General features: G+C 49.4%; 398 protein-coding genes, 6 tRNA genes, 1 other RNA gene and 3 pseudogenes (2 of these 408 running past the window's edge). 268 read left to right on the forward strand and 140 right to left on the reverse strand.

The features are described from left to right. The 5 genes from RGU75_RS14935 to RGU75_RS14955 all read left to right on the forward strand — a co-directional run. Window positions 1-261 carry the 3' end of a sarcosine oxidase subunit alpha family protein gene (locus tag RGU75_RS14935; protein ID WP_322240556.1) on the forward strand. It extends 2,757 nt beyond the left edge of the window, so the window shows 261 of its 3,018 coding nt (coding positions 2,758-3,018); the start codon falls outside the window, past its left edge; the stop codon is at window positions 259-261. Window positions 262-343: 82 nt separating this feature from the next. Then, on the forward strand, window positions 344-919 hold the full coding sequence (locus RGU75_RS14940) for a sarcosine oxidase subunit gamma (RefSeq protein ID WP_322237185.1): 576 nt from the start codon (window positions 344-346) through the stop codon (window positions 917-919). Beyond that, window positions 916-1,362 (forward strand): dihydroneopterin aldolase, encoded by a 447-nt coding sequence (locus tag RGU75_RS14945; RefSeq protein WP_322237187.1) that lies wholly within the window; start codon window positions 916-918, stop codon window positions 1,360-1,362. Before RGU75_RS14940 ends, RGU75_RS14945 begins: the two co-directional genes overlap by 4 nt. Before the next feature lie 396 nt (window positions 1,363-1,758). Beyond that, window positions 1,759-4,068 carry an NADP-dependent malic enzyme gene (locus RGU75_RS14950; protein WP_322237190.1) on the forward strand — a complete coding sequence of 770 codons (2,310 nt, stop codon included), beginning with the start codon at window positions 1,759-1,761 and terminating at the stop codon, window positions 4,066-4,068. A 537-nt stretch (window positions 4,069-4,605) separates the two neighbouring features. Beyond that, window positions 4,606-5,373, forward strand: coding sequence for an SDR family NAD(P)-dependent oxidoreductase (locus RGU75_RS14955; RefSeq protein WP_322237192.1), 768 nt, complete (start codon window positions 4,606-4,608; stop codon window positions 5,371-5,373). A gap of 204 nt (window positions 5,374-5,577) precedes the next feature. On the opposite strand, the gene RGU75_RS14960 is transcribed toward RGU75_RS14955, so the two are convergent. The 3 genes from RGU75_RS14960 to RGU75_RS14970 all read right to left on the reverse strand — a co-directional run bounded on the left by RGU75_RS14960 (window position 5,578) and on the right by RGU75_RS14970 (window position 9,001). Next, a complete protein-coding gene (locus RGU75_RS14960) occupies window positions 5,578-6,738 on the reverse strand; it encodes an NAD(P)/FAD-dependent oxidoreductase (RefSeq protein ID WP_322237194.1) in 1,161 nt (386 codons plus the stop codon). Beyond that, window positions 6,728-7,432 carry a methyltransferase domain-containing protein gene (locus RGU75_RS14965; RefSeq protein ID WP_322237196.1) on the reverse strand — a complete coding sequence of 235 codons (705 nt, stop codon included), beginning with the start codon at window positions 7,430-7,432 and terminating at the stop codon, window positions 6,728-6,730. The genes RGU75_RS14960 and RGU75_RS14965 overlap by 11 nt, the downstream gene beginning before the upstream one ends. 345 nt (window positions 7,433-7,777) lie before the next feature. Beyond that, complete coding sequence (locus RGU75_RS14970) at window positions 7,778-9,001, reverse strand: 3-oxoacyl-[acyl-carrier-protein] synthase III C-terminal domain-containing protein (RefSeq protein ID WP_322237197.1); 1,224 nt, start codon at window positions 8,999-9,001, stop codon at window positions 7,778-7,780. A 301-nt stretch (window positions 9,002-9,302) separates the two neighbouring features. Here RGU75_RS14970 and RGU75_RS14975 point away from each other — a divergent pair. Beyond that, window positions 9,303-9,548: pseudogene (locus RGU75_RS14975) on the forward strand (SDR family oxidoreductase); the annotation flags it as partial. Window positions 9,549-9,639: 91 nt separating this feature from the next. Here RGU75_RS14975 and RGU75_RS14980 read toward each other — a convergent pair. Further along, window positions 9,640-10,608, reverse strand: a complete 969-nt coding sequence (locus tag RGU75_RS14980) for a GlxA family transcriptional regulator (RefSeq protein WP_322237199.1) — start codon at window positions 10,606-10,608, stop codon at window positions 9,640-9,642. Window positions 10,609-11,045: 437 nt separating this feature from the next. On the opposite strand from RGU75_RS14980, the gene RGU75_RS14985 reads away from it, so the two are divergent. Continuing rightward, the gene (locus tag RGU75_RS14985; protein ID WP_322237201.1) at window positions 11,046-11,738 is read left to right on the forward strand and encodes an HD domain-containing protein; all 693 of its coding nucleotides are present in this window, start codon (window positions 11,046-11,048) and stop codon (window positions 11,736-11,738) included. Between the two features lie 115 nt (window positions 11,739-11,853). Here the strand turns inward: RGU75_RS14985 and RGU75_RS14990 are convergent, their stop codons facing one another. The 4 genes from RGU75_RS14990 to RGU75_RS15005 form a co-directional block, all read right to left on the reverse strand. Beyond that, window positions 11,854-13,014 carry a mechanosensitive ion channel family protein gene (locus RGU75_RS14990; RefSeq protein ID WP_322237202.1) on the reverse strand — a complete coding sequence of 387 codons (1,161 nt, stop codon included), beginning with the start codon at window positions 13,012-13,014 and terminating at the stop codon, window positions 11,854-11,856. A 409-nt stretch (window positions 13,015-13,423) separates the two neighbouring features. Continuing rightward, window positions 13,424-14,002, reverse strand: coding sequence for a superoxide dismutase [Fe] (gene sodB, locus RGU75_RS14995; protein ID WP_322237203.1), 579 nt, complete (start codon window positions 14,000-14,002; stop codon window positions 13,424-13,426). 322 nt (window positions 14,003-14,324) lie between these two features. Continuing rightward, window positions 14,325-15,686, reverse strand: coding sequence for an exodeoxyribonuclease VII large subunit (gene xseA / locus RGU75_RS15000; protein WP_322237205.1), 1,362 nt, complete (start codon window positions 15,684-15,686; stop codon window positions 14,325-14,327). Between the two features lie 557 nt (window positions 15,687-16,243). Further along, window positions 16,244-17,401 carry a putative zinc-binding peptidase gene (locus RGU75_RS15005; protein WP_322237207.1) on the reverse strand — a complete coding sequence of 386 codons (1,158 nt, stop codon included), beginning with the start codon at window positions 17,399-17,401 and terminating at the stop codon, window positions 16,244-16,246. Window positions 17,402-18,330: 929 nt separating this feature from the next. On the opposite strand from RGU75_RS15005, the gene RGU75_RS15010 reads away from it, so the two are divergent. The 16 genes from RGU75_RS15010 to RGU75_RS15085 all read left to right on the forward strand — a co-directional run bounded on the left by RGU75_RS15010 (window position 18,331) and on the right by RGU75_RS15085 (window position 34,729). Beyond that, on the forward strand, window positions 18,331-18,936 hold the full coding sequence (locus tag RGU75_RS15010) for a MotA/TolQ/ExbB proton channel family protein (protein WP_322237209.1): 606 nt from the start codon (window positions 18,331-18,333) through the stop codon (window positions 18,934-18,936). A 231-nt stretch (window positions 18,937-19,167) separates the two neighbouring features. Continuing rightward, complete coding sequence (locus tag RGU75_RS15015; RefSeq protein ID WP_322237211.1) at window positions 19,168-19,605, forward strand: biopolymer transporter ExbD; 438 nt, start codon at window positions 19,168-19,170, stop codon at window positions 19,603-19,605. A gap of 200 nt (window positions 19,606-19,805) precedes the next feature. Beyond that, the gene (lpxK, locus tag RGU75_RS15020; RefSeq protein WP_322237213.1) at window positions 19,806-20,855 is read left to right on the forward strand and encodes a tetraacyldisaccharide 4'-kinase; all 1,050 of its coding nucleotides are present in this window, start codon (window positions 19,806-19,808) and stop codon (window positions 20,853-20,855) included. Then, window positions 20,836-21,039 (forward strand): Trm112 family protein, encoded by a 204-nt coding sequence (locus RGU75_RS15025; protein ID WP_322237215.1) that lies wholly within the window; start codon window positions 20,836-20,838, stop codon window positions 21,037-21,039. The genes lpxK and RGU75_RS15025 overlap by 20 nt, the downstream gene beginning before the upstream one ends. 112 nt (window positions 21,040-21,151) lie before the next feature. Beyond that, window positions 21,152-21,904 carry a 3-deoxy-manno-octulosonate cytidylyltransferase gene (kdsB, locus tag RGU75_RS15030; RefSeq protein ID WP_322237217.1) on the forward strand — a complete coding sequence of 251 codons (753 nt, stop codon included), beginning with the start codon at window positions 21,152-21,154 and terminating at the stop codon, window positions 21,902-21,904. Window positions 21,905-22,253: 349 nt separating this feature from the next. After that, entirely contained in the window at window positions 22,254-22,910 is a 657-nt protein-coding gene (gene adk / locus RGU75_RS15035; protein WP_322237219.1) for an adenylate kinase, read from the forward strand. A 271-nt stretch (window positions 22,911-23,181) separates the two neighbouring features. Further along, window positions 23,182-25,683, forward strand: a complete 2,502-nt coding sequence (locus RGU75_RS15040; RefSeq protein ID WP_322237221.1) for a sodium-translocating pyrophosphatase — start codon at window positions 23,182-23,184, stop codon at window positions 25,681-25,683. A gap of 302 nt (window positions 25,684-25,985) precedes the next feature. Beyond that, window positions 25,986-27,170, forward strand: coding sequence for a patatin-like phospholipase family protein (locus RGU75_RS15045; protein WP_322237222.1), 1,185 nt, complete (start codon window positions 25,986-25,988; stop codon window positions 27,168-27,170). 251 nt (window positions 27,171-27,421) lie between these two features. Continuing rightward, window positions 27,422-27,853: a ribonuclease gene (locus tag RGU75_RS15050; RefSeq protein ID WP_322237224.1), complete on the forward strand. Its 432-nt coding sequence runs from the start codon at window positions 27,422-27,424 to the stop codon at window positions 27,851-27,853. Between the two features lie 58 nt (window positions 27,854-27,911). After that, on the forward strand, window positions 27,912-28,310 hold the full coding sequence (locus RGU75_RS15055; RefSeq protein WP_322237226.1) for a barstar family protein: 399 nt from the start codon (window positions 27,912-27,914) through the stop codon (window positions 28,308-28,310). Window positions 28,311-28,478: 168 nt separating this feature from the next. Next, a complete protein-coding gene (gene purN, locus RGU75_RS15060) occupies window positions 28,479-29,114 on the forward strand; it encodes a phosphoribosylglycinamide formyltransferase (RefSeq protein ID WP_322237228.1) in 636 nt (211 codons plus the stop codon). Between the two features lie 219 nt (window positions 29,115-29,333). After that, complete coding sequence (locus RGU75_RS15065) at window positions 29,334-30,587, forward strand: RsmB/NOP family class I SAM-dependent RNA methyltransferase (RefSeq protein ID WP_322237229.1); 1,254 nt, start codon at window positions 29,334-29,336, stop codon at window positions 30,585-30,587. After that, window positions 30,584-31,243 carry a phospholipase D family protein gene (locus RGU75_RS15070; protein ID WP_322237232.1) on the forward strand — a complete coding sequence of 220 codons (660 nt, stop codon included), beginning with the start codon at window positions 30,584-30,586 and terminating at the stop codon, window positions 31,241-31,243. The genes RGU75_RS15065 and RGU75_RS15070 overlap by 4 nt, the downstream gene beginning before the upstream one ends. Before the next feature lie 66 nt (window positions 31,244-31,309). Beyond that, window positions 31,310-32,650, forward strand: coding sequence for a mechanosensitive ion channel family protein (locus RGU75_RS15075; RefSeq protein ID WP_322237234.1), 1,341 nt, complete (start codon window positions 31,310-31,312; stop codon window positions 32,648-32,650). Window positions 32,651-32,776: 126 nt separating this feature from the next. Beyond that, window positions 32,777-33,970: an acyl-CoA desaturase gene (locus RGU75_RS15080; protein WP_322237236.1), complete on the forward strand. Its 1,194-nt coding sequence runs from the start codon at window positions 32,777-32,779 to the stop codon at window positions 33,968-33,970. Between the two features lie 273 nt (window positions 33,971-34,243). Further along, the gene (locus tag RGU75_RS15085) at window positions 34,244-34,729 is read left to right on the forward strand and encodes a DUF4019 domain-containing protein (RefSeq protein WP_322237238.1); all 486 of its coding nucleotides are present in this window, start codon (window positions 34,244-34,246) and stop codon (window positions 34,727-34,729) included. A gap of 123 nt (window positions 34,730-34,852) precedes the next feature. On the opposite strand, the gene rpmG is transcribed toward RGU75_RS15085, so the two are convergent. The 3 genes from rpmG to radC form a co-directional block, all read right to left on the reverse strand. Then, complete coding sequence (rpmG, locus tag RGU75_RS15090) at window positions 34,853-35,020, reverse strand: 50S ribosomal protein L33 (protein ID WP_009667251.1); 168 nt, start codon at window positions 35,018-35,020, stop codon at window positions 34,853-34,855. A gap of 22 nt (window positions 35,021-35,042) precedes the next feature. Beyond that, on the reverse strand, window positions 35,043-35,279 hold the full coding sequence (gene rpmB, locus RGU75_RS15095; protein ID WP_168056908.1) for a 50S ribosomal protein L28: 237 nt from the start codon (window positions 35,277-35,279) through the stop codon (window positions 35,043-35,045). Window positions 35,280-35,606: 327 nt separating this feature from the next. Further along, entirely contained in the window at window positions 35,607-36,281 is a 675-nt protein-coding gene (gene radC / locus RGU75_RS15100; RefSeq protein ID WP_322237241.1) for a RadC family protein, read from the reverse strand. A 294-nt stretch (window positions 36,282-36,575) separates the two neighbouring features. Here radC and RGU75_RS15105 point away from each other — a divergent pair, with 294 nt between their 5' ends. The 6 genes from RGU75_RS15105 to RGU75_RS15130 all read left to right on the forward strand — a co-directional run bounded on the left by RGU75_RS15105 (window position 36,576) and on the right by RGU75_RS15130 (window position 42,587). Next, window positions 36,576-37,031, forward strand: a complete 456-nt coding sequence (locus RGU75_RS15105; protein ID WP_322237243.1) for a peptidylprolyl isomerase — start codon at window positions 36,576-36,578, stop codon at window positions 37,029-37,031. Between the two features lie 65 nt (window positions 37,032-37,096). After that, a complete protein-coding gene (gene ispH / locus RGU75_RS15110) occupies window positions 37,097-38,047 on the forward strand; it encodes a 4-hydroxy-3-methylbut-2-enyl diphosphate reductase (protein WP_322240558.1) in 951 nt (316 codons plus the stop codon). Between the two features lie 872 nt (window positions 38,048-38,919). Further along, window positions 38,920-39,849 carry a branched-chain amino acid ABC transporter permease gene (locus RGU75_RS15115; RefSeq protein WP_322237245.1) on the forward strand — a complete coding sequence of 310 codons (930 nt, stop codon included), beginning with the start codon at window positions 38,920-38,922 and terminating at the stop codon, window positions 39,847-39,849. 18 nt (window positions 39,850-39,867) lie between these two features. Then, window positions 39,868-41,082: an ABC transporter permease subunit gene (locus tag RGU75_RS15120; RefSeq protein ID WP_322237247.1), complete on the forward strand. Its 1,215-nt coding sequence runs from the start codon at window positions 39,868-39,870 to the stop codon at window positions 41,080-41,082. A 9-nt stretch (window positions 41,083-41,091) separates the two neighbouring features. Next, window positions 41,092-41,862, forward strand: coding sequence for an ABC transporter ATP-binding protein (locus RGU75_RS15125; protein ID WP_322237249.1), 771 nt, complete (start codon window positions 41,092-41,094; stop codon window positions 41,860-41,862). Continuing rightward, complete coding sequence (locus RGU75_RS15130) at window positions 41,862-42,587, forward strand: ABC transporter ATP-binding protein (protein ID WP_322237251.1); 726 nt, start codon at window positions 41,862-41,864, stop codon at window positions 42,585-42,587. Before RGU75_RS15125 ends, RGU75_RS15130 begins: the two co-directional genes overlap by 1 nt. Window positions 42,588-42,789: 202 nt before the next feature. Here the strand turns inward: RGU75_RS15130 and RGU75_RS15135 are convergent, their stop codons facing one another. After that, window positions 42,790-43,878 carry a lytic transglycosylase domain-containing protein gene (locus RGU75_RS15135; protein WP_322237253.1) on the reverse strand — a complete coding sequence of 363 codons (1,089 nt, stop codon included), beginning with the start codon at window positions 43,876-43,878 and terminating at the stop codon, window positions 42,790-42,792. Between the two features lie 537 nt (window positions 43,879-44,415). Between RGU75_RS15135 and ubiD the strand changes: the two genes are divergently transcribed. The 5 genes from ubiD to RGU75_RS15160 all read left to right on the forward strand — a co-directional run bounded on the left by ubiD (window position 44,416) and on the right by RGU75_RS15160 (window position 51,438). Then, on the forward strand, window positions 44,416-45,900 hold the full coding sequence (ubiD, locus tag RGU75_RS15140; protein WP_322237255.1) for a 4-hydroxy-3-polyprenylbenzoate decarboxylase: 1,485 nt from the start codon (window positions 44,416-44,418) through the stop codon (window positions 45,898-45,900). A 149-nt stretch (window positions 45,901-46,049) separates the two neighbouring features. Further along, window positions 46,050-46,148: signal recognition particle sRNA small type (ffs, locus tag RGU75_RS15145), an RNA gene on the forward strand. Window positions 46,149-46,419: 271 nt separating this feature from the next. Continuing rightward, window positions 46,420-47,562, forward strand: a complete 1,143-nt coding sequence (locus RGU75_RS15150; protein WP_322237257.1) for an efflux RND transporter periplasmic adaptor subunit — start codon at window positions 46,420-46,422, stop codon at window positions 47,560-47,562. 150 nt (window positions 47,563-47,712) lie between these two features. Continuing rightward, window positions 47,713-50,814, forward strand: coding sequence for an efflux RND transporter permease subunit (locus RGU75_RS15155; RefSeq protein WP_322237259.1), 3,102 nt, complete (start codon window positions 47,713-47,715; stop codon window positions 50,812-50,814). A 42-nt stretch (window positions 50,815-50,856) separates the two neighbouring features. Beyond that, complete coding sequence (locus RGU75_RS15160) at window positions 50,857-51,438, forward strand: isochorismatase family cysteine hydrolase (RefSeq protein ID WP_322237260.1); 582 nt, start codon at window positions 50,857-50,859, stop codon at window positions 51,436-51,438. A 1-nt stretch (window position 51,439) separates the two neighbouring features. Here RGU75_RS15160 and RGU75_RS15165 read toward each other — a convergent pair whose 3' ends face one another. The 6 genes from RGU75_RS15165 to RGU75_RS15190 all read right to left on the reverse strand — a co-directional run bounded on the left by RGU75_RS15165 (window position 51,440) and on the right by RGU75_RS15190 (window position 61,301). Beyond that, window positions 51,440-52,834: a heavy metal sensor histidine kinase gene (locus RGU75_RS15165; protein ID WP_322237262.1), complete on the reverse strand. Its 1,395-nt coding sequence runs from the start codon at window positions 52,832-52,834 to the stop codon at window positions 51,440-51,442. Next, a complete protein-coding gene (locus RGU75_RS15170) occupies window positions 52,831-53,523 on the reverse strand; it encodes a heavy metal response regulator transcription factor (protein WP_322237264.1) in 693 nt (230 codons plus the stop codon). Before RGU75_RS15170 ends, RGU75_RS15165 begins: the two co-directional genes overlap by 4 nt. A gap of 156 nt (window positions 53,524-53,679) precedes the next feature. Continuing rightward, a complete protein-coding gene (locus RGU75_RS15175) occupies window positions 53,680-56,841 on the reverse strand; it encodes an efflux RND transporter permease subunit (RefSeq protein ID WP_322237266.1) in 3,162 nt (1,053 codons plus the stop codon). After that, the gene (locus tag RGU75_RS15180; RefSeq protein ID WP_322237268.1) at window positions 56,838-58,004 is read right to left on the reverse strand and encodes an efflux RND transporter periplasmic adaptor subunit; all 1,167 of its coding nucleotides are present in this window, start codon (window positions 58,002-58,004) and stop codon (window positions 56,838-56,840) included. The genes RGU75_RS15175 and RGU75_RS15180 overlap by 4 nt, the downstream gene beginning before the upstream one ends. 16 nt (window positions 58,005-58,020) lie before the next feature. Then, window positions 58,021-59,610 (reverse strand): efflux transporter outer membrane subunit, encoded by a 1,590-nt coding sequence (locus RGU75_RS15185; protein WP_322237270.1) that lies wholly within the window; start codon window positions 59,608-59,610, stop codon window positions 58,021-58,023. A 218-nt stretch (window positions 59,611-59,828) separates the two neighbouring features. Continuing rightward, window positions 59,829-61,301: an MFS transporter gene (locus RGU75_RS15190; protein ID WP_322237272.1), complete on the reverse strand. Its 1,473-nt coding sequence runs from the start codon at window positions 61,299-61,301 to the stop codon at window positions 59,829-59,831. A gap of 339 nt (window positions 61,302-61,640) precedes the next feature. Here RGU75_RS15190 and RGU75_RS15195 point away from each other — a divergent pair, with 339 nt between their 5' ends. From RGU75_RS15195 to ftsB, 3 genes and pseudogenes are all read left to right on the forward strand, one after another. Next, window positions 61,641-63,299: a CTP synthase gene (locus RGU75_RS15195; protein ID WP_322237274.1), complete on the forward strand. Its 1,659-nt coding sequence runs from the start codon at window positions 61,641-61,643 to the stop codon at window positions 63,297-63,299. Between the two features lie 346 nt (window positions 63,300-63,645). Next, window positions 63,646-64,929: a phosphopyruvate hydratase gene (gene eno / locus RGU75_RS15200; protein WP_322237276.1), complete on the forward strand. Its 1,284-nt coding sequence runs from the start codon at window positions 63,646-63,648 to the stop codon at window positions 64,927-64,929. Between the two features lie 87 nt (window positions 64,930-65,016). After that, window positions 65,017-65,289 (forward strand): annotated as a pseudogene (gene ftsB, locus RGU75_RS23975) (cell division protein FtsB); the annotation flags it as partial. Between the two features lie 400 nt (window positions 65,290-65,689). Here the strand turns inward: ftsB and hslO are convergent. Continuing rightward, window positions 65,690-66,619, reverse strand: coding sequence for an Hsp33 family molecular chaperone HslO (hslO, locus tag RGU75_RS15210; protein ID WP_322237281.1), 930 nt, complete (start codon window positions 66,617-66,619; stop codon window positions 65,690-65,692). Window positions 66,620-66,658: 39 nt separating this feature from the next. Beyond that, on the reverse strand, window positions 66,659-67,183 hold the full coding sequence (locus tag RGU75_RS15215; protein ID WP_322237284.1) for a gamma carbonic anhydrase family protein: 525 nt from the start codon (window positions 67,181-67,183) through the stop codon (window positions 66,659-66,661). Between the two features lie 198 nt (window positions 67,184-67,381). Between RGU75_RS15215 and RGU75_RS15220 the strand changes: the two genes are divergently transcribed. Then, window positions 67,382-68,251 (forward strand): ferritin-like domain-containing protein, encoded by an 870-nt coding sequence (locus RGU75_RS15220; RefSeq protein WP_322237287.1) that lies wholly within the window; start codon window positions 67,382-67,384, stop codon window positions 68,249-68,251. Between the two features lie 48 nt (window positions 68,252-68,299). Here RGU75_RS15220 and RGU75_RS15225 read toward each other — a convergent pair whose 3' ends face one another. From RGU75_RS15225 to RGU75_RS15240, 4 genes are all read right to left on the reverse strand, one after another. After that, entirely contained in the window at window positions 68,300-68,857 is a 558-nt protein-coding gene (locus RGU75_RS15225) for an RDD family protein (protein ID WP_322237289.1), read from the reverse strand. A 138-nt stretch (window positions 68,858-68,995) separates the two neighbouring features. Then, on the reverse strand, window positions 68,996-69,637 hold the full coding sequence (locus RGU75_RS15230; protein ID WP_322237292.1) for a DUF3106 domain-containing protein: 642 nt from the start codon (window positions 69,635-69,637) through the stop codon (window positions 68,996-68,998). Window positions 69,638-69,798: 161 nt separating this feature from the next. Continuing rightward, on the reverse strand, window positions 69,799-70,203 hold the full coding sequence (locus RGU75_RS15235) for a DUF3619 family protein (protein WP_322237293.1): 405 nt from the start codon (window positions 70,201-70,203) through the stop codon (window positions 69,799-69,801). Further along, window positions 70,200-70,769, reverse strand: a complete 570-nt coding sequence (locus tag RGU75_RS15240) for an RNA polymerase sigma factor (RefSeq protein ID WP_322237295.1) — start codon at window positions 70,767-70,769, stop codon at window positions 70,200-70,202. Before RGU75_RS15240 ends, RGU75_RS15235 begins: the two co-directional genes overlap by 4 nt. 652 nt (window positions 70,770-71,421) lie before the next feature. Between RGU75_RS15240 and RGU75_RS15245 the strand changes: the two genes are divergently transcribed. The 8 genes from RGU75_RS15245 to RGU75_RS15280 all read left to right on the forward strand — a co-directional run bounded on the left by RGU75_RS15245 (window position 71,422) and on the right by RGU75_RS15280 (window position 81,604). Further along, on the forward strand, window positions 71,422-73,149 hold the full coding sequence (locus RGU75_RS15245) for an acetolactate synthase 3 catalytic subunit (protein WP_322237297.1): 1,728 nt from the start codon (window positions 71,422-71,424) through the stop codon (window positions 73,147-73,149). After that, complete coding sequence (ilvN, locus tag RGU75_RS15250) at window positions 73,149-73,640, forward strand: acetolactate synthase small subunit (RefSeq protein ID WP_205319759.1); 492 nt, start codon at window positions 73,149-73,151, stop codon at window positions 73,638-73,640. Before RGU75_RS15245 ends, ilvN begins: the two co-directional genes overlap by 1 nt. 191 nt (window positions 73,641-73,831) lie before the next feature. Beyond that, the gene (gene ilvC / locus RGU75_RS15255; RefSeq protein WP_322237301.1) at window positions 73,832-74,848 is read left to right on the forward strand and encodes a ketol-acid reductoisomerase; all 1,017 of its coding nucleotides are present in this window, start codon (window positions 73,832-73,834) and stop codon (window positions 74,846-74,848) included. An 855-nt stretch (window positions 74,849-75,703) separates the two neighbouring features. Next, the gene (locus tag RGU75_RS15260) at window positions 75,704-76,594 is read left to right on the forward strand and encodes an ion transporter (protein WP_322237304.1); all 891 of its coding nucleotides are present in this window, start codon (window positions 75,704-75,706) and stop codon (window positions 76,592-76,594) included. Window positions 76,595-76,781: 187 nt separating this feature from the next. Beyond that, entirely contained in the window at window positions 76,782-77,537 is a 756-nt protein-coding gene (locus RGU75_RS15265; protein WP_322237306.1) for an SIMPL domain-containing protein, read from the forward strand. Window positions 77,538-77,779: 242 nt separating this feature from the next. Next, on the forward strand, window positions 77,780-78,418 hold the full coding sequence (locus RGU75_RS15270) for a phosphatidylserine decarboxylase (protein WP_322237309.1): 639 nt from the start codon (window positions 77,780-77,782) through the stop codon (window positions 78,416-78,418). A gap of 218 nt (window positions 78,419-78,636) precedes the next feature. Further along, on the forward strand, window positions 78,637-79,530 hold the full coding sequence (pssA, locus tag RGU75_RS15275) for a CDP-diacylglycerol--serine O-phosphatidyltransferase (RefSeq protein WP_322237311.1): 894 nt from the start codon (window positions 78,637-78,639) through the stop codon (window positions 79,528-79,530). A 523-nt stretch (window positions 79,531-80,053) separates the two neighbouring features. Next, complete coding sequence (locus tag RGU75_RS15280; RefSeq protein ID WP_322237314.1) at window positions 80,054-81,604, forward strand: 2-isopropylmalate synthase; 1,551 nt, start codon at window positions 80,054-80,056, stop codon at window positions 81,602-81,604. 200 nt (window positions 81,605-81,804) lie between these two features. Here the strand turns inward: RGU75_RS15280 and RGU75_RS15285 are convergent, their stop codons facing one another. Together RGU75_RS15285 and RGU75_RS15290 are read right to left on the reverse strand one after the other, a co-directional pair. Continuing rightward, window positions 81,805-82,485 (reverse strand): gamma-glutamylcyclotransferase, encoded by a 681-nt coding sequence (locus RGU75_RS15285; protein ID WP_322237317.1) that lies wholly within the window; start codon window positions 82,483-82,485, stop codon window positions 81,805-81,807. 331 nt (window positions 82,486-82,816) lie between these two features. After that, window positions 82,817-84,109 (reverse strand): amino acid deaminase, encoded by a 1,293-nt coding sequence (locus RGU75_RS15290; protein WP_322237319.1) that lies wholly within the window; start codon window positions 84,107-84,109, stop codon window positions 82,817-82,819. A 207-nt stretch (window positions 84,110-84,316) separates the two neighbouring features. On the opposite strand from RGU75_RS15290, the gene RGU75_RS15295 reads away from it, so the two are divergent. The 4 genes from RGU75_RS15295 (at window position 84,317) to RGU75_RS15310 (ending at window position 88,858) form a co-directional block, all read left to right on the forward strand. Further along, window positions 84,317-85,246 carry a MurR/RpiR family transcriptional regulator gene (locus RGU75_RS15295; protein ID WP_416186820.1) on the forward strand — a complete coding sequence of 310 codons (930 nt, stop codon included), beginning with the start codon at window positions 84,317-84,319 and terminating at the stop codon, window positions 85,244-85,246. Between the two features lies 1 nt (window position 85,247). Then, the gene (locus RGU75_RS15300) at window positions 85,248-86,759 is read left to right on the forward strand and encodes an N-acyl-D-amino-acid deacylase family protein (RefSeq protein WP_322237321.1); all 1,512 of its coding nucleotides are present in this window, start codon (window positions 85,248-85,250) and stop codon (window positions 86,757-86,759) included. An 89-nt stretch (window positions 86,760-86,848) separates the two neighbouring features. Continuing rightward, complete coding sequence (locus RGU75_RS15305) at window positions 86,849-87,232, forward strand: RidA family protein (protein WP_322237324.1); 384 nt, start codon at window positions 86,849-86,851, stop codon at window positions 87,230-87,232. A gap of 276 nt (window positions 87,233-87,508) precedes the next feature. Then, the gene (locus RGU75_RS15310) at window positions 87,509-88,858 is read left to right on the forward strand and encodes a GntP family permease (RefSeq protein WP_322237325.1); all 1,350 of its coding nucleotides are present in this window, start codon (window positions 87,509-87,511) and stop codon (window positions 88,856-88,858) included. 130 nt (window positions 88,859-88,988) lie between these two features. Here RGU75_RS15310 and RGU75_RS15315 read toward each other — a convergent pair whose 3' ends face one another. From RGU75_RS15315 to RGU75_RS15330, 4 genes are all read right to left on the reverse strand, one after another. Continuing rightward, on the reverse strand, window positions 88,989-89,468 hold the full coding sequence (locus RGU75_RS15315) for a hypothetical protein (RefSeq protein WP_322237327.1): 480 nt from the start codon (window positions 89,466-89,468) through the stop codon (window positions 88,989-88,991). 288 nt (window positions 89,469-89,756) lie between these two features. Further along, window positions 89,757-90,077, reverse strand: coding sequence for a hypothetical protein (locus tag RGU75_RS15320; RefSeq protein ID WP_322237328.1), 321 nt, complete (start codon window positions 90,075-90,077; stop codon window positions 89,757-89,759). Between the two features lie 464 nt (window positions 90,078-90,541). Further along, window positions 90,542-91,123 (reverse strand): DJ-1/PfpI family protein, encoded by a 582-nt coding sequence (locus RGU75_RS15325; protein ID WP_322237330.1) that lies wholly within the window; start codon window positions 91,121-91,123, stop codon window positions 90,542-90,544. 331 nt (window positions 91,124-91,454) lie between these two features. Next, entirely contained in the window at window positions 91,455-92,696 is a 1,242-nt protein-coding gene (locus RGU75_RS15330) for an MFS transporter (RefSeq protein WP_322237331.1), read from the reverse strand. A 1,300-nt stretch (window positions 92,697-93,996) separates the two neighbouring features. Between RGU75_RS15330 and RGU75_RS15335 the strand changes: the two genes are divergently transcribed. Next, window positions 93,997-96,882 (forward strand): autotransporter domain-containing protein, encoded by a 2,886-nt coding sequence (locus tag RGU75_RS15335; protein ID WP_322237332.1) that lies wholly within the window; start codon window positions 93,997-93,999, stop codon window positions 96,880-96,882. 705 nt (window positions 96,883-97,587) lie between these two features. Here the strand turns inward: RGU75_RS15335 and RGU75_RS15340 are convergent. Further along, window positions 97,588-98,727, reverse strand: coding sequence for a glycerate kinase (locus RGU75_RS15340; protein WP_322237333.1), 1,140 nt, complete (start codon window positions 98,725-98,727; stop codon window positions 97,588-97,590). Between the two features lie 437 nt (window positions 98,728-99,164). Between RGU75_RS15340 and RGU75_RS15345 the strand changes: the two genes are divergently transcribed. From RGU75_RS15345 to RGU75_RS15395, 11 genes are all read left to right on the forward strand, one after another. After that, the gene (locus RGU75_RS15345) at window positions 99,165-100,331 is read left to right on the forward strand and encodes a hypothetical protein (protein ID WP_322237334.1); all 1,167 of its coding nucleotides are present in this window, start codon (window positions 99,165-99,167) and stop codon (window positions 100,329-100,331) included. 12 nt (window positions 100,332-100,343) lie between these two features. Beyond that, entirely contained in the window at window positions 100,344-101,234 is an 891-nt protein-coding gene (gene dapA, locus RGU75_RS15350; RefSeq protein WP_322237336.1) for a 4-hydroxy-tetrahydrodipicolinate synthase, read from the forward strand. Between the two features lie 40 nt (window positions 101,235-101,274). After that, entirely contained in the window at window positions 101,275-102,342 is a 1,068-nt protein-coding gene (locus RGU75_RS15355; RefSeq protein ID WP_322237338.1) for an amino acid ABC transporter substrate-binding protein, read from the forward strand. A 19-nt stretch (window positions 102,343-102,361) separates the two neighbouring features. Beyond that, complete coding sequence (locus RGU75_RS15360; RefSeq protein WP_322237340.1) at window positions 102,362-103,537, forward strand: ABC transporter permease subunit; 1,176 nt, start codon at window positions 102,362-102,364, stop codon at window positions 103,535-103,537. Between the two features lie 13 nt (window positions 103,538-103,550). Further along, window positions 103,551-104,654: an amino acid ABC transporter permease gene (locus tag RGU75_RS15365; RefSeq protein ID WP_322237342.1), complete on the forward strand. Its 1,104-nt coding sequence runs from the start codon at window positions 103,551-103,553 to the stop codon at window positions 104,652-104,654. A 29-nt stretch (window positions 104,655-104,683) separates the two neighbouring features. Further along, window positions 104,684-105,430, forward strand: a complete 747-nt coding sequence (locus RGU75_RS15370) for an amino acid ABC transporter ATP-binding protein (protein WP_322240562.1) — start codon at window positions 104,684-104,686, stop codon at window positions 105,428-105,430. A 43-nt stretch (window positions 105,431-105,473) separates the two neighbouring features. Next, window positions 105,474-105,929, forward strand: coding sequence for a RidA family protein (locus RGU75_RS15375; protein ID WP_322237344.1), 456 nt, complete (start codon window positions 105,474-105,476; stop codon window positions 105,927-105,929). Window positions 105,930-106,099: 170 nt separating this feature from the next. Continuing rightward, a complete protein-coding gene (locus tag RGU75_RS15380; protein ID WP_322237346.1) occupies window positions 106,100-107,107 on the forward strand; it encodes an Ldh family oxidoreductase in 1,008 nt (335 codons plus the stop codon). Between the two features lie 29 nt (window positions 107,108-107,136). Continuing rightward, complete coding sequence (locus RGU75_RS15385; RefSeq protein WP_322237348.1) at window positions 107,137-108,348, forward strand: alpha-hydroxy acid oxidase; 1,212 nt, start codon at window positions 107,137-107,139, stop codon at window positions 108,346-108,348. 9 nt (window positions 108,349-108,357) lie between these two features. Then, entirely contained in the window at window positions 108,358-109,035 is a 678-nt protein-coding gene (locus tag RGU75_RS15390; protein ID WP_322237351.1) for a GntR family transcriptional regulator, read from the forward strand. Window positions 109,036-109,269: 234 nt separating this feature from the next. Further along, complete coding sequence (locus RGU75_RS15395) at window positions 109,270-109,506, forward strand: hypothetical protein (protein WP_322237354.1); 237 nt, start codon at window positions 109,270-109,272, stop codon at window positions 109,504-109,506. A gap of 48 nt (window positions 109,507-109,554) precedes the next feature. Here RGU75_RS15395 and istB (RGU75_RS15400) read toward each other — a convergent pair whose 3' ends face one another. From istB (RGU75_RS15400) to RGU75_RS15410, 3 genes are all read right to left on the reverse strand, one after another. After that, complete coding sequence (gene istB / locus RGU75_RS15400; protein ID WP_322232626.1) at window positions 109,555-110,325, reverse strand: IS21-like element helper ATPase IstB; 771 nt, start codon at window positions 110,323-110,325, stop codon at window positions 109,555-109,557. 11 nt (window positions 110,326-110,336) lie between these two features. Continuing rightward, window positions 110,337-111,860 (reverse strand): IS21 family transposase, encoded by a 1,524-nt coding sequence (gene istA / locus RGU75_RS15405; RefSeq protein WP_322240175.1) that lies wholly within the window; start codon window positions 111,858-111,860, stop codon window positions 110,337-110,339. Window positions 111,861-112,255: 395 nt separating this feature from the next. Then, complete coding sequence (locus tag RGU75_RS15410) at window positions 112,256-112,585, reverse strand: CzcE family metal-binding protein (protein ID WP_322237357.1); 330 nt, start codon at window positions 112,583-112,585, stop codon at window positions 112,256-112,258. Window positions 112,586-112,971: 386 nt separating this feature from the next. On the opposite strand from RGU75_RS15410, the gene RGU75_RS15415 reads away from it, so the two are divergent. The 6 genes from RGU75_RS15415 to RGU75_RS15440 all read left to right on the forward strand — a co-directional run bounded on the left by RGU75_RS15415 (window position 112,972) and on the right by RGU75_RS15440 (window position 117,275). Next, window positions 112,972-113,268 carry a hypothetical protein gene (locus RGU75_RS15415; RefSeq protein ID WP_322240563.1) on the forward strand — a complete coding sequence of 99 codons (297 nt, stop codon included), beginning with the start codon at window positions 112,972-112,974 and terminating at the stop codon, window positions 113,266-113,268. A gap of 824 nt (window positions 113,269-114,092) precedes the next feature. Further along, window positions 114,093-114,305, forward strand: a complete 213-nt coding sequence (locus tag RGU75_RS15420; RefSeq protein WP_322237359.1) for a TetR/AcrR family transcriptional regulator — start codon at window positions 114,093-114,095, stop codon at window positions 114,303-114,305. Further along, entirely contained in the window at window positions 114,305-114,451 is a 147-nt protein-coding gene (locus RGU75_RS15425; protein ID WP_322237361.1) for a hypothetical protein, read from the forward strand. The genes RGU75_RS15420 and RGU75_RS15425 overlap by 1 nt, the downstream gene beginning before the upstream one ends. Before the next feature lie 148 nt (window positions 114,452-114,599). Beyond that, window positions 114,600-115,436, forward strand: coding sequence for an ABC transporter ATP-binding protein (locus tag RGU75_RS15430; RefSeq protein WP_416186821.1), 837 nt, complete (start codon window positions 114,600-114,602; stop codon window positions 115,434-115,436). A 322-nt stretch (window positions 115,437-115,758) separates the two neighbouring features. Next, entirely contained in the window at window positions 115,759-116,517 is a 759-nt protein-coding gene (locus RGU75_RS15435) for an ABC transporter permease (protein ID WP_322237364.1), read from the forward strand. Continuing rightward, window positions 116,514-117,275, forward strand: coding sequence for an ABC transporter permease (locus RGU75_RS15440; protein WP_322237366.1), 762 nt, complete (start codon window positions 116,514-116,516; stop codon window positions 117,273-117,275). Before RGU75_RS15435 ends, RGU75_RS15440 begins: the two co-directional genes overlap by 4 nt. A 325-nt stretch (window positions 117,276-117,600) precedes the next feature. On the opposite strand, the gene istB (RGU75_RS15445) is transcribed toward RGU75_RS15440, so the two are convergent. Continuing rightward, window positions 117,601-118,434, reverse strand: a complete 834-nt coding sequence (istB, locus tag RGU75_RS15445) for an IS21-like element helper ATPase IstB (RefSeq protein WP_322232684.1) — start codon at window positions 118,432-118,434, stop codon at window positions 117,601-117,603. Then, the gene (gene istA / locus RGU75_RS15450; protein ID WP_322232686.1) at window positions 118,431-119,966 is read right to left on the reverse strand and encodes an IS21 family transposase; all 1,536 of its coding nucleotides are present in this window, start codon (window positions 119,964-119,966) and stop codon (window positions 118,431-118,433) included. Before istA (RGU75_RS15450) ends, istB (RGU75_RS15445) begins: the two co-directional genes overlap by 4 nt. A 156-nt stretch (window positions 119,967-120,122) precedes the next feature. Between istA (RGU75_RS15450) and RGU75_RS15455 the strand changes: the two genes are divergently transcribed. The 22 genes from RGU75_RS15455 (at window position 120,123) to RGU75_RS15560 (ending at window position 141,752) form a co-directional block, all read left to right on the forward strand. After that, window positions 120,123-120,449, forward strand: coding sequence for a DUF4282 domain-containing protein (locus tag RGU75_RS15455; protein ID WP_322237369.1), 327 nt, complete (start codon window positions 120,123-120,125; stop codon window positions 120,447-120,449). A 22-nt stretch (window positions 120,450-120,471) separates the two neighbouring features. Beyond that, entirely contained in the window at window positions 120,472-121,839 is a 1,368-nt protein-coding gene (locus RGU75_RS15460) for a sigma 54-interacting transcriptional regulator (protein ID WP_416186873.1), read from the forward strand. Window positions 121,840-122,005: 166 nt separating this feature from the next. Further along, on the forward strand, window positions 122,006-122,749 hold the full coding sequence (locus RGU75_RS15465; protein ID WP_322237374.1) for a DUF2968 domain-containing protein: 744 nt from the start codon (window positions 122,006-122,008) through the stop codon (window positions 122,747-122,749). Window positions 122,750-123,133: 384 nt separating this feature from the next. Next, the gene (locus RGU75_RS15470; RefSeq protein ID WP_322237375.1) at window positions 123,134-123,325 is read left to right on the forward strand and encodes a DUF1289 domain-containing protein; all 192 of its coding nucleotides are present in this window, start codon (window positions 123,134-123,136) and stop codon (window positions 123,323-123,325) included. Window positions 123,326-123,455: 130 nt separating this feature from the next. Beyond that, on the forward strand, window positions 123,456-124,316 hold the full coding sequence (locus RGU75_RS15475) for a beta-ketoacyl synthase chain length factor (protein ID WP_322237379.1): 861 nt from the start codon (window positions 123,456-123,458) through the stop codon (window positions 124,314-124,316). Beyond that, complete coding sequence (locus tag RGU75_RS15480; protein ID WP_322237382.1) at window positions 124,309-125,091, forward strand: lysophospholipid acyltransferase family protein; 783 nt, start codon at window positions 124,309-124,311, stop codon at window positions 125,089-125,091. Before RGU75_RS15475 ends, RGU75_RS15480 begins: the two co-directional genes overlap by 8 nt. Then, window positions 125,078-125,338 (forward strand): phosphopantetheine-binding protein, encoded by a 261-nt coding sequence (locus RGU75_RS15485; protein ID WP_322237384.1) that lies wholly within the window; start codon window positions 125,078-125,080, stop codon window positions 125,336-125,338. The genes RGU75_RS15480 and RGU75_RS15485 overlap by 14 nt, the downstream gene beginning before the upstream one ends. A 57-nt stretch (window positions 125,339-125,395) precedes the next feature. Beyond that, the gene (locus RGU75_RS15490; protein WP_322240568.1) at window positions 125,396-125,650 is read left to right on the forward strand and encodes an acyl carrier protein; all 255 of its coding nucleotides are present in this window, start codon (window positions 125,396-125,398) and stop codon (window positions 125,648-125,650) included. Between the two features lie 92 nt (window positions 125,651-125,742). After that, window positions 125,743-126,330 (forward strand): hypothetical protein, encoded by a 588-nt coding sequence (locus RGU75_RS15495; RefSeq protein ID WP_322237387.1) that lies wholly within the window; start codon window positions 125,743-125,745, stop codon window positions 126,328-126,330. Next, a complete protein-coding gene (locus tag RGU75_RS15500) occupies window positions 126,323-129,136 on the forward strand; it encodes an AMP-binding protein (protein WP_322237390.1) in 2,814 nt (937 codons plus the stop codon). The genes RGU75_RS15495 and RGU75_RS15500 overlap by 8 nt, the downstream gene beginning before the upstream one ends. After that, window positions 129,133-130,092 (forward strand): acyltransferase, encoded by a 960-nt coding sequence (locus RGU75_RS15505; RefSeq protein WP_322237393.1) that lies wholly within the window; start codon window positions 129,133-129,135, stop codon window positions 130,090-130,092. The genes RGU75_RS15500 and RGU75_RS15505 overlap by 4 nt, the downstream gene beginning before the upstream one ends. Before the next feature lie 19 nt (window positions 130,093-130,111). Further along, complete coding sequence (locus tag RGU75_RS15510; protein ID WP_322237395.1) at window positions 130,112-131,656, forward strand: aromatic amino acid ammonia-lyase; 1,545 nt, start codon at window positions 130,112-130,114, stop codon at window positions 131,654-131,656. Further along, a complete protein-coding gene (locus RGU75_RS15515; protein ID WP_322237398.1) occupies window positions 131,649-132,077 on the forward strand; it encodes an acyl-CoA thioesterase in 429 nt (142 codons plus the stop codon). The genes RGU75_RS15510 and RGU75_RS15515 overlap by 8 nt, the downstream gene beginning before the upstream one ends. Next, window positions 132,074-132,718, forward strand: a complete 645-nt coding sequence (locus RGU75_RS15520; protein ID WP_322237401.1) for an outer membrane lipoprotein carrier protein LolA — start codon at window positions 132,074-132,076, stop codon at window positions 132,716-132,718. The genes RGU75_RS15515 and RGU75_RS15520 overlap by 4 nt, the downstream gene beginning before the upstream one ends. A gap of 76 nt (window positions 132,719-132,794) precedes the next feature. Next, on the forward strand, window positions 132,795-135,170 hold the full coding sequence (locus RGU75_RS15525; RefSeq protein ID WP_322240573.1) for an MMPL family transporter: 2,376 nt from the start codon (window positions 132,795-132,797) through the stop codon (window positions 135,168-135,170). A gap of 11 nt (window positions 135,171-135,181) precedes the next feature. After that, window positions 135,182-136,414, forward strand: a complete 1,233-nt coding sequence (locus RGU75_RS15530) for an NAD(P)/FAD-dependent oxidoreductase (RefSeq protein WP_322237404.1) — start codon at window positions 135,182-135,184, stop codon at window positions 136,412-136,414. 47 nt (window positions 136,415-136,461) lie between these two features. Further along, window positions 136,462-137,004 (forward strand): DUF3261 domain-containing protein, encoded by a 543-nt coding sequence (locus RGU75_RS15535; RefSeq protein ID WP_416186874.1) that lies wholly within the window; start codon window positions 136,462-136,464, stop codon window positions 137,002-137,004. A 15-nt stretch (window positions 137,005-137,019) separates the two neighbouring features. Further along, window positions 137,020-138,225, forward strand: coding sequence for a beta-ketoacyl-ACP synthase (locus tag RGU75_RS15540; RefSeq protein ID WP_322237410.1), 1,206 nt, complete (start codon window positions 137,020-137,022; stop codon window positions 138,223-138,225). Window positions 138,226-138,296: 71 nt separating this feature from the next. Then, window positions 138,297-138,947 carry a hypothetical protein gene (locus RGU75_RS15545; protein ID WP_322237412.1) on the forward strand — a complete coding sequence of 217 codons (651 nt, stop codon included), beginning with the start codon at window positions 138,297-138,299 and terminating at the stop codon, window positions 138,945-138,947. Then, window positions 138,944-139,729 carry a 3-oxoacyl-ACP reductase FabG gene (gene fabG / locus RGU75_RS15550; protein ID WP_322237414.1) on the forward strand — a complete coding sequence of 262 codons (786 nt, stop codon included), beginning with the start codon at window positions 138,944-138,946 and terminating at the stop codon, window positions 139,727-139,729. Before RGU75_RS15545 ends, fabG begins: the two co-directional genes overlap by 4 nt. Further along, on the forward strand, window positions 139,726-140,958 hold the full coding sequence (locus tag RGU75_RS15555; RefSeq protein WP_322237417.1) for a beta-ketoacyl-ACP synthase: 1,233 nt from the start codon (window positions 139,726-139,728) through the stop codon (window positions 140,956-140,958). Before fabG ends, RGU75_RS15555 begins: the two co-directional genes overlap by 4 nt. Window positions 140,959-141,086: 128 nt before the next feature. Beyond that, window positions 141,087-141,752 (forward strand): 4'-phosphopantetheinyl transferase family protein, encoded by a 666-nt coding sequence (locus RGU75_RS15560; protein WP_322237419.1) that lies wholly within the window; start codon window positions 141,087-141,089, stop codon window positions 141,750-141,752. Here RGU75_RS15560 and RGU75_RS15565 read toward each other — a convergent pair. Beyond that, entirely contained in the window at window positions 141,700-142,230 is a 531-nt protein-coding gene (locus tag RGU75_RS15565) for a polyhydroxyalkanoate granule-associated phasin (protein WP_322237422.1), read from the reverse strand. The two genes, RGU75_RS15560 and RGU75_RS15565, sit on opposite strands and share 53 nt — an antisense overlap. Window positions 142,231-142,531: 301 nt before the next feature. Here RGU75_RS15565 and surE point away from each other — a divergent pair, with 301 nt between their 5' ends. The 5 genes from surE (at window position 142,532) to rlmD (ending at window position 148,314) form a co-directional block, all read left to right on the forward strand. Continuing rightward, window positions 142,532-143,269 carry a 5'/3'-nucleotidase SurE gene (gene surE / locus RGU75_RS15570; protein ID WP_322237424.1) on the forward strand — a complete coding sequence of 246 codons (738 nt, stop codon included), beginning with the start codon at window positions 142,532-142,534 and terminating at the stop codon, window positions 143,267-143,269. Continuing rightward, window positions 143,266-144,225 (forward strand): protein-L-isoaspartate(D-aspartate) O-methyltransferase, encoded by a 960-nt coding sequence (locus RGU75_RS15575; RefSeq protein ID WP_322237426.1) that lies wholly within the window; start codon window positions 143,266-143,268, stop codon window positions 144,223-144,225. The genes surE and RGU75_RS15575 overlap by 4 nt, the downstream gene beginning before the upstream one ends. A gap of 255 nt (window positions 144,226-144,480) precedes the next feature. Next, window positions 144,481-145,482, forward strand: a complete 1,002-nt coding sequence (locus tag RGU75_RS15580; RefSeq protein ID WP_322237427.1) for a peptidoglycan DD-metalloendopeptidase family protein — start codon at window positions 144,481-144,483, stop codon at window positions 145,480-145,482. 127 nt (window positions 145,483-145,609) lie between these two features. Then, window positions 145,610-146,680, forward strand: coding sequence for an RNA polymerase sigma factor RpoS (rpoS, locus tag RGU75_RS15585; protein WP_322237430.1), 1,071 nt, complete (start codon window positions 145,610-145,612; stop codon window positions 146,678-146,680). 269 nt (window positions 146,681-146,949) lie between these two features. Further along, window positions 146,950-148,314: a 23S rRNA (uracil(1939)-C(5))-methyltransferase RlmD gene (gene rlmD, locus RGU75_RS15590; protein WP_322240575.1), complete on the forward strand. Its 1,365-nt coding sequence runs from the start codon at window positions 146,950-146,952 to the stop codon at window positions 148,312-148,314. 116 nt (window positions 148,315-148,430) lie between these two features. On the opposite strand, the gene RGU75_RS15595 is transcribed toward rlmD, so the two are convergent. Beyond that, window positions 148,431-149,132 carry a Bax inhibitor-1/YccA family protein gene (locus RGU75_RS15595; protein WP_322237432.1) on the reverse strand — a complete coding sequence of 234 codons (702 nt, stop codon included), beginning with the start codon at window positions 149,130-149,132 and terminating at the stop codon, window positions 148,431-148,433. Between the two features lie 374 nt (window positions 149,133-149,506). Here RGU75_RS15595 and ndk point away from each other — a divergent pair, with 374 nt between their 5' ends. The 16 genes from ndk (at window position 149,507) to RGU75_RS15675 (ending at window position 166,079) form a co-directional block, all read left to right on the forward strand. Continuing rightward, window positions 149,507-149,932, forward strand: coding sequence for a nucleoside-diphosphate kinase (gene ndk, locus RGU75_RS15600; RefSeq protein ID WP_322237436.1), 426 nt, complete (start codon window positions 149,507-149,509; stop codon window positions 149,930-149,932). Between the two features lie 163 nt (window positions 149,933-150,095). Then, a complete protein-coding gene (rlmN, locus tag RGU75_RS15605) occupies window positions 150,096-151,271 on the forward strand; it encodes a 23S rRNA (adenine(2503)-C(2))-methyltransferase RlmN (RefSeq protein ID WP_322237440.1) in 1,176 nt (391 codons plus the stop codon). An 11-nt stretch (window positions 151,272-151,282) separates the two neighbouring features. Then, on the forward strand, window positions 151,283-152,092 hold the full coding sequence (gene pilW / locus RGU75_RS15610; RefSeq protein WP_322237443.1) for a type IV pilus biogenesis/stability protein PilW: 810 nt from the start codon (window positions 151,283-151,285) through the stop codon (window positions 152,090-152,092). Further along, window positions 152,058-152,996: a RodZ domain-containing protein gene (locus RGU75_RS15615; RefSeq protein WP_322237445.1), complete on the forward strand. Its 939-nt coding sequence runs from the start codon at window positions 152,058-152,060 to the stop codon at window positions 152,994-152,996. The genes pilW and RGU75_RS15615 overlap by 35 nt, the downstream gene beginning before the upstream one ends. 19 nt (window positions 152,997-153,015) lie before the next feature. Then, the gene (gene ispG, locus RGU75_RS15620) at window positions 153,016-154,284 is read left to right on the forward strand and encodes a flavodoxin-dependent (E)-4-hydroxy-3-methylbut-2-enyl-diphosphate synthase (protein WP_322237448.1); all 1,269 of its coding nucleotides are present in this window, start codon (window positions 153,016-153,018) and stop codon (window positions 154,282-154,284) included. Window positions 154,285-154,362: 78 nt separating this feature from the next. Continuing rightward, window positions 154,363-155,733 carry a histidine--tRNA ligase gene (gene hisS, locus RGU75_RS15625; protein WP_322237451.1) on the forward strand — a complete coding sequence of 457 codons (1,371 nt, stop codon included), beginning with the start codon at window positions 154,363-154,365 and terminating at the stop codon, window positions 155,731-155,733. A gap of 11 nt (window positions 155,734-155,744) precedes the next feature. After that, on the forward strand, window positions 155,745-156,395 hold the full coding sequence (locus tag RGU75_RS15630) for a tetratricopeptide repeat protein (protein ID WP_322237455.1): 651 nt from the start codon (window positions 155,745-155,747) through the stop codon (window positions 156,393-156,395). A gap of 79 nt (window positions 156,396-156,474) precedes the next feature. Continuing rightward, complete coding sequence (gene bamB, locus RGU75_RS15635) at window positions 156,475-157,629, forward strand: outer membrane protein assembly factor BamB (protein WP_322237458.1); 1,155 nt, start codon at window positions 156,475-156,477, stop codon at window positions 157,627-157,629. Between the two features lie 7 nt (window positions 157,630-157,636). Beyond that, window positions 157,637-158,980: a ribosome biogenesis GTPase Der gene (gene der, locus RGU75_RS15640; RefSeq protein WP_322237461.1), complete on the forward strand. Its 1,344-nt coding sequence runs from the start codon at window positions 157,637-157,639 to the stop codon at window positions 158,978-158,980. A 124-nt stretch (window positions 158,981-159,104) separates the two neighbouring features. After that, window positions 159,105-159,341, forward strand: a complete 237-nt coding sequence (hfq, locus tag RGU75_RS15645; protein ID WP_108439546.1) for an RNA chaperone Hfq — start codon at window positions 159,105-159,107, stop codon at window positions 159,339-159,341. A 39-nt stretch (window positions 159,342-159,380) separates the two neighbouring features. Further along, entirely contained in the window at window positions 159,381-160,511 is a 1,131-nt protein-coding gene (gene hflX, locus RGU75_RS15650; RefSeq protein ID WP_322237464.1) for a GTPase HflX, read from the forward strand. 39 nt (window positions 160,512-160,550) lie between these two features. Then, entirely contained in the window at window positions 160,551-161,858 is a 1,308-nt protein-coding gene (gene hflK, locus RGU75_RS15655; protein ID WP_322237467.1) for an FtsH protease activity modulator HflK, read from the forward strand. Continuing rightward, entirely contained in the window at window positions 161,858-162,739 is an 882-nt protein-coding gene (gene hflC, locus RGU75_RS15660) for a protease modulator HflC (RefSeq protein WP_322237470.1), read from the forward strand. The genes hflK and hflC overlap by 1 nt, the downstream gene beginning before the upstream one ends. A gap of 317 nt (window positions 162,740-163,056) precedes the next feature. Beyond that, window positions 163,057-164,205 carry an ATP phosphoribosyltransferase regulatory subunit gene (locus RGU75_RS15665; RefSeq protein WP_322237473.1) on the forward strand — a complete coding sequence of 383 codons (1,149 nt, stop codon included), beginning with the start codon at window positions 163,057-163,059 and terminating at the stop codon, window positions 164,203-164,205. Window positions 164,206-164,208: 3 nt separating this feature from the next. Continuing rightward, window positions 164,209-165,522: an adenylosuccinate synthase gene (locus RGU75_RS15670; RefSeq protein ID WP_322237475.1), complete on the forward strand. Its 1,314-nt coding sequence runs from the start codon at window positions 164,209-164,211 to the stop codon at window positions 165,520-165,522. 20 nt (window positions 165,523-165,542) lie between these two features. Then, window positions 165,543-166,079, forward strand: coding sequence for a phosphoribosyltransferase (locus RGU75_RS15675; RefSeq protein WP_322237478.1), 537 nt, complete (start codon window positions 165,543-165,545; stop codon window positions 166,077-166,079). 109 nt (window positions 166,080-166,188) lie between these two features. On the opposite strand, the gene RGU75_RS15680 is transcribed toward RGU75_RS15675, so the two are convergent. Continuing rightward, window positions 166,189-166,590: a hypothetical protein gene (locus RGU75_RS15680; protein ID WP_322237481.1), complete on the reverse strand. Its 402-nt coding sequence runs from the start codon at window positions 166,588-166,590 to the stop codon at window positions 166,189-166,191. Window positions 166,591-167,009: 419 nt separating this feature from the next. Between RGU75_RS15680 and iolG the strand changes: the two genes are divergently transcribed. Then, the gene (gene iolG / locus RGU75_RS15685; protein WP_322237484.1) at window positions 167,010-168,002 is read left to right on the forward strand and encodes an inositol 2-dehydrogenase; all 993 of its coding nucleotides are present in this window, start codon (window positions 167,010-167,012) and stop codon (window positions 168,000-168,002) included. 8 nt (window positions 168,003-168,010) lie between these two features. Beyond that, the gene (locus RGU75_RS15690) at window positions 168,011-169,036 is read left to right on the forward strand and encodes a Gfo/Idh/MocA family oxidoreductase (RefSeq protein ID WP_322237488.1); all 1,026 of its coding nucleotides are present in this window, start codon (window positions 168,011-168,013) and stop codon (window positions 169,034-169,036) included. Between the two features lie 146 nt (window positions 169,037-169,182). Here the strand turns inward: RGU75_RS15690 and RGU75_RS15695 are convergent, their stop codons facing one another. Beyond that, complete coding sequence (locus tag RGU75_RS15695) at window positions 169,183-170,049, reverse strand: MurR/RpiR family transcriptional regulator (RefSeq protein WP_322237490.1); 867 nt, start codon at window positions 170,047-170,049, stop codon at window positions 169,183-169,185. A gap of 328 nt (window positions 170,050-170,377) precedes the next feature. Between RGU75_RS15695 and RGU75_RS15700 the strand changes: the two genes are divergently transcribed. The 8 genes from RGU75_RS15700 (at window position 170,378) to RGU75_RS15735 (ending at window position 180,859) form a co-directional block, all read left to right on the forward strand. Then, a complete protein-coding gene (locus RGU75_RS15700) occupies window positions 170,378-171,382 on the forward strand; it encodes a sugar ABC transporter substrate-binding protein (protein ID WP_416186875.1) in 1,005 nt (334 codons plus the stop codon). Between the two features lie 260 nt (window positions 171,383-171,642). After that, window positions 171,643-172,740, forward strand: coding sequence for an ABC transporter permease (locus tag RGU75_RS15705; protein WP_322240577.1), 1,098 nt, complete (start codon window positions 171,643-171,645; stop codon window positions 172,738-172,740). A 2-nt stretch (window positions 172,741-172,742) separates the two neighbouring features. Continuing rightward, window positions 172,743-173,525 (forward strand): ATP-binding cassette domain-containing protein, encoded by a 783-nt coding sequence (locus tag RGU75_RS15710; protein ID WP_322237493.1) that lies wholly within the window; start codon window positions 172,743-172,745, stop codon window positions 173,523-173,525. A gap of 12 nt (window positions 173,526-173,537) precedes the next feature. Beyond that, window positions 173,538-175,532, forward strand: coding sequence for a bifunctional 5-dehydro-2-deoxygluconokinase/5-dehydro-2-deoxyphosphogluconate aldolase (locus RGU75_RS15715; protein ID WP_322237496.1), 1,995 nt, complete (start codon window positions 173,538-173,540; stop codon window positions 175,530-175,532). Then, a complete protein-coding gene (iolD, locus tag RGU75_RS15720) occupies window positions 175,529-177,418 on the forward strand; it encodes a 3D-(3,5/4)-trihydroxycyclohexane-1,2-dione acylhydrolase (decyclizing) (RefSeq protein ID WP_322237498.1) in 1,890 nt (629 codons plus the stop codon). Before RGU75_RS15715 ends, iolD begins: the two co-directional genes overlap by 4 nt. Before the next feature lie 12 nt (window positions 177,419-177,430). After that, on the forward strand, window positions 177,431-178,360 hold the full coding sequence (gene iolE, locus RGU75_RS15725) for a myo-inosose-2 dehydratase (RefSeq protein ID WP_322237501.1): 930 nt from the start codon (window positions 177,431-177,433) through the stop codon (window positions 178,358-178,360). Further along, window positions 178,357-179,151 (forward strand): 5-deoxy-glucuronate isomerase, encoded by a 795-nt coding sequence (gene iolB / locus RGU75_RS15730; protein ID WP_322237503.1) that lies wholly within the window; start codon window positions 178,357-178,359, stop codon window positions 179,149-179,151. Before iolE ends, iolB begins: the two co-directional genes overlap by 4 nt. Before the next feature lie 205 nt (window positions 179,152-179,356). Next, window positions 179,357-180,859, forward strand: a complete 1,503-nt coding sequence (locus RGU75_RS15735; RefSeq protein ID WP_322237506.1) for a CoA-acylating methylmalonate-semialdehyde dehydrogenase — start codon at window positions 179,357-179,359, stop codon at window positions 180,857-180,859. Window positions 180,860-181,092: 233 nt separating this feature from the next. Here the strand turns inward: RGU75_RS15735 and RGU75_RS15740 are convergent. Beyond that, window positions 181,093-181,177, reverse strand: a tRNA-Leu gene (locus RGU75_RS15740). 217 nt (window positions 181,178-181,394) lie between these two features. Here RGU75_RS15740 and RGU75_RS15745 point away from each other — a divergent pair. Together RGU75_RS15745 and RGU75_RS15750 are read left to right on the forward strand one after the other, a co-directional pair. Next, window positions 181,395-181,847, forward strand: coding sequence for a hypothetical protein (locus RGU75_RS15745; RefSeq protein WP_322237508.1), 453 nt, complete (start codon window positions 181,395-181,397; stop codon window positions 181,845-181,847). 38 nt (window positions 181,848-181,885) lie between these two features. Next, window positions 181,886-182,842, forward strand: coding sequence for a CapA family protein (locus RGU75_RS15750; protein ID WP_416186876.1), 957 nt, complete (start codon window positions 181,886-181,888; stop codon window positions 182,840-182,842). Window positions 182,843-183,014: 172 nt separating this feature from the next. On the opposite strand, the gene RGU75_RS15755 is transcribed toward RGU75_RS15750, so the two are convergent. Continuing rightward, a tRNA-Leu gene (locus tag RGU75_RS15755) sits at window positions 183,015-183,099 on the reverse strand. 251 nt (window positions 183,100-183,350) lie between these two features. Here RGU75_RS15755 and rnr point away from each other — a divergent pair. The 5 genes from rnr (at window position 183,351) to RGU75_RS15780 (ending at window position 189,306) form a co-directional block, all read left to right on the forward strand. Continuing rightward, a complete protein-coding gene (gene rnr, locus RGU75_RS15760) occupies window positions 183,351-185,837 on the forward strand; it encodes a ribonuclease R (RefSeq protein WP_322237514.1) in 2,487 nt (828 codons plus the stop codon). Window positions 185,838-185,840: 3 nt separating this feature from the next. Continuing rightward, on the forward strand, window positions 185,841-186,584 hold the full coding sequence (rlmB, locus tag RGU75_RS15765) for a 23S rRNA (guanosine(2251)-2'-O)-methyltransferase RlmB (protein ID WP_205321308.1): 744 nt from the start codon (window positions 185,841-185,843) through the stop codon (window positions 186,582-186,584). A 459-nt stretch (window positions 186,585-187,043) separates the two neighbouring features. Continuing rightward, a complete protein-coding gene (cysE, locus tag RGU75_RS15770; protein ID WP_322237517.1) occupies window positions 187,044-187,793 on the forward strand; it encodes a serine O-acetyltransferase in 750 nt (249 codons plus the stop codon). Between the two features lie 100 nt (window positions 187,794-187,893). Beyond that, a complete protein-coding gene (locus RGU75_RS15775) occupies window positions 187,894-188,592 on the forward strand; it encodes a YceH family protein (RefSeq protein ID WP_322237520.1) in 699 nt (232 codons plus the stop codon). A 510-nt stretch (window positions 188,593-189,102) separates the two neighbouring features. Beyond that, window positions 189,103-189,306, forward strand: a complete 204-nt coding sequence (locus RGU75_RS15780; protein WP_168052175.1) for a cold-shock protein — start codon at window positions 189,103-189,105, stop codon at window positions 189,304-189,306. Window positions 189,307-189,500: 194 nt separating this feature from the next. Here RGU75_RS15780 and RGU75_RS15785 read toward each other — a convergent pair whose 3' ends face one another. From RGU75_RS15785 to RGU75_RS15800, 4 genes are all read right to left on the reverse strand, one after another. Further along, the gene (locus RGU75_RS15785) at window positions 189,501-190,085 is read right to left on the reverse strand and encodes a YSC84-related protein (RefSeq protein WP_322237523.1); all 585 of its coding nucleotides are present in this window, start codon (window positions 190,083-190,085) and stop codon (window positions 189,501-189,503) included. Between the two features lie 266 nt (window positions 190,086-190,351). Then, window positions 190,352-191,152, reverse strand: a complete 801-nt coding sequence (locus RGU75_RS15790; protein WP_322237525.1) for a UDP-2,3-diacylglucosamine diphosphatase — start codon at window positions 191,150-191,152, stop codon at window positions 190,352-190,354. Window positions 191,153-191,359: 207 nt separating this feature from the next. Then, the gene (locus RGU75_RS15795) at window positions 191,360-191,851 is read right to left on the reverse strand and encodes a peptidylprolyl isomerase (protein ID WP_322237527.1); all 492 of its coding nucleotides are present in this window, start codon (window positions 191,849-191,851) and stop codon (window positions 191,360-191,362) included. A gap of 254 nt (window positions 191,852-192,105) precedes the next feature. After that, on the reverse strand, window positions 192,106-192,720 hold the full coding sequence (locus tag RGU75_RS15800) for a peptidylprolyl isomerase (protein ID WP_322237530.1): 615 nt from the start codon (window positions 192,718-192,720) through the stop codon (window positions 192,106-192,108). A 340-nt stretch (window positions 192,721-193,060) separates the two neighbouring features. Between RGU75_RS15800 and cysS the strand changes: the two genes are divergently transcribed. The 7 genes from cysS (at window position 193,061) to RGU75_RS15835 (ending at window position 200,440) form a co-directional block, all read left to right on the forward strand. After that, window positions 193,061-194,470 (forward strand): cysteine--tRNA ligase, encoded by a 1,410-nt coding sequence (cysS, locus tag RGU75_RS15805; protein ID WP_322237533.1) that lies wholly within the window; start codon window positions 193,061-193,063, stop codon window positions 194,468-194,470. 5 nt (window positions 194,471-194,475) lie between these two features. Beyond that, window positions 194,476-195,129 (forward strand): DNA-3-methyladenine glycosylase, encoded by a 654-nt coding sequence (locus RGU75_RS15810; RefSeq protein WP_322237535.1) that lies wholly within the window; start codon window positions 194,476-194,478, stop codon window positions 195,127-195,129. A gap of 190 nt (window positions 195,130-195,319) precedes the next feature. Next, window positions 195,320-196,294, forward strand: coding sequence for an acetyl-CoA carboxylase carboxyltransferase subunit alpha (locus RGU75_RS15815; RefSeq protein ID WP_205323106.1), 975 nt, complete (start codon window positions 195,320-195,322; stop codon window positions 196,292-196,294). Then, complete coding sequence (gene tilS / locus RGU75_RS15820; protein ID WP_322237539.1) at window positions 196,294-197,784, forward strand: tRNA lysidine(34) synthetase TilS; 1,491 nt, start codon at window positions 196,294-196,296, stop codon at window positions 197,782-197,784. The genes RGU75_RS15815 and tilS overlap by 1 nt, the downstream gene beginning before the upstream one ends. 290 nt (window positions 197,785-198,074) lie before the next feature. Then, complete coding sequence (locus RGU75_RS15825) at window positions 198,075-199,325, forward strand: aspartate kinase (RefSeq protein WP_322237541.1); 1,251 nt, start codon at window positions 198,075-198,077, stop codon at window positions 199,323-199,325. A 117-nt stretch (window positions 199,326-199,442) separates the two neighbouring features. Further along, a tRNA-Ser gene (locus tag RGU75_RS15830) sits at window positions 199,443-199,536 on the forward strand. A 421-nt stretch (window positions 199,537-199,957) separates the two neighbouring features. After that, a complete protein-coding gene (locus RGU75_RS15835; protein WP_322237544.1) occupies window positions 199,958-200,440 on the forward strand; it encodes a GNAT family N-acetyltransferase in 483 nt (160 codons plus the stop codon). A 341-nt stretch (window positions 200,441-200,781) separates the two neighbouring features. Here RGU75_RS15835 and RGU75_RS15840 read toward each other — a convergent pair whose 3' ends face one another. From RGU75_RS15840 to RGU75_RS15890, 11 genes are all read right to left on the reverse strand, one after another. After that, window positions 200,782-202,530 (reverse strand): ClcB-like voltage-gated chloride channel protein, encoded by a 1,749-nt coding sequence (locus RGU75_RS15840; RefSeq protein WP_322237547.1) that lies wholly within the window; start codon window positions 202,528-202,530, stop codon window positions 200,782-200,784. 78 nt (window positions 202,531-202,608) lie between these two features. Further along, window positions 202,609-203,460 carry an amidohydrolase family protein gene (locus tag RGU75_RS15845; protein ID WP_322237549.1) on the reverse strand — a complete coding sequence of 284 codons (852 nt, stop codon included), beginning with the start codon at window positions 203,458-203,460 and terminating at the stop codon, window positions 202,609-202,611. 67 nt (window positions 203,461-203,527) lie between these two features. Next, window positions 203,528-204,436, reverse strand: coding sequence for an ABC transporter ATP-binding protein (locus RGU75_RS15850; protein WP_322237552.1), 909 nt, complete (start codon window positions 204,434-204,436; stop codon window positions 203,528-203,530). 10 nt (window positions 204,437-204,446) lie between these two features. Beyond that, a complete protein-coding gene (locus RGU75_RS15855) occupies window positions 204,447-205,274 on the reverse strand; it encodes an ABC transporter permease (protein ID WP_322237555.1) in 828 nt (275 codons plus the stop codon). A gap of 7 nt (window positions 205,275-205,281) precedes the next feature. Then, a complete protein-coding gene (locus RGU75_RS15860; protein ID WP_322237558.1) occupies window positions 205,282-206,157 on the reverse strand; it encodes an ABC transporter ATP-binding protein in 876 nt (291 codons plus the stop codon). Next, window positions 206,158-207,498 carry an ABC transporter permease subunit gene (locus tag RGU75_RS15865; protein ID WP_322237561.1) on the reverse strand — a complete coding sequence of 447 codons (1,341 nt, stop codon included), beginning with the start codon at window positions 207,496-207,498 and terminating at the stop codon, window positions 206,158-206,160. Between the two features lie 118 nt (window positions 207,499-207,616). Continuing rightward, window positions 207,617-208,765, reverse strand: a complete 1,149-nt coding sequence (locus tag RGU75_RS15870; RefSeq protein WP_322237564.1) for an ABC transporter substrate-binding protein — start codon at window positions 208,763-208,765, stop codon at window positions 207,617-207,619. Between the two features lie 257 nt (window positions 208,766-209,022). Continuing rightward, entirely contained in the window at window positions 209,023-209,751 is a 729-nt protein-coding gene (locus RGU75_RS15875) for a cyclic nucleotide-binding domain-containing protein (RefSeq protein WP_322237566.1), read from the reverse strand. Between the two features lie 10 nt (window positions 209,752-209,761). After that, window positions 209,762-210,799, reverse strand: a complete 1,038-nt coding sequence (locus RGU75_RS15880; RefSeq protein ID WP_322237569.1) for a 2Fe-2S iron-sulfur cluster-binding protein — start codon at window positions 210,797-210,799, stop codon at window positions 209,762-209,764. A gap of 21 nt (window positions 210,800-210,820) precedes the next feature. Further along, window positions 210,821-211,282 (reverse strand): methanesulfonate monooxygenase, encoded by a 462-nt coding sequence (locus RGU75_RS15885; RefSeq protein WP_322237571.1) that lies wholly within the window; start codon window positions 211,280-211,282, stop codon window positions 210,821-210,823. Between the two features lie 51 nt (window positions 211,283-211,333). Next, window positions 211,334-212,533: an aromatic ring-hydroxylating dioxygenase subunit alpha gene (locus RGU75_RS15890; RefSeq protein WP_322237574.1), complete on the reverse strand. Its 1,200-nt coding sequence runs from the start codon at window positions 212,531-212,533 to the stop codon at window positions 211,334-211,336. Between the two features lie 516 nt (window positions 212,534-213,049). Between RGU75_RS15890 and RGU75_RS15895 the strand changes: the two genes are divergently transcribed. The 3 genes from RGU75_RS15895 to RGU75_RS15905 all read left to right on the forward strand — a co-directional run bounded on the left by RGU75_RS15895 (window position 213,050) and on the right by RGU75_RS15905 (window position 217,871). Further along, window positions 213,050-215,959, forward strand: coding sequence for a molybdopterin oxidoreductase family protein (locus tag RGU75_RS15895; RefSeq protein WP_322237577.1), 2,910 nt, complete (start codon window positions 213,050-213,052; stop codon window positions 215,957-215,959). 74 nt (window positions 215,960-216,033) lie between these two features. Beyond that, window positions 216,034-216,765 (forward strand): 4Fe-4S dicluster domain-containing protein, encoded by a 732-nt coding sequence (locus tag RGU75_RS15900; RefSeq protein WP_322237580.1) that lies wholly within the window; start codon window positions 216,034-216,036, stop codon window positions 216,763-216,765. 164 nt (window positions 216,766-216,929) lie between these two features. After that, on the forward strand, window positions 216,930-217,871 hold the full coding sequence (locus tag RGU75_RS15905; RefSeq protein WP_322237583.1) for a dimethyl sulfoxide reductase anchor subunit family protein: 942 nt from the start codon (window positions 216,930-216,932) through the stop codon (window positions 217,869-217,871). Between the two features lie 5 nt (window positions 217,872-217,876). On the opposite strand, the gene RGU75_RS15910 is transcribed toward RGU75_RS15905, so the two are convergent. From RGU75_RS15910 to RGU75_RS15925, 4 genes are all read right to left on the reverse strand, one after another. Continuing rightward, on the reverse strand, window positions 217,877-218,629 hold the full coding sequence (locus tag RGU75_RS15910; RefSeq protein WP_322237585.1) for a sulfite exporter TauE/SafE family protein: 753 nt from the start codon (window positions 218,627-218,629) through the stop codon (window positions 217,877-217,879). A gap of 15 nt (window positions 218,630-218,644) precedes the next feature. Beyond that, window positions 218,645-219,103, reverse strand: coding sequence for a cyclic nucleotide-binding domain-containing protein (locus tag RGU75_RS15915; protein ID WP_322237587.1), 459 nt, complete (start codon window positions 219,101-219,103; stop codon window positions 218,645-218,647). A 223-nt stretch (window positions 219,104-219,326) separates the two neighbouring features. After that, a complete protein-coding gene (locus RGU75_RS15920) occupies window positions 219,327-220,733 on the reverse strand; it encodes a sigma-54 dependent transcriptional regulator (RefSeq protein ID WP_322237589.1) in 1,407 nt (468 codons plus the stop codon). Then, window positions 220,730-221,794: a sensor histidine kinase gene (locus RGU75_RS15925; protein ID WP_322237591.1), complete on the reverse strand. Its 1,065-nt coding sequence runs from the start codon at window positions 221,792-221,794 to the stop codon at window positions 220,730-220,732. The genes RGU75_RS15920 and RGU75_RS15925 overlap by 4 nt, the downstream gene beginning before the upstream one ends. 694 nt (window positions 221,795-222,488) lie before the next feature. On the opposite strand from RGU75_RS15925, the gene RGU75_RS15930 reads away from it, so the two are divergent. From RGU75_RS15930 to RGU75_RS15940, 3 genes are all read left to right on the forward strand, one after another. After that, window positions 222,489-222,719 (forward strand): hypothetical protein, encoded by a 231-nt coding sequence (locus tag RGU75_RS15930; RefSeq protein ID WP_322237593.1) that lies wholly within the window; start codon window positions 222,489-222,491, stop codon window positions 222,717-222,719. 164 nt (window positions 222,720-222,883) lie between these two features. Continuing rightward, window positions 222,884-224,035 (forward strand): ABC transporter substrate-binding protein, encoded by a 1,152-nt coding sequence (locus tag RGU75_RS15935; RefSeq protein ID WP_322237595.1) that lies wholly within the window; start codon window positions 222,884-222,886, stop codon window positions 224,033-224,035. 2,317 nt (window positions 224,036-226,352) lie between these two features. Continuing rightward, on the forward strand, window positions 226,353-226,580 hold the full coding sequence (locus RGU75_RS15940) for a DUF4148 domain-containing protein (protein ID WP_322237597.1): 228 nt from the start codon (window positions 226,353-226,355) through the stop codon (window positions 226,578-226,580). Between the two features lie 286 nt (window positions 226,581-226,866). On the opposite strand, the gene RGU75_RS15945 is transcribed toward RGU75_RS15940, so the two are convergent. Beyond that, window positions 226,867-227,436 carry a nuclear transport factor 2 family protein gene (locus RGU75_RS15945; protein ID WP_322237600.1) on the reverse strand — a complete coding sequence of 190 codons (570 nt, stop codon included), beginning with the start codon at window positions 227,434-227,436 and terminating at the stop codon, window positions 226,867-226,869. A gap of 389 nt (window positions 227,437-227,825) precedes the next feature. Here RGU75_RS15945 and RGU75_RS15950 point away from each other — a divergent pair, with 389 nt between their 5' ends. From RGU75_RS15950 to RGU75_RS15965, 4 genes are all read left to right on the forward strand, one after another. Further along, window positions 227,826-229,010, forward strand: a complete 1,185-nt coding sequence (locus RGU75_RS15950; protein WP_322237602.1) for an acyl-CoA dehydrogenase family protein — start codon at window positions 227,826-227,828, stop codon at window positions 229,008-229,010. A gap of 10 nt (window positions 229,011-229,020) precedes the next feature. Next, window positions 229,021-230,169, forward strand: a complete 1,149-nt coding sequence (locus tag RGU75_RS15955) for an acyl-CoA dehydrogenase (protein WP_322237605.1) — start codon at window positions 229,021-229,023, stop codon at window positions 230,167-230,169. Window positions 230,170-230,222: 53 nt separating this feature from the next. Next, window positions 230,223-231,842, forward strand: coding sequence for an AMP-binding protein (locus tag RGU75_RS15960; protein WP_322237607.1), 1,620 nt, complete (start codon window positions 230,223-230,225; stop codon window positions 231,840-231,842). Between the two features lie 87 nt (window positions 231,843-231,929). Beyond that, window positions 231,930-232,697, forward strand: coding sequence for an enoyl-CoA hydratase/isomerase family protein (locus tag RGU75_RS15965; protein WP_322237610.1), 768 nt, complete (start codon window positions 231,930-231,932; stop codon window positions 232,695-232,697). Window positions 232,698-232,880: 183 nt separating this feature from the next. On the opposite strand, the gene RGU75_RS15970 is transcribed toward RGU75_RS15965, so the two are convergent. Both RGU75_RS15970 and RGU75_RS15975 read right to left on the reverse strand, forming a co-directional pair. After that, window positions 232,881-233,354: a DUF3237 domain-containing protein gene (locus RGU75_RS15970; RefSeq protein ID WP_322237613.1), complete on the reverse strand. Its 474-nt coding sequence runs from the start codon at window positions 233,352-233,354 to the stop codon at window positions 232,881-232,883. Between the two features lie 520 nt (window positions 233,355-233,874). Then, complete coding sequence (locus RGU75_RS15975) at window positions 233,875-234,108, reverse strand: hypothetical protein (protein WP_322237616.1); 234 nt, start codon at window positions 234,106-234,108, stop codon at window positions 233,875-233,877. Window positions 234,109-234,375: 267 nt separating this feature from the next. Here RGU75_RS15975 and RGU75_RS15980 point away from each other — a divergent pair, with 267 nt between their 5' ends. After that, on the forward strand, window positions 234,376-236,025 hold the full coding sequence (locus tag RGU75_RS15980; RefSeq protein WP_322237619.1) for a long-chain-fatty-acid--CoA ligase: 1,650 nt from the start codon (window positions 234,376-234,378) through the stop codon (window positions 236,023-236,025). A gap of 300 nt (window positions 236,026-236,325) precedes the next feature. Here RGU75_RS15980 and istB (RGU75_RS15985) read toward each other — a convergent pair whose 3' ends face one another. The 5 genes from istB (RGU75_RS15985) to RGU75_RS16005 all read right to left on the reverse strand — a co-directional run bounded on the left by istB (RGU75_RS15985) (window position 236,326) and on the right by RGU75_RS16005 (window position 241,448). After that, entirely contained in the window at window positions 236,326-237,159 is an 834-nt protein-coding gene (gene istB / locus RGU75_RS15985; RefSeq protein WP_322232684.1) for an IS21-like element helper ATPase IstB, read from the reverse strand. Next, a complete protein-coding gene (gene istA, locus RGU75_RS15990) occupies window positions 237,156-238,691 on the reverse strand; it encodes an IS21 family transposase (RefSeq protein WP_322232686.1) in 1,536 nt (511 codons plus the stop codon). The genes istB (RGU75_RS15985) and istA (RGU75_RS15990) overlap by 4 nt, the downstream gene beginning before the upstream one ends. A 469-nt stretch (window positions 238,692-239,160) precedes the next feature. Next, window positions 239,161-239,976: a cyclase family protein gene (locus RGU75_RS15995; protein ID WP_322237621.1), complete on the reverse strand. Its 816-nt coding sequence runs from the start codon at window positions 239,974-239,976 to the stop codon at window positions 239,161-239,163. A 154-nt stretch (window positions 239,977-240,130) separates the two neighbouring features. Further along, window positions 240,131-241,054, reverse strand: coding sequence for a 3-keto-5-aminohexanoate cleavage protein (locus tag RGU75_RS16000; RefSeq protein WP_322237623.1), 924 nt, complete (start codon window positions 241,052-241,054; stop codon window positions 240,131-240,133). A 241-nt stretch (window positions 241,055-241,295) separates the two neighbouring features. Continuing rightward, window positions 241,296-241,448 (reverse strand): hypothetical protein, encoded by a 153-nt coding sequence (locus RGU75_RS16005; RefSeq protein ID WP_322237626.1) that lies wholly within the window; start codon window positions 241,446-241,448, stop codon window positions 241,296-241,298. A gap of 745 nt (window positions 241,449-242,193) precedes the next feature. On the opposite strand from RGU75_RS16005, the gene RGU75_RS16010 reads away from it, so the two are divergent. Beyond that, window positions 242,194-243,345: an amidohydrolase family protein gene (locus RGU75_RS16010; protein WP_322237629.1), complete on the forward strand. Its 1,152-nt coding sequence runs from the start codon at window positions 242,194-242,196 to the stop codon at window positions 243,343-243,345. A 161-nt stretch (window positions 243,346-243,506) separates the two neighbouring features. Here RGU75_RS16010 and RGU75_RS16015 read toward each other — a convergent pair whose 3' ends face one another. The 5 genes from RGU75_RS16015 to RGU75_RS16035 form a co-directional block, all read right to left on the reverse strand. Beyond that, window positions 243,507-244,247 carry a TetR/AcrR family transcriptional regulator gene (locus RGU75_RS16015; protein ID WP_322237632.1) on the reverse strand — a complete coding sequence of 247 codons (741 nt, stop codon included), beginning with the start codon at window positions 244,245-244,247 and terminating at the stop codon, window positions 243,507-243,509. Between the two features lie 345 nt (window positions 244,248-244,592). After that, on the reverse strand, window positions 244,593-245,774 hold the full coding sequence (locus RGU75_RS16020; RefSeq protein WP_322237634.1) for a porin: 1,182 nt from the start codon (window positions 245,772-245,774) through the stop codon (window positions 244,593-244,595). A gap of 110 nt (window positions 245,775-245,884) precedes the next feature. Continuing rightward, window positions 245,885-246,589, reverse strand: coding sequence for a VOC family protein (locus tag RGU75_RS16025; protein ID WP_322237636.1), 705 nt, complete (start codon window positions 246,587-246,589; stop codon window positions 245,885-245,887). 32 nt (window positions 246,590-246,621) lie between these two features. Continuing rightward, window positions 246,622-247,959: an MFS transporter gene (locus tag RGU75_RS16030; RefSeq protein ID WP_322237639.1), complete on the reverse strand. Its 1,338-nt coding sequence runs from the start codon at window positions 247,957-247,959 to the stop codon at window positions 246,622-246,624. Window positions 247,960-248,623: 664 nt separating this feature from the next. Further along, on the reverse strand, window positions 248,624-249,541 hold the full coding sequence (locus RGU75_RS16035; protein WP_322237643.1) for a LysR family transcriptional regulator: 918 nt from the start codon (window positions 249,539-249,541) through the stop codon (window positions 248,624-248,626). Window positions 249,542-249,651: 110 nt separating this feature from the next. Between RGU75_RS16035 and RGU75_RS16040 the strand changes: the two genes are divergently transcribed. The 4 genes from RGU75_RS16040 (at window position 249,652) to RGU75_RS16055 (ending at window position 253,944) form a co-directional block, all read left to right on the forward strand. Continuing rightward, a complete protein-coding gene (locus RGU75_RS16040; RefSeq protein WP_322237646.1) occupies window positions 249,652-250,749 on the forward strand; it encodes a tartrate dehydrogenase in 1,098 nt (365 codons plus the stop codon). Window positions 250,750-250,912: 163 nt separating this feature from the next. Next, window positions 250,913-251,293 carry a hypothetical protein gene (locus tag RGU75_RS16045; RefSeq protein WP_322237647.1) on the forward strand — a complete coding sequence of 127 codons (381 nt, stop codon included), beginning with the start codon at window positions 250,913-250,915 and terminating at the stop codon, window positions 251,291-251,293. 273 nt (window positions 251,294-251,566) lie between these two features. Beyond that, window positions 251,567-252,877 carry an MFS transporter gene (locus tag RGU75_RS16050; protein ID WP_322237650.1) on the forward strand — a complete coding sequence of 437 codons (1,311 nt, stop codon included), beginning with the start codon at window positions 251,567-251,569 and terminating at the stop codon, window positions 252,875-252,877. A gap of 173 nt (window positions 252,878-253,050) precedes the next feature. Beyond that, the gene (locus RGU75_RS16055) at window positions 253,051-253,944 is read left to right on the forward strand and encodes a haloacid dehalogenase type II (RefSeq protein ID WP_322237653.1); all 894 of its coding nucleotides are present in this window, start codon (window positions 253,051-253,053) and stop codon (window positions 253,942-253,944) included. A 477-nt stretch (window positions 253,945-254,421) separates the two neighbouring features. On the opposite strand, the gene istB (RGU75_RS16060) is transcribed toward RGU75_RS16055, so the two are convergent. From istB (RGU75_RS16060) to RGU75_RS16075, 4 genes are all read right to left on the reverse strand, one after another. Continuing rightward, complete coding sequence (gene istB, locus RGU75_RS16060; protein ID WP_322232626.1) at window positions 254,422-255,192, reverse strand: IS21-like element helper ATPase IstB; 771 nt, start codon at window positions 255,190-255,192, stop codon at window positions 254,422-254,424. An 11-nt stretch (window positions 255,193-255,203) separates the two neighbouring features. After that, the gene (istA, locus tag RGU75_RS16065; RefSeq protein ID WP_322240175.1) at window positions 255,204-256,727 is read right to left on the reverse strand and encodes an IS21 family transposase; all 1,524 of its coding nucleotides are present in this window, start codon (window positions 256,725-256,727) and stop codon (window positions 255,204-255,206) included. A gap of 187 nt (window positions 256,728-256,914) precedes the next feature. Beyond that, on the reverse strand, window positions 256,915-258,156 hold the full coding sequence (locus tag RGU75_RS16070; protein ID WP_322237656.1) for an MFS transporter: 1,242 nt from the start codon (window positions 258,154-258,156) through the stop codon (window positions 256,915-256,917). 106 nt (window positions 258,157-258,262) lie between these two features. Further along, window positions 258,263-259,252 carry a quinone oxidoreductase gene (locus RGU75_RS16075; RefSeq protein WP_322237659.1) on the reverse strand — a complete coding sequence of 330 codons (990 nt, stop codon included), beginning with the start codon at window positions 259,250-259,252 and terminating at the stop codon, window positions 258,263-258,265. A 208-nt stretch (window positions 259,253-259,460) separates the two neighbouring features. Here RGU75_RS16075 and RGU75_RS16080 point away from each other — a divergent pair, with 208 nt between their 5' ends. Next, the gene (locus RGU75_RS16080; RefSeq protein ID WP_322237661.1) at window positions 259,461-260,339 is read left to right on the forward strand and encodes a LysR family transcriptional regulator; all 879 of its coding nucleotides are present in this window, start codon (window positions 259,461-259,463) and stop codon (window positions 260,337-260,339) included. 100 nt (window positions 260,340-260,439) lie between these two features. Here the strand turns inward: RGU75_RS16080 and RGU75_RS16085 are convergent, their stop codons facing one another. Continuing rightward, window positions 260,440-261,369 carry a LysR family transcriptional regulator gene (locus tag RGU75_RS16085; RefSeq protein WP_322237664.1) on the reverse strand — a complete coding sequence of 310 codons (930 nt, stop codon included), beginning with the start codon at window positions 261,367-261,369 and terminating at the stop codon, window positions 260,440-260,442. A gap of 147 nt (window positions 261,370-261,516) precedes the next feature. Here RGU75_RS16085 and RGU75_RS16090 point away from each other — a divergent pair, with 147 nt between their 5' ends. Further along, window positions 261,517-262,221 (forward strand): SDR family NAD(P)-dependent oxidoreductase, encoded by a 705-nt coding sequence (locus RGU75_RS16090; protein WP_322237667.1) that lies wholly within the window; start codon window positions 261,517-261,519, stop codon window positions 262,219-262,221. Window positions 262,222-262,379: 158 nt separating this feature from the next. Here the strand turns inward: RGU75_RS16090 and RGU75_RS16095 are convergent, their stop codons facing one another. Continuing rightward, entirely contained in the window at window positions 262,380-262,991 is a 612-nt protein-coding gene (locus tag RGU75_RS16095) for an NAD(P)H-dependent oxidoreductase (RefSeq protein ID WP_322237670.1), read from the reverse strand. Window positions 262,992-263,346: 355 nt separating this feature from the next. Between RGU75_RS16095 and RGU75_RS16100 the strand changes: the two genes are divergently transcribed. The 10 genes from RGU75_RS16100 to RGU75_RS16145 all read left to right on the forward strand — a co-directional run bounded on the left by RGU75_RS16100 (window position 263,347) and on the right by RGU75_RS16145 (window position 272,613). Further along, entirely contained in the window at window positions 263,347-263,715 is a 369-nt protein-coding gene (locus RGU75_RS16100) for a DUF4286 family protein (protein WP_322237673.1), read from the forward strand. 177 nt (window positions 263,716-263,892) lie between these two features. Further along, window positions 263,893-265,149, forward strand: a complete 1,257-nt coding sequence (locus tag RGU75_RS16105; RefSeq protein ID WP_322237675.1) for an LLM class flavin-dependent oxidoreductase — start codon at window positions 263,893-263,895, stop codon at window positions 265,147-265,149. Then, complete coding sequence (locus RGU75_RS16110) at window positions 265,146-265,928, forward strand: alpha/beta hydrolase (RefSeq protein ID WP_322237679.1); 783 nt, start codon at window positions 265,146-265,148, stop codon at window positions 265,926-265,928. The genes RGU75_RS16105 and RGU75_RS16110 overlap by 4 nt, the downstream gene beginning before the upstream one ends. 1 nt (window position 265,929) lies before the next feature. Beyond that, complete coding sequence (locus RGU75_RS16115) at window positions 265,930-266,682, forward strand: ABC transporter ATP-binding protein (protein WP_322237681.1); 753 nt, start codon at window positions 265,930-265,932, stop codon at window positions 266,680-266,682. Further along, a complete protein-coding gene (locus tag RGU75_RS16120) occupies window positions 266,675-267,382 on the forward strand; it encodes an ABC transporter ATP-binding protein (RefSeq protein ID WP_322237684.1) in 708 nt (235 codons plus the stop codon). The genes RGU75_RS16115 and RGU75_RS16120 overlap by 8 nt, the downstream gene beginning before the upstream one ends. Before the next feature lie 21 nt (window positions 267,383-267,403). Then, window positions 267,404-268,291, forward strand: a complete 888-nt coding sequence (locus RGU75_RS16125; RefSeq protein ID WP_322237687.1) for a branched-chain amino acid ABC transporter permease — start codon at window positions 267,404-267,406, stop codon at window positions 268,289-268,291. Between the two features lies 1 nt (window position 268,292). Beyond that, complete coding sequence (locus RGU75_RS16130; RefSeq protein WP_322237690.1) at window positions 268,293-269,285, forward strand: branched-chain amino acid ABC transporter permease; 993 nt, start codon at window positions 268,293-268,295, stop codon at window positions 269,283-269,285. Between the two features lie 145 nt (window positions 269,286-269,430). Further along, window positions 269,431-271,077 (forward strand): AMP-binding protein, encoded by a 1,647-nt coding sequence (locus RGU75_RS16135; protein WP_322237693.1) that lies wholly within the window; start codon window positions 269,431-269,433, stop codon window positions 271,075-271,077. Window positions 271,078-271,090: 13 nt separating this feature from the next. Continuing rightward, window positions 271,091-271,858 (forward strand): SDR family NAD(P)-dependent oxidoreductase, encoded by a 768-nt coding sequence (locus RGU75_RS16140; protein ID WP_322237696.1) that lies wholly within the window; start codon window positions 271,091-271,093, stop codon window positions 271,856-271,858. A gap of 71 nt (window positions 271,859-271,929) precedes the next feature. Further along, entirely contained in the window at window positions 271,930-272,613 is a 684-nt protein-coding gene (locus RGU75_RS16145; protein ID WP_322237698.1) for an SDR family oxidoreductase, read from the forward strand. Between the two features lie 50 nt (window positions 272,614-272,663). Here the strand turns inward: RGU75_RS16145 and RGU75_RS16150 are convergent, their stop codons facing one another. From RGU75_RS16150 to RGU75_RS16185, 8 genes are all read right to left on the reverse strand, one after another. Next, a complete protein-coding gene (locus RGU75_RS16150; RefSeq protein WP_322237701.1) occupies window positions 272,664-272,894 on the reverse strand; it encodes a hypothetical protein in 231 nt (76 codons plus the stop codon). Window positions 272,895-273,165: 271 nt separating this feature from the next. After that, the gene (locus RGU75_RS16155; protein WP_322237704.1) at window positions 273,166-273,795 is read right to left on the reverse strand and encodes a TetR/AcrR family transcriptional regulator; all 630 of its coding nucleotides are present in this window, start codon (window positions 273,793-273,795) and stop codon (window positions 273,166-273,168) included. A gap of 117 nt (window positions 273,796-273,912) precedes the next feature. Further along, entirely contained in the window at window positions 273,913-274,791 is an 879-nt protein-coding gene (locus tag RGU75_RS16160) for an acyl-CoA thioesterase (protein ID WP_322237707.1), read from the reverse strand. A 151-nt stretch (window positions 274,792-274,942) separates the two neighbouring features. After that, window positions 274,943-275,761 carry an oxepin-CoA hydrolase, alternative type gene (locus tag RGU75_RS16165; protein ID WP_322237709.1) on the reverse strand — a complete coding sequence of 273 codons (819 nt, stop codon included), beginning with the start codon at window positions 275,759-275,761 and terminating at the stop codon, window positions 274,943-274,945. Continuing rightward, the gene (locus RGU75_RS16170) at window positions 275,758-276,900 is read right to left on the reverse strand and encodes an acyl-CoA dehydrogenase (RefSeq protein ID WP_322237712.1); all 1,143 of its coding nucleotides are present in this window, start codon (window positions 276,898-276,900) and stop codon (window positions 275,758-275,760) included. Before RGU75_RS16170 ends, RGU75_RS16165 begins: the two co-directional genes overlap by 4 nt. Before the next feature lie 8 nt (window positions 276,901-276,908). Next, window positions 276,909-278,105: an acyl-CoA dehydrogenase family protein gene (locus RGU75_RS16175; RefSeq protein WP_322237714.1), complete on the reverse strand. Its 1,197-nt coding sequence runs from the start codon at window positions 278,103-278,105 to the stop codon at window positions 276,909-276,911. 13 nt (window positions 278,106-278,118) lie between these two features. Beyond that, the gene (locus RGU75_RS16180; protein WP_322240578.1) at window positions 278,119-279,300 is read right to left on the reverse strand and encodes an acetyl-CoA C-acyltransferase; all 1,182 of its coding nucleotides are present in this window, start codon (window positions 279,298-279,300) and stop codon (window positions 278,119-278,121) included. Window positions 279,301-279,330: 30 nt separating this feature from the next. After that, window positions 279,331-281,451 carry a 3-hydroxyacyl-CoA dehydrogenase NAD-binding domain-containing protein gene (locus tag RGU75_RS16185; RefSeq protein ID WP_322237716.1) on the reverse strand — a complete coding sequence of 707 codons (2,121 nt, stop codon included), beginning with the start codon at window positions 281,449-281,451 and terminating at the stop codon, window positions 279,331-279,333. Window positions 281,452-282,018: 567 nt separating this feature from the next. On the opposite strand from RGU75_RS16185, the gene RGU75_RS16190 reads away from it, so the two are divergent. Both RGU75_RS16190 and RGU75_RS16195 read left to right on the forward strand, forming a co-directional pair. Next, window positions 282,019-282,318, forward strand: a complete 300-nt coding sequence (locus tag RGU75_RS16190) for a hypothetical protein (protein ID WP_322237719.1) — start codon at window positions 282,019-282,021, stop codon at window positions 282,316-282,318. 267 nt (window positions 282,319-282,585) lie between these two features. After that, window positions 282,586-283,281 (forward strand): IS6 family transposase, encoded by a 696-nt coding sequence (locus tag RGU75_RS16195; protein ID WP_322240580.1) that lies wholly within the window; start codon window positions 282,586-282,588, stop codon window positions 283,279-283,281. On the opposite strand, the gene RGU75_RS16200 is transcribed toward RGU75_RS16195, so the two are convergent. Then, on the reverse strand, window positions 283,264-283,566 hold the full coding sequence (locus RGU75_RS16200) for a hypothetical protein (protein ID WP_322237721.1): 303 nt from the start codon (window positions 283,564-283,566) through the stop codon (window positions 283,264-283,266). The genes RGU75_RS16195 and RGU75_RS16200 overlap by 18 nt on opposite strands. Window positions 283,567-283,836: 270 nt before the next feature. Here RGU75_RS16200 and RGU75_RS16205 point away from each other — a divergent pair, with 270 nt between their 5' ends. Then, window positions 283,837-284,373: a PEP-CTERM sorting domain-containing protein gene (locus RGU75_RS16205; protein WP_322237723.1), complete on the forward strand. Its 537-nt coding sequence runs from the start codon at window positions 283,837-283,839 to the stop codon at window positions 284,371-284,373. Window positions 284,374-284,383: 10 nt separating this feature from the next. Here the strand turns inward: RGU75_RS16205 and RGU75_RS16210 are convergent, their stop codons facing one another. Beyond that, window positions 284,384-285,814: an ISKra4 family transposase gene (locus tag RGU75_RS16210; protein WP_322237725.1), complete on the reverse strand. Its 1,431-nt coding sequence runs from the start codon at window positions 285,812-285,814 to the stop codon at window positions 284,384-284,386. Window positions 285,815-286,178: 364 nt separating this feature from the next. Here RGU75_RS16210 and xsc (RGU75_RS16215) point away from each other — a divergent pair, with 364 nt between their 5' ends. Beyond that, complete coding sequence (xsc, locus tag RGU75_RS16215) at window positions 286,179-287,999, forward strand: sulfoacetaldehyde acetyltransferase (protein WP_322237728.1); 1,821 nt, start codon at window positions 286,179-286,181, stop codon at window positions 287,997-287,999. Window positions 288,000-288,282: 283 nt separating this feature from the next. After that, window positions 288,283-289,296, forward strand: a complete 1,014-nt coding sequence (gene pta, locus RGU75_RS16220; protein ID WP_322237730.1) for a phosphate acetyltransferase — start codon at window positions 288,283-288,285, stop codon at window positions 289,294-289,296. A 285-nt stretch (window positions 289,297-289,581) separates the two neighbouring features. Here the strand turns inward: pta and RGU75_RS16225 are convergent, their stop codons facing one another. The 8 genes and pseudogenes from RGU75_RS16225 to xsc (RGU75_RS16260) all read right to left on the reverse strand — a co-directional run bounded on the left by RGU75_RS16225 (window position 289,582) and on the right by xsc (RGU75_RS16260) (window position 300,963). Continuing rightward, window positions 289,582-289,899, reverse strand: a complete 318-nt coding sequence (locus RGU75_RS16225; protein WP_322240582.1) for a sensor histidine kinase — start codon at window positions 289,897-289,899, stop codon at window positions 289,582-289,584. A 117-nt stretch (window positions 289,900-290,016) separates the two neighbouring features. Then, a pseudogene (locus tag RGU75_RS16230) lies at window positions 290,017-290,484 on the reverse strand (PAS domain-containing protein); the annotation flags it as partial. Window positions 290,485-290,514: 30 nt separating this feature from the next. After that, window positions 290,515-291,351: a hypothetical protein gene (locus tag RGU75_RS16235; RefSeq protein ID WP_322237733.1), complete on the reverse strand. Its 837-nt coding sequence runs from the start codon at window positions 291,349-291,351 to the stop codon at window positions 290,515-290,517. A gap of 1,415 nt (window positions 291,352-292,766) precedes the next feature. Further along, window positions 292,767-294,089, reverse strand: coding sequence for a sensor domain-containing diguanylate cyclase (locus RGU75_RS16240; RefSeq protein ID WP_322237735.1), 1,323 nt, complete (start codon window positions 294,087-294,089; stop codon window positions 292,767-292,769). Between the two features lie 889 nt (window positions 294,090-294,978). Continuing rightward, entirely contained in the window at window positions 294,979-296,463 is a 1,485-nt protein-coding gene (locus RGU75_RS16245) for an amino acid permease (RefSeq protein WP_322237738.1), read from the reverse strand. Between the two features lie 436 nt (window positions 296,464-296,899). Then, complete coding sequence (locus RGU75_RS16250) at window positions 296,900-298,336, reverse strand: FAD-binding oxidoreductase (RefSeq protein ID WP_322237740.1); 1,437 nt, start codon at window positions 298,334-298,336, stop codon at window positions 296,900-296,902. Window positions 298,337-298,387: 51 nt separating this feature from the next. Continuing rightward, window positions 298,388-298,810: a nuclear transport factor 2 family protein gene (locus RGU75_RS16255; protein ID WP_322240584.1), complete on the reverse strand. Its 423-nt coding sequence runs from the start codon at window positions 298,808-298,810 to the stop codon at window positions 298,388-298,390. Window positions 298,811-299,142: 332 nt separating this feature from the next. Further along, the gene (gene xsc / locus RGU75_RS16260) at window positions 299,143-300,963 is read right to left on the reverse strand and encodes a sulfoacetaldehyde acetyltransferase (RefSeq protein ID WP_322237742.1); all 1,821 of its coding nucleotides are present in this window, start codon (window positions 300,961-300,963) and stop codon (window positions 299,143-299,145) included. 390 nt (window positions 300,964-301,353) lie between these two features. Here xsc (RGU75_RS16260) and RGU75_RS16265 point away from each other — a divergent pair, with 390 nt between their 5' ends. The 3 genes from RGU75_RS16265 (at window position 301,354) to RGU75_RS16275 (ending at window position 302,980) form a co-directional block, all read left to right on the forward strand. After that, window positions 301,354-302,262: a LysR family transcriptional regulator gene (locus tag RGU75_RS16265; RefSeq protein ID WP_322237746.1), complete on the forward strand. Its 909-nt coding sequence runs from the start codon at window positions 301,354-301,356 to the stop codon at window positions 302,260-302,262. Between the two features lie 122 nt (window positions 302,263-302,384). Next, the gene (locus RGU75_RS16270) at window positions 302,385-302,636 is read left to right on the forward strand and encodes an AbrB/MazE/SpoVT family DNA-binding domain-containing protein (RefSeq protein WP_322237747.1); all 252 of its coding nucleotides are present in this window, start codon (window positions 302,385-302,387) and stop codon (window positions 302,634-302,636) included. Next, window positions 302,630-302,980, forward strand: coding sequence for a type II toxin-antitoxin system ChpB family toxin (locus RGU75_RS16275; protein WP_322237749.1), 351 nt, complete (start codon window positions 302,630-302,632; stop codon window positions 302,978-302,980). The genes RGU75_RS16270 and RGU75_RS16275 overlap by 7 nt, the downstream gene beginning before the upstream one ends. A 137-nt stretch (window positions 302,981-303,117) precedes the next feature. On the opposite strand, the gene RGU75_RS16280 is transcribed toward RGU75_RS16275, so the two are convergent. Next, window positions 303,118-303,999 (reverse strand): NAD(P)-dependent oxidoreductase, encoded by an 882-nt coding sequence (locus tag RGU75_RS16280; RefSeq protein ID WP_322237752.1) that lies wholly within the window; start codon window positions 303,997-303,999, stop codon window positions 303,118-303,120. A gap of 252 nt (window positions 304,000-304,251) precedes the next feature. After that, complete coding sequence (locus RGU75_RS16285) at window positions 304,252-305,145, reverse strand: LysR family transcriptional regulator (RefSeq protein ID WP_322237754.1); 894 nt, start codon at window positions 305,143-305,145, stop codon at window positions 304,252-304,254. 126 nt (window positions 305,146-305,271) lie between these two features. Between RGU75_RS16285 and RGU75_RS16290 the strand changes: the two genes are divergently transcribed. The 6 genes from RGU75_RS16290 to RGU75_RS16315 all read left to right on the forward strand — a co-directional run bounded on the left by RGU75_RS16290 (window position 305,272) and on the right by RGU75_RS16315 (window position 312,521). Beyond that, the gene (locus tag RGU75_RS16290; RefSeq protein WP_322237756.1) at window positions 305,272-306,288 is read left to right on the forward strand and encodes a YeiH family protein; all 1,017 of its coding nucleotides are present in this window, start codon (window positions 305,272-305,274) and stop codon (window positions 306,286-306,288) included. A 137-nt stretch (window positions 306,289-306,425) separates the two neighbouring features. Then, a complete protein-coding gene (locus RGU75_RS16295) occupies window positions 306,426-307,238 on the forward strand; it encodes a thiazole synthase (protein ID WP_322237759.1) in 813 nt (270 codons plus the stop codon). Between the two features lie 325 nt (window positions 307,239-307,563). Further along, window positions 307,564-308,382 (forward strand): IclR family transcriptional regulator, encoded by an 819-nt coding sequence (locus tag RGU75_RS16300; RefSeq protein ID WP_322237761.1) that lies wholly within the window; start codon window positions 307,564-307,566, stop codon window positions 308,380-308,382. 77 nt (window positions 308,383-308,459) lie between these two features. After that, window positions 308,460-309,410, forward strand: a complete 951-nt coding sequence (locus RGU75_RS16305) for an AAA family ATPase (RefSeq protein WP_322240585.1) — start codon at window positions 308,460-308,462, stop codon at window positions 309,408-309,410. After that, window positions 309,407-311,140: a cobaltochelatase CobT-related protein gene (locus tag RGU75_RS16310; RefSeq protein ID WP_323509565.1), complete on the forward strand. Its 1,734-nt coding sequence runs from the start codon at window positions 309,407-309,409 to the stop codon at window positions 311,138-311,140. The genes RGU75_RS16305 and RGU75_RS16310 overlap by 4 nt, the downstream gene beginning before the upstream one ends. A gap of 67 nt (window positions 311,141-311,207) precedes the next feature. Beyond that, window positions 311,208-312,521 carry a D-amino acid dehydrogenase gene (locus RGU75_RS16315; protein ID WP_322237767.1) on the forward strand — a complete coding sequence of 438 codons (1,314 nt, stop codon included), beginning with the start codon at window positions 311,208-311,210 and terminating at the stop codon, window positions 312,519-312,521. A gap of 90 nt (window positions 312,522-312,611) precedes the next feature. On the opposite strand, the gene RGU75_RS16320 is transcribed toward RGU75_RS16315, so the two are convergent. The 3 genes from RGU75_RS16320 to RGU75_RS16330 form a co-directional block, all read right to left on the reverse strand. Beyond that, window positions 312,612-314,138, reverse strand: a complete 1,527-nt coding sequence (locus tag RGU75_RS16320; protein ID WP_322237768.1) for an AMP-binding protein — start codon at window positions 314,136-314,138, stop codon at window positions 312,612-312,614. Window positions 314,139-314,245: 107 nt separating this feature from the next. Further along, window positions 314,246-315,673 carry an acylating sulfoacetaldehyde dehydrogenase gene (sauS, locus tag RGU75_RS16325; protein WP_322237769.1) on the reverse strand — a complete coding sequence of 476 codons (1,428 nt, stop codon included), beginning with the start codon at window positions 315,671-315,673 and terminating at the stop codon, window positions 314,246-314,248. Between the two features lie 86 nt (window positions 315,674-315,759). After that, complete coding sequence (locus RGU75_RS16330) at window positions 315,760-317,067, reverse strand: MFS transporter (protein WP_322237771.1); 1,308 nt, start codon at window positions 317,065-317,067, stop codon at window positions 315,760-315,762. 532 nt (window positions 317,068-317,599) lie between these two features. Here RGU75_RS16330 and RGU75_RS16335 point away from each other — a divergent pair. Then, window positions 317,600-318,430 (forward strand): IclR family transcriptional regulator, encoded by an 831-nt coding sequence (locus tag RGU75_RS16335; protein WP_322237772.1) that lies wholly within the window; start codon window positions 317,600-317,602, stop codon window positions 318,428-318,430. Window positions 318,431-318,495: 65 nt separating this feature from the next. Here RGU75_RS16335 and RGU75_RS16340 read toward each other — a convergent pair whose 3' ends face one another. Continuing rightward, window positions 318,496-319,824, reverse strand: a complete 1,329-nt coding sequence (locus RGU75_RS16340; protein ID WP_322237773.1) for an MFS transporter — start codon at window positions 319,822-319,824, stop codon at window positions 318,496-318,498. A 168-nt stretch (window positions 319,825-319,992) separates the two neighbouring features. After that, entirely contained in the window at window positions 319,993-321,636 is a 1,644-nt protein-coding gene (locus RGU75_RS16345; RefSeq protein WP_322237774.1) for a choline dehydrogenase, read from the reverse strand. A 199-nt stretch (window positions 321,637-321,835) separates the two neighbouring features. On the opposite strand from RGU75_RS16345, the gene RGU75_RS16350 reads away from it, so the two are divergent. Next, the gene (locus RGU75_RS16350; protein ID WP_416186822.1) at window positions 321,836-322,660 is read left to right on the forward strand and encodes an IclR family transcriptional regulator; all 825 of its coding nucleotides are present in this window, start codon (window positions 321,836-321,838) and stop codon (window positions 322,658-322,660) included. A gap of 66 nt (window positions 322,661-322,726) precedes the next feature. Here RGU75_RS16350 and RGU75_RS16355 read toward each other — a convergent pair whose 3' ends face one another. After that, window positions 322,727-323,743: an IS30 family transposase gene (locus RGU75_RS16355; protein ID WP_322234666.1), complete on the reverse strand. Its 1,017-nt coding sequence runs from the start codon at window positions 323,741-323,743 to the stop codon at window positions 322,727-322,729. Window positions 323,744-324,161: 418 nt separating this feature from the next. On the opposite strand from RGU75_RS16355, the gene RGU75_RS16360 reads away from it, so the two are divergent. The 9 genes from RGU75_RS16360 to RGU75_RS16400 all read left to right on the forward strand — a co-directional run bounded on the left by RGU75_RS16360 (window position 324,162) and on the right by RGU75_RS16400 (window position 332,617). Beyond that, on the forward strand, window positions 324,162-324,362 hold the full coding sequence (locus tag RGU75_RS16360; protein ID WP_322237775.1) for a DUF3311 domain-containing protein: 201 nt from the start codon (window positions 324,162-324,164) through the stop codon (window positions 324,360-324,362). Window positions 324,363-324,423: 61 nt separating this feature from the next. Beyond that, window positions 324,424-325,818, forward strand: a complete 1,395-nt coding sequence (locus tag RGU75_RS16365; RefSeq protein WP_322237776.1) for a sodium:solute symporter family protein — start codon at window positions 324,424-324,426, stop codon at window positions 325,816-325,818. 99 nt (window positions 325,819-325,917) lie between these two features. Beyond that, a complete protein-coding gene (locus RGU75_RS16370; RefSeq protein WP_322237777.1) occupies window positions 325,918-327,513 on the forward strand; it encodes an amidohydrolase in 1,596 nt (531 codons plus the stop codon). After that, window positions 327,510-328,604 (forward strand): GTP-binding protein, encoded by a 1,095-nt coding sequence (locus tag RGU75_RS16375; RefSeq protein ID WP_322237778.1) that lies wholly within the window; start codon window positions 327,510-327,512, stop codon window positions 328,602-328,604. The genes RGU75_RS16370 and RGU75_RS16375 overlap by 4 nt, the downstream gene beginning before the upstream one ends. A gap of 108 nt (window positions 328,605-328,712) precedes the next feature. Continuing rightward, window positions 328,713-328,937, forward strand: coding sequence for a hypothetical protein (locus tag RGU75_RS16380; RefSeq protein WP_322237779.1), 225 nt, complete (start codon window positions 328,713-328,715; stop codon window positions 328,935-328,937). 100 nt (window positions 328,938-329,037) lie between these two features. After that, a complete protein-coding gene (locus RGU75_RS16385) occupies window positions 329,038-329,358 on the forward strand; it encodes a hypothetical protein (protein ID WP_322237782.1) in 321 nt (106 codons plus the stop codon). Window positions 329,359-329,670: 312 nt separating this feature from the next. Beyond that, window positions 329,671-329,982 (forward strand): EthD family reductase, encoded by a 312-nt coding sequence (locus RGU75_RS16390; protein ID WP_322237783.1) that lies wholly within the window; start codon window positions 329,671-329,673, stop codon window positions 329,980-329,982. A gap of 453 nt (window positions 329,983-330,435) precedes the next feature. Then, on the forward strand, window positions 330,436-331,575 hold the full coding sequence (locus RGU75_RS16395; protein WP_322237784.1) for a HAMP domain-containing sensor histidine kinase: 1,140 nt from the start codon (window positions 330,436-330,438) through the stop codon (window positions 331,573-331,575). Window positions 331,576-331,918: 343 nt separating this feature from the next. Next, entirely contained in the window at window positions 331,919-332,617 is a 699-nt protein-coding gene (locus tag RGU75_RS16400) for a dienelactone hydrolase family protein (protein ID WP_322237786.1), read from the forward strand. A gap of 123 nt (window positions 332,618-332,740) precedes the next feature. On the opposite strand, the gene RGU75_RS16405 is transcribed toward RGU75_RS16400, so the two are convergent. Then, a complete protein-coding gene (locus tag RGU75_RS16405; RefSeq protein WP_322237787.1) occupies window positions 332,741-333,916 on the reverse strand; it encodes a D-alanyl-D-alanine carboxypeptidase family protein in 1,176 nt (391 codons plus the stop codon). Window positions 333,917-334,221: 305 nt separating this feature from the next. Here RGU75_RS16405 and RGU75_RS16410 point away from each other — a divergent pair, with 305 nt between their 5' ends. Further along, a complete protein-coding gene (locus tag RGU75_RS16410) occupies window positions 334,222-334,794 on the forward strand; it encodes a DUF4337 domain-containing protein (RefSeq protein WP_322237789.1) in 573 nt (190 codons plus the stop codon). 342 nt (window positions 334,795-335,136) lie between these two features. Here RGU75_RS16410 and RGU75_RS16415 read toward each other — a convergent pair whose 3' ends face one another. Then, window positions 335,137-335,355, reverse strand: a complete 219-nt coding sequence (locus RGU75_RS16415) for a hypothetical protein (protein ID WP_322237790.1) — start codon at window positions 335,353-335,355, stop codon at window positions 335,137-335,139. A 249-nt stretch (window positions 335,356-335,604) separates the two neighbouring features. Further along, the gene (locus tag RGU75_RS16420; protein ID WP_322237791.1) at window positions 335,605-335,919 is read right to left on the reverse strand and encodes a high-potential iron-sulfur protein; all 315 of its coding nucleotides are present in this window, start codon (window positions 335,917-335,919) and stop codon (window positions 335,605-335,607) included. A 337-nt stretch (window positions 335,920-336,256) separates the two neighbouring features. Between RGU75_RS16420 and RGU75_RS16425 the strand changes: the two genes are divergently transcribed. The 4 genes from RGU75_RS16425 to RGU75_RS16440 all read left to right on the forward strand — a co-directional run bounded on the left by RGU75_RS16425 (window position 336,257) and on the right by RGU75_RS16440 (window position 338,687). Beyond that, entirely contained in the window at window positions 336,257-336,502 is a 246-nt protein-coding gene (locus RGU75_RS16425) for a hypothetical protein (RefSeq protein WP_322237792.1), read from the forward strand. Window positions 336,503-336,547: 45 nt separating this feature from the next. Then, window positions 336,548-336,994 (forward strand): hypothetical protein, encoded by a 447-nt coding sequence (locus tag RGU75_RS16430; RefSeq protein WP_322237794.1) that lies wholly within the window; start codon window positions 336,548-336,550, stop codon window positions 336,992-336,994. Between the two features lie 173 nt (window positions 336,995-337,167). After that, window positions 337,168-337,875, forward strand: a complete 708-nt coding sequence (locus RGU75_RS16435) for a peptidoglycan DD-metalloendopeptidase family protein (RefSeq protein WP_322237795.1) — start codon at window positions 337,168-337,170, stop codon at window positions 337,873-337,875. Window positions 337,876-338,204: 329 nt separating this feature from the next. Further along, a complete protein-coding gene (locus tag RGU75_RS16440; protein WP_322237796.1) occupies window positions 338,205-338,687 on the forward strand; it encodes a DUF1178 family protein in 483 nt (160 codons plus the stop codon). A gap of 86 nt (window positions 338,688-338,773) precedes the next feature. On the opposite strand, the gene RGU75_RS16445 is transcribed toward RGU75_RS16440, so the two are convergent. The 3 genes from RGU75_RS16445 to gmk form a co-directional block, all read right to left on the reverse strand. Continuing rightward, on the reverse strand, window positions 338,774-341,047 hold the full coding sequence (locus tag RGU75_RS16445) for a bifunctional (p)ppGpp synthetase/guanosine-3',5'-bis(diphosphate) 3'-pyrophosphohydrolase (RefSeq protein WP_322237798.1): 2,274 nt from the start codon (window positions 341,045-341,047) through the stop codon (window positions 338,774-338,776). Window positions 341,048-341,080: 33 nt separating this feature from the next. Beyond that, a complete protein-coding gene (gene rpoZ / locus RGU75_RS16450) occupies window positions 341,081-341,284 on the reverse strand; it encodes a DNA-directed RNA polymerase subunit omega (RefSeq protein WP_168052254.1) in 204 nt (67 codons plus the stop codon). A gap of 81 nt (window positions 341,285-341,365) precedes the next feature. Then, window positions 341,366-342,010: a guanylate kinase gene (gmk, locus tag RGU75_RS16455; RefSeq protein ID WP_322240589.1), complete on the reverse strand. Its 645-nt coding sequence runs from the start codon at window positions 342,008-342,010 to the stop codon at window positions 341,366-341,368. A 600-nt stretch (window positions 342,011-342,610) separates the two neighbouring features. On the opposite strand from gmk, the gene RGU75_RS16460 reads away from it, so the two are divergent. After that, window positions 342,611-343,168 carry a pilin gene (locus tag RGU75_RS16460; protein WP_416186877.1) on the forward strand — a complete coding sequence of 186 codons (558 nt, stop codon included), beginning with the start codon at window positions 342,611-342,613 and terminating at the stop codon, window positions 343,166-343,168. Window positions 343,169-343,520: 352 nt separating this feature from the next. Next, complete coding sequence (gene thrC, locus RGU75_RS16465) at window positions 343,521-344,981, forward strand: threonine synthase (protein ID WP_322237800.1); 1,461 nt, start codon at window positions 343,521-343,523, stop codon at window positions 344,979-344,981. A gap of 219 nt (window positions 344,982-345,200) precedes the next feature. Here the strand turns inward: thrC and RGU75_RS16470 are convergent, their stop codons facing one another. Further along, a complete protein-coding gene (locus tag RGU75_RS16470; protein ID WP_322237801.1) occupies window positions 345,201-345,782 on the reverse strand; it encodes a hypothetical protein in 582 nt (193 codons plus the stop codon). Between the two features lie 381 nt (window positions 345,783-346,163). Between RGU75_RS16470 and glp the strand changes: the two genes are divergently transcribed. From glp to RGU75_RS16505, 7 genes are all read left to right on the forward strand, one after another. After that, entirely contained in the window at window positions 346,164-347,396 is a 1,233-nt protein-coding gene (gene glp, locus RGU75_RS16475) for a gephyrin-like molybdotransferase Glp (protein WP_322237802.1), read from the forward strand. Between the two features lie 87 nt (window positions 347,397-347,483). Then, entirely contained in the window at window positions 347,484-347,744 is a 261-nt protein-coding gene (gene moaD, locus RGU75_RS16480) for a molybdopterin converting factor subunit 1 (RefSeq protein ID WP_322237803.1), read from the forward strand. A gap of 199 nt (window positions 347,745-347,943) precedes the next feature. Next, entirely contained in the window at window positions 347,944-348,591 is a 648-nt protein-coding gene (locus RGU75_RS16485; RefSeq protein ID WP_322237804.1) for a LysE family translocator, read from the forward strand. A 68-nt stretch (window positions 348,592-348,659) separates the two neighbouring features. After that, window positions 348,660-349,109 (forward strand): molybdopterin synthase catalytic subunit MoaE, encoded by a 450-nt coding sequence (gene moaE / locus RGU75_RS16490; RefSeq protein ID WP_322237805.1) that lies wholly within the window; start codon window positions 348,660-348,662, stop codon window positions 349,107-349,109. 184 nt (window positions 349,110-349,293) lie between these two features. Next, window positions 349,294-351,897, forward strand: a complete 2,604-nt coding sequence (gene clpB, locus RGU75_RS16495; RefSeq protein WP_322237806.1) for an ATP-dependent chaperone ClpB — start codon at window positions 349,294-349,296, stop codon at window positions 351,895-351,897. Window positions 351,898-352,262: 365 nt separating this feature from the next. Continuing rightward, a complete protein-coding gene (locus RGU75_RS16500) occupies window positions 352,263-352,574 on the forward strand; it encodes a Dabb family protein (RefSeq protein WP_322237807.1) in 312 nt (103 codons plus the stop codon). Window positions 352,575-352,678: 104 nt separating this feature from the next. Then, window positions 352,679-353,128, forward strand: a complete 450-nt coding sequence (locus RGU75_RS16505) for a PaaI family thioesterase (protein WP_322237808.1) — start codon at window positions 352,679-352,681, stop codon at window positions 353,126-353,128. 194 nt (window positions 353,129-353,322) lie between these two features. Here RGU75_RS16505 and RGU75_RS16510 read toward each other — a convergent pair whose 3' ends face one another. From RGU75_RS16510 to RGU75_RS16520, 3 genes are read right to left on the reverse strand one after another with little or no spacing between them, the layout of a single operon-like run. After that, entirely contained in the window at window positions 353,323-354,048 is a 726-nt protein-coding gene (locus tag RGU75_RS16510; RefSeq protein ID WP_322237809.1) for an NRDE family protein, read from the reverse strand. Further along, complete coding sequence (locus tag RGU75_RS16515; protein ID WP_322237812.1) at window positions 354,039-354,341, reverse strand: DUF4936 family protein; 303 nt, start codon at window positions 354,339-354,341, stop codon at window positions 354,039-354,041. The genes RGU75_RS16510 and RGU75_RS16515 overlap by 10 nt, the downstream gene beginning before the upstream one ends. Before the next feature lie 30 nt (window positions 354,342-354,371). Next, a complete protein-coding gene (locus RGU75_RS16520) occupies window positions 354,372-355,421 on the reverse strand; it encodes a folate-binding protein (RefSeq protein WP_322237813.1) in 1,050 nt (349 codons plus the stop codon). 123 nt (window positions 355,422-355,544) lie between these two features. On the opposite strand from RGU75_RS16520, the gene mltG reads away from it, so the two are divergent. From mltG to RGU75_RS16585, 13 genes are all read left to right on the forward strand, one after another. Next, window positions 355,545-356,531 carry an endolytic transglycosylase MltG gene (mltG, locus tag RGU75_RS16525; protein WP_322237815.1) on the forward strand — a complete coding sequence of 329 codons (987 nt, stop codon included), beginning with the start codon at window positions 355,545-355,547 and terminating at the stop codon, window positions 356,529-356,531. Window positions 356,532-356,696: 165 nt separating this feature from the next. Further along, entirely contained in the window at window positions 356,697-357,305 is a 609-nt protein-coding gene (gene tmk, locus RGU75_RS16530) for a dTMP kinase (protein ID WP_322237817.1), read from the forward strand. Between the two features lie 103 nt (window positions 357,306-357,408). After that, window positions 357,409-358,452, forward strand: a complete 1,044-nt coding sequence (locus RGU75_RS16535) for a DNA polymerase III subunit delta' (RefSeq protein ID WP_322237818.1) — start codon at window positions 357,409-357,411, stop codon at window positions 358,450-358,452. Window positions 358,453-358,672: 220 nt separating this feature from the next. Next, window positions 358,673-359,050, forward strand: a complete 378-nt coding sequence (locus RGU75_RS16540; RefSeq protein WP_322237819.1) for a PilZ domain-containing protein — start codon at window positions 358,673-358,675, stop codon at window positions 359,048-359,050. A 2-nt stretch (window positions 359,051-359,052) separates the two neighbouring features. Next, window positions 359,053-359,592, forward strand: a complete 540-nt coding sequence (locus RGU75_RS16545; RefSeq protein WP_322237821.1) for an N-acetyltransferase family protein — start codon at window positions 359,053-359,055, stop codon at window positions 359,590-359,592. 214 nt (window positions 359,593-359,806) lie between these two features. Further along, window positions 359,807-360,601: a TatD family hydrolase gene (locus tag RGU75_RS16550; protein WP_322237823.1), complete on the forward strand. Its 795-nt coding sequence runs from the start codon at window positions 359,807-359,809 to the stop codon at window positions 360,599-360,601. Beyond that, the gene (locus RGU75_RS16555; RefSeq protein ID WP_322237826.1) at window positions 360,594-361,298 is read left to right on the forward strand and encodes an ankyrin repeat domain-containing protein; all 705 of its coding nucleotides are present in this window, start codon (window positions 360,594-360,596) and stop codon (window positions 361,296-361,298) included. The genes RGU75_RS16550 and RGU75_RS16555 overlap by 8 nt, the downstream gene beginning before the upstream one ends. Before the next feature lie 514 nt (window positions 361,299-361,812). Beyond that, the gene (locus RGU75_RS16560) at window positions 361,813-362,316 is read left to right on the forward strand and encodes a hypothetical protein (RefSeq protein WP_322237828.1); all 504 of its coding nucleotides are present in this window, start codon (window positions 361,813-361,815) and stop codon (window positions 362,314-362,316) included. A 154-nt stretch (window positions 362,317-362,470) separates the two neighbouring features. Continuing rightward, window positions 362,471-363,643 carry a cytochrome c oxidase subunit II gene (locus tag RGU75_RS16565; protein WP_322237830.1) on the forward strand — a complete coding sequence of 391 codons (1,173 nt, stop codon included), beginning with the start codon at window positions 362,471-362,473 and terminating at the stop codon, window positions 363,641-363,643. 58 nt (window positions 363,644-363,701) lie between these two features. Continuing rightward, entirely contained in the window at window positions 363,702-365,474 is a 1,773-nt protein-coding gene (gene ctaD / locus RGU75_RS16570) for a cytochrome c oxidase subunit I (protein ID WP_416186823.1), read from the forward strand. Further along, the gene (locus RGU75_RS16575; protein ID WP_322237831.1) at window positions 365,471-366,124 is read left to right on the forward strand and encodes a bb3-type cytochrome oxidase subunit III; all 654 of its coding nucleotides are present in this window, start codon (window positions 365,471-365,473) and stop codon (window positions 366,122-366,124) included. Before ctaD ends, RGU75_RS16575 begins: the two co-directional genes overlap by 4 nt. Window positions 366,125-366,156: 32 nt before the next feature. Continuing rightward, on the forward strand, window positions 366,157-366,897 hold the full coding sequence (locus RGU75_RS16580) for a heme-copper oxidase subunit III family protein (protein WP_322237833.1): 741 nt from the start codon (window positions 366,157-366,159) through the stop codon (window positions 366,895-366,897). A gap of 9 nt (window positions 366,898-366,906) precedes the next feature. Next, window positions 366,907-367,230, forward strand: a complete 324-nt coding sequence (locus tag RGU75_RS16585; protein WP_322237836.1) for a cytochrome C oxidase subunit IV family protein — start codon at window positions 366,907-366,909, stop codon at window positions 367,228-367,230. A 124-nt stretch (window positions 367,231-367,354) separates the two neighbouring features. Here RGU75_RS16585 and RGU75_RS16590 read toward each other — a convergent pair whose 3' ends face one another. The 4 genes from RGU75_RS16590 to hpnC all read right to left on the reverse strand — a co-directional run bounded on the left by RGU75_RS16590 (window position 367,355) and on the right by hpnC (window position 372,181). Then, entirely contained in the window at window positions 367,355-368,491 is a 1,137-nt protein-coding gene (locus RGU75_RS16590; RefSeq protein ID WP_322237839.1) for an alpha-hydroxy acid oxidase, read from the reverse strand. Between the two features lie 308 nt (window positions 368,492-368,799). Then, on the reverse strand, window positions 368,800-370,170 hold the full coding sequence (gene hpnE, locus RGU75_RS16595) for a hydroxysqualene dehydroxylase HpnE (protein ID WP_322237842.1): 1,371 nt from the start codon (window positions 370,168-370,170) through the stop codon (window positions 368,800-368,802). Window positions 370,171-370,218: 48 nt separating this feature from the next. Beyond that, window positions 370,219-371,052, reverse strand: coding sequence for a presqualene diphosphate synthase HpnD (hpnD, locus tag RGU75_RS16600; protein ID WP_322237845.1), 834 nt, complete (start codon window positions 371,050-371,052; stop codon window positions 370,219-370,221). A 316-nt stretch (window positions 371,053-371,368) separates the two neighbouring features. Then, window positions 371,369-372,181 carry a squalene synthase HpnC gene (gene hpnC / locus RGU75_RS16605; protein WP_322237848.1) on the reverse strand — a complete coding sequence of 271 codons (813 nt, stop codon included), beginning with the start codon at window positions 372,179-372,181 and terminating at the stop codon, window positions 371,369-371,371. A gap of 421 nt (window positions 372,182-372,602) precedes the next feature. Here hpnC and RGU75_RS16610 point away from each other — a divergent pair. The 10 genes from RGU75_RS16610 to RGU75_RS16655 all read left to right on the forward strand — a co-directional run bounded on the left by RGU75_RS16610 (window position 372,603) and on the right by RGU75_RS16655 (window position 383,115). Further along, window positions 372,603-372,687: transfer RNA gene (locus RGU75_RS16610), tRNA-Leu, on the forward strand. Window positions 372,688-373,089: 402 nt separating this feature from the next. Continuing rightward, a complete protein-coding gene (locus RGU75_RS16615) occupies window positions 373,090-373,593 on the forward strand; it encodes a CreA family protein (protein ID WP_322237851.1) in 504 nt (167 codons plus the stop codon). Window positions 373,594-373,874: 281 nt separating this feature from the next. Then, window positions 373,875-375,227: a trigger factor gene (gene tig / locus RGU75_RS16620; RefSeq protein WP_322237853.1), complete on the forward strand. Its 1,353-nt coding sequence runs from the start codon at window positions 373,875-373,877 to the stop codon at window positions 375,225-375,227. 125 nt (window positions 375,228-375,352) lie between these two features. After that, on the forward strand, window positions 375,353-375,979 hold the full coding sequence (clpP, locus tag RGU75_RS16625; RefSeq protein ID WP_322237855.1) for an ATP-dependent Clp endopeptidase proteolytic subunit ClpP: 627 nt from the start codon (window positions 375,353-375,355) through the stop codon (window positions 375,977-375,979). A gap of 274 nt (window positions 375,980-376,253) precedes the next feature. Beyond that, the gene (gene clpX, locus RGU75_RS16630; RefSeq protein ID WP_322237858.1) at window positions 376,254-377,525 is read left to right on the forward strand and encodes an ATP-dependent Clp protease ATP-binding subunit ClpX; all 1,272 of its coding nucleotides are present in this window, start codon (window positions 376,254-376,256) and stop codon (window positions 377,523-377,525) included. 233 nt (window positions 377,526-377,758) lie between these two features. Continuing rightward, the gene (lon, locus tag RGU75_RS16635) at window positions 377,759-380,170 is read left to right on the forward strand and encodes an endopeptidase La (RefSeq protein WP_322237860.1); all 2,412 of its coding nucleotides are present in this window, start codon (window positions 377,759-377,761) and stop codon (window positions 380,168-380,170) included. Between the two features lie 357 nt (window positions 380,171-380,527). Beyond that, a complete protein-coding gene (locus RGU75_RS16640) occupies window positions 380,528-380,800 on the forward strand; it encodes an HU family DNA-binding protein (RefSeq protein ID WP_322237861.1) in 273 nt (90 codons plus the stop codon). Window positions 380,801-380,886: 86 nt separating this feature from the next. Next, window positions 380,887-380,962 (forward strand) — tRNA-Val (locus RGU75_RS16645). A gap of 62 nt (window positions 380,963-381,024) precedes the next feature. Beyond that, window positions 381,025-381,101: transfer RNA gene (locus RGU75_RS16650), tRNA-Asp, on the forward strand. A gap of 79 nt (window positions 381,102-381,180) precedes the next feature. After that, window positions 381,181-383,115 (forward strand): SurA N-terminal domain-containing protein, encoded by a 1,935-nt coding sequence (locus tag RGU75_RS16655; protein WP_322237863.1) that lies wholly within the window; start codon window positions 381,181-381,183, stop codon window positions 383,113-383,115. Between the two features lie 188 nt (window positions 383,116-383,303). Here the strand turns inward: RGU75_RS16655 and RGU75_RS16660 are convergent, their stop codons facing one another. Then, window positions 383,304-383,939 carry an arylesterase gene (locus RGU75_RS16660; RefSeq protein WP_416186878.1) on the reverse strand — a complete coding sequence of 212 codons (636 nt, stop codon included), beginning with the start codon at window positions 383,937-383,939 and terminating at the stop codon, window positions 383,304-383,306. Between the two features lie 280 nt (window positions 383,940-384,219). Here RGU75_RS16660 and RGU75_RS16665 point away from each other — a divergent pair, with 280 nt between their 5' ends. The 4 genes from RGU75_RS16665 (at window position 384,220) to RGU75_RS16680 (ending at window position 388,858) form a co-directional block, all read left to right on the forward strand. Beyond that, window positions 384,220-384,933, forward strand: coding sequence for an ABC transporter ATP-binding protein (locus RGU75_RS16665; protein ID WP_322240603.1), 714 nt, complete (start codon window positions 384,220-384,222; stop codon window positions 384,931-384,933). Between the two features lie 51 nt (window positions 384,934-384,984). Next, window positions 384,985-385,320 carry a hypothetical protein gene (locus RGU75_RS16670; protein WP_322237865.1) on the forward strand — a complete coding sequence of 112 codons (336 nt, stop codon included), beginning with the start codon at window positions 384,985-384,987 and terminating at the stop codon, window positions 385,318-385,320. Window positions 385,321-385,568: 248 nt separating this feature from the next. Then, window positions 385,569-387,767: a xanthine dehydrogenase family protein molybdopterin-binding subunit gene (locus tag RGU75_RS16675; protein WP_322240605.1), complete on the forward strand. Its 2,199-nt coding sequence runs from the start codon at window positions 385,569-385,571 to the stop codon at window positions 387,765-387,767. Window positions 387,768-387,943: 176 nt separating this feature from the next. Continuing rightward, window positions 387,944-388,858, forward strand: coding sequence for a LysR family transcriptional regulator (locus RGU75_RS16680; RefSeq protein ID WP_322237867.1), 915 nt, complete (start codon window positions 387,944-387,946; stop codon window positions 388,856-388,858). 169 nt (window positions 388,859-389,027) lie between these two features. Here RGU75_RS16680 and RGU75_RS16685 read toward each other — a convergent pair whose 3' ends face one another. Then, window positions 389,028-389,471 carry a thioredoxin domain-containing protein gene (locus RGU75_RS16685; RefSeq protein ID WP_322237869.1) on the reverse strand — a complete coding sequence of 148 codons (444 nt, stop codon included), beginning with the start codon at window positions 389,469-389,471 and terminating at the stop codon, window positions 389,028-389,030. Between the two features lie 153 nt (window positions 389,472-389,624). Between RGU75_RS16685 and tsaB the strand changes: the two genes are divergently transcribed. From tsaB to RGU75_RS16705, 4 genes are all read left to right on the forward strand, one after another. Then, window positions 389,625-390,341 carry a tRNA (adenosine(37)-N6)-threonylcarbamoyltransferase complex dimerization subunit type 1 TsaB gene (gene tsaB, locus RGU75_RS16690; protein WP_322237871.1) on the forward strand — a complete coding sequence of 239 codons (717 nt, stop codon included), beginning with the start codon at window positions 389,625-389,627 and terminating at the stop codon, window positions 390,339-390,341. 83 nt (window positions 390,342-390,424) lie between these two features. Then, window positions 390,425-390,853 carry a ribosomal protein S18-alanine N-acetyltransferase gene (gene rimI / locus RGU75_RS16695; protein ID WP_322240607.1) on the forward strand — a complete coding sequence of 143 codons (429 nt, stop codon included), beginning with the start codon at window positions 390,425-390,427 and terminating at the stop codon, window positions 390,851-390,853. Next, window positions 390,850-391,818, forward strand: coding sequence for a uracil-DNA glycosylase (locus tag RGU75_RS16700; protein WP_322237873.1), 969 nt, complete (start codon window positions 390,850-390,852; stop codon window positions 391,816-391,818). The genes rimI and RGU75_RS16700 overlap by 4 nt, the downstream gene beginning before the upstream one ends. Next, window positions 391,799-392,854, forward strand: coding sequence for a DUF1853 family protein (locus tag RGU75_RS16705; protein WP_322237875.1), 1,056 nt, complete (start codon window positions 391,799-391,801; stop codon window positions 392,852-392,854). Before RGU75_RS16700 ends, RGU75_RS16705 begins: the two co-directional genes overlap by 20 nt. A gap of 136 nt (window positions 392,855-392,990) precedes the next feature. On the opposite strand, the gene lplT is transcribed toward RGU75_RS16705, so the two are convergent. Further along, a complete protein-coding gene (gene lplT, locus RGU75_RS16710; RefSeq protein WP_322237876.1) occupies window positions 392,991-394,253 on the reverse strand; it encodes a lysophospholipid transporter LplT in 1,263 nt (420 codons plus the stop codon). A 263-nt stretch (window positions 394,254-394,516) separates the two neighbouring features. Here lplT and alr point away from each other — a divergent pair, with 263 nt between their 5' ends. Continuing rightward, window positions 394,517-395,605, forward strand: a complete 1,089-nt coding sequence (gene alr, locus RGU75_RS16715) for an alanine racemase (protein ID WP_322237878.1) — start codon at window positions 394,517-394,519, stop codon at window positions 395,603-395,605. Between the two features lie 382 nt (window positions 395,606-395,987). Next, entirely contained in the window at window positions 395,988-397,361 is a 1,374-nt protein-coding gene (gene radA, locus RGU75_RS16720; protein ID WP_322237880.1) for a DNA repair protein RadA, read from the forward strand. A gap of 206 nt (window positions 397,362-397,567) precedes the next feature. On the opposite strand, the gene RGU75_RS16725 is transcribed toward radA, so the two are convergent. Continuing rightward, entirely contained in the window at window positions 397,568-398,200 is a 633-nt protein-coding gene (locus RGU75_RS16725) for a glutathione S-transferase family protein (protein WP_322237882.1), read from the reverse strand. A gap of 829 nt (window positions 398,201-399,029) precedes the next feature. Here RGU75_RS16725 and RGU75_RS16730 point away from each other — a divergent pair. The 21 genes from RGU75_RS16730 to RGU75_RS16830 all read left to right on the forward strand — a co-directional run bounded on the left by RGU75_RS16730 (window position 399,030) and on the right by RGU75_RS16830 (window position 430,920). Beyond that, window positions 399,030-406,823 carry a YDG domain-containing protein gene (locus tag RGU75_RS16730; protein WP_322237884.1) on the forward strand — a complete coding sequence of 2,598 codons (7,794 nt, stop codon included), beginning with the start codon at window positions 399,030-399,032 and terminating at the stop codon, window positions 406,821-406,823. 68 nt (window positions 406,824-406,891) lie between these two features. Further along, on the forward strand, window positions 406,892-408,595 hold the full coding sequence (locus RGU75_RS16735; protein ID WP_322237886.1) for a ShlB/FhaC/HecB family hemolysin secretion/activation protein: 1,704 nt from the start codon (window positions 406,892-406,894) through the stop codon (window positions 408,593-408,595). 271 nt (window positions 408,596-408,866) lie between these two features. Then, window positions 408,867-409,691: a PEP-CTERM sorting domain-containing protein gene (locus RGU75_RS16740; RefSeq protein ID WP_322237888.1), complete on the forward strand. Its 825-nt coding sequence runs from the start codon at window positions 408,867-408,869 to the stop codon at window positions 409,689-409,691. A 381-nt stretch (window positions 409,692-410,072) separates the two neighbouring features. Continuing rightward, window positions 410,073-411,338: an XrtB/PEP-CTERM-associated polysaccharide biosynthesis outer membrane protein EpsL gene (gene epsL, locus RGU75_RS16745; RefSeq protein WP_322237890.1), complete on the forward strand. Its 1,266-nt coding sequence runs from the start codon at window positions 410,073-410,075 to the stop codon at window positions 411,336-411,338. 179 nt (window positions 411,339-411,517) lie between these two features. After that, the gene (locus tag RGU75_RS16750; protein ID WP_322240610.1) at window positions 411,518-412,432 is read left to right on the forward strand and encodes an EpsD family peptidyl-prolyl cis-trans isomerase; all 915 of its coding nucleotides are present in this window, start codon (window positions 411,518-411,520) and stop codon (window positions 412,430-412,432) included. Between the two features lie 102 nt (window positions 412,433-412,534). Further along, window positions 412,535-413,347, forward strand: coding sequence for a polysaccharide export protein EpsE (gene epsE / locus RGU75_RS16755; RefSeq protein WP_322237892.1), 813 nt, complete (start codon window positions 412,535-412,537; stop codon window positions 413,345-413,347). 581 nt (window positions 413,348-413,928) lie between these two features. Then, the gene (gene epsF / locus RGU75_RS16760) at window positions 413,929-415,335 is read left to right on the forward strand and encodes a chain length determinant protein EpsF (protein WP_322237893.1); all 1,407 of its coding nucleotides are present in this window, start codon (window positions 413,929-413,931) and stop codon (window positions 415,333-415,335) included. A 15-nt stretch (window positions 415,336-415,350) separates the two neighbouring features. Then, window positions 415,351-416,226, forward strand: a complete 876-nt coding sequence (gene epsG / locus RGU75_RS16765) for a chain length determinant protein tyrosine kinase EpsG (RefSeq protein WP_322237895.1) — start codon at window positions 415,351-415,353, stop codon at window positions 416,224-416,226. Continuing rightward, window positions 416,226-417,137, forward strand: a complete 912-nt coding sequence (gene xrtB / locus RGU75_RS16770; RefSeq protein WP_322237897.1) for an exosortase B — start codon at window positions 416,226-416,228, stop codon at window positions 417,135-417,137. Before epsG ends, xrtB begins: the two co-directional genes overlap by 1 nt. After that, window positions 417,134-417,823, forward strand: a complete 690-nt coding sequence (gene epsI, locus RGU75_RS16775; RefSeq protein WP_322237899.1) for an exosortase-associated protein EpsI, B-type — start codon at window positions 417,134-417,136, stop codon at window positions 417,821-417,823. Before xrtB ends, epsI begins: the two co-directional genes overlap by 4 nt. A 21-nt stretch (window positions 417,824-417,844) precedes the next feature. Beyond that, a complete protein-coding gene (gmd, locus tag RGU75_RS16780) occupies window positions 417,845-418,930 on the forward strand; it encodes a GDP-mannose 4,6-dehydratase (RefSeq protein ID WP_322237901.1) in 1,086 nt (361 codons plus the stop codon). Window positions 418,931-418,937: 7 nt separating this feature from the next. Beyond that, on the forward strand, window positions 418,938-419,876 hold the full coding sequence (locus RGU75_RS16785) for a GDP-L-fucose synthase (protein ID WP_322240612.1): 939 nt from the start codon (window positions 418,938-418,940) through the stop codon (window positions 419,874-419,876). Between the two features lie 128 nt (window positions 419,877-420,004). Next, the gene (locus RGU75_RS16790; RefSeq protein WP_322237902.1) at window positions 420,005-421,333 is read left to right on the forward strand and encodes a flippase; all 1,329 of its coding nucleotides are present in this window, start codon (window positions 420,005-420,007) and stop codon (window positions 421,331-421,333) included. A gap of 428 nt (window positions 421,334-421,761) precedes the next feature. Then, window positions 421,762-422,979, forward strand: coding sequence for a hypothetical protein (locus RGU75_RS16795; protein WP_322237904.1), 1,218 nt, complete (start codon window positions 421,762-421,764; stop codon window positions 422,977-422,979). Then, on the forward strand, window positions 422,976-424,079 hold the full coding sequence (locus RGU75_RS16800; protein ID WP_322237906.1) for a glycoside hydrolase family 5 protein: 1,104 nt from the start codon (window positions 422,976-422,978) through the stop codon (window positions 424,077-424,079). The genes RGU75_RS16795 and RGU75_RS16800 overlap by 4 nt, the downstream gene beginning before the upstream one ends. A gap of 108 nt (window positions 424,080-424,187) precedes the next feature. Next, complete coding sequence (locus RGU75_RS16805; protein WP_322237908.1) at window positions 424,188-425,078, forward strand: glycosyltransferase family 2 protein; 891 nt, start codon at window positions 424,188-424,190, stop codon at window positions 425,076-425,078. After that, the gene (locus tag RGU75_RS16810; protein ID WP_322237910.1) at window positions 425,075-426,286 is read left to right on the forward strand and encodes a glycosyltransferase family 4 protein; all 1,212 of its coding nucleotides are present in this window, start codon (window positions 425,075-425,077) and stop codon (window positions 426,284-426,286) included. The genes RGU75_RS16805 and RGU75_RS16810 overlap by 4 nt, the downstream gene beginning before the upstream one ends. A 158-nt stretch (window positions 426,287-426,444) precedes the next feature. Beyond that, complete coding sequence (locus RGU75_RS16815) at window positions 426,445-427,617, forward strand: glycosyltransferase family 4 protein (RefSeq protein ID WP_322237912.1); 1,173 nt, start codon at window positions 426,445-426,447, stop codon at window positions 427,615-427,617. Between the two features lie 32 nt (window positions 427,618-427,649). After that, a complete protein-coding gene (locus RGU75_RS16820) occupies window positions 427,650-428,834 on the forward strand; it encodes a DUF1972 domain-containing protein (RefSeq protein WP_322237914.1) in 1,185 nt (394 codons plus the stop codon). A 290-nt stretch (window positions 428,835-429,124) separates the two neighbouring features. After that, the gene (locus RGU75_RS16825) at window positions 429,125-430,207 is read left to right on the forward strand and encodes an acyltransferase (RefSeq protein ID WP_322237916.1); all 1,083 of its coding nucleotides are present in this window, start codon (window positions 429,125-429,127) and stop codon (window positions 430,205-430,207) included. Further along, window positions 430,204-430,920 carry an SGNH/GDSL hydrolase family protein gene (locus RGU75_RS16830; RefSeq protein ID WP_322237918.1) on the forward strand — a complete coding sequence of 239 codons (717 nt, stop codon included), beginning with the start codon at window positions 430,204-430,206 and terminating at the stop codon, window positions 430,918-430,920. The genes RGU75_RS16825 and RGU75_RS16830 overlap by 4 nt, the downstream gene beginning before the upstream one ends. 251 nt (window positions 430,921-431,171) lie before the next feature. On the opposite strand, the gene RGU75_RS16835 is transcribed toward RGU75_RS16830, so the two are convergent. Next, window positions 431,172-431,795, reverse strand: a complete 624-nt coding sequence (locus RGU75_RS16835; RefSeq protein WP_322237920.1) for a phosphatase PAP2 family protein — start codon at window positions 431,793-431,795, stop codon at window positions 431,172-431,174. A gap of 530 nt (window positions 431,796-432,325) precedes the next feature. On the opposite strand from RGU75_RS16835, the gene RGU75_RS16840 reads away from it, so the two are divergent. Next, window positions 432,326-432,667, forward strand: a complete 342-nt coding sequence (locus tag RGU75_RS16840; RefSeq protein WP_322237922.1) for a hypothetical protein — start codon at window positions 432,326-432,328, stop codon at window positions 432,665-432,667. A gap of 128 nt (window positions 432,668-432,795) precedes the next feature. On the opposite strand, the gene RGU75_RS16845 is transcribed toward RGU75_RS16840, so the two are convergent. From RGU75_RS16845 to RGU75_RS16870, 6 genes are all read right to left on the reverse strand, one after another. Next, a complete protein-coding gene (locus tag RGU75_RS16845; protein ID WP_322237924.1) occupies window positions 432,796-434,199 on the reverse strand; it encodes a phosphomannomutase/phosphoglucomutase in 1,404 nt (467 codons plus the stop codon). Between the two features lie 173 nt (window positions 434,200-434,372). After that, window positions 434,373-435,323, reverse strand: a complete 951-nt coding sequence (galU, locus tag RGU75_RS16850) for a UTP--glucose-1-phosphate uridylyltransferase GalU (protein WP_322237926.1) — start codon at window positions 435,321-435,323, stop codon at window positions 434,373-434,375. A gap of 234 nt (window positions 435,324-435,557) precedes the next feature. Then, window positions 435,558-436,976 (reverse strand): mannose-1-phosphate guanylyltransferase/mannose-6-phosphate isomerase, encoded by a 1,419-nt coding sequence (locus tag RGU75_RS16855; RefSeq protein ID WP_322237928.1) that lies wholly within the window; start codon window positions 436,974-436,976, stop codon window positions 435,558-435,560. 237 nt (window positions 436,977-437,213) lie between these two features. Beyond that, a complete protein-coding gene (locus RGU75_RS16860) occupies window positions 437,214-438,629 on the reverse strand; it encodes an undecaprenyl-phosphate glucose phosphotransferase (RefSeq protein WP_322237930.1) in 1,416 nt (471 codons plus the stop codon). Window positions 438,630-439,281: 652 nt separating this feature from the next. Beyond that, the gene (locus RGU75_RS16865; protein WP_322237932.1) at window positions 439,282-440,013 is read right to left on the reverse strand and encodes a response regulator transcription factor; all 732 of its coding nucleotides are present in this window, start codon (window positions 440,011-440,013) and stop codon (window positions 439,282-439,284) included. A gap of 389 nt (window positions 440,014-440,402) precedes the next feature. Then, entirely contained in the window at window positions 440,403-440,831 is a 429-nt protein-coding gene (locus RGU75_RS16870; RefSeq protein WP_322237934.1) for a response regulator, read from the reverse strand. Window positions 440,832-441,208: 377 nt separating this feature from the next. Here RGU75_RS16870 and RGU75_RS16875 point away from each other — a divergent pair, with 377 nt between their 5' ends. From RGU75_RS16875 to RGU75_RS16925, 11 genes are all read left to right on the forward strand, one after another. After that, the gene (locus RGU75_RS16875) at window positions 441,209-442,903 is read left to right on the forward strand and encodes an ATP-binding protein (RefSeq protein ID WP_322237936.1); all 1,695 of its coding nucleotides are present in this window, start codon (window positions 441,209-441,211) and stop codon (window positions 442,901-442,903) included. Further along, window positions 442,903-443,298, forward strand: a complete 396-nt coding sequence (locus RGU75_RS16880) for a response regulator (protein ID WP_322237938.1) — start codon at window positions 442,903-442,905, stop codon at window positions 443,296-443,298. The genes RGU75_RS16875 and RGU75_RS16880 overlap by 1 nt, the downstream gene beginning before the upstream one ends. After that, window positions 443,295-443,693, forward strand: a complete 399-nt coding sequence (locus RGU75_RS16885; RefSeq protein WP_322237939.1) for an Hpt domain-containing protein — start codon at window positions 443,295-443,297, stop codon at window positions 443,691-443,693. Before RGU75_RS16880 ends, RGU75_RS16885 begins: the two co-directional genes overlap by 4 nt. Window positions 443,694-443,703: 10 nt before the next feature. Continuing rightward, a complete protein-coding gene (locus RGU75_RS16890; protein WP_322237941.1) occupies window positions 443,704-444,579 on the forward strand; it encodes a response regulator in 876 nt (291 codons plus the stop codon). Between the two features lie 8 nt (window positions 444,580-444,587). Beyond that, window positions 444,588-445,037, forward strand: coding sequence for an Hpt domain-containing protein (locus tag RGU75_RS16895; RefSeq protein ID WP_322237943.1), 450 nt, complete (start codon window positions 444,588-444,590; stop codon window positions 445,035-445,037). Next, window positions 445,034-445,504: a response regulator gene (locus tag RGU75_RS16900; protein WP_322237945.1), complete on the forward strand. Its 471-nt coding sequence runs from the start codon at window positions 445,034-445,036 to the stop codon at window positions 445,502-445,504. The genes RGU75_RS16895 and RGU75_RS16900 overlap by 4 nt, the downstream gene beginning before the upstream one ends. Further along, window positions 445,501-446,355, forward strand: coding sequence for an EAL domain-containing protein (locus tag RGU75_RS16905; RefSeq protein ID WP_322237948.1), 855 nt, complete (start codon window positions 445,501-445,503; stop codon window positions 446,353-446,355). Before RGU75_RS16900 ends, RGU75_RS16905 begins: the two co-directional genes overlap by 4 nt. A gap of 41 nt (window positions 446,356-446,396) precedes the next feature. Next, window positions 446,397-446,708 carry a hypothetical protein gene (locus RGU75_RS16910; protein WP_322237950.1) on the forward strand — a complete coding sequence of 104 codons (312 nt, stop codon included), beginning with the start codon at window positions 446,397-446,399 and terminating at the stop codon, window positions 446,706-446,708. Between the two features lie 350 nt (window positions 446,709-447,058). After that, entirely contained in the window at window positions 447,059-447,667 is a 609-nt protein-coding gene (locus RGU75_RS16915) for a response regulator (RefSeq protein WP_322237952.1), read from the forward strand. Window positions 447,668-448,009: 342 nt separating this feature from the next. Further along, window positions 448,010-448,396, forward strand: a complete 387-nt coding sequence (locus tag RGU75_RS16920) for an Hpt domain-containing protein (protein WP_322237955.1) — start codon at window positions 448,010-448,012, stop codon at window positions 448,394-448,396. Between the two features lie 106 nt (window positions 448,397-448,502). Next, a complete protein-coding gene (locus tag RGU75_RS16925) occupies window positions 448,503-450,764 on the forward strand; it encodes a hybrid sensor histidine kinase/response regulator (protein WP_322237957.1) in 2,262 nt (753 codons plus the stop codon). Between the two features lie 177 nt (window positions 450,765-450,941). On the opposite strand, the gene RGU75_RS16930 is transcribed toward RGU75_RS16925, so the two are convergent. The 9 genes from RGU75_RS16930 to RGU75_RS16970 form a co-directional block, all read right to left on the reverse strand. After that, window positions 450,942-452,177 (reverse strand): type II secretion system F family protein, encoded by a 1,236-nt coding sequence (locus RGU75_RS16930; RefSeq protein ID WP_322237959.1) that lies wholly within the window; start codon window positions 452,175-452,177, stop codon window positions 450,942-450,944. A gap of 2 nt (window positions 452,178-452,179) precedes the next feature. Next, complete coding sequence (locus RGU75_RS16935; protein ID WP_322237961.1) at window positions 452,180-453,883, reverse strand: GspE/PulE family protein; 1,704 nt, start codon at window positions 453,881-453,883, stop codon at window positions 452,180-452,182. 311 nt (window positions 453,884-454,194) lie between these two features. Continuing rightward, window positions 454,195-454,710: a hypothetical protein gene (locus tag RGU75_RS16940; protein WP_322237963.1), complete on the reverse strand. Its 516-nt coding sequence runs from the start codon at window positions 454,708-454,710 to the stop codon at window positions 454,195-454,197. Further along, window positions 454,691-455,527 (reverse strand): type II secretion system protein, encoded by an 837-nt coding sequence (locus RGU75_RS16945; protein ID WP_322237965.1) that lies wholly within the window; start codon window positions 455,525-455,527, stop codon window positions 454,691-454,693. The genes RGU75_RS16940 and RGU75_RS16945 overlap by 20 nt, the downstream gene beginning before the upstream one ends. Before the next feature lie 4 nt (window positions 455,528-455,531). Further along, on the reverse strand, window positions 455,532-456,110 hold the full coding sequence (locus RGU75_RS16950) for a prepilin-type N-terminal cleavage/methylation domain-containing protein (RefSeq protein WP_322237967.1): 579 nt from the start codon (window positions 456,108-456,110) through the stop codon (window positions 455,532-455,534). Beyond that, complete coding sequence (locus RGU75_RS16955) at window positions 456,100-456,579, reverse strand: GspH/FimT family pseudopilin (protein WP_322237969.1); 480 nt, start codon at window positions 456,577-456,579, stop codon at window positions 456,100-456,102. The genes RGU75_RS16950 and RGU75_RS16955 overlap by 11 nt, the downstream gene beginning before the upstream one ends. 136 nt (window positions 456,580-456,715) lie before the next feature. Then, entirely contained in the window at window positions 456,716-457,084 is a 369-nt protein-coding gene (locus tag RGU75_RS16960) for a type II secretion system protein (protein WP_322237971.1), read from the reverse strand. 533 nt (window positions 457,085-457,617) lie between these two features. Then, complete coding sequence (locus RGU75_RS16965; protein WP_322237973.1) at window positions 457,618-460,506, reverse strand: DUF6701 domain-containing protein; 2,889 nt, start codon at window positions 460,504-460,506, stop codon at window positions 457,618-457,620. 22 nt (window positions 460,507-460,528) lie between these two features. Continuing rightward, a protein-coding gene (locus RGU75_RS16970; RefSeq protein WP_322237975.1) for a tetratricopeptide repeat protein crosses the window boundary here: on the reverse strand, window positions 460,529-461,373 show its 3' portion. 445 nt of this gene lie beyond the right edge of the window; the window shows 845 of its 1,290 coding nt (coding positions 446-1,290); its start codon lies beyond the right edge, outside the window — the gene reads right to left on this strand; it ends in the stop codon at window positions 460,529-460,531.

The following is a 461,373-nucleotide window of genomic DNA, read 5'->3' on the forward strand; positions in this document are numbered from 1 at the left end:
TTTGTATTACCTGAAGGTGGACAAATTCTGGTCGCACCAACGGATGGTAATGCGCCTTCGACCAAGATGATCGGGCATGTCACATCCAGTTATTTTAGCCCGATTTTACAGCGCTCAATTGCCTTTGCGCTGATCAAAGGCGGATTAAGCAAGATGGGCGAGAGCGTTACCGTTCCGACTGCATCGGGTGGTTATGTCAACGCCAAAATTAACAGTCTGGTTTTTTATGATGTAGAAGGAGTTCGTCAACATGTTGAATGATGCCAACCACCTGTCTCAGGATTTCAAACCGCAAGATCTTCGGGCCCCTGCGCCGATAATCAATCTATCAGGTGCATTGAAAATGACGTCGCCACTAGCCAGCGTGGCGGGATTAATGGGACCGCTTTCTTCCGGAACGAATCAGGCCTTTAGCGTTTATGAACGACCGTTTCTGGAGTTAATTAACGTCAAAGGAGAGGCTCACTCTGATGTGTTTCTGGCGGCAATCAAAAAGGCAACCGGCGCAACGTTACCGCTAGTACCGAATACCGTTTCGGAAAGCGATGATTACATCATCTATTGGCTCGCTCCCAACGAGTGGTTGATTCAGTCAACCCAACCGCGCGTGTCGGTAATTGATGCTGCACTGGGAAAATTTCTGGCGGGACAATTCGCCTCGGTTGTGGATATTAGCAGTGGCAATACAACCCTTGTCATGATGGGTGAAAAAGTACGTTCCGTTTTGCAGAAAGGTTGCCCACTCGATTTTCATTCAAGGGTTTTTACGGTTGGACAGTGCGCACAAAGTCATTATTTCAAAGCTGGTATCGTGCTGCGACCGCTTGCTAATGGCAATGTCGAAGTGATCATCCGTCGTAGTTTTGCCGATTATTTTGGTCGCATTCTGGTTGATGCCGCCGAGGAGTATGTTTCATGAAAAGTGAACATATTGCCAGCGGCGTGCGTTGGCAAATATTTATCGAAGGGTTACATTTGATGACGTATGTGGGTTTGCATGCGCATGAATATCAGCAGCAGCAAGCAGTCGAATTGGATATCGAAATGTCTTACCGGCCTGGTCGGCAACAAGGACAACAAAGCGATCATGCTGATTCGATTATCGACTATGACCAATACTGCACCTTGTTATCCACGTTTATGCAGGAAAAGCCGCATACATGCTTGCTGGAAACCCTGGCGTCAGAGGTTGCAAGCTTATCGTTTCGTGACTATCCAATGCTGGAAGAGATTAAGGTCGCGATCCATAAACCAAAGATCCGTGCGAATGCAGCGCGGCTTGGTGTATCGGCTTGCTGGACCAGATGGAGTTATGAAACATTACTGATTCAGCAGCCACAAGAGGTTGTCATGAATACATAATGTTGCGTCGCAACAGACTTAATGTTATCAATTAATGTAAGAAAAAAATGGTTGAATCAGCGTGTTTTGAATAGGTGGTCTAAGATTTGTTAAGATGCTGCATGTCCGTAAGGCATGCTTTTATAAGAGGCCTGCAATTTGCAGGCCTTTTTGTTTGTGGCACGCATTTTGGTGTGCATTGAGGTGGCCATTGTGGTGTAAGTTGAGGTGGTTAAAAAATTATTCTTTAACGTTTAATTTGTCCACGTTTGGGCTATCATTTCGAGCACAAGAATAATCGCGCCGATCGCCAACGGTTATGGCTAATGGCGCCGTGACGGATCACCAATTTCGACGTTGACCGTCGTATTGATATATTTTCTTTGAGACATTTTTCACCTATTTTGGAGACATATCATGACTAAAGACAAGACTTTGTCACCCGCCGAACAGGCACTGCGCGAAGATGCGCTTGAGTATCACCGCAGCCCTTCGCGCGGAAAAATTAAGGTTGTTCCGACTAAGCCGTTGTCGAATCAGCGCGATTTGTCGCTGGCTTATTCGCCCGGCGTTGCATACGCCTGTCTGGCGATTGAAGAGAATCCGGAATTGGCGGTTGACTTTACATCGCGCGCTAATTTGGTGGGCGTTATCACTAACGGCACTGCGGTGCTTGGTTTGGGTGACATCGGTCCATTGGCGAGTAAGCCGGTGATGGAAGGTAAGGCGTGTTTGTTTCAAACTTTTGCTGGTATTGATGTGTTTGACATCGAATTGGCAGAACGTGATCCTGACAAACTGGTCGAGATGATCGCTGCGTTGGAACCGACGTTAGGCGGCATCAACCTGGAAGACATCAAGGCGCCAGAATGTTTCTACATTGAAAAAAAACTACGTGAACGGATGAACATTCCGGTGTTTCATGACGACCAACATGGCACCGCAATTATCTCCGCTGCTGCGTTGTTAAACGGATTGGAACTGGTTAATAAGAATATCGGCGAGATTAAGCTGGTGGCGTCTGGCGCTGGTGCTGCCGCCATTGCTTGTCTGGACCTGATGGTTGAGCTTGGTGTACAGCGTGAGAATATGTTCGTCTGCGATTCTCGCGGCGTCATACACGATGCGCGCGAAGATAAACTCGATGAATCAAAGCAGCGTTATGTCAGAAAAACTTCAGCCCGGACTTTGGCCGACGCCATTAAAGGTGCGGATGTGTTTTTGGGTTGTTCCGCGGCTGGCGTCTTGACGCCAGAGATGGTCAAGACGATGGGTACGCAGCCGATCATTTTGGCGCTGGCAAATCCGGAGCCGGAAATTCGTCCGGAATTGGCATTAGCTGCACGTCCGGATTGTATTATCGCAACTGGCCGTTCGGATTATCCGAATCAGGTGAATAACGTTTTGTGCTTCCCGTACATCTTTCGTGGCGCGTTGGATTGCGGCGCAACGCGGATTACTGAGGCAATGAAAATCGCTTGTGTACGTGAAATTGCCGATCTGGCGAAAGCCGAGATTAGCGAAGAAGTAGCGAGCGCATACGCAGGGCAAGAACTGCGTTTTGGGCCGGAATACATTATTCCGAAACCTTTTGATTCACGGTTGATTTTGCGTATCGCGCCAGCAGTCGCACGCGCAGCCGAAGAATCCGGTGTGGCCACACGACCAATCAAGGATATGGTCGCCTATCGCCAGTCATTGACACGCTTTGTTACCCATACCGGCATGTTTATGCGTCCAGTCTTTGAAGCTGCGCGTCTTGACCCCCAGCGTATCGTCTATGCCGAGGGTGAGGACGAACGGGTCTTGCGTGCAGTGCAAATCGCGTTGGAAGAAAAATTGGTCCGTCCTATTTTGATCGGCCGTCCGGCTGTGATCGAGGCACGTATCGAGCGCGCCGGTTTGCGGCTTAAAGTCGGCCGGGATTTCGAGCTGGTCAATCCGGAAGACGATGCACGCTTTCGTCAATATTGGGAGGCATACCACGAACTCAAGGCGCGTGATGGCGTCACGCCGGAAATGGCCAAATCCATGCTGCGTCGTTCCAACACGATTATCGCGGCAATGCTGGTCAAACTAGGTGATGCAGACGGTATGTTGTGCGGCTTGGTCGGACGCTTCGATGGTCATCTGGAACATGTTGGCGACATCATTGGTTTGCGTGAAGGCGCGAAAGGCTTTGCCACGCTCAACGGATTAGTGCTGGATCGGCACACGCTCTTCATTGCTGACACCTCCGTCAACGATGATCCGACTGCCGAACAATTAGCGGACATTGCCGCCATGGCGGTTGAAGAAGTACGGCGTTTTGGCGTGCCGCCAAAAGTGGCATTTTTGTCGCATTCCATGTTCGGCTCCAGCACTCGCCCATCGGCTTTGAAGATGCGCGCAGCAAGAAACGTATTCGCCGCGCGCATGCCGGATGTGGAATCCGATGGTGAAATGCACGGCGACGCAGCATTGAGCGCAGATATCCGTGCCCAATATCTGCCAAAATCGACACTGACCGGAAACGCTAATGTGTTGATCATGCCAAATCTGGATTCGGCCAATATCCTGTTCAATGTATTGAAGATGACCGGTGGACAGGGCGTCACAGTTGGCCCGGTATTATTGGGTGCGGCGGCGGCGGTGCATGTTCTGACACCTTCCGCTACCGTACGCAGGGTGGTCAATATGACAGCGTTGGTGGTGGCGAATGCGATCTCTAAAAAGCAGGGTAACTAATGGCGTCGCTTAGTTAATGTGAGCTGGCAAATCTCATAGGTCACAAGATGCTCTCCCCGACGGTTGTTCAGGGAGGGCATTTTTGTTTATAGCGTTAAATTAAAATAGGACGGCATTTGTTAAGTTAAATGTTGTATTTTTATCCTTTATTGTTTTCCTCAGCATAGTCGGCTGTGAGCCTGTTAGAAGTGGATTTTAGGGAGAGCTTTTAACATCTGAACGGGAAAGCTGCACGGTTTTATGCAGATCAATCAAAAAATAGAGAAAGACAAGTCAGGATCGCGGTAATATCGCGAGCACAAGTGGAGCGGTGCATGAGGAAAAGTGCACGAGGAACAGTGCAGCTCAGCAGTTCAGGTGCGCACCTTAGGAGCATTTGGCCGAATCGGGATACCCAGACAGCGCGAATACCTCGGATAGTTGCAAAGGAGCAAAGTGAATGAGGTCATTTAACTCAGTCGTGCCTTCCCAGCTTAGCCGGTGATGACATCTAATTTTTAAACGTTTGACTAATGAAAATCTACAAAAGAGGGTTATATGCAAATTAAAGATAAATGTTTTCTCATCAGCGGTGGCGGTTCCGGCCTCGGCGCAGCAACTGCACGCATGATCATTCAAGAAGGCGGGCAGGTTGTTATTGCTGATCTGAATCAGGAAGCTGGTACCGCGTTAGCCAGTGAACTTGGCAGCCGTGCACATTTTGTCGTGACCGACGTTAGCAATGAAGCGAGTGCTCAGGCGGCGGTCAATGCGGCGGTGTCAGTGTTTGGTGGATTGCACGGCTTGGTCAATTGTGCGGGTGTCGCACCGGCTAAAAAAGTACTCGGTAAAGAAGGTCCACACGGTTTCGATGATTTCGCCCGTGTAATTCAGATTAATTTAATCGGCACATTCAATATGCTGCGTTTGGCAGCAGAAGCCATTAGTAAGACTGAACCGAATGCAGACGGTGAACGCGGCGTGATCATCAACACTGCTTCAGTTGCAGCGTTTGACGGTCAGATTGGTCAAGCCGCTTATGCGTCGTCCAAAGGCGGTGTCGTGGCGTTGACGTTGCCGGTGGCACGCGAATTGGCACGTTTTGGTATTCGTGTGATGACTATTGCGCCGGGCATTATGGAAACGCCGATGTTGTTGGGTATGCCAACCGAAGTGCAAGATGCGCTGGGTAAGACAGTACCGTTTCCAGCGCGTATGGGTAAGCCGGCAGAATTTGCCGGGTTGGTAAAAACAATTGTCGAAAACGCTTATCTTAACGGCGAAGTCATTCGTCTAGATGGCGGAATCCGGATGACTGCGAAGTGATACCAGTCGTCAGATAACAAAGATTGAAGCATCAAGGCAGTGCGAAGGAAATGGATAGTCGCATTTGCTTTGATGTCATTAATAAAGACTCTTTATTCGGACACTTGCCCGATATGCGTTGGGCGCCACGCCGATGCCACTTAAATACAATACGCAAAAGATCGGTTTCGGTGTCTGTTGATATTCCCCATTGCAGGCCGGATGCTAAAAAGATTGTCCGTGTGTCTGCCGGATCAAAGATGAGAACAATTTAGGAAAAGGTTTCAAAGCGTGTATCAAAAAATTGGTGCGAGACTCGTTACCAAAGCAACGTTGTAACTGCCGTCCCACCCAAAGTCGCCTGCCGAACTGCGTTTTCCATTGATCCACATATTGCTGCTCCATTTGATGCCGGGTAACATGATTCTGTAAAAAAGCATCTATGCATCTGAAGGCGATCTGGGTGCCATGTAGCGACATGCTCATCCCATTGCCACATAACGGAGAAATCATGCCAGCGGCATCACCTATGAACAATATATGATTTTCTGCCTGGTTTTTTTTCTCAAAACTGATCTGGGAAATAGTAAGAGGCCGCTCATAACAATCCTCCATTGAAGAAAATACCTTTTTTAAAAAAGGGTTCTTTTGCAAGATATTCTTTTCCATGAGCGGAATTGAGTTGCCACTCAAGTGCAAATTTTCAGCCGTGGTCATGTAGCAGAGACAATAACGGTCATCCTCTATTTTCGAAATGCCGCAATACCCATCCTTAAAATTATGCAGGGCAATTACGTCCGCATTGAGATTCGCTCGCACATGGTATTTCACGCCAATATAATTATTCAGTTTCGTAGATTTTTTCAGAGTGAAAGCTCGTTTCCACTTTACATCGAGATTGCTGCGCTTCCCAAACGTTCCGCAGATAACCTTTGCCTGGAAATTTCCTGCAGAGGTCTGAATATGGAATAAAGACTTTTCAAAGGCAATATCCATCACCTTGGTGGCCTCATATAAAACCACCCCGCTGGTCTGTGCGAAGACAGCCAACGCCGCATCTATTTTATGTCTGCTTATGCCAAAGCCCCCAAGCGGCAATTCCTGCTCGATCGAGGCCCCATTGGGTGCCGAGATCAATACCTTCCGAATGATAGGCAGGTTCCAGTCATTGAGAGGCTGCCCTAACTCTTCCAGAAACTCCCAGCTCTCCATGGAGATATATTCCCCACAGACCTTATGAAAAGGATAGGTTTCTTTTTCGAAAAGAGCCACGGAATAGCCCTCTCTGACTAATTGAATAGAAAGAGCCAGGCCGGCCAGCCCTCCGCCCGCGATGGCTACATCATATGGATTGGCATTGTTCGACTCAGAACGTTCAACGTTCATTTTCTGTCCTGCTCACTATCAACCACCGGAACGCCCATTTCCATTGTATGGTGTAAGGATCGGCGCCAGCCTCAAACAGTATTTTCTCCCAATCCCTTTGCGTAAAACCCCGCAGGACGGATACCGGGGCATCATTTTTTACCAGATAAGAGCTTGACAACCATCCGGTCAACCACCGTATGGCGTAATACGCTATACGGTGTCGGTGCAAATCGTTGATATACCAGCCGACTCTTGCTTTTCCTCTCATCCACCCTAACATGAACACCAAGTCCTCATCCGTAAAGTGGTGGCAGAACAAAGAAGAAAAAATGATATCCGGCTTTTCTTCACCGAAAAGAACATCTTGGTAATCCGAGTGTATCCACTTTGCATTTTCTCCCTGCCATTTCCCCCGGGCTACTTCTATACAATACGCATTACTATCAATACCGGTTACGCTCACCTCGATCTGCCGCTGCTTGCAGTACTTGCTGAGTACCCTCAGGTTGTCACCGCCACCGCAGCCGATCTCGCAAATAGTCACCCGTTTTCTGTTGTTTAATAATTGCTTAAGCCCGGATAGGCTGATAGCGTGACCGCCGAGCCACGTATTGATGAAATCCAGTTCCTGCATAGTCTTTTCAATATCTTTAAAGGCAATCCCGTCACCGTCGAGCAATTCTTTTTGGTAGCTCCGCTTTGAGATATCCATAGATTTTCCTGATCAGGTTAAAAGACAGCTTTTACGCGTTTCTGAATTTATTTTCTCAAAAGCGGCAGTCTACGGATTTTCCAAATTGGGCGACTCTGTTCGATCCACAGCCGTTTGGGATTTTAAATAGCCTGCCGAGAAGCCTTCCATGTCTTTGCAGTTCACAAAAAATAGGCGAGATCGAGCCGGCATGATGGTCTTTATTCCAAAAGAGGCTGCTTAAAAAAATCAAGGGAGCAGTTTTAGCAAAATGTCAGTTATGGCAGTCTTCATCATCGCCTGGAAAAATTGAAACCAGACGCCAACATTTCGTGGGAGTCTGCGCCAGAACGCTATTCCGGCAAATCAGGATTTTCTCATCACAGAACCAAATATTGTCAAACCTGGGCCAAAGGCGAGGGAAACAATGATTTTCCCGCTAGATATAGTTGCATCCTCTACTAAATTTTTCCAAATGTGGGGAAGAGTCGCCGAAGACATATTCCCGCGAGAAAAAAGAATTTCTTGGCTATGTTGAACCTGATCTTCCCTTAATCCGAGCAAAGACTGAACCGAATCAATTATTTTTGGACCTCCAGGATGAATGGCAAAAATACCATTTTGAAAAATTTCTTTTATGGGAAGCTGAGCCTCACTAAGCATTTCAGAAACAAAAGTCAAAACATGCTTGGCTATTTTTTTAGGAACCTCTCTGGAAAGCGTCATTGTCATCCCCCAACTATCAGGTGACCATGTCATCAGTTCTTCTGTGTCTTCAATGATTTCTTCCTTGATCACGATGAGTGCCAAAGTATTCTTCGATTCAGCATCAAATGGCTGCAAAGAATATTTTATATGGCCATCCGCAAAAAGGCTTTGAATCACTATTTGCTCTGGTGAGTGATCAGTAAGATTGACATGAAGACTGCACATTTCTGTATGAACAATGTCGATCGTATTAACGCCCGCTGATGGGGAATTTTTCTTTTTTTGCAATGCCGATAGCAACCCTTCGGCGAGGCGAATACTGGGAATGGAAGCATAACAACCCATATGATAGGCATGGGTGACATTTGTTTTTTTCATCCATCTATTAAGATTTACGAGACTTTGAGCCGGACTCGGTGAAAAGTAGCCGGTACAACTCACATGAATAATATGTTCAGGTGGATGAGACTCTTGAGGGAAAAATCTATGAAAAAGAGAGCGCGATCTTTCTCGGAAAAATTTCGTTCTTTGCCCCATGTCTTTTCCATAAAGGGAAGTTGTAGGAATATCTCCCTGAGGCAAATTCAAGTTGTATAAGCGCAATTCATCCCACTTAATATTTCCTACATCGAGGACATCAAAAGAGCGAGTGGAAATCCGCGATTTTTTACAACCGAAGAGCTCAAAACTCTTGCGCATTTTAGAATTAAGTTGATCCCATGATTCTTTAATTTCTCCATTTTCCTTCGGTGTCCGTAGAGTCTCCACGCGCGCATGGGCAGCCGCCAGCCAACATAAGATATCATCCTGATCATAAGTGGCATGAGGCATGACAACTGTAAAATCAGAAAGTTGAGCAATTATTATGGAAGTTGTGGTCATTCTTCACTCCTCGCTTAAGAAATTAATCTTGAATGCCTGAAACTTAAACTTAAACTTAAGAAAAATTTTGTCGATTCACTTAATTTTTTGGAGTAGCTATGAACCACGCCTAAGCTTGCTGCTCAAGCCTAGCATCGGAAACTGGAATGTTTTACAGCTTGACTTTCATGCAAACCCAATGAGAATGCAGTTGCCATTTCTGATAGACTTGTCGGCTAGGTAATTATTGCCGTGAATTTTTGATGGTGGCTGAAGGGGGTAAATGAAACGTTATCTCCTTGATAGTGGTGTCTTCTGCTGCGTGGCTTGTGAATTGGCACGTTTTGGTATTCGGGTGATGGCTATTGCGCCTCGCATTATGGAAACGCCGATGTTGTTGGGTATGCCAACCGAAGTGCAAGATGCGCTGGGTAAGACAGTACCGTTTGCAGCGCGTATGGGTAAGCCGGCAGAATTTGCCGGGTTGGTAAACACAATTGTCGAAAACGCTTATCTTAACGGCGAAGTCATTCGTCTAGATGGCGGAATCTGCATGACTGCGAAGTGATGTCAGTCGTCAGATAACAAAGATTGAAGTATCAAGGCAGTGCGTAAGAAAGTGACAGTCGCATTTGCTTTGATGTCTACGAACCATTCACTTAATCAGGACTATTCTTTCTAAAATTCGCCCGATATGCATGAGGTGCTACGCCGAGGCGCTTGTTAAATACAATGCGCATGCGATCAGCATTGCCAAAACCACAATCGTATGCGACCGCCTTCAGCGCGTCATCGGTACTTTCAAGAAAATAGCGGGCCGTATCTACGCGTGCGCGTTCGACAAACTCATGTGGTGTCACGCTTGTCAATTGCAAAAACATACGCGCAAAATGACGTGTGCTCATACCAGCCACTTCGGCGAGTTTTTCGACCGTAAAGCGTTCTCTAATATGCTCCATCACATAGATTTGTACCTTGGCGACTGGCGATGTATCGTCTGTGGGAGCAACGAGGAAAGGACTAAACTGAGATTGACCACCCCGACGCTGAGCAAACACGACCAGGCGCTTTGCTACCGCAAGTGCGATCTTTGGACCGTGATCTTCTGCTACTAATGCCAGCGCACCATCAATCCCTGCCGTCACACCAGCGGAGGTTAGCAGATTTCCATCGCGAATGTATATACGATCAAGTTGAACCCGCGCACGCGGAAATTGTTGCGCTAATTGCGGTGCATTTTGCCAGTGTGTCGTGACATGGCGATCATTGATCAGCCCTGCGTGGCCAAGTGCAAAGGCACCCGTGCATATCGATCCAAAGCGTTCGCAGCGTGAAGCGACATTAATTAACCATGCGATTAGCTGCGAATCTGGTGCGTCAATTGGTAGCTTGGGTCCACCTGCTACTAACGCGGTGTTATAGGGGCCGTTGGCTTCGGCAAACGTTACATCCGCAAGCAAACGCATGCCGTTCGAAGCGCGCACGGCATCCTTGGTTGCGCTTACTAATGTTATCGCATAGCCGTTACCGGGAGAAACGAAATTATTTGCCTCAACAAAAACATCGAGCGGTCCGGCAACATCAAGCGCTTGAACACCAGAAAAAATCGCAATGGCAATAGTTCGCATCGAAGATACCCTTGAGTGAGTCAAATAGCCGGTCGGACGTAGAGCGGCGGCGTCGCGAAATATCGCACTTTCAGATCATTTTGTAGCTGATTGTCGGTGGGGACGCCACGCCACGTCCGAAAGTTTTTTGGCTACCGAACGAAATACTACATGAAATCATAGTATCGGTGATGGCTGGATAAGGCGTGCGGTTGGCTGTGTTCAACGCATGCTCCGCATTGTACCGAAGCATTCTTCCCATTAAAGTGAACTGCATTGCACGCTAGCATTAAGAGAGTCAGGCGCGCAAGGAATGGCTGACTTCTGCCACATTTGATCGCGTGTAATTGTCACGACTATGGTGTCTTTTGTATCTGTTGTGATGATTGTCGGCCACTTTTTATTTGAACAACGCATTGTCGCTGCCTTGATCAGCGCAGTGCGATCTGGAGAATTTTATGAGCAATTTTATCGCAGGTATCCACGTTCCTGATAGCCGGATGGCGCGGGACGCAACGCAACTGGTTCGAGACACTGAAACGGATTTATTGTTTCATCATTCGACTCGGGTATTTTTATTTGGCGCATTGACTGGAGAGCGCAAAAAGCTGAAGTACGATCCAGAACTGCTTTACATCGGCGCCATGTTCCATGATATGGGGCTCATCGAGACATATAGTAGCAAACATGACCGCTTCGAAGTGGATGGCGCAAACGCCGCACGTGATTTTTTAAAGGGATACGGTATTGGCGAGGCTGATATTGAGCAGGTGTGGGACGCCATCGCATTGCATACTACGCCGGGAATTACACAATACAAGAAACCTGTTGTGGCACTGGTCACGGCGGGTGTCGAAATGGATGTGCTGGGTTTTGCCTATAGCGATTTTACCGATGCGCAGCGAAACCAGATTGTGCAAGCGCATCCGCGTGGTCTGCATTTTAAAGATAATATTATTGATGCTTTTGCTAAAGGTACCCGTCATAAACCGGAGACAACTTTCGGCAATATCAAGGCCGATGTACTGGCACTTAAAGATCCCACTTATAAACGCATCAATTTTTGTAGCCTGATTCTTAAGTCATCATGGAACGACGATAATCAGAATGGGATTTGCTGCAACAATCCCGGTCATCATAAGAGCGTTTAATCTTCCGACTTTCCATGGCACCCACTTTCTATATTTAGCCCACGCTACTATTACCGTGGTTTCTCATTTACAAGGGATCTGTCTTCCAGGCTATTGAATCGATGGCTTTTGTTGACTAGCGAATGGGTGCAATTTGATCGCTTTGTTGCTGTGGCGGCCCATCAATGATCGTATCAAGCGGATCGGTGTTGTTTCGGCCAGACGATTTCACTTCAATCGGATCAAGTGCGGTGCGTAGGCGCGGTAATGCCTGTGGATAATGAGCGGCGATGAAGGAAATCATTTCTTCACGGATGATGCAACGTAAATCGAAAGCGGTACCAGAATCTTGGGCGCTTGTGAGTAGACGAACTTGCATCGCCCGTTCGTTGACATCTGTTATGTGGAGCACACAGACCCGGCCATCCCATAACGGCGAGGACTTGCAAATGCGTTCAAATTCGACGCGTAATGCTGGTACCGGCACTACAAAATCCAGCCACAAAAAAACGGTGCCGAGAATTGTGGAGGAATTATGTGTCCAGTTTTCAAATGGGTTCTCGATGAACCATTGTAGTGGCACGATCATGCGACGTTCATCCCAGATGCGTATCACAACAAAAGTGCCGGTAATTTCTTCTACGCGTCCCCATTCGCCTTTGACGATGAGAACATCATCGATTCGTATTGGCTGGGAAAACGCTATTTGTAGTCCTGCAATAAAATTACCAAGAACCGGTCGCGCCGCCATACCGGCGACCAACCCAGCCACGCCCGCAGATGCTAACAAGCTTGCGCCAAATTGTTTGGCTCCGGGCAAGGTGAGTAGGACGAAACCAAGTCCGAGCAGGCCAACGATAAAATGTGCGCTGCGCGCCAGTACGCGGGTTTGCGTCAGGATTCGACGCGCCTTTAGATTGTCGATCACGTCGGCTGGGTTGCGATTGACTACGGTGACAGTGACCGCCTTGATGCATTGCATGGCGAGCCAGGTAAGTGCAAGAATGAGGCCGACTGAGGTCAGGTAAGACAAAGGCACTAGCCATGGCGTATCTTCCGGCGCGCCGGTTAGCACTATTCGGATCGCGAATAGCAGCATGCAAACCTGACTCGCACGAAACGCGATGATGGTTGCATTGGTCGTAAACGGTCGATTACCGGCTATACGCCGTAACAGAAAAATTCCTGCGCGATGCAATATTGCGGCAAGTAGGCATGCCACGAAAGCGGTAGTAAGAGCGATCAGACCCGAACGTAATGGTCCCTGATGTATCTCGGACAAAAAGCTGAAATCCATAGGCAAATATTTCCTCCGTACATGAAGCATACAGGAAGGCTCGCCTGACCGGTGTTATCGGGGGCTAAGCGCCTTACTCGCGTATGAGAAAAATGCTATTTTAGCTATGGATGTTTTACGGATTAAAATGAGTTTGGCGATCTGAAGTATGAATGTTGTCTAGCAAATCCGCATAGCGTTTTTAGTGAAGCAGGTGAGCAAATGTCGAGGCCAGTAATCAATTACGATAGCTGTGCCGTTCTTCTCCGGTTGCTCTGACCAGTATAGCAATCTCTTGCGCATTTTTTTTGTAACTGAAATTGGCAGTAAAAAGCCGACTGGGAAGTCGGCTTTTGTTTGACTTATAAATTCTGGTTTACCATTAATTCATTCGTCAAATCAGTTCTTCAGCTTATTCGGTCAATTGAAATTAAGCAAAATTCGCTGCAGCAAAATCCCAGTTTGCCAATGCCCAGAATGCTTCCAGGTATTTTGGACGAGCATTGCGGTAGTCGATGTAATACGCGTGTTCCCACACGTCCACTGTGAGCAGTGGTTTTGCATCGGTTGTCAGTGGTGTTGCAGCGTTTGAAGTCGAGACCAGATCCAGCGAGCCGTCAGTCTTTTTGACCAGCCATGCCCAACCGGAACCAAAGGTGCCAACTGCGCATTTGGTCAATTCAACTTTGAAGTTGTCGAACGAACCCCATTTAGCATTGATCGCATCAGCCAGAGCGCCGGTAGGTGCGCCGCCGCCATCTGGGGACAAGCTGTTCCAGTAGAACGTATGGTTCCAGATTTGCGCTGCGTTGTTGAAAACGCCGCCAGAAGATTTCTTGACGATATCTTCTAGTGAGGCGGTTTCGAATTCTGTACCTGGAACCAGATTGTTCAGATTGGTCACATAGGTTTGGTGATGCTTGCCGTAATGGAATTCCAGTGTTTCTTTGGAAATGTGAGGTGCCAATGCATCAAGTTCATACGGTAGGGGTGGGAGTGTGTATGCCATGGTGTGTCCTTTCTAAGTTTTATGGGGCTACTGAGACCCTGTTAGGTCTGTTGTGTTTTGTCCTGCTTTGTGCAAATCAGGGCAACGTTAAATCCGCCTTCAAACCGATTACATAAACCAATTCCGGTACTGCGATGCTTTCCAACCTTTCGTACGGCTCCAGTTTTTACAAGCATCATCTTGCTGACCGTGATCGCTTTATGAAGGGTTTTTGCGCTACCTAACCACAGAGATTCCACAGGTTCAAGGGCGTTATTGTAAAGCGCTTATCTATTCCATGCAGCAATCAGACGAATTCAAATACCTTTATTGCAAAGTCACGCTAGTCGAACGTTGGCTGGACACTATCAATACCGACTTTCGCACTACCTTCTGCCAACTGTATTGTGACGATCTGACGCGGTTGGAGTTCCTTTGGCGCGCGCAAAACGGTGCCTTTTGCATTGGTCACAATGGCGTAACCACGCTCAAGTGTCCGTTGTGGATTTAGCAATTCCAGTTGCGCATTAAGTGCCTTTAGTGCGACCCGGGATTGTTTGTTTTGGTTCGTGAGCGCATGTTCGAGGCGCCGTGTTTGCTCTAGTAAAAGAATTCTTGCGCGGCGCGTGTCCGGTAATTGTGCGGTTAAGCGTGTTCGCAAATGCAGAAGGCTATAGCGCGACTGTCTTAACGGAATAGTAGTGGCGTGCATCAATCGGGTTTGCAGGGTTTGTGATTTCAGGCGCTCATGGCCGATTGTGGTCGCAGGGCTAACCAGGCGACGGGTTAGCCAGTCAAGGGTCTGGCCGGTTTCGCCGAGTTGTCTGCGGACTGCGCGAGTCATATCAGCGGCATTGCTTGCTATTAACGACAGCCAGTCGTTGCGGGGGATTGCTGCCAGTTCGGCGGCAGCCGTCGGGGTCGCTGCACGGACATCGGCAGTGAAATCGGCAATCGTGACATCAGTTTCATGACCGACGCCGGAAATAACCGGCATCGTTGCCGCAGCGATGGCACGGGCGACGCTTTCATCATTGAATGACCAGAGATCTTCAATACTGCCACCGCCGCGGCAGACCAGCAATACCTGGCATTCGTTACGCGATGAGGCGGTGTTGATTGCTTTAGCAATTTTTTCCGCGGCACCTTCGCCTTGAACCGGCGTGGGATAGATGACCACGCGGACATGCGGTGCGCGGCGGGCCAGCGCTGTCAGAATGTCGCGTAGCGCTGCCGCTTGCAGACTGGTAACAACGCCGATACAGGTGACGAACTGTGGGATAGGGCGCTTGCGAACAGGATCGAAAAGACCCTCTGCATTGAGTTTTTCTTTAAGTCGTAAAAATGCTTCGTATAGGTTTCCAGCGCCAGCCCGGCGGATGGCCTCTACATTTAGTTGGTAGTCGCCACGCGGTGCATAGAGCGTGACCAGGGCGCGTACCTCGACCTTATCTCCCTCGCGCGGGGTAAATCCGGCATGTTGCGCACGGCCTTTGAACATGACCGAGCGCACTTGTGCACCGTCATCTTTTAGCGTGAAATACCAATGACCGGAGGCCGCCTTCGTAAAGTTGGATATTTCGCCGGAAACCCACGTTAAGGGGAAACTGCGTTCTAACATACGCGCCACGGCCTGATTGAGGGCGGAGACAGAGAGCACGGGTGCGCTGCCGACGCGACTGTCGGCGGGTGGGGCGAAAAGCATTGAGACCTTCGGTGAGTGGCTTAGTTATTTATTTGCAAAAACACAATGGGATGTCATTCGAATGGCATTTAAATGTGACTTATTATTTGGCTGATTACTATGATTGCGTATTTGAAGCGATGCTACCCACACATTCAAGGCGCTATTGTAGAACGTAAAGCGACGAAAGACGGTCTGGAAGACACTTACTCGTTGTGCTCTTGGTTGCATCGCGAAAGGCCCATGACCAAAATACTGTGATCGATTTTTGCTGCACCTGTACGCAGTGTCTAAATAGTATTTGCAATCAACGACTTAAGTGTGTTGGAAGGTGCTTACACACAAAGTTATCCACATAATCTGTGGAAAAGTCCCGACGTGACGCGCAGGAATGCCTTTTTGGCGAATAATGGTCTGGCTAGCGTACTTTTGGACAAAGTGCGCGGATATTATCCACACCAATAAAAATCATTCTAATCAAGTACTTAACGCGAATCGGCCAGTCTTGTACACAAAGTTACCCACAATTTCTGTGGATAACTAAAAGGTTAAGACACGCTTGTCCTAAGCTTTGCTTTCTATTTTGGCTTCGGTTTCGGGTTTGGATTTGACTCCTGTTCGAATTTCGGTTTCGGTTGCACCTTTGCTTTTGCTTTTGCATTCGCTTTCTCTTTGGCTTTAACCTGGGCCAGTACTACCCGGTGAACGAAGTGCAACTTGTCCTGCACTGGCGTTGATAATTTGAAAGGATAAGAGTCAGGCGTACCGACACTTCTGTTCAGACTATTCAACACGTAAGTCAACGCAAACCAGTTACCGATTATTTCTTCGAATGAGTCGATTTTTAGAGGTGGCGCACTGATGACCATTTCAGGCTCGGCAGCCTTCGGTGGACTCAGCGATAGTCCGCAGGTGTGAGCGGTTTCGAGTGTATCAATCATGTGTAAGTAATGCGCCCACGTCTCTGCCCAGTCCTCCCACGGATGAGAACTGGCATAGATGCTGATGAAGTTTTTCTCCCAATCAGGCGGCGTGCCATTTTCGTAGTGGAGTTTCAGGCACTCGGCATAATCCTGGCGTTCATCGCCGAATAATTCTCGATAACTGTCTATCCAATCAGTGCCGGCAATCAATCGATCAAAATAGTAATGTCCGCTTTCGTGGCGGAAATGACCTAGCAACGTGCGATAACCTTCGTGCATTTGCTCGCGGGTGCGCTCACGTTCTGACGGATCGGCCTCTATCACGTTAATGGTAATCAAACCGTTATCATGGCCGGTCATCACCGGTTCCTCGCTCAAACCATCCTCTAGAAATTGAAAGGCTAGCCCGCGCTCTTCATCTTGCTGCTTCGTTAGTGGGCGAAGACCCAGCGACCAAAGAGAATAAAGAAGGCGGCGCTTGGCAGACTCCAGCCGTTGCCAAAAAAGATGGTTTTTTTCTTTCAGCAACGAGGGAATGATGACTGTCAACTGGCAAGAGGCGCAAAACTCATTTTCGTCATCTGCATCCAGCATCCAGTTACAGACATGCTGATTGACATAATTGCTACATTGTTTATAGAGGCGTCCGGCATCGGCCGGATTGAGACTGCGCCACTTGTTATCTTCAACTAATTCAAAACTATTGACCGCACGTTGCTCGGGTTGGTATCCGAGGGTGCTTTCACAACTGAAACATAAGGTGTTTTCAAAAAAAACTTGTTGTTTACATTTATCACAATGAAAAGTTTTCATGTTTTTCCTTATTTTTTTGTCAATTTGGTGTTTATCAACCTAAAAACTAAGAATGATATCAACGACCATAAATCACCTCTTTTGAATTACATTTGTATGCATTTTGTCGTTTTGTGTATTAGGGTTAGTAGTTCATTTTATATTATTAAATAACTATCAATGTGCTCTAGTCATGCGGAATGCTGCGGCACACTATTTTATTTTTGTTGGAGTTGGTCTGACGATTTATTTTTGGGTCAGCCAGACATAAAACGACTGTTTATTCACTCCCAGGGCTGGAAATCATGGCATTGCATAAATTGGGGGAGAGGAATACGCCACCCTTGCGTCCGAACTGCGCAGGAATCAAAACTCATTGCTAATCAAGTGCTTAGCCTACTTTAGACTGCTTTGTGCACAAAGTTATCCACAAATTCTGTGGATAACTATTTTTCTATTGCTGCGCATTAGTGTAAGTCTGTATGTGCGGATACCTCAGTTTTTTATGAACATAGTATTTCCACTGATTTACTTTACATCTGGTTATTTGTAACAAAAAATCCAAACCACTTACCCATTCTGAACAATGGCAAAAAGATGAACCGAATCAACGTGTTAGATTCTTCAAGGCTGAGTTGTTCACAAAGTTGTCCACAAAATCTGTGGAGAACTTTCTCGGTTGCAAATGGGAATATTCTTGAATTAGTTTGCTGCATTGCACTTTTTTAATGCAGGGATAAATAAACCTTTTAAAACAATGATTTAGATTTCTGCACTAGGACTTATCCACAATCTTATTCACAAAAAATGTGTGGAACTTTTCCTGCTCGGGGAATGAAGGAGCTGAATAGAATAAATCAACGATCGATGGGCTTGCTCACTTCGCCTCAACAGTTTACATTCTGCTTCCATTAGACAGACCTGTCTGCGGTCCTCTCAAGGAGTTTCTTTTGTTTGCCATTATTCAAGCTGCAGGCTGGCCGATCTGGCTGTTATTGTGTGCCTCCGTCATCGCTACTGCATTGATCATCGAGCGCTTGGTTTATTTGCGTCGCTCGCGTATTTTGCCACCGCAGTTGTTGCACGAGGTTATCCTGGTTTATCACAACGGGCGCGCTAACGCTGAAGTGATCACCAACCTGGAAAACAATTCCCCACTGGGACGCGTATTGGCTGCGGGTTTACGTAATGTCGATGCACCACGCGATATGATGAAAGAGGCGATCGAAGAAGCGGGGATGGCCACAGCGCATGAGTTGGCGCGGTTTCTGACGACCCTTGGAACGATTGCTTCGCTCGCCCCGCTGATGGGCTTATTCGGCACAGTGGTGGGGATGATTGAAATTTTTGGTGCGACCAATGGTGCGGGTACTGATCCCGCGCAACTGGGTCATGGGATTTCAGTGGCGCTCTACAATACCGCGTTTGGCATAGGTATCGCGATGCCCACGCTGGTTTTTTACCGCCATTTTCGGGCCACGATCGATAGTTTCATTGTCGCTATGGAACAGCAGGCGATCAAGTTTGTCGATATCGTCCATGGCGAACGGAAGTAAGTATTTTTCGACGTATACTGCGCAGCGTCAGACGACGGCATTACAAACGACGGACGAACGGATTGCAGGGTGGAGCAGTATCTGTTCTGGTGCATCATGTGCGGTTTGACGATGCCGCTCACTACGGTTTTGAAAAGTCTATGGGACAAAACGCAGAAATCAATTTCGGTGCGAACTTAGGTGCGAATTTAGGTAAGACCGAAGCAGGAATCAATGCCAGGAGGATCATGTATGAATTTTCGCAAAGGTAGAGCGCGCGAAGAAATTGAAATTAATTTGATTCCGTTCATTGACGTATTGTTGGTTATTGTGATTTTTTTGATGGTCACAACAACTTACAGCAACTTAACCACGCTAAAGATTACGTTACCGACCGCAGATGCAGGCAAGGCGATCGCGGAGCCGTTTCGTATTACAGTGGCGGTGACTGCGCAAGGTCAGTATGCGATAAATAAGGAGCAGGTGTCGTCGAGGGATGCTGAGGCATTAGCGCAGGATTTGAAGACGGCCGCACAAAGCGACCCCAATAAGTCAAAGGAAACGCCCGTGATTGTCATCAACGCGGATGCGATGTCGCCCCATCAAACGGTGATTAATGTGTTGGAGGCAGCGCGTTTAGCTGGTTTTGAGAAAGTGACATTTGCTGCACAGGCAGCCGCCCACAAGTAGTAAAAAGCAGGGATTGCTTGCTTTGTATCATGGCTTGTACGCATGTTGATCGATGTATTTCGATCAAGGTTTTTCGATCAATAGCATTACCTGACGCAGCGTGGTCGTTTATTGATGATAGATACGGTTCCTTCTTTCTGTTCCTATTCTGTTTTTTAATGTATTTCTTTTGATTCCTTTTTTATGACAGGTTATTCCATTTGACTCGTAAGCTCTCCACGACCGAATCAGTGCTTACCGCGGCTTGGCAAAGACGGGGTTTGCTGGCGTGCTTGCTATGGCCGTTATCGTTATTATTCTTGTGTATATCGGGATTACGTCGCATTTCGTATGTGATCGGCTTGCGTGCGAGTACGCGCTTGCCGGTTCCGATCATAGTGATTGGAAATATTTACGTCGGTGGTACAGGTAAGACGCCTTTGACCATCTGGCTGGTACAAGCCTTACGGCTGGCGGGATATACGCCTGGCGTGATTTCCCGTGGTTATGGTGTCAATCCCAGTGTTGAAACACGCGTGGTGTCGACGAATTCGGTTGCAGCGGAAGTCGGTGATGAACCCTTGTTGATTGCTCAGCGCGCGCAATGTCCCGTGGTGGTGGGTCGAAATCGGGTTGCAGCGGCGCAAGCATTGTTGCAGGCGCATCCGAAGGTGGATGTGATTTTATCCGACGATGGCTTACAGCATTATCGGTTACAGCGCGACATCGAAATTGTGCTGTTTGATAGCCGCGGACATGGTAACGGTTGGTTATTGCCAGCCGGTCCCTTGCGTGAAACGGCGTCCCGAAGGCGCGACTTTACAGTGGTGAACCTGGGACGAGCGGCAGTTTTGCCGACTTCATTGCCGCGCTCGGCGATCCGTATGCAGTTGATCGGCGAGGTCGCAGAGCGCCTGAGTGATCGCTCGCAGACTTTCCGCATCGCTGATTTTTCGACCAAACTGCCGGCACCTCGGATTCTGGCCGCTGCAGGAATTGGCAATCCTCAACGGTTTTTTAACATGTTGTCCGGCATGGGTTTGGTATTTCACTCCCTGTCGCTGCCGGATCATTACGATTTTTCGACGAATCCTTTTGCTGCACTGGATGCAGAGATCATACTGATCACCGAAAAGGATGCAGTAAAATGTAGTCAAATCAAAACCATCAAAAACGACCCGCGTTTGTGGGTTGTGCCCGTGACCGCGCAGATTGACGTCGCGCTGATACAACAAATTGTGGAGAAACTCCGTGGACACCCAACTGCTTGATATTTTAGTTTGCCCTATCTGTAAAGGGCCTTTGCAGCATGATAAAAAAGCACTAGAACTGATTTGCAACGCCGACAGGCTCGCTTTTCCGATTCGCGACGGCATCCCTATTATGTGGGCGGACCAGGCGCGGGATCTGAATAGTCCAGCTGACCTGGTGGTCTCGGACGGCGCGCCGTCATAGCTGATAGCCGCCCGACTGAATTTAGCTTTTCATTTTATTTAGCTTTTCGTTTGCGTCTGCTGTTGCGTGACTGCTCAGATAGCTTATCAAATAGTCCCTATAAAGATCGCCAATGTCCTTTACTGTCATTATTCCTGCGCGATTAGCATCGACCAGATTGCCAAATAAGCCTTTAGCTGATCTCGGCGGCAAGCCAATGATTGTGCGAGTCGCCGAGCGGGCGGCGCTCTCCGGCGCTGCTCAGGTCATCGTCGCAACTGATCATGTCGACATTTTGATTGCGTGTGAGAAATACGGGGTTGTCGCACGTTTAACGCGTTCTGATCACCCTTCTGGAACGGATCGGATTGCGGAAGTGGCAGCGGGTTTAGGATTGGCGGCACATGCCGTAGTGGTTAACGTTCAGGGCGATGAGCCGTTAATTGATCCAGAATTGATTGCAGCCACCGCCGCGCAGATTGTAGATGGCGTGCCCATGGCAACGGCAGCGCATGCAATTAATAGTGTCGCGGATGCCTTTAACACGAACGTAGTGAAGGTGGTTGTCAGTAAACATGGTCGTGCGTTGTATTTTTCTCGTGCAACTATTCCCTGGCACCGGGATGGGTTTGCGCAATCGCGACAATCGTTGCCCAGCGACTACGTACCATTACGGCATATCGGGCTGTACGCCTATAGCTACGCGTTTTTACAAACTTATCCGACACTGACGGTGTCGCCATTAGAACAAATTGAAGCGCTGGAACAGCTTCGCGTGTTGTGGCATGGCTTTCCGATTGCGGTCCATATCGCGCAGGACGCACCGGCCGCTGGCGTTGATACACCAGAAGACCTGGAGCGCGTGCGACAATTTTTCAAGGACTAATTTGTTAATGCGTCGCTGACTCAGCGGTTTCTTTATTGGCTAAAGTTGGTCTATGATTTTTCTTTAAATCAGCTATAAACCAGCTTTAAGCCGGTAATGAATCAGAGCAAAACAGTAAAAGAACAGTAATGGCTCGGTAAAATAAGCATCTACAAAACCACGTAACTGCACCGTTAGAGTGCTGTTTGGTAAAATTTTGTGGTAAGTTTCATGCAAAGTTAGCGTGTTATAACAATGGTTGCAAAATGACGCCGCTGCGATTTTCAAAGTAAGTCTAGATATTTAGCATTGAAAGTGTAGAAATGAGCGTCATCAAATAAATTTCAAACTCACCTTAGGACTACATAATATGCGCCTCATCCTTCTAGGAGCGCCCGGTGCCGGTAAGGGCACGCAAGCTACCTTTATAAAAGAACGATTCAACATTCCGCAAATTTCTACCGGTGACATGCTAAGGGCAGCCGTCAAGGCGGGAACACCACTTGGTATCGAAGCAAAAAAAGTGATGGATGCGGGTGGTTTGGTCTCGGACGATATTATTATTGGCCTGGTAAAAGATCGTCTGAAGCAAGCGGATTGTGCCAACGGCTATCTGTTTGATGGCTTTCCACGCACAGTGCCACAAGCTGATGCGATGAAAGAAGCAGGCGTGGCGATTGACTACGTGCTGGAAATTGATGTGCCGGACGCGGCAATTGTTGAGCGTATGAGTGGCCGACGCGTACATCCTGCTTCTGGTCGCACTTACCATGTCAAGTTCAATCCGCCAAAGGTGGAAGGGATTGATGATGTGACTGGAGAAGAGTTGATCCTCCGTGACGACGACAAAGTAGAAACCGTGCAGAAACGTCTTTTTGTGTATCACGAGCAAACTGAAGTTCTTGTTAAATATTATGGTGACTGGGCTAAGGCAGGAAATCCCGGCGCGCCACAATATCGCAAAATCGTTGGAGTTGGACCTGTTGATCAAATTCGCGACAGTGCCTTCAAGGCATTGGAAGCCTAAAAAAGAGCGGACCATGAGTCCGCTTTTTTTATTTCTATGCGCTGTAAAGATTGTAAAGAATTTCACATGTGGTTAGGATAGTAATCAATAACCGTTAGTTTTAGACACGCCAGCCCAGGCCGACTTCTGAAAATAAAAGGGCAACAAAAAGTTTTTCAGTACACATGATTTGTAGATTGATGCGTATCCACCAAAATGGCGGAACGCCTATTTACTTAATGTGGTTGTTTACTTTGTGATGGTTGTCCGTAATAAAACAGGAGGAGTCAACATGGCATCTGGTCTATGGTTTGCGATCGCTTGCGGCATTATTGCTGTGATATATGGAATGGTGTCACGCAGCTGGATTTTAAAGCAAGACCCAGGAAACCCGCGCATGCAGGAAATCGCCGCGGCCATTCAGCAAGGGGCTGCAGCCTACCTGGCTCGCCAATACCGCACCATTGCTATCGTCGGTGTGGTGCTATTCATCATCATCGGATTTATTCCAGGCCTCGGACTGGTCACGGCTCTCGGCTTTCTGGTCGGTGCGCTGTTGTCCGGGGCGTGTGGTTTTATCGGAATGAATGTATCGGTACGTGCCAATGTGCGCACTGCACAAGCCGCCACCAAAGGTTTAAATCAAGCGCTCGATGTGGCATTTCGTGGCGGTGCTATCACTGGAATGTTGGTAGTCGGACTAGGCCTGCTTGGTGTAACGATTTTCTATTTATTGCTGATTACTTTTTTTAGTCGCCCGGATATGTCGCTGCATGATGTCTTAAAGCCGCTCATCGGTCTTGCATTTGGCGCCTCGTTAATTTCTATCTTTGCGCGGTTGGGCGGCGGTATTTTTACCAAAGGAGCAGATGTCGGGGCCGATTTGGTGGGCAAAGTTGAGGCTGGTATACCTGAGGATGATCCACGCAATCCGGCCGTGATTGCGGATAACGTTGGCGACAATGTTGGCGATTGCGCGGGGATGGCGGCAGATTTATTTGAGACTTACGTGGTGACGTTGATTGCAACCATGTTGTTAGGATCATTGCTGATTAAAGGATTTGAATTACAAGCCGTGCTATATCCGCTGATGCTGGGCAGTGTCTCGATTCTGGCTTCCATCGTTGGCTGCTCAATGGTCAAGGTCAAGCCCGGCAAAAAAATTATGTCGGCTTTGTACACGGGTTTGTGGTGGGCGGCGATTCTCAGCCTGATTGGCTTCGCGGTAGTCACTTGGCTACTATTACCGCCTCCGATGGTGTTGCCGATGATGGGTTCTGCACTAATCGGTATCATTCTGACCGGCCTGATGGTCTACATCACGGAATATTACACTGGCACTGATTTCAAACCTGTACGTCATATTGCTGAGGCCTCGACCACCGGTCATGGCACCAATATTATTGCTGGCCTCGGCGTTTCCATGAAGTCAACCGCCTATCCAGTGCTCGCGGTGTGTGTCGCGATTCTTGCGTCTTATTGGCTGGCCGGTTTGTACGGCATTGCGATTGCTGCGACCGCGATGCTGTCAATGGCTGGCATCATCGTTGCGCTTGATGCTTATGGACCGATTACCGATAATGCGGGCGGCATCGCAGAGATGTCGGGCTTGCCGGAATCGGTGCGTGCGATTACTGATCCGCTTGATGCGGTCGGCAATACGACCAAAGCGGTGACCAAAGGCTATGCGATTGGCTCGGCCGGATTGGCGGCGCTCGTGCTGTTTGCTGATTACACCCATGCACTGGATTCGGTGGGTAACAGTACCGCCTTTGAATTATCAAATCCACTTGTGATTGTTGGTTTATTTATTGGTGGACTGATTCCGTACTTATTTGGGGCCATGGCGATGGAAGCGGTCGGTCGGGCTGCTGGCGCTGTAGTGGTCGAAGTGCGTCGACAGTTCCGTGATATTAAAGGAATCATGGATGGTACTGGTAAACCTGAGTACGACAAGGCAGTGGATATGCTGACTTCGTCTGCGATTAAGGAAATGATCGTGCCGTCGCTTCTTCCTGTCGTTGTTCCGATTCTGGTGGGTTTAATATTAGGCCCGGCGGCACTTGGTGGTTTGTTGATGGGGACTATTGTTACGGGGTTGTTTGTCGCCATCTCGATGACGACCGGCGGCGGTGCCTGGGATAACGCCAAAAAATACATCGAGGACGGCAATCACGGTGGCAAAGGTTCGGAGGCGCATAAGGCGGCAGTGACCGGCGATACCGTCGGAGACCCTTATAAAGACACGGCGGGACCGGCAATTAATCCACTCATCAAAATCATCAATATTGTGGCGTTATTACTGGTACCAATTTTGCCGATGGGAGGCGCAAACCTGTTGGGTGGTGCAAGTGCGCCGACCCAAGTTATTGCAGTCGTGGTGACACCTTTGGTCGTAGCGCCAACAGTGAGCGGAAGCAGTGGCGCGGTTGATGGCGGTGCTTCCGCTCATGGTCAGGTAACCGGTACGCTTGCCGCGCCAACCGATGTCACAGTGATTCGTTTTGCCGAGGGCAAAAGCGATGCCCCGTTTGGTGCTGCAGATCAGCTGGCTACTATCATCGCTGCCGCTAAAGCCAGGCCCGACGCCAAGCTGGTCTTGCGAGGGTTTCATGATGCCACTGGTAACTCAGCAAATAACGCCGAGATCGCCAAAGAGCGCGCCATGAGCGTCAAGGCACTGTTGTTAATGGGTGGTGTCACCGAAGACCGGATCATATTGCAAAAACCCGAGATAACCACCGGTAGTGGCGACAATGCAGAGGCACGGAGAGTGGAGATTAGCATCCAATGATTTTGGCAGTGACTACGCCTCACGATATTGAGGGGGCGCAATCAAATCTTTGGCTATCTGCGCCAAGCAGATAGCACGTTATCGACTCCACAGGATTGCGCAAATTTTTTATAAAAACCGCTGATCGTAGTGAGATTGTTGTTGGAAGCTTGATTTTCGCTTTTCGCTTCTTGCTTTGGTCTCTCTCTTCTACGTTTGGGTGCATATGTTGTGTGTATGTATCAGCGCGAACATATTTGGGGAATTTCTTGTTTTTGCGGTCCTTTGCAAAAATAATGCGTTGCCCTGTTAAGCTTGGCATCATGACGAACAGAAAAAATGTGGGCCTTATTTTGACCGGAGGCGGAGCGCGTGCAGCTTACCAGGCCGGCGTTCTGGATGCGGTTTCCGCCATTTTGCGTGAGCACGGGTGGGCGCCAAAGCGGAATCCGTTCGATATCATTTGCGGGACTTCAGCAGGTGCTATTAATGCTACTGCGCTGGCGTGTCGGGCGGATAATTTTTCTGAGGGCGTTGATCATCTTCTCCAGGTCTGGAAGCATTTTAGTGTCGAACATGTCTATCGGGCGGATTCGCTTGGCGTGTTACGGTCGGGCGCGCGTTGGCTTTCGTTGCTGTCGTTTGGCTGGTTACTGCGTCAATGGCACGCACATCCACCGAGTTCCTTGCTCGACAATACGCCTTTGGTGACACTGTTACATCGTTCGTTAGATTTAAAGGGGTTGGACGCCGCGTTGACTAACGGGAGTTTGAAAGCGCTGGCGGTAACGGCGTCTTCTTATAGTACGGGTCTGCACACGACCTTTTACCAGAGTGCCCACGAAATTCAATCCTGGACGCGCAGCCAGCGACGTGCGATCAGAGACCAGATCGGTGTCGAACATTTGCTGGCATCGTCTGCGATCCCGTTTATTTTTCCGGCCGTTCCCATTTATTGCGAAGGTCAGCGTGAATATTTTGGAGATGGTTCGATGCGACAACTGGCTCCCATTTCTCCCGCAATTCATCTTGGCGCGAGCAAGGTATTGGTAGTCGGTGCGGGCCGCATGATGCAGCCACCGATGGATGTTCCTCTGTTTCCCCATTACCCTAGTTTGGCGCAAATTGCAGGGCATGCTTTATCGAGTATTTTTCTCGATGGGCTGGCCGTCGATATCGAGCGACTGGAGCGTATTAATCACACGCTGTCATTTCTCACTGAGGAGCAACGCGAGCATACGCCATTGAAGCCCATTGAAATGCTCATTATTTCGCCGTCAGAGCAAATTGATGACATCGCTATTCGTCATATCCGTAGCCTCCCGAAATCAATTCGTGCATTGCTGGGCGGGATAGGTGCAACCGAATTAAGGGGGGCGGCATTGGCTTCCTATTTATTGTTCGAATCAGGTTATACCTGCGAATTAATACAAATGGGGCAAAAGGATACGTATGCACGGCGCGAGGATGTAGTGAATTTTTTTGCCGATCAAGTGTCGAACGATTGATTCGTGCTTAGCCGAATTCGTACCGGCTAAAAAATATCTTTAGCTCTATTCTTGTTTTGTTATTGAAGAACTGTCAGAACTTTTAACCGAAACTGCGCGAGTTGATATTAAGTGTTTTCATTGAGAGGCCCGCGATCGGGCTAAATACAGGGAAAGTGGGCATCAACTTTGTACGGATGGTAGATGCGTGTTGATTGGGTTTCTGCAACAAGTTAATCTCAATAGCTGATTCTTCAGAAATTATTAAAAATATGAAAAATAAAGTAGCTTCAATTTACGCATGCATTTTCGCGATTGTGAGCGCTCGGCGACGACTCCCATTTCTTCAGCAATTTGGTCTCCTGCTAATAGGCTTGTTGTTTTCGGTCCAAGTTTTTGCCCGCAATCCGTTGCTAGTCGATACAATTGCCTTATCGCAACTCCCCGTCGAGGCCCGGCAAACGTTGGTGCTGATCAAGCAGGGTGGACCTTTTTCCTATAGGAAAGATGGCGTCGTGTTTGGAAACTATGAGGGGCTTTTGCCAAAACAAAAGCGTGGTTATTATCATGAGTTCACCGTAAAAACACCGCGAGCAAGGAACCGCGGCGCTCGCCGACTTATCTCTGGTGGAACAGTCAACGCTTCGAGTGAATATTATTATACCGATGACCATTACGCCTCCTTTAAGCGTGTTCAGGAATAGTCAAATATCGATTTCAGTATAAAACTGCAACCCATCATTGCATTTAGTTGAGGGAAAAATGAGTTTGTTTAAAACCGTGCCGCCAAACGTAGTGCAATCTATCCGTGCATTTCGCGTGGCTGAATTACAGACCGAGGCAGTTCGTCTGGGCCAACATTTTCTGTACGCATATTGTGCAGAGGCAATGACCAAACAACAGGTGCTTTCAAAAATTGCACAAGCTTTTTATTTTCCTAAACATTTCGGTAAGAACTTCGATGCACTAGCCGATTGTCTGACAGATCTTGCGCATAAAGCCGGACCGCAGCCAGGTTTTATCATCGTTATAGAGCAATTGCCAAATACACAAAAATTTGACAAAGAGGCTCGTGAAATTTTGCTGGACGTGTTCCGGGATAGTGCGGATTTTTGGGCAGAGAAAAAAGTCGCTTTTCGCGTGTTTTACTCTTTTCAATAACTTGGTTTCAAGACTTAGTATTGCATAATAAGCAACCAAAATGCGATTGCAACGCATCGTCGGTTTAGAAATCGCTTTGTCTCTTTCAGACCAAATTTAAGAAGATTTTCTACGTCATTTTGTGCGTCAACGTTCCTAAGCTGCTGCGCAGCGGGTACAATGCGCGCCATGAGAAGCATCGTTATCCTTATTTCTGGACGTGGCAGCAACATGGAAGCCATCGTCCGGGCAGCACAAACTGAGCAATGGCCGGCCAAAATTGCGGCTGTTATAAGCAATCGCGCCGATGCAGGTGGTTTGTCCTTTGCCGCTGCGCACGGTATCCCGACAGCGGTTGTCTCCAATAAAGATTACCCTGACCGCACGTCATTTGACGCTGCGTTGCTAGATGAAATAGACCGGTTTTCACCCGATTTGGTCGTGCTCGCGGGATTTATGCGAATTTTGACTGCGCCGTTTGTTCAGCATTATGCAGGTCGGATGCTGAACGTCCATCCGTCCTTATTACCAAGTTTCACCGGGTTGGCAACGCATCTTCAAGCATTGACAATGGGTGTTAAAGTGCATGGCGCAACGGTTCATTTTGTGACTGCTGATCTTGATCATGGGCCGATCGTTCTGCAAGAAGTGGTGCCGGTAATGGACGACGACACTGTTCAATCGTTAGAGGCGCGGATCTTGATACTGGAACATCAAATGTATCCCCGTGCAGTTCGGTGGTTTGTAGAAGGGCGACTCATGATCCAAAATGGACGAGTGTATAAGCGCGGTGACATCGCGCTGGATGGTGATTTGGCGGAATAGTTGCTCACCGTCATTGACCCGAATAGGTCACGCATGTAGTCTGGAAACGTAATCTTAAAGACGCTATAAGTATCAGTAATACGTTTGAAGCAAAAAAAGACAAAAAAACAGCACCATAAAAAGAGCAAAAACATAGTAAAAATAGAAGTATCCAAAACAGATAGCAACCTGAAGCGCTGCGCTTCAAACAAAATAATTAGTTTTTATGAAAGATTTAACATGAGATTGCCTCCAGCGATCATCGGTCTTACCGAAGAAGTATTGCGCGAAGTTTTACGATTTACCGGTCCTGCTGACGTTACTTTATCCCGCTATTTTCGCGATCACCCAAAGCTTGGTTCACGTGAACGTGGTGTAATAGCCGAAGCTGTGTATGGTTTATTACGTAACAAATTGGTGTACACCAGTTTTGCCGAATCTGGCAATGGCCCGACTATGCGCAGAATGACTTTGTTAGGTCTGGCTGACGCGGTTGGTGCAGATTCTCTTGGTGGTCTGTCCGAAGAAGAAGCAGAATGGCTAGCGCGGGTGGCTGAAATCGATCGCCGACTGTTGCCAGCGCACATGCGCGCTAATTTACCGGCATGGCTTTATGAAAAACTGGTCGCGCGTGATGGTGAGGAAAATACCTTGTTGCTCGCGGAAGCATTGAATACGCCTGCACCTCTAGATTTAAGGGTCAACTCAGTCAAAGCTGCACGTGATGATGTGATCGCTACGCTAGCGGAGGCACCGATTCTTTGTGAGCCGACACCGTATGCGCCGCTCGGCTTGCGTATTATTAAAAAGCCATCTGTTCAAAATTTGCCCCTATTTAAGAGTGGTGCAATTGAAGTGCAAGATGAGGGAAGTCAGTTGCTGGCCCAAATCGTTGGCGCAAAACGTGGCGAAATGGTTGTGGATTTTTGTGCTGGCGCTGGCGGTAAGACTTTGGCGCTCGGTGCGACTATGCGCAATACGGGACGTTTGTACGCGTTTGACGTTTCTGAAAAGCGTCTGGCAAAGCTAAAGCCAAGGATGGCGCGTAGTGGTTTGTCGAATATCCATCCAGTACTGATTGCGCATGAAAATGACGCAAAGGTAAAGCGTTTGGCTGGCAAAATTGATCGCGTGTTGGTTGATGCACCTTGTAGTGGCTTAGGCACTTTGCGCCGTAATCCTGATGTTAAATGGCGTCAGACGCCAGAAGCGATTATCGAAATGAATGCCAAGCAAACCGCGATTTTGTCGAGCGCTGCACGCTTAGTCAAATCAGGTGGTCGTTTGGTATACGGCACTTGTAGTCTACTTGATGAAGAAAACGAAGCAATTGCAGCGCAGTTCCTGGCTACGCACGAAGATTTTTCATTGCTACCGATGAAGGATGTCTTAGCAGAGCAAAAAATTGCGTTGGAAATGGATGATTATCTGAAGCTGATGCCACATCTGCATCACACAGACGGTTTTTTTGCGGCGGTATTTGTCCGTAAATGACGCCAGGCTCTTTTTGTTTCGTAAAGCTGCGCGAACGGCTGGTTGCCGCCACTATCATCATCACGATGGGACTGGCGGCGGCGCAGGTTCGCGCTTTTGACGCGACACCGCCACGTGAACTGGCGACCGGCACTTTGCAAGCCGCGTTTTCACCTTGGGATGATATTGAGGGTTTGATCACGCAGGAGATCGCGGGCGCTCGCAAACAGGTATTGGTCCAAGCGTATATATTGACGAATCGCCCAATTGCTACGGCATTGATTGCTGCCAGGAAACGTGGGGTAGATGTTCAGATACTGGTCGATGAGCATCAGCTTAAAAAAAATCCTGGAACTCAAGTCGAACGCTTAGTAACTGCTAATATTCCAGTATGGGGCGAGACAAACTATCGGAGTGCCCATAATAAAGTTATCGTAATTGATCCGACGGAAAAAGATGCCACGGTGATAACAGGAAGCTTTAATTTTACCTGGAGCGCTCAGCATAAAAATGCGGAAAACGTCCTTATCGTTCGCGATAATCCAGCGATAGCCGCACGTTACGCAATGAATTGGCAGCGTCACCTTAAGGACGCCAGAAGCCTGCCGGATACGGCTAAGCGTCGCGGTAAAGCCGGTACAAAAACCGTGCGCGACAACACGACAGTCCAACGGTAACACCCTCAGACGCCTATCCTATACAGACCAACACTCCCCATCATCATGTTCGATTTTCTCTCTGATATGGCTGATAGCCTCGCACACAATTTGGCGGCCCCTGGCTTGCTGATGCAGGTCGCAGTGGCCCTCGCTTGCGTCGGACTTGGATGGCTCTGCGCACGGGTATTACGTCGTATTTTTGCCGTTGACGATCTCAAGCAACCGGTAGTCCAAATTGGATTACGCAGTTTTGCACAAGTATTGACGCCGCTTCTCGCAGTATTGTTTCTTGTCCTGGCTAAATTGATTGCCGCCAAATGGCAGCAACCAGTTAGTTTTTTGCGTCTGGCGATACCATTGATGGCTTCTCTTGGCCTGATGCGTTTTGTTTTTTACGTGCTGCGTCGTGTATTTGTGCGCGACCGTGGTGTCAGCACTTTTTTGTTGCTGTTTGAGAAGGCGTTCGGGGCGCTAATATGGGGCAGCGTTTTGTTGTACATCACAGGATTGTGGCCGGATTTAGTCGATTACCTTGCCAACACTATCTTGCCGATCGGTCGCCATCAAGTTTCTCTTCTCGCTATATTTCAGGCTTTAATCTCCGTTCTGGTAACCCTAATTATCGCGTTATGGGCTGGGGCCACACTTGAACAGCGCCTGATGCGTTTGAACACCATGCATTCATCCCTGCGCACTGTGGTGGCGAGAATGGCGCGCGCAGTGTTGGTTTTGGTAGCGGTTCTGCTGAGTCTATCGCTGGTCGGTATTGATTTAACTGTGCTCTCAGTATTCGGTGGTGCGCTTGGTGTGGCCCTTGGTCTGGGTCTACAAAAAATAGCGAGCAGCTACGTTTCCGGATTTGTCATTTTGCTCGAGCGCAGTCTATCTATCGGCGACATGGTCGGTGTAGGGACTTATTACGGAAAAGTGACCCAAATTAACAGCCGCTTCACGGTTCTGGAGGCGCTGGACGGCATCGAGTCGATTGTGCCGAATGATGTCTTCATGACTAATGCGGTGCAGAACTACTCTCTGAATCATCGTATTTTGCGACTATCTACACAACTCACGATTGTGTATCAGGAAAATATTGAAGAAGTACTCACAATATTGGAAGAGGCCGTCAGTATTGTCGAACGTGTGACTCACGAAATTTTACCTCAAGCTATTTTGTTGAAGATAGGTTCGAGCGGATTAGAGCTAGAGGTCGGATTCTGGATTGTCGATCCAGAGAACGGAAGGTTGAATGTGCTGTCTGATGTGAACAGAGCAATCTGGCGGGCGCTACAGACGCACAAGATCAAAGTAGCCCAATCACGGACTGATTTGCGGATGGTTGCCAGCCACAGTCCAGGTGCAGATTCACAACAAGTTGCGCAGATAGATAGCCAGTCGGTCTTACCGAATTCAAAAAACATCCTGTAAAGGTAGTACAATAGGGAGTTAATTTCGGTTAAGTGACTGGTAACTACCCGCGAACTTACCCTCAACTTGTACGAAAAGAGCGCCAAATTCTGCTACAGCGCCATCATCACCTATGGAGGACACTTAGTGTTCAATGCAATTATTGATTTTCTGTCGAATGGTTTGACTGGTGCTACAGCATGGCAAGTTGTCATTTTTACGCTTGTTGTTACCCACATTACCATCGCTGGTGTCACTATTTATCTGCATCGTTGCCAAGCTCATCGTGCGCTTGATTTGCATGCGATTCCGAGTCATTTCTTTCGATTCTGGCTATGGCTGAGTACCGGAATGGTCACCAAAGAATGGGCGGCGATTCATCGGAAGCACCACGCTAAATGCGAGACTGAGGAAGATCCTCATAGCCCGGTGACACGCGGAATTAAAAAGGTCTTGTTAGAAGGTGCCGAGTTGTATCGCGCCGAATCAAAGGTCCCGGAAACCATGGAAAAATATGGCCATGGCACTCCAGACGACTGGATTGAACGTAATCTTTACACCAAACATAGTGCGTTGGGTATTGTGCTGATGCTGTTTATCAATCTAGCCTTATTCGGTGTTATTGGATTGACCGTGTGGGCCGTACAAATGCTGTGGATTCCAATTACTGCTGCGGGGATTATCAACGGCATTGGACACTATTGGGGCTATCGCAACTACGATTGTAATGATGCGGCAACGAATATCATCCCATTCGGTATTCTCATCGGTGGCGAAGAATTACATAACAACCATCATACATTCGGGACATCGGCCAAGTTGTCGTCGAAGTGGTATGAGTTTGATATCGGCTGGATGTATATTCGCATGCTTGAAATAGTGGGTCTTGCCAAGGTCAAGAAAATTGCTCCGGCACCAAAATTCAATAGTGCCAAATTAGTTCCGGACTTGGATACATTACAGTCTGTTATTGCTAATCGATATGATGTGATGGCGAAATATGCCAAATCACTCAAAAGCACCTGGCAAGAAGAGCGGGCGCATTTGGCTGGAAAAGCAGCTTTGGAATCAGGTTTTCTTAAATCGGCAAAAAAGCTATTGCAACGCGAGCCAACTAAATTAGAAGCGCCTCAAAAGCAGCAGTTAACGGAGTTATTCCTTCACAGCAAGGCGCTTCAAACTATGCATGAGATGCGGGTTGAGTTAGGTGCAATTTGGGAGCGGTCACATTTTACACGTGATCAATTGCTGCATCAGCTTCAGGATTGGTGTGCACGCGCTGAAGCATCTAAGATTAAAGCGTTGGAAGATTTCTCTTTACGTCTGCGGAGTTATTCCTGATCGAAAGCGAAAAGTGAGTAATTATAAAGCGGCCTGTTAAGGCCGTTTTTTTTCGCCTACTTTATGTTGGCCGCAAATCTAAATTTTTTAACGTGTCTTCTTTAGTGAAGCCGTGGTAACTTTTTATTCCGTCGTAGAGGGCGCTTTGTTCTTTTTTGAGGGAACTGAAATGTGAACAACGTGCCAAATGATGTAGATTGTATGTGCGGTACTAAAAATGGCACTGGCAAGTGTAAGTGATCAGTCAATTTCATTTCTATTTCAGAGAAAATTATGAATCAGTCCTTAGCGTCTAAACAATATTGTGCGTATGTTTTGCTGGCTGTTGGCGTGATGGTTTGCAATGGCAACGCGTATGCGCAAACATTGTCTCTGGATGGCGCTGTCGCGGCTGCATCACAGTGGGCGACTCTTGCAGATGCCAATCAGGCCGAACGTATGTGGACGGCTAGCGGGCCGGTAATGCAAAAAAGCATCAATAAAGAGGATTGGGCCAAGTATCTCACCAATCTACGCAATGACTTAGGTTCGCTTAATGGTCGGGAATGGGCGGAAGTCGTACGCGTGGGTCAACCAACAAACCTACCGAAAGGGGATTATGTAAATGTCGTATTTTCCTCTCGCTTCACTAAATCCCCTGCTGGAGAGGCTGTGTCATTAATGTACGCGGCTGGTCGTTGGGTGCCAGTCGGTTACGTGGTCCATAAGGTCCAACCTATCGCGGCTAACGGCGCAGCAGCGTCAGCGACAACAAAATAATTAATTCTGGCTGTCTAATCAGAAACGATATCAACTAGATTTTGCTTCAACGTTTGGCTGAGTAAAAATAAAAAAACCCCGCAAGATACAATCTTGCGGGGTTTTTTTGTGAGGTCTGATCAATTACTTGATCTTTGTCTCTTTATACTCAACGTGCTTACGAACTTTCGGATCGAATTTCATGATCGACATTTTTTCCGGTGTTGTACGCTTGTTTTTGGTAGTCGTGTAGAAGTGACCTGTACCAGCAGTCGACTCTAACTTGATTTTGTCGCGGCCTGATTTCGCCATGATGGTTCCTTTATTCTGCTAGTTAGACTTTTTCGCCACGAGCACGCATATCAACTAAAACGACATCAATGCCGAGTTTGTCAATAACGCGCAGACCGGCGTTGGAAAGGCGCAGGGAGACCCAGCGGTTTTCTGACTCAACAAAAATACGACGATTTTGCAGGTTAGGCAAAAAGCGACGTTTTGTCTTGTTGTTTGCATGGGAAACATTGTTGCCGACCATCGGCTTCTTCCCGGTGACTTGGCAGACACGTGCCATGTTTTACTCCTAGATGATTTCCGAAATTGGAAAAAATGAGAGTATATCTAAAAAACTGATGTTTTTCAATAACTTGGCGAAAACAAGTGTGTCTTTTTACTTTTGTTGTATTTAACAATTTGCCATGCGGTGACCATTTTGGTTGTTAAGTAGCTATGTGAAATCGTTCGGGCGGTATGCGACTATAGGGAACTGCCCAGCCAGGGCAGGCTGTTATCTGAGTTACGTCATGCTGGAAGTTAAGTACTCTTCTTAAGTTAGCACGCAATTATCAATGCGTATCAATGCGAGGTAATGAACTCTGCCGAGGCTTTATGTCAACCATTGTTATAAAAATCCGTGTTCTGCAAATGAGTATACAGACGACCCAGCGATGATGAAATGATCCAAAGTGCGTACGTCTACTAAATCTAATGCCTGTTTCAGCACCTTGGTCAATTCACGATCCGCCTGACTTGGCTCTGGGCTTCCGGATGGGTGATTATGCGCAAGCATGACGCTGGCTGCATTATGTGCCAGGGCGGCCTTCACTACTTCGCGCGGATAAACACTAGTATGCGTCAGAGTGCCCCGAAACAATTCCTTTGAGGCAATCAGACAATTTTTGACATCTAAAAAAAGTACTACAAATGATTCGTACTGTTTGTTTGATATTAACAATTGCAGATATTGTTTGACGGCGGTGGGTGAATTGAAACTACCTTCATCCCGTAGTTTTTCGCTCAGCGCCCGTCTTGCTAATTCAAGGACAGCCTGCAATTGGGCAAACTTGGCAGGGCCAAGACCATGAATGGCTGAAAAATCGCTTAGCGTGGCGGAAAACAGGCGGTTGAGCGAGCCAAAGTGGTTAGCCATGTCGCGAGCAAGGTCAACCGCACTTTTGCCGGTCACGCCGACTCTTAAAAAAACCGCTAATAGTTCTGCATCGGAAAGCGCTTCAGGTCCGAGTCGGATGAGCCGTTCGCGAGGGCGTTGGTCTAGCGGCCAGTCAGTAATAGCCAATGTATGTTTTCCAGTTGTGGGTATTATTCATAGTGCGTACGCAAAATCGCCCCATCGGCGTTGTGCTTTCCTGGCCGTCAACGTGGCCCGGTAATAGTGCACTGTCTTCGTAAGCATGCCTTGATCGGACAATTTTGGGTAAGTCCTAATTCATAAAGGTGATGTAAAAAATAATTCTTAGTATTCCTAAGGATTGTTCGGGTTGAATCGGAGATAACGTTGGTAACTCCGACCTTTTTCTTTAACCTGCCTTACAATACGGTTCCGATGTTTTGTTTCCAATTTCCTTTATTCATGCCTAATTCTTCCTTACCAGTAGTAACCGAAGCGTCTTATTTGACTTTGCACTATCGTCTGGCCTCTCAGGCGGGTGATGATATTGTCAGCACCTTCAAGGCTTCTCCTGCGACTTTGCAATTTGGTATGGGACAGTTAGCGCCGTTTCTCGAAAATTGTTTGCTTGGCCTGCCAGAAGGAACGCACAAAACGTTCGAACTACCGCCTGAGCAAGCTTTTGGTCCTCGTAATCCTGATTTGGTACAACGAGTCTCCCGCGCCACCCTGAAGCAAAACTCGCAACTGGGACACGAGTATCGAATTGGCGATTTAGTTGATTTCGCAGCACCAGGAGGTGGTCAGTTCGCAGGTGTATTGCGTGAAATTGATGAGCAAAGTGCATTATTCGATTTCAATCATCCTTTAGCCGGTCAACAGGTTCAGTTTGAAGTAAAAATTATCGGTATTTTGTAACGTAGGCACCAAGTTAAGTAAGTAACGCAGGATTGTGAAAATTACATGTTTTGGTGGGTTATATGATGGATAAAGAGATTTTGCTGGCACAACCACGCGGATTTTGTGCAGGTGTCGATCGTGCGATTGAAATAGTGGAACGTGCGCTGATACAGTTTGGCGCACCTATTTATGTACGTCACGAAATTGTGCATAACGCCTATGTAGTTGCTGATTTGCGCCAAAAAGGGGCGGTGTTTATTGAGGAATTGGCGGACGTTCCGCCCGGTAATACCGTCATTTTCTCGGCACATGGGGTCTCCAAAGCCGTTCAGGCAGAGGCGGAACAGCGTGGGTTAAAAGTATTTGATGCGACCTGTCCGTTAGTCACCAAGGTGCATATCGAAGTCGCCAAGATGCGCAGGGAAGGCCGCGAGATTATTATGATTGGGCACGACGGTCATCCAGAAGTGGAGGGCACGATGGGGCAGACAGAGCAAGGTATGCATTTAGTTGAAACCGTGGACGATGTTGAAAAACTCAACGTGACGGACCCCGAAATGTTATCTTACGTCTCACAGACCACGTTGTCTGTGGATGACACGGCAGATGTGATTGCCGCGCTCAAACGTAAATATCCCAATATTACCGAGCCAAAGAAGGGTGACATTTGCTACGCAACGACTAATCGTCAGCAAGCCGTCAAGTTCATGGCACCGCAAGTGGATGTTGTTATTGTTGTGGGAAGCCCGAATAGTTCTAATTCCAATCGTCTGCGTGAGGTAGCCGAAAAAATGGGAACCGCGGCCTATATGGTGGACAACGCGTCACAAATTGATCCAGCGTGGTTGCAAGATAAGCCACGAATAGGCTTAACAGCTGGCGCTTCGGCCCCTGAGGTATTGGTGCAAGCTGTCATTGATCGGCTCAAGGAGTACGGTGCAAAAAGTGTTCGCCCGCTGGACGGCGTTGAGGAAAATGTGACTTTTCCGATGCCTAAAGGTTTAATGCGCGTCGAAAACATCAAACCTCAATAGACGTCACTCAGCGGTCTAACGGGCATGTTTTATTTGGTGGTAGTTGAAAAGATCAATCCTTATCCAGTGTGGTTTGCTTAAATTTTCTGAGTAAATCTGTAGAGCATTAGCAAAAAACCTCGTGATTTGTACATGAGGTTTTTTTTCGTCATGACGCTCTATTACTGGTGTTCACGGAATAAAATTTAGAGGAGGGCTTACTTTTCCATGGAAAGTTTTTTCCTTTCCTCGTTATTATGGCGGCGTCTAATGGAGACTTCTACAGCCGCTTTTGGGATTTAATTAACATACGGAAATGTGGAAACTACTAAGGTTTCCAACTCACTCTATATCGATATAATCCGCTGAATTTTAAGGCCTTTGGAACGGATACAAATAGTATAAAAATAGTATAAAAATTTTGCAAAAAAACGATTTTAGTTTAAATGCAAAGGAGATGAAACATCGTAGATTTAACATCGGCTCCCCGAGCTGCCATCGCTTAATTATTCATGCTATAAACCTACTAGATAAGTCCTGCAGTGCTCGTTATAATCGCCCTGTTATGGTGCTAATCTTACACAAATGCACCAACTCGGGAATGTGCGAAAAGTGAGCGAAACAAAAAATATTTTAAAAAAATGAATTAGGAGACAACTACTATGTGCATTTTTACAATTGCCGACATTTCAACCATACAAAATTTCCTTTCTCATCACTTTAGCTAATTAATCTCATTATTTCGATGGCACGCCGGTTTTTACCCGGGTGCCGTTTTTGTATCTGGAATGATTTTTGCTATACAGATGAACAGCACCCTACGGGGCTCCTTACTGTGTTGGACGGTATAGGTGAGCTGATTTGAATCGAATCATATTAAGAATAAGGAAATCATGGATACCTTTATCCAACAAATTATCAATGGCTTAGTGCTGGGAAGCATGTACGCTTTGATCGCGCTGGGTTACACGATGGTGTACGGCGTTTTGAACCTGATTAATTTCGCCCATGGCGATATCTTAATGATCGGCGCGATGGTTGGTCTGTCGATTCTGAAGTTAATCCAGGCTTATGCGCCTGACTTACCTGGCATCGTCAAACTGATGATCGCTATTGCGGGCGCTATTCCGGTCTGTGTGATCGTCAATCTGGTTATCGAACGGATCGCATACCGGCCGTTACGCAATGCGCCGCGTCTGGCACCGTTGATCACCGCGATTGGTGTTTCTATTCTGTTGCAGACTTTTGCGATGATGATATGGGGACGCAGTCCTCTGGCAATGCCGCAAGTGATGCCATCTGATCCCGTGCATATATTGGGCGCGCTGATTTCTCCGACCCAGATCATGCTGTTGATATTGGCGACGGTTGCGATGGTCGGTCTGGTGTTGCTGGTGGAGAAAACTAAAATGGGTCGCGCCATGCGTGCTACTGCCGAAAATCCTCGGGTTGCCGGTCTCATGGGTGTTGACTCCAATCGCGTCATTGTGATGACGTTTGCGATTGGCGCTGCATTGGCGGCAGTCGCTGGCGTGATGTGGGGTGCTAATTATTCTTCGGCCCAATTTGCAATGGGCTTCGTACCGGGATTGAAGGCCTTTTCGGCTGCGGTCTTGGGCGGAATTGGCAATATTTACGGCGCGATGTTGGGTGGTATTTTGTTGGGGCTAATCGAAAGTCTGGGTGCTGGCTATATTGGTGATCTTACCGGCAATTTTCTCGGTAGTAATTACCAGGATATTTTTGCGTTCATCGTACTGATCATCGTACTGACCCTTCGTCCGTCCGGCATCATGGGCGAACGTGTGGCCGATCGAGCTTAACCGGGACTGGAGAAACTTATGGCTAATTATTTCGATACGAAACAAAATCCGGCGAAAGCCTATGGCAGTTTGGCCGTCCTGGCGGTATTTTTGGTGGCGTTTCCATTTGTAGCCTCCATGTACGGTAACTCGTGGGTCCGAATCATGGACTTTGCGCTGCTGTACATTATGCTGGCGTTGGGACTCAATATTGTGGTCGGCTTTGCCGGTCTGCTTGATTTGGGCTACATCGCGTTTTATGCGATTGGCGCTTACATGACCGGTCTTCTGGCATCGCCGCAATTTGCGTCGGTGCTGGAATCCTTCGTCAATACTTATCCTGCAGTGGGGAATTTTCTGGTGATGATTTGTGGGCCAGAAATCGTCCAGAATGGTATCCATTTATCGCTGTGGGTGATTGTTCCGCTGGGCGCTGCGCTGGCCGGTTTGTTTGGTGCGATCCTTGGCGCGCCGACCTTGAAATTGCGCGGTGATTATTTGGCGATTGTCACGCTGGGCTTTGGTGAAATCATCCGAATTTTCATGAATAATCTGAACGCACCGGTGAATATTACCAACGGTCCGCAAGGGATCAACCTGATTGACCCGATCCATATTTTTGGCGTGTCGCTTGCTGGCGCACGTGGGTCGAACGCGACGGTTTATTTTGGTGGTTTCGGCATGCCTTCCGTCAATGCGTATTACTTTTTGTTCTTATTTCTTTGTGTCGCCATCATTTTTATCACCGTGCGTTTGCAGCACTCACGTCTTGGTCGGGCATGGGTTGCTATTCGCGAAGATGAAATTGCTGCCAAGGCGATGGGCATCAACACACGTAACGTCAAGTTGCTGGCGTTTGCGATGGGTGCGTCATTTGCGGGAGTTGCTGGCGCGATGTTTGCCTCGTTCCAGGGTTTTGTGTCACCTGAATCGTTCTCCTTGACCGAGTCGATCGCGGTATTAGCGATGGTGGTATTGGGCGGTATGGGACACATTCCGGGCGTCGTGTTGGGTGCTGTCTTGTTGTCGGCATTGCCGGAGGTATTGCGGCATACGGTAGAACCGGTCCAGATGGCGATTTTCGGTAAGGTCTTAATTGACGCAGAAGTATTGCGTCAATTGTTATATGGCCTGGCAATGGTGGTGATTATGCTGACCCGTCCATCTGGCTTGTGGCCTGCGCCAAAACACGAAGACCGGCCTGATACCGATGTCGATAAACCTGCGAAGTCAGCCGACGTCGTGGCGGCCTAAGGAGATCTCATGAGCGAACAAATTATTCTGAATATCTCCGGCGTCAATAAGCGATTTGGCGGCCTGCAGGCATTGTCTGAAGTCAGCATCAAGATTTTGAAAGGCCAGATTTATGGTCTGATTGGTCCTAACGGCGCTGGCAAGACGACTTTATTTAATGTAATTACTGGCCTGTATCAGCCTGATACAGGGTCTTTTGAGCTATCTGGCAAGTCGTATTCACCTTCGGCACCACATGAGGTGGCGAAAGCGGGAATTGCTCGCACTTTCCAGAATATTCGTCTGTTTGGTGAAATGACCGCTCTCGAAAACGTCATGGTCGGTTGTCATGTCCGTAGCCATCAAGGCGTATTTGGTGCCGTATTTAAGCATCCTGCGGCACGCCGTGAAGAGGCAGGCATCCGCGCGCGTTCTATGGCGTTGCTTGATTTCGTTGGTATCGCACGTTTTGCGGATCGCACCTCGCGCCACCTGTCTTACGGCGACCAACGCCGTCTGGAGATTGCACGTGCGTTAGCGACCGAGCCGCAATTGCTGGCACTGGACGAACCCGCCGCCGGGATGAACGCCACCGAAAAGCTCGGCTTACGTGAGCTGCTGGTTAAAATCAAGAATGAAGGAAAAACCATTTTGTTGATCGAACATGACGTCAAACTGATGATGGGGCTATGCGACCGTATGACGGTGCTGGATTATGGCAAGCCGATTGCCGAAGGTTTGCCGGCGGACATCCAAAAGAATCCAGCTGTCATTGAAGCTTACTTGGGAGGTGGTCACTAATGGCTGAGAATATTCTGCGCGTTGATGGGCTAAAAGTGGCATACGGCGGTATCAAAGCAGTTAAAGGCATTACTCTCGAGGTCAACAAAGGGGAGTTAGTGACGTTGATTGGTGCCAATGGTGCAGGCAAAACCACGACGCTTAAAGCTATTACCGGCACCTTACCAAACTGTAAAGTTGAAGGCACGCTGCACTATTTGGGTCAGGCGATCAAGGGTAATCACTCGTTCGATCTCGTCAAGAAAAATCTAGCAATGGTGCCGGAAGGCCGTGGTGTTTTTACGCGGATGAGCATTCACGAAAACTTGTTGATGGGCGCTTATATTCGCGACGACAAGGCTGCTATTGCTGCGGATATCGATAAATGGTTCGGTGTGTTTCCTCGTCTAAAAGAGCGTTCGGCGCAGATGGCGGGAACGTTGTCGGGCGGCGAACAGCAAATGCTCGCCATGGCGCGCGCACTGATGAGTCATCCGACACTATTATTGCTGGATGAACCGTCGATGGGCTTGTCTCCAATCATGGTAGAGAAAATCTTTGAAGTAATCCGTAATGTGTCGGCGCAAGGCATTACTATTTTGCTGGTTGAGCAGAATGCTAAGTTGGCATTGGAGGCAGCACATCGCGGTTATGTGATGGATTCCGGCCTGGTCACGATGAGCGGTAATGCTAAAGACATGCTGAATGATCCAAAAGTTCAAGCGGCATATTTGGGCGAAGGCTAACGGACGTTTCATGCTGATCGCGGATGCTTGGCCGTTCCATCCTAGATCGATGTCTTAAGATGGCAGATCAGCTTGATGAATAGTTATACCTTCATGCAACAATAAAAAAGGAGCCCAAGGCTCCTTTTTTATTGTTTCCTTACTGTTATTGACCGCGCACCATATTTTGTATGGTGGCCCAATTTTTCAGGCCAAACCAAGTTTAAATAACAGCATTATGATCAGATGTTGATTCCGATTGATGCCGTTTGAAGTCTTTGACATCTGCGGCTGCTTCTGCCGGCATTGTACTCACCTCATCAGGAGTAGTCGCCGGCGCTTGCGTCACAACGTGCACAGGACGTTGTTTTGGTGCGAAGTTCGGAACCACGGCACCGCGCGAGGATACGTTTTTCCCTGTGGCAACATCTTGCAGGCGACGATACTCGGCAAGTACACGACTGCCGTAGCCGCCATCATTGGCAAAAGCCGCCGCACCAACGTAACGTTTTAGACCAGCCTCAACTGAGCCGCCTTGAACGACGTAATCCTTCAGGATGAGCGATCCGACCTTAATATTGGCAGCTGGATTAAGGGCCGCTTTTACACCACCAAAGTTCTCAAATTTTTCTTGATGAACTTTTGACATTACTTGCATGAGTCCTTGCGCGCCAACAGGACTTTCGGCAAACGGGTTCAATCCCGATTCGATCGCCATCACGGCTAAAATCAGAAGCGGATCAAGTTTGGTTTCCTTAGCAGTCTTGTACGCGGTGCTGACAAACATATTCGTCGCGTCACTGGCCACGCGATAACGTTTTGACAGCCAGTTGGTGACCCACTGTTGCTGATGCGCATCCGACGTTTTCATAATTGGGCTCTTTGCTTTACCCAATTGAGGCTGATTTGACGGGTTCTGCGCCACTGTCTCAGCGATTGCAGCCAGATTATTGGCGGTACGCGCTTCAGTATCAACCACATCGCTCTCATCGACTGCTGATACCGCTGGCAGCGCAGACCGTATCTGGCTAGTCGGCATAAATGCCGAAAGACCTTTAAATCCGTCGACTAACTCTGGTTTTGCGACTAAGGTTGTTACACCGATAACGGAAATCAGTCCAACCATTAGCACAGCCATACCTGCCATGCCAGTGCTACCAATGACGTCGCTTACGGTGCTCCGGGCAGTCGATAGTGCATTTACTGTCAGACTGGCAGATTGAGTGCCTAGTTGTTTTACTGCATCTAACGGTGTTTTATGAGGGCCGACTCTGACCCTTGTAGTTCCTACTTTTATTGATCGTGCTAACAAATTGAACCTCCTGTATCGTTGCGTTGCATGCAGCGGCCCAAATGGGCGCATAAGCCAAAACATCGGCTAAATCCCGCATACAACGTAATCAATATCGCTTGGCGCTTCCTTGAGCCTGAAAAGGCTCCTACTTATATATGGCGCAAAACAACGTTTTGTTTGCAGTCGACTGGTGGTTAGGAAAATCACATTCGGTTTAATGTGCCGACCAGTTGCAAACAAATTTTTTGGGAAGGCTGATGCCTTTTGCTACATTCCTTAAAATATCATCGTTTAAAAATGATATTTGGGACCCCAAATCCCGTGTGTGGTGAGAGCTGAAAATGCGGTGGAAAGGGCGTTTCGACCCCTGTTGACTTCACCTAGACTGCCGCGCATTGTAGGGGGCGGTTTATATCAAGTCAACACTATAGAACATAGATTCTATTACTTTTAAATCTAATGATTGCAGGTGTACGGGGGTAAAAGTCAATAGAATCAATGGCTTGGCTGAAATGCTTAAATTGTAGGCTTCACAAATAGAAACACTCAAAACCCATGAAATATACCGATTTACGTGATTTTATTGTCAAGTTGGAGCAGTTAGGAGAGTTGAAACGTGTTTCTGTCCCCGTTTCTCCCTTTCTTGAAATGACGGAAATATGTGATCGGACCCTTCGCGCGTCCGGTCCGGCATTGCTATTTGAAAGCCCCACTGGCCACACAATTCCGGTTTTGGGTAACTTATTTGGAACTCCTCGACGTGTCGCGTTGGGTATGGGGGTCGACGATGTCAGCGAGTTGCGTCGTATTGGGCACGTTTTGGCACGCTTGAAAGAGCCAGAGCCTCCAAAGGATTTTAAGGATTTATTGGGCCTGGGCTCTTTAGTGAAATCGCTATGGGATATGGCGCCTAAAGAGCGTCGTTCGGCACCATGTCAGGAAATAGTCTGGGAAGGTAACGATGTTGATCTCGCAAAATTGCCAATTCAGCATTGCTGGCCAGGGGATGTTGCACCATTAATTACATGGGGCCTGGTGATTACTAAAGGGCCGCATAAAAAACGTCAGAATCTTGGTATTTACCGCCAACAAGTGCTGTCGCGGAATAAGGTCATCATGCGCTGGTTGGCGCATCGCGGTGGTGCGCTTGACTTTCGTGAGCATGCAATTGCCACTGGCGGCAAACCGTATCCAATAGCGGTCGCGCTCGGCGCCGATCCCGCTACTATATTAGGAGCCGTGACGCCGGTTCCGGACAGCTTGTCTGAATATCAGTTTGCAGGATTATTGCGTGGCAGTCGCACCGAGTTGGTAAAAGCTGTTGGATCTGAATTGCGCGTTCCGGCTTCGGCAGAAATTGTGCTGGAAGGCCATATCAATCCAGACCCCAATCATCCTTCTGGCTATGAAATGGCGCTTGAGGGGCCGTTCGGAGATCACACCGGTTATTACAACGAGCAAGATTATTTTCCGGTATTTACGATTGATCGTATTACGATGCGCCCGTCACCGATTTATCATTCGACTTATACCGGCAAACCGCCTGATGAGCCCGCGGTGCTCGGCGTGGCGTTAAATGAAGTTTTTATTCCATTATTGCAAAAACAGTTTACCGAAATAATCGATTTCTATTTGCCGCCTGAAGGATGCAGCTACCGCATGGCCGTGGTCCAAATCAAGAAGGCGTACGCCGGTCATGCCAAGCGGGTTATGTTTGGGGTATGGAGTTTTTTGCGGCAGTTTATGTACACCAAATTTATTATTGTGGTCGATGAGGATGTCAATATTCGCAACTGGAACGAAGTGATCTGGGCAATCACAACACGGGTTGATCCATTGCGTGACACCACGTTGGTTGATAACACGCCGATAGATTATCTGGATTTCGCCTCTCCGGTCAGTGGCTTAGGAAGCAAGATGGGGATTGATGCCACGAATAAATGGCCCGGTGAAACGACGCGTGAATGGGGGACAACTATTTCGATGACGAAAGAGGTGAAGGCGCGCGTGGATCAAATATGGCAAGAGTTGGGCTTATAGGTCGTCGACAATATGCTTGTGGTCGGCTTAGTGCGTACTTATAAAAGGAAGCTTCTAGTTGGTCGTATTCAATTAAATTTTTGATGAAATGGCAGCGTTGCCACGAAAAAAAAGCTGCCATTTGTCGATGATGCGGTACAATTCGTGTTGGCGGGCCCCTGCGCATTGTGGCATGGTGAATCTGGTCAGGTCGGGAACGAAGCAGCCACAGCTATTTCCCGCAAGTGCCGCAGACAAGGCTCGCCTCTTAATTTATCGCAGTTTTTCTTGATATGTTCTCTATCCGCACGTGCTTGAGCGCTAGCCAAGCTTCATTTAGCTGAGAATTGCATCGCCAGTATGAAGTTGTTATTGCTGGTTTCTGCATCCTACGTCTTAAATAATAACGATGATACAGGTTCGGTCTGCGACAGAAATGTTGCTGGCTTCAATCCGGTTGTTTATTTCTTCTTGTTTATTTTGCGTTATATTTGCAGGATATTTCAATTTGGTCGTATCTATACTTTTCAGAATCCTCCTATGCGCGTCTCTTATAAGTATTCTCTTATTTTAGCGGGACTGGCATTAATCTGTTCGGCTGGTTATGTTGGTATGCGCGGAAAGCCTCCTGGCACTTCAACAGTAAGTGAACAAGCTCCGCAAATGGTTAGAACCAGTATCGCGGAACAAAAAACGGTGCCGATTACGGTTTTTGCGAACGGATATGTTACCGCTATCAATACCGTAGACGTTCGCCCTCAAATCCAAAACGTAGTGCGACAAGTCCACGTACTGGAAGGGCAGGACGTCAAGGCCAACCAGCTTCTGTTTACCCTTGATGATCGTAGCGATACGTCAGGTGTTGACAAGGCGCGGGCGCAACTGGCTATGGATAAAGCCAATCTGAATGACGCGGAAATGGTGTTAAAGCGCAATCAGGATTTGCTGGCGCAAAAATTTGTCTCGCAAGCGGTGGTGGATAGCGCGACGAACAAAGTTAATTCTCTGCGTAGTGTGGTTCAAGCGGATCAGGCCATGGTTCAGTCTAGTAGTATTGCTTTGGGTTTTAATCAAATTAAAGCCAGTATTAGCGGTCGCATCGGCGCTATCAGTGTACATCCCGGCAGTTTGGCCCAGCCGAGTGGCGTGGCGATGGTCACGATATCCCAGCTGGATCCGATAGCAGTCAGCTTTTCGCTCCCGGAAAAAGAACTCCAGTCGATACGCGCCAGCTATCCAAATGGCGATGCACCAGTTACGGTGCAAATATCAGCTAAGCAGCAGTTAGTAGGCAAACTCATTTTTATCGACAATACGGCCGATACGCAAAGCGGAACTATTCGGATGAAAGCGCAGTTCGATAACGCCAAGCGCATTATGTGGCCCGGCACCTATGTTAACGTCCGTCTTGTTTCCCGCACGTTGACCGACGCTGTCATTATTCCTGCGCAGTCTATTGTGACAGGCCCAACCAACAAATTTGTCTATTTGGTGAGTGCGGATAATACGGTCAAAATGCAAGCACTTGAGGTCGCTGAAATTGCGAATGGGCATGCCGCTGTGACCGGCCTGACTGTCGGTAGTCGGGTAGTTATTGAGGGTATGCAGAATCTGCGTCCCGGAGTATTGGTAAAAGAATCTCAGGCAAAACTACCAGCAACAGGGCCGGAAGTAGCTATATGATTTCATCACGCTCAACATTGCAAGTGCCAACTAACCTTTTTAGCGAAAAGTAAGAAGGCTAACACGGGGCAATCGCGAACTAAAGTCTGGTAAAAATCCGAACATGGCTGGTCCATGGTTGGTCCGACCTAATGAGCAGAAAAGATCAATGTGAATATATCCGAACTGTGTATCCGTCGTCCGATAATGACCGTGCTGTTATCGGTAGCGATCGTCGTACTTGGTGTTTTTTCGTATTCCAAATTACCGATCGCCGCGCTACCAAGCTATAACACGCCGGTGATTAACGTCAGCGGGTCATTGCCCGGTGCAAGTCCGGAAATCATGGCGGCATCGGTCGCTACACCCTTGGAAAAACAATTTTCGACGATACCAGGTCTGTCGACGATCAGCTCTACCAATACCCTCGGCAGCACGTCCATCACGCTGGAATTTAACGCCGACCGTGACATTGATGCGGCAGCGGTTGATGTGCAGGCGGCACTCTTGCGTGCCCAACGCAATTTGCCTGTGGAGATGACCTCTTTACCGGCCTATCGCAAAGTCAATCCAGCTGATGCGGCAGTGTTATTGCTGGGATTGACGTCTCCGTCGCTTTCTTTAGCGGACTTGAATGACTACGCAGAAAATCTGATCTCGCCTTCGCTGTCGACCATCGCCGGTGTTGCGCAGGTGGCGGTGTATGGCCAACGCCGCTATGCAGTGCGCGTGAAAGCGAAGTCGGATCAATTAGCCGCACGTAACATGACCATGGACGAATTAGCGATTGCCATCAAAGCGGCGAACGCGAATAGTCCGGTTGGGGTATTGGATGGACCACGTCAAAGTTTAACTATTCAGGCCAATAAGCAATTGGCTAACGCGGCAGCATTCTCTGATCTGGTGATCAAAAGCCAGGATGGTTCCAGCATGCGCCTCAAAGATGTGGCCGAGGTTGAAGATAGCGTCGAATCCACCAAAAGCGGAAGTTGGGTGAATGGCGAACCATCCATCGTACTAGCCGTTCAGCGTCAGCCCGACGCTAATACGGTAGCGGTGGTGGATGCGGTAAAGGCCACTTTACCGCAATTTAAGTTGCAAATGCCAGCGTCAATTAACGTACATATATTAAACGATAGATCAGTCTCAATCAGAGATGCGATTGCCGACGTTAAACACACATTGTTGCTGACGGTGGTGTTGGTTATATTAGTTATTTTTCTATTTTTGAAGCGCTTGTCGGCGACGGTAATTCCCGTACTTTCGCTGCCGATTTCATTGATTGGATGTTGTGCATTGATGTTGTGGTTTGGGTATAGTCTGGACAACATATCCTTGCTGGCAATTACGATCGCGGTTGGTCTGGTGGTGGATGACGCCATTGTGATGCTTGAAAATATCGTCCGTTATGTTGAGCAGGGAATGGACCCGATGACTGCTGCGCTTAAAGGGTCGAAAGAGGTCGGATTTACGATCATCTCTATTTCCATCTCACTGGTCGCGGTCTTCATCCCGATCTTTTTTATGCCTGGCGTGATAGGCTTGATGTTTCATGAATTCGCTGCTGTCGTCTCATTGGCGATTATGGTTTCAGCGGTCGTGTCCCTGACATTGGTGCCAATGTTGTGCAGCCGTTATTTAAAACATCAAAATCACGAGCAAGATGGTTGGTTAAGTAAGGGCTTTGAACGCGGTTTTCACGCGGTACTGAATACCTATACGCGCGGTCTCGATTGGTGTTTGATGCATCGGCATTGGGTATTGGGTGGCGCGGTCGCAACATTTGTTCTAACCGGCGTTTTATTTGCCACAAGTCCCAAAGGTTTTTTCCCCACAGAAGATATCGGACAGATCGGCGCTACGGTTGAAGGGCCGCAAGATATATCGTATCCGGCCATGGTTAACATGGTACGCAATGCTTCAGAAATTATCGGAAAAGACGTCAATGTTGAGAGTGTGACTTCGCGCGTCAGCGGCACCAATAGTGGTTCGTTGTTCATTGGTTTGAAAGCCCGCAAGGACCGCGCGACCATGGATCAAGTATTGGAGGGACTCCGTGCAAAATTGAGTGGTGTAGCCGGCATGGCGGTATATATGACACCGGTACAAAATTTGCGTCTCGGCGGTCGTTCCAGTAAGAGTCGCTATCAATACACGCTACAAAGCGTGCGCGCTGACGAGTTGACCGAATGGGCAGAACGGATACAAGTAAAAATGCGCGCTGATTCAATGTTCCGCGACGTTACCAGTGACTCTCAAATGAATGGTCTGCAAGCCAGCATTAACATTGACCGTGATCGCGCCAATGATGCTGGTGTTCAGATTGATGACATTCGTACCGCACTTTACAGCGCTTATGGCGACCGTCAGGTTTCCACGATTTTCACCAGCAGTAATAGTTATCAGGTTATTTTACAAGGCAACAATTCCGGTCATCAGGATGAGGCCGATCTCAGCAAAATTTATCTGCGAAGTAAAACCGGCATCTTGGTCCCCTTGCTCAGCGTGGCCACCGTGAAGCGCGAACCGACAGCGCTTTCGGTGAATCATCAAGGGCAATTACAGGCGGTCACCATTTCCTTCAATCTTGCACCGGACGTGCCACTTGGCAACGCCAGTCAAAAGATTGATCTGATTAAAGCAGAGTTGAGTCTTCCCGCCAGTATCATTGCAACTTACGGAGGTGACGCCGCAGTGTTTCAATCATCACAAAGTAGTCAGGTTGTTTTGCTTGTGTTGGCGGTTGCTGTGATTTATATTTTGCTCGGCGTACTGTATGAAAGTTATATTCATCCGATCACGATTTTGGCGGGTTTGCCATCGGCCGCGATTGGCGCTTTATTGGCGTTACGTATTTTTGGTTTCGAACTGACGCTGATTGCCACAATCGGTATTTTGATGCTGATTGGTATCGTTAAGAAGAACGCGATTATGATGATTGACTTTGCACTAGACGCCCAGCGTAGCCAGGGTTTGAGTCCGGTTGAGGCGATCCGTACTGCCTGTATTTTACGGTTTAGACCAATTATGATGACCACTTTGGCGGCCTTGATGGGAGCGATTCCTATTGCCTTAGGCCTGGGTGCTGGTGCGGAGTTGCGCCAACCGCTCGGCGTGGCGATCGTTGGCGGATTATTAGTTTCTCAAGTGATCACGCTGTTTATTACGCCTGTGATTTATTTATTGCTGGATCGTTACAGTGGCACTGGGCCGTTGCAGTTGATTGGTGACAAGCTTCCGCCAAAGGTGCAGCAAAGTCCTCAGCTGAGTTAGCGCTCAACCATGCCACAAACACCATAATCTGAACGGGTGACTATGTCTGACGCTTTAACAATCAATCCAGCTCGCAGTGCGTTACTGGTAATGGATTTTCAGGCACCTATTTTAGGTTTGCTAAAAGATCCGACACCCGTTCTGACGGCAACTGCTGCAACCATCGCCGCAGCACGCAAAGCTGGTTTACCTGTCATTTACATCGTGGTCGGATTTCGTCCCGGACATCCGGAAGTCAATGCACGCAATAAAATGTTCAGTGGGATCAAGAGTGCGGGATGGTTGGTCACGGACTCACCCGGCGCAGATATTAACGCAGCAGTTAAGCCCGCAGTCACGGATGTGGTGCTGCTCAAACATCGGGTTGGCGCTTTCAGCACGACTGCGCTTCAGACTATTCTAAAAGCGCGTGATATTGATACATTGCTGTTGTGCGGCGTCTCTACCAGCGGCGTCGTATTGTCGACTACCCGCGATGCGGCAGATGCTGACTATCGACTTTTTATTGTAGAGGATGGTTGCGCAGACCCAGAAGCGGAGGTTCATCAATTGCTGATGCAAAAAGTATTTCCGCGTCAGGCCGAAGTAGTGCGCTCGGAGCAAGTGTTAGCTGCACTGGCTTAATTTAGCTTTTTAATGGTTGAACTGCGGTTCGTACGCTAAATCCGATCGTCGTCATGCCGTCCGTGCAGGACGCAAATACGCTACCGCCATGCATTGTTGCCACCGCTCGGACTATCGCCAGACCCAGTCCGTAGCCATGCTGTTGGCCTTGATCGTGGCGTGCAGCATCTACGCGATAAAAGCGATCAAATAATCGGTTTAAGTGTGATTCTGGAATCGGTTCGCCCGGGTTCGAAACCGCAATTTGTATCACGTCGTTTTGCTGCGTGATCGTCACGATAATCTGTGCTTCGGCGCTCGAATGTTGAATCGCATTTTGTAGCAGATTGCTCATGGCGCGACGAAATAGCGCCGTTTCTATAGGCGCTTCTACGTTCACATCGCCAGCGATACACACCGTCATGTGAGAATCATCCAGAATGCATTCAAAGAACTCCACTGTTTTACTGACTTGAAGCGCGATCGACGCCACAATCAGACCCGTAGCGTGCGTTCCCTGGTCTGCTCGTGCTAGAAATAGCATATCGTTGATGATCGACCGAACGCGTTCCAGATCCTCCAAATTCGATTGCAATACGTCTTGGAACTCAGGTGCAGTGCGCTCTCGCGAGAGAGCAACCTGAGTAGCACCGATTAAATTTGCCAATGGTGTGCGTAGCTCGTGCGCAACATCCGCATTGAATCCTTCAAGTTGTGTGTACGCGTTTTCGATCCGGTCAAGCGCACCATTAAAGGTCGTCGCCAAATTCGATAGCTCGTCTGGTAATCGGGCGACTTGCAGCCGCTGAGAGAGCGCTTTTGGACTCAGTATCTGGGCTTCGTTGGAAAGTTGTTTCAATGGGCGCAAGCCAACTTGGGCGATCCAATAGCCGAATAACATGACAAGTACAACACCCGCCAGCGACAAACTGATCAACGCAATGACGAACGCACGCAAGGTATGAAAATATGGTTCTGAGTCTATACCGACGATCAAACGGACAGGCGGTCGTTGCTCAAAAGCGTCAATGGTTTTGGTCATCGTTAGTAAGGGATATTCGCGCTTGCGAAGCTGCATGGTGCCCAAGCCATCACGATCCCGCTGCAAATCGTCTATTTCAGCCAACCCCCTACCGTACTGAAAGTGGGAGTCGTCGCTTAAAACCCAGAACCGTCTACTGCCGTCGGTCGGCGTTAGAGTATCCAGTTTTGCCTGAACACGTGGCCAGCGTTCTGCGCTGCCGTTATGTTCAATCATGTACTGCATGTCTTGGAATATCGTATGCAATTCTTCTTGCTGATGTCGTTGAAGTTCGCTGTGGACGACGCTGTAAAGAGACGCGCCGATGAGTGAAAACGTCAACAAAGCAGCGGCGGCAAACATCGCTACAAGACGGACTGTAATAGAGCGCTTCATTCGGACTTTTCATCCTTCCTCAGTTCCAACACGTAGCCCATTCCGCGAATGGTGTGGAGTAACTTTGGACTAAATGGTATATCCATTTTGGTTCGAAGCCGTTTGATAGCGACTTCCACGACATTGGTATTGCTGTCAAAATTCATATCCCAGACCAGTTCGGCGATCGCCGTTTTGGATAAAATTTCACCTTGTCGGCGCGCGAGCACAACCAATAATGAAAATTCCTTGGCGGTCAGATCGATGCGGGTCGCACCGTCTCCGCGATAAGCTTTACGGCTCAGTAGATCAATTTGCAGATCGCCGATACGTAGTTGGACAGGTTCCTGGGTTCTCCCACGTCGGGTTAAAGCTTGCAGTCTCGCCAACAGTTCGAGAAATGAGAACGGCTTGATCAGATAATCGTCGGCGCCATCATGCAAACCTTTGATCCGGTCCTCAACGTGGTCTCGCGCTGTCAGCATGATGACCGGCGTGTGCTTGACGGTGCGCAGTGCGCGCAATACAGAAAATCCATCAATTCCGGGCAACATCACATCCAGCACGATGACATCGTAATCGTGTTGCAATGCTAAGTGCTGGCCATCGACGCCGTTGTGCGCCAGGTCGACTGTACAACCTTGTTCCGTCAATCCTTTAAAAAGATAATCGGCAGTCTTTAGTTCATCTTCGACTATGAGAATTTTCATACTTGGATCAGTCTCCGGTACTTCACTTATATTGTATCGGTAACGCTCACGGTACTTTTGGCGTATCTTAGATTCATCCAAAGTTACCGTGCTTGAAGCTCATTTAACAATAATTCGACAACACTTCTAGACCGATTAAAAAGCAACTCCCTATTGTTACTCAAGTACCGGCGAAGCGTTCTTTGCTGCTGCCTTACGTTCTTTGCGCTCTTTCTTACGACGTTCGTACCAGAAGTGAGTGCGATCCAGATACAGGTAAATGACCGGCGTGGTAAATAGCGTTAAGATTTGCGACAAAATCAAACCGCCCACCATTGCATAACCCAATGGACGACGCAATTCCGACCCTGCGCCGTGGCCTAGCATCAATGGCAATCCACTCAATAGTGCGCACATCGTCGTCATCATGATGGGACGGAAGCGTAGCAAGCAGGCCTGGAAAATAGCATCTTCCGGCGACATTCCTTTTTCGCGTTCGGCCGTGAGCGCAAAGTCCACCATCATGATGCCATTTTTTTTCACAATCCCGATCAATAATATGATCCCGATTAATGCAATCACACTGAGATCATAACCGCCTAACATCAAAATCAACAGAGCGCCGACTCCCGCCGAGGGCAGTGTAGACAGAATCGTCAGCGGATGGATGTAACTTTCATACAGCAAGCCGAGCACAATATACACGGCAACCAACGCTGCGGCGATCAAGTACGGTTGTGACGAAAGGGAATCGCCGAATGCTTTTGCCGCGCCCTGAAAGGCACCGCTTAATGTGTGCGGAACGCCCATTTCTTCTTGCGCTTTTTGAATTGCAGTAACGGCGTCGCCAAGCGCTACGCCCGGAGCCAGATTGAACGAAATCGTCACAGCCGGAAACTGACTTTGATGGCTAATCGATAGATAGCCGGTCTTGGTTGTGTCGACCTTAATAAAAGTTGATAACGGAATCTGTTGTCCGGTCAACGGCGAGGTCATGTACAACTTGTCAAATAATGCAGGATCGGTCTGCAATTTTGGCGTTACTTCGAGTATCACGTGATAACTGTTTACCTGCGTAAAATATTGCGCGACCTGACGCTGTCCAATGGCGTCATAAATAGTGGAATCAATCAACGCAGGGGAAATGCCAAAACTTGATGCACGTGCGCGATCAATGGTCAGGGTCGCCGTTGCTGCCGCATTTTGCTGATCGGAGGCGACATCGGTCAATGCCGGTAATTGACGGAAGCGCGCTAATAATTTTGGTGCCCACACATCAAGTTCTGATAAGGAGGAGTCGGTAATCGTATATTGATATTGGGTGCGGGATAAACGTCCTCCGACGTTAATATCCTGGCCGGCCTGCAAGAACAGATTGACGCCCTGAACTTTAGCAAGCTGCGGACGCAATCGTGTAATCACCTCGTCAGCAGTCGAAGTACGGCCTTCGTCTTTTGGCTTCAGGCTAATAAAGAAATTGCCAGTATTGAACGTTGTCTGCCCTCCGCTCATACCGAAACCGGTCACATCCGGATCCTCGCGAATAACGTCGGCAAGCTTCAACATTCTGCCATTCATCGATGCAAACGATGCATCCTGTGCGGACTCCGCAAAGCCGAAAATAAAGCCGGTATCTTGTTGCGGGAAAAACCCTTTAGGAATAATCACGAACAACACCACTGTAGCGACTAAAGTACAAATAAATACGCACAGAGTAATGAACTGATGGCGCATGACAACATGCAGACCGCGTTTATAGCCATCCAGCATCGCATCGAATCCGCGCTCAAATAATAGCGCCAGGCGACCGTGTTTTTCGTCATGATGATTGCGCAAAAAGCGTGAACAAAGCATTGGTGTTAACGTCAGTGAAATAATCACCGATATCACGATGGTCAAGGTCACAGTGATTGCAAATTCGCGGAACAAACGTCCAACAATGCCGCCCATCAGGAGCAGTGGAATAAACACTGCTATTAATGAAACCGAAATAGAAATAATCGTAAAACCGATTTCACCCGCGCCTTTATACGCTGCTTCCATCGGTGACATGCCTTCTTCCACGTAACGATAAATATTCTCCAACATCACAATCGCATCATCGACTACAAATCCCACCGCAATGGTGAGCGCCATTAGCGACAGATTGTCGAGACTAAAGCCGATCAGATACATAACCGCTGCTGTGCCCATTAATGCCAATGGCACGGTGACACTGGGAATTAATGTTGCTGGGATATTGCGCAGGAACATAAAGATAACCATCACCACCAACGCAATTGTCAGCATCAGCGTGAGTTCTACATCCAGCACGGATGCGCGGATTGTTTGCGTGCGATCTATCAGCGTGTTGACGCGCACCGAGGGTGGGATTGCTGCCTGCAAGCGTGGCAACGCGGCCTTGATCCGGTCGACTGTTTCGATCACGTTGGCGCCCGGTTGTTTGGTAATCGCCAGCACGATCGAGCGTCCATTGATCACTGTGCTGTCGGCTGGTGCGGCTTTACCTGCATAGGCCCAACCGGCAACTTTCATGTTTTCAGGCGCATCAATTGCAATACCGATGTCACTGACACGTATCGGCGCCCCGTTTTTGTACGCCAGCACCATGTCATTCCACGGTTTGGCTTTAAGTAATTGGTCGTTGGTATAGACGGTAAAGCTTTGCTTGTCGCCATCAATCGTACCTTTTGGCTGATTGACGGTCGTACTGGCTATAACGCCACGAATATCTTCAAGGTTCATGCCCAGCGCTGACATTTTGGTCGGGTCAACTTGAATCCGAATCGCAGGCTTTTGTGCGCCACCGATATTCACTAATCCAACGCCGGTAATCTGCGAAATTTGTTGCGCCAAAATATTATCGGCGTAATCGTTGACTTCAATTAATGGCAGAGTCGACGATTGCACAGCCATGACCAGAATCGGTGAATCGGCCGGATTAATTTTGCGGAAGGTAGGCGGGTTCGGTAAGTTAGCCGGTAGTTGACCGCTGGATGCATTAATAGCAGCCTGCACGTCAAGTGCGGCCGCATCAATATTCCGGTTTAAATCAAACTGCAGCGTAATTTGAGATGATCCAAGCGCACTGGCTGAGGTCATTTGCGATAAACCGGCAATCAATGAAAACTGACGCTCCAATGGTTGGGCAACGTTGGATGCCATGGTTTCAGGGCTAGCGCCCGGCAGATTCGCAGATACCTGAATCGTTGGAAAATCAACCTGCGGCAACGGGGCGACCGGCAACAACGGCCAGACCGCAACGCCTACCAGCATAATAGCAATCGCTAAGAGCGTCGTCCCAATAGGACGCTTTATAAAGGCTGCCGAGATGCTCAATTAGTCGCTCCTTTTGCTGGTGCGACCGGCGTATTGGTTTCAATAATCTTGACGCCAGGTTTGAGCTTATATTGGCCGTCAATGACCACCTTTTCGCCATTTGTCAGGCCGGTATCGATAACCGCTACACCTTCCTGTATTTGTGCGACATGCACCGACTGTGCTTTGACGCTAGTGTCGGGATTCACGACATAGACGTAAGTACCATCCTGACCGCGTTGAACTGCCGCGGCCGGTAACGTTAACGCCTGCGGGATGTCAGTCAGGTAGAGACGGACGTTGACATATTGTCCCGGCCATAACACATGAGTCGGATTCTCAAACGTTGCCTTAAGCTGCACTGTCCCTGAAGTGGTATCAATCTGGTTGTTAAGCAAAGTCAGGCGACCTGTGGCTAGTGCCTGATTACTCTGCCGATCATAGGCAGCGACTTTCAGCGGCAATTGATTTCCGTGAAGGGCCTTATTAATTGCTTGAAAGTTTTCTTCGGGCAATGTAAATAAAGTGGTGATTGGATCGATTTGGTTGATGACGACCAGACCATTGGTGTCCGTGGCGTGCACAACATTGCCTGCATCGACTAATCGCGCCCCGACGCGACCACTGATTGGCGCGCTGATAGTGGTGTAGCTCAGTTGCACCTTGGCATAACTGATCTGCGCATCGTCGGTTTGTATTGAAGCTTCGAGCTGCGTCACTAACGCTTTTTGCGTGTCGAGTGTTTGTTGGGTGGCAGCATCTTGCTGACGTAGCACGGTGTAACGTTGCAAATCCAGTTTGGCATTGCTGCTTAACGACTGGTCTTTCGCTTTTTGTGCTTGCGCTTGTTCCAGTTGTGCTTGCAATGCACGTGAATCGATTTGTGCTAACAATTGTCCTGCCCTCACATCCTGGCCTTCAATGAAAGCAACTTTCTGCAGTTGACCATCAATCCTGGTTCTGACGACGACCGTTGCATTGGCAGTGACGGTGCCAACACCGCTCAGATAAATTGGCATGTCTCGCTGTGTGACCAGCGCGGTTGTTGCTTCGACCGGTGGGATCTGATTAGCGACAGGAGCAACAACTTTGTGCTTTACCTTCCAGATACCGACAGCAATCAAAATCAAAAGAACAGCGCCAATGATATGTGTTGAGCGGCGGCGGAAAAATGGTGTGGACATGTGGTTACTCACGAAATTAATTGGTTTTATTAGTTTGGATAACGGGTTTGTTCTGAGTGTTTTGTGCGGTAGGGCCAATAGCAGGGCTATTTAGCGCATCCTTGTTCATGGCGTCTTTGCTTAAAGCGCGCACATCCCAACCGCCGCCGATGGCCTTGATCAAACCGACACTGGCTACCAATTGGCGTCCGCGTATTTGCACGGCGGTGCGAGCGTTAGTCAACGCTATTGTTTGTGCGGTGGCAACACTTAAGTAGGTCGTAGTACCAGCCTGGTATTGGCTCAGCGCTAACCGTTCAGACAGTTGCGAGGCAGCGACGGCCTGATCTTGCACGGTGCCCTCCTGATCCAGTACATGCAGCGTCGTCAGATTATCTTCGACGTCCTGAAAGCCGCCCAAGACCGTTTGTTTGTATTGTGCAACTGCACTGTCATAAGATGCGATGGCCTGATCACTATGCGCGCGCCGTAATCCGCCATCGAAAAGTGTTTGCGCCAGCGCACTACCAAGCGACCATACGCGGCCTGGCGTATCAAACCAGGTCGCCAGGCTGCCAGCAGTAAAAGCGCCGCTGGCATTCAGCATCAGGACAGGGAAATAGGCTGCCTTGGCAACGCCTATATTGGCATTGGCAAGCGCAGCGCGGCGTTCGGCGGCGGCAATATCCGGCCGTCGCTCCAGAAGATCAGAGGGCAGGCCGGGCGGGACGATGGGCAAATGCGCGACTAAAGGTGACAGTGAGGCGGACGGTATGGCGGGAAGCGAAAAGGCTGCCGGTGATTTACCGGTCAAAATGGCTATTGCGTGTTCCAATTGGCCACGCTGTGCGTTTAGATCGATAGCCTGCGCTTGGGCTGTTTTTAATTGTGCTTCGGCCTGCGCAACGTCAGAGCGTAAGGCGACACCTGCGTTGTACTGACTTTGAGTCAGTTTAAGCGAGCGCGTATAAGCCGCATCGGTGCGGGCATATAAATCTTTAAGTTGATCGGTTATCCGCAGTTGCAGATAATCTTGTGCCAATGTGGCCTGAATACTCAACCGTGCTGCAGCAAGATCGGCTGCACTTGCTTGCGTACCAGCTTCGCCTGATTCCACCGCGCGTCGCACGCCACCCCAGATGTCCGGCTCCCAACTGGCGTTGATAGAGGCATTGTAGCTATTGCCCTGTGAGGCCACGCCACTGCTGATGGTTCGCGCACGACCCGCTCCAATGCCGACGCCTGCGGTTGGCCAAAAACCTGAGCGAGCGACATCAGCGGTGGCACGTGCCAGACGATATTGGGCTTCCGCCTGACGGATATTTTGATTGGCACGATTGGCTTCAATGATGAGCGCATTGAGCGTGCTATCGCCATACATTTCCCACCATTGCTGGTTGGCATCGATTTGTTGCGGGGTTGCCGTTTTCCAGGCGGTATCTTCTTTAAAAGCGCTTGGAGTATCGATTTGCGGCCGTATGTAATTCGGCCCGACTGCGCAGCCACCCAATAGTGTAATCGTCAGTAATGTGACTGCGGTGACTGCGGCCGCCCTAACAGATACTTTTACGGCAGAAGGGCGGGTCAGATGGGCGTGTTGACAGGGATAAAATGTGGTCGAGGTCATGGCCTGCATTGAGCGGTTGGGCTATCGGACGGAATGCCCGTCCGTCAATGCAAGTAGCTGCCGGACTGGCATGTTTACCACCGTACTTTAAGCGCCGCCAAGGGACGACAGGCTGTCATGAATATGACAAATTTGTCAGTTTCAGATAAAAAATTCTATAGGGCAATAAATACTACTTAGTCAGCGGCTACGCGTAGTTGCAAGCACACAATACGCGGTTACATTTTGGTGTTATTTTCTCTTCCGTGTCGAATACGCAAAGCGCTAATAATTGTCGCGAGCAACGTGGCTGAAGCGGCAATCCAAAGCGACAAATGGACCGCACTGGCATCGATCAACGCAGAGTTAATCGGAGAAGTAATATTCACTGAGGAATCAGGTGATGCACTTAGCGTGCTAGCCAGATGACTGCTTGCCGCCGTTAAAGCGATGGCGACCATCGCTGCACCCAGCGATTGACCGAACGTGCGGGCGATTGCCAACACGCCGGAAGCTGTACCGCTGCGCGAACGCGGTGCATTGGTCATCATTTCGCGGTTGTTCGGGCTTTGAAAAAATCCAAATCCTAGGCCACAAATAAAGGCGCGCCACAAAATATCCATCACCGATGGATGCGGGCCAAGACAGGCCAGTAACACCAGGCCGATTGTGTATACAGCCAGACCGCAAGTGGACAGTAATGCCGCCGGGTAGCGATCAGCGAGCCGTCCGGCGATGGGCGCAGTAATCACGATTGCCACGGGCCACGGTGTAAATAGGGCTGCCGACATTAGTGGACTGAAACTATATGCGCCCTGAAATAAAAATGGTAGCGCAATAAACGCAATGCCTTGACCGACGAATGAGCACAGTGACGTGGCCACGGCCATCGAAAACCGAATCGAAGAAAAAATATCGAGTGGTAATAAAGGCGCGGGTGCACGTTTTTGTCGGAAAATAAAAAGCACTACGGCGATAAGGGCAACAATGGCAAGTACCAGTTCGTTGAACAAGCTATCGTGTCGGGACAATCCGTCCACTGCAAGTACGATGGCGGCTAACGCTAGCGCCGAGAGAACCGCACCGGCGACGTCAAATTTACCGCCGCGACCACGGTCAGATGGCAGCACGCGTCGCGCTAATGTCAGCGTAAGGATGCCGATCGGAACATTGACCGCAAATAGCCAGGGCCAACTCAATACCGATAGCATCGCGCCGCCAATAGCCGGACCCGCGGCTAAGGAGGACGCGACCACCATGGCATTGATACCAAGTGCCGATCCAAGTAGACGTGTAGGAAAAATATTACGATAAAGCGCTGGACCGATACTCATGGCCGCAGCCGCACCTATTCCCTGGATAAAGCGCAATATATTGAGCGTCGTTAACGACTCAGATAAAGCGCAACCGAGCGAACTAAGCGTAAACAGGAAAATGCCGCCCATATACAAACGGCGAAAACCAATCACGTCGCCGAGCGAAGCAAAGGCCACCATCGTCATCGCACCAGCCAGAATATAGGCGTTCGCAATCCAGACAGCCGCCGACGGGACGACGTGTAAATCACGCGCAATGATCGGAAGTGCAACGTTGACAATAGAGCCGTCCAGGACCGTCATTCCGGTACCCAAAATCATGACAATAATGGCGACGCGTCTCTGCGCGCCAGAAATTCCATCATCACCTTCTACATCGCTAAAAAGTCTGCTCATATTGCTGGACGCTGAAGAGTGTGTTGCCGAGCCGTCGACAGATGATGATGGGAAATAAGAAAAAACACGGAGAAGTCCAGGTTGGCAGGCGATTGAGAGGTGTGCGGTAGTGCAGAATTATTACATGATGCACAATTTTTTGCCGACGCCGGTCTTGTAATGTCATTTTGTCCACGACATTTTTAATTTTTTTTTGATGAACAGAAGATTGCGTATATCGGAACGGGAACAAAGCTACGATGACCACTACACGATAATTGCGTGCTTTTTTCAGTAAGAATTGCCTCCGATTGAGGTATAATTCGAATTTCCCGCATGTGCCGTTCGGCACCATCCGCAATGACCAAGTTTGTATTTGTTACTGGCGGCGTCGTGTCTTCCCTAGGTAAAGGGATTGCCGCCGCTTCCCTCGCCGCGATCCTCGAATCGCGTGGCCTAAAAGTCACCCTCATTAAGCTCGATCCGTACATCAACGTCGATCCAGGCACCATGAGTCCGCTCCAACACGGTGAAGTTTTCGTCACCGACGATGGCGCTGAGACTGATCTCGATCTCGGCCACTATGAGCGTTTTATTACAACGCGCATGAAGAAAGTAAATAACTTTACTACCGGACAGGTCTATGAGGCCGTTATCCGCAAGGAACGTCGTGGTGAATACCTCGGTAAAACCGTGCAAGTGATTCCGCATATCACCAATGAAATTCAGGACTATATTCATCGCGGAGCAGAAGGCTTTGACGTGGCGCTAGTCGAAATCGGCGGTACTGTCGGAGATATCGAGTCGCTACCGTTTCTTGAAGCAGCACGCCAATTAAGTTTGCGGGCTGGTCGCAAGGCTGCCGCATTCGTGCATTTGACATTGGTGCCTTATTTGCCATCTGCCGGTGAACTGAAAACCAAGCCAACCCAGCATAGCGTACAAAAATTGCGTGAAATCGGTATATTGCCCGACGCCCTCTTGTGTCGTGCAGACCGTCCTATTCCGGATGAAGAGCGGGCCAAGATTTCGCTCTTCTCAAACGTTGAAATGGCAGCGGTGATTTCAGTGTGGGATGTCGATACAATCTATAAAATTCCTCAAATGCTCCATGATCAGGGACTGGATGCGATCATTTGCGAAAAGCTCGGCTTGACACCAAGTCCTGCTGACCTGACGATGTGGACCAACCTTGTCAGTGCGCTGGAAAATCCAAAACACGCGCTGACAATCGGCATAGTCGGAAAATACGTAGATTTAACGGAGTCGTATAAATCTTTGACGGAGGCCTTGCGTCACGCCGGGATCCATACAGAATCGCGTGTCAACATTGAATATCTGGACTCAGAAGAAATCGAAGCCAATGGCGCGAATTCACTGATGAAATACGATGCTATTTTAGTACCAGGCGGATTTGGTAAGCGCGGTGTAGAAGGTAAGATCATGGCGGCGCGGTTCGCTCGGGAAAACAAAATACCTTACTTGGGTATTTGCCTGGGTATGCAAGTGGCCTTGCTCGAATATGCACGTAATGTAGCCGGCTTGACATTGGCAAACTCAACCGAATTTGACGAACAGACCGAGCAGCCTGTCGTTGCACTCATCAATGAGTGGCAAAATCACGACGGCAAAGTTGAAACGCGTGATGCGAATTCAGATTTGGGCGGAACGATGCGTCTGGGTGCTCAGACTTGTCAAATCAAACCAAACACGCTAGCTTCTGAAATCTACGGTTCAACCGTGACAGAGCGTCATCGTCACCGCTACGAGGCCAACAATCATTATCTGGACCGTATCGAAGCGGCCGGTTTAGTGGTTTCGGCACGTACGCCTACCGAAGATTTATGCGAAGTGATGGAATTGCCGCGAACTGGAGAACATGCGCATCCTTGGTACGTCGGCGTGCAATATCATCCAGAATTCAAGTCGACGCCGCGTGATGGGCATCCATTATTTATTTCGTTCATTTCTGCAGCGTTAGCACATCAGCAAGCCGTTGTGAGTAATGCAAAGACTTAAAGCATGACTATGATCCATTTAGCTTAAAATTTAGATATGCGTCATCATCTTGGAATGATGGCGTATCACTTTTGTTAAGCTACATTAGCCGAGCTACATTATTATTGCGTTACATGAATCGCCTTAAGGCGAGAGTCGGTGGTCAGTCTGGCAATATTGGAATAGTCAAAAAGCGACTTCTCCTCATACTTTTTTTTGGGATGCTTTTTTGGCAACAACCGAGATACTAAGCTGAGGATTAATCTAAAGCATGAGGTTAAGTACGAATTCAGGCACTAAGTGAGACATGAAGTGAGACATTTAGTCACGTATTAATTAAGACGCATCATTACGGAGATAGAAATACATGAGTGCAATTGTTGACATCATCGGCCGCGAAATCATTGATTCACGCGGCAATCCAACTGTCGAATGCGACGTCCTGCTAGAATCCGGCGTGATGGGGCGTGCATCGGTCCCATCCGGTGCTTCGACTGGTTCCCGGGAAGCAATCGAATTGCGTGACGGCGATAAAAATCGCTACGGCGGTAAAGGCGTATTGACTGCCTGTGAACATATTAATACAGAAATTTCTGAAGCGATCATGGGTTTGGACGCTAACGAACAAGCATTCCTCGACCGGACGCTGATTGATCTTGACGGCACCGAAAACAAAGGTCGTTTGGGTGCCAACGCCATGCTGGCAGTTTCAATGGCAGTCGCTAAAGCGGCGGCTGAAGAGGCCGGCTTGCCACTGTATCGTTATTTTGGCGGTAGCGGTGCGATGCAAATGCCTGTTCCGATGATGAACGTGATCAACGGCGGCGCGCACGCAGACAACAACCTCGATATTCAAGAGTTCATGATCATCCCGGTTGGCGCTCCTAGCTTCCGTGAAGCGATTCGTTACGGCGCTGAAATATTTCACGCGTTGAAAAAAATCCTGCAAGAAAAAGGATTGACAACATCAGTTGGTGATGAAGGCGGTTTTGCCCCTTCAGTTGCTAGTCATGAAGAAGCGCTGAAGTTGATCATTCAGGCGATTGAAGCGGCTGGCTACGAGCCAGGTACACAAGTCGCACTGGGCCTGGATTGCGCAGCCAGTGAGTTTTACAAAGATGGTAAATACGTGCTGGCCGGTGAAGATATGACACTAACGAGCGCGCAATTCACCGGTCTGCTGGCATCGTGGTGCGACAAATATCCGATCATCAGTATCGAAGACGGCATGGCCGAAGACGACTGGGATGGCTGGAAACTTCTTACCGAGACTTTGGGTAAGAAAATACAGTTGGTTGGTGATGATCTGTTTGTGACCAATACCAAAATTCTGCGCGAAGGCATACAAAAAAATATCGCGAACTCGATCTTGATTAAGATCAACCAGATTGGTACGCTGACAGAGACGTTTGCTGCGATTGAAATGGCGAAACGCGCTGGCTATACTGCGGTGATCTCGCATCGTTCAGGTGAGACCGAAGATTCTACTATTGCAGATATCGCAGTTGGTACAAACGCATTGCAGATCAAAACCGGCTCAATGTCGCGTTCCGATCGGATGGCGAAGTACAACCAACTGCTGCGTATTGAAGAAGATTTGGGTGATATCGCCAGTTATCCGGGTCGTGCTGCTTTTTATAACTTGAAGTAAAAGTATTGCGAATTGCCTTATGTAAATCCGGCCAGCGAGTTAATTTAATCGCTGGCCGGATTTGCATAAATTGAATATGGATTGTTAATGCGTCTTATCGCTATTTGCCTTACTGTGTTGTTGGCGTTGATCCAATACCCTTTGTGGTTAGGAAAAGGCGGCTGGCTGCGAGTCGCTGATATGGGGCAGCAAGTCACCACTGCGCATGAAAAAATCGTCGAGCTGAAAGCAAGGAATGCCAAGCTGGATTCGGAAGTACATGATTTGAAAGAAGGGACCGGTGCTGTCGAAGAGCGCGCTCGTACTGAGTTGGGCATGATCAAACAGGATGAAATTTTCGTCCAGATATTAGATCCGAACAATACTGAACTGGTATCGACGCTGAAGGAAGCGCAACTATTGTCAGACAAGGTGGGCGCTGCGATACCGGGCAAGACAGAAGATAAAGCGCCAAAGAAGACCGCGGGTTTGAAGTCTGCTAAGCCTGTTCATCCGACCGCTAAGCGAGTGTTGAAACAAGCACAAGTCAACACTGCTCAACGGGTGGCGCAGCAAGTACGGGACTAATCTGTCTACGCTTTAGCTAGCGTTAAGTGCAACAACTGAAATTCCCCAAGATCATTTCATCCAATTTATATCTTGCAAGATTGCCAGCGCCGGTAACCCTTTAAGGTATCGGGCTGGATCGTGATCTTTACAATAGGAAAGGGCACTCCCTTTGCCTGTTGCTAATGCTTATTACCTACGAATTAATACGTGCTTAATGCTTAATATTTCCGGTACCTAACAAGGTCTCTACAGGTGCACTGATAGCGAAAAGGTGCGCGCAGTCGACTTTGTCAAATGCATAATTTTGACCGCAAAAATCGCAGTCGACCGATACGTTGCCCAACTCAGCAATCGCTTCATCAACTTCTTTTTGTCCCAGCATCTGCAGCATGTTGCCTACCTTTTCTCGTGAGCAGTTGCACACAAAACTAGGGTGTTGTGGTTCAAAAACGCGGACTGTTTCTTCCCAGAATAAACGTCGCAATAATGTCTGAATATCGGTCGATAGCATTTCAGCGGGACGTAATGTCGCACCCAGCATAGACACGCGATTCCAGCTTTCCAGCGGGTCTTCTTCAGTAATGCCAATCCCGCCATGGTTGGGCAACTTTTGTAATAGCAAACCACGCGAGACGTTAGCATCAGCAGCCAGCCACAACTTTGTATCAAGTTGCTCTGAACGCAGCATGTAATTTTCGATCACCTCCGCAACGTTATCGCCGTCGAGAGGCACGATTCCCTGATAGGGTTGTTGTCCTGGCATTTTGTCTTGCGGATCAAGTGTGATGGCAAAACGACCATGACCGTTGACATTCACCAGTTGGGCCAATGTAGCACCATCCTCTACTACCGTATCGGGGACTAGTTTTGCTGTGGCGCGCATCTGCAACTTGGCATCGCATTCGACCACCAACAGGCGGATCGGGCCATCCCCGTGAATTTGCATCACGATCACGCCATTGAATTTCAAATTGGCGCTCAACAAGGCGGCCGCTGCCATCATTTCGCCCAGCAAATTAGTCACTGCTGGCGGATAGTTTCGACGCGCCAATACCTGCTGCCAAGTGTTAGAAAGTTCAACCAACTCGCCTCGAACCGAGGCGTTTTCGATCATAAATTTTTGTAGATTATCGTTACTCATATCCATTACGTTCTTTGTACCTTTTTCGGTCATTACTCTCTAGCCGATTTTTTTAAGTTGGGTTTTATATTCCTGACCGCGTTCGGCGTAAGTTTGCGCGCCTTTTACCAACTTGGCGATTTCTTCTTCCGTTAACATGCGGGCCACCTTGGCTGGCGTTCCCATAATCAATGCATTATCGGGAAAGACTTTGCCTTCGGTTACCAGAGCACCAGCGCCAACCAGACTATTTTTACCGATCTTGGCACCATTGAGTATCACAGCCTGTATCCCAACCAACGAGCCATCGCCAATGGTGCATCCGTGCAACATAACTTGATGACCGATAGTGACATTTTCGCCAATAGTAAGGGGATAGCCGTGATCAGTATGCAAAACTGAGTTTTCTTGTACATTGCTGCCGAGACCGACCGTAATCAGTTCGTTGTCTCCACGAATGGTAACGCCGAACCAGACGCTGGCTCTGGCCTCAATCTTAACCTTGCCAATAAGCGTCGCGCTCTCTGTGATGTAGGCGGATGGGTCAACGTCGGGGCAATGTTCGCCAAGTTGGTAGATACTCATAATTCTCCGTAGAATGTGGGTGTTTGTTTTGATCGGTGACAGGATCGTTTTGTAGATTATTTAATTGATTATATTTATCTACTTTATTCCTGCACCAGGTTTTGACGAAATTTATTTACATTTTACGCCGCGGTTTGTTGTAACTTAAATCGCAATTATTCCTAAAAATCCTATTTTACCGCTGCTAGCATGAAGAGTATGTCTGAACCTATTTTTGTTGTTCCAGAAGCAGAGTTACCACCAGTATTATCGCCTGAACTGTTGCCCGAGTTGCGTGCATCGGCCTTGCGCTGCTTGCTATTGCGCGATCCTGCGGCAAAGGTATTGGAGGTAGCGGCATTAAACGCTGATTTCAAAAATAACACCCTTACATTGGATGCGCATGCTTCGCTGGTGGGTGAGGCTGAAGCAGGCGCGATTCCGGGTCGCCCGTCTCGGCCCGAACTCGTATTGCCTAAAACATTGAAGCATCGGTCCATGCGCACCGAGGAAGGCCGCGCCGCACTGATCCACGCGCTGGCACACATTGAGTTCAATGCTATCAATTTGGCGTTAGATGCTGTGTGCCGTTTTCCTGCTATGCCGGACCAGTATTACACTGACTGGCTGAGTGTCGCGGTGGAGGAGGCGCAACACTTTGGCATGTTGGCGCGACATCTGCAGACCTTAGGGTTTGCCTATGGTGATTTCCCCGGGCATAACAGCATGTGGGAAATGGCTGAAAAAACAAAAGATGACATTTTGGCACGCATGGCGTTGGTGCCGCGTACCCTTGAGGCGCGTGGATTGGATGCCACACCCGCTGTGCGGGCAAAAATTGCGCAGGCCGGAGACTTAGCCGCGGCCGAGATTCTCGACATTATTTTACGGGAAGAGGTGGGTCATGTCGCGATTGGTAACCATTGGTATAACTGGCTGTGTAAAGAGCGCCAGCTTGAGCCGATTGCAGCCTTTGCCAATCTGGTAGTCCAATATCAAGCACCGGTTTTGCGTGGACCTTTTAATTTGGACGCACGCCGCGCGGCAGGATTTTCGGAAGAAGAACTGGCGGTATTGCAAAGCGGCTAACCAAGGGATTCGAGATTTGACGTAGCTGGATTGTAAGGCCCTTAGTCTTTAATGATACCAGCGTCTTTTTCCTGGCGGCTTTACGCTTTCCACCATGTCTACTAATTTGGTCCCCGCCAGTCGGTCATGCAAAAACTGACGCTGTGGGTCAAGATAAATAGTGAGTGACCATAAAACAAAATTCAAAACGGGAACGATTGCCAGCATCCAGGTGTGCGCGCCGAAAGCCCAGGCGAGCATCAATCCAGGAAGAAACCATAGCCATGCTAACAAATAGCGCGCCAAAGCGTCTTTTGCCTTCATTGCGCTACCATCTTTATTGATCAACTGGAGTCGCCAGGTTTTCATAGCCAGCGTTTGACCACCGTGACTCCAGCACCAGACAAAATACGCGGTCAACACCACGAATAGCCATATTTGCTGGCCGTGCCGCAAATACAATGCGTTGCGTTGCTGTAGCAATGTCGAAAAAAGCAAACCGGCGATGAACAGGATGCCAAACAGCAGCATTGCCTCGTACATCATGCTGCCAAAGCGCCTTTTAAGCGATGGCGTTGCGGGTTCAGTGGAAATAACGGTATCGTTGGATGGCGCGGAAGGATTCAAGGTGCGATTATTTCTTTGTACGTGTGGCGATCAATATAACCGACTTATAGCTTACTTTTAGCCGACTTACAGTGCTGACTATTCGTCAAATTTTAGCATCGACCGCTTCGGCAATGTCGTGACCTATCCAGATCTGATTTAATGGCCAACTGCATCAACGGCCGATGCCGGACTCGCAGTTTGCGCTGGCACCGCAGCAGGCACTGGTTTCGGTGCCAGCTGAATTGGTTTTGCTTCTTTAGGTTTGGTTTGGGGCGACAGCACTTGCGCAGTGATGCGCTTGCGGTTATTTGCCGCCGCCGCTTCTGCTGCTAATTTTTGTTTTTCTGCTTCCGGCAATTGTTGATATTCTGCCCAACGTTTCGCTCGTTGCTCGGTGTCCAGTCTTCTGTTCCTAGCGTAATTTTCACGCACGACCCGCCGTTGTTCAGGTGTCAGATTTACCCAATCATGCATTCGGTCCTGAACCCGTGATTGTTCGGTAGGACTCAGGCTGGCAAAACGTTTACTGATCTCAACCCACTTTTTTCGAGTGGAGAGTTTTAAGCTATTCCAGCCAGAAGCCAGCGGCGCTAATATCAGTTTCTGTGCAGCAGTAAGATCTTCCCATTCGGCTTTGCTGTCGGTCGGTTTGTTGACCTTTGATGGATTGGCAGGTTTTGGCTTGATCGCCAATTCGCCTGTCGCCTTACTGTTGTTGCCTACAGTACTTGTGCTGGCGCTCGCACCAAGGGCATCGGCAGCATGTGAAGGACGCATCAGCACCGACGCAGAGCTCATTATTAACATTAATACTGTCAATAAGGTAAGCATAAAAGTACGCGATTTAGCAAGGTGCTTTAAAGATAGAAGTTTACCTATAGATGTGGCTTTGCTATTTGACAGCGCAGTCGCTGCAAGTCGCTCTTCATTATTTTCTATTGTTGGTATTAGCGCCATTCTTATTCTTCGTGTTTGGCAAGATAAGTATCAAAACCTCGGTCTAAATAAGCGGAAGGCGGGACTTCATCAGCAAGTACAGCGGCGTCAATAGCCGCAATTTCGGTTATACGATGTTGTTGCTCATACTGATACAGGCCGAAAAATAGCACAACGCCAGTAAGTATCGGCGCAGCAACGCCTAGTCGCGTCCACCATGAAGTAGCTTGTGGGAAAAAGCTATTTGCTGTTCCTGCAACAACATTTTGGTGGGCGACAACGCGTAAAGGTTTGTCGGCTTTCTTGCGAGACAAGGCCATTTGACGTGCAGCGGCTAGCCGGTCCAATGTGGCTGTCGGCATGTCGTCGATACGCTCATTAAGCGCGTGGCGTACTTTGTACGCAAAATTGATGTCTTTACTGCTCATAAACTTATTCCTTTGGCCCTAAGCGCTTGTGCCAGGGTGTGTGTAGCACGAGAGCAGTGTGTTTTTACACTGCCTTCAGAGCAACCCATTGCGGCGGCAGTCTCGGCGACATCCATGTCCTCCCAATAACGCATCAGGAACGCTTCCCGTTGACGCCCAGGCAGCTTTTGAACCTCTTGATCAATGATTTCGAGGATTTGTTCTCGTTCAAGCTGGGACGAGCTGGACTCAGCAGCTTGCGAGCCGTCCTCTGATTCATACGTTTCAAGCACGTCATAATCTTCGTCGCTGGTCTTATCGTGACCCATGCTCGAAAAAAGACTAACCCACGTGTTGCGTACTTTTTCACGCCGAAAATAATCGAGGATCGTGTTTTGCAAGATGCGTTGAAACAACATCGGTAACTCGGCAGACGGTTTGTCACCGTATTTTTCCGCAAGCTTGATCATCGCGTCCTGGACAATGTCCAGCGCTGACTCGTCCTTGCGGACTGCGTACACCGCCTGTTTAAAAGCGCGTCGCTCTACGTTTTCGAGAAAATCTGAAAGTTCTTTATCGGTTGCCATGCATTGTGGCGCGCGTTTCACCGTGTGTCATACAGAGTGTCATTCGCTGCCAGCCAGTGAAAGTTGTTCAGAATTTTGCTGCGTTGTTGCGGGCAAACTAGTTTCTAACGCGTCCTGAGTAATCAAAGAGTATTAGTTCGCTCGTAAGCGCTGACTAATTTATTGATGCATCAGGTTGAATCGTTAAAAAAGGGATTTTTAAACTGATCGAATGCTATCAAAAATACAGTGCTCGTGGGGCAATAATACGTAGTTGTGTTCAAATTAGGAAGATTTCAAGAGGGTTTCGTTGAATTTGCCTTGACCAAAATGAAAGTACGCATTATGGTATCACTCCACTTCAGCATCCTGAAGTGGACCCATGGTCTTTTCGCGACCAGCGCAAGATGCTGATTAGTGACAAGACGCGCTTCATATTTGAAAGCTGTTTGCTCTAACCCGTGCCACAAGCGCGAGAGAATGGACGTGTTGCTTCAAGGTAATTGGCTGAACGAGTCGCGCGAAGCGACATTTTGAATCGTATCTACGGGTACGCAACGAAATGTTGTGAAGGCACAAAAAAGGAATGCCAAAATCCATGTAGCAAGCCGCCGTTATCATTAGGAGAGAGCATCCGATCAATTTCCCATGGACCTTGAAAGGACATAGAAGCATGAGTCAAGATACAAATTTGCCCATTAGCGGCGCAGAAATTTTAGTTCGTTGTCTGGCAGAAGAGGGCGTCGAGCACGTTTTCGGCTATCCAGGCGGCTCGGTGTTATACATTTATGACGCCATATTTCAACAAGATAAATTTCAACACATACTAGTTCGTCACGAGCAGGCTGCGATCCACGCTGCTGATGCCTATTCGCGCAGCTCGAACAAAGTCGGTGTAGCGATTGTCACCTCCGGTCCCGGCGTCACCAACGCGGTCACTGGCTTGGCAACTGCGTATATGGACTCGATTCCGATGATCGTGATTTCGGGTCAGGTTCCTTCCTATGCTATCGGTGAAGATGCTTTTCAGGAGTGCGATACCGTTGGTATTACACGTCCTTGCGTTAAGCATAATTTCCTTGTCAAAGATGTCAAGGATCTGGCTGAAACGGTTAAAAAGGCATTTTATATTGCCACTACCGGTCGTCCTGGACCGGTGCTGATTGATATCCCTAAAGACATCACCATGCATCGCCATGTATTTGCGTATCCGAAAGAAGTCGAGATGCGTTCGTACAAGCCTGTAGATAAAGGTCATTCAGGACAGATCCGCAAAGCACTGCAATTGTTGCTAACTGCTGAACGCCCGATGATTTATACCGGCGGTGGCGTGATTCTGGCGCATGCATCGCCAGAGTTGAACCGTTTGGTTGATCGTCTTGGCTATCCTTGCACCAATACCCTGATGGGATTGGGTGGTTACAAAGCGTCAAGCGATAAGTTTGTCGGTATGCCAGGCATGCACGGCACTTACGAAGCCAATATGGCGATGCAGAATTGCGATGTATTGATTGCTATCGGCGCGCGTTTCGACGATCGCGTGATTGGTAATCCTAAACATTTTGCTAGCAATGCACGCAAAATTATTCATATTGATATCGATCCATCGTCGATTTCCAAACGCGTCAAAGTCGATATTCCAATCGTCGGTAACGTAAAAGACGTTCTGCAAGAAATGTTGGCTCAGCTAGAAGCTGCTGAAACCAAGCCAAACGCTATTGCTTTGGCTGCTTGGTGGACGCAGATTAACCAATGGCGTTCACGTGATTGTCTGAAATTTGAGAGTTCGTCAGAATTTATCAAGCCGCAATCTGTCGTGGAAAAAGTTTGGCAGATTACAGACGGTGATGCGTTCATCACATCGGACGTTGGTCAACATCAAATGTGGGCAGCGCAATATTATCGTTTCGATAAACCACGTCGCTGGATCAATTCCGGTGGTCTTGGCACGATGGGTGTTGGCTTGCCGTACGCCATGGGTGTGCAGATGGCGAACCCTGGTTCTACTGTCGCTTGTATTACCGGCGAAGGATCTATCCAAATGTGTATCCAGGAACTGGCGACCTGCAAACAATATCACTTAACGCCAAAAATCATCCTTCTGAACAATCGTTTCCTCGGCATGGTGCGTCAATGGCAGCAAATTGATTACGGCTCCCGCTACTCTGAGTCGTATATGGATTCGTTGCCTGACTTTACCAAGCTGGTCGAATCGTATGGCCACGTCGGTATGAAAATCGAAAAACCTGGCGATGTCGACGGTGCGCTGAAAGAAGCGTTTGCCATGAAAGATCGCTTAGTGTTTATGAACTTTATTACTGATCAAACCGAAAATGTCTGGCCGATGGTGAAGTCGGGTAAGGGCTTGACTGAAATGCTACTCGGTTCGGAGGATCTGTAATGCAACATATTATTTCCGTACTGCTAGAAAACGAAGCCGGTGCACTCTCACGCGTAGTGGGTTTGTTCTCCGCTCGTGGCTACAACATTGAAACATTGACGGTCGCACCGACCGAAGATGCAACCCTGTCACGGATGACCATCGTGACAAGGGGTTCAGATGAAGTGATCGAACAGATTACTAAGCATCTGAATCGTCTGATTGAAGTCGTCAAAGTGGTCGACCTGACCGAAGGCGCGCATATCGAACGCGAACTCATGCTGATCAAAGTACGTGCGGTCGGCAAGGAGCGTGAAGAAATGAAACGCACTGCGGATATCTTCCGGGGCCGCATAATTGATGTCACGGATAAGTCTTACACTATTGAATTGACTGGTGCCAAAAGCAAGCTGGACGCCTTTATAGAGTCGATAGACCGGGCTTCAATTTTGGAAACGGTCCGTACCGGTGCCTCGGGCATTGGACGCGGAGAACGTATCTTAAAGGTGTAAAAGTTTCGTGTCAGGGATGATTTAATCATGTCTGATGCGTCATTCTTATGTGCATAAGCGGTAATGCGTGAGATGTAAAGCAAGACTGAAAAAGTCACGCTTTCGGATGTGTTTCCACTAACTGAATGTATCGAACTGATTTGGATTGTCTAAACAGTTCTCTATCAATTGAATTATTACTAGGATTAAAAATGAAAGTTTTTTACGACAAAGACGCTGACCTTTCACTGATCAAAGGCAAAAACGTTACTATCATCGGCTACGGTTCACAAGGTCATGCGCACGCGCAAAACTTGAATGACTCCGGCGTTAAAGTGACTGTTGGTCTGCGCAAGGGCGGCGCATCGTGGGATAAAGCGGTCAATGCAGGTTTGAAAGTTGCTGAAGTCAATGATGCTGTTAAAGCTGCAGACATCATCATGATTCTTTTGCCTGATGAAAACATCGCCCAGGTTTACGCGGAAAATGTTGCTCCATACGCAAAGCAAGGCGCCACACTGGCGTTTGCGCACGGTTTCAACGTACATTATGGCCAAGTAACACCACGCGCTGATTTGGACGTCATCATGATCGCGCCAAAAGCACCAGGCCATACTGTTCGCCAAACATACACACAAGGTGGCGGCGTTCCCCACCTGATTGCCATCTATCAAGACAAATCTGGTACTGCACGTGACATCGCTCTGTCGTATGCAACTGCAAACGGTGGCGGTCGCGCTGGTATCATTGAAACTAACTTCCGTGAAGAAACTGAAACAGACTTGTTCGGTGAGCAAGCAGTTTTGTGCGGTGGTGCAGTTGAACTGATCAAAGCTGGATTCGAGACATTGGTTGAAGCTGGTTATGCACCAGAAATGGCTTACTTCGAATGCCTGCACGAATTGAAACTGATCGTTGATCTGATCTATGAAGGCGGTATTGCCAACATGAATTACTCAATCTCGAACAACGCTGAATACGGCGAATATGTTTCGGGCCCACGTATCGTCAACGAAGAAACAAAAAATGCAATGCGTGCGATTCTCAAAGACATTCAAACTGGTGAATATGCAAAGAGCTTCATCCTTGAAAACAAGGCTGGCGCACCAACGTTGATCTCCCGTCGTCGTTTAAATGCAGAGCACCAAATTGAAGTTGTTGGTGAAAAACTGCGTGGCATGATGCCATGGATTAAAAAGAACGCAATGGTGGACCAAACTAAAAACTAATACAGTTTTTAGTTTCAAGAAAGGTAGGGCATCATTGCTGTAATCGCTTGCAAGCGACTACAGCGTGAAGTCGACAAGCTGTGCACACGCACAGCTTTTTTTTCGACTTCACGTGCACATGGATCAAAAAGAACGCAATGGTGGACCAAACTAAAAACTAATACAGTTTTTAGTTTCAAGAAAGGTAGGGCATCATTGCTGTAATCGCTTGCAAGCGACTACAGCGTGAAGTCGACAAGCTGTGCACACGCACAGCTTTTTTTTCGACTTCACGTGCACATGGATCAAAAAGAACGCAATGGTGGACCAAACTAAAAACTAATACAGTTTTTAGTTTCAAGAAAGGTAGGGCATCATTGCTGTAATCGCTTGCAAGCGACTACAGCGTGAAGTCGAAAAGCTGTGCACACGCACAGCTTTTTTTTCGACTTCACGTGCACATGGATCAAAAAGAACGCAATGGTGGACCAAACTAAAAACTAATACAGTTTTTAGTTTCAAGAAAGGTAGGGCATCATTGCTGTAATCGCTTGCAAGCGACTACAGCGTGAAGTCGAAAAGCTGTGCACACGCACAGCTTTTTTTGTTTACCACCCTCAGGATCAAAAAAAAGAGCAATCATCGCTCAAACCAGATACCAAGTCTCAGCATCAAGAACTAAGAAGCAGGGGAGCGGTCATACTCGGGCTTAGAATCAGCGCCTAGTTTCGAAAGTAAGTATTTGGCCTGTTAAGCAAACAAGGGGGCGCATTTGCGTCTCTTTTTGCTATAAAGTCGTGATACCTGTCGTTGAGAGACATTGTGAGTCGTAATTAGTCATTTATTTATCAATCCGAAAAATCATCCCCACATAGCATGACAACAACGGTTTTTAAAAAGCCCCATTTTGGTAAGCCCGATCAATCTTGGCGGGCGCGACTATATACAGTCATTTTTGAGGCTGACACTGTTGCCGGGCGGCGTTTTGACACAGGGCTATTAATTATCATTGTTCTGAGTGTTGCCACGGTTATCGTCGATAGCATCGGCACAATTCGGGCTCGCGATTTTTTGATATTGAACGGATTGGAATGGCTATTTACCATCCTCTTCACGATTGAATATGTCGTTCGTTTGCTTTGCGTGAAGCGGCCGTTGCGCTATGCGACAAGCTTGTTTGGGGTGATTGACCTGTTGTCGATATTACCCACATACCTGGCTATATTGTTGCCCGAGTTTCACTTCCTCATTGATGTGCGGTTGCTGCGGATGTTACGCGTGTTTCGAGTCTTAAAATTACCGCGTTATTACGATGAATCGCAGGTTTTGTTACAGGCACTGCGTAATAGTCGGCACAAGATATTTGTGTTTCTCGGTGCCGTGATCATCATGAGCGTCATTCTTGGAACGATCATGTATGTCATTGAGGGACCGGAGAATGGCTTTACCAGTATACCTGTCGGCATGTATTGGGCCATCGTGACGCTGACTACCACCGGGTATGGCGATATCCATCCTAAAACGCCATTCGGACAGTTGATTACCTCCATGGCCATGTTGCTCGGTTACGGCATCATTGCTTTGCCGACAGGCATTGTTGGGGTAGAGCTGGCCATGAGCATGATGCGAGGGACACCGACCACGCGCACTTGTGTAAATTGTTTAACTGAAGGTCATGAAGCTGACTCGTTATTCTGTAAACATTGTGGCGAAGCATTGCCACCTTATCAATATGATGCCATCGCCACTTCCCCGCCGCGGAAGTAAACATTTGGTTAAATCATCTGCTTCATCCCATAGAATAAATCTATGTGAATTTAGTTGGCAATGAGAACTAAACCGGAATGCCGTCATCAAAGTGGCAATCTATCATCTTGTTGTTACAATTTCATGAGCTGTGAATCCTATTGAGATTCACATCTCTAGTACAAACCTCTATTTTTGGGAAAATACTATGTCGCCATACCGTAATTTAGTGGTTTTATCCGTGTTGGCAGTCGCTAGTCTGAGCGTATATGCACAAACTAAAGTGCAGACGACCGGGGCTTTAGTCGTCGTACCTGCTTACGGTGAAGTCAAGCACGTCAATGACGAGGTGCGCGTGACCTTCACTATTGAAGAGCAGGATAAAGACAAAGCCGCAGCGGCCTCGCGCGTGAACCAGAAGATGAAACAGGGAGCCGAGATCCTTAAACGGCAAGACCCTCAGGCTATCCTGCAGACGCGCGGTTATTACACCTATCCGGTTTACCCTGAAGAGACGCAGCCTCGAACCAATACCAATAAACCACGGCAACCCACTGGTTGGCGTGTCGGTCAATATCTGGATGCCACCACAACCAACTTGAATACTTTGCCAAAGACCGTCGCTTCAGTGCAAAGCGTGCTCGGACTGAATGGTCTACATTTCAGTCTCAGTGACGCCACCAGCAAAAAGATGGACGATCAGCGGATCGCCGCTACCTATCTGAATTTGAATGAGCGAATCGGTTCTATTGCACGTGCTATGGGGCGCAGTGAGTCGGATGCGGTACTGGACACGATTGATTTTGAAGGCTCTGGAAACTATGCGCCAGAAGCCGCCATGCCTAAAGGCGCAATGATGATGCGCTCGGTATCAATGGATAGTGCGCCAGTGGAAGAGCCAAGCTTCGAGCCAGGTGAAACGACATTGACCATGCGCGTGGTTGGCAAAGTGCGCTTCAAGTGACAATTCGGGTCGCCACTTCCTCAGTTGGATTGTCGTCAGACCGAGATCGGGTCGCCTGTATTTTTGCCGTTTCGTCGTTCGCGTGCCAAAAGTCGCGCGCTAATGGCGGTGTCCGATTGTTTTCAAGCTATTATGGAATTAGTTACTGATTGCAATGCAAAGGGTTACATTTGCCCCTCGCTCGACTAGAATAGCCTCGCTATCAAATTTCTATCATTTCTTTAAGACAATCCGGAGCGCAGTTGAATAATTACCCACATCCTATTATCGCCCGCGAAGGTTGGCCGTTTCTCGCCATTGCTTTTGCCGTGGCGTTGCTGATCAGCTTTTTCTCGATCGGTTGGTCCATTCCTTTTTGGATTATTGCCTTATTCGTATTGCAATTTTTTCGTGACCCACCACGCGTGATCCCACAAATCCCTGGCGCGGTAATTTCTCCTGCTGACGGTCGTATTGTGGTTGTCGAAAAAGCCCATGATCCTTACGCTAATCGTGAAGCATTAAAAATCAGCGTTTTTATGAATGTTTTTAACGTCCACTCAAATCGTGCGCCCGTTGATGGCAAGATCGAAACGATGCAGTATTTTCCGGGCAAGTTCGTCAACGCGGATTTGGATAAGGCATCGATTGAAAACGAGCGTAACGCATTGGTAATCACTGCAAAAAACGGTCAGACAGTCACTTGCGTTCAGGTTGCAGGATTAATTGCACGCCGTATTCTTTGTTATGTCAAAGTTGGTGATGTTCTTGCGCGCGGACAACGGTATGGATTTATTCGTTTTGGTTCACGGGTTGACGTCTACTTACCATTGACTGCGACACCGAAAGTTGCCGTAGGCGATAAAGTCTCAGCAACAGAAACCATTTTGGCTGAATTTTAAGTTTCGCCAAAGAAATCTGTAAGACTAGTCGCGGCTAAACAATGCCTGATGCCAATGCCTGAGGCGTTTGGAGTAATCCAAGCGAGTCGCGCAAGTCAACCGCGCTTCAACCGTGCATTGTTTATCCCGACCTTTAGCAAGGCCGTATGACCGGTTGTGATAGCTTTATTGCATCATCATCACCACAAATTTGATTTATAGATTGAAACGGAATTCACATGGCTACTTTCCCACGCCGAAAGGCGAAGAGTAACGTTGCACAGTTCCCAAAGGCATTACGCGCAAAAAATTCTTTGCGACCGTCTTATCAGGATGATGACGAAGATGACAGCCCGGCGCGGCCAAGTCTGAGACGTCGTGGTGTTTATTTATTGCCCAATGCATTTACGACCGCTGCGCTGTTTTGTGGCTTCTATGCAATTGTTATGGCGATGAATTTGAAATTTGATTATGCATCGATTGCGATTTTCGCAGCGATGGTACTCGACAGTCTGGATGGTCGCGTGGCTCGCATGACTAATACCCAGAGCGAATTTGGCGCGCAGTATGACAGCTTGTCGGACATGGTTTCGTTCGGTGCTGCACCTGCACTCGTCGTGTATGAATGGTCATTGCGTGGAATGGGTAAATTGGGTTGGCTTGCAGCGTTTGTGTATTGCGCTGGTGCGGCCTTGCGTCTTGCCCGCTTCAATACCAATATCACCGTCGTCGATAAACGTTATTTTCAAGGCTTGCCAAGCCCAGCGGCGGCAGCACTTGTCGCGGGATTTGTCTGGATTATGGATGATCTTGGTTTTGTCGGTGCTGACTTAAACTGGGTGGCGTGGGGGATTACTTTATACGCTGGCCTGACCATGGTCACGAACGTGCCTTTTTATAGCTTTAAAGACATTAATCTGCGTAAGCCGGTACCGTTCATTGCTGCCTTTGTCGTCGTACTGATATTAGTGGTTATTTCAAGTGCACCGTCGAAGGTTTTGTTTGGCCTGTTCGTGCTGTATGGACTATCCGGTCTGGGCGTCTATTTTTGGCGCTTATTCAAAGGTAAGCCAGTCAGCATACTGCAAACCGAACACGAGCCCGATCATGATCATGAGCGAGAGGACAGGTAAGTAAATTTATACCAGGTGCTGCAATAGTTACGTTGCTCAACAGCCGCATGGCTTTATTAGCGCGTAAAAATAAGTCAACCCATGTCTTTATGACGGATTTTGATTCTATGTAGCAAATAGAAGTGGAGATGGCGCTGCGGTGGCGGTCAGTTGGCTGCGGCGCGTTTTACTAAAATGCGGACTTTGATTACCTATCGTTGTCCTGCGGCTTCGCATCCAGCGCCGGCGATGGGTGATTTCCTACCAAATTCCAATAGTTAATCTTTTTTAGTTTGAAAAGATGGTTCTTTTTTAGAAAACGGTAATGGTGCATGTTGTTGCGTGCGCTGGGATATAGTCATTTATTAAACCTTACAATTGATTATTATAGGATTTACGCAAAACCGTCCCATCAACGGGCTTGCTAACCCGGCCGACGAAGACAGTATGTGAATGTCGGGCCTCGTAAGTGGCTATGAAAGCCCAATGCAGTTGGGGCGGTTTTGCGTAAGTCTTATAATAAGTAAACATTCAGGAGCACAGCATGGCAGCCAACTCACCCGAAAAATTGATCATATTCGACACCACGTTACGTGATGGTGAGCAATCTCCTGGTGCATCAATGACCAAGGATGAAAAAATTCGTATTGCCAAACAGCTGGAGCGGATGAAAGTCGACGTGATTGAGGCTGGTTTTGCCGCGGCCTCGCCTGGTGATTTTGAAGCGATCAAAGCGATTGCTGGTATCGTCAAAGATTCGACCGTGTGCTCGCTGTCCCGTGCCAATGATAAAGACATCGCCCGTGCCGCTGAGGCTTTAAAGCCAGCTGAGCGCAAGCGCATACACACATTTCTGGCGACTTCACCATTGCATATGGAGAAGAAGCTGCGCATGACGCCCGATCAGGTCTTTGAACAGGCTAAGATGGCGGTGCGCTATGCACGCAATTTCACCGATGATGTGGAGTTCAGTCCCGAAGACGGTAGCCGTTCTGACATGGATTTTCTATGTCGCATATTGGAAGCCGTGATCAAAGAAGGTGCGACCACCATCAACTTTGCCGACACGGTCGGTTATGGCGTGCCCGAACTGTACGGACACATGCTGAAAACCTTGCGTGAACGGATTCCCAATTCGGACAAGGTTGTCTGGTCGGTTCATTGCCATAACGATTTGGGTATGGCGGTTGCCAACTCGCTCGCTGGCGTGATGATCGGTGGGGCGCGTCAGGTTGAGTGTACGATCAACGGCCTCGGCGAACGCGCCGGCAATACCGCATTGGAAGAAATCGTGATGGCGGTCAAGACACGCCGCGATTACTTTAATCTCGACATCGGCATCGATACCACGCAAATTCTTGCTGCGTCACGGTTGGTCTCGCAGATTACCGGTTTCATCGTACAGCCTAACAAAGCCGTGGTGGGCGCCAACGCGTTTGCACATGCTTCCGGTATCCATCAGGATGGCGTACTGAAGGCACGCGACACCTACGAAATCATGCGCGCTGAAGATGTTGGCTGGAGTGCCAACAAAATTGTGCTTGGCAAATTGTCCGGGCGCAATGCGTTTAAGCAGCGTCTTCAAGATATGGGCATTGATCTCGATTCTGAAACTGAAGTAAATGCTGCTTTTGCGCGTTTTAAAGAATTGGCTGATCAAAAGGCGGATATTTTTGATGAAGATATTATTGCATTGGTATCCAGCGAACAACAATCGCATGAAAATGAGTATTATCGGTACGTTTCCTTATCCCAACATTCAGAAACTGGCGAAAAGCCAAGCGCCAAAGTGACCTTCTCCATTGACGGTCAAGAGGTGACTTGCGAAGGGCAGGGGAACGGGCCTGTTGATGCCATTGTGAATGCTATTGAAACCAAAGTGGCGAGTGCTGCTGAACTGCTGTTGTTCTCGGTTAACGCGATTACCACCGGCACGCAATCGCAGGGTGAAGTTACCATGCGCCTTTCTAAAGCCGGGCGAATAGTGAACGGTGTTGGCGCTGATCTGGATATCGTGGTCGCTTGTGCAAAAGCCTATTTGACGGCGTTGAACAAGCTGCATTCACGTGCGGAAAAATTGAATCCGCAGTTGTGAGTTGATATAAAGCGCAGCTGTTTTTACGGCAGCTGCGTTTGGCGTGAGTAGAGTGTGCAACATCAGTGCACCAGTTGCACACTTCCCCTTTTAAAGCACTGCTGTCATCGTGGTATCTGTACGTTGTTCGCATTCTCTGCTGAACAGGCTTTACCGCCAACGAGCAGCCTTCTCAGACCTTCTCTGCCCTGTCATAAAACTTATTTATTCTCACTCTGCAATTGCGCCCACAAGCGCGCCAGATAAGGATCTTGAAGTCCATCCTTAAGCAATCCCTCAAGCGTATGTTGCAAATACTCTCTTGCTGGCCCGTATAAACCGCTCGCATCCCGTAAATGCGAGACGACGATCGTGTCAGACAGGCGTCCAGCATAGCCAGCATGATGACGGTTCATGACAAACGCCAGCGCTTTGACCTGATGCGGCTGATGGTCCGCCGTTTCTGGCAATCGAATGGATAGCCAACGTGGCAGATACGCGCCGGTCAACATTTCACGCCGCCACAACATGCGCAACTCGGTTTCGATATCGGCGGCCGGTATGCGAAAAGCGACACCATGACAGCATCCGCCTCGGTCCAGTCCCAATACCAATCCCGGTTTATCGAGCGTGCCACGATTGATATTTGAATATAAATAAAATCCTCGGTGATAGCCGTGCAAAGTAGCGCGCCGCCGCTGCGTAAATAGCACCATCGGATTCCAGATCAGCGAGCCATAACCGAACAGCCAGATATCACCATGCGTTGTCGGTAACGACGCCAGCATCCCGCGCCAGGAAGCTTCTAGCGCCTCTTCCGATAGAAACGAAGCAGCAATAGGTGTGTTGATTAGCGCGCTACGCAAGCGGTCTTGTTCCAGGTCTTGGCGGGTGATACTCATGTCCGTTAGGATAAGCTTGGCACGCTACTTTGCACAAGTGAACGTAACATTTGCAGATAAATTTTCCACGATTTTTTAGTGCCTCAATCCCCAGAAAATACCAATCGATTCAGTGCCAATGGGTTGCGTATTATTTCAAAAAACGATGATAGTTTTTAGTATCAATGCGCGCAACCCTGTAAATATTGTCTAAATAGTACGCCCCAAAGTGCGTCTTCGAGGAAGTATTCCGAGCGGCTGCAATTCTCAAAGGCGGTATCGCCGCTACATTCACATAATGTGTGGCGACGAAGGGATTATTTGTTGGCAACAATCGTTGCCGACGAGTGCATCAGAAGAACGTATGAACAACATCAATGACATCGAACTCAGCGTTAACCACCGCTATTTGTCGCCATTTATCGAAAGTCAGACACGGATGAGAAATATCGAAAGCGACCATGTCACCGACTTTGATATCGTCGCCAGCGGCGATTTCCATGTAAGCATGCTGATCCATCATTCCCGTCAGTTTCCAGTGTGAGGGTGTTGCGCCAGGTTTACTGGTTCCGGGACGATAGTGCTTTGCTGGTTGCGGCAATCCGGCATCGAAGGCTGCATCCCGTTTGCCAAGCGCGATAATCGCTTTGCCCGGTTCTGGGCGAGATTGTACGTAAGCCCATAATTGCAATGCCGGTAACAGACTCGTACGCATTTGTCGGGCAACCGGATTGCGGGTTTGAATCTGTTCTTGCGATGCACGATAAACGCCCACGTCATGCGTCAGATAGCAGCCGGGCCGAAGGATGACATCCAATGGCAAGCCGATGTCAGCTTTAGAAAATTCCTCCGCCACAACGTCGTACCAGGCAGAACCAGCGCCTGTCAGAATCACTGGGCGCAGCGCAGCGCGCTCGCCCAATTGACCGGATTTGGCAATATCGCCGAGGCAAGTAACGGCACGTTGCAAAAACTGTCGAATATCTGCTTCTTCTTCCAATACGCCCTCATAAAGCTCTACGCCAGCCAGAACGATGTGACCTTTCCAGTGGGCGATAGCTTCGAGTACGGCAGTTTGTTGCTCGGCATCACGGACGCCAGTGCGACCGCCATCAGAACCTAGTTCTAGCAGCACGTGTAACGTCTGGTTGCGTGCTTTGAAGAAACTGCCGAGCAAATCAACGCCCGCAGCCGAATCCACTAAACAACAAAATTCGAATGATGGATCAGTCAGCAAATGGGAGACGATCACCATATTCTGTTTGCCGACCAGTTGATTTGCCATGATCACGCGGCGCACGCCATGTTCATAGGCCACTCGGGTTTGGTGCGCAGTCGCTAATGTAATACCCCATGCGCCGCCAGCTAGTTGACGTGCAAACAATGCTGGTGCCATCGTGGTTTTGCCGTGTGGGGCTAACTTAACGCCGTATTCGGTGACAAATTGTTGCATCCATGCGAGATTGTGTTGCAGGCGTTCTTCGTACAGCACGGCGGACGGCAAGCTGACTTCCTCGCGCAGTAAGTTCCAGCGCAAATCCTTGACAGCAGCGGTTACAAGCGGTTGTTCAAAATCTCCCAAACCTTTGTTCAGAGGCAGCAAAATCGGATTGACAATGCTGTCGTGATAGTTTGTATCATTCATTGATATTTCCTTCATTTATATCGGAGATAGGTAAAATATTGCAACAAAAAATTGACATTTTCTATTCATTTTTCATTCGTAAATAGAAAATATTCTGCTTCTGATATAAAGTAACACAAAAGATATTCGTCGCATGGTAAAGTTGTTTAAAATTGATGCGCGGCAGATTTTAGAATAGGTCATATTTCAGATAGGAAAAGAGAGCGCATGCCACCCAATTGGTCGCCTGCTATGGCGCGTGCCATAGCAAATACGGTTACAGAAACATTCGATATCGTGTCTCGTATTTCCGAGCGCAGCGGACATCTGCGGCTGGCCGAGCAAAAGGTTGCCCAAACGATTTTGGCCGATTTGCCGTTCGCCGCGGCAGCAAGTATCGGCACGTTGGCAACACTTGCCGGGGTCAGTCAAGCCAGTGTGACACGTTTCGCGAGAGCAATCGGATGCCGCGACGTACGCGACATGAAAATGAAGTTGGGACAAGCCACCGCGATTGGCGAGCGATTTTTACGCGCTGAATTGCCAGCGCCAGAAGGGCGCGTGCCACAGATCGCAGACATTATTTACGCTGATATTGGCAAAGTACTGGAAGTCAATCGAACTCTGCTGAATCAAGATGCATTGCAGCATGCCGCGCGCTTGTTACTGGATGCTCGCATGATTTACGCGTTCGGTATGGGTGGTGGTTCCACCATGTTATCTGACGAGGCGCGTTATCGGTTGGTACGTTTGGGGAGGCCCGCAGCCACCTATCACGATGCCTTGTTGCAACGCATGGTGGCCGCTACGTTGGACAAAAATGACGTGGTATTAGTGTTTTCAACTACAGGAAATGTGCCCGAGTTGCTTGCCAGTTGTCGGGTGGCAAAAGAGTACGGCGTGCGTCTGGTTGCGATCACCGCATTAGGTTCGCAACTGGCGAAGATCGCCGACGTATTACTGCCCCTCAAATCGCTTGAAACCGATTTCATTTTTAAGCCTTCGTCGTCACGCTACGCGATGATGATGGTACTAGATGTACTGATGGCTGAACTGGCTTTATTGCAAAAAGATCATAGTCAGGAATTACTGCGACGGCTGAAGTTCACGCTCGATACACACCTTGGAAGCGGCAACCGTGAACCGTTAGGAGACTGAAATGAATGGCGAAACAAATAAGCAAGAGGCCAATAGCGCCAAAAATAGCAGTAATACAAGCTGTGATACATTAATCCGCAACGTATCGTTGATCGACGGCAGCGGCGCAGTTCCCTTTAGTGCTGATGTTGCCCTCATGGATGGGCGCATCCTGCAAATCGCAGCAGTCGGTTTGCTGGACGTTTGGCAAGCGCCGCAAGTTATTGACGGAAGCGGCAAGGTATTGAGTCCTGGCTTTATCGATGTGCACACGCATGACGATACCAATGTCATTCGCCAGCCAGAGATGTTTCCTAAACTATCGCAAGGCGTGACCACCGTCATCGTTGGTAATTGCGGCATCAGCGCCGCTCCGGTCAGCCTCAAAGGCGCACCGCCTGATCCGATGAATTTGCTGGGCGAGTCAGACGCTTTTAGTTATCCCACATTCGCCAGTTATGTCGCAGCAGTCAATCAAGCGCAACCATCCGTCAATGTCGCGGCCCTGATCGGACACACAGCATTGCGCAACAATCAAATGGATCGTCTTGATCGCGCAGCTACGGACCAGGAAATTAACGCCATGTGCACGCAATTGCGCGAAGCATTGGCACATGGCGCGTTGGGTCTGAGTACCGGCCTTGCTTACGGCAACGCGATCAGTGCGCCAACTTCCGAAGTGATGGCGCTGGCCGCACCACTGGCCGCTGCCGGTGGAATCTATGCGACCCATTTACGGAGTGAGTTTGCCGAGATTCTGGAAGCAATGAACGAAGCTTTTGAAATCGGTAAACATGCACGCGTTCCGGTCGTGATTTCGCATTTGAAATGCGCCGGTGTTGATAACTGGGGGCGCAGCGGAGAAGTGCTTGCGGCACTTGAACGGGCGCAACGTTATCAGCCGGTCGGCTGTGATTGCTATCCTTATACCGCAAGTTCATCCACGCTGGATCTGAAGCAAGTCACCGATACCATTGATATTCAAGTCACTTGGTCCGTGCCACATCCCGCCATGGGCGGCAAGTTATTAGCAGCGATAGCGGCGGAGTGGGATGTTGATTTGCTGGAAGCAGCGCGGCGTTTGCAGCCAGCCGGTGCCGTGTATTACGGCATGCATGATGATGATGTTGACCGTATTCTCAGCCACCCTGCAACGGTGGTTGGATCGGATGGATTACCAAATGATCCATTGCCGCATCCACGTTTATGGGGCGCTTTTCCACGGGTGCTTGGCTATTACAGCCGTGAAAAAAAACTTTTCCCCTTAACTGTCGCCATCAACAAGATGACTGGCTTGTCAGCGCAACGCTTTGGATTAACTGAGCGTGGATTGGTGCGAGAAGGGTACTGGGCCGACCTCGTGTTGTTCGATCCTGAAACGGTACGCGACGCAGCGACTTTTACTGACCCAATGCAAGCTGCCGAAGGCATCGAGGCGGTTTGGGTGAATGGTGTTCTATCGTATCGTGGCGGCACAGAAAAGGCCGCCACCGGTCAACGTGCCGGGCGATTTTTGGCACGGTCGGGTACGTAGGTCGTTACCGCATTTTCAACAAGCCATGCAAACAAACAATTAAGCAAGCAACACCACAGTAGTACATATCAATTTTTAAAGGAAAGAAAATGACAATCAAACGATACGGCGTAGAAGGCGGTACTGGAACAGGTGGTCAGCATCTGCCATTTGCGCGCGCGGTTGAGGCGGATGGCTGGCTGTATGTATCCGGTCAGGTCCCGATGGTCAATGGTGAGGTAATTGATGGCGGCATTGTCGCCCAATCGCATCAGGCGATTAAGAATGTCCTCGCGATTCTGACCGAAGCCGGTTATGGTCCCGAACACGTCATTCGTTGCGGCGTCTGGCTTGACGACACACGCGACTTCCCATCATTCAATCGTGTGTTTAAGGACTACTTCGGTGCCAATCCACCGGCGCGCGCCTGTGTCCAGTCGGCGGTGGTGGTCGATTGTAAAGTGGAAGTAGATTGCATCGCCTTCAAACGCTAGCATTAAGTCTAAAAAGACAAGCGTAGTGGATTTGCTGGCGGGGCTTGTCAACGGGTAGAAAAAGCATCAAAAATAACCAACTGACGTGATATAAAGAGCATCGTTTAAAAAACCAACCTGAAACTGACCTTGCCCATTGCAAATAGTCGCCATTATTTAACACGGAGCGCCGCCCAAAAACAGCGCCACCAAATGGGAAATAGTGGTATCACTTACCAAGTGCATTTGCTGAAGTGGCAGGCCGGTTATCTGAAGTGCTCACCTTAGGAGATAGTAATGGAGATGGTTCAGGGAAACATGCTGCTAGCGTACGCACTGATCGCAGTGATTACGCTGGTAGTATTAATTGCAAAATTCAAGATGAATCCGTTCATCGTATTGATCGTGGTATCCGTCATTTTAGGCGCTGCGGTAGGCATGCCAATGGGCACCATTGTTAAATCATATGAAACAGGCGTCGGTGGCGCACTCGGTCATATCGCACTGGTCGTCGGTCTTGGCACCATGTTCGGCAAGATGATGGCAGAATCAGGTGCGGCAGAACGGATTGCCAACACACTGATCGGTGCCTTTGGACAAAAGAACGTCCATTGGGCCATGATGGTGGTCGCATTGATCGTCGGCTTGCCGGTGTTTTTTGAAGTTGGTTTTGTGTTGCTCATTCCGATTGCCTTCAACGTTGCCAAGCGCACCGGTACTAATATGATTTTGGTTGGTATCCCGATGGTGGCCGGTTTGTCGGTCGTCCACGGTTTGATTCCTCCGCATCCGGCTGCACTGTATGCGGTAACGGCTTACAACGCTGACATCGGCCGCACAATTGTGTACGCGCTCATCGTTGGTATTCCTACTGCGATTATCGCTGGCCCGTTGTTCGCAAAATTGATTTCGAAATTTGTATTTCCGAATCCAGACAATCCACTCTTGGCGCAATTTGTAGAAAAAGACAGTAACCGCGATTTGCCAGGTCTGGGCATTACATTAGCGACGATTCTGTTGCCAGTTGTATTGATGCTGTTAGGTAGTTGGGCAGACGTTTTCTTTACGCCAAAGACTTTCCTCAACGACTTTTTACGCCTGATTGGCAACTCCGTCATCGCATTGTTGATAGCCGCCCTGGTCAGCTTCTACACCTTCGGTAAAGCACGCGGTTTTGATCGTGAAGCGATTCTTAAATTCACAACCGAGAGTCTGGCACCCATCGCTGGCATCACCCTCATCGTCGGTGCAGGCGCTGGTTTCGGTCAAATCCTAAAAGACAGCGGCATCTCAAATGCTATCGTCGGCATCGCCACCAGCGCGCATTTATCGCCTTTGGTTTTAGGTTGGTTTGTCGCCGCACTTATTCGTGTCGCCACCGGCTCTGCCACCGTCGCCATGATCACCGCCTGCGGCATCGTTGCACCGATCGTATCCAGCGTTGCCGGCACGCGACCAGAACTGATGGTATTAGCAACCGGCGCCGGTTCGCTGATTTTGTCGCACGTCAACGATGGCGGATTCTGGTTAGTGAAAGAATACTTCAACATGACAGTCACAGAAACTTTCAAAACCTGGACCGTCTGCGAAACTCTTATCTCGGTACTTGGCTTGTTGTTTACGTTGGCATTGTCGATGGTCGTGTAAGTATCCCGCACCCTCTCCGTACAAATGGAGAGGAAGTGCGTAAGAAAAATACCGATTTATCGGTATTTTTTTTCGTTTTAGAAAAGGCACTGACATTCCGTCGTGCTAACAAAAAAAGCTAATAAAAAGATTAGGGCAAACTGAAGCACATCATCAATGAATGCTGTTGCTGTTGCAGGCGCAGCCACAGTTGACGTTGCCTTTGACCTTGCAGGCGCAGCCACAGTTGACGTTGCCTTTGACCTTGCAGGCGCAGCCACAGTTGACGTTGCCTTTGACCTTGCAGGCGCAGCCACAGTTGACGTTGCCTTTGACCTTGCAGGCGCAGCCACAGTTGACGTTGCTTTTGACCTTGCAGGCGCAGCCACCTTTGACGTTGCTTTTGACCTTGCAGGCGCAGCCACCTTTGACGTTGCTTTTGACCTTGCAGGCGCAGCCACCTTTGACGTTGCTTTTGACCTTGCAGGCGCAGCCACCTTTGACGTTGCTTTTGACCTTGCAGGCGCAGCCACCTTTGACGTTGCAGTTGATTTTGAAGTGGCACTTGACCTACCCCGACATTGACGCTGCCAAGTTTTTCGGGTGTTAGTCGGGAATTGTTGGAAGACATGTTTGAGCGTAGCGAGTTGGTCTTTCAACCCGACTGACACCCGAAAAACTTGGGAACCCGAAGGGCTGCGTCTCTGCGGTCGCCTTTTCTTTGGTGCCTTTCTTTTGGCGAAGCAAAAGAAAGACACTAGCTGTCGGGCTACCCCCGACAAGCACCCACGGAGCGCCAACCGTTTAAGTTATCAACCATCCATCCATGGCAATAACATCCAGTAAAGAAAAAATGGCCACTTTCGGCAAAAGAAAGCGGCCACTTTTACCCAAGCGTGATCCGATAAAACTAACGAATTTAATCGACGTCTAGGGATGTTTTAAGCGCCAGTCGATCAATCCGCCTCTCAGCATTCTCAGCCAGCATCTGAGAAGACGTCAACGCCAATCGCAGCAAGCGCTCCGTAGCAAGAACAGTCAACGTAGGCGCATCACTCGTACCGCGATCCGCATTGCTCAAATGGACCAAATCAATACAAGTCTGAACACCGCGGCAGACGTCCACCGTCAGCGCATAAAATTGCGCGGCCCGATCATTCTGATACTCGTGAGGCAGCCAAGAAAAAGGCTGATGAAATGCTTCCGAATCTGATGATGATGGCGGGATCGGCTTACTCATGATTGCCCACCCGTGTCGGTGTGAGTAATAAGGCGTGTGATGGTTTCTGAGCAGGCAAAGATAGGCATGTTGTGACTTCCGTAGGTGGCAGTAAAACCGCGCCCTGTCGTCAAACAGGGTGGGCAGCAAATGGCAAGGTTGACGAACCGATACCTACAGCAACCGGCAACCCGAAGGTTCCCCACCATTGCCACCCAATGAAGGCGCAACAAAGGTAGACGCACGAAAAAAAACGGCATTGCGCCGTCTGTGCGCTGTAGGTATGTCAGGTCGTCAAACCAGTTCCCCTTTTTCTCAGGGACCAACAGAGTATAAGACATTGCACCATCTTTTGCGAAATTTTGATGCAACCACAATATAGACAATCCACGACCACACAACCAACAAACAAAATGGCCGCCTCCCATTGTAGGAAGCGGCCATTTTCTGCCTGAACCAAATATCAGCAACAAACAACGAATAAATTACAACTCAATCCGCGTCCCCAACACCTTCAAAAACTGCGCCAACCAAGCCGGATGTGCCGGCCAAGCCGGTGCAGTCACCAGATTGCCATCGGTATGCGCTGCCGTGATATCAATCTCCGCATATATTCCACCAGCCAGTTCTACTTCTGGCGCACAGGCTGGATAGGCCGAGCAGGTTTTGCCTTTCAAGATACCAGCGGCAGCCAGCAACTGCGGCCCGTGACAAACCGCTGCAATAGGTTTGTTAGCCGCGTTGAACTGCTGAACGATTTCGATCACGCGTTTGTTCAGGCGCAGATATTCCGGTGCGCGACCGCCGGGAATCAACAATGCATCGTAATCGGCGACATTGACATCAGAGAAAGACGCATTCAGGGTAAAGCGATGGCCGGGTTTTTCGCTATAGGTTTGATCGCCCTCAAAATCGTGAATGGCGGTTCGAATACTGCTACCGGCAGATTTTTCAGGACAGACCACATCGACGACATGACCGACCATCTGTAAAGCTTGAAAAGGCACCATCAGTTCGTAATCTTCGACGTAGTCGCCGGCAATAAACAGAATTTTTTTTGCGCTCATGATGATTCTTTCAGTAGAAAGTTAGTGAGGAAATGGGTGATAAGTACGGCACTGATCCTGAAAAACTGTGTGATTGAAAAGAGTATAGCGAGTTGGTGACAGCGATATGACAGCGGCGCTGGGGCGGTAAAGCGGCGTTCACATAACGTTATTCAAATGCTGAATTTACTTTATAGTAATTTTTCCTAAATTCAAATATAAGGTAAAAATTTAACTAGAGTGGAACAGTTCCGGCAGCGAAACAATAAAGTTTACCATGCCACCTGGCCAACTTTATTGTGCGCCTCCCACACTATTTTGTGCTATTTTTTATCAAGATTTAGTGGTTTTTTTAGCGCGCTGATCCTTGCTTGGTACCGTGACCAGTCACCCGCGCCGCCATCGCCCGTTGCACAACATCGCGCGACAAGCGCCAATAGAGCAATGCGACCAACGTTGATAAAAAAGCAAAACCCATCATGCCAGCGTACAAGTACAGCATCTTATAAAGTTCGATCCCCACACCATACATCAGCATGCTGACGATACCCATGGCCGCGGCGACCGTGCCTTTGGAGATATCGCTTTCTGTTAGCGTAAATCGGACCATCACCGCGACTGATAATCCTTCGCCAAAAGAGATCAGGCTGATCCCGAGTACTAGAAAGTAGGGCGTTTTGAATATCGCAGAGCCGACTAGCATCACGACGATGCCGCATGCAATGGGATACATTGCATACTTGACCGACGTGCCGAGGCGCCAGCGATCTGCTTGCGTGGCAAGCACAAGATTGCCAGCAATCAGGCTGCCGAAAACAGGTATTTGCCATAAGCCATACTCAATCACGCTTAAGTGTCCGTCTGCGACCAAAATCAGCGGCGACATAGCGATCCAGCCGATCAACGGTACGGCGAGCAAGGGAATAGAAAGGGCGCCCATCAAGAAATAACGATTGCGGAATACTTGCTGATAATCGTGCCAAATGTGTATGAGCGGTAGCTTTTCCTTGCGCGGTTGAACAGTCTCTGGCATGTGCAGGGCGAGGCCAATCAACGCGACCGATGACACCGCTGCGATGAAAACAAACACCATGCGCCACGGCCACATTTCGATCATGAAGGCCCCCGCGACCGGACCGATAAGTGGCGCGATTAGTGCGACGTTGGCCATCATGGCAGTGACTTTGACGGCTGATTTTTCTTCAAAAGCTTCCTGCACGACGGCGTAACCGACCGAGGAGATGAAGCATAAACCAATCCCCTGGACCACGCGCAAAATGATAAAACTCTCAATGCTATTGGAGAATAAGGTTGCCAGGCAAGCAAGGATAAAAAATACTGTCCCTCCCAACATCACGGGACGTCGTCCTATGCGATCAGACAACGGACCAAACAGCCACTGGAATAACGCGCCACCTAATAAGAAGGCGGTCATCGCAGACGCCATCCATGCCTCGCTTGCACCAAACTCTCTGGTGACCGTCAGCATGCCAGGCTGGATCATGTCGTTGGCGATGTAGACAGAAAATTCAAATAACACCAATGCCAGCGGGAACATCAGCGTTGAGCGATTGAGTGAGGATATTTTTTTCATTATTTTTTTAATAGCATTGGGTAACGCTGAAGAGTGGAGCATTGCACAAATGCGTGTTCATTGCTCGTATTTGGAAAGTAGTGACGGCACGGATGGAGCTTACATTGGCTGCGACCAAATGCGATCGTCAATGGCCGCGGGCGACTGTCGAAGAGAGTGCTCTATCTGTCGAAACAAATGGCGCGCTATAAATATTTTATTTTTGGATGTTGAATAGTACTTTGATTGGTCATGATCCGTAAATTATCAGGCGACTGTGAGGAAATTGAGTTTGAGAGCGCATTGTTTTTATAAGCAGTTTATTTTAGACGCGTGCCGAGGTGTTATTTTAAATTTGTTGGCGTCATTTTTTTGTTTAAAAAATGCATCGCTGGTGCGCAGATGTTAGTAGCGGCAGTTTAAAACGCCGTCAGAATCGGCCCGTCATTATTTGGTCAGCATCTTTAGTCAGCATCTTTAATCAGAGCCTTAGTTGATTCCCGCGCAACGACGCTGTTTAAGATTGGGATCGTGCCAGACGCGATAACTGATCCAAGTTGACTTCGACCATTAATTTGTAATTTGGTTCAGATAAAATCTACAATAACCAGATAAGCCCGTAGTAAAACAGGGTGGACAACATCCGAGACAACGGCTAGCAAAACCACTGCACGTTCATTAAGAATCTGTGAGCGCTCTGAATAATTTAATTCAAAATTTATGCAGAAAATCGAAAATAAATATTGAAAAAAATTCTGTCGGTTATGCAGTCCCGAACTCAACCATCAATTCATCATTTGCACGACTCGCCTTGGGGGTGATTCAGTGGATTATAAAAATTTCACGGTAAAAATTTTTATACGATTTCGCAGTGTGGTGCACGTTACTTCCAAGCTTTGTGGATTTTATAGAGCTTGCTTCTATTTATAATATTATTTTGCAGAAATACTTTCCTTGATCATAAACGTCGATTTTACTGCTACTCGACTAAAATAATAATTCCATATAAAATTTTTTCGATTCTCTTTAAACCCCTTTTATTGCTCAAAAAAATCAGAATATTCACGCTACGTGAACACCTTATTTTTATCATATTGTATTGATGGGAATTCGTGTCTATCTTTAATTTGAAATCTTGTGATGATGAATGTGGCGACTAAGAGCCTTTAATTATAATTGTCGTCGCAACGGGGAATTCGCTAAAAATTCCACCTATGTAACGCGTATCAGCTCCCGTGAAAACCTCGACACGATTTTAAGGCCATATCGACGATATGCACTTTTGTGAGCATTTCTGCTCACGCTCTAGGCGAGGTTTTCAATGCGTCACAAGCGGTTAGTTTCTTTCCCGCCAGCGGCAATACCGCTTGCGGTTTCAGTCTTGTTGTATGGTTGCGGTGGTGGCGGTGGTGGTAGTCAAAGTCCCGGTACTAGCGCACCTATTCCAACTGCATCAAGTCCCCCAATCTCGTCTAATACAGTCGTGTACAACCCCAGTGATCCGAGCAAGGTCGGGGCGGCGCGTGCACTTGCCATTACCGGCGCGGGCGTGACGGTGGGTGTAGTGGATACCGATTTCAACGTCGCTGATCCTGAGCTGATCAACCGCATCACGAAGACGGTATATACCGCTGCAAGTGGGACGAGCAGCGGCGGTTTTTTTGGTGCGAGCGGCAACGGCGATCCTCATGGTACGGAAGTGGCTGAAGCATTAGGCGGCACGAATACCGGTGTCGCGCCAGGCGTACATATTCAGGGAGTTGCGTCCGGTATCGGTGCTGATCAGTTGGCATTGAATTCAGATATCTATAATTTTCTATACAACAACGGCGTGCGGATTTTTAATCAATCCAGTGGCGTCGGCTCCATTTCGACGCCATCCGGTAGCGCTACTTATTACAGTCTTTATCAACCCTTCGTGGCGAAAGGCAGTTTGTTTGTCTGGGCCACGGGTAACGGCGGTTCATCGCAGCCGACGATGACAGCAGGCTTGCCCGCGCTTTATCCCGATCTGCAGAAGGGCTGGATCGCGGTGACAGCGTTGAATGCTGTCGGCGGTACGCAAGCCTTTTCTAGCGCAGATACGGTTCCGGGTGTGATTTCCAGTTATGCCAATAGATGTGGTGTCGCGGCCAACTGGTGTCTGGCCGCAGCGGGTGATTTTGTCTCACCAAGCGCCGGTGGACGTGTATACGGAACGTCATTTGCGACACCGGCGGTGACCGGTGCGATTGCGATGGTGCAGCAAGTCTACCCTTGGATGAACGCCGATTTACTGCGCCAGACGATCTTGTCGACTGCAACCAGTATGAACGATACGGCAACCTATGGATGGGGATTACTCAACGCTAGCAAAGCCGTTAATGGGCCTGGACTGTTTATACAGAGTTTGGCCCTTGGTCCAAACGTCAACGTTACTTTCGATACGGTTGCATCAACTTTTAGCAATGCGATATCGGGCGATGCGGGACTGGTTAAGGCTGGTACTGGCACGCTGACTTTATCGGGTGCGAGTACTTATTCCGGCAAAAACGAGATCGTGGCTGGCACGTTGAATGTCACGGGGTCGATTACCTCGCCAGTGCAAATCGACGCGGGCGGTAATTTGAGCGGGAGCGGTGGGGTTGTCGCTAACAGCGTGGTCAATAACGGTCGTCTCAGCAATACCGGTAGCGGTCTGACTATTGGCGGTAATTACACGGCTTCGACCGGCGCGGTGTTGGCTAATGATATAAATGCAACGCTGGCGGTTGGCGGCACTGCGACGTTGGGCGGGTCGCATCTGGTTGCGATGGTTCCGGCCGGAAACGCCGATGCTAATGCGTACGTGACTGCGCAGGCGAGCGGGGTGCCGCAAAAGGTGATCACTGCGGGTACAGCGGTGATAAATACTTTTAGTGATGTTGGTTTTCAAAGCGTCGGAACCGCTTTTCCGCCATTGCTGAGCGCGCATGTCACTTATGCACCGAAGGAGGTTGATCTGACTATCGGACGTGTCGCAACGACACTAGCGGCGCAGTCACTTGCCGCCAACCCGACTACGACTAATAGCGCTGCCAATGTCGAGCATGCCATGACCGCAGTTGACGCTATGGTGGCAAGCGGTCAAACGGGCGGTTCCAATGCGGGGATGATCGCTAGCGCAGCAGCATTGGAGCGAGTCCCAACTGTGGCCGCGTTAGGCTTGGCATTGGATAGTTTATCGGGACAAATTTACGCATCGGCACAAGGTTTGACCTTTCAACAATCGCAAGCAGTCAATCGCGCACTGTCGAATCGCTTGTCGCAATTGGGTAATCAGAACAAGCAAGTTAAAGCCGGTGTGTGGGGCAACGTGATCGGTGCTTCCGGCAAACTGACCGAGTCAGGTTACCCCGGTGCAAGTACGTCGATGGCGGGTGGAGAGTTTGGCGTCGACAGGCAATTGAATGAAAAGGCGATCGTTGGCGCGGCAATATCGTATTCAGAAAGTCAGGCAAGTTTTGATCGGTCTGCGGGCAATTCTAAAAGTCAGAACACGGGCATTTCGCTCTACGGTAGGGTTGCACTGAGCGATCTAAATACGCTCGCGGCAAAAGAGACAAAAAGTGATAGTGGCAATGTCTTCAATGGCGGAGCTTATGTATCAGGTCGGGTGGGGATGGCGACGATAACGAGTACGGTTAATCGCACCGCCAGCGTCGGGACTGAAATCGAGAGCCTGACGGGAGAACATAAGGACAATATGTTTTCGGCGTATGTGGAGTCAGGCTATGCGTATGCCTTATCGCCTGATGCGGTCATCACGCCATTTGTCGGTGCGTCTTATGATCGGCTAAAGCGCGGCGGTTTTGCTGAAAGCGGGGGCAGTTTTGGCTTTAATGCTAACAGTCAACATTATCAGCAAACTGCGGCAGCACTTGGGGTGCGTGGAGAGGCAAATGTGGATTGGTTTGCTGGCACATCTACGGTGCAAGCTTATGCTGCGTGGCAGCATGCATTTTCTAGCGGAAATTTAGATTTTTCGGCGGCGTTTTCTGGTGCGCCGGGCAGCAATTTTACTGTTCAGGGGATTGGCTTATCGCGTAATACAGCATGGAGCGGTGTTGGTATTTCGACAGCAATTAATCGTAGATTAAGTTGGTTTGCGAATTTTGATGGTCAGTTTGGGCGAGGAGGGTTGGTGAATAGCGTATTTTCTGTAGGGCTGCATTTAACTTTTGATTAGTATAGTGTTGGTGGCTCGAAGTGTCTTGAGTAAGGCTGGGACCGGTTTTGATCGATGTTATATTGATTTTTTATATGTTTTATATCAATAATAAAGAAGACAGCTATGGTGCGGTGCGATATAGTTCATTTGTCTCCTCCAACACCTCCTAAGGGTTTGGATTTACCCCGCTCCCGTAAGGTGAGCGGGGTTTTTTTTGTCTGGAAATTTGTATAGGGTTTGGTTTAGCCATCGCTTTAAAACTACCGCACTATAGCCTGGACGATATATCGCCTGTTAATCATTGGAATCAATTGTCTCGATTTTCATAGGTATCGCAGCGTTGGTCAGGGTGCTGAGTCAGAAAAAATCACTGAGGATAAGCTTTACTCCTTGATTGCGCTGGGCGTGATGGTTTATCAACGGGGTTGCCGAGAGTTCGGCGAAGGCACAACAGGGGTTCTGCTGATCAGAACGCTGAAGCAAGGTGGTAGGGCTTCGCTAGAGCAGGTCTGAATGAGATGAGCGCCCCTGTTGGTGCAAGTTGGTCCGACATAGTTTGCGTCGACTTGGTACAACGGACTGGCCCACCGCAATATGTGGCCTCAGGATGAAGTTCGTCGCCATCACATTGATATTGAACAGCGGGATCCTCGTTGCTTCCGCAACAATTTGTTTCGCCAGATTTGTGTCAATTCGCCGCATCGTAAAAAATCGTCGTACCTCTTAATGAAATGATTGGCCGATACGAATTGCCGCAGCAATGTTTCTTGCGCTGCTGCGCAGGTTTAGGTAGGCGTCCCGCAACGCTTCATCGAGCGAACAGGGAGTCCGAACGGCACCAAAAACCGCGTTAACGCCTGCGTGATAGAGGGCGTCGGCGTCGGCGCCGACTGACCCGCCCAGCGCAATGACCGGGATATCCTTCATGCGGGCGATTCGCGCCACCCCCGCAGGCGCCTTGCCTCGCAAGGTCTGGCTGTCTATCCGACCTTCGCCGGTGATAACCAGTGCTGCTCCATCTATCAGTTCTGCCAGTTTTATTGCTTCTGCGATGATGTCGGTACCTGGACGTAGACGAGCGCCAAGAACCGCAGCGAGTGTCGCGCCGATACCGCCGGCCGCACCGCCGCCCGGCAAATCAATCAAATCCTTTTGCAAGTTGAAATCCCGCTGCAAAATACTGGCGAAATGTGCCAGTCCCTGATCCAGTATCGCTACCATTTCCGGTGTCGCACCCTTTTGCGGTCCAAATATGGCAGAAGCGCCATTTGGCCCGCAAAGCGGGTTGTCCACGTCGCAGGCAAGCTCGAACTGACATTCGTGCAGGCGGCGGTCCAAACCGGTGAGATCAATTTTTTCTAATCTATGGAGGTCTTTTAGCGTCACGTCCTGACTGTTCGAATCCAGCATACGGGCTCCAAAAGCCTTCAAGATTCCGATAGCCGCATCGTTTGTTGCACTACCGCCCAAACCAATGACGAACCGACGCAGACCGATGTCGAGGGCCGCGATGATGAGCTCGCCCGTGCCACGACTGCTGGCAATTAGTGGATTGCGTTCTGATGGCGCGAGGCGTTCAAGTCCACTGGCCGCTGCTACCTCTATCAGTGCGACACCTTCTGGCGTAATACCGAATTTTGCATCGATGGGGCGGCCAAGCGGGTCGCTGACACAAGCGTTCTTATATTCCCCTCCCAGCCCTCTTAAAAGCGTCTGAACAGTGCCTTCGCCGCCATCTGCGATAGGTAGGAGGACATATTCCGCATTTGGAAAAATTTCGTAGAAGCCGGCCCGAATGGCATCTGCAGCTTCCGCCGCACTAAGGCTTTCTTTAAATGAGTCTGGCGCAATGACGATTTTCACGATGTGTGTCTCGATTGGATGTCTTTTAAATTACCCAGAGCGAACAACTATCTGGAGCGAGCCTAAATATGGGCGATCGTATTTCTACGAACGCGTGGACCGGTCTTTTATTGTGGCGTTGACTCTTTTTGCTGTGTCGTCACCGATCAAGATGAGTCGCCACCCCAAATAAAGAGAAAGACGTGCTCATGCTGCTTAGCGATAAAGCCCGTTTCTCGGGCTTTCGGCGCTGATTTTCAACCAATTTTTGCGATTTCTTGCGCTCAGAGCTAGGCCGTTCTGCACCTGCACAGAAAAAAACTTGCAAGTCGAATATGCGTAGTGTACATTGTATTCTGTCGACAGTATGCATTAAGAGGAAAGCCTCCGCAATTCGTGGTGCAGCCGGCGGAGAGTCCAACGGGTAAGACAGAGAACTAGAACTTTGAGAGGTAGAGATGAATGATGACTATGCGGACACGCTAGAGACTGCGGTGCGCCACTTATGCCGTAGCGCGGATGCTGTAGTGGAGGGGCTGGAAAAGTGGGGCGGAGTTCCGCGGCTTAATGCGATGACCGGCAGCTACAGCTGGGATTCCGAGTACGTCTGGGATAGCTGGGCGAACTTTCAGTGGGCGGGTTTCCTCGCAGGGCGCTTGTGGTTGCTATCCCGACTCGCGCAAGACCAGCGTTATGCCGATGCTGCAATGCATATCAGTCGGCAGATCGGCCCTGTACTTGCGAAAAACCCAACGACTTTTTCGTCGACAGGCATCGACATGTATTACGCCCTGACGCTTGGCTACCAAATGACGGGCGATAAACAGCTAAAGAAATGGGCTTTGGCTGGCGGTGATAATTTTGCCAATATTTTTGACAAAAAAGCCAATGCATTCCTGCAAATAGCAAGTGCCGATCGGATCGTGATTGATACCGGCCTGAATTTGCCTTCGATGCTTTGGGCTTCTCAATGGGAACCTGAGCGGGCAACGTTACCGTACCGGCATCTTGATACGGTCTTGTCTGTTGGCCTTGTCCGAGAGGACGGCTCAAGCTGTCACGCTGCCGCCCTGGATCCTGAAACGCGATCGGTCACACATTTGTTCAGCCTTCAAGGCTGGCGCGACGACAGTGTTTGGGCACGTGGTCAGGCCTGGGCAATGCTTGGATACGCGCACGGATACGAAGCGAGCGGCAATCAGAAATATCTGGATGCTGCAGAACGTGCTGCGGACTGGTATGTTCAAAATGCGCCTTCGGATTGGGTGCCTCGATACGATTACTTCGATCCCGAGCGCGAAAAGATGCCGTATGACTCTTGTGCCGCGGCAATCGCCACCGCTGTTTTGTTTCGGCTCGCCCGCTGGATTCCGGATAAAGCGGAGCGTTATCTCACCACAGCGCGCGAAACGCTGAAGACCTTGATCGCGAATTTTCTTACCGACGGTGGTGTTCTTTTGCACGGAACCTGGGGGCGTATGCGCCACATCGAACCAGGCCACCCGCGCCTGGGCAGATTTCCGCAAGAAGATGTCATGCCCTATGGAAATTACTGGATCGCCGAATGCCTTTTCCGAGAGCTTCAGAGCGATTGGTCTCCCCTTTCATTGAACGACAAACACTAAATAAGGAAAGATATGAAATTTACTGCAAATGGAATCTACACAGCGATCGTCACGCCCTTCACCGCAAACGACGAATTTGACGAAAAAGCCTTTCGAAAACTCATCGATTTCCAAGTGGATGAGGGCGCCGGTGGCCTACTTGTTGTTGGCGGAAGCGGCGAATACGTGAGCCTCACGCCGTCCGAACGTAAAAAGGTTGTAGAAGTTTCTGTTGATCAAGTGCGGGGACGGATCCCGATCATCGTCGGCGCGTTAGCTCCGGCTACCCGCGAGGTACTGGACACGGCCAAGCATGCCGCAGACGCTGGTGCCGATGCGGTTCTGGTCTTGCCTCCTTACTACATCAAGCCAAGCGCGGATGGCATTGTCGAACACTTTGCCGCAATTGCCGACGGCACGTCGCTGCCGATTGTGGCGTACAACAACACGGGACGCACGGGACTGACCCTGGATATCCCGATTCTTGAGCGGCTGACCAAACTTCCATCCATAGTGGCGCTGAAGGAATGTGAGCGCGATCTCGCGGTTGTTTCCGCAAAAATCAAGGCAGTGGGAGAGCGAATCGCGGTCATGTCTGGTGATGATGACCTTGGCTTTCCGACCTTTTTGTTAGGTAGCCCTGGTGGTATTTTTATGACGGCAAACCTCGTGCCGGCTTTTCATAAGAAGCTTTTCGAGGCTACCAAACGCGGCGATATCGCCAATGCGAAAAAAGCCCACTATGCTCTGTTGGCATTGGTTGAAGCTCTCTATACCGCTAATCATCCAGGCCCTCTCAAGGACGCAATGGCCTACGTTGGTCAAGTCATTGGCGCCGCTCGGTCTCCGCTGCAACACGGAAGCGCCGAAAGCCTCAAGCGCGCCAAGGCCGCCATCGAAACCTTGCAAAGCCTTGTATTCTAGGAAAACTTCGTTCTTTTACTAACCATTTCAGGACATCAAAATGAAAATCTCGATCTGTTCGCTGTCGGTTGCCGCAATACTCGCCATTTTGTCCATCTATACAGAGCCGGCTTATGCCGGCAAGACGCTGGAAGCAATCAAATCCAAAGGTAAGCTCGCCTGCGGTGTTAATCCCGGTTTGCAGGGATTTGCGGCTGTTGACAGCCAAGGCAATTGGACGGGAATCGACGTCGATGTTTGCAAGGCGGTGGCGGCAGCGGTGCTCTCCGACGCGAACAAGGTCAAGTGGGTGCCGCTCAATTCTGTGCAGCGTTTTGCGGCGCTCCAGTCGGGTGAAATCGACATTCTGTCGCGCAACACCACCTGGACGCTTACGCGCGACGTTTCCTTGGGTTTGAACTTCACGGGAGCAACGTTCTATGACGGTCAGGCATTCATGGTGAAAAAGCAGAAGACAGATCCAGTGACCAAGAAGACTACAGGGGCCAACATCACTAGCGTGAATCAACTCAAGGGTGCCACGGTATGCGTTCGATCCGGGACGACCACGGAGAAAAATCTCACTGACTTCTCGAAAGCCAAAGGCCTTAACCTGAAGGCTGTCGTCTACGAATCGCAAGAGGCGACCGATAAAGCTTACTTCAGTGGTCGCTGCCAAGCGTATACGTCAGACGCTTCAAACCTGGCCTCGGTGCGCAGTGCACAGGCGTCGGATCCGGAAGACCATGTCATCCTGCCCGAGCGTATCTCCAAGGAACCCTTTTCGCCCTCGGTGCGGCGGGGAGATGATGAGTTCTTTGCCATCGTGAAATGGGTTGTCTTTGCTTTGATTGAAGCAGAGGAGTATGGCATCACCCAAGCCAACGTCGACGAGCTCAAGGCGAGCAGCAAGGATCCAGCGGTGCAGCGGATCCTTGGCAGCGGCGAAGACATGGGGCGTCTGCTCGGGCTAGACAAGGACTGGGCTTACCGCGCAATCAAGGCCGAGGGAAACTACGGCGAAATGTTCGAGCGAAACGTCGGTGCCAAGTCGCCTTTGAAGCTGACCCGGGGAATGAACAATCTGTGGAATAAGGGTGGCTTGTTCTACGTGCCGCCAGTTCGCTAACCGAACGGTGATCACGGCCATGAAACATACTGGAAATCAGCGTTGGCGAGGCGGGTGGCGTAGCAAAAGTACCCGCAGCGCAATCTACCAGGTGATCGCGCTGGCAGCGGTGATCGCCATGGCGACATACCTGTTACACAACACGTTCACAAACATGCGTGCGCGTGGTGTTCAAAGCGGATTTGACTTCTTGTCGCAACCGGCCGGTTTTTCCATTAGTGAAACCTTACTCGTCTTCGATTCGAGCGACTCTTACCTGCGCGCTCTGATGGCAGGGCTGTTGAACACTATTCGCGTTGCAGTGCTTGGCTGTGTTCTGTCGACTATCGCCGGCACGCTGATCGGCATTGGCCGTCTCTCGCGCAACGTACTACTGCGAGGGCTTTGTGGTGCCTATGTGGAAGTTGTACGAAACGTGCCGTTGCTTCTTCAGCTGTTTACGCTCTACTTCCTGCTGACTGAGCTGATGCCGTCGATTGATGCAGCACTGCACCCCATTGATGGTCTTTTCCTGAGCAAAAATGGCCTGCAATTCCCCTTGCCGAAATGGGATGCTGGCTATTGGGGAGTATTTGTTGGAGCCTTGGCTGCTGCGGTCGGCTGCTGTGCATGGCGCATTTATGCCAGACGGAAGCGAGAGGCGAATGGCCGTCGGTTGCCGGTATTAGTTCCGCTGATCTTGATTGTGATTATCTGTGTTGGTGCCGGATGGATGTTGGGTGGGGCACCACATGTGATGGATGTTCCGAGGCTAACAGATGGGGTTATCGAAGGTGGTGCTGCGGTGACGCCAGAGTTTCTGACTATTCTGATCGGCTTGACGATCTATAACTCCGCGTTCATCGCAGAAATCGTACGCGGCGGCATTCAATCCGTGCCCTTTGGTCAGCACGAGGCTGCGGCAGCGCTGGGGTTGGGCCGGATATACGAATTGCGTTTTGTGCAGTTACCACAGGCAATGCGCGTGATTGTTCCTCCGCTGACAAGCCAGTACATGAATCTGACCAAAAACTCGTCCCTTGCTATCGCGATTGGTTATCCCGACTTGGTCTCAGTGGCAAACACGACACTGAATCAGACGGGACGTGCCTTCGAATGCATTTCGCTTGTCATGGGGTGTTATTTGACGCTTTCGCTGGTGACGGCGGTCGGCATGAATATCTATAACAAACGGTCACTCATCAAGGAGCGCTGAAGTGGAGGGTATTATGAAAAGCTCGTTTGCAGCAACTAGTGCGAAAGCCAGGACTTCCTCCCTGGGCAAGGCTTGGCTGTGGTGCAGAAAGAATCTGTTTGGCGGCTTGTTCAGCACCGTGGTTACTTGTGTCATTGCAGTTTTGGTGTTGTCGGTTCTTCCGTCTGCGTTCAACTGGGCTATTCGAAACGCCGTATTTGCGCCCGATAGCGCTGCGTGTCGGGCAGCTGCGGAACATGGCGCATGCTGGGGCGTTATAGCTGCCAAATACCGGATCGTGCTCTTTGGGCGTTATCCCTTTCCGGAGCAGTGGCGCCCGCTTATCGTAACGATTGCCCTTGTGCTTCTGCTCGTGTTGAGTTGCTGGAGAAGGATGTGGCACGCCAAATTGCTAGTGATCTGGTCGGTGACGCTTCTGTCAGCATTTTTTATGTTGCGCGGCGGGTTGTTTGGGCTCGAACCGGTTGAAACTGAGCGATGGGGCGGACTTCCACTGACTATGTTGTTGTCCATGGTGAGCCTTGGACTCTCGTTTCCTTTGGCTGTGATGATCGCGTTGGGGCGTCGATCCAGAATGCCGATAATCAAGGCACTTTGCGTCTTGTTTGTGGAGATTGTTCGAGGCGTACCGCTCATTTCGGTGTTGTTCATGGCGTCGTTCATGTTTCCTTTGTTATTGCCGCAAGGGATGAGCATCGATGTGCTTGTGCGGGTGCTGGTCGGATTGACGCTTTTTACCGGAGCCTATCTCGCCGAAGCAGTGCGGGCGGGGTTGCAGGCTATTCCGAAAGGACAAGTTGAGGCGGCTTGCGCAATTGGCCTTTCGACCTGGCAGACAAATAGCAAAATCGTCCTGCCGCAGGCACTGCGTCTTGTCGTTCCTTCGATGATGAATACGCTGATCGGGACTTTCAAGGACACCTCTCTGGTGACGATTGTCGGACTCTTCGAACTGACAGGATCTCTCCAACTCTCCCTTGCCGATGCAGAGTGGCGGCGCTTCTATATTGAAGGGCAGCTATTCGTTGCGGCAATTTACTTTGTATTCTGCTTTTCCATGTCGCGCTACAGCCGTTGGATCGAGCACCATTTGAACCGTGGTACGCGCCGCCAATGACCTCTCAACCCACTCAATTCCTCGACAGCATGAAAATTGACCAACCGATCATCGAATTTAACGGCGTCCATAAGTGGTACGGCGACTTTGAAGTGTTGCACAACATAAATCTGACTGTTCGCCGTGGTGAGCGTATCGTCGTGTGTGGACCATCGGGATCGGGCAAGTCGACGATGATTCGATGTATCAACCGGCTCGAAGAGCACCAGCAGGGAAGTCTCGTTGTCGACGGCACTGAGCTGACGGATGATGTGCGCTCCATAGAGAGGGTCCGCAGGGATGTCGGCATGGTGTTTCAGCAGTTCAATTTGTTTCCCCATCTGACTGTTCTTGAGAATCTGACCCTGGCGCCGATATGGGTTGGCAAGGTGTCCAGGCGCGAGGCGGAGGAGCGCGCAATGCAGCAACTAAAGAGAGTCCGCATCGCCGAGCAAGCCGGGAAGTATCCGCTCCAGCTTTCAGGCGGACAGCAGCAGCGCGTGGCGATCGCGCGCGCGCTCTGCCTCTCGCCGAAGATAATGCTCTTTGATGAACCAACCTCAGCGCTCGACCCAGAGATGATTCAGGAGGTCCTGGATGTCATGGTTGAGTTGGCTGAAATGAAGATCACCATGCTTTGCGTCACCCATGAAATGTCGTTCGCAAAGGCTGTCGCTGATCGTGTCATTTTCATGGATCAAGGCCAGATAGTCGAACAGGCTGCACCGCGCGAATTCTTCGAAAACCCAAAAAACGAGCGTACCAAAGACTTCCTTTCCAAAATCATCACCCATTAACGGCGTATGTACTGGCGCCTTGCACATTCAACTTGGAAAACTAATGCGTATCTATAAAAAACTTCAGCAACTTGACATCACGTTGCCGCCGGTGGCGATGCCGGTCGCAGCGTACGTCCCTTTCGTGCAAACGGGTAATCTGATCTTCCTGAGCGGGCAGATCGCTAAGAAGAATGGTCAGGCCTGGATAGGTCAACTCGGAGCTGCGATATCGATTGAGGAAGGTAAGTTGGCGGCGAGGGCGGCAATGATCGATCTCTTGGGCACGTTGCATGTCGCGACAGGCGATCTGGACCGCGTTAAGCGAATTGTCAAACTGACCTCACTCGTCAATTCGACCGGCATTTTCACCGATCATCACTTGGTGACCAACGGCGCAAGCGAGCTGCTTGTTGCGGTTTTTGGCGAGGCCGGTGCGCATGCGCGAGCGGCGCTTGGCGTTGCGCAACTACCTTTCGGCGCCTGCGTAGAAATCGACCTAATTGTTGAAATTGAATGAAGCGTGCAGGATTTGCATGCTGCGCTGTTCGAACGGTGCTGCGCAACTTGCATTTATCTGTAAATAAGATTTCTGTCGCTCCGATCAATACACCGTAGCCGATGGGCAGCTTTCAGACAGCGATCTGACAATGAGACGTCTTTTAAATATCCTCTATATTTCACACACAAATGAAGATTCAAATTGATACGGCATTGAGCTATTGCAAGTCGGTCCTGGTAGCGCTTGGAACCAGCGATTTACATGCTCATATCGTGGCCAGCCATTTGGTTGAGTCTGATACCAAGGGAGTCCGATCACACGGCTTGTTGAGGTTGTTGCGTTATGTCGATCAGATTGAAACTGGCTATATAGATAACCGCGCAACACCGGTCATTAAGATACTGAGCACGGGGCTTGTTCAAGTAGACGCGCGAAGAACGTGGGGAATCCTGGCACTTAACGATCTTGTTCCCGTCCTCGCCGAGAATGCAAGGCTTTATGGTATTGCGGGTGGTTCGGTGATCAACTGTGCGCACACCGGCCGGATCGGCGCATTTACCGAGGCCCTGGCGAAGGACTTCATGTGGGCACAGATCTTTGGAGGCGGCGCAAATCAGCGACTCCGCGAGGTTGCGCCTTTTGGCGGAGCCAAGGCAGAGTTCGATACGAATCCCTATTCGATCAGCGCTCCGCTGTCAGAGAATCAAGTCAGCACTATCGATTTCGCCACTTCCGCGACGGCCCAAGGAAAGCTCCTTGTCCACCGGACCAATCGTAAGCCAGTACCAGATGGCTGGCTGATCGACAAAGAGGGAAATCCTTCCAATGATCCAGAGTCGTTCTATGAGGGCGGGGCACTCCTGTCGTCCGGTGCGCACAAGGGATATGGAATGGCATTTCTCGCCGAGCTATTCGGTGAAGCCGCGTTGGGCACGCCGCATGAACTGAACTGGTTTGCGGTCGCTGTTGACCTGAAGCGATTCTCGGCGCAGGAGGAATATTTTTCTCGCTCTGAGAAGTTGAAGAAGAAAATAGAACAGAGCCCACCCGCAACAGGGGTGGCTAAAGTCATGTGGCCGGGTCAGCCTGAACTTGAAACGGCAGAGTCAACATGTGCAAAGGGCTCTATTGAATATTCCGATCTGGAGTTTTCCAAACTGTCTATCCTCGGTTTTCGATTTGGAGTCAGGTTGTGAATGCGCCTTTTACGGGGGAGACTTCACGCATGCGAAAACAGAAATTATTGGAGCGTCAATTCCTTTGTCTCGCCGACTTCGAAAAGGCCGCAAAACGACATCTCCCCCAGCCATTCTTCGAGTACATTGCCGGTGGAGCAGAGACTAACCAATCGTTGCGCGACAATGCGGCTGTCTTTTCCGAATACGGGTTCATTCCGCGCTATATGGTCGACGTCCGACGCCGCGATACTAGCGTATCTTTACTTGGTCGCAAGTACGATGCGCCTTTCGGCATAGCACCTATGGGAATCGCGGCACTGTGGGCTTACCGCGGCGACATTGTGCTTGCACGCGCTGCTCGTCGAGCAAACATCCCAATGATATTGAGTGGCTCCTCTCTTATTGCGCTCGAAGAGATCGCGCGCGAGAATGAAGATGCCTGGTTTCAAGCGTATCTTCCTGGCGACGACGAAGGTGTCATTCAACTCGTTGAGCGCGCCAGCGCCGCAGGTTATCGCGTGCTTGTAATCACCGCAGATTGCCCGGTGGGCGCAAACAGGGAGAATAATGTGAGGGCAGGCTTTTCCACGCCAGTACGACCAAGCCTGAAGCTGGCCTGGCAAGGCCTGATGCATCCGCGCTGGACCTTTGGGACTTTCTTGAGAACGCTGGCGAGCCACGGTATGCCCCATTTTGAAAACAATCATGTAGGTAGAGGTGTGCCAATTTTCTCATCTACACTGGAGCGAGATCTGGGCGAACGAGCACACATTAATTGGCGCCACCTTGAGGCGATACGCCGACTTTGGCGAGGTCAACTGGTGGTCAAAGGACTGTTGGATGTTCGTGACGCAAAAACTGCGGTAGGCCTGGGAGCCGATGCTATTGTTGTATCTAACCACGGCGGAAGGCAGTTGGATGGTGCTATTTCCCCATTGCGAGTACTGCCGAGAATAGTATCGGCGTGCCCAGAAACTCCTATTATTTTCGACAGCGGACTTAGACGAGGAAGTGACGTTCTTAAGGCGCTTGCGCTTGGTGCCAGGTTCGTCCTGTTGGGGCGGTCGTTCGCCTACGCCGCCTCCGTGGCGGGCGAGGAGGGCGTGATGAGGGCAGTACACATTCTTAAAGATGAAGTATCTCGAAATATGGCACTCATGGGTTTATCTTCTCTCGGCGAACTGAATGACAGTTTCCTTGAACGAATTCACGGTCATGATCTCGGTGTACGGTACAATGTCGACAATGTACACATTTAAGAATTAACTATGGCTCTTCACCTCTCATCTCGATCCTCTCTTGCTGACGGGGTTACCGAAGCCTTGCGCAATGCGATTTTGGACGGCTCATTAAAAGCAGGAGCACTGCTTCAAGAACCAGCGATAGCCAAGGAACTCAGTGTCAGCCGTTCTCCTGTACGCGAAGCCCTCATTCAGTTAGAGCGCGAAAATCTCGTTTTCAGTAGCCCAAACCGTTCAACTGTGGTGCGGCGTCCGACAGCTGAGGAAATTTATCAGATCTATACGATACGTGCGGCATTGGAAGGTATTGCAGCTAGTTGGGCAGCGCAACGTTCCACTCCAAAACTCGTCGCATCATTACGTGACGCAGCCGCGATATTGAATGATCGTCTTGTCGGTGTTGAGCCAAGCAAGAAGGATGCGGCTCGCATGGGGATTGAATTTCATGCGGCGATTGCCGAAGCTTCGCAATCCATAGAGCTACAGAGAGTCCTTCAAAGCCTGCGAAACCAAATACAGCTTGTGATGGTGGGCGGCTTGGCTAGCTTATCGAACCCTCGTGCCGAGACCGTGCACGCAGAACACCTTGAGCTCATTGCGGCGATCGCAGAGAAAAATAGCGGTCTTGCGGAAAAATTAGCCAACGAGCACGTTCTTAGTGCGCGTGACAGGTTGGTACATGCTAATGCTGAGTTGGTTGAATAAGGCGCATGTTTGCGTTACTTTTACCCTCAGTTTCTTACTGAGACGCGGTATCAGCAATTCAACGATTCTATGATCGCAGAGATGAAATCGCCAATGCCAAATAAAGCACGTGGCACGGCAGACCTTACGCGGTAGTCTAAGGACTCAAAAACCTGCCTGACATGGTGGGCCCACGCTATCTGATCCGGCCCATCAGCCTTTATGGTAGGAAACCTACCCGGCACGTAGTTCTATTTGGCCGTCAACAAAAAATGTCTGGCCAATTATGGCTGGCGTTATCGGCGCGGCATGCCCATCAGTAGCAGTATTGCAGCGTCCGCGGTCAACGAAGGGATTCGCTTGGGTTGTCCAAAGAAGCGCCAAATGCGAAGGACCGATAAAGGTGTCCGCTTACCGGTGCAGGTCTGTGCGGTGGTCTTGAACGGCGTGCGTATTCTGGTCAACGTGACCGCTCATTCTGGCCGATCGTGACCGCTGCGCCTGCGATGTTGTTACGCGGTTAAATTGTAATGTCTGCGGTCACGATGGGTCGATAGTTTTCTCCTTTTTGCTGGTTTTAGGTCGTTCTGCGCCACGCAGTGAATCGCCGGTCAGTGTCAGCCGATGATTGCGCTGCAGAATGCGGTCCAGGATGGCGTCGGCAATAGTGGCGTCGCCAATCCAGGCATGCCAATGGTCAACAGGAAGTTGACTGGTAATAATCGTCGCTCTGTTTGCCGCCCGGTCGTCAATCATCTCCAGCAAGTCGGAACGGGTCGTGCTGTCGATCGCGCCCATGCCCCAGTCATCAAGTACCAAGACATCGATCTTGGCGAGTTGGAGCAGCCATTTCCCAAAGCTGCCGCTGCCGTGCCGGATGCGTAGTTCTTCCTGTAGACGGGGTACGCGTTGATAAACAGCAGAGTATCCGCGCCGACAGGCGTACTGTGCCAGTGCGCAGGCCAGCCACGATTTGCCAGCACCGGTCGGTCCGGTAATGAGAATGCTGTGGCCAGCACTGACCCAATCTCCCAGCGCCAGACTCATCACTTCACGGCGGTCGATGCCACGCCCCGAGCGGGCATCAATGTCTTCAATCGCCGCTTGTGCGTATTTCAGGTGGGCGTTCTTAAGCAGGCGCAGGAGCTTGCGGTCATTGCGGCAATGGACTTCGCGATCAACCAAGAGTGCCAGACGTTCCTCGAAACTCATCGCCGCCATACTGGCCTGCGTCAATTGTTCCTCCAGTCCGGTCGCTAAGCCATCGAGTTTTAAGGTCCGCAATTGGGCCAGAGTGGTATGCATCATCATCGTTGACATCCTCATTGATAGTAATCAGGGCCACGCACATGGGCATGGTCAGGACTGACCCAATCGCCAACTGGGGCACACGGTGTGCGATCACGGTTATTTTTGAGAATGTCACGGACGTGGCGGTATTGGCAGGCACCGAGCTGTAAGGCCAGCATGCATCCTGCTTCAAGACGTGGCTTGCCGTAGCGCTTGGCCAATGACAGCAGACCAAGACAGGCACGGTAGCCGTGCTCGGGATGTCTGTTCTCGGCCATCAGACGCGTCACCGCCTCCGCTGTCGCCGTACCGATGGTCTGTCCCCAGTGAATCAGTCGCTGTGGCGTCCATTCCAATTGCGCACGATGCGCCACCGGCATATGCAGGGTGTCGGTGGTGAACCCGCCTTCGCCACTGTTGCGCGGATGACTGGCGACACGTTGACCGCGATGCAGGATTTCCACTGTCGTCGCTGTCATCCGGGCTTCCAGCACCTGACCGACCAGGGCTTGCGGCACACTGTAGTGATGGCGGCCGATCTCAACGTGGTAATCGTTATGCACCCTGACAGTCTTGAAATGCGCCATCTCATAACATTGCAATGGCAAAGGCCGTAGCGCCGGGACATCGAGTTGGGCAAACGCACTGGCGCGACTACCGGGTAGCTTCTGAAACGGCTTATCGTTAAGTACGCTCAGCAGCGGTGCGATGGCGACATCGACCTCGTGGACGCTGCTAAATTGCTGATGTCGCAGACGCGCCATGATCCAGCGCTCGACGATCTGCACTGCTGATTCGGCCTTCGCTTTATCCTGAGGATGACGCGGACGGGCTGGCAAGATGGAGGTGCCGTAGTGGCGCGCAAAATCGCGTACGGTGTCGTTACTGCGTGGTTCGTAGCGATTGGCGTCGGCGATCATAGCCTTCGGATTATCGGGAACAATCAACTGCGGTACCCCGCCGAAGAAGCGCAGCGCACGCGCTGTCGAAGTGAGCCAGTCGGCCATCGTCTCACGCGGCGTAGCACAGGCATAGGTGTAGCTCGATGCGCCCAGAGCAGCGACGAAGATGTGGGCACGGCTACCATCAGTGAGACCGATAGTCGGACCAGCATAATCAATGAACAGTTTCTCGCCAGCCCGGTGAATCTGGCGCATAGAGCGTTTGAGCTGTTTGGCAAACTGCCGGTAATTCACGCAGAACTGTGAGTAGGCATAGGTCTGGTGCTGGGCATAATCGGCACGATACTCTTCCCATAGCAACATCAGCGTCATCCCCTTGCGCCGCAGTTCGTGATGCAGCCTGGCGTAATCTGGCTGGACATGGTCTCGGGTCCGTTCTGGCGTGACCAAAAGCCGGTGCGCCAACTCGGTGTCGTCTACATCTTGCACCGCCGACCAGTCCAAACCGGCAACGGCGGCCAGGCCGACATACTTGGTGACGACTCCTTTTGAAATCCCCAGTGCTGCGGCAATCTGCTGGTGCGATAGTTTGGCATCCAGTTTTAAACGTAATACGTCTTTTATCTTACGCATAGTGATCCTTTGTACGGGCACGTTGTCTCCAGACAAACTGGAAGCGTACCCGTTCGGTTGCTCTATGCGTAACATCATCACGGTGCTGTACGACACCATTCCGGTATCGTGACCGATGATTCTGCTATCGTGACCGCCGATTCTGGTCGGGCTTGAAATCGGTCACGATAGACCGGAATGAGCGGTCACGATGCGCCAGAATGGTCGGTCACGATAGACCAGAATCGGTGGTCACGATCGGCCAGAATACCCACGGCGAGCTGGTTTCGAGAAAAACCGATTCCGCTTCGTTTTACAAACAAGAATAAGGACGCATATCAAACGAACCCCTGGCATGGTTTTCTCCGGCTTTACCTGCACTCTACATCAGGACATCACCCCAGAGTTAGTCCACCCTCTTAGTCCACCTTCCATGATTATGGGAGGTATAGAGGATTGGGTGCGACATAGGCGATTACTTTGTGGTCAAGCATGCTCGCCGGCGCCGCCCGGTTTAAGACGAATGAGGAAACCGCTATTGCGCCATCAAAATTCCATGCAAAAGATTTATCGCCAGCAATGAACCTGACCGTTTGGCCACCCGTGACGTTCACATACTTTGTGTCTGGAGTAATGACGATTGTTCGGAAGGCTGTTGATACTGGTACTGAATCACCCAGAAGATCAATCTTTGGCACCGATCCGGCAAATGTGGAAGCGCTCGCAGTTAACATGGCAAGGACAGCGATTAAGTGTTTGGGGTTCATTTTTACTCTCCAATAAGTGCGGTTATCGACTCCGGACTCAGCGCTCCTGCATGATGGTGGCATCTGGTTCGGCCTTGAGAAGTCTTAGTCGTTTATAAATCCGACTTCGTAAGCACAGTTTAATTCCTATGCTAATCAAGATAAAGGTCAAAAAACACAACATATTATTTCATAAAAAGAAACAATAAAGAGCTTAAAATATATACTACCTACAATTTATGCAATTTTTAAGGCCTTAAAGCTAGGGTTGATTGAGATTCAAGATGGTTCTGACTGAGAGTACGTAAAACCGTGGGATGAGGACAGACGAAATGGGAGGTTGAGTTCTTGATTTATGCAGCGATAGGGAAGACAGCTGCCCCGCCTGTGGTGAAGCATTTATCAAGATCGGCGAAGACGTCACGGAGCAACTTGATGTTGAACCAGCGCGTTTTTTTCTGAACCGCCATCTTCGCTTACAATATGCCCGCCTGCGAGACGATCACCGCAGCAGCAATTCCTGCGGTCATCATCGACGGTGGCTTCGCGGCTCCAGGCTTGCTTACTTGGGTGATGGTGCAAAAATTTGTCGACCACTTCCGCTGTACCTCATGGCGCGATCAGTCACCGCTAAGGCGTGCCGATTGCCAGTTCCACCTTCGCTGACTGGGTCGGTCGCAACGGCGTCGCATTTCAACCATTAATTGATCGCCAGGCAGAACGACTGTGGTTTGGGAGGTGTCAATGCGCCGAATGCAGCCACACTCGATGTGAAAACCACAGAAATTATGGAGCCGCAGGCAAATAAGCTGTGAATAATCTGGTTAGAACTCGTCGCCAATCAGGCCCCTAGGCAACAGCTCCAGATAAGCCGGCACAGACCAGCAGTCTTCTGCGAAGCAGAACATAAAAAAATTAAACATTAGCTGCTTTCCTTTTTTAATTTATGACGTAGTCGGGTTAAATGTTAGGTGTATTTCTCTATTTGTGAGATTGCCAAAAACATGATGAAGCCCGATATAGTCACGAATGTTACACAACTGTATAATAGTCGTGAGTTTGGAGTCGGTCAAGTTTTTTGTCTTTCGGGGTCAAAGCGGGACAAGCATTCTGAGAATTGAAAGTAGTCATTTTAGAGAAAAGAAAAAATGGACCTGACGACTAAATTTGTATCGCGTACTTACACAGTTGTCCAGTATTGAGGTTGCGGCAACGAAAAAAGTCGTTATCAACCAAGCTCTGGTGTTGAAATTTATCAACCAGGATCGAAAAACGACTATATGGCTAAGCACGGAGAAGTTGTTCGCGAAGCGAAGTTACGATGGCGTATACATCCGTGATATTGCGAATGGCAGCTGGGTTCCATCCCCGCTTGCTAGAAATCCGACTTGGGTTGGCTAAGGCGACAAAACCGTATTTCCCCTTGCTCAACTCAGAAATTCAAAAAATACTTGACATTAAATTACTCAGTCGTGTAACTTATACATCTGTGTAATTATGGCTAATCGTGGCGTATTCAAATTTCGCCATGCCGACTCCAATCCTGAAACCGATCAAGCAAGACCGAAAGAAGAACATCGTGCTGAGCGCGGAGAAGCTTTTCGCCCAGTTCGGCTACTACGCGGTGTTGAATCGCAACATTGCAGACGTCGCCGGCGTACCGTTGCGCCTGACGGGTTACTACTTCGGGAAAAAGGAACATCTTTTCGAGGCTATTTTTGAACGCTGGGCACAATACTGATGCATATCGCTGACAAGCGATTAGAGCGCCTTTCCGAAGGCAAGTGCATTGCCGGTGGAGCCGACACGTCCGAGGAGCTGTTTGCCTTTATCTGCGGCGGCCGCGAGATGTTGCAGCTCAAGGGAAGCGCGAACGTGGCTTGCTAGCCGCGCCGCCAGCCAGCACCACACAAGATATCAACAAGGTAGCCAGCTGAGACTGGCACCAACATAGGAGACAGTATATGAAATTCCAATTACAACGTCCGGCTATTGAAGCGGGGTGCCCAAACGGACGCTTCGTACAGGAGGCGCCATGAACAACGTCGCGAACCTCCACATCGACTCCATGCCAGCGGAAACGCGGCATGCCAACGTTCGCGCCAAGGCGGCAAAGCACGCGATTCGCTTTGACCAAGTGGCGCTGGTTCTCGGTGGACACCGCATCATTGACGGTATGTCGTTTGAGCTGAAGGCGGGCGAATTCGTCTGTGTGGTCGGGCCCTCTGGATGCGGGAAAACCACCTTGCTGCGGCTACTTAGCGGACTATTCCGTCCATCCGCAGGCAGCATCAGCTACGGTGACCGACTTATCGAGGGGCCGTCGCCGGAAATCGCAATCGTGTTCCAAGACTATGGCAAGGCGCTGCTGCCCTGGCGCACTGCGGCCGGCAATATCAGTCTGGCGCTGGAGTCACGCGGCATCCCGCCAGCGCAACGTCAAGGGCGCATCGCACAATTGCTGCAGAAGGTCGGGCTGGCAAGCCATTCCGACAAGTATCCAAACCAGATGTCCGGCGGTATGCAGCAGCGCTTGCAGATCGCTCGTTGTCTGGCCCAAGAGCCAGCGGTCCTGCTCATGGACGAGCCGTTCGGCGCGCTCGATGCGATGACAAGACAGTCGCTCCAAGACGAGGTCGCACGCTTGGCAGAAGAGGCAGGCACAACCGTGCTGTTCATTACACACGATATCGAGGAAGCAATCTACCTCGGTGACCGCGTGATTGCCCTTAAGGCGAATCCTGGCCGTGTTGCGGAGATTATCGAGGTCAATATACCGCGCGCGAGGGATCAGCTCTCGACGCGTGAGCACCCCGAGTTCTTGCGCCTGCGGCGGTATCTCTACGACTTCGTCCAAGAGACGCACTGTTGACATCCTCCTGCTCGTAAACCGAAGAGGATTTCCACTGCTGGCGTCTGATGGCGCAGACTGAAACCGGCCGAAGCATAGGCTGCTTCCTTATTCGATCTGCGGGATATCTTTCGACCTCGCCAACAGCGACCGCAGATTGGAAAAAAACGCCGCGGATTGCTCATTCCCCAGCGCGTAATCGCTTACTGATGCACTTAAGGAGCTTAATCGTGAACCAACAATATAGTTCAACACATTTTTTCACCTGGGCGGCTGCGAACGCTGGGTGCCCGACTTCTTTCACTCCCCGTCCTGAAGGACAGGGTTTCTTGGAGCAATTCTGATGAACTGGCGTGCTCTTTTACTTCCGGTCACGGCTCTGGCTGCGGCGGAAGCGCTTTTTCGAATAATGGATCACGGCAGCGATACGCTTGCACCGCCGACGCAGGTTGCCGCGGCCGCTTGGCACGCATTGATCGACGGAACGCTACTCGACATGACAGTGCAGACACTGAGCGGTGCCGGTGTCGGTCTAGCCATAGGCGGATCGCTGGGCGTTCTGCTTGGCATTCCGCTCGGTCTCTCACGGACTGCCATGGACATCGGCGCACCGACCATCGAGTTGCTGCGGCCAATACCCTCGGTTGCCCTCATTCCGCTGGCGCTGTTGGTATTTGGCATGGGCATCCTCCTCGAGGCGTCGATCGTCGCGTTCGCGACGTTCTGGCCGATGTTGATCCTGACCCAATCTGCGGCAGCGCAGGTCGAACCCCGACTGCTTGAAGTAGCACGGGTCATGAACCTGGGTGCAGCCGCACGCGTAGTCAAGATCGTGCTGCCGGCGATGCTGCCCCGCATGTTCGTCGCCCTGCGACAGGTTGTTGGGATATCCCTTGTCGTCGCGGTAACCGTGGAAATCACCGTGAATCCCTACGGGCTCGGTTATGGACTCATCATCGCACAACAGAACCTGCGCCCCGACCTGATGCTCGCGTTGCTTGCCTGGGTAGGCATTCTCGGCTGGACAATCAACGTGGTGCTGCACGAGCTCCAACATCGCTTGTTCGGGGCCTACAGCGGTATACCGGGAGGTGGGCGATGAAGCGCAATCCAATGTTGATCCGGTTCGCTGGAATTGGTGTCCTCGCCATGGTAATTGGACTGTGGTGGCTGGCGTCGACGATCCAACTAATATCCCCTGTCTTCCTTCCCACACCGAAGGCAACGTTGGACGTGCTGTGGGATGGCGTGCTCCATGGCGAGACCGGGCGGCAGACCTTGGCAACTGTCGAGCGGATGGTTTACGGCTGGCTACTTGCCTCGCTTGCCGGAATTCTACTCGGCGCCATTATCGGCGTGTCGCCGACGACGCGCAGGCTGCTCCAACCGACGCTGGAGTTCATCCGTCCCTTGCCTGCCTCCGCCATCATCCCGGTTGCAATCTCGCTATTCGGTCTTACCGAGAGTATGGTGCTGTCGGTCATTGGCTTCGGCGCAATATGGCCGGTGCTGCTCGCGACCGTGAATGGTTTTGCATCGGTCGAGCCGAGGCTGGGCGAGGTCGCCCGTGTGCTTCACATGAGCCGGATCGCATTCATCATCAAGATCGGCTTGCCGAATGCCTTGCCTGATATCTTTGCGGGACTCCGGCTATCGCTGACGGTGGCGCTGATCGTCGCGGTCGTCGGTGAAATGCTGACGTCCCAGCAAGGCCTCGGCCTTGCGATTCTGCTGGCGGCACGCACCTTCCAGTCGGCCGAACTATTCGCCGGGATCGCGCTGCTCGGCATGATCGGCTTCTTAAGTAACTTGCTGCTGCGCACCGGTGAAAGCCGGGTACTTGCCTGGAAAACGAACTAAGAAGCTGCTTCCTGGTGAAGTTCCGCGGTGTATCGTCCGGGTGGACGAGGGCGGTGGCTATGGTCTAGCAATGAATGTGGCACCGATGGCCGAAACGAGCAATTATTTTATCAAATCAAGGAGACAAAAATGAAAATTTCACGCGCATTTGTCAATGCCGGAGTAAAGATGTACCAAATGGCGCGTTAAAAGTGTACCAATCCGGGTTAATAAATAGAGCCGTTGAGGGCCTGAATTATTCTCTTTTCAATGCACATTTCTATACTCTGCAGAGTTGGGGTGGCGGGCGCAGCGCAGCGTAGCCCGTTCCCTCAAGACGTTGCTTTTACGGGTTGGCCCCTCCTTTTTCAGCAGTGCTGTTTGGTTTGACATTGCGCTGTTGCCGTTTCTTGCTGGTGGCCAATCGATACGATTCGCCGTTCATTTCCAGGATGTGGACGTGATGGGTAAGCCGGTCAAGCAAGGCGCCAGTCAGCCGCTCCGAACCGAGGACGCTGGTCCACTCGTCAAACGGTAAATTCGAGGTCACCAGCGTGGCACCGTGCTCATAGCGTCGGCTAAAGACCTCAAACAACAATTCCGCACCGACCGCTGTGAACGGCACATAGCCCAGTTCATCGATAATCAGTAACTTCACGTTAGTCAGTTGCTTTTGCAAGGCACGCAGTCGTTTCTCGTCACGCGCTTCCATCAGTTCATGGACCAGGGCGGCGGCCGTCGTAAAGGCAACGCTGTGTCCTTTCTGACAGGCAGCTAATCCTAGTGCCAGCGCAGTATGCGTCTTGCCAACACCCGAAGGTCCTAACGCGATGACGTTCTCGCGCTTATCAATCCACTCACAGCGTGTCAGTTCGAGCACCAGGGATTTGTTTAAGGTTGGCATCGCCATGAAGTCGAAGGTATCCAGACTCTTGGTCACCGGAAACCTGGCCAGACGGATGCGCCGCTCCATCGTGCGGCGTTCACGGTCGATACGTTCGAGTTCGCACAACCGTAATAAATAGCGTGGGTAATCTACGCCTTCACGCGCGCAGTCGGCGCCGACCTTCTCATACTCCCGGGCAAAGGTCGGCAGCTTCAGGGCTTTGAAGTGGTTGACCAACAGTACCTGCGGTGCCACCGTGGTGGTCTCGGACAGCGCCGCGCTGTTGGCGTTCATGCGAGGTCTCCGGTAACAGGTTGCGTCAGTAGCGCATTCCCGCTGAGCAAGCTGAGGTAGCTGCCGGCATCGGTCGTGCCGACCGTGGCGTTCGGCAAATACGGATACAGGGTTAAATCCAGCTTGGGTGGTCGTCGTTCGATGGCGCACAATACTAGGTGTTTGATGGCATCAAAGCTGAGCACGCCCAGATGATGGGCCTGGCCAATGGCACGCTCGACTTGCCCGATGCTGAAGGTTTCCAGCAACCGCAGGACCTGGATATATTCCTTGCGCCCACGCTTGTCCATGCGCGCTTCCAGCAGGCGTCGCAATCGCTCGAAGGCCGCTGGTAATGCCCACTCTTGCAGCGGTGCAGCCTGGTCAAGCGCACGCGGCTTCCTCTCCAGCAACGCCAGATAGTGCAGCGGGTTCACCACGAAGTCCGCTTTGGCATAACTGCGACGATGGTGCGCAATGCACTCCGGATTGCCAACCAGATAGATGTCGACCCAGTCGACGGTGCCTTTGACCAGCACCGCCTGATGACCGTATTGCGTCGGTACCGAATAGTCGTTGGTGCGGTAACGGACCAACGATTGCGATGATACCCGGCTGGTTTGCTTGTGACTGGCGTCATAGAGCGTTACCGGCAACGGCATCAATGCCGCCCGGTCATGGATGAGGCGCTGGCCGATGGTGTCAGATTGACCACGCAGCACGGCACGCTGACGTTTCAGGCAGCCGTCCAGCAATTGGCTATTCAATGCAGCGAAGTCATCTGCCACCGGCAATGGCACCATGAAGTGGCGTCGGCTGTAGCCGACCAGTCCTTCCACTTTACCCTTGTCGTTACCTTTGGCGGGACGTCCGAATTTATCATCAAACAAGTAATAACTCTGCAATTCGGCAAAGGCATGGGTCCGTCGGCGCTGGCCATCGCCTAATATCTTGGCCACTGCAATCCTGGTGTTGTCGTACAGAATTGATTGCGGCACGCCACCGAGAAACGCGAAGGCAGCAAGATGACCGTCCAGAAAGGCTTCCGTGTCTTCGGTCGGATACGCCTTGACGAAACACGCATCCGAATGCGGCATGTCCAGGCAGAAATAGTGGAAGCGGACCTTCTTGCCGCCGATGTACCCGTCGGCTTCGCCGAAATCGACCTGGGCATGGCCGGGGCGATGCGCCAGTGGCATGAACACTTCCTTCTGCCGGCTGGCCACACCGTTGACGTACTCGCGCACCAGGGTGTAGCTACCGTCGTAACCATGCTCGTCACGTAATCGTTCGCGGATACGTACCGCCGTATGGCGCTGTTTCACATGGACTTGCTTATCGGCCTCGAGAATGGCGTCGATGATGGCTGCGAACGGTGCCAGCGTCGGAGAGACCGGGGCCGGCGCTCGCCGATATCCCGGCGGTGCCGCGAACTGGCACATCTTCCTGACGGTATTGCGATGGATACCGAAGTAGCGCGCAACCGCACGCTCACTCTTGTTCTCGACCATCACGGCGCGACGTACTTTGACGTATATGTCCACGGGAAACATCCTTTCCGCCTTTCTTATGCACCATCAAGGGCATAAGACTACAGGCTGGGATTGGTACACTTTTAACGCGCCATTCACGGCCGTTTCAAGTGCGCTATCCGGTACATTATTCACGCGGCATTTATAAAGAACGTTATATTAAAAAATGGGAATGCAGTGACAACAAAAAAAGGGTATTCAAAGCTATCTCTGCTGTTTGGTTTTGAACATTTGATTGCGCCGTATTTAATCAAGTTTATTTATCGCGCAGGCATAGCGGTGATCGTCATCGGGGGTTTGTTGAGTTGCTTCAATAGCGGCGGGTCGAGTGGCGGTGTCGGGCGGGTGTCACTTGCGCTGGGCGGGACCTTGTTGTCGCTGTTGTTGTGGCGTGTGATGAGTGAGTTATGGATATTGGCATTTAATATTTATGAGCGGCTCGGTGACATCAAAGATTTGTTGAGAGTGCAAAATAATGCATCAAAAATTGGCAGTAAAGAGTAAGGATGGATGAGCGTAAATGAAAATAGAAAACAAACTATTACCAGAAAGCCTGGACATCTATGTGTGGGAAGGTACGTCGGATATTGCCGATCGAATCGCGCATTGTCTTAGTAGCTTTGATGTCCAGGTGATTCGCTCAGATGGTTTGACCATCTCGCGCGATCTGGTGTCGTTGCGCCCATCGATTGCTGTGATGTCGGTGACGGTAATTGACCGTGGAGAGTTTTCTGCTGAGGCTTGGCAAAAAGCGCATTGCATGCCGGTGATTTGGGTTGCAGATGTGGTGCGGACAGCTAACCCACGTGTTTATCCGACCGAGTATTCGCACATTTTGATGCGTGATTTTACTTGTGCTGAGTTGCGCATGCTGGTGTTCCGACTGGCAGCAGAAATGCACGCCAGCAACGAGCCGGATCGTAAGTTGCAGCCATTGATAGCGCAATCCGACTGTATGCAAGCGCTGGTCGCTGAAGCTGAGGCATTTGCCGATTGTGAGTCGAGTGTCCTGATCATGGGCGAGACCGGCGTTGGTAAGGAGCGCATTGCGCAGTTACTGCATCAGCGTCATGGCCGGTATCGGCAAGGCCCGTTTGTTGCAGTCAATTGCGGAGCGATTCCCGATGGTTTATTTGAATCGCTATTTTTTGGCCATGCAAAAGGTGCGTTTACTGGCGCTTTATTGGCGCACAAAGGGTATTTTGAGCAGGCCGATGGCGGCACGCTTTTCCTTGATGAAATTGGCGATTTACCGTTGTATCAACAGGTTAAACTATTACGCGTATTGGAGCAAAGTACGGTTACGAGACTAGGTTCCCAAACCGAAATCAAGTTGGATTTTAGGCTTGTGGCAGCGACCAACCGCAATTTGCGGGAACAGGTTCAGCAGGATATGTTTCGCGCCGATTTATATTACAGGCTGGCTGTTATCGAGTTGCGCGTGCCGAATCTGGAAGAGCGTGGAAGTGTCGATAAAATCGCCATATTTAGCGCACTGCTGGCTCAGACTTATGACGAAATTCCGCCGTCCCCGGATTGGTTACTTGAAATGGTCGCAACCTCAAGCTTCGCCGGAAATGTGCGCGAGTTGCGAAATGTCGCGGAACGGATAGGGATCATTTATCGTCAGTTAGGAAGTTGGGACAGGATACGCATCGACCGCGTATTTGCGATGCTGGGATCGTTGGCGCGGACCAATGAGGGCACTGATCTGTTGATGGTACGTAAAAAGGGCGAGTTGGCGGAACGGAATCGTATTCTGGCAGCCCTGGATGCAAATGGGTGGCGACGTCAGGATACTGCGCACGCTATCGGTATTAGCCGCAAAGTATTGTGGGAAAAGATGCGTAAATTCCAGATTGCGGATACTGAGGCAATTGGTGAAATTGAATAATGGATGCGCTACTAAAAAATGCAATGGATACCGCTAAAAAATCATTGTACAAAAGTGGACATAAATTAAAAAGTAAAGCTTAAAAGCAATAAAATTCACGCGGCAATCATCATTGCTGAAAAGAAACAATTAACAATTAACAATAAACAATGACAGGGAAACAGGGATGAACCTAAATGTGTGTGAAGTGATGGGTCGATGTGTTGGCGGTGCGGCAAGTGGGCTGAGCATTGTGGCGGTTATTGCCGCACTGTCCACCAATGTAATGGCGCAGTCGGCGTCTCGCCCTCAGGGCGCAACTACGTCGCCTAATACTATGACGTCAGCAGCTGGCTCAACGGCGGCGGCACCAACGATTGATACTGCGAACAGCACTATCGGCGAATTGCAGCATCTAATGCAGGGCCAGGGTATTAGTGAGTTGCGTACTACTTATAATGGCAATTACGGCTCCAGTCTTTTATTTAAGTCTGATAACCGCACTTATTATGTGGCTTTATTTCAACAAAAAAACTTTTGGAGAGTAGTTAAAACGACCTCCGAAGTCCAGGCAGAGCAGACCTATAAGAGTTTTGTGGGGCAAACGGAAAAACTGGCAGAGGTAGATATTCGTCGAATTAAGCTTGAGGCTGATAAGCAATATACGGAGCAATTAATTTCAGGGCAGGAAAACCGGTTGTTGGCACTTCAAAATGATTTAGCTGTTCAACGTCAGCAAGAGAAAACAGTTTCTGCGCAGCAAGATCAAGCGCGTCAACAAGCTCTGGCGTTAAATAATAAGCAACAAACGGCGCGTAACGAGTTAATGGTTCTGCGGAATCGTATTCGTGCGCTGGAAGCACAGCAAACGGTGATCGATGGAGGCAATATGGCTAATGAAAAAAGTGATGCAAAATCAGGGAAAAAGTAGGCTCTTAGTTAATCTGTAAATCAGTCACGGGCGCTTAATCGTTGGCGCACATGCCAGTTTAGTATGAGCAAGGTCAGCATTATTAACGCAGAATGCCTGCGAAAGATGCTGACCTTTTTCGTTTACGTGTCAAGTACCGAACGCCTGAATGTTGATTTAATTCAGCTTTTGACCGACATGTGACTTAACCGAGCTTTCTGTGAGATACCGCGGACGCGGACTGTTATAGAATTGTGTCCTCAGTGAAGTAGTTTTCAATATTGATTTTTCGCCATTATATTTTCTTGCAAAATATGCGGGCTCAGGTCACGGAAACAAAGCATACAACTGATACACCATGACACTATATTAATTATAAGTTTAATATCTACTAGTAAGGTTCGCATGTCAGAGTCTCGCCCGGAACGTCCCGATACGCCTTGTGTTGCAGTTTGTTCCACCACTTTTGATGACGTATGTCGTGGGTGTGGGCGCACTGTTAACGAAGTCGCACACTGGGTTTTTATGAATGATGAAGAGAAAACAGCCGTTTGGGAACGTATCACTGCCGAAGGTTATCCAAAGCGAAGAGGCTAATCGATTGAAATGACATATTCAGGCTCTATTCAGGTGCAGAAGTTAAAGACGATTACTTAAGTAATCGTCGATTTAACTCCGTTCGAATAGGTTGCTGTTTATAATATTGGGTCTGGAACGGCGTTGGAATATGATGAAAATGAGTCGCGACCGCGCAATCAATGGGGTTCAATTTTCAATCGCAGCGCATGCAGCATGGGCACCGGGTCTAGAAACCGACGCTGAGTGGCGCGAATGGGCGCAACGTTGCCCCCTGATTCAGGGTGACACCGAGCCTCCGGTTTTATCCATGCCAGCGATGCTGCGTCGACGCGCCGGATCTGTCGGCAGGATGGCGCTTGAAGTAGCATATCTCTGCCTACAAGGGCGATCCGACGTTGCTACAGTGTTTTGTTCGCGGCACGGCGAGTGCGCACGTTCGGTAGAACTGTTGCAAGATCTGGTGCGAGAGGTGCCGCTATCTCCGACTTCCTTTAGTTTGTCGGTGCACAACGCGACCGCTGGTTTGCTGTCGATTGCGCGACACGATCAGGCAAGTCATAGCGCTCTATCTGCAGGTAATAGCGGCGTCGAGCATGCGGTGATTGAGGCTTGCGGATTGCTAGCTGACGGTGCGCCGGAAGTATTGTTGGTGGTCTACGATGGTCTGTTACCGGATGAGTTCGGTGAATTCAAGGATTGCGAAGATCAGCCCTTTGCCTGGGCTTGGTTAATTCAACCGACCGTGCAGCGTGGCGCTGATACGATATTTCTTACTTGGGAATCTGCGGCTAGTCATAGTCTTAGTACGCATAGTGGGAGTAATGCGGAAAATACCGACATCACTAAGTTGGTGATGGCGAAGGTTCCTCAGCCAGCTGGTCTGGATATATTGGCATTTCAATTACGACAAGATCACGAGTTGATTCGGTTGGTTGACAACCGCCGCTGGTCTTGGCGATACAGTGTCGACCAGGAGCAACGGCGAATCGCGATGGTGACCAGTGAATAGAATTGTCAAACGCGTGAACCATTTTTGGCGCGTTGCTGCAACCGGCTTAAGTTTTCTGGTGTTTGGTGTAGTTGGATTGTTGATGGGATTGATCTTTTTTCCCTTGATGAATAGTTTCGTCAAGAAGCCGGAATCAAGCGCATCGGTAGCGCGCAAGATTATACGCGTGATGTTTCGGACTTTTATAAGGTTGTTGCGCATATTAGGCGTTTTGCGTTATGAAATTAGTGGGCTGGAGCGACTACAACGGCAAGGTTTGCTGATCTTGGCAAATCATCCAACTTTGATGGATACCGTGTTCCTGATGGCCTTTGTAAAGGATGCCGATTGCGTGCTCAAAAGCCAACTCTGGGAGAACAACTTTATCAGAGGATCAGCGCGTGCCGCCGGTTATATACGAAATGATACCGGTACGGGTTTATTGTCCGACGGTATCGCCTCTTTGCGGAGCGGGAGCAATTTGATTATTTTTCCAGAGGGAACGCGGACAGACGGTTCTATTGCCTTCAAACGTGGTGCTGCAAATATTGCTGTACGCAGTTTGTCGAACGTGACACCGGTCGTCATTCGTTGTTCGCCACCGACTCTCGGAAAAGGAGAAAAATGGTGGCAAGTACCATCAGCCATGGCACATTTCAGTATTGCGGTAAAAGAAGATATCGACGTCCAACCCTTTGTTGAGACGGCGGGAAGTGAAACGTTGGCTGCAAGGCATTTAACTGCTTATTTACAGAATTATTTTATAAAAGAAAGTCAATGTGATGGAGCAGCTTGAAAACGAGGTAAAGCAAGTCATTATCGATGTATTGCAACTTGAAGATATTACAACCGCAGACATTGATACGAATGCGCCATTGTTTGGTGAAGGACTTGGACTAGACTCGATCGATGCACTCGAACTTGGGGTTGCCATCCAGAAGCGTTACGGTATTTCATTATCAGCAGATTCGGCGGAAACGCGTAACCATTTTGCTTCGGTACGCGCATTAGCCGCGATGATTGCCAGCAACAGAAAAAAATGAAGGTGTGACATGACGGCATCGATAAAAGTGGCAACGGCAGGAACTGCAGCTGCGACAATGACGAAAGAAGACATTGGTGCTTGGGTAGTAGATGTGTTGCACGATATGTTTGAAATCGATAAAGCCAGCATCACGCCGCAGGCCAACTTATACACGGATCTGGATATTGATAGCATTGATGCTGTTGATCTGGTGGTCAAACTGAAGCAATTTACGGGAAAGCGATTGCAGCCGGATGTATTTAAATCGGTCCGCACGGTGCAGGATGTCGTTGATGCCGTGGTTGCTTTGTTGGCAGAGGATACAAAATAAAACGCTTCTTTTCCGGCCTCTCTTCTAGTTACTTGTCTCGCCTGGTGTCATGCCTTTTGCCACGCTCATTGACGCGCTTATTCTCAGGTTTCATGCAACTCTGGATGCGGACGGTGTTGACCATCCTGACTGTGGTAATTACGCTGTTGTATCCGTTTGTTATCTGGTTCGGACATGGACGGGTTTCGCCTCGCGCGCTTGCATTGCTATTAATCATCGCAGCTGCAACCCGGCTGCCAATGGTTAAATTAAGTAAGGTTAGTCGTTGGTGTTTGGTCGCGGCATTGCTATTAGCTGCTGTTGCGATTTGGAATAATGCGTTGTTACCGTTAAAACTGTATCCGGTATTGGTTAATGCAGGCATGTTATGCGTCTTTGGATATAGTCTTTTCGTACCGCCTTCAATCATAGAGCGGATGGCGCGACTAACTGACCCACAGTTACCGGATTTTGCGATTGCTTATACTCGCCGTGTCACACAGGTCTGGTGTGGCTTTTTTGTGGTGAATGGTTCGTTAGCATTGATCACGGCATTTTGGGCATCGCCAGCAGTGTGGAGCGTTTATAACGGCATAGTTGCTTACGTTGCAATGGGGCTTTTGTTTGTGGGTGAATATATGGTCAGAATAGCGCTAAAACGTCGGCATAGACTTCAGTCATCTGGGCCACAGAATGTCTAGTTTAAACGATCTGTTGTCGTTATTATCGCCATTAAGCGCGCCACCAAAAGTAGGTATTAGCTCTACGGACAGGGCGCGTCCATTCGCATGGCGCGATGGCGAGAGCCTCGATCGTGCTTACTTTTTGGCGCGGGTTGATGCATGGCGTAACGCGTTATCACGTGATTCGGGCGCTTCTTTTGCATTATATTTGACAGATTGCGCCGAATTTTCCTGCGCATTATTAGGTGCCTGGCAGGCGGACAAAATCATTTATCTTGCAGGTGATGTATTGCCAGCAACATGTGCCGCCTTGGCGACGCTTGTGGATGGTTTTGTGGGCGAGTTTCCAGACGATTATCTCCCAATACGGTTGTCAATGCATTTACCAGTAAGGTCAGGCTTGGAAGCGGTCAATCTTGCAGAGTCATCGATTTTCCCGCACCGTATTGATGACGCTTCCTATTATGGCTTCAAGACGCTATCGCCTGATTTCTCGGGATTGGTGATTTATACGTCGGGTAGTACCGGCGAACCGCAAGCGGTTATTAAGAAATTATCCCAGCTATCAACTGAAATCACGACGCTAGAAGCTTTATTTGGAGACGCTATCGGCGATGCGCATGTTATTGCTACGGTGTCGCATCAACATATTTATGGGCTTTTATTCAAAGTGTTGTGGCCGCTGACAACTGGCCGCACTATTCATGCACGGCAAATCGCATTTTTAGAAGAGCTATTGCCAGTCTTGCGCGTCACTGGTGATCGGCCTGCAATACTCATTTCCAGTCCCGCGCATCTGAAACGGATTCCGGCGTCAATGCAACCAGAGCTATTGCATTCATTGCGTGCAGTCTTTTCTTCTGGCGGACCATTGTCGCAAGATGCTGCACAAATAGCCTCGCAGTTTCTCGGGCATGTGCCGATCGAGGTCTACGGAAGTTCGGAAACAGGCGGTGTAGGATGGCGTCAACGTTCTTTCGATTTCATTGACAATCCTCTTGCACAAGTGGATGAAAGTTGGACTGTCATGCCTGAGATTACGTGGCGTATCAGTTCGGATGAATCAGTCCTCGAAATTTGCTCGCCGCATCTGCCTGATGCGAATTGGTTCAGTTTGACGGATCGGGTACAAGCAATTGATGAAATGCGGTTTTTGTTAAGAGGCCGAATTGATCGTATTGTGAAAGTAGAAGAAAAGCGTATTTCGCTAGACATGATCGAGTCACAATTGAAGATATCTTGCCTGGTGATGGACGTACGGGTTTTATTGCTTGATGAAGGGCCGCTTCAGCGCCGTCAGCAGATCGCCGCATTCGTTGTGCTGTCGGATGCCGGTCGTCTTTTCTATGCCGAGCAGGGAAAATTACTATTGAATCGACGACTACGGGATAGTATCGCTCATGCGATTGAGTCGATCGCGCTGCCGCGTAGCTGGCGCTATCTCGACACGCTCCCATTGAACGCGCAGGGCAAGACGACGCGTGCTGCGTTATTGGCCGCTGCGGTCGAGACCGTGAATGCGCCATCATCGAACGCGTTGTTGGTGAGTCCCGTGACAAAACCAAACGTACGCGTGCTGGAAATGGATCTGGCGCAATCACGCGTCGTGCTTGAACTTACTGTTCCGCGTGATCTTCTCTATTTTAATGGTCATTTTGACGGATCACCTATTTTGCCAGGTGTGGTTCAGGTTGATTGGGCGATTGCGTATGGACGAGAATATTTACCTTTAGCGCCGCGTTTTTTGAGCATGCATGCCCTTAAATTCCAGCGCGTAGTCATGCCCGAAGAGGTTCTGCAACTGAGGCTTCAGCATGATAGTCAAAAATCCTCTCTGACGTTTAGTTTCAGCTCTGATGCTGGTCAGCACGCAAGCGGACGTATTCTGTTTGGAAATACTTCTAAAGTGGACCAGCCTCAACATGGTAGAGATTCGGTGGATGACAATAATCATCAGACTTTGAGTCACCAAAAAAATCCCGATCAGAACCCCGATCAAAATATAGACATCAAAACGACTGCCAATATGGATGCGTCAGATATCGTCACGCGGCAAATTTTTACGGTGGACTTTAATCCTTGTGCCATTATTCCAGTTTATAACCACGCACATGCAATCGGTCACGTGGTGGCGGCAATTCTGTCGTGCCAACTGCCATGTATATTGGTCGACGATGGCAGTTCGGCGGAGTGCGCTGCAGTATTAGATACGCTCGCTGCTGCGCATCCGGACCACATCATTCTGCTGCGTCATGCCGTAAATCGGGGTAAGGGCGGAGCCGTCGTGAGTGGTGTTCGTCATGCGGCACAAGCTGGCTTTACGCATGGGCTACAAATAGATGCAGACGGACAGCATTGTACGGATGATATTCCACTCTTTTTAGCGCAATCTGCTGCACGGCCAGATGCATTGATTGCCGGTGTGCCGCAGTATGACGATAGTGTGCCCAAGGTGCGGTTTTACGGACGTTATCTGACCCACGTATGGGTTTGGATCAATACGTTATCGCTTGATATCAAAGATTCGATGTGTGGTTTTCGGATCTATCCACTCGCGCCATTTGTAGCCTTGTCACATAAAAGAATACTTGGTCAACACATGGATTTCGATACTGACGTCATTGTGCGTTTATATTGGGATGGCATGCAGATTGTCAATTTTCCGACCAAGGTCGGTTATCCGAGTGACGGTGTTTCTCACTTTCGTCTGGTGAGAGATAATTTATTGATTTCTCGGATGCACGCGACGTTGTTTCTTGGCATGTTATGGCGTGTGCCGACTTTGCTGGTGAGAAAGTTTTCGCGCCGACGGAGCGGTCAATGACGCGCGCGCACCGTCATTGGGCCCAGATTAACGAATCCAGTTTTGTGGTTGGCATGCGTCTGATGTTTTGGCTATATCGTATCGCTGGTCGTTTGCCGTTTCGATTGGTGTTATATCCCATTCTCGGTTTTTATCTGGCGACCAAACCGATAGCGCGCCATGCCTCAAAAGATTATTTGCGGCGGGTGCGCGCATGTGGTTCGGTTGATGATAACGCGCAACTTCAGTCAGGTTTATCCGGGGTATTTCAGCACTTTGGCGCGTTTGCAGAAAGCATTCTGGACAAAATGCTGCTATGGGGCGGATTGTTTAAAACCCAAGACGTCACCAGCACCGGGAAGGAGCTGATTCGGGATAATTTGGAGGCAAAGCGCGGTGGCTTGTTGATTTGCGCCCATCTTGGCAATTTAGAGTTATGTCGCGTGTTATCGCGGCAGCGCAGCGGTTTGCGTATTACTGTTTTGGTCCACACCAAGCATGCGAAAGCTTTTAACCGATTGCTGGCAAAGCTTGATCCGGATAGTCAGTTGAATCTGATGCAAGTGACTGAACTGACCCCCGTCATGGCAATGTTGTTGGCAGAAAAGGTGGCCCAAGGCGAGTTTGTGGCGATTGCTGGCGATCGCATTCCAGTATCGCCGCAGCCACGCGTCGCCCATGCCAACTTTCTTGGGAACTCAGCCCCATTCCCTATTGGTCCTTATGTCTTGGCTAGCGTATTGCAATGTCCGGTTTATTTGCTGTTTACGTTGACTATTGGTAGCCGTTCCCAATGTCATTTTGAATTGTTTCGGGATGCCATTCATTTGCCACGTAAACATCGCAATCAAATATTGAATGAACTGGCCGCCGCGTATGCGAAGCGACTGGAACACTATTGTTTGAAAGCGCCTTTGCAGTGGTTTAACTTTTATGATTTTTGGTATTTATCAACCTATGACAACGCACAACACTGATCTAAACACAGCATCAGAGATGCCTGACATTTTGCCGCGAAATATTTGTTTTGATCGAGAGCGTCTGACGATTGAAGATATTGTCGAGATCGCGTCCGGCTCAGCAAAAGTGACCCTATCTACGGATCCCGTATTTCGGGCCACGATCATGCGCGGAGCCGATTTTCTGGATCGTTTGTTGCGAGAGGACGGAACTATTTACGGCGTGACGACCGGTTATGGGGATTCCTGTATGGTCAATGTGCCGGCTGAATTAGTGCTGGAATTACCGCATCATTTATATACCTATCATGGCTGTGGTCTCGGGGAACATTTTACGCCCGAGCAGACGCGGGCTATTCTGGCGGTCCGCCTGGCGTCGTTGTGTAAAGGGTATTCTGGTGTCAGTGTCGGCCTACTCGAACAGATTACTCGGCTGTTGAAAGAAGATTTGTTGCCGTTGATTCCCGCAGAGGGATCCGTCGGGGCTAGCGGTGATTTGACGCCGTTATCCTATCTCGCCGCCGTGCTGTGTGGTGAGCGCGAAGTCTGGCGTAAAGGCGTCAAAGTATCTGCTGCCGAGGCATTGGCTGCGGTCGGCATGACACCATTACGTTTGCGACCCAAAGAAGGTCTGGCGATCATGAACGGTACTGCTGTGATGACGGCGCTGGCCTGCCTTGCATATGACCGCGCCGAGTATCTGGTGCGCATTGCCACCCGCATTACCGCGATGTCGAGCTTTGCGCTGGACGGCAATGCACATCACTTCGACGAGGCGTTATTTGCTGTCAAACCGCACGCAGGGCAACAACAAGCTGCCGCATGGTTACGCCAGGATTTGCCGGCTCCAGATGCGCCTCGCAACGAACAGCGTTTACAGGATCGTTATTCGATTCGCTGCGCCCCACACGTGATCGGTGTCCTGGCCGATGCGCTTACCTGGATGCGGCAATCGATTGAGAATGAACTCAATAGTGCTAACGATAATCCCATCATTGACGGTGAAAATGAACGCGTGCTGCATGGCGGCCATTTTTATGGTGGTCATATTGCCTTCGCTATGGATAGTATGAAAAATGCGGTTGCCAACGTGGCCGACTTATTAGATCGGCAGATGGCGTTACTGGTCGATAGTCGTTATAACCACGGCTTGCCATCCAATCTATCAGGCGCAGAAGGACCGCGGGCTAGTATTAATCATGGCTTAAAAGCGCTACAAATCAGTGCATCGGCCTGGACCGCTGAAGCGCTGAAACTGACCATGCCAGCCTCCGTATTTTCACGTTCTACCGAATGTCATAATCAGGACAAAGTCAGCATGGGTACGATTGCTGCGCGGGATTGTTTGCGGGTGCTGCAATTGACCGAACAAGTAACGGCGGCATTGTTAATTAGCGTCCGCCAAGGTGTTTGGCTGCGCTGCCGGGTGGACGAGACAGCAAAACCCCAAAAGAACTTGCAAGTAATGCTGGATGTGCTGGCGGATGATATTGCGGCGATCAAGGAAGACCGTATGTTAGAGCCTGATTTGCGTTTGTTGCTGGCGCGTATCAATTCGAAAGCATGGGATTTATATGTATAAAAAGGAAAGTCGCTGGACTGCCGAGATTGCCTTGAAAGTACAATTTTACGATCTTGACCCGATGGACATTGTCTGGCACGGCAATTATGTAAAGTATATGGAGCAAGCACGATGCGCGCTGCTCGATGCGATTGCGTACAACTACTCGGAAATGCAGGATTCGGGTTATGCATGGCCGGTGATTGATTTACATCTGCGGTATGTTCACCCCGCAACGTTTGGTCAAGATATCAGCGTTCGCGCAAGTATTGTCGAATGGGAAAATCGCCTGAAGATGGATTATTTAATCACCGATCTTACCACCGGCCAGCGCTTGACCAAGGGTACGACCACGCAAGTCGCGGTTGATATCGCGACGCGTGAAATGTGTTTTGCTTCGCCTGCTGTGTTGTTTCAAAAATTGGGAATTGCTACACCATGAAACGTTTATTTTCATCCGGTTTATTTTCGTCGATAGTCACGCCAGTTTTGATTAGTGGTTTTTTCATCGTTCTGGCTGCATCTGCGCAAGCGGCTGCACCTATCGCAAAAATACAGGAAATGTTGGCAAAGCCGCCGGTCTTGTGTGGTCGCTTCGACCAAGCCAAGCAACTGATGGGAATCAAAAAACCATTACTGTCGAATGGTCGTTTTTGTGTTGTGAGCGGCAAAGGTGTTCTATGGCGAACATTGCAGCCATTTCCGAATACATTGCGTCTCAAGCGCGATGAGATCGTGCAAATGCAGGGTGATCGCGTGGCTATGCGACTGGATGCCAAGCAGGAACCGGTAGTCCGAATGATCAATAGCGTGATGTTCTCTTTAGTAGCTGGCGATTTGAGTCAATTGGAATCTTTGTTTGACATGGATGGCAGCATTCAGGGCAGCACTTGGAAAGTCGCTCTAAAGGCACGTCAACCGGCGCTAGCCAAAGCGATCGGTACGCTGACACTGACCGGCGGTACTACCGTCAAAAGCGTGACGATCAACGAAGCCAGTGGTGACCGCACCGAGATTACTTTCTCCGGCGTGCAGAGCGGCGTAAATGCGATGACCAGCGAAGAAGGGGCCGCACTTGACTAACGAGGCCGGTGATAAGGCCAATACTGAAATCGATACCGGAACCAGTAATAGTGTTAGCAAGTGGCCGAAACGATTGGTGTGGATCTGGCTGCTGGTGGTTGGGCTGATATTGAGTCATAACGCCTATCTATGGTTGGTACAAAAGGTCGTACCCGATACTGATATTCTTGCGTTATTGCCCGTGGAGCAGCGTGATCCGGTTTTACAACAAGCGTTCACGCATATGGTGGATTCGGCCCAGCAACGGGTTATTGTGCTGGTTGGGGCCGACGATTGGGCGCAAGCGCGTGCAGCTGCCGATGCTTACTCTGCGGTACTGATCAAACATCCCGCATTGTTCGAGGCCACAGCACCAATGTCGGAGCAAGCGCAGACCGACTGGTTAGGGCCATCGCAGCAAAATCGACTCAGTTTGTTGACCGCCGAGCAGCAAAAGCTGCTGCAGGAGAAGCCACCGGCGTTCTGGGTTGAGTCCGCCTTGAGACAGTTATATAGTCCTTTTTCTGGTCCTAAATTGGGTGCGTGGCAGGATGATCCGTTTGGCTTGTTTACGGGCTGGGTGCAGGCGCGCGCGCAAGAGACGCCGGTCAGGCCCCGTGATGGCTATTTGTTCGTGGAGGCCAATGGCCGCCAATATGTGATGCTATTGCTGACTTTGCGTCAACCGGCGTTTTCAATGGCAAACCAGCAAGCAGTATTGCCATTGCTGAACGTCGCTGCCAAGGCAGCCAAATTAACCGTTCCCAAAGTTGAGTTGATTAGCGCCGGTGTGATATTGCACGCTGGTGCTGCCAGCGCTCAGGCTAGTGCCGAGATGTCGACCATTGGTGTAGGTTCGCTTCTTGGGATCGTACTGCTGATGTGGTTGACATTCGGTGCATTTCGGCCTGTCGGCTTGATTGTTCTGTCGATCGCTATCGGCTGCCTTGGAGCCTTTTCAATTTGCTGGCTTATTTTTGGACGCGTGCATTTGCTGACCCTTGTGTTTGGCGCTAGTCTGATCGGTGTTGCACAGGATTATGGCATCTATTTTTTATGTAGTCGTGCAGGAAGTGATAAGTCCCTACCGTCGCACCAATTGTTACGGCGTCTATTGCCGGGATTGTTATTGACGTTGACCGCTGCCGTGATTGGCTACATCGGGTTGGCGCTGACGCCTTTTCCAGGGCTAAGGCAGATGGCGGTCTTTTCGGTACTGGGTTTGGTGTTTGCGTGGCTGACCGTGATTTGCTGGTTTCCGACTTTGGTCCAGCCGTCGACTTTAAAGGGGACACGTTTTGCCGACTGGTGTGGGGCGAGTCGTCATCACTGGCCGCTATTTCAACGTAATTTTGGCACCTTGTTGGTAGCGATATTATTTGGTGTTTTCGTGGTGACTGGATTAACCCGATTGCGCGTCAACGATGACATCCGCTCTTTGCAGTCTCCGCCGAAAGTGCTGTTAGACGATCAGATCAAATTATCAAAAATACTCGACGCACCGACTCCCGTGCAATTTTATCTGGTACGCGGTGATAGCGCGGAGCAAGTGTTGCAACGTGAAGAAGCGCTGCGGTTACGGCTCGATCCATTGATCGCGCAGCACGTAATCAGCGGTTATCAGGCGATGTCCAGCTGGACGCCATCAATGCAAGCGCAAATCGCGAACCGCGTATTAGTGGAGCGCGCTCTACTAGGTAAAGACGGACCGTTGAAAGCCCTGGCGGCGCAGCTTGGCGAGGACCAAAGCTGGATTAAGCAGATGCGTGAGCGGGCGTTGGGTGCGGCAACTCAGGTTGGTACCAACACCAGCACTTTGACGCCTGATGCATTTTTAAAAACCCCGGCGAGTGAACCGTCACGACATCTTTGGCTTGGTCGGGTTGAGGGTGTGCATGGTGTGACTTTTGCCAGCATTGTGGCGTTGCGTGGTCTGAATAATTATGCGAATTTACCCCTGTTACAAAAGACAGCATCGCACTTGGATGGTGTTCAATGGGTCGATAAAGTGAGCGAAATTTCTACTGTATTGGGTGATTACCGGCAATATATGGGAAGTGTATTACTGGGCGCTTATGTTGCCATTTTCTTGCTGCTGTTCGGGCGTTATCGTTTTGCAGGATGGCGTGTGGTGTTGCCTCCAGCTATTGCCAGTATTGGGGTGCTTGCTTTACTAGGGATTATTGGTCAACCCTTGCAAATGTTTCATATGCTGGCGCTGATGCTGATCCTCGGATTGGGTGTTGATTACGGTATTTTTTTGCAGGAGAAAACTGACCATCAAGATCCCGCAGGACGGTTTGCCTGGCTGGCGGTTTGTTTGTCGGCTGTAAGCGCCTTATTGTCATTCGGGCTATTAGCGTTATCAAGTACGCCGCCGTTGCATGCGTTTGGATTCACGATGTTGGTTGGCATCGCGATTGTGTGGCTGATAGCACCTTGTTTTAGCCAAAGTAAAAACTCACGGTTGTAAAGGTAGAAAAAATGGATATTAACGTTAAGAAGTGTGATGTTGTCGTAATCGGTGCGGGTCCGGCAGGATCGGTCGCAGCTGCGTTATTGCGACAGCAAGGTCGCCAGGTCCTGGTCCTTGAGCGTGAGCAGTTTCCGCGTTTTAGTATTGGTGAAAGTTTATTGCCGCAAAGTATGGCTTATCTGGAGCAGGCCGGCATGCTGCAAGCGGTAGTTGAAGCTGGATTTCAATATAAAAATGGCGCAGCTTTTGTGCGCGGCAAAAAATACACTGCTTTCGATTTTCGTGATAAACATGCTAACGGTTGGGGCACCACTTATCAGGTGCAACGTGCCAATTTCGATCAGTTGTTGGCCAAAGAAGCAGAGCGCCAAGGCGCTGAAATATGTTTTCAGCATACAGTCACCGCTGTCGACCTCAATGGCGGCAAGCCGCGTGTTAAGGTGCAAGATCCGAGTGGCATAGAATATAAGGTTGAAGCAGAGTTTATTTTGGATGCAAGTGGATTTGGCCGTATTTTGCCGCGCTTGCTGGAACTGGAAACGCCATCTAATTTTCCTGTTCGTGGTGCGATTTTTACGCATATTGAAGATGGCATCGCTTCACCAGATTTTGATCGGAATAAAATTCGTGTCACGGTGCATCCTGAGCATTGCGACGTCTGGTATTGGCTGATTCCGTTCGCTGGCGGTCGCTGTTCGATCGGCGTGGTGGCCGAAACAGCGTTTTTGGCTAAATATCAAGGGTCGGACACTGAACGTCTTCAAGCGCTGGTGAATGAAGATCCGGCATCGCGGAAACTGCTGGAAAACGCTTGCTGGGATACGCCAGCGCGTTCTATCGTCGGTTATTCTGCCAATGTTAAATCGTTATGGGGAAAAGGTTATGCGTTGCTTGGCAATGCTGGTGAGTTCCTTGATCCGGTATTTTCTTCGGGTGTCACTATTGCCTTAAAATCTGCCAGTTTGGCTGCCGAAGTATTAGGTCGCCAGTTATCCGGCGCTAAAGTCGATTGGGAGAGTGAGTATGCGACTCCACTCAAAAAAGGCGTCAATACGTTTCGGACGTTTGTTGAGTCGTGGTACGGCGGTGGATTTCAAAACGTTATTTTTCATGAAAATCAGCAACCCGAAATTCGTCGCATGATTTCGTCAATTTTGGCTGGTTACGCGTGGGACGAGAGTAATCCCTATGTACGCGAAAGTAAGCGTCGTTTGAAGGCGCTGGAGGAAATATGCGCTTGACTGCGATAGGCAAACGTTATGCGGCCTTAATCGTGGTGGCCGTGCTGATGGCGGGTTGCGCCAGTACCGAGCCTGCGGCACCGCCAGAGCGATTGGGTTTAAAACTGTCGCCAGCGTCATTGGGTGCCAGCATCAGCTTGCAACAGCATTTGACGGTTGAACGTAATGGTCGCACTGATCAACTGGATGCTGCGCTTGAAATTGATCCTAAAGAATTAAATATGGTCGGGTTGGCGTTGGGGCAACGCGTATTGACTTTGCATTATGATGGAAAAACGTTAGAGTCCTGGCGTCATCGGATGCTGCCGTCTCAAGTTCGGGCGGATGACGTGTTGGAGGATACGCAACTGACCTTATGGCCGGTAGAAGCCATTCGGAAGGCGTTGCCTGAAGGCTGGAAAATTGAACAACAGGGTTTGCGCCGGACCTTGTTGCGTGATGGCGTCCCGGTCACTGTCATTGTTTATAGTAATGCGTCGCCATGGAGCGGCAAGGTGGAATTAACGAACATCCGTTATCACTATCGCCTGACAATTGAGTCAGTTGGCGGCGATAGTTCAAGTACGCCGATAAAAATTGCGGCACCTTAATTTGGTCATTTGAATATGTTTTATTTAAACGAACTGGGTCTTATTTGCGCGCTTGGCGATACCCATGCCGGAATCCGTCAGCGCCTGTTTGCCGGCCAAACCGGCATTGTGATGACGGATCGCTATTCATCCGTTGGTGCGTTGCCGATCGGTTGCGTGGAAAGTGTTTTGCCTACGATGGATCTTGGTAACTACCCGCTAGCCCATCGTAGCCGGAATAATCAACTGCTGTTGGCTGCGTTAAAACAGATACGACCAGCAGTGGATGCCGTCATCGAACAGTACGGACCCGACCGGATAGCGATTGTACTTGGCACCAGTACCTCTGGCATTGCCGAAACCGAAGCGGCATTTCACGCGGCGTATGGGAAAACTGCAAGCGTGGACCCTGCGGATCGAAAATTTCCGCCAAACTTTACTTATAGACAACAAGAGATGGGATCAGCCGCAGCGATGTTAGCCGATGCGTTAGGAGTAACTGGTCCGGCTTATGTGCATTCCAGCGCTTGCGCTTCCAGCGCCAAAGCGTTGGCGAGCGCCGCACGACTAATCCAGATGGGTTTGTCTGATGTAGTACTTACCGGCGGAGTTGATTCGTTATGCGCATTCACTGTAGCTGGATTCGGTGCTCTGGCGTCGGTCAGTAAAGTGCGGTGCAATCCATTTAGCGCCAATCGCGACGGTATTAATATTGGCGAGGGTGCAGCATTGTTTTTGATGAGTGCAAAACCTGCGACGGTAGCATTGCGCGGGTGGGGCGAGTCTTCTGATGGTTATCATATTTCTGCGCCAGATCCAGATGGTAACGGTGCCCGAATTGCCATTACCCAAGCGCTCAGAAGGGCCAACGTCGACGCGACGCAGATCGATTACATCAATTTGCACGGTACGGCTACCCAGCAAAACGATGCTATGGAAAGTAGGGTCGTGAATACTATTTTTGGCGACCGAGTCGCCGCAAGTTCGACTAAAGCTTATACCGGTCATACCTTAGGTGCAGCGGGTGCAGTTGAAGCCGGTTTGTGTTGGCTGGCAATGCAAGATGACAATTCTGGCGGTTATTTACCACCGCATTTGTGGGATGGTGTCACGGATAACAAGTTGGCGGAATTGAATCTACTACCTGAAGGATATCGGCTTGGGCATCCATTGCGCTGGGCGCTAAGTAACTCATTTGCATTTGGTGGCGCTAACGCAGCGCTGGTGATGGGACGCGAATAATGGGCGAGGTTTCCTGCAAAATTGACAGTGATGATATCAGTCAGGTTTCTATAGAGCCTAGCGGTGTAGTAATGAATCAAGCGGTTGATGGAGTAATCAATGAGGTAATCAATGCAGTGAAAATGCAACCTGCACAAAAGCAGCTTGCATCACTTTTAATTTCATCAACGGATGGTGTGGCATCTGGTCGTTTTGCACCACCGAATATTCAGAGTTTGTTGCCACATTCGGGTGTGATGGTTTTGCTTGATCGGTTTGTTTTCGCTGACGAAGAGCGTTTATGCGCTGAGGTGGTGATTCGAGCAGATAGTCTATTTATGGGAACCGATGGTGTTGGAAGTTGGGTTGGCGTGGAATATATGGCGCAAGCTATTGCAGCTTTTGCTGGTTATAAGGCACGCATCGATGGCAATCCGGTAAAAGTAGGATTTTTGCTTGGCACGCGACGTTATGAGGCAAGTTGTGGCTTTTTTCCATTGGGCGCAGTATTGCATATTTTGGTAAAACGACTTATGCAGGCCGATAATGGACTCGGATCATTTGAGTGCGCAATCTATGACGCCACCGATAGCGTAGACGAAATGAAGCGCGGTGAGGTTGCAGGGACGCTGTTTGATCTTGCTGGCGAAGCGGATAACAATATGCGGCCTTTAGTGCGTGCCACTATTACCGTGTTTCAACCGCATGATGTGACTGGTTTTCTTGAAGGAATGGTGGAATGACGTTGGCAATAGTAAATAATGAAAATGGTAAAGCCGACAATGGTAAAGCCGACAACTTAAGCAAGTCGGTACTGGTAACCGGGTCAAGCCGTGGAATCGGTAAGGCCATTGCATTGCGATTGGCACGAGAGGGCTATGACATCGTATTACATTGTCATCGTCAGCGCGATGCGGCGGAAGCGGTAGCCGCTTTAATACGTGCGATGGGTCGTCAGGCACGTGTGTTGCAGTGTGATATCGGTGACCGGCAGCGTACGTCTGATATTTTGTTGGCAGATATCGCAGAGCATGGTTGTTATTACGGTGTGGTGTGTAATGCCGGTGTGGCCCGAGACAATGCTTTTCCCGCGATGTCGGGTGAAGATTGGGATCTGGTGTTAAAGACCAATCTGGATGGATTCTATAATGTTCTCAATCCGCTAGTGATGCCGATGGTGCATCGTCGTGCGCCAGGTCGCATTGTGACATTGGCATCAGTATCGGGATTGATCGGCAATCGCGGACAAGTCAACTATAGCGCTGCGAAGGCCGGCATCATTGGTGCTACCAAGGCGCTGGCAATCGAGCTAGCGAAGCGCCACATTACGGTTAATTGTGTCGCACCGGGTTTAATTGAAACCGACATGATCGCAGATGTTCCGCTTGAGGAGGCACTTAAAATGATTCCAGCCCGGCGTGTAGGTAAACCGGAAGAAGTTGCAGCTACCGTGTGTTTCCTGATGGGAACTGATGCCGCTTACATCACGCGTCAGGTGATTTCTGTCAATGGAGGAATGGCATGACGCGGCGTCGCGTAGTGGTCACCGGAATGGCAGGAATCAGCCCGATAGGAAATGATTGGACAAGTATCCGTGCGCGTCTGGGCAGTTATCGTAACGCGATCGTGCGGATGGAAGAGTGGGCCGATTATGATGGATTGAACACCCAATTGGGCGCACCGGCGACAGACTTTACGCTGTCTGATCGCTACACGCGGCGAACGATGCGCAGCATGGGACGGGTCGCATTGATGGCAACCCGAGCGACTGAAGTGGCGTTGATTGATGCAGGTCTCATCGATGATCCACTACTCAAAAATGGGTGTTGTGGGATCGCTTATGGTTCGTCCGCGGGCACGCCCAAAGCGATAGGTGATTTCGGCAAGATGATGGAAGAGCGCTCGACAAGAGGGATCAACGCGACGACTTATATCAAGATGATGGCCCATACGGCGCCAGTGAATATTGGTGTGTTTTTTGGCGTGACCGGCCGCGTGATAACAACATCCAGTGCATGCACTTCAGGTAGTCAAGGCATTGGTTATGCCTATGAAGCGATTTGTAGTGGTCGGCAAAACATCATGATTGCTGGCGGTGCCGAAGAGTTGTGCGCGACCGAAGCGGCAGTCTTTGATACCTTGTTTGCGACCAGCATACGCAACGACATGCCTGAATCGACGCCGAGACCATTTGACACGAAACGCGATGGCTTGGTGATCGGTGAAGGTGCCGCAACATTCATTCTGGAGGAATTGGAGCATGCACGTGCGCGCGGCGCAACAATTCACGCCGAGATAGTCGGATTTGGAACCAACAGTGATGGTTGCCATGTAACGCATCCCAATACCGATACGATGCGCATTGCGATGGAGTTAGCACTGCAGGATGCGGCTCTATCGTCGTCTGCAATTGGTTATATCAGCGCACATGGCACGGGTACAGAGCAAGGTGACATTGCTGAGTCTCACGCCACGGCGCAGGTATTCGGCAATCAGGTTCCCATAAGTTCGTTGAAAAGTTATACCGGCCATACGCTCGGTGCATGCGGTGCTTTAGAGGCATGGACCGGTATTGAAATGATGCGGGAAGGCTGGTTTGCCCCGACAATCAATTTGACCGAATTAGATCCGCGCTGCGCTGATCTGGATTACATCACGAATGAGGGGCGGGCCATTCAGTGCGATTATTTTATGTCGAATAATTTTGCGTTTGGTGGAATTAATACGTCATTGATTTTTAAAAGATTTGGATAAGACTATTTATGCGTGCCGCCTCAGTTTGGTTGGTCGACGGGCGTCATTGGCCGGACCACATACTTGCGCCTTGGCTCGCCTGTCTGACCGAAGCTGAACAACAACGTTATCGCCGTTTTATCAGACCAATGCGGCAGCGCGAGTTTTTAATAGGGCGGATTCTTTTACGGTTTGCCGTTGCGCGACTAGCTAATTTAGCATTCACTGACATAGGCGTTGTTGACCGTAAAGATAACGCACCGTTACCGGTGCTTCCAGACAGATTGTCTAAGGAAATTATCGATCTGCCTTTTTTAAGCTTATCTCATAGCCGTGGCTGGGTTGCTTGCGCGGTGAGCGTTGATACGCCGCTTGGCCTTGATATTGAGGCGCTGGATGCCAGTCGTGATGTCACATCTTTAGGAGACATTGCATTTACCTGCGCCGAGAACCAATGGCTATCCCAGCACAAGGACGCGGAAAAAAAAGCAGCTTTTTATGCTCTTTGGAGCGAGCGGGAGGCGTTGTACAAAATGAGGTCAAGCGCCGACCGTCCGTGGAGCGAGGATGCCTTGGTGAGTGATGGCATAAAATTGACATCCGGGTCGGATTGGACTTTATACTCTCCTCTACACTCCAAGCTCGCTATCTGCTTGTGCAGCAGATATGCGGTGTCAAAGCCGCTTTTGCTTGAATTAACTGGTGACTCTCCATTCGCATGGGCGCTGCAGGCTGATGGATTGCCCGAAACTGATGTAAGCTTTAATCAAGCTTTTGCTCAACCGTTTCAAGCTTTGCCAACCGTATTGCATTAGCTGTCGCTCTTGAGTGCAATGGGTACAATCCGGTCTGAGCAACCTCTGCAATTGAGGCGTTTAACTGCGACAGTAAATTGCTGGACTGTTTCATATGCCGGTCAATGAGCTTGTTTTTTTCGATTGGAATGGGCTTGAAGAAAGTGCCGGTCGCAAAGGCAATCAGTTCTTTAGTGCCGTTCAATAACTCCTGAATTGCGAGTTTCGCCACTTGCTGATGCAAGCCCAGCATCCTTATTGTCATGGCATGGGCCGACTCAGAAAGTGCATCCATTTTTTCTTGTCCCATTAAGCTAAACTCTTCCTGATCGCGTTGATTTGGTACAGGGCCAGCCATTGCCATACGAACACTGCGATGTGTGATGACTTGCGCGGACGCTGTCATCATTTCACGCGTTTGGGTTGCCAGGTCGCCCCATACGGTATAGGGATTTTCTGTAGTACTTGCTTGGGTTAAGCGGTTTGTGTTGGATTTCATAGTAACTCCTAAATGAGATCATTGAATACCGCAAAAGCATATCGAAAAAGCTCCGTGCGCATTCAATGTGTATTGACTCTATGGTTGCCGAGAAAGCACAAAACACAGCCTGTTAGCGCTAACAATACTCTTTTTTTTGATTTCCCGTGAGATATTTGTTGCGGTGCACCATAAGAGTGCTGCTTTGTTAAAAAACATTAAATGGAACCAAAATCATATTTTTTTGGGCTTATTGACAACTTCACATAAAAACAAGCAAATCTTCCATTAACCTAAGGGCGGCTTCAGGTAAAATTCTTGTATGAAAATTCTCATCAGCAACGACGATGGTTATCTGGCCCCGGGCATCATTGCATTGGCAAATGCGCTGACACCGATAGCGGAAATTGTGGTGGTCGCGCCAGACAGCAATCGATCCGGCTCTTCTAATTCTTTGACACTAGATCGTCCGTTGTCGGTTCATCGCGCCGAAAATGGTTTTTATTTCATCAATGGAACACCGTCGGATTGCGTGCACATTGCACTGACCGGGATGCTTAATTTTCGCCCCGATTTGATTGTTTCGGGGATCAATCAAGGTCAGAATATGGGAGATGACACCTTGTATTCGGGTACCGTCGCGGCTGCTACCGAAGGATTTTTGTTCGGCATTCCCTCGATTGCGTTTTCGCAGGTAAGTAAGGGTTGGGAAGAATTAGACGCCGCAGCTAAGGTCGCGCGTGAGATTGTCGAGCGTCGATTTGCGACTATGCCGCAGCCTTATCTCTTAAACGTCAATATTCCGAATCTTCCATACCATCAATTGAAGCCCGCGCTGGCTACACGTCTGGGTAAACGGCATGTTTCTGAATCGGTCATCAAGACGCAAGATCCTCACGGGCGAGAAATTTACTGGATTGGTCCTGCAGGTGCAGCAAAAGATGCCAGCGAAGGGACCGATTTTCATGCGATCGCAAAAGGGCATGTCTCGATTACGCCATTACAGATTGATTTAACCCATGCGATGCAACTGGCCGCACTTACCAAGGATTTGTCATGACGGAAGCGCCAAAGCGTTTCCCCTTGACGTTGTCATCGGTGGTCGACACTAAATCGCGGTCTTCCGGCGTGGGTTCCAATCGTGTCGTTGCAACTCCCCAAACTGCGACTAGAAATGCCGCTTACGATAATCTTAAATCGGCTCCGCCAAAAGCGGCATTTAATTCTGCCTCTGATAAACAACCCTATTTTAATCCTTCAGCATCGGCGGGTAATGCGGGCAAGAAGACCGGTTCGACTCCCGGTAACCAGCACAATCTAGCCAGCCAAACCAATCAAACTAACCAGCATTCAACAGATAAACGGTCTACGACGTTGGTGTCGGAGGGAGTTCGTAAAGCCATGGTCGCGCGGATTGCGAAGCTGGGTGTGAGAGACGTCAGCGTGCTGGCGGCAATGGAGGCGGTACCGCGGCACATGTTCATGGAGCCCGGGCTGGCTAGTCAGGCTTATATTGATGCATCGCTACCCATCGGCCACCATCAAACTATTTCACAGCCGTATATTGTTGCCCGAATGATTGAGGTTATGCGCGACAATCAGCAAGGTGGCGTGCTCAATCGCGTATTGGAAATCGGAACCGGTTGCGGCTATCAGGCCGCGGTGTTGTCTTTGGTGGCAAAAGAGGTCTATTCGATTGAACGAATCAAGCCTTTACATGAGTTAGCGAGAAGTAATTTGCGACCGTTGCGTGTAGCAAATATCCGACTGCATTACGGAGATGGTATGCTTGGCCTGCCGCAAGTGGCGCCTTTTGATGGAATTATCTTAGCTGCCGCTGGGCTTGAAGTGCCGCAAGCATTGCTGGATCAGATGGCGATAGGCGGTCGACTGGTGGCGCCAGTGGGTTCGCGTCATCAAGTTCTTCAGTTGATTCAGCGTATCACTAAATTTGACTGGACCAGCACTACGCTCGAAGATTGCCATTTCGTGCCGTTGCGTTCCGGGATCGCATGAGCTGAGCAGTCTTCGGCAATATAACGAAAAAGCCAGAAGATGCAGAATATAGCGGCCCGGCAGCGATGGTTGGCCAACATCGGTCTATAAAGACTTGCTGGTAACAAATTTTTAAAACTTTTAAACGAAAAATGATCGGATATTGAATCCATGAAATATTATGGCGTTAAATGTTGTGTTTAATCGGTTGTCTGTTACTACAAATAACCGCATCGATCTTAACCGCGATACGTCGCAAATAAAAATGTAATGAGAATGAAGAAAACACGCCTTGTATTGCTGGGAATAATCGTCGGCTCAATTGCTGCATGTAGCACGACGCGAACACCCGCGCCCGTAGTAGATCGCAGAGTCGGTGGCCCGAACGTAAGTGCGGCTCCTAATACGCCTCAGGCACCCAGGGTTAGCGGCCCAGGATATTACACAGTGAAAAAGGGCGATACGCTGTATCGGATTGCACTTGAGTTCGGGCAAAGTTATCGCGATATTGTCAGCTGGAATAATCTCAATAACGCCAACGACATCAAGGTTGATCAAGTGCTGCGGGTTCAACCTCCTGAGGCTGGCAGCAGTCTGGCTGGTGGCGCACAAGTCGGTAACGTTTCGAGCGAATCCGGGGTCGATGTCCGCCCGCTCGGCACAGCGCCTTCCGCTTCTTCCAGTGCAAATGGCACGATGAATGGCGGTAATAAAACAAGTCCACGCGGCGACAAGCGTCCATATTCGGACAGCGCGCTGGCGGAATTGCAAAAACCGGATGCGCCATCTCCACCATCGGCATCTGATAGTCGGCCTGATGTGAGGCCAGACTCCCGCGCAGAAGTAAAACCGGATCCAACGAAAAATAACGAGAAAGCGATCTCACCACCAATCGCCTCTGCGACAGAGGATGGCCGCGTAGACTGGATGTGGCCAACAGAAGGCAAGGTGTTGGGGGGATTCGATCAAGGTAAAAAGGGTATTGATATTGCCGGAAAAACGGGGCAGCCTGTGTTAGCGGCCGCGGCAGGTAAGGTTATGTATGCTGGTAGCGGTATTCGTGGTTATGGCAATCTGGTGATCGTTAAGCACACCAATAATTTATTATCCGCGTACGCGCATAACAAGGTTATTCTTGTGAAAGAGGGACAAGTTGTCAGCAAGGGGCAAAAGATCGCAGAAATGGGAAATTCGGATAGTGATTCGACCAAGCTGCATTTTGAAATTCGCCAGCAAGGCAAGCCAGTTGATCCCTCAAAATTTTTACCTGGTCGCTAATCTATAAGCAGCACGATAGAATAGAGGCAAATAAAGGTTAGCAAGTCAGTTTGATGGTGCATTGTTGTTATTGGGTATCTGATTCAAAGAGGTTGTCAACTGTGTAATTAACCAAGTGAACGGCTAAATGAACAAGCGCCTTCCTGCTCGACAAAGTGATCAAAATAAAGTGTCATCTGGAGAAGTGCCAGATGACATTATCAGTGATCTCGACACCACCGCTGAAAAAGAAGCGCTCGAGGAGAGCGATGATGGCGAGGCGGAAGATATCGAAGCCGGTATTGATGATCTTGATGCCGGTGATAGTGTCGTGGTCGTGGTTGATGGTGTTGATGAGCTGAAAAAAGTATTAGCGGCGGAGTTGTCCACCGATACCACGCAGCATTATCTTAATCAAATTGGTACCCGACCACTCCTCACCATTCCTGAAGAAGTACATTTCGCGACACTGGCCAAGCAAGGGGATTTTCCTGCTCGCCAAAAGATGATTGAGCACAACCTACGTTTGGTTGTTTCAATCGCTAAACACTACATCAATCGCGGAGTTACCTTGCTTGATCTGATCGAGGAAGGTAATCTCGGTCTCATGCGTGCCATAGACAAGTTTGAGCCGGAACGGGGCTTCCGATTTTCGACCTATGCGACCTGGTGGATACGGCAAAGCATTGAACGGGCAATTATGAATCAGGCGCGCACTGTCCGCTTGCCGGTTCACATGGTGCGTGAATTAAATCAAATCTTGCGGGCCAAATATCACCTTGAAGCACAACATCATGATGGCAAAGATGCGAATGCAGAAGACATTGCCCATTTAGTAGGTCGTCCTGTGGATGAAGTGCAAGCAGTATTAGCGCTTTCAGAGCATGCAACATCGCTAGACGCACCGTTAGATCAAGATCCATTGGCCAGTCTTCTGGATTTGTTGCCGAGTGCCACTGAAGAACATCCTGATGCCTGTGCTGAACAAAAAGAGACATCTATTCTGGTACGGGTTTGGCTAGAAAGACTCACTGACAAGCAGCGCAATGTGATCATGCGTCGTTTCGGTCTGGATAATGATGATCCTTCAACCTTAGAAGAGCTAGCGGTTGAAATCGGCGTCACGCGTGAACGAGTCCGGCAAATTCAGCAGGAAGCATTAATAAAGCTGAAGCGCTTGTTAGGAGCAAAAGGGGTGGATAAAGACGCCTTTCTTTAGCCTTGGAAGATCCTGAAAGCTAATTGGACAGATGACTTACGTCGGATAGTCGTTATAATTCGGTCCTTTCCCAATCTCGTTTTATGCTGTTCCTTCAAAATCGCTTCCTTTTCCTGTGCAGCAACTTCAGATGGTGAGCAGCAGATTCTGGCGCGGATTTCCTTTGCCTCCGAATGTGGATGCTTCGCCCATGTGAATGATACTTCTGCCGCATAGAGAAATACGGAGCGGGTTTAATGCGACGACATAAGCAATGTACTTCTATTCTTATGCATCAAGACATCACTATTGATATCAAATCTCTCGACATGGATGCCCGGGGAATCGGCCACCTGCACAATGAAGACGGCACTCAAGGCAAAGTGATCTTTGTTGAAGGAGCCCTTCCAGGAGAAAATGTCAGCTTTCACTCATTTCGTAAAAAAAAGAAGTGGGAATTCGCCACGATGACAGCATTGCATCGGGAATCTGTCTCGCGCATAAAGCCACGTTGCCAGTTTTACGGTGTGTGTGGCGGATGCGCAATGCAACATTTAGAGCCGAACGCCCAGGTTGCCATAAAACAACGTGTACTAGAAGATAACCTTTGGCATATCAGCAAAGTGAAAGCGGATCTCATGCTGCGGCCAATTTATGGGCCAACATGGGAATATCGCTATCGCGCTCGGATTTCTGTGCGGAACGTGCCTAAAAAAGGCGGCGTTCTAGTTGGATTTCACGAGAGAAAGTCGCCCTACGTCACCAACATGACCAGTTGCGAAATTTTGCCCGCAAAGGTGTCTGCGATGTTAGTGCCGTTGCGTGGATTGATCGGCTCACTGACCATCATCGAACACTTGCCGCAGATTGAATTAGCGGTGGGCGAAAATGCGCAAGGCGAAGTCACTGTGATGGTATTGCGCATTATGGCGGCGTTGAGCGCGGAGGATGAAGTTAAGCTGAAGGCGTTCGCCGATGAGTATCAGGTCCAGTGGTGGCTCCAAACCGGGGCGCCAGAGACAGCAGCGCCGTTTTATCCTGCGCAGAGCGATCTGTATTACACGTTGCCTGAATTTAATATCCGCATGCCGTTTAAGCCGACTGACTTCACGCAAGTCAATCATCAGATCAATCGTGTATTGGTAGCAAAAGCAATACGTTTGTTGGGCTTATTGCCGGAAGAGCGGGTTGCTGATTTGTTTTGCGGTTTAGGTAACTTTACGTTGCCACTCGCAACGCTGGTACGAGAAGTGGTTGGCATCGAGGGTAGCGAGGCGTTAGTTGTGCGCTCGAGAGAGAATGCGGTCGTCAATCAATTAGGCGACAAAACCACTTTTTATTGCCGGAATCTCTTCGAGGCCACCACTGGAGATTTTATTGCACTCGGTAAATTCGACAGAATGTTAATTGATCCGCCAAGGGACGGTGCGGCGGCAGTATGTGCAGCCATAGTCGGATTGGCAGACTCAAATCGTCACCTTATGCCGAAACGCATTGTGTACGTGTCTTGTAGTCCATCAACATTGGCGCGTGATGCTGGGACGTTAATTCATGGCGGATATCGATTGTCTCAGGCGGGTGTCGTTAATATGTTTCCGCATACGGCCCATGTCGAATCGATTGCCGTATTTGATTTGGTTGAAGCGACCGCATAGCGTTAATTGCAAATTGTTAAGTCCTTTACAAATGTATAAACGTTAAAAAGCCAACCTCAAACGGTTGGCTTTTGAATAGGTATTTCGCGTCTACAGCTAAATGATTAAATGTAATATTAGTTCCGATTGCCACCAAAAATCCCTAGCAACGATAAGAGATTAACAAAAATATTATAAACATCAAGATAGATGCTTAATGTTGCGCGAACATAATTAGTCTCGCCACCGTTAATAATTTGTTGCACGTCGTATAAGATGTAGGCCGAAAAAATCGCAATAGCAATGACTGATACTGCCAAATAAAGTGCTGGGATTTGTAAAAAGATATTCGCCACACTTGCCACTATTATAACGATCAAACCAGCAAATAACCATTTCCCCAGGCCAGAGAAGTCGCGCTTGGACACTGTAGCAATTGTTGCCATGACTGCGAATACGATCCCGGTACCGCCGAACGCCATCATAATCAGTGTTCCACCATTCGAAAACCTGAGCGTATGTTCAATCAGTCTCGTCAGCATCAGACCCATGAAGAACGTAAAGGCTAACAGGACGACTACACCCCAGCCGGTATCCTTGGTTTTTTCAATAGCGTAGAAGAATCCGAAAGCAATTGCCATAAACGCAACAAATCCGATCATCGGATTGCCGGAGAATAGATTGAAATTGAGTTGTACGCCAACCCAGGCACCGCCAATTGTTGGAATCATCGACAGCGCGAGTAGCCAATAGGTATTACGTAGCACGCGATTGCGAACGCCGCTTAGACCTGCGGTGGTGCCCGTTGGTGCGTAACGATGTTGCTGATTTGAATTCATGATTATCCCTTTTTTAACAGCGTGAACATAAGCTGGAAGTAGCATAGCACGTTGTGGTAAGACTATCTTTGCCACGGCCATCAAGCCTTATAGGTCGTTCGTTAATTCAGACAGTTTTCAGCGTCAGAGGTTCTATTGGGGTGTTAGGTCGCGGTGATATGGTTCTCTTGCAGGTGTTTCGTGGTAAAATCTAAGGTTGATTGGATTATAAAACAATCCTTCTAAAACATGGCATTAATGCATGATTTTACCTAACACAATTTCAGCCAATTTCGCATAGTTCTGACTAGCACCGTCTAGTATCAATGCAATTGAAGATGTAATTGAATAACTTACACCAGTTTGACCTTTCTATATTATTGGAGTTTTTTTAAATGGCAATTGAACGCACCCTATCGATTATCAAACCAGACGCAGTCGCTAAAAACGTCATCGGTCAAATTTACAGCCGTTTTGAAACAGCTGGCCTGAAAATCATCGCTGCGCGCATGATGCATTTGTCCCGCGCCGAAGCAGAAGGTTTTTACGCTGTGCACGCTGCTCGTCCATTCTTCAAGGATCTGGTTGATTTCATGATCTCTGGTCCTGTTATTGTGCAAGCACTGGAAGGCGAAAACGCTATCCTGACGCACCGTGACCTGATGGGCGCGACAGATCCAAAGAAGGCCGATAAAGGCACGATTCGTGCTGATTTCGCAGATTCGATCGATGCAAATGCAGTTCATGGCTCCGATGCCGCTGAAACAGCTGCTGTTGAAATCGCTTATTTCTTTCCTGCTTTGAACGTGTACTCACGTTAATTCGCAAAGCACGAATTAGTAAGGTGTTAATAAGTATCAAGTCAGTACGTGCAATGAAGCACAGATAATTGATAAGTTAGTAAGTTGTAGTACGTTGATCCGCCTGACATTTGCATTCATTTTTTGCATTTGCACACGGATCAACAATTAGATGGAATCTGTCATGACAGCTCTCACCAACCTGCTGGATCTGGACCCTGCGCAACTTGTCGACTATTGCGGCGAATTGGGTGAGAAGCCGTTTCGCGCTAAGCAATTGCTACGCTGGATACACCAGTTCGGAGCAAGTGATTTCGACGCAATGACCGATCTGGCCAAGTCCTTACGCGACAAACTGGCCACGCGCGCGATGATCGCCGCACCGGCCGTAATTAGTGATCATATTTCCACAGATGGCACCCGCAAATGGTTGCTGGATGTCGGACAGGGTAATGCTGTAGAAGCAGTATTCATTCCCGAAGAAAATCGGGGCACGCTGTGCATTTCGACTCAGGCTGGATGTGCCGTAAACTGTCGTTTTTGTTCAACTGGCAAGCAAGGTTTTAGCCGTAATTTGACCGTGGGTGAAATCATCGGTCAGTTATGGATGGCTGAATTTGAGCTCCGCAAATCAAAAAATATTGACCCTGGTCCAAAAGGTGAGCGCCAGATTACCAACGTGGTAATGATGGGCATGGGCGAGCCATTACTAAACTATGAACCGACCGTTACTGCCTTGAAACTGATGTTGGACGATAACGCCTACGGCCTTTCTCGCCGCCGCGTTACGTTGTCAACCAGCGGCGTGGTACCGATGATTGACAAGTTGTCGCAGGATTGTGCTGTGGCGTTGGCCGTCTCATTACACGCTTCCAACGATGCTTTGCGGGACGGATTAGTGCCACTAAATAAAAAGTATCCACTTAGCGAACTGATGGCATCTTGCCGACGCTATCTGGAGTTTGCACCGCGCGATTTTGTAACATTTGAATATTGTATGTTAGACGGCGTTAACGACAGTGATGCTAACGCCCGCGAGTTAATCGCTCTGGTCCAGGGACGCAGTGGTAGCGAGGCAGTGTCCTGCAAATTCAATCTCATACCGTTCAATCCGTTTCCAGAGTCTGGTCTTAAACGGTCTAATAATCCGCGGATAAAAGCATTTGCACAGATCCTCATGGATGCCGGAATCGTCACAACGATACGCAAGACGCGAGGCGATGATATCGATGCCGCATGCGGGCAGCTAGCCGGAGAAGTGCAGGACCGCACCAAAGTCCAGGAGCGCATGCAAAAAATGGCCGAGTATCAGCAAAAATTTGGTAAAAATTTCGGTCGCATTGTTGAGGTCTCTGAGTGAAATCAAGGTGCATGAGTATTCTCATCATGGCTACCGTTGCGATGTTGACGTTGTTGGCGGGCTGTACATCGCCATCTGGTGGCAACTTTGCGAATAAAACCGAACCGGGCGCGCGCCGCGAACTTCCAACCAATTCTGATCTGACTGAAGCGCAGCGGCGTGCCCGTATCCGCCTGGAATTGGCGGTTGGTTACTATGGTCAGGGTCAGTTGGAAGTAGCGCTGGATGAAGTGAAACAGGCGATCGCCGCAGATCCTGAGAACGCAGATGCTTATGGCATGCGCGGATTGATCTATATGGACATGGGCGAAGTCGGCTTGGCCGACGATAATTTGCTCAGGGCGCTTAAGTTAGCACCTAACAATCCTGATATCGCCAATAACTATGGTTGGTTTCTTTGTAAAAATGGACGAGAAAAAGAGTCAATCGCTTATTTTCAAAATGCATTGAAGAGTCGTTCTTATCTTTCTCCCGCTAAGGCGCTCACTAACGCTGGTGTCTGTAGCCTAAAGTTGAGGGATGGCATCAGCGCAGAACGGTATTTTTTGCAAGCATTTCAGTTTGACGCCGGCAACCCTCTGACTAACGTTAACCTGGCTTTGATTGCCGCAGATCGCCATGACACTGAGCGGGCGCGTTTTTATATGACGTTGGTCACAAAAATAGACGTACTGAGTGCGGATGTCTTATGGAGCGCCATTAAGGTTGAACGTAAGTTGGGTGATCGCGTAGCGGAAACAAATTTGGTGACGCAGTTGCGTCGAGTCTATCCAGGATCTGCAGAATATGGATCCTATCAGCGCGGAGTTTTTGATGAGTGAGCCGGACCAAACTATTACTAATATCACCGGCGAGGAAATAATTCAGGGTAGTGATCAGGTAGCCTCTGTAGGGATGCAACTGGCGTATAAACGTCAGCAAAATGGTTGGTCTATCGATGATGTCGCCAACCAGCTGAAGCTGGCACCGCGCCAAATTCAGGCGATCGAAGCTGACGACTACGCTGCCTTGCCGACTATTGTGATGACACGTGGATATATTCGGTCCTACGCAAAGATGTTAGGACTGGATCCAGCGACGATTTTACCGAGCACCGTGCCTGTCATGCCGGTAAAAACCCAAATTTTGGGCAAGCAACCTACCAGCGCGACGATTTTTTCTGAGTCGCGGCTACTGTTGGGGGGGCGTAATCGAATTCCTTACAATTGGATTTTCGGCGCTATTGCTTTAGTTTTGATCGGTATTTTAGTGGCGGAGTTTGGTGGTTTTTCTGCATTGCGTCGACCGTTCGGAGCAACAGCTCCGGTATCGGCTGCGAATCATGTAGAGGATGGGGTGCCGTCGAGCCAAGTAAACACGCCCGCCGCACCAGCATCAAATAGTCATACGGTGATTGCTACTGAAAGTGTTTTAGCGCCTCTCGATGCCGTTATTGCAGCGGTCAAGCCACAAGAGGCAACCGCTGCAATTCCAGCTGCCCTAGCGGGAGCTAATATTTTAAAATTAACGTTCAAGCAGGATTCCTGGGTTGAAATAAGGCGTGCCGATAAAAAGATTCTTTTCTCTCGCGTAGGAAAAGGCGGTAGTACCGAAACATTTGATATTGATCAGCCTGTGTCCGTTGTGATTGGTAATTTAGCGGGCGTTGATGTGACTTTGCGTGGTGAAGCAGTCGATCTGAAAGCTGGCACTAAAAACAATATTGCCCGACTGAATCTGAAATAATTCTGAAAGCGAACCATCCATGTCGGATTTGAATTCTCCAATAGCCTCTGGTCCCGGTATTCGTCGCATCAGTCGCACAGCCATTGTCAGTTATGGTAAGCGTCAAATATTGATCGGCGGCGGTGCGCCCGTTGCAGTGCAGTCTATGACAAATACAGATACTGCGGACGCCATTGGAACAGCGATTCAGATCAAAGATCTGGCGCGCGCAGGATCTGAATTGGTTCGTATTACCGTCGACAGGCCGGAAGCGGCGGCAGCCGTGCCAGCTATTCGTGAGCAACTTGATAAAATGGGAATTGATGTCCCGTTGGTAGGGGACTTCCATTACAACGGCCACACCTTGCTCAATGATTATCCCGAGTGCGCGCAAGCGTTGTCTAAATATCGGATTAATCCGGGCAATGTTGGTAAAGGTGCCAAGCGTGACACCCAGTTTGGCCAAATGATCGAGATAGCTTGTAAATACGATAAGCCTGTCCGGATTGGTGTAAATTGGGGCAGCCTTGATCAAGCTCTATTAGCGCGCATCATGGATGAAAATGCGCAACGAGATGAACCGTGGGGTGCTCAGGCAGTCATGTACGAAGCATTAGTGACGTCTGCTATCGAAAATGCCATTCGTGCAGAAGAGCTGGGTCTGGCGGCAAATCGTATTATCTTATCGTGTAAAGTTTCTGGAGTGCAAGATTTGATTGCGGTGTATCGCGAATTGGCGCATCGCTGTGATTATCCTCTGCACTTAGGACTGACCGAGGCTGGTATGGGAAGTAAAGGGATAGTTGCCTCCACAGCCGCATTGTCTGTACTGTTGCAGGAAGGAATCGGCGACACGATCAGGATTTCACTCACCCCTGAGCCGGGTGGTGACCGTACGAAAGAAGTTGTTGTGGCGCAAGAAATATTGCAAACAATGGGCTTGCGTAAATTTGCCCCAATGGTGATTGCTTGCCCAGGATGTGGGCGGACTACTTCGACTGTATTTCAGGATTTGGCAGATAAAATTCAGACTTACCTGCGCGATCAGATGCCAGTGTGGAAAAAGGCTTATCCCGGGGTTGAAGGCATGAACGTCGCAGTCATGGGCTGCATCGTAAATGGTCCCGGTGAATCCAAACATGCGAATATCGGGATTAGTTTGCCCGGCACTGGAGAATCTCCTGCCGCACCAGTTTTTATTGATGGCGAAAAAAAGATGACGTTGCGCGGGGAGCGAATTGCTGAGGAATTCCAGGGCATAGTGCTCGATTATGTTAAAAAACGCTACGCCACTCAAGCTGTGGAGTAGCCAAGTTCCAAGTTGTGCAGCGCTGTTTAGTATCAAGCCTCATCAAATTTATGAATACTTAAGTGAGCATTAAAAAGAATGTCCGAATCTAAAAAAGTTGAAAAAATTGTTGGCGTAAAAGGGATGAATGACATCCTGCCTGCTGATGCGGCTTTGTGGGAGCTGTTTGAAAATACAGTGGAGTCGGTCCTGAAAAGCTACGGCTTTCAGCAGATTCGTACCCCTATCGTCGAACCTACCGCTTTGTTTTCTCGCGGTCTTGGCGCGGTTACCGATATCGTCGAAAAAGAAATGTACTCATTTACTGATTCGATGAATGGTGACAATCTAACCTTGCGCCCAGAGAGTACCGCGAGCGTCGTTCGCGCTGCGATTGAGCATAATTTGACTTACGATGGCCCTAAGCGGTTGTGGTATAGCGGCCCTATGTTTCGCCACGAACGTCCACAGCGTGGGCGCTATCGTCAATTCCATCAGGTCGGTGCCGAGGCAATTGGCTTCACTGGACCGGATATCGACGCAGAACTTATCATGCTTTGTCAGCGTCTTTGGGATGACCTGGGGCTCGACAACATTAAACTTGAATTAAACTCAATCGGTGACGCCGAAGAGCGAAATCGGCATCGCGTCGACTTGATCGCTTATTTTGAGAGGCACAGCGAGGTGCTGGATGCTGATGCGCAACGTCGCTTGCATTCCAATCCTTTGCGTATTCTGGATACCAAAAATCCGGCTATGCAAGATATGGTCAACGGCGCGCCGCAATTGCTCGATTATCTGGGTGAAGCTTCGCGTGCCCATTTCGATGGCGTACAAAAAATACTCAATCACAATAACATTCCGTTCACTATCAATCCTCGTTTGGTGCGCGGTATGGACTATTACAATCGTACAGTTTTTGAATGGGTGACAGATCAACTCGGCTCCCAAGGTACGGTTTGTGGTGGTGGACGCTATGATCCGCTGGTCGAAATGTTCGGCGGAAAATCGACACCGGCATGCGGTTTTGCGATGGGTGTTGAGCGGTTATTAGAGTTGATGCGGGCTAGTGGTGAGCCGGTAACACGTAATGAGTGTGACGTTTATCTGGTGCATCAAGGGGATGCCGCGCAATTACAATCGTTTGTGTTAGCTGAGCGTTTGCGTAGTGCCGGATTGGATGTTGTGCTACATTGCGCTTCGGCAAACTCAGGAGGAAGCTTTAAGGCGCAGATGAAGCGGGCTGATGCCAGCGGTGCCGCCTATGCCGTTATTATCGGTGACGATGAAATCGCGAATAATACCGCTGCAGTCAAAGTACTTCGCGCCGAAATTGGCGCTAAAGAGGATGGCAGTAATCAGGCCATCGTGCCTTTTGACGGCGTCACTGACTATTTGGTAGATCAGATAGTCGGAAACGATCATCACGGGCACGATCATGACCACCAGCACGTTCACTATCACCATTAAAGTAAATTATCATGGCATTTAATCTTGAAGAGCAAGAACAGTTAGCGACCATAAACGACTGGTGGAAAAAGTATGGAAACCTCGTTACCTGGGTGGTGATCATTGCGCTCGCCGGTTATGCCGGATGGGGTGGCTGGAAGTACTATCAAAATAGTCAGGCTTCGCAAGCATCGCAATTGTATGAGGAGATGCAAAAAGCGGTTGGTGCCAAAGATAATGCTAAAGTACAGCGCGCAGCAGCGGATATGCAACAAAAATTCAGTAGTACAGCCTACGCAGAGATGGCAGGGATGACTGCTGCGAAAGCTGCCTTTGACGCGAACGATCTGAATGGCGCCAAGGCGCAATTACAGTGGGTTATTGATCATGGTCGGCAAGAAGAGTACAAGACAATTGCTAAAATTCGTTTGGCCGGTATCCTGCTTGATCAAAATGCGTATGACGAAGGGCTAAAAGTATTGACCGGAGATGTATCGCCGGAATTTGCCAGTGCGCTGGCAGATCGTAAAGGTGATATTTTGGTTGCTCAAAATAAACTTGATGAGGCGCGCGTCGCTTACCAATTAGCCATCGACAAGGCCGTCCAAGGTAACCCAGGACGACAGCTGATTCAAATAAAGCTGGACGCGATTGGTGGGGCGCCAGCTAAGGCTGCTGCCTGATCTGTTAAATATTTATAGACAAAAAGTTTTATAAAAATCAAAAGATTCGCTCAGAAAATTTTCGCAAAAAAGGAAACAAATGCAGAAATTGCAAAAAGTCCGTACAGCCGTAAAATTTGCATGTGCTGGTGCGGTGCTTGTGTTGTCAGGATGCTCATTGTTCGCTGGCAAAGCACCCAGTAATCCACCAGCTGCGCTAGTGACGTTTAAACCTGCTGTTACGGTGCGGACCGTTTGGACAGCTTCGGTGGGTGGTGCGGGCACTTATACATTTTCGCCAGCGGTTTCAGGTACGAGCGTTTACGCGGCATCGGCGGATGGTGTCATCAGTCGCATCGACGCATCCACGGGCGTATCGGTCTGGCGCATCAACGCGGGCATGAAATTAACCGCGGGAGTGGGTACTGATGGATTCTTTGTCGCAGTAGCTGGCGAAAAAGGCGCGTTATTAGTCTATGATGCTGAAGGAAAACTACGCTGGAAAGCGCAAGCATCAAGTGAAATATTGTCGTCACCAGCGGTCGGGCAGGGTTTGGTGATTGTGCGCAGTCTGGATAATCGAATTTCGGCTTTTGACGCAGAGACAGGTGAGCGTCGCTGGACAGCGCAACGCAGCGTTCCATCGCTTACTTTGCGGTCTGCGCCTGGAATATTGATTGTCCCGCAAGCTGCTTTCGTGGCATTGCCAGGTGGTCGTTTGTCTGCATTGAATTTGACCAACGGCGGACCATGGTGGGAAATGGCAATTGGCGATCCTCGCGGTACGACAGAGCTGGAACGGGTTGCAGATGCTTCCGGTATGCCGCTTTTGGTCGGGCGTGACATCTGCGCAGTCGCTTACCAAGGTCGCGTTGGATGTTTTGATGCAGGCTCCGGCGCTGCCCACTGGGTTAAAAATTTCTCCAGTGATGTGGGCGTCGGAGGAGATGATCAGCGTCTTTACGCTGCCGACGAGCATGGCGGAGTAAGCGCATTTGCGGTCGATAGCGGGACCGCAGAGTGGAGTAATACGGAATTGGCGAATCGTCGCCTAACGAGTCCTGTTGTATTAGGTGACACGGTAGTAGTCGGCGATTTCGAAGGCTATATTCATTTCTTGTCACGTGCGAATGGGACATTGATCGGTCGTGTTCGTGCCGATAAAAGCGCGATTCTGCCCAATGCTGTTGTTGTGGGCTCGAATGTAATTTTTCAAACTAAATCAGGGACATTGATCGCATTCGCGACAGAGTAACAACTTAATGAAGCCAGTAATCGCACTTGTAGGACGCCCAAACGTCGGGAAATCGACTTTATTCAATCGCATGACGCGCTCGCGCGATGCGTTGGTTGCCGATATGCCCGGCCTGACCCGTGACCGCCACTATGGTGAGGGTCGCATGGGCGAGCGGCCGTTTTTGGTCATCGATACCGGCGGTTTCGAACCGGTCGCCAAAGATGGCATCATGCATGAAATGGCAAAGCAGACCAAACAAGCGGTGGCCGAGGCTGACGTTGTCATTTTTATCGTAGATGGCCGCCAAGGATTGACGCCACACGATAAGACCATCACCGATTTTCTACGCAAGTCGGGCCGGTCAGTCATGCTGGTCGTGAATAAATCTGAGGGAATGAAGTACACCTCCGTCACGGCAGAGTTTTATGAGTTAGGCTTGGGCGATCCGTATGTCATTTCTGCTGCCCATGGTGATGGTGTTGCGGATCTGGTGGAAGAGTCGCTTGATCTTGCTTTTGCGCAGCGTCCTCCAGAAGTTGAAGAGCCGGTCAGCAATGAGAGAAGTATCAAAATTGCGATTGTAGGTCGTCCTAACGTCGGTAAGTCAACGTTAGTTAACACCTTGCTGGGAGAAGAGCGCGTAATTGCGTTCGACATGCCGGGAACAACTCGCGACTCTATTGAAATTCCTTTTGAGCGTGATGGCACCCAATATACGTTAATCGATACCGCCGGAATTCGTCGGCGTGGTAAGGTTTTCGAAGCAATTGAGAAATTTTCGGTCGTGAAAACGCTTCAGTCGATATCCGAAGCGAATGTGGTGTTGTTACTACTTGATGCGCAACAAGACATATCTGAACAAGATGCGCATATCGCGGGTTTCATTTTGGAAACAGGTCGTGCGTTGGTGGTCGGCATTAACAAATGGGATGGCTTAACCAGCGAGCGCCGCGATGAAATTAAAATTGATCTTGATCGCAAACTGAATTTTCTCTCTTTTGCAAAATTTCATTACATATCAGCTTTGAAGTCTACCGGTATTGCACCGTTGATGAAGTCTGTCGATGCTGCGTACGCTGCCGCGATGTCGAATTTGACAACGCCGAAACTAACAAGGGCATTGCTGGAAGCCGTCGAGCATCAGCAGCCGCGACGTAAGGGCTCAATCCGTCCTAAACTGCGCTATGCGCATCAGGGTGGTATGAACCCGCCGATCGTCGTGATACACGGCAATTCACTCGAAGCGATTGATGCCAACTACAGGCGTTATCTTGAAAAATACTTTCGTGAAACTTTTTCACTAATTGGGACTCCATTACGTATCGAGTTCAAGTCGGGGAAAAACCCGTTTGCACGTCCGGTAAAATAGTTCGTTGGCAGTAATGTGAGAAATCGTTTACATTCGTCATACACCACCGAGTCATACATAGAAGCTCCGTCAAATAAGGCGGGGTCTGTTTGACTTCTAATCACAACAACATAGTGGAGTAGCCATGAGTAATAAAGGGCAATTGTTACAAGACCCGTTTCTGAACGCCTTACGTAAAGAGCACGTTCCGGTTTCGATATATTTAGTAAACGGTATTAAGCTGCAAGGTCATATTGAATCGTTTGATCAATACGTTGTGCTCTTACGCAATACCGTCACGCAAATGGTATACAAGCACGCGATTTCGACTGTTGTTCCTGCACGGGCTGTGACGCTTAATCTTGAAGCAGACGCAGAATAATCAATCGCTGTCAGTTTGGGCAGCTATTCGACTCCTCCCATGCGCGCCGCACTAGTCGGCGTGGACTTCGGCAAAGGTGACTTTGCCGCAAGTCTGGAAGAACTATCCTTGCTCGCAAAATCGGCGGGGGCGATGCCAATCATCACCATCACCGGAAGGCGAGGGGCGCCGGATGCCGCGTTATTCGTCGGTTCAGGCAAGGCGCAGGAAGTTGCCGATGCTGTGCATGATGATGAGCTAGAGATCGTTATTTTTAATCATGCACTGTCCCCTGCACAGCAACGCAATCTTGAGCGCGTATTAAAAGTGCGTGTACTTGATCGGACGAGCTTGATTTTGGACATTTTTGCCCAACGTGCTAAGAGTCACGAGGGTAAAGTGCAGGTTGAGTTAGCGCAACTTCAACATTTGGCGACGCGCCTTATTCGAGGCTGGACCCATCTGGAGCGTCAAAAAGGGGGGATTGGTCTACGTGGCCCCGGCGAAACGCAACTTGAAACTGATCGTCGTCTGATCGGGGACCGTGTTAAGGCATTGCGTGGTCGGTTAGAGAAATTACATCGACAACATGCTACGCAACGGCGCGCACGTGGGCGCAGTAACGTTCCTTCAATTTCTCTGGTTGGTTATACTAATGCGGGAAAATCGACGTTGTTCAATGCCTTGTCCAAAGCCGGCGTGTACGCGGCAGATCAATTATTCGCGACGTTGGATACGACTTCACGAAAAATTTACCTTGGGGAAGGTGCCAATGCAGTGATTTCGGATACTGTAGGTTTTATTCGTGAGTTACCGCATCAATTGGTCGCCGCGTTCAGGGCAACGCTTGAAGAAACAATCCATGCAGATTTGTTGTTACATGTTGTAGATGCTGCCAGTCCGACCAGATTGGAACAGATCGAGCAAGTTAATTTAGTCTTGAAAGAGATCGGTGCTGATCATATTCCGCAGATTTTGGTGTGGAACAAGATTGATGCCGCTGAGTTGGAGCCGGGGATAGAGCGTAACGAGTATGATAAAATCCAGCGTGTTTTTGTAAGTGCTCAAACTGGCGCCGGTCTTAATTTAATGCGTCAGGCTATTACTGAATTTGTAACAGATAGCAACGCGGCGAGGGTCGAGCAACACCAAGGTGAGAATACCCAAGATTTGCAGTTAAAACGCCTCTAACGAGCATTCCAACCTATTTCTATACCGGATCACGATCGAATGCTTGGTTCTATATTAAAAAAACTTGGTGTCAAATTTTCGCTAAACGACCCGCAGTGGGGTCGTAATTCGCAAAATGACAACCAACAAAACAACGACGGCAAAAAGCCGAACAATGGCCCTCCAGATCTCGACCAGCTATGGCGCGATTTTAACCAACGTATAAATCGCTTTTTTGGTAACAAAAAAAATGGCGGTGGCAGCGGTGGCGGTGATTCTAATGGCGGAGGCAGTGGTTTTCCTACAGGGAAAAGCGCTGGTGTTGGCGCGGGCGTTATCGCCGTCATCGTTGCTTTCCTTTGGTTGGCTAGCGGTTTTTTTACCGTTCAGGAAGGCCAAACTGGTGTCGTAATGACATTTGGAAAATATAGCCACTCCACTATGGCCGGTTTTAACTGGCGCTGGCCGTATCCGATTCAAAGTCATGAGATTGTCAACGTTTCAGGCGTTCGGACAATTGAAGTTGGTTATCGCGCCAATGCTAAAAATAAGCAACCTAAAGAAGCGCTCATGCTGACTGAAGATGAAAACATCATCGATATTCAGTTTGCAGTTCAGTATAAACTTAAAAATGCTGCCGACTGGCTCTTTAAAATTCGAAATCCGGAAGAAACGGTACGTCAGGTCGCCGAAGCTTCAATTCGTGAAATCGTTGGTAAAAGCCAAATGGACTTTGTGCTGTACGAGGGGCGCGAAAAAGTTGCGTTAGATGTTAGTCAGTTAATGCAGCAAATTCTCGATCATTATCAGAGTGGAGTACAAATCACGAATGTGACGATGCAAGGTGTACAACCACCTGAACAGGTCCAGGCCGCTTTCGATGATGCGGTTAAAGCAGGTCAGGATCGCGAACGGCAAAAGAATGAGGGCCAGGCTTACGCTAATGACGTGATTCCTAAAGCGCGTGGCGCAGCTTCTCGTTTGCTCCAGGAAGCCGAGGCGTATAGTGCCCGTGTTACTGCGAATGCCGAAGGTGATGCATCACGTTTCAAGCAAGTGCTGACTGAGTATCAGAAAGCGCCAGCCGTCACCCGTGACCGTATGTATTTGGATACTATGCAACAGATTTTTGCGAATACGACTAAAGTCATGATTGATGCCAAGAGCGGAAATAATCTATTGTATTTGCCATTAGATAAGTTGATTGCCCAATCCGTAGCATCAGGTTCGGCTGGCAACGCAATGCCGAATACAGGAGCTACAGGTGTCAGTCCAGCTACTGCGCCGGTAGCAACGGTTAAAGAGAGCGATGCGCAGGCAGTTATTGACTCGCGTTCCCGTGACACACGTGATCGGGAGAGCCGCTAATGAATCGCTTAATATCTCTCGCTGTAGGTCTGTTTATCGTAATAGGAATATTGCTTTCGACGGTATTTGTAGTTGATCAGCGTCAATACGGCATCCTGTTTGCCTTCGGTGAAGTGAAGCAGGTAATTAATGAACCTGGTTTGCATTTTAAATTGCCGGCTCCGTTTCAAAATGTCGTATTTTTGGATAAGCGGATTTTGACGATTGATCCGCCAGAAGCAGACCGGTTTATCACTGCCGAAAAGAAAAATATCCTCATTGATGCTTTCGTAAAGTGGCGTATCACCGATCCTAAGTTGTTTTTCGTCAGTTTTGGTGTGGACGAACAACGTGCTCAAGATCGCATGTCTCAAATTGTCAAAGCGGCGTTGAACGAAGAAATAACTAAACGCACAGTGCGTGAGGTAATTTCAGGCGAGCGCGGCAAGGTGATGGATGCGTTGCGTAAGAAGGTGGCGGAAGAGGCCAGGCAGATTGGAGTTGATATTGTTGACGTGCGGTTAAAGCGCGTCGATTATGTTGATCAGATTAATGCTTCTGTGTATGACCGGATGAAGTCCGAGCGTGCTCGTGTTGCCAATGAATTACGATCTACTGGTTTTGCTGAGTCTGAAAAAATTCGGGCTGATGCAGATAAACAACGGACTGTGATTTTGGCTGAAGCTTATCGTGATGCAGAAAATATGCGAGGCGAGGGCGATGCCAAAGCTTCACAGACTTATGCGCAAGCGTTTAGCAAAAGTCCAGAGTTCTACAAGTTTTACCGTAGTCTTGAAGCGTACCGGGCAAGCTTTAAGAGTCGCCATGATTTGATGGTGATTGATCCGAACTCCGAGTTCTTTAAGTATTTCAAGAGTCCGGGAGTTGGTTCGGCTAAATGAGCGAATAAGTAAAGATCTGACCCAAAAAAGATTGTCTGAGGTTAATATTTAGTGGCTTGTCGCATACCGCGACAGTCACTAAAGTCGTTAACAACACTGATCCAGGTCGTAATTTAATGGCGTCATTTATCGAGACGCCATTTCTTTTTTTGGTGGCGAGGATAATTTCTGATACATTCGGCACTGTCTGGTTTGCGGCACGCACGCGGAGTGGATTGTATGCACGGATTGTTGGGTTGTATACTCCGTCGCGTTTGATAATGATGGTTTCCTGCACTGGTAAGTTCCGGTGCTGAATTTTTTGGTTTATTTTTTATATGCCTAATTGGCTTCTTCCTGAAAACATTGCCGATGTTTTACCGTCCGAGGCGCGTAAGATTGAGGACTTAAGACGTTTAATTCTTGATAACTTTCGCGTGTATGGTTACGAACTTGTGATGCCGCCGATGTTGGAGTACGTCGAATCGTTATTGGCAGGCGCGGGGCAAGATACCGAATCGATGACCTTTAAACTGGTCGATCAATTATCTGGTCGTACACTTGGAATCCGAACTGATATGACAACGCAAGTGGCGCGAATTGATGCGCATTTGCTCAATCGTTCGTCGCTTACGCGACTTTGCTATGCGGGTAGTGTTTTACGCACCCGTCCGTCCGGTTTGCATGCGACTCGCGAGCCATTTCAGATTGGTGCAGAGATTTATGGACATGCAGGACTTGAAGCGGATGCAGAAATTCAACATCTTGCACTAGCTTCGCTTGCGCTTGCTGGTATCACCAAGGTTCGTTTGGATTTGTGCCACGTCGGTATTTTACGAGCGATTATTGCTGAAGACCCCGCTAAAAAAGACGAAATTGCGCTAGTTAAGTTATTAGAAGCAAAAGACACTCCGGGTTTATTGGAAATAAGTGCATCCTATGGTGCTGTGACGCGTGCCGCTATACTAGCTTTACCGAATTTGTATGGCGATAGCACCGTGATTCAGCGAGCACGTGACATATTGCCAAAATTACCAGAAATTACCAAAGCGCTGGATGAACTACAAGCACTTGCGCATGCAGCGGGCGAAGACTGCGTAACCGTGGATTTGGCGGATTTACGGGGTTATCATTACGAAAGCGGGGCAATATTCGGCGCTTACGTTGCTGGTCTTCCGAACGCTTTAGTTCGCGGCGGTCGTTATGATCATGTCGGTGAAACGTTTGGTCGGTCCCGTCCGGCGACAGGTTTCTCGATGGATTTACGTGAGTTAGCGCGTCTGATGCCGAGTGCAGAGCGTAAGGCGGCAATTCGCGCGCCATGGAGTACAGAAGCAGGTTTGAAGGAAAAGATTGTGACGTTGCGTCAGGCTGGTGAGATAGTAATTCAAAGTTTGCCAGGCCACGAAAACGATCAAGATGAGTTCGATTGCGACCGTGTGGTCGTGCTCGAAAATGGCCACTGGATTATCAAAAATTTGGACTAAGTGATGTTACAGAAAAGTACGCAGAAAAACGTTGTCGTCATCGGTACCCAATGGGGCGATGAAGGTAAAGGCAAGATTGTTGATTGGTTGACTGATCATGCGCAAGGTGTTGTGCGTTTTCAAGGTGGCCACAATGCTGGGCATACGCTGGTCATCGGCGGTAAAAAAACGGCATTGCAACTCATTCCGTCGGGCATCATGCGACCGGGCGTCGCATGCTATATCGGTAACGGCGTGGTCTTGTCGGTTCCTGACTTGTTGCGTGAAATCGATAAGCTGCAAGCTGCGGGTGTTGAAGTAGCATCCCGTTTGAGAGTATCCGAAGCTTGCCCTATTATTCTGCCTTACCACACCGCACTTGATGCGGCACGCGAAGTAGCGCGTGGCGCGGCGAAGATAGGTACGACCGGCAAAGGTATTGGTCCAGCATATGAAGACAAAGTAGCGCGTCGGGCAATTCGCGTTGCCGATTTGCTGAATGAAACACGCTTCGCTGAAAAGTTGAGAGAAAACCTCGATTATCACAACTTCGTGCTGACCAATTATTTGAAGGCAGATGCAGTTGACTTTCAGAAGACCTACGACGATGCATTAGCCAACGTGTCACGATTGGCGCCTATGGTCGCCGATGTGTCGAGTGAGTTATATGCGGCCTACAATAATGGCGCCAAGATACTGTTTGAAGGCGCGCAAGGTAGTTTGCTTGACGTTGATCATGGTACTTATCCATTCGTAACATCAAGTAATTGCGTCGCTGGTAACGCTGCTGCGGGTTCGGGCGTCGGTCCAAACATGTTGCATTATATCCTGGGTATTACCAAGGCTTATACAACGCGCGTTGGATCAGGACCATTCCCATCTGAACTGCCTACCGATCAAGGCATCGGTTTGCATCTATCAAGTATTGGTCATGAATTTGGTACCGTCACCGGTCGTGCGCGTCGCTGCGGTTGGTTTGATGCTGCACTGTTGAAGCGATCAGTACAGATCAACGGTATCTCCGGTATGTGTTTAACAAAGTTAGACGTGCTTGATGGACTGGAATCATTGAAGCTATGCACGGGTTATACGATCGATGGCAAAGTAGTCGATATTTTCCCGGTTGGTGCTGAAGAAGCTGCACGTTGCGTGCCAATCTACGAAGAAATGCCGGGCTGGACGGAAGTCACAGTGGGTGCGAAAACGATGGATGCGTTGCCAGCAAATGCACAAGCTTACGTGAAGCGCATCGAAGAACTGGTCGGCGTACCGATTGATATGGTCTCTACCGGTCCTGATCGTGAAGAAACTATTGTCTTGCGTCATCCTTTCAAATAACTAAAAAGAAGATAAGTAAGATGAACGTCTCCAACGATCAACACCTATGGGTTTCATGGGATGAGTACAACCGTGCCATCGAAAAACTTGCACTCACCGTGCACGAGTCTGGTTGGAAATTTGATCAGGTTCTTTGCTTGGCGCGTGGCGGGTTGCGCCCTGGCGACGTCTGCTCACGTATCTTTGACGTTCCATTAGCCATTTTGTCGACCAGTTCCTATCGTGAAGCGGCCGGAACTGTGCAAAGCGAACTGGACATTGCTGCGCACATTACGATGAGTCGCGGATCGCTGGCTGGTCGCATTTTGCTGGTCGACGATTTGGTCGATTCAGGCGTGACGCTTGATAGAGTGCAACGTCATCTTCAGGAAAATTACTCGCCGGTCACAGAGGTTAAATCAGCTGTAATTTGGTGGAAAGATTGCTCGACAATTAAACCAGATTTTTATGTGGATCACCTGCCTACGAATCCGTGGATACATCAGCCGTTCGAAGACTATGATAGTTTGCGTCCACATCAGCTCGATGCATGGTCAAAGCGAGGCATGGCACGTTAATTCTGCCCAGCGGGCCTCGCTCGTACGACCAAAAAACCTAGCGGTGCGCTAGGTTTTTTTTGTTGAGATGTCGTTCTTGAGGCACGGTATATGTTTTTTTGGTACCAATTTAATCTCGAAACACTAGGTATAGCGTGTGTCTTAGAGGGGTATATCGACGTTCGTTGGGAAAGTATAAACCAATCATTTGTTTACCCGATGTCACAATATCGAATTCTTTGGGGTGTTTATCATCAGTCTCCAAAGCCCCATTTTTGGGCTCATAGACGCTTCCTCCTGGCACGGTTCCACGATACATCCAATGGCTTCCCTCCATCAACATGATCGAATAGCCGTCATCAAGCCTCACGATCACGCGATTCAACATCGTTCTCATCTGATTTCTATCGGGCAGCGTCAATGGCGTGATCGGTTGCGGTTTAGCCGCGAGTTTATCTACTCGCGTTACGCATCCAAACACAGGTAACAAAATGGTAACGCTCAATAACAATGCAAATGGTCGAGGTGTCATTTTGGTTTTCCAAAATAGGTCGATGTGGCTGACATTCAGATCAATAGTCGAGCGATTTACGTCGAACCAGCTAATTTCATCTCAGTACCGAACAAGTAGATGTTACCGCAATTGATTTCGTTATCTCCACAAAAAAATCAGTACTACTTCCATAGGCTTGATGAGGCGGACTGATTTAACTCAGCACGATTTATATAGCAGAAAAGAACGCTTATATAGGCCTAAATACGAATGATTTGCTGTTGTGTCGCCGCGACAGTGAAGACAAGACGACTTTCCAGCTAATTCGTAAGTGATGTTTTTTGATCTTGATTATTTCGAAATATAAATTCGATTAAAAAAAATAATAGAAAAATATTTCTGTGATGGCGCATTGTTGCTTACAATAGAGTTCACAAAAATAATCACGGAGAACCAAAATGATCGATGTCGCAGTCTTTGGAGCGGGCCGAATTGGCAAAATTCACGCGGCCAATCTTGTGCAGCAACCTGGCGTAAGACTCAAGTATGTTTGTGATGTGAACTCTCAGGCTGCGCAAGAGCTCGCGGCCCAAAATGGGGCGCAAGTGGCTGATATCGACGCTGCTCTGGCTGATCGGTCCGTTGGGGCGGTACTCATTGCTTCCAGTACCGACACGCATGCCGATCTTATTTTGCGGGCAGTAGCGGCCGGAAAAGCCATTTTTTGCGAGAAACCGGTAGACCTGACATTGGCCCGCGCCAAGGCTTGCGCGTTGGCAGTTGCCGAAGCGAAAGTGACTTGCATGATCGGCTTTCAGCGGCGTTTCGATCCTACTTTTGAGGCTTTGAAGACACGCTTGGCGGCTGGTGAAATCGGCGATCCCGAAATGCTGGTGGTCACCAGCCGCGACCCAGGCGCACCACCAGTTTCTTACTTAAAAAGTTCGGGCGGCATTTTCAAGGATATGTTGATTCATGACTTTGATATTTTTAGATGGATACTGGATGATGAGGCGGTCAGTATTTCAGCCACTGGCAGTTGCTTAAGCGATCCGGCCATTGCCGAAGCCGGTGACATTGATTCTGCCGTGGTAACGATACGTACTCGCCGTGGCCGTTTGTGCCAGATCAACACCAGTAGACGCGCTGCGTACGGTTACGATCAGCGCTTCGAAGTGCTGGGCAGCAAAGGAATGTTGCAAGCAGGAAATCACAAGCCAACTGAAGTGATCTCATCAACTGCGCATCATGTCAGCCAAGATAGGCCAGAGCATTTTTTCCTGGAGCGTTACCGTGCTGCTTATGCACGCGAAATTGCCCATTTCTTTGATGTGCTGGTGAATGGCGGTAACGTGCGCACAACTATTGACGATGGCGTGAAGGCTTTAGCCTTGGCTGAAGCGGCAACGTTATCGTGGCGTGAAAGTCGTACGATAGATTTGTCCAAATGAGTCAGATCATGCGCACACATCAATCTTTAAAAGTGGGAATCGTAGGACTTGGCCGGCTTGGAAGGCGACACGCCGAGAACCTGATGCGACATGTTCCAGGTGCGGAATTAGTCGCCGCATGTAGTCCTCTTGAAAGCGAATTAAGCTGGGCAAAAGAAGCGTTGGGAATCAAGAGCCTATACAGCAATTACGAGGCTTTGTTGGCGCACGAGGGACTCGATGTGGTGTTTCTGGTGACGCCAACCTCAATGCACCCGCAACAGATCATTGAGGCGCTGCGATCTGGAAAGCATGTGTTTTGTGAGAAACCGCTATCGCTGGATCTTGACGACTGTGTACGCGTGAGAGCGGAGGCTGCGTTACATCCACATCTGAAGGTAATGATTGGCTTTGTAAGACGTTTCGATGCGAGCTATCAGGATGCTTACCAAAAAATCCAATCTGGCAGCATCGGTCAGCCGTTTATGGTGTATTCACAGACGTGCGATCAACTTGATCCAGAGGGTTTCTTTGTCAAGTTTGCACCGACTAGCGGCGGGATTTTTCTCGATTGCAGCGTTCACGATATTGATTTGGCGCGATGGATGCTGGGCAATCCAAAGCCAGTACGTGTCTTCGCCAGCGGCACGATTGCAGTGCATCAGGACTTAAGCGCGTGCGGAGATGTCGATAATGGCGTCGCAATCTGTGAGTTTGAGAATGGTCGTATTGCGACCTTATACGCCTCGCGCACGATGCCGCATGGGCATGAGACCGTTACTGAAGTGACCGGTACGGGAGGGCGCTTAACGGTCGGGCGAAATCCTCGCCAAAATCGGGTCGAGATTGCAGACGCGACGGGAATCCGTAACGAATGCACGCCAACTTTTTTCGATAGATTTCAGGATGCTTTTTTGACTGAGGCAATGTATTTTGTTGATGCTATTCAGCAAAATAGGCCATTAAGTCTGACGCTCGATGATGCGACCGAGGCCACGCGGATTGGTATTGCCTTGAGGGAATCGTTGCTATCGAAGTTGCCCGTTACTCTTTAAAAGACGCAACTGGCGACCAATAAAGGCGGCTTTAGCCGCCTTTATTGGTCGCCAGTGGGTGCAAATCATTCACACAACTCGACCATCTAATCATTTAAATAGGCGACGAAAATGGGTCGAATATCCGGTTCGCCATCTCGCAGTGATTATTCATCGTAACCCTCGATAACATTGGTTTCCTCTACATTGAGTTCCAGTCGATACGCCAGTGCAATAAATAGCGCCTGACACAAACACATCGCATTGGTCAGCGATCGAAAAGCAAAGGCGCTGCCTTCTTTTACCGTCAATGAAACCGTAGCATGTTTAGCCAATGGACTGAGCTGGCTGTCCGTAATGATCAACGTCTTTGCCTGGTGGTGATGCGCTAGGCGCACGCAGGCCTGCGTCTCCTTTCCATAAGGCGTAAAGCTAATGGCGATCATGACGTCATTTTTGCCAATACTGCGAATTTGCTCTCGGAACATGCCGCCAAGGCCGGACAACATATGCACGCGTTTGTTGGTGTGCTGAAGTGCGTACACGATATAGGCGGCGATAGGAAAGGAGCGACGCACGCCGATAACGTAAATATTCTCGGCCTTAAGCAAAAGTTTAACCGCCTCTTCGAACCGGGCTTCGTCGAAGCCGCTCAACAGTTCATCCAGGCCGCTTCGACTTGCATCGATGAATTCACGTGCCATGGCGCCGCTAGGAAGTGGCGATGCTTTGGTCTCTATCAATTTGCGAATACGTTGTTGATAGTTCGGCGACGGGCCGGTTTGGGCGGTATAAGCGTCACGGAACACGGCTTGCATTTCGCTGAATCCACTGAATCCAAATTGTTTGGCAAAGCGGACGATCGCCGATGGCTGAACATCGCAATGCTCGGCGATGTCACTAATGCGCTCTAACATCAAACTGGTACGGTGCTGCTCAACGTACTTCGCAATAATTTTTAATTGCTTTGAAAGTGCGGCATATTTATCCGCAATTTGCAGCATCAATTGATCAACTGGGGCAGTTTCCGCCATGGTGTTTCCTCGTGTTTCTTTTTTAGTTTCTGTGCAGTTACAACTCAGTTACGGCGCAGTTGCAATTTAGTTGCTATTTACTTGATAGTTATTTGTTAGCAACGTCATTATAAAGAGTATGCATCATTTGAAAATTAAATTCTAAATTAAAAATTAATTGAAAAAAAAGTTGCATTGTTATTCCGCATGATCTATTGTTTAGTGCCGGTCAGTTCTCAGTAGGTTGATCGCGCCACGTACCGCACCCTATAGTTCGGACAAAATAAAATCGGAGATAAAAATGCTACCTAGTAGATCAAGCAGATCAAAGCAGCTTCTTAAAGCCTTGATGATCGCCACATTGGCGATGTCAGCGGTATCTGGCAATATCGCCCATGCAGCGAGTGAAAAATTTGTTCTCATCAGTCATGCACCAGATTCTGACTCTTGGTGGAATACCATTAAAAATGCTATCAAGCAAGCCGGTGAGGATTTTAATGTTACCGTCGATTATCGTAATCCTCCAAATGGTGACCTAGCGGATATGGCGCGTTTGGTTGAGCAAGCGGCTGCGCGCCATTATGACGGTGTCATTGTCAGTATTGCTGATTTCAGCGTACTAAAAAAATCTATGGAAAATGTGACCGCCAAGAAAATTCCGCTGGTCACCATCAATTCAGGAACGCAGAAACAAAGCCAAGAGCTGGGGGCGATCATGCACGTTGGTCAACCCGAATATGAAGCCGGTAAGGGTGCAGGTGAAAAAGCGAAAGCGGCTGGTATTAAATCTTTCTTGTGCGTCAATCATTACGCAACCAATCCCTCTTCGTTCGAACGTTGTCGTGGTTTTGCCGAGGCGATTGGCGTAGATTATAAAAAATCCACGCTTGACGCGGGTCAAGACCCAACCGGCATAGAAAGTAAAGTGTCTGCGTATTTACGCAACAATCCCGGTACGCAAGGTGTATTGGCGCTTGGTCCTGACTCCGCCGGTCCAACCCTGCGCGCATTGCAAAAAATGGGCCTTAAAGGGAAGATGTGGTTTGCCACTTTTGATCTGTCTGACGAGATTGCAAAAGGTATTCAAGACGGGTCGGTGCAATTTGCGATAGATCAACAACCCTACCTTCAAGGCTATATTCCGGTTGCAGTATTGGCAATCGTGACACAAACCAAAACCACCGATATCCCGACGATTCAAGCCAAGTTGAAGGCAAATCCAAAGTTTCAGGCACGTCTGGCAGAGTATGGCCTGACACCGATCTACGGTCCACGTGATATCAGTTCCGGTCCAGGCTATATCACCAAAGACAATATCGCTAAAGTACTCAAGTACGCTGGACAATATCGTTAAGCATTCTTCTTTATAGCGATAGACTAGATGTAGAGACCGCCCGCATCAGAACGTATGGCGTATAAATGTAAAACGCATGCGGGCGTCTGGATGACAGTTTGAAGTCGCATCAAAAAGTGACGGCCAGTATTTGATACTTTCCGCGCCGGGCACTCACCACTATTAGTCAGAAAAGCAAAATAAGCAGGAGATATCTCATGAGTTCACATAGCGTACATGCTGAAAAAGTCACGTCTGTCATCGGCGAATCAGCTCCCAAAATGATGGTTGATCAGGATGAACGAGTGCGTTCAGAAGCCGGCTTGAAAAGGTTTTTGGGCCGTCCGGAGTTTGCTTCACTCGCAGGCGTGGTATTGGTGTTTATTATCTTTGCGTTGACTGCCGGTGATTCTGGCATGTTCAATCTTGATGGCGTGGTCAACTGGATGCAGGTTGCTGCTTATCTTGGTTTGATTGCTATCGGTGCTTGCATGCTGATGATCGCCGGAGAATTCGATTTATCGATAGGCTCGATGATCGGTTTTTCTGGAATGATGGTGGCTATTCCTACTGTCTATTTTCACTGGCCTTTCTGGCTGGCGGTTGTCTTTGCTTTTGCCGGATCAATGGCACTCGGGTGGCTCAATGGCTATCTGGTGATTAAGACGCGCTTGCCTTCCTTTATCGTTACCTTGGCGTTTCTATTTATTTTGCGGGGTTTGACGTTGGCCCTTTCCATTATGTTTGCTAACCGCACCATCGTCAGCGGAGTGGGTGAGTATGCCGCGAAAGATTGGCTTGGCGGGCTACTGTTCACTGGAACCGTCGGCAATGGTTTGTTCCGTTGGATGGCCGGTCAAGGTTGGATTGCCACGAGTGGTGGTGGCGCGCCGTTGGTCGCCGGTATCCCCAAAGTGATTATATGGTGGGTCGTACTGGCAATCGTTGCCAGCTTTGTGTTGGCAAGAACCCGTTTCGGCAATTGGATTTTTGCCGTCGGCGGTGATGCCAATGCGGCAAAAAATGTCGGCGTACCGGTCCGCCGGGTCAAAATCACGCTATTCGTGTTCACTGCTTTCTGCGCCTGCCTTTTCGCCGTACTCCAGGTTGCCGATGTTGGTTCTGCTGCAGCTGACCGCGGCCTTCAAAAAGAATTCGAGGCGATCATTGCAGCCGTCATCGGCGGAGCTTTGCTTACCGGCGGTTACGGGTCCGTCATTGGTGCGTGCTTTGGCGCATTGATCTTTGGCGTAGTTCAGATTGGTATTTCGTACACCAATCTCAACTCCGACTGGTTCCGGGTCTTCTTGGGCGTCATGTTACTGGTCGCTGTTTTGTTCAATAATTATGTCCGTCGTCGTGTGACGGAGGCGAGGTAATCATGAGCGACACTATTCTTGCTTTAGAAAACGTCAGTAAATTTTTTGGTTCGGTAATCGCGTTGCAAAACGTTACGCTTCGACTCAAAAAAGGTGAAGTTCATTGCTTGCTGGGCGATAACGGCGCCGGAAAATCGACCCTTATCAAAACACTTGCCGGTGTGCACAAACCATCGGAAGGCGCCTATCTGGTGGATGGCAAGCCGGTTTGCTTTAATTCGCCCAAGGAGGCGCTGGATGTCGGTGTCGCCACGGTGTATCAGGATCTGGCTTTGGTTCCGCTTTTATCGGTCGCGAGAAATTTTTTCATGGGACGTGAACCGACTAAAAAAGTGTTTGGTATCACAGTGATGGATATGAAGTACGCCGCCAAAACTGCAAGTGACAAATTGGCTGAAATGGGCATCATGGTGCGCGATCCTCACCATGCCATTGGCACTATGTCAGGCGGCGAAAAGCAATGCCTTGCTATCGCACGGGCAATTCACTTTGGTGCGCGGGTGTTGATCCTTGATGAGCCAACGGCAGCGCTTGGCGTCAAGCAATCGTTTAATGTCCTGAAACTTATTCATACAGCGCGTGAGCGTGGTATTTCAGTGATTTTTATTACCCATAATGTGCATCACGCTTATCCGATCGGTGATTCATTCACTTTACTCAATCGCGGCAAATCGATGGGTACTTTTACCAAAAATAATGTGTCCAAGGATGCTGTCCTGGACATGATGGCGGGCGGTGCTGAAATGCAGACGCTGATGAATCAACTTGATGGCATCAGGATTTAAGAGGAAGTATTCATGACTACATCATTAACATCAGCGGTGACCGTATTTGCGCCAGATCGGCCACGCGATATCGTTTGTCTGGGCCGTCTTGGCGTAGATTTGTATGCACAACAAATTGGCGCCCGTCTTGAGGACGTCACCAGCTTTGCCAAATATCTGGGCGGTTCGTCGTCCAATATTGCTTTTGGTTGCGCACGTTTGGGGTTGAAGTCAGCCATGCTGGCGAGGGTTGGGAATGAGCATAACGGCCAATTTTTGATCAACGCCCTCGCCGCAGAGGGTTGTGATGTCAGTCAGATTAAAATCGACCCAGAGAGATTGACGGCGTTGGTCATGTTGGGGTTGAAGGATAAAGACACATTTCCACTCATTTTTTATCGCGAGAATTGCGCTGACATGGCGATTTCTGAAGAGGATATCGATGAGGCTTTCATTGCTTCGAGTAAAGCATTATTGATTACGGGAACCCATTTTTCTACCGAAAAAGTTAATCGCACCAGTAATCGGGCTTTGGAATACGCGCATCGCCACAACGTGCGCACGGTGCTGGATATCGATTATCGTCCAGTATTGTGGGGCTTGACCGCCAAAGGCGATGGCGAAACCCGCTTCATTGCTGACCACAGCGTGACGGCGCATTTGCAAAGTATTTTGCCGAAGTTTGATTTGGTCGTTGGTACCGAAGAAGAGTTTATGATCGCCGGTGGCGGTAACGATATTATGGCTTCGCTACGCGCTGTGCGCGCTGTCAGCAAGGCCCAATTGGTCGTCAAGCGTGGACCGCTTGGTTGCGCTGTCATACACAGCGATATTCCGAATAGTCTTGATGCCGCCTTTAATTATTACGGCGTGCGCGTTGAGGTATTAAATGTACTGGGAGCGGGTGATGCCTTTTTGTCGGGCTTTCTTAAAGGTTGGTTGACGGGTGCTGACGATGAAACCTGCTGTCGCTTCGCCAATGCTTGTGGCGCATTAGTCGTCTCACGCCATGCTTGCGCGCCAGCAATGCCGACGCCCGTTGAGCTGGATTATTTTTTAGCAAATAGTGATCGCTTGCAACGTCCGGATCTGGATGCGCATCTGACACGCTTGCATCGTGTGTCGACTCCGCGTCTGGCGTGGGATGAAGTAAATGTATTTGCGTTTGATCATCGCAATCAATTTTTTGAGCTAACCCGTGAAAGCGGTGTTCCAGAATCACGGATAGCTGCGTTGAAGTGCTTGCTGGTAAAGGCCGTGGCGGAGACCGAGCAAGCTTTACAACTACAAGGCAAGATTGGCGTGTTGATTGATGATCGTTACGGTCAGGATGCATTGAATGCGTCCACCGGTCGTGGTTGGTGGGTCGGGCGAACGGTTGAATTACCGATGTCGAATCCGCTTCAATTTGATTACGGGCGCTCGATTGGTTCCCATTTGATCAGTTGGCCAAAAGAGCACGTGGTCAAGTGTCTGGTGCAATTGCATCCAGATGACGCTGTGGAAAATCGTTTGGAACAAGAGGCGCAAATACGGGCCTTGTATGACGCCGTGCAGGTTAGCGGTCACGAGTTGCTGCTAGAGATTATTCCCCCTAAAACGCTGGCAATCGCGGACAACACAGTACTGCGGGCGATCAAGCGATTATATAACCTTGGTATCTATCCTGAGTGGTGGAAACTGGAGTCAATGTCGGCGCCACAGTGGACGGCGATTGATGGTTTGATCGCTGAGCGTGACCCTTATTGTCGTGGCGTAGTTTTGTTAGGATTGAACGCATCCGTGGCGCAACTGACCGCAGGTTTTCTCGCATCAAAAGACAGCAAAACATGCCGCGGATTTATGGTTGGAAGGACTATTTTTCACGCGCCTTCACGTCGTTGGTTGCAAGGCGAAATTGACGATGCTGCTTTAATTTCTGAGGTGAGGGCAACCTTTGAACAACTCATTGGTGTGTGGCGAGATAGCCGTGGGCGCAGAGATCAGTCTGCCGATGCATCAGCAAAAAACGTGGAGCACGCAGCATGAGTAACGGGAGCGGAACAATTAGACTGACGATGGCGCAAGCATTGGTGCGCTATCTGGCGGCATTGCGAGTGGACCATGTGGACGACCGTGGCACCGTATCGGGTGAAGAAGCATTATTCGGCGGTGTTTTTGCCATTTTCGGTCATGGCAACGTGGCTGGATTAGGCGAAGCCCTATATCAGCATCGCGAAGAATTGCCAACTTACCGGGCGCATAACGAGCAGGCGATGGCGCACGCCGCCATTGCTTATGCTAAAACGCATATGCGGCGGCGCATGATGGCGGTGACCAGTTCTATCGGTCCCGGTGCGACCAATCTGCTAACTGCGGCGGCATTGGCGCACGTCAATCGATTGCCAGTATTGTTGTTGCCGGGTGATATTTTTGTCTCGCGTCGACCCGATCCGGTATTGCAACAACTTGAAAACTTTCAGGATGGTACGGTATCCGTGAACGATGCGTTTAAGTCATTGTCACGTTATTTTGATCGTATTTATTATCCCGAGCAATTATTGACCGCGTTACCCCGCGCAATTCAGGTGCTGACCGATGCGGCGCAATGCGGACCAGTAACTCTGGCGTTGCCGCAAGATGTGCAAACCATGGCATACGATTATCCATTGGCTTTTTTTAAGCCGAAACTGGTGACCTTTCGCGCCCAACCGCCATCAGAGGACGCATTGCAAGAGGCCTTAGCATTGCTGAAAAATGCGCGACAACCACTGATCGTCGCGGGCGGCGGTGTCTTGTACGGGCAGGCAACAGCAGCGTTGCGCGCATTCGCCGAAAAGCATGGTGTGCCGGTTGCAGAAACACAAGCCGGTAAGGGCGCATTGCCTTGGGATCATCCATTGCAGTTGGGCGCGCTTGGGGTAACGGGTTCACCTGCCGCGAATACATTGGCAGATCATGCCGATGTCGTGATTGCGATTGGTAGCCGGTTGCAGGATTTCACCACCGGATCGCATTCATTGTTTGCACAGGCCAAGTTGGTCAGTATTAACGTCAATCCATGCGACGCCATGAAATGGCACGCTTCCGGAATGCTGTCGGATGCAGGCTTGGGATTGACTGCTTTATCCGACAGACTTAAAGATTGGCGCGCTAGCGAGGCCTGGACTGTTGAGGCGAACGAGCAAGCCCAAGCATGGCGCGCAACGGTGACCGGCATTACCAATCGGCGTGAAATACCCTTACCGGTGCTGCCTTACGATGGCGAGGTTATCGGCGCGGTGCAACGTTCAAGTAATACTTCACCGTTGAGCGACATTGTCGTGTGTGCCGCGGGAACGTTACCTGCAGAACTCCACAAACTCTGGAGGACGGCAACACCCGGTGGCTATCATGTCGAATATGGCTATTCCTGCATGGGTTATGAGATTGCGGGTGCGCTGGGCGTCAAGTTAGCCAAGCCAGATCGCGATGTCATTGTAATGATCGGTGATGGCAGTTATCTGATGATGAATTCTGAGATCGCCACATCGGTCATGCTGGATAAAAAGTTGATCATCGTCGTCCTCGACAATCGCGGTTATGGTTGCATCAATCGCTTGCAGCAAGCCTGTGGCGGTGCGCCGTTTAACAATATGCTGGAAGATTGTTTGCAAGGCGCGCTGGGTGTGCCCCAGATTGATTTTGCGATGCATGCCAGATCGTTGGGTGCGTTGGCCGAAAATGTCAAAACCATTCCCGAGTTAGAAGCGGCAATGCAACGCGCCCGTGCCGCTGACCGTACTTATTTGGTGTGTATCGACACCGATCCGAAGCGCACGACGGAAGACGGCGGCTGTTGGTGGGAAGTCGCAGTGCCGGAAGTGTCGGCACGGACCTCGGTTCAAATGGCCCGTGAGCAATATGAGCATGCGCAACTGAACCAAAAACTCTAATTGGAAAATATCGTGGCTAAACAATTCAACGTAAAAATTGGGATCAATCCAATCTCCTGGATGAACGATGATTTGCCCTCATTAGGTGGTGAAACCCCGCTTGACGTCGCGCTATCAGAAGGGGCGCAGATCGGCTATCGCGGGTTTGAATTGGGTAATAAGTTTCCCAAGGAGGCAGCCGCACTCGCTGCTGTACTGGGCAAGTATTCGCTGGAATGTGTATCGGGTTGGTACTCCGGTCGATTGGCGACTGGCACGGTTGAGGATGAGATTATTGGAGTCGGACCACACTTGCGTCTTCTGGCAGAAAATGGTGCCAAGGTAATGGTATATGGCGAAGTCGCTAATGCAATACAGGGAAGACCGGAACCGCTTTATAAGCGCCCCCAATTTACTACTCCGCAGCAATGGCAGGAATATGCAGACAAGTTGACCGCGTTTGCGACCTACACGTTGTCACATGGTGTGCGGCTGTCCTACCACCATCACATGGGTGCATACGTCGAGACGGCAGCGGATATTGATCGATTGATGGCGCTCACCGGCGAGTCGGTTGGGTTATTGTTTGACAGCGGCCATATTACGTTCGCTGGGGGCGATGCATTGGCGGTATTAACGAAACATATAGCACGCGTGTCACACGTGCATTGCAAGGATGTGCGTCCGTCCGTGATGAAATTGGCCCGCAATGGCAATTGGAGTTTCCTGCAAGCAGTTATTAATGGGGCTTTCACTGTCCCGGGCGATGGCGCGATTGATTTTTCGGCATTGCTATTGATGCTCTATCATCACGATTATCAAGGCTGGTTGGTGGTGGAAGCGGAACAGGACCCAGCCGTTGCACCGAGTTATCAATATGCCGAAATGGGCTATCAACATCTCGCCGGATTGGTGCAGGGAATTGAGAGCGGTAGTATTTTTGGATTGGAGGAAGCCGCATGAACTTGTTAGTTAAAGGACGGCAGCAAGGTCGGGAGATCGTGCGTGTTACGCCGGAATCGGCCGGATGGCATTATGTTGGATTTGCGGCCTATCGATTAAGTAAAAACGAGCATCTTGATTTTGATACCGGTTCCCGCGAAATGTGTATCGTCATTTTACGTGGCGTAGTCAGCGTTCGCGCCGGTGATGCGCATTGGGCTGAGATTGGCGAGCGTCAAAGCGTGTTTGATGATGCTTCACCGTATTCGGTCTACGTGCCGCACGGCCAAAAGATCAACATTACTGCGCATGATGACGTTGAAGTCGCCATCTGTAGCGCACCGGGTCATGGTGATGTTGCAGCCCGATTGATTGAACCGGTGACTGCAAAACGCTCGGTACGAGGGCAGGGAAGCAATACGCGCTATGTGTGCGATATTTTGCCGCAAAGCGCACCTGCCGATCACTTATTGGTTGTCGAGGTCATTACGCCGGGTGGGCATTCATCAAGTTATCCGCCGCACAAACACGATACCGATGACATCCCGACTGAGAGCGCTTTGGAAGAGACGTATTACCACCGAATAAATCCTGCTCAGGGATTTACTTTTCAACGGGTCTATACAGATGATCGCTCTCTGGATGAATCGATGGCGGTGGAAAATCATGATGTTGTGATGGTGCCAAAGGGTTATCATCCAGTCGTAGCACCGCACGGTTACGACTGCTATTACCTCAACGTAATGGCGGGGCCGAAGCGCACCTGGCATTTTAAAAATGACCCTGCCCATGATTGGTTAATGCCGCGTTAGTAGCGTCTGTTGTAAGGATGGTGCAAGTAGGACGGAGGAACATAGCGCGATCCGTCATCCGATGCGGCGACAGTTTTTTAGCGTGCCCATTTTAGTTTCATGCGAGAAATTGTTGACGTGGTTGGCGCATCATCGCTTTCCAGACTACCGGACAACACCAGGCAATATTACGCATTTCGTATACATCACTTTCGAGGCAACTACTATGTCATCACCCACAGTTATTGGTCACTTCATCAACGGTCAGCATGTCGCGTCAAAAGCCGAACGCTCCAGCGACGTATTTAATCCTGCCACCGGCGCTATCAGCGCCAAAGTCGGTCTTGCGTCGACCGCCGAAGTCGATGCAGCGGTTGCTGCCGCAAAGGCCGCGTTCCCTGCATGGTCGGCATTGCCGCCGTTGCGTCGCGCCCGCATTATGTTTAAATTCAAAGAATTACTCGATAAAAACCATGATCGCCTCGCGGCAATGATCACCAGTGAGCACGGCAAAGTGTTTACCGACGCTAAAGGTGAAGTTACGCGCGGTATCGAGGTTGCCGAATTTTCCACTGGCATACCGCAATTGTTGAAGGGTGAATACACAGAGCAAATTAGCAATGGCATTGATGCATGGACTATGCGCCAGCCATTGGGTGTTTGTGCTGGGATTACGCCGTTCAATTTTCCTGTCATGGTGCCGATGTGGATGTTTCCTATGGCGATTGCCTGCGGCAACACGTTCGTATTGAAACCATCCGAGCGCGATCCCTCAGCTAGTTTGCTACTGGCTGAACTGTTGACAGAAGCAGGTCTGCCGGATGGCGTCTTTAACGTGGTGCAAGGCGATAAAGTAGCGGTTGACGCAATCCTGGATCATCCGGACGTGAAGGCAGTCAGTTTCGTCGGATCAACACCTATTGCTGAATACATCTATGCCACCGGCTGCGCCAAGGGCAAGCGCGTGCAGGCATTGGGCGGTGCAAAAAATCACATGGTCGTGATGCCGGATGCTGACTTGCATCAAACCGTAGACGCGCTAATTGGTGCTGGCTATGGTTCTGCGGGCGAGCGTTGCATGGCGATTTCCGTCGCAGTCGCCGTTGGTGATGTTGCCGATAAGCTGGTTGCAGCGCTGGCCCCGCGTGTGCGCGAACTGCGCATCAATCAGGGCATGGACTTAGAGGCTGAAATGGGTCCGGTCGTGACACAAATTCACAAGGATAAAATCCTTGGTTACATCAACGACGGTATCGCTGCTGGTGCAACGCTCGCTGTTGACGGGCGTAGCTTTACTTTGCCCGGTCATGAAAAAGGGTTCTTTCTTGGCGGCACGTTGTTTGATCATGTCACCGCCGAGATGAAAATTTATCAGGAAGAAATTTTCGGACCAGTGTTATGTATTGTGCGGGTACCTGATTTTGCAGCGGCTTTGGAACTCGTCAATGCGCATGAATTTGGTAACGGCACCGCCATCTTTACACGCGATGGCAATACCGCACGCGAATACACATCAAGAGTGCAGGTCGGAATGGTCGGCGTCAATGTCCCTATTCCGGTGCCGATGGCATTCCATAGCTTTGGCGGTTGGAAGCGGAGTCTGTTTGGAGATCATCACGCACACGGCCCGGAATCAGTGCGCTTCTATACTAAGCAAAAAGCGGTGACACAACGTTGGCCAGCAACGATTGCAGCTGGCGCAGAATTTGCCATGCCGACAATGAAATAGATTTGCTGGAGATATTTGTTGTTGGATGGGGCGAGAATGTGACGGAAAATCTGCCTTGCTGGCGATTTTCTGTTGCAAGTTCAGGATGCATTTTTCAGGATTTAACCTGATGTTTTGCAAAGCTAAATGAGTGACAATAATGAAATAAACCTATCTGTTAGTTTATTTCAGATACAAAAAAACCGCATAAACATTGATGCTTATGCGGTTTTTCTATTTTTACACCAATTACTTGGTGCCCACGGAGGGACTCGAACCCCCACACCCGAAGGCACATGGACCTGAACCATGCGCGTCTACCAATTCCGCCACGTGGGCATTTGTACTCACCACTTAAGGTGCGTAGCAATTGCGAAGCACGAATAATACGTGTATTTATATGGTTTGGTCAACGAAAGAGTGAGGGCGTGATTGTCTTTGAATGTAATCGTTATTCTGATGAAATGACGTGGATAAAAAATTCATTTTTGACAAAGATTAAGGACTTGCTTTAATCTCACTACTTTCTTGTTATTTAGACATACAAATGACATATATGCGGCCTAGGCTTTTGCGTCATCTCGCTAATCAGCTTTCCATAAGGCTTCAGTTTGTTTTTTACGTCGGTCTGCTGATTACTGGTTTTGTCCCTCGCACGGTAATCGCTGCGCCGCTCTTGCGTTGTCAGATAACACAAAGTGGGGAGTCGCAAATAGTGGATTTTCTGCCGGGAAGTGATCCGTATAGCGTGAAGGCAATTGATATTAATGGCCGGTTCCATTTTAAGGCCGTTGTCATTGGCGACGCGCGTAAGATTACCTATATCAAACTGTACATTTATGATCACGCTTTGCCGCAACCGATGCTGCTGCATGAAGCAAAATATCTGGCGCCAGTGCCATCATCGGACGACTCCCCTGCCGCGCTTACCGGCGTAATTGACGTTTATTCAATGCCAATGCAGCGAAATTTGCAATACGGATGCGCTTTACTGGAAATTGCACCATGAAGCGTATTGATTGGTTGGGAGCGATACTGTGGCTAATCATGGTGAGCGGGGTGACGTTGGCCTCGGCACAAATTCCCGAGGCGTCGGTATCCATTGCTTTCGTTGGCGACATCATGCTCGCTGAGACACCTGGGAAGGTTGTAAGGAGCGGACGAGACCCTTTTGCACCATTTGCAGCGACCTTGAATGCGGCGGATATTCGAGTAGGGAACCTCGAGTGCGTGGTGGCTACTAAGGGTACACCTCAACCCGATAAGCCATTCACCTTTCGAGCTAACCCGCGTACTTTACGCGTTCTCAAGCGTCATTTTGACGCCGTGGGTTTGGCAAATAATCATTCTGGCGACTACGGTCCCATTGCCTTTGCTGAAATGCTTGATCTGTTGGATGGTAATGGCATCGGTTACTTTGGTGGTGGTCGTAATCTTCACCAGGCTCACCAACCCTTGATTATCGAGCGTAATGGTTTGCGGGTTGCATTGTTAGGTTATGACGAATTTATGCCCAGAAGTTTTGAAGCAGATGTCGATAAGCCTGGAATTGCATGGAGTGAGGACGAGCAGGTCCGGTTGGATATTGGTCGAGCGCGAACAGTTTTTCAAGCTGATCTGGTTATTCCAGTTATGCATTGGGGCTGGGAAGACGAGCCTAACGCTAGCGATCGTCAGCGGCAGCTAGCCCGGACGATGATTGATGCCGGTGCGGATGCCGTAGTTGGTGGTCACCCACACGTCACTCAGAACGTTGAGCAGTATCGTGGGAAGCCGATTATTTACAGCTTGGGTAACTTTTTGTTCAATGGATTTACGGAGCAGGCCAATATTACGGGCTGGCTTTTACGTCTCGAACTGGATCGCGAGGGCGCACGTTCCTGGCGGACAGTGACCGCCCATATCGATCACGAGGGTATTCCCCATCCTGCAATGATCGGAGACGAATTGTGCTGGAATAGGGGGGAAGAAAAAGCCAGGGACTGCGCTGCTGCGCCCAACTGATGCTCATCATTGTTGCGGTGGCTTGGTATGATGGCGTAGCGGGTCATGATTGTTTGCATAATAAAAAAGAAAAAACCGCATAAACATCGATGTGTAGGCGGTTTCTCTTCTTATTCTTACTTTATCTTGTAACTTTATTTTTGTACTTGTCATGTTTATTGCACCAATTACTTGGTGCCCACGGAGGGACTCGAACCCCCACACCCGAAGGCACATGGACCTGAACCATGCGCGTCTACCAATTCCGCCACGTGGGCTTGAAAATTGAAACTATTCAAGCTATCTTCGAAGAATTAAGTCTTGACTAAATCCTGCGAAGACGAAGATTATAGATGAAAGTGAAAATAAGTCAACTTGCGGTGCTGTGTGGCATGATTTGGTGTGATAAAAAGTTGCTAACTAGGAGAATGACCCTTTCCTCCGTTACACTAGGCACTGATTGCAAGTCTTTTATGCTCCGCTTTAACCAATTTCCCGATTTTATCTATAACAACTATTCCCACGCCTCTTGAGCCAATACTCCTACACCATCCCTAGCCGAGAGGAAATTCTCGGCCTTCTGCGGACTTCTTCCGAACCGCAAAATATCGACGCGCTTGCCGCGGCACTCGGCGTTAAACCCGACGAAATGGAAGGTTTGACGCGACGGCTCAATGCGATGGACCGAGACGGTCAAATTAAGCCAGATCGCGCGGGCATTTATAAGCTCACTAATTCACCGGATTTTATCGTCGGTCGGGTCAGTAGTCATCGCGACGGTTTTGGTTTCCTGATTCCCGATGACGGCGGCGGTGATGTTTTTCTGCCCGAAAAAGAGATGCAGAAAGTGCTTAATGGTGATCGCGTTCAGGCGCGCATCATTGGCACCGACCGCCGCGGTCGCCCTGAAGGCACGATTGTCGAAGTCATCAGTCGGGCTAACACACATGTAATCGGGCGTCTGCTTAACGAAAACGGTGCGTGGGTGATTGCGCCCGAAGACAAGCGCATCAGTCAGGATATTATTTTGACCGGTTCGCCGGGCAAAGCCAAAGCCGGGCAGGTCGTCAGCGTTGAACTGACGGTACAACCGTCTCGCTTTACACAGCCCGTCGGTAAAATTTCGGAAATTTTGGGCGATATTGATGATCCTGGAATGGAAATCGAAATTGCCGTGCGCAAATTTGGCGTTCCACATGAATTTTCTGCTGCAGCACAAAAAGCGGCATCAAAGTTGCCAAGCGTGGTTGTGGATGGCGATTTGGCTGAACGCGTCGATTTGCGTGATGTTCCTTTGGTCACGATCGATGGCGAAGATGCACGCGATTTTGATGACGCGGTGTATTGCGAGCCGGTCAAGATCGGTCGCACCACCGGCTATCGCCTGATTGTTGCTATCGCCGATGTGAGTCATTACGTCAAACCGAATGACGCGTTGGATGTCGATGCTTTAGAGCGTAGTACGTCGGTGTATTTTCCGCGCCGGGTCATTCCGATGCTGCCGGAGAAACTGTCAAACGGTTTGTGCTCGCTCAATCCGGATGTTGATCGTCTGACGTTAGTGTGCGATGCCGTGATTACTGCCAAAGGCGAAATTAAGGCTTATCAGTTTTATCCTGCGGTAATTCATTCTGCGGCACGTCTAACTTACACAGAGGTTGCTGCAGTCCTTGGCAACACCAAAGGCCCTGAAGCTGCCAAGCGTCCTGAGCTGGTCCCGCATCTGTTGCATTTGTACGAAGTGTTTCATGCTTTATTACAAGCGCGTCAGGCCCGTGGTGCCATTGACTTCGAAACGACTGAAACTTATATCGTTTGCAATGCAGCTGGCAAGATTGAGAAAATTCTGCCGCGCACACGCAACGACGCACACAGACTGATCGAAGAATGCATGTTGGCAGCCAATGTCTGCGCAGCTGATTTGCTCGAGCGACATAAACATCCTGGTCTTTACCGTATTCATGCCAGCCCGACTAAAGAAAAACTGGCGGTTTTACGGACGTTTCTAAAGCAAGTTGGCCTGACATTAGCCGGTGGCGATACGCCATCTGCTTCTGACTACGCTGCCCTAATGCCGGCGATCAAGGCGCGTCCTGATGCGTTATTGCTGCAAACGATGCTGCTGCGCTCAATGCAACAAGCCGTGTATAACCCAGAAAATATCGGCCATTTTGGGTTGTCGTACGATCATTACGCGCATTTCACCAGCCCGATTCGTCGCTATCCTGATTTGCTGACACATCGCGCCATTAAGGCGATTTTGCTTGGTAAACGTTATGAGCCTAAAGGGCTTGATACCAGCGGATTGAACACGATGTTGTCGCCAGCGGGACGACGTAAGCAGGCGGAAGACAAAGCCGCTGGCAAAAAGAAAAACGAAGGCAGTCTGGCAATCTGGGAAGCACTAGGTGTGCATTGCTCGGCGAATGAAAGACGTGCGGACGAGGCTTCACGCGATGTCGAGGCGTGGCTGAAATGTTATTTCATCCGGGATAAACTGGGTGAAGAGTTCACAGGAACCATTTCTGGTGTTGCTACGTTTGGCATTTTTGTTCAGCTTGATGCCTTGTATATCGAAGGCTTGGTCCATGTCACCGAATTGGGTGCGGATTATTTCCAATACGACGAAGCGCGTCATGAATTACGTGGTGAGCGTACAGGGATGCGTTATCAGTTGACTGATCGTGTAACGGTCCAGGTTAGTCGTGTTGATCTAGATGCGCGTAAGATTGATTTGCGTCTGGTTACGGAACCCGGTATTAAAACTGTGTTGAAAAATGAAGCGCGACGTGCTGATAATGAGCACGACAAATCGCGTAGCAGAAAGGCTAAGACGAAAGTCGATACCACTCCTGCAAATCGAATACCCGCTACTAAAGCAAACAAAACCGGCAAGGCTAATGTAAGCGCTGCCAAAACCAAGGTCACTAAAGGCAAAAATGCTAAAGTCACCATGGGTGTGGAGAAAACGCGCGAACCAAAAACTTTCGCCAAATCAAGCAAGAAAAAAAGATAGAACATGAAAAGTAAAATGATTTTTGGCTTTCACGCCGTCACCTCCCGTCTACGTCACGAGGCTTCTTCAGTGGAAGAAATTTATGTCGACGCCAGTCGTGTAGATGGTCGTATGAAAGATTTGATCGGCACTGCTAAAGCCGCCAACGTGCGCGTGCTTCCGGTTGATGATCAGCGTTTGTCCAATATGGTCGGTACACGCCGCCATCAGGGTGTGGTTGCTAAAGCGGGTGAACTTTCGTTAGCCCGCAATCTGGACGAATTGCTAGATGCAATCGACGGACCGCCGTTGCTACTGATTTTGGATGGCATCACTGACCCCCATAATCTCGGTGCTTGTTTACGAGTCGCTGATGGCGTTGGTGCACACGCTGTCATTGCACCTAAAGACCGTGCCGTGGGCCTCAACGCCACCGCTGCAAAGGTTGCCAGCGGCGCTGCCGAAACGATCCCATACATCACGGTCACCAATCTTGCGCGCACATTACGTGAGCTAAAAGAACGCAACATTTTGTTAATCGGCACAACGGAAGATGGCGAAAAAAGTTTATACGAGGCTGATTTCTCAGGCCCCGCCGCATTAATCATGGGTTCTGAGGGCGAAGGCATGCGTCGCTTGACACGCGAAACCTGTGATGTTCTGGTCCATGTGCCGATGTTCGGTTCAGTAGAAAGTTTGAACGTATCGGTTGCGTCCGGGGTATGTTTATATGAGGCGCGTCGTCAGCGCCTTGCGAAAGGCGTGTAATTGACTAATTATCGGATAAAGTAATCCGATAGTTAGCAATGAGGTAGTGCAATAAGATAGCGCAATCAACATGCAAATAAGCAGCAAAATCAACTGGCTAATAAGGTCGCCGATAAGCGCGAGATAGGGGTTGCGAGGCTAGACGTTTCTTCTGAGGCGTTGACCGAGCAACCTTTACCATTCGGATTATTCTTGGGCTTCTTTGGCAATGGCAATGGGAATGGCAATGGCGAGGGCGTTTTTTATTGCGCTTTTTACTTTAACATTTCGCGCACATTATCCAACCATAATCGATAGCTTGTGAAATTTAGGCAAAATAATGTGCGAGATAATGGTTTGGCCCTGCAATTGGACCCGATTCTGACACTTCCAAAGACGGCTGCACAGTTTTAGCATAAGATTACGCCTCGTCATTGCTCCGCAATATTCCCCTCACGTAGCTCAATCAATTTAGTTTCTATGTTTAGTCGCCTTCGTGAAGACATCGCCAATATCATGGCTCGAGATCCCGCCGCACGCACTGCATTGGAGGTGGCATGCTGTTATCCAGGATTTCATGCGATTGTTATGCATCGCTGGGCAGCATTTTGCTGGGCGCATGAATTTAAATTGATTGGGCGTTTTATCGCCCATATTGCCAGGATACTTACCGGTATCGAAATTCATCCGGCAGCAACGATCGGCCGCCGCGTTTTTATTGATCACGGATTTGGCGTGGTTATTGGTGAGACCGCTGACGTTGGCGATGACTGCACTATTTATCAGGGTGTCACGTTAGGTGGCACGTCGCTTGGTAAAGGCATCAAGCGACATCCGACCCTGGCGCGTGGTGTGATCATCGGTGCTGGTGCAAAGATACTGGGTAGCTTTACTGTGGGTGAGGGCGCAAAGGTCGGCTCTAATGCGGTAGTGGTGAAAGCGGTACCCGCCGGAGCAACCGCAGTCGGTAATCCTGCGCGCATTATTCAGACGGAAGTCCATAACGCTCAGGAAGACGCCGCTGCGCGCATGTTTGCAGCATATGGCGTGACACCTAACGGTGACGATCCACTATCAAAGGCGTTGCACGGTTTGATCGATAATGCGGCTGCTCAAGAGCATCAGATCGCCCGCATCGTCGCTTTGTTAAAGTCTGCCGGGATCGCTTGCGATAGCTTGCCACCTTTGGACAAGTTTGATCCTGATCAGCTTAACAAGTTAGTCGAGTAACGATGAGCTGAGTTCGATTTCAAAAAAATGTCGGTATGGCGTTGCATTTACGTTGATCCTGCGCGGATCCAGACCAAGGTAACATACAAAAGGTTAGATAATGACACTGGAAGCAATCTCCCCATCCAATGGCGATGACGCCATCCTTGATTCATTTGAAATTCGTGTACTTGCCGTATTGGCAGAAAAAGAAGCACTAACGCCCGATAACTATCCTCTCTCACTCAATACGCTGGTGAATGGCTGTAACCAGTTATCGAGTCGTGATCCTGTAATGTCAATTTCAGAGTCAACCGTGCTGGATGTGTTGCAACGACTTATGCAGCGCAAGTTGGTCGTGGAGGTCAATCAGGCGGGCGCGCGTGTTGCCAAATACGAGCATCGTATGCGTCTTAAATGGACGCTTGAGCCGGATAAGTTGGCTGTATTGGCGACCTTGATGTTGCGAGGTATTCAGACCGCCGGTGAGGTCCGTATGCGTTGCAGTCGTCAATATGAGTTTGCCTCCGTCAACGATGTCGAGATTGCGCTGCAATTTCTTATCGATAAATATCCGCCACTGGTAGCGCGTCTGGTAAAAGGGCCGGGCACAAAAGAATCGCGCTACGCGCAACTGTTAACTGGTGAGGAAATTTTGGCGCAACAAGTGGTTGCTGAAACGTTTTCTAATAGTGCCGCGATTCATAGATCAGATCGTCAGGATCGTATTGCTGCGCTTGAGGAAGAAGTCGTTATGCTGCGTCAACAGGTGGATGCGTTGAGTAACCAGTTTGCGGAATTCAAACGACAGTTTGAATAAAAAGTGTTAACGTAAAGGCGTTGTGAGATCAAGGATGGTTTACCTTTGTTGTATTATATGCTCGCACAAGCGTAGTAATAATTTAGCATAATCCCTGGTGTTTGTTAGATTTGTCTTCCGCCGATCACTCAATATCTGACATCCCCAATCAGGTATTCCCCTACTAAAAAATCGCCAAAACCCGATAGTATTGTTTTCCCATTCTGTGGATGATGTTGTATGGGTTTCGCTTTCATAGCGCAACACATTATCAGCATCAAACTATGAAATGGTTACGCTTGGATTTAATCATCTAAGCGTTATGGTTAGAATGACTAAGTATTTCTAGCCACATTATTTCTGATAATAAACGTGTTAAATCACTTTTTAAAGATATTGAAAATAATGCGTTTTACGGTTGATATTTTTTAATACAAAGTGGGTAATGCAGGTAGGAACAAAGTGATGTATTCGGTCGACCGAGGTCCTGCCTTCCAGCCCGTGTGGTGTGACATTTTTGAAAGAAGTATTATGACAACAGGTATCGTCAAGTGGTTTAACGACTCTAAGGGCTTCGGCTTCATTACGCCCGATGACGGCAGTGAAGACTTGTTCGCGCATTTTTCCGCGATTCAGATGGGCGGTTTCAAGACATTAAAAGAAGGTCAAAAAGTCCAGTTCGATATCATGCAAGGCCCAAAAGGCAAGCAAGCGGCGAACATTCAAAACCCGTAATTTCGATGGAATCATCGTCTGCAGCGCTTACAAAAGCGTAAATACGGCCAAATTATATAAGCTCACAATCCATAAAGGATTGTGAGCTTTTTTAATGACACGTCACGTCAATACTCCCTCAGCGATTGAATGATTGAATTTACGCGCATTATTTATGGCGTTATTAGGTGCAATCAGGGCGCGTGACACATCACTTACATGTTGAGTCGCGATACCTTAGTACCTTCGAGCGTTAGATTTGCCATAAGACCACTGTTGGTTAATACAAATGCCAGAACTGAGGATGTCATGGACGTTGTATCTATTTCGCCGTTCGCGCCGATCTTAAGGACAGCGACCGATGCATCGGCACCCACTGCCCAACCGTTGCTACTACGAAATTTGTTTAGCGAGTCCTGAGTCATGAACAGAAAAATCAGCGCTTTAGACTGGGCGCCGATTTGTAACCCAATTGAAGCGGAAGCGGTACTGTAGTAACCGTCGGTTTTATTTCCGACACGTAGCGCTCCTTCCCCATATTGACCGCCGATGCCAAATCCTGCTGCAATAACAGATGGAAATACCAACACGCCATTTGCCTTGGATACCAGTTCACGCGCATGTGGAGCAGCCGTATATAAGCGTGCCATTGTTGTATCGATGCTTGTATCAATTTGCCGACGACGTTTGCCCGGATCGGCATTAGCGTCTGATGGCGAGGTAGTCGTGCAGCCAGCAAGGACCAGACTGGTCATTCCCAGCACTCCAGCGGTTTTTAGTATGAAGTCTCGCCTATACATGATGCCTCCATCGAGTTGATCAAAAAAACAGGTTTCAAACGTGCCCCACACTTTTTGTGTGTCTGCGCTTAATACGATTTTTTCAGATGCATTTGGTGGATCAATGGAATGACTGCCAGGTTACTTCTCTGAATAGAGCTATAAATGGTATTGATTAGATCAAATCATCATTTTTATTATTAAAATTACATCTATTTGTTAATTTTAGTTGAAATAAATTGATTTGCAAGATGTTGAGATAAAAAGTAAGTTATATCAATTACTATTTATACACTCTGAAGCGCGCTACCGGAATGGTCGAAACGCCGAATTGCACCGTCTGAATCAATCGATATCCAGCCGCCGCGTGGTTTTTTGAGGTCATAATCCCAATCCGATAACACATAGCGATTCAGTGTTGCGCCAGCGGCCTTATTGGTATGTACGGCCGGACGATGTGTGTGTCCATGAATTAGCGTATCGGTACCGGTTTCAGCAAACAGCGCGGCGATCGCCTGTTGATTGACATCCATGATGTCCATCGATTTGTTTTGTTGTTCTTTACGACTCTCATCACGTGCACCCGCGATGATCGTTTTGCGTTGCGTCAATGGTAATGCGAGAAATTGTTGTTGCCATTGCGGATTGCGAACTTGTGCGCGAAATGCCATGTAACCAAGATCATCGGTGCATTGCGCATCGCCATGTGCCAGTGTTACGCGCCGACCTGCAATTGTGGCGACAAATGGGTCGGACAATAATGTAAGTCCTGCCGCTTCAGCAAAGGCTTGGCCTACCAAAAAGTCTCGATTTCCTGCGATCCAGAATACCTCAACATTAGCGTCGCTAACCTGACGGAGCGCATTGGCGATTTGTTGGTTATAAGGTGTTTCCAGATCGTCGTCACCAGCCCAATATTCAAATAAATCACCCAACAGATACAGTTGCTTTGCCTGGCGTGCATGCGTATCCAAAAAATCGTAGAACGCTTGCGTAGTACGAGGATGCGCTTCCTGTAAGTGCAGATCAGAAATGAATAATGCAACCGCAGATGTTTGTACCGGCGTGTATGAAGTGGCTTCGGTCATAGAGGGCAGCTGTGTGTGTGACGATTGCTGTTGGCCTTTTACGATCTGGCTGACTTGAGGTATCTGGCACTAAATTAGGCTCAAAACCTTCGTAGTCTAAAGACCTTTCAGGTTTCTTCGCGCTATTTATCCTAATCGCTCCTAAGCCAGCTTAGCCATTTAGTTAGGCTACAGATCGTAAGCAGGTTTTTAGATTATTGCCTTAGATTATTGAACGACTTCTGCTTTTTCGATGATGACATCTTCTACAGGTACGTCTGCGAACATACCGGTACGGCTAGTTTTAACGGCCTTGATTTTATCGACGACATCCATGCCTTCAGTGACTGTTCCAAAAACGCAATAACCCCAACCATCTTGTCCCGGATAATCAAGGAAGCTATTGTTCTTAATATTGATGAAGAACTGGGCTGAAGCCGAATGTGGGTCCGAAGTACGCGCCATTGCTAAGGTGTACGGCAGATTTTTCAGGCCATTCTTGGCTTCATTTTCGACTGTAGCATTAGTCGGTTTTTGTTTCATTCCCGGCTCGAAGCCGCCGCCTTGCACCATAAAACCATCAATGACGCGATGGAAAATGGTGCCGTTGTAATGACCTGAATTGACATAGGCTAAAAAGTTTTCAACTGACTTTGGTGCTTTTTCTGCATCTAGTTCGATGGTGATGTTGCCGTGGTTCGTGGTCAGGATGACTGTCATGATTTTTTGCCTTGTGGGTTATAGATTGAAAATGGGTATTCTTATAGCGGATAACTGGTTTTGTTGCTAGGTACGAATGCTGCTGAAATGAATACTGACCTTAGTGTTGCGTCAGGCTATTTTTTTATTGCAACAATAGATGTTTCGAGTACCAGTTCTGCTAAACGCCAATTGACCTTATTTGCCTTTCAGCACGTTTAATCGCGCTAAATGGGGCCAATTGGTGGTTAAAACAGTTGTCCCATCGATCCCATTTATTTGGTAATGGACGCAGACTCAATGATGACTTGTTGCACTGGTACATCCTGCGCGCCTGTTTTGACTTTTTTGATCTTGTCGACGACTTCCATGCCTTGAATCACTTTGCCAAAAACTGCATAGCCGTAGCCGTCTTGACCTGGATAGTTCAAAAATTGATTATCCTTGACGTTAATAAAGAATTGCGCAGAAGCAGATTGCGGGTCCGAAGTGCGTGCCATGGCGACGCTGTATTCGGTATTTTTCAAGCCGTTCTTACCTTCGTTCTCAACTTTATTTGGTGCTGGCTTCTCGTTCATCTTCTTGTCAAAACCGCCGCCCTGAATCATAAATCCATCAATTACGCGGTGAAAAACAGTGCCGTTGTAGTGGCCCGTGTTCACATAGCTTAGGAAATTTTTGACTGTTTTGGGAGCTTTCTCAGCATTCAGTTCGAGGACGATGTCGCCCATGTTCGTTTTTAGCAGGACATGTGGCATGTCGGCAGCGTGGGCATTCGAAAAGGCAAAAGACAGAGATAGCGCGGCAATTGACGTTGCCAGCACGCGGGAAAAGGTGCGGCGAGAAGTTGATGGTGCGCTTAAAACCTTGCTTTGCTTGATGCGTTGCATGAAAAATCCCTTCTGGTGAATAATACGAAAGTTTAATACGTCAGCTTAAAACGACAGCATAAATTCAGAGTCTTACGACCATGACGTTACGGGTGCATTGTGTACACGCCACGTATAATTGCCAACAAGTTTACTGCAAGAGTGACGATTTTGCTTTTCCGCAATGCTAGGTTGTCTGGTTGTTTGATATACTGCGTCGAAAAGAAGCATTTTATCAAACTAAGCATTGCAAAAGAGTTTTGGCGGTCTTGTTGTACTGACGTGGCATATTTTCCGGGAGGTGATGTGCTAACGACCAGGGCCAACGTGCAATAAATCTGTGCCTGAACTACTAGATTCCATGAGTAACCTAAAAATATATAACACACTGGCGCGCCAGAAGCAGCCGTTTTCCCCAATTGTGCCTGGCAAAGTGCGCATGTACGTGTGCGGCATGACCGTGTACGACTATTGCCATCTCGGTCACGCACGCGTGATGGTGGTGTTTGACATGGTCCAGCGCTGGTTGAGGCAATCTGGGTTTGACGTTACCTATGTGCGCAACATTACCGATATTGACGACAAGATCATTCGCCGCGCAGTCGAAAACGGCGAAACCATCTCGCAATTAACAACCCGCTTTATTGCAGCAATGGATCAGGATGCAAGGGCGCTCGGTGTGCAAAAACCGGATCATGAGCCGCGCGCGACAGACTATGTGCCGCAAATGTTGTCGTTGATCGGCAAACTGGAAGGCAATGGCCTGGCCTATAAAGCTACCGACGGTGATGTTAACTATTCGGTGCGGGATTTCGCCGGTTACGGCAAACTTTCTGGTAAATCGCTCGACGACCTCCGTGCAGGTGAACGCGTGGACGTTAATACCGGCAAGCGCGATCCCCTGGATTTTGTATTGTGGAAAGCGTCAAAGGAAACCGAACCAGACGAGGTGAAGTGGGCATCGCCATGGGGCCGTGGTCGGCCCGGCTGGCATATTGAGTGCTCTGCGATGGCAGAGCACTTGCTTGGCGAACAGTTTGATATTCATGGAGGTGGGCAGGATTTGCAATTCCCGCATCATGAAAATGAAATTGCGCAGTCAGAAGGCGCTTCGGGACATCAATTTGTTAATTATTGGATGCATAACGGTTTTATTCGTGTAGACAATGAGAAGATGTCTAAATCATTGGGCAATTTTTTTACGATACGCGAAGTGTTAAAAACGTATGATGCCGAGGTGATTCGTTTCTTTATCCTACGGGCGCATTACCGTAGTCAGTTGAATTATGCCGATAGTAATCTGGACGATGCCAAGAACGCGCTAACGCGCCTGTACACGGCGCTTAAAGAAGTCACGCCGGATGATGCGCCGTTTGATCCGAACGAGACATATGCGTTGCGCACCGTTGAAGCAATGAACGATGATTTCAATACGCCGTCGGCGATCGCCATATTGTTTGATCTTGCTAACGAGGTTAATAAAACTAAATCGGCAGCTTTGGCACGACAATTGAAGGCATTGGGTGGGAATTTGGGATTTTTAACGCGGGCGGCTGACGATTATTTGAAAGGTCGCAGCGCAGGAGAGCGCAATGTTGATTGTGTAGTTGGTTTGTCTGAAGAAAGCATTCAGCTAAAAATCGAAGCGCGGTCGGCTGCAAAGAAGGCCAAAGATTTTTCTGCTGCGGATGGCATACGTGCCGAGCTGTTAGCGGCTGGCGTGCTGCTCGAAGATAAGCCGAGTGGTCTAACCGAATGGCGGAGGACTTAGTTCGCATGCAAAATATAATAACAACTGCGGATAGCAAGATTCACGTCGCCGCATACTGGGAAGACGCCAAGGTTGAGCTGATGAAGCGTGACCGTATTATGCGCAAACTGATTCCGCAATTTGGCGATTTGCACCTGACTGGTCGTAGTGAGCCATTCACGACATTGGCGCGCTCTGTGATCGGACAACAAATCTCGATCAAATCAGCGGAAGCGGTTTGGCAGAAATTTCTGTTAATCTGCCCCAAATGTTCGCCTTCCCAAGTGCTAAAAGCGGGCCACGAACAATTAGCTGCATGCGGTTTATCCAAGCGTAAAGCGGAATATATCCTTGATTTAGCTGAACATTTCAAGGCAAAACGAGTCCATGCGGATAAGTGGGTCAGTATGCCCGATGAGGATGTTATCGCTGAATTAATCCAGATTCGTGGCATTGGCCGCTGGACAGCGGAGATGTTTTTGATATTTAATCTGCTTCGGCCGAATATTTTGCCGTTGGATGATGTCGGTTTATTAAAAGGCATCAGCGTTAATTACTTCTCAGGTGAACCGGTGTCACGTAGCGATGCGCGTGAGGTGTCGGCTAACTGGGAGCCATGGCGTACCGTTGCCACATGGTATTTATGGCGCAGTCTTGAGCCAATACCGGTTGCATACTGAAAAGTAGCAAACGAAAACGTAGTGAAAGAAATGTAGCAAACGGTGGAAGTTGTTCGGTAATGGTTAAAATTACATTATTTTAGGCATTTTCTGATAAGCGTTTCAGCAACAGTTTGCGCAAATACATAGTAGTTACAGATTTGGCGCAGCCTCATGCCTTCGTGGCGATGCGCAAAAACAAAGGAATACCATGAGTAAGACCACATTTCTTGGCTTCGAACAGTCGATTGCCGAGCTGGATGGCAAAATAGAAGAGCTGCGCTTTGTACAGGATGATTCGGCAGTCGATATTTCGGAAGAGATTGATCGTTTATCGAAAAAAAGCCAGCAACTGACCAAAGATATCTACGCCAAGCTAACACCGTGGCAGGTTTCACAGATCGCACGTCATCCACAACGTCCTTATACGATGGATTATGTGAATGAAATGTTTACTGATTTCCATGAATTGCATGGGGATCGCACCTATGCTGACGATCAGTCTATCGTCGGCGGTCTGGCGCGCTTTAACGGTCAGGCTTGTATGGTGATTGGTCATCAAAAAGGTCGCGATACCAAAGAGCGTGCTTTGCGTAACTTTGGTATGCCAAAGCCGGAAGGCTATCGCAAAGCGCTGCGGTTGATGAAAGTCGCAGAAAAATTTGGTCTGCCGATCTTTACCTTTGTTGATACGCCGGGTGCGTTCCCCGGTATTGATGCTGAAGAACGCGGTCAGTCCGAAGCGATTGGACATAATCTTTACTGCATGGCTGAACTCAAAGTGCCATTGATTGCCACGATCATCGGCGAAGGCGGCTCCGGCGGCGCGCTGGCGATCGCTGTGGGCGATGCGGTATTGATGTTGCAATATTCGACTTATGCGGTGATCTCACCAGAAGGCTGCGCTTCGATTTTGTGGAAGAGCGCCGAGCGGGCAGCGGATGCGGCAGATGCCTTGGGCTTGACCGCACATCGTTTAAAAGCAATGGGTTTGATTGACAAGATCGTCAATGAACCGCTTGGTGGTGCACACCGCGATCCCAAGCAAATGGCTGGATTGTTAAAGCGCGCATTGGCAGATACATTGCGTCAGTTCCAAGGTGTTAAAACCAAGGATTTGTTGGCGGCTCGCCACGAGAAATTGATGAGCTACGGCAAATTCAAGGAAATTTCGGCGACAGAATAGTGGCAAATCCGCACACGGTCACCATCACCGAACAGTTTGAGGGCGCGCTGAAAGATATTATTCAGCGCGCTTTTTCTATTTCTTCCAACGGCCGCGAATCACCCGTCGAGACGCTGGCCGATGTTCAGTTCCCATCAGCTATAGCAATCGCTTATAGCGGCGGTCTTGACTCGTCAGTGTTACTCGCATTAGCGGCACAATATGCCGCAGAACATCAGATAAAACTACGCGCTTTTCATGTTCATCACGGTATTAGCCCGCAGGCTGATCAATGGCTGGCGCATTGCGCTGCTGAGTGCCAGCGTCTGGATGTGATCTTTGATGCACGCCATATTGCCTTGCGCAATGCCGATAAAACTGGCGTGGAAGAGGCCGCGCGTAACAGTCGTTATGCTGCTTTGGGCGATATGTGCCGTCAGCATCAAGTGCCACTATTGTTAGCCGCGCATCATATTGACGATCAGGCAGAAACCGTATTACTGCAATTGCTGCGCGGGTCTGGCGTGGCGGGGTTATCTGGCATGGATACAGTGAACGCTGCACCCGCACTGTTGGGCGATGCAACGTTGCTGATGGCGCGGCCATTGCTGGCGGTATCGCGGGCGCAACTTGAAAGTTACGCTACTAACCACAGCATACCCTTTGTCGAAGATGAATCTAATCATGATTCACGCTATGCCAGAAATGCGCTACGTCATCAATTGATGCCGGTACTTAGTCAGTATTTTGTCGGCTTTCAAGGACGCCTGACGCGCACGGCAGGTCACATGCAGTCCAGCCAAAAATTATTAATCGAACTCGCCGCGCAGGATATGGCAGCGTGTGCGGGTAATAACTGTCTCGAGTTGGACAAGGTCCGCAAATTGAGTGCGGCACGGATCGACAACTTGCTACGGTATTGGTTTGGTTTACATGATTTGCGGATGCCTTCGAGCGCTTGGCTGAGCGAGATGCGAGACCAATTGCTGTCAGCAAAAGCCGATGCCCAACTTTGTGTGACCCATCCGGAATGTCATATTCGGCGTCATCGTGATCGGGTTTTTTTGACGCCTCGTGATGATCTGGATCGTGAAGAGATTGATCCCATTCCCTTCCGCTGGACTGGCGAAGCCGCGCTCGCTTTCCCCATCTATGGCGGAAGCTTGCATTTTGAAACGTCGGAGCATGGCGTAGCTGCCGAATGGTTGCGTCAACAACCGTTGCAACTACAGTACCGTAGCGGCGGCGAGCGACTCAAACTTGCCTTCAATCGGCCCACGAAAGCGTTGAAGTATCTTTATCAGGCTGCGGATATTCCAGCCTGGGAGCGAGAGTGTTTGCCAATGGTACTGGCGGCAGGGAAGCTAATGTTTGCTGCTAATTTGGGATTTGATTGCCATTTGCTTGCACCCGAAGGAAGTGGCAATGTGAGTTTGCGTTGGGAGCCGGATAATTTAGCGTTGCGTAAAGTGTTTCCGGAATTGAGGTTGTCTGTGCAGGATGAGAGTTAGTTCAGACCGGCCGCTTCAAGCATGTTTTGCGTAGAAAGGCTATGACTTACCAGTGATAGCTAACCGTTGAGCAGCGACAATGCCCGGATAGGTCCAAACCAACAACTCACGTTTTATCGCTTTGATATCGATTTAAGGTGGCAGAACTAGTCATATATGGCTAGTGGGAGCCACTTTCCAGCCGTTTTAGCTTGTTTTTTAGCCTCTTAAGATGTAAAGTTAGCGGCTAATTTTTAGCATCAAGCACTTATCTTTAAGCCTTTTATCTACAAGCCCACCTCCTTAACCTTATGGCTTTAATCGTTCACAAATACGGCGGCACGTCGATGGGCTCACCAGAGCGTATCAAGAATGTCGCTAAGCGCGTTGCCAAATGGCATAACGCGGGCCACCAAGTCGTCGTCGTTCCTTCGGCCATGTCTGGTGAGACCAATCGTCTGCTGGGTTTGGCAAAGGAAGTCAACGCCAATCCTGATCCGCGTGAACTTGATATGCTGGCGTCCACTGGCGAGCAAACGTCGGTTGCCCTGCTAGCAATGGCATTGCAAGCAATCGGTCAACCAGCGGTATCCTATGCCGGATGGCAGGTCGTGATTAAGACTGACTCGGCGCATACAAAAGCACGCATACGCTCGATCGACGACGCTAAAGTGCGGCGTGATCTGGACGAGGGTAAAGTGGTCATTATTACCGGCTTTCAGGGCGTTGACGATAATGGCAACATTACCACGCTAGGACGTGGCGGCTCGGATACCTCAGCGGTGGCGGTCGCAGCAGCCTTGGGCGCAGTTGAATGTCTGATTTATACCGATGTGGATGGTGTCTACACCACCGATCCACGTGTCGTATCAGATGCGCGCCGCCTCAATACTGTGACTTTTGAAGAAATGCTTGAAATGGCGTCGCTTGGGTCAAAAATCTTGCAAATTCGCTCAGTCGAATTTGCGGGGAATTACAAGATGCCAACACGGGTACTGTCCTCGTTGACTGACCCCCTAATGCCGCTGGAACAAGAAATGGTTTCCGGCACACTGATTTCGTTTGAGGAAGACACAAAGATGGAACAAGCTACCATTACCGGTATCGCCTTTAGCCGCGATGAAGCAAAAATCACCGTAATCGGCGTACCTGATCGTCCAGGTATTGCTTATCAGATACTTGGTGCAGTTGCGGAAGCCAACATCGAAGTCGACATGATCATCCAGAATCAATCGATGGACGGCAAGACGGACTTCACCTTTACTGTGTCACGCGGCGATTACGATAAAACGATGGGTGTACTGGACGATAAAGTCAAAGCGCACGTTGGTTCCGGCAATATTATTGGGGACAACAAAGTATCGAAAGTATCAGTGGTGGGTGTGGGCATGCGTAGCCACGTCGGTATTGCATCCCAGATGTTTCGTACCTTATCGGAGGAGGGTATCAATATTCAAATGATCTCAACTTCAGAAATCAAGATATCAGTATTGATCAACGAAAAGTACATGGAGCTAGCCGTACGGGCCCTACATAAAGCGTTTGAGCTGGAAAAAGTCTAAATGAAATAAATTTAGCCTTTTATGGCTAAAAAGACAGACTTTTCATTGACCAACTTCGTATGAAAAGCTATTATGCGTAGCCTTGCTGCAGCGATATTATAATGTGGCAGCGAGTTTGGAGGCGTGGCCGAGTGGTCGAAGGCACTTCCCTGCTAAGGAAGCATATGGGCTTAAACCTGTATCGTGGGTTCGACTCCCACCGCCTCCTCCAAGAATGATAAGCCCCTGATTCGTCAGGGGCTTTTTCATTTCTGAAATTGATTTTAGCTAAGCTACATAACGGCAAAGTGTTTCCCGCGATCTCAGGCCTTGGGATGGCCGGATAGATTGGCTAAAGCATCGCTGCGGTCACCATCGCGCAAGACACTACCGGAACTATGCAATCCCAGAGTATTTATTGGTGATGTGTGCAAACCTTATTGTTTATGCTATTCTTGCGCGCTAAATCGTGGGTTGTATGATTTCGTTAAATGATAGCGCAGTGTTAGTTTTTCGAAAAAACCCTAAAGCCAACGCATTATCGTTGGCTTTTTTGTGCCTCGCGTAAATAGCGTGAGCCGGGATATCGCGTCGCTAACTAGAGCCTTTCGTTTTAATCAATATTATTCCCCGTTGGGGATTTCAATCAGTATATGAATACTATCTATAGCAGCCAGTCTGAAGATAACGTGAATATTGTTTTTGCTATTGTTACGAAGCAAGATTTTGAAAGTTTGGTAGCGCTGCGAATTGCAGCCATGCGAGAGAGTCTGGAGCGCGTTGGACGCTTTGACCCAATTCGGGCAAGGGATCGGTTAAAAAACGGTTTTAAAGCCGAATACGCGCGTCATATCCTGGCGGATGGTGTGCACGCAGGTTTCTTCGTCGTTAAGCCGACCGATCAGATGCTACTGCTTGAGCATTTATATATACATCCCGATTACCAAGGCCGCGGGATCGGTGCAATAGTGATGCAAAGCATCATTGCCCAAGCGAATGCGCTGGGTTTGCCGATCATGGTTAAGGCGTTGAAGGAGAGTCGTTCCAATGGTTTTTACCAACATCATGGGTTCGAAGAGATCGAGCAAGACGAATGGGACATCTCCTATCGACGTCCAATCGGTACCGAAATATAAGAAGGTGTGTGCGTCGGCATCTGTTGAAGTACAAATTACAGGGACTCTGAATTCGCGCTAGCTCGCGTCTAGCTGATCCGCCAGACTTTCTATGTTTTCATAAAGTTGCACTTACTCATTTAGCAGCTCTTGCTTTATTCTGTGCGTAGCCAAAAAAGTTATATAAATCAAAGTGTTAGTTGCTATATTGAATAGTTCTTAACAGGGTTATTCACAATTTCTGTTGATAACTTATTTTGCTCCTGGGCAGGTTCGGGTTTAACGCGGCTTACTGTTTCCTTCTGCGGTATTGCATCATAAAAATCATAGTCGCACTGGCCCCCGATCTTGCATTCCTGCCCTCAATCTTCGGACCGATGCAATTTGACGTACGCGTCTAACAATGACGACTTGTACACAACTCCTAACAGCTTTGAACGGATGCCATATTCGACCGTTGGGAGTCGTTCGCCCTGATGAGCCAGAAAATGTTCCAGTGCTTGACTCAGTGTCATTTCCGGGGTGATTACGTGTAAGCAATCCTGTTGGAGGAAGTCCAGTGCAGATTTCATTGATATGTCATCTTTATCGAGGATTGCAGATGTCACGTCTTGCAAGGCGACCACGCCGCGATAGTGGTTGCGGTCATCCACGATATAAATATACTTCACAGGATATTGCAGGAACATGCGCGAAATTTCCTGAAAGCTGGCGGTGATGGGAAGCACGGTATTCGCTGGCTTAATCAAATCTCGCATGTGCGTATTGCGTAACAGTAGACGTGCTTTTGCATCGCGGTTGCGTTTGATCGTGATTTCGTACATTGCGGTATCGTCGATGGAACGTGCAACAAAATACGCCACTACGCAAGACAACATCAACGGCAGCACCACTTGGTAACTTAAGGTCATCTCGAAGATCATGAGGATCGCCATCAACGGCGCGCCGGTTGCAGCGGCGAGAAATGCGCCCATCCCCACGATGGCGTAGGCGAAGGGCTCTGACGTGCCACCCGGTAATAACTGGTCCACGCCAAGCCCAACCAGATACCCGATGGCGGCACCAACAAAAAGAGCGGGAGTGAACACGCCACCCACCGCGCCGGAGCCAGTCGTCAGGGCGGTGGCGATGATCTTGAACACGAGTATGACTAGCACTGCGTTCCAGGCCCACGGAGCCTGCAGAGGTGAATGCAATAACGAATTAACCACGCTATAACCGTTTCCCCATACTTGAGGAACCCAAATCGATATAATGCCCACCATCAAACCACCTATACCGAGCCGCAGAGGCATCGACAAGTTGGTTCGCTGAAATGTACGTTTGCTAAGCTGTAGCAGGCGCAGGAACTGCGGCGCGGCGATGCCGCACAGAATACCGAGCGCGACGAAAAAAATGACTTCTGCACCGAAGATAACCGGAAAGATTGGCATTTCATAGGTCGGCTTGTAACCGGGTAATTCACGCATAGTAATATTGGCGACGACCGAGGCGACCAAAATCGGGCCAAAACTGCTCATGGCGATTGATCCTAACACGATTTCAGAAATGAAAAACGCACCCGCAATCGGTGCATTGTAGGCAGAAGTGAGACCAGCGGCGGCACCGCAAGCGACTAGTAGCCGAAGTTGTTGTGGACTAAAGTGCACTATGCGGCCCACGAAGGAGGCTGCCATTGCTGCCAAGTGGACCATGGATCCTTCTCGACCAATTGATCCACCGGTGGCGATGGAGCTCAATGAGGAAATACTGCGCAACAGACTTTGCCGCACCGGGATGTTGCCGTCGCCGATGGAGATAGCCTCCATATAGTCAGACGATGCGCTGACCGTGACCCGCTTCGCCAGCACCAGAAAAATACCAGCAACCACACCGCCGCCTGCGGGAAGCAGCATGCGCGCATACCACGGCAAGCTCTTAGCGATTTCAACCAAAGAGCCGGTCCGTCCCGTGAGCAGTACCTGAAGACCAAGGATGCCGTCGCGAAACGCGATCGTGGCGCACGCGCCTAGAAGACCACTGAACGCAGCCCACAACAGCATTGTATGTTCGTCCGAGAAGCGGAAGCGGCGACGGAACAGAAATCTATATTTCAGGATCGCGCTGAGCATAACTGTAGATTTTTTCGACAAAGATACTTGGCATCAATGCAGGCACCGCACGTTAATCGCTAAGTGCCTGGCGGCATATCAAGTGAGTTTCAATACACGCTTGGCATTACCTGAAAATACAGCATCCAGCACGTCGCCACGGAAGCCAAGCTTCTGATAATCCTCGACGGACTGTCCCATTGGCCGGAACGGGTAAGAACTACCAAACAGAAGCTGATCTTTCATGAAGCCGTTAGCAGCTTCGACATACAAGCTACTACCAGGCAAAAAGATATACATGTCAGGCACGATAAAGACGTTCTCGTAGCGGAAGGCGACGCCGATTATTTCGTTCACACGGGGATAAAATCCGTGATAACAGACGATGGATAAATTCGGAAAGGCGCGCGCCAGGCGTCCTATTGCGGCAGGATCATTGTGATCGAAGTTAGGTGTGGTGGGGCCCGACATCACGCACACAGGTACATTGAGCTGGGCACATACTTCGTAGATGGGAAAGAAAATCGGATCGTCAGCATGGGTTGGAACCGCACCAAAGCCTGGCTCCAGATTAATCCCCTTGAGGCCCAACTCATTGATGGCGCGCTCGACTTCTTTGGCGGCGCCCTGGCTACCCAACGCGTAAGGATCGACCGATCCGATACCGACCAATTCTTTGTATTTATTCGTGATCTTGTAAATCTCATCGTTGCTATGACGAATGCCGGGAATATCACGTCCGACGACAACCGCCGTCTGGATGCCGCTTCCGCGTACGTCATCGACGAAGCCCTTGATCGTTTTCGAGCGGGTAAAGTGCTCATCATTCTTAGCGCCTACGCGGCGGTTTAGCCATTTCACGACATCGTATTCTTTGGTGCCGGGCGTCGCGCCGTAAAAATCATGCAAGAAAGACGGACGGCTGCGCATGTCGATAATTTCGGTTGCCATTGTTTAAGTCTCCTGTGGTGGTCTAACATTTTTTATGGAAAAGCGTTCCTGCATAAATTTTAAAAAGTTATTGCGCGACCTCTGACTTATGTGCACGTTTTGCATAAGCCTCAACAAAGTCGGCCGCGGCCTTGCTGCCGCCCGTAAAAGATTTCATTGCTTCTTCATGTAAAAGCGCCAGTGCTTCCATCTTGACTTCATTGGCGCGCTCGCAATTGACCATGTCGACCAGACGGCGCGGGCGGGGGACATCGATCTCAAGCGTGGCACGCACCCGGGCGGGGATATTGGTCATGATCAGCAGGCGGTCTGCCAGGAAGATCGCTTCGTCGATATCGGTGGTGACAAAAAAACTGGTCCTGCGGGACTCGTCGAACAACCCGGCGTAGTACTCCCACATCAGCTCCTTTGACATGGCGTCAAGACCGCGAAACGGCTCGTCCAGAATCATCACTTCAGGATTGTTGATCATCGCCCGTGCCAGTTCGGCGCGGCGTTGCATTCCCCCGGAAAGCTGTGGTGGATATTTTTTACGAAACGCTGTCAGACCCACTTTGTGCAGCAAAAATTCCGCCAGATCGCGGGCTTGCTGGGTATCTTCCCCACGTGCTCGCGGTCCGAACATGATGTTGTCATAGGTTGTCATCCACGGGAATAATGCCGACTCCTGAAATACGACCAGTCGATCACGCCCTGGTTTGGTGATCGATTTGCCGTTGAGTGTCATCGTCCCCGTTGTGGGCGCTTCGAAACCAGCCAACAGTCGGATAAGGGTACTTTTTCCACAGCCGGATGGACCGATCATCACTGTCAATTTATTGCGCTCAATGGTGAAGGAGCAGTCTTGCACCACCTCTTTGGTGAATTGCCCTGCACCATATGATTTGCTGACATTGTCGACGCAGATTTCCCCCGAGCTGCGGAGTTCTTTCGGAAAGCTAATACCCGTAATAGCGGGATTGACATCGTTGATCATTTGTTTTCCTTTAACGTTTTTTCAACCACGGTGTCAGATAACCGCCAAGTGAGCGTAACAACTCGCTACACGCATATCCGGCGATACCGATACTCAACATACCAACCACAATTTGTTCGTACGAGCCACCAACGTAAGAATTCCAAATAAAAAATCCAAGTCCGCCACCGGATCCACCAGTTTGGCTGCCGCCGCCTGAAATCATTTCTGCCGCCACCACGACGTTCCAGGTAATACCCATACCGACCGATGAACCAACCACGATTGACGGCAGTGTGGCTGGGAGGACGATGCGCCGAAAGATGTCCCACTGCGACGATCCCATCGCTTGCGCCGACTGAAAGTAGCGGATGTCGATGGCGCGCGCTCCACCTACCACATTGATAACGACGGTGAAAAACGCACCTAGAAAAGTAACGAAGGCAATCGATAGCTCCTGTGTCGGCCAAAAGATGATGGCGACCGGAACCCAAGCCAAGGGAGGAATAGGACGCAGGATTTCAAACGTAGGAAAGCTAATACTATTAAAGTTTTTGCTCACTGCCATTAGCAGCCCAAGCGGAATTCCCACCACCATCGCTGCAATAAAACCCGCCAGCACCCGAAATAAGCTGAGATACCAGCTTTGCCAGTAACCCCTGTCATTGAGAAGGCCCGCCCACACTCTGAGCACGGCTGTTGGGGCCGGAATCATTCCGATCCAGGGTAACGAAACCCCCAGCCATTGTTTTGATCGTGCGCCTGCCTCCCAAAGGATCAGAAATACGACCAGCGAGATAGTGGCGCGTAGTCCAGCGCGACTAGGAATCTTTTTTTTCAAGCGCGATGCAATGGTCATGATTTACTCACCCTTCTTTCTCGCCAGCGGCAAAGGATTTCTTAGCTTCTTCGTGGACCACCTCAATGGTTTCTTCCATCAATTGGCGGAAGCGCAAACTTGTCAGCACACCGTAATCACGGGGATGCGGGATATCGACATTAAGGATTTTTTTGGGGCGGCAAGGGCGCGAGGTCATGATTACCAGGCGATGTCCCAGAAAAATTGCCTCTTCGAGATCGTGTGTGATAAAAAATATAGTCACCTTGTTCTTGTAATATATCTCTAGCAGCGCTTCATGCATGACCGATTTGGTAAGGGAATCGAGGGCGCGGTAAGGTTCGTCAAATAGCAGGACTTTAGGGTCATTCATCAGCGCCCTGACGATCTCAACGCGGCGGCGCAAACCAGATGAAACTTCACCTGGAAAATTGTGCTCGGTACCACTAAGACCTGCATCAGCCATCATGCTGCGGGCTTTTTCGTAAATTTCTTTCTTACCCATTTTCCCTTGCATCAAGGGACCGAAGGCGACGTTTTCCAGATTCGATTTCCAAGGAAAAAGTGCGCCGTTCTGAAAGACAACGATGCGGTCCGAGCCAGGCTCTGCCTGCGGTTTTCCAGGCCCGCACAGCATCTCGCCATCGAGAAAAATCTTGCCTGACGAGATACTGTGGAACCCAGCAATCGCATTTAACAGGGTAGTTTTGCCGCAGCCAGACGGACCAACGATCATACATATTTCACCGGCGGGTATATCGAGGGAGCAATGGTCGACCGCCATCACGGATGCACCGTCTGGATCGTAGATCTTCACTACGTCTTCGATTCGGATTGCGCCTCGGGAAGCGGTTTGTATCTGCGTTTGGGTCGGCGCTGGTGGCGGCATTAATATCGTACTCATTTATCTTCCTCCCAATGCAAGCTCGCGGACTCGCCACTGCATCATGTAGTCGCCTATCAATCGAACGAAAGCGCTGGTGGTGTAACCCACTGCACCTAGGGTAATCATGCCAATCACAATCGTTGGATACCGGACCATGGTGTAGGAGGTATTGATCACGTAACCGAGCCCGAATTGTCCCGATACCATCTCGCCAGCGACCAGCGAGAACCAGGCGACCCCGACCGAAATTTGTAGCCCGGTAAAAATGAATGGCATCGCGCCGGGTATGACGACTTCTTTGAATACCTGCCACTTGGAGGCCCCCAGACACATAGCGGCCCGACTATAGGACTCGTCTATCGACTCGACCCCCAGCATGGTATTGAGTCCAGTGGCAAAAAAAGACGCAAGAAAGGTCAGGAAAATAACTGGTGTTTCGGATCCACTGAACATCAGGATCGCGAGCGGAACCCAGGCCAGAATCGGAATAGGACGTAAGGTCTCAAACAAAGGGAATATATATTCTCTGAAACTTCGTGACCATCCTAAAAACAATCCGAGCGGAACGCCCAGCACAGTGGCCAACAAAAACGCAATCGCAACGCGACGCACGCTGACCCAAATGTGTTCGTAATATTCTGGCGTATAAAGTGAAAGGCCATAGATTGGATCTTTGCTAAATAACTCCTTAACGACGACTGTCAATCCGGGCATATCTCGGAAACGAGGTAATTTCCAAACCTCCACCGTGAGATACCAGAGGCCTAGAAAGATCGTGAATCCTAAAAGCATCAAGTAGGGTTTAGGACTTTTTAGCCATTGTGATGCGCGAAACATGGTTAAGGTGAGACCAGTCGGCATCTTTGGCGCCGCGGTAAAAGCGCCGGGGCCACTTAAAGGGTAATGATGAACCTGCGCTGCCACGGTCGAAGAGGCGTTGAACTCTTTGGTGATCATGGTAGCAAAGCGGCTCATCACCACGTCGCCGGTATCCGGTGTACCGGCAAACAGGTCAAGTAATTTTTTCCCGTCAATTCTTAAGACCTCCGTGCGCTCGGTACACACCGTTTCAGCCAATCGACCGGACTGATTGTCGAGTACTGCCGCCCATCCGAACACGTCGCCGGAGAGCATGGTCTTCTCCAAAGGTTGCGATGTGCCGTCACTGGCGGGCAAAGTGTGCTGCACCTTACCCGCAGAAATGACATAGATATCGTCGGGCCGGTCGCCTACTTGATAGATCACATCTCCTCGCGCAAATAACTGCCATTTTGAAAATCGCGCGATGGCGGATAATAAACCGGGCGTAACCATTTGAAACGGCATCGTGCGTCTCAATAAGGTGCTGATTTGTTCCATGTATTTTCCAGGAAGGTAGATGTGGAACCCCATAACGAGGCACTCGCCACCCCTGAGCAACTCTGACTTTATGTCAGAACACGCTCATGGGAGGGTCTTTTACATTCACTTCAACAGGTCAGGGTTTGCCTTTATAGGCCGATTCTGGCAACGCATTGACGATGCCAATAGGTGCGGTGAGTCCGCGTTCTTTCATCACCGCATCAGCGAATTGCGGCATGACCGCCTCGGGACGAAGTGTGGCGACATTGATACTCTTGGCCGAATACAGAAATGTCGCCGAACTATTAATCATGGTCATGATTGATGGCGTAATGGCGTACGGCAAGGTCAAGCGAACAGGGCTTCCACCAACGGCATCGGGATACCTGCCGTACATGGATGACCACAGCATTTTTTCCGAAAATCCAGTGGTCTGCTCCTTTGCCATCTGCGCTACTTCCTGCGCATTTTTCGGATCAGCCAAAAACATCTGAGCATCAAACTCAGCGTTTAGCCAGCCATTGACCACATCCGGCCGCTGCTTGATAAGGTCATAACGCATGGTTAAATACGCACTGTCTTTTTCATCGATAGCGTTGCCTGAAGCGATACGTTTAGCTAATCCTTCCTGCACCAGGCGTGATGCAGTAGGCTCCCAGATTACTGCGGCATTAAGCTTCCCAGCCCGAAAGCCGCTGGTGATGACCTCAATGTTCTGGTTCAGATATGCCGCCGGTTCGATATTCTCTTGTTTAAAAACGGCCTGACCAAAACGATCTGCGCAGCTACCTTTTGCCACGGCGACCTGTTTGCCACCTAACCATTTGATGGCTTCTTTTTGGGTGCCAAAATTCGGGGCGTCTACACGTGCCAGAAAAATATTACATTGATCAGTACCTTGCCCCAGAGTCGCCACGATGCGGATATCGGCAACTTCTTGTTTGGTCACAGTGATGATGGCAGGCATATCGCCGAGGTAGCCGATATGCTGCTTGCCAGCCAGCATGGCATTGACGATCACGGCGCCCTGAAGGCCGACGGAAAATTCGACTGTGGAGCCTTTTGGCAGGTATTTTTCATACATTTTTTTGCCACGCATGATTACACCGGACCAGCTTTCGGTGTAATAGGGCTGATAGCCGATCACCAGGTGGACTGGTTCACCAATCTTGCCGTATTCCAGCTCACCTGCGCTCACTGTGACGGGCGCCCCCTGAAGGCCAAAGAGCGCCATCATCACCGAACAGCGCACGGCACGGACCCAGCAATTCTTCTTGCTCTTCATGTTTGTCTCCATCTTTTTTTAGGACTCACGCAAAATCGCCCTAGCGGCGTAGTACTCTTTTAGCCGTATGGCGTACTGTGTTCGTCGACAAACTCGCCAAACCTTTGCTGGGGCGATTTTGCGTTAGTCCTAATTCTGTTTTTCACCCTTCAGGCGAAAGGTGACGTTAGCGCAGCATTTTTATATCGTTGTCGTCTAACTATTCAACTGTTTGCTACATACAAATTACAGATTTAATACGAACATTTTTTCGCTAATTACTTTGCCTTTGAGAGGGTTAGATGGCGCGTAATCATATTGGCAAGTTGTCGCATGACCAGATAGCCGGACGCGGGATCTTGCGCCAAAATATCCAGCACTTGCGACCCGTTAATCCGGATTACAACCGAATCCTCCAGACACTCCGCTTTAGCGATGCGGCGTGGATGGCGATCAAGTAGCGCAGCCCAGCCAAAGACTTCGCCCTTGTGCAATACAAAACCTGCAGCACTAGTGTGATCATCGCGCCCGATCAAAAAATCGACTTTCCCTGATTCAAGAATATAGACATCGTCGGTAGCGTCGCCAATACCGTATAGTGTGCTACGCGCAGGATGGTGCTCTTGGCGCGCAATCTGGTTAAGTCGTTCCATGGTGTCGGCAGAAACGCCGCCGAATAATGACGCCGTCTGGAGTGCACTGGTCCGGATCACAAACACTTCGCCATCCTCGATCGCAACTTCATAAGCTTCCAGAGGCGCTTCAGCCAGTCCAACTGCCGCCCCAGTCGTAATGTCCCATTGCCACAGGTGTTGATGGCAGGTCAGAACTGATCCATCATAAAATCCTTCATCCAGACAGACTTCCTGATGCGGGCAAATCCCCTGATAGGCGTAATATTGGGTATCAGCATTCGCCACCAATACCTTGATCCCATCGCTCAGGTCAAATGTCTTCATCCCATTGGACGGGATGTCGCGTGCGCTACAAACATGGACTTTGCGCATATCATGGCTCCTAGCTAAATTTATCGTAGCGGATGTTGTTGGTCGCGACACGGGCCTGGAGCAGCATGCGGATCGATGCATCGACGGCGGGAGGCGGTCCAGCCAGATAGGCGCGTACATCTGCGTACCGACCTTGCATGCTGCGACCGGCGACTTCATGCACAAAGCCTTTTTCAAAACGAAGTTGCGGATAGTCGGCAACGACTGAGGCCGGAGCTTCCTCCTCGGACATGGCAACGGTGATGTGTAAAGTCTGGGGGAACTGACTACACAGGTATGCAAACTCATCCAGATAAAATGCATCTTTGGCGCTACGCACACCAAAGAAAACATCGCCGGCATAGCGTGTAAAATAAAGACACTGTGCTGCTCGTGACAGGATCGACATCATCCCGGCAATCCCGCTGCCGCCCGCAATGCAAAGCAGATTTTGCCCGAGATCAGGGTGGAAGGTGGCTTTCCCCAGTGGTCCAAATACCTCAACTTCAATCCCTTCTCGGGACGCACTAAAAAGCCAATCACTCAGCGCACCACCAGGTTTTTTCTTAATCACAAAATCGAGTGTTGTGGCGTGACGCTGATAGTTAACCATCGACCAGGCGCGAAAGCCTTCTACTCCAGGTACTTGCACCAGATAAAACTGACCGGCGTCGAAGTCAACAGGCTCCCATAATTCAATTGAAATTGCCATGACGTCATGCGTCAACGCACTCACCGTCTGAATACGCCCCCCTAAAAAATCTGGCGTACAAGCACCGACTTCAATAGGATGTACAAAGGCCGGTACTTCGAGAACAGCATCAGTAACAGCGCTGCATTGGCACATCAAAAATTCGTCACTGGACTTGATATATTTACGACCGGGCGCTTCCGGCCAATGATCGACCAATTCGCCAGAGATCAATCGGGCCTTACACGTCCCGCACGTGCCACTTCCGCACTCGTAAGGTAAATCGATGGATTTACTCAAGCCACCGTAGAGAATATTTTCTCCCGGATCGGTCGAAAAATAGTGCGCATGATTCCTAGCATTCACCTGAATTTTCATAGGGCCGCCGAAAGCGTGTAATTAAAATGGAATATGAAATCCGAAGCCAATCATCCGGGTTTCAAGATGGATGTTGCGGTCCAGTAGCCTTGCACCAGCAGCAGACAACTGAACCAGATCCGTCATTTTTCCGACCGCAAACAACTCCGTCGCACCGCCATCAAGCGTAGTTCGAAAAACTTGTAGAGCACTGGTTACCTTCGCTGTTTCTCCACTGGGCTGTTCTTCGACTGTATAAACGGTCGCATGCCTGCTCAGCAACGAATGGTCGCTGTTATGTTTAGGCAGATTTCCGAATAACATTGCCATCCCGGCATGGTCATGTTCTAACCATGTCATGTTCTTCCGAATCTCAGGACTGAAGGCGGTAATTGCATAGTGAAATGCGGTGTCGCATAGGGCAAGATAACCATCAAAATCCTTTGCATCCATGCGCAGGCACGTCTTGTAAATCAGCTCCGTAATTTCTGTTCTGGAATCCACAGGTGTTCTCGCTCGCTAAAAGGTTGATCTGGATTGCTGACCTTACTGAAGTCACACTGAAGTGGTTTCGTCAAAGGGGGAACTTGCCAGGCGACCCATGCGCTTGCTCCACTCTGCGTAAAAATGACGCATCCCACCTTCATCGTGAATGGTCATATTTTCTTCCCGCCCATGGATGACCCATTTGCTGTCGGTGCCTTCTCGCATTGCCAATCCTTGTCCGTGTACGCCAAGAAGATCCTCGTGCAGATTGCGTCCAAACGGTCCCCAAATCTGGTTGTGGTCGCGCACGCGCTCAGCCCGTTCTTCCGGTGTGTCGCTCTTTAATCCCAAACCACGAAACTCAATAAGCAGTTTGTTCGGACCAAGTGGAATAGCGGTGTCCATTCGCAGCACTGAAGTTCTCAGGTTATATGTCATGCCGGGAAACATATCAATTAGCACCCAACCGCCAGGAGCAAGACCTGGCCAACCGACGCCGCGCTGTTTGCTGCCTTCGTATGCATCATATTTGATTGCCATTGATCCGACCGATGCGTGACCGTTAGGATATCCGGTGTATTTGCGATCGAAATAGCCGGGTTGAATCATGCCCGTTATCCGATTGAAGTAATGCATGTAGTCGTGATAAAACTCGCTGTTGGTGTCATGCCAAAGCTTGTAGTTGGTATTGACAATCGCTTTGTGATAATGAAACACCTCTAGCGGTGCATCGAGATGCCCGTCGAGAAGTTCCATGGAATCCCCGATATACTCTTTTAGCGAACAACAATCATCATCCGTATTGACCCATACAAAGCCACCGCATGCGACCCCCGTTTTTACTTCGCGTAGTCCCGCTTTCTCGCACCCAAAGCGTTCCTGATACCCTTGCTTGCCGCGAGAGATATCGACGCAATCGCCAGTAGTATTAAACGACCATGCGTGAAAAATACACGTGATACGTTTGGCGTTGCCAACCGGGTCATACAACAAGGTGTTTCCCCGGTGCGGGCAGATGTTATAAAAACTGCGTATTTGCATGTCTTCACCGCGCACTACGATCAGTGGCGCTCCGCCCGGATGGTTGAAGGTACGGTAGTCAAAGGCATTCGGTAACTCAGACTCATGACAAGCAATAATCCAGCATTTGTTAAAAATCTTTTGTTGCTCTTCGCGGAACAGCTGGTCGCTGGTATAGATGGCAGTGTCCACATAATGCGTTGGGGGAAACTGCGGGGTTTCGGTCCATTCGAATGCGTTACGTGCCATGGCAGCTATCTTTCAAAGTTGGAGTATCGATGATCGTAGGGTTGCGTTCAACATCACTGCACCAACCTCAGCATAGTTCGTGCCTGCTCGTTTTATCTTCCGGTCAAGCGTTACTTTCCTGCGAATTTTTGATACTTCTCCTCTACGACGGTCTGCTTCGATCGGGTTTTATTTTTATCAAGATGTTTCGATCTGAAACCTCCCTGCGTGTCATTTTGAAACCTGCATGCTGTTTCGTTCTGAAACCTCACAACGTGTCATTCCGAAACCCGTAAGCAATTTGAATCATTCCACCTTCGAGGAGATAGCCCGATGCGGGATCACCAATGTCGTTACGTCATGGAAATGTCATTCGCGAAGCACTTAGCCTACAAAAGTGCACCGTCTTGTATTGGCTTAAAGATTCGATTGGATTGACGTGGCATTACATTTGCATAGGGACTTCGTGGCTACGTAGCGTTTCTTTATGCGATGGCAGCAGTTGATTAGTTTTTGACACTCAAATCGGAGCCATCAATGTCGGAGTCATCCCCTGTATCAAATATCTTGTCGGAAAATATCGCCGGCCTCGAAATCAAAACCACGACATGTTATATGTGCGCTTGTCGCTGCGGTATTCGGGTCCATTTGCGTGATGGAAATATTCGATATATTGATGGCAACCCGGAGCATCCTCTGAATAAAGGGGTGATTTGTGCCAAGGGTGCATCTGGCATCATGAAGCAGCAATCTCCGGCAAGACTGACGGTTCCACTGTTACGCCGCGCCGGATCGGATCGCGGCAAAAGTGAATTTGACGAGATTAGCTGGGAACAAGCCTATACATTATTAGAGACCCGTTTGGCAGGGATACGCGCGACCGATCCGAAAAAGTTCGCGTTGTTCACTGGACGCGATCAAATGCAGGCACTCACAGGGCTATTTGCCAAGCAATTCGGCACGCCAAATTATGCTGCGCACGGCGGATTTTGCTCCGTCAATATGGCCGCAGGAATGATCTATACGATAGGCGGATCTTTTTGGGAGTTTGGTGGCCCGGATCTAGATCACGCCAAACTCTTCGTGATGATCGGTACCGCCGAGGACCATCATTCGAATCCCTTAAAAATAGCGATTTCAAAATTCAAACGTAACGGCGCCAGATTTATTTCCATCAATCCGGTGCGTACCGGCTATTCCGCTGTCGCCGATGAATGGATACCCATTAAGCCGGGAACCGATGGTGCGCTGCTGTTGGCACTGATTAATGAAATCATTGAGAAAGGTTTGTATGACCGTGAATTTCTGGCGCGTTACAGTAACGCCGGTCAACTGGTCAATCAGCAGGACGGGGATGACGATTTTGGCATGTTTGCGATGGACCCGGAGTCGGACCCGATCAATCCCGATTATCCGCACAATAAATTCTGGTGGGACCGGCTATCCGATAAAATCGTCCCCACCCACACGCCCGGCGCGGATCCCTGTTTGCGTGGCGAATTCGCATTAGCAGATGGCACCGCCGTCAAGCCCGTATTTCAGTTGTTGATTGATCGGGTCAAACAGTACACGCCGGAGTGGGCCTCCGAAATCACCGGTATTCCGGCAGAGACTATTTATCGGCTAGCCCATGAAATGGGCGTTACGGCGCGCGACCACAAGATTCAGTTGCCGATTTCATGGACGGATTCCTGGGGCAAAGAGCACAGCAGCGTCACCGGCAATCCGGTGGCATTTCACGCCATGCGGGGTCTCGCCGCACACTCTAATGGCTTTCAAACGGTACGGGCGCTAGCGATTTTGATGAGTCTTTTAGGAACAATAGATCGGCCTGGCGGATTTCGGCACAAAGCGCCGTTCCCGCGTGCCATCCCCCCGATTGCCAAGCCACCTAAAGGCCCTCAGGACGTTAAACCGAACTCGGTGCTGGAAGGGATGCCGCTGGGCTTTCCTGCAGATCCAAACGACCTTGCTGTCGATGCTGACGGAAAACCGGTGCGTATTGACAAAGCATTTTCATGGGAGCATCCGCTCTCAGTGCATGGATTGATGCATAACGTCATTACCAATGCCTGGCGCGGCGACCCTTACAAGATCGACACATTGCTCATTTTCATGGCCAACATGGCGTGGAATTCCAGCATGAATACGGGTGAAGTACGGAAGATGTTGAATGACAGATCCGAAGATGGCGAATTCAAGATTCCGTTTCTCGTCGTCTGCGACGCATTTCAGTCCGAAATGACAGCGTTTGCTGACTTGATTCTGCCTGATACAACTTATCTTGAGCGGCACGACGTTATGTCGATTCTTGATCGGCCGATTTCAGAGTTTGACGGGCCGGTTGATGCCGTCCGGATTCCTGTGGTAGCGCCGCTGGGCGAATGTAGACCTTTTCAGGAAGTCATCATAGAGCTGGGAGGCCGCCTCAAACTGCCCGCGTTTGTTCATCCGGACGGGTCTCGCAAGTTCAAAAACTATCCTGATTTTGTGGTGAATTATGAGACAGCGCCAGGATCCGGGATTGGATTCCTGGCCGGTTGGCGTGGCAAAGATGGTGAAAAATCGATTTGCGGAGAACCTAACCCAAAGCAGTGGGAAATGTATGCCAAAAATAACTGTTTTTTCCACCATGAGTTACCAGCGTCCTATCAATACATGCGCAACTGGAATAAGGGATACATGGATTGGTCAAAGAGCGTACGCATGCGCCGTGATGCGGATCCGATCCTGATTCATATTTACTCCGAAGTGTTACAAAAGTTTCGACTGGCAGCGCAAGGGAAACGTCCGGGAAAACAACCGCCGGACCATTTGCGCAAGCGCATCGAAACGCATTTCGATCCTCTACCTTTTTATTTTGAACCGCTCGAAGGGCAGGCCTCCGACGCGACCAAATTTCCCCTCAATGCGGTGACCCAACGACCGATGGCGATGTATCACTCATGGGATTCGCAGAATGCGTGGCTGCGGCAGATTCACACGCACAACTACCTATACGTTAATCCGTTGGTAGCGCAAGCAGAAGGTATCGCGGATGGCGACTGGATGTGGGTCGAATCGACTTGGGGCAAAGTGCGCTGCATGTGCCGTTTCAGCGAGGCTGTGGAACCGGGTACGGTATGGACCTGGAACGCGATTGGAAAGGCTGCCGGTTCATGGCATCTTGGTCCGAATGCGAATGAGTCACGCAAAGGTTTTTTGCTCAACCATCTGCTGTCAGAGGAGCTCCCACCGGATCAGGGCGGACATGTGTTTTCCAATTCTGACCCGGTCACCGGACAAGCGGGCTGGTATGACGTCAAGGTACGTATTTACAAGGCAGGACCGGAAGAGCCCAAGGAAACATCACCACAATTTCCGATCGTAGCGCCACTGCCAGGAACCAAAACGTTGCGTCGTGTCTGGCAGGCGTATGTGGCTGGACGGGACGTGCCGCCGAAATAGTACCAAGCGCATATCGACACGGTCGATCGACCATAGAGACGACGTCCCATTCAACCATGAGATGGAGAACAATCGTGACCCAGTTGGCCCTTGTAATTGACCTGAACGTCTGCGTTGGCTGCCAAGCCTGCGTGACAAGCTGCAAGTCCTGGAACACCTCCGGCAGTGCGGGGTACCTAGCCGACGAACGGCCCTACGATGAGAATCCCACGGGCACGTTTTTTAACCGTGTGCAGACCTTTGAAGTGGGCGAGTTTCCGAATACCGAGACCGTCCATTTTCCCAAGTCGTGCCTGCATTGCGAAGAGCCGCCATGCGTTCCGGTATGTCCAACCGGGGCAAGCTATAAACGTAAGTCCGATGGAATCGTGCTGGTTGATTATGACAAGTGTATCGGCTGCGGCTATTGCGCGTGGGCCTGTCCGTACGGCGTGCGTGAACTCGACGAAAAACGGCAGGAGATGACCAAATGCACACTGTGCGCAGATAGGATCGATAATCCGGCGCTCCCAGAAGCAGACCGCCAACCTGCATGCGTGATGGCATGTCCCACCAGCGCCCGCTTATTTGGTGACATTCATGACCCTGATTCCACAGTGTCAATCGCGATACGCGAGCGCGGTGGCTATGCACTCATGCCGGAATGGGGAACCAAGCCATCAAATCATTACTTGCCGCGACGTCGGACCGAGTCAAACCTGCGCGAGGATCAAATTATGCGGGTCGATAATCCCATCAGAATTGACGAGAGATTACCGAAGTCATCGACCACCTTGCCCTCGCTAGACGATACAGTGAGCTGGTAATGAGGTGATTGATCGGTGAATGACAGCAAGTTCCAAATTTTTTGTTTTGCTGGCACAACCACAAAGTAGTTAACAATCTTCTTTCACCTGGAAGGCATCGATTGCTGCGCGCTTGATGTCTTTCGCTCCCGGCCGAAAGGCCGGGGTTTTCAGGAGTATTTCTGATGAATCCCGCTGCTTCCGTCATCTTTCTCACGACTCTAATTGGTGCTGGACAGGGTCTGTTTCTGGCGCTTTACGTAGTCGAGCTTGCCAGCAGACTACAACTTCTTCGAATTGAAAACAGCGTTGTGCTATTTGTCTGTGGCAGTCTGATCGCGCTGTTATTGAGCGCTCTGGGTCTGATTGCGTCGTTCTTCCACCTCGGTCATCCTGAACGTGCGTGGCGCGCCGCCGCAATGTGGCGCACCTCCTGGTTGTCACGTGAAGTCATCGTGTTACCGATTTTCATGGTGTTGTTGGTCGTCTATGGCTACGCGCACTATGCGCAGTGGGAAATGTCGCTGGCGGTAGGCGCGGTTACCGCGGTTATCTGCGTTGCGCTGTATATTTGTACCGGCATGATTTACGCATGTATCCGCTTCCTGCAAGAATGGGCCAGTCCATTGACGTTGCTGAATTATTTTATTCTTGGATGCGCATCAGGATGCTCGCTGGCAACCGCACTGGCCGCGTTCGTTGAGCCTGACCTGACCAGAACCTTTGCTGTCGCTGCAATCTTACTGACAGCAAGCGGGCTAGGGGTCCGTTCCGCCTCACTGGTTCGAAATAAAAGACTGAAACTGAAGTCATCGTTACAAACCGCGTTGGGAATACACCATCCGCGCATCGTGCAGAAATCGCAGGGGTTTATGGGTGGATCATTCAATACCCGTGAATTCTTTCATGGCAAGACCCCGCGCATTTTGCGTTCAGTCAAATGGTTTTTTCTGGTGTTTGCGTTTATTCTTCCGCTGTTCTTACTTCTTTTCGGCCAAAGCACTGCTTCAGCGGCCTTATTCTGCACTATTTTCGTCATTCAATACGCTGGGTTACTGGCTGAACGGTGGTTCTTTTTTGCGCAGGCAAACCATCCACAGAATCTTTATTACCAGACTATCTCTTAAGCAGATTAGACGATATCAAGCGAACGCAGGATCAGGCCAGCGCTGACCAGGATACAAAAAATGGCCACAGCGCTGCGTAACGTGCGTGGGTTTAGTGAATGCACGATGTGTACACCCAGTTGAACGCCGATCAATTCTACGATTGTCAGTACCGCAGCAAGCTGGAAATCGATCGTGCCATACCGGAGGTTTCCCAGCGTTCCAGAGATTGCCGCCAGAATCTGGATCACTTGGCTCGCTCCAATCGCGCTTAACGGCGAAAATCCAAACAGCAGCAATATTGGTACTGATAATGCGGGACCACCGACCCCGGTCAGGCCGGATCCGAATCCGCACACTGCGCCAATCCAAAATAAGACAATCTGTTGCCGTCCAGGATTACCAGAAAATACCGGTGGACGTTGTCCGACGCGGGTCAACCCCGTGTTGAGTCCAGCTACCGCGACCACGCTCGCCAGCAGAAAGATGAGGGTATGCGGGTCTATGCGTGAATTGGCCCATGCGCCAAAAAATCCTGAGATTGCCGCACCTGCGCAGACTGGCCTAGCGATGTTCCAGTCAATACTGCCGCGCCGATGAAACAGAAACGTTCCCAGAAAACCGGTAAAAATAAAGGTCAGGAGTGCGGTCGCCATCGCCGTCTGAACCGGCAGATAGGCCAGTAATGCAATTGCCGGAACCAGCAGTAATCCACCGATCCCGACTGCGCCTATCATTACCCCAACGACGAGCGCAACCAGAATCAGCCATAAACTCATTGGATGAAGGGCTGGTTAGCCACAGGCAAACGCCACCAGCGTGCCAGTGATCAGGGCAGTGACCTGAGTAAGTACACGATAACCAATTGTGTGATCTTGTTCCATGATCGACGAAAGGCCCTTGCCATCAATGGCAAGAATCTTACAAGTGGTCATGCAGGAGGCCGTGGCCAATCGGATGTTGGAGGTTGGTGTCAGCGAGGACCAGCCAAAAACCTGACCCCGATGCAGAATGTCGCCCGCAGATGTCTCGCGACTGCCGAGGCTGATAGCAAAACGTACCATCCCGTCCATAAGAACGTATAGCGTATTGGCATTCTCGCCGATTTTATAGATAGAGTGCCCGGAAGGCCATTCTTCTACGCGACTGACCGAGGCGACTAACGCAAGTTGGGATTCGGACAGGCCTGAGAAAAACTTCGTTTGAGTCAAGATTCCCGGCAGGGAAGCCTGTTGGATAATAGCATCGGGCATATGGGTACTCCCGTAAATAATTCTCAGCATTGAACGGCGAACGGCGCGCATTCATGCCAGCTGCGTAAAACTAAACGAACCCAGCGATTGTGGGAATGAGGTGCACCCCTCAAACTAAAGCAAAAAGCATACCTATGACTGTCGTCTAAAATAAGACACAATCGATAGACCTGACATCCGCTTTTTCCAATCGGCGCGGCTGCAAAATTAGTACCCGTGTCCGTTATTTACTCTCTTTTAAAAGACCCCATTCTCGTCTTCGTATCCATAAAGCTTTCCTGCCGATGCCGAGAATAGCGGCAAGTTCGGCTTCTGTATGCGTGTCCTGATGCAATAGAATCGTTTCTTTGGTGTATTCCTCGATAGACAACGGCACTCCAGAATGATGTGGTGGTGCGTTGACTTTCTCTTCTGACGACGGAATGGAAAGCATATCGACCAGATCGACTGAGGTCAAAACATCTGAGTCAGCAAGAATGACAACCCGCTCAATGAGGTTTTCAAGCTCTCGAACATTCCCAGGCCATTCGTAGTTATTAAGAAAATGAATAAATTCCTGGCTCATTTGACACTTTCTGCCACCCAATTTTTGACAGTGATATTCTAGAAAATGTTGGGCCAGAATTTCGATGTCGTCGGCCCGGTCGCGTAATGGTGGAACTTGAATGGCGATCACGTTAAGCCGGTAAAACAAATCAGCGCGAAAATTGCCTTTTTCCGCCTCTATTTTTAGATTGCGGTTACTAGCGGCGACGAAACGGGTATCCGTTACATAGGTTTGGGTCGAGCCGACCGGGCGCACTTGCCGCTCCTGAATTACACGGAGAAGTTTGACCTGCACGTTTAACGGCATTTCTGAAATCTCGTCGAGAAACAAAGTCCCGCCGCTAGCTTGCCGGATTAATCCCTCGTTGGCCGTAACCGCACCAGTAAATGCCCCTTTCGTATGACCGAAAAGTTCCGACTCCAGTAATTCAGATGGAATCGCGCCGCAGTTGACTGGTACAAATGGGCGCTCGGCGCGTGGACCACCGTAATGCAACGCCTGCGCCACAAGTTCTTTTCCAGTGCCGCTTTCGCCTTGAATCAGGACGTTGGCCTCGGTCGGTGCGATACGCTGAATCATCGCTTGGAGCTTGCGAACATTTTCGCTTTCGCCAATGATTTGGTTCTTGGTATAAACCTTGCGCAACTGCCGCTTCAACACCACGTTTTCGCGCCGGTCCCGCCGCTCGTTCATCGCGCGATCTACAGCGAATCCGAAGTCGTCATTATGAAACGGCTTGATAATGTAATCGACGGCACCTTTCCGTAACGCTTCGATAGCGCTTTCAACGGATGAAAAGCTCGTCATCAGAATGACGGGCAAATCCAGTTCCATATTTTTTACCGCCCCGATAATTTCGAGACCGGTCATGTCCGGTAACTTCAGATCGGTTATCACCAGGTCGAATCCTCGGCTTTGCAGCATAGACATTCCATCCGCACCGGTGTACGTCACTGCACAGTCATAGCCTTTTGCTTCCAATATCCATTTCACACACTCTACGATGCCGCGGTCATCATCGACGATCAGCACACGTTCGGCATGGGGCTTGGTCTCGCATGGCACTACTTTAGAAGTTTTCATAACTCTGGCCCCAAAAGCGGCAGTTCGACCTGGAAGCAGGCCCCGCCATGGGCATTATTTGCAGCGGTAATAAGGCCGCGATGTTCAAGCAGAATCTCGCTGCTGATCGCCAGCCCTAGTCCGGTTCCCCTATTTAACGTCTTGGTGGTAAAGAACGGTTCGAAGATCCTCGGCAATATATTATCTGGAATGCCAGGGCCAGTGTCACTCACCAGTACAACGACTGAATTATTACTTTGAATTTTGGTTCTTACGCTGAGTATTCCGACCCCATTCATTGCGCCTATGGCGTTTTCGAATAGATTCACGAATACCTCCTGCAATTGGCTTAGATTGCCAAAAACCAAGGCGGTGCGATCACGCACAAATTCAACTTTAATCTGCGCCGACCAGCCATTTTCAAACATCACCGAGAATGCCTGTTCAATCGCTTCATCCACTTGAAATCCGGTTCTGGTGGCATCGCCGACCCTGCCGAAATTAAGTAGACGATCAGAAATGCCGAGAAGTCTCTGAACATTGTCGGCTATGTTTGCCAGCCCTTTTCCAAGAAGGGCAGACTTCTTCTCTTGATCCGATCCCAGTATCTGCACCATCGAACGGATTGCAGCCAAGGGATTACTCAATTCATGGCACACGCCTGCAACCATGAAGCCTATCGCTGCCAGGCGTGCTGTTTGTATGTCGGCAACCTCTAAGGTGCGTAACTTTGTTTCGTCAACAATCATTAGGTAAGAGCCGGTCGAAGCCCGCCGCATGATGAGACGTTCATGTACCAAATGATCGTTTTTTGCGGTTCTGATCAACTTTACTTCCTGCGGAATTTGCCAGCACACAGGACCCTGTAACGACGTAGCGTATGCAGGAAATAAGGTCGGAAAATAACCCAGATCATTCAGCCCCGAAGCCACGTCAAGCCCCATAATCTGTTTAGTTAATCCTGCCACTTCACCATCGCTACGAATGATAATGACTGGCCAAGGTAAACTCTCTGCGAAACTGAAAAAATTGGATTCATCAGTTGAAAATAATGCAAGAACGTCAGGTGAATAATCTTTCATCTGGTTGCAATGATGAAACGATGACGGTTGCGGGGATGAGGGGGGAAAGGGAAATGTATAACCTGGACCATTACATATGCAGATAGGCGAAGCGCCATTGTTACCATCTTGCAATGCCACCATCGCTGTCGATTTAAAGATGTCAATTTGTCCCCCTTTTATAATTCTGTTGTATTACAACGAGGCGTACTGCCTTGCTGTCCGTCACTATGCTCGCTCTTGTGGCGAACTGGGAAGGAATGATGAAAGCCGCCGGGACCTCGTATTGCCGATTGCGCGACCAAGCCGAGCATCATAGAAATGATTCACGTCGGACTTTGTTAAATTGCTCGGCAGCACCGCGCAATTCGACTCACTCATCAATCTTGCCTAAAAGGCTATTTTATGTGTAGTACCAGCCTACCATATTGATATTTTTGCATCCAGTTAAAACGTATTCTAAAAAGATCGATGCTTTGCCATATATTTGTTAGACGACCCTTCCTGAATTTGAAATGTTTGAATTGCAAAGGGATACGCGAAGTTTGAGCGCTTAATGAACGGCGGGTTAAGCAAGAGATCATCATGTGTAGCGTTAGCACAATCCCCCGCGTCAACCGCAAAGCGCATATTGGCTATCACGCGTTCGGAGATCATCTAATCGCGGCGTGCGACAGTTTCGGTGTTTCGAAATGAAACGGGGGGCGGTATCGAAATGAAACAAATCGAAGAAAAAATTCGCCCTATTCTTCCTATTCTCTCTATCTATCGCGGTAGAAAAATGGTGCGCCCAGTGTCCACAATACTTTCGGCAATCAGCGCTGCGGCCAATGTATTGGACGGCAATTTGTGTGGTCTGGCACGAAATATGCTGATGGGAGATACTTTTTATCGACTTATAAAGCAACGATTCGGACATTTACCAATCCAGATCAGGGCGGAATAGCGTTGATTAAACTATCTGTTTTGAACAGGGGAAAAAGCTGTACTTAAGGTATCGCCAGTGAAAGTCGCGTTGACGTGCGCGGAGCTAATATAAAAACGACGAAAAACCCACATTAATCTGATTAATCCTGTTGTTCCAAGATCGTATCCTAGAAAGAGACTGTCATGACTTACACAAAAAAATGGTGGGCACGAGCAGCTCAAAAAACGCTATTGGCGTCACTCTTGTTATTGCAGGGCGAACACTTCGCGCGCGCCGGTGATCAGGGGTACGGCAAGGTAGGTCAGCCAGTGCATCTGGTTGTGGGCTATCAACCGTATGACACTGTTTCTTACTCCGCCGCTGTCATCCGAGGCTTAGCGCTGTGGAAAAAATTCCTGCCAGCCGGAAGTGAGGTCGAATTTCAGGCAGGACTTCAAGGCTCAATTATCGTCAACCAAATGTTGGCTGGTAAACAGCAGATTGGCTATTTGGGCGATGTGCCAGCGGTGTTGGTGACTACCAAAACTGAACAAGCGAAGGTCAAGCTCGTCGTCAATACCGGTTTTTCCGCTGGCCAGCGATGCAACGTCATTATGGTACGTGCCGACGCACCGGATTTCAAGACATCGCAAGACGCGATCAAATGGTTAGATGGCAAGACGATTGCCACCCCAAAGGGTAGTTGCGCCGACCGTTTTTTGGGTAATGTGATCGACAGGACCCACATCAAGCCTGACGCAATAATGAATCAATCGCTTGAGGTATTGAGTACCAATCTGCGCGCCAAGAAGCTTGATGCGGTTGCACTGTGGGAGCCAACTGCCTCAAGAATTGGTAATCTGGTGGGGGAGGGCATCGCAAAATACGCTATCACCGGCTATCCGTTTGATATTCCTGATTCAGGATATATCGCCATGCGAGACGATTTCATGACGCAGCGACCTGATGTCGTGAAGGCCTGGGTCAAAATGGAAATGGAGGCGCAACGCTTCATTCTGGACCCGAAAAACCAGTTAAAGGTAGCTGAAATAGTCAAAGGGCAAACGACGGGTATTACGTTACGGATGGCGTGGTTTTCAATTTATGGCGCGATTCCTGTTACAGCCGGAGGTAGCCCTATCAGAGATGAAAAACCATTTGTGTTCGACGAGCGCGTACACAAACAGTTGAATAGCATCTATACATTCCTTCACCAAAGCAAAGTGATTAATGTGGGCGAGGCACCAGCAGGGTCGCTAGATGACTCTGTCGCGCGAGCAGTGGCGAATGAAGCCGGTACCTCACTACCATTGGGGAGTATCAAAGCCCAAGATATTGCCAATGCACCTAAGTGAACGCATCATTTTTTAGTGAGCTCATTAGTGCAATCATTGAATTTGCTTTCATGTGAAGGTAATGCCAGTGGCGTTGAGAATAACGGGTATGAACGCCAATGCTCAAGCCGGGCCGATGCTTGGAACACTGGCTTGGAGTAGTCGTTTGCAAAGGATGCCGATAAGCGCTGATTTTTGGCGTCGCTTATTGGGAAACCTGTTCATGTAAAAGCGGCTAACGACAATGCACGGTTGTGATTCTGGCGTTGGTTCTACTTCAGAAGCCGACGAATTGCAGGCTTCTACTTGTGAATGATAGTACAAATTAAAGTTTGTTATATGCAACATGAATATGAGATATCACCACAATAAAGCAGACGATTTTTGTTGCACTGCGATATAGTGCATCTGTCTCCTCCAACACCTCATAGGTTTGGATTTAACCCACTAAATTATTTTGGTGGGTTTTTTTTTGCCTAAATGTTTTTAATGCAGCACGTTTTAAACATTTTTGATGAATTTGACCTTGGCTTTACGCTCAATCCACTAATTCATAAGAATTCCGTAACAACATGATGGTCGTTATCGCCAGAACCTGATAGAATTCGGCCCTGTCTTGAGTGGGTATGTATTAACATTTTTGATTCTCTTTTAGAGGCAAGCTTGCATGAAATTGCAAACTGCCATTATCAGAAGATGAAAGGCTTGGTTTTCTGAAAATTTGACTCATCGCTGTAACGTTAGGTAGAATGCGGACTTCGTGTTTTTCTGAAACTGGTTAAGCAGCCGCATCAAATGCAGTTGTTTAAGAAGCGAGTCAAGCGCTAGGCATAAAAAGCGTTACTCACGCTCAAACGTTAAGCTGAAACGTAAAAAAGCAAAGCATCGAAAGGATCCAGAAAACGGGTCCTAACAATGCCCGAGTGGTGAAATTGGTAGACACAAGGGACTTAAACTAATTTGAGCCCTCTTGAAGAAATTCTTGAGGTGAAACTCGTCAAACTCGGCGAAGGCCCTGGACGGAAGTCCGAGCTAATACCGAGCCAAGCCCTCCGACGAAAGTTTGAGGGAAGGTGTAGAGAGCAGACGGCGAGCACCTAAAGTCGCAAGACCATGGTGAAGGCGTGCTCCAGACCACGAACAGCGCTTGCGCTGGCGGCTAAAGCCGAAGTGGTAAGAAAATCCCTCGACTTAATCGTCGTACCGGTTCAATTCCGGTCTCGGGCACCAAGACACTAGCAGTAGATCAGCATATAACGCCGCAAACCTAAGCCCAGCTTGGTTTTGCGGCGTTTTTGCTTTGTATCTGAATCTGTTGAATACTAGTAAAAATACCTAACTTACAGGGTCCAACTCCCCATATTTTCTCCATCGACTCTTACGTTTAGCGGAAGATCATAGTCGTACGAAATGAGCGTCCTACATTTCAGATCTGCTGAAACCTAATCATCCAGTGCCCGGGACCCGAAAAGTACTGTGGCAGTGATATTGGCGTGATCTCAGGCGGAATCGCGCTATTGGATGTGAACGATGACCGGGCCTTCTCCCACGATCGGCGGTTTCGCGTGGCTATTCGAAGCATTTTTCTGAATCCAGTCGCGCGCAACTTTCAAGCTCTCTTCGGCACCGGTCTTATCCTTGCAAACAGTCCTGCCGCTCCGCCATCACCATGGCGTAGAAGTGTGTAGCTCACGAGACCAGACACTTTCCTTAAGCTGGCTTCGACGTCAGCTTTGTGTTCTTCTAAACCATCGAAAAGCTGTTTTGCGCCGGGTCCCGAAAAGGTTCTTATTACCGCATGCATATTAATCTCCTTTGTGAGTGTCCGTCCTGGTGCCAATCTAGATCGGCTGATAGTCACTATCAATTTGGTTCAGTTCATATCTTCAGAGCGAGTTAACATTCGACATCACTGAAGCTGCGCCGTCTGTAGTGCAAGGCTTTCGTCGGACGTGGCACGAGGGTCTTGCCAGCGCATTTGTTTAACATAACTGATCGCGGACAGTATTCAAGCGGAGTGCTCGGGGGAAAATAGTATTAAATGATGTCAATCAGAAAATGGATTACTCGATTGTCTAGTGTGCTTGGAATCAACACGATTGCTATTTTTTATTATTTCTAATAATGGAATAGTTAATTATAAAATACGCTATTTATTGTTGATCGGAGAGGCTTTACACTTACTACTGTTGGTGGACGAATCACACAAGGGCATCGCATTTTGGTGTGCAGTGTATGGAAGCGATAATGACGCTCGTTCATTGATTTAGGACCCGAACGGTGTACTTATCTGCTTTCACCGAATTTTGTGATACCCATAACTTTATGGAGAAATAACATGAACGCCAAACCATTGATCGCTGGTTTGATTATTTTTGCTGCCGCTGCTGGGAGCGCTTTTGCTGAGGCACCATATCCAGCAAATGATCATTCTTCTTCAACTAAAACCCGTGCGCAAGTCATTGCTGAGTTGGCAACGGCACGTGCGCAAGGATTGATGGATCAAAGCTATACGACTTATCCGATTCTTGAGTTTGATAAGAAGACGACGAGCGCTGAACAGTAAGTTTGTCTCGAAATTGACATTACTTTAAAACTGTATTCATTTCGATTTAAGAATGTCGCTTGTAAATAAATGCGAAGAGGCCGCGCCTAGCGAGGCCTCTTTTTGTCATTGTGGAACAAAGAAGTCGCACGAGACGTGCGTGGTTATGAGAGTGTCGCCAGGAATCCGCTAATCTTGCTGCGTCGATAAGCGTGTTAACGACACCGATCAAAAATCAAAAAAAAACGAATCAACACCATCGACCTAAGTGCAATACTAGATAGTGACCGAAAAAATCTAGTAATAATTAAAGCGAATTGAACGGCGCATCTGCCAGCAGCGCATAGTAGGGATCGTCGGGCTTGCTTCCTCCGCGTGGCTGTCTGGTTTCACCAAAGCGTTGCGCTTCAGTCAGCTCGGGAACGACTGCCTGATTGATCCAATCATAAATAACGGTGCGTGCTGCAATCCGCCAATTGCCATCGCGCTTTTCAAATCGGTCTGCATAGCGACCGCATAAAAGCATTTCACGCTTTTGACCCTCGGCATTTCTGTCTTCTTGCAGCGCCTGAAAATAGCTTTCTACTGCCGCTACATCGTCGTGTAATTGGATAGAAATATTGCCCAGCATGTGCACCATTCGACCACCGCCCTTCAACTTCTCGAGCGCCCAATCAATAAACCCGTTTGCACTTCCCTGATAGGGGCCGTGACGATCTGTCGCATCATGCCAATAAGCCGAGCGCAAGGCCTCCTCGTCCACCCGATCAATTCCACGACAATAGCGAAAGAGACATTCCCGGATGGCTTCACGATCCAGTAATCCTTGTAATCCTTGTAATCCCTGTAATGCATGTAAATCAATTTGTGAAGTCATAAAAACACCTCCTGGGTGGAAATTGAATAGGGAGATCTGTTGGCATCTCAGCGCGGTGCGGATACGCACTTTTTAAAGTGCATCAGCAGTTCTAAGCGCTTTATGCAAGTGAGTCCAGGCCGGACCGCAAAAGTACCGTCGCACCTGCAATATACGACTGGGTACGCGGTGATCTTGCGGGGCCAGGTTAAATCACATCCGCGATAATCAAGCGCTCGATTGATTGCTAACCTGTCGACAGGTAATCTAAAAAAAGCGCGATTGTGACGAATTATCTTCTATTAAAAAATCTGTAGAGGGCAGTCGTACGCAGATGCGTTCAGCAGGATCCGCCCTGCATCGCGCATGCAGACGGATTCTTAAGCTGTTATTACCATCAGGGAGCATGCATGAATCGAGAAGAGTTGGATGAAGATCGCGCGTTCCGTGCAGAAGTGCGGGCGTTCTGTTTAAATAATGTGCCAGATACCATGCGAGCACGCGTCAGATCAGGTATGCGTCCAAGCATACCGGAATGGCGACAATGGCAACAAACTCTCTTCCGTCACGGTTGGGGCGCGCCGTCGTGGCCAAAGGAGTGGGGTGGGACTGGTTGGTCGCCGACACAACTCCATATATTTGAGCAGGAAGCCGCACGCGCCGATGCGCCTCCGCAATTTCATCAAGGTCTTGAGTTGATCGGGCCGATCATTTTTACGTTTGGGACGACAGAGCAGAAAGCACGCTATTTGCCGCGTATTTTGTCGGGTGAAGATTGGTGGTGTCAGGGGTATTCTGAACCTGGTGCGGGATCGGACCTTGCCGCGATACGGACTAAAGCGATACTGGAAGACTCCGAATACGTCGTTAACGGACAAAAACTCTGGACCAGTTATGCGCAGGCCGCGACCATGATGTTTTGTCTGGTCCGGACGGATAGCACAGCCAAAAAGCAGGCAGGCATCTCTCTTCTTCTGATTGACATGAAAACGCCTGGTATCAAAGTCAGACCTATTCTGACGCTGGATGAAGAGCATCATGTCAATGAGGTGTTTTTCGATGATGTCAGAGTGCCGGTGGCGGATTTATTAGGCGAAGAGGGAAAAGGCTGGAGTTATGGAAAAGTCCTGCTCGACCGGGAGCGTGGTGCAACCGCGACCTTGAGTGCGCGTCTTGCAAGACAGTTGGAATACGTGCGCGAGCGCGCTGGTACAGCGATGCAAGGACAGACCCCGCTAATACAAAATGCCGACTTTAAAACAAAGTTGGCGCAGTTGGAGATTGAAGTCATTGCATTGGAATATTTAGGCTTGCGCACGCTGGCCGACGTTGTTGCAGGGATTGATTCTGGTCCACGTGGATCGATGATGAAGGTTCGCTGGTCTGAACTTTTACAAAAAATCACCGAGCTATGGATTGAAACGCTCGGTTACGGTGCGGCGCGTTTTGAAGCGCTCGATCCGGTTGGCGCAGAAGATATTTACGCGTCGTCAGGGCCGATGATGGGCTATTTATACAGCCGCGTGACGACAATTTACGGCGGATCAAACGAGATCCAGCGCAATATCATCGCCCGTCGATCTCTTGGCTTGTAGGAGTAAATGCATGAACTTTACGTTATCGCACGAACAGCAATTATTGCAGGACAGCGCCGCCCGTTTTGTGCGGGAACATGGCCGTTTTGAAGACTGGCAGAAAGCCTGCGTCGACAAGCGCGCATATATCAAAGAAAATTGGCAGAAAATGGCTGAGCTCGGCTGGTTAGCGATCAGCGTGCCAGAAGACCTGGGAGGATTGGGGGGATCGGCCATTGACACCATGGTACTGATGGAACAATTTGGTAAAGGGCTGGCACGTGAGCCTTACGTCAGTACCTGCATCATCGGCAGCACGTTGTTGCAACATGCTTGTAGTGAGATCAAAGAACAGCGACTGAACGCGATCATGATGGGAGAGTGTCGCATAGCGCTAGGTTTAGGCGAACCGCTGGGCCACTTTAACCTGGAATATGTTGAGATGACCGCCAAGGCTCAGTCCGGTCGCTATCAACTGTCAGGAGAGAAAAGTCATGTTCCCGACGGCAGTACAGCGGACTGGTATATTTTACCCGCCCGTACCTCGGGTGCGGTTGATGATCCCGATGGCATTACCTTGTTTTTAGTATCGGCCAATGCACTTGGTTTAGTCCGGAAGAATTTTCGTAGTCCAGATCAACGTCATGTCAGTAGTCTGGTATTACATAATGTTGCAGTGTCAGATACCGCCGTAATCGGTACCATTGGCGGTGGTCTTGCACTACTGGAAATGGCGGTCGATCATGCCATCGCAGCGAGTCTGGCTGAGGCACTTGGCATCATGGAAGCAGCTTGCAGCGTGACGCTCGACTATCTCAAAACACGTCAGCAATTTGGGGTCACGATTGGATCATTTCAGGTATTGCAACACCGTATGGTGGATATGGTGATTGCCTGTGAAGAAGCACGTTCAATGACCTATTACGCCACCGAGAATTTATCTAGTCCCTCACACGTACGCACGCGGGCGATCTCTGCTGCTAAAACGCGGGTTGGACAGAATGCACTCTTCGTTGGACAGCAAGCAATACAACTGCACGGTGGGATTGGCACCAGCGATGAACATATCGTCAGCCATTATTTGAAACGACTGGTGATGTTTGAGCTCAGTTTCGGTAATATCGATTTTCATCGACAGCGTTACGCCTCATTAGGCACTGCTTGCAGCGACCAAAAATAAACCAGGTAAAAGGTCACAAAGGCATATTAAAACAATAGAGAGGAGATTGACGAATGGATTGGAACTTAGGAGACATTCTGGATGCTGTCGCAGCCAATATAGATGGCGAGCGCGCGGCGCTGGTGCAAGGCGATCGTATTATTACGTGGCGCGAGTTTGATCAACGCAGTAATCGGGTCGCACGTGCAATGATAGCGGGCGGGCTGAATCCAGGTGACCGTGTAGCGTTTGTGTCGCGTAATCATCCCGGCTACCTGGAGGGATTGTCTGCTTGTCTTAAAGCCCGTCTGGCCCATGTCAATATCAACTACCGCTACCGCGCTGAAGAAATTGGTTATGTGTTCAAGGACGCGGGTGTGCGTGCAGTTTTTTTTCAAAAAGAATTTCAACCGCAAATGGTGGCCTTGCGGAGTCAATTTCCTGATATCCAGCAATGGATCTGCATTGATAGTGATGATCAACCCGACAGTTTATCATTTGAAGAAATGGCAACGCAAGGGAATGGGACGCCGTTATCCATCAAGCGCTCCGGCGACGATTTTTTGTTGCTCTATACCGGTGGAACCACCGGCATGCCGAAAGGTGTCATCTGGCCAGGCGCAAAATATCGAGAGTGTCAGTTAGAGTCGCCACTACTAAAAAGCCGCCCCAACAATCTTGATGAACATATCGCTATGTTGCGGGCCATCACTTCTCCGAGCCGCTTGATTCCTGTTTGTCCAATTATGCACGGCACAGGATTGAATGCGTCGCTGGCTGAATTGTTTTGGGGTGGAACGGTTGTGTTGTTGCCGTCGCCGTCTTTTAATCCTGTTGAGTTATGGCAGGTTGCGGCGCGCGAGAAGGTGAATAAGGTCTTGATTGTTGGTGACGTATTCGCAAGACCGATGTTGCGCGCGCTTGATGAGGCATCTGAACCATATGCCTTGGACGCTCTGCAAGTGATCAGTTCAGCAGGGCTGATCTGGAGTCATGACATCAAGCGGGGATTGTTGCGTCACTTGCCACAACTTGCGCTGGCAGATAATTTTGGCGCGTCTGAAGCTTCAGGTCTCGGATTTTCCATCACCACCGTCCAACAATCGATTACCACCGGCAGTTTCCACGCTGGTGCAAGAACCGTGTTGATTACCGATGATGACCGTATTCTTGGGCCCGATCAGCCGGGTGAAGGCATGATTGCGCGTGGCGAACCATTGCCATTGGGGTATTTCGGCGATCCCGAAAAAACTGCTTCAGTATTTCGTTACATTAATGGCGCGCGATATGCGGCTCCGGGTGACTGGGCGCGCCGTGACGAGCAGGGCTTTATGCAACTGATTGGTCGCGGCAGCCTGGTGATTAATACCGGCGGTGAAAAAGTATTTGTCGAAGAAGTGGAGGAGGCTTTGAAATTATTGCCCGATATCGATGATGCACTTGTAGTCGGGTTGCCAGATGAAAAGTGGGGCAGCGTTATCGTGGCGCTTGTCAAATCGCGCAGCGGGGGCGAGTTAGATAAAACCCTGGCACATCAGCTTTCGTCGTCCCTTGCTGGCTACAAGTTACCCAAAGCCATTTTTAGCCTGGATATTTTGCCACGTAGCGACGCTGGCAAAGGCGATTATCAGACCGCACGAAAAATTGCTACGAGATGCATGGCAGAGCGCGAGACCTTACATCAGCAAGGCTGAGGCGGATCGTTATGACGTTGGCTTACGTTTGATACGTATGTCACGTATTCAGCAACGCACTGCAAAAAATTACTCATGGAGAACACAATGACTTTTATTACAACCGAGATTGTCGATCACATTGCCGTTATTACGATGGATGCGCCACCGGTCAATGCGGTGTCCCCGGCATTCATGACAGAAATGATTACGGCCTTTGACATGATTAACGATTTGGACGATATCCGTGTTGTAGTGCTCACTGGAGCGGGCAAGATTTTTTCCGCCGGCGCAGATATTAAGGCGCGTGCCACACTTGTCGTACAACCAGGTGATCGTTGGACCAGTGCGCGTCTCGCACGCGAAATGAGTTATTCAATCCTTGAGTGCAAGAAACCTGTCATTGCTGCCGTGAATGGTCCCGCGTTAGGCGCTGGGTTAGGGATTGCGGCATCATGCGATATCTTGCTATGTTCAGAGAATGCGTGTTTCGGCTTGCCCGAGGTAGATGTTGGATTAATGGGTGGTGGAAAGCACGCCATGCGTTTGTTTGGTCACTCGCTATCGCGCCGTATGATGTTCACCGGATATCGCGTACCGGCGGCGGAGCTTTACCGACTTGGTATTGTGGAGACCTGTGTGCCACTGGATCAGTTAATGCCCGCAGCGATGGACATGGCCCGGATCATCGCATCCAAGAGCCCGATTGCCAGCCGTACCGCAAAAAATTCGGCGGCGACGATCGAGAACATGACCTTGCGCGATGGCTATCGCTTTGAACAAAATATGACCGCAGAATTAGGTCGAAGCGAAGATGCTAAGGAAGCCATGCGCGCCTTCTCTGAAAAAAGAACACCTGTGTTCGTCGGAAGATAAGTACCTTATTACACAGCGCTTCACGGCTAAGTTATCAAGACAGATCAATCGTCAAAAAATAGCTAGAATAAAGTTTCTCCCGCACATGCTGAAGATTATTCTTTCATCAGTATATCGCGGGAGATAATTGTTTTTTACGACGAAATTAAGACGCCTGCTAATACCAGTTACGGTATTTCTACATCAGGTAATTTCAAATACCTCATACATTGGACCCGTGTCCGTTCGCGTACCGTTGGCGACGGCAATGACTTTATTTAGCCATGCATATTGCGGCGCTTCGGTTTCGAAGGTCAGACTAGTGCGAGCGTAGACATTTTCATATGGTTGCGTTTCTCTCTGAATGAAGCGTTGCATGTTTTCTGGAGATGCATGCGCCAACCCTCTATATCGCAGAAAAATCAGCGCATCATCACTCGTCTTCAATGTCGTCCGTACGTCGATTTCCATGACGCCATCGCTACGAAAACGCACCCAGTCGGCACCGTCCGGCAACACCTCGCCGCGTAATCTATCTCCCTCAAATCGGCCGCCATCAACTGGCGCAATGATACGACGACCAGTTGGTACGTTGCCGATAGAATAAATACGGTCATACGCCACCTCTAAATACATGGTGAACAAATGTCTGGATTGCAAAGTTTTAATCGATTGCATGGAAACCTCATAAAGATGATTGGGTATTACGGTTTTGTTACTACGGCTTGTTGACATGTAACGGTTAAAGATGGGGTGAGTGACCACTGAACTCATCCACCATCAAAGCTATTGCGGTTGCGGTTGCGGTTGCGGTTGCGGTTGCTGTTGCTGTTGCTGTTGCTGTTGCGGTTGCGGTTGCGGTTGCTGTTACAGGCGCAGCCACCTTTGACGTTGCAGTTGATTTTGAAGTGGCACTTGACCTACTCCGACATTGGCGCTGCCAAGTTTTTCGGCCGTTAGTCGGGAATTGTTGGAAGACATGTTTGAGCCGAAGGCGAGTTGGTCTTTCAACCCGACTGACGGCCGAAAAATTTGGGAACCCGAAGGGCAGCGTCTCTGCGGTCGCCTTCTTTTTGGTTACTCTTTTCTTGGCGAAGCAAGAAAAAGTAACTAGCTGTCGGGCTACCCCCGACCAGCACCCACGAAGCATTAACCGTGTTAAGTAACGAAGACCGTATTTGCCAACTGTCGGGCCACCTTAGACCAGCATCCAAGGAGCACCAACCGCCTCAGCAACCAACCAACCAACCAACCAACCAACCAACCAACCAACCAACCAACCAACCAACCAACCAACCAACCAACCAACCAACCAACCAACCAACCAACCAACCAACCAACCAACCAACCAACCAACCAACCAACCAACCAACCAACCAACCAACCAACCAACCAACCAACCAACCAACCAACCAACCAACCAACCAATCAACCAATATCAACATTCAATTGTAATAGACAAAAAATACCATTAAAAAATACCTGACACCTACACTGTGATCCCAATTACGGATGTGATATTCATCAGAAATCGACAGGTTAGATTGCCCAATTCCCATTCAAATGGAAAAATGAAATAAGACTGTACCAACACCATCGTTGCCGCCGTACAGCATAACCGTATTCGTGAATGCCACGCATTGAACCAATCATCAAAAGTATAAAAAACGACGACCAACAATTTCAACCGGAGTCCCCTATGCACGGGCTAATGCAACAGCAAGAACTCTTAATCTCCTCCCTGATTGAACACGCAGTAGCATTTCACGGCGATACAGAGATTGTCTCCAATATGCCCGAAGGAGGGCAGCACCGTACCAATTGGCGCGGCATTCATGGACGCTCAAAGCAACTTGCTAATTGTTTGAAAGCGTTGGGCGTCGGGCACGGCGCACGTGTAGGAACCCTCGCATGCAATACCCACCGCCACCTGGAATTATATTTCGGTGTATCCGGTATTGGCGCGGTTCTACATACGGTTAATCCCAGATTATTCCAGGAGCAGATCGAATATATCGTCAATCATGCTGAGGATGAATATCTGTTTTTTGATATTTCATTTGCCGCACTCGTTGAAAAAATTGCACCCCAATGCCCCACTGTGCGTGGCTTTATTGCGATGACTGATCGCCAAAACATGCCCGATATCGACGTCAAGAATCTACTGTGTTACGAAGACTTGCTGGCGGCGCAGATTGATCGCTACGATTGGCCGCAATTCGATGAAAATACCGCATCCTCACTTTGCTACACATCAGGAACCACCGGTCGCCCGAAGGGTGTTTTGTATAGTCATCGTTCGACAGTTTTACACTCGTTTATCGTCTGCGCAAAAGATGGTCTGGGCCTCTCCGCAAGTGATGCCGTTTTGTTGATAGTGCCCTTATTCCATGTCAATGCATGGGGAGTTCCCTACGCAGCAGCCATGTGTGGTGCAAAACTGGTATTGCCAGGACCAACGCTTGATGGGGCTAGCATCTACGGCTTATTACGTGATGAAAAATGTAATTTCTCACTAGGCGTGCCCACGGTCTGGCTTAGTTTCCTTGATTATGTTGAAAGCCAGCGAGCAGCGCTAGACCTTGAAGAGATTAGGCTTGCACGCGTAGTGATCGGCGGTTCGGCCGCACCACGCGCCATTATCGAAAAATTCGACACGCTATTTGGTGCTTTCCTCATACAAGCATGGGGCATGACCGAAACGAGTCCACTTGCATCGATTGGCAATTTGCTAGCGAAGCATCGCGATTTGTCACTAGAAAAGCGCTACGACTTGCAGTATAAACAGGGCCGGGCAATCTATGGCGTGGGTATCAAGATCGTCGATGAAAAGGGCGATTCTCTGCCACATGATGGCAAGGCGTTTGGTGAGCTGAAAGTCCGTGGCCCGTGGGTCATTGCTAATTACTACAAGTCGGAAGAAACCACCCAACTCGATGCAGATGGATGGCTAACAACCGGCGACGTCGCGACGATTGATGGCGATGGTTATATCCAGATTACCGATCGGTCAAAGGATGTCATTAAGTCGGGCGGGGAGTGGATTTCTTCGATTGATCTTGAAAATGCGGCGTTGAGTCACCCTGCAGTTCAGGAAGCCGCTGTGATCGGTGTTAGTCATAGCAAATGGCAGGAGCGACCGCTTCTTATTGTCATTAGAAAGCCAAATATGGCGTTAGCCTCGTCGGAAATGCTGTCATTTCTTTCCGATAAAGTGGCGAAATGGTGGTTGCCGGATGAGGTCGTATTCGTAGAGACATTACCCCATACTGCGACTGGAAAACTATTAAAGACGGCGTTGCGCGCGCAGTTCCGCGATCATCGTTTGGCGAGTGACCCGGCAGGATGATGTTTGATTGCGGCAATCTTGCCGTAGTTCCGAAAATTGGATAACAAGTGGTAGGCCGAAGCAGTTTATAAAAGTAATCATAGAGGAGACAAAATGAAAAAAACGAGTAAACATCCGCGACACTTGTCAATGCCGGAGTAAAGATGTACCAAATGGCGCGTTAAAAGTGTACCAATCCGGGTTAATAAATAGAGCCGTTGAGGGCCTGAATTATTCTCTTTTCAATGCACATTTCTATACTCTGCAGAGTTGGGGTGGCGGGCGCAGCGCAGCGTAGCCCGTTCCCTCAAGACGTTGCTTTTACGGGTTGGCCCCTCCTTTTTCAGCAGTGCTGTTTGGTTTGACATTGCGCTGTTGCCGTTTCTTGCTGGTGGCCAATCGATACGATTCGCCGTTCATTTCCAGGATGTGGACGTGATGGGTAAGCCGGTCAAGCAAGGCGCCAGTCAGCCGCTCCGAACCGAGGACGCTGGTCCACTCGTCAAACGGTAAATTCGAGGTCACCAGCGTGGCACCGTGCTCATAGCGTCGGCTAAAGACCTCAAACAACAATTCCGCACCGACCGCTGTGAACGGCACATAGCCCAGTTCATCGATAATCAGTAACTTCACGTTAGTCAGTTGCTTTTGCAAGGCACGCAGTCGTTTCTCGTCACGCGCTTCCATCAGTTCATGGACCAGGGCGGCGGCCGTCGTAAAGGCAACGCTGTGTCCTTTCTGACAGGCAGCTAATCCTAGTGCCAGCGCAGTATGCGTCTTGCCAACACCCGAAGGTCCTAACGCGATGACGTTCTCGCGCTTATCAATCCACTCACAGCGTGTCAGTTCGAGCACCAGGGATTTGTTTAAGGTTGGCATCGCCATGAAGTCGAAGGTATCCAGACTCTTGGTCACCGGAAACCTGGCCAGACGGATGCGCCGCTCCATCGTGCGGCGTTCACGGTCGATACGTTCGAGTTCGCACAACCGTAATAAATAGCGTGGGTAATCTACGCCTTCACGCGCGCAGTCGGCGCCGACCTTCTCATACTCCCGGGCAAAGGTCGGCAGCTTCAGGGCTTTGAAGTGGTTGACCAACAGTACCTGCGGTGCCACCGTGGTGGTCTCGGACAGCGCCGCGCTGTTGGCGTTCATGCGAGGTCTCCGGTAACAGGTTGCGTCAGTAGCGCATTCCCGCTGAGCAAGCTGAGGTAGCTGCCGGCATCGGTCGTGCCGACCGTGGCGTTCGGCAAATACGGATACAGGGTTAAATCCAGCTTGGGTGGTCGTCGTTCGATGGCGCACAATACTAGGTGTTTGATGGCATCAAAGCTGAGCACGCCCAGATGATGGGCCTGGCCAATGGCACGCTCGACTTGCCCGATGCTGAAGGTTTCCAGCAACCGCAGGACCTGGATATATTCCTTGCGCCCACGCTTGTCCATGCGCGCTTCCAGCAGGCGTCGCAATCGCTCGAAGGCCGCTGGTAATGCCCACTCTTGCAGCGGTGCAGCCTGGTCAAGCGCACGCGGCTTCCTCTCCAGCAACGCCAGATAGTGCAGCGGGTTCACCACGAAGTCCGCTTTGGCATAACTGCGACGATGGTGCGCAATGCACTCCGGATTGCCAACCAGATAGATGTCGACCCAGTCGACGGTGCCTTTGACCAGCACCGCCTGATGACCGTATTGCGTCGGTACCGAATAGTCGTTGGTGCGGTAACGGACCAACGATTGCGATGATACCCGGCTGGTTTGCTTGTGACTGGCGTCATAGAGCGTTACCGGCAACGGCATCAATGCCGCCCGGTCATGGATGAGGCGCTGGCCGATGGTGTCAGATTGACCACGCAGCACGGCACGCTGACGTTTCAGGCAGCCGTCCAGCAATTGGCTATTCAATGCAGCGAAGTCATCTGCCACCGGCAATGGCACCATGAAGTGGCGTCGGCTGTAGCCGACCAGTCCTTCCACTTTACCCTTGTCGTTACCTTTGGCGGGACGTCCGAATTTATCATCAAACAAGTAATAACTCTGCAATTCGGCAAAGGCATGGGTCCGTCGGCGCTGGCCATCGCCTAATATCTTGGCCACTGCAATCCTGGTGTTGTCGTACAGAATTGATTGCGGCACGCCACCGAGAAACGCGAAGGCAGCAAGATGACCGTCCAGAAAGGCTTCCGTGTCTTCGGTCGGATACGCCTTGACGAAACACGCATCCGAATGCGGCATGTCCAGGCAGAAATAGTGGAAGCGGACCTTCTTGCCGCCGATGTACCCGTCGGCTTCGCCGAAATCGACCTGGGCATGGCCGGGGCGATGCGCCAGTGGCATGAACACTTCCTTCTGCCGGCTGGCCACACCGTTGACGTACTCGCGCACCAGGGTGTAGCTACCGTCGTAACCATGCTCGTCACGTAATCGTTCGCGGATACGTACCGCCGTATGGCGCTGTTTCACATGGACTTGCTTATCGGCCTCGAGAATGGCGTCGATGATGGCTGCGAACGGTGCCAGCGTCGGAGAGACCGGGGCCGGCGCTCGCCGATATCCCGGCGGTGCCGCGAACTGGCACATCTTCCTGACGGTATTGCGATGGATACCGAAGTAGCGCGCAACCGCACGCTCACTCTTGTTCTCGACCATCACGGCGCGACGTACTTTGACGTATATGTCCACGGGAAACATCCTTTCCGCCTTTCTTATGCACCATCAAGGGCATAAGACTACAGGCTGGGATTGGTACACTTTTAACGCGCCATTCACGGCCGTTTCAAGTGCGCTATCCGGTACATTATTCACGCGGCATTTATAGGGCTCCACTGGTAAGGCTCGGGGGCAAGGAAACATTCCGCTCGCATAGCCTTCCAGCGCGTCTGTCGCTCCTCATCAGTGATAGGCGGAGTGAAATGTGCGTGTACATCAATCCAGTTAGAAACCATGATCGTAATCTTTCAATTAGTGGGCTCGGTGTTTAACCAGGCCGAGTTATGTTGTGCCCGTGTTCTCTGCGGCGATATAGGACATTTTTGCCAGACTCCAAAAATGGTGGCAATTGAAGTCCGGGACGTCCGTGGATCCGACCAAAATTTTGCCTACGCCAGAGCGCTGAGCGCATAAAGTACGAGGATAAAAAGCAGAATACTCTGTGAAAATTTTATACCGATTGCGGCATTTGATCTCCTTCCGTTAAAGGCTTTTCATCAAGAATTGCCACGGCACGGGTCCATCCTGCAGAGGCGCCTCTTATCTTTACGGGAAAGCAGGACACGGTAAAACCCTTTGAGGGAAGGCTCTCAAGGTTGTGCAATTTCTCAAGGTGGCAATAACCTATTTCGCGCCCCGCTTTATGCCCCTCCCAGATCAGACTTGCATCTTGCGTTTCCGCATACTTGGTTTGCGTATGAACGAACGGGGCGTCCCAACTCCACGCGTCCGTTCCTGTCAGACGCACTCCACGCTCGAGCAAATAAAGTGTTGCCTCGCGCCCCATGCCACATCCGGCTGAGGTGTAATCCGGGTCGCCATAGGCTAAGCCGGCGCGGGTATTCACGAGAACGATATCGAGCGGTTGCAGGGTATGAGCGATGCGGCTCAATTCTGCCTCGACGTCTCTTGCGGTGACCAGATATCCATCAGGAAAGTGCCTGAAATCAAGTTTGATTCCTGATTGCAAGCACCAGTCGAGCTGGACCTCGTCAATCGTAATCGCTCGCTCGCCGCGATTCATTGTCGAATGAAAGTGATACGGTGCATCAAGGTGGGTACCGTTATGCGTCATCAGATTTATCCATTCAATAGCCCAACCTTCCTCCTGAGGAAGATCCTCTGGTTTTAGACCAGGAAAGAATTTAGCGATATCTTTAGCCGTGCCTTTGTGGGTCAAATACTCGATATGGGGACCGTAGCCCGGTGGATCCGATATAACATCGTTTTCCAAAAATACAGAAATATCAATCAGTTTGCGCGTCATAGTGGTCCAATTACTAAAGTGTTTTTCAAATGAAGCGGGATGTTCAATAGTGCGCAATGACCATCTCGCGGACGACGACCGGAATATCTGGCGTGGCCATCGGTAGTCGCTTCATATCTTGTCGCCTGTCCTCTGGCTCTATCGTTTTTGCTGGCTAAAATGCGACGTTCTCACTTCCTTTCAACTGCAGCATTTCCCGCGCCTCGTCGGGTGTCGCGATCTCATAGGACAACTCTTCGAGAATTCGGCGAATTTTAAGTACCTGTTCGGCATTGGATACCGCGAGTTTTCCGCGACCGAGGAAAAGACTGTCCTCAAGGCCGACCCGCACGTTGCCGCCCATGATCGCGCCATAGGTGAGCAAAGACATTTGGCTGCGTCCTGCGCCTAGGACTGACCAGTGATAGTCACGGCCAAACAAGCGATTCGCCGTTTGGCGCATAAAAGCGACGTTCTCCGGATCAGCACCAATACCACCCATGATGCCGAAAACGGTTTGAATTAAAAACGGTGCTTTGATCAGGCCTGCGTCGACAAAATAGGCGAGATTGTAGAGATGCGATACGTCATAGCACTCGAACTCAAATCTCGTGGCACACCCTTCGCCTACCTCGAGCAAGATCCGGCGGATGTCCTTAAAGGTATTGCGAAAAATGCCCTCTTCCGAAGCTTCGACATAAGGCTTTTCCCAATCGTGTTTCCAATCAAATTTATTCGCAAGCGGGTGAAATGAGAAATTCATTGTGCCCATGTTCAACGAAGCCATTTCCGGCTTCAACCGCAACGCGGCTGCTATACGTTCGTCAACCGTCATCTTCGTACTGCCACCAGTCGTGATATTGATGATCGCATTTGTGGCCTGCTTTATTTCAGGTAGAAACTGCAGGAAGACTTCGGGATCTGCAGTTGGCCGACCGTCGTTTGGATCCCTGGCATGCAAGTGCAGAATAGCTGCACCGGCTTCGGCAGCCGCGATAGCCTGCTCGGCAATATCTTTCGGCTTGTAGGGCAGATACCGGGACATTGACGGTGTGTGGACCGAACCAGTTACCGCACACGTGATTATCACTTTTTTCATTGTTATGACCTATCTCGAATATTCAAAACATATAATGGTGGAAATGCCGCTTCCTTACTTCACTGATGCGTATTTGTGGCACGCTAGAGAAATTGCAAAATTAGATAGATTTCTTTATTAACACCCTTGCTTAGCGTGTATACCTCCGTAGACAAAGGCAATTAAGTTTCGGCCCCATTGCCCGCGCCGGGTCCGCAGGCAACTTTCGTTAATCTCTCGACGCGCTTGTCTGTAATGTCCATTAAGAGCGCACCCAAGCCTGATCATCGGCCATGTACAGCGATAACTCGTCCCGTTCCGGGAATAGCACTTGCGGTGTTGCGATAAAATCCTTGGCAATAATGTCGTTGTAGCGTTGCATTGGACACACTGCAATTTCTGCGTGTTTCCGCATATCCTAGCCATTAAAATAAACATTCTCCGTCCCGATGTGATCGGATTTACACTAGATGTCTCACCGGGCAGGCACGATTTTTTCGAGCATATCCGGGACACTTATTTAGTCCTTTGCCTCTATTAGAAGATTCAGAAGCGCGTCGATATTGGGCTTTCGATGCGCCAAAGTTGTCTCGAATAAACCGTCCTTTTTGGCGAAAGAATGGCCGGCCAATCTGGATTGAACCCCGCTGTCATTCGCAATATCAAGGATAGAAACGCCATCGTAACTTCGCATCGCGAACAATTTCTCCATGCTTAGCCAGATGGTCTTTTTTCGATCCTGCTTGAAAAATTTCGACACCAGAGCTTGATTGATACTGACTTTCTTCATTGCTCCAACCCAAATACTACACAACTGTGTAAGTTACGCCATACAAATTGAACCGTCAAGTTCATTTTTTTTCTTTTCTCTAAAATGAAATACTTTCAATTCTCAGAACACTTGTCCCGCTTTGCCTGCGAAATACAAAAACTTGACTCAATCAAAATCCATTTTTATTATACATATGTGTAATATACACTTGTGTAACACTCATTGCTACGTTAGGATTGCCCATGTCTTTGGCAATCACGCAAATAGAACAGGCCCTAAACGATTGTGGATTTATCAAGTCTCTCGAGTTCCCCGCGGGCGAAGGCGAGATTTTGCAATGGGCAGCTCTAAAAAACGTGCTGCCCCTGGTATAAAAGGAGAGTCTGGAATGCATCAAATGCGTACCTGCGCCTGCATGGTGGCGTCTCATTCACATGCCGGGCATCAAGCATCGTCCGGCACGCCTGCGCGCGCGCAGCCGGGACGGCATCAACATTCAGCCCCCGAAACCATCCTTGCTGCTGGTCGCGGCAAGTCCCCTACGATCGACGTGCATTGCCACGTGATGGTGCCACAGGTGGAACTCATATTGGATATCGAAGCGTCGGTCGAGAAGCAGGCGGCAGCCATGGCATTGCTGGAGGGCCAGGGAAGGCCATCTACGGAATACAACCAACGCATGTTCCGCGAACTGGAGCCGAAGATGACGTTGCCGGAAGTGCGCTTAAAAGATATGGACAGCATGGGTGTCGATGTGCAGATTCTGAGTCCTTCACCAACCCAGTACTACTATTGGGCGGCTCCATCGCTGGCAGAAAAGATCGTTCGCATGCAAAACGAGACGGTGGCGAATCTCTGCCGACTTCATCCGGAACGATTTGCCGGACTCGGTACCGTGTCCTTGCAATATCCAGAGCTTGCGGTAGCGCAGCTCGAATACGCGATGCGCGTGCTCGGCTTGAAAGGTGTCGAGATATCCACCCAGGTCAATGGCCTCGAATTGTCCGATCCGGCGTTCGAATGCTTTTGGGCCGCAGCGGAACGCCTCGGAGCGGTGGTGTTCCTCCATCCGCTGGGTTGTTCGTTAGGGCAGCGTATTGGACACTTTTACCTATCCAATATGATCGGGCAACCGGTTGAAACAGCAACCGCCCTGGCTTTGCTGATGTTCAGCGGCGTGATGGACCGATATCCTGACCTGAAGCTACTCGCGGCGCACGGCGGCGGATTTTTGCCTTTTTACGCTGGGCGCTTCGACCACGGTTACAAGGTACGGCCCGAAGCGCAGGGCATGAAATATTCGCCTTCCGACTATCTCAGACGCATTCATTATGACTCGCTCGTTTATGAACCTGCAGCATTACGTTATCTGATCGATAAGGTTGGACTGGAACGCATAGTCATCGGCACCGACTACCCCTTCGATATGGGTCATTACGACGTAAGTCCCTATGTGATGGCTGTTCCCGGCCTGGACGAAGCAGAACAAAAGGCGATTCTGGGAGGTAACGCCGCGAGATTGTTTGGTCTGCTGGCCTAAGCGGTATGAGCGGCACCTGGTCGCATGGATGCCATGCGAGTCAGGTAGCGCCCCAACTGAAGGAACATCCTTGATAGTCAATAATCGTAGACGATCCTGGCATATGTGCTGACATCAACACCATGTCGCAGTTAACAGCTAAAACATAACAGTGGATGCTTTCACGAAGTTTTCTTCTTACTGACCTGACGCGGGTTGACGGCCACGCGCGAGGCAACGCCCGATTTGGCAGATTTCTTTTTGGGTTGCGCTGGCATAGCGCGTATACCACCGCAAATAAAGGCAACCAGGTCCGGCCCCCTATCAACCCCACCCGCCTTACAGACGCCTTTCGACAGTCTCTCGACACGCTTGTCTGCAATGTGCATTAAGAGCGCCCCCAAAGCCCACTCATAGGCCCAGTAAAGCGATGATTCGTCACGATCAGGGAATAGCACTTGCAGTGCATCGATAAAGTCTCTCGCAAGAGGATCGTAATAGCGTTGGATGACACGCACAGCAATTTCTGATTGTTCCCACACTGTCCTGGCCACCAAAATCAGAAAATTTTCCCCGTCGGGGTGTGCTCGCATTTGCACTACTGGCGCGCACCACGCATGCACGATCTTTTCGAGCGCATCCGGCGCATCGATATGCGCCTTTGCTTCCTTTAAAAGATTCAGGCGTTCGTCGATATTGGGTTTCCGATGCTCGAAAATGGCTTCGAACAAATTGTCTTTTTTATCAAAATAGTAGCCGACCAATCTGGATGGAACCCCGGCGTCATCCGCAATATCACGGATAGACACGCCATCATAGCTTCGCATCGCGAATAACTTCTCCGCACTCAGCAAGATGTCTTTTTTTCGATCTTGCTTGATGAATTTCAACACTGGAGCTTGATTGATATCGTCTTTTTTCATTTCGTTGGCCCATGCGTTACACAAGTGAGCAATTTAAGCAGTCAAGACAGAACCGTCAAGTTCATTTTCTCCTTTTACCTAAAAAAGGTTCTTTCAATACTCAGAATGGATGTCGCGTATTTCCCCTGAAATGAAAAAAACTTGAGGACATTAACACCCATCACTAAAAAATAGCCTTTGAAAACTGCAGTTGGCCCGTCGCGATCTGGCCCAATTTCTTGCGTACCCGATTTAATAACACTGGGTTAGCTGCTCGCGAAGATTTCTGATAAGAAGATTTTCGAGCGCCCGCACGCTGTCTTATCATATGATCACCCATACAGCGACGGGCCTGTTCAACCAAAATTAAAACGTGTGACGGACACCAGTAGTGATTGCTGTTTGGTTACCGGCAGAACCGGTTCCATCAAAAATGCCGGGATTGTTAGTGTTTGAAGCACGTATGTTCTGCACAACGGCATACACATCTGTCCGTTTCGACAGGAAATAGTCGGCACCCAGATTGAACTCGTTCAAGGTGCCGATACTGGAGACACCTGCGAAATTAAGTCGGTTATGTATAACGCTTGCCTGCAGGCGCAAAGTAGGAGTCAGAAAGTAATTCACGCCGAGTTCGTAAAGGTTAGCCTTCCTGTTGCTCAGACCGCTAACGACATTGGTAGTTGAAGCGCTTGCCAACGGTTGCCCGGAGCTTGAGAAATAACCGTACACGCGTACTGCTGAACTAACTTCGTAGCTAGCGCCAAGACTGTATACCTTCAATGCTATCTGGCCCGGTTTGCCTACGAACGCAGGAGCGAATATTCCACCGCTTCCTTCAATGGTAGTATCGCTAGGGGTTCCGGTTGCGACGTTTGCTGCGGTTGTGCCACCGAGTTTCGATTGGTAGTAAGCAGTGTATAAGGCGAGTGGACCGTTAACATATTGACCGCCGAGGCCGAGCGACTGGCCGGAAGAGTTACTACCTGCCGTTTCGCCGAAACCATAAATGGCGCTGGCAGTGAAACCAGCCAGGTTCACTGTATCGTAACGGATCGAATTGATGGTGAGAGCACCTTCGGTACGGTTCATATAGTGGCCTACACTTCCAACCAGAGCACCGAAACTACCGCACGCATTCCACCGGCATGTGTCAAACATAAAATCAGTTTGGCGACCTAATTTAACGGTACCGAAGTCCCCGGCCAAGCCGACTAACGATTGACGACGGAACAACTGGGTACCAGTGCGGTCTTGTAAAGTCAGTGCACCGGTGTCGACGGCGAAACCGGCTTCCAGTTGAAATATAGCTCTCAATCCGCCGCCTAGATCCTCTGAGCCTTTAAAGCCGATACGCGGGCCTGTCACGCTGCCCGCACTTAATTGCAATTTGCTGCCTGTTTTTGATGCAGAGCCAGCAGGAGTCGCGGCTTTGTTTTCATAAGCGATACCAGTATCAAGAATCCCGTAGATGGTGACCGCGCTTTGCGCTTGTGCTGAACCTCCGATTGTTCCGAGTATCGCCAGTGCAATGATTGATTTTTTCATTTGATTTCCCCTAGTAACCATTTTGAGGTCGCCGTATTTTGTCCCGGATGGACGCACTACGGCGATTTGCACCTATGTATGTAGACTCTTGTAATGACTCAACGTCGGTATTAAAGCTTTACTGGCGCCCTTCGGATTTCTTTTATTCCCTCGGTAGTTTTGACGCCAAGTGCATATAGGCCAGCAGACTTTCCGTTGTAACGAATTTCAAAAGGAAACTGTGATGGTCGAACAACGTCGCCCAGCCATTCCGCGAAGGCGGACTCCGTTTCGCCAATTTCAATCCAGAGCAGCCCTTGGCCCTTTGCGCTTCCTGTCCCAGGCTCCACAGGCAAACTGGCTACGTGAGGAGGAGGAGGTGAGCCCGGTTTGAAGTAAAGGTTGGGTTTCCCCATTGGCCATGCGGTCATTGCACTGGGGGTTTGCAGTGAAAAGCCCCGGCTACCGTTCATCATTTGTCGGCCGGCCTCTTTTCCGGTCAGGTTTGCATCCACGATGGTATTGTGGTGGGCAGCAAACATTTCCATTTCCTCCATGGTGTCTGCTCGCAGGCACCATCCGATAAAGCAATCTCCATCCATGGTTTGTTGCTCAAAGAATTGGGCGGTCGAATTCTCCTTCTTTAGGATCGTATGATCGACGATGCTCTCAATCTCGATGTATATGTCATCTGAGAGTGGGACTACTTTATGACCAAGTCCATATAGTGGAAAAAATCCGCCATCATAATTGCCCAGTCCGGTCTCCCGACTGAGTCGAAAGGTCGCTTCATAAACGTTTTGTGCCGCCAAACATACATGGTCAAAGTGAATCATTTTGTAAGTCCTTTATGGGAGGGAGAGAATATTTACCTGGCTGTAACGCGTTGCCGAGCATACGTTTTTCGCTCAATTACCGCGCCAGCAAAAATGATTAGTGCGGCTGCGAGAATAAGCATCACAGCAATGAAACCCAGGCCCGCGTCATACGAGCCGGTTCGTTCCTTCAACCATCCGATAATGATTGGACTTGTGAATGAGCCGAGAATACCGACCGAATTGACTGACGCGATAGCGATCGCCGCAGCACTTGAAGACAGTCCGCGTGTTGGTAATTGCCAAAGTGGTATAAGACCGCAAAGCAGACCAGATTGAAGCAAGGTCAAGCCACCCATAAGGCCAAAAACACCGCTTGAAGTCAGGCAAATTGCTATGCCCGCTGCACCGAATAAAGCGCCGATAGCAGCGTGCCAAACGCGCTCATTCGTTTTATCCGAATGTCGCACCCAGAAATACGATACAAGCGCTGCAAATATGCTCGGCACTGAGGTCAGCAACCCTATCTGCGAAGCCGAAAGGGTCACACCGACCGTTCGACTGAACGACGAGATTATTTGAGGGGTAAAAATGAGTTGTGCATAGAACCCCATTTGAAGGAAACCATAGGCAAGGGCGTAAATCAGCAGGCTGCGATTTTTGAATAGTATTCGAAGGCTTTCACCCACTGAATGCTTCACACCTCCCGATACCTCGGCGATTGATGCCAGCCAAGCCTTTTGTTCGGGATTCAACCATGTGGCATCAGCCGGAAGTGAGGTGAGATAGCGTGCAGAAAAACAGCCAAGAAGGATAGGTAGCGCTCCTTCAAATAGAAACATGATGCGCCATCCGGCCATGCCAAACCAACCGTCAGTGTATTGAATGATTGCAGTCGAAGCTGGGGCACCAAGTATCACTGCAAGCGGCAACGTTGTGAAGAAAAACATACGTGCCCGAACTTCCTTCGGAAACCACAAAGCCAGATAGAGAATGAGACCAGGAAAAAATCCGGCCTCAGCGATGCCAAGCGCAATCCTTACCGCAATGAGCTGATTTGGTGTCTGCACAAATGCGGTAAGGGAGGAAATAATCCCCCAGGTAATCATTATTCGGGTGAGCCACACACGCGCCCCGTATTTGACGAATGCGAGATTACTTGGTATTTCAAGGAAAAAATAGCCCAACAAAAACAGGCTTGCCGCCAAGCCGAAGACAGCTTGACTTATACCCAAATCCTTATTCATGGTGAGTGCTGCCGTACCGATGTTGATTCGGTCTAGATACGCGGCGGTATACATAAGGGTGAGCAGCGGAATAACACGCCACATTACCTTACGCAGCGTCGCTCTTTGGAACTCGTTTTCGGGGTCGTAGGACGCCATAGTCATAGGTAACTTTCTTATGCGATCGGATAAGAGAGGTCCAGCAAAAGCGCCTCTGACTTAGAACATATTTTTAATTTTATTTCAGCCTAAAATGACGTCGAACTCGACAGATTTTTTAGGACAGCGGCAATAACGTTTCTAGCGGTTTTCCATCTGATTTCTTACGGATACGATGACGTGGTGATTGATTAATATATAAAAAAATATCATTTATACTAATTTAATTACACAATTGTGTATTACACGATTGAGTAATAATAGTTTGTGTTTTTTTGGTAGTCAAGTTTTTTTTCTTTAATGCGCACATGTGGTTTTTTTGGGCCATTGAACGCTAAATAAAAGCGATCGAAGTCACGTGTCCAGACCAGTGCACGGGAGTGATCGTAGCGATCTGAAAGATCACCATTCTGGTGCGGAAGCCCATGCAGGGCGGCTTAGAGGCTATTCAAACTCTTTTTCAAGGATGCTAAAAATGGTTAAATTAACGTGTAAATAAATACACAAGCGAAATAAGCCGAGAAGAGTTTGAAAAGGTCAATACGCTACGGGCACGTGCGCGCCAGGCAGCGAAGCCACGCAACATTTATTTTTACAAAGTATGTTGAGCAGGGTCTGTATATGCCGCAAAAGCGGATGAGAATATCGTTTCCTAATTAACAGATTTTTTTTATTCCGCCGCCGGTGCCAGCTCTTGCGCAATAAAATCCACGAACGTACGAATGCGGTTCGACATCTGATGACGCTGTAAATAGACTGCAAAAATATCTGCATTTGGCGTATCACAATTGGACAGCACCTGGACCAGCTTGCCGTCCTGCAGGTATTGTTTGACATCCCATTCGGCACGCAACAAAATTCCATGGTCATCGAGTGCCCATTTCACTGCGATTTCACCATCGTTGGTGGTCAGATTGCCGCGAATCTTCACGGTCTGGGTCTTCCTGGCGGTCCCACTTCCCGTCGTCAGACGCCATACGCCATACGCTTCATCTCCTTGCCTGATACCGATGCAATTGTGCTTCGTCAGATCGTGCGGAGTGATTGGCGTACCACGTCGCGCCAGGTAAGCAGGCGTCGCGCATAACACGCGGCGATTGGGTGCTAAACGTCGCGCGACGACGCGGGTATCCGGCGGTTCCCCGAATCGGATGCAGACGTCAAAAGTGTCGTCAGTGAGCGGTGGTGGCATGACCGAAAGTTGTAGTTGTACCGAGACTTGCGGATAGGCGGCGACAAATTGAGAGATCGCCGGCGCTACATGGCTTCGCCCAAATCCAAGTGTTGCGTTGACCCGCAGCAGACCTTCCGGTCGCTTCTTGGCGCTGCCCAGCAACTCCGAAAGTTCGTTGATTTGATCCAGAATTCTCCGCGCATGCTCTAGGTAAAGCTCACCCTCCGGTGTCAGCATCATGCGCCGTGTCGTCCGATTCACCAGCGGTACGCCAGCCCGGGTCTCCATTTGTGACAAATGCTTGCTTACCGCAGCAGCCGTAAGGCCTAGCTCGCGGGCGGTAGCGCTGAGGCTTCCAGAAGCTGCCAGGGTTGAAAAAAATCCCAAATCTGATGGCAAAACAGTATCATTCATGGCGTCTCATTTGTAAATAATAGTTAAGAATGCTTTAAGTTTAGCACCGGTTTTTGCCAAAAAACGTAGGTAAAGTACGGGCATATTCATCATTTTTAAAGGCAGGAGACATGAAAACTTATCGCATCGCAACTATTCCAGGTGACGGTATTGGCAAAGAAGTCGTCCCCGCGGGTCAGCAGGTTCTGGAAGCGCTGGCCAAAACAAACAACACTTTTGCATTCGAATTTCAAGATTTCGATTGGGGTGGTGACTACTATCGCAAGACCGGTGCGATGATGCCGGCCGACGGCCTGGATGCGCTGCGTGACAAGGACGCAATCCTGTTTGGTTCAGCAGGCGATCCGGATATTCCCGATCACATCACTTTATGGGGTTTGCGCCTGAAAATTTGCCAGGGTTTCGATCAATACGCCAACGTGCGCCCGACCCGAATCCTGCCAGGCATTGATGCACCGCTGAAGCGTTGCAAGCAAGACGATCTGAACTGGGTAATCGTCCGCGAAAACTCCGAAGGCGAATACTCCGGCGTCGGTGGTCGTGTCCATCAAGGCCATCCGATCGAAGCAGCTACCGACGTTTCGATAATGACGCGTGCCGGTGTGGAACGCATCATGCGCTTCGCATTTCGTCTGGCCCAAGCCCGCCCGCGCAAATTGCTGACCGTCGTCACCAAGAGTAATGCGCAACGTCACGCTATGGTGATGTGGGATGAAATCGCTGTTCAAATTGCAAAAGAGTTCCCTGATGTGAGCTGGGACAAAGAACTGGTCGACGCTGCAACGGCGCGTATGGTCAATCGTCCCGCAACGCTCGACACGATCGTCGCTACCAATCTTCACGCAGACATTCTGAGCGATCTGGCAGCGGCACTGGCGGGCAGCCTGGGTATTGCGCCAACCGGCAATATCGATCCGGAGCGCCGCTATCCATCGATGTTTGAACCGATCCATGGTTCGGCATTCGACATCATGGGACAGGGCTTGGCCAACCCGGTCGGTACTTTCTGGTCGCTTGTGATGATGCTCGAACATCTGGGTGAATACGACGCCGCAAAACGTGTCATGCAGGCCGTCGAAGCGGTGACCGCGGACACTACATTGCATACCCGCGATCTGGGTGGCAATGCCACAACGGCACAAGTGACTGCCGCTGTTTGTGCGTTCATTGAAAAGGGCGCGCTTACGCTAGAAAAAGCCGCTGCGTAGCCATCAATTCCCCTGCAAGTCAGCATCGGAAAATATAAAAATATGGGGAGCAATCTGGTTTGCACTGAGCCGAGGTTTCGCTACCCCTTAAAAAAAATAAAGCTGGAGACATCATGTGTATTGCTTTGACTACTTGCGGCTGGCTTGCGACTTGGCTCACAAGATGAGCACTTCCGACGCGCTTTCCGGCAGTCTCGACGCCGGATTAGTGAGGGGCATCAATCGCTTATGGAAAGACGCGTTTGGCGCAGCCAGTGTGATCGCGCAGCTAACTGCGCGCGTTCCAGAATTCTTGCCGTCTCCTCCGTGTGAACGTTTGATTGTTATTGGCGCCGGTGTGCCGTCTGTGGCAATGGACAAAGCCACCGAGGATAACTGGAGCGGGCCACTGAAAGGCTTCAAGCTTTACCTCGGGGCGTTTGCGAACGGTCCGCTGAAGCTTGAGCAAGCCTTCGCTTTCCGTTTGGATCGGAATGCCATCATCCCAAGCGACAGCGCCAACGTAGCGTCGCCGCAGCCAGAATGGGCCGAGAGGAAGATGTAGAATTTTTGGGCAGACAGCGGTGATTGCGGCTGGTATACGTTTGGGTGCGCCTGGCACTGCCACTATTCTGCGCAGTACACAAATCAACTCAGGTTGCGTCGCAAGACGTCAAGTTTTGCCGGGTTTTGATTGGCCGAATTAAAACGGCAAAAGAAAATTCCTCGCATTCTACTTGTTCCGAGGTCCAAAAAGAACCGGTATAAGCGGTAGTATCCTCGGCGGCACTGTTTATTTTTTTTACAATGTAATGCTATAACCTCTAAGGAGGAGACAATGAAATCTGATCTCGAATCACGCGTTTCCCGCAAGCTCATGTGGCGCATTATTCCGTTTGTCATGGCGCTTTATTTTGTCAGCTTCCTCGACCGTGTCAACGTCGGCTTTGCTGCCATGACGATGAATAAGGCCATCGGCCTCTCGCCCACGGCATTTGGCTTGGGTGGCGGCCTGTTTTTCATCGGCTACTTCTTATTTGAAGTCCCGTCCAATCTGATACTTCATCGTGTCGGCGCGCGTATCTGGATCGCACGAGTGATGGTTACATGGGGTATCGTCTCTGCGCTATCGGCCTTTGCTGTCGGACCGAACAGCTTCTATGCATTACGTTTCTTGCTGGGTGTTGCAGAAGCTGGCTTCTTCCCCGGGATCATTCTTTATCTTAGCCTGTGGTTCCCGGTGAAGCAACGCGCAGTCGCGGCAGCCTGGTTCATGGCCGCTGCACCGATTTCTGTAGCGATCGGTTCTCCCTTGTCGGGCGCCATCATGCAATTGCCAACTATTTTCGGCCTGGCAGATTGGCAGTTTCTGTATATCGTTGAAGCAATCCCAGCTGTGATTCTTGGCTTCTTCGTATTGAAATACCTGACCGATATCCCTGCCAAAGCAGAATGGCTGGCGACCGATGAACGTGAATGGTTGATAGCCAAGCTGAAGGCTGAGGCCGATGCAAAGCAAACTAATGCCGGGCACACCACAGGCGCTTTTAGCGCACTGAAAGATCCGCGTGTCCTGGCTCTCGCTCTCATCTATTTCGGCACCTCCGCTGGCCTTTATACGCTGGGCTTGTGGGCGCCGCTGATTATTCGTGAGTTTGGCTTCACTCCCTTGGAAACCGGCTTACTGACCGGTGTGCCGAGTGTTGTCGCCGTGGTCGCCATGATCCTGTGGGCTAAGCATTCCGATCGTACCGCAGAGCGCACCTGGCACGTCGTGATTCCTTGCATACTGGCATGCATAGGCCTTGTCTTTGCCGGCCTGGCGAGCACAGCATTGTGGGTGGTTTTGGCACTTGTCGCAGTGAATGTCGGTATCAGCTCGGCTAAAGCACCGTTGTGGGCCATGCCAAGCTCTTTCCTGTCGGGAGCAGGCGCAGCCGCTGGCATAGCAATGATCAATTCTGTCGGCAATCTTGGCGGTTTTGTCGGCCCGTTTGCGATCGGCTGGTTGAAGAGTGTGACCGGCGGATATGCTGCTGGCCTTTACGTGGTTGCTGCAACGTTGTTGGTGTCGGCAGTCGTGACTTTGCTGTTAAGCCGGCAGGCAAGGCGAACCGCTGCAATTGGCAATCCGCGTCACGGGCATTAAATGGAAAAGCCCGATTGAAGCTGCGGCCGGTATGATGGTGGTCAATCCGATCTGAAGCCTGAGCGGCTTCGTCGGATCGTGCGCGTTACTAGCTCAGGATCGTCGTAGCCACTTTGCATAAAGATCGACCGATCAACGAGGCTGACAAAAATTTAAATTGATAGGGAAATATCTTGGATTTCAACCACTTTCCAAATACTGGTTTGGTACTCGCAGAGCGCCGAAGATTCTTGACTGGTGCGAGTGCCGCAGCGATCTTGCAAATGACAGGGATATCGCTGTCACAGGCTGCCAATCATACGCCTGGTCCAGTGGCTACCGTGCGCACTGACTTCGTAGCTTATTCGAAGCTTGATTCTTCGAAAATCAAAGCCTTGACTTTCGATATGCAAGGTTCCTTACTCGACTTCTATTCCACGATTGCAGAGGAAGGAAAGCGATTCACAGACTCGCGCGGCATCATGGCGGACTGGACGACAATCTCAGACCAGTGGCGCAGCGACTATCGCAAGCAGCTTGATCAAGTCATTGCTGGATCAATTAGCTGGCGTTCGACGGATCTCATCTATCGTAATGCGCTTGATAATGTGCTTGCGGGCTATGATTGGGGCCGCTTGCTGTCAACCAACGACCGCGACGATTTGAGCTCGGTTTGGTCCAGACTAAGACCATGGGCCGATACCCGTCCGGGCCTCGAACGATTGCGTAAGAAATATAAGCTGTCGACCTTGTCTAACGGTTCGATGGCTTCCGTCGTCAATATAGTGAAGCGCTATGATTTGCCATTTGATTGCGTGCTTACCGCAGAATTAGTAAAGTCGTCGAAACCTGACCCGAAGGTCTATGCGCTTGCCCAGAACTCGTTGGGCTTACGGCCAGAGGAGATACTCATGGTCGCTTGTCATAAGTACGATCTTGCGGCAGCGAAGAAAGCCGGTTTTCACGTTGCATTTATCCCCCGTCCGTTGGAGTTCGGTCCCAATGGCAAGGTAGATACAACAGAAGAAAGCTATTTCGACGTGATGGCGCCTGACCTAGTACAGCTTGCAAAATTACTTGCTGCTTGATTGATTGCAAAATTGGAGAGCGGTCAAAACCGGAGGCAACCAGGCCGGGTGTTCGTTTGTGATATGGGAAAAATTTGCGCGAAGAACTTCTCCTGCAGCTGATTGGCGTTCCGTTACTTGGTCGGCAGTCTACGCCGATATCACACTGCTTTTTGAATTGCCAAACGGGTGACAGGGAATTGCCGCGCATGGGTGTGCGCGGCAATTTGCTTAACGATTTCTACGTCTTTAAACAGCCTCCGCCGATAACGGTCATTACTTCCCGAGTGCAGCTTTAGTGAGCCTGGGGAACGCGCGGTCCACTTTCTGTTTGGGCTGACATTGGGTGGTTTCGGTACAAGGCAAATGTCGCTACCAATCCCACAAGGGCTGCAACGCTCAACCATGCGTATTCTGGTCAACGTGACCGCTCATTCTGGCCGATCGTGACCGCTGCGCCTGCGATGTTGTTACGCGGTTAAATTGTAATGTCTGCGGTCACGATGGGTCGATAGTTTTCTCCTTTTTGCTGGTTTTAGGTCGTTCTGCGCCACGCAGTGAATCGCCGGTCAGTGTCAGCCGATGATTGCGCTGCAGAATGCGGTCCAGGATGGCGTCGGCAATAGTGGCGTCGCCAATCCAGGCATGCCAATGGTCAACAGGAAGTTGACTGGTAATAATCGTCGCTCTGTTTGCCGCCCGGTCGTCAATCATCTCCAGCAAGTCGGAACGGGTCGTGCTGTCGATCGCGCCCATGCCCCAGTCATCAAGTACCAAGACATCGATCTTGGCGAGTTGGAGCAGCCATTTCCCAAAGCTGCCGCTGCCGTGCCGGATGCGTAGTTCTTCCTGTAGACGGGGTACGCGTTGATAAACAGCAGAGTATCCGCGCCGACAGGCGTACTGTGCCAGTGCGCAGGCCAGCCACGATTTGCCAGCACCGGTCGGTCCGGTAATGAGAATGCTGTGGCCAGCACTGACCCAATCTCCCAGCGCCAGACTCATCACTTCACGGCGGTCGATGCCACGCCCCGAGCGGGCATCAATGTCTTCAATCGCCGCTTGTGCGTATTTCAGGTGGGCGTTCTTAAGCAGGCGCAGGAGCTTGCGGTCATTGCGGCAATGGACTTCGCGATCAACCAAGAGTGCCAGACGTTCCTCGAAACTCATCGCCGCCATACTGGCCTGCGTCAATTGTTCCTCCAGTCCGGTCGCTAAGCCATCGAGTTTTAAGGTCCGCAATTGGGCCAGAGTGGTATGCATCATCATCGTTGACATCCTCATTGATAGTAATCAGGGCCACGCACATGGGCATGGTCAGGACTGACCCAATCGCCAACTGGGGCACACGGTGTGCGATCACGGTTATTTTTGAGAATGTCACGGACGTGGCGGTATTGGCAGGCACCGAGCTGTAAGGCCAGCATGCATCCTGCTTCAAGACGTGGCTTGCCGTAGCGCTTGGCCAATGACAGCAGACCAAGACAGGCACGGTAGCCGTGCTCGGGATGTCTGTTCTCGGCCATCAGACGCGTCACCGCCTCCGCTGTCGCCGTACCGATGGTCTGTCCCCAGTGAATCAGTCGCTGTGGCGTCCATTCCAATTGCGCACGATGCGCCACCGGCATATGCAGGGTGTCGGTGGTGAACCCGCCTTCGCCACTGTTGCGCGGATGACTGGCGACACGTTGACCGCGATGCAGGATTTCCACTGTCGTCGCTGTCATCCGGGCTTCCAGCACCTGACCGACCAGGGCTTGCGGCACACTGTAGTGATGGCGGCCGATCTCAACGTGGTAATCGTTATGCACCCTGACAGTCTTGAAATGCGCCATCTCATAACATTGCAATGGCAAAGGCCGTAGCGCCGGGACATCGAGTTGGGCAAACGCACTGGCGCGACTACCGGGTAGCTTCTGAAACGGCTTATCGTTAAGTACGCTCAGCAGCGGTGCGATGGCGACATCGACCTCGTGGACGCTGCTAAATTGCTGATGTCGCAGACGCGCCATGATCCAGCGCTCGACGATCTGCACTGCTGATTCGGCCTTCGCTTTATCCTGAGGATGACGCGGACGGGCTGGCAAGATGGAGGTGCCGTAGTGGCGCGCAAAATCGCGTACGGTGTCGTTACTGCGTGGTTCGTAGCGATTGGCGTCGGCGATCATAGCCTTCGGATTATCGGGAACAATCAACTGCGGTACCCCGCCGAAGAAGCGCAGCGCACGCGCTGTCGAAGTGAGCCAGTCGGCCATCGTCTCACGCGGCGTAGCACAGGCATAGGTGTAGCTCGATGCGCCCAGAGCAGCGACGAAGATGTGGGCACGGCTACCATCAGTGAGACCGATAGTCGGACCAGCATAATCAATGAACAGTTTCTCGCCAGCCCGGTGAATCTGGCGCATAGAGCGTTTGAGCTGTTTGGCAAACTGCCGGTAATTCACGCAGAACTGTGAGTAGGCATAGGTCTGGTGCTGGGCATAATCGGCACGATACTCTTCCCATAGCAACATCAGCGTCATCCCCTTGCGCCGCAGTTCGTGATGCAGCCTGGCGTAATCTGGCTGGACATGGTCTCGGGTCCGTTCTGGCGTGACCAAAAGCCGGTGCGCCAACTCGGTGTCGTCTACATCTTGCACCGCCGACCAGTCCAAACCGGCAACGGCGGCCAGGCCGACATACTTGGTGACGACTCCTTTTGAAATCCCCAGTGCTGCGGCAATCTGCTGGTGCGATAGTTTGGCATCCAGTTTTAAACGTAATACGTCTTTTATCTTACGCATAGTGATCCTTTGTACGGGCACGTTGTCTCCAGACAAACTGGAAGCGTACCCGTTCGGTTGCTCTATGCGTAACATCATCACGGTGCTGTACGACACCATTCCGGTATCGTGACCGATGATTCTGCTATCGTGACCGCCGATTCTGGTCGGGCTTGAAATCGGTCACGATAGACCGGAATGAGCGGTCACGATGCGCCAGAATGGTCGGTCACGATAGACCAGAATCGGTGGTCACGATCGGCCAGAATACCCACAACCAGATGCCGGGGGCTGCGCGGTTATCGAGAGCGTGGATCAAGTAAGTGCAGACTACTGGCGTAAAGCCGCCAAATGTGGCCGTCGCCAAACTATAGGCGAGTGAAAACCCGGTAGTACGAACGGCGACTGGCATCACCTCCGTCAACGCCACGACCATGGCGCCATTGTATGTGCCGTACAAGAACGATAACCATAGCTCGACCTCCAGTAACCGCTCAAAACTCGGATGAGATGCCAGCCACGCCAGGGATGGATAGGCCGTCGCAATGGCCAGTACCGTCGAAAAAATGAGCAAAGGCTTGCGCCCGATACGATCAGAGAGCGCCCCCATAACTGGAAGCCAGATGAAGTTTGAAATACCGACCAGCATCGTCACAAGGAAGCTGTCGAAATTGGATAGATGCAGCTCGGTCTTGGCGAACGTCGGCGTGTAGGCGGTGATAAGATAAAAAGATACTGTGGTCATGACGACCAGGCCAGCACCCGCGACCACGACCCGCATATTACCCCATATGGAATGCAATACTTCTTTGATATCGGGGTGGTGCGTACGCGCTGCAAATTCAGGTGTTTCCGTGAGAGAGCGGCGAATGAAAAAAATCGCCGGCACGATCAGGCAGCCGAACAGGAAGGGCAAGCGCCATCCCCATTGGTGCAACGCCTCATTGTCAAGCAGCGTCGACAGCCCAATGCCCATTGCTCCTGCCACGATGACGGCGACTTGCTGACTTGCGGATTGCCAGCTTACAAAGAAACCTTTGCGATTTGCCGGGGCAATTTCGGAAAGATAGACCGACACCCCGCCAAGTTCAGCACCGGCGGAGAAGCCCTGCAACAGGCGCCCTACTAAAACCATGATCGGCGCAGCAACGCCAATTTGAGCGTAACCCGGCACGAAGGCAATGAGGACGGTCCCTACCGCCATGAGGCCCAGCGTGATGATCAATCCTTTTCGTCGCCCATGTTGGTCAATGTAAGCGCCAAGAACAATGGCGCCAATCGGTCGCATCAAAAAACCTGCGCCAAAGGTGGCAAGTGACAACATCAAGGATGCGAATGCATTACTACTCGGGAAAAATGTATGAGCGATTGACGAGGCATAGAAGCCGTAAATCATGAAGTCGAACATTTCCAGAAAATTACCGCTGACCACACGGAACACCATTCTGCCCCTGCCTTGGGTTGATTTCATATCTATCTCCAAAAGTGTATTTGTTATTAAGGCCGGTATCCGGCTCTTTTAATTCGACCCAACGGGCTGATGACGAATCACTGCGTCGTGCCAATGCGGATGGGGTTTAGATGTGCAGAATGGGCTTGCCGACTTGCTCTCGTCTTTCGATACGAGCGTGTGCCTGTTCTACGTTATCGAGTGAGTACTCACCTTCGATGTCTATCTTCAGGGAACCATTAATGAGTGCAGTGAAAACAGCATCTGCTCGGCGCTGCACCATTTGCCGATTTACCATGTGATCCGCGAGACGCGGACGGGTCAGGAAAAGTGAGCCGGCCTCACCCAGTTCGATGGGGTCCAGGTCGGTGAGGGAGCCGGATACATTGCCATAGTTAACGATCAAGCCGTGTTTTTTGCAGGCGCGGAAGCTATCGCGCAAGGTTGCCTTGCCGACCGAGTCAAACACCACGTCTACACCGTTGCCGCCGGTAGCTTCGCGAACTTGTTCAGCGACGCCGCCTTGCGAATAGTCAAAGGCGTGGTCGGCACCGCGCCTGATTGCTGTTACGCGTTTTTCAGCCGTGCCAGCGGTGACTAATACCGTTGCGCCCCGCAGTTTTGCCATTTGCACCAGCAACTGACCGATGCTGCCCGCCGCGGCATGGATCAAGCACGTGCTACCGGGTTTGAGTCGCGCCACGTCTTCAATAAGGTAATGTGCCGTGGAGCCTTGGAAGATCGACGCTGCGGCCAGTTCATAACTGATATTGTCGGGAAGTTTGACGACCAGAGCCGCTGGTACCGAGATGTATTCAGCGTAGCTGCCCCAGGCGATGCACCAGGCGACGCGATCGCCGATAGAAAAATCCTTAATATCGTCGCCAAAAGCCACCACTTGACCGCTACCCTCCATGCCTAGCGTGCAAGGCAACCGCACCTTATAGGTCTGCGAGTTAACGTATTTCCCCTGGCGCGTATGCACATCCATAAAATTGATACCGGCGCATGCCACCTTGATCAGCACATGGCCTGCTTGCACGTCGGGGATCGGTACATCATTACGTTTTTGCAATACTTCAGGCCCACCGTATTGTTCGATGGTGATGGCTCTCATTGGATGGTTTCCTCTTCAGATGATGTGGTATCGGGTTGCCAGCGAAGCAAAAAGAACGTTGTTCTCTCCTGCTAAATTGTCTGATTGGCAATGGCGGCGAGTGCTCGCTAAAATTTTTCTGTTTCACTCTTCTTGTAGGCATGATAAAACAGTCGTGTTTGTTTGAAAATTCCCGATTTGCTAACCTATTCTGTGAATATATTTACCGATGTTCGACTGGCAAGATCTTTATGTTTTTACGGTTTTAGCGCGCACGGAGTCGCTTTCCGCTGCTGCAAGGGAGCTCGGCATTGAGCATGCGACGGTGGGTCGACGCCTGGAGTCGCTGGAAAAGGCATTGGGCTTGCGGCTTGTCGACAAACTGCCGCGCAGTCGTCCTCTTACGCAGGACGGGCGGGCCATCGCAACCTTGGCGCAGAATATGACGCAGGTAGCCGGATTGATTGAACAGCGCGCCCGCCCGGCCTTGATAGGGTTGGCCGGTTCGGTGCGAGTGAGCGCGCCGCCGTCGCTTTCGCGCGCCTGCATTGTTCCGCGTATCGCGGCACTGAGAGCCAGCCATCCCCAGCTCCGCCTGATCTTGCAACCATCCACTACCTTGGCCGCCTTGGGCAGCGGAGAAGCCGATATCGCGATTCGCACGGTGCGCCCGGAGGATGGTGATTTAGTCCGTAAAAAGGTCGGCGAGGTGCATTTTGGGCTTTACGGCACGCGCGAATTCAGTCGGCGGCCGGCCGAGCAATGGACGTTCATTTCCTACGACGAGTCACTCGATCATCTGCCACAGCAAATATGGCTACATCAGGTCAGGGCAGGGCGTCCGATCGCCTTCTTCGCGAGCGACTTGATGTCGCAGCAAATGGCGGCCAGGGATCATGTCGGGGCGGTGGTGTTGCCCACCATGGTCGGCGAGGACGACCCGGAACTGGTGCCGCTGCCCACCCCGGAGACGGCCCCCGCACGCGATATCTGGATCATTGTTTATCCCGATGTCCGGCGCAGTCCGCTGGTGGAAGTGGTGATGGATTTTCTGGTGGATTGCATCGCGCGTGAACCCAGGCTAGCAATGTCTGTGCGTCCGAAATGAACGCTTCCCCGGCGTCGTGCTCTTTTCAGATAAATGTTTTAAAGACCGAGTGGGCGATCTTTTTTCCTTTATGGAAATGCCTGTAACTGGCTGGTTAAAATCATGCAAGCTGCCGACATACCGTCAGCACCAATTGGCGTAGCCAACGATGAGCAAGATCGACTTCTAACCGAGGATGCCACATCTGCGACACAGTAATTTTTTCAGTCCGTACGGGAAGCGCGAAAATGAAGGGGGCGCTCGATAGCGACAATTCTTGATGCACAGACTGACTGCGCATAAAAGATTCCGGAACGAGAGCTATTAAGTCAGAGGCTCGCGCCACCGCCAGTGCAGCAGGAAAGCTGGGTACAACGGCGACGATCATTCGCTTCAATCCCAAAGCAGCCAACGCTTCATCAACAGGTCCGTTTCCATTGGTGCGCCCGTGGCGCGAAGCAACAACGTGGCCGAAGTCCGTGTACCGTTTTGCGCTTACCTTGCGATCCGATTCAAGCGGATGGCCTCGCCTGACAACGCCAACAAAGCTATCGCGAAAGAGCGCCTGCACACGCACTTCCGGCCCCATTTCACTCAAGACGCCTATCTCAAGATCTGCCGAACCATCTCGCAAATGTGCTGCCGTCTTCTCAGGTTTGGGAGCAAAGCGCAAACGCACCAGCGGTGCCGCGGCAGTAACTGCGGTGATCAGTGGCGCGCCAAAGGCTTCTACAAAGCCGTCGTTGGCTCGGATCGTAAAGGTTCGCTGTAATGTCGCGAAATTCGACTCCGTTATTAAAGGGTGCAGTACCGAACGCGCCTCATGCACCGCATCCTGCGTGCGTTGACGAAGCGCCTCTGCGTGAGGCGTCAACACCATACGGCGTCCCGCACGAACCAATAAAGGGTCGCCGATTGTCTCGCGTAAGCGGGTCAAGGTTCGACTCATTGCCGAGGCGCTCAACTCCAGTCGACGCGCAGCGCCAGCCACGCTACCTTCGGCAAGCAATACATCGAGCGCAATGAGTAGGTTCAAGTCGGGTTCGGACATGTGTGATCGTAGCACGAACCGATCAGATAGGGCGTTTGGTGCAGTTTATAAGTGCAAACGCTGCGTCTTCCGCCTTATCTTCCGCGTCGCTATAGTGCAATAAGCGACTCAGCTTTCCATTCGAATTTCATCAACCAGGAGCCATCCATGCACCACGTATATCAGCAGAAAACCGTCCTTCTCATCGGCGCATCGCGCGGCCTCGGCTTCGCCATGGTGGAGGAATACCTCAAGCGGGGCTGGCAAGTTATCGCCACAGGACGAGAGGGTTCAACAAACAAACTGCGTCAACTCGCCCTCGCCCACCACGGGGCACTCGAAGTTGAATCAGTCGATATCACCATTCCCGCGCAGGTCGCGGCGTTACGGGTTCGTCTTGAAGTGCGACGTATTGATATGCTATTCGTTTGTGCTGGCGTCAAAAACGACGATAGCGAAACGATTGCGGATGTTTCGATTGAGGAATTTATTCGCGTGATGGTGACGAACTCCTTGTGCCCGATGAGAGTAATCGAGACGTTTCAGACGCTCGTGTCGCCAACCGGAACGATAGGAATAATGTCTTCCGGGCAAGGCAGTCTGACCAACAACACGAACGGAAATTATGAGGTCTACCGGGGCAGCAAGGCGGCACTCAATATGTTCATGCGTAGTTTTGCTGCGCGCCACCGAAACGACACAAGAACCTTGCTGCTGATGGCGCCTGGCTGGGTAAGGACGGACATGGGCGGTCCGGAAGCGCGCCTGAGCATAGAAGAAAGCATTCCGAACCTGCTGAACACGATTGAGACATACGAAGGGCGTTCAGGACTACATTACCTCGACTATCTCGGGAAAGTAGTTCCCTGGTGAATAGCCGCGAATGGCCGATCATAGGCAAGTCTGCACGCCTGAATTGAACCATCGTTTATGGCTGCGTCATTAATAGTATTGAACGCTCCATTGACCGTTCAATGCGCTACGGCTACCGTCATAGCGTATTGATTTGGTCTGTCTTGGAGTGTTGATAATTAAGCAGTGATTGCCATTGATCGCAAAGAAAAATCGATCACTTGACGACCCACCATATCGAGTTGCTGGGCAACGTTTTCAAGCAAACACTCACCGGAAGGACCGAATACGGGCATAGCTGAATTGATCGTCACACCGAGTGGCGTCGGCCATCCGCGCAATGCATGCACGACCGAGCGCAGCGCCATTAACGATGTGGTGGTCGCTTGCCATCCAGCGGCAGTGACAATACAGCCCACTGCGCGTCCCTCAAAATAAGGTTTTGGGTCGCTTCGCATATCTTCCGTGTAATCAAGCGCATTCTTCACCAGGCCGGACATACTGCCGTGGTAGCCCGGTGAAGCAATAATGATCCCGTCGGCGCGGCGCAGCAAGGCCACCAGCCGTTGCGCATTTGGCGTCCGCTCCACTAAATCTGGCGCATACATCGGCAGAATCAGATCTTCCGCCCCCAGCATGACCGTCTCGGCCCCATATCCCTCGGCCGCGGCTAACGCGATGCGTAGCGCTTTTTCTGTGGAGGAGTTGGCGCGTGTCGTTCCGCCCAGACCCACGATGAAAGGCCGGTTCGGCAAAGGCTCGCGGCTGAGGTTGCTATTTATTGCATTCATGTCTATTCCCCTGCTTAAGATAAAAATCTCGTAATGTTTTCGCGTGGCTGTTCAAGGGTGAACGGTCGACACCATCATCACCGAACAACAGGCTCAGAATCAATCGGCGGCTGTATTTCGACGCTAATATCCTGCATCTGATAATTGATAAAATCGCATCGCTCTACAATCCTCCACAATATTCCATTTCTACTCATGCTTGATGCACTGACATGAGGCGCATCATTTTCATGGATGCTTTATTTCATACGTAATAAACAAGAAGCAAACAAGAAGCGTCGAAGGCTTTCAATAAGTTGATAGTAAATTGGGCGTGTCAGCTCAGTGGGAGCTATTCATACGGAAGCACCAACACATGACCAAGTTTATTTCCATATCGCTCACAAACGCCGCTGAGGGTCGCGATGATGACTACAACGCCTGGTGCAACAATCAACATATTGGCGATGTATTAGCCGTTCCGGGGATCAAAGCGGCGCAACGCTTCCGACTTTCCGATCAAATTTCCGCGAAGTTGGGATTCCGTTATTTGTCTCTGTATGAAATGGAAGCAGACCAAATCAGCGATGTGCATGCCGCCATAGCGGCCAGAGCCGGAACAGCACTGATGCCCCGCACCGATTCCTCGTCACCAGGTCGCCTTTTTTTAGAGTTGGAGCCACTTTCTGCGCGCATTACGGCTGAGGAATCGGCAGCCACGCGTGGCAGCTTATTACTGGATTAGTGCGATTAAAAAGGGATAAGGAGCGGTAAATATCTATAAAGAGCGCCGCCTTTCCAGCCACACATACCCAATCCATCACCCGATTTATCACACTTGTAATGATCGCTCAGGCTATCAAAAGTTGATTGCTTCCAACAGTCCGGAATATTTAAAATAAGTTTTTCTCAGGAGATAAACATGCGATTCCTCTGGTTTCATTTGATGCCTTACAAAGATTTACCCGAGAACTTTAAAGAAGATCATAAGAGCATTTGGGTCGATGTCGATCCGAAGTTGGGTGATCCGATGAAGATGCATGATAACTACAACGAATACATGGACGAGCTTGAGTTCGCTGCTGAGTGCGGATTCGATGCCATCTGCGTCAATGAGCATCACGGCAACGCTTACGGCATGATGCCTTCACCCAATTTGATCGCCAGCGCGCTGGCACGTCGTACCCAGCATACCGATGCCGCTATCTGCGTGATGGGTGCATCGCTGGCGCTTTACAATCCACCAACGCGTGTGGCTGAAGAATTTGCAATGATTGACGCCATTTCGGGCGGTCGTCTGATTGCAGGGTTTCCGGTCGGAACGCCGATGGATACCACCTACGTCTATGGCACCAACCCAAGCACGTTGCGCCAACGGTATTACGAAGCACACGACCTGGTCATTCAGGCATGGACAAGGGACGAGCCGTTCAGCTTCAACGGACGCTTCAATCAACAGCGCTATGTTAATTGCTGGCCCCGTCCGATCCAGCGGCCGCATCCTCCGGTATGGGTTCCCGGTGGCGGCTCGGTAGAAACATGGCAGTGGTGCGGTGAAAAAGATTATGTCTATTCATACGTTTCTTATTATGGCCACGTTGCCGCAGAAGCCACGATGAACGGCTATTGGGCTGAAATGGCCCGACAGAAAGTCGACCGGAATCCGTTCCGCGTTGGATTCCTGCAATTTATCGGTGTCGCTGAGAACATGGAAGAAGCGGTAAAGCTTTACCGTGAACCAGCCGAATTCTTCTATACCAACTGCTTGCATGTGGACCCGCGCTGGGTATCGCCGCCAGGTTACGTTACCGAAGCCACGCAGCGCATGAAGATGACATCTCAGGTACAAGCTGCTGCAGATCGCAGTGAAATATTGGGCTCGTTGTCCGAAGATTTTGCAGGGATATTAAAAAGTGGCTACGTCATCATCGGTTCCCCTGATGAAGTGGCAGCGCAACTACGTGAAGTAGCGATCAAGTTCAACGTCGGCAATTTATTGACGCTGCTCCAGTTTGGCAACATGAGTCGGGAAACCACCATGTACAACACCAAACTGTTTGCCGAAAAAGTGATTCCGCAACTGAAGGATTTGTTTGAAGATGAATGGGATCACCATTGGTGGCCGGAACCAGCCGATAAATCGCTACGGGCTTTGCCACGCAAGCAGGAGGAAGTATGAGCGCGCTGACCGTCAGGACCGTAGACGTTAATGGTCGTTCCTGCCGCATCTGGGAGCAAGGTAGTGGCCCAAGAGTGTATTGGTTAGCTTCCAGTCCTATGCTGATGAGGCAGACCGCGTTTCATGAAGCCATGGCAGCGGGAGTCACACTGGTTACCTGCGGTTTACCCGGCTTCCCTGGCAGCGAAGGGCACGACATTCTGGACAGCCATCTTGACTGGTGCCTAGCCACGCGTGACCTGTTGCAGGCTGCTGGATTTCAGCCGGGCGACACGCTGATGGGATCGACTACGGCAGGTGCTTTGGCAGCCGATGCGGCAGCGCTGTGGCCAGAGTTGATCGGCAAACTTATACTGATAGCGCCGTTTGGGCTATGGGATGACGATGCCCCAAGTACCGATATGTTTGCGGTGACATCGAAAAATGCGCCAGCCCTGTTTTGCGAAAATCCGGAACGGTTCCTCGCTCAGGTTGCGACGCCTAAAGATGCAGAACCTGTTCTCTGGTCGATTGTCGTTAATCGTGGCAACGAGTCTGCAGCACGCTTCTTGTGGCCCTTCGGTGATACGCGTCTGAGTAAACGACTGCACCGCATTAGCGCACCGACCTTATTGCTATGGGGCGCAAAAGACAAGGTCATACCGACCAGTTATGCAACTACATTTGCCGAAGGTATCACGGGGCCAGCTTCCATCAAGCTCATCCCAAATGCAGGGCATCTGGCCGAACTGGATGAACCGGCAGCGGTGGTAGACGCCATATTCGGATTTGTTGGCTGAGATGTCCGACGTTATCCTGGAAACATCTGGATTGAGCCGCGTTTTTGGCGGCTTTTTCGCAGTCAATGGCGTGGATATTAAAGTCCGCGAAGGAACGATCCACGCCTTGATTGGCCCCAATGGCGCGGGCAAAACAACATGTTTTAATTTGCTGAGTAAGTTTCTGCAGCCGACCGATGGCAGTATTCATCTGGCGGGGCAGGATATTACCAACATGAAGCCAGCGGCTGTCGCGCGCCTTGGTATGGTGCGTAGTTTTCAGATATCGGCGACATTTTCCAGCATGTCCGTGCTGGAGAATGTACGTCTGGCATTGCAGCGTAAACGCGGGGGAAGCTACGATTTTTGGCGTGGTGAAAAAATACTGTGTGAAATGAATGCGCAGGCACGCGGCCTGTTAGAGGATGTAGGACTTGCTGACTATGAAGACACGGCGGCAGGTTTACTCCCGTATGGACACAAGCGCGCCCTTGAAATCGCCACCACGCTTGCTCTTGATCCCAAAGTCATGCTGCTTGATGAACCAACGGCTGGTATGACGCATGAAGATGTGGATCGTGTTGTTGCGCTGATTCGGCGCATCCGAAAGGGTCGCACGCTCCTGATCGTGGAACATAACCTTTCTGTGGTGGAAGGATTGTGCGACGCGGTGACGGTATTGACCAGAGGCAGCATTCTGACCGAAGGCGATTATGCCAGTGTGTCCAAACATCCCGACGTCATTGCCGCTTATCTGGGAACAGCCCATGGGTGAGAATACTTTACTAAAGATAGAAAACCTCCAGGCATGGTACGGGGAAAGCCATATTCTTCACGGCGTCAATCTTGACGTGAAGGAGGGTGAAGTCGTGACGTTATTGGGGCGCAATGGCGCGGGTAAAACCACCACAATGAAATCTATCATGGGCCTGATGGCGCACCGCACCGGCAGTATCAGGATGCGTGACGTGGAAACGATTGCTTGCTTACCAGAACAGGTCGCCCGCACCGGTATCGCACTCTGTCCTGAAGAGCGCGGTATCTTTGCCTCGCTAACGGTGACCGAAAATTTGCTCTTGCCACCAGTCATTTCGCCGGGTGGCATGAGCGTGGAAGCCTTGTACACGCTGTTTCCAAACCTAAAGGAACGCGGCAGCAGTCAAGGCACCATGCTCTCCGGCGGTGAACAGCAGATGTTGGCTATCGCGCGTATTCTGCGCACCGGAGCACGGTTACTGCTACTGGATGAACCGACCGAAGGTTTGGCGCCCGTCATTGTTCAGCAGATTGGACATATGATCCAAAAAATTAAAAATCTTGGTTTTACTGTTTTGCTGGTTGAACAAAATTTTCATTTTGCATCGACCGTCGCAGACCGTCATTACGTCATGGAGCATGGAAAAATTATCGATTTGATTCCCAATGCTGCACTGGCCTCAAATATGGATAAATTGCACCGGTATCTGGGCGTCTGACAAACTAAAGGATCTGAATTCATGTTCACACTGTTTGGAATGCCGGGCCAGTTGTTGCTCGGTCAGCTGCTGCTTGGCCTGATCAATGGCGCTTTCTACGCGTTGTTATCACTCGGTCTGGCCGTTATATTCGGCATGCTGCACATCATCAATTTTGCTCATGGCGCGCTGTATATGATGGGCGCTTTTGTTGCGTGGTTTTTGCTGGAAAAGCTCGGCCTCGGCTATTGGTGGGCGTTGGTACTGGCACCGGGTACGGTTGCCATATTCGCTTATTTTCTCGAAAAGTCGGTTATCAGACGCCTGTACGGGATTGATCCGATGTACGGCTTGATTTTGACTTACGGACTATCGTTGATCATTCAGGGCCTGTTTCGCAATGCGTTTGGTGATACCGGTTTGCCTTACAGTTTGCCGACCACCTTGCAGGGAGCGATGGATGTCGGCTTCATGCTCATCCCGCTCTATCGGATTTGGGTCGTGATCGCTGCGCTGGTTACCTGTTTTGCCACCTGGTATTTAATTGAAAAAACAGCGCTTGGATCACGCTTGCGCGCTGCCACCGAAAATGCCTCGTTAGTACGATCTTTTGGTCTCAATGTACCGCGCATGATTACCCTGACTTATATGGGCGGCGCGGCGCTTGCCGCATTTGCCGGTGTCCTGGCGGCTCCCATCTATTCGGTTAATCCAAACATGGGCGAGAACTTCATGATTACGGTATTCGCCATCGTCGTGATTGGTGGAATGGGCTCCATTCTCGGTTCGATCGTCGCTAGTATCGGCCTAGGTATTCTGGAGGGCATCATGAAAGTGTTCTATCCGGAAGCGTCCGTGATTGTTATTTTTGTCGCCATGATTATCATTTTATTGACCCGGCCAGCCGGCCTGTTCGGAAAGCAGACCTAATATGGATTCCGTCACATCGCCATCGATTGCGCCAGCAGCGCAAGCTCCTCGACAATTCCGCTTGCTCTCTTTTTCTCCTGCGCAGAGCATCGCCTTTGTGTTGATGCTAGCCGTCATTCTGTTAGCGCCGACGGTAGGATATCCAATCTTTTTGATGAAGATTTTATGCCTCGCGCTCTTTGCCTGCTCATTTAATCTACTGGGAGGTTATGGCGGTTTGATTTCATTTGGGCACGCAGCTTACTTCGGGCTTGGCGCCTACATTACGGCATGGGTCGCCAAAAATTGGGGTGTGTCGCCCGAAGTGGCAATTCTGTTAGGCGGTCTTACCGCAGGAGGAGTCGGCACGTTATTTGGCTGGGTGGCGATTCGTCGCCCCGGCATGTTCTTTCCGATGATTACGCTGGCAGTCGGACAAATGGTGTATTTCTTCTGTTTGCAGGCACCTTTTACCAATGGCGAAGATGGTATCCAGAAAGTGCCACGCGGCGCACTATTTGGACTGTTTCCTCTGGATAATAACCTGGTGTTGTACTGGGTAATCGCAGCAATCTTTCTGGCTGGCTTTTTATTGATGCATCGTGTGGTGCATTCTCCGTTTGGACAGGTGTTGAAATCGATTCGCGATAACGAACCACGTGCCATCTCGCTTGGCTATGAAACCGCGCATTACAAGCTCATTACCACCATGCTGGCAACCACCATCGCGGGTATCGCTGGCGGTAGCAAGGCGATTGTCTTCGGCATTGCAACGCTGGCTGATGTCGGGTTTGCCACCTCGGGCGAGGCGCTTCTGATGACCTTGGTCGGTGGACTTGGCACTATTTTTGGACCAGTTGTTGGCGCAACAATAGTGGCCTCGATGGAGAATTTTCTTTCACCGTTTGGCGCGTGGGTGACCGTCGCCCAAGGGGTTATTTTCGTCGTATGCGTGTTGATGTTTCGTAGTGGCCTGATTGGCGAGCTGGGTAAGAAGCTAAAAATATCACTCTGATAGGTGAGGTTACGAGCGGCGTCATCACCTTAATGCGTCCGCATCATCTTGTGACATCGATGCTGCGACACTTTTTTTAAATATTGGATCTGCGTGTAAGCGGCCCCAGAAATAACTGATATCAGATCTGTTAATTAAGGAACCTATGAATTGGAATATGGGCGATATGTTGGATGCGGTGGCCGCAGTTGTTCCCAAAGATCGGCCTGCCATTATTCAAGGCGATACAGCGATCTCGTGGCAAGAATTCGATGAGCGTAGCAATCGCATGGCACGTGCAATGATCGACGCAGGGTTAACACCCGGTGATCGGGTTGCATTCATCTCCCGTAACCATCCAGCATATTTGGAAGGCTTGGCAGCGTGCTTAAAGGCGCGTCTGGTACATGTCAATATTAATTACCGCTATCGGACGGATGAAACAGCGTATGTCTTCACCGATTGCAATGTACGTGCGGTGATTTATCAGAAAGAATTTGTCTCCTTGATCGCTGAGTTGCGGAACAGCTTTCCTGCTATTTTGCTGTGGATCTGTATCGATGGCGAAAGCAACGTCACGCCTGGCGTACATTTCGAGAAGTTGGCCGAACAGGGAGATCCTGCCCCGCTGGGGATTGAGCGCTCAAGTGATGATGCATTTCTGCTGTACACGGGCGGCACAACAGGCATGCCAAAAGGGGTTATCTGGCCTTCAGGTAATTATCGCGAATGCCAGCTTGAGTCGCCTCTGATAAAAAATCGGCCACGTAATCTGGCCGAGCATATCGAACTGGTCCGAACAAATGACAGCCCGGGCCGCGTCATACCGGCCTGTCCTTTGATGCACGGCGCTGGCATGAGTAGTTCATTGGCAGAGTTGTTGTCGGGTGGGACGGTCATTTTGCTATCGGCAAGTGGATTTGATACTGATGAATTATGGCAAGCAGTTGCCCGTCATAAGGCAACAAGAATTTTAATCGTTGGCGATGTTTTCGCTCGCCCGATGCTACGTGCGCTTGATGCGCTGGACGCAAATCACAAAAAAATTGATCTTGACAGCCTTCGGGTGATCAGCTCCGCTGGGTTGATCTGGAGTCAAGAGATCAAACAAGGGCTATTGCATCATTTACCTCTGGTTTCTATGGTGGATATCTTCGGCGCTTCGGAAGCGTCCGGATTGGGCTATTCGGTGACAACGGTGAATGCGACTGTGCCGACAGGCCGTTTTGTTCCTGCATCAACGACGGTATTAATTGACGAACACGGAGCCCTTCTTCCATCCGGAAAAGTAGGCGAGGGATATATCGCCCGCTCAGAGCCACTTCCGCTCGGCTATTTCGGCGATGCAAAAAAGACAGCGGAGGTTTTTCGTATCATCGACGGCAAGCGCTATGCGGTTCCTGGCGACTGGGCGCGACTGGATGAAGAAGGATTTATGCAAGTCATCGGGCGCGGGAATTTGGTGATTAATACCGGCGGTGAAAAAGTATTTGTGGAAGAGGTTGAAGAAGCTTTGAAGTTACACCCTAGCATCGACGACGCGTTGGTAGTCGGCATCCCGGATGAGCGATGGGGCAATATTGTTGCGGCGCTGGTATGCATTAAGCCTGGCATGACCTTTGGCAAAACAGCGGACTTTACCGAGGTACGCCAAGCAATGGCCACAAAGTTAGCGGGATACAAAATACCGAAAGTGTTGTTTGACGTAACCGAGATGCCGCGTAGTCCCGCTGGCAAGCCTAACTATAAAGTCGCACGTGAATTGGCGGCTGCACGCTTGGCGCAATCGCTGCCAAAGCTGAAGCAACTTTAGGCAACCGCAGACTATGCCAACCATCTACAGAACGGAAATACCTGTCGACGCCGTAAAACCAGCGGCGCTCGTCACCGGCGCGGCACGCGGAATCGGTTTGGCGATTGCGACCCAACTGGCGCAGGATGGCTTTAAAACTATTCTCACAGATATTGACCATGAAGAAGTACAAGCGGCATCGCAAAAGTTACAGGAAATGGGACTAGACGTGGCCGGGCATGTTCTTGATGTACGCGATCGCGCGGCGGTCAGTCGCCTATTCGATACCGTTGACGGGTTAACTGTTGTAGTCAACAACGCCGCCATTAGTGCCAAACTGAAACCCTACCACGCGCTCGAAATGCAAGCATTTTTGGCAATCTTCAGCATCAACGTTCAGGGCTGTTTTATCGTCGCGCAAGAAGGTGCCAAGCGGATGAAGGCAGGCGGAAGAATCATCAACATTGCCTCGCGTGGCTATTTGGGTGGCGCAGGTTTATCGCATTACGTCGCCAGTAAAGCAGCGGTCGTTGGTCTGACGCGTGCTATGGCGATCGAACTCCGCTGGGAAAATATAACGGTCAATGCCATTGCACCAGGCATGGTCGATACCCGCATGATGGATGACTACACCGCAGAAATACGGCGCACCCTAGAAAGCAGAGAGCCGAGTGGCGGCCCAGCCAATCCCGCAGAAATCGCCCAAGCCGTCGCATTTCTGGCTTCTGAAAAGGGGCGTTTTATCAATGGTCAGGTCTTGATGGTCGACGGCGGTAAATCGCTAGGTATGCCACCTCTTTAGTAGGATTCGGTAGGGGGTTGTTCAGTACGGTGTATTCAAACCAGGTTGTTCACCATAAACAGAGAGATAGCATGTTGCCAGCAACACCGACCAAAAATGCCATCGTAATCGGAGTCGCCGCCGCGTTCGGTCAGGAGATTATCCTCCGGCTGGCAGAAGACGGCTACAACGTCAGCGCAGTGGACAAAGATACCAGTTCACTGACTTCATCCGGTAAGTGCATTAATTTGATCAACATAGAAAGAACCGATCAGCCCAAATTAGCCGCACTTTTTGCAGCACTTAAACAGATTGATCTACTGGTGATCAACGTTCCGCTAACGCTTGCCGACACGCGTTTCGTTGATATAACGGATGATCAGTTTGCGGCCGCGATGCACTATTTTTTCTTCGACGTAGTAGCCGCCAATCAAATCGCCTATCCCTATTTGGTGAATGGCGCCCGTATCGTCCATGTATCGTCAAAAGGCTTTTTAGGCGCATGGGGCGGCGCGCACACCATCGCTGCAAGTGCCGCATTAGTCGCCTACACCAGATCCCTATCACTCGAACTGACCGAGCGCGACATCACAGTCAACACAGTCGCACCGGACTTCGTCGGCAGTAAATGGGATCAAACCAACGCACGCACCAAAGTCGCCAACGCAGTAGCATTTTTTGCAGCCCCGAACAACGGCGTCAGTGGTGAGACATTGCTGGTAGATGATGGTCGAAGTTTAAGGATGACCGAAAGTCGACGTCGAACCCCGTATTGATTGGTTCCGGTATCGTAGAAACTTAAACTGAATTACGTCTAATATAAAGGCTATTGTAGTTGCAGGCGCAGCCACAGTTGACGTTGCCTTTGACCTTGCAGGCGCAGCCACAGTTGACGTTGCAGTTGACCTTGCAGGCGCAGCCACCTTTGACGTTGCCTTTGACCTTGCAGGCGCAGCCACCTTTGACGTTGCAGTTGTTTTTGAAGCGGCACTTGACCTACCCCGTCATTGGCGCTGCCAAGTGTTTTAGCCATCAGGCGGGAATTGTGGGGAAACATGTTTGAGCGAAGCGAGTTCGTTTCTCCACCCGACTGATGGTTAAAACGCTTGGGGACCCGCAGGGCAGCGTCTCTGCGGTCGCCTTTTTTTTGGTTACTTTATTTTGGCGAAGCAAAAAAAAGTAACTAGCTGTCGGGCTACCCCCGACCAGCACCCACGGAGCGTTAACAGTGTTTAGTAACGACGACCGTATTTATTAACTGTCGGACCAACCCCAATTAGCACGAACCCCGTCGAGTACCACCAAATAACCAATTTTCAAATCAACATTCAAATATCAACACCCACCGATATCCCATTAAACGCAAAATCAAGATAACTATCCGTCACCTCACGCAACGTCATCTTCCCCTCAGGAGAATACCAACGATTAATCTGATTAAAACTAGACAAAAGATAGCGCGCCAATAAAGCCTCATCCACACGACGCAAGTCCTTATTCTCCATTGCCTCCCGAAGGCATTCGCGCAAAATACCCTCATATTTGTCACGCAACTCCAGCGCCATCAAACGCTTATCACCCGTTTGAACGCGAAAAGAGTTAGAACCAGCCATAAAGTGAGAAGGATGCGCCTCATAAAAATCCATCGAAGCATAAAAAAACGCTTTAATCCGACTCAATGCGGTCGATTCTTTTTCGATGGCCGCGCCAACATCAGCGATCAAATGTTGAAGCCCCTCAATCACCACCTTCTTATATAACGCATCCTTATCCGGAAAGTGATAATAAAGTGCCGCTTTAGTGATGCCAGCTGCCTCCGCAATATCACGTAAAGATGTGCGGTCATAGCCATGCTCTCCGAAAAGCCGCCGTGCTATATCCAGGATCTGATCTGCGCGGGTTTGTGGCAGGCCCTCTTGTATGGCGCTCGATGTAGTTCTGCCCGATTGCGTGGCCATATAGTATAAGTTCCGATCAGGAAAAGAAAAATTATCGCCAATTCATTGACAACATACAAGTAGATAAACAATAAGATCGAATTATCCTATTTGTTGTAAGCGATCAACCGATCAATATTATGATGGCTTCACCCCTTGGTGAGGTCGATTCAAACGGATTAGCCCTTCCTGCGCCACCGTGGCAACCATACCACCCTGATGATCATAAACATGCGCAATATTCAGGCCCCGACCACCAGATGCGTTCGGACTTGCCATCGAAAACAATAACCAGTCATCCAAACGGAAAGGGCGATGGAACCAGATTGTATGATCCAGACTGGCGGCTTGCAGGTCGGCGTCATAAGGTGCAATACCATGGGGTTTCAGTGCGGTCCATATTAAGCCGTAGTCAGAAATATAGGTTAGCAGAGTTTCATGCGTCAAACGCGTATGCGGCAAACGATTGGGCGTGCGTGCCCATATTTTTTGATGCGGCGCATGGGTAAACGGCGCACCAAAGCAGTCATCGTCCTCACACCGAAAATCCACCGGTGCAGGGAAGACGGTGCTGGTATCGCCGTTCGGATGATGTCTCCAATGGGGAGAATGCGGTTGCATCCGCTCCGGGATTGCGAGCGACGTGTTGCGTTGATGGTGTGACATACCGTCCTCTTCTTTCTGAAAAGAAAGCGAAATGTGGCATATCTCGCGGCTGCCCTGAAAGGCCACTACGCGCCGGCTGCTGAAGCTACCGCCATCGCGTACCCGATCAACCTGATATTCAATCGTGAGGCGAGAGTCCCCGGGGGATGTAAACATCGCATGCAGCGAAACAGGTCTGCGATGATCGACGGTGTGGGCGGCAGCGTGCAATCCCTGCGCTAAAATCTGACCACCAAACGTTCTCGGATTGCCTTTAAAGTGACTGTTGCCAAGATAACGGTCAACATCAATCCGCTTGACCTGCAATAAATCAATGACTTCATCAGTATTATATAAAGCGTCGTTCAACATGCTTATTAGCACTCCATCCATCATGCGCTGATTGGCAAAATCCTGACTTTGCGTCTTCCTTTTCTTCTGTGTTTATCAGAATACTGAGTGGACCTGCGTGATTATGTGGGTGATCATCGCGATTTTGTGTCTGCCAGGAAGTGGTGCTGGGTTAATCTTTATTCGGTTTCCCGCGCAATGTAACAAAATCGGGCGACCGTTTGGCAAAGAAAGCAGCTATCCCTTCAGTTGCCTCGTCATCGCCTTGCGACGCCACCATCAGTTGCGCCTCCAACGACAGTTGCGATGCCAGATCATTGCTATGAGCGCTCAGGCACGCAGTCTTGATTCGCGCATTGGCACGCATCGGACCATCGGCAACGCGTGCGGCCAGCGCTATGGCTTCCGTTAGTGCGACGCCTTTTTCGGTAAGCCGGTTGACAGCACCCATGGCATGCAGACGTTCGCCGGATAGTCGCTCGCCCGTCAGACATAGTTCGGTCAGTATCTGGCGTGACACAAACTCTGCCAAAAAGGCCGTAGCACCACCATCCGGTGTCAGTCCTACCTTGACGTAAGCCAGCGAGAAGACGGCGGTACGCGTCGTCACCAGCATGTCACAGGCTAGGGCGATCGACAGGCCTGCGCCAGCTGCGCCGCCTTCCACTGCGGCGATTACCGGCTTGTCGCAATGGCGAATCGCAAGGATCAACCCACTCAGTTTCTCAAGCCACTCGCGCCGTACCGTTGGGGCCAGCGCACGTCGCTGCGCTAGCTGTTTAAGGTCACCACCGGAACAGAAAAAATCTCCAGCACCTGTGAGCACAATCGCACCGACTGTCGGATCAACTGCCGCCGCAGCCAGCGCCGCTGGCAATGCAGTGTATAAGTCTGCTGTGATGGCATTGCGGGCAGTCGGATTATTATTGATCAGGATGCGGACGGCACCTTCCTGGCGAATTAACACAGCTTCATTTATACGGCTACTCATACGGCCACCTGCTGACCAAACGCAATGAAGCGTTGCAGATGATGATCCTCATCACCTAACTGGTGATCAATCATCACTAGCCGTTTGGCATAATGGGCCAGCGGTAATTCCCAGGTCATCCCAATGCCGCCGTGCATCTGGATACTCTCTTCTGCCACCAATGTGCCAATGCGACCAATACTGACTTTAGCGGCAGATAGCGCACGTTCACGGGTTACCCGGTCGGCATCAAGTGCCGCCGCGGCATTGATCACTGCCGAGCGCGCTTGTTCAATCTCCAGTAACAAGTCTGCCATGCGATGTTGCAACGCCTGAAAGCTACCGATGAAGACACCGAACTGTTTGCGTGTGCGGAGGTAGTCGAGTGTGGCCGATTTGGCAGCTTCCATCGCACCGAGCGCCTCGGCACACAACGCCAATACACCGCGTCCGATTACACGCTCCAGCGTAGCGTATGCCTGGTTTTCTGTGCCTAGCAAGGCATCGTTATCGAGCGTTACCGCGTTTAAGCAAAGCTCAGCGATGCGGCCACCGTCGATAGTGGGGCAGTCGCGTACAGTGAGTCCCGGTGTCTTTGCCGGTAACAAAAAGAGCGAGATTCCGGACGTATCATCGACTGCTCCTGCCGTACGTGCAGACACAACAAATAAATCACTCTGTGCGCCGTACAACACCACCGCTTTGGTACCGGTTAGTGTCCAGCCTTCGGCGTTTCTTTTTGCGTGTGTTTGTACCCGCGCCATCTCATAGTGCGTATCGGGTTCTTCATGCGCAAGCGCGACGATGGCGTCACCACTGATGATGTCCGATAACGCCGCTTTCTGTTTTGGCGTGCCAACAGCGGCGATGGCGTCACCAGCAAGCATCGCGCAGCCCAGCAGCGGTTCAATCACCAAGCCGCGACCAATCGCCTCAAAGACCACCGCAATGTCATATCCTGTGCCGCCGAAGCCGCCGTCATTTTCATGAAACAAGGCACCAATGACGCCTATTTCTGCCAGTTGCTTCCATACTTTTTGACTAAAGCCATGCGGCGATGTAGTGATGTGGTCGCGTGTCTCAAAAGTGTATTCCGCAGCGAGGAAGCGCTGCAGGCTGTCGGCGAGCATGCGCCGTTCTTCAGTGTGTTCGAAATGCATGTGTGCCTTCACAGTCCAAGAATCATCTTTGAGATAATATTTTTCTGGATCTCGTTAGCGCCGCCAAAAATCGAGAGCTTCCGGTTATTGAAATATTGCGCTGCGGCGCTTGATGCGCCGTCCGGTCCAACTGGCTGCTGATCAAAATCATCGTATAGCGCTTCCTTGATAAACGGTCGCGCATAAGGACCCATTGCGCGACGTGTTAACGCAGCTATTTCTTGACGAATTTCGGTGCCGCGGATTTTTAGCATTGAACTTTCTGCACCCGGTGCGCCACCGCCAGCCACCCCTGCGATCACGCGCAAGTTGGTGGTTTTCATGTTTTCCAGATCTATCTCGACGCGTGCCAGACGAGCGGCAAATAAAGGATCTTCGGCCAACGGTCGACCATGGCGCGTTTGTTGTGCTGCAATACTTTTCAGTCTGTTCAATGCCGCAACGGAAAAGCCTACGCCAGCGATATTGGTACGTTCATAGGTCAACAGATACTTGGCGCAGGTCCATCCCTTGTTTTCTTCTCCGACCAGATTAGCAATCGGTACACGGACGTCGGTGAAGAACACCTCGTTGACCTCGTGTTCGCCGTCGAGCGTCATAATGGGACGCACTTCGACGCCCGGTGTTTTCAACTCAATTAACAGAAAACTGATACCTTCCTGTTTCTTGGCTTCTCGATTGGTGCGTACCAGACAGAAGATCATATCGGCATGTTGCGCGAGCGTAGTCCAGGTTTTTTGACCGTTGACGACATAGTGCTCGCCATCACGCACCGCCGTTGTTTTCACCGCGGCAAGGTCGGAACCGGCTCCCGGTTCTGAATAGCCCTGACACCACCAGTCGGTCCCATTTAAGATGCGCGGCAGCCAGTACTGTTTTTGCGCCAGGTTGCCATATTTGATCAGTACCGGCCCTAGCATGTTAACGCCGAAGGGCAAAATACGTGGTGCATTCGCAAGCCAGCACTCATGCTCAAAGATGAACTTCTCCATCGTGCTCCAGCCCGGACCGCCATATTCTGCGGGCCAATGATTTGCTAACCAGCCTTGTGCGTTGAGGATGGCGTGCCATTCCTGCATGTCGGCTTTGGAGATATGCTTGCCCTCGGCAACCTTGTGGGATAGGCGGACTGGTAGTTTGTCTGCCAGAAATGTGCGTACTTCTTTACGGAAGGTTTCTTCTTCAGCGCTAAAGTTAAGATCCATGTCGATTGTCCTCTTAATAGATTTCGAACAGTCCGGCTGCGCCCATCCCGCCAGCGATACACATCGTGACGACCGCGTATTTTGCGCCACGTCGCTTGCCCTCAATTAACACATGCCCAGCCAGACGCGCACCGGTCATGCCAAACGGATGGCCGATAGAGATGGCACCGCCGTTGACGTTAAGCCGCTCGTCAGGAATGCCAAGTCGTTGCTGGCAATAGATCGACTGCGAAGCAAAGGCCTCATTGAGTTCCCATAGATCGATATCATCAATCTTCAGACCATAACGCGCAAGTAATTTTGGTATTGCAAAAACGGGACCAATTCCCATTTCGTCAGGTTCACAACCAGCAATTGCCAATCCACGGAAAGCCCCTAGCGGCTGGAGATTGGCGCGTTCTGCTTGTTTGGCATCCATCATCACACAGGCGGATGCACCATCCGATAATTGCGATGCATTGCCAGCGGTGACATACTTGTCGGCTCCCATCACTGGCGCGAGCTTTGCCAGTCCGGCATAGGTTGTGCCGCGCCGGTTACAGGTGTCGCTACCGACTGTTACTTCTTTCCTGGAGATAACACCCGTCTCTTTATCAGTGATAGCCATGGTAGTCGTGCAGGCAATGATCTCGTGAAGGTAGCGTCCGGCGAGTTGGGCTTCTTCGGTCTTGCGCTGACTCTCTGCCGAAAAGCGGTCTTGCGCCTCACGGCTGATACCATAGCGTGCGGCTACCATATCTGCTGTGTCAATCATTGCCATATAGAGGTCAGGTTTGTGCTGTGTGATCCAAGGATCCATTCCACTATCGCCATCCTCACGCGTACGAATTTGTGAAATACTCTCAACACCACCGGCAATCATGGCGGAAACGCCATCAACCACAATACGTCCAGCCGCCATGGCGATTGCTTGTAAACCAGAGGCGCAGAAACGGTTCACAGTCGTACCGCCAATCGTGAGTGGCAGACCAGCACGGATGATCGCTTGACGTGCTACGTTGCGGCCCGCAGTACCTTCGGGATAGCCGCAACCCAGAATCGCATCCTCAATCAACGCTGGATCAATGCCAGCGCGCTCTACCGCCGCGCGAACTGCAAAGGCGGCGAGAGCCGGGCCTGACGTGATGTTGAATTCACCGCGATGGGCTTTGGTCAGGGGTGTACGGGCGGTTGAAATAATAACGGCTTCGCGCATCATATATTTTCTTAATGAAAGTGAATGTACTTATTCGGACAGATTCAAGCTGGCAAAATTGGTGCCGCGTTCAACCAGCTCAACCAGCAATGGTGACGGCTGCCAGAACAATGGATCGTCCTTGGCGAACGCACGGATATCGGCCAGCACTTGTGGCAATCCCAGCGTGTCGGCATAGTGCATGGGACCACCGCGATAGCGCGGAAAACCATAGCCGTAAAGAAAGGTAACATCCACATCAAGCGGTCGTAACGCGATGCCCTGATGCACAACATTTGCGCCTTCGTTGATCATTGCCGCCATGTAACGTCGGATAATTTCATCGTCAGTGAAACGACGCGGTGTGATACCGGCACGTTGACGTTCAGAGTCAATAATCGCCTCAACTTCGTGGTCAGGTTTTCCTGTGCGGGTCCCGGCAGCATAGAGATAATAGCCCCGTCCGGTCTTTTGTCCGAACCAGCCGTTTTCGCACAATCGGTCTGCGATGCGCACGTAACGTGCCTCTGGATTGCGTGTCGCGGCACGGCGTTGTCGGGTCGCCCAACCAATGTCCCCGCCAGCCAGATCGGATACTTCAAATGGCCCCATCGGATAGCCGAAATCGCGTAATGCTTTGTCAATCTGGTAAGGCGATGCGCCATCTTCCATCATATGGTCAGCGGCTTGACGATAGACCGCCAGAATCCTGTTACCGATAAATCCGTCGCACACGCCTGCGCGGACCGGCACCTTGCGGAGTATTTTGGCAAGTGCAAATGCGGTCGCCACAACATCTGGAGAAACCTTTTTTGGCACCACGATCTCAAGCAACTTCATGATGTTGGCAGGGGAGAAGAAATGCAATCCGATCACATCGGAGGGACGCGAGATGCTGGCGGCGATCTCTTCAATGTCGAGATAGGACGTGTTGGTCGCCAGCACCGCACCCGCCTTACATACTCGGTCAAGTTCGGCAAATACGACTTTTTTAACAGCCATGTCCTCGAACACAGCCTCAATGACCAGATCGACGCCTGCTAATGTGGCGTAAGAAGTGCTGCCAGACCAGCGCGCCATCAATGTTGCCTTACCATCCGGTGTCAAACGACCCTTAGCGACTAATCCGTCGTAGACTTTTTGAACATGCAGGCGACCGCGTTCCAGCGCTGCGTCGTCACGTTCTATCATGATCACGGGTAGCCCAGAGTCGAGCAATGCCACCGCAATACCTGCGCCCATCGTACCGCCGCCTATGATGCCGACATGCGTGAGAGTGCGCGGCGTCGCATTCCGCATTTCTGGTAACTTGAGAACTTCACGATCAGCGAAGAACGCATGGATCAGGCCAGCACGCTGCGGACTGGCGTGGCATTCTCGGGATAGTTCGCGCTCGCGTCGCAGGCCTTCTTCAAATGGCAGATTGCGTGCAGCATCAACAGCGTCGACTATTTTAAGAGGAGAGAAAAGGCCACGAGGTTGATGTGTGATTGCAATGCGTGCAGCGTCGATTACCTGTTGACTGTCTGGTTGATCTGTCAGCGCTGCCGCATCGCGGGTACGGCGCAAAGGGGCAGAATGGGTGAGCAGATACTGCACATATTCCAGGCCCTCGGCCAGCACGTCGTTAGTGCGTCCGATGCGGTCGATCAAGCCCAGCGTAACTGCTTCATCAACGCCTAAATGGCGTCCGCTAAGCATCAGATCCAAAGCTGCTTTCGCGCCTATCAGGCGAGGGATGCGTTGTGTGCCGCCAGCACCCGGCAGCAAGCCGAGCAATACTTCGGGAAGCCCCAGTTTGGCACCCGGCATGGCAAGTCGGTAATGCGCGGATAGTGCAACTTCCAGTCCTCCGCCCAGTGCCGCACCATGGATCGCTACCACCACCAGTTTATGACTGGTTTCGATCTGATTGCAGACATCGGTTAATGCTGGCGGCAACGGTGGCGCACCAAATTCCCGGATATCTGCACCGGCGATAAAATGTCGGCCAGCGCCGATAATCAGCACTGCTTTTACCGCGTCGTCTTCGGCCGCGGCGTCAATGGCTGCAAGAAGGCTACGGCGCACGTCGACGCCCAGTGCATTGACTGGAGGATTGTCGATGGTGACCAGAAGGATGTTGCCATGTAATTGACGGGTGACGACTTCTGTCGGTTTGCCGAAGCGCATAGCGAAATATCTCCAGAGGAATGAATAACGCTTCGCACAGCAAAGCATTGCTTCGTAATAAAAAATTAAACTGAACGTTACCTTGTTTTTCCTGTGAATGAGCAAGAGGAGGGTACTTATCACATTCAAGTAAAATTTTTAACTCTGGGGCAAATAGCTGAAGCAGTCTGGGTATCTGGCTTTTTATCATGCAGACTCAACTTCCAACTTCACAATCAAGACTTCACAAACGGCGTCATCCTGTTTTATACTCTTACCTGTCCCTGATAAAGAGGGGAACTGGTTTGACAGCCTGACATACCTACAGTGCACAAACGGCGCAATGCCGTTTTTTTGCATACGTTCACCCGTGTTGCGCATTCTTTGGGCGGCAGTGGTGGGGAGGCTTCGGCCTGCCGGTTGCTGTAGGTATCGGTCTGTCAACCCTGCTATTTGCCGCTCACCCCGTTTGACAGCGGGGCGCGGTTTAACCGCCACCTACGGAAGTCACAACATGCCTCGTATTACTACGCTTTATTTTACTGCGCCTCATCTATCACGACTACAAATTAACGCGGTGAGGCAATCATGAGCAAACCAACAAAGCCCGTGCCTCCGCCCGTGACAGACGCATTTCATCAGCCGTTTTCATGGCTGCCGTCCCATCATCAAACGAATGAGCACGCCCAGTTTTATGCCATGACGGTAGATATCTGCCAAGGCATCAAGACGTGTATTGATTTGGCCCATTTGAGCAACTCGGATAGAAATACCGATACAGCGCCGACGCTAGCTATTGTTGACACGGAGCGCTTGCTACGTCTCGCACTGATGTCAGCTCACATGTTGGCCGAAATAGCTGCGACGCGGATTGATCGACTCGATTAACGCGGTAATGTTTACCGCCTTTGCGTGAAAATAAGATGAGATAGATGAGATAGATGAGATAGCCGCGTTGTTTAATCGGTCGAAGACTTAAGTTTTAATGGTTCAGTCTCGTACCAATACATAGCAATACAGCAACATATATAACGGGGACTGTTAAAAAGGGGTTTTGTCGCAATAACGTCATTAGTTTAGAATTTGTGTTTTGACAGACGACAAATATTGGCAATGAACCTATCTGTAATATCTGGTAACGGGCTGATTCCCGAAATGACAAAGGCATTGAAACGATTGCATTATCCGTTGGAAATAATGTTGATGCGCGTGCGTTGGTATATTGCGTATCCATTGAGCCTGCGCCATCTGGAACAGATGATGGCTGAGCGCAGCATCGAAGTGGATCATTCGACAGTGCATCGGTGGGCGCTCAAACTGTTGCCGATATTTGAGAAAAAATTTCGCAAACTGAAGCGCCGAGTGGGTGCCAGCTGGCGTATGGATGAAACCTATATCAAGGTCAAAGGTAACTGGAAATATCTGTATCGTGCGGTAGACAAAGACGGTCAAACTGTTGATTCTCTATTGACAGCAAAGCGCGATAAGCAAGCCGCTATGCGCTTCTTTCGCAAAGCCATGCTTGACAATGGCATTCCTGAAAAAGTGGTGATGGACAAGAGCGGTGCCAATAAAGCAGCCATTGATACGATCAACATCAGCCATGGAAATACCATCATCGTGCGCCAGGTAAAGTATCTCAACAACATCGTTGAACAAGATCACCGCGCTGTTAAACGCATCACCAAACCGATGATGGGATTCAAATCTTTTCGGGCTGCTAAAATCATACTTGCTGGTATTGAGATCATGCACATGATACGCAAAGGACAACTAATGCACAGTGGCTTCCAGAAAATAACAGCAGCGCAACAATTTTATGCACTCGTTGGATCAGGCCGTCCAGTATAAGGGCGGGCAGACCATCCACGGCTTCACTTCAGCTTTTTTCCTTAACGCGACACAACCAGTTCGCGACCAATGGCGCAAATGAGATGTCATTCGCCGACCAATTTTATGCGCTGGCAGGACAAGTCCGTCCAGTTTGAGGGGCAGTTCCATGCTTGGAAAATTTCGTTTTTTGCCAAACAACGCGACGAAGCCAAGAATAAAGACAATCAAAAACCAGTGTCGGATATCTTTACACTCCCCCTCATTTGTGATGTGAGAAAGGTCGTTTTCTTCTGGATCGTCCAAATTTTTCGTTAATAAACAGCTGCTTACCGGAGAGAATTTTTTTGGGTACGGATATTGCTTTAATGACTAATGCCACTTGATGGATGCAGTGTGGGACATTTTACAATTCCATCGTTTTACTCCCTTGTGACTTGCGCTGCGCATGCGCGGTTGGGGTGAGGAAAAAGTCCCCTGTAAGCGGGTTACCGCTATTGCAGTGGTGTAGACAACTCAGTGCGGTGCAATGCCCTTTATTTATACCCACCAATTTTTTCTTCCGGAGCCAATATAATGCATGTCACTGTCCGCCTTTTCCTCTTATCGACGATTGTTGCCGTTACTTTTGCTGGTACTGCGCGCGCCGACGTCCTTTACACTTATACCGGTAATAATTTTACCAGCGCCACTGCACCTTATACGACTTCTGACAAAGTGTCTGGCGTATTGACGTTTGCACAAGCACTCGGGCCGAATTATTCCTATCAGCAAGTTTTTCCAGAAGCATACAGCTTCACGGGTGGCGTCACGGGCGATTCCATCACTAATTATAACCATACGTCAGGAGGGTTTTACGCGACCACAGATGGGAATGGTGATATCGCCGGTTGGTACATTGGTGTTGAGGCGGGCAGCGCCTTCTTGCAATCCCAGCACACCCTCTATGATGGTGCCCAGTTCGATCATTTTTCCATTAATAACAGCCAAAAAGGAGAAGTTCAAAACAATGAGGGTCATTGGACCGTGGCCGTTCCGGAGCCGGAATCGATTGCGTTACTTGGCTTAGGTCTATTAGGGTTGATCGCAGCGCGACGCAAGTCGAAAACCTGATCTGGGACTGTTAAAAAGGTTGGGGTTCTTGCGCCGCCCCCCGCCGTAAAAGTTCAAGGAATCGGCTTATGTGCTCCGGCAGTTCACTCTTTTTCTTGTAATAAGCGGCAAGTTTCGCCGGAAGATCGTCATTGATCACCGCACACCGTACTTGTGCGAGCAAATGTGCCCCGCGGGTTGTCCACCTCATCTGTTGGCGCTTGCACATTCTGGCATTGATGATTTGGTTGACGGCAGATTCTGCCATCGCTGTCGAAATCGGCTTGTTTGCTTTTTGTCGCTTTGCATAGGTGACAAGTGAAGTCTTGTCGCCTTCGATGTATGCCCAAAGATCTCGCAATCTATAGTCCAGATGACGCATGCTTTCTTCAAAGGCAGGCGTTTCTGCGACGATGATTCGGCACAACACAAGCGCCTGTCGGATTTTATCCTTAGCTTTCTCAAAGCGGGCATGCCAAAAGCACCATCGCAGTTTTGTCATCTCTCGATGCAGAAGATTCTTTGTATGCGTTTCTGTCTCGGACCATGCCTGCATACCTTGCGAGATTTGCTCCAGATTTCGGATGCGCATAGAGAGAGGGAACCAGTCCAGGATGGGCGTTACGGGAAACGGCAGCTGACGATGTATGCTCTGGACGCTATTGCCGCCATCCGTAATCACACAAACTTTTGGAGACCTGGTTCCTGCACATGTTTGAAGCAATGCGGCAAATTTGTCTGCAATTGACGGAACTTCGCTACGCACACAGGCGAAAACCCGAGGCTTCACCCCTGAAGCAGCAAGACGTCCCGTCAGTATCTCGAACGAGGCCGGCCGTACCTTCTCTCGTCCTCGCACGAATCCGCCGTCGACTGCGATTGACCACTCCGTGTCCGGTGATAGTGCTTCGCCAGGTGCCAATTCAATAGCGTCTATCCTTGCCCCGACCCGTAATGTCCTATTCCGTACTGTCACATGATTCAGCTTTTCGGTCCCGGGCAAGAATTCTTTCATCATCACAACGACCTGCCGGTATGGCATCTGCGCGGCCAGTCTTGACTGCAGCAGGAGCAGGTTCGGTACAGCACGTTCCGGTATGATTTGCGATAACGGGCTAAACAGAACCTCCAAATAGAAGGGCGGTTCGCATGGACATGACATGAGTCTGGGGCTACGAACGCTGACGGTACCGAATACGGTATCAATCGTGAGTCGCCGGTAGTCCTTCAGTTGCGTCTGTCGTTGACAATGACTACACACGCGTCGTATTTCGCAGTACTCATCCGCTTGCGCCGGAATCACTACTTGCTGTAACCCGGAGAGCAGTTGCTTGCCGTCGGCAAGCGATAATCCAATCGACTCTGGATCGGGTAGCTGGACAGGGCGGTCAAATCGCGCCACTTCGATTATTGTGGTTTCGCCCCAATCCGTCACCAGCTCAGCCCGAACGACGATCTTCATACTGCTCTCCCCAGAGTTGCTTACTCACCCCTCATTTCCAACACCCGAACACTCTGCTCATCATGATTATAGGCAATTATCCCCATATTTTTAACAGTCCCATATAACGCCACAGCCTATTTTAAGAATAGGTCTGTGGCGTTTTTCTTTGTGTTCAGAGTAAGTGTTTCTCTGTGGTCAGTTAGCGCTCGATCAAGAGTAATTCTAATTTACAATACAATTTGTATCGATAATTAGATAAATGAGTTGACATTCGATTTGTGAGGTCTTAAAGTTCAATTAATATTAAATATTGGAACTTATAGTACCAATTTATATAATCAACTGATAATGGAACGCACATCAACTCACAAGAGAGACTTTTATGACCGATCAAATATCCCTGGCTAACCGGAAGGTGACGGTTGGCTTACAGAAGATGACCCCGTCCGAAGCGATGGTGGAAACACTGGTTGCCAATGGCGTCACTGATATGTTCGGGATCATGGGCTCGGCCTTTATGGACGCGATGGACATATTTGCGCCTGCCGGTATTCGCCTCATTCCCGTGGTGCACGAGCAAGGTGGCGGTCATATGGCCGACGGTTATGCGCGTGTGTCCGGTCGTCACGGTGTGGTGATTGGTCAAAATGGTCCCGGCATCAGCAATTGCGTCACCGCCATTGCCGCGGCATTCTGGGCACATAGTCCGGTGGTCATCATCACACCAGAAACCGGCACTATGGGCATGGGACTGGGCGGCTTTCAGGAAGCCAACCAGTTACCGATGTTTGAAGAGTTCACCAAATATCAGGGACATGTGACCAATCCGGCCCGCATGGCCGAGTTCACCGGACGCTGCTTTGACCGTGCCATGTCAGAGATGGGACCGACCCAGTTGAATATCCCGCGGGACTATTTCTACGGTGAAATTCAGGCCGAGATTCCATTGCCAAGTCGCCTGGACCGTGGTCCTGGCGGCGAGAAGAGTCTTGACGAAGCCGTTGCATTGCTGGCGAACGCCAGATTTCCGGTCATCATTTCCGGTGGCGGCGTGGTCATGGCCGATGCCATTGAAGAATGCAAGGCACTGGCTGAACGTCTGGGCGCACCGGTCGTCAATAGCTATCTCCATAACGACTCGTTCCCGGCCAGTCATCCATTGTGGACCGGACCGCTCGGCTATCAGGGTTCCAAGGCTGCCATGAAGTTGATGGCGCAGGCAGATGTGGTGATTGCACTCGGTACCCGGCTCGGGCCTTTCGGTACCTTGCCGCAGCACGGCATGGACTATTGGCCAAAAACTGCCAAGATCATCCAGATCGATGCCGACCATAAGATGCTGGGATTGGTCAAGAAGATCTCGGTCGGTATCTGCGGTGATGCCAAGGCAGCGGCAATTGCGCTGACCCAACGTCTGACTGGCAAAACGCTGGCGTGCGACGCGACGCTTGCCGCACGCGCTGCCACGATCAAGTCCGAGAAGGACGCCTGGGAAGCCGAACTCAGTGACTGGACCCATGAAAGAGATGCATTTAGTCTCGACATGATCGCAGAACAAAAGAAAGAAAAAACCCCGTTCGGCGGCACATATCTGCATCCCCGTCAGGTCTTGCGCGAACTGGAAAAAGCCATGCCCGAAGACGTCATGGTATCGACCGATATCGGCAACATCAATTCGGTGGCGAATAGCTATCTGCGTTTTGAGAAGCCGCGCAGTTTCTTTGCGGCGATGAGCTTTGGTAATTGCGGCTACGCCTTCCCAACCATCATCGGGGCCAAGGTCGCTGCACCCCATCGTCCGGCGGTGTCGTATGCCGGTGATGGCGCGTGGGGCATGAGCCTGATGGAGACCATGACCTGTGTGCGTCACAATATTCCGGTCACGGCGGTGGTATTCCACAATCGTCAATGGGGCGCAGAGAAGAAAAATCAGGTCGACTTCTATAACCGTCGCTTTGTCGCCGGTGAACTGGAGAACCAAAGCTTTGCCGCCATCGCAATCGCGATGGGTGCCGAAGGGATCGTTGTCGACAATCTGGAAGACGTCGGACCGGCACTGAAAAAAGCCATAGCCATGCAAATGAACGAAGGCAAAACCACCATCATCGAGATCATGTGTACGCGTGAACTGGGTGACCCGTTCCGACGCGATGCATTGAGCAAGCCAGTGCGGTTGCTGGAAAAATATAAAGATTACGTTTGATTGCTTTACGCATAATTTATCAGCGGATATTGTCGGTAAGTATTATTAGTAAATATTATTAGTAAATATTATTGGTAAATATTATCAGCGAATATTATTAGTAAAAATTTGAAGTAGTAATCGTCGGTCTACAACTCTTCCGGGAAATGTGATTGCAGGGCCCAAGTGCAGATTGTACTGAGTGGCCCAGCATTTTTTTCAGTCAAAGGTTAATCTCTTTTTTTGCCAGAGCAGGTGGACAGCCTGAACGATTTTCCAGCAATCCATTTCGGAGAAAATACGTATGAAAGCACTACACCGCATCATCGAGCAGGCGGGTATTTGCCCTAAAAAAATGGTGTTATGCGAAGGCGATGATCCACGCGTGCTACACGCAGCGGCGCGCGCCAGCAGCGAAGGTGTCGCAGAAATCATCATAGTAGGAGAGCGGGCCAGGATCAATGCATTGGCTGACGCTGAGGGCGTTGATCTAAGCCAGATTAATTTAATTGATCCTGCAGATTCTGCCTATAGTGAAACTTTTGCCGAAGAATTATTTTCCTTACGAAAAGGTAAGGGCATGACTTTGGAGCAAGCCAGGATCAATGTACTGGACCCGCTCTGCTACGCTAACCTTATGGTGCGGCTTGGCTATGCTGACGGTTCTGTTGCCGGGGCCGTTCGTACCACCGCTGATGTGGTGCGCAATGCTATCCAGATTATCGGCATACGAAAGCCGTTTAAGCTGGTGTCGAGTTTCTTCCTGATGATGCTTTGTGAGCCATTTCACTCATTTAAAGGAGGTATCATCTTTTCCGATTGCGCTTTGGTGGTGGACCCAAGTGCGGAGGAATTGTCGGAGATCGCGATGGCGGCAGCCGACAGCGCACGTCAACTATTGATGGAAGAACCGCGAGTAGCCATGCTGTCGTTCTCAACCAGTGGCAGCGCGCACCACATCTCGGTCGATAAAGTCACCGCAGCGACCAAACGGGTGAAGGAGCTTAGACCAGGGTTGGCAATTGATGGCGATGTACAACTTGACGCAGCGCTTGTAGCTGAAATTTCCGAGCGCAAAGTCAAGGGATCGGAAGTCAAGGGTAAGGCGAATGTTCTGATTTTTCCCAATCTGGACGCCGGTAACATTGGCTACAAGATGGCCGAACGCGTTGGCGGTGCGGTCGCAATCGGCCCGTTGCTACAAGGGTTGAAAAAACCAGCGAATGACCTTTCACGCGGTTGCAGTATGGATGATATTTTTAACGTCATTGTCGTCACCGTGGTGCAGGCACAAACGGAAACGCATCAAGCAGAATAGTCGCCAGAAACCCCGTTAGAAGTATGACTTTTTAGGCACTCCGTATAAATGATAAGGTTGTGTCGCATTGGTCGAGATCAGCAAAGCAATCAAGTAGGCGGCGATGATGTATGCGGTCGACCTGTGGTCCATACTAAAATGGTATTGTAAGACAGTAGTCTGGGATGACCGTCGGGACGACCGGCAGCTGGGTTCCAGCGTCTTGCAGCACTTCTATCAGACGCTTGAGCGCAATAACAGAGTCGGAAGTTATGAAGGTTTCTGTCAATCAAAGCTGACGTTTTTTTATTCTGGCAATGACTGATCGAGGGGCAGGCGCAATCTCACGGTCGTACCCATTCCAGATACTCCTCTAACGTTAAGTTGCGCCCCGAAATACCGGGTACGCTCGTGCATGCCAAGTATGCCCCAAGCTTCACCGCTCAATAACTGTCCCGTTTCAATGCCTTTGCCACCATCCTTGATTTCGACCAGGATAATATTTTTGTGGCGTAAGATACGAATCATTATCTTTGACGCCTCCGCGTGGCGTACCACGTTGGTTATTGCTTCCTGCACTATCCGAAACAACATGATGCTGCGCTCGGCATCAAGTGTGACCATCGCTGCACGTTTGCTAATAGCAAAATTACATTGCAGTCCGGAGCGCTCCTGAATTTGCTCTGCGTACCATTCCAGCGCTACCCAAATACCTAGGTCGTCTATTACGCTTGGTCGCAGGTCGGCGATGACCCGGCGCACTGTTTCCATCGCGGCATCAGCCATGCAAGTGACATGAACCAGCAGCGGCTCGGGAGCGTGCCCTGCGCTGACGGCGCGCTCTATCGACACGTAGACATAAGCCTTGATACCGGTCAGCATACTGCCCAGTTCATCGTGGATCTCGCGGGCGATGCGCTTGCGCTCATCTTCCTTTGCTCTTGCCTGATGATCAACCAGATTCCGTAGCTCCGTCCGTGAATCCTGCAATGCTAACTCCGCCTCCTTACGCTCGGTGATATCCGTGAGTGCTCCCACCATGCGTACCGGTCTCCCGTTAGCATCAAGCGTCGATTGTCCCCTGGATCTGACCCACCGTAATTTTCCAGATATCGTGACGACACGGAACTCGGTTTCATAAATGGAATTGGTATGCAAAGCTTTCTTCATGCCTGCACGTACGTGAGGTCGATGTTTTGGCTCGATATATCTGGAAAAATATTTTTCGCTGCGTACCGCTTAATCACTGCCTTCTTCTAGTATTTCCATCAAACGAGGCGAATAGTAGACACGCTTACCGAGAATATCCCAGTCCCACAATCCATCGCTGGTGCCACGCATGGCAAGTCGGAGGCGCTCTTCATTGATTCTGAGTACATTTTGAAATTCATCGTTTTTTCTAAGAATGGAAATTGAAATAAAACAGCCACAACTCATTAAGAACGATGCAATAATCAACGTTGCTAGCAGCAAAATATGCTGTATTTTGCGTGAGGCCTCTCCAAATTTGGATGAAAACTTCTCCTCTAGTGGATTCAGAAGGGCGTTGATATGCAGAATGCGCGCTAGACTGGATCGCAAAGAATCCTCGTCATTATTACCCGACGTAATTTTAACGTGAAGCAGAGTGGCTTCAACGCTGAGTGCATTGATGTAACGGTCGCCTTCAGCCCAAATCGCAATTATCTCGCTGATGTAGTGGACCTTCCGAAAATTGCGGAAAAGACAGATCATGCCGTCGATGTCGTCCGGATGGTTGCGCCCTGCAAGAAATCCTGCACGCGCCGCATCAAGATCGAGAACCGGTTGCTCCAACGCTAACCTGGCATCGCGATCACCCAATGGCGCTGCGATGGCCCTCAGAAACCTTTGATAGTCACCGTCGTTATGTGAGATGACATATTGATTCAGGTATAACACCGCCTCTTTCTGGTTTTTTGAATATAGCCCCTCCCCACCTACATAAGCGCGGACTGCTGACATGATATCCATACTGAAATATCCCAACCCAACCAGCAAGGCCGTCGTAGCCATTAACGGCCAAAGCACTTTTAACCAGCGCCAGTTAATATCCATTTTCCGGGCTCCTGAGCCGACACATACAAGAAGCGTGGAATAAAACCTGGTCCGATAAAATAACTACGATTCTTCGCGAAACCGGTATTTGGCTGTGCCGATGCGTTGCCAAATTTTCATACTTCATTCCAAGTTGACGTATTGCGAGCGTTTGTGTTTGCTCAACCGAAGAATTTTTGTAATGCATGTCGTGGTCTCTGATCTGCTCAAGATTACGGTAGTTCAACCGGCCTCAAGCGCTTGAGGGCTATATAGCTGGCCTTGGCGGTTGTCTCAAGGAGTCAAATCTTGTACAGACATCGTAATGTGAAGGGCTCGATAACAACGCATCGTCCGCACTATGGTCCGATACAGATTCGCAGGGTGACGCTAGGACTACACGAACCGGACCAACGCGAATGGTAAGTCGCAGTTGGGGGCGGGGTGGTGCAACAAGTGAATTTGCACCAGACGCGAACATCTTCGTTGCTTCGTCAAAAGTCCATCGCTATACCTGTGGGCTTTACATTTAACACCGCTGCTTACCAATTCAAAACTGTACACTTTAGCGTTCATTTGTTATGTCTTATTTTTAAATTGAACGCTTAAAGCATTCTCGGATAGGGGAATACGTTATGTGAATTGGGTATTCAGGTGAGCTTCATTATGCCTGCAATAAATGTCGAATTTCTGTAATTAGTGGAGTTGAGTGCTATTTTGGTTGAGTTATTTTGGTCGATGGCTTAAGTATCAGTCAATTTGGTCCATGCATACCTGCCGTGCTCGTAAAGTCGTCGCGTTTACACCGCATGGTTTGCATTTTTAATAGAATGTCTCCCTCGGTTGCAGACCAAGCGTATCCGGCGATGCCAACTAATTGCAGAAATCATGACGTTATTTGTATCAAACTAATTGGGATCGAGATGATCCCGATCAACTTACGGCCAAAGTTAGTGACGTTTTCTAAATGAGAATGAATCAATGCGATAGCGAACCCGTCATCAGCCATTCGCGCAGCAATATCTGGGCACGAATCGCATTTTTGATTGGTATTGAAACGGTACGTAAAAGCGCATCTTCTTAGGCTTGACCATAACTTTGGTTGACGTGTTAGAAGCCGTCCAAGTCAATATACAATACCGCCAGCTCAGTATTATCTCGTCGGAGCAGCGATTATTGTTGAATGAGAGCATGGTGGAAGCCGGTATGGCATCTCCGGGTCACAATGTCACTAAATGAGTAAGCCGTTTGCAAGGGTTGCCTCGTAGCGGGCAATGCAGTATCACTGTAATTTGGTGCACCACATTGTAATAGCGTCGGCGTATGTAGCGTGGCCAGACCAAAATCACCTCAATCGGAAGCGCAGTAATCTACTCGATTGTTATGATGGCCTTGACTAATGCGACGCAATCAATACGGGGAACCCGAGGGTAATCTCAGGATCTCCAGATTTTCACCGTATTGCGCCCAGAATGTTTTGCCTCATAAAGCGCTTTATCCGCACGATCAAGCAGTGCATCAAATCCGCTAACTGAGGCTTCCATCGTACTAATACCGATGCTAATGGTGTACTTTATTTCAACGCCATCAGCATTCACGGTTGCAGCTTCAACATTGTTGCGAAAACGCTCCGCCAATTGGGTTGCACCATCTAAACCCGTTGAAGGAAGCAGGACGGCGAATTCCTCACCACCGATACGTGCCACCGTATCGATGTCGCGCATTGTGTTCTTCAGCGTTGTGGCTAAATGACACAACACCAGGTCTCCGACCCTATGTCCATAGGTGTCATTTACTTTTTTGAAGAAGTCTGCGTCAATAACCATAAATGATAGCGGCCGCGGATGCCGATGCCAGCGCCTGAACTCCAGTTCCGCTGCTTCGAAAAGCGTACGTCTATTTGCTATACCCGTCAGATAGTCGCTAGATATCGCCATCAAGCGCGTCCCCGCTTCTCGATTGCGATTAGTAATATCACGCATGATTAAGGCGTAGCTAAGTCCTTGGTTCTCCGATAAAACCTTGGTCCCGTCAATCTCTGCCGCAACGTCATCGATGGGAACAATCATACTACTGCTCCAGAACTGGGTGCCGTCTGCTTTTAAGCGCCAGCCTTCAGTCAGACTCCAGCCGTCCTCGTCAGCCTCCTTCAAGTAATCGATTATCCGTTCTGGCGAAATTCCGTCTTCTTTGTAAAGCATAGAGAACGATTTTCCAACGATATCTGCTTTTTTATATTTTAGAACCCGTCCTATGCTTGGATTCCATTCCAGTATGTTTCCGTTCTGATCCAAACTCATCAACGCATAATCTGTCACGCCTGCAGTGATCGCGTTCAACCAGGCAGTGTTGTACTTCAACTGTCGCTCTTGCGCGATCGCTAGCGTCAAATCGGTAAGCACCGCCATCATGCGTTTCTCATCCACTTTGATGAGGCTTATTCCCAGCATTTTTGGATCTTGTTTACCTCGAATACCCGCGGTCAGCTGAGCACGCAAACCATCGCAAATTGTCCCTTGCGAGGTGGGGAAATCCGCGGTCATGCGTCGGAGTTCCGGTGCAACCGATTCCAGAACCTGGAATAGATTGGAAAGGCCCCCGTCTTGAGATAGCGGCATTAAAAGTTGAGCGGAAAGGGGATTCATCAGCTCCACTTCGCCCCCGAGGCTAATTTGAATTAACCCGACCGGAGCGAGGTAAAAAAACTGCAACAGAGCCTCGTGCTCTGCGGCAAGATCTTGCATGTCTTGAGGGCTCATGACGATCGCTGCAGGAGGATAAATCGCATTTTCAAGTCTGGACGGGCGTGTAGCCGTAGTTTTATCCGAACATGGCGTATGCGTAGAGTGAGTACATCATTTTTCGGCCTCGCAATCATGGAAATAAGTGCTTCCAGATCAAATTTAAGGGCGTTTATTTCAAGCATGTAACCTCCTCAGTTTTAAGTAAGCACGCGTAAAATAATGCGAAAATATCTGCTTAAATGCAATTAAAGTGTGGTTGCCAGAATGAAACTGTTGCCAATTTACTGAATGCTAGCCTCACCAGGACTGGGTAACGTCAATGACATTACGCACATCGCTGTGAGGAGTTCGTGAAACACAGATGAGATCGCCAAATGCGGTTGTAGCTATAAGTGTTGGATCAAGGAAGAATAAGGAATTATTTTGCAATCTTGATAATAACGTAGAATTAACGCAAAGCTATATAAAGTTTTATAGGTAGTATGCACACCATCTATATCATTTTCTCCCAATGGCATTGAGACGCACACCATCCATATTGAGGGTTAGGCCGGATTTCGACCATCTGACAACCTGACATCTCATCTGAGCCCGCCATCATAGGTTGTACTGTATGCATCATGTACATCTGTTCAATGCCCCACTAGGCGGTTTTAGCTGAGCGAAAAGATTTGAAGTCGGGCATTGGTAACGTCACGCGCTTAATGGCAAGTTTGTCTTGTTCCACGACGATGTTGCTATATTTGACGTGACGAATCTATTGGTTAATGTCTCTTCGCGTGGGCGCAGAGCTTAAGCAAAAAAGTTACTTCCTGTCGGGTCACCCCGATCAGCATGCGCGGCGCAGCGGCCGTCTCAGCTACCCACTTAATCGAACGATATTGGCAATACTGGCAATGCCCGATTACCTGACTGCAAATGAAGGTGGTTTTAATAAATCGCTTGCGATTTCAAGGGCCGGGCCGGCCTCTTTGATAACCTTAGAAGTCTCTAACGGAGGCTTTTTATCGCCACCAAACCGCTGTTTAACAAGGTATATCACCACCAGCAAAGCCAAACTACCCAGACCGAACCAAAGCGACAAGCGTTGTTCCGGATCAGGTGAAAATCCCATCGAGCCCAAAATCACCAACATGGCGAAAATCGCAAAATAAGTAAGGTAAGGAAAGCACCACATGCGTACTTTGATCCGCTCTGGATGATCACGATCCAGGCGCGCACGAATGCGTAGTTGCGAGATAGCAATGAGCAGATAGACAAACAAAATGAACGTCCCGTAAGAATTGACGATAAATGGGAATACTAGGTCTGCGGAAATATAGGACACTCCAATTGCCGCATAAGCAAACAGCGTGCTGAACAGAATGGCGCGGACGGGCACGCCGTTTTTGCTTAGTTTTACCAACGCCGTTGGTGCATCGCCACGACGCGTTAATGCAAAAATCATACGTGAGGATGCGTACAGGCTGGAGTTTAGTGCCGATAGAACAGCGGTCAAAATAATGCCGTTCATGATATCAGCGGCATAGGGAATGCCCATTCCTTCCAATGCACTGACAAACGGGGTGCCAATTTGAGGTGAATCCCAGGGAACAATACATACGACCAAAAACAAGGAGCCTACATAAAACAGCAGCACGCGTGAAATCACCGAATTGGTAGCGCGTGCGACAGCTTTTGCCGGATCAGCGGTTTCTGCTGCGGCAATGGTAACGATTTCAGCGCCGGAATAAAATGCTGTTGCGGCAACAGCGCCGCTGAGTACCGGTCCCCAACCATTTGGCATGAACCCGCCGTGGCTTAGAAAATGTCCCAGGCTTGCCGGGGTGTGGTGCAAGATACCAGTTAGGAACAAGCCGCCTAAGGTTAAAAAAATGATGATCGCGACGACCTTAATGGAAGCGAACCAAAATTCAAACTCGCCGAATGATTTTACCGAAATCAAATTTAATAAAGTCATCGACACCAGCAACACCAGACTGATGATCCAGGGAGCAATATCGGGTAACCAGAAATTGATCAGCTTGGCACCCGCGATTGCCTCCAACGCGACGACTACCACCCAAAAGTACCAGTACATCCATCCGCTCATAAAGCCCAAAAATTGGGAAATGTTAGGCCGATCTTCAAAAGCGAGCCGGGCATATTCGTAAAACGAGCCAACTGTCGGCAACGATGATGCCATCTCGCCCAGCATGCGCATAATCAGAATAATCAAACCACCTGTCAAAAGAAATGACAGGATCACTGCGGGTCCGGCAGATTTTGCGACTACACCGCTGCCAACAAATAACCCGGCGCCAATCACGCCACCCAACGCAATCATCGTCATATGACGTTGTTTGAGTGTGTGCTGTAAACCAGTACAACCATCCAAATCGGTAATCATTTCAGTCTCGTCTCCGTTAGTTATAAGGGCTAATTTTTATTTTTTTTACCCACTAATTTTTAAACTTCAATTTTTACAAAAAAATCCAAATGCAGTTCGATACGAAAAGGCTAATCGTTATTATTTGTAGCTATGTGACTGCTCATCAGACGTCTGCAGATCATTCTCTGCAATTGGTCAAACCGACAGAGAAATGTGTAGGGCGCCTTCTTTATAAATAGTCAGACGAATTTCTAGTGCGACTGACAAAAGCGTCATGGACGCGAGGTGTGACAGACACGCTTTCTGCTCTATTTATTAATTGTCTGCCGCGACTGGAATATTTGGAGTGTCACCTCACGTTTGCAACGTGTTTAGGTGCACAACCCATTGAGTCTCCGTATTATTGTTATTGTTATTTTTTGGTCGGGCTGCGATTGGCCCGACCTTATTGGTCTTACAGTACTTCGTCTTTCATGTGATACCAGCGATAGAGGATGCTCTGCCCAAAGCGACGGAATGGTGCGAAAGCTTGTGACTCGACCTTTTCCATCACGTTGGGGAAGGGCAATGCGGAGTTGAAAATTGGTAGTGAAGACGTTTTTTTGCCAGCGATCAGTTCGGCCATTCGACGTCCTGCCTGTGCTGAATACATTACGCCATTTCCTCCGTATCCGACCGCGTAATAGATAGTTTGTTTTGGATCTGGCTGGAAGATACGCGGCATCATATCGTGACTCATATCTACCCATCCCCACCATGAGTAATCAATATCGATTCCCATCAATGCAGGAAATTTACGATAAAGATCACTGATCAGCAGATCCTGGTATTTTCTTTGCGGTGCGTCAGAGCCGGTGATGGCGCTGCGACTGCCAAGCTGTACTCGTCCATCAGGCATAAGACGGTAGTAGTGTCTGAGGATTCGGGTATCGGTGAGTACTTGAGTAGTGCGAAAATTACAGGCATCAATTTCGGCCGCAGTCAGCGGCCGCGTGACGATCGAGTTTGACAGGATCGGCAACAATCGATTCTTCAATTTTGGATGTAAATCTTGCGAGGTATAGCCGCCAGTGGCAACAGCCACCGCCCGCGCCCGTACGATGCCGCCGGGAGTTGTCAGATAGTGGACGCCATCGCGGGTTTGCCAGCTGGTTACAGGGCTTGACGGATGCACCTTAGCACCTAGCGCACGGGCTTTTTTGAGATAACCGAATGCCAGTTTACCGGCATGAATGCCGATGCCTTCCGGTTCATGCATAGCGCCCATTGCTTCTTTGTCGTCGACATATTCGCGCTTGACGGTATCGGCATCAAAAATACGGGCATCGTAATGAAATACTTCACGCAGCAGCTTGGCTTCCTTCTCCAAGGCGGGCATCACCTTGGCGCGATGCGCGATATACAAATGACCGCCGGGTTGCGGATCGCAATCAATGTCTTTTATGAGCCCTTTAAAAGTTTCCATCGCGTCGCACATTTCTTCATGCAGCTTTAGCGCAGTATCCAGGCCATAGCGCTGAATCCACTGTGAACGTTTCAGGCGTCCGGAATTACATTGAGCCTGGCCGCCGTTGCGGGTACTGCATCCCCAGCTCACGCGATTGGCTTCTAGTACGGTCGCCTTGATGCCGTGTTCTTGCGCTAGAAAAATGGCGCAGGTCAGGCCTGTAAATCCAGAGCCGATGATCGCAACGTCGACATCGATATCATGCGTGATCGGACCATCGTCTGGCGGTGGTTCGCCAGCAGTACCGATCCAGTACGTTGGCGCATATTCGCGTCCTTGTCCGGGACCCGTTGCTGTCAGCGGATCGTAGGCCGGATCGTACGGTTTGAGGGGAGCAGTGCTGCTGCCGGTATCGGCAAATCGGGTGTCAACTGTGGTGTCCAAAGTTGCTCCTTGATGCGGTAAGAATGATGTAGATGGGGATGACATATCGCCTCAAGCGCTGACGTGTGCAACGACAACTGGTGGACGGTCCTTACGGAAGGCATTCTTCACCGCGATTTTGCCGTTGTGGAAGGTGAAGACATCCACCATCCGGGCTTCGATCCGGGTGCCATCAGATTTGGTGCCACTGAAGGTGCTTTCGGATACGCCGCGATTGCCCGAGACAAAGTGGCTCGCATCAAGCCATGCGGCATCCGGGAACGTCTGCCACGCAAGTTGGAAGCCAGCACGGACGGCCTCGCGTCCCGTAAAAGTTTTGCCTTGTAATTCAGGTCCGGCTGCTGCATGGAAGGTGCAGTCTTCTGCCATAAAATCCATCAGTGCATCGATGTCGTGACGGTTCCATGCCTGGCCGAAGGCCATCAAAAATTCTTCTGATACTTCTTGCTTGGTTGTTTGTACTTGAGCGTTCATGTTTTTTTCACAATCTAATGTTGAGTGGACTTCCGCAAAGTCGCGCCAGCGATGCTGCGCTTGCCAGCTTTGCTGGCGTTCAGTCTTCATCGGCAAGCTTGATAAGCGCCTCGCTGGAAACAATGCCTCAGTCGCAATTGGATAATAAAATCTTAAAATGGCGCCAATTATGCTAACTGGCAGCCTAATAAAATTCTGTAGCTTTAAGGCAATCTTAAAGCGACCACCATCAAATCACAATGCAAAAAATAAAGCGGCGCGCTAATGAAAATATGCAGTTTTTCTTTTGCCCGACTCTTTATTTTTCCGAAACGATGGGATTTAATAAGCGATCAAACGTAATCTTTATATTTTTCCAGCAAGCGCACTGGCTTGCTCAATGCATCGCGTCGGAACGGGTCGCCCAGTTCACGCGTACACATGATCTCGATGATGGTGGTTTTGCCTTCGTTCATTTGCATGGCAATGGCTTTTTTCAGTGCCGGTCCGACGTCTTCCAGATTGTCGACAACGATCCCTTCGGCACCCATCGCGATTGCGATGGCGGCAAAGCTTTGGTTCTCCAGTTCACCGGCGACAAAGCGACGGTTATAGAAGTCGACCTGATTTTTCTTCTCTGCGCCCCATTGACGATTGTGGAATACCACCGCCGTGACCGGAATATTGTGACGCACACAGGTCATGGTCTCCATCAGGCTCATGCCCCACGCGCCATCACCGGCATACGACACCGCCGGACGATGGGGTGCAGCGACCTTGGCCCCGATGATGGTTGGGAAGGCGTAGCCGCAATTACCAAAGCTCATCGCCGCAAAGAAACTGCGCGGCTTCTCAAAACGCAGATAGCTATTCGCCACCGAATTGATGTTGCCGATATCGGTCGATACCATGACGTCTTCGGGCATGGCTTTTTCCAGTTCGCGCAAGACCTGACGGGGATGCAGATATGTGCCGCCGAACGGGGTTTTTTCTTTCTTTTGTTCTGCGATCATGTCGAGACTAAATGCATCTCTTTCATGGGTCCAGTCACTGAGTTCGGCTTCCCAGGCGTCCTTCTCGGACTTGATCGTGGCAGCGCGTGCGGCAAGCGTCGCGTCGCACGCCAGCGTTTTGCCAGTCAGACGTTGGGTCAGCGCAATTGCCGCTGCCTTGGCATCACCGCAGATACCGACCGAGATCTTCTTGACCAATCCCAGCATCTTATGGTCGGCATCGATCTGGATGATCTTGGCAGTTTTTGGCCAATAGTCCATGCCGTGCTGCGGCAAGGTACCGAAAGGCCCGAGCCGGGTACCGAGTGCAATCACCACATCTGCCTGCGCCATCAACTTCATGGCAGCCTTGGAACCCTGATAGCCGAGCGGTCCGGTCCACAATGGATGACTGGCCGGGAACGAGTCGTTATGGAGATAGCTATTGACGACCGGTGCGCCCAGACGTTCAGCCAGTGCCTTGCATTCTTCAATGGCATCGGCCATGACCACGCCGCCACCGGAAATGATGACCGGAAATCTGGCGTTCGCCAGCAATGCAACGGCTTCGTCAAGACTCTTCTCGCCGCCAGGACCACGATCCAGGCGACTTGGCAATGGAATCTCGGCTTGAATTTCACCGTAGAAATAGTCACGCGGAATATTCAGTTGGGTCGGTCCCATCTCTGACATGGCACGGTCAAAGCAGCGTCCGGTGAACTCGGCCATGCGGGCCGGATTGGTCACATGTCCCTGATATTTGGTGAACTCTTCAAACATCGGCAACTGGTTGGCTTCCTGAAAGCCGCCCAGTCCCATGCCCATAGTGCCGGTTTCTGGTGTGATGATGACCACCGGACTATGTGCCCAGAATGCCGCGGCAATGGCGGTGACGCAATTGCTGATGCCGGGACCATTTTGACCAATCACCACACCGTGACGACCGGACACACGCGCATAACCGTCGGCCATATGACCGCCACCTTGCTCGTGCACCACGGGAATGAGGCGAATACCGGCAGGTGCAAAGATGTCCATCGCGTCCATAAAGGCCGAGCCCATGATGCCGAACATATCAGTGACGCCATTGGCAACCAGTGTTTCCACCATCGCTTCGGACGGGGTCATCTTCTGTAAGCCAACCGTCACCTTCCGGTTAACCAGGGATATTTGATCGGTCATAAAAGTCTCTCTTGTGAGTTGATTATTCATAAGTTGTACAAAACATAAATTGTTCAAATGACTCGTTGCGCGCGTGTTGGGTTGCGCAATGCATGTTTTATATATATTGGTACTATAAGTTCCAATATTTAACATTAATGGAACTTTAAGACCTCGCAAATTGAATGTCAACTCATTTATCTAAAAATCGATACAAATTATCATTAAAAATGAAATTATTTTATAATGAATTTTTGCATGTAAAGCTGCATAAAATTGCAGCACAGAGCCTTAAATAGCTGATGCAGGGAATAGATTTGCGCGTCGCCGTAATAACTGGCTTGCATTGCCATCGATCACTGAACGAATAAGCAGTCAATGTGAATTGGCCGCAGGATTTTGGGGTCCATCTTGAAGCTACAACAACTGAGAGTTTTAATTGCGATTGCAGAACACGGTAGCCTCAGCATGGCTGCACAATCGTTGCATATCACGCAGCCCGCAGTGACGAAGGCCATTCAAGAATTGGAAACTGATTTAGGGGTAAGTCTGGTGGTGCGGTCTTCACAAGGCGCGAAGTTGTCGATGTTTGGACAAATACTGGTGAAGCACGCCCGCATTGTGGATCAAGAAATCAGGCATGCAAAAGAAGATATCGCCAGCCTGTCAGGGCTGAAAAAAGGGAATGTTTTTCTTGGCGTCACGCCCGTCGTGGCCTTGGGGCCGATATCAAAAGCCATCAGTGCTTTTAATCATCGGTATCCGGATATAAATATTCATATCAACGAGATGCGACCTGCACAAATCACAGAAGGCTTGCTCGATGGAACGCTTGATTTAGGCGTTATTTCCCGGATAGGTATACCAAATTCCCCGCGCTATCATTGGGAGACCCTCTATAAAATCAAACTCCTGGTGTGCTTGAGGGTGCGTAACGACTTCCCGAATGTGACGTCGATCATGGACTTAACGGGATACACCTGGCTGGTGTGGGATAAATTGGAAAGCCCGGGCAGCATGTTTGCAGAAATTTTTAATGCCTGCAATGTGAAGTTGCCTAAAAAAATTATCCGCTGTTCTTCAACCGTGCTGTACTCACAACTTGCCGCGCAGCAGGATTATGCCTGCGTAATTACCGAGCCAGCATTTGAGTGGTCGGCATTCAAAGGCAAGCTTAAGGCCTTGAATCTGAAAGAAGAATTGCCGGTCATGCATGCCGGGCTGGTCTATAGAAAAGAATCGCTGTTGACCGATATCGTAATTGAATTTTCGGAGTTGATTAGGGCGATTTGTAAAGATCCGGACGATGCGGGAGGTTGATGTTCCATTAAATAATTCATTGTAATATTTGAATGTTAAAAGTATATACAATGTTTAAACAAGGCTGATTGGCGATAAACTTATTTGTAGCTACAATGTATAAACATTCAGGAGGCGCGTAAATGGAATTATCAATTCAAAAGTGGGGCAATAGCGCGGCAGTTCGGCTGCCCACGGAACTGCTTAGCCAGCTTAAAGTAGCATTAGGTGATAAATTATCGGTCGACGTGCGCCCTGAAGGGGTGATGTTGAAGGCAAAGCGGCCGACCTATGCATTGGCAGACTTGATTGCGCAATGTGATGCCAAAGCACCGGTTCCAGCAGATTTAAAAGTATGGAATGACATTACCTCGGTGGGCCGCGAAGCATGGTAAGGCGCGTCAAGTTTCAACGTGGCGATATCGTGATGGTGAGCCTGAATCCCACCCAAGGCCGTGAATTGCAGGGAGAAAATCGTCCGGCGCTGATTTTGTCTTCAGCGCTGTTCAACTCTTTAGGCGTTGCGATGGTGGCGCCCATCACACAAGGCGGTGACTTCGCCCGATTTGCTGGATTCGCAGTTCCATTAAGAGGCTCTGGAACCGTAACGCAGGGAGTCGCGTTGGTCAATCAAGTGCGCATGTTAGATCTTGAGGCGAAAGGAGCTAAAAAAGTCGAAACTGCCCCTGCGTTCGTCATTGACGATGCGTTAGCCCGATTACAAGCAATTTTGGATTAACAAAATCAAGCAAGGTGCGCTGATGGGGATATCAACGTCCCCTCGGTCGCACCTTGACAATATTACGTCCAATATTGGCAAATTTTTGAACGTGATATAGCGGAATAGCGGAATAACCGGAATACCGTCAATCTACTTTATTGCTTTTTTTCTTCAACCCGAGCGACCATCATCAAACTAGAAGTATCCAGCCTGTTACCGCCTCGGTTTTGTACTTCTGTATAAAACTGATCTACTAGGCGGGTTACTGGAAGCTGGCTACCGTTACGTTCTGCTTCATCGAAACAGATTCCTAAATCCTTGCGCATCAGATCAACAGCAAATCCAAAGTCGAATTTAGACGCCAGCATTGTTTTGCCTCTATTTTCCATCTGCCAGGATTGTGCTGCTCCTTTGGAGATGGCGTCGATCACGCGTTCGCCGTTCAAGCCCGCCCGCTCAGCAAACGCCAGGCCTTCTGCTAATGCCTGAACGAGTCCTGCGATGCAGATTTGATTGACCATTTTGGTGAGTTGACCAGAGCCTGCTGGGCCCATATACACCACCGCACGGGCATAAGAGGCAATGATTGGTTCTGCGCTTTTAAATGCTGCTTCATCGCCACCGACCATCACCGTCAATGCGCCATTTTCCGCGCCAGCCTGGCCGCCGGAAACGGGCGCATCAAGAAAGCTAATGCCGAGTGCACTTGCAGCGTCGCTTAACTTCCGCGCTGCATCTGCCGAGCAGGTTGAGTTGTCGATCAAAATACTGCCGACCGTCATGTTGGCTAGTATTCCGTCGTCGCCCAAGGTGATTTGATACAGATCATTGTCATTACCGACGCAGGTAAAAACATATTCGGCATCCTTGCAAGCGGCCGCCAGCGTAGTGGCGACTTGCCCTTTGTTCTTTGTGGCCCATAAATCCGCCCGTGTCTGGGTGCGATTGAACACCGTCACTTCATGACCGTGCTTGGCAAGATGGCCTGCCATTGGAGAGCCCATGACCCCTAAACCAATAAATGCGACTTTTGCCATTTTTACGCCTTTTGATGATGGTGGATAGTGTGGATAAGTGATGCTGGTTGAAATTGTTACACAACTTTGCTCTGCAAGGTTGTTGGCGCATTTGCAGTTTCCAAGAACACAGTTCCCTTGATGAACTATTCGGCGTACATGCCGATCTTTTTTTCGTCTTTGGGGATGTGAGAACTTAAAAAGCTTATATCTTCTTATAACTTTTAGTGTGCCGCATTATCAATGCTTACGGATTAAAAGCATGCATAAAGTTTATATTTCATCATGCCTCCGCTGAATCATTTCCTGAAGCGCCAGCGAGGCCTTGGTTTTGTAGCGTGCTTTGTGATGCAACAGATAAAACGAGCGCAGTGGCAGTTCAATATTGGCCTTGCATAGTAACCCGGCCTGAAGATGTGACGCGACCACCAGTTCTGATACCACCGTCACAAAGGGACCTGACATGACTGCCGAGCGCACTGCTTCATTTGACGGCAGCGTGAGAGCGATGTGCAATCCACTCACGTCCACGCCGATTGCCTCTAGCATCTCCTCGAAGGCGGAGCGCGTCCCCGAGCCTTGTTCCCGCATGATCCACTTGCCACTCCGTAAATCTGCGGGTTCTAGCCTCTGGCCGTTTGCCCAGGGATGGCCCGGCCCGACCACAGCGACGATCCGGTCCTCATCAACGGTCTCTACTACCAATGCTGGTTCGTCTATGGTTCCCTCTATGAATCCCAGATCCGCCGCACCGTCGACCACCGCTTGCGCCACTTGCTGCGTATTGCCGACGGTAAGAGTGAGTGCAATCTGTGGATACTTTTGATGAAAGCGCACCATCAGCTCCGGCAGCCAATAACTGGCAATCGTCTGACTAGCCTGAATGTTCAGCGCTCCACGTTTGAGTCCGCCCAATTCCGACAGCGTTAGTTCCGCCGCTCTGGCGCTCGCTAGCGTTGACCGCGCTTCTGTCAAAAAAATACGACCTGCCTCGCTGGTCTCAATGCGGCGTCCCACGCGATTAAATAGCGGTATGCCATAACGGTTTTCCAACACCCGAATGGCTGAGCTTACAGCAGAGGGCGTCAGCGAAAGCGCATTCGCCGCTTGTGTCAAATGCTGGCGTTCAGCGACTTCTACAAAAATACGTAATTGTTCAAGAGTCATGGTTCAAGGGCCATTTTATTGTTCGATTTTATTTAACGAAATATGAAAAACTATAAGATAGACCGAACTATTTGTCCACCCGATAATGAACGCGTGCAATTAAAGCGTTAAAAAAGATTGGGACAAATGAATAAAAATATAATAACAGCGACAAGAAATATCCTTCCCGGATTGGCTCTTTGCGGAATTGTCACGGGTGCCGCTTTTGCTCTGGAAGCATTGGAAGAACACTTCTTTGGTCGGGCTTGGTTGGAAAGTCTGGTTCTGGCGATTCTGATCGGCAGCATCGTGCGGACTTTTTACAAGCTCGATGCACGCTTTGAAGCAGGTATTCGTTTTGGTGCCAAGACGGTGCTTGAGATCGCCGTCGTATTGCTCGGTGCCTCGATCAGTGCCAGCGCTATTCTGGAAAAAGGACCAGACCTCATTGGTGGTATCGCGGTCGTGGTGTTAATGGTGATTTTGGCTAGTTATTGTATAGGTCGTGTGGCGGGCTTGCCTTCTAAAATGGCGATCCTGATTGCCTGCGGCAATTCCATATGCGGCAACTCGGCTATCGCGGCCGTGGCGCCAGTAATTGATGCGAATAGTAAAGACGTCGCAGCCTCTATTGCTTTTACTGCCGTGTTCGGTGTCATGGTCGTACTGATATTGCCATTTTTGATGCCGGTATTGTCACTGTCGCTGGTGCAATACGGTATTTTTGCGGGGATGACGGTTTATGCGGTTCCACAGGTGCTGGCCGCGACCGCAGCGGTCTCGCAGACCAGCGCGCAAATCGGTACGCTTGTAAAACTGGTGCGGGTTTTGATGCTGGGGCCGGTTGTGTTGCTTTTGTCGTTAATGGGACGCAAGGACAGCGCCTTCCGCACACCACTTTCACAGATGGTGCCATGGTTCATCATCGGATTTCTCCTGTTAATGGCGCTGCGATCGTTTAATTTTATTCCTCAGTTTGCGATTCAACCAGCGCATTTTTCTGCAAATCTCCTGACCATTATGTCGATGGCGGCACTCGGGCTTGGCGTTGATGCCCGTTCAGTGCTGAAGGCTGGTGGACGTGTGACGATAGTGGTGGTCTTATCGTTGCTGATATTGTCGGCGGCCAGTCTGGTGTTGATCAAACTATTAGGTATCGTCTGAACCGACCGATCAGGTCGTCAACTCTGGTCCGTGTTATCGGGCCAGTTTTACATCTGGTCGCTTCAATAGTATTAGGCGCAATCACATGATCGGCAGTTTAATGCGTCGCAATCGACACTCTCTCGAAGGAAAATGAAATGAGCCTACCCCAGAAACTGCAAACACAAACGTCTGACGATTGTCTGACCATCGCAGGCAAAACATATCGGTCGCGGCTCTTGGTGGGCACGGGAAAATATCGCGACTTTGAAGAGACGCGTGCCGCGGTCGATGCCAGTGGAACCGGGATCGTGACGGTGACGATCCGCCGTGTCAACATAGGTCAGGATGAGGATGCACCTAGTTTGCTCGATAGTGTGCCGCCATCGGAGTTTACGATTTTGCCTAATACTGGCGGCTGCTATAACGCCGACGATGCGGTCTATACTTTGCAGCTTGCACGCGAATTATTGAACGGTCATAAACTGGTCAAGCTTGAAGTATTAGGTGACGAGAAAAATTTGTTTCCGAACATGCCCGAAACCCTGAAAGCCGCAGAAATATTGGTGCGCGACGGCTTCGATGTCATGGTCTATTGCAGCGATGATCCGATTCAGGCCAAGATGTTAGAGCAAATCGGTTGCGTCGCTGTCATGCCGCTGGCCTCGTTAATCGGTTCCGGCATGGGTATTTTGAATCCTTGGAATTTATCCCTGATTATCGAACAAGCCAACGTTCCTGTGCTGGTTGATGCAGGCGTAGGCACTGCCTCTGATGCGGCGATTGCGATGGAGTTGGGTTGTGACGGTGTACTGATGAATACTGCGATTGCCGGTGCGCGTGATCCCATCGGAATGGCGCGGGCCATGCGACTAGCAGTGCAAGCGGGACGTGCGGCTTATCTGGCGGGACGAATTCCGAAACGTTTTGCAGCGTCGCCGTCGTCTCCTATGGCTGGGCGTATTTCCTGATTTTACGGATGATGTGAATGTGAGTGTGGGTTGGAGGCGGTGCCGATGACTAAAACATAATTCTGAGAATATTCGAAAGTATTCAATCGGCGTAAAAAATCACGGTTTATAACCGTGATTTTTTTTTAACATTCAGAATCGACGCTCGTTTAAACACGCCTAAATTTTGTCATACTTAAGAGTTTCTATCGAAAGTAGTACAATTTGTTCCAATTATTTTAAATTTATAGTAATGTAGAACACAAAAAGAGACATGTAAAACTATTTATTACAAATTTCGAGACGTTTTGTGACTAAAATCCGAATAACTCTATAAGCCAGTCATATGAATAACAATCCTGTAGAAAAGTTGGAGCAAGAGAAGATCGACGGTGATACGCCAACCATGCGCTTGTTTGCATTGCTGGAGGTTATTGCTGAAAAGGATCAACCATTCTCGCTTCAGGGAATCGTCGAAGAGATCGGTCTACCTAAACCGACCGTGCACCGGATGTTGCAACAGCTTGAGGGTGTGGGTGTGTTACAGCGGGAAGGTGATGGTCGTCACTACAGCACCGGTGTTCGCCTGCGACGCCTCGCATCCAACCTGCTGATCAACAACACCTATCATGGCGCGCGCCATAACGTACTGCGTCAATTGATGGAGGAAGTGGGAGAGAGCTGCAATCTGACTGCCTTCACAGGGAGCGAAGTGGTGTATCTGGATCGGATGGAAACCGTTGCGCCGTTGCGCTTCTATTTGCATCCGGGATCGCGGGTCCCGGCGCATTGCTCGTCGACGGGTAAATTATTTCTGGCGCAAATGACGCCGATGCAACGTCGCCGTTTGCTGGCCCATATGCCCATGATCAAATACACCAACAACACAGAAACCGATCCGGTCAAACTTGAGCAAGAACTGGAAGTGGTGCGGCGTAATGGCTACGCCATCGATAACGAAGAATTCCTGCCGGGATTACTGTGTGTCGCGGTGCTCGTTCCTGCCGCAGAAGGGCGCTCCAATCTGGCGGTTGCTATACAAGCGCCGATCATGCGCTTGACGCACGAAAAGGCTTTGCATTTTTTGCCAGCCTTGCAACGTGCAGCTAAAGCGCTGGCCGCTATTGAATCTGAGACATCCTCGGCAACGAACGTCGCCAGCTAATTTAATATAAGGAAGCCGTCGTGACTGCCTCATCCCAAGCAACGATTTCAGCAACATCGGAGGCCAAAGCCGATCTCATGGTGTCGGTAAGAACCTTGTTCGGCATTGACTCCGATCTCAAGGTGCCAGCATTCCGTGAACGTGGTGCGCATGTGCCGGATATCGACGACGCGTATCGCTTTAACGCTGATGTGACCTTGGCGATTTTGGCCGGTTTTGCCTGGAATCGACGCGTGATGGTGCAAGGTTTACATGGCACTGGCAAGTCGACTCATATTGAGCAAGTGGCGGCGCGTCTTAACTGGCCTTGTATCCGCGTCAATTTAGACGGTCATATTAGTCGCCTTGATCTGGTTGGCAAAGATACCATCGTCCTGCGTGATGGAAAACAGATCACCGAATTTCAGGAAGGGATAGTGCCTTGGGCTTTGCAGCGGTCGATGGCCTTGATTTTCGATGAATACGATGCTGGTCGACCAGACGTCATGTTCGTGATTCAGCGGATTCTTGAGCGGGATGGAAAATTCACTTTGCTCGATCAAAATCGCGTCATTCATGCGCATCCTCATTTCCGACTGTTTGCGACCTCAAATACGATTGGCCTTGGCAATCTGAACGGTCTTTATCATGGCACTCAGGCGTTGAATCACGCACAGATTGATCGCTGGAATATTGTCGCCTCGTTGAATTATCTTGAGCCTGACGAGGAGGTCGCGATTGTACAGGCACGCGTGCCAGCATACGCAGATGAAAAGGGAACCCGGTTAGTTGCAGCCATGGTAGCGGTGGCTGACTTGACACGTAAAGGATTTGCCGTTGGTGATTTATCTTGCCTTATGTCGCCACGCACAGTGATCACCTGGGCAGAAAATTGCCAGATATTTTCCGATACGGCATTGGCCTTTCGGCTCTCTTTTCTCAATAAATGTGAAGAAGCCGAGCGCGCCATCGTCGCAGAATACTTTCAACGTTGCTTTGATGACGAACTGATAGAGTCGCATCTGCACCAAATCAAAAACACAATGTGAACGCAGTGAATCCCGCTCCACACCGCACGCGCCAGCAGCAACAAGTCGATGAGTTATGTGTCGCCGTTATTCGCTCACTGAGCGGCGAAGCAGACGTCACTACGCAGGCGGGTCGTTTGCGCAAGGGGCAAAAAATTCTTCCGACGCATGCCGCGCACTTGCAAACCGATCATCAGCGCGACGACTTTCGGTCGTTTCGGGGCGCGGCGGATAGTATTGCCTTGGGTCTGCAATATACCAATCCTGTTATCCATCAAAAATACTGTCCCATCCTTCCGGTAGAGCGCCTTATTTTTGAGTTGCTGGAACAGTTGCGGGTGGAAACGATGGTGCCCGACACCATGCCCGGCATGCGCAAAAATCTGCACCATCGATTTGAGGCGTGGTCGCATGATTTCTATCTCGCTGGTTTGACCGAGAGTGCGGCGGGTATTTTGCTCTATACGGTATTTCAAATTTGCTGGTCGCGGCTGACCGGCCAACCGGTGCTGGAAAAGACCGAAGGCATTATCGAGAGCACCCGCGCTGCAATAGCGCCGCTATTAGGCATTGATTTGCTTGGCATGCGCCGACATCGTGATGATCAGGCAGCTTTTGCGCTCCATGCCCGCGCCATTTCCGACATCGTCGGTGAGATGATCCGTAGCGATAGCGAAGAGTCGGACGACGCAAAAAAAGCAAACGGCAAAGAAGAGCAAGGCAAAAATGCGCTCAGGTTGCTACTGAACTTCGACAATGATGAAACCGATGTAATCACGGTCGCCGCCAGTGGTCGCAGCAAGGTACTGGACGACGCGGCGCACGGCTACGCCATCTTTACGACTGCCTACGATACGCAGGTTGAGGCAAGTTCGCTGGTCCGAAAGGAATTGCTCAAAGAGTATCGTGACCGGATTGATCAGCGTATTGCTGCGCTAAGTATTAATATCCCGCGATTGTTGCGCCAATTAAGAGCGCTGCTCGCCTTTCCACAACGTGATAATTGGTCCTTCGGGGAAGAGGAAGGCTATATCGATGGCCGTCGACTGGCGCAATTAATCAGCTCACCTTCAGAGCGACGTCTGTTTCGGCAAGAGCAGTTCAAGCCGAATGCCAATTGCGTCGTCTGCTTTCTGATCGATTGTTCTGGCTCGATGAAGGCACATTCCGAGCGACTTACCGTGATGATCGATGTGATGGTAAGGGCGCTTGAACAAGTCGGCGTTGCCAGCGAAGTTCTGGGATTTACTACCGGCGCATGGAACGGCGGCAGGTCACATCGAGATTGGCTACGTGTCAAGTCTCCGGCATCTCCGGGTCGACTCAATGAACTGATGCACATGGTATACAAAGACGCTGATACGCCATGGCGTCGCGCGCGTGCCGATATCACGGCACTGCTGAAGGCTGACTTGTATCGTGAAGGTATTGATGGCGAAGCTGTGGAATGGGCGTGTAGCCGCATCCGGCAACGCAACGAGGAAAGGCGTATTCTTGTCGTCATTTCCGACGGAAGTCCAATGGATAGCGCCACCAATCTGGCCAATGACGATTTCTATCTTGGCAATCATCTGAAAGAAGTCGTCGGTCGCCAGGCGCTTCCTGGTCAGCTGGAAATCTGCGGATTGGGCGTGGGACTTGACCTCAGCCCTTACTATAAACGGAGCCTGGCAATTGATCTTCAGCAGCCCATTAATAATGCATTACTCGCTGAAGTCGCGCAGCTCATTGGTGGGCGGCAGCGGCGCTGACAGGCCTCAATGATGGTTTCTGCGTGACAAAGAGTAAATTGCTTGACCAACAGAAAGTTGAATTAATATGAAAGTCATTGTCTTAGGCGCTGGTATTGCAGGCACGGCATCTGCCTGGTTCCTGCACAAGGCCGGGCATGAGGTAACCGTCATTGATCGTCGGCCCGGTCCGGCGCAAGAGACAAGTTTTGCTAATGGTTGTCAAATTTCGGTATCGCATGCGCAGCCTTGGGCAAATCCGCATACCTTGCTCAAGGTCATAAAGTGGCTGGGTAAAGAGGACGCACCGTTATTGTTTCGGCTGCGTCCCGAGCTGTTGCAATGGCAATGGTGTGTACAGTTTTTGCGTGAATGCTTGCCCGGTCGCATCAAGCACAACATTCGCCAGATTGTCTCGATTGCCGAATATAGTCGCCAAACCTTGCAAGCCGTGCGTGCCGAAATCGGGATGGACTACGATTTTTTGACGCGGGGAATTCTGCATTTCTATACCGACCAGCGCGAGTTCGATAAGTCGCTGGCCGCCGCTGCGCTGATGCGAGAACTGGGTTGCCCACGCAATACCGTGAGCGTCGATGACATCATTCGGCTGGAGCCAGCCTTGACCGGATTGCGCGACAAGATCGTTGGTGGCGACTTCACGGCAACCGATGAATCCGGAGATGTGTATAAGTTCACCTGTGCGCTGGCTGAAAAGGCTGCGGAACTCGGTGTCCAGTTCCGATTCAATACGACAGTTACGCGCCTACTCTCAGAAGGCAGCGGTGCGCACAAGAAGATTAAAGTGATTGAAGTAATCGATGCAAGCGGTCGCCATCAGACGTTGCAGGCCGATACTTTTGTGGTGGCGCTCGGCAGCTTCTCAGCGCCGCTTTTGAAGCCGCTAGATATCAATCTGATGATCTATCCTGGCAAAGGTTATTCAGCCACATACCAGGTCATCAATCCAGAAGCGGCACCCACTGTGTCATTAACTGACGATAGTCATAAGTTAGTGATGTCCCGGCTGGGCCAACGCCTGCGTGTGGCAGGCACGTGCGAGTTAAATGGTTACTCACGCGCATTAAACCCGGCTCGTTGCAATGCCATCACCCAGCGCGTGCGAACTTTGTTTCCCGATGCATGTGATTATGATAATCCAACCTATTGGGCTGGATTGCGTCCACTAACGCCCTCAAACATCCCGTATATTGGTAAGTCAAAGATAGCCAATTTATTCTTGAACACTGGTCACGGAACGCTTGGCTGGACCATGGGCTCCGGGTCAGGGCGTGCGATTGCGGATATTGTTTGTGGTCGTCAGCCCGACCTTGATTTTGCTTTTACCGGCATGCCACGACGCCAACCCATGCAAATGGGCTCGCCGGGAATCGTGGGTTAAGTCTTCCATGAATTACCGAACGAAGCAGGGCGCTTCACGGAATGAACTAAAACAGTGTAATAAAGAAGCGACGGGACGCTGACTGAAAAGTTAACATTCTGCCGGTTGCAGCAACTTGAGTCGCTGCACCTTTCCTGATGGCCCTTTCGGCAATTCGTCCTGAAAGCGGATGAGCTTCGGTGTCTTATAAGCGCCAAGTTCATGTTTGCAAAATATTCTAAGCTCATCTTCGGAACATTGTTGACCCGTTTTCAGCACTACGCACACCATGATCTCCTGACCGTAATGTTGATCTGGAATACCGACGGCAGCGGCCTCAAGTACCGCTGGATGTTTAAGTAGTGCTTCATCGATCTCCCTTGGCGCAATATTTTCACCACCTTTGATGATTAGCTCCTTGATTCGACCGGTGACGAAGACGAATCCATCCTCATCCAGATAGCCGAGATCCCCGGTGTGCAGCCAGCCCTCTGTCGTGAGAGTCTTGGCAGTCTCTTCGGGATTTTTGTAATAGCCATTCATCACGTTCGGCCCGCGCACCATGATTTCGCCCGTTTCGCGGCTTGGTAAACCGTATCCTTCTGGGTTAATAATCTTCGCTTCATTGCCAAAAGCCCGGCCTGCACTGCCGATCTTGCGTTGTGCTGAATCGAGTGGATTGGTGAAACATGGTGCTGCCGTTTCCGTCAGTCCCATGGTTTCAATGATGCCAATGTTAAATCTGTCTTCAAAGGCACGATGCAGGGCAGGCGGAAGCGGCGCCGAAGCCGAGCGGCAAAAACGGACACGGCTGATATCCAGATTGTTGTCTGGCGCCTCGGCACCTTGCAGCAGATAAGAAACCATGGTCGGCACCAGATTGATCCAGCTGCATTCATACTGCGCCACCAAGCGCCAGAAATGCGAGACGCCAAAACGGTGCGGCAGAACCAGACTACCGCCATGCACTAATGTTGCAGTCGCGGTCACGATCTGAGCGTTAATATGGTAAAGCGGAAGGGACGCCATGACCCGATCTTTCGGCCCCAATTCGTGCGCGGCCGACACGAACTGTCCTCCTGAGATGACAGACCTGTTGGTCAGCATGACGCCTTTCGGTATGCCGGTGGTTCCCGAGGTATACATCATCAAGGCATCGTCCTCTTCATTGACGCATGGCATCTCTTCGATCATTTCTTCCATTTGATCTGATGCGGCAATGAATTCTTCTGCGTCGATATCACACAAAACGATTTGAATTTTCCGGTCGATATTGCTAAGTGCGGTGTGGAGGCGTACCAGTTGATCCGGCGATACAAATACGATAGAGGCGTCGCTATGGTTCAGCACGTATTCAAGCTGTGATGCTTGTGCCAGCAAATTTAGCGGAGTGACGCAAAAACCACCGTACATGGCGCCAATGAATAGTCGACAGGTCTGATAACCATTCTGCATCAACAGTGCCACCTTTTCACCAGGCTGAATTCCACGTTGAGCAAGATAGCGTGCAAGCTTACGGGATGCTAGCTGGAGGCCGCCGAACGTCATGCTGTGGTTCGGTTCTGGGGCAACCAAATAGACCGCATTCGGGGTTTTCGCAGCCTGAAAATCGACATATTCACGAATCGTGCGCAGCATAATATTGATTCCTAAAATCAGTGTAACTGAGTAGAAAATAAGCAAAACCAAGCAATAAAAATATCGCTCCTGCATCTCTTGAAAATCAAGAAATACCAAGAGAGCGATTAGCTATATTTGCGGTGATACGCGCCAAAGATATCTTCTTCAGTCGGTATGTTTTCTGGGATGCTGCGCACGATTCGTGTGATGTTCAGGTAATGTTTGTAGTGCATGTTTTCGGAGAAATTATTACCGCCCCATGTGCCGCATCCCATTGAAAGTGAAAACGGCAATCCGTTTTCGAAGCTGCCGCCGGTGGCAAAACAATGCGCCTGATTCACAATGACCCGGCAAACCGAAAGTTCATTTCCCAAACGCAGCACATGTGCGTCGTCATCGGTATGTATGCCTACCGAGTGGCCCGCGCCCTGATAGTCATACAAAGCATTGACTATCTGGCAGGCGTGATCAAAGTCGCGGGCGCGATAAATCGTCAGTACCGGTGCAAGCTTTTCACCCGAATAGGGATAGTCTGAACCGGTTCCGACTTCTTCCACCATGAGGATTCTGGCTTGCGAAAAACGCGACTCGCTTAATCCCGCTAGTGCCGCAATTTTCGATGCGACCTGCGCGGTGACGGCGGCATCCAGTTTTCCTCGCGGCCACATTTTTTTTTGTAACTGACTTTTTTCGTTCGCATCCAACATGACACCGCCTGCTTCGATCAGTGCGGCCACCGCTGATTCATAGACTGCATCAAGAATCACAACGCTATTTTCGGAGGAACAACTAGTCGCGTTGTCGAACGTTTTGGAGCTGCTTATTTTTTTTGCGGCATCACGTAGATTGGCTGAACTATCAATGATCGCGGCAACGTTTCCTGCGCCCACTCCAAATGCAGGCGTACCGCTGGTGTAAGCTGCGCGGATATTGTTTTGCGAGCCGGTTGCGACCACGAGATCGGCCTGGCGCATCAGTTCCTGCGTCGCCTCCTTGGTAGTGGGCGCGGGAAGATACTGAACAAGATCCAGCGGTGCGCCGACTTTTTTCAGTTCAGCATGGATGTAAGCGACCAGTGCAATACAGGTGCTCAGTCCCTTGGGAGAGGGCGCAATGATCACGGCATTGCGCCCTTTGAGGGCATTGATCACCTTGTTAGCTGGTGTTGCGGCTGGATTGGTCGACGGTGTGATCGCTGCCACCACGCCGACCGGTCGCGCAATCTCTATCAATCCACGCTCTGGATATTCGGCGATGATACCGACTGTTTTGGCATTTTTCAGGTCCCGCAACAGGCCGAGTGTTTTACGATGGTTCTTCAATATTTTGTCATCGACATTGCCCAGGCCAGTATCGTGAACTGCCATTTCAGCCAGGTTGCGATTGTGCGCAGGATGCATGATCGCCCATCCTGCCGCAGTCACGACATCATCTACTTGCTGCTGCGAATAGTGTTCATATTCGCGCTGTGCGGCCCGTGCCTTCCTGATGAGTTCAGAGACGACTTTTAATTCTATCGCCGGGTTGGATTTTGCGGAATTTTCAACTGACATTATGATCTCCATCCTTGGATTATTGATTGTTGATTGTTCAGATTTGACATTTTGATTTTTGTCCGCAGCCGGACAAAAAGCCGACCCTATCTAAAGACGGGCACTTTCCCCATCGGATTGAATGCCGGTTCTTCGATTGGTTCGTCCTTGAGCTTATTGGTCGGATCGATCCATAGTGAGCAGACTGCCGCAACCCCTAATAACGCCGCGGAAATCAGAAACGGCACTTCATAACTTCCCGTCGTTTGAATCAGGAAACCGAATACCGCTGGCGAAATCATTCCGGCTATACCGAACCCCGTATTCATCATGCCGCCAGCAGTTCCTGCATACTTACCCGCAATGTCGATAGGCAAACTCCACAACACCGCGTTCGTCAGTTCCAGGAAGAAGAAAGATAACGCCAGCAGTGCAACGGCTGTCAACGGTGTCTCGGTATAGATTGCGGGGAGGATGAAGACCAACGCTCCACCTAGGCCGACCACCAGCAACGAGCGTCTGGCAAGTTTAAGGTTGCCGGTTTTTTTATAGATATAGTCGGAAAGAACGCCGCCCAACGTGTCGCCAACCACGCCAGCCAGCAGTGGCAGCGCCGTAAATAATGCAAGCTGTTTCATGTCAAAACCGCGTGCATCCTTAAGATAAGACGGCAACCACGTCAGGAATACCCAGAGCGACCAGCCATAGCAAAAGTCCACGAATGTGATCAACCACATTCGCTTTATCATCTCTTTCCATGGGGTTTTTCCTTTTGCGGCTTTTTTCGTTTCAGCCGGATTGATACCGATTTCTTTCAGTTCGGCAGACGTTACCCACCTGTGTTCTATCGGCGTATTGCGATAAAGCCAAACGAAAACACACGTCCAGATCAGACTAATGACACCGAGAATAATGAAGGATTCGCGCCACCCGTATTGGACAACAATGAGCAAAACGAGCGGTGGTGTGACTGCACCACCCAAACGCGCAAAGCTATGCGTTATGCCCTGAGCGAAGCCGCGCTCTGTACTGGGCATCCAAAACGTGAAGGACCGTGTCGCCGCAGGAAATGCGCCACCTTCGCCGACGCCCAATAACATCCGAAACATGATTAATGACCAAAGTCCCCATGAGAAGCCGCAAAGGATCGTCGCAACGGCCCAAATGATGCTGAGAATTCCTAATACCAGTCGTGGACCATATTTGTCGGCAAACCATCCGCCCAGGATTTGCATGGCGGCGTAAGGATAGGCGAAGGCTGAAAAAACCAGACCTAATTCGGTCGGTGTGAGGCCCATCTCATGCTTTAGCACGGGTGCAATAATCGAAATGTTGACACGGTCTATGTATGAAATGAAATACATCAAACACATAAGACCTAATATCAGATGCCTCACCTTTAATCTTTTTTTCATGTCTCCGCCTTATCGTTGTAAGTGGTAATCATTATTTTGTACGGCCTGAAGCCTTGTCTTGCTTGATCTCCTCCTTGTCCTTTCGATGCAAAGCGTTCAGCCGTAGTTGGTCGACAGATCGGAATCGGGGCAACCGACTACCTATCTTTGTTGACGTTATCTTCTGTTTCTGTGCCTGTTTTTCCCTGGCAAATCACTTATCGGGGAGTCGGCATTTAATTGATTTGGCAGGATGCCGTTTTTGTCCCGTTATGCGGACGCGAGAAATAATTCAATGCAAGTCAATGCCAATCAATGCAAATCAATGCAATAGCCAGCGCGCAGATCTTGCGCGTCATGGCGACTACCTCACACATTGGAAGGTAGTGAGTGATAAAAAACGAAACGGTGGATTTCGTTTTATTAAATATACTTCTCAAAAAAATGAATTGCAAGAATAAAATTTAAAAAACGGAATATTTCATTTCATTAAATAGAAATTTGATTTTTGGTCAGGTTGTTGCTGATATCATAATCTGAGATAATTCGGGCCATGAAACCTACGAAAAGCAATCAGAAGCAATCCGGTTCGGCAGCGTTAAGAGCTTTTCATATATTGGAATCTGTTATCCGAGTCGATAAGCCTGTTTCGCTGGATGAAGTAGCGTCCGCCTGTGGATTACCCAAGCCGACCACCTATCGGACGTTGATCATGCTTGAGCAAGCGGGGATGTTGTCGCGGGAACCGGTTAGCAAGCGCTATACCGCTGGTGCGAGGCTATCGACCTTTGCGCTTGAAGTATTGGCAAATTCGATCGTACGCGCCCCTGCCCACGTGATTTTGCAGAGGCTTGTGGACGAAATTGGAGAAACCTGCAATGTTACGATGCTGGACGGTAATGCGATCGTCTATCTGGATCGGGTAGAAACGCCATCGCCGCTGCGATTGAATTTGCAGCCAGGGTCGCACGTACCGTTGCACTGCACCTCCAGCGGAAAATTACTGTTGAGTCAGTTGTCACGCAGTCAGCGCCAAAAACTGATCGGGAGTGGCCCGCTGCAACGCTGCACCAACAACACGATCACGGATGTGGCGTTGTTAGAGCAAGAACTTCAACGTTTCACAACAGACAAAGTCGCCACTAATAATGAAGAGTTTCACGTCGGCATGATCGGGGTAGCGGTCCCGATATTGAATAGAAGCGGCCGGGCTTGCGCTTCGCTCGCGTTACAGGCTCCGGTGGTGCGCATGAATTTGGAACAGGCATTGCAACACGTGCCAACGTTAAGGTTAGCGGCACAAGCACTGTCGAATGCCTATTTTTCTGAAACACCTGCTGCTGCGTCAAATGCGGACATAAATCCGCAAATGACGCTTGATTGAAGCTTGGTTGAAGCGGATCCGACGCTAAATAGATGCGCAATAAATCAAAACCATCTGCGTCAAAATTATCGCGCCTTCTGCAATCCGGGATGCTCCAATTCGATGTCGCTGGTTTTTCCCTTACCGATCGATAAAGCGGCGAATGCAGATACCAATCCGGCAAACAAGATATAACCGACGATATGCCATGGCTGTCCACTGCCGGTTTTAAGCAGATAGGTGGCGATAATCGGCGTCAATCCGCTAGCGAAAATGCCAGAAAATTGATATACAAACGAGATGCCCGTATAGCGTACTTTTGCATCAAACAGATCGCAAAATAACGCCGCTTCAGGGCCGTATATCGATGCATAAAGAATGCCCAATGGAATCACAATCGATAGCCACACCACCAATACATTATCAGCGCTATTGATCATGAACCAAAACGCGGGAACGGCAGAAAAACTGGTGATCAGGGCACCCCAGAAAAACACCTTGGTCCGTCCCATTCGGTCAGACAAGCGACCAAAGAAGGGAATGAAAAAGCACATCACAACAGCCGATGCCATGACGCCGATCAATGCGTCAGTGCGGCTGATTTTGATCGAATTGGTTAAATAATTGATTGAAAACACGCCGAAGATATTAAAAAATACGCCATCGATATAACGTGCCGCCATGCCCTTTAAAACGTTCCCCGGATAACGTTTCATCATGTCGAAAAAGGGGATCTGGGTTTCAGAATTATGTTTCTTGATTGCCCTAAACTCCGGCGTTTCCATCACGGTTAGACGTATCCACATACCGATGAAGACCAGCACAGCCGACAGGATGAAGGCAAGACGCCATCCCCATGTCAGGAATTGCACATCCGTCAATGCATAGGACAGAATGGCTACCACGCCCGAAGCCAGACAAAGCCCGATAGCGAGACCCAATTGCGGCAAACTGGCATAAAATCCCCGCTCCTTTATCGGTGCATATTCATACGCCATCAGCACCGCGCCGCCCCATTCACCACCCAGTCCAATCCCTTGAACAATGCGCAACATCAATAATATAATTGGTGCGGCGACACCGATTTGCGCATAGGTCGGCAGCAACCCAATCAGAAAAGTAGAAACACCCATAATCATCAAGGTCATCACCAGCATGCTTTTACGGCCGATTTTGTCACCGAAGTGGCCGAAGATGACGCCACCAATAGGGCGACTTAGAAACCCGACGGCAAACGTGCCGTAAGCCAGCATCGTCGATACGATGGGATCGCTGCCCGGGAAATACAATTTATTGAAGACGATGCCCGCGACCACACCGTATAGAAAAAAATCGTACCATTCGATGGTGGCACCGATGACGCTCGCGACAACCACGCGCCGTAGTTCCTTTGTTTTACTGTTGCTATTTGCCATGATGTCTCCTGATTTGTTTTATAAACAATGGTGGTTCTGCACCGCTCATTCAGCCATCTTTTCAAGTGGCGTTATTGCGCGGCTATCCCCTGTTTGAAGCGATAATTTGTCTTAACGTGTCGTCACAAAAATGTCCCGTCGGATTCTTTGCTACGTAACTTTTTCTGCTTAGTGTTGTGCTACGTCATCTTGGTTGTTCGCGCATGATTGCTGCCTTTCAGCTGCATCCCCGATGATCATGTCTGCGGCTTTTTCTGCAATCATGATGGTGGGTGCATTGGTGTTGCCTGAAACAAGTTCGGGCATGATCGACGCATCGACTACCCGTAATCCTTTGAGTCCATGCACGCGCAGCCGATCATCGACCACGGCCATTGGATCGCTTCCCATCTTGCACGTCCCCGACGGATGGTAAATCGACTGGCTGAAGCGTTGCGCCGCTTGTAGCAACTCGGCATCGGTTTGATATTCCGCACCGGGTATAAATTCGGACAAGATGTGTGGCGCCAGAGAGTGCGCGCCTGCAATGCGTCGTGCCAGACGAAGCGCACTGATGACCACCGGATGGTCGCGCTCGTCAGACAGGTAATTGGGATGGATCTCAGGGTATTCCAGCGGATCGCTCGATTTGATGGCAATGTAGCCGCGGCTGTATGGCCTTAGCTGACAAACCGACATCGTGAAAGCAGAGAATTTATGCGCGCCTTCACCGGGTTTATCAGCGCTAAGTGGCTGCATATGAAACTGGATATCGGGCCGCGCCAGTGACGGATCGGACTTGGTAAATATCGTCACCTGGCTCGCTGCCAGCGTCAACGGGCCGGAACGTGACAACAGATACTGCATGCCGACTTTCATCTTGTTGATGGGGCTATTCACCTCATCGTTGAGCGTCTTCAAGCGCGTTTTGAACACGAGTCTGGTCTGAAGGTGATCTTGCAAGTTCTGTCCTACGCCGGGCAGATTGTGCACCAGCGGAACGCCCACACTGCGTAATAAGGCTGCGGGCCCGACGCCAGAGCATTGCAGAATCTGTGGCGATCCAATTGCGCCGGCGCATAAGATTATTTCGACGTCTGTGCTGACCTGGTGCAGCACATCGCCTATGCGATATTCCACGCCCACGGCGCGATGATCCTTGAACAGAATCCGTGTGATGTGAGCGCCGGTTTCCACTTGCAGGTTTGCTCTTTTTTTGGCCGGACGTAAAAATCCTTTGGCTGTACTCCAACGCAAGCCTTTATGCGCGGTTTGCTGAAAATAACTCACACCTTCCTGCGTATTGCCGTTGTAATCATCGTTGTAAGGAATGCCAATATCTTTCGCACCCTCAATGAAATAATCTGCAATCGGGCGACGTAGACGTAAATCCGATACTTTCAACAGCCCGCCGACACCGTGGTACGCATCGGCACCGCGCTCCTGATCTTCCGATTTTTTGAAGTAGGGCAAAACGTCTTTATAACTCCAGCCCTTATTGCCCAGCGCCGCCCAGTGGTCATAATCTTCTTTTTGGCCACGCACATACAGCAAACCGTTTAAGGAACTGGAACCGCCGAGTACCTTGCCGCGAGGCCATTGCAATTGGCGGCCATCGATGCCCTGATCCGGTTCCGTGACATAGCACCAGTCCAGCTTTGGGTTATGCATGGTCTTGAAATAGCCAACCGGAATATGAATCCAGAGGTTAGCGTCCTTGCCGCCAGCTTCGAGTAGCAAAACACGGGTGGCCGGGTTTGCCGATAAACGATTTGCCAATACGCATCCCGCTGATCCAGCGCCCACTATGATGTAATCAAAACGACGTGTCATGCGGTGATCTCCTTGTAGTTCTTGTGAATCGGGGCTTGTGGATTGGTCGCTATGTATTTTTTTCGAAACCCGCATTACGGCCAATTCGCCCATTTATTTTGCAATTATTCTCATATTCGGAACATAATGGTCCAAAATATGTTATTCCAAGCTTGCTTACAATCAGAAACTTGCAAATACTTGAGAAGTGAAACGAAAAATGACAAAACTGTTTCGAAATGCCGAGTTGTCAAAAGAGTCGTCAAGCGATTCAACTATTTCGTCCAAAGACGAGCTTGGTGATATGCGCGTCTTGCGTGTTCTGCGGCTGATTGAACACCTCGCCGCCGCACAACATCCGCAAACGTTGTCGCAACTGTCCTATCGCACCGGGATTCCCAAAGCGACGATGATGCGTACTCTCGAAGGGCTCGAACGGCTGGGATACGTATTGCGAATGCCAATTGACCGCGGATATTTGCTTGGTCCGGCGGCGGCCGATCTGGCGCTGTCCACGCTTAAAAATAATGCATTCATGCGCGGTTGCAGGACCATCCTTGGCAATCTTGCGGCCGCAATTGGAGAGACTTGCAACCTGACCATGCCAGCTGGAAGTGAAGTGCTATATGTTGATCGGGTCGACACGCCCGAACCGTTGCGATTGCATTTGCCACCTGGCACGCACGCGCCGATGCATTGCACCGCCAGTGGAAAATTATTTATGTCGCGCTTGCCCTTGCTTGATCAACAAAAAATGCTGTCCTTGATGGTCTTGAAACCGTTGACTCCCAAAACTATCGTCGATGTCGACCTGCTTACAGCCGAACTGACACGTCTCGATGCGCGTGGAATCGGAATAGATAATGAGGAATTCATACATGGTATGGTCGCTATTGCCGTGCCAATTTGCGCACCGGATGGACGCACCGTGGCAGCGGTTGCCTGCCATGCGCCGACAGCGCGTCAATCGTTGGATCAACTGATAGAAAACATTCCCAAGTTGAAGGTCGCTGCATTGAAGCTTCAACCATTATTGGTTGGTTAGAATCCAATCGGTTCTGTTAGCCGGTGACTATAAGGGGCGGTTTCAAATACCAAGCGCAACACTGGGTTAATTAACAGTGTCAGTCGGATGTTGTAGCAACGCGATGTGCTGAGTATAAACGACGAGTGGCGACTCATAATCGAGCCTTGCTCTTGGACGCGTATTGAGCGACAAGGCGATGGCGTCGAGTTCGTCCTGAGAGTAGATCGACAGGTCCGAACCCTTGGGCATGTATTGGCGCAACAAGCCGTTGGTATTTTCATTTGACCCGCGCTGCCAAGGGCTGTGCGGGTCGGCGAAATAGATCTGAACACCGGTGCGCTCGGTGAGGATTTTGTGGCCGTGCATCTCGCGCCCTTGGTCGTAAGTCATGGTCTTGCGCATCGCTGCCGGCTCGCGGTTGAGCACCGCCGAGAAGCTGTCGACGACCGCTTTGGTGGTTGCGTTGTCCATCTTGGCGAGCACCACAAAGCCGGTCGTGCGCTCGACCAGCGTGCCCACCGATGAGCGGTTGCCGGCACCCTTGATCAAGTCCCCTTCCCAATGGCCGGGAATGAGGCGGTCCTCGACCTCTGGAGGCCGGATGTGGATGCTCTGCATATCTGGGATCTGACCCCGGCGATCGGTGCCACGGCTGCGTGGCTTACGGACCTGGTTGTGGTGACGCAGGCAGGCAATCAGCTCACGCTTGAGTTCGCCGCGTGGGTGCAAGTAGATGGCGTTGTAGATGGTCTCGTGGGACACAGATTTCTCAGAATTGTCGGGCCAAAGGGCCCTGAGTTTGCGCGCTATTTGCTGCGGCGACCAGAGGAGTTTTAGCTGATGCCGGACGACCTGGAACAAGGCCCCGTCCGCGTGCAGTTTGGGAAGACGTCGCGGCAGGACACGACGCGCCTGGCATTGTGCGTGGGCCAGATTGGCATCGTAGACGCCGGCACCGCTGGTGCGTTTGAGTTCGCGGCTAATCGTGCTGGCTGAACGGCAAAGGCGTTTAGCAATGGATCGGGTGGAGCACAGGTCGTCGCGCATGGTCATGACGACGGCGCGTTCCTGAGTAGTTAAATGTTTGTAAATTTTCGCCATGGCGGCACCTTACAGCAGAAGGTGTTGCACTTGGTCTTTGAGAACGCCAGGCTATAAGGGCAGGCCGCCTGCAAAGCAGGTGCGGACTTAACAACATCGCTATCGGTATCAATAATCACTATGCGATACCTATCGCATTCGCTTGCCACCGATGTCATCTGCAGCCAATCGCCAATCGCCAATCGCCAATCGGAAATCAATCTGCTCGGCTATCGCTGAGCGTTATTTCGGGCGCAATTTTTTAGTATTTTTCTGGAATATTTCAGCAAGTGATTTTGGATGAGTGCGCTTAGGAAAAGCGGCATTGTTCGACGCTATCGACATAACCAAAAGTAATTGCGATCAAAATAATTATTTTGCCAGATCAAATAATTTGTCGCATATTGGAAAAAAATTATTAAAACGCTAGGAGATAAAATTGTTCAGATTTCTGATTGGTATCGGCATTCCCAATATCGCCGTAGTCGCCATGCTCCCTTGGGTCAACACCATTAATACCACCGTATTTGGCGTCCCATTTATTTATTTCTGGATGTTTATGTGGATGATATTGACATCGTGCTGCTTACTCACTTGCTGGATATTTTTCGACCGCAAAAACATCGACATAGACGATTGAGAGCAGAGCGCAAGAGTCACTAACAATCTTATAAATAATATAAAACTATTCGGGAGTTCGTATGTCTACCGTCGTCTTTTTAGGCTTCATCGCCTTTTCGCTCTACTTAGCATTTCGTTCGAAAAGAGGACATAACGCGCAAAGTGTGCATGATTTTTTTGTTGCGTCCCGTCAGTTCGGTGTCTACCTCGTATTTTTTCTGGCCGCAGGAGAAATTTATAGTATCGGCACAATGGTCGGTTTACCCGGCGGTATTTACGCCAAAGGTGCGACCTATGGCGTCTGGTTCTTAGGTTACATCTTATTGGCTTATCCGATTGGTTACTTTATCGGGCCAAAAATGTGGGAGGCCGGCAAAAAATATAACGCCATCACGCTTCCGGATTTGTTCAAGGGACATTATCAAAGTCGCTTTCTCGAAGTAGTCGTTACCGTCTCGGCGATTCTATTTTTGATTCCATGGGGACAATTGCAATTTACCGGTTTGGTCGCCGCATTAAAAAGTTTAGGTTGGAATTTAGAGCCGATTTATCTGATATTTATTTCAGCTTTTTTAGCCTTTATCTACATCATTATTTCTGGCGTAAGAGCGACTGCCTACATTGCTATTCTTAAAGATATTTTAATGGTAGTTGCCATTGTTGTGGCTGGCGTTGCCGTCTCGTGGGAGTTTGGTGTGACGGAAGTATTTCGCGTAGCAAGCGCGCATGTCAGCAACACTATGGATACCAAACAAATCACCTTTTCGATGAGCACCATGTTCTTCCAATCGTTGGGCTTTTACATGTTTCCTTTTGCGGTACAAAATTTCTTTACCGCAAAAAGCGCCAACACGATCCGCAAAACCCAAATTGCCATGCCGCTTTACATGTTGATGTATCCGTTTTTGATCGTTGCCTCCTATTACGCGATCAGCGCAAACTTAACACTCGATAATCCAAATGAAGCCTTTTTTGCCGCGGCAGTTAATCTTTTACCCGGCTGGTTATTGGGGCTGGTGACGGCTGGTGCGGCGCTTTCAGGTTTGCTGGTTTTAGCCGGTATCTGTTTGTCGATTGGGCCATTAGTCACACGTAATCTAGTTCCCAATATTCCAGAGAGTAAGCAGAAAACCAGCACCATATTTGTCATTGTCACTTACCTGGCCACCTCAATCGTGCTGACGCTATTTACGCCTAACTTGATGCTGACGATTATTAACACGGCTTATTACGGGATCACACAATTTTTTCCAGGAATGATGATCATCCTATTTTTTAAGGGCGTAAAAGCAAATGCGGTTGCGTTGGGAATCATCGTGGGGCAAGTGCTGGCTATCTTGATGTATGTCAATAAAATTGATTTGGGCGGTTTCAATATCGGTTTAATTTGTTTGCTAGTTAATATTATTGTTCTCTGCACTGCACATTTTTTGATGAAATTGTGTTCAAAAAGCATGCAAACAGTTTTGCCATAAAGCAGTTTCAGCCATTATTGTTCTGTGGAGTACGGTGTGAGTTTAACTAAAATAAAAAGCCAGAAGATTCAAGTTTTTGTTGCGAAGAAAATTATCACCATGAACCCCGGTCAGCCAGAGGCGACCTGTGTCGCGGTGCGCGAAGGAAAAATTCTTTCTGTTGGCTCACTGGAAGAAGTCGGCCAATGGGGAGAGGTTGAAGTTAATCACGCTTTCCAAGACAAAATTTTAATGCCAGGGTTGGTCGAAGGGCATTGTCATTTAATGGAAGGTGCGATGTGGGATGCGGTCTACGTTGGCTATCACGACAGACGTGGACCGGACGGAAAGTGTTGGAAAGGATTAACCTCCTTAGACCAGGTTATTCGACGTCTGAAACAAGCAGAAACAGAAATGACAGATGCTTCTACCGAATTGCTGGCGTGGGGATTTGATCCGATTTTCTTTGGCACGGGCCGCCTGTCGGCCAAAGAACTGGATACCGTTTCCGCCATTCGCCCCATTGCGATTTTGCATGCCAGTGTGCATTTAATGAACGTTAATTCGGCGATGTTAGCGGTTGCGGGCCTTGATGAAGATACGGATATTGATGGCATACATAAAGATGCCGCCGGCAAGCCTTCGGGTGAACTGCAAGAATTTGCCGCTATGTTTCCTATCTACCGAATAATCGGCAAGCAACTAGCGATCTCTTCGAGCGAAAAAGAAAGCGCGATCTGGAATTTTGGTAAAGTGGCCCAACTCGCTGGCGTGACCACCGCGACTGATCTCATGAATGACCTGTCGGCGATAGGAGCGGAAAATTTACGCAAGATTACACCGGATGATAATTATCCGATTCGGATTGTCCCGGCTTATGGACCGCAAAGAAGTGCAGAAAATGGCTTAAAAAGATTGCAGGAAGCGATCGCAAAAAATACCGATAAATTGCACTATGGACCGGTGAAAGTGATTGTCGATGGTTCGATTCAGGGATTCACGGCACGCGTCAAATGGCCCGGTTATTTTGACGGTAAGCCAAACGGTTTATGGATTATTCCGCCCAGTCAGTTTGTGGAATTATTTACACCATTCCATCTCAATGGTTTGCAGCTTCATGTGCATACAAACGGTGATGAGGCTGCAGAATTGGTCATCAATGCGTTTGAGGAAATATTAACCAAACATCCTCGCGCTGATCATCGCCATACTCTGCAGCATTGCCAGATGGCCGATACAGCGCAATTGCGCCGCATCGCCGCATTGGGCATGTGTATCAATTTTTTCTCAAACCATATTTATTATTGGGGTGACGCACACTACAATCAGACCATGGGGCCAGACCGCGCCAACAGGATGAACGCCGCTGGTTCCGCGTTGCGACTGGGCATTCCGATTGCGTTCCATTCTGATGCGCCGATTACACAATTGAGCCCGCTTTTTACAGCCTGGTGCGCAGTACAAAGAAAAACATCTTCCGGTCGTGTGTTGGGCGAAAACGAGCGTATTTCGGTTCCGGCGGCATTGCACGCTATTACGCTGGGTGCGGCCTATACATTGAAGATGGACCATTTGGTTGGTAGTATTGAGGTTGGCAAGTACGCAGATTTTGCAGTGCTGGAAAAAGATCCGACGCTCATTGATCCCGATCATTTGAAGGATATTTCTGTATGGGGAACCGTTTTGGGTGGCAAGGTTTTTGAGTCGCCAAAATGATATCGAACACCTTTAATCAGCTGAACGCGCTAACGACGAATGTCGATAAGGATATGCGTGCACCGATTAACCTCGTCGTGATCGGTGGTTATCTCGGGGCGGGTAAAACAACGTTACTGAATCAGGTTTTATCTGCACGGACCGGAAAAAGAATAGCTGTTCTGGTCAATGATTTTGGCAGTATTAATATTGATGCTGCGCTGATTCGCTCCAAAACGGATGATGTGATCAATCTGGAAAATGGCTGTATTTGCTGCTCCATTGGCGACAGTTTAACCGAAGCGTTAATCGCCATTAGCGCAAGGGAAAATCGGCCAGACATTCTGCTGATCGAGGCAAGTGGCGTCTCCGATCCTGCAAAAATTGCGCAAATTGGGATGTCCGACAAGGCGTTTAGATTATGTGCAATCGCGGTGTTGGTGGATGCTGAAAATAGTGAAAAAACGCTGCATGATCCGTATGTTGGCGACATTGCCCGGCGTCAAATTGCGGGGGCCAGTGTTTTGGTATTGACCAAGCTCGATTTGATTTCTGACGGAAAAAAAATTAGTACCAAAATCCAACTTTCTGCCATCGCTAAAACCAACTATATTATCGATGCAAAGAACGGACAAATTCCGCTTGAATTCCTTTTTGATTCTGCACTGTTGCCAGACGTTAAGTCTGACTTGAACGAGTCGACCACGCCGCCCGCCTTGATGACGTTAGTTGATGAAGATACAAAACACCACTCTGGAATACGCAGCTTTAACTTTAATTCTTCAGCCTGTTTCGATAAAAAAAAGCTAAAACAAATGCTGTCGACGCTATCAGACAAAATACTCCGTGCCAAAGGCATTGTCTGGCTTACCCAAGACACCGTTCCTTACGAGCTGCACGTGGTCGGATTGCGGATCATGCTGATTCCCTTTGCGGGCAAATCTGGGCCAATATCAACGATCGTATTTATTGGCCTTATCAACTCTGCTGATGAGAGACAAATGATCGACGCTTTGCAACAAGCGGTCGGCGCACCGCAACTGTCAAAAGCGAAAGATCCGGTGATCCAGCGATCACCCTTTCTATTGAGGTCAATTGCGTCTAATCGTTAGTTTGCGTTAGTTCGCCTTAATTCGGCATCGCAAAATAAGAAGATAGTTATCGGGGTTTAAGCGGGCAATGAAGTAACGGAAAATACAATTTGCTTCACAGAAAGCAGAATGATGCCCTATACTCGTTGCGTCCCTGATAAAAATGGGACCGAGTTTAGTAGCTCGATCGTAGTAGTGCGCACACACCATGCAAAGTGGTGTGTGTTCTTCATCGTTGCCCGTTTATGGGCGGCAGTGGCAGGGAGGCTTCGGCCTGCCGGGAATCGCTTCTACGCCGGTCTACTAACCTTGCCATTTGTCGCCCACCCGATTTCTAATCGGGATGCGGCGTAACTGAAAAGGAACCAACTATGCTTCGAACCATCACCTCTACCGCATCTTCTTTAGCATTCTGCAAATACCTCACGATCCAAGTCATCACGGAAGCGCAGCCATGAGCATGCCGCCACCGCCAGAACCAGAAGCATTCCATCAGCCTTTTTCATGGCTTCCTTTGCATTATCAGACTGACCAATGCGCGCAATTTTATGCGCTTACGGTAGATGTCTGCTACGGGATAAAGACATGTATGGAGCTGGTCCACGTAAGCAACGCGGACCACGGCACTGACGTCAAGCCGACCCTGGATATCATCGATACCGAGCGCTTGCTGCGCCTTGCATTAACGTCAGCGCAGATGCTGGCGGAGGCTGCCGAGCATCGTATCGATAAACTGGATCGCCACGTCAGGATCGGGCCGATATCGGCACTCTGATTCTGCCTGATTTGAATGCGGTTCTTTTTTTTATTAATTTATGCGATGCTTGATTGGTGGAAAGGTGGCAAGGTAACGGCGGCGCACGGGCAGATTTGATTTCCACGTTTCATGTGGTCGCGCGCAAAAAACGTCGCGTCAGAAGCGTAGAAATCTTAATCGATTATTGTGTGACCCACAGCACACTATGTTTGCGTCTTCCAACAGGTAAATTGTCAGTCTTCTTCGAACGCATAACATCGTAATGCGTTATAGTCCGTGGCTAATAAAGAGCACTATTCAATTAACCAATAAAAAATCAGGAGATAAGATATGGCGAAGCTTTTTGTAACATATCAGCAGCCGACCGACACCAAAGCATTCGATGCGCATTATGCTGAGAAACACGTGCCTTTGGTCAAGGCGATACCGGGTTTGCGTGGCTTCGAATTATCCAGCGGTGATGTGATGGGTATGGCTGGCAAGCATGCCTTCTATCTGGTGGCGGTTTTGGAGTTTGATTCCGTTGCGGCCATTCAGGCGGCTCTGGCTACACCAGAAGGGCAAGCGGCAGCGGGCGATTTGGCTAACTTTGCCGGCGCTGGTGTGGATTTGTTGATGAGTGAAACCAAGATAATAGTGTAAAACAATGGCAGCATTTGCGACGGCCATAGCGCACAAAATTCTGGTGGCGTGCGCGCCACAAATGCTGTCAGTCCGGTACTAAACTACACTCGCTGCTTGTGCAGGCTTGCCGACTCAGTTCGGCGATCTGCTTCGAAACCTTAATGGCGCTATTGCATATTAGTTCTGGCGTGGTTGGCTCTGGGGCTTCACTATTGTCGCGTTTGTTGGTCCAACCTAAGCATTCGGCGCGCGCTGCATCAAGTTCAGAATATATTTTTTGGCGACGAATAAGGCGCGGTATTCTATATTTGATGGGGATGTCATCACGGCACGCTTTTTGCGGCTATGATCTATCTATTAGTTATTTTGTAGTGTCTTGTTGCTGATATTCAAGTCGGTTTATTTTTTTGTTGCGTTTGTTGTTTTTTTTGCCAATAAAGGACTGTATCCGTTGCGGGTATGGCGCTCATCATGAAACTATCCGGCTTTATCAGCACCCACACCGAGCAAATCATTAAGGAGTGGGAATCTATCGCACGGACACTCGGTGCTCCTGCTAACCAACTTTCAACCACCGCGCTACGCGATCATATAAAGAAAATTCTTCAAGAAATTGCCTCCGATATTGTCATTACACCAAGTCCCCAGCAACAAAATCAGAAACTGGAAGGCGTTACCCTGCGCATTATGGATGATGAAAGCGCGGCGGCGACGCATGGTCTGCTGCGTCAACTGAGTGGATTCTCTTTGACGCAGCTCACTGCCGAATATCGTGCATTAAGAGCGATTGTGCTGCGTTTATGGTTGCCACAAATTGGTCAAATTTCAGAGGAAACGACCTATGATATGGTGCGTTTTAATGAGGCAATAGATCAGGCATTGGCGGAGTCGGTGACTACTTATTCGGATCAGGAAACACGTACCCGAGACACCTTTCTGGCAATTCTCGGACACGATTTAAGGAGTCCGCTTGCCACCATGGCAATGGCTGGCGACTCGTTGTCACGTTTGCGGGAGCAGAAGGATAGTGTTCGACTGATCGGAGCGCGAGTAGTCAGAAGTGCCGCTACCATGAATGCAATGGTGAATGATTTATTAGAGTACGCAAGAACGCAGCTTGGTGGAAAAATGCCAATGGTTAGGGAGGAGGTTAATGTCAAAGAAATTTGTCAGGCTGCAATGGAGGATGCTAGTGCAGCACATCCTGATTGCAAATTTACGCTGGATACGGCGGGTGATCTGATTGATTGTTTTGATAGCGATCGATTGCAGCAGGTTTTTTCTAATTTGTTGAATAATGCAGCGCAGTATCGCACTACCGAACAGCCAGTGACAATTTGCGCGACAGGCGAACGGGAGGCGATCATCGTGACAGTGAAGAATCTCGGCCCCGTCATACCCACCGAGTCGTTGGTGGCTATTTTTACGCCGTTGGTCCAACTCAACGTAGACGGGCAAGGGCATAGCCGCCCATCGACCAGCCTGGGCTTGGGTTTGTTTATCGCGCGCCAAATTACTGAGGCACACGGAGGAACGATAACGGTCGAGTCAAACGAAAGTGCGGGTACGGTATTTACGGTGAAACTTCCGCGACAGAAGGCGATTCAATAACCATCCAATAACCATGCGATTGCCGATTTGGTGGCCGATGGGAAGTAGTTTTTAGGGTGAGTTTTGAGGGATATAAAGAGGTCATCAATTTTGCAGTGACGCCTTGGATGTGATGTCTTCAGCAGTGACGCTAGCGTATTGCCCCTGGCCTTGTTTGGTTTTTTTGCGCCGCAAGTTATCTATAAATACTTCTGATATGATTACCGATCAATGGCGTGAGCAGTGATGCTGGCGCTGTTTTGGTATATCCAATACTCAATACCCGCATCAATACAGAACATACAACACAGAATTCACGCGTCTCAGGCGCTATTTTCTAATTTTAAATTAAAAGGAAACCACGATGAACGGACACTGGATCGATATCCCGACCGCAGGCGCAACCGGATTTAGCGGCTATCTCACTTTGCCGCCGACCGGCAAAGGCCCAGGTATTGTTCTTTTGCAAGAAATCTGGGGCGTCAATGAGCATATCCGCACCGTTGCAGATCAATACGCTTTGGCGGGTTATGTTGTATTGGCACCCGACGTGTTTTGGCGCATGTCGCCGCGCGTCGATTTAGCCTACGACGAAAGCGGTACCGAGCAAGCGTTCGGGTTCTATCAGAAAATTGATGCTGATCAGGCGGCGAAAGATGTCGCCGACGCCGTTGCAACGTTGCGCAAGCTACCTGAGTTGAGTGGCAAAGTCGCGACGCTTGGCTTTTGTTTTGGTGGGCAGCTTGCCTTCCGCGCCGCGGCGCTAAGTAATGCCGATGCGGCTGTCTGCTTTTATGGCGGCGGCATTGATCAGCATCTGGACATCGCTGACCAGATCAAACAGCCAATCTTATTTCACTACGCGGCCGATGACGCACACATCACACAGGGCAACGTGGCAGCCGTAAAAGTGGCATTTGCAGGGAAAGCAAATGCCACCTTCCACGACTATCCGAATACCGATCATGGGTTCAATTGCTGGGGGCGTCCGGCCATGTATAACCAGCGTGCTGCTGCGTTGGCAGAAGGTCGCACATTGACTTTCTTAGCCGAAAATCTGTAACCAGTAATCTGTCATGCATGCGATCAGCATGCATGACTGCTATCCTGAACATACCATCGGTCTGAGTTTGTTTAATTAATACATTAATACATTAATACATTAATACATCAATACATCAATACATCATTGATGCTTCATGAAGTGATCGATGGTCGTATTAACCCAAAGCCACACATCATCCAAAATACGTGACACAAAATTGGCTTGCTCTACACTCGCCAATGCAACAATGGCGTGAGTCAGTACAACATTTTCGCCTACTTGTACTTTAAGCTGACCTAGTTTGTTGCCTTCGGCGATCGGTGCAAGCAGCGGATTGTTGAGCTCGATCGTCTGCTTTATTTTGCTAGCCTGACCCTTGGGGACCGTGACATACAAGTCTTCAAGAAAACCCCCTTTTAGTTCTCTCTGTTTGCCTTTCCATACCTTCGGCGTCACAACTACTTCGCCGTGTGAATACAACTTTACCGTGTCAAAATTCTGATAACCCCATTGCAACAGTTTGTGGCTTTCTTGCGCGCGCGCATTGCCGGACGGCGCACCCAATACGACGGCGATAAGACGTCTGGTGCCGATGCCATTGGGACGGTTGGCAGAAGCAATGAGGCTATAGCCGGAAGCGGCCGTGTGGCCGGTTTTTATGCCGTCAATGTTGGCATCTGTCGACAGCAATTGATTCCGGTTCTGCTGCGTAATTTTGTTATAAGTGAACGATTTAATTGCGTAAATTTTGTAGCATTCTGGAAAGTCCTCAACCACGTGCGTTGCAAGGGTAGCCAGATCGCGTGCCGTTGAATAATTTTCAGGATCTGGCAGTCCATGGGAGTTGGCAAAGTGCGTGTCTTTTAAGCCCCATATGCGCGCAGTGTTATTCATCTGGGCGACAAAAGTTTCTTCCGTGCCAGAAATGGTTTCTGCCATGGCAACTGCAGCATCGTTGCCGGACTGTACGATAAGGCCATACAGTAAATCCTGAACGCTGACCGGTTTGTCGGGTTGGATAAACATCCTCGATCCTTCATGATCAACTTTCCATGCGCGGGTCGATACATTGACCATTTGCTGCGGGTTGAGCTTTTTTTCTTCTATTGCTGCACAGGCCAGATAGCCGGTCATTAGTTTTACTAACGATGCTGGCTCTACCCGAACATCGGCATCGTGTGAGGCTAAAACATGGTCACTATTGGTGTCGAGCAATAACCATGATTTAGCCGTTAAAAGTGGTTCTGTCGAGGTTTGGGCGAAAGGCGCTGCAACCATAAGACAATTCAGGATCAGGATCGCCGAGATCTTTTTCATTTTTTCCTCCGTGCTAGCTGAAGCATGGTGAGAAGACGGGGTGTTACGAGATGGGATGTTTTTTTGTTAATATTTAAATAATGCCCGAAAAGTCCGATGGTAGCTAGCGCGATGAGATATTTGTAAGGTGTGTTTTGCTGCATGGTAGGGCGAATGGGTGGAGAAAATTACCTAATTTTTTTTTGTAAATTTATCGGATATTAGCTGGGTAATGATGTATAAAAGCGACGGCGCTGTGAATCTTATCAATCTACTAAATATGTTTCATTTCATGGTTCATTTTTAGTCTACCCTCAGAGAAAATAATGGAAGAAGAATACGAAGTGCCAAGTCCTCATGAGCACGCAATTGAAGAGGCTGTAGAAAAAGAACGTGATGGTTTGGCGCAAAAAGTCGCCCTGATGACAGCCATTTTGGCGACCATCGGCGCGCTGGTGAGTTATCAAAGTGGTGCGGCGCAAAACGAAGCGATGTTTTTAAAGAATCAAAGCATCCTGAAGCAGGCTGAGGCTAGTGATCAGTGGGCTTTCTATCAATCAAAGTCGACTAAAAGCCATCTGGACGAAGCAGTTGCCACACTGACAGAAAATCCAGAATTGAAAGCCCGTTATCTGGCAGATCGCGATAAACAGGATCGCCAGAAAGCAGCTATTAAAATCGAAGCGGAGAGCCTTCAGGCAGAGTCACGCAAACTTGGTGAGGAGTCGGAAGCAAAGCTGAGGCCGCATGAGCGATTGGCACTTGGGATGACGTTCATTCAAATTGCGGTGGCGTTGGCGGCAATTACCGTGCTGACCAGAAAGCGCTGGTTGATTTGGGGTTCCGTGATATCCGCAGGAGTGGGAATTATTTGCTCTGCTACGGCTTTTTTATACTAAACGACAACTAGCCCCCAATCAATTGCCGATGTTTGATTTCCTCTATTCTGAGGAGTTTTTATACCTTAAGGTAACGCATACTATCGAATAGTATTCAATAGTAGCGTCAATGATCGGAACGGGCTGACAGAGATGTCTAGATTGTAAAAAAGCAAAAGCGATGCATCTGCATCGCTTGTAAGTGTTTCAAGGAACGAGCCCGCACAGATAATATGCGGGCTTGTTTGTTTGGTCAGAGGTAACCCAGACGGTTCTCAAACACAAATTGGGTGCGTATTGAAAGAGCGTTATCGTTGATCAAAAGTTGGATTAAACGCCTGTCAGAGATGCGTTTGCTCACCATCAAATTCGGAATATTCTTTCGTTAGTGTGAACGATTTCAAATTTCGTTTCTGATAATTGATGCAGGTGTCGCCCGTCAGACAATTGATAGCTTTTGGGGCCTGGTAACTCGTTGATTTCACCGCTGGTTGTCGCTGCGGTAATCGGATCGTGATACACGTGCACGTGATAACTGCTGCCGGATGCGCCTTTGGCGTCAAATTTATCTACCAAATCCATGGGAGTCTCCTGTTGGTCGCGGATTGAATATCCATAGTAACAATAGCAGATTTGAATAAATTTCTGGCGCTCTTTTACAAAGGGCGCAATATTATTTTACTTCTTTCAGAAAAATATGTGTCGACGGACTTTTTTTTGGTCGCACCTTGGTGCAACTAACAGGCGAGCACTCTCTTTATAAAAGCAAAAGCCCAGCGTGCTAGCTGGGCTTGGTATTGCGACATCAAACGTAAGTCAGAACAATCTTGACTACGCCTTTTTTGAATAAGCGCTACACCAACCATTTGCTGCTACTACTTTGCCAGCAAAAAGTGGGCATCCACCCGTTGCATCGCTAGCTTTACCTTGAAATAATTGGCAATTGTTGCATTGCTGGGCTGGCAAGTGATTCGGATATTTAACTTTGTCAACTTTAGTCGAGTCATGGTTGTAACCCAGAGCCACCGCTTGCGGATCTTTGTCATCGACTTTTGCTGCTTGCGCACGTGCATTGAGAGAGAGGCCTATTGCAGATGCTGCTGCTATATGAGATAAGTTTTTCAAAAATATTCTACGATTACTCATGTGGACTCCTTATTTGGGCTATTTTTACGGTACCTCTACCGTGGAGTCGAATCGTAGCACGGGCATATAAAACGCGTATATTTTTGCCTATATATAGGTCATTCGGATTGATAAGGTTAATTGTTAATTAAGTATTTGACGCATCAACATGATTTGTCATTTTTTTGTTTTCAATTTTTTTGCTACTGCACAACAATTTCAGGGTGGCGTCAGGTGGATTGCTTATTTACCATGCGGTTAGTACGTAAATACATTCATTTCGTACGAAAAGCCACGAGCAAACTACCCTATGCAGTCTTCAGTTTGCTAAACTCCCCGCTTTATAGAAGGAACGCGCATGACCGACGCTAACACACCTGCACCTATTCCAGATATGCCGACAGATAGTTTGAATCCAGAATTCGTTGGCGTCTGCCGCGATATCGGCTACGAAGTCGGGCTATCACTCAAGCCTGAACGCAAGGCGCAGCTTTTTACCGCTTTAGCCGACTTGAACGAACTTGCACTCGAATTGCGTAGCAGTACCGACAATCCGAGTTTGAATGGTTTTTTGGATGGTGTAATCACGGCGCTAGAAGAGTGATCAAGTTTTATTAATAACAATTGGGTCGAGGGCTATAAGGCGGATATGGGTGTTATAAAAACTAAAGGCAATGCGACAAACGATGTCGACAGCTGCCACCAGGGTGGGACAAACGGAGCGGTCATTGGCGTGGATATGGTTGGGGGAAGCGCATCGTCCGAAGTGAAAATATGCGCGGGACAGTTGGCCGATCAACAGATCCCAAAAATGGATGACGCAGCCTCTGCAAAAGACCGCGAGTGGGAGCGCCGCAAGTGGATTTGGCAAATGGGGACCATTGTATTGATGGGCTTCAGCGGACTTTTGCTAAACGCGATAATAAAACCTTTTGCGACCCCGAAGTCTGCCGCGACGCTCTCTGTTGAAGCTTACTGCAAGGAAGATGGACGAGTCTATTCGGTCTCTCCGGATCTGACGGCCAATTCACTTGAGCGTGCATGTTCGGTCAGGCAGGGCATGGATTCGTCGGCGCGCATTTCGCCCTCGGAATAGTCGGCGCAGGGATGCATCAGGTCACTTTACGGCAATCGATTGGCCCAACTAAATGAACGAAGCCGCATATTCGAGGTCAAGTATCGGTCTAATCGATGGGGCGCAGGGTAATGGTAGGAATGAGGTTATTCCTATCGGATTCTGAACTCGCGAATCCGTGAAATGGAATGAGAATGCAAAAAATTCGTTTGGTAATACTAGCAATCCTGATCGTCATGCTTGCGGCATGCAGCACAACCGGCGGCGGTCAGACCGGCGCATCCACGCCGAGCGGGCCAGGATATTACACAGTACAAAAGGGTGATACGTTGTACGCCATCGGCCGCAAGTTTGGACAAGATCATCGCAGTATCGCTTCCTGGAATAAGCTGGAAAATGCAAACGGTATCGAAGTAGGACAAGTGCTTCGGGTCGCACCGCCTGGCGCAACTGCGGATGCTGGCGTAAAAAATACTGATCGTGTTGGTAAGGCGCCCGCACCGACGTCAGTGCCACCATCTGGAAGCGGTGAGGAAAGCAAAATTGATTGGCTGTGGCCAACAGAAGGGGCAAAAACAAGCAGCTTTTCGTCGAAGAAAAAAGGAATTGAAATTGCAGGAACAAGCGGGCAGCCAATTCTGGCAGCGGCAAGTGGCAAGGTAATGTATGCGGGAGCAGGGATTCGTGGTTATGGTAATTTGCTGATCATAAAGCATACCGGCAACCTGTTGTCCGTGTACGCGCATAATAAGACTATTCTTATTAAAGAAGGCCAGATGGTCACCAGAGGTCAGAAGATCGCTGAAATGGGCAAATCGGATAGTAGTACCGTTAAGCTATACTTTGAAATCCGTCGTGATGGCAAACCGATTGATCCTTCTGCCTTGTTCCCCGGGCATTAGCCAATCTGATAGCCTGTTGACGCGTTTTATTCTGGAATGCGTTGATGGGGTGAGTTGCAGCTAAACGGCGCTAAAAGTTGAAATCGTTTTGTAGGAATCGTCTTAAGCTCATGACGATGGTGGGCACGTTTAGTAGAGAATCAGGGCTGCACGATAAAAAATAGAAGAAGTTATAAAAAAGACGCAAAAAAGCGCCTAAAGCAACAGTGACGATGGTGCGAGAAAGAAATTACGCACGGGTAGCATATAATCATATACGGTATTAATATTGTCGGCAAAACGCAATTAAGCAAGAAGCAATCACTTTTCTGTATGGGTGTGTAAGAGCAATGAAAGTTTATAATTTGGGTTGCGAACAGCAGCATCGCTTTGAAGGATGGTTTTCTTCAGAGGAAGATTTTCTATCGCAATCTGATCGTCATTTGATTACCTGCCCGACTTGTGACAGTCCGCAGGTGCATAAATTGCCATCAGCTCCACATCTGAATCTCTCTCACGCCACGGCTTCAACATCGGCATCATCCTCGGCATCGGCATCGACATCAACATCAGCGAAAGCGCAAGATACGCGCAGCGATTTGGCGATCAGGCAGGAATCAGCATTGTTTGAAATGGCACGCTACATGTTAAAAAATACCGAAGATGTTGGTGAGCGCTTTACAGAAGAGGCGCGGCGTATTCATTACAATGAAGTTCCCAGTCATGCGATACGGGGAGTCGCCAGCCCCACTCAGCGAGAAGAATTGGCAGAGGAAGGGATTGATTTCGTGGAGCTGGCGTTGCCGGCACGATTCAAGGAGTCGTTGCAGTAGCGTCAGATCGCGGCAATTCAGATTAGTAGAAAATGAATAGCGGGTGTTAGCGTCAACACGTTGCTCTAAAAAGCATGTCGACGGAGTTAACTTCGATCCCGTAAAATGCGGGTAACGCCATGAATTCTACGGACGTTGCGCATCAGACGCGCCAGATGAACGCGGTCTTCGATCTGGATAGTAAAGACCAGTTGCGTCATCAGTAAATCTTTATCGTCATCCATATTGACGTATGTGATGTTGGCGTCGGACTCACCGATGTCAGCCGCGACTCTTGCCAAAATCCCTTTGCCGTTATGTACCAGTACTTTTACGCGACAATCAAAACGTCGGTTTAAGTCATGCGCCCAACGTACTTCAATCCATCGCTCTGGATCTTTACTGCGTTGACGTTTCGCTACATTGCAATCTTCGGTATGTACTACCAAGCCCTGATCGCGCTTGAGTTGGCCGATGAGCATGTCACCCGGAATAGGCAGGCAACAAGCCGATAATTGAATCGATACACCTTCGCTGCCAGTGATGACCACCGGTTCGGCTTTGAGCGGTATCGCTAAGCCTTCCATGTCTAATAACGGCAACGAAATTGGCTGGTTTTCCAGCAATCCCATGATGTGCCGAGCGACCAGAGCTGCCATGCGTTTGCCGACCCCGATATCGGCATAAATCTCTTCCATTGAATTCGCGCTGGATTCGTTGAGCAGTCGTTCAACCACGACTGGCGCCAAGGCGGGGTTCAGATTGAGTGTTGCCAGCGCTTGCGATAACAGGCGCTTACCGAGATCAATCGACTCATTTAAATTGCTGGTACGCAGATGATGACGGATCGCGGATCGCGCTTTGCCAGTACGAACAAAGCTGAGCCAGTTAGGACTCGGGCGTGAACTGCTGGAGGTGATGATTTCGACGATATCGCCATTGTGCAGTTCTGAACGTAGCGGAGCGGGTTCATGATTGATCTTGGCGGCAACGGTCTGATCGCCCACGTCGGTATGAATCGTATAGGCAAAATCGAGTGCAGTGGCGCCGCGTGGCAATGCGATGATCTTCGACTTTGGCGTAAACACGTAAACAGAATCAGGGAACAGGTCGACTTTGACGTGTTCCAGAAACTCAGCTGAGTCGCCGGTTTGTTTCTGGATGTCGAGCAGCGACTGCAACCACGCATGCGTACGTTGCTGTAACTCGCTTAAATCGCCATCTTCATCTTTGTATAACCAATGCGCAGCAACGCCGGACTCCGCCACGCGATGCATATCTTGCGTTCTGATCTGAAACTCAACCGGCGTTCCGTAAGGGCCAATCAGCGTTGTGTGCAGCGACTGATAACCGTTGAGTTTAGGGATCGCAATGTAATCCTTGAATTTGCCGGGCATCGGCTTGTACAGCGCGTGCAATGTACCCAGCGCGACGTAGCAATTGGCGAACGTATCAACGACAATCCGGAAACCGTACACGTCTAACACTTGGGAAAATGACAGATGCTTATTCCGCATTTTGCGATAGATGCCGTAAAGCGTTTTTTCGCGGCCATCTATTTGCGTCGGAATACCCGTAGCAAGCAAGGTGGTATTGACCGAATCAAGAATTTTGCTGACAACTTCGCGTCGATTTCCGCGTGCTGCGCGGACTGCTTTCTGTAGCGTGCGGTGGCGCAGCGGGTGTAAATGTGAAAACGACAGTTCTTGCAACTCGCGATAAATATTGTTCAGACCAAGCCGATGCGCAATCGGTACATACACTTCCATCGTCTCGCGCGCGATACGGCGTTTTTTCTCTGGAACCATGACACCGAGCGTGCGCATATTGTGCAGACGATCCGCCAGCTTGATCAGAATTACGCGGACATCCCGCGCCATCGCCAATAACATTTTGCGGAAATTTTCCGCTTGTGCTTCGATTTGGCTTTGAAATTCAATTTTATCGAGTTTGGAAAGACCATCGACCAGACTAGCCACCGGCGCGCCAAAGCGTTCGATCAACTCATCTTTTTTGACGTCCTGGTCTTCCATTACATCGTGCAGAAGTGCAGCCATGATCGCTTGCGCGTCAAGCTTCCAATCGGCGCAAATTTCGGCGACGGCAATTGGATGCGAAATGTAGGGTTCACCTGATTTACGCATCTGCCCCAGATGCATTTCATCTGAAAAGCGATACGCTTCCTTGACCTTCTTTAATTCGGAAGGGCTAAGGTATTCAGCGAGTTTGGTAGTCAGGTGGGTGATCGATGCAACGCCGATTTTGGACATTGGCTGATCAGTGGATGTTTCAGTTGGTGCAGTTTTGACAGCACGAGGCAATACAGCTCGTTTTACAGGAGCGGCTGATGGTAAGGTCGAATCTGGAGGAGTCAGGTTCATACTATTTATACACCAGCCGCAGTACGTGGACGATTAACCCGGCACTTTCTTAAGCATTTCGATACCAACTTTGCCAGCAGCGATTTCACGCAGGGCAATAACAGTTGGCTTGTCTTTCGCATCAACCTTAGGTGTGTGACCTTGTAAAAGCTGACGTGCGCGGTATGTTGCGGAAAGAGTCAATTGAAAACGGTTAGGGATGTGCTTGATGCAATCTTCAATGGTAATGCGGGCCATATGTTCTCCGAAAAAACAGGGTCATTGTCGCTCTTGCATCAACGCCGTTTTAGCGTCGTTGTCGTCAAGATTAACGTGGTGTCAACTTAGGTTGGCATGAATGCCAAGTTGCGCAAATAAGGATGCGTTACGAACTGCTTGTTGCGCGAAGCGACATCGTGTCGCTTTGACAATAGCAGTTAGTTCCGACAAAGCAGAAGCAAATTCTTGGTTGATAATAACATATTCGGACTCAGGCGCATGCGCGATTTCCCCGCCAGCGGCCAGAATTCTGCGGGTTATCACCTGTGGCTCGTCCTGTCCGCGTTTTTTGAGACGATCTTCCAACGCAGCGATGGACGGCGGCAAGATAAAAATACCAACAACGTGGGGAAATTGCTTTTTAACCTGTTGCGCGCCTTGCCAGTCGATTTCTAGCAAAACGTCCGTTCCGGCTTGCATTTGTTCGGCAATCGCCAGGCGGGAAGTGCCGTAATAGTTGCCATGCACTTCGGCCCATTCCAGAAACTCACCTTGCTTATGACGCGCTCGGAAGTCTTCCACTGAAGTGAAATGATATTCTCGTCCGTTTTTCTCTTTAGTGCGTGGCGGTCGGGTCGTATAAGAAATCGACAGCTTAATCGCGGGCTCTTGCGCCAGCAACGCATTTACCAGCGTCGATTTGCCCGCACCAGACGGGGCGACCACCATAAATAAGCTTCCAGACATTGGGTGTTCGTCGGGCATGGCAGCTACGTTCAGGTGTTCGTTCGGCGATAGAGGTAACAGTGGCGGCGTCATAGCGGTCAACTTATTCGTAAAAAAGGGTGGCTTGCCATTGTGCGCAGACGTGAGATCAAAGTGAGATCAAATAAGGCATCAACGCCTGAGTGCATGGCTTGCTGATAGAGCAGCATTGTATCAGTGCAGATGACGTGTTGCAGGGAGGATAGTGTGGAGTGCGCGTTATAAATGTGGCAAAAACGTAGTAAACCCGTGGATAGTGCGCAAATTTTTCTTTTGAGAAATGTAAAAGCATCTAGCCTGAATGGAATTGATTTTTTGTCCAAGACTTTCTTCCGACGAAAAGCTATGAATGTAATCGCTTGTCAATTTATGTGGCGAATCAGGCAATTACCATCTTTATGAATGAAAGCACGGGTCAAGTGACGGTTTTGGTCATGTAAAATGATGAAACAGACGAATTTTGTCGATACTTACGTAGTAAAAAACGCGCTTGTCCTTGGCCTTTACTAGGGCGGTTAGCAGAAAAGCAGAGCTGGCACGGTCCATGCTCTATCGTCTGTAGAAGTTCAACTGAATCTAGAGGGAGTTTACTACATGAATATGTCTATTCGTCGCTTGTCGACTAAAGCACAAAAAGGTTTCACGCTGATTGAGTTGATGATCGTTGTTGCGATTATCGGTATTTTGGCTGCGATTGCATTGCCAGCTTATCAAGATTACATCGTCCGTACACGGGTTACTGAAGGTTTGGCATTGGCCGAAAGTGCCAAGCTCGCCATTGCAACCGAAGGTGCAACATCCGCCGCTGATCTGGTGACCGCAAGGGCAACTTGGAATGCGCAAGCAGGTGCTACTGGTGCGAACAGCAAATACGTTAATTCGGTTCAGATTGCTGCAAATGGAGAGATCACGATTGTTTATAATGCTGCATCAGTGGGTGTGGGTGCGGCAGCGAATACGATTGTATTGGGACCATATGTCCGCACAGCCGCTGCCGGTGCTTCAGTCAAGCTGGCTGCAGCGCAAGCTGCGGGAACGACTGGCGCGCTTGACTGGGGTTGCGCATCTGCGACTCAAGCAACAGCAACAGCTCAAAACATGCTGACTGTTACTGCTGGGACATTGCTGGCTAAGTACGCTCCAGCTTCCTGCCGCTAACAGGCTTAGTTGTAACGTAAGTCAAAAAAAGATGCTTCGGCATCTTTTTTACATTTCAGAGCGTAATTTGATCAGTAGTCTACTTTCTTACTTATACGCATCGGCGATGCTCGGATATTGTTGCTCTCTTGGCTATTGGGATGACCAAATTCGGTATCGTAGTGCTATTAATTCTCCTGAGCGGTGATTATAGTTAGCAATTGTCAATTCAAGCGCGATTCAGCGGTGATGCCTAATCGGCAGCTATAATACTGCCCAATCGATGAGGATTTGGTTAAGGGGCTTGTTAATGCGCTTAGCCATCCAATCTCCCTCTGCATTTTTTGCTAGCACATACAACTACATAGACCCTATGCAATACGTTTCCACGCGCGGCCACGCTACGGCACAATCTTTTTCGCACATTTTGCTGGGCGGTCTTGCACCGGACGGTGGGCTATATTTGCCCGCAGAATATCCGCAGGTGAGCGCTGCCGAGCTCAATCATTGGCGCACATTGTCATACGCGGACCTCGCTTTTGAGGTGCTGCGGAAATTTGCGACTGATATTCCGGAAGCGGATTTGAAGGCGTTGACGCATAAAACCTATACCGGTGCGGTCTATCGCAACGGTCGTGCAGGTGAAAATGCTGAAGAAATCACGCCTTTGCGCGTGTTGGAAGAAACCGACGGCTGCAAACTTGTTCTGCAAGCGCTATCCAATGGACCGACGCTGGCGTTCAAGGATATGGCGATGCAGTTGCTGGGTAACCTGTTTGAATACACCTTGGCCAAGGACGATGCGGCGTTGAATATTTTTGGCGCGACGTCGGGTGATACGGGTAGCGCGGCTGAGTACGCAATGCGTGGCAAAAAGGGCATCCGCGTGTTTATGCTGTCACCACATAAAAAGATGAGCGCATTTCAGTCTGCGCAAATGTTTAGCCTGCAAGATCCGAATATTTTTAATATCGCAGTCGAAGGTGTATTCGATGATTGTCAGGATATGGTCAAAGCCGTGTCTAACGATCACGCGTTCAAAGCAGCGCAAAAAATCGGCACCGTTAATTCGATCAACTGGGCACGCGTCGTCGCGCAGGTGGTGTACTACTTCCGTGGTTATTTGAGCGCCACGACCAGCAACGACCAAAAAGTGTCATTCACCGTGCCTTCAGGTAATTTTGGTAATATCTGCGCCGGACATATTGCGCGCATGATGGGGTTGCCAATTGATAAGTTGGTGGCTGCGACCAATGAGAATGATGTGTTGGACGAGTTTTTCCGCACCGGTATTTACCGCGTTCGCAAATCAGCCGAAACGTACCACACCAGCAGCCCGAGCATGGATATCAGCAAAGCGTCGAATTTTGAACGTTTTGTGTATGATTTGCTGGGTCGCGATCATGCGCGTCTGAGTGCGTTGTTTCATAAAGTTGAGACGCAGGGTGGCTTTGATTTGTCGGGCAATCCCGGTAGTGATGGCGATGAGTTCCGTAAAATTGCCGAGTATGGTTTCCAGTCAGGCAAGTCGACGCATCAGGATCGTTTGGATACGATTCGAGATGTTGAGAAGCGGTATGGGATTACTATTGATACGCATACTGCGGATGGCGTGAAAGTCGCACGCGATTACATGACGCCGGGTGTGACGATGATTGTGTTGGAGACTGCGTTGCCAGCGAAATTTAATGAAACGATTCGTGAGGCTTTGGGGCGAGATGCAGAGCGGCCTGATGGGTTTGAGAATATTGAGGCGCTGCCGCAGCGGTTTGATGTGATGGCGGCGGATGTTGGGGTGGTTAAGGGGTATATTGCTGGGCATACGGGGTTGTAAATGAATGTTTGGTTTGGTTTGGTTTGGTTTGGTTTGGTTGAGTTTGGGCTTGGGTTTGGACGTCGTTACTTAATACGGTTACTGCTCCGTGGGGGCTTTGTCGGGGGTGGCCCGACAGCCAGTCACTTTTTCTTGCTTGGCTCGGCGCCCCCCGCCAAGAAAACGTAACCAAAAAGAAGGCGACCGCAACTGACGCTGCCCTGCGGGTTCCCAAGCATTTCAGCCGCCAGTCGGGTTGAAAGACCAACTCGCTACGCTCAAACATGTCTTCCAACAATTCCCGACTGACAGCTGAAATACTTGGCAGCGTCCATGACGGAGTACGTCAACGTCAAAAGCCGCAGCCTTGGTGGTAAACGGTTTGTCGTAGTAAGTATTGATAAACGAAGTTGGCTTTGACTCTAATGACATAGTAGTTTTTGACCTGCAGGCGTAGCCACCTTTGACGTTGCAGGCGCAGCCACCTTTGACGTTGTTCTTGAAGTTGCAGGCGCAGCCACCTTTGACGTTGTTCTTGAAGTTGCAGGCGCAGCCACCTTTGACGTTGTTCTTGAAGTTGCAGGTGCAGCCACCTTTGACGTTGTTCTTGAAGTTGCAGGCGCAGTCACCTTTGACGTTGTTCTTGAAGTTGCAGGTGCAGCCACCTTTGACGTTGTTCTTGAAGTTGCAGGTGCAGCCACCTTTGACGTTGTTCTTGAAGTTGCAGGCGCAGCCACCTTTGACGTTGTTCTTGACGTTGCAGGCGCAGCCACCTTTGACGTTGTTCTTGAAGTTGCTGTTGAAGTTGACGTACTCCGTCATGGACGCTGCCAAGTATTTCAGCTGTCAGTCGGGAATTGTTGGAAGACATGTTTGAGCGTAGCGAGTTGGTCTTTCAACCCGACTGGCGGCTGAAATGCTTGGGAACCCGCAGGGCAGCGTCAGTTGCGGTCGCCTTCTTTTTGGTTACGTTTTCTTGGCGAAGCAAGAAAAAGTAACTGGCTGTCGGGCCACCCCCGACAAGCGTCCACGGAGTAGAAAATTTATTATTTAACGACGACTGAACTGAACTGAACTGAACTGAACTGAACTGAACTGAACTGAACTGAACTGAACTGAACTGAACTGAACTGCATCCGCCCCACCCAATCAACCCAACCTAAAATAAATAATCCAAAAACCAAATTAACGGATCAACACTAGATGCAAAAACCACCAATGCTCACCGTAACGGCTGCACTAGATCTCCTACTAACCGCCGCAAAACCAATAACCGACATAGAGATCACCCCAACGCTATCGGCCAACGGTCGCATCCTGGCAAGTGCACAAACGTCACAACTAAACGTCCCCCCAGCCGACAACACCCAAATGGACGGCTACGCAGTACGCGCAGAAGATTGCGTGAGTGGCGCTGCACGATTGCCAGTATCGCAACGCATCCCGGCAGGACACGTTGGGCAACCGTTACAGCCCGGCACCGCCGCAAGGATATTTACCGGCGCGATGATTCCTGCCGGTGCCAACGCGGTCGTGATGCAGGAAATGTGCACCACAGACGGCGATGCAGTGATAATCAATCACGCACCCAAGTCTGGTGAATGGATACGTCGCGCAGGCGAAGACATTCAGGCTGGCAAAGAAATTCTTCCAATGGGTACACGACTGCAAGCACAACATCTTGGATTAGCGGCATCGGTCGGATTGGCACATTTACCAGTCTTACGTAAATTACGGGTCGCGGTGTTTTTTACCGGTGACGAATTGGCGATGCCCGGCGAGACGTTAAAAGCCGGTGCAATCTACAATTCAAATCGCTTCGTGTTGCGCGGGCTACTGGAAAATTTGGGATGCGAACTCACCGACTACGGCATAGTTCCCGATTCGCTCGCGGTGACCCGTGACACATTACGTCTGGCTGCAGAAAAGCATGATCTGATTATTACATCTGGCGGCGTATCCGTTGGAGAAGAAGACCACGTTAAACCAGCGGTAGAAGCGGAAGGCCAACTAAATATGTGGCAAATCGCGATGAAACCTGGCAAGCCATTGGCTTTTGGTGAGATCAACCGGATCGGTGACGACCGTGTTGGCACTGCGTTTTTTATGGGTTTGCCTGGTAATCCAGTATCCAGTTTCGTCACATTTTTATTGTTTGTTCGACCTTTCATCTTACGTTTGCAAGGTTGCAATAACGTAGCGCCGGAGACCTACGCGATGCGCGCAGATTTTGCCTGGACAAAGGCTGATCGTCGCCAGGAATTTTTACGCGTAAAATTCAATGCAAGCGGTGGTCTTGATCTATTTCCGCATCAAGGTTCGGGTGTGCTGACGTCGACTGTCTGGGGCGATGGTCTGGTGGATAATCCCGCTGGAGAGACCATTGCCGTTGGCGATGTCGTGCGTTTTTACCCATTTTCGGCGTTACTGCGCTAGAGGAATAACCTTGATTTACCTTTGTTATTTAAATCAACGACCTTGCGTGCAAGCAGGTCACGCTCGATTATCAAGTTGGAAAATGCCATGAAGATTCAATTACGTTTTTTTGCCAGTGTGCGTGAAGCCTTAAACCTGACGCAAGAGACGATCGATGTGCCAGAAGAAACCGTGCATACGGTCGGCGATGTCCGTGTTTATTTACGCGCGCGAGGCGGGGTGTGGGAAGATATTTTGGGAGATGGCAAGGCGTTGCGGATGGCTTACAATCAAATCATGACGACCGCTGATCAGCCGTTGACTGAGGATTGTGAAGTGGCGTTTTTCCCGCCCGTGACCGGCGGTTAAGTAGTGGATAAGTAGAAGATGAGTAGTGGCTAAAGAATGGTTGTTGATTGATTGAAAAACAATTAAAAGCAACAGGATGGCGTCAGCTCATGTCTTTTTTAGCCGTAGTATTTTGCGTAAAATAAGGTTGGCCAAAGGCATACTATCAATCTTGTCCTTGGCGCGTGGTATTTTTTCAATCTGATTTGGTAAGGATCGTATGCAACTTCAAGCGTGGCTTTTTTATCTTGCTGCTGTGGCCGTTTTGGTAGCGACGCCCGGCCCAACGGTCCTTAATTGCGTCACGAATGCGGTTAATTTTGGCGTGCGCCGGGCGCTGTTTGGCGCATTTGGTAGCTTGACAGCGGTTTGTCTGGTGATGACCGTGTCTGCTTTTGGATTGGGTGCTGCCTTAGCGACCTCAGAAAAAATATTCTTGATTATCAAGTGGTGTGGTGCCGCGTATTTAATTTATGTAGGTGTAAAAGCCTTTCGCTCGCGCCAATCAAACTTTGAGGTCGAAAGTGACAATGCTGAAGTCAAAACAACTTCGCCACGATTGCTATTGCGCTTATATTTAAATGGTTTTTTGGTGGGCGCTAGTAATCCCAAAGCGCTTCTGTTTTTTACCGCGCTATTCCCTCAATTTTTGAATCCGCAAGCACCACAAGTGCCGCAATTCCTGATTTTGGGTTTGACCTTTATTTGCTGCGAATTGGCTGGTCTGACGTTTTATTCCAGCTTTGCCGTACGGGCCGCACCGTGGTTGCGTGCGCAAGGGCGCGCCCGCCTGTTCAATCGGGTCTCAGGATGTGTTTTTATCGGGGCCGGTGCCTTGTTGGCGACTGTGAAGCATAGCCCTAAGTAATTCGGCTGTATTGGTTGCGTTGGATCGCATGTAAACTATTTAAAAGGATCACCGTTCAGGTTCGCACTATGTCTATACGTATTCAAACCGCTGATTTTGATCTCTCTGCAGAATTGCTGGCATTGCGGCAGAGCAATCCAAAAATTGGTGCGGTCGTCAGTTTTGTCGGGGCAGTGCGCGATATCAACGCTGGCAGCGCTGTCGCAGAGATGACGCTTGAGCATTATCCCGGTATGACTGAAAACGCATTGACGGCAATAGTGGAGCAAGCCCGAATGCGCTGGGAGTTTGTTGACGCGTTGGTCATTCATCGCGTCGGACCGCTATTGCCTATGGATCAGATCGTGCTGGTGGCGGTTGCTTCGTCGCATCGCGGAGAGGCTTTCGCCGCTTGCGAATTCATCATTGATTATCTGAAAACCGAAGCGCCGCTCTGGAAAAAAGAACGGACGCCTGAAGGCGAGCGATGGGTTGATGCACGCGAGAGTGATGACTCCGCTCTACAAAAATGGCGCTAAAAATGCGTAAGTAATGCTAAATAGTACTTAATTACGCTAAGCAATAATAAGTGCCGATAAAAAATTTAAAATTTAATATTTGGCAACTATACTTTATCAGCATGCTTGAAAAGCATCGTGGAGCCCCAATTTTCTGTCTAGATGATGTAATAGACTCTATGTAGCGGACATTTTGGAGGGAACCATGCGTTTCGATAAACTCACCACAAAACTGCAGGAAGCAATTTCGGATGCCCAAAGCCAGGCAGTCGGAAATGATAATCAATATATAGACCCGATTCATGTCCTGATTGCGTTGCTTAATCAAGATGACGGTAGCGCTCGTTCGCTATTGCAACGCGCAGGGGTGAATGTTGCCGCGCTGTCAAGCGGATTAAAGGCCGCGTTGGAGCGGTTACCAAAGGTTTCAGGCAACGGCGGTGAAGTCCAGATTGGTCGTGAATTACTCGGCTTGCTGAATCTGGCAGATAAGGAAGCGCAAAAGCATGGCGATCAATTTATCGCTAGTGAAATGCTGCTGCTTGGATTGCTCGATGATAAATCGGACGCCGGTAAATTGGCGCGCGAGCACGGACTGACGCGTAAGGCCCTTGCGGCGGCGATCAGCGCCGTGCGCGGTGGCGATAATGTGGCCTCGCAAGATGGCGATGGTCAGCGCGAAGCGTTAAAAAAATACACACTTGATCTGACTGAACGTGCACGTCAGGGCAAGCTTGATCCCGTGATTGGTCGTGATGATGAAATCCGTCGGGCGATTCAGGTTTTGCAACGCCGTAGCAAAAACAATCCAGTATTGATAGGCGAGCCGGGCGTCGGTAAAACTGCCATCGTCGAAGGATTGGCACAACGCATCGTCAATGGCGAAGTGCCGGATAGTCTGAAATCCAAGCGTGTATTGTCGCTGGATATGGCTTCGTTGCTGGCGGGCGCAAAATTCCGTGGTGAATTCGAAGAGCGTCTAAAAGCAGTGTTGAAAGAAATCGCGCTCGACGAGGGGCAGACAATTGTTTTTATCGATGAACTCCACACCATGGTTGGCGCTGGCAAAGCAGAAGGGGCGATGGACGCTGGCAATATGCTGAAACCCGCATTGGCGCGGGGCGAGCTGCATTGTGTCGGCGCGACGACGCTGGACGAGTATCGCAAATATATTGAAAAAGATGCTGCGCTGGAACGTCGTTTTCAGAAAATTCTGGTGGATGAGCCGTCCGTGGAGGCGACGATTGCGATCTTGCGCGGTTTGCAAGAAAAGTATGAAGTTCATCATGGCGTGCAAATCACCGACCCAGCAATCGTTGCTGCGGCTGAATTGTCGCATCGTTATATTACGGATCGATTTTTGCCGGACAAGGCTATCGATCTGATCGACGAAGCGGCAGCCAAGATCAAGATCGAAATTGACTCCAAACCGGAGGTCATGGACAAACTTGACCGTCGTTTGATTCAGCTTAAGATCGAGCGCGAGGCAGTAAAAAAAGAAAAAGATGAAGCTTCTCAAAAGCGCTTGAGTTTGATCGAACAAGAAATCGAAAAATTGGGGCGAGAATATGCGGACCTGGAAGAAATCTGGAAATCCGAAAAAGCCAGCGCCCTTGGTAGCCAGCATCTGAAGGAAGAGATTGAGAAGTTGCGCCTGCAAATTGATGAGGCGACGCGTAATAGCGATTGGCAAAAAGTTTCCGAGTTGAAATACGGCAAGATGAATGAGCTTGAGAAGGCGCTGGAAGTGCAGCAGAGGCAGGATGCATTTGCAGAGGCGCACCCTGATTCAGGCGCTAAACCGCGTTTGGTACGGACGCAGGTTGGCGCCGAAGAAATTGCAGAAATCGTTTCGCGATCTACCGGTATTCCGGTCTCCAAGATGATGCAGGGCGAACGAGAAAAACTGCTGAAGATGGAGGATGAATTGCATCGCCGCGTGGTGGGCCAGGATGAGGCCATCGTCGCTGTATCGGATGCGATCCGTCGTTCACGGGCGGGACTCAGCGATCCGGATCGGCCTTATGGTTCCTTCATGTTTTTGGGGCCAACCGGCGTCGGAAAAACCGAGCTGTGCAAGGCGCTGGCTGGTTTTTTGTTTGATACGCAGGATGCGATGATCCGTATCGACATGAGCGAATTTATGGAGAAGCATTCGGTCTCGCGTTTAATCGGTGCGCCGCCGGGCTATGTGGGTTACGAAGAGGGCGGCTATTTGACCGAGGCGGTGCGTCGCAAACCGTACAGCGTGATTTTGCTGGACGAAATTGAGAAAGCGCATCCCGACGTTTTTAACGTTTTGTTGCAGGTGCTGGATGATGGGCGCATGACCGATGGTCAGGGTCGCACAGTCGATTTCAAAAATACGGTGATTGTGATGACGTCAAATTTGGGATCACATCGCATTCAGGCCATGGAGGGTAGCGATCCGGCAGAGGTGAAATTGGAAGTTATGGGTGAAGTCAGGAATCACTTCCGTCCTGAGTTCATTAATCGCATCGATGAAATTGTGGTCTTCCATGGCCTTGATGAAAAAAATATCGGTGCCATCGCCAAGATTCAACTGAAAATTTTGGAGCAAAGGCTTGGCAAGTTGGATATGCAACTTGATATTTCCGAGAGTGCTTTACAAAAAATCGCGGAAGCGGGATTCGATCCGATATATGGCGCTCGACCACTAAAGCGCGCCATTCAGCAGCAAATTGAAAACCCGCTGTCCAAGCTCATATTGGAAGGGAAATTTGGGCCTAAAGATAGTATTCACATCAACGTTAAGGATAGTGAACTGATTTTTAATAAGGTGTCTTAAATCCTGAGCGCATTGCAGGAAACGGAGTCGATAAACTGATCTCGTCGAAATCGTTCAATCGTTAAAACAGAGAGCCACGAGATCCAACTCGTGGCTCTTTTTTTGTTTCATATTTCGCTGTCAACAGCCGGTTGCCATGCAAAGAGTAGCTAATGCGCATAGCCTAAAAAGACGACCGAAAAAATGACATAAATCCCGCCCGTAAGAAAATGACTGCCCAAAACGCTGTTTTTTTCGTCCATCAATTGCTAGCCTGAATTGCAGTTCGCCTCTTGCTAAAAACGAATCTGACTTTTCAGCTACACTTCAGCGCTTAGCTCGGAAAACCGCGATATTAAACTTCATTAACGGACAAATTAGTCATTATGGCCATTACTCTCAAACATATTGTTATGTGGAAATTGAAGGATCACGCCGAAGGTGCCGATAAGGCGACCAATGCGATTAAGTTAAAGGCATTGCTGGATAGTTGTGCGGCGATAGTTCCTGGCATTCTGCTATTTGATGCCGCAATTGCACAGGACGGCTTAGAGGCGACTTATGACGTGATATTAAACGCGGAATTTGCCTCACGCGAAGTACTGGAAGCGTATCAGAATCATCCCACGCACATTGCGATCAAGGCGTTCGTTGGTGCGGTGCGTGAAGCGCGACAATGTTTCGATTACGAGAGCTAAAATGCGCAATCGTCGTTGAACGCGACATTTCGGTAGTATCCGTTATTTCTGTGGTGACCCATCGTTTTTTGCGTCAATTTACATCACTTTTATAGTTAGCCTCTATGTTTCCCAAAGAAGTTTTCCCGCTCGATAATCCCTTTTTGAAGTACATCGGCGTCGAGTTTGTAGAGATGGGTGAGGGGACGGCAACACTGCAGCTGGATTTGCAGCCGCATCATATGAACAGCGGTCAGGTAACCCATGGCGGCGTGACGATGACCATGCTTGATGTGGTGATGGCGTTAGCCGGACGTACGCTGAACCCTCAAGCAAGTACTGCTGTCACCGTTGAAATGAAAACCAGTTTTTTGCAGCCGGGCGGCCGCATCGGCGGTCACCTTGTTGCTAAAGGCAAGGCTTTTCATCGCTCTGCGACGATGTGTTTTTGCGAAGCGGAATTATGGAATGATGAGAAACTGGTCGCAAAGTCGCTGGGTACTTTTAAATATCTGAAAAATATAACCAATGATCGCAAGGTTCTGCGCGAGTTTGATGGCGGAGCGGATGCCTAACAAAGGACAGACAAGGGGCTAGCTAAGCTTTCTATAGGCGCTTTGGGTTTCGTTGATTTATGGCGTTATATATTTCCCATATTTGCATACGCCACGTATTTGCCTGAAGTTAATATTTAAACGGTTACGGCAGGCAATCCACCCTTTTGATTGCGGTCGCTACCTGCCCCTTTTTGCCGCTTGCCCTTTGTTGATTAATGCACCGGCCGCTCGTCCAGTACAGCCGTGCCGCACGCGTGCAGTTTTACTAATGTTGAGGTACGCGTGCCGTAATCTGGCGAGCTAATAAATACCGAGGATAGCAAACGCTCCTTTTCGATGCCCACTCCTGTCGATGGCAAGCGGCAATCACCAGCGATCGTGGTGTCGGTCAGCATGTCAAAGTAGGTTTCGTCCGGTGCGCCTTGACATAGCAAGCTGGCAAATTGCGCCTTTGTTCTGACCACTTTCGGCCAGCAGACATCCAGCAACGCGTTAGACAAACCATATATGCCGGCGGGCAATGGCTTCCCGTTTCGTGGGTCGGCCTCGCCTTTGTTGGAATACCAAACTAAGTCCTGGCCATCATGAATAAGCAAGTTAAAGCCGTTATAGTCGTTTGCACCCACGCTGATCTGCGCAATATATTCTGCTGCGGTTGCTTTACTGCTGAGAAAATCAGCCACTAATCCGCCTCGGCTGGGCGCGTTCTCATGGCGTTCTGCCGGCGCGCGAACATTCGTTATCGCGGCGAATCGGCCGGTTCGACTAATACCAATCCAGGTCCCGCCATTTTGGAGGTCACGTCCTGCATAAATATCGGGACGATCTTCCCACCAGTTTGCAGGTGCGCTGGGTCGTGCGTAAAACTCGTCACGGTTGGCGGCTGCAATTAACGGCAGGCCCGGAACGACTTTCCAGGAAAAAACGATTAGGCACATAATGAACCAGTAGCAAAAGATTCAGAAATAAAAAATTCGGTGTGACGTGGGCCTTCAATCAAGGTAATCACGCCACTTTGCACAACCGCTTGCGCGACATGCGACGTAAAATTGTCCGGTACTTCCAGATAAACCTCCATCCAGGTATGTTGCCCGTTTTCGGCCTCCGGTCGCCGTTTTAACGCACAGGAAATCTGAAAATCACGAGACAGTTTAGTCTGCATCGCGGTAGCCATTTGCATCAATTGCGTAGCATTGGTGGCCGCTACGCGGTAATAAATATAAAGATCCATACTGATCCAACATCCTGTTGCGATAGACGTTTATGACAGCTTGACGGCCGGTGCCACAGGATCCGGCATGGCATAAGGTAGCGGAATAAAGCTTAATTGCGGTCCGCTGGCAGAGCCAATATGCACGCTTCCATTGTCTAGTGCCGCCAGTTTGATTTCCAGGAGGCAGGTGGTTGTTTTGCCATTCGGGTCAAGTCGCTCCGCGTTGACAATCATGCCGCAAGGTTGCAAAGGGTCGGCGCTGGAGAATACTTCGGTACCAGCGTCTACGTCAATTGCATCAACGTTTGCCAGTACTGCGCGGCGTTTGAGTTTACCTAAATATTGACTGCGCGCGACGATTTCCTGGCCGGGATAACAGCCTTTCTTAAAATTGACACCGCCTACCACTTCATAGTTGATCATTTGCGGGACGAACTGTTCTTGCGTCGCCAGCGTAATTTGTGGAATCCCGGCTTGAATCTGCCCGAGACGCCATACGCGATCATCCACTACCGGCAATGTTTCGGACAATGGTGTCCATGCAGCGATAGCGATTTGCTGCGATGCGATCCATTGATATCGGGCTACGCCATTGGCATCGCTGCAGCGGATTAACGTACCGTTTGCGTTGTCGATTTTGGCATAAGGGGCAGTTGGTAAGTCAGTGAACCATGGTGCTAAAGCAGCGCCAACTGCCGTCCCGCCAAGCCCGATCACCGCATACTCTTCGGTGACGTCCGCTAATTTTGCCTTGGAGCGCATCACAAACATTTGCAGGCGCTTCTGGACCGCTGCCTGAATAGTTCGCGGAAGTTGCAGAAAGATGGTCTGATCGCTCTTCCACATTAACAAAGTCGCCAGCAAACGTCCTTTTGGCGAACAGTAACCCGCAAGCCGGATTTGATCCAATGGCAATTGCGCTACATCGTTAGTCAATTGGTTATGCAAAAAATTGGCAGCTTCGTCGCCAGTTAGCGCGATCAGCCCAAGATCCGTTATCGGAGTAACAAAATTACCTTCTGCATCCGGCATTGTTTGCAGATTGTTGGTGGACTGTTGGTTCAAAAACTCTTGCCAGGTGGTTACAATTTTAGTCATAAAAGTGGGGCATTTTCAATTCAGCGATTATCATGTTGGGTTGATTATAGTGATGTCTCAAAAAGGCGTCGGGTTTAACCGATTTTCGACATCCTGAACTGATTTAGAAAAACCGCGGAGCGATTGACTTTGTTTAAGAAATTAGTGTTAAGTATTGTTGTACTGGCATTGCTTGCCGTTGGCGGTTTGGCTTATTGGGGCAGACAACCGGTGTTTGAAACTGGCGATCCGATACCCTTCACGATTAAATCGGGTAGCGGGCTGGATAGTGTCGTGCAGCAAATCGCCAGCGCAGGCGTTCCCGTCAACCCTGAAATATTAGGTATTCTGGCGCGATTAACAGGGAAAAGCGGCAAGCTTAAGGCAGGTAGTTATGAAATAAAGCCCGGTACCACGCCTTTGCGCCTGATCACCCAATTAGTGCGCGGCGAATTTGCGCAAGAGTCATTGACGGTCATTGAGGGATGGACTTTTCGTCAAATGCGACAAGCAATTGCGGCACAGAGCGCGCTGAAGCACGATACGCAATTGCTGTCGGACGCTGAACTGATGGCCAAAATTACACCTGACTACACACTGCCGGAAGGCCTGTTTGCACCGGATACTTATTTGTTCGCAAAAGGGTCGAGCGATTTGCAGGTCTATAAACAAGCGCATGCACTGCTATTAAAAAGGCTTAATAGTGCATGGGAGAATCGTGATCTGTCTGTCCCTTACAAAAGCCCGTATGAGGCACTGATCATGGCGTCGATAGTCGAAAAGGAAACGGGACGCAAAGCGGAGCGTACCAATATCGCCGGTGTATTTGTGAATCGATTACGCCTCGGAATGTTGTTGCAGACCGATCCGACGGTAATCTACGGCATGGGAGAGCAATATGAGGGACGCATCCGCAAGCGCGATCTCACCACCGACACGCCTTACAATACCTATACACGTGCCGGTCTGCCGCCGACGCCAATTGCGTTGCCCGGAGATGAGTCATTGCACGCTGCCATGAATCCCGCCAAAACGGATGCGTTATTTTTTGTCGCCAAGGGTGACGGCAGCAGCCATTTCTCAAGCAGTCTTGGTGAACATAATCAGGCCGTGAATAAATATCAGCGATGACTTCGGTGCTGAATCGTTGCGGCTGCCGTTGCTACTATTCAGCGTTAATCAAAGGGCAATCAATGGTATTCATCGACATTGCAGGACATTGCCTTGCATTATCACGTATTTGGTCGGTTACACTATGACAAACAAAGAGTTACTTACGGAAATGTTCAGAGATCTATGACATCTGCAAAATTTATTACCTTTGAAGGTATCGATGGGGCGGGGAAATCAACGCACATCGGCTACGTTACTGAATTATTACGCAGTCGTGGACTGATCGTAGTTACGACCCGTGAGCCCGGCGGAACGGCACTGGGCGAAGCATTGCGTGAATTGGTCTTGCATAAAAAAATGCATCTTGAAACCGAGGCTATGCTGATGTTTGCATCCCGCCGCGAGCATTTGGCGCAAGTCATTGAGCCGGCATTGGCACGCGGCGATTGGGTCGTTTCTGACCGTTTTAGCGATGCGACGTTTGCCTATCAGGGCGGCGGCAGAAAACTTTCTCTGAATAAATTGGATGTTTTAGAGCAATGGGTACATCCACATTTGCAGCCGGATCTAACGCTATTGTTTGACGTGCCATTAGAAGTGGCGCGGGCACGTTTGGATGCGACGCGTGATCTGGATCGGTTTGAACAGGAGAAGGCAACATTTTTCGCCGATACGCGTGCGGAGTATTTGCGTCGAGCGGCGCAGTTTCCTGCCCGTTTCCGGGTAATCGATTCGACACAACCTATTGCTGACATTCAGCGAGGCCTGGAAAAAATCATCGCGGCTTTGTAACGGGGCGTGATTGCCGGACCGGTGGTCTAGTATTAGCGTTGGCGTACACTTGCCGAGTTGCCAACAAAGTAATTAATTAATGGATTGAGTGATTGTTAAATTAATGAGTAATTTGATATTCCCATGGCAAAGTAATGCTTGGCAGCAGCTGCAAGCAATGCGCGCCCGCATGCCGCACGCGATCTTGTTTCACGGTGCTGAAGGAATTGGTAAAACCATTTTTGCCGAGCAATTTGCACAGTCGTTATTTTGCGATGCGCCACTAGCGGATGGTCACGCCTGTGGCGTTTGTCCATCATGTGGCTGGTTTGTTCAGCATAATCATCCTGATTATCGTCGGGTGCGGCCAGAAACTTTGGAGGATGAGGATGCACGCGATGTCGGCGACGGGGCCGACGATGGAGGGGATAGCAAAAAAACTGCAAAGTCGACTAAAGCGCCATCGAAAGAAATTAAGATTGATCAAATTCGTGCGTTGGCCGGATTCATGAATATTTCTACGCATCGTCAGGGGCAACGGGTAGTGGTGCTGTATCCAGCAGAAGCGCTAAATGCCGCCGCCGCCAATGCCCTTTTAAAAACCTTGGAAGAGCCACCGCCGAACACTGTATTTTTGTTGATTTCGAATAGCCTGGATCGGTTGTTGCCGACGATATTATCGCGCTGCCGTAAATTTCCAATGCCGGTTCCTTCACGTCAGGAGGCGCTTCTCTGGTTACAACAACAAGGTGTCGCTGATGCTGATATGTGGCTAGCCGAGCAGGGTGGCGCGCCGTTGACCGCACAGATTCAGTCACAAAGTGAAGGGCGTGAACTGATCAACGAGTTGTTAGCTTATCTGAGTGCGCCCGGTATTGATGGGGCGCTGAAATGCGCGGAACGCTTGCAGAAAACGCCCGTGGTAGAACTACTCGGTTGGCAGCAGCGCTGGCTCTATGATTTGTTTTCGCTGAAAATGACCAACACCGTTCGCTATTATCCGCGCCATCAAAAGGTTCTGGTTACCCTTGCCGCAAGGACACAAACGGGTGATTTGTTGCGTGGATTAAAGGCTTGTAACGAGCGACGGGCGATTGCGGAGCATCCGTTATCTGCGCGGCTTTTTATTGAAGATATGCTGTTGGATTATGCAAAAATATTTGCCTGAATCTTGTTCTCGGCATTAATTTCAGAAGTATCGACAGATTGTTCCGACGCGGTTTATTGAGAACTTACTGATGAAGACGGTATGATGGTACGTCAGGCTGATGCCACTTGTGCGATGTCGCTAGTAAGTGAAGTGAACGCAATGTTGCGATCGGGGGTCACATTGCCAGCAAACATGCGTCATGCAATTGCGGGTTTTAATTATTCGAAAGGGAAAGCACATGGCAGAAAATTCAATCGTTGGTGGTGGTGTAAGGTTAGCCAGACCCTCGGTTTTATCCCTGGCGATCAAGGAGAAATCGGCTTTATACGCGGCTTATATGCCGTTTTTAACCTTTGGTGGGGTGTTCGTGCCGACCAACAAAGCGCATGTTATTGGAGATGAGATTTATTTGATTCTCACTTTGATGGAAGACCCCGCAAAATATCCGATTGCTGGCAAAGTCGCCTGGATTACACCATCCGGCGCAAATAATAACCGGGCCCAGGGGATTGGCGTTCACTTTCCAGATGATGATGGTGGACATAGATTACGTACTCGCATTGAAGAAATTCTTGGCTCCGCACTGAGTTCCAGCCGACCTACTCACACTTTATAAATATGAAATATCATCACAGAATCGCCACGCAACAGGATCTCACCGCCATAGTTGCAATCTACAACAGTACCGTCGCCTCGCGTGAGGTGACGGCCGATACAGAGCCGGTTTCGGTTGAATCGCGTCAAGCCTGGTTCGATCACCACAACGCAACTTTGCGTCCGTTATGGGTTGTTGAGCAGGAACTTGATCAATCCGTCGATCAATCGGTTGATGATGCCGCCTCGCCTGCCATCGTTGGATGGTTGTCGTATTCTGATTTTTACGGTCGTCCCGCCTACGCTGGAACTGCTGAAATTTCGATCTACATACATGAAGTCGCGCGTGGCAAAGGGATTGGCCGTTATCTGATGGAGCAGGCTCTTACTTATGCACCGCAAGCTGGGGTTCACACTTTGCTGGGTTTTGTCTTCGGTCACAACGCGCCAAGTTTGAAATTATTTGAAGTATTTGGGTTCGAGCGCTGGGCCAACATGCCAAGGGTGGCAACGCTTGATGGCATTGAGCGCGATTTAGTAATATTAGGCAAGCGCGTCGCATAAATTTATGCTGGTTGTGCGAGCGCTATTTGTACTATCCATTTGTTTTGCTTGATCGCGGGATTGCCAACTCGTTAGATAAATCGATACAAATCGATTCCACGTCCAGTAATAATGTGCAGCATGTCTATCCGCAGCCTCCTGTCGTGTTTCATCTGTTTTCGTTGTTCAGATGATTTTCTACTCCGATTTGCCCTGTTTTTAATCTACTTATATCATGTACATCGACTCTCACTGTCATATCAATTTTCCCGAGCTTGCTGCGAAAATGCCAGAAATATTGGCTAAGATGGCAGAAAACAAGGTGACGCACGCGCTGTGCGTCTCTGTCGATTTGCCTGATTTTCCGCAGGTTCTGAAATTGGCAAAAACTTACCCGCATATCTACGCCTCAGTGGGTGTTCATCCCGACTACGAAGATACGCCAGAACCGACGGTGGATGACTTGGTCAGACTTTCCGATCATCCAAAAATCATCGCTATTGGTGAGACCGGTCTGGATTATTTTCGGCTTAAAGGTGATCTTGAATGGCAGCGTGAACGTTTTCGTCGTCATATACGCGCCTCCCGAGCAACCGGAAAGCCATTGATTATCCACACACGCGCTGCATCGGAAGATACGATAAAAATTATGCGTGAAGAGGGCGCGGGTACGAATGCCGGTGGCGCTGGCGGCGTCATGCATTGCTTTACCGAGTCATTGGCGGTGGCTGAAGCGGCAATTGAAATGGGATTTTATATTTCGTTTTCCGGCATCGTTACTTTTAAGAGCGCAAAAGACCTGCAAGCCGTTGCTTTGGAGGTCCCGTTGGAACGTACCTTAATTGAGACCGACTCGCCGTATCTCGCTCCTGTGCCGTATCGTGGCAGGATGAACGAGCCCGGATTAGTGGTGCATGTAGCAGAATATCTGGCCAACCTGAAGGGTTTGCCCGTGGCCCAGGTTGCCCAGCAAACCACAGATAACTTCTTTACGTTATTCAAACTGCCTCAAGAGATCGCCCATGCTTAAATTTGTTGAAACCGTCAATGCAACGGCCACGCGTCGTCGCTTTTTGTCGAGCGCCAGTGGCGGAATACTGGCAATCATGTTGGGCGCGTTTCCGATGGTAAGCAAAGCTGCCAACTCGGACGAATTCTTCAAGTTGGTCCAGATGGATGATTATCGTCGTCTACCCAAATTGCTTGCGACCGGACTGGATCCCAATATTGTTGAGAGCAAACGCGGTGAGACCGGTTTGATGTTGGCAATACGTGAAGATGCAATGAGGTCGTTCAATATATTACTAAATGCACGCGGAATTAACCTTAACGCACGTGCGCACAATGGTGATACTGCCCTTATGGTGGCGTCGTATAAGGGAAATGTTGCTGCAGTAAAAGCCTTGCTGGATAAAGAGGCTGAGCCGAATAGTACTGGCTGGACTGCGCTGCATTACGCGGCGACGATTGGCAATGATGAAATTGTGCAATTGTTATTGGATGCATCGGCCTACATTGATGCAGGCTCGCCAAACCAGACGACACCGTTGATGATGGCGGCGCGTGAAGGCAAAATTCTGACGGTCAAATTGCTGTTGGATTCAGGGGCTGATGAAACCTTAAAAAATGATGTGGGTATGAACGCAATTGATTTTGCGAAGAAATTTGATCATCAGGATATCGTTGATGGATTAATGTCTCGATTGAAGAAAGCTAGACAGCGATAAACCGAAGGGAACATGATAAATAAGAACAAATAAGAATAAATAAGAACAAATAAGAACAAATAAGAACAAATAAGAACAGCAAGGACAAACACGCACTAGCTGGTCAAGGTCAGTTATAACCGATTTCACTTTCAGTTATTGCACTAAGGGAAAAAGTGTCGTGCGCCTCAAGCGATGCCAAGTGCAGGTTGACACGTTATTCCTGTGCTCCAACCATCATCACTATCTCTTCAAACTTCTTTTCTTTTCGCCTCCTTCCCGTCCGCTTATTCCGGCACTATTCCGCTCTATTCCCAATCGTTTACGGCTCTATTCGTAGTTCGATCAAGATGCGATTATTGCGTGTGCGGTGCAACATGCAGAGTATTTTGCACGTTGTCAAATTTGTACTACACTAAATTCATAAGCGCCCCAAAAAATGATTGAGCTGCTCGCCCATGCACGTTCCAACGTTGCTCTTACATGGCGTTGTTAATGTGTTTTTAGGTGCTGTCGCTGTGTTCAGGAGATCACTATGGAACTTCATATGCATACTCATCATCTGGAGTCGCGGGTGCCGGATTGGATGGCGGCTGTGGTTGCCGGATTTGTTGGCGGTGCAGTTGTGATGGTTTTAGAATTGCTCTGGTCGTCACTGATCGGGAGATCTAGTCCATGGGCAATATCTCACATGATTTCCGCTATTGTCATGGGACCTGACGTCCTCCAATCCACTGATTTCAGCGTATCGGTGGTCGCCACGGCGTTGGTGACGCATTATGTGCTGGGCATCGTTTTTGGTCTTGTTTTATGCGGGATCATTGCGCCATTTCATTTCGATTCCAGCATGGGCATGGTATTTCTGACAGGTACCGTGTTCGGTTTGTTGTTGTATCTGTTTAACTTTTATGTCATGTCGCAATTTTTCTCGTGGTTCGACGGAATGCGCGGCTGGGCGTCTTTGGGGACGCATCTGATTTTCGGCATGGTGACGGCAGTCTCTTATTGGACGCTCGAACGGAGAAATGGACATCGGTAGGACTTTACGTTCAGTGCTTCAAGGAGTATTCGCCTGAAAGGAGTCACCGCAAGTGCGCGTGAGATCGTGAAAATGTACACAATAAATCTGAATCTTGATTGACCTGTCGCCGCCTATTCGCTTGGTGGAGTAATGGCAGCGGAAGAGGGTAGATATGACTATGGCCGTCGTACTTATCGTATTGGTGGACCTGTCGGTCCTCTTCCACTTATTGAGTCCGTGGACGGCGACGCCGCTGGCCTCGAACTGGCAGCAGATGGACAACACGTTAACCATTACGCTGGTGATCACCGGTTTTGTGTTTATCGTGCTTAATCTTTTTCTGGTCTACATGTTGATGCGCTTCGGCCATCGCAAAGGTAGGCGTGCAGCCTATCAACCTGAAAATAAAAAGCTGGAATTGTGGCTGATAGGGATCACCACGATCGGAATTATTGCACTGTTGGCGCCGGGATTGCTGGTGTATGCCGACTTTGTTAACGTGCCTAAAAATGCGCTACAAGTTGAGGTATTGGGACAACAATGGCAGTGGCGTTTTCGGTTTGCCGGTGCTAGCGGAAAATTTGGTCGCACGAACGTTCATTTGGTCAGCGGAGCCAACCCATTTGGTATTGATCCAGCCGATCATGCTGGCAGCGGCAATATACTTATCAATAGCAACGAACTACATTTGCCGCTTAACTATCCGATTCAAATGGTGCTTCGATCGCAAGATGTATTGCACGACTTTTATGTTCCACCCTTTCGTGCCCGGATGAACATGGTTCCCGGTACCGTCACCTCATTTTGGTTCACCCCAACTAAAGTGGGACGCTATGAAGTGTTGTGCGCACAACTATGTGGAGTGGGTCATGCCAACATGCGCGCTTATGTCGTGGTGGAGGATGTGGCCAGCTTTAAAAGCTGGTTACAGGGTCAACCGACATTTGCGGTGTCTATGTTGCCGCAAGCGCGTACTCAAGCGGGCAATTCAAGTGGCGGAGTTAGCCTCGTAGCGGAAGGTAAGGCGCTCGCCGCTTCCAAGGCCTGTATTTCTTGCCATACGGTCGACGGTAATCCCTTGGTCGGGCCAACCTGGAAGGGATTATTTGGCAAAATGGAGATCATGGAAAACGGCAGTACCGCGTTGGTCGATGAAGCCTATTTACGGAATTTTATTCGTAACCCGCAGGAACACGTCGTCAAAGGATTCACGCCGATCATGCCCAAGATCGATATGAGCGATGCGGAGCTAACGGCACTCGTCGCGTATATAAAATCATTTGGCATTGCTGCGCAGGGATCACCGCAAAAACAGGCAGAAGCGACAAGCGATAGCAGTCAATAAGCAGTCCCTATCATATGAGTAGCGGCCTTAACGTCGCCAGCGTTTAACGGGGAAGTCCATGACTAGCACCGAAGAGATGATCACACACCAGAATGATGAGGCGCACCAGGCGCCTCAGAGCTTCTTTTTGAAATATGTCTGGAGTCAGGATCATAAGGTGATTGCTATTCAGTATTCCTGTATCGCTATCTTCGCTGGTTTGGTCGGTGTTGCGCTATCAAATTTGATGCGTCTTCAACTTGGCTTTCCTGGTCGTTTTTCTGGAATCGATGCGACGCATTACTACCAGTTCATGACCATGCACGGCATGATTATGGTGATTTATCTGCTGACAGCTTTACTGTTAGGCGGCTTCGGCAATTATCTGATTCCATTGATGGTAGGTGCACGTGACATGGTATTTCCCTACTTAAATATGTTGAGTGTCTGGACCTATTTTTTATCGGTGATCGTGTTAATGGCGAGTTTCTTTGTGCCAGGAGGTCCGACTGGCGCTGGCTGGACTCTTTATCCGCCGCAAGCTATTTTGCCCGGCACGCCCGGCTATGAGTGGGGTATTATTCTGATGCTGGTGTCGCTATTGATATTTATCGTTGCTGCGACGATGGGTGGCTTAAATTATGTGACGACCGTCTTGCAGGCGCGTACTGAGGGTATGACGTTGATGCGCATGCCACTGACCGTGTGGGGTATTTTTGTCGCGACTATTTTGGCGTTATTAGCTTTTCCTGCGTTGTTTGTCAGCGGCATCATGATGTTGCTTGATCGCACGCTCGCCACCAGTTTTTTTATGCCTGCTTTGCTATCAATGGGCAAAGCTACTAATTACAACGGCGGAAGTCCGCTGCTGTTTCAACATTTATTCTGGTTCTTTGGTCATCCCGAGGTCTACATTGTTGCATTGCCAGCATTTGGCATTGTCTCGGATTTGATCAGCGTTCACGCCCGAAAGTGTATCTTCGGCTACCGCACGATGGTGTGGGCGATACTTGCTATTGGTGTCCTCAGTGTGGTGGTATGGGCGCACCACATGTTTGTTAGCGGCATGAATCCGTATTTCGGATTTTTCTTTGCCACGACAACTCTCATTATCGCGATTCCTACTGCGATCAAAGTGTACAACTGGTTGCTGACGTTATGGGACGGGGATATTCACATGACCGTGCCGATGTTGTTTGCGCTGGCTTTTATCAGTACTTTTCTTATTGGCGGTTTGACTGGTTTGTTTCTTGGCAATGTCAGCGTTGATATTCCGCTATCCAACACATATTTCGTTGTTGCGCATTTCCACATGGTGATGGGGGTATCGCCGTTATTGGTGATTTTTGGCGGTATCTATCACTGGTTCCCAAAAGTATCAGGACGCATGTTGGATGATCGGCTGGGAAAGATTCACTTCTGGCTTACCTTTATCGGTACTTATGCGATATTTTTTCCAATGCATTATCTCGGCATTTTGGGCATGCCGCGGCGTTACTACGTTTTTCAGGGATATAAATTTATTCCATCATCGGCGCAATCGCTGAACGTTTTCATTACCGTGGTGGCACTGGTGGTAGCGGCGGGGCAACTCGTATTCATATTTAATCTGGTGTGGAGTACGTTCCGGGGCAAGCGAGCGGAATCCAACCCATGGCGCGCTGCTTCTCTGGAATGGCAGACACCAAAAACGCCACCAGAACACGGTAATTGGGGGCCGCAATTGCCGGTCGTCTATCGCGGTGCTTACGCCTACAGTCTTCCAGGCGAGAAGGAGGATTTTGTCGCGCAGAATGCGCCACCTGCACTGGACACGCCGCTACCCGTTGTGAGTAAAGGGGCATTAGCGTGAGTACTTCTCATACATTAAAAGTCACCAGACGCGACTCTGGTCGAATGACTATACGGGCCAGAATTACGCGCCCGTCAACAATCGCTGCTGTCAGCGTTGCACTGTGGGTTTTTATTGGCGTGGCCACTGCGTTATTCACCTTGTTCATGGCGGCGTATGTGATGCGAATGGATGGTAGTGACTGGTCGCCTATTGTGATGCCCTGGCAGTGTTGGCTCAGTACCATTTTGTTGTTGGCGACGAGCTTGATGTTACATGGTGCAAATAAAGCTGGCCGACCATTAACGACGCGTAAGTTTTTAGTAATGGGCGGTTTTTTCGGATTTGCGTTCATAGGATGCCAATTCTGGAGCTGGCATGCCCTCCAAGCAAACCACATAACGCCAATGGGTAATCCGGCGGGTAGTTTTTTCTTCTTACTCACCGCGATGCATGGCGCGCACGTTCTGGGCGGTTTGGTCGGTTGGCTACGAACAGTGCGTTTTGTACGATTTGGCCCCGTATTGGATAGCGCCATGTTCGAGTTGAGATGGCGCGCCCGACTGTGCACCCGTTACTGGGATTTTTTGCTAGCGGTATGGGTCGTGCTTTTTGCAGCGTTAGGCTGGCTAACACCGGAAGTAGTCCGGTTCATTTGTGGCACGCGTTGATACGGCATCAAAAAGAGGAAAGGGAGGGCGAAATGAACCTGTCGATGAGCGGACAAAAGTCAGAAGACCTATCCATTCGGACCGCGCAAGAACCGGTGTTGCTGACGAGGCCGGCATCGTCGGCAACTGGATGGCGGCAGTTGGTGAATGACTGGTCGGCAGATCGGGAGGCATTTCAGGTCTCTTGGGGCAAGGCCATGATGTGGATATTTTTGCTCTCCGATACCTTCATATTTAGCTGCTTTCTGGTCGGCTACATGACGGTGCGGATGTCAGGTACGACAGTGTGGCCGAATACCAGTGAAGTGTTTGCATTACATATTGGCGGGACGCCGGTACCGTTGCTGTTGATCGCCATTATGACCTTTGTGCTCATCAGTAGTAGTGGCACGATGGCAATGGCGGTGAATTTTGCCTATCGTCGTGAACGCGTCCGTGCTGCCATTTTGATGTTAGTTACGGCAGCCTTCGGTGTGGCGTTTGTCAGCATGCAAGTCTTTGAATGGACTAATCTAATCGTCAACGAAGGCGTGCGGCCATGGGGAAATGCGATGGGCGCGCCGCAATTTGGCGCGACGTTTTTTATGATCACAGGATTTCATGGCCTGCATGTTTCCATCGGTGTCATTTATCTGGTAACGATCGCTGTACGTGTATTGCTTGGCCGGTACGAACGCAGTGGTAACTATCAGATTGTCGAAATTGCCGGATTGTATTGGCACTTTGTAGACTTGGTGTGGGTGTTTATATTTGCACTATTTTATCTTTGGTAAGAGGCCGTCATGGAAACACACAGTTCTCATACCGGACAGCAGCACCCCACGAGTCTTTACCTTAAGATTTGGGGCTTGCTATTCGTACTCAGCACGCTTTCTTACATGGTCGACTATTTGCAGTTTCATGGCTATTTGCGATGGACGCTGATTTTGTTGCTGATGTTGCTGAAAGCGGGACTGATAGTCGCTTTTTTTATGCACATGGCCTGGGAGCGGTTAGCGTTGGTGTATGCCATTCTGATCCCACCACTTTGCTTGTTGGTGTTGGTGGCGTTAATGGCGGCAGAAGCGCATAGTACATTTTTAACGCGATTGCTATTTTTCCGCTGAGAAAGTATTTTTGGCGTGCTACCCGGTCATAGGCGAGCAAGATTGGTATGCAAGTTTGCGTACAAATCACATGGTTTGAAATAAAGCCGCGCTTGGCCAAGATTGGCCAGGCGCTTAATCGCATTTAGCCGCGCGTCAAAATCTGCGGTCCAACATCGTTAATATTTTTGGTCCCGGTCAGGGCCATGCTGACATCCAGTTCCTGGCGCATGATCTCCAGCATTTTGGTGACGCCTGCTTCGCCCATCGCGCCCAGGCTATACAAGAAAGCGCGACCGATCATCGTTCCTTTGGCGCCCAATGCAACGGCTTTCAGCACGTCTTGACCACTACGAATACCGCCGTCGAACCAGACCTCGATCTCATCACCGACCGCTTCGACGATAGCCGGAAGTGCCGAAATAGACGACACAGCGCCATCAAGTTGACGGCCGCCGTGGTTGCTGACGACGATCGCATCAGCACCGCTGGCGGCGGCGATTTTGGCATCCTCGACATCCAGAATGCCTTTCAGTATCAGTTTGCCGCCCCATTGTTCTTTGATCCAGGCAATATCATCCCAGCACAAAGTGGGATCGAATTGACTGGCAGTCCATTTGCTCAATGTCAAAATTCCATCAGCACCTTTGACGTGACCTGCCAGATTACCAAATGTTTTACGACCACTTAGTGCACGCAATGCCCAAGCTGGTTTGCTCGCCAGGTCAATGATGTTTGCCAACGTTAACTTCGGCGGCACGGACATCCCATTTTTAATATCTTTATGGCGTTGGCCGAGAATCTGCAAATCCAGCGTGAGAACAAGGGCCGAACATTTCGCGGCCTTGGCACGCTCAATCAATGATTTGACGAAGCCACGGTCACGCATCACGTAAAGTTGAAACCAGAACGGCTTGGTCGTCACGCTGGCAACATCTTCAATTGAGCAGATGCTCATCGTCGATAGCGTAAACGGGATTCCAAATTTTTCGGCGGCAATCGCGCCCAGCATTTCGCCGTTGGCCCATTGCATGCCGGTTAATCCGGTCGGGGCAATCGCAACCGGCATCGTCACGTTTTCGCCTATCATGGTCGTGGCGGTACTCCGCTCGTCGACGTTGATGGCGACGCGTTGACGTAATTTCAAGGCGGCCAGATCGCTGCTATTGGCGCGATAAGTGCCTTCGGTGTACGAGCCGCTATCGGCGTAATCGTAGAAGGCTTTTGGTACCCGTTTCTGTGCGAGTACGCGCAGATCTTCGATGCAGGTGATGACGGGCATTATTTCTCCGTGAATGTGATGGGTGAGATGCTGAAAATTTTCAGCTGATTTTCTGAACCCTTAGTATGCTAGGGCAAAATGCACCGTCGTTGGGAGAAAATGATATGGTTTTTAGATGAAGACTTTTCAAGTCATCAGCCCGACGGGTGTATTGCGCCGGGTGATTTAGGAAATCTTGGGATTAATTTTGGATTAATTGCGGGAATAACATAACGCGTAGTTATTAACTATTGCAGAGAAAATATGTAACATTTTAGAAGGCTGTTGATTGACCCGCTGTTCGGACCTGATTTATTAGGTATTCCCCGTCAAGGTGAAGTCTTGCTCTTTAAGCCAACTAGCGCTGCCGCCTGATTGCCACTCCTGACGGCCGACTCCAGCGTCGCGGGATAGTCGCTGATCGTATAATCACCGGCCAACCATACACCGTCCAAGCCGCTATTATTGTCAGGACGGACGAGGGCTGGTGTACAGGCGAAGGTTGCACGTTTTTCAGAAATGACTTTGGTCCAGCTTGGATGTGCCAGTTCAGGCTGATTGAATACTTTAGCTAGTTGCGCGGTGATACCAGCGGTTAATGCCGCGTGACCATCGGCAATTGCTGCGCCAGAACTACTGATGACAACTGCCAACATGCCAGCTTGTGTCGCATCAAGTTGACCGCGATCAAATACAAATTGGCCCCAATCACCGACAGCGCCATCCTCAATCAGTGCGAAAAAAGGACGTGGCAAGGAGGTTGTCGGGGCGTACTGTAAATAGCAGGTGGTAATTGGCTCATAGGAGAAGTTTTTGAATAGCGTCGTATCCGTTAAAGGGCCGAGCAAGTTGGCTGCAATGTCAGGCGGCGTCGCGATAACAACGGCATCAAAATCCCCTTCGTAATCAGCGGAGCTTAACCGCCAACCGGTGCCGTTAGCCTGTAACCGTCTGATGTTACAACCAAGATGAACAGTGCCGCCTTGCTGTCTGACAAAATCGGCTGCCCTATCGGGCAACAGACTGCTCAGATCGCAGCGCGGTAATAGCATGTCCGAAGCAGAGCGACGCGCACCCAGGCTATCACGCAACACCGCCAGAAAAACTTGCGCTGATGCGCGATCCGGTGGCGTGTTCAGTGCGGCGACACACAATGGATGCCAAAGTAATCGTGTCAATCGCTCAGTCTGATCAAATCGCTCTAATAGCGTGCTAACGGTGCAATCGTCATGTAATTCCCAGCCCATCCAACGCGCAGCGGAATTGAATCGTGCCAGCGCTATTTTATCTTCCCTGCTTAACCCATCGGCACGCCACAAAGCTGCGAGGAGATGAAATGGTGCGGGTAGGGCGGGTGCCACAAAGGTGATGCCGCCGCTGCCTTCGGGATAACACATTTGGAGCGGTAGGCGCAGCAACGCTGTTTTAGCATCGATCCCGACCTTGCGCATCAGTTGCAGGGTTTGCTTGTAGGCGCCAAGCAAGATGTGTTGACCGTTATCGTGCGGTATATCTATAGTCGCTTTGTCGCCAAAGACCGGATTAGCAACATGGCTAATCACGCGCCGGGCCCGCCCGCCTAATACGCGGCTAGCTTCGAATAGCGTGACCTGATGCTGGCTGCTGGCGAGGGCGACCGACGCTGCACAGCCCGCCCAACCGGCTCCGATAACGGCGACTTTTTGTTTGACTGTGCTCATGGCAGTTGAAGCTGATTCAAAAAGCGCGATGATGATTGAACGGACATATCAGCCACGGATATAAGTCTTCCACGCCAGCCATAATTTGCGAATTGGCGTGAGTGAAATACGCTGATTTAACACGTGATAACCATCGCGCTCAATTTCGTTTAACAATGCGCGGTAGATGGCTGCCATCATCAATCCGGGTCGTTGCGCGCGATGATCTTCTTTCGGCAGTAAGGCAAACGCTTCGTCGTACATTTGTTGCGCGCGTGCCACTTGAAAACGCATAAGATTTTCAAAGTTTTCGCTATGCCGCGCATTCAGTATATCGGCGGCGGTGACGTGAAATTGTTGCAATTCGTTGACCGGCAAATAGATGCGCCCTTTGCGACCATCTTCGCCCACATCGCGAATGATATTCGTGAGCTGAAAGGCGAGTCCGAGTTTTTCAGCGAATTGCAGTGTCTGCGGCTGCGTAACGCCAAAGATACTCGCCGATAAAATACCCACCACGCTTGCGACGTGCCAGCAGTATTGCTTGAGACCGGGATAGTCCAGGTAACGAGTTTGATTCAAATCCATTTCCATACCGTCGATGATCGCCTGCAAGTGTTGACCATCCAGTTTGTAGCTCAGCAGATGGGGTTGCAGGGCACGCGTAACAGGATGCGACGGGTTACCGGCAAGCATTGAAGCAATCTCTTTGCGCCACCACATCAGTTTTGTGCGTGCCACCGCTTCGTCGGTGCAGTCATCGACGGTGTCGTCAACCTCCCGGCAAAATGCATAGAGAGCAGTAATTGCACGACGCCGTTCAGCGGGTAAAAATAGAAAGCTGTAATAAAAACTTGATCCGCTCTGGGCGGCTTTTTGCTGGCAGTAGTCGTCAGGAGACATGAAGGATCTTTTGTATTCTTGTTTCAGGGCAACCGAAGTTGTCGTAGTTATGTAGTCTTATTTAAAGCAGAATGTAAAATGTGGTGTGCAAAGTCGCTATGCTATCCGAGTGTGCAGAGCAGGACAAACGGAATGCGCTCAAAAAACTGTTATTTAAAACCGTTAATCGCCTTCAAGAATTTTCTATAACGAAAAATTGTTAAGGCTAACGCTATAAAGAAAGATATATAAACAAATATCTATCTATAAATAAATACTATAAAGCGAAGTCTATGTGACTACACTGGTAAAAATGATGGCGATAAGTGTTAGCAATTTAGCGCATACGAATCGCCCGCACCGCCAAAATACACCAATCGAACTTGCCCAACTTTGGGCGACGCCGAAAAACATCGTAGTCAACTTTTTCCAACAGCTCCAGAATTCGCAGTCCTCCCTGGACGACAAGGCGCAGTTCCCAGCCGATTCGCCCTGGAAGTCGCAAGGCGAGTGGTGCGGCGTCCAGCATCATTTTCCTTACCCGGAAGACTTCGAATTGCATCAAATCTCGCCAAGCCTGGTTGTCGCTGGCTGTGTCAATCTGAGCCTCGCTAACGCCGAAGCGGCGTAAATCTTCTAGCGGTAAATAAATGCGCTGCTTATCCCAGTCAATGGCGACGTCTTGCCAAAAGTTAATCAGTTGCAAAGCCGAGCAAACCGCATCCGAGTCGCGCATGTTTTGTGCCGTCGCAGCGCCGTATAGATGCAACATCAGACATCCGACCGGATTGGCGGAGCGTCGGCAATAATCGCTTAAATCTTCAAAATTGGCATATCGCGAGGTCACGACGTCTTGTTTAAATGCTGATAATAATGCGCGGAAGGGCGCTATCGGTAGCGCGTATTCTTTGATTATTATGTGCAATGACGCAAATAAAGCGCTTTCGGCTGGCTTTCTTTGTTCGATCCGATCCAGTGCTGCTTCATAATCGTTTAATGCGGATAGTCTTTCCTCCGCGCTGGCATCACCTTCATCAGCAATATCGTCGGCGCTGCGAGCGAACGCATAAATGGCTTGTACTGCCGGCCGTAACTGCGCAGGCAGTAAAAAAGATGCCACGGGAAAGTTTTCATAATGATTAGCGGTCATAAGCGGTCAAAAGAGCGGTCATATTGATGCGTATGGAAAGATTTGAAAAGCCAGCTAGTCAAGGGCGGTGTTGGCGAGTAAGCAACATCAGTTTGACAAGATTGATAATAAGAAAGCCATTCAGCGCCAAGCGTTTTCTTGTCGAAAGCAAAAGTACTGCGGCGCGACTTCTTTTGCTGCTTAAGGCAAACATTTTTCAGTTTCGAATAGTAAAGTAAAAACCTGCCATCTCGAACAAATTCATGGCTGATCTCGTCAATTCTTGTTTCAGCGAGATGTAACTTAATCCGGTGAGCATACTGAATTGGTCGTCTAAGGCGACTTAATCTCAAAGAAATCGCGCTGCGCGACAAAATATAGCGATGGCTCTATAATTGAGTAGCGCTTATGGCTGGTCTTTGTTAGAATGCGGCCTCTTGAAGCGGATATGGCGAAATTGGTAGACGCACTAGATTTAGGTTCTAGCGTTGTAAGACGTGGGGGTTCAAGTCCCTCTATCCGCACCAAAAGCAGCATTAAAAATAATCGTAGCGACCTCGATTAATAGTTGTAACCCTCGGTTATAAGTAATTAATTAAGTTGTACGATGTCAGAATGGCCCTCTTATGAGGGCTTTTTTGTGCCTGTTTATATTATTTATGACAGGTTATTTTTATTCTTTCTCTTTTGTTTTTTGACTTCTTATCTGAATTTGTCGGGTTTTTTTGCTGGCCTTTTTGCGCGATAATGATAGGGCGGCAAAAATGGCGGGTTATGTTCCTATAGACATCGTGCGAACGTTTTCCGAATATTGGCTTGTAAAACCGTTTCGCAGATAAATTACGATCCTTCACACCCGATTTTTGGTGGAAATTTTACTTTGAAGTTTAAATTGGATTTTTTGTATTCACTTCTTTTAACGGATGGATATGCCTACTAAATCCTCAAAATCCTTGATTGCCGCGTTAGCAATTGCGGCGCTCGGTCTCGGTTTAGCAAATACTTCACATGCAGAAGCCGAACAGGTGGGTGAGGTCAGCACTGCTTTTCGTTGGCTTGGACATAACGATCGAGTGGTAGTTGAGGCTTACGATGACCCTAAAGTAGAAGGCGTCACATGCTATGTGTCACGCGCACGAACTGGTGGCGTGAAAGGCACAGTTGGCTTGGCCGAAGACCGTGCTGAAGCATCAATCGCCTGCCGCCAGGTAGCAACAAGCGTGCGCTTTGTTGGCAAGTTACCGCTGCAAGAGGATGTATTTACGGAACGGATGTCGATTTTGTTTAAGCGCCTGCATATCGTACGAATGGTCGATCCGAAGCGCAATACATTGATCTATTTGACATACTCGGATAAATTAGTGGATGGCAGTCCTCAAAATGGTGTTACCGCCGTGCCGGTCCCATCGGCCATGCCGATACCGGTAAAGTAGTGGGCGGTGTTTAGCTATAGGCTATGCGATAGGCTGTAAAGAGAGTTGCCGCGTAGGATGCTAGTGTAATGACAGAACAATGACCGGGTAGTGACCGGTTTTGGCGCAAGGAACCGTTTTACGTATAGAATATCGGACTTTAGCGTGCCGAGAACCACGTATAAATGGCAACATTTAGCCGTTTAAGTGATGGAAAGCATTGTTTTTAGATGTTTTTGGTCATTTGGTTAACTCAGGTCACACATATAAAACAAAGAATTTCTAATTTTTGGACGATTCACATGGCAATTGCAGTCGAAACTCTAAACAAACTTGAACGTCGTCTCACCATAACTATTCCTATGGTCGAAGTTCAAACCGAAGTTGAAAAGCGTCTTAAAGTGCGTGCACGCACCGCCAAGGCACCGGGTTTTCGTCCTGGTAAAGTGCCGATGAAAATGGTTGCCGCGCAATATGGTTTTCAGGTCGAAAATGAAGTGCTGAACGACAAAGTCGGCCGCGCTTTTAACGACGCTGCAACTGAAAATAATTTGCGCGTTGCCGGCTTCCCAAACATCGAGCCTAAGAACAGCGAAGGTGTACCTGAAGGCGTTATCGCTTTTGAGGCAACTTTTGAAGTCTATCCCGAAGTCAAAATCGGTGATTTGAGCGGTGTTGAAGTCGAAAAGACTAAAGCTGAAGTCAGCGACGCCGAAATCGACAAGACTATCAATATCTTGCGTAAGCAGCGCGTGCATTACCACGTTAAAGGTGAGCAAGGCGAGCACGGCGATGGTGGCAGTGATCTGGCAGCGCAAAACGAAAATCGCGTAACAGTCGATTTCGTCGGTAAGATCGACGGCGTTGAGTTTGCCGGTGGAAAAGCGGATGACTACGCATTTGTGTTAGGCGAAGGTCGAATGTTGCCAGAATTTGAAGCCGCTACTATCGGCCTTAAAGTTGGCGAAGCAAAGACTTTTGAATTGGCTTTTCCTGCCGATTATCACGGTAAAGACGTTGCTGGAAAAACTGCAGAATTCACTATCACGCTGAAGAAACTGGAATGGGCGCACCTACCGGAAGTCGATACAGATTTCGCTAAATCGCTGGGCATGGAAGATGGCGATCTGACAAAAATGCGTGCAGATATCAAGCTCAACCTGGAGCGTGAAGTTGGTGCTCGCGTTAAAGCGAAGAATAAAGACAGCGTGATGGACGCGTTGATCAAAGTCAGTGAACTGGACGTACCGAAGTCATTGATCGATCAAGACGTTCAACGATTGGTTGAAATGACCCGTCAAGACATGTCGCAACGCGGTATGGACACTAAGAACATGCCGTTTCCTCCTGAGCTGTTCGCGGCCCAGGCTGAGCGTCGCGTGCGTCTGGGCTTGATTCTGGCCGACGTAGTGAAAGAAAACCAATTGCAAGCAAGCGCTGAGCAAGTTAAAGCGCAAGTTGAAGATTTCGCTCAAAGCTACGAAGATCCAAAAGAAGTCCTGAAATATTATTTCAGCGATCGTAGCCGTCTGGCCGAAGTCGAAGCACTTGTATTAGAAGAAAACGTCGTCAATTACGTCTTAAGTAAATCGAAAGTGACTGAAAAATCGGTCCCGTTCGATGAACTGATGGGTAACAACGGACAACAAGCATAATCAAGCCTTGCTAAGCCTAGTGGGCTTTTATGGGCCTGAGCAGAAATAACGCGCTATTCAAAATTCTGCGAAAATAGGGTGGTGTAATCTGAGCAGGCTCTGATTGCGTTTCAATAAGGAAGAATATGACAGGCTTTCATCGTAATTCAGCGCTAGACACTGACATGCTCGGCATGGTGCCTATCGTGGTTGAGCAAAGCGGTCGTGGCGAGCGTTCATACGATATTTATTCACGCCTGCTGCGTGAGCGTGTGATATTTCTGGTTGGACCGGTCAATGATCAGACGGCCAATCTTATCGTTGCACAATTACTTTTCCTCGAGAGCGAAAATCCAGAAAAGGATATTTCTCTTTACATCAATTCGCCTGGTGGATCGGTGTCGGCTGGTATGGCGATTTTCGATACGATGCAATTTATCAAGCCTGACGTCTCGACGTTATGCACTGGTATGGCTGCATCGATGGGTGCCTTTTTGCTGGCCGCTGGTGCCAAAGGCAAGCGTTTTTCGTTGCCTAATTCCCGTATTATGATTCATCAACCTTTGGGTGGCGCTCAGGGGCAAGCATCAGATATCGAAATTCAGGCGCGGGAAATTCTGTATTTACGCGAACGTCTGAACGGTATTCTGGCTGAAAAAACCGGCAGAACCATTGAGCAAATTGGTAAAGATACTGATCGTGACAATTTTATGTCGTCAGATGCCGCAGTAGAATATGGTCTGATTGATAAAGTTCTTACGACGCGCGCCTGATAGTTGGGCGTGATACAAAGCGCCCGAACCCCATTGGGTCGGGCGTTTTTTTCTTTCTGATGTGATTTATCCCTTTAAGAAAAAATGGCGTGACTGTCATTTAAATTGGTCTGTGCCGTGACGAGGCGGTGTTTCGCAGGTAATATCAATTTAATGTCACGTGGACGCCGAGTTATAGCTGAGCTATAGCCTATTTATAGCTAATTTAGTCGTAGTCTGACACCGCTATTACCTCGCGGACAACCTTTACTGATGATCGCTTAAACATTGCCCTATGTCTGATAAAAAAACTTCCAGCGGCGAAAAACTGCTTTATTGTTCCTTCTGCGGGAAAAGCCAGCACGAGGTAAAAAAACTCATTGCGGGACCATCGGTCTTCGTGTGCGACGAGTGTATTGACCTATGTAATGACATTATTCGTGACGAGGCATCAAGCGTCGAAACGTTGGATGGTCAGAAGTCAGAACTGCCGATTCCTCAAGAAATCTGCGATTTGCTCGACCAATACGTGATCGGTCAGGAAACCGCCAAGCGGATTCTGGCGGTCGCGGTGTACAACCATTACAAACGCCTTAAGCATCTGGGCAAAAAAGACGATATCGAGCTGGCAAAAAGTAATATTTTGCTAGTGGGACCGACTGGTTCCGGAAAGACTTTGCTGGCACAAACATTGGCGCGTACATTAAATGTACCGTTTGTGATTGCTGACGCAACGACGCTAACCGAAGCTGGTTATGTCGGCGAAGATGTTGAAAATATCATTCAAAAATTGCTGCAAAATTGCAATTATGAGGTTGAAAAAGCGCAAAAGGGTATCGTCTATATCGATGAAATCGATAAGATTACCCGTAAGTCGGATAACCCATCAATTACGCGTGACGTCTCCGGCGAGGGCGTCCAACAAGCCTTGTTGAAGCTGATTGAAGGTACGATGGCTTCGGTCCCTCCGCAGGGCGGACGCAAGCATCCAAATCAAGACTTTGTTCAAGTTGATACAACAAATATTCTGTTTATTTGCGGTGGGGCTTTTGACGGCCTGACCAAAATTATTTCAGAACGGTCTGAAAAGAGCGGCATTGGTTTTTCGGCAAATGTAAAGAGTCAGACTCAGCGCACGTCGAGCGAAGTATTACTCGACGCTGAGCCAGAAGACTTGACACGTTTCGGACTTATTCCTGAACTTGTTGGTCGTTTGCCAGTTATCGCGACTTTGACGGAGCTTAATGAGGCGGCCTTAATTCAGATTTTGGTTGAGCCGAAGAATGCATTGATCAAGCAATATGCGAAGCTGTTGCAAATGGAGGGTGCCGAACTGGATATCCGGCCAGCTGCACTTCAAGCGATAGCTAAGAAGGCTTTGGCACGCAAAACTGGTGCTCGAGGCTTACGGTCGATTCTGGAGCACGCGCTGCTTGATGTGATGTATGACTTGCCAAGTCATAAGAATGTGTCAAAAGTCGTGATAGATGAAAATAGCATCACACACGGCGCCAAACCGTTGATGATTTACCATGATCAGCCGAAGGTTTCTGGCGCAAAGTCATAAATTTGTAAATCTAAGTAAAAAACGGGCAAAAAACCCCGTTTTTTTACCAAAAGAAGTACAATTTCTACATAGAAAATATTTGGCTTCAATCGTAAAGCCACCCGAAGGTAACTTCGCGTGTGGCTTTTTTATTGCCTCACGCAAATAGTATGAAGATTTTTTGTTTCAACTAGGGCTTGTGTTTAGGCTACTCGTGCCAACATCAATAATAAGTTTCTTTGATAGGGCTCGCCATGACAACTTCTACAGTTACTGAACAAACCCGGTTGCCGCTATTGCCCTTACGGGATGTAGTGGTATTCCCGCATATGGTGATTCCTCTGTTTGTCGGTCGCCCAAAATCCATAAAGGCGCTTGAGGCCGCAATGGAACAGGGCAAGAGCATCATGTTGGCAGCTCAAAAGGCTGCCGCAAAAGATGAACCGTCGGCTGACGATATTTATGAAATTGGTTGCGTCGCCAATATTTTGCAGATGTTGAAACTTCCCGATGGCACCGTCAAGGTGTTAGTGGAAGGTGCGCAACGCGCACGCATTCATCGCATTAGTGAACTCGATACCCATTTCGTTGCGGATCTGACGCCAGTTGAATCGGAGTCGGGCGATGAAGCTGAGGTCGAGGCGATGCGCCGCGCCATCGTCCAGCAGTTCGATCAGTACGTAAAACTGAATAAAAAAATCCCGCCAGAAATTTTGACTTCACTGGCAGGAATAGATGATGCCGGTCGTTTGGCAGATACTATCGCCGCGCACTTGCCGCTTAAGCTTGAACAAAAGCAAGTCATTCTGGAAATTTTCAATGTCGGTAAACGCTACGAACATTTGTTAGGACAGCTCGAAGGTGAATTGGATATCCTTCAGGTTGAAAAGCGGATTCGTGGACGTGTGAAACGTCAGATGGAAAAATCGCAACGTGAGTACTATTTGAATGAGCAAGTAAAAGCTATTCAAAAAGAACTTGGTGAAGGCGAAGAAGGTGCTGATCTGGAGGAACTGGAAAAGAAAATAGTTTCTGCCAAGATGCCGAAAGAAGCACTGGAAAAAGCCCAGAGCGAACTGAAAAAATTGAAGCTAATGTCGCCAATGTCGGCCGAAGCAACAGTCGTGCGTAACTATATTGATACGCTGGTTGGTTTGCCTTGGAAGAAAAAATCCAAGGTCAACAACGAGTTGGGTAATGCCGAAAAAGTACTGGAAGGCGATCACTATGGCCTGGATAAGGTCAAAGAACGTATTCTGGAATACCTCGCCGTGCAGCAACGCGTTGACAAACTAAAAGCCCCTATTTTATGTTTTGTAGGTCCTCCTGGCGTTGGTAAAACTTCGTTGGGTCAATCAATCGCTCGTGCGACTAATCGTAAATTTGTGCGTATGGCGCTGGGCGGTGTGCGTGACGAGGCTGAAATTCGCGGTCATCGCCGGACTTATATTGGTTCGATGCCTGGCAAGATTTTGCAAAGTCTGGCAAAGGTTGGCGTGCGTAATCCTTTATTCTTGCTTGATGAAATTGACAAGCTTGGTATGGACTTCCGCGGCGATCCATCGTCGGCATTGCTTGAAGTACTGGATCCTGAACAGAATCATACGTTTTCGGATCACTACATCGAAGTCGATTTTGATTTGTCGGATGTGATGTTTGTCGCGACATCGAACTCATTCAACATTCCACCGGCATTGCTGGATAGGATGGAGGTGATTCGTTTGTCGGGATATACCGAGGATGAAAAAGCTAACATTGCATTGCGCTACTTGCTGCCTAAACAAATCAAGAATAATGGCTTGAAGATCGATGAAATTAGCGTCGCTGAAAGCGCTATTCGCGACATCATCCGTTATTACACAAGAGAGGCAGGCGTCCGCTCTCTGGAACGTGAAATCTCCAAGATTTGCCGTAAGGTAGTGAAACTTCTGCTGCTGAAAAAGCAGGAGAAAAAAGTTGCCATCACATCAAAAAATATCGACAAATTCCTCGGAGTTCGTCGCTACGATTTTGGTGTTGCGGAAAAAGAAAATCAGGTTGGTCAAGTTGTTGGATTGGCATGGACTGAAGTCGGTGGTGAATTGCTGACGATTGAAGCGGTGGCGATGCAAGGCAAGGGCGCGATCATCCGCACCGGCACACTCGGTGACGTAATGAAAGAGTCCATTGAGGCCGCTCGTACGGTCGTGCGCAGTCGGGCCAAGAAGCTCGGTATCAAGAACGAGGCGTTCGAGAAAACCGATATTCATATTCACGTGCCTGAAGGTGCAACACCGAAAGACGGACCTTCCGCAGGTATTGGGATGGCTACCGCTCTGGTATCGATCTTTACCGGAATTCCGGTGCGGGCTGATGTTGCAATGACTGGTGAGATTACGTTGCGTGGTGAGGTATTGCCAATCGGTGGTTTGAAAGAAAAGTTGTTGGCAGCGCATCGTGGCGGCATCAAGACGGTATTGATTCCAGAGCAAAACGTTAAGGATCTTGCAGAAATCCCTGACAATATAAAAAATAAGTTGGAAATAGTACCGGTGCGCTGGTTTGATAAAGTACTGGAAGTCGCTCTGGAGCGTCAACCGGTGCCACTCGCTGAGGACGAGTCAGTAGTTGATGCTGCCGTCGCCAAAGCTGGTGAAAAGACCGATACGACAGTAGTTAAACATTAATTTGCAATTAGTCTCGTCAAAAGCCAGATAACGAAAGTGGAGAATGAGTGGTAGTTAAGCTTTCGTTGCTGGTCTTTTGGGTGATTGGTAAAGTGATTAATGGTCAGAAAAAACGCTCATCAGAGCGTTTTTTTTTGCCAAAAATTGTAACCTTTTTTAGGTTGTCAGTGACTCTTATGGGAAGTGTTAAGCTTTGTGCGTTAAGCGGTAAGGTTGGGCAAACTGCTTGACATGCCGCTTGCACGCTTGTTTAATATGCAGGGTGGTGTCTTCATTTATAAGACGATATTTGGTCCTGGCAAAAGCTTCGACTAAAAAAATCTCATTCCGAATTTAAACCTTTTGAGGGGGACTTAATTGAACAAAACTGATCTAATCGAGCATATTGCTACATCGGCAGAAATTTCAAAAGCCGCATCGTCACGCGCTGTGGATGCATTGATCGGCGCAGTTAAAGCGACTCTCAAAAAGAATGGCACTGTTACGTTAGTCGGATTTGGTACTTTTTCAGTTGGCAAACGTGCGGCACGGAGCGGGCGAAATCCGCGTACCGGAGAGGCGATTAAAATTAAGGCTGCCAAAGTTCCTAAATTTAAGCCTGGCAAAGCGTTGAAAGATGCTGTAAACTAATGTTCTTTGGCGTGGTGACATACGTCAAATGTTTGACTAGCTTGGCCCTCAGTTTTAAATCACAAGTGGTTTGAATATGAAGCGTAGGGTGCTTAGCTCAGTTGGTAGAGCGGCGCCCTTACAAGGCGTAGGTCGGGAGTTCGAGCCTCTCAGCACCCACCAATATAGTCAGACAAAAATAGTTGTATTCAACTTTGGAGAATTTTTTCCAACAGGTAGTTTTAGGAGTGGTAGTTCAGCTGGTTAGAATACCGGCCTGTCACGCCGGGGGTCGCGGGTTCGAGTCCCGTCCACTCCGCCAGAATTAAAAAGGCGAACGAGAGTTCGCCTTTTTTCGTATCTGCTAGTCATTTTAGCAACTTGTCTTTGATTGGCTGACTATGTTTGAGTTTATTCGCTCCCATCAACGCCTGATGCAGTTCATGCTTCTGCTGTTGATTATTCCTTCCTTCGCGCTTGTTGGTCTGCAGAGCTATACAAGCTTTGGCGACAGTGCTAATGCCGTGGCAAAAGTGGCTGGCCAATCAATTACGCAGCAAGAGCTTGATGCGGCCCAACGGCAGCAAATGGATCGCATGCGACAAATGTTCGGCGCGCAATTCGATGCCAAAATGTTTGATACGCCACAAGCCAAGCAAGGTGTTTTGGAGAATCTGATTGCGCAACGTGCACAGTTGGCTGCGGTAGCCCGGGAGCACCTGATGGTGTCCGACCTGACGCTGCAACAAACACTACTGGGCATTCCAGAATTGCACGGTGCTGACGGCAAGTTTGACAACGAGAAATATCGCTCGCTGTTGGCTGCGCAAGGGACGGTGCCGAAAATGTATGAAGCGGGGCTTCGTCAGGATTTGGCGTTGCAACAGTTGGCTGGCGCAATTGAGTCCACTGCATTCGCTCCAAAGTCGCTGGCGTTACGGTTCTCCAATATAAGCGATCAAGAGCGTGACACGCAAGAGTTGTTATTTAAGACTGCAGATTATGCCTCGCAGGTCAAAGTAACCGATGAGATGCTGAAGGCTTATTACGACAAGAATGGTCAACAGTTTGAAATTCCTGAACAAGTGAAAGCGGAATATATTGTCCTGGATAGCGCTGCCGTAGCGGCGCAAGTGACAGTTAATGACGCAGATGTAAAATCGTATTACGAGCAAAATCTGGCGCGCTATTCGACGCAAGAGCAGCGTCGTGCGAGTCATATTTTGATTACAACTAACAAAGACGCTTCTGCTGCGGATAAAGCGGTTGCTAAAACAAAAGCTGAAAGCCTGCTGGCCCAATTGCGTAAGGATCCTGCAGAATTCGCTAAGCTGGCAAAAGAAAATTCTCAAGATACTGCTTCTGCGGAACATGGTGGAGATTTGGGTTATTTCGGTGACGGTATGATGGTCAAGCCATTTTCAGATGCTGCGTTGAAACTCAAACAAGGTGAGATTAGTAATGTTGTTGAGTCTGATTTTGGCTATCACATCATTCAGTTGACGGGCATTAAGCCAGCCGAAGTGAAACCGTTGGCGCAAGTCAAGGACGAGATATCCGCTGAAATTAAAAAACAACTGGCAACCAAGAAATTTGCAGAGATGGCAGATGCGTTTAATGACACTGTCTATGAGCAGGCAAATAGCTTGCAGCCTGCTGCTGATAAATTAAAATTGTCGATCCAGACTGTGTCGAATGTGGGCCGTCATCCGAATCCGGCACTTGCACCAACAGTGCTGTACAACAATGAGAAATTTCTCACAGCCTTGTTTGCAGACGGTTCTGTAAAAAATAAGCGTAATACTGCTGCGATTGAAGTTGCGCCAAGCACGCTGATCGCTGGACATGTGATCAGCTATAAGCCAGTCACAAAACAAGCGTTTGAAGACGTTAAGGAATTGGTTCGCACTAAGGTCATCCAGGCTGCCGAAGTCGAACTTGCTGAAAAGGCCGGCGCTGCCAAATTTGCGGCTCTGAAGGTAAAAGACGATACGGCCGGATTTGCAGTGGCTAAGACGGTTTCGCGCGCGAATCAGCAAGGTGTTGCTCCCAACGTATTTGATGCAGTAATGAAAGCGGACGTAAGTAAGTTGCCTGCTTTCGTTGGTGTTTCATTACCCGGCCAAGGCTATGCCATCTATCGTATTGGCAAAGTAGCGCAGCCAGCGACGATAGACCAGGCACGTCGACAGTCAGAGCAAAAACAAATTTCGTCCGCATTAGCTCAGCAGGAAATGAGTGCTTACGTTGAAGTGCTGAAGAAAAAGGCTAAGGCAAAGATACTCAAACCTATCGTCGCCAGCGCGCCTGTTGATGATAATTTGGCGTCGAAATAACACTTCGTTTAGTAGACTAATAATATTTAAAAAGCCACTTTCGAGTGGCTTTTTTATTTTGCGTTACCCGTCTTATAACCAGTTCTCTTCCCGCTCCGAAGAGAAGTTGTCAGCCAGTGATCTTATCTTGGGAAGATGCCTTTAAAAACAAATCTCGATCGCCGGCGATTCCAGGAAATCAGCATCGATTATTTTGCTGAGGAGAGCGTTGCTTTCATTAAGGGTTGTAATTTCGGCCAAACGTTGTTCAGGATGGTTAGGTGTGCTTCCGCTGTCGGGTGCATGCGGTCCGCTTGAAACCACTCCGGTTTATTGGCAACGCCTTCCAGCAAAAATGGCACTAAAGGGACTTTAGTCTGCTTGGCTAAGGTTGAATATAGTGCGAAAAATTTGTTTGTATAGTCGGGCCCATAGTTGGGTGGTATGCGCATTCCGATTAGCAGGATTTTTGCATTTACTTTTTGTGCCGCTGCTATCATTGCGAGTAAGTTTGATTCTGTCGCCTTTAATTGAAGGCCGCGTAATGCATCATTTGCACCAAGTTCAATGATCACGATATTGGGGCGCTGCTTCAGCAGTGCTGGTAAGCGGGCGTTGCCACCGCTTGTGGTATCGCCGCTGATACTGGCATTGATCACGTCGATAGGGATGTTTTCAGTCTTAAGGCGTTTTTGTAGAAGTGCCACCCAACCGGTGCCGCGGGCCAAGCCATATTCAGCTGATAGACTGTCACCCAACACCAGAACCGATTTTGATGCAGAATGGTCGCTCGTTGCTGCTGATGCAATGTTTCCTCCACTTGAAGCAAATGCACTGAGCGTGATGATTGCTAAAACGCTGCGTCGTAAGATATTGGATTGCCAGGCAATAAGTTTTAACTGTTTTATTGCCTTATGTTTTAATGCTTGCTCTAAGGCATTGAAGCTATTGATACCGTTGATACTGCTTATACCGCTGATTTCGCGGATGCCGTTAAGTTTTGTCGGTCGATCTGGCGGTAATAATGCTTGCGCGCGCCCGTCCCGAATAACGTTTCCACATTTTTGACTGATAATCCGCATGCCACTATCCTCTTCGATTAATTCATCTGATCTACAAGCTACCATGTCCAGCACCGATTTTTCGATAGTTGCGCAAAACCTGACCAAACGGGTAGCTGACGCTAGTGGAGAACTTGTGATTCTGAATGACATCAATTTTACCGTTCAGGCTGGGACGACGCTGGCAATTGTCGGCGCTTCCGGCTCCGGCAAGTCAACTTTGCTGGGATTGTTGGCTGGTCTTGATACCCCATCAAGTGGAACAGTCCTCATTGATGGCGTAGATATTTTTGCGCTGGATGAGGATGGTCGTGCTGGAGTACGCAAGAAAAAGCTCGGTTTCGTGTTTCAATCCTTTCAATTGTTGACGCATTTGAATGCCTTGGAAAATGTCATGCTGCCATTAGAACTGCATGGCGATCCCAGCGCTAAAGAAAAAGCTGAGATTATGCTCGGGCGCGTTGGATTGGCAAGTCGCTTGCGTCATTACCCAAAATACTTGTCCGGCGGCGAGCAGCAGCGAGTGGCGTTAGCCCGCGCTTTTGTCACAGAACCACCGCTTTTGTTTGCTGACGAACCGACTGGCAGTCTCGATGCCGCTACCGGCGACGCGGTGATACAACTGATGTTTGATCTCAATCAGGAGCGCGGTTCGACTCTGGTGCTTGTCACGCACGACACGTCCATCGCGGTGCAATGTCGGCAAACTATCACGATTGCGGCGGGACGTTTACTGCATCATGGCGACTTTACACCTAGTGACGCCCATATTTTTTAATGCCAGAATAGGAGCATCGTTATCAATATTTGACAATATAAGGAGAAAAATATGGCGGCATGGTTACCCGTAGCAAAGGCTATTCTTCCTTATCTTGGTGACATTATTACAGCCGCCAAGCCAGCTTTTACGAAACGTAAAGGTGGGAGCGAAAGTAGCCAGATAGAGATTTTGCAACAGCAAGTAGCTGAATTGCAAAATGCCTCCTTGCAGAATATTCAAAACGCCAAGGCACTTGCCGAACAATTACAATCATCCATTTCTGCGCTCGAACAGACTTTATCGACAACGCACAACAAGGTGCGACGTGCCAATTGGATTGCCACACTCTCGCTGGCATTGACATTGGTAGCGCTCGGACTGGTGACGATAGTCTTTTTACGTTGACGGTCTTTTACGCTATTAACGTGCCTTCGCCAAGATAGCTTTCCGACGTCGCAGCAAACTAATTTGACAGAATATGACGATATGCATCTGCCAAGTAGCAATCTTCAAATCAAACCTGAAATTGCGTTTGAAATCACAAGGAAGACCGATCAGTGCAAGCCCATAAAAAATCGCGGCGTCGCTTCCTGCTGAGCGGGATAGGTATAGGCGCTGGTGTGACTGCGGCATTTATCCTCGGATGGGGTGTCATGCCGCCGCGACAACGCTTGAATAGTCATCTTCCGATGCGGACAAAGAGTGGTGAGATAGCATTGAACGGCTGGCTCAAGATCGCCCCGGACGGAATGGTTACTGTGGCAATAGCACGCTGTGAAATGGGCCAAGGAGTCCATACCGCGCTACCAATGCTAATCGCAGAAGAGCTGGATGTGCCACTTAGCATGGTCCGTATAGAGCAAGCGCCGTTGGACCGTATATTTGGTAACGTCGCCCTTTTTTCCGAGATGTTACCTTTTCATCCAGATGATGATGGGTTATTAAAACTCAGTGCGCAATGGCTGATGACTAAAGTTGGTAGTGAAATGGGTATCGTCTTGACCGGTGGCTCAAGCAGCGTGCGGGATGCATGGCAACCGATGCGCGAGGCTGGTGCGACTGCGCGTGCCATGTTGATACAGGCGGCAGCACAAGAATGGCAGGTAGCATCCACCGAGTGCACTACCGCCGACGGGGTGGTGAGTCATGCTAATGGACGGCGTGCCAGTTATGGCAGTCTGGCAGCGAGGGCTGCTGCGATGACGCCGAGCAATGTATCGCTCAAGCGTGTGGAGGATTTTACATTAATCGGGCAGCCTCAGGCGCGGCGCGATACCGCTTGCAAGATCAACGGAAAGGCGATTTTTGGGATTGACGCTCGACCACCTGATTTGCTATTTGCAGCAGTCAAGATGGCGCCCGTGATCGGAGCGCGACTGCGACAATTTGACGCGTCGGAAACGTTGCGCACACCAGGCGTGATTAAAACGGTCGATTTTTCATCAGTAATTCTTCCTCACTTTGGGGCCGCAGCCGGTGTTGCCGTTATCGCAAAAACTTTTTGGCAAGCAAAACAGGGTGCGGAAAAATTGCGGCTTACCTGGGACGACGCTGAGAATCGGGTACTGTCCACTGCCGCCATTTTTCGGGAATTAAGAGAAAAATTAGCCACAGAATCAGGACATATCTATCACCGTACCGGTGGCCTGATTTCTGACACAAATAGAGAAGCGGCGTTGCATACGGTGGAGGCGATGTACTCTGCACCCTTCCTTGCGCACGCAACAATGGAGCCAGTCAACTGCACGGCGCAGGTCAAAGATGGCACAGTCAATTTGTGGGTGTCGACTCAAGTGCCGAGCATGGCGGTCGCTAGTGCCGCTAAGCTCGCAGGTGTCAAGATCGAGGATGTGACCATCACCGAACTGTATTTGGGAGGTGGTTTTGGGCGGCGTCTGGAAATTGACATGATTGTGCAGGCGGTCGCGATTGCGAAGCAGGCCGATGGTAAACCTGTGCAAATGATCTGGACGCGCGAAGATGACATGACGCATGATGTTTATCGGCCTGCCGCAGTCGCCCATTTTTCGGCGGCGCTCGATACTACAGGCCAGATACTTTGGTATAAAAATAAATCTGCCAGCGGCTCTGTCACGCAGCAGTTTGTACGTCGCAATTTGGGATTTCCTTTGATCGGGCCGGATAGGGCGGCGGCAGAAGGAGAGTTCGATATGCAATATGAAATTCCGCATCAGGAGATCGCGCATGTCATTGTTCCCAGCGCCGTCCCGTTAGGAAATTGGCGTTCGGTCGGGCACTCACATAACGCTTTTTTTAAAGAGAGTTTTATTGATGAGTTGGCGTATGCAGCGGCTGTTCATCCCGCACAGTTTCGACTAAATCTATTAAAAACTCATCCGCGTCATCGTGCTGTTCTGGAAGTGGCTTTGGTACGGGCGGGTCAACCGGTCGCTGGTCGTGCTCACGGTATCGCGTTACATCAGTCATTTGGGAGTATCGTGGCGCAGGTGGCTGAAATTTCGATTGAGAATGATCAGATACCAAATATTAAAGTGCATAAAGTAGTGTGCGTAATCGATTGTGGTCTCGCGGTGAATACCAATATTATCGTCCAGCAGATGGAGTCGGCTGTCGTCTTTGGTTTGAGTGCGGCGCTACTCGGCGAGGTGACAATAAAGAATGGCGAAGTGGTACAGCAAAATTTCAATGATTACGCGGTCTTGCGAATACATCAGGTGCCAGTGATTGAAACGGTGATTATGCCTAGCCTTGAAGCGCCGCAAGGTGTTGGTGAGCCGGGAGTGCCACCCATCGCGCCTGCCGTAGCGAATGCAGTATTTGCGTTAACCGGTAAGCGTCTGCGTGATTTGCCGTTGCGGCTAAGCGTTTAATGAATGATTTGGTTTTTTGCTTAAAAGTCAGCTCATGGAGCCCCATTTGGTATTGGTAACATTTTTGACGTACCTGATGATAAAAAAATGCACGCACAGGTAGATAGTTAGATTGAGTAAACACCAGATTTAGATGACTTAAAATGTAGTAAATCTCATAAAGGATGCATAAAAATATGGATCGCCTACAGTCAATGCGGGTATTTTCAAAAGTGGTGGAGCAGGGTAGTTTTGTTGGCGCGGCCAAAGTTATGGAGCTGTCCAATGCGGTCGTTACCCGTCACGTTGCTGATTTGGAAAACCATCTCGGCACGCGTTTATTGAATCGATCAACACGTCGAATGTCATTGACCGAAACCGGGCAAGCTTATTTGGAGCGCGTACGCAGCATACTTGCCGAGATAGACGAAGCTGATGCGGTTGCTTCAGCAGTATCCAAAAGGCCTGCAGGAACCTTAAATATCTATTCTCAAATTAGCTTTGGGCAATTGCAATTAACCCGCTTATTACCCAAATATTCTATGCAATACCCAGATGTCGCGCTTGACGTCACAATGTCGGATCGTACGGTCGATTTGGTCGAAGAAGGTTTCGATGTTGGTATTTTTACGGTATTTCAGAAGTTCGACGTCAGCATGGTAGCCCGCCAATTGGGGATTGCCGAAGTATTGTTATGTGCTTCGCCCGATTATCTGCGCAAACACGGTAGTCCTCAACTACCCGAAGATCTTCAGCACCATGCGTGCCTCAATTTCTCTTTAGAGCATCTCCGCCATCATTGGAGTTTCCACTCGCCAGATGGGGTCTCGACTGTACCGATTACGAGCAAGGTGATGTCGAATAATGCTGACTTGTTGCGTCATTGCGCTCTTGCCGGAATGGGAATTGCGATGCGCAGTTCGTATTCGCTCGGCGATGATCTGCGAACAGGGAGTCTGGTACGGGTCCTGGCGGATCATCCCATCAGCAAGGTTTCGGTGCAATTGGTGTATCCGAGTAGACGGTTATTGTCAGCAAAAGTCCGCAGTTTTGTTGACTTTATGATGGCTGAATTTCCGTATCCAGATCGCGATCCCTGGTTGGCGGGGTAATATTGTTTTAGGACGCGCTCAAAATTAGCGGCAGGATTTATTAGGCTTAATGGTTCGATGCTAAACGGGACTCAAAAATTTCCTGTTTCGAGGGCCATAACCGCATATTTTGATATTTACACCATCTGAAACCTAAGTTAAGGCGCTGACGCGATAGTCCGCAACGAGCTTAGGAGAGGTTTTTTTTTGCAACAGCGTTTTGAAGCCGTAATACCAAATTGCCATTGCTTTGCCAATGACGTCGTTCGGCGGTGCTGTGAGCTTCAGCGGCCAGATCGGCTGGTGATTTTTTATGTTGCGCCAAGAATATACGTTCAGCTAACCGCAGGTCGAGTTCGACGGGACCAAGAAATGTGACGACTTGACCACGCTGAATCAGCAATGTCGGAAAATCATCCACGTCAAGATCATCCATAAGATCGGCTTGATCCTCAATATCAATCCAAACAAATCGCGTATCAGGGTGGCGGTGCGCCAATGCCGTAAAGTTTATTTGATATTCACGACAACTCCCACACCATGCAGCGCAAAGGCAAGCGACCACCCAGCCGTCATCAGCCAGAATCTGAGCAAGTTGGGGGCGATTTTCGTTATCAATAATCAGGACAGGCATTACTCTATTTTACCGTGACTAGACTTTTCTTGGGGTGTTCAAAACGGCTTCTGAGGCGTAAGAGTGGTGTACAGGCAAAATTTATTCAATGTCGCGATGAGAACCATCGATTGAAACTGCGCTGGATCGGTCTGGCGCGGTAAAATAGTGGCTATGCCGATTATTCTAGCCATCGAAACTTCAACCGAACTTGCCTCCGCTGCGCTACTGCGCGATGGTCAGGTATTTAGCCGTGAATCCGCCGGCGTTCAAACCCATTCCCACACCATTTTACCCATGGTACAAAGCCTGCTGGCTGAAGCCGGTATCAGCCTGGCGCAATGTGATGCGCTGGCATTCGGTATCGGCCCCGGTTCGTTTACCGGGGTTCGGACTGCTTGCGGTATTGTTCAGGGGCTGGCGTTTGGCGCTGCCCTGCCGGTATTGCCGATAGTCACTTTGGCCGCCATGGCGCAAGCTTGTCAGGAGGCAGTTGGTGCCAATGAAGTGCTGAGTATTCTGGATGCCCGCATGGGCGAGGTTTACTGGGCACAGTATCGCTATACCAATGATGCATGGGAGATTGTTGTTGAGCCAACGCTTTCCGCACCCGCACACGTATTACCGTTAGATACGTTGGTGCTAAATACGCCATCGGCACTACTGGCGTGTGGCAATGGATTGTCGGCTTACGCCGAACTGTTTGCTGCGGCCCCATTTGCCGCAAATGCACAGCCTGGACTCATGCCACATGCGCGGCAAATCGCACGGCTTGGTTTAAAGGCATTTGAACAAGGTCTAGGTCTGCCAGCGGTTGAGGCACAGCCGCTTTATCTTCGCAATAAAGTGGCTTTTACTACAGCAGAACGCGCTGCCAAGGTGGCAGTATGAGTGCGAGCCTGGGACCAATAAGTAACGATAAAAGTAACGATAAAAGTAACGATACTTTACTATCGCCATTTTCTTTCATGCCCATGTCAATTGATGACTTGGAGGAAGTGGTCGAAATCGAAAATCGGGTGTATTCGCATCCATGGACGCATGGTAATTTTGTTGATTCCATCGCGCATGGTTATCAATGCTGGACACTACGCGATGCCAATCAAGAATTGCTTGGCTATTTTTTTATGATGTACGTTGTGGATGAAGCACATTTATTAAACATCAGTGTCCACGCCAATTATCAGGGGCGTGGTATTGGTATGCAGTTACTTGATAAGGTCGCGCTGCTGGCACGAGAACACGCTATGGCGTCAGTGCTTCTGGAAGTGCGACCATCCAATCCCCGCGCTATCGTCATTTATCAGCGCTTTGGTTTCATCGAGATTGGCCGGCGGCCATCGTATTATCCCGCTGCTGGTAATCAACGTGAAGACGCCATCGTCATGAGGTTGCCGTTATGAATACCTCGACGCGGCGTGCTATTTTTCTTGACGAGTGCGGTGTCGGTCCTTTGTGGGTGCGACGTCACGCTGAGATTGTGCAACTGGTAACCCAGCCAGAGGTCTTGATAGCCGAGATTGCGAATGCTCCTGTTGGTACAATAGTTGCTCTGGCGCCTGCGATCCTAAAGGCGGAATTTGTTGATAATGTTGCTATAATATTAACTCCAGCGCTTGCGCTGCCAGCAGCGCAAGCGCCTGGTGCCCAAGCTGAAGCAGACGATTTAATGTCAGCCTGGGAAGAGACATCGTTGCCGATATCTACAGCGCCGACTACATTCGATCCATTGCAGCAAATTCCGCAGAATATTGCGACCGACTCCGACACGGTTCTAGCCGATATCGCTGGAATGGATTGGCGGCAACTTAAGGCTGCAGTGAGTGAATGCACCCGCTGCGGTTTGTGCCACGGTCGTGCGCATACGGTATTTGGTGTCGGTGACGAACGCGCCAAATGGCTATTCATTGGAGAGGGACCGGGTCAGTCCGAAGATCAAGTTGGCGAGCCATTTGTCGGCCCGGCTGGCAAATTGCTCGACAATATGCTTTTAGCGATAGGTGTCAAGCGCGGCGAGAATGCCTACATCGCTAATATCGTCAAATGTCGCCCTACCAATGATGAAGGTCATGACCGATCACCGTCAGCCGAAGAAATCGCCGCATGTCTGCCGCATCTCCAGCGGCAGATTGCGCTTATCGAGCCCACTGTTTTGGTCGCTTTAGGTAAAACAGCGGCGCTGGCACTGTTGGCATTAGATCCGTCAACGCTGGTCGCCTCATTGCGTGGGACGATACATCGTTATGCTGGATTGCCGTTGGTGGTGACTTATCATCCCGCCTATTTATTGCGTAAGCCAGCAGATAAAGCAAAAGTGTGGAGCGATTTGTGCCTCGCGACGACCTGTCATGCACCCGTTCTCGAATAGCCATAGCGCGTCTACAACCTTTCCGCAGGCCTCCTCGGATTATCGGGATGCCTTTCAGGGCCAGTTTCATCAGCGCTGGAACCACCTCAATGATCACCACGTCAGAGCGCTCGCCTGGTTGCTTGATTCTCCCGATTTACTGAATACTCAGGCACCGCAATGGCAGGGCAAGATTGCCCACATTGGAGGCGCGGATGATGGCAATCTTAAAGTAAATCAACGCTGGGCGACATGGCTTGAGGCGCTGGATAGCAAGCCCGAAAAGCTTCAGGTTTTACATGCTTTTATGGATACTCTTTCATCCACGCGGCTGGGACTGTATGCAGAAAAGTTAATGGCATTTTATTTTCAGCAACAAGAAATATTGGTCGCCCATGGGTTGCAGGTCAGAACCGAAAAAGGATCTACCGTCGGTGAATTTGACTTTCTTTTACGGCAGCCATCCGGCTTAGTCCATTGGGAATTTGCTACCAAATTTTATCTGCTGGAAACGGTAGACGGTAATTTAGTGGCCGATGATTTTATTGGCCCTAATCTCACAGATTCGTTAGGCCAAAAAATCCAGAAAATTCTTAGTCGCCAATTGATGTTGTCGCAGAATCCAGTGGCTAAAGCGTATTTAACCGAACCAGTAGTTTCTGCTCTGGCCCTAATCAACGGTTGGCTGTTTTATCAACATGATGGATTCATTGTTCCCACTGGGCTAGGTGTTTCGGCTGGACATTGCCGTGGTTATTGGTGCGCGTGGTCGCAGCTTGTGATTGATGACAACTTTCGTTATCTGATTCTGCCGAAACAACGCTGGTTGGCACCTGCAAAGGCGTCTCTTACAGATACGTTAACTGCTGCTGAGCTAAGTAATGCCCTGTTGTTGCATTTTAATCAGGACAGCGGACCGGTATTACTGGCAACTTTACGGGTCTGCGATAACGAGGGATTAGAGAGCAGAAGGGGATTTATCGTGCCAGACGATTGGGCGACGCGAGCTGCAACGACGCGAAGACTGGCGACGGTGAAGGTTGCACTTAAGTCCTGACTCCGTTGGCATCAAGCTGTTATGAACGATTTGTAAAACCGGAGTAGATGGGTAAACGTCCCACTTCTACAATTCAATCCCTTCACGTACAACTCAATCTATTCAAAGAATCATATTCAGAGAATCAATCAGCGCCTCAATGTTTGTGCTCACCGATCAAAGCCAGCGAATCATGCTCTCGTTGATTGGCAGAATGTTTGCGCATCACCAAAAACATGGTGCCGGATACAAAGACACCAAACATGATGATGACCAGATTGACGTTCAAATCTAGTTTTACCATTACTGCATACAGTACCAACATGGTTAATACTGACAAGTTCTCATTGTAATTTTGTACTGCGATCGAGTGGCCGGCGCTCATCAGGACGTGACCACGATGCTGGAGCAAGGCGTTCATTGGCACTACAAAGTAGCCAGAAAGCGCACCAATCAGCACTAATAACGGATAGGCCACCCAAATTGAGTGAACAAGTGTCATTGACATGACAACCAAGCCCATGACGATGCCCATCGGCATCACGGACAGCGACTTCTTTAGTGGGACAAAGCGGGCGGCCGCCACGGCCCCGATAGCAACGCCTACTGCAACGACGCCTTGTAAAATTGCCGCTTTATCAAGGGGCATATGAAGTGACTTCTCCGCCCATTTCAGCACGATGAATTGCAGCGTGGCACCCGCGCCCCAAAACAACGTGGTGACAGCGAGAGAAATTTGTCCCAGTTTATCTTTCCAGAGCGTGGCATTGCAGCGGGCAAAGTCAGCGACCAGTTTGATTGGATTGCGCTCCTGATGCGGATAACGCACGCCTGTATCCGGAATTTTCAGATTAAAGATGGTGGCTACAATGTAAAGGCCAGCGATCACGCTAAGTGCCGCCTGAGTTGGCGTATTCGGACTCCAGTTAAGGATCGGCACATGCAGCGTCAAAAGTACCGCCGAGACATGCGGATTGACCAGCGCGCCACCCATTACTGTGCCAAGAATGATGGATGAGACCGTTAAACCTTCAATCCAGCCATTTGCGGCTACCAGTTTTTCTGCCGGTAACAATTCGGTCAGAATACCGTATTTAGCAGGGGAATATGCTGCGGCACCGAAGCCCACCATTGCATAGGAAAGTAATGGATGGATGCTGAAAAACATCATCACGCAACCGAAAATTTTGATTAAATTGGTCACGAACATCACGCGCCCTTTGGGCAGTGAATCGGCGAACGCGCCGACAAAAGGCGCTAAAACGACGTAAGACAAGACAAAAAACAATTTGAGTAACGGCGTCATCCAGGTCGGTGACGACATTTCAATCAATAATGCTATCGCCGCTATAAGCAGGGCGTTGTCAGCCAGCGAAGAAAAAAACTGCGCCGCCATGATGGTGTAAAAACCGCGATTCATTCGCATCTTAAAAATGTTGTTCTTAGTGTCCCCGGCATGCTTTATACCATGAAAATATCGCTCGCCCAAGTTTAAGGCAAGCTTGTATTCCAATTTGCTTGTAAAGAACGTTGGTCCAACGTTGGGCCAACATTAATGCACCGATTTGCCCGTCTATTGTTTGACTTTAAGTTATTTCCTTGAATAAAAAATGGAGGATTCGTGTTGCCTTGGCATCCGGTAAAATAGGCAGTCAATCACATTTTCATGAGACAGCCATTCTTATGCCAAGGCCTATTCTTGCCAGCGTTGATATTTCAGCCTTACAACATAATTTGCGCATCGCCAAAGCGCGTGCGCCGCACGCCAAAGTCTGGGCAGTCGTTAAAGCAAATGCCTACGGTCACGGTCTGGAGCGGGGAGTGCGCGCCTTTGCCGAAGCCGACGGACTAGCCTTAATTGAGCCGGATTATGCAGTGCAGCTGCGTGAACTTGGCTGGAAAAAGCCGATATTATTATTGGAAGGATTCTTTGATGCGGATGACCTCGATCTTGTTATCAGCGCAAAACTAGAAACCACCGTCCATTGTGATGAGCAAATTGCATTACTGGAGCATGCATTGCCAAAGCAACAAGTGCCTTACAAGTTATCGATTCATCTTAAAATGAATAGCGGCATGAACCGTCTCGGTTTTGCGCCCGAAGCTTTCCGTGCGGCATACCAACGTCTGCGTGCAATGCCGGAAATTGGCAGCATCACGTTAATGACCCATCTCGCTAATGCCGACGATCCCTTTAACCCCGGACTGCCGTTAGAACAGCAGCTCGCCCGTTTTGAGCGCGGAATTGCCGACCTTCCGGGCGATCATAGTGTGGCCAATTCAGCCGCCGATTTGATGCACCCCGAGTTACGCTCTGATTGGGTTCGGCCCGGCGTCATGTTATACGGCGCAACGCCGGGTGGTGGAACCGCAGAATCGTTCGGTCTGCGCGCTGCGATGACGTTGACTAGCAGGATTATCGGTATGCAGAAAGTTGCCGTCGGAGAAGCGATCGGCTACGGCAGCCGTTTTGTTGCGGACGAACCGATGATTGTAGGTGTCGTTGCCTGCGGTTATGCCGACGGATACCCGCGTCATGCACCAACCGGTACGCCAGTGATCGTGGATGGTGTTCGGACTAGCACCGTCGGACGGGTATCGATGGACATGTTCTCGGTCGATCTCACGAACGTACCGGGTGCGCATGTGGGTAGCGAAGTGGTGCTGTGGGGAAGTGCGCTATCCGTTGATGAGGTCGCACACGCGGCCGGTACTATCGGTTATGAGTTACTCTGCGCTGTTGCACCGCGCGTTCGATTTATCGAGATCTGAAGCGATGGGCGATTGAAGGAGCAATGTAAGGATTGAGGATGACTGTTGATGCACCTGAGTAAGGTTTGTTTTAGCGTGTGTTAATGTTAAATTTAGTTTGTATGCTTACCAGCCCGTGGTGTCAGCAATATTCCTCAATCAGCATCGGCTTTTGGTGACTTAGTTTGTGACTTAGCTGTTTTGTTCTTTATTTCCATCGTTTCACCTCATATTTTCCGAGCCATATTAAATATGTTTTGGAGTGGCCTCAACGAGACCACTGTTATTAAACGTTCCGCTTACCGAACATTATTAAGCGTTGCACCAAGTTGAGATTGTCGCCTTTCTTAGCCATGGTCGCGCTCTGGTTTGTCCCTTTTTTATAGAAACGATTCCGATCCTTATGGCCAAAGCAAAAACCAATTACACCTGCACCGAATGCGGCGGCGTTGCTAACAAATGGACTGGGCAATGTCCAGCCTGCGGACAGTGGAACACGTTGGTCGAAACCATCGTCGAATCCGGCAGCAATCGGTTTTCAATTCAGCATCAAGGCTTGGCACAGACCGCGCCGGTAGTCAGTTTGTCGGATATCGATGCGATTGATATCCCACGTTTTGGCACAGGAATCGAAGAGTTTGATCGCGTGCTGGGCGGCGGTTTGGTGGCTGGCGGCGTAGTATTAATCGGCGGCGATCCCGGTATCGGTAAGTCGACGTTGCTATTGCAGGCGCTGGCAAATCTCTCTCGTGTCAAAAAAGTGCTGTACGTCAGCGGCGAAGAGTCGGGTGCGCAAATTGCCATGCGCGGCAAACGGCTGGCGGTAGACGCCAAAGACCTTAAATTACAGGCAGAAATTCAGTTAGAAAAAATTCTCAGCACCTTGGTTGAGCACAAGCCAGAAGTGGTGGTGATCGATTCGATTCAGACCGTCTACTCCGACGCTCTGTCTTCTGCGCCCGGTTCGGTCGCGCAAGTGCGTGAATGCGCAGCGCAGTTAACCCGCGTTGCCAAGCAGACCGGCATCACCATCATCATGGTCGGTCATGTGACAAAAGAGGGCGCATTAGCGGGACCGCGCGTTTTGGAGCATATCGTCGATACCGTCCTGTATTTCGAGGGCGATACCCATTCCAGCTTCCGTCTGGTGCGCGCTGTCAAAAATCGATTTGGTGCGGTCAATGAGTTAGGTGTTTTTGCAATGACCGAAAAAGGGCTGAAGGGCGTGTCTAATCCTTCCGCATTATTTCTCTCGCAACACGATGTCGCTGTGGCCGGTTCCTGTGTGATGGTCACGCAGGAAGGAACACGCCCTTTGCTTGTTGAAATTCAGGCGCTGGTCGATGCATCGCATGCGCCCAACGCACGTCGTCTGTCGGTCGGTCTTGACCAAAACAGACTCGCCATGTTACTGGCAGTTTTGCATCGTCACGCCGGGATTGCTGCATTTGATCAGGATGTGTTTATCAATGCGGTCGGTGGCGTAAAAATTACTGAACCGGCGGCTGATCTGGCGGTATTGCTGGCGATTAATTCATCCATGCGCAATAAGCCGCTACCGCGTGGTTTAGTTGTCTTTGGTGAAGTTGGACTAGCCGGTGAAATTCGGCCAGCGCCACGGGGGCAGGAACGCTTGCGTGAAGCAGCAAAATTAGGATTTTCGATTGCGGTCATTCCAAAATCGAATGTACCGAAACATAAAATCGAAGGTTTAACCGTGATCGGTGTCGAGCGGATTGACGACGCACTCAATAAAATACGGGATGCGGGAGATTAGGGCCACGTAGCGCTATCGGATATCCATATCAAAAATAATCGCCGACGCGTGATCGTATACAACTAGAGTCTAAGAATAGAATAGCACCGTGCTGAATAGCGTAAAGTGGTGCTATTTTAATGGCTGTACTATTTGTATACATCAGGCTTGTCGCTGAGTAATATTTTTTACTCTATATGAGTGCGCGAGTGTTGCAAGAAGACATCCTACATAATTTTAGCCGTAATGGTTTGCGCATAAGGGACCGAATCCTTAAACGATGGTCGCAAGTCAAGCCGATCATTAAATAATGCAAGCTCTGGATACAGCGTGCGCCACGGCAGTTCCTGAAAGCGTACCGAGAGATAGCCGACAGCCGTACCAACAGCAATGTCGCCAAGTCCAAAATGTTCACCTACTGCGACATTCCGTGAGCCAACAATTTTAGCCATCTCAGCCAAACCACCCTCAATTTTTCGACGCTGACGCGCAAGCCATTCTGGGCTTCCGCCACCTTCACGTGTTTTCTCGAACAGCGTGAGCACAACCGCATCGCATATGCCATCGCATAGCACCTCCAGTTTTCGCGCAATAAGCCGTTCATCGATATCCTGTGGCAGTAGCGGTATTTGAGGATATTTCAACTCCAGATATTCCAGAATATAGCTTGATTCATAGACGCCAGATCCGTCCTCAAGAATCAATACCGGGAGCTTTTCCAATGGATTGTAGCGCGGGGTACTGGTTGTGTCATGCCATGGAATTTCGGTGATCAGTTCGAAAGGTATCTTTTTTTCGGCCAATGCAATGCGTACCTTACGTGCGTATGGACTAGGTGTTGCGCTGATGAGTTTAAACATATGATTTTCCTTAAAATTGATTCCGAATCAGAGTGACTACATTCACTAGCAGTTTCCAAAATTCTGATAATTCATTTTTAAAAACTGCAAAGCCTATCGCCGAATGTCGGTTACCGCACACCCCATACGATCTGCTGCAGATAATTGTCAGCATACGACAAAGGCGATAGACGTTGTTACGAACATTCTCGACTCAACTTGAACCGACGCGCACGCCAATGGCAATCGGGGACGCCGACGTCTTCTGTTACGGTTAATTCTGTTGTAGTTCAATGACTAGTCAATGCATCGACTGCCATCATCGGTTAAGCCGAAATATAGTATACGTATTGCCTAAATGCATCTGCTTCCCTCCGCTTTTGTTGTATTTTGTTGTAACTGGACACATCAGGATCCTTATTGGATTTTTGCATTTTAGTGCACTAGATTTTCTTCGCAGTGCATCAGAAGAATTATGCATATCCCCAATTCTCAATGTCAGAAACTATCGATATTGGTCGGTTTGCTGACATTATTTCCTGAATATAATTATTTCATGAAAGATGGTACTCGGAAGCGATTCGGCGGTCAGGAGCACATCGTGATGCATCCGCGAGGGCAGTCTGCGTCGTTCATATCACGGCACTGCAACCAAACGCGGAACAAGCCCAGCGCATCAATGTCGCGCGCACCTCCTCCTAGTGTATTTGGTCTCGGTATCACTTTACGACTCCAACCAGTTTCAAGCTCCCCCGGAACAAGACTGCAGTGCAATCAGTAGGCGCGGAATGGCTTCTCAATAGAAGCGGACGTGCGCCCCATTCAAAAACACGCTTCTAAAAAAAATAACATGAACAATATTTACCGTCTGGTCTGGAATCGCGCCATTAATCAATGGGTGGTAGCCTGCGAATTTGCCCGCAGTACGCAGCGCGGTGCAAGCTGCACGCGTCGTGCCGGCACTAGTCTGCGTAGCGCCATTCCTATGCTTTCTTTACTGTCTATTTCGCTAGGCCTTGCAGGGATTGTTCAGGCCGCACCATTTGGCGGCCAGATAACGGCGGGAACCGGCACTATAAACCAGGCAGCATCCACCACTACGATTCAGCAATCGAGCCAAAATCTGTCGCTGAACTGGCAAGGCTTTAATGTGGCTGCTAATGAGGCGGTAAATTTTGTTCAGCCGGGAAGTAATTCAATCGCAGTTAATCGGATTCAAAGTTCAACCGGAAGTCAGATACTCGGGCATCTGAATGCCAATGGTCAAGTGTGGTTGATTAACCCGAACGGGATTTTATTCGGTCAGAACGCGCAGGTTAATGTCGGTGGTTTAGTGGCTTCGACTCTAAATGTGTCGGATAACGCCCTTGGATCAAGCAGCGTCAGCTTTAGCGGCTCTGGCACCGGCAGCATAATTAACAAAGGAACGATCACCGCGGCTAGCGGAGGCTATGTCGCGCTGATCGGTAATACTGTCTCGAATCAGGGTGTCATTTCTGCCACGCTAGGAACGGTGGCGCTGGGTGGCGGCAGCGCTGAGACATTGACGTTTAGCGGTGACAAGCTAGTCCATCTGCAAGTTGATCAAAGTACGTTGGATAACCTTGCCGAAAACAAGCAATTGATCCAGGCTGATGGCGGTCAGGTGACTATGACAGCCGGTGCAAAAGACACAGTATTGGCCAGTGTGGTGAACAATACCGGTGTGATTTATGCGCGTACCGTCAACGATCACAACGGTGTCATCACTTTGTTAGGCGGCATGCAGTCTGGCCAGGTCAATGTTGGTGGCACGCTGGATGCCAGCGCACCCAATGGCGGCAATGGTGGTGCTATCGAAACCAGTGCAGCGCAAGTAAGGGTTGCGAACAACGCAATCATCACTGCCAGCGCCAGGCAAGGGCAGGCGGGCACATGGTTAATTGATCCAACTGACTTAACTATCGACGCCAGCGCAGCAACGACGATCGCCAGTACGTTGACGGGCGGAACCAGCGTTACCGAGCAGACGACTGCCAACGGTGCGAGTGGATCGGGTACGCAAACGGCTGGTGCAGGTGACATTAATGTCAATGCGGCGATCAACTGGACCAATGTAAATCCCAGTATAAAGTTGACGCTTTCCGCTTATCATGCCATTAACGTCAACGCTGCCGTTCATGGTACGGGTTCCGTAGTCATGGAAGCAGCCGGTGGAAATATAACCATCGGTTCTGCCGGTTCAGTAAGTGGTGATGCCGGGGTCACCCTGGCTACCGGGGCAAATTTTGTCAATAACGCGGGTGCCTCGGCGGTGTCAGCATCGGCCTCAAAATGGGTCATCTATTCCACGAGCCCAACATTAGATACGCTTGGTGGACTAATCCCCAATTTTATCCAATACAACGCCCCCTATCAAACCACGCCAGCCTTAGCCGCAGGTAACGCTTCTCTGTATAGCATCGCGCCCACATTGACTGTGACAGGACTGTCAGGAGCGGTAAGCAAAACCTACGATGGCAACACGAGTGCAGCGCTATCAGCCTCAAATGTTGCTGTGTCGGGCTTGATAAATAGCGATACGTTTGCATCCATGGCGGGTATTTTTGGATCATCCAATGCTGGTACCAATATGGCTGTTTCGTCCTCGCTTGCATCTGCAGGTTTATTGGCAAAAAATACCGCCGGTATTGACGTATATGGTTACGGGATTGTCGGCCCGGCTGTAACTGCAGGTATCGGTACTATTACACCAGCGGCGCTCACTGCATCGATAATAGGTACGCCTGCCAAGGTGTATGACGGTACGATGACTGCAACCTTAATTGCGTCAAATTACGCGCTTGCAGGATTCGCGACCGGTCAGAGCGCCACCGTGAATCAACCTTCCAGCGTGTCATACGGTGCGGCCAATGCCGGCGCACAAACGGTCTCCGCGACCTTTTCTACCTCGAATTTTGTCGCCGGCGGCAGTACCAATTTACTCAATTACACTTTACCTACATCGGCCAGCGGAGCCGGAGTAATCAATAAAGCGGCAGTCGAAGTGACAGGTGTTCTGTCAAGCAACAAAATTTATAACGGAACAGCCACGGACGCATTAAATACTACTAATGCAGGAATCTATGGTGTTATTCCAATCGATTCTGGTGCCGTTGTCTTAGTCAGTAGCGGTGCGAGCGGTCAGTTTTTGACGTCAAATGTCGGTAACAATCTAGCAGTAAGTGTTAGCGGTTTTGCTTTGTCGGGTAATAGCGCAGCCAATTATCAAATAGTTGAGCCATCGAATCTGGTAGCCAATATCACACCAAAATCTCTCACGATCACCGGTTTGTCAGCAACCAATAAAGTTTATGATGCCACGCGTGCAGACGCCCTGAACATCATCGGTGCTGCGCTATCCGGGGTGGTGAATAGCGATGCATCCAACGTCTCACTTTCTTCGTCCAATGCGACCGGCGCGTTTGCGTCAGCTAACGTTGGTAGCGCATTAGCGGTGTCTTCATCAGGATTTGGCATTTCGGGCACGGCAGCTTTAAATTATCAACTCGTTCAGCCCACCGGTCTCGTGGCGGATATTACACCAGCGGCGCTTGCCATTTCACTCATCGGCAATCCCACCAAGGTGTATAACGGCAGCAGTACCGCCGCGCTCGGAACCGGTAATTTTTCTGTCTCAGGTTTTATATCAGGGGAAAGTGCAACAGTTTTACAAACTACATCAGCGACGTATAGTTCTCCAAATGCGGGTACGCAAGCCGTTACCTCTACTTTATCTGGGCCTGACTTTTCAGCAGCAAATGGCACTTTGCTGTCAAACTATAGCTTCCCGTCATCAGTAACTGGTATCGGCACTATCACGCCAGCACCATTGACGGTGGCTATTGCTAATAACCCGACTAAAGTTTACGACGGCGCGACAACAGCCACGCTAAGTGGTGGAAATTATGCGCTAAGTGGCTTTGTTCCAGGGCAAAGTGCGACCATTAGTCATGCAAGCGGTGTTTATGCTTCTGCCAATGTCGGGGTCGAAGCCATTACGACCAGCGTGCTTCCGTCGGACTATACCGCTGGACAAGGCACATTGCTGTCGAACTATATTCTTCCTGCCAGCGTTTCCGGTTTCGGAACGATTACGCCTCTCGCTATTTTGATGAATGTGCAAGCATCCATCATCAACAATCCGTCAAAATCTTATGATGGCTCCTCGGTGGCGACATTGAATTCGTCTAACTATTCTCTATCAGGATTTGTGCATGGTGACGGTGCTTCAGTTAATCAAACGGTTGGGCATTATTCGTCCGTCAATGCAGGCGCCCAGCCTGTTAGTGCCATGCTGACCACGCAAGACTTCGTCGCCAATGCAGGCACTACTCTGACTAACTACACATTGCCGACCACCGCTTACGGGACTGGCACGATTACACCGATTCCGCTTTCGGTCTTGATCGTCAATAATCCAACCAAAACTTATAACGGTGCGACGTCCACCGTATTGAGTGCTTCAAATTACGTCATCTCTGGATTTATTGGTAGTGAAAGCGCACAGATCAATCAATCTGCATTAATCAATTATGCCGCGCCAAACGCTGGCGCACAGGCCATTACAGTCACGCTGATGTCGTCTGATTTCACGCCAAACGGTGCGGTGCTCACAAACTATGTGCTGCCGACATCGGCTGTAGGGACGGGCCATATTACGCCTGCACCACTTTATGTCAGAGGGGTATTGGCAACTGATAAGGTCTACAACACTACAACAGCAGATGTGTTGAATACAACCAATGCATTGTTGAGCGGCCTGGTTGCCAGCGATGTTGCTAACGTTACGCTTGTCGATGGAAGTGCTTCCGGAACGTTCTCGACTGCCAGTGCGGGCAATAATCTGGCTGTATCGCCAACTGGATTCTCGCTTTCCGGTAGTGCCATTGGCAACTATGTTTTACAACCCATCACAGGATTGGCGGCTAATATCACCCAGGCATCATTAAGCATACTGGGCGTTACAGCAAGTAATAAATCCTACGACGCGACTAATGCGGCGACGTTGAATGACGCAAGCGCTAACTTGTCCGGAATTTTGACCGGATCAGCAGGACAGGACAGCGTGACATTGATAACGTCTGGAGCAACCGGCACGTTCGGTTCGGTTAATATCGGCAACCAGTTGGCTGTCGGAGCAAGCGGTTTTGCGCTCGCTGGAGCGCAAGCCGGAAACTACGCGTTAAGTCAACCAACCGGTCTGACAGCGGATATTACGCCAGCTGTTATCACTGCGGTGATTATTGGTAATCCTACCAAGTCATACGACGGTTCCTCCTCAACAACCCTGACCGCGGCAAACTATACATTGAGCGGTTTCGTCGCAGGCCAAAGCGCTGCGGTTCCGCAATCGGCTACAGCTAACTACACATCACCTGATGCGGGAACGAATGTTAGCGTGGCATCGACGCTCGTGCTTTCAGATTTTGTTGCAAGCGCCGGCACACAATTGTCCAATTACGCGCTACCGCCGACTGCCGCTGGACTTGGTACGATCACGCCCGCCCAACTCACGGCCATAATTGTCGGTAATCCGACTAAAACCTATGACAACACTACACCGGCGGCATTAACCAACACAAATTTCATGTTGTCAGGATTTGTCGGATCGCAGGGTGCGGCAATCAACCAGACTGTTGGCACGTATGGATCGGCGAATGCAGGGCCAGAATCAGTATCAGCGAGTTTGACTGCAAATAATTTTTCGACAGCAACCGGAACTAATTCCAATAACTACATATTTCCAGTATCCGCAGTAGGCAATGGGACGATCACGCCCGCACCTCTGTCGGTGCTTCATGTTTCAACCACGCCGCGTGTTTACGACGGCACGACGGTTGATGTACTAACCGGCGCTACCCTCAGCGGCACTGTTTACCTTCCCGATGCCCCGATACTGGGTAATTTTGCAACAGGCACACTTAGCTCGAGTGGAAATGTTGGTACCGATACGGTGACGACAGCCATGACGTTGACGGGTCCTGGGAGCAGCAATTATATCGTCACGCAACCGACTGGATTGACTGCAGTGATTAGTCCTGCAATCTTGAGCGCCACCTCCGCAGTCAGCAGAGCCTATGACGGGACCAATGTGGCGAATCTGAGCGGAACCCATACCACTTTCAGTGGTTTCGTCAGCGGTCAGGGTGCAAGTGTTAAAAGCGGCGTCACCGGCACTTTCTCGCAACCCAACTTTGGCTCCGCTCTGACCATCACAGGCGGCGCGCTAACGACCGGCGATCTGACCGCCAATAACGGCACATTGCTGACCAACTACACATTGCCTGCAAGTGATAACGGCATCGGTAACATTACGCCTGCAATATTGACTTACGTGGCGACGCCAGTAAGCTATCAATACGGTCTTAATATACCTAGCGTTCAAGCGGGCAGCGTCACCGGTTTTGTGCACGGCGAGACTTTATCCAATGCTACTACGGGCACTCTTGCATTCGATAATAGGACTGCAACAAGTACTAGCAATGTCGGCGCCTATTCTATCGATGGCAGCGGCCTAACCGCGAATAACGGCAATTATACTTTTGTTGCAGCGGCAGGAAACGCAACCGCACTGAGGATTACGCCCGCGCCATTGACGGTGATAGGTGTCGCGACCACGTCGCGTGTCTACGATGGCACAACCGTTGACATCCTCACCGGTGCGACCCTCGCTGGCACTTTGTACAATCAGGACACGCCAACGTTGGGTAATGCCACGACAGGCACGCTTGGCAATAACGGTAATGTCGGTAACGATACAGTGACCACTGCGATGACATTGACGGGAGTGGGTGGGACTAACTACGCCATCACGCAACCTACCGGTTTGACTGCAATAATTACGCCGGCAACCTTGAGTGCAACCTCGACAGCGACAAGAGCATATGACGGTAGCACGATGGCTGACCTGAGCGGTAGTCATACCGTCTTTACCGGTTTTATAAGTGGTCAGGGCGCGGTTGTTAAAAGTGGCGTGACGGGCAACTTCTCACAGCCTGACGTGGGCAATAACCTGAGCATTACGGGCGGCGCTTTAACGGCTGGTAATCTGACGGCCGCCAATGGCACGTTACTATCCAATTACACGCTTCCATCAAGGGACAACGGAACAGGTAGCATTAGCGCTAAAGTGATTAATCTGACCGGCGCCCGAATTTATGACGCCCTGATTGATGCCGACGCGAATATTTTCGGCACTATCGCAACAGGCGTGAGTGGAGAGAGTTTGTCACTATCTGGTAGCGGTAGTTTGAGTAATAAATCGGTTGGATCGCGTAGCGTCCAATCACTCGGTTCATTGCAGCTTGTCAGTGGCACGGGCCAGGCCAGCAATTACACTTTAGTCGGCGGCATCGACACAGCCACCATCACACCATTAGCCATCACGGTTAATGCTACTGGCCATACTAAAGTCTATGACGCGAATACCACGGATGCCGTCACATTAGCCAGCACCGGTGTGCTGAGTATGGACGCGGTGACCTTTGCCAATAGCGCTGCTAACTTTACCGATAAGAACGTCGGTCAGAGTAAAACGGTGAACGTCACCGGTATTACCAAGACTGGTCTCGATGCAGATAATTACAGTATCAACACCGCAGCAACCGCGACCGCAAACATCACGCAGCTAGCAATCACCGTCAACGCCACTGGCACTGACAAAGTGTATAACGCCAATACTATCGATACCGTCACATTAGCTAGCACTGGCGTATTAAATCTGGATACGGTGATCTTTGCCAATAGCGCCGCTAACTTTACCGACAAGAACGTTGGTCAAACTAAAACAGTGAACGTCACAGGCATCATCAAGACCGGTATTGACGCCGGTAACTACAGCATCAACACCGTCGCAACGACGACTGCCAACATCACACCGTTGGCTATCACGGTTAATGCTGTTGGAACCGACAAGGTCTATAACGGCAACGCGATTGATACCGTGACATTGACTAGTGCCGGTGTATTAGGCACAGATAAAGTGGCCTTTACCAATGCCGCTGCCAATTTCACTGACAAAAATGTCGGCCAGCAAAAAATCGTAAGCGTTACAGGCATCGCTGACAGCGGTATTGATGCAGGCAATTATGTATTCAGCAGCGCTGCCGCGACCACCGCTAGCATCACACCGGCTATCGTCAATCTCAACGGCTCGCGTTTGATTGATGGGTCGACTAATGCCAGTGCCGGAATTTTCGGTACCAGCGGTACGGTTTCCGGATCCAATGGTGAAACACTGGCGTTAACAGGTAGTGGCACACTTGCCAGCAAAAATATCGGCATTCAACCGGTCGTTTCTCTCGGCAACCTGGCGCTGAACGATGGCACGGGTCTGGCGAGCAATTACACCTTAATCGGAGGAGTCGATAGCGCCAACCTTATTTCGGCATCAGAGCCGATCATGTCGATGGCCTTCATTCAATCGTTTCTCAATACTGATAGTGCTATCCCAACTCCTTACGGTATTGCCTCTTCAAGCGCGATTGCAAACTTTACCGGCAACCACAAAAAAACACGTTACAACCCGATTGAAGCTAGCGGAAGTGTTTCAGATTTCCAACCGGGTCTTGATCTCAATGTGCAGGACGCCGGGGTGCGCTTGCCAAATGGCGTCTCGCCATGATCATCCAATATTTTCGGAAACAGACCTCACGCCACCAAAGGTTTTCCACATCTAATGCTATCGATCACATGACCTTGCCACATCGCTCACGCTCGCGCTCAGACCGCGTTCACATTCCTCATGCACTTAGTTTGGCGCTGTTCCTGGCGCTGGTTTATCCATTTGGTGTCGCACTCGCGGCGGCGCCGTTTGGGGGAGGACAGATCCTGCAAGAGGTTCAACCACCTTCAGCACCGCTACCAACCTTACGTCCAGAATTGACTATTGAACAGCCCGCAATTAGTCAGGTTCCGCCATCTGCGGCATTTCTGGTTAGTCGTATCGACATCATCGGCAATACTTTGCTACCAACGGCAGACTTACATGTTCTGGTCGTGTCGGGTGAAGGTAAGTCGCTCACTCTAGGGGATCTGAACGCGTTAGCGGCCCGTATTACCCAGTACTACCACGAACACGGTTACCTGTTGGCACAAGCCTATATTCCGGCTCAGACACTTAACAGCGGAACTGTACAGATTGCCGTGCTTGAAGCCAGATATGGCGCTATCAATCTTCAAAATACCAGTGGCGTTTCAGACAGTCCACTGAAGGCCACGCTTAGCCCGCTGAAAAGTGGCGCGCCGGTTGCCCAGGATTCTCTGGATCGTAGTCTGTTATTGCTTGCCGATATTCCTGGGGTAATTGTTAACTCTACCTTGCGTCCAGGAGCAGTATTGGGAACCTCAGATTTGCTGGTAGACATTACGCCCGGAGCGCCTTATAGCAGCAGCTTAGGCCTTGATAATACTGGTAGCCGCTACACCGGTCGCGCTCGATTAAGCGCTGGTCTCAACGTAAATAGTCCATTTCACCAGGGCGATTCGCTGACCCTGAACGGTCTTACCTCTGGCAAGGGATTGAACTATGGGCGTCTGGGATACCAATTTTTGCTGGATGGACAGGGCACGCGATTAGGCGCGGCAGTCTCGGCTTTAAATTACCGTCTTTCAAATGGACTCTCTAATCTGGGTGCGCACGGTACTGCAGAGGTTCAAACGTTACAGCTTTCTCATCCTTTTATTCGAAGCGTAAACGGCAACCTATACGGCCAGTTAGAGTTCGACCACAAGCAGTTGCGCGATCACGTCGATATAAATAACACGCAGACCGATCGGCACACCAATGCGTTGATGGCAATCCTTGCCGGGGATCACAGAGACAGCAGTGGGATAACCAACTTCAACCTGAGCACCGCGTTTGGCAACCTCACCTTTGACAACGCCGCAGCACAGGTTGGCGATGTCGCTGGAGCGCGTACCCAGGGCGGCTATCTAAAAGTCAATTTTTCTATTGCGCGATTGCAACAGTTATCCTCATCCAATGCCTTATACGTCGCTGTTACGGGCCAGATGGCTAACAATAATCTGGATTCATCCGAGCAATTTATTCTTGGCGGACCAAATAGCGTAAGGGCTTATGACGTCAGCGCAATGGCAGGCGCACAAGGGGTTCTAGTGACGCTTGAGTTACGTCATAACCTGGCTTTGCCGACTCAGGGATTATGGCAAGCAGTTGCCTTTGTCGATAGCGGTCGAGTACAAGTGGAGAAGACAGTGTTTGTCAGTGGCCCCAATGCCGCAACCATCTCCGGCGCTGGTGTTGGTTTAAGTTGGTTTGGTTTGCAAGGATGGAGTGTTACCACCGGACTAGCAGCGCCGATTGGCGCGACGCCAAAGTTGGTAGGCACCACGGCCTCAGCCAGATTATGGGTTCAGGTACAAAAGGGATTCTGATTGCAAGTGTTAAAAGAGGCGAGAGTTAGTAATCCAAGAGTTATTTGGATTGAATGTCAGTAATTGTCGGATTTGGTAAGAATACTTGTATGTAGGTTCAATATAATATTTTAATGTCGACACGAGCTTTTTAGTTTAGTAATTTGAGATAAATTTTATGAAGTGATAAAAATTTCTTGAATAAATAGACGATGACGGGATTAGTGTCTTGGCGCAGATGGGGAAAACCAGCAATCCTGGCAAAAATTCTTAACAAAAAAAGAGATTAATTATGAAACCGATGCTGAAAAAAATCTTACTCTTGACAGCAACTGCGCCGTTGATGCTGACTGCATTCATGGCTTTCGCTAGCCCAATGCCTGCAATCGCCGCAAATGTTACTGCCCCTAACAATGGTTTAACGTTCGCTACCTTTGCTGACTCAACGAATAACGATTATTTTACGTTCAAAAATATCATCTCTAACAATACGGCTACGTTCGGTGCAGTCAACGATCCTGTAAACTTCTTTTTTAGTAACGCTGGCCTTGGCGGACTTAATGCGAGTTTGACAGGCAATCAAGCTGCTCATCTTACGATGACATCATCGACTTCGACTGCAGAGCAAAATATAGTAGCGATAGGTTACGATGCACAACCGCTAGATAGTACGATGACGATTAAGATCACGCGCGATGTTCCTATTATCGGGCTAAGTAATTTGTTAACCGCGGTCATCACTACAAAAACGCTTCCTACGACGCTTTTGGGTATTAACAATGGCTTTAGTGCGTCGTTCAACGCCTCCGGTAATACTCAGAATATTACATACACATCTGACTTCTTAAATTTTGCAAGCATCAATCCAGCTTACTCAAGTATGAGCCTGTCGTTTAGTGCATTGAGCACCGCATTGACTTCACCGTCAGACTATTTGGCAGACTTTGGCGCAAATGGTGTGGGCACTTTTAGTACTACTCCAGCAGCGCTCGTCACCTCTCACGTTTTTCCTGTATCGGCAGTTCCAGAACCATCAAGCTACGCAATGATGTTTTTAGGTCTTGGTTTTATCACTTTTAAAGCACGTCGTAAATCATCTAAAAAAACAGATGTATAAGTGATGCGTTTAATTTCAATTTTTTGAAATATTGGCTTAAAAAATACGTTTATTTTGGCCAAAACAGAAATTTAAAGAGAGCCATTAATACGAGGTGTCGCTATATTTTTTTGGGAAACCTCTGTTGGCTGCTACATAAGGGAACAAATAATTGACTATCGTGTGACGATTCGCCATTGCTCTTATCGGTTAGAAAAAGTAACTGCCTTACCGGTTCTCGGGAGGCTAAAAAATGGTCCATGGTTAAACAGTTGATAAAATTTGCCGGCAGCACTAAAACGCCTCATTGAGGTAAATCGCAGAATTAAGTTACAGAAAATTAATAGCCAATCTAAAAGCCGAGTAGCGATATTTTCAGTTTGACTGAAACACACATTTCATATGCATCCGCTTCAAAATAACCGCAGCTACACCGCGCGCTCCCTGTGCGCGTTATCAATCATTTCAAGTGCACTCTTCTCCGTGTCAGCATTTGCTGCTATGGGCGATGGTAGTATTCCCAATATTGTGACTCCTTATGCAAATTACACTTTGTTTTATGAGGATAATCTGTTGCGTTTCTACGATAGCGCGGCTGCTAAGGCCACGCAAGGCTCTAATCAAATGTCGGATACAGTGAGACGTGCCGCCGGTGGATTTCGGTTTGACAAGCAAATAAGTCTGCAACACTTTACCGCCGACATTAGCCTTAATCGTTCCAGCTTTGACCATTTCAGACAGTTTGATAACACTGGCGAGGATTTGCTCGCCAACTGGAACTGGCATTTGGGCAACAACCTTGAGGGAAATGCCTCCACAAACTATTCAGCGTCGCTGACCCCGTTTGACAGTTTCCGTACTAGTCAAAACAACGTACAGCTTCAGGGAAACGTGCGGCGGCAGTGGACTAATTCTCTGGATGCCGCATGGCGGCTCGGTGCAGACTGGCGAGTGCGCGGGGCGGTTAGTCGTTACCAGTTATCGTACGATCTTACTGCATTGCGCGGTAGCGATCAAACGCAGAATACCACCGAACTTGGCCTTGATTATCTGGCTCCTAGCAGCAGCACCATCGGCGTTCAATTACGCCATCTTCGTGGCGGTTGCCCCGATAGCGATTGCCATGGGTCGGTTCTGGGTGCCAACTATATTCAAAATGAATTTAAAGGCAAAGTAGATTGGCAGGTGACCGGAAAATCACGGATACAGTTTCTCGGTGGTTGGGTGCAGCGAACCTACGATACTTTCTCAACAGAAAACTTTAATGGTGCGAACGCCCGGTTTGTCGGAAATCTGGCAGCAACTGGCAAGATCGGCCTTACCTTAAATGTCTGGCGCGAGATTAGTGCAGTGGCCGATCTCACTGCCAATTACGCTTTGGTCCGTGGTGTAAATCTAACTGCTGGTTGGGACGTTGCATCCAAAGTTCGTATTGATAGCTCTTACAACCTGGAGCAGCGCGATTATAACGGCGTGGCTGTTATACGCGGAGTCACGCCGTCCACGCGTAGCGATAGCGATCGCAGAGCATCGGTAGCGGTAACTTACCTTCCCTATTCACACCTGCAAGTAAGTGCAGCAATATTTCATGAAACCTTGAGTTCTACGATCACGCAATTGGGATTTAAGGCCAATGGCGCGCATGTGAGTGCGCACTATGAGTTTTAAATTTGCACGATGATCAGACAAAAATTTTTGGTTTTAACATGTACTAAGAAATTTATCTTTGCTCTCTACGTGACCCATAAAGTGGTCGATATATTTGTAAGTCCCCCATTTAAGCAGATCGCTGAAGGAGTGAAGTTTCCATGAATGCCACCATTTCATTACGCCACGTAATCATGACGATGACGCCAACCAGACGTATCGCCGGTGCTGCATTACTTTTGTTTTTGGCTGCTACGTTGTCAGCATGCGGTGACAAAGAAAAGGCGCCCGGTCAATCCCTGGCGCGCGTCAATGGACAAGATATTACGGTGCTTCAATTGAACGATGAATTGCAGCGGACCGGCGATCAGCAGAAGTTCACCAACAAACAAATATTAGATGGACTGATTGATCGACAACTACTAGTTAAAGCAGCGCAGGATGACAAGCTTGATCGCGATCCTTTGATAATGCAGGCAATTGAGCGCTCTAAAGTACAGATTTTAGCCCAGGCATATTTGCAGAAAAAAATTATAAATATCAGTAAACCTTCTACATCGGATATAGATAATTTTTATCAAAAAAATCCAGATTTATTTTTACAACGCAAACAATTTGAGTTGAAGGAATTGATCGTTGATACCAGAAACCTTAGTCCGGAACTGGTTGCGGTGATGAACTCCGCAAAATCGCTAGATGAGGTGGCAACCTGGTTGGATGGTAAAAAGATTGAATTCCTCCCAACACATGTCACACGTACTAGTGTGGATCTATCGCCCGATATTTTAAAGGCCATGAAAACCATGTCCAAGGGACAGCTCTTTACCATTAAAGAGGGCCCTCGCACTCTTTTGATTGCCATGCAGGATATGAAGGAAGCTTCGATCAATGCGCAGGCCGCATCACCGCAAATTGAGCGATTCCTGATAATCCAAAAAAATAAAGAAGCAGAAGCCACAGAAGTTGCACGCTTACACACAACAGCCAAGATCGAATACCTCAATGATGGGTTGGTCAATAAGGAAGCTGCAGCGTCAGATCCCGTCGCCAAGCCGGTAGAAGACAAAACAGAGGCCGCAAATCATATTGATCGCGGTGTCGCCGGACTAAAGTAAAACTCTCTACGTGGTAATGCGCGGTACCGATAGTAAATTTTCGCTCGATTCAGAACAAAATTTGCCATTAACGTATTTAAAGTAAAAATAGAATTGGTCAAAATGAAAAAATATTGGTTGGTAATATTAGCGCTAGTAATTGGTGCATTAAGCGGCACCTTCAGTAACCCATTAATGAGTGCGGCCTTTGCCGCAGACGTGCAACTCGGCGCTGGTGATGTGATCAGAATATCTGTCTACGATCATCCAGATCTGTTGCTTGAAACCCGCGTCAGCGAAGCAGGCAGCATCTCCTTTCCATTGATTGGTGAGGTCCAGGTCGGTGGCGTCTCGTCATTGGTCGTTGAGAAGAAAATTGCCAGCTTGTTAGAGGCTGGCAGCTTCATTCACAACGCGCAGGTAAATGTGATCGTCACGCTGATGCAAAGCCAGCAGGTATCCGTGCTAGGGCAGGTCAATCGTCCAGGGCGCTATCCGATTGACGGTCAACGCAGCTTGACCGATATCCTAGCGCTGGCGGGCGGTGGCAATGCGGATGCGGGTGACACCGTTACGTTGATCCGTACCCGTAATGGCAAGACCGAAAAAGAGGTCATCGACCTGATTGAAATGGTCCGTACCGGCGATATGAAACAGAATCAGGGGTTGATAGGTGGAGACGTTATTTATGTAGAGCGTGCACCGCGCTTTTATATTTATGGTGAAGTTCAGCGCCCGGGGACCTATCGCCTCGAACGTAATATGACCGTGTTACAGGCTTTGTCAGTCGGCGGTGGTTTGAGCCAAAGAGGAACAGCGCGCAACGTACGTTTAAAGCGTCGCGACGAAAAAGGTGTCCTGCAAGAAATTGTTGCCAAGCATGATGACCTGGTTGGCTCGGATGATGTGTTGTACGTGCGGGAAAGTCTGTTTTGATTTGTAACATCTTACCAAGCGCTCACAGTTAGACGTCTTCATTATACGAACATAAATAAGCCTCTGAAATCGCGCCTCAAGCAGCAAAATTTATCCGAATGATTGTGTGCAAATGTCAGGAAATGTAGGCATTTGTAGAGTTCCTGATATTTTTATTTCTTATAATAAATGTGTGTTCAAAGCAGTATCGAGACCTGATATTTTGAGAAGAGCACAGTTTTGCAGTTTTTCTCCTACATGAAATGACTTAAATTTAATGCAATTTACAGTGCACATTGAAAAATAAGGCAGGCTAAAAAAATGATTAAAGGATCGGCTCGAATAAGAAATTTTGATCCTGGTTAGTCGCATCCTTTATCTCGGAACATCGCGAAGCTTCTTACATTGCAGGGCCCATATTCGACCTAAAGTTACATTTCTGAGCGAACAATATTCTTCAGGAAATGCATTCCGAGATGATTCGTACTGATAATTACTACGTCAACAAACTAAGACGCATTTAGTCATTTAATAACGCGGGAAGTGCCAACCTTTTATAGGATAGCGCCTGGACGCATTAGCTATGTTTTGAGAGTGTAAAAATGAATTTTAACCAGTTCCTGCTTATCCTGCGCGTGAGGTACAAGGTAGTCTTGATCACGCTTCTATTGTCTTTTGTCGTTACTTTGGCGGTCAACCTTTTACTTCCTAAAACTTATAAGGCAACTACCTCGCTAGTATTAAATTATAAGGGTGTAGATCCCGTTACTGGTATAGCATTGCCAGCACTGCTAATGCCGGGATACATGGCAACACAGGTCGATATCATTTCGAGCAGGAGCGTCGCCCTGAGAGTCGTTGATGATCTCAAGTTAGCCGACGGCGCGGTGGTTAGGGGGCAATTCATTGCCAATGCAGACGGTAAGGGAACTATTCGAGACTGGCTTGCAGATTTGTTGTTGAAAAAAATGGAAGTCGTACCGTCGCGAGAAAGTAGTGTGATCGATATTAGTTTCAAAGGCGCTGATCCACAATTTTCTGCTGAAGTTGCAAATGCATTTGCTTCCGCTTATCTGCAAATAAGTATCCGACTTAAAATAGAGCCTTCCCAAAAAGCATCTGGTTACTTCACTAATCAGATTAGCTTATTGCGAGAAGCACTTGAGAAAACTCAAAACAAATTATCTGTATATCAGCAAGCGCACGGTATCGTGAACGCTGATAATCGCCTTGATGTTGAGTCTGCGCGGCTAAATGATCTTTCCTCGCAATTGGTGCTGGCACAAGGTCAGTCTATGGAGGCTAGCTCTCGGCAGCGCCAGGCACAAAGTGGTTTGGGAGTATCACCAGATGTATTGGGCAACCCTCTTGTCCAAAACTTGAAAGCTAGCTTGTCGATAGCAGAAGCTAAGTTTGCCGATACATCCCAGCGTGTCGAAAAAAATCATCCACAGTACCAATCTGCCAAGTCTGAAGTTGATAAGTTGCGGTCTAATCTGGATGAACAAATAAAGTTAGCTAGTGGTGGTGTGGCTGGGAATGCCCAAATTCTGCGACAGCGCGAAGCCGAAATTCGCTCCGCACTAGCTTTGCAAACCACAAAGGTAATGGCTCTCAATAGCGCACGTGACGAACTTAAGGTGCTGACTACCGAGATGGAAAATGCGCAACGAACCTACGAAGGTGCATCGGCTCGCTACAGTCAGACAAATATGGAAGGGCAGTCTAATCAATCCGACATCGCAGTATTGAATATTGCGGTCGCACCCATCGTTCCATCGAATCCCAAAGTGTTAATAAACATGCTCGTATCGATTTTTCTAGGAACGATGCTCGGATTGAGTTTTGGCTTAATGGCAGAAATGATGGATCGTCGCGTTAGATCTACTGAGGATCTCATCAATGTGCTGGGGGTACCAGTTCTCGGTGTGCTGCAATGGAATCCGCCAGTACGATTGCGTGGGAGTTTTTTAAACCGTTTTTTACGAAGCAACCCGAAGGCGAATTGAATCATGGAACGCCAGATGAACCCACCTACTGCTCTTGTATCTGTGCAACCCCTCACTCCAGTGCGTGAGTCTAGTATTGGCCGCCTCTTGGTCGACATGGGCAAAATAACACTGGAAGACGCAGAAGAGATAATTCGCCAGCAAAAAGAAAAGGGCATGCGTTTTGGCGAAGCCGCGCAAAGTCTCGGCTTAATTACCGAAGCTGATATTCAACAGGTTCTTGCCCGTCAGTTTGACTATTCCTATCTGGAACCGGGTCTAGGCAATTTTGCGCCAGAGCTGGTTACAGTCTATGAGCCTTTTAGCGAGCAAGCCGAAACATTACGGACGATACGCAGCCAGCTAATGCTCCGATGGTTCGCCAACGGAAATAAATCACTTGCCGTTGTGAGTGCGAATCCTGGAGAGGGAGCTAGTTTGTTCGCCGCCAATTTGGCGGTCGTGTTTTCACAACTTGGCGAGCAGACATTACTTGTCGATGCCAATCTTCGCAACCCACGCCAACAACAAATTTTTAACCTTACCGGCAAGCAAGGTTTGTCCGACATACTTGGTGGACGAGCAGATTTGGATGCCATTGCCGAAGTTGAATACTTCGATAATCTGTCCGTATTACAAGCCGGAACAATACCACCCAATCCGCAGGAACTGATTAGCCGCCGGTCTTTTGGTCCTCTTACATTGAGTATTTCTAAGCTTTTTGATGTCGTCATCTACGACGTTTCAGCGTTCTCGGCTGGGGCCGATGCGCTGGCGATTGCGGCGCGCGCCGGCGGTGTGTTGTTGGTCGCCCGCAAAAATGAAACCCGTATCGCCGATATCAATGCAATGGCTGATCATTTTGGACGAGTTGGTACTGAAGTGATCGGTTCGGTAATGGTCGATTTTTAATGAACAATGGACTGACTATTTCCGGTAGAAACACACTGACTGCATCGAAAAAAATCTTTGCCGTATGGTGGCCTTTAATAGTTGGTCTGTTGATCCTGTACGTGCCAACTTTCTTCGATCTCGCAACTGGCATATGGATCAGCGAAGACAACGCGCATGGGCCGATCATTTTAAGTCTTGCGGTCTGGCTGATGATAATAAATTGGCCAAACATGTTGAATCGTAGTGAGGGGGAAAAGGGTAATGTAATTGGTTGGCCCATAAGTATTTTCGGCTTGCTGCTGTACATCGTTGGGCGCTCTCAAGGCATTTTACTTTTTGAAACCGCCTCCTTTATTGTGCTTCTTATCGGAATTCTATTAGTGATAAAGGGTGGGGAAGCGTTTAAAGCGCAATGGTTTCCGTTCTTTTTTATGCTTTTTATGGTGCCTTTGCCGGGTTCGATAGTGATTGCAGTCACCTTACCTATGAAAATGGCGGTCTCTTTTGTTACGGAGCACGTGTTGTATCTCGCTGGCTATCCTATTGCGCGTAGCGGGGTCATTTTGCAGATAGGACAATACCAACTGATGGTCGCTGACGCTTGTGCCGGTCTGCATACACTTTTGACGCTGGAAGCGCTGGGTTTGTTTTATCTGAATGTTGTGCGGCATACGGCCACTATTCGTAATGTTGTTCTTGCCATTTTGATAGTCCCGATCTCCTTTACTGCCAACGTTATCCGTGTAATGGCACTTACATTAATTACCTATTATTTGGGTGATGCGGCCGGACAAGGTTTTTTGCATGGGTTTGCCGGGATGGTGCTGTTCCTAAGCGCCCTGATGCTTATTATTACTACCGATTCGTTGCTGAGGTTCATCGTAAAAACGCGTGTCAAAAAGTACGGTAATCCAGAAAGTACGAGATGAAAAATAAATGGATTACTTGCGCGATATTGGGTGGATTAATGGTCTTCTCCAGTGCTTTAACAAAGGTCATGACACCGACTGCAAAGATTGCAGATCAGCAGCCGAAATTTAGCTTAGAGCGGATGATCCCGAATACTTTTTCAGGTTGGGAATTAGATAATTCGATAGTACCTGTGGCAGTCGATTCCAGTGTGGAGGCACAGTTAAACGCAATTTACAACCAAACGTTATCTCGAACATATATCAACCGAAAGGGCGAGCGCATTATGCTCTCGATTGCTTACGGCGGCGACCAGAGTGGTGAGGGTACGCAGGCTCATCGTCCCGAGTTTTGTTATACCGCGCAAGGATTTCAGCTCGTTAGCAATGTGGTCTCTGAATTGCCGACCCCGATAGGAAAAATTCCTGTCCGTCGTTTGAAGGCTGTGCTTGGTTCGCGTATCGAGCCAATAACATATTGGCTGACGGTTGGAAATAAAGCGACGTTGCCAGGGTTCGGGCGGATGTTGACCCAGTTATCTTACGGCCTGACTGGCGTTGTTCCGGACGGCATGCTGGTCCGGGTATCGTCGTTAGATGCGGACAACGCGCACGCTTATGCTTTGCAGGATCAGTTCATCAATTCGCTTTTGTCGCAGATTGATAACAACGCAAGAATTCGTCTCACCGGTAGGTTGAGCAGTTAATTTAAATTTAAAGAGATTTCAATGTCGAAAATTGCCTTAATTACTGGTGTAACTGGCCAAGATGGTGCCTACCTGGCCGAATTCCTGCTGAAAAAAGGCTATATTGTTCACGGTATAAAACGGCGTTCGTCCCTCTTCAATACCGATCGTATTGATAATTTATACCAAGATCCGCATGTTTCCAATCGTAATTTTGTATTGCATTACGGTGATCTGACTGATTCGACCAACCTCATTCGCATCATTCAACAGGTTCAGCCAGATGAGATCTATAATCTCGCCGCAATGAGCCACGTCGCGGTTAGTTTTGACACGCCTGAATACACTGCCAATGCAGATGGTATCGGCACTTTACGTTTACTGGAAGCGATCCGTATTTTGGGTCTCGAAAAGAAGACGCGCTTTTATCAGGCATCAACCTCTGAATTGTACGGTTTAGTACAAGAAACGCCGCAGAAGGAAACAACGCCTTTTTATCCGCGCAGTCCTTATGCGGTTGCTAAACTATATGCTTACTGGATTACTGTCAATTATCGCGAAGCCTATGGCATGTATGCCTGCAATGGCATCTTGTTCAACCACGAAAGTCCGTTGCGCGGAGAAACCTTCGTTACCCGCAAGATCACGCGTGCGCTGGCCCGAATCCAGCTGGGACTGCAGGACTGTCTATATTTGGGCAATATGGATTCGTTACGTGACTGGGGCCATGCGAAAGATTACGTCGAAATGCAATGGCTCATGCTGCAGCAAGATCAAGCGGATGACTTTGTCATTGCTACCGGCGTGCAATACAGCGTCCGCGATTTCGTTGATGCGGCTGCGCGGGAACTTGACATGCAGATCTATTGGAAGGGCCAGGGCGTCGATGAGATTGGCGTCGACAAAAACGGCAAGTGTATCGTCAAAGTTGATCCTCGCTATTTCCGTCCTACCGAAGTGGAAACCTTACTCGGAGATCCGACGAAAGCCAGAGAAAAGCTGGGCTGGACTCCTAGAACTACTTTCCAGGAACTAGTTTCTGAGATGGTACGTGAGGACTTGAAGAGCGCCGAGCGTGACGAATTGGTCAAGAAGCACGGCTTCACAGCGTTTGATTATCATGAATAAGACGGCGATGGATAGGAGCGCCAAGATATACATAGCGGGCCATCGAGGGATGGTCGGTTCAGCTATCGCACGCAACCTTTTGGCCAAAGGCTATAGCAATATTTTGACGCGTACGCACAAGGACCTTGATCTTCTGGATCAGGCAGCAGTGCAGGCATTTATACAGGATCAAAAACCTGATTATATTTTTCTTGCAGCCGCGAAGGTTGGTGGTATTCAAGCCAACAATATTCAGCGTGCTGACTTCATTTATCAAAATCTGATGATCGAGGGAAACCTCATACATGCAGCGCATTTAGCTGGCGTAGAGCGGCTGCTATTTCTCGGTTCAAGTTGTATTTATCCGAGAGACTGCATGCAGCCAATAAAGGAAGAATATCTTCTTACTGGTCCTCTGGAGTCGACCAACGAGCCTTATGCGATCGCAAAAATTGCAGGCATAAAACTTTGCGAGTCATATAACCGTCAATACGGTCGCCAGTACGTTAGCGCGATGCCGACCAATCTGTATGGTCCCAACGACAACTATGATCTCGATAACTCGCACGTTTTACCCGCTTTGTTAAGAAAAGCCTATGAAGCCCAACAGCGCCGAGAACTATCGCTGGAATTGTGGGGTTCTGGCGCGCCTATGCGCGAATTTCTATACGTAGATGATATGGCTGATGCTTGTGTTTTCCTGATGGAGCACGCCGAAATTAAGGATGGATTATTTAATATCGGTACGGGAATAGACGTAACGATCCGTGAGTTGGCGGAGACCATCATGAGGATCATTGGATTTGAAGGCAAGATTGTGTTCGACGCTTCGAAGCCGGACGGTACGCCAAGGAAATTGCTAGACGTCTCACGTCTCAAGGCGCTGGGATGGTCAGCAACGACCACACTGGAACAAGGCATTGCTTTGACTCTTAGTGCTTACTGCGCAACACAATCGGCAAACTAAATGAACATGCTAATAAGGCCCTCTTTAATCCTGCCAGCAGTCCTTCTTGGCTTGTCATTAAGCATGGTGCACCGGGTAAAAAACGGGGTCTTAAAGCAATGCAAAGACAACACAATATTGGATGCAGGATGACGGTCGGTGCTCGCCAAGTTGTCACCAGCAGTGTATTGCTACTAGTCGAAAATATGGTTCGGTTAATGGCGGTTGCGGCAGTGTCATTTTTTATTGCGAGGCAATTGGGGCCGGAGCAGTTTGGTATCTTGAACTTTGCATCGGCGCTTATGGCGATTCTGCTATCCATAGCAACGCTAGGCTTGGATACGCCGGTAATTTTCCGACTTATGCACAGCCAGCATCCGAGCGCCGTAATGCGCGCAGTGCTGGTGTTGCGCTGCGCTGCAGGACTGGCGGTATTGGTATTGGCGACTCTCGCGGCTTACTTATTGAAACATAACGATTCATTGGCACTTTCAGTGACGCTGATCGTCAGTCTAAGTATTCCGCTAAGCACGTTTAGTGTCTTCGACTATTGGTTCAAAGCTAAGACGTTACCTACGCGTCCAGCAATGGCCCGCATTACTGGGACTTTAATCGCTGCTGGCGCAAAGGTTGCCTGCCTGCTTTTTGGCTTTGGAGTTGTTGCGCTGGCTTGGACTGTCGTCCTTGAAGCATTAGTTACAAGCGTTGGAATGACGTTGGCCTACCTTAGTGTGACCCGAAAGATCGGTAATGATGGTTGGTCTGAGGGACGTCAACTCATCATCGTAATAGCCCGAGAAAGTTGGCCCTACATGTTGAGCGCAGTAGCGGTGGTTGCTTACATGAAGATTGATGTTGTCATGCTTGGGTATTTGTCGACCAATAGCGAAACTGGTATTTACGGTCTGGCGCAAAAGCTGTCAGAGGTACTCTACATAGTACCGGTTGTAATTATCGAATCGGCTTATCCGGTACTAGCAAGGCGCTTTATGGATCGAGGGCAATCGCTAGGGAGTCAGCAGGGACAGATGTTATTTGATCTAGCGGCGGGTGGCTCAATGATTGCGACCATCATCTCACTGATTTTGGCACGGCCAGCAATCCATCTGATGTTTGGCGCAGGATATGAGAACGCGATAAATATTTTTTATTTACATGCGTGGAGCTGTGTTGCGATTGCATTGAATACAGCGCGCCATCGTTGGCTGGCGACTCTGGGACTACAGCGCTACGCACCGAGTGTTACGGGGATTGGGCTGATCATTAACGTGGCGATGAATTTTGTGTTGATACCACAATTTGGCGCTTTGGGTGCGGCCTTGGCGACCGTTGTCTCTTATTTTATTTCTGGTTACATTTCTTCCTTTTTCTTTGTTGCGTTACGCGATATTGCAAACATGCAAACTAAGGCGTTATGGCCTTGGGCACGTCTTTATTTTCACGGAAGAACATGGCGGATCAGTGCGAATCCGGGTTGATTTAATAATTCCAACGATTTATAAATTTTCGAGATTTTTAATTTGAAAACATCTTAGCTGAATGGATACGAATTTTTATTTTTGTTGATTAACAAGTCGGGCAACTTCTTACCTTTAGAGTTAATCAGTAGTACGAGAGAGCACTTTGAACGTGACAGATAAATCAGGTTCTGTGGATATGACTATAGACGAGGTGGTCCAGTCCTATTGTGACGCCGCTCTTCACATGGTTGATATGCAATAAAAAATGATATTTAAAATTTACTAGGTTAGACATCGGAAACTGGTTCGTAACAAATGCAGAGCTGCCAAGTAATAAAATGAAAAGATACTTCAAAAATATTTCGACTCATATCCCTAGCGAAAGGGCGACGAAGCAATTACCTTCGTGGCCAGCGATATCTATTATTTTGCTTTTGGTATTTGCTGTGATTTTTCCACCTGGCTTGCTGTCGGGCATGAATTTATATTTACTATTGCTAGCGCTGTTTGCTTGGATTTGTTCCAAAGAGTCATTCGATAAAAATCTGCTAAGGGTGATCGCCCCTTTTTTCTTGATTATTATTATTGGTTTGGCAGTAGGTTCAAGCGCCGATCGATACATCTTTTTAAAAGATCTTTGGTATGTGTCGAACGCACCGATCATCATTAGTGTTGGATATGTCCTATATCGTTGCATGCCTGATCTAGGATCCGGACTGAGGGCTTTTGTGATTGCCGGCACCTTGCTTTCTTTGCTTTACCTGGCAAATTTCGCTATTCATCCTGATCTATTTAATTTGAGTACCGTAGCGCTACGAGAAGTCGCAGGTACAGGGTATTACGCCCCAGCGCTTGCTTTCACCATTTTGTTCGCGTATCGAGGAAAGTGGTTAGAAGCTCTCAAATTACCACGCTGGTTGGCTATCGCTTGTCTGGTCATTTGTGCGCTGGCGATAACTGCCAGCTTTTCTCGCACGATAGTGATCGTTACCTTGATTGGCGTACTTGCTTCCTCAGGGGCTTTTGTGCGTAGGGAGGCCTTACACATTGGGGTAATCCTTGTCGTTAGTTTGTTGGTAATAGGTATTCTGCGGATGGGTATCGATGTGGACTCGAACGAAGCCAGCACCACTTTTTTGGGTAAGATTGCCCGCTCTACGGATGAACTCACTATTCAAGAATACACCGATTTAAAGAGCATTAATTACAATTGGCGTGGCTACGAAACTGCTAGAGCGTGGAGATATTATTCCTCCGGTTCGGTTTTAGGACTAGCAATGGGGCAGGGATTTGGCGCTGAGGTAGATCTAGGACTTTTTATGCCTTTGGGCTCGGGTTCCAAAGGCGAGCGTGTGCGTGTGCGGCTTGCCCCTGTTTTACATAATGGTTTTGCATACTTATTAGTGAAGGGTGGCGTTGTCGCTATTGGATTGTTCTGTTTCGTTCTGGTTTCTCTATATCGGATTGGCCGAAAAAAAGCGGCAAGTGTCGCAAAAGATTACTCTCGGCAGGCTGCGCGTGTCATGCAAGCTACCGCTATAACCCTAACATTTACGACGTGGCTGATAGCCGGTGTTTTTAATAAGCTCGATTTGTTTCCATTCATGCTTGTCGCAGGATTTTTATTGGCGGCATTGACGCGCAATGAAGATGAGGCCACATGAGATATTTATCGCGTCGGCGTCTAATGCAGATGGGTATCGGGGCAATATTGTTACCTTCCTATACATGGGCATCGGTATACCAGGACACCGGCACAACAGCGGCCAATTTCTCGAATGGCCAGCTTAAAGGTTTTGACATCGGACTCGCAGGTAGGCGCGGCGATGACCCTACATACTTCGACGCTTTGTCTAAAACCGGAGCAAACGTCGGGCGGGTTTTCTTCCCGTTTAAAAAATGCATGAGCTGCGATCAATGGGGGAGAAGCTCCGGCGATATTGCAGCACTTCAACGGATTTTAAATTGGTGCCACGCACGCGACATAAAGATGGTTGTTGCTGGCGATTTTGAGGGAAGTGAACAACCATCGTTTTGGCACAATGATTCTTTGCGGAATAGTTTTGTTGAAAATTGGAAATGGTTTGCGAGGACCTTTCAGAATCATCCTGCTATAGCAGGGCTAGATCTAATGAACGAACCTAATCCACCATGGCCAAGTGGCAGGGTGGAAGATGCTCACGCGCTTTGGCGACCTCTGGCAGGACAAGCTATCGCAGGAATACGTGAGTCGGGTGTGACATTGCCGATTATTTATGAAGGCGTGGGCGGTGGACAGGCAATCGGACTACGCGATTTTTTACCGTTTAGCGATCGTCAGGTGGTGTACAGCATTCACGTTTACTCGCCCCACGCTATCACGCATCAACATGTCGGTCCTGCATGGACGCAAACTATTCCTTATCCGGCAGGGATTGAATGGAAAGTGGGTGATGTGGTCACCGGTGTTGGAGCGTGGGATCGACGTCAGCTTGAACTTAGCTTGCGAGATGCGATCGCTTTTCAGCAATTGCATAAAGTGCCGATTTACGTAGGCGAATTTAGTTGCGTACGTTGGGCGCCAAACGGCTCAGCGACACGATATGTATCAGATTGTTTGGCCCTCTTCAAGCAATTTGGCTGGTCATGGTCTTACCATGAATTTCGTGGATGGCCGGGATGGGATCCAGAGATTGCATCAGAAAATAGTTCAAACACCGTTCGTTCATGGGATGCACCCATTAACACGTTATTACTCAAAGAGTTGGCTGGCAATAAGCGATGAAATCAGTATTTATTTGAAACATGACATCTTGCCTATGGCTATTTTTTCGTTAGCGTAGCTTTATATAAAAAAGGTTGTGGATATTTACCACCCTACAAAGGTATCAATATGACTAACATTCGCTTTTCCATTGCAACTCCTACACGTAATTCGCTAGATAAACTTAAGCGTTGCGTAGGATCTGTTCGCGGTCAGCGCGGCGTGGCGCTTGAGCATCTATTGCAAGATGCCGAATCCTCCGATGGCACACCTGCATGGTTGCTTGAACAGGCTGGTTTACAAGCTGTTAGTGAGGCGGATAGCGGAATGTACGATGCCATTAATCGTTCTTGGGAGCGCGCTAAGGGCGAGTTTTTGTCTTGGTTAAATTCTGATGAACAATATCTGCCCGGTACGTTAGCGTTGGTACAAACGTATTTCGATGCACATCCCGAGGTGGATGTCGTGTTCGGAGATTACATCGTTGCCGATTCTCAAGGGCGTCCGGTTGCGTTACGGCGCGAAATACCTTTCCGGCATACTTATGTGGCTAACGACTTTCTCAATATGCAATCAGCGACAATTTTTTTTCGTCGCAAACTATGGGATAGTGGTTTGCTTCGGCTTGATAGTCGATACCGCTATGCTGCGGATAAAGATCTTATTCTGCGTATTGCTGCATCCGGCGCGGTAATTCGACATATCCCGGAATATTTGGCGATATTTGGTATCGATGGAACCAATCTAAGTACGCATCCGGAGATGGCGCTAGAGGCTGAAAAAATTAGATTGGCATTCGGTGCACTGCGGAATAAATCACTGCGAAAAATTGTTATGGTCGGGCGTCGTATTGAGCGTTTTTTAAGCGGAAGCTATGGTTCACGCAATATTGTTTACCATTACGCAATCGACGAATCACCACTTTATATGGAGATTGTGGGGACTAAGCTCGGTGGACGTTATAACCTCTCTGACGTAGTAGGGGCTGCAGATTCCATGCGGCCTTTGGAGCTATTGTGAGCAAGGAGAATCTACCGTTAGAGGGTAAATTAATCGCCTTCTTCCATCAGTCTTCGGATATGTACGGGTCCGATAAGGTTTTACTTTATCTCGCTGAAGGGGTGCTAAGACTTGGCGGGAAACCGGTGGTATTGGTACCAAACGCTGGTCCATTAACTTGCGAATTTACACTCCGGAATATTGAATTCCATATTCTCCCTATGCTCAAGATTACCCGTGCAAGACTCAGTCTTAAAGGACTGTTCGGGCTATTGTGCGAATTATGCATTGCTCTGCCAGCATATGACCGAATATTTGGATCGCGCCATGTCGATCTCGTTCATTCAAACACGCTAGCTGTTCTGGGTGGGGCGCTCTGGTCGCGTCGTCGAGGCATCCCGCATCTTTGGCATGTGCACGAAATCATCGAACATCCTCGAATAGCTGCGTACACTTTTCCTTTGCTACTAAGAATTTTTGCTGATCAGGTGGTCTGTAATTCCAATGCAACTTACCATTGGTTGCTAGGTGTGCAATCAGGATTAAAAAAGAAGATGCGAGTGATCTGGAACGGTGTGCACGGGCCACGTCATATGGAGCAAGACTGCGTTGAGCAAATCTATCGCAGGTTTAGACCGGCGGGAAGTCAGCTCGCGATTGGGTTGGTGGGTAGGATCAATCGCTGGAAAGGGCATGGCTTACTGTTGAATGCGATTGAATTGCTTCACAAGAGAGGGGTGGGTAATTTCTCTGTGGTTTTCATGGGAAGCCCACCGCCGGGTCAGGAAAATTTTGAGGTTGAGTTAAAACAGCGAATCGCTCAATCACCTTTGCGGGATCATATCGTTGTAGAGGGTTTCTCATCAGAAATTTGGCCTGCTTATGCCGCGCTTGATATTGTCTGTGTACCCTCCACTGAACCAGAACCTTTTGGTTTGGTGGCGGTGGAAGCAATGGCTGCGGAGAAGCCGCTAGTTGTTTCTCGGTTTGGTGGACTTATTGAAATCGTTGTTGACGGTATAACTGGTCTAACCTTCAATCCCGGCGACGCTACCTCGCTGGCAGCAGAGTTAGAAAAATTATTAACTGATGCTGCTCTGCGCCGACGTCTCGGGCGGGCCGGTAAAGAAAGATTTGACTCCGAATTTTCAGTTGAAAAAATGCAAATCCAATTTTCAGAAATTTTTGAATCAATGATAAGCGACCATTCTCATGGAATGAACCTTTAAAGTATCAAGATACTGACACCCTTCTATCAATGAGGAGGTGTATTTTTTTGGCATAGCATAAAAAAATATTTCTTTCAGGTAGGAATATTAAAGAGGCAGCTTGGTAGCACTTGTCGTCTGGCAGGCACTCAAATTGGCGTTAGGGCTAATGCAACTAAATGGAATTCCAAGAAAAATTTTTACGCATATTGATCGTCCATTCATCTGCCGAACTTTATGGATCGGATCGTTCGCTACTGGATTTTGTGCGGAGCCGTAGTTCGGGCATGGAAGTCACCGTGGCGCTGCCAGAATACGGCATTTTGGTGCCCAAATTGGAAAGCGCCGGAGCGACCGTTATTGTGGGAGAAGTATGCAAAATCGAGCGCACGATGCTATCCGTGCCGGGTCTATTCAGGATTGCCTTGAGCTTAGTGCGCGCAGTCTTTTTTTTGAGTAAAGCACAGCGTAAAAGTAGTTTTAATCTTGTGTACTCCAATACCGTTGCAGTCTTTGGTGGCGCTCTTTGTGCGCGTTTATGGAGGGTTCCACATATATGGCATGTACGCGAAATTTTTAGTGGTTCGAAAGCGATCACCTTAGGATTTCGTCATCTTGTAGCAAAGCTCTCTTCGACGGTTGTTTGCAACTCAACGCATACCCGTGATTGGATATATGTCACGGGCGACGTAGAAAAGTATCTTGTGATTTGGAACGGCTATGACGCTCCAAAGGTTAACGTTGATCGCCATGCTGAGCGCGTCTCTTTGGGGGCAAGCGGACACGACGTTCTGTTCGTGCTAGTAGGTCGTATTAATGCGTGGAAAGGTCAGCAACTCCTTGTTGAAGCATTTGCGAAACTGGTTGTCGGCACTGACTGTCGAGCTCGTCTGGCCATTGTCGGATCGGCACCTGTTGGGCAAGAACAGTACGAACGGGATTTGGAGGCATGTATTTCTAAAGCAAATTGTTCCGATAAAGTGATCTTGATTCCGTATCACCCGGATATTGAACATGTATGGATTGCTGCCGATGTAGTGGTTGTGCCATCAACAAATCCCGAGCCTTTTGGTCGGGTCGCTATTGAGGCAATGGGTTTTGGTCGACCGGTAATTGCTGCGGCACATGGCGGATTGGTGGAGATCGTTGTCGACGGTGAGACCGGTTGCTTGGTTACGCCCTGTGACGTGAGTGCCCTTGCTGCTGCGATGTTTAGAATGATGAGCGATACGGATTTGCGGCTTCGGATGGGGGCCGCTGGCCGTGCCCGGCAGACAGCGCTGTTTTCTTTAGAAGGCTATGCGACGCAACTAAATGAAGTGATGCGGACAGCATCGAGTAAGCATAGTTAAAGAATTATAAAATTTTTTTGGGAGTAAAAATTGTGAATAGTTTGGTTCGAACCTTACGTATCCTTGGCACGCGTGGGATACCTGCTGCGCACGGCGGATTTGAAACTTTTGCGGAACACTTGGCACTTTATTTAGTGGCGCAAGGTTGGCGGGTCATCGTGTATTGCCAGGAAGATGGCGCTGGTATGCTGTTTGAAGATACCTGGCAGGGCGTCGAGCGTGTGCGTATTCCCGTGTCACAAACCGGATCTAAGGGCACAATGCTTTTTGACTGGAAGGCCACGACGCATGCAGCTAAGTTTGGCGATTTATGTCTGACGCTTGGCTATAACACGGCAATATTTTGTGCGCTGTTGCGGATCAAAGAGGTTCCTAACCTGATCAATATGGACGGTATTGAATGGTCGCGGGTCAAGTGGGGCAGGTGCGCCAAAGTTTGGTTTTGGATGAATGACTGGGTTGGCTGCTGGCTAGGCAACCATTTGGTGGCGGATCACCCACAGATTAAGGCACACTTGCAATCGCGTGTGGCGGCCAATAAAATCACCACGATACCTTATGGTGCGGATAGCGTGACCACCGCACCGCTTGGGCCCGTCCATGCATTGGGGTTGGAGGCTGGCCGATATTTGACTGTCATTGCCCGAGGGGAGCCTGAAAATTCTATTTTGGAAGTGGTGCAGGGTTTCTCTGCGAAACCACGCGGTTATCAATTAGTCGTGCTGGGTAATTACAAACAAGATAATGCTTATCATCGCTCGGTCATGAATGCTGCCAGCGACGAAGTGCGGTTCGTCGGCGCTATTTACGATAAGGCTGTGGTCCAGGCATTACGTTTTCATAGCGCTGCATACGTACACGGACATCAAGTGGGTGGAACCAATCCTTCATTGGTTGAGGCGATGGGGGCAGGCAATCCAGTGATTGCGCATGACAATCGTTTTAATCGTTGGGTCGCTGGCGATGGCGCGGTATATTTTAATGGAGCAGTTGATTTTGCTCGTGCTATGGATACGCTCCTTGCGAATTCAGCGACTCTTGCGGATTTGCGGCAACACGGACAACGTCGTTTTCAGGACGCGTTCACCTGGCCAGACGTATTGAAGCAATACGAGGTATTGCTTGAACGGTATCTGCCAATTGGTGACACTGCACAAAAAGATATTTCTCAAAAGCTTAACCCGGAATTTCTTAGCCAAAGTGAGAATCCATCTTAGACATTTTTCAAGACTCTTTTAGAAAATGAATCTTTTTATTTTAGTCGAAGTTTGAATTACATCTTTATGGGCTATTACCATTCACCGCGCCCTTTTCGTTCTAACCCATTGTGTATATTTGTAACTATTAAGCAGGCGATAAGGGGCGCGGCGATGACGAGTAAAGCAGGCACGCATTTGTCAAGAAGCCTGGATCAATAAGTGGTCACTTCTTTAATGAGTCGGACTGCGTAGTTCTAAAGAAAATTCCCTTGATACCTGAAATTGAACACCCCCAACAAGGCAAACGTATGGCCATTAACGAACAAAATGTACGCGACGAAAATTTGCAAATTCTCCGGTTTGTAGCAGCTGCTTTAGTTTTGGTCACGCACATCACATTTTACATTCATGATCGGATAAATCTTGGATCAGGCGTATGGCATGGAGGAGAGTCGGGTGTCCCAATATTTTTCGTCATTAGCGGGTTCGTAATGTATTTGTCGGGGCAAAAACTTTCAAAAAATGCAGACGGCGCGAAACGATTTCTTCGTAGACGTATAGCGCGTGTTTTCCCCCTTTACTGGCTTATCACCACCCTAAAAGTAACGATAGCATTGATTATCCCAGCGCTCATACTTCACAATCGCCCAGATCTGCTCAGTGTTATAGGTTCCTATGTTTTGTTCCCTATGCTCAATGCTGTCGGTGAGGTACGACCGATTCATGGCGTTGCGTGGACGTTACTGCATGAAATGTTGTTTTATTATGTGTTTGCTTTATCTTTGTTTCTGCGTCAGCCAACTTTTGTTTTTACCTCACTCATCATTGTTGGAATGTCGGTAATTGGCCTCTTTGTCCGCGCTGAGTCGGCTTTAGCTCAGGTTTGTTTTAATACTATAAATTTGATGTTTGTATCCGGGATGGCGCTGGCCTTGGGGTACTCAAAGGGATTTCGGCTTCCGAAGGGTTTGGCATTGACGCTTCTTGGTCTCGGCCTAGCAATACTGCTCATCCCATATGTGCGAGACTTGAGGCATTATTTTGTCGGGGATTTTCACGTCGAAGGCGTGATGATCGTTGCAGCCTTGTTATCGATAAAAATGTCAATATTTCCAAATTTTAAAAAGCTGCTGGTTCAACTCGGTGATAGTTCGTATTCGCTCTATATGATTCATCCAATTTTAGCACCAGCAATCTGTGTGATATTACTGAAGTTTTATATTCAATCGGCATACCTGATTTTGCCAATCGCGTTTGTGTCATGTGTCTGTATCGCGCATTTTGTTTACCGCTATATTGAGACTCCTTTAAACACGAGGATGCGGAATTTTTTAGAAAAAATATTCACATCTGATACCCCGATACACATAGCGAATAAGAAATTACCATGAATTTCACGATATTTAAAACGGTAGTCTGTTTGTTTCTCTGGAGCTTTATAACGTCGCCTATCTTGGTTCGTGCGAATGAATGTGCTGCACAATCTAAATGTATTTTTGTGATCGGAAATTCGATTACGCAGCATGGCCCGTCTCCGGAGATTAGCTGGACTGGGAATTGGGGTATGGCGGCTACTTCGAGTGACAATGATTATGTGTCGCAAGTACTTAAGCTGTTGAAGAAAAATTCAGGTCACGATTTGTGGACTGCAGATCGACAAAGTTCTAATGTACTTGAAACTACCCCGGAAAAATTTACGTTAAGTTATTCATCAGTTAAGTTGTCGCAAAAAGCTGATATTGTGATTGTTGCTTTAGGTGATAATTTCACACCTAACTCTAATAATTTAGCCACTTTCTCTAGTGCATATTTAAAGACACTTTTCTCCTTACGTCCTATAAAAGGTGTACTGGTATGTGTTGGTACATGGTGGAGTTCCGCAGTAAAAGATAAAATTATCCAAGACAGTTGCCTTAGTGCCGGGGGCACCTACGTTGATATAACAGGATTGTCAAAATCTCCGGATAACGTGGCTGGTAATCAGCAGAGTATAAGCAATAAAGGTGTTGCCGCACATCCGGGCGATCTGGGAATGGCCGCTATTGCCGAGCGCATATTCAAATCGATTCAGCGTCAATTGATTGATAGCAAACTGATTCAGTAGATTGAATACTAGTGGGAGACTTCTGGTCAATCTTCTTGCGGAGAAGTTTCTTCTGGCGCGTTCTGCGCAGGAAGCTTTTATCCGAATAATCGGCGCATATGAGAGAACGGGCCGTAACGGAGCACGTCTTTCGTATTAACGGCGCCGATCAAAGTGATGGAGGCGATATAAATGAGATTACAAAAATTGACCATGATGCTGACAGTTTTATCGTCTCTATCTTTGCACGGGTCTATTTCTACTGGGAAATATTAGTCCGGTTCTGATACGCAACAGTGACTTTCGCCTGAGTAGCCCCGTTCGAAAGGTTTGTAATGTCCAGAAATCGATAAGGAAATGGCATTCAGCCATCGATCTGTCGGTGCTGGCTTTGCCATCGGCGCGGGAATCAAAACAATCAGACTCAGTGCAATTAACCAACGATGCAAGATTGGTTTAGGTAGAGTGCTTGAAATCCAAATAAAGCCGACACTGACGAATGCGCCCAGAATACAGCCGCTGACAACCTCTGAGACAGAATGCACCTGCACAGCCAGCCGTGATATGCCGATTAACACGCCTAAAGCGATTCCGAGCACCACGCCAAGAGTTCGTACAGTGGGAGATGATTTTTGCAACAATAAATAAAACAGTACTGGCATGACCGCGGTAGTTCGCATGGCATGTCCACTGAACCCAGTGAAATCAAGTGCCTGAATGCCGATACCCCATCCGATAAAAGCGATTTTTGTTGCTGCAACGAGTGTCAAGCCCAGGGCGAATAGCAGGCACCACCAGAAAGCCATGCGCCAGGCGCGCCCGCACGCTAACCAAACTGTGCAGGCCGCTGCAAGTGGAAGCATCACTGTGGTATCGGCAAGTCTGGTAATACTCATCCATGGAAACATAAATAGGCGCAGCGTTAGTCACCGCGATCTGGTCAGTAAATTTTACGCGTTGATGAATCACTTGAACTGCCTCATCCGGTGCGTAAGTATACCGTTTTAATTGATGTCGGCGAGCAAGAGGAGTAAATATTGCAAGCAACTGTTTGTCGACAAAAAATCTACACTTCACAGAAGTCACAGTGATGCTTTATACTCTTTTCGTCCCTGAAAAAAAAGGGAACTGGTTTGACAGCCTGAATACACAAAAGCGCACAAACGGCGCAAAGCCGTTTTTTTACGTGTGTCTGTCTTCGTCCGTTCTCAATGGGCGGCGGTGACAGGGAAGCCTTCGGGCTTGCTGGTTTGCTTTTGTGTGCCAGTCTGTCAACCCTGCCATTCGCCGCCCACCCCGTTTGACAGCGAGGGGCGGATTAACCACACACGAAAGAAAACAACATGCCTGATAATATTTTGCTTGCCCGCTTCCCTTTGCGAATTATTAAACCTCTTACTCCCCACGACAATTCGGTAGCACAATCATGAGCAAACCGAACACGACACCGCCATCGTCCTCAACAGAGCCAGAGTCACTTCACCAGGCATTTTCATGGCTACCCACCCACCACAGAAATGAACCGACCGCAGAATTTTATGCGTTGGCTAAAGATGTTTGTCTGGGAATACAAACATGCATTGAGCTGGTCCATTTCAGCATGATGGATAGAGACAGCGGTGATGCGAGGCCGCTACTGAATATTAGAGATACCGAGCGTTTGCTGCGATTGGCGGGAACGTCATCTCAGATGCTGGCGGAAGCTGCTGCGTTGCGAATTGATGGGCTTAATAGACTTAATAGTCGCGTTTTTCCAGAGGGTGAATAAAGGTAGTCCGGCATCATAGGGCTACGATTTGTACCCGATATGCTTAGGTGTCGCGCCTTTAGTTCTGCCACTTGCGTCGACCGGAGTGGCAGCTCACCCTCCTGCCTTATTAAGGCAATGTGATTGCATTAATAAGGCAAGACTGCATCCGGCCTGGCGTCCAAGATCACCCGTTTAAAGGCATTTTGTATACGGCCTAACGCTTCCACTGATTCAGCTTCAAAACGCATGACAATGACAGAGGTCGTGTTGGATGCGCGGGCTAGTCCAAAACCATCGGGGTATTCGACGCGCAAGCCGTCAATTTTTATCACTTCAACTGCGCCGGGGAATGTGGCGTGGCTCAGCAAGTGTGCGATCAGTGGAACACTTTCGCCCTCATTAAGTTTGATATGTAACTCTGGCGTGCTGATCGATTGTGGCAGTCCATTAAGGATCGCCGAAGGATCGGTTTCGTTGCTAAGCAGTTCCAGCAGACGCGCTCCCGCGTACATGCCGTCATCAAAGCCGTACCAGCGGTCTTTAAAGAATACATGTCCACTCATTTCCCCGCCGAGTGGCGCACGGGTTTCCCGCATTTTTGCCTTGACCAGTGAATGACCTGTCTTGCACATCAATGGCTTACCGCCATGTTCAATAATCCAGGGAGCGAGGTGTCTCGTACATTTGACGTCATATAAAATTTCAGTGCCAGGATGACGTGTCAGGACATCTTTGGCAAATAGCATTAACTGGCGATCTGGATAAATGATCTGACCATCTTTGGTCACCACGCCCAAACGGTCTCCGTCGCCATCGAAGGCCAATCCAATCTCAGCGTCAGTCTCACTTAGACAGCGAATTAAGTCCTGCAAATTTTTTGGATCGGCCGGATCGGGGTGATGGTTGGGGAATCTGCCGTCGACTTCGCAAAATAGTTCAATGACTTCACAGCCCATTGCACGATATAACTCGGCGGCAAATGCGCCCGCTACGCCGTTACCACAGTCAATGGCAATCTTCATTGGACGTTGCAGTTTTACGTTGCTGGTGATGCGTTTGAGGTAGTAATCTTTGATGTCGTGCGGACGATATTGGCCAGGTTCTTCCGGTTCTTTTGGTTGCGCTGTCGATTTGACGATTGCTTGATCGCATATCGCCTGGTATAGCAATTGAATAGTGTCGCCATATATCGCTTCGCCACCCAGTACCATTTTAAATCCGTTGTGATCCGCAGGATTGTGGCTGCCGGTGACCATAATGCCAGAAGTAGTGCTTAGTACGTTGGTGGCGTAATACACCATGGGCGTAGTGACAACGCCGAGATCGATTACGGTCACGCCGGTTGATTGCAAGCCATTTACCAGTGCGGTCGATAGCTCCGGCCCTGAGAGGCGGCCATCACGGCCGACGATTGCCGCATGTTCGCCCTGTGCCAGGACGGCTGCCCCAAATGCCCGACCAATATCGTAGGCGATCGATGCATCCAGTGTTTGACCGACGATGCCGCGGATGTCGTACGCTTTAAATAATGTAGGGGAGAGAGTAATCATGTTGTAAAGGATCAAAATTGAAAGGAAATCAATGAGGCGCGTGATAGTGGTGCGCGAAAATTGGACAGGATGCTTGCGCCACTTGTTACTAACGTCATTTGATCATCCTACTAACCAAATAAAACAGTCGCCTCACGTGCGCTGTAAAAGAGGTTTCATAATTGTTTGTGGATTCACGGGATTTCTACAGACGTTGATGTAGCGAGTGCGCTTTGTTTATCATCCGACGCAAATTCATTTACTGAGGATGTCGTTGAAGGGAGGTTGCGCAGGAAGTGCCGAAATTCTTCGCTTACCTCTGGATGTTTGAGCGCAAATTCGACTGTTGCCCGCAAATAGCCTTGTTTGCTTCCGCAGTCGTAGCGGGTACCTTTAAATTGATAAGCAAGGACTCGCTCATGGGCCAGCATCGCTGCAATGCCATCGGTCAATTGTAGTTCGCCGCCAGCACCGGGTTGGAGGTTGTGCAGGTATTGAAAAATCGAAGGATTCAAGACGTAGCGCCCAACTACACCCAAATTGGAGGGGGCATTTTCTGGCGCTGGTTTTTCTACAATACCGTGCAGTGTCAGTAACTTGTCATCCATTCTGGTACCTGCGACCACGCCATAAGATCTGCTTTGTGCGAGGGTAATGGCCTCTACACCGATAATGCTGCTGCCATGTTCTGCATAGAGTTCCGTCATTTGCCGCATGACTGGTATCTTGCCGTCCAACAGGTCATCGGCCAGGATGACGGCGAAAGGCTCACCGTGCACTAACTTTTCGGCGCAGAGCACTGCGTGCCCCAAGCCTAGCGCTTCGGCCTGCCTGACGTAAATGCATTGCACATTTTTGGGTTTGATGTCGCGCAGCAAGTCTAGTAACTCTTGCTTGTTTTTAGCGGTTAGTTCGGCTTCAAGTTCATAGGCTTTGTCGAAGTGATCTTCGATTGCGCGTTTGTTGCGACCGGTCACAAAAATCATTTGCGTAATACCTGCCGCTGCTGCTTCCTCGACTGCGTACTGGATCAGGGGTTTGTCAACAATCGGTAGCATTTCTTTCGGGCTGGCTTTGGTTGCAGGAAGAAAGCGGGTACCTAATCCGGCAACGGGAAATATAGCTTTGGTGATTGTCTTGTGCATGAAGGATTTTTGTTGGGATCGGTCAGATGTTCGGCATTTGTATTTGCCACATCAGTCACACAAGGGCTGGCTGACGTGGGTGTCGCATATAAATTTTAATGAGGTGTGTAGTCCCATACGGATAAAAACTTGTCCCGAGTGTGCGCCCGGATCAAAAAACAACTAACCAGAAAACAACTAACCTACAGCGCTATTAGTGAAGCGTTGTGTTGGTTGATATCCTTCCAATCCTTTTTAGACGCGACCGTATCGATCTTCCAGTCGCACGATGTCGTCTTCTCCCAAATACGTGCCGGACTGTATTTCGATTAGTTCAAGCGGTATTTTTCCTGGATTTTCCAGTGAGTGGACGACGCCTACCGGGATAAACGTGGACTGATTTTCAGTGAGCAAATATTCCTGGTCGCCATTGGTAATTTTTGCGGTACCCGTAACCACGACCCAATGCTCTGCACGATGGTGATGCATTTGTAGTGATAGCTTGGCGCCGGGTTTGACCGTAATACGTTTAACCTGAAAACGTTTGCCGTTTCCTATGGAGTCATAAGATCCCCATGGGCGGGATACTTCGCGATGCTGGGATGCCTCTGAGCGGTTAATTTTGGTCAGCTTTTCGACTATATTTTTGGTATTTTGCGCATGCTCTTTATTCATGACGAGGATGGCATCGGCGGTTTCTACAATGACTGTATCGCGCAGGCCAATGGCTGTGATCAGGCGTGTGGTGCCGTGCACCAGACAGTCGTGGCAGTCTTGCAGCATGACATCGCCATGGGTGGCGTTACTATCGGCATCTTTGTCGGAGGCTTCCCAGACTGAAGCCCACGAACCAATGTCACTCCAGCCTGCTTCCAATGGAACGACGCAAGCATGCTCGGTGCGTTCCATTACCGCATAGTCAATCGCTTTATCAGGACTGCTGGCGTAGGCTTGATTATCTAGTCGCACGAAGTCCAGATCTTTTTGTGCCAACTCTAAAGCATTGCGACAGGCGGCTACGATTTCTGGTTGGTAGTGTGTCAGCTCTTCAATATAACGGCTGGCACGAAATACGAACATGCCGCTATTCCAAAAATAGTTACCGCTGGCGAGGTACTTTTCTGCAGTGTCGCGATCCGGTTTTTCGACAAACTGCAAGACGGGTTGTGCTTGTCCGTGAGATGCCGTGCCGGCGCGGATATAGCCATAGCCAGTTTCGGGTCCAAGCGGGTTAATGCCGAACGTCACCAACTTGCCATCTTCAGCCGCTCTTAATGCTATCTGAATAGCGGCGCTAAACGTTACCTGATTTTTGATGACATGGTCGGACGGCAATACCATCAAAATCGCATCATTCCCTTGAGCGAGTGCATGTAGTGCAGCGACGGCAATCGCAGGGGCCGTGTTACGTCGCATAGGCTCGAGAAGGATCTCTGCATCGACGATTCCAATCTCGCGCAGTTGTTCTGCGGCAATAAAGCGTGATGATTCATTGCAGACCAATAGCGGCGCACCCATCGCGTCAATCTTTTTTAGTCGTTGCATGGTTTGCTGCAATAGGCTTTCTCCACCTAGCAAACGCAAAAATTGTTTTGGATATGTATCACGTGACAATGGCCAGAGTCGCGTGCCAGAGCCGCCGCAAAGAATGACTGGGATAAGAGGAAGAGCCATGTGGTTCGATTCTGAAAAGATGTGGAGATGTTGGTGATAGAGATTTCCGCTTCGCCTGAAGGCGGAAGAGCTCATTAACTTCATGCCTTCGCTGGGCCGACAATAGTGTCGAAACAAGCCTGTTTGACGTCTTAATCAAATCTCAGAGAGGCCGTGCGTGATCTCACTATTTGCGTCTATTTTTAGAAAATTGATTAGCCGGCAATATGCCCAGTGCGGTGGTCGTAGTAGGGCGGACTAATATGCGTTTTCCCCTGTCCAACCCTTGAATGCTGTCCAGATGACGATGCGCAAATCCATCAGGAGTGACCAGTTCTGGATGTAATGCATATCAAACTGTACGCGCTTTTCCATCTTGTCGACGGTGTCTGTTTCTCCACGTAGGCCGTGGATTTGTGCCCAGCCTGTAATGCCGGGCCTGACACGATGGCGTGCCATATATAACTCTAGGATTTCTTCGTACTTCGCATTGTGTTGGAGCGCGTGCGGTCTTGGTCCCACTACTGACATATCGCCGATGAGTACGTTAATAAACTGGGGAAGTTCATCAAGGCTGGTGCGTCTGAGTAGTTGTCCAAAGGGTGTGATACGCGCGTCGTTTTGTGTCGCTTGTGAAATCTCGTCATATTCCTGATGCATCGTCATCGAGCGAAATTTGTAGACCATAAATTTCTTGCCGTTGATGCCGAGCCGCGCTTGTTTAAAGAATATAGGACCAGATGAAGAGCATTTAATCCCTACTGCAATCGCAGCAAACAAAGGCAGTAAGATGGTCAAGACTATTGCGGAAAATATTTTATCGAAAAAATGTTTGACGTGCCCGCGTAGGCCATGGGAAACAGGGCGGTTTAAATCTACTGTGGCAAGACCTAGAAAATCGACCATTTTATTGTTGATCATTTGTAGGCCCAACATATCGGGTACCCAACGAACATTCACCAACGCATTTCTTAGCATGTATTGAATGTCCAGCAATTGCGCTGAAGCACTAATCGGCAACGTAATCCAGATTTCATGGATCTTGTTTTCCTGCAAGTAATCATTTATCCCATCAAGCGTCTTGATAAGGGTGATGGGGGTGGACTGGAGATTGATGGCGTCCTGGTCATCTGCATATATCGCCACGACATCATAGCCATAACCATTTTGTTGCCGCGCTCTTTGGTGCATCTCTTGACCAGTGTGACCATATCCAACAATCATGACGCGTTTGGTGTTGAAACCGCGACTGCGGACGATACTAAGAACGCCATGTATAGCGACGCGATAAAGTGATAAAAAGGCGATGCCCGTCAGATACCAATAAAAAAGCCAGAGCCGCGACAGTTCACCAACACGGTGAATCAGAAAGCTGACTAGTAGTCCCACTAATAAAACCATTGCCCATGACGTCATCAGCCGCACAAACATATGCGGCATGAGGCGCCCGCGCCAGGCTACTGTCATCCCGGATTGCGGAAATCCAAACAGCACGAGTGCGCAGCAAAGACAAAGCATAATGGTGTGAATCGGGGAAGTGGCATTCAGAGAGACGCCGAAACGCCAATAGCTGGCAAGTGGTGCCGCAGCAGCTAAAACGACGACATCAGCTAATCGCTTTATTAGCTCAAGTTCGAAGGGATGTTTGAAAATGAGCCCGTTGGATTTTGGCATTTGATTTCATTTCCTTGTTATCGCCCGATCCTGTGTTGGCTGCCCAGTAACTGACGTTTTTTTTCGTGTTTGGTTTCTATTTGGAGGCTGCTAAAACACTGCGCTGCCGATCTTGCTTGGGGTGCGATCGATTTAGCAATGTGGAGTGAGACAACCTCGAATTATCTGGCTCTGATTCTGAGGCGTAGAAAGTGTCAGCAACTCTACGAATACTTACGTTTGCTGACATTTATGTGACTAAATAGCAATTTGGAGGGGGCGCTACGGACTTCTTCTATTAAAGCCGGGTGTGCAGAAATTTTGGATTACAAACAGCGTTGTTGGATATGCTGTTAATAAGTGTATTAAGGTGGGTATCTGGGACGGCCGAGAATATGAAAACTGTTGAAGACCGTCGTGTCATGAGCGATTTTTGGCATGACAAGAATTAAAACTCGGATGAAGGCGAAAGCGGAACGCTATAACGTCGCTGGAGTAAGCTGAAAAGAAAAATACGGTTGGTATTCTGCAGTAGCGCAGACTTGTTCTGAGAATCAACTTCCCGTTATTGCATTGGCAGTTGCATGAGGCATTACGGATTTAATACTGGATTCAGTCGAAATGCTTATCTATGAACGGCTGCAGTTCATAGGCATCATGTTGTTCGTAACAATTATTCGCGCTCAATTGGATCAGCAAATATATAGCCGACTGAATGGGCAACTTTGATCGGCTGCGATGAACCGTAAGTTTTCGCAATTTTTCTGCGTAGTCGGCTGATCACCGCTTCGAGTCTGCGCTCGTCATAGGCCAGCGGATCTTGTTGCAACGCGGTGGAGATAATTGTCCGCCTGCTTACCGGGCGTCCTCGACCTTCAACCAGGATGTCGACCAATAGCGTTTCAAGATGCGTCAGCATAATTTCAGCGCCTGACGGAGCGATGAGCTTCCATTCGGTTCTGACAAACCGCCAAGGTCTGCTACCTTGCGCTTCTGCATTCAGATTTAAGCGCCGGTAAAGACTATCTATGCTCGCGGTGATCTCTCGGGGGTTGGCTGGCTTGGTAAGGAACATATCTGCACCACTCTCCAGCCCATCCACCCGCGTCTGGAGATCACTATGCGACGTGAGCATAATAATCCCAAGAAGGCGCGTCCGTTGCATTGCCCGGAGTTGATTGGCGATGGTGAAGCCGTTATCCCCAGATAACTCGACATCCAAAACCACGATATCGGCCGGTCTCTCGATTAATTCTCGATACAAGGCCGCGCTATTGTGAACGCCGGTGGCCTGATAACCGCGATTGATAAGACTGAGTACAACGATTTCGCGGAAGGCATCGTCGTCTTCTACTACAACAATCCGAATCATCTTTGAAGTGTTGTCTTTAGTCGGCATGTCCATTTGAAGCCATCCATTTTTGTGCAGTGTGTAATTGGTGCGAGGTCTTTGATAATGAAATATCAGAAAATGTTGGATGTCGTCAGTTATGATATTTTGGGCATAATGATAATACATTAATATGTATATTTGTCGTTTGAGCAACGTGCGCCATTAAATAAATCGGCAGCCAGATTACGTATGGCGGGGCTAGCCTGTCAGCGTTAATGAGTGTCAGATTGAATCTGTGGTTTTGCGGAACACTCCCTTTGACCATTATGGCTGTGAGCTGGAGGAATCTATCACTAGATCGAAGCATGATGACTAAATCCATTGCACAGTTTTTATGAGCCATTGACGCCGTAGCGAACGGGCTGTGCTGTCGCTCATATTTTGGGTTAATTTTTTGTTTCTTAAAGAGGCGCAGGCTTGTTGTTGTTGGTTCTCTTTAGTCCTTGCGTCACGAGGGCACGTAACGCGATTGGCGAAAAATCTTTTTTCTTAATAAAAGAAACATCGGGTGGTAATCCCCCATTATCCAAAATATCTGCTTCTTTAAGTCCCGAAATGATGATGAGCGGAACATGACGATATGCTGGATCGACTCGCAAAATATTGAGCATTTTGAAGCCGTCAAGATCCGGCATATCAAGGTCAGCAATGATGATGTCAGGACTGCACTCACAAGTTTGTATCAATCCCTGGAACCCATTAGCGGCGATGACGAAACGGATGTCTTTTATGTCCGCTAAAGCGTTCTTGTATAGACCAATCAGCAGAGGATTGTCCTCTACGATTAAAACAGTACAGGGCAAAGAGGTATCGATCGCTTTTGTGTGCATGTGATCATTTCGTATTCATTGCCGTTGCAGGCGGGCAGCCCGTTGATACACAGGATGTCGTTAGTGATTGATAAATAAATACGTATAGCGGTGATACTGTTGGTTAATTTTAACATATTTGACAATTTTAATAAATTTGTTAAAATCAATAAATAATAAAAAATTCAATTTAAATGATAATGCCGCATATATATGGATTTTATAAGTAAAAATTAGCATAATAACGCGCTGCTGATAGCGAGATTTTCAAATGTTGGTGTTGGTGCTGGTGTTGGTGATGTTTGAGTAACTACGGAGTAAATACTGAGTAAGTGCTGGTGAGTAAGTGCAGGCGTAGAAAAATCATTATTAAGAATCTGTGAGAAGAGAGCTAATTTATGCTTTATCACTGTCGGCGAAGTAAGTATTGGCAAATTATTTTGCCGTCTGCCTTTGCCGTGGTGTTGATTGTTATTCTTTGGACAGTCACGCTTCATCAGCTGAGTCAATCTAAAGAAAAATATCTGATTGCCACTACCAAAAATGCCGACAGCTTTGCCCAGGCATTCGAGGCGCATACGATCAGCACGATTGAAGTGGCCGATCAGGCTTTGCAGTTTCTTAAATATGAGTATGAGACGTCCGGTAAACAACTTGATATTGGACAGTTTTTATCTAGCCATATTTTGAGAAGAATATTTAATTTCCTGAGTGTGATTGACGAGCGATCAAACGTAGTCTTATCGAGTCATCCTCCAGGCGACGTTAAGCGACCTAACCTTGAGTCCATTCGTCTACACGGTAAGGGCGACGCCGAAAATTTATTGTTGAGCGAGCCGGTTCAGTCCCTCATTCCCGGTAAATCAGAAATTTTTTTAACACGCCGGGTTAATAAATCGGATGGAACGTTTAATGGTGAGGTGGTGGCATCGATGGACCCCCTTTACTTTACCCGACTCTTCAGTGCGGTGAATCTGGGTGAGCACGGCTCTATCGCACTCATCGATACAGATGGCATGGTATTGGCATGGCGGTCGGCCGAAAGCGAAGTGGTGGGGAAAAAGCTAGCAAACTTGCCGCTCTTTAAGCAGATGGTGCAGCAGAAAATTGGTAATTTCCGCGCCAAGAGCGAAGTTGATGGTCGTGATCGCATATTTTCCTACCGTAAATTGGTGAAGTATCCATTACTGGTGGTGGTGGGTATTAGCGTAGAAGATGAATTGATACCCTTTAATAGTACCTACCGGCAAGTCATTACGTTAGCCGCGCTGTTTACATTGGTAATTTTGATCGTGACGGGTTTGATCATTTTCCTTATACGACATCTGACGTTACATGAAGTAGAGGCAGAGTCGGCAAATCGCGCAAAGACGCTTTTTTTGTCGAATATGTCGCACGAATTACGCACTCCGCTGAATGGCATTTTAGGTTATGCGGAGTTACTCAAGGAAGACCTGGTTGATGCACAGCAGCGGTCATTTGCGCAGTACGTTCATGAAAGTGGCATGCATTTACTCTTGTTGGTTAACTCATTGCTTTTTCTCGGAAAGATTGAGGCGGGTGAGGTTGACCTTAATATGAAAGACGAGAATTTGCGCGCGCTATTAGCGCGTGCAGTTAATGCACACATCGGCAGCGCTACTGCAAAAAATATTACCATTTCGTTATCCATCGCGCCCAATGTTCCAGAGAAAATTCAGTGCGATCATATGAGGGTGGTACAGGTGTTAAACAATCTTTTTCATAACGCGATCAAGTTCACCGATAGCGGAGAAATAGTTTTGAAAGTAACTGCTGAAAGACAGTGCATAAAGTTCTCAATGACCGATACCGGGGCGGGTATTCCGATTGAATACCAAGGCGCGATATTTGAAAAATTCTTTCAAGTGAATGGTATCGAACGTGCCGCGCATGAGGGGAGTGGTTTGGGTCTTGCCATTGTCAGTCAGTTGGTCGAATTAATGGGTGGGATCATCATATTGCTATCGACGCCAGGCGTGGGGACAACCGTTGCGTTTACGGTTCCGTTAAAACACATGCGTGTCAGATCGAATCGGATAGATCGATTGACGACAAAAAGTTATCTCGCGTAATGATAAAAAACAGACTACCGATTGTCGTTGTGGAAGATAACGAGATGAACCAACAGTTGCTAAGGTTTCAGTTGAAACGCATTGGGTTCGATGAAGTGGTTGTGTTACAGAATGGCGAGGATGCCATTGACTGGCTATCAAAGAATGAATGCCTGATAGTTCTTGCCGACTGCCAGATGCCGAAGATGGATGGATATGAGATGACCAAAAGAATTAGACAGGAAGAAAAAATGACGGGTCGACATCTCAGCATTATTGCGATTACTGCGAGTGCAATGGACGACGATAGAGCGCGTTGTTTTGAATCAGGTATGGATGATTATTTATCGAAACCTACCCAAATTGCGACCATCCAAAGAATCTTGAGCCAATGGATTCCGAAAGATGACGAATGAATCTTGCCAGTCTCGATAAAAAAGATGGGCGGGCAATAGATCTAGATATTTTGCGCGAGTTTGTGGGCGACGATATTGAAGTTATCAGGCATTTTCTTGTTCGGTTTTTTGAGGCGCTTCGTATTGGTATGGAAAAAATGCGAAGCATGATTATCTTGAAGCAATGGCGTGATATCTCTGCACTTGCGCATACATTAAAGACATCGGCATTGGCAATTGGCGCTTTTAAATTTGCGACGATGTGCGGATCGATGGAAAAAATAGCCTTGATCCAAAATGACGTCAAGGGCGACCCGGAAAATGATCCAAGACAAATCCTGATGAAGGAGATGAATCGGACGTTCATTGAAATTGAGGAAGCGGTGAATGCCGTGCTGCCACTCGTCACTCCATGATGGAAAATGAATGAATCCTAAAGTTTTAATCGTTACAGACAGTATGGCTGAATCGCTTACCTTGCACGAGACTGTCGTCCATGAAGCGTCGGGGGTCTGGTCGACATACTATGCGCCGCAGGGAATTGAGCTGTTCGGAGAAGTGCATCCAGATGTACTGATTTTATCCTTTTCAAATATTCATGAAGCTGAACATTTTATTATTATGTTAAGTCGTGAATGTGATCATTTTTTAGATATTTCATGTCAGATATTATTGCTCTGCGGAGATGATCAGCTGACACTGGCAACTGCGCTTTACCCTACCGGTCCATTTGATGCCCTTCTGCCGGGGCGTCCATTGTTGGACCCGATCATGTTGAAGTCGGCAGTGGATCAGGGATTCCATAGAAGACAGTCTGTCATTGCAGCGCGAGAATTTTCCCTAGTCTCATTGGGGATGCCGCTATCAACATCGAAGTTAATTCTTGTTATTGATGATGACGTAACCTACAGCGACATGTTGCAACATGCTCTGTACGCTGGTGGCTATGAAGTGATTGCAGCGAGAGATGGATTGCAAGCGCTATCAATATTGCGAAACTGCACACCATCACTGATTTTGCTTGATATCGTTATGCCCCACATTGATGGGATTTCAATTCTGACACAAATAAAAAATTCTGACTCGTTGGGCGCGATACCGGTCATCGTCCATACGGGTATGACCGTGCAGGAAGTGTTCGACGATGCAAAAAAATACAACGCGACAGGATTACTCAGCAAGCCAGTCGATAGAGCAACGCTGCTGCGAAAAATTGATGCGTGCTTATTGAACGACACCTTTGATAACGCTATTTTCCACACAAGTACAACTTCTACAGACGCTTTTAGCGCCGCGGAATAAGGAGTGATTTGAGCGCCGATATCAAACTCACTGATCCTTCGATATTGATGCGCGCAGTGGAGCATGACGAGGATGCATTTGATGCTATGTCACGCGTTTTTCTTAGGATTTATCCGGAAATGATTGAGCGCCTGGATGAGTTTGTAGCTATCGGAAATCTGAAGGAGATAGCCCATCAGGCGCATTCTCTGGCGAATTGTCTGTTCATCGTTGGGGCGACGTGTATCGGCGAAAAAATGCAGGATATTGAAAATGACGCCAGACAAAAATTATTCAAATACAGCGATGCTGAATTTTCCGAAATCAAGACGATGCTTCTTCTGGTAATGCAAGAGGTAGAAAGCAATCTGATCGTTAGAAATACATTGTCGACGGTGTCGACAATGTCGCGTCAAGTTGTGTCCGAATTTTTTCTTAAGGATTTAGACGGGTCAGATTGTTATCAGGGGCATGTGTGAATAAATGGTTGAAGCGCGCGCCGATTGATATGGCAAAAAATATAGCGACGAACGTGGAAAATGCGAAGGCAAATAATAGACTGGCACAGCCATCTGAATTTTTTATTGATCAGAAAGTACTGGTGCTGGAGGACGACGAATTTCAGCGTAAGTTGCTGGTCGGTAGATTGAAAGGAATGGGGATTGGTTACGTTGCTGAGGCAGCCAACGGTCGCGAGGCACTAGAACTGCTGGAAATAAATAACGTTGTATTTGATTTTACGATTTGCGATTTGCGAATGGATGTCATGGACGGCATCGAATTTCTTCATTATGCGGCCGGCCAGCGTATTGGATCAGTCATACTCGTTTCAGCCGTGACTGAGGATTTATTGCGGTCGGCAGAGAAAGTGGCGCGGGATAGTGGCGCCCGGATTGCCGGTAGTTTAATCAAGCCGATTGATTTTTTATATTTAAAAAAATCATGATGTTGGATGTCGAGGTGCTGGAAACAGAGCCAGTTATTGATGAGAAATCGTCATCAAGGTTGTGGACAAAAAATGATCTTATCGTCGCGCTTGAGTGCCAGCAATTTGTTCCTTATTTCCAGCCTAAGGTGCAATTTGGGCAGGATCCGGTTGGGGTTGAGATTCTGGCGCGTTGGTGTCATCCGGCGTTTGGTGAAATCCCGCCATCGCAATTTGTTCCATTGATGGAGGCGAGCGGAGTTATTGATCAGTTGACCGAACAGTTGCTGCATAAAGCACTTGAGGCAATGAAAAAATGGCGTGATATCGCACCACAAATGGGTATTGCACTGAATGCTTCGCGCTCGACTTTGCAGAAAGTTGCCATTCCCAATCGTTGGCGTGCTATTGCAAACGAACATTCTATCGAGCCGGAATTAATCACTGTTGAGGTAACGGAAACGGCGCTTGCAACGGACTATGATGGTTTACTAGAAACCGTTACCCGTTTGCGCATGCATGGATTTAACTTGTCGCTAGACGATTTTGGGACTGGCTATTCTTCTCTCCAACAGTTGAGTCGTATGCCATTTTCTGAAATTAAAATAGATCGCTCTTTTATAGTTGGTGCCCAAGGTGCTCAACGATCGGTGGCAATACTACAGTCGATATTTGACTTGGCAAAAAATCTCAATCTCTCGACAGTTGCCGAGGGAATAGAGTCAAGAAGCGATGCAGATTTTATTCAGGCACTGGGCTGTGATGCTGGGCAGGGATATTACTTTGGTAAGCCGATGAATGGCGACGATTTGCTTCCTTGGCTTGCGCAGCCAAGGAAGCATGTGTGGGGCGAAAATAATGCGCGTCTGTGAATTTAAATTTTTATCATATAGCACTTCAAAGGGAGCATAAAATGACATTAGAAAATAATCAAAATAATCAAAATAATGAAAATATCGAGAAAACTCAAGGATATGATCAGAGTCGGTTGCTTGACGAACTGCTTCATCGTAAAGCGTTAAAAAACGATGCAGCATTATGTCGGCTATTGAAACTTGCACCTCCTTTAATCAGTAAGGTTCGCCATGGCAAGATTAGGATTAGTGGCGATGTGATGATTCGGATTCATGAGACGTTTGGCATTGCTTTTTTAGAAATGCGTGAACTGTTAGGGAATGATGAAACTAATGAAGACTATGTTGTGAGTCTTGGTTTAACGTTGTAAGGGTGACTGTCAGGATGGGTTGGATGCTTTGGTGTGTTTTGATCGTTTGTATTGGTTAAATATTCGCGATTTTTTCACGCTGATTGAGTCTTGGAAAAGGTGACATCTTTAATCTGAAATTAATCGCTTTTACAAAGCGTTTTTTGCAAATTGAATTGGTTGGTATGAGGTTTCCCGAGTTTCTTATTGCATATTAGATTATGCGAAACATGCATTGTGTATGTCTCCGTCAAGAAGAGTGAATGGCGATAAAAATAGAGATTAAAAACATCTCTTTTAGAAACGAACCAATTATTGGGAAATTTATTTAATTTGGTTAAAATAAGACTTTAGAGAATATAAGAAGATAAATGCCTTATTCTGAAATATGTACAACACAGAAGGTCGCTCAAATACTTGGAATTTCGGTTACGTCGGTTCAACAATTAGTTGAGGCTGGAGTAATTGAAGCTTGGAAAACCGGGGGAGGGCACCGTCGTATTCCTATGGCTGCCGTCCAAGCTTATAAAGCATCGTTGACGACGGCGTTAAAGGTTAATGCGAGCGAGGCATCGTCCGGTAAAAAGGCATCAATCCTGGTAGTTGAGGATAATGCGCTCCAGCGTGGAATCTATGAAAAACAGATTTCATCCTGGAACCTGTCGGCCGACCTGAGATTTTGTGAGAATGGCTATCAGGCTCTGGTTGAGATAGCAACACACAGGCCGAGTATTTTGCTGGCAGATATCGTGATGGATGGGATCGATGGTTACGAAGTTATCAATACCATATTACGATATCCGGAATTGGCACACATGAACATTGCAATCCTTTCAAGCCTCACGCCTGAGGAGCTTAACTTGCGTGGTGGTGTTCCGGAAGGCGTTGTTTTTTTTAGTAAACCAATGAACTACGACGAATTACGTGGCTACTTACGTGCATGCTGCGCCCAAAACGTCGTCAGAAGCGTGACCAATTAGGAGTATAGGATTCTTTTCGTACGAAGAATGATCGCTCAGGTGTGTATTTTTGATACCAATTGCTGATGATTCGCAAAGAATCCATGGTACTTTGTACTTCGGTTGCAGTTAATTAATGCTTTAATTGTCATTCAAATAATTGCAGAACAGTTCGCACTGGCAGTGAAATATACAAGGCTGGTGCCATTAATGATGCGTGAAATATTTGTGGTGAAAGCGATTGTGGTCGAATTTACCTAAATACAACGATAAGAGCAATATTTTTCAACGTCCTGCTTCAACGTCCTGCTTAACACCGGGGTATTAGCGTTTTCTGGATAAATAGTTAGTGCACAACGTACCATGAAGCGGCATAACCCATACCTGTATATCGATCCAAGCGTGCTGTTCAACGCAACCGGCGAAGATATTGATTCGTTTCGTGCGCTGTCTCATACGTTTATTGTGATCGCGACACCGATGTTTGAACGTTTGAAAGCGGCGATTTTAGTCGGTGAGTTTAAGGCGATGTCGCATGAAATTCATTCACTTAAAGGTACAACATCGCTGGTTGGCGCGGTGGAACTGACGTCCAAACTGGTGGAGTTGGAAAGTTTGTTGCTAGGTGATCAGACATGCCGTCTAGATCATCATCTTCCCGAGTTATGGCGCTTGTTCTCGTTGGTAATGCAAGATGTACGAGATAGTATTGTGCATTTTCGGGGATACCCCGAATGTGGTGAAAATTAGCAGGGTAAGCCTTACCACCGACGCCTTGTTTCCGCATGCGTCCGTGGTGAAGATATTGTTTAGTTCGCAGTTTATTTAAAAGTTCTGGAAATCGCATGCGATGCAAATGACACGATCGACAGATAAGCGAACGCTATATTTCGGGAACGCACGATGGCGCCTTAGTGCGAGGAGGGCCACGGCCGTTATTGGTATCGTGGTAATCACGTTGCTCGCATTATTAATCGTCGTGTCAACCAAGATACTGCATGATCGGACGATAGAGGCGTGGCGCACGGAACTTGGTAACTTGTCTCTCGTGTTGGCGGAAAATACTTCACAGACGATGACGTCGGCTTCGCTGGTGCTGGATAGTTTGGTCGAGAACGTCGAGTCTGCGAATGTGCATGATCAAGCGGGGTTAATAAAGGCCTTCAGAACCTCTTCGATTCACCAGATGATGCATGACAAAATCAGTGGACTGCCACAAATCAATGTAGCTACTATTATCGGTGTAGATGGCGAAGTAATAAATATTACCCGTTCGTTTCCTGTGCCGGTACTGAATCTGAGTGATCGCGACTATTTTAAATATCATAGCCACAACGCTGATCCCGGTATATTTATCAGCCAACCGGTGCAAAACAAAGTTAACGGTAAATGGTTTTTCTACATTAGCCGGCGTATCGAGGATGCCAATGGGCATTTTCTTGGCGTGGTTCTGTTAGGACTGGCGAGCGATTTTTTTGGCGATTTTTACAAAAATGTTAGCCTTGGTAATCAATCTGCCGTGTCGCTGTATCTCCGAGATTACACATTAGTTGCGCGTTGGCCGCCTACGAACGCCCTGCTAGGAAAAAAATTCCTTGCAGGTCCAACCTTTGCAGTAATTGAGGAAAATAAAAACCACGACGTTATTCTGTCCAGAAGTCCACGGGCGGCAGATGACTTCAAGAAAGTGTATCGGATGAGTGCGATCCGGTTAGTCAGAGGTTATCCGCTGATTGTGAATGTCACCATCACTGAAGATTTGTTCCTCGGTGGTTGGCGTGGAACGGTACAGTTGTTGGGTGGTATTGCGTTGGTAAGCTTGCTTGCGCTATCGATTGCGTTTGTACTGATCGCGATTGTCCTGAAGCGGCGGGAGCAGGACGCAAAAGAAGCCTTTTTACTGAAGACCCAAGCCGACTCCGCCAACGAATCAAAATCACGCTTTCTGGCGATGATGAGTCATGAAATCCGTACTCCGATGCATGGCATTATTGGGATGTCGGAATTGATGTTGGAGACTAAACTCGATAGCGTCCAGCTGGCATATGCCAGTAACGTGCGGAGTGGTGCGCGCGGACTTATGCGAATTCTTAACGAGATTTTGGATTTTTCAAAAATCGAAGCTGGTCATATGGAGTTCGAAATGATCTCCTTCGATCCGGTCCACCTGATATTCGATGTCATTGATCTGCATAAAGCCAATGCCAAGCAAAAAAACCTGGTGATTGATACCTCTATCAGCTTAACTGCTCCAAAGTGGGTAGATGGAGATCCCATACGGATAAGACAGATTTTGGGTAATCTGATTGTCAATGCGATCAAATTCACACCATCGGGGAAGATAACCATTTACTTCAGCGCGCATGCTGATGTTGCTAATCTGGATATGGTGCATTTGCGGTATTCGGTTCTGGATAGTGGTATTGGGATCAGCGAGGAAGCGCAAATCAATTTATTTGAACCGTTTATACAGGCAGACAATACGACGAGTCGGAAATACGGCGGTACTGGCCTAGGCCTAGCCATATGCAAGCGCCTAGTCGAGCTGATGCATGGTCAAATCAGTTGCGTCAGCAGCTTAGGTTTGGGATCAAGTTTTACGTTCCGGATTCGCTCTCGGATTTCAGAGAAGGAACCCGTCGATCTCTCATCGATTGAAAGTATTCCGCCAGCGAACCTCGCACCATTGCCATTAACGCCAGTATTGCAAACGTATGCACCACGCGTACTGGTTATTGAGGACACAGAAATCAACCGGCAACTGGTGCGTATCCTGCTGACAAAAAGGGGATGCGTGGTTGAAGAGGTTGAAAACGGTGAGTTAGCACTCGATGCACTTGCTCTGCGGCATTTTGACTTGGTTCTCATGGATTGTATGATGCCGGTAATGGACGGTTATGAGGCAACCAGACTTCTTAGAGAAAAAGAGGCCGCAACCGGCGCCCCGAGAATGCCGATTATTGGTCTCACCGCCAGTGCGATCAAGGGTGACCGCGAGCGTTGTCTCGCCGCAGGAATGGATGACTATCTTACTAAACCTTGTACCGCCAATGAATTTATAGCGACGGTTGGCCGCTGGATCGAGCTGAAAACCATTGTGGTTTTGCGCCCTGAGTAAGATGCACAAATGCATTTCATTCACTATCACGGATAGCACTTTCGTTGAGTTGCTCGCTTCAAACGCATTCAAACTCAGTTAAATATACAAACTGTATTCTCACATTGCGGATTTGTAACTTTTGAATTTGGTTGCATCAAATAGTTTTGAAATGGCAGAATATCAGCATCGAATAAGCTAATTTTTAATAGCGACCTTACCAAGGTCCCACATTGGCAAAAAGATGCCCAGCGCCAGGATCAGGACGATGATGCCCAGCACGCCGATCAAAATCGGTTCTATTTGCGAAGACAACGTCTTTAGTTCGTAATCGACTTCATGCTCGTACATTCTTGCTATCTCGTCCATCAAATCATCAAGCTCGCCAGTTTCTTCGCCGACTGCGATCATTTGTAAAACGACCGGTGTAAACACACCGGTAACTGAAGCTGTACGTAAAATACTTTCACCACGTTCGACGCCATCACGCATTTGTTCGATACGACTAGCGATATAACTGTTGTCGACTGTTTGAGCGACCACGGTAAGTCCCATCACGATTGGTACGCCGCTTTTACTTGATAGCGCAAAGCTGCGCGCGAATCGGGCTAACGTCGCTTTTAAGATGATTTTGCCGACAATAGGAAAGCGCAATTTAAGTTTATCCCATTTGTACAAACCATCGACGGTGGCGAGATAGGTTTTGAATGCAAACGCAGCGGCGGCAATGATCGCCAGCAGCAAGGGCCAATAATGGACGGTGAATGCAGAGGTCGCCATTAAGAACCGTGTTGGCAAGGGTAACTGGGCATGAAATCCAGCGTAAACATTGGCGAAGGACGGAATGACAAAGATATTGATGACGACCATGGCTGCCAGCATGGCCACCACTACAAAAGAAGGGTAGCGCATCGCGGTCCGTACTCTTTCGCCCATTTCTCGCTCGAATTCGAGATGCCCGAACAGCCGTAGAAAAACCTCCTCAAGACGCCCGGTCATTTCTCCGACGCGTACCATATTCAGATAAAAATTGGAGAATACGCGTGGATGACGCCGCATTGACGCTGATAGTTCTCGGCCAGCATCAAGTGATTCCCTGATGTCTTTTAGCACTCTTGCAAATGACTTGTTGGTTGCTGATTCTTGTAAGCCAGCCAAGCCGCGCATGATAGGAATACCGGCTTTTAGCAGAGTATAAAGTTGGCGACTAAATAATTGTACGTCGATGGAGCGGACTTTTTCTTCGTTGAGGCGTGACCACCAGTCATTTTCAGCACTTGTACCGCTAATGGGGCCGCTGGTCGGCGTAATGTCAATCGGTGTTATACCGGCGTTAAATAGCTGACTGGCGATACCGCTACTATCGCTACCTTCCAGGACGCCTTGCACTTGCTCACCGCGGGCGTTACGTGCTTTATATGCGAAGAAAGGCATGCTTAATCCTCAAGCTGAATACTGATACGCATTGCTTCGCTGACCGTCGTTCGTCGCTCCAGGACCAACGCCACCGCATGACGACGTAAGGTTTCACCGGCTAACTGGGCTCGCGCTACTTTCATAAAAAGGGCGGGATCATCGCCATTTGCTGCATCCGCCACTTCTCTGGTTATTTCAAGCATTTCATAGACCCCGACCCGACCACGATAACCAGTACCGTTGCAATGGGTGCAGCCCCGACCATGGGCGTATTGGTGTGTATTCACGGTCTCTTTAAGCTCAGTCTTTAACCACTCAATTTCGTTGACTTGTAAGGTGGCGTCTTCCGAGCAGCTTTCGCAAATTAAACGCAGTAAACGTTGTGCGACGACTGCTTGTAAGGAACTGGCAACCATATAACCCGGCACACCCATGTCGAGCAAACGTATCGGCGTGCTGATTGCATCGTTGGTGTGTAACGTCGACAATACCATGTGGCCTGTCATTGCGGCGCGCATGCCGATCTGTGCGGTTTCCTGATCGCGCATTTCTCCGACTAACACGACGTCTGGATCCTGGCGTAAAGCGGAGCGAAGAACTCTGGAAAAGCTTAGTTCGATTTTGTCGTTAACTTGTACCTGATTGATGCCGGGTAACCGATACTCGACGGGATCTTCTACCGTGATGAGTTTTTTCTCGAGCGTATTGAGTTCAGACAATGCGCCGTATAACGTTGTTGTCTTGCCGCTACCGGTTGGCCCTGTTACCAGCACCAGTCCGTTAGGGCGCTGCACGATTGCACGAAACCGTTTTAGCATTTCCTTTGGCATACCGATAGCATCCAGATTGAGTATGCCGCCGCTCTGATTGAGCAGGCGCATGACGACTGATTCTCCATATTGCGTCGGCATCGTCGACATCCGCACGTCGATCTGTTGTTGCTTGACTTTGATCGCAAAGCGTCCGTCTTGCGGCAGACGTTTTTCTGAAATATCAAGATCCGCCATCAGTTTCAGTCGCAGCGCCAGCGACGGTGCAATCTTGATATCGGCTTCGGTCTGCAAATGTAAAACGCCATCGATACGAAATCGGATATGTAGTCGTTTTTCTTGTGGCTCGATATGAATATCCGAGGCACCGACTTGCGTTGCATCATCAAATACCGATTGCAGAAGCTTGACGACGGGGGCGTCCTCCAGACCAGTTCCGCCCCCTAAAGTGCCGAAATCGATACTATTATCACCGAGCTCTTGCTCTAGCTCGCGAGCCAAACCCGTAATTTCATTGGTCCGGCGGTACAGTCTGTCGATGGTTTGAAGGAGTTCACTTTCATTGACAACGGCGAGCGTAATGTCGCGCTTAAGTAGGCGGGCAATTTCATCGTATGCAAACAAATCGGTCGGATCAGCCATTCCGATTAATAGTCCGGCGGGCTGCTCTTCCATAACAATGGCGCGAAACCGGCGCGCCTGTATTTCAGGCAGGAGAAGCACTATGTTCGATTTGATATGGTACTGCTTGAGGTGGATGTAAGGAATGCGGAGTTGGCGGGCCAGAGCGGCAGAAATAGCGTCTTCCGTCGCAAAACCATTTTCAACAAAAATACGCCCCAACTTTCGTCCTGTTCGCTGCTGCTCGCTTAATCCCAATTGCAATTGTTCTTGGGATAGCAATTTTTGCTGCAGTAAAATTTCACCTAAACGAATTTTTTCCGGTCTGGCCATGAGTGCTCCTTGAAACTTCTTACATTGCACCATGTGCAGTGCGTATTTAATATGTGAGGCAAACGATCCGGGTTGCGGATGTTTACGTTTAATTTGCTACCAATTGCTCGTGCTCTTTGATTCCTGGCGAAATAAAACGCGCATTAGTGAACGCGCCTGATATCTCGCTACCTACTATTAGTCGATAAGTTTGATCGTACGATAGAGCGCCGGAGAGGGCAAGATGATGCATCATTCGACAGGTTACTCTACGACCCACTTTCTAACTGTTCCCGTTGTTTGCTCAGTATTCAATATCCAAATACCAAGATTCACTCAATGCAGGGCACGCCAGCCGTCCGGCAAGTGCTGATCGTTGCGGACATCTGACGCTCCACGTATTGGGTACTGCGGGGTGTCCCAAGACTAGCCGTGACGATAAACTGCATTGCACCAATTTGATTTGGTCCTTCCGTGTAGGTCGTCGATGTACAGTCGACCCGCACACTAAAACCAGTTAAAGCACCAGCCAGGTGACTGAGGGTTGTCGGGTTTGCGGGGCAAACATAAGGTGTCTGGCCCGATGGTAAATTGGTCTGCTCGGGCTTCATGGCCTGATACACACCCCATTCTATCCCGGTCCGGGCAGCTTGATACGCGCGCGACCCCTGTAAATCTTGCGCTGAAGTTGTTTGCTGCACGGTTGAAAGCGTGACCATGACAGCGCCTAGCCCTGCTAATACAACCAATAAAAAAATAGCCGTCATCAATGCAAAGCCGCGCTGTGCATGTGGTCTGGAGCGGCAACCTCCGTTTGATAAGGCCCGTTTAGGGTGAGTTACTGACATGAACTGCATTGTAGAGGCTGGCCGTTTCATTGTTTTTAGTGATCGCGATACGCAGTGAAATCAAGCTGTTGCGTTGCGTCACGCCGACCGTATATGTGAATTCGCAGTGACTGATATTTTGTGCCAGCACTGGCGCGTTAGCTGGTATTGCGGGGCAGGAGGTGGGAGCGGCCGCGTTAATTCCGTAACCCGATAAGCGATATAGGCTGCCGTTTCCGTTACCGGCTGCATCAATCCCGGTGCCGCTGTTGGTGCAAACATAAAACACTGCTTGCTCCGCAGCTGGCATGATCTGAAAGCGATTGCCGGGTGATGCAAACGGAAACTGTTTTGCTGAAGTCAGTGTAATACTGTTGACGGTGGCAGTCGAAATAGTTGCTCGATTCTCGCCGGAATAAGCATCCGCACCAGGTATTCCCAGATTATAGACGACCAATTGGTCGCCGCTGGCGGGTATTGGATTGAGGGTTGATAGCACGTCGAAGGTTGTAGTCGGGGCCGTAAAATTGAGCGCTGCGCCGGGAGCATCAACCCGATAGCGTCCGCCGCTGGCTGTTGGCAGGTATTCCAGGCATAGTGGTGATGCGCCAACGCTGCGCACACTATTTGGCAGCGCCAGGCGCAAGTCGCGACCAATTCGGCGCAGTGCTGTATCGGCTGTGTCGGTGACCTCCACGCGTCGTTCCAGATCAAAATAGCCTTGAATCGGGCTACGCATGAAGATCGCCACCACTGCGGCGATGATGCCGGTGATGGTGATGACCATTACCGCTTCGATCAGCGTAAAACCACGCTGCCGGATTGAGGTGGCTAACATGGCATTAGGGTACGGCATTAGGTGCATAACGAAAACGATAACCCGTGACCGTAATATCGGCAGAACTTGATACAGCTCTTACGTCAATTTGCAAAACATCATTTTTGGCCGCTGCTGGTGCTAAAGTATCGCCAACTTGTTTGATGGCGACCGATACTGAGTAGGACGCGAGTCCAGTGATCGGTGTACCTGAGATATCTAATATTGGACTCATTGAAAAATTGTTGTAATCAGCCACGTTATCAGCTTCGCGTTGCGCAACGTTGCTGACGCGGGACGTCGACGGTAAATCGTCTTCGTTTGCTATTCCCGGGATGCCAGCACAATCGCCGACACTGTTAGCAGTCAACGCATTGGCGTCGGATGGGGCGCAATAGGTGAAGGGTTGCAAGCTGATTTCCTCCAGCATTGATTCTGCTATTGCCAGCGCCTGCTTGCGTTGCACAGGATCTTCACTATTTTTTGTAGTGATGTTCATCACCGATAGAATGCCTGCAATCCCGACGCTAACGATGACGATGAACAGAATGAGTTCAATCAGCGAGATCCCTTTTTGCTGATTCAGAGACGTGTTAGTGGACATATCCGGTCTCTCGCTCAACAGTAATTATTCTTTTCATGCCATCGCCGACGATGGACAACTGGACGGTCGCGTCTGGCGATGGCTTCCCTAATGCTGAGAAAAAAAACGAGGAGTTTGTTGATTCGATAGTGATACCGTTTGGTGTGACTTTACTGAATTTTTGCTGGTCAGACGGACCGAGCACGACTTGTTTGGCATCGCTGTTGATGCAATTGATATCGGAGAGATAGGTAAGGCATATCGTTCCGTTTACGCTGCTCACATTGACGAACGTTGGGGTGTGTTGTGCTATGGCGATTTTTTGTGCGTAACGCAGCATTGACAAAGTTTGATCATAAAAGCCACGTGCTTGGAATGTCTGGCGTCCTGAGAAACGCGGGATAGCGACGACGGCAATAACGCCTGTGATAACGATCACCATGACCAGCTCGATCAAGGTAAATCCATTACTGTTTTTTGAAATTGTCATACCTTTGCTAGCTGGAAGGCTTTGATTTTATCAAAACCAACTTGGCATAAAAGTGTATTGCAATAAACCCGGGAAAGATTGCAGAGTCCTGCAACATGTTGTCCCCGGGAGAATTGGTTCAGTGTGCTTTTATGAATTAAATACCGACAATGTGCGCAATCGATGTAGGTAGTGCGAGGCCGGTCAGTACGCATGCATTATCGCCAGATACGATGGCAACGCCTGTGTCCAATGAATAGCCTGCTGGCAGAGGGCCTTGTAGCACCGCTAAAGCAGCGGTGGAGCAATTCAAGCCGATTGTTGTTGTACCATGTCCGGCAATAACGGCAGCATAGTTAATTGCGCTACCTGATTCAATTGATCCTTTAACACCTGCGAGCGCAGCAACTTGTGCGTCGGATTTTAAATCGGCAAATTTAGGCAAGGCCACCGCAGCCAATATTCCCAAAATAACGATGACCATGACTAATTCGATGAGGGTAAAACCCGATTGCTGCTTTTTCATTAAATATCTCCGTTGCTAAATAATACAAAATACCAATGCTGAGAATCAACGCTGGTCGGCTGTGTGAAGTGATACGACTTGTACTACTTTTACGGAAATAATTGTTTAGTATGCAAACAAAAGTTACACGTGGAAAACCAAAAATGCACCCTTGATTCGTTATTCAGAAAGTACATTTGAATAATACATTGGAAGAAGAAGCCTTTTGATTTACAGCAATGAATATATAACGATTTGCACTAAAAAATTTAACATTTGATAATAAAATGTGGTTAATCCGCGTTAAATTGCGGTGATGAATGCGCGAGGTCTCGTGAAGTATTTCTGTACAGAAATTTAATTTTATTAATCAATTTTATTAGATTGAAATAGTAATAAAGGCCTCGTGCTTATAATATTGCCGCATGGAATTTTTTTAATAAATTCACCGCTTCTTCTTCATAAACGACGCTTGTATTTTGTGCCGCAGATGCGCCTCTGGCGCGCCTCTAACGCTGAAAGTCAAAAAAATTACTAATACCAATTAATTCCAATTAGTACATCTCTCGCTGATAAATAATCGATGATTTATAAAGCCCAAAAGTCGCTCGAGAAGCAGGGTTGATACCAAACCAGGGAATGTTGGCGCTGGTGGCTGCCGACTCGGTTGTGCTTACGCAAGTGTTATCCGTTGCGCTGGTACTGATGTTGACAGTTAGGTCCACACTGCCAGCATTTTTTGCACCGGGTTTGGTGAGGATTAATCCCGGTGCTGGTAGTTTTCCTGCAATCAGTGTTGTACTGCCGGCGGGAGACAGCTGGGTTTTGCACGCACTGAGTTGCTTAAGATAGTTATTCATTTTGATGCTGGATGCAGGGATGACAGTGCAGCTGTCAGCCATATTGGTGACATAGTAGGACCCCGTCCAGTATTGGGCCTCAAGCGGGATCGGTAATGCCAATAACTCTGAACCGTACGCGTTCTGCATCTTGAGCCGTCCGTAGCGCAATCTGGTGGCACTGCCGACCGCGGTGGGTGAGCTTGCTGTGACTTCACCATCACTTGGCGCCGCAAGTACGGTAACGAAGGTTTCTATTGTTGCGACATTTGGTCGGCTGATTTGCTGGCCTGCTGATACGCTGGCAGAGCCGTTGGTCCAGTTGCCGCTCACGCCGGTGGCGCTGCTGGTTAAGTTTGATCCTGTCGGCAATGCGCTCGTACTAAAACGGTAACCAGCATAATTAGTCAGATTTAACTTGGCAAATACGCCAGTGTAATTTTGGGTGATACCGTTTGCCGTGTTTTGCGCCATCAAGCCAAACGCAGTAATGAAACCGTCTTGTCCGAAATAACTAAAAGGGGTGCTGGAAGCGGCGCACGCGGCGGTGATCGGGGAAGGGCTTATGGCGAAGTGATCCGGTATGAAGCGTCCGAATGACAGTGTGCCGGTATTGCCAATGCTGCAGCCATATTTTCCTCCGATTAAGGTATCAGAGAGATTGCTATCAGCTGAGGTACTTGTTATGCAATCCCCATTGGCGCTATCTACGGCCGTGAACGTGTCGTCGCGATACGCACCGGGGGCGAGATAAAGATAGCCCACTTCGGTATAAGTCGCATTGATCGCTTTGGTATTGACGGCTAATGTGGCGGGCGACAGGATGCCGGCTACGCCGCCGCTTTGTTGCGTTGCGGCTTGCGTGGTAGTTTGAGCCGTTAATTTTGTGGTGTCGAGGGCCATGGCTCCCGCATAGCCATCATTGGCATGAGTAGCAGCGAGCAGGCTGAAACCACTGCCTCCATTGATGATTGGGAGTGCGGTTGTTGAGGGGGCTGTCGCCGTTGCTGAGGTCGATAGCGTGACCGTGGAAGGGCGCACCGAGAACTGATCGGAAGAGCAAGCCGGAGCCAAAGCGGTGAAGCTTCCACAGCTACTATCGGTGCATTCCCGGACGCGACACCGTAATATTGGGGCGGCATTTGCAAGGTTGAAATTGCCGGTCGACGTGCGCCCGGCAGCGCTTACGGAGAAGTTCACTGTTTGAGATGCCACAGGGGTTTGGCTAGCCAGGGCTGTGCAACTGGTCGGTGGGGTTGTATCGTTGAATAAATCCACTCTGACCGACTTGGGGATGCTGGTAGTGCCGCTGTAACCGGTCGCCAGTGCGCCATCGGATTTAAGCGCCGCGATGTCGAAGGTAAAGTTAGCGTTGACCAGCTTAGTAAAGAGCGGTTTTCGTGCCGTTGCTACCCATGGCGTATTGCTATCCTTTTCCAGGCAGTCAAAGGTACTGACATGCGATGCACCGCCAGCACCTGCTGGGGCTGGACATACAAGCGGCGAGGGTAAGTTGGTGTTATTGGTCACGCAGCTACTGTCACCAGTTGCCAGGCAACACACGCTGTTGATAATGGCCATGTTACCGAGAGTAATAGGGTCGGGCCTATTCGTTGAGATCAAACCGCTGACTGTGGTGTTTGCTCCCACAGCGATGTTGCCGGAAGCGGTACCGACGTTTCCGTTCACTGTTATTGATGCGCCTAACGTGATGGCACCGACAGCGCTACTAGAAATGGAGCCACCAACGCTAGTGCCTGCACCGATACCGATGCCGCCGGTAGCAGTACTAATGCTGCCACCAATCATAACCGTCGCGCCAATCGTGATCGCACCAGTCTGGATGGTGGTAAGACTGCTGCTGACTGAGCTTCCCGCGCCGACTGTTACTGCGCCTTGAACGGTGCTGATAGTGCCGTTTATGTCAGTACCGGCACCCACCGTGACGGCCCCGATATTCGTGGTGATATTGCCGCTGAGCGTGCTATTAGCGCCGATATCAATTGCCCCACCAGAAGTTAAGTTAGCGTTCGAAATGCAACTGGCGCCGAATCCGATTGCGCCGCTTACGTTGAAGTTCAGATTAGAGGCCGAACCCCTTTTATTGATCTGGCAACTGGCGCCCGCAGAAAAAGCGCCATTTACGGTGACGGTGGCTGGGGCGTAAATACTGATCGTATCGCCAGCAGCGAGAGACAAGGTGCCACATGTGTAGGAGCCGCTACCGCCGCTGCAACCGGCCGGAAGATAGCCTGGAAAAGTGTAGTCGATAGCTTGTGCCGGCAATGCTGTCAGTAACAGTAACGGTAGGACGATTAGTAAAAATAACCACCGCCGGAGGTGAGTACGCAGAGAGGATGTTTGGTGACGGATAAAATTTGAGTTAGGACGCGCATTGATCCATGCTTTTGGATAAGACGATATTTTGACCATTCCGGCGATAGAAAGGCGCTCTTGACTCTGCGTCGCACGCCTTCGGAGAATGAATTGCAGTCTGGCGCTGTAACTCAGCGCAATAGCGGCAATAGCGGTAATAAGCGTAATTGGTGCAGTCAGTAGCCCAAGCGCCGAAGCCAAATGCTGTATTGTTTTTTTAAAGGACATTTTATTTAAGATAGGATGGCTATTAGCGCGGCATCTGGCTCAATTTTTGATCGACAAAAGTCCGTAATTCTGGCGATAATGTCGAGGACGATTTAGCGCGGGTAAATGCGTCCTTGGCTTCTGGTAAGCGATTTTCAGCCTGCAAAGAAATACCGTAGCCCATCCACCAAAGACCGTTTTCAGGCATCTTGCGGATCGCAATTGCATAATGATCAATGGCTTCTTTGTGTCGTTTTTCACGCTGCAATAAAGCCGCCAGAAAAGCTTGGTAATCCGCATCAGCCAGTGCATACGAGAGCGATCGCTCCAACGTTTCCAGCGCTGTCCGTGTGTTGCCGCGCTCAACCTGAAGACGCGCCAAAATCATCGCCATGCCTGTTTGAGCGGGATCAATGGCTATTCCCTCTTGCAACTTGCGCATGGCATCATCCTGATGCTTTGTGTCGAGCAGCAAACCAACCAAGGTTTGGCGGGCCGCAGCGTGTTTTGGATCAAGCTGTAAAACTTGCTGCAGCATATCGATAGCTTGTGATATCTGCCCGACATCGATCAGCGTAACGGCTTTGCGATAATGATTGTCTATGGCTTGTTGCGGGGTCACTTCTTTGGCTTGAGGCGCTATCTTGCCGTCGTTTTCTGAGTCAGCCTTCCCTTTTTTTTTTGTGTTATTGCGGGGAATTGCTTTTACGTCATTTTGCGTAGAGCGCAAGACTGGCGTGGCGTTAAGGATTGTTGACGCATTTGCATCGGCATTCAGCGTATTGGCAATCCTGCCAGCAATGTCTGTATTGTTATTGGTGATCGACTTAGTCTCATCATTCTTTGTTGGATCATTCGCGGTGCTTTTGCCAATGCTCATAGGCGCCG

This window comes from Glaciimonas sp. CA11.2 (assembly GCF_034314045.1).
GTDB lineage: Bacteria > Pseudomonadota > Gammaproteobacteria > Burkholderiales > Burkholderiaceae_D > Glaciimonas.

Coding starts and splice junctions, on each gene's coding strand:
- RGU75_RS14940 (WP_322237185.1), top strand. CDS start 344: ATGACGTCGCCACTAGCCAGCGTGGCGGGATTAATGGGACCGCTTTCT.
- RGU75_RS14945 (WP_322237187.1), top strand. CDS start 916: ATGAAAAGTGAACATATTGCCAGCGGCGTGCGTTGGCAAATATTTATC.
- RGU75_RS14950 (WP_322237190.1), top strand. CDS start 1,759: ATGACTAAAGACAAGACTTTGTCACCCGCCGAACAGGCACTGCGCGAA.
- RGU75_RS14955 (WP_322237192.1), top strand. CDS start 4,606: ATGCAAATTAAAGATAAATGTTTTCTCATCAGCGGTGGCGGTTCCGGC.
- RGU75_RS14960 (WP_322237194.1), bottom strand. CDS start 6,738: ATGAACGTTGAACGTTCTGAGTCGAACAATGCCAATCCATATGATGTA.
- RGU75_RS14965 (WP_322237196.1), bottom strand. CDS start 7,432: ATGGATATCTCAAAGCGGAGCTACCAAAAAGAATTGCTCGACGGTGAC.
- RGU75_RS14970 (WP_322237197.1), bottom strand. CDS start 9,001: ATGACCACAACTTCCATAATAATTGCTCAACTTTCTGATTTTACAGTT.
- RGU75_RS14980 (WP_322237199.1), bottom strand. CDS start 10,608: ATGCGAACTATTGCCATTGCGATTTTTTCTGGTGTTCAAGCGCTTGAT.
- RGU75_RS14985 (WP_322237201.1), top strand. CDS start 11,046: ATGAGCAATTTTATCGCAGGTATCCACGTTCCTGATAGCCGGATGGCG.
- RGU75_RS14990 (WP_322237202.1), bottom strand. CDS start 13,014: ATGGATTTCAGCTTTTTGTCCGAGATACATCAGGGACCATTACGTTCG.
- sodB (WP_322237203.1), bottom strand. CDS start 14,002: ATGGCATACACACTCCCACCCCTACCGTATGAACTTGATGCATTGGCA.
- xseA (WP_322237205.1), bottom strand. CDS start 15,686: ATGCTTTTCGCCCCACCCGCCGACAGTCGCGTCGGCAGCGCACCCGTG.
- RGU75_RS15005 (WP_322237207.1), bottom strand. CDS start 17,401: ATGAAAACTTTTCATTGTGATAAATGTAAACAACAAGTTTTTTTTGAA.
- RGU75_RS15015 (WP_322237211.1), top strand. CDS start 19,168: ATGAATTTTCGCAAAGGTAGAGCGCGCGAAGAAATTGAAATTAATTTG.
- kdsB (WP_322237217.1), top strand. CDS start 21,152: ATGTCCTTTACTGTCATTATTCCTGCGCGATTAGCATCGACCAGATTG.
- adk (WP_322237219.1), top strand. CDS start 22,254: ATGCGCCTCATCCTTCTAGGAGCGCCCGGTGCCGGTAAGGGCACGCAA.
- RGU75_RS15040 (WP_322237221.1), top strand. CDS start 23,182: ATGGCATCTGGTCTATGGTTTGCGATCGCTTGCGGCATTATTGCTGTG.
- RGU75_RS15045 (WP_322237222.1), top strand. CDS start 25,986: ATGACGAACAGAAAAAATGTGGGCCTTATTTTGACCGGAGGCGGAGCG.
- RGU75_RS15050 (WP_322237224.1), top strand. CDS start 27,422: ATGAAAAATAAAGTAGCTTCAATTTACGCATGCATTTTCGCGATTGTG.
- RGU75_RS15055 (WP_322237226.1), top strand. CDS start 27,912: ATGAGTTTGTTTAAAACCGTGCCGCCAAACGTAGTGCAATCTATCCGT.
- purN (WP_322237228.1), top strand. CDS start 28,479: ATGAGAAGCATCGTTATCCTTATTTCTGGACGTGGCAGCAACATGGAA.
- RGU75_RS15065 (WP_322237229.1), top strand. CDS start 29,334: ATGAGATTGCCTCCAGCGATCATCGGTCTTACCGAAGAAGTATTGCGC.
- RGU75_RS15070 (WP_322237232.1), top strand. CDS start 30,584: ATGACGCCAGGCTCTTTTTGTTTCGTAAAGCTGCGCGAACGGCTGGTT.
- RGU75_RS15075 (WP_322237234.1), top strand. CDS start 31,310: ATGGCTGATAGCCTCGCACACAATTTGGCGGCCCCTGGCTTGCTGATG.
- RGU75_RS15085 (WP_322237238.1), top strand. CDS start 34,244: ATGAATCAGTCCTTAGCGTCTAAACAATATTGTGCGTATGTTTTGCTG.
- rpmG (WP_009667251.1), bottom strand. CDS start 35,020: ATGGCGAAATCAGGCCGCGACAAAATCAAGTTAGAGTCGACTGCTGGT.
- rpmB (WP_168056908.1), bottom strand. CDS start 35,279: ATGGCACGTGTCTGCCAAGTCACCGGGAAGAAGCCGATGGTCGGCAAC.
- RGU75_RS15105 (WP_322237243.1), top strand. CDS start 36,576: ATGCCTAATTCTTCCTTACCAGTAGTAACCGAAGCGTCTTATTTGACT.
- ispH (WP_322240558.1), top strand. CDS start 37,097: ATGGATAAAGAGATTTTGCTGGCACAACCACGCGGATTTTGTGCAGGT.
- RGU75_RS15115 (WP_322237245.1), top strand. CDS start 38,920: ATGGATACCTTTATCCAACAAATTATCAATGGCTTAGTGCTGGGAAGC.
- RGU75_RS15120 (WP_322237247.1), top strand. CDS start 39,868: ATGGCTAATTATTTCGATACGAAACAAAATCCGGCGAAAGCCTATGGC.
- RGU75_RS15125 (WP_322237249.1), top strand. CDS start 41,092: ATGAGCGAACAAATTATTCTGAATATCTCCGGCGTCAATAAGCGATTT.
- RGU75_RS15130 (WP_322237251.1), top strand. CDS start 41,862: ATGGCTGAGAATATTCTGCGCGTTGATGGGCTAAAAGTGGCATACGGC.
- ubiD (WP_322237255.1), top strand. CDS start 44,416: ATGAAATATACCGATTTACGTGATTTTATTGTCAAGTTGGAGCAGTTA.
- RGU75_RS15150 (WP_322237257.1), top strand. CDS start 46,420: ATGCGCGTCTCTTATAAGTATTCTCTTATTTTAGCGGGACTGGCATTA.
- RGU75_RS15160 (WP_322237260.1), top strand. CDS start 50,857: ATGTCTGACGCTTTAACAATCAATCCAGCTCGCAGTGCGTTACTGGTA.
- RGU75_RS15165 (WP_322237262.1), bottom strand. CDS start 52,834: ATGAAGCGCTCTATTACAGTCCGTCTTGTAGCGATGTTTGCCGCCGCT.
- RGU75_RS15170 (WP_322237264.1), bottom strand. CDS start 53,523: ATGAAAATTCTCATAGTCGAAGATGAACTAAAGACTGCCGATTATCTT.
- RGU75_RS15180 (WP_322237268.1), bottom strand. CDS start 58,004: ATGTCCACACCATTTTTCCGCCGCCGCTCAACACATATCATTGGCGCT.
- RGU75_RS15185 (WP_322237270.1), bottom strand. CDS start 59,610: ATGACCTCGACCACATTTTATCCCTGTCAACACGCCCATCTGACCCGC.
- RGU75_RS15190 (WP_322237272.1), bottom strand. CDS start 61,301: ATGAGCAGACTTTTTAGCGATGTAGAAGGTGATGATGGAATTTCTGGC.
- RGU75_RS15195 (WP_322237274.1), top strand. CDS start 61,641: ATGACCAAGTTTGTATTTGTTACTGGCGGCGTCGTGTCTTCCCTAGGT.
- eno (WP_322237276.1), top strand. CDS start 63,646: ATGAGTGCAATTGTTGACATCATCGGCCGCGAAATCATTGATTCACGC.
- hslO (WP_322237281.1), bottom strand. CDS start 66,619: ATGAGTAACGATAATCTACAAAAATTTATGATCGAAAACGCCTCGGTT.
- RGU75_RS15215 (WP_322237284.1), bottom strand. CDS start 67,183: ATGAGTATCTACCAACTTGGCGAACATTGCCCCGACGTTGACCCATCC.
- RGU75_RS15220 (WP_322237287.1), top strand. CDS start 67,382: ATGTCTGAACCTATTTTTGTTGTTCCAGAAGCAGAGTTACCACCAGTA.
- RGU75_RS15230 (WP_322237292.1), bottom strand. CDS start 69,637: ATGAGCTCTGCGTCGGTGCTGATGCGTCCTTCACATGCTGCCGATGCC.
- RGU75_RS15235 (WP_322237293.1), bottom strand. CDS start 70,203: ATGAGCAGTAAAGACATCAATTTTGCGTACAAAGTACGCCACGCGCTT.
- RGU75_RS15240 (WP_322237295.1), bottom strand. CDS start 70,769: ATGGCAACCGATAAAGAACTTTCAGATTTTCTCGAAAACGTAGAGCGA.
- RGU75_RS15245 (WP_322237297.1), top strand. CDS start 71,422: ATGAGTCAAGATACAAATTTGCCCATTAGCGGCGCAGAAATTTTAGTT.
- ilvN (WP_205319759.1), top strand. CDS start 73,149: ATGCAACATATTATTTCCGTACTGCTAGAAAACGAAGCCGGTGCACTC.
- ilvC (WP_322237301.1), top strand. CDS start 73,832: ATGAAAGTTTTTTACGACAAAGACGCTGACCTTTCACTGATCAAAGGC.
- RGU75_RS15260 (WP_322237304.1), top strand. CDS start 75,704: ATGACAACAACGGTTTTTAAAAAGCCCCATTTTGGTAAGCCCGATCAA.
- RGU75_RS15265 (WP_322237306.1), top strand. CDS start 76,782: ATGTCGCCATACCGTAATTTAGTGGTTTTATCCGTGTTGGCAGTCGCT.
- pssA (WP_322237311.1), top strand. CDS start 78,637: ATGGCTACTTTCCCACGCCGAAAGGCGAAGAGTAACGTTGCACAGTTC.
- RGU75_RS15280 (WP_322237314.1), top strand. CDS start 80,054: ATGGCAGCCAACTCACCCGAAAAATTGATCATATTCGACACCACGTTA.
- RGU75_RS15285 (WP_322237317.1), bottom strand. CDS start 82,485: ATGAGTATCACCCGCCAAGACCTGGAACAAGACCGCTTGCGTAGCGCG.
- RGU75_RS15290 (WP_322237319.1), bottom strand. CDS start 84,109: ATGAATGATACAAACTATCACGACAGCATTGTCAATCCGATTTTGCTG.
- RGU75_RS15295 (WP_416186820.1), top strand. CDS start 84,317: ATGCCACCCAATTGGTCGCCTGCTATGGCGCGTGCCATAGCAAATACG.
- RGU75_RS15300 (WP_322237321.1), top strand. CDS start 85,248: ATGAATGGCGAAACAAATAAGCAAGAGGCCAATAGCGCCAAAAATAGC.
- RGU75_RS15305 (WP_322237324.1), top strand. CDS start 86,849: ATGACAATCAAACGATACGGCGTAGAAGGCGGTACTGGAACAGGTGGT.
- RGU75_RS15310 (WP_322237325.1), top strand. CDS start 87,509: ATGGAGATGGTTCAGGGAAACATGCTGCTAGCGTACGCACTGATCGCA.
- RGU75_RS15315 (WP_322237327.1), bottom strand. CDS start 89,468: ATGTCTTCCAACAATTCCCGACTAACACCCGAAAAACTTGGCAGCGTC.
- RGU75_RS15320 (WP_322237328.1), bottom strand. CDS start 90,077: ATGAGTAAGCCGATCCCGCCATCATCATCAGATTCGGAAGCATTTCAT.
- RGU75_RS15325 (WP_322237330.1), bottom strand. CDS start 91,123: ATGAGCGCAAAAAAAATTCTGTTTATTGCCGGCGACTACGTCGAAGAT.
- RGU75_RS15330 (WP_322237331.1), bottom strand. CDS start 92,696: ATGAAAAAAATATCCTCACTCAATCGCTCAACGCTGATGTTCCCGCTG.
- RGU75_RS15335 (WP_322237332.1), top strand. CDS start 93,997: ATGCGTCACAAGCGGTTAGTTTCTTTCCCGCCAGCGGCAATACCGCTT.
- RGU75_RS15345 (WP_322237334.1), top strand. CDS start 99,165: ATGAATGATGACTATGCGGACACGCTAGAGACTGCGGTGCGCCACTTA.
- dapA (WP_322237336.1), top strand. CDS start 100,344: ATGAAATTTACTGCAAATGGAATCTACACAGCGATCGTCACGCCCTTC.
- RGU75_RS15355 (WP_322237338.1), top strand. CDS start 101,275: ATGAAAATCTCGATCTGTTCGCTGTCGGTTGCCGCAATACTCGCCATT.
- RGU75_RS15360 (WP_322237340.1), top strand. CDS start 102,362: ATGAAACATACTGGAAATCAGCGTTGGCGAGGCGGGTGGCGTAGCAAA.
- RGU75_RS15365 (WP_322237342.1), top strand. CDS start 103,551: ATGAAAAGCTCGTTTGCAGCAACTAGTGCGAAAGCCAGGACTTCCTCC.
- RGU75_RS15370 (WP_322240562.1), top strand. CDS start 104,684: ATGAAAATTGACCAACCGATCATCGAATTTAACGGCGTCCATAAGTGG.
- RGU75_RS15375 (WP_322237344.1), top strand. CDS start 105,474: ATGCGTATCTATAAAAAACTTCAGCAACTTGACATCACGTTGCCGCCG.
- RGU75_RS15380 (WP_322237346.1), top strand. CDS start 106,100: ATGAAGATTCAAATTGATACGGCATTGAGCTATTGCAAGTCGGTCCTG.
- RGU75_RS15385 (WP_322237348.1), top strand. CDS start 107,137: ATGCGAAAACAGAAATTATTGGAGCGTCAATTCCTTTGTCTCGCCGAC.
- RGU75_RS15390 (WP_322237351.1), top strand. CDS start 108,358: ATGGCTCTTCACCTCTCATCTCGATCCTCTCTTGCTGACGGGGTTACC.
- istB (WP_322232626.1), bottom strand. CDS start 110,325: ATGATGATGCATACCACTCTGGCCCAATTGCGGACCTTAAAACTCGAT.
- RGU75_RS15410 (WP_322237357.1), bottom strand. CDS start 112,585: ATGAACCCCAAACACTTAATCGCTGTCCTTGCCATGTTAACTGCGAGC.
- RGU75_RS15420 (WP_322237359.1), top strand. CDS start 114,093: ATGCCGACTCCAATCCTGAAACCGATCAAGCAAGACCGAAAGAAGAAC.
- RGU75_RS15425 (WP_322237361.1), top strand. CDS start 114,305: ATGCATATCGCTGACAAGCGATTAGAGCGCCTTTCCGAAGGCAAGTGC.
- RGU75_RS15430 (WP_416186821.1), top strand. CDS start 114,600: ATGAACAACGTCGCGAACCTCCACATCGACTCCATGCCAGCGGAAACG.
- RGU75_RS15435 (WP_322237364.1), top strand. CDS start 115,759: ATGAACTGGCGTGCTCTTTTACTTCCGGTCACGGCTCTGGCTGCGGCG.
- RGU75_RS15440 (WP_322237366.1), top strand. CDS start 116,514: ATGAAGCGCAATCCAATGTTGATCCGGTTCGCTGGAATTGGTGTCCTC.
- istB (WP_322232684.1), bottom strand. CDS start 118,434: ATGAACGCCAACAGCGCGGCGCTGTCCGAGACCACCACGGTGGCACCG.
- istA (WP_322232686.1), bottom strand. CDS start 119,966: ATGTTTCCCGTGGACATATACGTCAAAGTACGTCGCGCCGTGATGGTC.
- RGU75_RS15465 (WP_322237374.1), top strand. CDS start 122,006: ATGAACCTAAATGTGTGTGAAGTGATGGGTCGATGTGTTGGCGGTGCG.
- RGU75_RS15470 (WP_322237375.1), top strand. CDS start 123,134: ATGTCAGAGTCTCGCCCGGAACGTCCCGATACGCCTTGTGTTGCAGTT.
- RGU75_RS15475 (WP_322237379.1), top strand. CDS start 123,456: ATGATGAAAATGAGTCGCGACCGCGCAATCAATGGGGTTCAATTTTCA.
- RGU75_RS15485 (WP_322237384.1), top strand. CDS start 125,078: ATGGAGCAGCTTGAAAACGAGGTAAAGCAAGTCATTATCGATGTATTG.
- RGU75_RS15490 (WP_322240568.1), top strand. CDS start 125,396: ATGACGAAAGAAGACATTGGTGCTTGGGTAGTAGATGTGTTGCACGAT.
- RGU75_RS15495 (WP_322237387.1), top strand. CDS start 125,743: ATGCAACTCTGGATGCGGACGGTGTTGACCATCCTGACTGTGGTAATT.
- RGU75_RS15500 (WP_322237390.1), top strand. CDS start 126,323: ATGTCTAGTTTAAACGATCTGTTGTCGTTATTATCGCCATTAAGCGCG.
- RGU75_RS15505 (WP_322237393.1), top strand. CDS start 129,133: ATGACGCGCGCGCACCGTCATTGGGCCCAGATTAACGAATCCAGTTTT.
- RGU75_RS15510 (WP_322237395.1), top strand. CDS start 130,112: ATGCCTGACATTTTGCCGCGAAATATTTGTTTTGATCGAGAGCGTCTG.
- RGU75_RS15515 (WP_322237398.1), top strand. CDS start 131,649: ATGTATAAAAAGGAAAGTCGCTGGACTGCCGAGATTGCCTTGAAAGTA.
- RGU75_RS15520 (WP_322237401.1), top strand. CDS start 132,074: ATGAAACGTTTATTTTCATCCGGTTTATTTTCGTCGATAGTCACGCCA.
- RGU75_RS15530 (WP_322237404.1), top strand. CDS start 135,182: ATGGATATTAACGTTAAGAAGTGTGATGTTGTCGTAATCGGTGCGGGT.
- RGU75_RS15535 (WP_416186874.1), top strand. CDS start 136,462: ATGGCGGGTTGCGCCAGTACCGAGCCTGCGGCACCGCCAGAGCGATTG.
- RGU75_RS15540 (WP_322237410.1), top strand. CDS start 137,020: ATGTTTTATTTAAACGAACTGGGTCTTATTTGCGCGCTTGGCGATACC.
- RGU75_RS15545 (WP_322237412.1), top strand. CDS start 138,297: ATGAATCAAGCGGTTGATGGAGTAATCAATGAGGTAATCAATGCAGTG.
- fabG (WP_322237414.1), top strand. CDS start 138,944: ATGACGTTGGCAATAGTAAATAATGAAAATGGTAAAGCCGACAATGGT.
- RGU75_RS15555 (WP_322237417.1), top strand. CDS start 139,726: ATGACGCGGCGTCGCGTAGTGGTCACCGGAATGGCAGGAATCAGCCCG.
- RGU75_RS15560 (WP_322237419.1), top strand. CDS start 141,087: ATGCGGCAGCGCGAGTTTTTAATAGGGCGGATTCTTTTACGGTTTGCC.
- RGU75_RS15565 (WP_322237422.1), bottom strand. CDS start 142,230: ATGAAATCCAACACAAACCGCTTAACCCAAGCAAGTACTACAGAAAAT.
- surE (WP_322237424.1), top strand. CDS start 142,532: ATGAAAATTCTCATCAGCAACGACGATGGTTATCTGGCCCCGGGCATC.
- RGU75_RS15575 (WP_322237426.1), top strand. CDS start 143,266: ATGACGGAAGCGCCAAAGCGTTTCCCCTTGACGTTGTCATCGGTGGTC.
- RGU75_RS15580 (WP_322237427.1), top strand. CDS start 144,481: ATGAAGAAAACACGCCTTGTATTGCTGGGAATAATCGTCGGCTCAATT.
- rpoS (WP_322237430.1), top strand. CDS start 145,610: ATGAACAAGCGCCTTCCTGCTCGACAAAGTGATCAAAATAAAGTGTCA.
- rlmD (WP_322240575.1), top strand. CDS start 146,950: ATGCATCAAGACATCACTATTGATATCAAATCTCTCGACATGGATGCC.
- RGU75_RS15595 (WP_322237432.1), bottom strand. CDS start 149,132: ATGAATTCAAATCAGCAACATCGTTACGCACCAACGGGCACCACCGCA.
- ndk (WP_322237436.1), top strand. CDS start 149,507: ATGGCAATTGAACGCACCCTATCGATTATCAAACCAGACGCAGTCGCT.
- rlmN (WP_322237440.1), top strand. CDS start 150,096: ATGACAGCTCTCACCAACCTGCTGGATCTGGACCCTGCGCAACTTGTC.
- pilW (WP_322237443.1), top strand. CDS start 151,283: ATGAGTATTCTCATCATGGCTACCGTTGCGATGTTGACGTTGTTGGCG.
- RGU75_RS15615 (WP_322237445.1), top strand. CDS start 152,058: ATGGATCCTATCAGCGCGGAGTTTTTGATGAGTGAGCCGGACCAAACT.
- ispG (WP_322237448.1), top strand. CDS start 153,016: ATGTCGGATTTGAATTCTCCAATAGCCTCTGGTCCCGGTATTCGTCGC.
- hisS (WP_322237451.1), top strand. CDS start 154,363: ATGTCCGAATCTAAAAAAGTTGAAAAAATTGTTGGCGTAAAAGGGATG.
- RGU75_RS15630 (WP_322237455.1), top strand. CDS start 155,745: ATGGCATTTAATCTTGAAGAGCAAGAACAGTTAGCGACCATAAACGAC.
- bamB (WP_322237458.1), top strand. CDS start 156,475: ATGCAGAAATTGCAAAAAGTCCGTACAGCCGTAAAATTTGCATGTGCT.
- der (WP_322237461.1), top strand. CDS start 157,637: ATGAAGCCAGTAATCGCACTTGTAGGACGCCCAAACGTCGGGAAATCG.
- hfq (WP_108439546.1), top strand. CDS start 159,105: ATGAGTAATAAAGGGCAATTGTTACAAGACCCGTTTCTGAACGCCTTA.
- hflX (WP_322237464.1), top strand. CDS start 159,381: ATGCGCGCCGCACTAGTCGGCGTGGACTTCGGCAAAGGTGACTTTGCC.
- hflK (WP_322237467.1), top strand. CDS start 160,551: ATGCTTGGTTCTATATTAAAAAAACTTGGTGTCAAATTTTCGCTAAAC.
- hflC (WP_322237470.1), top strand. CDS start 161,858: ATGAATCGCTTAATATCTCTCGCTGTAGGTCTGTTTATCGTAATAGGA.
- RGU75_RS15665 (WP_322237473.1), top strand. CDS start 163,057: ATGCCTAATTGGCTTCTTCCTGAAAACATTGCCGATGTTTTACCGTCC.
- RGU75_RS15670 (WP_322237475.1), top strand. CDS start 164,209: ATGTTACAGAAAAGTACGCAGAAAAACGTTGTCGTCATCGGTACCCAA.
- RGU75_RS15675 (WP_322237478.1), top strand. CDS start 165,543: ATGAACGTCTCCAACGATCAACACCTATGGGTTTCATGGGATGAGTAC.
- RGU75_RS15680 (WP_322237481.1), bottom strand. CDS start 166,590: ATGACACCTCGACCATTTGCATTGTTATTGAGCGTTACCATTTTGTTA.
- iolG (WP_322237484.1), top strand. CDS start 167,010: ATGATCGATGTCGCAGTCTTTGGAGCGGGCCGAATTGGCAAAATTCAC.
- RGU75_RS15690 (WP_322237488.1), top strand. CDS start 168,011: ATGCGCACACATCAATCTTTAAAAGTGGGAATCGTAGGACTTGGCCGG.
- RGU75_RS15695 (WP_322237490.1), bottom strand. CDS start 170,049: ATGGCGGAAACTGCCCCAGTTGATCAATTGATGCTGCAAATTGCGGAT.
- RGU75_RS15700 (WP_416186875.1), top strand. CDS start 170,378: ATGATCGCCACATTGGCGATGTCAGCGGTATCTGGCAATATCGCCCAT.
- RGU75_RS15705 (WP_322240577.1), top strand. CDS start 171,643: ATGATGGTTGATCAGGATGAACGAGTGCGTTCAGAAGCCGGCTTGAAA.
- RGU75_RS15710 (WP_322237493.1), top strand. CDS start 172,743: ATGAGCGACACTATTCTTGCTTTAGAAAACGTCAGTAAATTTTTTGGT.
- RGU75_RS15715 (WP_322237496.1), top strand. CDS start 173,538: ATGACTACATCATTAACATCAGCGGTGACCGTATTTGCGCCAGATCGG.
- iolD (WP_322237498.1), top strand. CDS start 175,529: ATGAGTAACGGGAGCGGAACAATTAGACTGACGATGGCGCAAGCATTG.
- iolB (WP_322237503.1), top strand. CDS start 178,357: ATGAACTTGTTAGTTAAAGGACGGCAGCAAGGTCGGGAGATCGTGCGT.
- RGU75_RS15735 (WP_322237506.1), top strand. CDS start 179,357: ATGTCATCACCCACAGTTATTGGTCACTTCATCAACGGTCAGCATGTC.
- RGU75_RS15745 (WP_322237508.1), top strand. CDS start 181,395: ATGCGGCCTAGGCTTTTGCGTCATCTCGCTAATCAGCTTTCCATAAGG.
- RGU75_RS15750 (WP_416186876.1), top strand. CDS start 181,886: ATGGTGAGCGGGGTGACGTTGGCCTCGGCACAAATTCCCGAGGCGTCG.
- rlmB (WP_205321308.1), top strand. CDS start 185,841: ATGAAAAGTAAAATGATTTTTGGCTTTCACGCCGTCACCTCCCGTCTA.
- cysE (WP_322237517.1), top strand. CDS start 187,044: ATGTTTAGTCGCCTTCGTGAAGACATCGCCAATATCATGGCTCGAGAT.
- RGU75_RS15775 (WP_322237520.1), top strand. CDS start 187,894: ATGACACTGGAAGCAATCTCCCCATCCAATGGCGATGACGCCATCCTT.
- RGU75_RS15780 (WP_168052175.1), top strand. CDS start 189,103: ATGACAACAGGTATCGTCAAGTGGTTTAACGACTCTAAGGGCTTCGGC.
- RGU75_RS15785 (WP_322237523.1), bottom strand. CDS start 190,085: ATGTATAGGCGAGACTTCATACTAAAAACCGCTGGAGTGCTGGGAATG.
- RGU75_RS15790 (WP_322237525.1), bottom strand. CDS start 191,152: ATGACCGAAGCCACTTCATACACGCCGGTACAAACATCTGCGGTTGCA.
- RGU75_RS15795 (WP_322237527.1), bottom strand. CDS start 191,851: ATGACAGTCATCCTGACCACGAACCACGGCAACATCACCATCGAACTA.
- RGU75_RS15800 (WP_322237530.1), bottom strand. CDS start 192,720: ATGCAACGCATCAAGCAAAGCAAGGTTTTAAGCGCACCATCAACTTCT.
- cysS (WP_322237533.1), top strand. CDS start 193,061: ATGAGTAACCTAAAAATATATAACACACTGGCGCGCCAGAAGCAGCCG.
- RGU75_RS15810 (WP_322237535.1), top strand. CDS start 194,476: ATGCAAAATATAATAACAACTGCGGATAGCAAGATTCACGTCGCCGCA.
- RGU75_RS15815 (WP_205323106.1), top strand. CDS start 195,320: ATGAGTAAGACCACATTTCTTGGCTTCGAACAGTCGATTGCCGAGCTG.
- RGU75_RS15825 (WP_322237541.1), top strand. CDS start 198,075: ATGGCTTTAATCGTTCACAAATACGGCGGCACGTCGATGGGCTCACCA.
- RGU75_RS15835 (WP_322237544.1), top strand. CDS start 199,958: ATGAATACTATCTATAGCAGCCAGTCTGAAGATAACGTGAATATTGTT.
- RGU75_RS15840 (WP_322237547.1), bottom strand. CDS start 202,530: ATGCTCAGCGCGATCCTGAAATATAGATTTCTGTTCCGTCGCCGCTTC.
- RGU75_RS15845 (WP_322237549.1), bottom strand. CDS start 203,460: ATGGCAACCGAAATTATCGACATGCGCAGCCGTCCGTCTTTCTTGCAT.
- RGU75_RS15850 (WP_322237552.1), bottom strand. CDS start 204,436: ATGATCAACGATGTCAATCCCGCTATTACGGGTATTAGCTTTCCGAAA.
- RGU75_RS15855 (WP_322237555.1), bottom strand. CDS start 205,274: ATGACCATTGCATCGCGCTTGAAAAAAAAGATTCCTAGTCGCGCTGGA.
- RGU75_RS15860 (WP_322237558.1), bottom strand. CDS start 206,157: ATGAGTACGATATTAATGCCGCCACCAGCGCCGACCCAAACGCAGATA.
- RGU75_RS15865 (WP_322237561.1), bottom strand. CDS start 207,498: ATGGAACAAATCAGCACCTTATTGAGACGCACGATGCCGTTTCAAATG.
- RGU75_RS15870 (WP_322237564.1), bottom strand. CDS start 208,765: ATGAAGAGCAAGAAGAATTGCTGGGTCCGTGCCGTGCGCTGTTCGGTG.
- RGU75_RS15875 (WP_322237566.1), bottom strand. CDS start 209,751: ATGCGCAAAGTCCATGTTTGTAGCGCACGCGACATCCCGTCCAATGGG.
- RGU75_RS15880 (WP_322237569.1), bottom strand. CDS start 210,799: ATGAAAATTCAGGTGAATGCTAGGAATCATGCGCACTATTTTTCGACC.
- RGU75_RS15890 (WP_322237574.1), bottom strand. CDS start 212,533: ATGGCACGTAACGCATTCGAATGGACCGAAACCCCGCAGTTTCCCCCA.
- RGU75_RS15895 (WP_322237577.1), top strand. CDS start 213,050: ATGTCGGAGTCATCCCCTGTATCAAATATCTTGTCGGAAAATATCGCC.
- RGU75_RS15905 (WP_322237583.1), top strand. CDS start 216,930: ATGAATCCCGCTGCTTCCGTCATCTTTCTCACGACTCTAATTGGTGCT.
- RGU75_RS15910 (WP_322237585.1), bottom strand. CDS start 218,629: ATGAGTTTATGGCTGATTCTGGTTGCGCTCGTCGTTGGGGTAATGATA.
- RGU75_RS15915 (WP_322237587.1), bottom strand. CDS start 219,103: ATGCCCGATGCTATTATCCAACAGGCTTCCCTGCCGGGAATCTTGACT.
- RGU75_RS15920 (WP_322237589.1), bottom strand. CDS start 220,733: ATGAAAACTTCTAAAGTAGTGCCATGCGAGACCAAGCCCCATGCCGAA.
- RGU75_RS15925 (WP_322237591.1), bottom strand. CDS start 221,794: ATGAAAGATTATTCACCTGACGTTCTTGCATTATTTTCAACTGATGAA.
- RGU75_RS15930 (WP_322237593.1), top strand. CDS start 222,489: ATGAAACAAATCGAAGAAAAAATTCGCCCTATTCTTCCTATTCTCTCT.
- RGU75_RS15935 (WP_322237595.1), top strand. CDS start 222,884: ATGACTTACACAAAAAAATGGTGGGCACGAGCAGCTCAAAAAACGCTA.
- RGU75_RS15940 (WP_322237597.1), top strand. CDS start 226,353: ATGAACGCCAAACCATTGATCGCTGGTTTGATTATTTTTGCTGCCGCT.
- RGU75_RS15945 (WP_322237600.1), bottom strand. CDS start 227,436: ATGACTTCACAAATTGATTTACATGCATTACAGGGATTACAAGGATTA.
- RGU75_RS15950 (WP_322237602.1), top strand. CDS start 227,826: ATGAATCGAGAAGAGTTGGATGAAGATCGCGCGTTCCGTGCAGAAGTG.
- RGU75_RS15955 (WP_322237605.1), top strand. CDS start 229,021: ATGAACTTTACGTTATCGCACGAACAGCAATTATTGCAGGACAGCGCC.
- RGU75_RS15960 (WP_322237607.1), top strand. CDS start 230,223: ATGGATTGGAACTTAGGAGACATTCTGGATGCTGTCGCAGCCAATATA.
- RGU75_RS15965 (WP_322237610.1), top strand. CDS start 231,930: ATGACTTTTATTACAACCGAGATTGTCGATCACATTGCCGTTATTACG.
- RGU75_RS15970 (WP_322237613.1), bottom strand. CDS start 233,354: ATGCAATCGATTAAAACTTTGCAATCCAGACATTTGTTCACCATGTAT.
- RGU75_RS15980 (WP_322237619.1), top strand. CDS start 234,376: ATGCACGGGCTAATGCAACAGCAAGAACTCTTAATCTCCTCCCTGATT.
- istB (WP_322232684.1), bottom strand. CDS start 237,159: ATGAACGCCAACAGCGCGGCGCTGTCCGAGACCACCACGGTGGCACCG.
- istA (WP_322232686.1), bottom strand. CDS start 238,691: ATGTTTCCCGTGGACATATACGTCAAAGTACGTCGCGCCGTGATGGTC.
- RGU75_RS15995 (WP_322237621.1), bottom strand. CDS start 239,976: ATGACGCGCAAACTGATTGATATTTCTGTATTTTTGGAAAACGATGTT.
- RGU75_RS16000 (WP_322237623.1), bottom strand. CDS start 241,054: ATGAAAAAAGTGATAATCACGTGTGCGGTAACTGGTTCGGTCCACACA.
- RGU75_RS16005 (WP_322237626.1), bottom strand. CDS start 241,448: ATGCGGAAACACGCAGAAATTGCAGTGTGTCCAATGCAACGCTACAAC.
- RGU75_RS16010 (WP_322237629.1), top strand. CDS start 242,194: ATGCATCAAATGCGTACCTGCGCCTGCATGGTGGCGTCTCATTCACAT.
- RGU75_RS16015 (WP_322237632.1), bottom strand. CDS start 244,247: ATGAAAAAAGACGATATCAATCAAGCTCCAGTGTTGAAATTCATCAAG.
- RGU75_RS16020 (WP_322237634.1), bottom strand. CDS start 245,774: ATGAAAAAATCAATCATTGCACTGGCGATACTCGGAACAATCGGAGGT.
- RGU75_RS16025 (WP_322237636.1), bottom strand. CDS start 246,589: ATGATTCACTTTGACCATGTATGTTTGGCGGCACAAAACGTTTATGAA.
- RGU75_RS16030 (WP_322237639.1), bottom strand. CDS start 247,959: ATGACTATGGCGTCCTACGACCCCGAAAACGAGTTCCAAAGAGCGACG.
- RGU75_RS16035 (WP_322237643.1), bottom strand. CDS start 249,541: ATGAATGATACTGTTTTGCCATCAGATTTGGGATTTTTTTCAACCCTG.
- RGU75_RS16040 (WP_322237646.1), top strand. CDS start 249,652: ATGAAAACTTATCGCATCGCAACTATTCCAGGTGACGGTATTGGCAAA.
- RGU75_RS16045 (WP_322237647.1), top strand. CDS start 250,913: ATGAGCACTTCCGACGCGCTTTCCGGCAGTCTCGACGCCGGATTAGTG.
- RGU75_RS16050 (WP_322237650.1), top strand. CDS start 251,567: ATGAAATCTGATCTCGAATCACGCGTTTCCCGCAAGCTCATGTGGCGC.
- istB (WP_322232626.1), bottom strand. CDS start 255,192: ATGATGATGCATACCACTCTGGCCCAATTGCGGACCTTAAAACTCGAT.
- RGU75_RS16070 (WP_322237656.1), bottom strand. CDS start 258,156: ATGAAATCAACCCAAGGCAGGGGCAGAATGGTGTTCCGTGTGGTCAGC.
- RGU75_RS16075 (WP_322237659.1), bottom strand. CDS start 259,252: ATGAGAGCCATCACCATCGAACAATACGGTGGGCCTGAAGTATTGCAA.
- RGU75_RS16080 (WP_322237661.1), top strand. CDS start 259,461: ATGTTCGACTGGCAAGATCTTTATGTTTTTACGGTTTTAGCGCGCACG.
- RGU75_RS16085 (WP_322237664.1), bottom strand. CDS start 261,369: ATGTCCGAACCCGACTTGAACCTACTCATTGCGCTCGATGTATTGCTT.
- RGU75_RS16090 (WP_322237667.1), top strand. CDS start 261,517: ATGCACCACGTATATCAGCAGAAAACCGTCCTTCTCATCGGCGCATCG.
- RGU75_RS16095 (WP_322237670.1), bottom strand. CDS start 262,991: ATGAATGCAATAAATAGCAACCTCAGCCGCGAGCCTTTGCCGAACCGG.
- RGU75_RS16100 (WP_322237673.1), top strand. CDS start 263,347: ATGACCAAGTTTATTTCCATATCGCTCACAAACGCCGCTGAGGGTCGC.
- RGU75_RS16105 (WP_322237675.1), top strand. CDS start 263,893: ATGCGATTCCTCTGGTTTCATTTGATGCCTTACAAAGATTTACCCGAG.
- RGU75_RS16110 (WP_322237679.1), top strand. CDS start 265,146: ATGAGCGCGCTGACCGTCAGGACCGTAGACGTTAATGGTCGTTCCTGC.
- RGU75_RS16115 (WP_322237681.1), top strand. CDS start 265,930: ATGTCCGACGTTATCCTGGAAACATCTGGATTGAGCCGCGTTTTTGGC.
- RGU75_RS16120 (WP_322237684.1), top strand. CDS start 266,675: ATGGGTGAGAATACTTTACTAAAGATAGAAAACCTCCAGGCATGGTAC.
- RGU75_RS16125 (WP_322237687.1), top strand. CDS start 267,404: ATGTTCACACTGTTTGGAATGCCGGGCCAGTTGTTGCTCGGTCAGCTG.
- RGU75_RS16130 (WP_322237690.1), top strand. CDS start 268,293: ATGGATTCCGTCACATCGCCATCGATTGCGCCAGCAGCGCAAGCTCCT.
- RGU75_RS16135 (WP_322237693.1), top strand. CDS start 269,431: ATGAATTGGAATATGGGCGATATGTTGGATGCGGTGGCCGCAGTTGTT.
- RGU75_RS16140 (WP_322237696.1), top strand. CDS start 271,091: ATGCCAACCATCTACAGAACGGAAATACCTGTCGACGCCGTAAAACCA.
- RGU75_RS16145 (WP_322237698.1), top strand. CDS start 271,930: ATGTTGCCAGCAACACCGACCAAAAATGCCATCGTAATCGGAGTCGCC.
- RGU75_RS16150 (WP_322237701.1), bottom strand. CDS start 272,894: ATGTTTCCCCACAATTCCCGCCTGATGGCTAAAACACTTGGCAGCGCC.
- RGU75_RS16155 (WP_322237704.1), bottom strand. CDS start 273,795: ATGGCCACGCAATCGGGCAGAACTACATCGAGCGCCATACAAGAGGGC.
- RGU75_RS16160 (WP_322237707.1), bottom strand. CDS start 274,791: ATGTTGAACGACGCTTTATATAATACTGATGAAGTCATTGATTTATTG.
- RGU75_RS16165 (WP_322237709.1), bottom strand. CDS start 275,761: ATGAGTAGCCGTATAAATGAAGCTGTGTTAATTCGCCAGGAAGGTGCC.
- RGU75_RS16170 (WP_322237712.1), bottom strand. CDS start 276,900: ATGCATTTCGAACACACTGAAGAACGGCGCATGCTCGCCGACAGCCTG.
- RGU75_RS16175 (WP_322237714.1), bottom strand. CDS start 278,105: ATGGATCTTAACTTTAGCGCTGAAGAAGAAACCTTCCGTAAAGAAGTA.
- RGU75_RS16180 (WP_322240578.1), bottom strand. CDS start 279,300: ATGCGCGAAGCCGTTATTATTTCAACCGCCCGTACACCCCTGACCAAA.
- RGU75_RS16185 (WP_322237716.1), bottom strand. CDS start 281,451: ATGCGCTTCGGCAAACCGACAGAAGTCGTCACCCGTCAATTACATGGC.
- RGU75_RS16190 (WP_322237719.1), top strand. CDS start 282,019: ATGAGCAAACCAACAAAGCCCGTGCCTCCGCCCGTGACAGACGCATTT.
- RGU75_RS16195 (WP_322240580.1), top strand. CDS start 282,586: ATGACAAAGGCATTGAAACGATTGCATTATCCGTTGGAAATAATGTTG.
- RGU75_RS16205 (WP_322237723.1), top strand. CDS start 283,837: ATGCATGTCACTGTCCGCCTTTTCCTCTTATCGACGATTGTTGCCGTT.
- RGU75_RS16210 (WP_322237725.1), bottom strand. CDS start 285,814: ATGAAGATCGTCGTTCGGGCTGAGCTGGTGACGGATTGGGGCGAAACC.
- xsc (WP_322237728.1), top strand. CDS start 286,179: ATGACCGATCAAATATCCCTGGCTAACCGGAAGGTGACGGTTGGCTTA.
- pta (WP_322237730.1), top strand. CDS start 288,283: ATGAAAGCACTACACCGCATCATCGAGCAGGCGGGTATTTGCCCTAAA.
- RGU75_RS16225 (WP_322240582.1), bottom strand. CDS start 289,899: ATGGTCACACTTGATGCCGAGCGCAGCATCATGTTGTTTCGGATAGTG.
- RGU75_RS16235 (WP_322237733.1), bottom strand. CDS start 291,351: ATGGATATTAACTGGCGCTGGTTAAAAGTGCTTTGGCCGTTAATGGCT.
- RGU75_RS16240 (WP_322237735.1), bottom strand. CDS start 294,089: ATGAGCCCTCAAGACATGCAAGATCTTGCCGCAGAGCACGAGGCTCTG.
- RGU75_RS16245 (WP_322237738.1), bottom strand. CDS start 296,463: ATGATTACCGATTTGGATGGTTGTACTGGTTTACAGCACACACTCAAA.
- RGU75_RS16255 (WP_322240584.1), bottom strand. CDS start 298,810: ATGAACGCTCAAGTACAAACAACCAAGCAAGAAGTATCAGAAGAATTT.
- xsc (WP_322237742.1), bottom strand. CDS start 300,963: ATGACCGATCAAATATCCCTGGTTAACCGGAAGGTGACGGTTGGCTTA.
- RGU75_RS16270 (WP_322237747.1), top strand. CDS start 302,385: ATGGAATTATCAATTCAAAAGTGGGGCAATAGCGCGGCAGTTCGGCTG.
- RGU75_RS16275 (WP_322237749.1), top strand. CDS start 302,630: ATGGTAAGGCGCGTCAAGTTTCAACGTGGCGATATCGTGATGGTGAGC.
- RGU75_RS16280 (WP_322237752.1), bottom strand. CDS start 303,999: ATGGCAAAAGTCGCATTTATTGGTTTAGGGGTCATGGGCTCTCCAATG.
- RGU75_RS16285 (WP_322237754.1), bottom strand. CDS start 305,145: ATGACTCTTGAACAATTACGTATTTTTGTAGAAGTCGCTGAACGCCAG.
- RGU75_RS16290 (WP_322237756.1), top strand. CDS start 305,272: ATGAATAAAAATATAATAACAGCGACAAGAAATATCCTTCCCGGATTG.
- RGU75_RS16295 (WP_322237759.1), top strand. CDS start 306,426: ATGAGCCTACCCCAGAAACTGCAAACACAAACGTCTGACGATTGTCTG.
- RGU75_RS16300 (WP_322237761.1), top strand. CDS start 307,564: ATGAATAACAATCCTGTAGAAAAGTTGGAGCAAGAGAAGATCGACGGT.
- RGU75_RS16305 (WP_322240585.1), top strand. CDS start 308,460: ATGGTGTCGGTAAGAACCTTGTTCGGCATTGACTCCGATCTCAAGGTG.
- RGU75_RS16315 (WP_322237767.1), top strand. CDS start 311,208: ATGAAAGTCATTGTCTTAGGCGCTGGTATTGCAGGCACGGCATCTGCC.
- RGU75_RS16320 (WP_322237768.1), bottom strand. CDS start 314,138: ATGCTGCGCACGATTCGTGAATATGTCGATTTTCAGGCTGCGAAAACC.
- sauS (WP_322237769.1), bottom strand. CDS start 315,673: ATGTCAGTTGAAAATTCCGCAAAATCCAACCCGGCGATAGAATTAAAA.
- RGU75_RS16330 (WP_322237771.1), bottom strand. CDS start 317,067: ATGAAAAAAAGATTAAAGGTGAGGCATCTGATATTAGGTCTTATGTGT.
- RGU75_RS16335 (WP_322237772.1), top strand. CDS start 317,600: ATGAAACCTACGAAAAGCAATCAGAAGCAATCCGGTTCGGCAGCGTTA.
- RGU75_RS16340 (WP_322237773.1), bottom strand. CDS start 319,824: ATGGCAAATAGCAACAGTAAAACAAAGGAACTACGGCGCGTGGTTGTC.
- RGU75_RS16345 (WP_322237774.1), bottom strand. CDS start 321,636: ATGACACGTCGTTTTGATTACATCATAGTGGGCGCTGGATCAGCGGGA.
- RGU75_RS16350 (WP_416186822.1), top strand. CDS start 321,836: ATGACAAAACTGTTTCGAAATGCCGAGTTGTCAAAAGAGTCGTCAAGC.
- RGU75_RS16355 (WP_322234666.1), bottom strand. CDS start 323,743: ATGGCGAAAATTTACAAACATTTAACTACTCAGGAACGCGCCGTCGTC.
- RGU75_RS16365 (WP_322237776.1), top strand. CDS start 324,424: ATGTCTACCGTCGTCTTTTTAGGCTTCATCGCCTTTTCGCTCTACTTA.
- RGU75_RS16370 (WP_322237777.1), top strand. CDS start 325,918: ATGAACCCCGGTCAGCCAGAGGCGACCTGTGTCGCGGTGCGCGAAGGA.
- RGU75_RS16375 (WP_322237778.1), top strand. CDS start 327,510: ATGATATCGAACACCTTTAATCAGCTGAACGCGCTAACGACGAATGTC.
- RGU75_RS16380 (WP_322237779.1), top strand. CDS start 328,713: ATGATGCCCTATACTCGTTGCGTCCCTGATAAAAATGGGACCGAGTTT.
- RGU75_RS16385 (WP_322237782.1), top strand. CDS start 329,038: ATGAGCATGCCGCCACCGCCAGAACCAGAAGCATTCCATCAGCCTTTT.
- RGU75_RS16390 (WP_322237783.1), top strand. CDS start 329,671: ATGGCGAAGCTTTTTGTAACATATCAGCAGCCGACCGACACCAAAGCA.
- RGU75_RS16395 (WP_322237784.1), top strand. CDS start 330,436: ATGAAACTATCCGGCTTTATCAGCACCCACACCGAGCAAATCATTAAG.
- RGU75_RS16400 (WP_322237786.1), top strand. CDS start 331,919: ATGAACGGACACTGGATCGATATCCCGACCGCAGGCGCAACCGGATTT.
- RGU75_RS16405 (WP_322237787.1), bottom strand. CDS start 333,916: ATGAAAAAGATCTCGGCGATCCTGATCCTGAATTGTCTTATGGTTGCA.
- RGU75_RS16410 (WP_322237789.1), top strand. CDS start 334,222: ATGGAAGAAGAATACGAAGTGCCAAGTCCTCATGAGCACGCAATTGAA.
- RGU75_RS16415 (WP_322237790.1), bottom strand. CDS start 335,355: ATGGATTTGGTAGATAAATTTGACGCCAAAGGCGCATCCGGCAGCAGT.
- RGU75_RS16420 (WP_322237791.1), bottom strand. CDS start 335,919: ATGAGTAATCGTAGAATATTTTTGAAAAACTTATCTCATATAGCAGCA.
- RGU75_RS16425 (WP_322237792.1), top strand. CDS start 336,257: ATGACCGACGCTAACACACCTGCACCTATTCCAGATATGCCGACAGAT.
- RGU75_RS16430 (WP_322237794.1), top strand. CDS start 336,548: ATGGGTGTTATAAAAACTAAAGGCAATGCGACAAACGATGTCGACAGC.
- RGU75_RS16435 (WP_322237795.1), top strand. CDS start 337,168: ATGCAAAAAATTCGTTTGGTAATACTAGCAATCCTGATCGTCATGCTT.
- RGU75_RS16440 (WP_322237796.1), top strand. CDS start 338,205: ATGAAAGTTTATAATTTGGGTTGCGAACAGCAGCATCGCTTTGAAGGA.
- RGU75_RS16445 (WP_322237798.1), bottom strand. CDS start 341,047: ATGAACCTGACTCCTCCAGATTCGACCTTACCATCAGCCGCTCCTGTA.
- rpoZ (WP_168052254.1), bottom strand. CDS start 341,284: ATGGCCCGCATTACCATTGAAGATTGCATCAAGCACATCCCTAACCGT.
- gmk (WP_322240589.1), bottom strand. CDS start 342,010: ATGCCCGACGAACACCCAATGTCTGGAAGCTTATTTATGGTGGTCGCC.
- RGU75_RS16460 (WP_416186877.1), top strand. CDS start 342,611: ATGTCTATTCGTCGCTTGTCGACTAAAGCACAAAAAGGTTTCACGCTG.
- thrC (WP_322237800.1), top strand. CDS start 343,521: ATGCAATACGTTTCCACGCGCGGCCACGCTACGGCACAATCTTTTTCG.
- RGU75_RS16470 (WP_322237801.1), bottom strand. CDS start 345,782: ATGACGGAGTACGTCAACTTCAACAGCAACTTCAAGAACAACGTCAAA.
- glp (WP_322237802.1), top strand. CDS start 346,164: ATGCAAAAACCACCAATGCTCACCGTAACGGCTGCACTAGATCTCCTA.
- moaD (WP_322237803.1), top strand. CDS start 347,484: ATGAAGATTCAATTACGTTTTTTTGCCAGTGTGCGTGAAGCCTTAAAC.
- RGU75_RS16485 (WP_322237804.1), top strand. CDS start 347,944: ATGCAACTTCAAGCGTGGCTTTTTTATCTTGCTGCTGTGGCCGTTTTG.
- moaE (WP_322237805.1), top strand. CDS start 348,660: ATGTCTATACGTATTCAAACCGCTGATTTTGATCTCTCTGCAGAATTG.
- clpB (WP_322237806.1), top strand. CDS start 349,294: ATGCGTTTCGATAAACTCACCACAAAACTGCAGGAAGCAATTTCGGAT.
- RGU75_RS16500 (WP_322237807.1), top strand. CDS start 352,263: ATGGCCATTACTCTCAAACATATTGTTATGTGGAAATTGAAGGATCAC.
- RGU75_RS16505 (WP_322237808.1), top strand. CDS start 352,679: ATGTTTCCCAAAGAAGTTTTCCCGCTCGATAATCCCTTTTTGAAGTAC.
- RGU75_RS16510 (WP_322237809.1), bottom strand. CDS start 354,048: ATGTGCCTAATCGTTTTTTCCTGGAAAGTCGTTCCGGGCCTGCCGTTA.
- RGU75_RS16515 (WP_322237812.1), bottom strand. CDS start 354,341: ATGGATCTTTATATTTATTACCGCGTAGCGGCCACCAATGCTACGCAA.
- RGU75_RS16520 (WP_322237813.1), bottom strand. CDS start 355,421: ATGACTAAAATTGTAACCACCTGGCAAGAGTTTTTGAACCAACAGTCC.
- tmk (WP_322237817.1), top strand. CDS start 356,697: ATGACATCTGCAAAATTTATTACCTTTGAAGGTATCGATGGGGCGGGG.
- RGU75_RS16535 (WP_322237818.1), top strand. CDS start 357,409: ATGAGTAATTTGATATTCCCATGGCAAAGTAATGCTTGGCAGCAGCTG.
- RGU75_RS16540 (WP_322237819.1), top strand. CDS start 358,673: ATGGCAGAAAATTCAATCGTTGGTGGTGGTGTAAGGTTAGCCAGACCC.
- RGU75_RS16545 (WP_322237821.1), top strand. CDS start 359,053: ATGAAATATCATCACAGAATCGCCACGCAACAGGATCTCACCGCCATA.
- RGU75_RS16550 (WP_322237823.1), top strand. CDS start 359,807: ATGTACATCGACTCTCACTGTCATATCAATTTTCCCGAGCTTGCTGCG.
- RGU75_RS16555 (WP_322237826.1), top strand. CDS start 360,594: ATGCTTAAATTTGTTGAAACCGTCAATGCAACGGCCACGCGTCGTCGC.
- RGU75_RS16560 (WP_322237828.1), top strand. CDS start 361,813: ATGGAACTTCATATGCATACTCATCATCTGGAGTCGCGGGTGCCGGAT.
- RGU75_RS16565 (WP_322237830.1), top strand. CDS start 362,471: ATGACTATGGCCGTCGTACTTATCGTATTGGTGGACCTGTCGGTCCTC.
- ctaD (WP_416186823.1), top strand. CDS start 363,702: ATGACTAGCACCGAAGAGATGATCACACACCAGAATGATGAGGCGCAC.
- RGU75_RS16580 (WP_322237833.1), top strand. CDS start 366,157: ATGAACCTGTCGATGAGCGGACAAAAGTCAGAAGACCTATCCATTCGG.
- RGU75_RS16585 (WP_322237836.1), top strand. CDS start 366,907: ATGGAAACACACAGTTCTCATACCGGACAGCAGCACCCCACGAGTCTT.
- RGU75_RS16590 (WP_322237839.1), bottom strand. CDS start 368,491: ATGCCCGTCATCACCTGCATCGAAGATCTGCGCGTACTCGCACAGAAA.
- hpnE (WP_322237842.1), bottom strand. CDS start 370,170: ATGAGCACAGTCAAACAAAAAGTCGCCGTTATCGGAGCCGGTTGGGCG.
- hpnD (WP_322237845.1), bottom strand. CDS start 371,052: ATGTCTCCTGACGACTACTGCCAGCAAAAAGCCGCCCAGAGCGGATCA.
- hpnC (WP_322237848.1), bottom strand. CDS start 372,181: ATGACCGCTAATCATTATGAAAACTTTCCCGTGGCATCTTTTTTACTG.
- RGU75_RS16615 (WP_322237851.1), top strand. CDS start 373,090: ATGCCTACTAAATCCTCAAAATCCTTGATTGCCGCGTTAGCAATTGCG.
- tig (WP_322237853.1), top strand. CDS start 373,875: ATGGCAATTGCAGTCGAAACTCTAAACAAACTTGAACGTCGTCTCACC.
- clpP (WP_322237855.1), top strand. CDS start 375,353: ATGACAGGCTTTCATCGTAATTCAGCGCTAGACACTGACATGCTCGGC.
- clpX (WP_322237858.1), top strand. CDS start 376,254: ATGTCTGATAAAAAAACTTCCAGCGGCGAAAAACTGCTTTATTGTTCC.
- lon (WP_322237860.1), top strand. CDS start 377,759: ATGACAACTTCTACAGTTACTGAACAAACCCGGTTGCCGCTATTGCCC.
- RGU75_RS16655 (WP_322237863.1), top strand. CDS start 381,181: ATGTTTGAGTTTATTCGCTCCCATCAACGCCTGATGCAGTTCATGCTT.
- RGU75_RS16665 (WP_322240603.1), top strand. CDS start 384,220: ATGTCCAGCACCGATTTTTCGATAGTTGCGCAAAACCTGACCAAACGG.
- RGU75_RS16670 (WP_322237865.1), top strand. CDS start 384,985: ATGGCGGCATGGTTACCCGTAGCAAAGGCTATTCTTCCTTATCTTGGT.
- RGU75_RS16675 (WP_322240605.1), top strand. CDS start 385,569: ATGCCGCCGCGACAACGCTTGAATAGTCATCTTCCGATGCGGACAAAG.
- RGU75_RS16680 (WP_322237867.1), top strand. CDS start 387,944: ATGGATCGCCTACAGTCAATGCGGGTATTTTCAAAAGTGGTGGAGCAG.
- RGU75_RS16685 (WP_322237869.1), bottom strand. CDS start 389,471: ATGCCTGTCCTGATTATTGATAACGAAAATCGCCCCCAACTTGCTCAG.
- tsaB (WP_322237871.1), top strand. CDS start 389,625: ATGCCGATTATTCTAGCCATCGAAACTTCAACCGAACTTGCCTCCGCT.
- rimI (WP_322240607.1), top strand. CDS start 390,425: ATGTCAATTGATGACTTGGAGGAAGTGGTCGAAATCGAAAATCGGGTG.
- RGU75_RS16700 (WP_322237873.1), top strand. CDS start 390,850: ATGAATACCTCGACGCGGCGTGCTATTTTTCTTGACGAGTGCGGTGTC.
- RGU75_RS16705 (WP_322237875.1), top strand. CDS start 391,799: ATGCACCCGTTCTCGAATAGCCATAGCGCGTCTACAACCTTTCCGCAG.
- lplT (WP_322237876.1), bottom strand. CDS start 394,253: ATGAATCGCGGTTTTTACACCATCATGGCGGCGCAGTTTTTTTCTTCG.
- alr (WP_322237878.1), top strand. CDS start 394,517: ATGCCAAGGCCTATTCTTGCCAGCGTTGATATTTCAGCCTTACAACAT.
- radA (WP_322237880.1), top strand. CDS start 395,988: ATGGCCAAAGCAAAAACCAATTACACCTGCACCGAATGCGGCGGCGTT.
- RGU75_RS16725 (WP_322237882.1), bottom strand. CDS start 398,200: ATGTTTAAACTCATCAGCGCAACACCTAGTCCATACGCACGTAAGGTA.
- RGU75_RS16730 (WP_322237884.1), top strand. CDS start 399,030: ATGAACAATATTTACCGTCTGGTCTGGAATCGCGCCATTAATCAATGG.
- RGU75_RS16735 (WP_322237886.1), top strand. CDS start 406,892: ATGACCTTGCCACATCGCTCACGCTCGCGCTCAGACCGCGTTCACATT.
- RGU75_RS16740 (WP_322237888.1), top strand. CDS start 408,867: ATGAAACCGATGCTGAAAAAAATCTTACTCTTGACAGCAACTGCGCCG.
- epsL (WP_322237890.1), top strand. CDS start 410,073: ATGCATCCGCTTCAAAATAACCGCAGCTACACCGCGCGCTCCCTGTGC.
- RGU75_RS16750 (WP_322240610.1), top strand. CDS start 411,518: ATGACGCCAACCAGACGTATCGCCGGTGCTGCATTACTTTTGTTTTTG.
- epsE (WP_322237892.1), top strand. CDS start 412,535: ATGAAAAAATATTGGTTGGTAATATTAGCGCTAGTAATTGGTGCATTA.
- epsF (WP_322237893.1), top strand. CDS start 413,929: ATGAATTTTAACCAGTTCCTGCTTATCCTGCGCGTGAGGTACAAGGTA.
- epsG (WP_322237895.1), top strand. CDS start 415,351: ATGAACCCACCTACTGCTCTTGTATCTGTGCAACCCCTCACTCCAGTG.
- xrtB (WP_322237897.1), top strand. CDS start 416,226: ATGAACAATGGACTGACTATTTCCGGTAGAAACACACTGACTGCATCG.
- epsI (WP_322237899.1), top strand. CDS start 417,134: ATGAAAAATAAATGGATTACTTGCGCGATATTGGGTGGATTAATGGTC.
- gmd (WP_322237901.1), top strand. CDS start 417,845: ATGTCGAAAATTGCCTTAATTACTGGTGTAACTGGCCAAGATGGTGCC.
- RGU75_RS16785 (WP_322240612.1), top strand. CDS start 418,938: ATGGATAGGAGCGCCAAGATATACATAGCGGGCCATCGAGGGATGGTC.
- RGU75_RS16790 (WP_322237902.1), top strand. CDS start 420,005: ATGACGGTCGGTGCTCGCCAAGTTGTCACCAGCAGTGTATTGCTACTA.
- RGU75_RS16800 (WP_322237906.1), top strand. CDS start 422,976: ATGAGATATTTATCGCGTCGGCGTCTAATGCAGATGGGTATCGGGGCA.
- RGU75_RS16805 (WP_322237908.1), top strand. CDS start 424,188: ATGACTAACATTCGCTTTTCCATTGCAACTCCTACACGTAATTCGCTA.
- RGU75_RS16815 (WP_322237912.1), top strand. CDS start 426,445: ATGGAATTCCAAGAAAAATTTTTACGCATATTGATCGTCCATTCATCT.
- RGU75_RS16825 (WP_322237916.1), top strand. CDS start 429,125: ATGGCCATTAACGAACAAAATGTACGCGACGAAAATTTGCAAATTCTC.
- RGU75_RS16830 (WP_322237918.1), top strand. CDS start 430,204: ATGAATTTCACGATATTTAAAACGGTAGTCTGTTTGTTTCTCTGGAGC.
- RGU75_RS16835 (WP_322237920.1), bottom strand. CDS start 431,795: ATGAGTATTACCAGACTTGCCGATACCACAGTGATGCTTCCACTTGCA.
- RGU75_RS16840 (WP_322237922.1), top strand. CDS start 432,326: ATGAGCAAACCGAACACGACACCGCCATCGTCCTCAACAGAGCCAGAG.
- RGU75_RS16845 (WP_322237924.1), bottom strand. CDS start 434,199: ATGATTACTCTCTCCCCTACATTATTTAAAGCGTACGACATCCGCGGC.
- galU (WP_322237926.1), bottom strand. CDS start 435,323: ATGCACAAGACAATCACCAAAGCTATATTTCCCGTTGCCGGATTAGGT.
- RGU75_RS16855 (WP_322237928.1), bottom strand. CDS start 436,976: ATGGCTCTTCCTCTTATCCCAGTCATTCTTTGCGGCGGCTCTGGCACG.
- RGU75_RS16860 (WP_322237930.1), bottom strand. CDS start 438,629: ATGCCAAAATCCAACGGGCTCATTTTCAAACATCCCTTCGAACTTGAG.
- RGU75_RS16865 (WP_322237932.1), bottom strand. CDS start 440,013: ATGGACATGCCGACTAAAGACAACACTTCAAAGATGATTCGGATTGTT.
- RGU75_RS16870 (WP_322237934.1), bottom strand. CDS start 440,831: ATGCACACAAAAGCGATCGATACCTCTTTGCCCTGTACTGTTTTAATC.
- RGU75_RS16875 (WP_322237936.1), top strand. CDS start 441,209: ATGCTTTATCACTGTCGGCGAAGTAAGTATTGGCAAATTATTTTGCCG.
- RGU75_RS16880 (WP_322237938.1), top strand. CDS start 442,903: ATGATAAAAAACAGACTACCGATTGTCGTTGTGGAAGATAACGAGATG.
- RGU75_RS16885 (WP_322237939.1), top strand. CDS start 443,295: ATGAATCTTGCCAGTCTCGATAAAAAAGATGGGCGGGCAATAGATCTA.
- RGU75_RS16890 (WP_322237941.1), top strand. CDS start 443,704: ATGAATCCTAAAGTTTTAATCGTTACAGACAGTATGGCTGAATCGCTT.
- RGU75_RS16905 (WP_322237948.1), top strand. CDS start 445,501: ATGATGTTGGATGTCGAGGTGCTGGAAACAGAGCCAGTTATTGATGAG.
- RGU75_RS16910 (WP_322237950.1), top strand. CDS start 446,397: ATGACATTAGAAAATAATCAAAATAATCAAAATAATGAAAATATCGAG.
- RGU75_RS16915 (WP_322237952.1), top strand. CDS start 447,059: ATGCCTTATTCTGAAATATGTACAACACAGAAGGTCGCTCAAATACTT.
- RGU75_RS16920 (WP_322237955.1), top strand. CDS start 448,010: ATGAAGCGGCATAACCCATACCTGTATATCGATCCAAGCGTGCTGTTC.
- RGU75_RS16925 (WP_322237957.1), top strand. CDS start 448,503: ATGACACGATCGACAGATAAGCGAACGCTATATTTCGGGAACGCACGA.
- RGU75_RS16930 (WP_322237959.1), bottom strand. CDS start 452,177: ATGCCTTTCTTCGCATATAAAGCACGTAACGCCCGCGGTGAGCAAGTG.
- RGU75_RS16935 (WP_322237961.1), bottom strand. CDS start 453,883: ATGGCCAGACCGGAAAAAATTCGTTTAGGTGAAATTTTACTGCAGCAA.
- RGU75_RS16940 (WP_322237963.1), bottom strand. CDS start 454,710: ATGTCAGTAACTCACCCTAAACGGGCCTTATCAAACGGAGGTTGCCGC.
- RGU75_RS16945 (WP_322237965.1), bottom strand. CDS start 455,527: ATGTTAGCCACCTCAATCCGGCAGCGTGGTTTTACGCTGATCGAAGCG.
- RGU75_RS16950 (WP_322237967.1), bottom strand. CDS start 456,110: ATGTCCACTAACACGTCTCTGAATCAGCAAAAAGGGATCTCGCTGATT.
- RGU75_RS16955 (WP_322237969.1), bottom strand. CDS start 456,579: ATGACAATTTCAAAAAACAGTAATGGATTTACCTTGATCGAGCTGGTC.
- RGU75_RS16960 (WP_322237971.1), bottom strand. CDS start 457,084: ATGAAAAAGCAGCAATCGGGTTTTACCCTCATCGAATTAGTCATGGTC.
- RGU75_RS16965 (WP_322237973.1), bottom strand. CDS start 460,506: ATGTCCTTTAAAAAAACAATACAGCATTTGGCTTCGGCGCTTGGGCTA.